This is a genomic window from Streptomyces sp. CNX435, from assembly GCF_059570575.1.
On the sequence record NZ_JCANTA010000002.1, the window covers coordinates 265,958 to 727,330 of the forward strand.

The 461,373-nt window shown below is 74.1% G+C and carries 378 protein-coding genes, 10 pseudogenes and 1 riboswitch (2 of these 389 only partly in view); of the genes and pseudogenes, 213 read left to right on the plus strand and 175 right to left on the minus strand.

The genetic code is table 11. The annotated features are described in order from the left end of the window. Positions 1-786, plus strand: the end of a protein-coding gene (locus T328_RS04525) for a bifunctional 3'-5' exonuclease/DNA polymerase (RefSeq protein WP_496494530.1). 876 nt of this gene lie to the left of the window's left edge; the window shows 786 of its 1,662 coding nt (coding positions 877-1,662); the start codon falls outside the window, past its left edge; its stop codon occupies positions 784-786. A 40-nt stretch (positions 787-826) separates the two neighbouring features. After that, positions 827-1,687: a putative protein N(5)-glutamine methyltransferase gene (locus T328_RS04530; RefSeq protein WP_496494531.1), complete on the plus strand. Its 861-nt coding sequence runs from the start codon at positions 827-829 to the stop codon at positions 1,685-1,687. A 381-nt stretch (positions 1,688-2,068) separates the two neighbouring features. Here T328_RS04530 and T328_RS04535 read toward each other — a convergent pair whose 3' ends face one another. Further along, positions 2,069-2,755 carry an HAD family hydrolase gene (locus T328_RS04535; protein ID WP_496494532.1) on the minus strand — a complete coding sequence of 229 codons (687 nt, stop codon included), beginning with the start codon at positions 2,753-2,755 and terminating at the stop codon, positions 2,069-2,071. Between the two features lie 132 nt (positions 2,756-2,887). Between T328_RS04535 and T328_RS04540 the strand changes: the two genes are divergently transcribed. The 6 genes and pseudogenes from T328_RS04540 to T328_RS04565 all read left to right on the plus strand — a co-directional run. Then, on the plus strand, positions 2,888-4,099 hold the full coding sequence (locus T328_RS04540) for a helix-turn-helix domain-containing protein (RefSeq protein ID WP_496494533.1): 1,212 nt from the start codon (positions 2,888-2,890) through the stop codon (positions 4,097-4,099). A gap of 68 nt (positions 4,100-4,167) precedes the next feature. Then, entirely contained in the window at positions 4,168-4,587 is a 420-nt protein-coding gene (locus T328_RS04545; RefSeq protein ID WP_496494534.1) for a hypothetical protein, read from the plus strand. A gap of 133 nt (positions 4,588-4,720) precedes the next feature. After that, positions 4,721-4,927 carry a hypothetical protein gene (locus T328_RS04550; RefSeq protein ID WP_496494535.1) on the plus strand — a complete coding sequence of 69 codons (207 nt, stop codon included), beginning with the start codon at positions 4,721-4,723 and terminating at the stop codon, positions 4,925-4,927. Between the two features lie 359 nt (positions 4,928-5,286). Then, the gene (locus T328_RS04555; protein WP_496494536.1) at positions 5,287-5,754 is read left to right on the plus strand and encodes an NUDIX domain-containing protein; all 468 of its coding nucleotides are present in this window, start codon (positions 5,287-5,289) and stop codon (positions 5,752-5,754) included. Continuing rightward, positions 5,751-6,287: pseudogene (gene hemC / locus T328_RS04560) on the plus strand (hydroxymethylbilane synthase); the annotation flags it as partial. The gene T328_RS04555 and the pseudogene hemC, both read left to right, overlap by 4 nt. Positions 6,288-6,333: 46 nt before the next feature. Beyond that, positions 6,334-7,338: pseudogene (locus tag T328_RS04565) on the plus strand (MFS transporter); the annotation flags it as partial. A gap of 91 nt (positions 7,339-7,429) precedes the next feature. On the opposite strand, the gene T328_RS04570 reads toward T328_RS04565, so the two are convergent. Further along, positions 7,430-10,885 (minus strand): ThuA domain-containing protein, encoded by a 3,456-nt coding sequence (locus tag T328_RS04570; RefSeq protein ID WP_496494537.1) that lies wholly within the window; start codon positions 10,883-10,885, stop codon positions 7,430-7,432. A gap of 288 nt (positions 10,886-11,173) precedes the next feature. Between T328_RS04570 and T328_RS04575 the strand changes: the two genes are divergently transcribed. After that, positions 11,174-11,941, plus strand: coding sequence for a class I SAM-dependent methyltransferase (locus T328_RS04575; RefSeq protein ID WP_496494538.1), 768 nt, complete (start codon positions 11,174-11,176; stop codon positions 11,939-11,941). 140 nt (positions 11,942-12,081) lie between these two features. On the opposite strand, the gene T328_RS04580 is transcribed toward T328_RS04575, so the two are convergent. The 5 genes from T328_RS04580 to T328_RS04600 form a co-directional block, all read right to left on the minus strand. Then, positions 12,082-12,288, minus strand: coding sequence for a DUF5999 family protein (locus T328_RS04580; protein ID WP_496494539.1), 207 nt, complete (start codon positions 12,286-12,288; stop codon positions 12,082-12,084). Between the two features lie 321 nt (positions 12,289-12,609). Next, positions 12,610-14,979 (minus strand): alpha-L-fucosidase, encoded by a 2,370-nt coding sequence (locus T328_RS04585; protein ID WP_496494540.1) that lies wholly within the window; start codon positions 14,977-14,979, stop codon positions 12,610-12,612. A 199-nt stretch (positions 14,980-15,178) separates the two neighbouring features. Beyond that, positions 15,179-17,422, minus strand: a complete 2,244-nt coding sequence (locus T328_RS04590; RefSeq protein WP_496494541.1) for an MMPL family transporter — start codon at positions 17,420-17,422, stop codon at positions 15,179-15,181. Positions 17,423-17,530: 108 nt separating this feature from the next. After that, the gene (locus T328_RS04595; protein ID WP_496494542.1) at positions 17,531-18,130 is read right to left on the minus strand and encodes a TetR/AcrR family transcriptional regulator; all 600 of its coding nucleotides are present in this window, start codon (positions 18,128-18,130) and stop codon (positions 17,531-17,533) included. 101 nt (positions 18,131-18,231) lie between these two features. Beyond that, positions 18,232-19,227 carry a DUF3048 domain-containing protein gene (locus tag T328_RS04600; RefSeq protein WP_496494543.1) on the minus strand — a complete coding sequence of 332 codons (996 nt, stop codon included), beginning with the start codon at positions 19,225-19,227 and terminating at the stop codon, positions 18,232-18,234. 282 nt (positions 19,228-19,509) lie between these two features. Between T328_RS04600 and T328_RS04605 the strand changes: the two genes are divergently transcribed. Then, complete coding sequence (locus T328_RS04605; RefSeq protein ID WP_496494544.1) at positions 19,510-19,698, plus strand: hypothetical protein; 189 nt, start codon at positions 19,510-19,512, stop codon at positions 19,696-19,698. Positions 19,699-19,737: 39 nt separating this feature from the next. On the opposite strand, the gene T328_RS04610 is transcribed toward T328_RS04605, so the two are convergent. From T328_RS04610 to T328_RS04625, 4 genes are all read right to left on the minus strand, one after another. Beyond that, a complete protein-coding gene (locus T328_RS04610) occupies positions 19,738-21,150 on the minus strand; it encodes an NAD(P)(+) transhydrogenase (Re/Si-specific) subunit beta (protein WP_496494545.1) in 1,413 nt (470 codons plus the stop codon). After that, positions 21,147-21,482: an NAD(P) transhydrogenase subunit alpha part 2 gene (locus T328_RS04615; RefSeq protein ID WP_496494546.1), complete on the minus strand. Its 336-nt coding sequence runs from the start codon at positions 21,480-21,482 to the stop codon at positions 21,147-21,149. Before T328_RS04615 ends, T328_RS04610 begins: the two co-directional genes overlap by 4 nt. Further along, entirely contained in the window at positions 21,479-22,636 is a 1,158-nt protein-coding gene (locus T328_RS04620; RefSeq protein WP_496494547.1) for an NAD(P) transhydrogenase subunit alpha, read from the minus strand. The genes T328_RS04615 and T328_RS04620 overlap by 4 nt, the downstream gene beginning before the upstream one ends. A gap of 379 nt (positions 22,637-23,015) precedes the next feature. Next, on the minus strand, positions 23,016-24,179 hold the full coding sequence (locus T328_RS04625) for an RNA-guided endonuclease InsQ/TnpB family protein (RefSeq protein ID WP_496494548.1): 1,164 nt from the start codon (positions 24,177-24,179) through the stop codon (positions 23,016-23,018). Between the two features lie 315 nt (positions 24,180-24,494). On the opposite strand from T328_RS04625, the gene T328_RS04630 reads away from it, so the two are divergent. Beyond that, positions 24,495-24,887: a VOC family protein gene (locus tag T328_RS04630; RefSeq protein WP_496494549.1), complete on the plus strand. Its 393-nt coding sequence runs from the start codon at positions 24,495-24,497 to the stop codon at positions 24,885-24,887. A gap of 46 nt (positions 24,888-24,933) precedes the next feature. Here the strand turns inward: T328_RS04630 and T328_RS04635 are convergent, their stop codons facing one another. Continuing rightward, positions 24,934-25,614, minus strand: a complete 681-nt coding sequence (locus T328_RS04635) for a helix-turn-helix domain-containing protein (RefSeq protein WP_496494550.1) — start codon at positions 25,612-25,614, stop codon at positions 24,934-24,936. Positions 25,615-25,642: 28 nt separating this feature from the next. Between T328_RS04635 and T328_RS04640 the strand changes: the two genes are divergently transcribed. Beyond that, the gene (locus T328_RS04640; RefSeq protein ID WP_496494551.1) at positions 25,643-26,512 is read left to right on the plus strand and encodes an Fpg/Nei family DNA glycosylase; all 870 of its coding nucleotides are present in this window, start codon (positions 25,643-25,645) and stop codon (positions 26,510-26,512) included. 33 nt (positions 26,513-26,545) lie between these two features. Here T328_RS04640 and T328_RS04645 read toward each other — a convergent pair whose 3' ends face one another. Together T328_RS04645 and T328_RS04650 are read right to left on the minus strand one after the other, a co-directional pair. After that, a complete protein-coding gene (locus T328_RS04645) occupies positions 26,546-26,764 on the minus strand; it encodes a dodecin (RefSeq protein WP_496494552.1) in 219 nt (72 codons plus the stop codon). A gap of 63 nt (positions 26,765-26,827) precedes the next feature. Further along, positions 26,828-27,238, minus strand: a complete 411-nt coding sequence (locus T328_RS04650; RefSeq protein ID WP_496494894.1) for a universal stress protein — start codon at positions 27,236-27,238, stop codon at positions 26,828-26,830. A gap of 230 nt (positions 27,239-27,468) precedes the next feature. Between T328_RS04650 and T328_RS04655 the strand changes: the two genes are divergently transcribed. Further along, a complete protein-coding gene (locus T328_RS04655) occupies positions 27,469-29,016 on the plus strand; it encodes an MFS transporter (protein WP_496494553.1) in 1,548 nt (515 codons plus the stop codon). Positions 29,017-29,024: 8 nt separating this feature from the next. Here the strand turns inward: T328_RS04655 and T328_RS04660 are convergent, their stop codons facing one another. The 4 genes from T328_RS04660 to T328_RS04675 form a co-directional block, all read right to left on the minus strand. After that, a complete protein-coding gene (locus T328_RS04660; RefSeq protein WP_496494554.1) occupies positions 29,025-29,576 on the minus strand; it encodes a dihydrofolate reductase family protein in 552 nt (183 codons plus the stop codon). 66 nt (positions 29,577-29,642) lie between these two features. Continuing rightward, complete coding sequence (locus tag T328_RS04665; RefSeq protein WP_496494555.1) at positions 29,643-30,347, minus strand: helix-turn-helix domain-containing protein; 705 nt, start codon at positions 30,345-30,347, stop codon at positions 29,643-29,645. A 446-nt stretch (positions 30,348-30,793) separates the two neighbouring features. Next, the gene (locus T328_RS04670; RefSeq protein WP_496494556.1) at positions 30,794-31,750 is read right to left on the minus strand and encodes a pirin family protein; all 957 of its coding nucleotides are present in this window, start codon (positions 31,748-31,750) and stop codon (positions 30,794-30,796) included. Positions 31,751-31,919: 169 nt separating this feature from the next. Further along, positions 31,920-34,502 (minus strand): PA14 domain-containing protein, encoded by a 2,583-nt coding sequence (locus T328_RS04675; RefSeq protein WP_496494557.1) that lies wholly within the window; start codon positions 34,500-34,502, stop codon positions 31,920-31,922. Between the two features lie 228 nt (positions 34,503-34,730). Here T328_RS04675 and T328_RS04680 point away from each other — a divergent pair, with 228 nt between their 5' ends. From T328_RS04680 to T328_RS04730, 11 genes are all read left to right on the plus strand, one after another. Next, the gene (locus T328_RS04680; RefSeq protein WP_496494558.1) at positions 34,731-35,762 is read left to right on the plus strand and encodes a LacI family DNA-binding transcriptional regulator; all 1,032 of its coding nucleotides are present in this window, start codon (positions 34,731-34,733) and stop codon (positions 35,760-35,762) included. A gap of 240 nt (positions 35,763-36,002) precedes the next feature. After that, positions 36,003-37,091 (plus strand): ABC transporter substrate-binding protein, encoded by a 1,089-nt coding sequence (locus T328_RS04685; protein ID WP_496494559.1) that lies wholly within the window; start codon positions 36,003-36,005, stop codon positions 37,089-37,091. A gap of 5 nt (positions 37,092-37,096) precedes the next feature. Beyond that, complete coding sequence (locus tag T328_RS04690) at positions 37,097-38,818, plus strand: sugar ABC transporter ATP-binding protein (RefSeq protein WP_496494560.1); 1,722 nt, start codon at positions 37,097-37,099, stop codon at positions 38,816-38,818. Further along, the gene (locus tag T328_RS04695; RefSeq protein WP_496494561.1) at positions 38,811-39,776 is read left to right on the plus strand and encodes an ABC transporter permease; all 966 of its coding nucleotides are present in this window, start codon (positions 38,811-38,813) and stop codon (positions 39,774-39,776) included. Before T328_RS04690 ends, T328_RS04695 begins: the two co-directional genes overlap by 8 nt. Further along, positions 39,773-40,801 (plus strand): ABC transporter permease, encoded by a 1,029-nt coding sequence (locus tag T328_RS04700; protein WP_496494562.1) that lies wholly within the window; start codon positions 39,773-39,775, stop codon positions 40,799-40,801. Before T328_RS04695 ends, T328_RS04700 begins: the two co-directional genes overlap by 4 nt. Before the next feature lie 250 nt (positions 40,802-41,051). Next, entirely contained in the window at positions 41,052-43,049 is a 1,998-nt protein-coding gene (locus tag T328_RS04705; protein WP_496494563.1) for an N-acetylmuramoyl-L-alanine amidase, read from the plus strand. A 210-nt stretch (positions 43,050-43,259) separates the two neighbouring features. Next, complete coding sequence (locus tag T328_RS04710) at positions 43,260-44,864, plus strand: ABC transporter substrate-binding protein (RefSeq protein ID WP_496494564.1); 1,605 nt, start codon at positions 43,260-43,262, stop codon at positions 44,862-44,864. A gap of 20 nt (positions 44,865-44,884) precedes the next feature. Beyond that, on the plus strand, positions 44,885-45,850 hold the full coding sequence (locus T328_RS04715; protein WP_496494895.1) for an ABC transporter permease: 966 nt from the start codon (positions 44,885-44,887) through the stop codon (positions 45,848-45,850). Further along, positions 45,843-46,760 carry an ABC transporter permease gene (locus T328_RS04720; protein WP_496494565.1) on the plus strand — a complete coding sequence of 306 codons (918 nt, stop codon included), beginning with the start codon at positions 45,843-45,845 and terminating at the stop codon, positions 46,758-46,760. Before T328_RS04715 ends, T328_RS04720 begins: the two co-directional genes overlap by 8 nt. Positions 46,761-47,019: 259 nt before the next feature. After that, positions 47,020-48,114: an oligopeptide/dipeptide ABC transporter ATP-binding protein gene (locus T328_RS04725; RefSeq protein ID WP_496494566.1), complete on the plus strand. Its 1,095-nt coding sequence runs from the start codon at positions 47,020-47,022 to the stop codon at positions 48,112-48,114. Next, entirely contained in the window at positions 48,104-48,805 is a 702-nt protein-coding gene (locus T328_RS04730) for an ABC transporter ATP-binding protein (RefSeq protein ID WP_496494567.1), read from the plus strand. The genes T328_RS04725 and T328_RS04730 overlap by 11 nt, the downstream gene beginning before the upstream one ends. A gap of 35 nt (positions 48,806-48,840) precedes the next feature. Here the strand turns inward: T328_RS04730 and T328_RS04735 are convergent, their stop codons facing one another. Next, entirely contained in the window at positions 48,841-49,575 is a 735-nt protein-coding gene (locus tag T328_RS04735) for a haloacid dehalogenase type II (protein WP_496494568.1), read from the minus strand. Further along, positions 49,572-50,387 (minus strand): SAM-dependent methyltransferase, encoded by an 816-nt coding sequence (locus tag T328_RS04740; protein WP_496494569.1) that lies wholly within the window; start codon positions 50,385-50,387, stop codon positions 49,572-49,574. The genes T328_RS04735 and T328_RS04740 overlap by 4 nt, the downstream gene beginning before the upstream one ends. 137 nt (positions 50,388-50,524) lie before the next feature. Between T328_RS04740 and T328_RS04745 the strand changes: the two genes are divergently transcribed. Further along, positions 50,525-51,376: an ABC transporter ATP-binding protein gene (locus T328_RS04745; RefSeq protein ID WP_496494570.1), complete on the plus strand. Its 852-nt coding sequence runs from the start codon at positions 50,525-50,527 to the stop codon at positions 51,374-51,376. Next, positions 51,373-52,044 carry an ABC transporter gene (locus tag T328_RS04750; protein WP_496494571.1) on the plus strand — a complete coding sequence of 224 codons (672 nt, stop codon included), beginning with the start codon at positions 51,373-51,375 and terminating at the stop codon, positions 52,042-52,044. Before T328_RS04745 ends, T328_RS04750 begins: the two co-directional genes overlap by 4 nt. Before the next feature lie 77 nt (positions 52,045-52,121). Here the strand turns inward: T328_RS04750 and T328_RS04755 are convergent, their stop codons facing one another. Then, a complete protein-coding gene (locus tag T328_RS04755; protein WP_496494572.1) occupies positions 52,122-53,360 on the minus strand; it encodes an anhydro-N-acetylmuramic acid kinase in 1,239 nt (412 codons plus the stop codon). A gap of 334 nt (positions 53,361-53,694) precedes the next feature. Here T328_RS04755 and T328_RS04760 point away from each other — a divergent pair, with 334 nt between their 5' ends. The 9 genes and pseudogenes from T328_RS04760 to T328_RS04800 all read left to right on the plus strand — a co-directional run bounded on the left by T328_RS04760 (position 53,695) and on the right by T328_RS04800 (position 65,724). Then, positions 53,695-55,050 carry an ABC transporter substrate-binding protein gene (locus T328_RS04760; protein WP_496494573.1) on the plus strand — a complete coding sequence of 452 codons (1,356 nt, stop codon included), beginning with the start codon at positions 53,695-53,697 and terminating at the stop codon, positions 55,048-55,050. Further along, complete coding sequence (locus T328_RS04765; protein WP_496494574.1) at positions 55,047-56,012, plus strand: carbohydrate ABC transporter permease; 966 nt, start codon at positions 55,047-55,049, stop codon at positions 56,010-56,012. Before T328_RS04760 ends, T328_RS04765 begins: the two co-directional genes overlap by 4 nt. 14 nt (positions 56,013-56,026) lie before the next feature. Next, positions 56,027-56,839: a carbohydrate ABC transporter permease gene (locus T328_RS04770; protein ID WP_496494575.1), complete on the plus strand. Its 813-nt coding sequence runs from the start codon at positions 56,027-56,029 to the stop codon at positions 56,837-56,839. A gap of 58 nt (positions 56,840-56,897) precedes the next feature. Continuing rightward, positions 56,898-60,155, plus strand: a complete 3,258-nt coding sequence (locus T328_RS04775) for a glycoside hydrolase family 38 N-terminal domain-containing protein (protein ID WP_496494576.1) — start codon at positions 56,898-56,900, stop codon at positions 60,153-60,155. Between the two features lie 20 nt (positions 60,156-60,175). Next, positions 60,176-61,888 carry a class I mannose-6-phosphate isomerase gene (locus T328_RS04780; protein ID WP_496494577.1) on the plus strand — a complete coding sequence of 571 codons (1,713 nt, stop codon included), beginning with the start codon at positions 60,176-60,178 and terminating at the stop codon, positions 61,886-61,888. Next, positions 61,885-62,937, plus strand: a pseudogene (locus T328_RS04785) (ROK family protein); the annotation flags it as partial. The gene T328_RS04780 and the pseudogene T328_RS04785, both read left to right, overlap by 4 nt. A 500-nt stretch (positions 62,938-63,437) precedes the next feature. Beyond that, on the plus strand, positions 63,438-64,505 hold the full coding sequence (locus T328_RS04790) for a LacI family DNA-binding transcriptional regulator (protein ID WP_496494578.1): 1,068 nt from the start codon (positions 63,438-63,440) through the stop codon (positions 64,503-64,505). A gap of 106 nt (positions 64,506-64,611) precedes the next feature. Next, positions 64,612-65,412 carry an IclR family transcriptional regulator gene (locus T328_RS04795; RefSeq protein WP_496494579.1) on the plus strand — a complete coding sequence of 267 codons (801 nt, stop codon included), beginning with the start codon at positions 64,612-64,614 and terminating at the stop codon, positions 65,410-65,412. Positions 65,413-65,601: 189 nt separating this feature from the next. Next, positions 65,602-65,724, plus strand: a complete 123-nt coding sequence (locus T328_RS04800) for a hypothetical protein (RefSeq protein ID WP_496494580.1) — start codon at positions 65,602-65,604, stop codon at positions 65,722-65,724. Between the two features lie 150 nt (positions 65,725-65,874). Here T328_RS04800 and T328_RS04805 read toward each other — a convergent pair whose 3' ends face one another. After that, positions 65,875-66,453 (minus strand): hypothetical protein, encoded by a 579-nt coding sequence (locus T328_RS04805; RefSeq protein ID WP_496494581.1) that lies wholly within the window; start codon positions 66,451-66,453, stop codon positions 65,875-65,877. On the opposite strand from T328_RS04805, the gene T328_RS04810 reads away from it, so the two are divergent. Then, a complete protein-coding gene (locus T328_RS04810; protein ID WP_496494582.1) occupies positions 66,431-66,922 on the plus strand; it encodes a hypothetical protein in 492 nt (163 codons plus the stop codon). The two genes, T328_RS04805 and T328_RS04810, sit on opposite strands and share 23 nt — an antisense overlap. Positions 66,923-67,001: 79 nt before the next feature. Here the strand turns inward: T328_RS04810 and T328_RS04815 are convergent, their stop codons facing one another. Both T328_RS04815 and T328_RS04820 read right to left on the minus strand, forming a co-directional pair. Further along, on the minus strand, positions 67,002-67,589 hold the full coding sequence (locus T328_RS04815; RefSeq protein ID WP_496494583.1) for an N-acetylmuramoyl-L-alanine amidase: 588 nt from the start codon (positions 67,587-67,589) through the stop codon (positions 67,002-67,004). Positions 67,590-67,744: 155 nt separating this feature from the next. Continuing rightward, a complete protein-coding gene (locus T328_RS04820) occupies positions 67,745-69,046 on the minus strand; it encodes an ROK family transcriptional regulator (RefSeq protein ID WP_496494584.1) in 1,302 nt (433 codons plus the stop codon). Positions 69,047-69,266: 220 nt separating this feature from the next. Here T328_RS04820 and T328_RS04825 point away from each other — a divergent pair, with 220 nt between their 5' ends. The 4 genes from T328_RS04825 (at position 69,267) to T328_RS04840 (ending at position 74,173) form a co-directional block, all read left to right on the plus strand. Next, positions 69,267-70,781 (plus strand): GntP family permease, encoded by a 1,515-nt coding sequence (locus T328_RS04825; protein WP_496494585.1) that lies wholly within the window; start codon positions 69,267-69,269, stop codon positions 70,779-70,781. Then, complete coding sequence (locus tag T328_RS04830; protein WP_496494586.1) at positions 70,778-72,127, plus strand: four-carbon acid sugar kinase family protein; 1,350 nt, start codon at positions 70,778-70,780, stop codon at positions 72,125-72,127. The genes T328_RS04825 and T328_RS04830 overlap by 4 nt, the downstream gene beginning before the upstream one ends. Positions 72,128-72,277: 150 nt before the next feature. Further along, on the plus strand, positions 72,278-73,324 hold the full coding sequence (gene pdxA, locus T328_RS04835; protein ID WP_496494587.1) for a 4-hydroxythreonine-4-phosphate dehydrogenase PdxA: 1,047 nt from the start codon (positions 72,278-72,280) through the stop codon (positions 73,322-73,324). Between the two features lie 57 nt (positions 73,325-73,381). Beyond that, positions 73,382-74,173 (plus strand): DeoR/GlpR family DNA-binding transcription regulator, encoded by a 792-nt coding sequence (locus T328_RS04840; protein WP_496494588.1) that lies wholly within the window; start codon positions 73,382-73,384, stop codon positions 74,171-74,173. Between the two features lie 18 nt (positions 74,174-74,191). Here the strand turns inward: T328_RS04840 and xylB are convergent, their stop codons facing one another. Then, positions 74,192-75,613, minus strand: a complete 1,422-nt coding sequence (gene xylB / locus T328_RS04845; RefSeq protein ID WP_496494589.1) for a xylulokinase — start codon at positions 75,611-75,613, stop codon at positions 74,192-74,194. Between the two features lie 102 nt (positions 75,614-75,715). Here xylB and xylA point away from each other — a divergent pair, with 102 nt between their 5' ends. The 3 genes from xylA (at position 75,716) to T328_RS04860 (ending at position 78,765) form a co-directional block, all read left to right on the plus strand. Next, on the plus strand, positions 75,716-76,879 hold the full coding sequence (gene xylA / locus T328_RS04850; RefSeq protein ID WP_496494590.1) for a xylose isomerase: 1,164 nt from the start codon (positions 75,716-75,718) through the stop codon (positions 76,877-76,879). A 425-nt stretch (positions 76,880-77,304) separates the two neighbouring features. Further along, positions 77,305-77,763, plus strand: a complete 459-nt coding sequence (locus T328_RS04855) for a hypothetical protein (RefSeq protein ID WP_496494591.1) — start codon at positions 77,305-77,307, stop codon at positions 77,761-77,763. A 57-nt stretch (positions 77,764-77,820) separates the two neighbouring features. Beyond that, the gene (locus tag T328_RS04860; RefSeq protein ID WP_496494592.1) at positions 77,821-78,765 is read left to right on the plus strand and encodes a CE1 family esterase; all 945 of its coding nucleotides are present in this window, start codon (positions 77,821-77,823) and stop codon (positions 78,763-78,765) included. A 5-nt stretch (positions 78,766-78,770) separates the two neighbouring features. Here the strand turns inward: T328_RS04860 and T328_RS04865 are convergent, their stop codons facing one another. The 4 genes from T328_RS04865 to T328_RS04880 all read right to left on the minus strand — a co-directional run bounded on the left by T328_RS04865 (position 78,771) and on the right by T328_RS04880 (position 82,545). Beyond that, positions 78,771-79,562, minus strand: a complete 792-nt coding sequence (locus T328_RS04865; protein WP_496494896.1) for an amino acid ABC transporter ATP-binding protein — start codon at positions 79,560-79,562, stop codon at positions 78,771-78,773. 5 nt (positions 79,563-79,567) lie between these two features. Beyond that, the gene (locus T328_RS04870) at positions 79,568-80,383 is read right to left on the minus strand and encodes an amino acid ABC transporter permease (RefSeq protein ID WP_496494593.1); all 816 of its coding nucleotides are present in this window, start codon (positions 80,381-80,383) and stop codon (positions 79,568-79,570) included. Continuing rightward, a complete protein-coding gene (locus T328_RS04875; RefSeq protein WP_496494594.1) occupies positions 80,380-81,174 on the minus strand; it encodes a basic amino acid ABC transporter substrate-binding protein in 795 nt (264 codons plus the stop codon). Before T328_RS04875 ends, T328_RS04870 begins: the two co-directional genes overlap by 4 nt. Before the next feature lie 132 nt (positions 81,175-81,306). After that, positions 81,307-82,545: a citrate synthase gene (locus tag T328_RS04880; protein ID WP_496494595.1), complete on the minus strand. Its 1,239-nt coding sequence runs from the start codon at positions 82,543-82,545 to the stop codon at positions 81,307-81,309. Positions 82,546-82,646: 101 nt separating this feature from the next. Here T328_RS04880 and T328_RS04885 point away from each other — a divergent pair, with 101 nt between their 5' ends. Next, positions 82,647-83,810 carry a citrate synthase gene (locus tag T328_RS04885; protein WP_496494596.1) on the plus strand — a complete coding sequence of 388 codons (1,164 nt, stop codon included), beginning with the start codon at positions 82,647-82,649 and terminating at the stop codon, positions 83,808-83,810. A 93-nt stretch (positions 83,811-83,903) separates the two neighbouring features. On the opposite strand, the gene T328_RS04890 is transcribed toward T328_RS04885, so the two are convergent. After that, positions 83,904-85,022, minus strand: a complete 1,119-nt coding sequence (locus T328_RS04890; RefSeq protein ID WP_496494597.1) for an alpha/beta fold hydrolase — start codon at positions 85,020-85,022, stop codon at positions 83,904-83,906. Between the two features lie 83 nt (positions 85,023-85,105). Here T328_RS04890 and T328_RS04895 point away from each other — a divergent pair, with 83 nt between their 5' ends. Further along, positions 85,106-86,008, plus strand: a complete 903-nt coding sequence (locus T328_RS04895) for a LysR substrate-binding domain-containing protein (protein WP_496494598.1) — start codon at positions 85,106-85,108, stop codon at positions 86,006-86,008. A 118-nt stretch (positions 86,009-86,126) separates the two neighbouring features. Here T328_RS04895 and T328_RS04900 read toward each other — a convergent pair whose 3' ends face one another. Together T328_RS04900 and T328_RS04905 are read right to left on the minus strand one after the other, a co-directional pair. Continuing rightward, positions 86,127-87,575 (minus strand): SWIM zinc finger family protein, encoded by a 1,449-nt coding sequence (locus T328_RS04900; RefSeq protein WP_496494599.1) that lies wholly within the window; start codon positions 87,573-87,575, stop codon positions 86,127-86,129. Next, a complete protein-coding gene (locus T328_RS04905) occupies positions 87,575-90,631 on the minus strand; it encodes an SCO1167/SCO6262 family helicase (RefSeq protein ID WP_496494600.1) in 3,057 nt (1,018 codons plus the stop codon). The genes T328_RS04900 and T328_RS04905 overlap by 1 nt, the downstream gene beginning before the upstream one ends. A 241-nt stretch (positions 90,632-90,872) precedes the next feature. On the opposite strand from T328_RS04905, the gene T328_RS04910 reads away from it, so the two are divergent. From T328_RS04910 to T328_RS04940, 7 genes are all read left to right on the plus strand, one after another. Continuing rightward, a complete protein-coding gene (locus T328_RS04910) occupies positions 90,873-91,925 on the plus strand; it encodes a fatty acid desaturase family protein (RefSeq protein ID WP_496494601.1) in 1,053 nt (350 codons plus the stop codon). Positions 91,926-92,046: 121 nt separating this feature from the next. After that, positions 92,047-92,229, plus strand: a complete 183-nt coding sequence (locus tag T328_RS04915) for a tail-anchor membrane protein (RefSeq protein WP_496494602.1) — start codon at positions 92,047-92,049, stop codon at positions 92,227-92,229. 223 nt (positions 92,230-92,452) lie between these two features. Then, on the plus strand, positions 92,453-93,232 hold the full coding sequence (locus tag T328_RS04920; RefSeq protein WP_496494603.1) for an MHYT domain-containing protein: 780 nt from the start codon (positions 92,453-92,455) through the stop codon (positions 93,230-93,232). 78 nt (positions 93,233-93,310) lie between these two features. Continuing rightward, on the plus strand, positions 93,311-96,499 hold the full coding sequence (locus T328_RS04925) for a sensor histidine kinase (RefSeq protein ID WP_496494604.1): 3,189 nt from the start codon (positions 93,311-93,313) through the stop codon (positions 96,497-96,499). Beyond that, a complete protein-coding gene (locus tag T328_RS04930) occupies positions 96,496-96,933 on the plus strand; it encodes a roadblock/LC7 domain-containing protein (RefSeq protein WP_496494605.1) in 438 nt (145 codons plus the stop codon). The genes T328_RS04925 and T328_RS04930 overlap by 4 nt, the downstream gene beginning before the upstream one ends. Positions 96,934-96,951: 18 nt before the next feature. Next, the gene (locus T328_RS04935; RefSeq protein WP_496494606.1) at positions 96,952-97,371 is read left to right on the plus strand and encodes a DUF742 domain-containing protein; all 420 of its coding nucleotides are present in this window, start codon (positions 96,952-96,954) and stop codon (positions 97,369-97,371) included. After that, positions 97,352-97,966: a GTP-binding protein gene (locus T328_RS04940; protein WP_496494607.1), complete on the plus strand. Its 615-nt coding sequence runs from the start codon at positions 97,352-97,354 to the stop codon at positions 97,964-97,966. The genes T328_RS04935 and T328_RS04940 overlap by 20 nt, the downstream gene beginning before the upstream one ends. A 36-nt stretch (positions 97,967-98,002) precedes the next feature. Here T328_RS04940 and T328_RS04945 read toward each other — a convergent pair whose 3' ends face one another. Beyond that, positions 98,003-98,431 carry a PPOX class F420-dependent oxidoreductase gene (locus tag T328_RS04945; protein WP_496494608.1) on the minus strand — a complete coding sequence of 143 codons (429 nt, stop codon included), beginning with the start codon at positions 98,429-98,431 and terminating at the stop codon, positions 98,003-98,005. 105 nt (positions 98,432-98,536) lie between these two features. On the opposite strand from T328_RS04945, the gene T328_RS04950 reads away from it, so the two are divergent. Then, positions 98,537-99,550, plus strand: coding sequence for a DUF6397 family protein (locus T328_RS04950; RefSeq protein WP_496494609.1), 1,014 nt, complete (start codon positions 98,537-98,539; stop codon positions 99,548-99,550). Positions 99,551-99,604: 54 nt separating this feature from the next. Here the strand turns inward: T328_RS04950 and T328_RS04955 are convergent, their stop codons facing one another. Beyond that, on the minus strand, positions 99,605-102,133 hold the full coding sequence (locus T328_RS04955; protein WP_496494610.1) for a DEAD/DEAH box helicase: 2,529 nt from the start codon (positions 102,131-102,133) through the stop codon (positions 99,605-99,607). A 147-nt stretch (positions 102,134-102,280) separates the two neighbouring features. On the opposite strand from T328_RS04955, the gene T328_RS04960 reads away from it, so the two are divergent. Then, positions 102,281-103,075: a metal-dependent hydrolase gene (locus T328_RS04960; protein ID WP_496494611.1), complete on the plus strand. Its 795-nt coding sequence runs from the start codon at positions 102,281-102,283 to the stop codon at positions 103,073-103,075. A 139-nt stretch (positions 103,076-103,214) separates the two neighbouring features. On the opposite strand, the gene T328_RS04965 is transcribed toward T328_RS04960, so the two are convergent. Together T328_RS04965 and T328_RS04970 are read right to left on the minus strand one after the other, a co-directional pair. Next, positions 103,215-104,996 (minus strand): ABC transporter ATP-binding protein, encoded by a 1,782-nt coding sequence (locus tag T328_RS04965; RefSeq protein WP_496494612.1) that lies wholly within the window; start codon positions 104,994-104,996, stop codon positions 103,215-103,217. Further along, positions 104,993-106,885, minus strand: coding sequence for an ABC transporter transmembrane domain-containing protein (locus T328_RS04970; RefSeq protein WP_496494613.1), 1,893 nt, complete (start codon positions 106,883-106,885; stop codon positions 104,993-104,995). The genes T328_RS04965 and T328_RS04970 overlap by 4 nt, the downstream gene beginning before the upstream one ends. Before the next feature lie 170 nt (positions 106,886-107,055). Between T328_RS04970 and T328_RS04975 the strand changes: the two genes are divergently transcribed. Further along, on the plus strand, positions 107,056-107,814 hold the full coding sequence (locus T328_RS04975; protein WP_496494614.1) for a L,D-transpeptidase family protein: 759 nt from the start codon (positions 107,056-107,058) through the stop codon (positions 107,812-107,814). A gap of 41 nt (positions 107,815-107,855) precedes the next feature. On the opposite strand, the gene T328_RS04980 is transcribed toward T328_RS04975, so the two are convergent. From T328_RS04980 to T328_RS04990, 3 genes are all read right to left on the minus strand, one after another. Beyond that, a complete protein-coding gene (locus tag T328_RS04980; protein ID WP_496494615.1) occupies positions 107,856-109,307 on the minus strand; it encodes a Gfo/Idh/MocA family protein in 1,452 nt (483 codons plus the stop codon). 113 nt (positions 109,308-109,420) lie between these two features. Further along, positions 109,421-112,381 carry an FAD-binding and (Fe-S)-binding domain-containing protein gene (locus T328_RS04985; protein WP_496494616.1) on the minus strand — a complete coding sequence of 987 codons (2,961 nt, stop codon included), beginning with the start codon at positions 112,379-112,381 and terminating at the stop codon, positions 109,421-109,423. Positions 112,382-112,394: 13 nt separating this feature from the next. Continuing rightward, complete coding sequence (locus T328_RS04990) at positions 112,395-112,850, minus strand: MarR family winged helix-turn-helix transcriptional regulator (RefSeq protein ID WP_496494617.1); 456 nt, start codon at positions 112,848-112,850, stop codon at positions 112,395-112,397. 88 nt (positions 112,851-112,938) lie between these two features. Between T328_RS04990 and T328_RS04995 the strand changes: the two genes are divergently transcribed. The 4 genes from T328_RS04995 (at position 112,939) to T328_RS05010 (ending at position 117,299) form a co-directional block, all read left to right on the plus strand. Continuing rightward, a complete protein-coding gene (locus T328_RS04995; RefSeq protein ID WP_496494618.1) occupies positions 112,939-114,795 on the plus strand; it encodes an ABC transporter ATP-binding protein in 1,857 nt (618 codons plus the stop codon). Positions 114,796-114,851: 56 nt separating this feature from the next. Beyond that, positions 114,852-115,367 (plus strand): O-acetyl-ADP-ribose deacetylase, encoded by a 516-nt coding sequence (locus T328_RS05000; RefSeq protein ID WP_496494619.1) that lies wholly within the window; start codon positions 114,852-114,854, stop codon positions 115,365-115,367. A gap of 374 nt (positions 115,368-115,741) precedes the next feature. Beyond that, positions 115,742-116,473 carry an SDR family oxidoreductase gene (locus tag T328_RS05005; RefSeq protein ID WP_496494620.1) on the plus strand — a complete coding sequence of 244 codons (732 nt, stop codon included), beginning with the start codon at positions 115,742-115,744 and terminating at the stop codon, positions 116,471-116,473. Between the two features lie 73 nt (positions 116,474-116,546). Beyond that, positions 116,547-117,299, plus strand: a complete 753-nt coding sequence (locus T328_RS05010) for a YqjF family protein (protein ID WP_496494621.1) — start codon at positions 116,547-116,549, stop codon at positions 117,297-117,299. A gap of 46 nt (positions 117,300-117,345) precedes the next feature. Here the strand turns inward: T328_RS05010 and T328_RS05015 are convergent, their stop codons facing one another. Beyond that, positions 117,346-118,005, minus strand: a complete 660-nt coding sequence (locus T328_RS05015; protein WP_496494622.1) for an HNH endonuclease family protein — start codon at positions 118,003-118,005, stop codon at positions 117,346-117,348. 317 nt (positions 118,006-118,322) lie between these two features. Next, a complete protein-coding gene (locus T328_RS05020) occupies positions 118,323-119,300 on the minus strand; it encodes a TrmB family transcriptional regulator (RefSeq protein WP_496494623.1) in 978 nt (325 codons plus the stop codon). An 89-nt stretch (positions 119,301-119,389) separates the two neighbouring features. On the opposite strand from T328_RS05020, the gene T328_RS05025 reads away from it, so the two are divergent. Both T328_RS05025 and T328_RS05030 read left to right on the plus strand, forming a co-directional pair. Then, complete coding sequence (locus T328_RS05025; protein ID WP_496494624.1) at positions 119,390-122,803, plus strand: S8 family peptidase; 3,414 nt, start codon at positions 119,390-119,392, stop codon at positions 122,801-122,803. Between the two features lie 145 nt (positions 122,804-122,948). Then, positions 122,949-123,815 (plus strand): alpha/beta fold hydrolase, encoded by an 867-nt coding sequence (locus T328_RS05030; RefSeq protein WP_496494625.1) that lies wholly within the window; start codon positions 122,949-122,951, stop codon positions 123,813-123,815. On the opposite strand, the gene T328_RS05035 is transcribed toward T328_RS05030, so the two are convergent. After that, complete coding sequence (locus tag T328_RS05035) at positions 123,789-124,439, minus strand: TetR family transcriptional regulator C-terminal domain-containing protein (protein ID WP_496494626.1); 651 nt, start codon at positions 124,437-124,439, stop codon at positions 123,789-123,791. The genes T328_RS05030 and T328_RS05035 overlap by 27 nt on opposite strands. Before the next feature lie 282 nt (positions 124,440-124,721). Here T328_RS05035 and T328_RS05040 point away from each other — a divergent pair, with 282 nt between their 5' ends. Beyond that, a complete protein-coding gene (locus T328_RS05040) occupies positions 124,722-125,195 on the plus strand; it encodes a hypothetical protein (RefSeq protein WP_496494627.1) in 474 nt (157 codons plus the stop codon). A 7-nt stretch (positions 125,196-125,202) separates the two neighbouring features. Here the strand turns inward: T328_RS05040 and T328_RS05045 are convergent, their stop codons facing one another. Continuing rightward, positions 125,203-126,051, minus strand: coding sequence for an APH(3') family aminoglycoside O-phosphotransferase (locus T328_RS05045; protein ID WP_496494628.1), 849 nt, complete (start codon positions 126,049-126,051; stop codon positions 125,203-125,205). Beyond that, entirely contained in the window at positions 126,048-126,401 is a 354-nt protein-coding gene (locus tag T328_RS05050) for a VOC family protein (RefSeq protein WP_496494629.1), read from the minus strand. Before T328_RS05050 ends, T328_RS05045 begins: the two co-directional genes overlap by 4 nt. A gap of 164 nt (positions 126,402-126,565) precedes the next feature. Here T328_RS05050 and T328_RS05055 point away from each other — a divergent pair, with 164 nt between their 5' ends. The 3 genes from T328_RS05055 to T328_RS05065 all read left to right on the plus strand — a co-directional run bounded on the left by T328_RS05055 (position 126,566) and on the right by T328_RS05065 (position 130,272). Then, entirely contained in the window at positions 126,566-127,933 is a 1,368-nt protein-coding gene (locus T328_RS05055; RefSeq protein WP_496494630.1) for a sensor histidine kinase, read from the plus strand. After that, the gene (locus T328_RS05060; protein WP_496494631.1) at positions 127,930-128,595 is read left to right on the plus strand and encodes a response regulator; all 666 of its coding nucleotides are present in this window, start codon (positions 127,930-127,932) and stop codon (positions 128,593-128,595) included. The genes T328_RS05055 and T328_RS05060 overlap by 4 nt, the downstream gene beginning before the upstream one ends. Before the next feature lie 201 nt (positions 128,596-128,796). After that, positions 128,797-130,272, plus strand: a complete 1,476-nt coding sequence (locus tag T328_RS05065; protein WP_496494632.1) for a glycosyltransferase family 39 protein — start codon at positions 128,797-128,799, stop codon at positions 130,270-130,272. A gap of 22 nt (positions 130,273-130,294) precedes the next feature. On the opposite strand, the gene T328_RS05070 is transcribed toward T328_RS05065, so the two are convergent. The 8 genes from T328_RS05070 to T328_RS05105 all read right to left on the minus strand — a co-directional run bounded on the left by T328_RS05070 (position 130,295) and on the right by T328_RS05105 (position 142,517). Then, a complete protein-coding gene (locus T328_RS05070) occupies positions 130,295-131,611 on the minus strand; it encodes an exo-beta-N-acetylmuramidase NamZ family protein (protein WP_496494633.1) in 1,317 nt (438 codons plus the stop codon). Positions 131,612-131,707: 96 nt separating this feature from the next. Beyond that, positions 131,708-132,343, minus strand: coding sequence for a LutC/YkgG family protein (locus T328_RS05075; protein ID WP_496494634.1), 636 nt, complete (start codon positions 132,341-132,343; stop codon positions 131,708-131,710). Between the two features lie 10 nt (positions 132,344-132,353). Next, positions 132,354-133,817 carry a lactate utilization protein B gene (locus tag T328_RS05080; RefSeq protein WP_496494897.1) on the minus strand — a complete coding sequence of 488 codons (1,464 nt, stop codon included), beginning with the start codon at positions 133,815-133,817 and terminating at the stop codon, positions 132,354-132,356. Positions 133,818-133,858: 41 nt separating this feature from the next. Continuing rightward, positions 133,859-134,575 carry a (Fe-S)-binding protein gene (locus tag T328_RS05085; protein ID WP_496494635.1) on the minus strand — a complete coding sequence of 239 codons (717 nt, stop codon included), beginning with the start codon at positions 134,573-134,575 and terminating at the stop codon, positions 133,859-133,861. Then, on the minus strand, positions 134,554-136,062 hold the full coding sequence (locus T328_RS05090; RefSeq protein WP_496494636.1) for a rhamnulokinase: 1,509 nt from the start codon (positions 136,060-136,062) through the stop codon (positions 134,554-134,556). The genes T328_RS05085 and T328_RS05090 overlap by 22 nt, the downstream gene beginning before the upstream one ends. After that, positions 136,059-138,146 (minus strand): bifunctional aldolase/short-chain dehydrogenase, encoded by a 2,088-nt coding sequence (locus tag T328_RS05095; RefSeq protein WP_496494637.1) that lies wholly within the window; start codon positions 138,144-138,146, stop codon positions 136,059-136,061. The genes T328_RS05090 and T328_RS05095 overlap by 4 nt, the downstream gene beginning before the upstream one ends. Beyond that, complete coding sequence (rhaI, locus tag T328_RS05100) at positions 138,134-139,291, minus strand: L-rhamnose isomerase (RefSeq protein WP_496494638.1); 1,158 nt, start codon at positions 139,289-139,291, stop codon at positions 138,134-138,136. The genes T328_RS05095 and rhaI overlap by 13 nt, the downstream gene beginning before the upstream one ends. Positions 139,292-139,337: 46 nt before the next feature. Continuing rightward, positions 139,338-142,517: an alpha-L-rhamnosidase gene (locus T328_RS05105; RefSeq protein WP_496494639.1), complete on the minus strand. Its 3,180-nt coding sequence runs from the start codon at positions 142,515-142,517 to the stop codon at positions 139,338-139,340. Positions 142,518-142,724: 207 nt separating this feature from the next. Between T328_RS05105 and T328_RS05110 the strand changes: the two genes are divergently transcribed. The 8 genes from T328_RS05110 to T328_RS05145 all read left to right on the plus strand — a co-directional run bounded on the left by T328_RS05110 (position 142,725) and on the right by T328_RS05145 (position 151,742). Further along, positions 142,725-144,236, plus strand: coding sequence for a sugar ABC transporter ATP-binding protein (locus tag T328_RS05110; RefSeq protein WP_496494640.1), 1,512 nt, complete (start codon positions 142,725-142,727; stop codon positions 144,234-144,236). Then, on the plus strand, positions 144,233-145,273 hold the full coding sequence (locus T328_RS05115) for an ABC transporter permease (RefSeq protein WP_496494641.1): 1,041 nt from the start codon (positions 144,233-144,235) through the stop codon (positions 145,271-145,273). Before T328_RS05110 ends, T328_RS05115 begins: the two co-directional genes overlap by 4 nt. Further along, complete coding sequence (locus T328_RS05120; protein ID WP_496494642.1) at positions 145,270-146,253, plus strand: ABC transporter permease; 984 nt, start codon at positions 145,270-145,272, stop codon at positions 146,251-146,253. The genes T328_RS05115 and T328_RS05120 overlap by 4 nt, the downstream gene beginning before the upstream one ends. A gap of 65 nt (positions 146,254-146,318) precedes the next feature. Further along, positions 146,319-147,392 carry a rhamnose ABC transporter substrate-binding protein gene (gene rhaS / locus T328_RS05125; RefSeq protein WP_496494643.1) on the plus strand — a complete coding sequence of 358 codons (1,074 nt, stop codon included), beginning with the start codon at positions 146,319-146,321 and terminating at the stop codon, positions 147,390-147,392. A gap of 13 nt (positions 147,393-147,405) precedes the next feature. Then, complete coding sequence (locus T328_RS05130; RefSeq protein ID WP_496494644.1) at positions 147,406-147,726, plus strand: L-rhamnose mutarotase; 321 nt, start codon at positions 147,406-147,408, stop codon at positions 147,724-147,726. Between the two features lie 9 nt (positions 147,727-147,735). Next, positions 147,736-149,184 carry a BNR repeat-containing protein gene (locus tag T328_RS05135; protein ID WP_496494645.1) on the plus strand — a complete coding sequence of 483 codons (1,449 nt, stop codon included), beginning with the start codon at positions 147,736-147,738 and terminating at the stop codon, positions 149,182-149,184. Positions 149,185-149,206: 22 nt separating this feature from the next. Continuing rightward, complete coding sequence (locus T328_RS05140; protein WP_496494646.1) at positions 149,207-150,652, plus strand: arabinose isomerase; 1,446 nt, start codon at positions 149,207-149,209, stop codon at positions 150,650-150,652. 76 nt (positions 150,653-150,728) lie between these two features. After that, a complete protein-coding gene (locus T328_RS05145; protein ID WP_496494898.1) occupies positions 150,729-151,742 on the plus strand; it encodes a LacI family DNA-binding transcriptional regulator in 1,014 nt (337 codons plus the stop codon). Here T328_RS05145 and T328_RS05150 read toward each other — a convergent pair. Further along, positions 151,726-152,928, minus strand: a complete 1,203-nt coding sequence (locus T328_RS05150; RefSeq protein WP_496494647.1) for an NAD(P)-binding domain-containing protein — start codon at positions 152,926-152,928, stop codon at positions 151,726-151,728. The two genes, T328_RS05145 and T328_RS05150, sit on opposite strands and share 17 nt — an antisense overlap. 55 nt (positions 152,929-152,983) lie before the next feature. On the opposite strand from T328_RS05150, the gene T328_RS05155 reads away from it, so the two are divergent. Further along, entirely contained in the window at positions 152,984-153,406 is a 423-nt protein-coding gene (locus T328_RS05155) for a secondary thiamine-phosphate synthase enzyme YjbQ (RefSeq protein WP_496494648.1), read from the plus strand. Between the two features lie 97 nt (positions 153,407-153,503). Here T328_RS05155 and T328_RS05160 read toward each other — a convergent pair whose 3' ends face one another. Continuing rightward, complete coding sequence (locus T328_RS05160) at positions 153,504-154,190, minus strand: HAD family hydrolase (protein WP_496494649.1); 687 nt, start codon at positions 154,188-154,190, stop codon at positions 153,504-153,506. A gap of 177 nt (positions 154,191-154,367) precedes the next feature. Between T328_RS05160 and T328_RS05165 the strand changes: the two genes are divergently transcribed. After that, positions 154,368-155,408, plus strand: coding sequence for a lactonase family protein (locus T328_RS05165; protein WP_496494650.1), 1,041 nt, complete (start codon positions 154,368-154,370; stop codon positions 155,406-155,408). Between the two features lie 145 nt (positions 155,409-155,553). On the opposite strand, the gene T328_RS05170 is transcribed toward T328_RS05165, so the two are convergent. From T328_RS05170 to T328_RS05190, 5 genes are all read right to left on the minus strand, one after another. Beyond that, a complete protein-coding gene (locus T328_RS05170) occupies positions 155,554-156,459 on the minus strand; it encodes a sirohydrochlorin chelatase family protein (RefSeq protein ID WP_496494651.1) in 906 nt (301 codons plus the stop codon). A gap of 211 nt (positions 156,460-156,670) precedes the next feature. Beyond that, positions 156,671-157,678 carry an N-acetylglucosamine kinase gene (locus tag T328_RS05175; protein WP_496494652.1) on the minus strand — a complete coding sequence of 336 codons (1,008 nt, stop codon included), beginning with the start codon at positions 157,676-157,678 and terminating at the stop codon, positions 156,671-156,673. 5 nt (positions 157,679-157,683) lie between these two features. Next, a complete protein-coding gene (locus T328_RS05180) occupies positions 157,684-158,370 on the minus strand; it encodes a uracil-DNA glycosylase (protein ID WP_496494653.1) in 687 nt (228 codons plus the stop codon). Positions 158,371-158,480: 110 nt separating this feature from the next. Further along, positions 158,481-159,563, minus strand: a complete 1,083-nt coding sequence (locus T328_RS05185) for a WD40/YVTN/BNR-like repeat-containing protein (protein WP_496494654.1) — start codon at positions 159,561-159,563, stop codon at positions 158,481-158,483. 99 nt (positions 159,564-159,662) lie between these two features. Then, on the minus strand, positions 159,663-160,304 hold the full coding sequence (locus tag T328_RS05190; protein WP_496494655.1) for a DUF305 domain-containing protein: 642 nt from the start codon (positions 160,302-160,304) through the stop codon (positions 159,663-159,665). Between the two features lie 174 nt (positions 160,305-160,478). On the opposite strand from T328_RS05190, the gene T328_RS05195 reads away from it, so the two are divergent. Beyond that, positions 160,479-161,957 carry an LVIVD repeat-containing protein gene (locus tag T328_RS05195; protein ID WP_496494656.1) on the plus strand — a complete coding sequence of 493 codons (1,479 nt, stop codon included), beginning with the start codon at positions 160,479-160,481 and terminating at the stop codon, positions 161,955-161,957. A gap of 115 nt (positions 161,958-162,072) precedes the next feature. Here T328_RS05195 and T328_RS05200 read toward each other — a convergent pair whose 3' ends face one another. Beyond that, positions 162,073-162,714 (minus strand): TetR/AcrR family transcriptional regulator, encoded by a 642-nt coding sequence (locus tag T328_RS05200; RefSeq protein ID WP_496494657.1) that lies wholly within the window; start codon positions 162,712-162,714, stop codon positions 162,073-162,075. Between the two features lie 267 nt (positions 162,715-162,981). Here T328_RS05200 and T328_RS05205 point away from each other — a divergent pair, with 267 nt between their 5' ends. The 3 genes from T328_RS05205 to T328_RS05215 all read left to right on the plus strand — a co-directional run bounded on the left by T328_RS05205 (position 162,982) and on the right by T328_RS05215 (position 164,818). Beyond that, positions 162,982-163,470, plus strand: a complete 489-nt coding sequence (locus T328_RS05205) for a ribonuclease FAU-1 family protein (RefSeq protein WP_496494658.1) — start codon at positions 162,982-162,984, stop codon at positions 163,468-163,470. Between the two features lies 1 nt (position 163,471). Next, positions 163,472-164,245 carry a nucleotidyltransferase domain-containing protein gene (locus tag T328_RS05210; protein ID WP_496494659.1) on the plus strand — a complete coding sequence of 258 codons (774 nt, stop codon included), beginning with the start codon at positions 163,472-163,474 and terminating at the stop codon, positions 164,243-164,245. 75 nt (positions 164,246-164,320) lie between these two features. After that, positions 164,321-164,818 carry a hypothetical protein gene (locus T328_RS05215; RefSeq protein WP_496494660.1) on the plus strand — a complete coding sequence of 166 codons (498 nt, stop codon included), beginning with the start codon at positions 164,321-164,323 and terminating at the stop codon, positions 164,816-164,818. A gap of 45 nt (positions 164,819-164,863) precedes the next feature. Here the strand turns inward: T328_RS05215 and T328_RS05220 are convergent, their stop codons facing one another. The 5 genes from T328_RS05220 to T328_RS05240 form a co-directional block, all read right to left on the minus strand. Continuing rightward, complete coding sequence (locus T328_RS05220; protein ID WP_496494661.1) at positions 164,864-165,562, minus strand: HAD family hydrolase; 699 nt, start codon at positions 165,560-165,562, stop codon at positions 164,864-164,866. Further along, positions 165,559-166,248: a phosphatase PAP2 family protein gene (locus tag T328_RS05225; protein ID WP_496494662.1), complete on the minus strand. Its 690-nt coding sequence runs from the start codon at positions 166,246-166,248 to the stop codon at positions 165,559-165,561. Before T328_RS05225 ends, T328_RS05220 begins: the two co-directional genes overlap by 4 nt. Before the next feature lie 10 nt (positions 166,249-166,258). Continuing rightward, the gene (locus tag T328_RS05230; protein ID WP_496494663.1) at positions 166,259-167,197 is read right to left on the minus strand and encodes a M56 family metallopeptidase; all 939 of its coding nucleotides are present in this window, start codon (positions 167,195-167,197) and stop codon (positions 166,259-166,261) included. Positions 167,198-167,269: 72 nt separating this feature from the next. Continuing rightward, entirely contained in the window at positions 167,270-167,836 is a 567-nt protein-coding gene (locus tag T328_RS05235) for a DUF5134 domain-containing protein (protein ID WP_496494664.1), read from the minus strand. Positions 167,837-168,008: 172 nt separating this feature from the next. Then, positions 168,009-168,692, minus strand: a complete 684-nt coding sequence (locus tag T328_RS05240; RefSeq protein WP_496494665.1) for a glycerophosphodiester phosphodiesterase — start codon at positions 168,690-168,692, stop codon at positions 168,009-168,011. A 334-nt stretch (positions 168,693-169,026) separates the two neighbouring features. Between T328_RS05240 and T328_RS05245 the strand changes: the two genes are divergently transcribed. The 5 genes from T328_RS05245 (at position 169,027) to T328_RS05265 (ending at position 173,854) form a co-directional block, all read left to right on the plus strand. After that, entirely contained in the window at positions 169,027-170,436 is a 1,410-nt protein-coding gene (locus tag T328_RS05245; protein WP_496494666.1) for a DUF6421 family protein, read from the plus strand. Between the two features lie 41 nt (positions 170,437-170,477). Then, the gene (locus T328_RS05250) at positions 170,478-171,260 is read left to right on the plus strand and encodes an SDR family NAD(P)-dependent oxidoreductase (RefSeq protein WP_496494667.1); all 783 of its coding nucleotides are present in this window, start codon (positions 170,478-170,480) and stop codon (positions 171,258-171,260) included. Continuing rightward, positions 171,257-172,357: a threonine aldolase family protein gene (locus T328_RS05255; protein WP_496494668.1), complete on the plus strand. Its 1,101-nt coding sequence runs from the start codon at positions 171,257-171,259 to the stop codon at positions 172,355-172,357. Before T328_RS05250 ends, T328_RS05255 begins: the two co-directional genes overlap by 4 nt. Before the next feature lie 27 nt (positions 172,358-172,384). Further along, a complete protein-coding gene (locus tag T328_RS05260) occupies positions 172,385-172,960 on the plus strand; it encodes a transglutaminase-like domain-containing protein (protein ID WP_496494669.1) in 576 nt (191 codons plus the stop codon). Positions 172,961-173,185: 225 nt separating this feature from the next. Next, positions 173,186-173,854 (plus strand): B3/B4 domain-containing protein, encoded by a 669-nt coding sequence (locus T328_RS05265; protein ID WP_496494670.1) that lies wholly within the window; start codon positions 173,186-173,188, stop codon positions 173,852-173,854. A gap of 124 nt (positions 173,855-173,978) precedes the next feature. Here T328_RS05265 and T328_RS05270 read toward each other — a convergent pair whose 3' ends face one another. Next, positions 173,979-174,725, minus strand: a complete 747-nt coding sequence (locus tag T328_RS05270; protein WP_496494671.1) for a lysophospholipid acyltransferase family protein — start codon at positions 174,723-174,725, stop codon at positions 173,979-173,981. Between the two features lie 163 nt (positions 174,726-174,888). On the opposite strand from T328_RS05270, the pseudogene T328_RS05275 reads away from it, so the two are divergent. The 4 genes and pseudogenes from T328_RS05275 to T328_RS05290 form a co-directional block, all read left to right on the plus strand. Continuing rightward, positions 174,889-175,224: pseudogene (locus tag T328_RS05275) on the plus strand (TlpA family protein disulfide reductase); the annotation flags it as partial. 230 nt (positions 175,225-175,454) lie between these two features. Further along, positions 175,455-176,240 carry an electron transfer flavoprotein subunit beta/FixA family protein gene (locus tag T328_RS05280; protein ID WP_496494672.1) on the plus strand — a complete coding sequence of 262 codons (786 nt, stop codon included), beginning with the start codon at positions 175,455-175,457 and terminating at the stop codon, positions 176,238-176,240. 60 nt (positions 176,241-176,300) lie between these two features. Then, positions 176,301-177,293, plus strand: a complete 993-nt coding sequence (locus T328_RS05285) for an electron transfer flavoprotein subunit alpha/FixB family protein (RefSeq protein ID WP_496494673.1) — start codon at positions 176,301-176,303, stop codon at positions 177,291-177,293. A 145-nt stretch (positions 177,294-177,438) separates the two neighbouring features. Then, positions 177,439-178,359 (plus strand): hypothetical protein, encoded by a 921-nt coding sequence (locus tag T328_RS05290; RefSeq protein WP_496494674.1) that lies wholly within the window; start codon positions 177,439-177,441, stop codon positions 178,357-178,359. A 42-nt stretch (positions 178,360-178,401) separates the two neighbouring features. Here T328_RS05290 and T328_RS05295 read toward each other — a convergent pair whose 3' ends face one another. Then, complete coding sequence (locus T328_RS05295; RefSeq protein ID WP_496494675.1) at positions 178,402-178,854, minus strand: winged helix-turn-helix transcriptional regulator; 453 nt, start codon at positions 178,852-178,854, stop codon at positions 178,402-178,404. 95 nt (positions 178,855-178,949) lie between these two features. On the opposite strand from T328_RS05295, the gene T328_RS05300 reads away from it, so the two are divergent. Further along, positions 178,950-180,188: an MFS transporter gene (locus tag T328_RS05300; RefSeq protein ID WP_496494676.1), complete on the plus strand. Its 1,239-nt coding sequence runs from the start codon at positions 178,950-178,952 to the stop codon at positions 180,186-180,188. A gap of 80 nt (positions 180,189-180,268) precedes the next feature. Further along, the gene (locus T328_RS05305) at positions 180,269-181,579 is read left to right on the plus strand and encodes a DUF6986 family protein (RefSeq protein ID WP_496494677.1); all 1,311 of its coding nucleotides are present in this window, start codon (positions 180,269-180,271) and stop codon (positions 181,577-181,579) included. A gap of 165 nt (positions 181,580-181,744) precedes the next feature. Here T328_RS05305 and T328_RS05310 read toward each other — a convergent pair whose 3' ends face one another. Then, positions 181,745-182,938, minus strand: coding sequence for a fumarylacetoacetate hydrolase family protein (locus tag T328_RS05310; RefSeq protein WP_496494678.1), 1,194 nt, complete (start codon positions 182,936-182,938; stop codon positions 181,745-181,747). Positions 182,939-183,012: 74 nt separating this feature from the next. Here T328_RS05310 and T328_RS05315 point away from each other — a divergent pair, with 74 nt between their 5' ends. Continuing rightward, positions 183,013-183,789 (plus strand): FadR/GntR family transcriptional regulator, encoded by a 777-nt coding sequence (locus T328_RS05315; RefSeq protein WP_496494679.1) that lies wholly within the window; start codon positions 183,013-183,015, stop codon positions 183,787-183,789. A 44-nt stretch (positions 183,790-183,833) separates the two neighbouring features. Here the strand turns inward: T328_RS05315 and T328_RS05320 are convergent, their stop codons facing one another. Next, positions 183,834-184,820, minus strand: coding sequence for a LacI family DNA-binding transcriptional regulator (locus T328_RS05320; RefSeq protein WP_496494899.1), 987 nt, complete (start codon positions 184,818-184,820; stop codon positions 183,834-183,836). 152 nt (positions 184,821-184,972) lie between these two features. Here T328_RS05320 and T328_RS05325 point away from each other — a divergent pair, with 152 nt between their 5' ends. Beyond that, positions 184,973-185,947, plus strand: a complete 975-nt coding sequence (locus T328_RS05325; RefSeq protein ID WP_496494680.1) for an ROK family protein — start codon at positions 184,973-184,975, stop codon at positions 185,945-185,947. Between the two features lie 140 nt (positions 185,948-186,087). Here T328_RS05325 and T328_RS05330 read toward each other — a convergent pair whose 3' ends face one another. Beyond that, positions 186,088-188,172: an NPCBM/NEW2 domain-containing protein gene (locus tag T328_RS05330; RefSeq protein WP_496494681.1), complete on the minus strand. Its 2,085-nt coding sequence runs from the start codon at positions 188,170-188,172 to the stop codon at positions 186,088-186,090. A gap of 275 nt (positions 188,173-188,447) precedes the next feature. On the opposite strand from T328_RS05330, the gene T328_RS05335 reads away from it, so the two are divergent. The 6 genes from T328_RS05335 (at position 188,448) to T328_RS05360 (ending at position 194,823) form a co-directional block, all read left to right on the plus strand. Next, entirely contained in the window at positions 188,448-189,722 is a 1,275-nt protein-coding gene (locus T328_RS05335) for an ABC transporter substrate-binding protein (protein WP_496494682.1), read from the plus strand. A gap of 6 nt (positions 189,723-189,728) precedes the next feature. Continuing rightward, complete coding sequence (locus T328_RS05340) at positions 189,729-190,649, plus strand: carbohydrate ABC transporter permease (RefSeq protein ID WP_496494683.1); 921 nt, start codon at positions 189,729-189,731, stop codon at positions 190,647-190,649. Next, entirely contained in the window at positions 190,646-191,584 is a 939-nt protein-coding gene (locus T328_RS05345; protein WP_496494684.1) for a carbohydrate ABC transporter permease, read from the plus strand. Before T328_RS05340 ends, T328_RS05345 begins: the two co-directional genes overlap by 4 nt. Positions 191,585-191,959: 375 nt before the next feature. Continuing rightward, the gene (locus T328_RS05350; protein WP_496494685.1) at positions 191,960-192,916 is read left to right on the plus strand and encodes an NUDIX domain-containing protein; all 957 of its coding nucleotides are present in this window, start codon (positions 191,960-191,962) and stop codon (positions 192,914-192,916) included. Between the two features lie 238 nt (positions 192,917-193,154). Then, entirely contained in the window at positions 193,155-193,892 is a 738-nt protein-coding gene (locus T328_RS05355; RefSeq protein WP_496494686.1) for a hypothetical protein, read from the plus strand. A gap of 352 nt (positions 193,893-194,244) precedes the next feature. Next, positions 194,245-194,823, plus strand: a complete 579-nt coding sequence (locus tag T328_RS05360) for a class F sortase (protein WP_496494900.1) — start codon at positions 194,245-194,247, stop codon at positions 194,821-194,823. 67 nt (positions 194,824-194,890) lie between these two features. Here T328_RS05360 and T328_RS05365 read toward each other — a convergent pair whose 3' ends face one another. Then, positions 194,891-196,261, minus strand: coding sequence for a dipeptidase (locus T328_RS05365; protein ID WP_496494687.1), 1,371 nt, complete (start codon positions 196,259-196,261; stop codon positions 194,891-194,893). A gap of 182 nt (positions 196,262-196,443) precedes the next feature. Here T328_RS05365 and T328_RS05370 point away from each other — a divergent pair, with 182 nt between their 5' ends. The 3 genes from T328_RS05370 to T328_RS05380 all read left to right on the plus strand — a co-directional run bounded on the left by T328_RS05370 (position 196,444) and on the right by T328_RS05380 (position 199,935). Further along, positions 196,444-197,715, plus strand: a complete 1,272-nt coding sequence (locus T328_RS05370) for a geranylgeranyl reductase family protein (RefSeq protein WP_496494901.1) — start codon at positions 196,444-196,446, stop codon at positions 197,713-197,715. A 151-nt stretch (positions 197,716-197,866) separates the two neighbouring features. Beyond that, on the plus strand, positions 197,867-199,273 hold the full coding sequence (locus T328_RS05375) for a sensor histidine kinase (RefSeq protein WP_496494688.1): 1,407 nt from the start codon (positions 197,867-197,869) through the stop codon (positions 199,271-199,273). Beyond that, positions 199,270-199,935, plus strand: coding sequence for a response regulator transcription factor (locus T328_RS05380; protein ID WP_496494689.1), 666 nt, complete (start codon positions 199,270-199,272; stop codon positions 199,933-199,935). The genes T328_RS05375 and T328_RS05380 overlap by 4 nt, the downstream gene beginning before the upstream one ends. A 74-nt stretch (positions 199,936-200,009) precedes the next feature. On the opposite strand, the gene T328_RS05385 is transcribed toward T328_RS05380, so the two are convergent. Next, entirely contained in the window at positions 200,010-202,232 is a 2,223-nt protein-coding gene (locus tag T328_RS05385; protein WP_496494690.1) for a terpene synthase family protein, read from the minus strand. Positions 202,233-202,357: 125 nt separating this feature from the next. Next, the gene (locus T328_RS05390; protein WP_496494691.1) at positions 202,358-203,038 is read right to left on the minus strand and encodes a response regulator; all 681 of its coding nucleotides are present in this window, start codon (positions 203,036-203,038) and stop codon (positions 202,358-202,360) included. Positions 203,039-203,219: 181 nt separating this feature from the next. On the opposite strand from T328_RS05390, the gene T328_RS05395 reads away from it, so the two are divergent. From T328_RS05395 to T328_RS05405, 3 genes are read left to right on the plus strand one after another with little or no spacing between them, the layout of a single operon-like run. Further along, complete coding sequence (locus T328_RS05395) at positions 203,220-204,215, plus strand: Bug family tripartite tricarboxylate transporter substrate binding protein (protein WP_496494902.1); 996 nt, start codon at positions 203,220-203,222, stop codon at positions 204,213-204,215. Beyond that, the gene (locus tag T328_RS05400) at positions 204,212-204,808 is read left to right on the plus strand and encodes a tripartite tricarboxylate transporter TctB family protein (protein WP_496494692.1); all 597 of its coding nucleotides are present in this window, start codon (positions 204,212-204,214) and stop codon (positions 204,806-204,808) included. Before T328_RS05395 ends, T328_RS05400 begins: the two co-directional genes overlap by 4 nt. A gap of 1 nt (position 204,809) precedes the next feature. Further along, positions 204,810-206,324: a tripartite tricarboxylate transporter permease gene (locus T328_RS05405; RefSeq protein ID WP_496494693.1), complete on the plus strand. Its 1,515-nt coding sequence runs from the start codon at positions 204,810-204,812 to the stop codon at positions 206,322-206,324. Here T328_RS05405 and T328_RS05410 read toward each other — a convergent pair. Next, the gene (locus T328_RS05410) at positions 206,278-206,508 is read right to left on the minus strand and encodes a DUF6332 family protein (protein ID WP_496494694.1); all 231 of its coding nucleotides are present in this window, start codon (positions 206,506-206,508) and stop codon (positions 206,278-206,280) included. The genes T328_RS05405 and T328_RS05410 overlap by 47 nt on opposite strands. 103 nt (positions 206,509-206,611) lie before the next feature. Between T328_RS05410 and T328_RS05415 the strand changes: the two genes are divergently transcribed. Beyond that, positions 206,612-207,007, plus strand: coding sequence for a MarR family winged helix-turn-helix transcriptional regulator (locus tag T328_RS05415; protein ID WP_496494695.1), 396 nt, complete (start codon positions 206,612-206,614; stop codon positions 207,005-207,007). Positions 207,008-207,109: 102 nt separating this feature from the next. Here T328_RS05415 and T328_RS05420 read toward each other — a convergent pair whose 3' ends face one another. Continuing rightward, positions 207,110-208,381, minus strand: a complete 1,272-nt coding sequence (locus T328_RS05420) for an MFS transporter (protein ID WP_496494696.1) — start codon at positions 208,379-208,381, stop codon at positions 207,110-207,112. Positions 208,382-208,398: 17 nt separating this feature from the next. On the opposite strand from T328_RS05420, the gene T328_RS05425 reads away from it, so the two are divergent. The 3 genes from T328_RS05425 to T328_RS05435 all read left to right on the plus strand — a co-directional run bounded on the left by T328_RS05425 (position 208,399) and on the right by T328_RS05435 (position 211,908). Then, a complete protein-coding gene (locus tag T328_RS05425; RefSeq protein ID WP_496494697.1) occupies positions 208,399-209,628 on the plus strand; it encodes an ROK family protein in 1,230 nt (409 codons plus the stop codon). A gap of 362 nt (positions 209,629-209,990) precedes the next feature. Next, entirely contained in the window at positions 209,991-211,328 is a 1,338-nt protein-coding gene (locus T328_RS05430) for an NsdA family TPR-like regulatory protein (protein WP_496494698.1), read from the plus strand. 46 nt (positions 211,329-211,374) lie between these two features. Continuing rightward, the gene (locus T328_RS05435; protein WP_496494699.1) at positions 211,375-211,908 is read left to right on the plus strand and encodes an NUDIX hydrolase; all 534 of its coding nucleotides are present in this window, start codon (positions 211,375-211,377) and stop codon (positions 211,906-211,908) included. A 91-nt stretch (positions 211,909-211,999) separates the two neighbouring features. Here T328_RS05435 and T328_RS05440 read toward each other — a convergent pair whose 3' ends face one another. After that, positions 212,000-212,257 (minus strand): hypothetical protein, encoded by a 258-nt coding sequence (locus tag T328_RS05440; RefSeq protein ID WP_496494700.1) that lies wholly within the window; start codon positions 212,255-212,257, stop codon positions 212,000-212,002. A 319-nt stretch (positions 212,258-212,576) separates the two neighbouring features. Here T328_RS05440 and T328_RS05445 point away from each other — a divergent pair, with 319 nt between their 5' ends. The 3 genes from T328_RS05445 to T328_RS05455 are packed head-to-tail and all read left to right on the plus strand — an operon-like array spanning position 212,577 to position 216,282. After that, entirely contained in the window at positions 212,577-212,903 is a 327-nt protein-coding gene (locus tag T328_RS05445) for an SHOCT domain-containing protein (RefSeq protein ID WP_496494701.1), read from the plus strand. Beyond that, positions 212,900-213,715, plus strand: coding sequence for an ABC transporter ATP-binding protein (locus T328_RS05450; protein ID WP_496494702.1), 816 nt, complete (start codon positions 212,900-212,902; stop codon positions 213,713-213,715). The genes T328_RS05445 and T328_RS05450 overlap by 4 nt, the downstream gene beginning before the upstream one ends. Next, positions 213,712-216,282 carry an ABC transporter permease gene (locus T328_RS05455; protein WP_496494703.1) on the plus strand — a complete coding sequence of 857 codons (2,571 nt, stop codon included), beginning with the start codon at positions 213,712-213,714 and terminating at the stop codon, positions 216,280-216,282. Before T328_RS05450 ends, T328_RS05455 begins: the two co-directional genes overlap by 4 nt. Before the next feature lie 338 nt (positions 216,283-216,620). Here the strand turns inward: T328_RS05455 and T328_RS05460 are convergent, their stop codons facing one another. Further along, positions 216,621-216,950 (minus strand): hypothetical protein, encoded by a 330-nt coding sequence (locus T328_RS05460; RefSeq protein ID WP_496494704.1) that lies wholly within the window; start codon positions 216,948-216,950, stop codon positions 216,621-216,623. A 151-nt stretch (positions 216,951-217,101) separates the two neighbouring features. Here T328_RS05460 and T328_RS05465 point away from each other — a divergent pair, with 151 nt between their 5' ends. Next, positions 217,102-218,253 carry a PLP-dependent cysteine synthase family protein gene (locus tag T328_RS05465; RefSeq protein ID WP_496494705.1) on the plus strand — a complete coding sequence of 384 codons (1,152 nt, stop codon included), beginning with the start codon at positions 217,102-217,104 and terminating at the stop codon, positions 218,251-218,253. Between the two features lie 13 nt (positions 218,254-218,266). On the opposite strand, the gene T328_RS05470 is transcribed toward T328_RS05465, so the two are convergent. Continuing rightward, positions 218,267-219,088: a DeoR/GlpR family DNA-binding transcription regulator gene (locus tag T328_RS05470; RefSeq protein WP_496494706.1), complete on the minus strand. Its 822-nt coding sequence runs from the start codon at positions 219,086-219,088 to the stop codon at positions 218,267-218,269. 201 nt (positions 219,089-219,289) lie between these two features. Between T328_RS05470 and T328_RS05475 the strand changes: the two genes are divergently transcribed. Further along, positions 219,290-221,767, plus strand: coding sequence for a hypothetical protein (locus tag T328_RS05475; protein WP_496494707.1), 2,478 nt, complete (start codon positions 219,290-219,292; stop codon positions 221,765-221,767). Here T328_RS05475 and T328_RS05480 read toward each other — a convergent pair. The 3 genes from T328_RS05480 to T328_RS05490 all read right to left on the minus strand — a co-directional run bounded on the left by T328_RS05480 (position 221,737) and on the right by T328_RS05490 (position 226,203). Then, on the minus strand, positions 221,737-224,202 hold the full coding sequence (locus T328_RS05480) for a right-handed parallel beta-helix repeat-containing protein (protein WP_496494708.1): 2,466 nt from the start codon (positions 224,200-224,202) through the stop codon (positions 221,737-221,739). The genes T328_RS05475 and T328_RS05480 overlap by 31 nt on opposite strands. A gap of 98 nt (positions 224,203-224,300) precedes the next feature. Continuing rightward, complete coding sequence (locus T328_RS05485) at positions 224,301-224,858, minus strand: DUF6643 family protein (RefSeq protein WP_496494709.1); 558 nt, start codon at positions 224,856-224,858, stop codon at positions 224,301-224,303. 190 nt (positions 224,859-225,048) lie between these two features. Beyond that, a complete protein-coding gene (locus T328_RS05490) occupies positions 225,049-226,203 on the minus strand; it encodes a glycosyltransferase (protein WP_496494710.1) in 1,155 nt (384 codons plus the stop codon). Positions 226,204-226,602: 399 nt separating this feature from the next. Here T328_RS05490 and T328_RS05495 point away from each other — a divergent pair, with 399 nt between their 5' ends. Genes T328_RS05495 through T328_RS05505 form a run of 3 tightly spaced genes read left to right on the plus strand, consistent with a single transcriptional unit; the run spans position 226,603 to position 228,578 of the window. Beyond that, positions 226,603-227,403, plus strand: a complete 801-nt coding sequence (locus T328_RS05495; protein ID WP_496494711.1) for a glutamate racemase — start codon at positions 226,603-226,605, stop codon at positions 227,401-227,403. 47 nt (positions 227,404-227,450) lie between these two features. Further along, positions 227,451-227,981: a hypothetical protein gene (locus tag T328_RS05500; protein WP_496494712.1), complete on the plus strand. Its 531-nt coding sequence runs from the start codon at positions 227,451-227,453 to the stop codon at positions 227,979-227,981. Positions 227,982-228,038: 57 nt separating this feature from the next. Beyond that, complete coding sequence (locus tag T328_RS05505; protein ID WP_496494713.1) at positions 228,039-228,578, plus strand: NUDIX hydrolase; 540 nt, start codon at positions 228,039-228,041, stop codon at positions 228,576-228,578. Positions 228,579-228,885: 307 nt separating this feature from the next. On the opposite strand, the gene T328_RS05510 is transcribed toward T328_RS05505, so the two are convergent. The 4 genes from T328_RS05510 to dhaK form a co-directional block, all read right to left on the minus strand. Beyond that, positions 228,886-229,920: a 2-dehydropantoate 2-reductase gene (locus tag T328_RS05510; protein WP_496494714.1), complete on the minus strand. Its 1,035-nt coding sequence runs from the start codon at positions 229,918-229,920 to the stop codon at positions 228,886-228,888. Positions 229,921-230,097: 177 nt separating this feature from the next. Continuing rightward, positions 230,098-230,502 carry a PTS-dependent dihydroxyacetone kinase phosphotransferase subunit DhaM gene (locus T328_RS05515; protein ID WP_496494715.1) on the minus strand — a complete coding sequence of 135 codons (405 nt, stop codon included), beginning with the start codon at positions 230,500-230,502 and terminating at the stop codon, positions 230,098-230,100. Further along, positions 230,495-231,118, minus strand: a complete 624-nt coding sequence (gene dhaL / locus T328_RS05520; RefSeq protein ID WP_496494716.1) for a dihydroxyacetone kinase subunit DhaL — start codon at positions 231,116-231,118, stop codon at positions 230,495-230,497. The genes T328_RS05515 and dhaL overlap by 8 nt, the downstream gene beginning before the upstream one ends. A 60-nt stretch (positions 231,119-231,178) precedes the next feature. Beyond that, entirely contained in the window at positions 231,179-232,171 is a 993-nt protein-coding gene (gene dhaK / locus T328_RS05525) for a dihydroxyacetone kinase subunit DhaK (RefSeq protein WP_496494717.1), read from the minus strand. 229 nt (positions 232,172-232,400) lie between these two features. Here dhaK and T328_RS05530 point away from each other — a divergent pair, with 229 nt between their 5' ends. From T328_RS05530 to T328_RS05540, 3 genes are all read left to right on the plus strand, one after another. Next, positions 232,401-233,183 carry a class I SAM-dependent methyltransferase gene (locus tag T328_RS05530; protein ID WP_496494718.1) on the plus strand — a complete coding sequence of 261 codons (783 nt, stop codon included), beginning with the start codon at positions 232,401-232,403 and terminating at the stop codon, positions 233,181-233,183. A gap of 343 nt (positions 233,184-233,526) precedes the next feature. Beyond that, positions 233,527-236,178, plus strand: a complete 2,652-nt coding sequence (locus T328_RS05535; RefSeq protein WP_496494719.1) for a serine/threonine-protein kinase — start codon at positions 233,527-233,529, stop codon at positions 236,176-236,178. 124 nt (positions 236,179-236,302) lie between these two features. Continuing rightward, complete coding sequence (locus tag T328_RS05540; RefSeq protein ID WP_496494720.1) at positions 236,303-237,859, plus strand: phytoene desaturase family protein; 1,557 nt, start codon at positions 236,303-236,305, stop codon at positions 237,857-237,859. 91 nt (positions 237,860-237,950) lie between these two features. Here the strand turns inward: T328_RS05540 and T328_RS05545 are convergent, their stop codons facing one another. Beyond that, positions 237,951-239,717, minus strand: a complete 1,767-nt coding sequence (locus T328_RS05545) for a serine hydrolase domain-containing protein (protein WP_496494903.1) — start codon at positions 239,715-239,717, stop codon at positions 237,951-237,953. 117 nt (positions 239,718-239,834) lie between these two features. Further along, positions 239,835-240,218, minus strand: coding sequence for a VOC family protein (locus T328_RS05550; protein ID WP_496494721.1), 384 nt, complete (start codon positions 240,216-240,218; stop codon positions 239,835-239,837). Between the two features lie 118 nt (positions 240,219-240,336). Between T328_RS05550 and T328_RS05555 the strand changes: the two genes are divergently transcribed. Both T328_RS05555 and T328_RS05560 read left to right on the plus strand, forming a co-directional pair. Continuing rightward, the gene (locus tag T328_RS05555; RefSeq protein WP_496494722.1) at positions 240,337-241,167 is read left to right on the plus strand and encodes an endonuclease/exonuclease/phosphatase family protein; all 831 of its coding nucleotides are present in this window, start codon (positions 240,337-240,339) and stop codon (positions 241,165-241,167) included. Between the two features lie 142 nt (positions 241,168-241,309). Further along, positions 241,310-241,594 (plus strand): DUF397 domain-containing protein, encoded by a 285-nt coding sequence (locus T328_RS05560; protein WP_051438699.1) that lies wholly within the window; start codon positions 241,310-241,312, stop codon positions 241,592-241,594. Between the two features lie 4 nt (positions 241,595-241,598). Here the strand turns inward: T328_RS05560 and T328_RS05565 are convergent, their stop codons facing one another. Further along, entirely contained in the window at positions 241,599-242,306 is a 708-nt protein-coding gene (locus T328_RS05565; protein ID WP_496494904.1) for a leucine-rich repeat domain-containing protein, read from the minus strand. 8 nt (positions 242,307-242,314) lie between these two features. Further along, a complete protein-coding gene (locus tag T328_RS05570; protein WP_496494723.1) occupies positions 242,315-243,043 on the minus strand; it encodes a maleylpyruvate isomerase family mycothiol-dependent enzyme in 729 nt (242 codons plus the stop codon). Between the two features lie 139 nt (positions 243,044-243,182). Here T328_RS05570 and T328_RS05575 point away from each other — a divergent pair, with 139 nt between their 5' ends. Both T328_RS05575 and T328_RS05580 read left to right on the plus strand, forming a co-directional pair. Then, entirely contained in the window at positions 243,183-243,686 is a 504-nt protein-coding gene (locus tag T328_RS05575) for a hypothetical protein (protein ID WP_496494724.1), read from the plus strand. Between the two features lie 160 nt (positions 243,687-243,846). Then, positions 243,847-246,135 carry a glycoside hydrolase family 95 protein gene (locus tag T328_RS05580; protein ID WP_496494725.1) on the plus strand — a complete coding sequence of 763 codons (2,289 nt, stop codon included), beginning with the start codon at positions 243,847-243,849 and terminating at the stop codon, positions 246,133-246,135. Positions 246,136-246,249: 114 nt separating this feature from the next. Here the strand turns inward: T328_RS05580 and T328_RS05585 are convergent, their stop codons facing one another. Then, positions 246,250-247,371, minus strand: coding sequence for an aminoglycoside phosphotransferase family protein (locus T328_RS05585; protein ID WP_496494726.1), 1,122 nt, complete (start codon positions 247,369-247,371; stop codon positions 246,250-246,252). Positions 247,372-247,693: 322 nt separating this feature from the next. On the opposite strand from T328_RS05585, the gene T328_RS05590 reads away from it, so the two are divergent. Further along, positions 247,694-249,163 carry a DNA-binding protein NsdB gene (locus T328_RS05590; protein WP_496494727.1) on the plus strand — a complete coding sequence of 490 codons (1,470 nt, stop codon included), beginning with the start codon at positions 247,694-247,696 and terminating at the stop codon, positions 249,161-249,163. A gap of 85 nt (positions 249,164-249,248) precedes the next feature. On the opposite strand, the gene T328_RS05595 is transcribed toward T328_RS05590, so the two are convergent. Continuing rightward, a complete protein-coding gene (locus T328_RS05595; protein ID WP_496494728.1) occupies positions 249,249-250,706 on the minus strand; it encodes a PP2C family protein-serine/threonine phosphatase in 1,458 nt (485 codons plus the stop codon). Positions 250,707-250,994: 288 nt separating this feature from the next. Here T328_RS05595 and T328_RS05600 point away from each other — a divergent pair, with 288 nt between their 5' ends. From T328_RS05600 to T328_RS05620, 5 genes are all read left to right on the plus strand, one after another. Next, positions 250,995-252,413, plus strand: a complete 1,419-nt coding sequence (locus T328_RS05600; protein ID WP_496494729.1) for a HEAT repeat domain-containing protein — start codon at positions 250,995-250,997, stop codon at positions 252,411-252,413. Positions 252,414-252,463: 50 nt separating this feature from the next. After that, complete coding sequence (locus T328_RS05605) at positions 252,464-256,108, plus strand: hydantoinase B/oxoprolinase family protein (protein WP_496494730.1); 3,645 nt, start codon at positions 252,464-252,466, stop codon at positions 256,106-256,108. Positions 256,109-256,330: 222 nt separating this feature from the next. Further along, entirely contained in the window at positions 256,331-257,878 is a 1,548-nt protein-coding gene (locus tag T328_RS05610; protein ID WP_496494731.1) for a hypothetical protein, read from the plus strand. Then, complete coding sequence (locus T328_RS05615; protein WP_496494732.1) at positions 257,875-258,789, plus strand: hypothetical protein; 915 nt, start codon at positions 257,875-257,877, stop codon at positions 258,787-258,789. Before T328_RS05610 ends, T328_RS05615 begins: the two co-directional genes overlap by 4 nt. A gap of 38 nt (positions 258,790-258,827) precedes the next feature. Beyond that, a complete protein-coding gene (locus T328_RS05620) occupies positions 258,828-263,957 on the plus strand; it encodes a hypothetical protein (protein ID WP_496494733.1) in 5,130 nt (1,709 codons plus the stop codon). Between the two features lie 105 nt (positions 263,958-264,062). On the opposite strand, the gene T328_RS05625 is transcribed toward T328_RS05620, so the two are convergent. From T328_RS05625 to T328_RS05635, 3 genes are all read right to left on the minus strand, one after another. After that, the gene (locus T328_RS05625) at positions 264,063-264,686 is read right to left on the minus strand and encodes a hypothetical protein (RefSeq protein WP_496494734.1); all 624 of its coding nucleotides are present in this window, start codon (positions 264,684-264,686) and stop codon (positions 264,063-264,065) included. 48 nt (positions 264,687-264,734) lie between these two features. Continuing rightward, positions 264,735-265,901 (minus strand): L-histidine N(alpha)-methyltransferase, encoded by a 1,167-nt coding sequence (locus T328_RS05630; protein ID WP_496494735.1) that lies wholly within the window; start codon positions 265,899-265,901, stop codon positions 264,735-264,737. 170 nt (positions 265,902-266,071) lie between these two features. Beyond that, on the minus strand, positions 266,072-266,461 hold the full coding sequence (locus tag T328_RS05635; protein ID WP_496494736.1) for a hypothetical protein: 390 nt from the start codon (positions 266,459-266,461) through the stop codon (positions 266,072-266,074). 174 nt (positions 266,462-266,635) lie between these two features. Between T328_RS05635 and T328_RS05640 the strand changes: the two genes are divergently transcribed. Continuing rightward, the gene (locus T328_RS05640) at positions 266,636-267,058 is read left to right on the plus strand and encodes a roadblock/LC7 domain-containing protein (RefSeq protein WP_496494737.1); all 423 of its coding nucleotides are present in this window, start codon (positions 266,636-266,638) and stop codon (positions 267,056-267,058) included. Positions 267,059-267,089: 31 nt separating this feature from the next. On the opposite strand, the gene glpK is transcribed toward T328_RS05640, so the two are convergent. The 6 genes from glpK to T328_RS05670 form a co-directional block, all read right to left on the minus strand. Next, entirely contained in the window at positions 267,090-268,601 is a 1,512-nt protein-coding gene (glpK, locus tag T328_RS05645; protein ID WP_496494738.1) for a glycerol kinase GlpK, read from the minus strand. Between the two features lie 15 nt (positions 268,602-268,616). Continuing rightward, entirely contained in the window at positions 268,617-269,351 is a 735-nt protein-coding gene (locus tag T328_RS05650; RefSeq protein ID WP_496494739.1) for an MIP/aquaporin family protein, read from the minus strand. A gap of 306 nt (positions 269,352-269,657) precedes the next feature. Continuing rightward, on the minus strand, positions 269,658-270,461 hold the full coding sequence (locus T328_RS05655) for an RluA family pseudouridine synthase (RefSeq protein WP_496494740.1): 804 nt from the start codon (positions 270,459-270,461) through the stop codon (positions 269,658-269,660). Positions 270,462-270,561: 100 nt separating this feature from the next. After that, complete coding sequence (locus T328_RS05660; RefSeq protein WP_496494741.1) at positions 270,562-271,056, minus strand: TrmH family RNA methyltransferase; 495 nt, start codon at positions 271,054-271,056, stop codon at positions 270,562-270,564. Between the two features lie 31 nt (positions 271,057-271,087). After that, on the minus strand, positions 271,088-271,912 hold the full coding sequence (locus tag T328_RS05665) for a M15 family metallopeptidase (RefSeq protein WP_496494742.1): 825 nt from the start codon (positions 271,910-271,912) through the stop codon (positions 271,088-271,090). 96 nt (positions 271,913-272,008) lie between these two features. Next, positions 272,009-274,342, minus strand: coding sequence for a TIM-barrel domain-containing protein (locus T328_RS05670; RefSeq protein WP_496494743.1), 2,334 nt, complete (start codon positions 274,340-274,342; stop codon positions 272,009-272,011). A gap of 257 nt (positions 274,343-274,599) precedes the next feature. Between T328_RS05670 and T328_RS05675 the strand changes: the two genes are divergently transcribed. Next, a complete protein-coding gene (locus T328_RS05675) occupies positions 274,600-276,690 on the plus strand; it encodes an acetoacetate--CoA ligase (RefSeq protein WP_496494744.1) in 2,091 nt (696 codons plus the stop codon). 68 nt (positions 276,691-276,758) lie between these two features. After that, positions 276,759-277,643, plus strand: coding sequence for a DUF8829 domain-containing protein (locus tag T328_RS05680; protein ID WP_496494745.1), 885 nt, complete (start codon positions 276,759-276,761; stop codon positions 277,641-277,643). Positions 277,644-277,861: 218 nt separating this feature from the next. Here T328_RS05680 and ptsP read toward each other — a convergent pair whose 3' ends face one another. Then, entirely contained in the window at positions 277,862-279,532 is a 1,671-nt protein-coding gene (ptsP, locus tag T328_RS05685) for a phosphoenolpyruvate--protein phosphotransferase (RefSeq protein ID WP_496494746.1), read from the minus strand. 576 nt (positions 279,533-280,108) lie between these two features. Here ptsP and clsA point away from each other — a divergent pair. From clsA to T328_RS05735, 10 genes are all read left to right on the plus strand, one after another. After that, a complete protein-coding gene (gene clsA, locus T328_RS05690) occupies positions 280,109-280,729 on the plus strand; it encodes a cardiolipin synthase ClsA (protein WP_496494747.1) in 621 nt (206 codons plus the stop codon). Positions 280,730-280,776: 47 nt separating this feature from the next. Continuing rightward, entirely contained in the window at positions 280,777-283,284 is a 2,508-nt protein-coding gene (locus T328_RS05695) for a sugar phosphate nucleotidyltransferase (protein ID WP_496494748.1), read from the plus strand. 81 nt (positions 283,285-283,365) lie between these two features. Continuing rightward, entirely contained in the window at positions 283,366-284,259 is an 894-nt protein-coding gene (locus T328_RS05700; RefSeq protein WP_496494749.1) for a DUF881 domain-containing protein, read from the plus strand. Further along, on the plus strand, positions 284,256-284,588 hold the full coding sequence (locus tag T328_RS05705) for a small basic family protein (RefSeq protein WP_027744874.1): 333 nt from the start codon (positions 284,256-284,258) through the stop codon (positions 284,586-284,588). The genes T328_RS05700 and T328_RS05705 overlap by 4 nt, the downstream gene beginning before the upstream one ends. 89 nt (positions 284,589-284,677) lie before the next feature. Further along, positions 284,678-285,757, plus strand: a complete 1,080-nt coding sequence (locus T328_RS05710; protein ID WP_496494905.1) for a DUF881 domain-containing protein — start codon at positions 284,678-284,680, stop codon at positions 285,755-285,757. A 156-nt stretch (positions 285,758-285,913) separates the two neighbouring features. Continuing rightward, on the plus strand, positions 285,914-286,750 hold the full coding sequence (locus T328_RS05715; protein WP_496494750.1) for a double zinc ribbon and FHA domain-containing protein: 837 nt from the start codon (positions 285,914-285,916) through the stop codon (positions 286,748-286,750). Positions 286,751-286,782: 32 nt separating this feature from the next. Continuing rightward, positions 286,783-287,505 carry a transcriptional regulator FtsR gene (ftsR, locus tag T328_RS05720; RefSeq protein ID WP_496494751.1) on the plus strand — a complete coding sequence of 241 codons (723 nt, stop codon included), beginning with the start codon at positions 286,783-286,785 and terminating at the stop codon, positions 287,503-287,505. Positions 287,506-287,558: 53 nt separating this feature from the next. Then, positions 287,559-288,032 carry a bifunctional nuclease family protein gene (locus T328_RS05725; RefSeq protein ID WP_420305877.1) on the plus strand — a complete coding sequence of 158 codons (474 nt, stop codon included), beginning with the start codon at positions 287,559-287,561 and terminating at the stop codon, positions 288,030-288,032. A gap of 158 nt (positions 288,033-288,190) precedes the next feature. After that, positions 288,191-288,790, plus strand: coding sequence for a MerR family transcriptional regulator (locus T328_RS05730; protein WP_496494752.1), 600 nt, complete (start codon positions 288,191-288,193; stop codon positions 288,788-288,790). A 126-nt stretch (positions 288,791-288,916) separates the two neighbouring features. After that, a complete protein-coding gene (locus T328_RS05735) occupies positions 288,917-290,287 on the plus strand; it encodes a DNA polymerase IV (RefSeq protein ID WP_496494753.1) in 1,371 nt (456 codons plus the stop codon). Here T328_RS05735 and T328_RS05740 read toward each other — a convergent pair whose 3' ends face one another. Beyond that, positions 290,288-290,716 carry a PRC-barrel domain-containing protein gene (locus T328_RS05740; protein WP_496494754.1) on the minus strand — a complete coding sequence of 143 codons (429 nt, stop codon included), beginning with the start codon at positions 290,714-290,716 and terminating at the stop codon, positions 290,288-290,290. It lies immediately after the preceding gene. A gap of 148 nt (positions 290,717-290,864) precedes the next feature. Beyond that, positions 290,865-290,961: riboswitch (glycine riboswitch) on the plus strand. Positions 290,962-291,134: 173 nt separating this feature from the next. Here T328_RS05740 and gcvP point away from each other — a divergent pair. After that, complete coding sequence (gene gcvP, locus T328_RS05745) at positions 291,135-294,032, plus strand: aminomethyl-transferring glycine dehydrogenase (RefSeq protein ID WP_496494755.1); 2,898 nt, start codon at positions 291,135-291,137, stop codon at positions 294,030-294,032. 124 nt (positions 294,033-294,156) lie between these two features. On the opposite strand, the gene T328_RS05750 is transcribed toward gcvP, so the two are convergent. Both T328_RS05750 and T328_RS05755 read right to left on the minus strand, forming a co-directional pair. Next, entirely contained in the window at positions 294,157-294,363 is a 207-nt protein-coding gene (locus T328_RS05750; protein WP_047014426.1) for a DUF5999 family protein, read from the minus strand. 257 nt (positions 294,364-294,620) lie between these two features. Continuing rightward, positions 294,621-295,208, minus strand: coding sequence for a hypothetical protein (locus T328_RS05755; RefSeq protein ID WP_496494756.1), 588 nt, complete (start codon positions 295,206-295,208; stop codon positions 294,621-294,623). 453 nt (positions 295,209-295,661) lie between these two features. Between T328_RS05755 and T328_RS05760 the strand changes: the two genes are divergently transcribed. After that, entirely contained in the window at positions 295,662-297,155 is a 1,494-nt protein-coding gene (locus tag T328_RS05760; protein ID WP_496494757.1) for a glutamate-cysteine ligase family protein, read from the plus strand. Positions 297,156-297,307: 152 nt separating this feature from the next. Here T328_RS05760 and T328_RS05765 read toward each other — a convergent pair whose 3' ends face one another. Continuing rightward, a complete protein-coding gene (locus T328_RS05765; RefSeq protein ID WP_496494758.1) occupies positions 297,308-299,074 on the minus strand; it encodes a substrate-binding and VWA domain-containing protein in 1,767 nt (588 codons plus the stop codon). A gap of 101 nt (positions 299,075-299,175) precedes the next feature. Between T328_RS05765 and T328_RS05770 the strand changes: the two genes are divergently transcribed. The 3 genes from T328_RS05770 to T328_RS05780 all read left to right on the plus strand — a co-directional run bounded on the left by T328_RS05770 (position 299,176) and on the right by T328_RS05780 (position 301,276). After that, positions 299,176-299,940: a CPBP family intramembrane glutamic endopeptidase gene (locus T328_RS05770; RefSeq protein WP_496494906.1), complete on the plus strand. Its 765-nt coding sequence runs from the start codon at positions 299,176-299,178 to the stop codon at positions 299,938-299,940. A 95-nt stretch (positions 299,941-300,035) separates the two neighbouring features. Then, complete coding sequence (locus tag T328_RS05775) at positions 300,036-300,551, plus strand: lytic polysaccharide monooxygenase auxiliary activity family 9 protein (RefSeq protein WP_496494759.1); 516 nt, start codon at positions 300,036-300,038, stop codon at positions 300,549-300,551. A gap of 164 nt (positions 300,552-300,715) precedes the next feature. Next, on the plus strand, positions 300,716-301,276 hold the full coding sequence (locus T328_RS05780) for a PadR family transcriptional regulator (protein ID WP_496494907.1): 561 nt from the start codon (positions 300,716-300,718) through the stop codon (positions 301,274-301,276). A 51-nt stretch (positions 301,277-301,327) separates the two neighbouring features. Here the strand turns inward: T328_RS05780 and T328_RS05785 are convergent, their stop codons facing one another. Further along, positions 301,328-302,068: a DUF4232 domain-containing protein gene (locus T328_RS05785; RefSeq protein WP_496494760.1), complete on the minus strand. Its 741-nt coding sequence runs from the start codon at positions 302,066-302,068 to the stop codon at positions 301,328-301,330. Between the two features lie 190 nt (positions 302,069-302,258). On the opposite strand from T328_RS05785, the gene T328_RS05790 reads away from it, so the two are divergent. Further along, complete coding sequence (locus T328_RS05790; RefSeq protein ID WP_496494761.1) at positions 302,259-303,266, plus strand: EamA family transporter; 1,008 nt, start codon at positions 302,259-302,261, stop codon at positions 303,264-303,266. Between the two features lie 79 nt (positions 303,267-303,345). Here the strand turns inward: T328_RS05790 and T328_RS05795 are convergent, their stop codons facing one another. Continuing rightward, positions 303,346-304,017, minus strand: a complete 672-nt coding sequence (locus T328_RS05795; protein ID WP_496494762.1) for a pyridoxamine 5'-phosphate oxidase family protein — start codon at positions 304,015-304,017, stop codon at positions 303,346-303,348. 83 nt (positions 304,018-304,100) lie between these two features. Here T328_RS05795 and T328_RS05800 point away from each other — a divergent pair, with 83 nt between their 5' ends. Beyond that, positions 304,101-305,432: an aminotransferase class I/II-fold pyridoxal phosphate-dependent enzyme gene (locus T328_RS05800; RefSeq protein ID WP_496494763.1), complete on the plus strand. Its 1,332-nt coding sequence runs from the start codon at positions 304,101-304,103 to the stop codon at positions 305,430-305,432. 105 nt (positions 305,433-305,537) lie between these two features. Here T328_RS05800 and T328_RS05805 read toward each other — a convergent pair whose 3' ends face one another. After that, positions 305,538-306,491 carry a DMT family transporter gene (locus T328_RS05805; protein WP_496494764.1) on the minus strand — a complete coding sequence of 318 codons (954 nt, stop codon included), beginning with the start codon at positions 306,489-306,491 and terminating at the stop codon, positions 305,538-305,540. Positions 306,492-306,565: 74 nt separating this feature from the next. Here T328_RS05805 and T328_RS05810 point away from each other — a divergent pair, with 74 nt between their 5' ends. Next, entirely contained in the window at positions 306,566-307,465 is a 900-nt protein-coding gene (locus tag T328_RS05810) for a LysR family transcriptional regulator (protein ID WP_496494765.1), read from the plus strand. A gap of 141 nt (positions 307,466-307,606) precedes the next feature. Here the strand turns inward: T328_RS05810 and T328_RS05815 are convergent, their stop codons facing one another. The 3 genes from T328_RS05815 to T328_RS05825 all read right to left on the minus strand — a co-directional run bounded on the left by T328_RS05815 (position 307,607) and on the right by T328_RS05825 (position 311,672). Then, complete coding sequence (locus T328_RS05815; protein WP_496494766.1) at positions 307,607-308,062, minus strand: Rieske (2Fe-2S) protein; 456 nt, start codon at positions 308,060-308,062, stop codon at positions 307,607-307,609. A gap of 79 nt (positions 308,063-308,141) precedes the next feature. Beyond that, positions 308,142-310,235 (minus strand): S9 family peptidase, encoded by a 2,094-nt coding sequence (locus T328_RS05820; RefSeq protein ID WP_496494767.1) that lies wholly within the window; start codon positions 310,233-310,235, stop codon positions 308,142-308,144. Positions 310,236-310,328: 93 nt separating this feature from the next. Continuing rightward, complete coding sequence (locus T328_RS05825; RefSeq protein WP_496494768.1) at positions 310,329-311,672, minus strand: lysine N(6)-hydroxylase/L-ornithine N(5)-oxygenase family protein; 1,344 nt, start codon at positions 311,670-311,672, stop codon at positions 310,329-310,331. A 122-nt stretch (positions 311,673-311,794) separates the two neighbouring features. Between T328_RS05825 and T328_RS05830 the strand changes: the two genes are divergently transcribed. After that, positions 311,795-312,742 (plus strand): methionyl-tRNA formyltransferase, encoded by a 948-nt coding sequence (locus tag T328_RS05830; RefSeq protein WP_496494769.1) that lies wholly within the window; start codon positions 311,795-311,797, stop codon positions 312,740-312,742. A gap of 18 nt (positions 312,743-312,760) precedes the next feature. Here T328_RS05830 and T328_RS05835 read toward each other — a convergent pair whose 3' ends face one another. From T328_RS05835 to T328_RS05845, 3 genes are read right to left on the minus strand one after another with little or no spacing between them, the layout of a single operon-like run. Next, positions 312,761-313,621, minus strand: coding sequence for an ABC transporter ATP-binding protein (locus T328_RS05835; RefSeq protein WP_496494770.1), 861 nt, complete (start codon positions 313,619-313,621; stop codon positions 312,761-312,763). Between the two features lie 4 nt (positions 313,622-313,625). Beyond that, the gene (locus T328_RS05840; protein ID WP_496494771.1) at positions 313,626-314,735 is read right to left on the minus strand and encodes a FecCD family ABC transporter permease; all 1,110 of its coding nucleotides are present in this window, start codon (positions 314,733-314,735) and stop codon (positions 313,626-313,628) included. Positions 314,736-314,769: 34 nt separating this feature from the next. Continuing rightward, on the minus strand, positions 314,770-315,810 hold the full coding sequence (locus T328_RS05845) for a FecCD family ABC transporter permease (protein WP_496494772.1): 1,041 nt from the start codon (positions 315,808-315,810) through the stop codon (positions 314,770-314,772). Between the two features lie 178 nt (positions 315,811-315,988). Here T328_RS05845 and T328_RS05850 point away from each other — a divergent pair, with 178 nt between their 5' ends. Further along, complete coding sequence (locus tag T328_RS05850; protein WP_496494773.1) at positions 315,989-335,041, plus strand: amino acid adenylation domain-containing protein; 19,053 nt, start codon at positions 315,989-315,991, stop codon at positions 335,039-335,041. A gap of 22 nt (positions 335,042-335,063) precedes the next feature. After that, a complete protein-coding gene (locus tag T328_RS05855) occupies positions 335,064-335,273 on the plus strand; it encodes an MbtH family protein (RefSeq protein WP_496494774.1) in 210 nt (69 codons plus the stop codon). Between the two features lie 47 nt (positions 335,274-335,320). On the opposite strand, the gene T328_RS05860 is transcribed toward T328_RS05855, so the two are convergent. Further along, positions 335,321-336,388 carry an iron-siderophore ABC transporter substrate-binding protein gene (locus T328_RS05860; protein WP_496494775.1) on the minus strand — a complete coding sequence of 356 codons (1,068 nt, stop codon included), beginning with the start codon at positions 336,386-336,388 and terminating at the stop codon, positions 335,321-335,323. Positions 336,389-336,642: 254 nt separating this feature from the next. Here T328_RS05860 and T328_RS05865 point away from each other — a divergent pair, with 254 nt between their 5' ends. After that, the gene (locus T328_RS05865; RefSeq protein WP_496494776.1) at positions 336,643-338,217 is read left to right on the plus strand and encodes an amidohydrolase; all 1,575 of its coding nucleotides are present in this window, start codon (positions 336,643-336,645) and stop codon (positions 338,215-338,217) included. A gap of 73 nt (positions 338,218-338,290) precedes the next feature. Here T328_RS05865 and T328_RS05870 read toward each other — a convergent pair whose 3' ends face one another. The 6 genes from T328_RS05870 to T328_RS05895 all read right to left on the minus strand — a co-directional run bounded on the left by T328_RS05870 (position 338,291) and on the right by T328_RS05895 (position 346,110). Further along, complete coding sequence (locus T328_RS05870; protein ID WP_496494777.1) at positions 338,291-339,148, minus strand: carbohydrate ABC transporter permease; 858 nt, start codon at positions 339,146-339,148, stop codon at positions 338,291-338,293. Further along, positions 339,145-340,095 (minus strand): carbohydrate ABC transporter permease, encoded by a 951-nt coding sequence (locus T328_RS05875; RefSeq protein ID WP_496494778.1) that lies wholly within the window; start codon positions 340,093-340,095, stop codon positions 339,145-339,147. Before T328_RS05875 ends, T328_RS05870 begins: the two co-directional genes overlap by 4 nt. Beyond that, a complete protein-coding gene (locus tag T328_RS05880) occupies positions 340,092-341,456 on the minus strand; it encodes an extracellular solute-binding protein (protein ID WP_496494779.1) in 1,365 nt (454 codons plus the stop codon). The genes T328_RS05875 and T328_RS05880 overlap by 4 nt, the downstream gene beginning before the upstream one ends. Before the next feature lie 46 nt (positions 341,457-341,502). Next, entirely contained in the window at positions 341,503-343,032 is a 1,530-nt protein-coding gene (gene arfA / locus T328_RS05885) for an arabinosylfuranosidase ArfA (RefSeq protein ID WP_496494780.1), read from the minus strand. Between the two features lie 189 nt (positions 343,033-343,221). Then, positions 343,222-344,736 carry an alpha/beta hydrolase gene (locus T328_RS05890; RefSeq protein WP_496494781.1) on the minus strand — a complete coding sequence of 505 codons (1,515 nt, stop codon included), beginning with the start codon at positions 344,734-344,736 and terminating at the stop codon, positions 343,222-343,224. A gap of 336 nt (positions 344,737-345,072) precedes the next feature. Continuing rightward, positions 345,073-346,110: a LacI family DNA-binding transcriptional regulator gene (locus T328_RS05895; RefSeq protein WP_496494782.1), complete on the minus strand. Its 1,038-nt coding sequence runs from the start codon at positions 346,108-346,110 to the stop codon at positions 345,073-345,075. A gap of 172 nt (positions 346,111-346,282) precedes the next feature. Between T328_RS05895 and T328_RS05900 the strand changes: the two genes are divergently transcribed. From T328_RS05900 to T328_RS05950, 11 genes are all read left to right on the plus strand, one after another. Then, entirely contained in the window at positions 346,283-347,203 is a 921-nt protein-coding gene (locus tag T328_RS05900) for a carbohydrate ABC transporter permease (RefSeq protein WP_496494783.1), read from the plus strand. Further along, positions 347,196-348,113 carry a carbohydrate ABC transporter permease gene (locus T328_RS05905; protein ID WP_496494784.1) on the plus strand — a complete coding sequence of 306 codons (918 nt, stop codon included), beginning with the start codon at positions 347,196-347,198 and terminating at the stop codon, positions 348,111-348,113. The genes T328_RS05900 and T328_RS05905 overlap by 8 nt, the downstream gene beginning before the upstream one ends. A 49-nt stretch (positions 348,114-348,162) precedes the next feature. Further along, complete coding sequence (locus T328_RS05910) at positions 348,163-349,461, plus strand: ABC transporter substrate-binding protein (RefSeq protein WP_496494785.1); 1,299 nt, start codon at positions 348,163-348,165, stop codon at positions 349,459-349,461. A 70-nt stretch (positions 349,462-349,531) separates the two neighbouring features. Beyond that, complete coding sequence (locus T328_RS05915; RefSeq protein ID WP_496494786.1) at positions 349,532-350,647, plus strand: Gfo/Idh/MocA family protein; 1,116 nt, start codon at positions 349,532-349,534, stop codon at positions 350,645-350,647. Further along, positions 350,644-351,594, plus strand: a complete 951-nt coding sequence (locus T328_RS05920; RefSeq protein WP_496494787.1) for a DUF6807 domain-containing protein — start codon at positions 350,644-350,646, stop codon at positions 351,592-351,594. The genes T328_RS05915 and T328_RS05920 overlap by 4 nt, the downstream gene beginning before the upstream one ends. 225 nt (positions 351,595-351,819) lie before the next feature. After that, on the plus strand, positions 351,820-352,644 hold the full coding sequence (locus T328_RS05925) for a HipA family kinase (RefSeq protein ID WP_496494908.1): 825 nt from the start codon (positions 351,820-351,822) through the stop codon (positions 352,642-352,644). Next, entirely contained in the window at positions 352,641-353,033 is a 393-nt protein-coding gene (locus T328_RS05930) for a DUF3037 domain-containing protein (RefSeq protein WP_496494909.1), read from the plus strand. The genes T328_RS05925 and T328_RS05930 overlap by 4 nt, the downstream gene beginning before the upstream one ends. A gap of 184 nt (positions 353,034-353,217) precedes the next feature. Beyond that, positions 353,218-353,976 carry a 3-oxoacyl-ACP reductase FabG gene (fabG, locus tag T328_RS05935; protein WP_496494788.1) on the plus strand — a complete coding sequence of 253 codons (759 nt, stop codon included), beginning with the start codon at positions 353,218-353,220 and terminating at the stop codon, positions 353,974-353,976. 17 nt (positions 353,977-353,993) lie between these two features. Further along, on the plus strand, positions 353,994-354,791 hold the full coding sequence (locus tag T328_RS05940; RefSeq protein ID WP_496494789.1) for an SDR family oxidoreductase: 798 nt from the start codon (positions 353,994-353,996) through the stop codon (positions 354,789-354,791). Between the two features lie 126 nt (positions 354,792-354,917). Next, entirely contained in the window at positions 354,918-356,498 is a 1,581-nt protein-coding gene (locus T328_RS05945; RefSeq protein ID WP_496494790.1) for an ABC transporter substrate-binding protein, read from the plus strand. A gap of 102 nt (positions 356,499-356,600) precedes the next feature. After that, positions 356,601-357,281: a uracil-DNA glycosylase gene (locus T328_RS05950; protein ID WP_496494910.1), complete on the plus strand. Its 681-nt coding sequence runs from the start codon at positions 356,601-356,603 to the stop codon at positions 357,279-357,281. Between the two features lie 87 nt (positions 357,282-357,368). Here the strand turns inward: T328_RS05950 and T328_RS05955 are convergent, their stop codons facing one another. Together T328_RS05955 and T328_RS05960 are read right to left on the minus strand one after the other, a co-directional pair. After that, the gene (locus T328_RS05955; protein ID WP_496494791.1) at positions 357,369-357,845 is read right to left on the minus strand and encodes a hypothetical protein; all 477 of its coding nucleotides are present in this window, start codon (positions 357,843-357,845) and stop codon (positions 357,369-357,371) included. A 94-nt stretch (positions 357,846-357,939) separates the two neighbouring features. Further along, a complete protein-coding gene (locus T328_RS05960; protein ID WP_496494792.1) occupies positions 357,940-358,617 on the minus strand; it encodes a TetR/AcrR family transcriptional regulator in 678 nt (225 codons plus the stop codon). Positions 358,618-358,713: 96 nt separating this feature from the next. Here T328_RS05960 and T328_RS05965 point away from each other — a divergent pair, with 96 nt between their 5' ends. From T328_RS05965 to T328_RS05985, 5 genes are all read left to right on the plus strand, one after another. Then, positions 358,714-359,928 carry an FAD-dependent monooxygenase gene (locus T328_RS05965; RefSeq protein WP_496494793.1) on the plus strand — a complete coding sequence of 405 codons (1,215 nt, stop codon included), beginning with the start codon at positions 358,714-358,716 and terminating at the stop codon, positions 359,926-359,928. 114 nt (positions 359,929-360,042) lie between these two features. After that, on the plus strand, positions 360,043-360,945 hold the full coding sequence (locus tag T328_RS05970) for a Gfo/Idh/MocA family protein (RefSeq protein ID WP_496494911.1): 903 nt from the start codon (positions 360,043-360,045) through the stop codon (positions 360,943-360,945). A gap of 105 nt (positions 360,946-361,050) precedes the next feature. Beyond that, positions 361,051-362,187: a CapA family protein gene (locus T328_RS05975; RefSeq protein ID WP_496494794.1), complete on the plus strand. Its 1,137-nt coding sequence runs from the start codon at positions 361,051-361,053 to the stop codon at positions 362,185-362,187. A gap of 68 nt (positions 362,188-362,255) precedes the next feature. Next, positions 362,256-362,861 (plus strand): DUF4956 domain-containing protein, encoded by a 606-nt coding sequence (locus T328_RS05980; RefSeq protein ID WP_496494795.1) that lies wholly within the window; start codon positions 362,256-362,258, stop codon positions 362,859-362,861. Beyond that, a complete protein-coding gene (locus tag T328_RS05985) occupies positions 362,858-363,739 on the plus strand; it encodes a VTC domain-containing protein (protein ID WP_496494796.1) in 882 nt (293 codons plus the stop codon). The genes T328_RS05980 and T328_RS05985 overlap by 4 nt, the downstream gene beginning before the upstream one ends. Positions 363,740-363,755: 16 nt before the next feature. On the opposite strand, the gene T328_RS05990 is transcribed toward T328_RS05985, so the two are convergent. Both T328_RS05990 and T328_RS05995 read right to left on the minus strand, forming a co-directional pair. Beyond that, positions 363,756-365,120 (minus strand): sensor histidine kinase, encoded by a 1,365-nt coding sequence (locus T328_RS05990; RefSeq protein WP_496494797.1) that lies wholly within the window; start codon positions 365,118-365,120, stop codon positions 363,756-363,758. A 6-nt stretch (positions 365,121-365,126) separates the two neighbouring features. Next, a complete protein-coding gene (locus T328_RS05995; protein WP_496494798.1) occupies positions 365,127-365,816 on the minus strand; it encodes a response regulator transcription factor in 690 nt (229 codons plus the stop codon). A gap of 101 nt (positions 365,817-365,917) precedes the next feature. On the opposite strand from T328_RS05995, the gene T328_RS06000 reads away from it, so the two are divergent. Next, positions 365,918-366,490: a hypothetical protein gene (locus T328_RS06000; protein WP_496494799.1), complete on the plus strand. Its 573-nt coding sequence runs from the start codon at positions 365,918-365,920 to the stop codon at positions 366,488-366,490. 13 nt (positions 366,491-366,503) lie between these two features. On the opposite strand, the gene T328_RS06005 is transcribed toward T328_RS06000, so the two are convergent. Both T328_RS06005 and T328_RS06010 read right to left on the minus strand, forming a co-directional pair. After that, positions 366,504-367,373, minus strand: a complete 870-nt coding sequence (locus tag T328_RS06005; protein WP_496494800.1) for an undecaprenyl-diphosphate phosphatase — start codon at positions 367,371-367,373, stop codon at positions 366,504-366,506. Between the two features lie 55 nt (positions 367,374-367,428). Further along, on the minus strand, positions 367,429-368,232 hold the full coding sequence (locus T328_RS06010) for a TVP38/TMEM64 family protein (protein WP_496494801.1): 804 nt from the start codon (positions 368,230-368,232) through the stop codon (positions 367,429-367,431). A gap of 74 nt (positions 368,233-368,306) precedes the next feature. On the opposite strand from T328_RS06010, the gene T328_RS06015 reads away from it, so the two are divergent. The 3 genes and pseudogenes from T328_RS06015 to T328_RS06025 all read left to right on the plus strand — a co-directional run bounded on the left by T328_RS06015 (position 368,307) and on the right by T328_RS06025 (position 370,494). Then, positions 368,307-369,149: a DNA alkylation repair protein gene (locus T328_RS06015; RefSeq protein ID WP_496494802.1), complete on the plus strand. Its 843-nt coding sequence runs from the start codon at positions 368,307-368,309 to the stop codon at positions 369,147-369,149. 234 nt (positions 369,150-369,383) lie between these two features. Continuing rightward, a pseudogene (locus tag T328_RS06020) lies at positions 369,384-369,542 on the plus strand (EF-Tu C-terminal domain-related protein); the annotation flags it as partial. 88 nt (positions 369,543-369,630) lie between these two features. After that, complete coding sequence (locus T328_RS06025) at positions 369,631-370,494, plus strand: spermidine synthase (RefSeq protein WP_496494803.1); 864 nt, start codon at positions 369,631-369,633, stop codon at positions 370,492-370,494. Here the strand turns inward: T328_RS06025 and T328_RS06030 are convergent. Together T328_RS06030 and T328_RS06035 are read right to left on the minus strand one after the other, a co-directional pair. Then, positions 370,425-371,846, minus strand: a complete 1,422-nt coding sequence (locus T328_RS06030; protein WP_496494804.1) for an MFS transporter — start codon at positions 371,844-371,846, stop codon at positions 370,425-370,427. The two genes, T328_RS06025 and T328_RS06030, sit on opposite strands and share 70 nt — an antisense overlap. A 53-nt stretch (positions 371,847-371,899) precedes the next feature. Further along, positions 371,900-372,835 (minus strand): DUF8017 domain-containing protein, encoded by a 936-nt coding sequence (locus tag T328_RS06035; RefSeq protein WP_496494805.1) that lies wholly within the window; start codon positions 372,833-372,835, stop codon positions 371,900-371,902. Between the two features lie 63 nt (positions 372,836-372,898). Between T328_RS06035 and T328_RS06040 the strand changes: the two genes are divergently transcribed. Further along, complete coding sequence (locus T328_RS06040; RefSeq protein ID WP_496494806.1) at positions 372,899-373,351, plus strand: DUF4442 domain-containing protein; 453 nt, start codon at positions 372,899-372,901, stop codon at positions 373,349-373,351. Positions 373,352-373,365: 14 nt separating this feature from the next. Here T328_RS06040 and T328_RS06045 read toward each other — a convergent pair whose 3' ends face one another. Further along, complete coding sequence (locus T328_RS06045) at positions 373,366-373,911, minus strand: gamma carbonic anhydrase family protein (RefSeq protein ID WP_496494807.1); 546 nt, start codon at positions 373,909-373,911, stop codon at positions 373,366-373,368. 116 nt (positions 373,912-374,027) lie between these two features. On the opposite strand from T328_RS06045, the gene T328_RS06050 reads away from it, so the two are divergent. Beyond that, a complete protein-coding gene (locus T328_RS06050) occupies positions 374,028-374,732 on the plus strand; it encodes an acyltransferase (RefSeq protein ID WP_496494808.1) in 705 nt (234 codons plus the stop codon). Between the two features lie 143 nt (positions 374,733-374,875). On the opposite strand, the gene T328_RS06055 is transcribed toward T328_RS06050, so the two are convergent. Beyond that, positions 374,876-375,742: an EamA family transporter gene (locus T328_RS06055; RefSeq protein ID WP_496494809.1), complete on the minus strand. Its 867-nt coding sequence runs from the start codon at positions 375,740-375,742 to the stop codon at positions 374,876-374,878. A 106-nt stretch (positions 375,743-375,848) separates the two neighbouring features. On the opposite strand from T328_RS06055, the gene T328_RS06060 reads away from it, so the two are divergent. Together T328_RS06060 and T328_RS06065 are read left to right on the plus strand one after the other, a co-directional pair. Then, the gene (locus T328_RS06060) at positions 375,849-376,421 is read left to right on the plus strand and encodes a helix-turn-helix domain-containing protein (RefSeq protein WP_496494912.1); all 573 of its coding nucleotides are present in this window, start codon (positions 375,849-375,851) and stop codon (positions 376,419-376,421) included. Between the two features lie 20 nt (positions 376,422-376,441). Beyond that, positions 376,442-376,996, plus strand: a complete 555-nt coding sequence (locus T328_RS06065) for a YbaK/EbsC family protein (RefSeq protein WP_496494810.1) — start codon at positions 376,442-376,444, stop codon at positions 376,994-376,996. Between the two features lie 32 nt (positions 376,997-377,028). Here T328_RS06065 and T328_RS06070 read toward each other — a convergent pair whose 3' ends face one another. Beyond that, positions 377,029-377,436 (minus strand): CoA-binding protein, encoded by a 408-nt coding sequence (locus T328_RS06070; RefSeq protein ID WP_496494811.1) that lies wholly within the window; start codon positions 377,434-377,436, stop codon positions 377,029-377,031. Between the two features lie 74 nt (positions 377,437-377,510). Between T328_RS06070 and T328_RS06075 the strand changes: the two genes are divergently transcribed. Genes T328_RS06075 through T328_RS06085 form a run of 3 tightly spaced genes read left to right on the plus strand, consistent with a single transcriptional unit; the run spans position 377,511 to position 382,375 of the window. Next, positions 377,511-378,137, plus strand: coding sequence for a YigZ family protein (locus T328_RS06075; RefSeq protein WP_496494812.1), 627 nt, complete (start codon positions 377,511-377,513; stop codon positions 378,135-378,137). A 51-nt stretch (positions 378,138-378,188) separates the two neighbouring features. Continuing rightward, positions 378,189-379,364, plus strand: coding sequence for an exonuclease SbcCD subunit D (locus T328_RS06080; RefSeq protein ID WP_496494813.1), 1,176 nt, complete (start codon positions 378,189-378,191; stop codon positions 379,362-379,364). Continuing rightward, positions 379,361-382,375 (plus strand): AAA family ATPase, encoded by a 3,015-nt coding sequence (locus T328_RS06085; RefSeq protein ID WP_496494814.1) that lies wholly within the window; start codon positions 379,361-379,363, stop codon positions 382,373-382,375. The genes T328_RS06080 and T328_RS06085 overlap by 4 nt, the downstream gene beginning before the upstream one ends. A 102-nt stretch (positions 382,376-382,477) precedes the next feature. On the opposite strand, the gene T328_RS06090 is transcribed toward T328_RS06085, so the two are convergent. From T328_RS06090 to T328_RS06105, 4 genes are all read right to left on the minus strand, one after another. Then, complete coding sequence (locus T328_RS06090; RefSeq protein WP_496494815.1) at positions 382,478-384,163, minus strand: DUF885 domain-containing protein; 1,686 nt, start codon at positions 384,161-384,163, stop codon at positions 382,478-382,480. 87 nt (positions 384,164-384,250) lie between these two features. Further along, positions 384,251-384,952, minus strand: a complete 702-nt coding sequence (locus tag T328_RS06095; protein ID WP_496494816.1) for a GNAT family N-acetyltransferase — start codon at positions 384,950-384,952, stop codon at positions 384,251-384,253. Between the two features lie 89 nt (positions 384,953-385,041). Next, the gene (locus T328_RS06100; protein ID WP_496494817.1) at positions 385,042-385,551 is read right to left on the minus strand and encodes a DUF1990 domain-containing protein; all 510 of its coding nucleotides are present in this window, start codon (positions 385,549-385,551) and stop codon (positions 385,042-385,044) included. A 67-nt stretch (positions 385,552-385,618) separates the two neighbouring features. After that, a complete protein-coding gene (locus T328_RS06105; protein ID WP_496494913.1) occupies positions 385,619-387,151 on the minus strand; it encodes an alkaline phosphatase D family protein in 1,533 nt (510 codons plus the stop codon). A gap of 249 nt (positions 387,152-387,400) precedes the next feature. Between T328_RS06105 and sigJ the strand changes: the two genes are divergently transcribed. After that, a complete protein-coding gene (gene sigJ, locus T328_RS06110; protein ID WP_496494818.1) occupies positions 387,401-388,291 on the plus strand; it encodes an RNA polymerase sigma factor SigJ in 891 nt (296 codons plus the stop codon). A gap of 31 nt (positions 388,292-388,322) precedes the next feature. Here the strand turns inward: sigJ and T328_RS06115 are convergent, their stop codons facing one another. Further along, positions 388,323-389,069 carry a glucose 1-dehydrogenase gene (locus tag T328_RS06115; RefSeq protein WP_496494819.1) on the minus strand — a complete coding sequence of 249 codons (747 nt, stop codon included), beginning with the start codon at positions 389,067-389,069 and terminating at the stop codon, positions 388,323-388,325. Between the two features lie 180 nt (positions 389,070-389,249). Here T328_RS06115 and T328_RS06120 point away from each other — a divergent pair, with 180 nt between their 5' ends. Further along, entirely contained in the window at positions 389,250-389,987 is a 738-nt protein-coding gene (locus T328_RS06120; protein WP_496494820.1) for a GntR family transcriptional regulator, read from the plus strand. Positions 389,988-390,104: 117 nt separating this feature from the next. Here the strand turns inward: T328_RS06120 and T328_RS06125 are convergent, their stop codons facing one another. Genes T328_RS06125 through T328_RS06135 form a run of 3 tightly spaced genes read right to left on the minus strand, consistent with a single transcriptional unit; the run spans position 390,105 to position 393,240 of the window. Continuing rightward, positions 390,105-391,262, minus strand: coding sequence for an ROK family protein (locus T328_RS06125; protein WP_496494821.1), 1,158 nt, complete (start codon positions 391,260-391,262; stop codon positions 390,105-390,107). A gap of 45 nt (positions 391,263-391,307) precedes the next feature. Continuing rightward, on the minus strand, positions 391,308-391,976 hold the full coding sequence (locus T328_RS06130; protein WP_496494822.1) for a response regulator transcription factor: 669 nt from the start codon (positions 391,974-391,976) through the stop codon (positions 391,308-391,310). Positions 391,977-391,980: 4 nt separating this feature from the next. Beyond that, on the minus strand, positions 391,981-393,240 hold the full coding sequence (locus tag T328_RS06135) for a sensor histidine kinase (RefSeq protein WP_496494823.1): 1,260 nt from the start codon (positions 393,238-393,240) through the stop codon (positions 391,981-391,983). A 100-nt stretch (positions 393,241-393,340) separates the two neighbouring features. On the opposite strand from T328_RS06135, the pseudogene T328_RS06140 reads away from it, so the two are divergent. After that, positions 393,341-394,009: pseudogene (locus T328_RS06140) on the plus strand (ABC transporter ATP-binding protein); the annotation flags it as partial. A gap of 96 nt (positions 394,010-394,105) precedes the next feature. Then, entirely contained in the window at positions 394,106-394,846 is a 741-nt protein-coding gene (locus T328_RS06145) for an ABC-2 transporter permease family protein (protein ID WP_496494824.1), read from the plus strand. An 87-nt stretch (positions 394,847-394,933) separates the two neighbouring features. Here T328_RS06145 and purB read toward each other — a convergent pair whose 3' ends face one another. From purB to bioB, 11 genes are all read right to left on the minus strand, one after another. Continuing rightward, positions 394,934-396,373 (minus strand): adenylosuccinate lyase, encoded by a 1,440-nt coding sequence (gene purB, locus T328_RS06150; protein ID WP_496494825.1) that lies wholly within the window; start codon positions 396,371-396,373, stop codon positions 394,934-394,936. Positions 396,374-396,481: 108 nt separating this feature from the next. Beyond that, a complete protein-coding gene (locus T328_RS06155; protein WP_496494826.1) occupies positions 396,482-397,255 on the minus strand; it encodes an SGNH/GDSL hydrolase family protein in 774 nt (257 codons plus the stop codon). A 57-nt stretch (positions 397,256-397,312) separates the two neighbouring features. Further along, positions 397,313-398,326, minus strand: coding sequence for a hemolysin family protein (locus tag T328_RS06160; protein WP_496494827.1), 1,014 nt, complete (start codon positions 398,324-398,326; stop codon positions 397,313-397,315). Continuing rightward, the gene (locus T328_RS06165) at positions 398,323-399,720 is read right to left on the minus strand and encodes a hemolysin family protein (RefSeq protein ID WP_496494828.1); all 1,398 of its coding nucleotides are present in this window, start codon (positions 399,718-399,720) and stop codon (positions 398,323-398,325) included. Before T328_RS06165 ends, T328_RS06160 begins: the two co-directional genes overlap by 4 nt. A 57-nt stretch (positions 399,721-399,777) precedes the next feature. Then, a complete protein-coding gene (locus T328_RS06170) occupies positions 399,778-400,206 on the minus strand; it encodes a GNAT family N-acetyltransferase (protein WP_496494829.1) in 429 nt (142 codons plus the stop codon). Positions 400,207-400,266: 60 nt separating this feature from the next. Beyond that, positions 400,267-402,882: an ABC transporter permease gene (locus T328_RS06175; RefSeq protein ID WP_496494830.1), complete on the minus strand. Its 2,616-nt coding sequence runs from the start codon at positions 402,880-402,882 to the stop codon at positions 400,267-400,269. A 6-nt stretch (positions 402,883-402,888) separates the two neighbouring features. Continuing rightward, a complete protein-coding gene (locus tag T328_RS06180; protein WP_496494831.1) occupies positions 402,889-403,671 on the minus strand; it encodes an ABC transporter ATP-binding protein in 783 nt (260 codons plus the stop codon). Between the two features lie 241 nt (positions 403,672-403,912). After that, on the minus strand, positions 403,913-404,575 hold the full coding sequence (locus tag T328_RS06185) for a class I SAM-dependent methyltransferase (protein ID WP_496494832.1): 663 nt from the start codon (positions 404,573-404,575) through the stop codon (positions 403,913-403,915). Between the two features lie 22 nt (positions 404,576-404,597). After that, entirely contained in the window at positions 404,598-405,344 is a 747-nt protein-coding gene (gene bioD, locus T328_RS06190; protein ID WP_496494833.1) for a dethiobiotin synthase, read from the minus strand. Between the two features lie 20 nt (positions 405,345-405,364). Further along, positions 405,365-406,669: an adenosylmethionine--8-amino-7-oxononanoate transaminase gene (locus T328_RS06195; RefSeq protein WP_496494834.1), complete on the minus strand. Its 1,305-nt coding sequence runs from the start codon at positions 406,667-406,669 to the stop codon at positions 405,365-405,367. Beyond that, entirely contained in the window at positions 406,662-407,798 is a 1,137-nt protein-coding gene (gene bioB, locus T328_RS06200) for a biotin synthase BioB (protein ID WP_496494835.1), read from the minus strand. The genes T328_RS06195 and bioB overlap by 8 nt, the downstream gene beginning before the upstream one ends. Positions 407,799-407,943: 145 nt before the next feature. Between bioB and T328_RS06205 the strand changes: the two genes are divergently transcribed. Continuing rightward, positions 407,944-409,212, plus strand: a complete 1,269-nt coding sequence (locus tag T328_RS06205; protein WP_496494836.1) for an 8-amino-7-oxononanoate synthase — start codon at positions 407,944-407,946, stop codon at positions 409,210-409,212. Here the strand turns inward: T328_RS06205 and T328_RS06210 are convergent. Continuing rightward, positions 409,155-409,316 (minus strand): annotated as a pseudogene (locus T328_RS06210) (DUF397 domain-containing protein); the annotation flags it as partial. The gene T328_RS06205 and the pseudogene T328_RS06210 sit on opposite strands and share 58 nt — an antisense overlap. Further along, a complete protein-coding gene (locus T328_RS06215) occupies positions 409,313-410,185 on the minus strand; it encodes a helix-turn-helix domain-containing protein (RefSeq protein WP_496494837.1) in 873 nt (290 codons plus the stop codon). The gene T328_RS06215 and the pseudogene T328_RS06210, both read right to left, overlap by 4 nt. Before the next feature lie 238 nt (positions 410,186-410,423). On the opposite strand from T328_RS06215, the gene T328_RS06220 reads away from it, so the two are divergent. Together T328_RS06220 and T328_RS06225 are read left to right on the plus strand one after the other, a co-directional pair. Next, on the plus strand, positions 410,424-410,855 hold the full coding sequence (locus tag T328_RS06220) for an ATP-binding protein (protein WP_496494838.1): 432 nt from the start codon (positions 410,424-410,426) through the stop codon (positions 410,853-410,855). 59 nt (positions 410,856-410,914) lie between these two features. Further along, positions 410,915-411,865 (plus strand): serine/threonine dehydratase, encoded by a 951-nt coding sequence (locus T328_RS06225; protein WP_496494839.1) that lies wholly within the window; start codon positions 410,915-410,917, stop codon positions 411,863-411,865. An 8-nt stretch (positions 411,866-411,873) separates the two neighbouring features. Here the strand turns inward: T328_RS06225 and T328_RS06230 are convergent, their stop codons facing one another. From T328_RS06230 to T328_RS06245, 4 genes are all read right to left on the minus strand, one after another. Beyond that, positions 411,874-412,461 carry a DUF6328 family protein gene (locus T328_RS06230; RefSeq protein ID WP_496494840.1) on the minus strand — a complete coding sequence of 196 codons (588 nt, stop codon included), beginning with the start codon at positions 412,459-412,461 and terminating at the stop codon, positions 411,874-411,876. A 29-nt stretch (positions 412,462-412,490) separates the two neighbouring features. After that, on the minus strand, positions 412,491-413,189 hold the full coding sequence (locus tag T328_RS06235; RefSeq protein WP_496494841.1) for a GNAT family N-acetyltransferase: 699 nt from the start codon (positions 413,187-413,189) through the stop codon (positions 412,491-412,493). Positions 413,190-413,281: 92 nt separating this feature from the next. Next, the gene (locus tag T328_RS06240; protein WP_496494842.1) at positions 413,282-413,605 is read right to left on the minus strand and encodes a hypothetical protein; all 324 of its coding nucleotides are present in this window, start codon (positions 413,603-413,605) and stop codon (positions 413,282-413,284) included. Between the two features lie 6 nt (positions 413,606-413,611). Beyond that, entirely contained in the window at positions 413,612-414,247 is a 636-nt protein-coding gene (locus tag T328_RS06245; protein WP_496494843.1) for an ATP-dependent Clp protease proteolytic subunit, read from the minus strand. Between the two features lie 87 nt (positions 414,248-414,334). On the opposite strand from T328_RS06245, the gene T328_RS06250 reads away from it, so the two are divergent. From T328_RS06250 to T328_RS06265, 4 genes and pseudogenes are all read left to right on the plus strand, one after another. After that, on the plus strand, positions 414,335-414,643 hold the full coding sequence (locus T328_RS06250; protein WP_496494844.1) for a type II toxin-antitoxin system Phd/YefM family antitoxin: 309 nt from the start codon (positions 414,335-414,337) through the stop codon (positions 414,641-414,643). Between the two features lie 422 nt (positions 414,644-415,065). Next, on the plus strand, positions 415,066-416,292 hold the full coding sequence (locus T328_RS06255; RefSeq protein WP_496494845.1) for a right-handed parallel beta-helix repeat-containing protein: 1,227 nt from the start codon (positions 415,066-415,068) through the stop codon (positions 416,290-416,292). Positions 416,293-416,385: 93 nt separating this feature from the next. After that, a pseudogene (locus tag T328_RS06260) lies at positions 416,386-417,486 on the plus strand (pectate lyase family protein); the annotation flags it as partial. A 67-nt stretch (positions 417,487-417,553) separates the two neighbouring features. Further along, positions 417,554-418,564: a hypothetical protein gene (locus T328_RS06265; protein WP_496494846.1), complete on the plus strand. Its 1,011-nt coding sequence runs from the start codon at positions 417,554-417,556 to the stop codon at positions 418,562-418,564. A gap of 214 nt (positions 418,565-418,778) precedes the next feature. Here the strand turns inward: T328_RS06265 and T328_RS06270 are convergent, their stop codons facing one another. Together T328_RS06270 and T328_RS06275 are read right to left on the minus strand one after the other, a co-directional pair. Further along, a complete protein-coding gene (locus T328_RS06270) occupies positions 418,779-419,222 on the minus strand; it encodes a TetR/AcrR family transcriptional regulator C-terminal domain-containing protein (protein WP_496494914.1) in 444 nt (147 codons plus the stop codon). Positions 419,223-419,237: 15 nt separating this feature from the next. Next, a pseudogene (locus tag T328_RS06275) lies at positions 419,238-419,342 on the minus strand (TetR/AcrR family transcriptional regulator); the annotation flags it as partial. Positions 419,343-419,374: 32 nt separating this feature from the next. Here T328_RS06275 and T328_RS06280 point away from each other — a divergent pair. Both T328_RS06280 and T328_RS06285 read left to right on the plus strand, forming a co-directional pair. Further along, a complete protein-coding gene (locus T328_RS06280; protein ID WP_496494915.1) occupies positions 419,375-420,508 on the plus strand; it encodes an MFS transporter in 1,134 nt (377 codons plus the stop codon). Beyond that, positions 420,505-421,326 (plus strand): SDR family NAD(P)-dependent oxidoreductase, encoded by an 822-nt coding sequence (locus T328_RS06285; protein WP_496494847.1) that lies wholly within the window; start codon positions 420,505-420,507, stop codon positions 421,324-421,326. Before T328_RS06280 ends, T328_RS06285 begins: the two co-directional genes overlap by 4 nt. A gap of 13 nt (positions 421,327-421,339) precedes the next feature. Here the strand turns inward: T328_RS06285 and T328_RS06290 are convergent, their stop codons facing one another. Next, positions 421,340-421,711: a winged helix-turn-helix transcriptional regulator gene (locus tag T328_RS06290; protein WP_496494916.1), complete on the minus strand. Its 372-nt coding sequence runs from the start codon at positions 421,709-421,711 to the stop codon at positions 421,340-421,342. Between the two features lie 56 nt (positions 421,712-421,767). Here T328_RS06290 and T328_RS06295 point away from each other — a divergent pair, with 56 nt between their 5' ends. From T328_RS06295 to T328_RS06315, 5 genes are all read left to right on the plus strand, one after another. Next, complete coding sequence (locus tag T328_RS06295) at positions 421,768-422,490, plus strand: NAD(P)-dependent oxidoreductase (RefSeq protein WP_496494848.1); 723 nt, start codon at positions 421,768-421,770, stop codon at positions 422,488-422,490. A gap of 275 nt (positions 422,491-422,765) precedes the next feature. Further along, the gene (locus T328_RS06300) at positions 422,766-423,275 is read left to right on the plus strand and encodes a cupin domain-containing protein (RefSeq protein ID WP_496494849.1); all 510 of its coding nucleotides are present in this window, start codon (positions 422,766-422,768) and stop codon (positions 423,273-423,275) included. 180 nt (positions 423,276-423,455) lie between these two features. Then, positions 423,456-425,699: an MMPL family transporter gene (locus T328_RS06305; RefSeq protein ID WP_496494850.1), complete on the plus strand. Its 2,244-nt coding sequence runs from the start codon at positions 423,456-423,458 to the stop codon at positions 425,697-425,699. A 7-nt stretch (positions 425,700-425,706) separates the two neighbouring features. Next, positions 425,707-427,014, plus strand: coding sequence for a sensor histidine kinase (locus tag T328_RS06310; protein WP_496494851.1), 1,308 nt, complete (start codon positions 425,707-425,709; stop codon positions 427,012-427,014). Then, complete coding sequence (locus T328_RS06315; RefSeq protein WP_496494852.1) at positions 427,011-427,706, plus strand: response regulator transcription factor; 696 nt, start codon at positions 427,011-427,013, stop codon at positions 427,704-427,706. The genes T328_RS06310 and T328_RS06315 overlap by 4 nt, the downstream gene beginning before the upstream one ends. Before the next feature lie 183 nt (positions 427,707-427,889). Here the strand turns inward: T328_RS06315 and T328_RS06320 are convergent, their stop codons facing one another. Together T328_RS06320 and T328_RS06325 are read right to left on the minus strand one after the other, a co-directional pair. Beyond that, positions 427,890-428,597 carry a lysophospholipid acyltransferase family protein gene (locus T328_RS06320; protein WP_496494853.1) on the minus strand — a complete coding sequence of 236 codons (708 nt, stop codon included), beginning with the start codon at positions 428,595-428,597 and terminating at the stop codon, positions 427,890-427,892. Positions 428,598-428,681: 84 nt separating this feature from the next. Further along, positions 428,682-429,908, minus strand: a complete 1,227-nt coding sequence (locus T328_RS06325; RefSeq protein WP_496494854.1) for an acyl-CoA dehydrogenase family protein — start codon at positions 429,906-429,908, stop codon at positions 428,682-428,684. A 156-nt stretch (positions 429,909-430,064) separates the two neighbouring features. Between T328_RS06325 and T328_RS06330 the strand changes: the two genes are divergently transcribed. The 4 genes from T328_RS06330 (at position 430,065) to T328_RS06345 (ending at position 433,959) form a co-directional block, all read left to right on the plus strand. Then, the gene (locus tag T328_RS06330) at positions 430,065-430,730 is read left to right on the plus strand and encodes a TetR/AcrR family transcriptional regulator (protein ID WP_496494855.1); all 666 of its coding nucleotides are present in this window, start codon (positions 430,065-430,067) and stop codon (positions 430,728-430,730) included. Between the two features lie 186 nt (positions 430,731-430,916). Beyond that, the gene (locus tag T328_RS06335; protein ID WP_496494856.1) at positions 430,917-432,155 is read left to right on the plus strand and encodes a DUF1727 domain-containing protein; all 1,239 of its coding nucleotides are present in this window, start codon (positions 430,917-430,919) and stop codon (positions 432,153-432,155) included. A 28-nt stretch (positions 432,156-432,183) separates the two neighbouring features. Then, positions 432,184-432,912 carry a type 1 glutamine amidotransferase gene (locus T328_RS06340; RefSeq protein ID WP_496494857.1) on the plus strand — a complete coding sequence of 243 codons (729 nt, stop codon included), beginning with the start codon at positions 432,184-432,186 and terminating at the stop codon, positions 432,910-432,912. 111 nt (positions 432,913-433,023) lie between these two features. Further along, positions 433,024-433,959: a cytochrome c oxidase assembly protein gene (locus T328_RS06345; protein ID WP_496494858.1), complete on the plus strand. Its 936-nt coding sequence runs from the start codon at positions 433,024-433,026 to the stop codon at positions 433,957-433,959. A gap of 39 nt (positions 433,960-433,998) precedes the next feature. Here T328_RS06345 and T328_RS06350 read toward each other — a convergent pair whose 3' ends face one another. Beyond that, positions 433,999-434,169 carry a hypothetical protein gene (locus tag T328_RS06350; RefSeq protein WP_027757629.1) on the minus strand — a complete coding sequence of 57 codons (171 nt, stop codon included), beginning with the start codon at positions 434,167-434,169 and terminating at the stop codon, positions 433,999-434,001. A 78-nt stretch (positions 434,170-434,247) separates the two neighbouring features. Continuing rightward, positions 434,248-434,430 carry a hypothetical protein gene (locus T328_RS06355; RefSeq protein ID WP_496494859.1) on the minus strand — a complete coding sequence of 61 codons (183 nt, stop codon included), beginning with the start codon at positions 434,428-434,430 and terminating at the stop codon, positions 434,248-434,250. Positions 434,431-434,689: 259 nt separating this feature from the next. Here T328_RS06355 and T328_RS06360 point away from each other — a divergent pair, with 259 nt between their 5' ends. Further along, the gene (locus tag T328_RS06360) at positions 434,690-435,571 is read left to right on the plus strand and encodes a hypothetical protein (protein ID WP_496494860.1); all 882 of its coding nucleotides are present in this window, start codon (positions 434,690-434,692) and stop codon (positions 435,569-435,571) included. 126 nt (positions 435,572-435,697) lie between these two features. On the opposite strand, the gene T328_RS06365 is transcribed toward T328_RS06360, so the two are convergent. Together T328_RS06365 and T328_RS06370 are read right to left on the minus strand one after the other, a co-directional pair. Then, positions 435,698-436,603: a bifunctional helix-turn-helix transcriptional regulator/GNAT family N-acetyltransferase gene (locus tag T328_RS06365; RefSeq protein ID WP_496494861.1), complete on the minus strand. Its 906-nt coding sequence runs from the start codon at positions 436,601-436,603 to the stop codon at positions 435,698-435,700. 80 nt (positions 436,604-436,683) lie between these two features. Further along, entirely contained in the window at positions 436,684-437,745 is a 1,062-nt protein-coding gene (locus T328_RS06370; protein WP_496494862.1) for a LacI family DNA-binding transcriptional regulator, read from the minus strand. A 133-nt stretch (positions 437,746-437,878) separates the two neighbouring features. Here T328_RS06370 and T328_RS06375 point away from each other — a divergent pair, with 133 nt between their 5' ends. The 3 genes from T328_RS06375 (at position 437,879) to T328_RS06385 (ending at position 443,053) form a co-directional block, all read left to right on the plus strand. Continuing rightward, positions 437,879-441,118: a glycosyl hydrolase 115 family protein gene (locus T328_RS06375; RefSeq protein ID WP_496494863.1), complete on the plus strand. Its 3,240-nt coding sequence runs from the start codon at positions 437,879-437,881 to the stop codon at positions 441,116-441,118. Positions 441,119-441,429: 311 nt separating this feature from the next. Next, the gene (locus T328_RS06380; protein ID WP_496494864.1) at positions 441,430-441,999 is read left to right on the plus strand and encodes a snapalysin family zinc-dependent metalloprotease; all 570 of its coding nucleotides are present in this window, start codon (positions 441,430-441,432) and stop codon (positions 441,997-441,999) included. A gap of 199 nt (positions 442,000-442,198) precedes the next feature. Next, the gene (locus tag T328_RS06385; RefSeq protein WP_496494865.1) at positions 442,199-443,053 is read left to right on the plus strand and encodes an alpha/beta fold hydrolase; all 855 of its coding nucleotides are present in this window, start codon (positions 442,199-442,201) and stop codon (positions 443,051-443,053) included. A gap of 54 nt (positions 443,054-443,107) precedes the next feature. Here the strand turns inward: T328_RS06385 and T328_RS06390 are convergent, their stop codons facing one another. The 4 genes from T328_RS06390 to T328_RS06405 all read right to left on the minus strand — a co-directional run bounded on the left by T328_RS06390 (position 443,108) and on the right by T328_RS06405 (position 447,635). Beyond that, entirely contained in the window at positions 443,108-443,989 is an 882-nt protein-coding gene (locus T328_RS06390; RefSeq protein WP_496494866.1) for a carbohydrate ABC transporter permease, read from the minus strand. After that, positions 443,986-444,951 carry a carbohydrate ABC transporter permease gene (locus tag T328_RS06395; protein ID WP_496494867.1) on the minus strand — a complete coding sequence of 322 codons (966 nt, stop codon included), beginning with the start codon at positions 444,949-444,951 and terminating at the stop codon, positions 443,986-443,988. The genes T328_RS06390 and T328_RS06395 overlap by 4 nt, the downstream gene beginning before the upstream one ends. Continuing rightward, positions 444,941-446,263 carry an ABC transporter substrate-binding protein gene (locus tag T328_RS06400; RefSeq protein WP_496494868.1) on the minus strand — a complete coding sequence of 441 codons (1,323 nt, stop codon included), beginning with the start codon at positions 446,261-446,263 and terminating at the stop codon, positions 444,941-444,943. The genes T328_RS06395 and T328_RS06400 overlap by 11 nt, the downstream gene beginning before the upstream one ends. Before the next feature lie 106 nt (positions 446,264-446,369). Further along, the gene (locus T328_RS06405; RefSeq protein WP_496494869.1) at positions 446,370-447,635 is read right to left on the minus strand and encodes an ROK family transcriptional regulator; all 1,266 of its coding nucleotides are present in this window, start codon (positions 447,633-447,635) and stop codon (positions 446,370-446,372) included. Between the two features lie 110 nt (positions 447,636-447,745). Between T328_RS06405 and T328_RS06410 the strand changes: the two genes are divergently transcribed. The 4 genes from T328_RS06410 (at position 447,746) to T328_RS06425 (ending at position 453,700) form a co-directional block, all read left to right on the plus strand. Then, a complete protein-coding gene (locus T328_RS06410; RefSeq protein WP_496494870.1) occupies positions 447,746-449,983 on the plus strand; it encodes an alpha-N-acetylglucosaminidase in 2,238 nt (745 codons plus the stop codon). After that, positions 449,980-450,882, plus strand: coding sequence for an N-acetylmuramic acid 6-phosphate etherase (locus T328_RS06415; RefSeq protein ID WP_496494871.1), 903 nt, complete (start codon positions 449,980-449,982; stop codon positions 450,880-450,882). Before T328_RS06410 ends, T328_RS06415 begins: the two co-directional genes overlap by 4 nt. Next, entirely contained in the window at positions 450,879-451,853 is a 975-nt protein-coding gene (locus tag T328_RS06420; protein WP_496494872.1) for an N-acetylglucosamine kinase, read from the plus strand. Before T328_RS06415 ends, T328_RS06420 begins: the two co-directional genes overlap by 4 nt. A gap of 416 nt (positions 451,854-452,269) precedes the next feature. Then, positions 452,270-453,700, plus strand: coding sequence for an endo-1,4-beta-xylanase (locus T328_RS06425; protein ID WP_496494873.1), 1,431 nt, complete (start codon positions 452,270-452,272; stop codon positions 453,698-453,700). Positions 453,701-453,890: 190 nt separating this feature from the next. On the opposite strand, the gene T328_RS06430 is transcribed toward T328_RS06425, so the two are convergent. From T328_RS06430 to T328_RS06445, 4 genes and pseudogenes are all read right to left on the minus strand, one after another. Beyond that, positions 453,891-454,598 (minus strand): hypothetical protein, encoded by a 708-nt coding sequence (locus tag T328_RS06430; RefSeq protein ID WP_496494874.1) that lies wholly within the window; start codon positions 454,596-454,598, stop codon positions 453,891-453,893. Positions 454,599-454,714: 116 nt separating this feature from the next. Beyond that, positions 454,715-456,049: an ATP-grasp domain-containing protein gene (locus tag T328_RS06435; protein ID WP_496494875.1), complete on the minus strand. Its 1,335-nt coding sequence runs from the start codon at positions 456,047-456,049 to the stop codon at positions 454,715-454,717. A 26-nt stretch (positions 456,050-456,075) separates the two neighbouring features. Further along, the gene (locus T328_RS06440; protein ID WP_496494917.1) at positions 456,076-456,774 is read right to left on the minus strand and encodes a 4'-phosphopantetheinyl transferase family protein; all 699 of its coding nucleotides are present in this window, start codon (positions 456,772-456,774) and stop codon (positions 456,076-456,078) included. A gap of 36 nt (positions 456,775-456,810) precedes the next feature. Further along, positions 456,811-457,710: pseudogene (locus tag T328_RS06445) on the minus strand (metallophosphoesterase family protein); the annotation flags it as partial. A gap of 214 nt (positions 457,711-457,924) precedes the next feature. Here T328_RS06445 and T328_RS06450 point away from each other — a divergent pair. Continuing rightward, entirely contained in the window at positions 457,925-459,031 is a 1,107-nt protein-coding gene (locus T328_RS06450) for an ABC-2 transporter permease (protein WP_496494876.1), read from the plus strand. Further along, entirely contained in the window at positions 459,031-459,729 is a 699-nt protein-coding gene (locus T328_RS06455; protein WP_496494877.1) for a TetR/AcrR family transcriptional regulator, read from the plus strand. The genes T328_RS06450 and T328_RS06455 overlap by 1 nt, the downstream gene beginning before the upstream one ends. A gap of 58 nt (positions 459,730-459,787) precedes the next feature. Here the strand turns inward: T328_RS06455 and T328_RS06460 are convergent, their stop codons facing one another. After that, on the minus strand, positions 459,788-461,373 hold the 3' portion of the coding sequence (locus T328_RS06460) for a fatty acyl-AMP ligase (protein WP_496494878.1). Its footprint extends 169 nt past the window's final position; only the last 1,586 of its 1,755 coding nucleotides appear in the window; the start codon falls outside the window, past its right edge; the stop codon is at positions 459,788-459,790.

Here is a 461,373-nt window from a genome sequence, read left to right on the forward strand (position 1 = left end):
GGTGCCATGTCCGGCCGCTGGACCACGCACGGCGGCGGCGCGCTGCAGATCCCGCGCGTGGTGCGCCGCGCGGTGGTCGCGGACGAGGGCTGGCGGCTGGTGGTCGCCGACGCCGACCAGCTGGAGCCGCGGGTCCTGGCCGCCGTCTCGGGCGACCCGGGGCTGATGGCGGCGGCCGACGGTACCCGGGATCTGTATGAGGCGCTGGCCGACCGCGCGTTCGCGGGCGGGCGCGCCGAGGCCAAGCTCGCGCTGCTGGGCGCGATCTACGGCCAGACCTCCGGCGACGCGCTGACGTACCTGGCGGATCTGCGCCGCCGCTTCCCCGCCGCGGTGGCGTACGTGGACGAGGCCGCCCGCGCCGGCGAGGAGGGCCGGCTCGTACGCAGCCACCTGGGCCGTACGTGCGCGCCGCCGGACGCGGCGGACGACGGCGAGGCCGGGCTGCCGCAGGAGGACGACGGGGGCGGGGCACAGGCCCGCGGGGGCGCCGCGGCGCGGGCGCGGGGCCGGTTCGCGCGCAACTTCGTGGTGCAGGCCAGCGCGGCGGAGTGGGCGCTGTGTCTGCTGGCCGCGCTGCGCCAGGAGCTGGCGGGGCTGCGGGCGGAGCTGGTGTTCTTCCAGCACGACGAGGTGATCGTGCACTGTCCGGCACAGGAGGCGCCGGCGGTGGAGAAGGCGCTGACGACGGCGTCGGCGCGGGCGGGGGAGGTCATGTTCGGGGCGACGCCGGTGGTGTTCTCGTTCACGACTGCGGTGGCGGAGTGCTATGCGGACGCGAAATAAGGGCAGGCGGAGCGTACGCGCCACAAGGTAGAACGGGTACGTGCCCCAGACCCGACCGCAGGACAGCGCACCCCAGGACACCCCACCGCCCGGCACTCCGCCCCCGGAAGCGGCGCCCGCCGACGTCGTCGCCCGGCTCCGCGCCGCCGGGTGCGTCTTCGCCGAGGACGAGGCCCGGCTGCTCGCCGCCGCCGCTCCCGACCCGGCCGGGCTGGACGCTCTCGTGAGCCGCCGGGCCGCCGGCTGGCCGCTGGAACAGGTGCTCGGCCGGGCCGAGTTCCGCGGGTTGCACGTCGCGGTGGAGCCGGGCGTGTTCGTGCCGCGCAGGCGGAGCGAGTTCCTGGTCGGCGAGGCCGCCGCGGCGGCGAAGGCCGCCGCCGAAGCCGCCCTCGACCACCGCCCCGTCGTCCTCGACCTATGCTGCGGCTCCGGCGCCATCGGCGCCGCGGTCGCCGCCGCCGTGCCCGCCGTCGAGCTGTACGCCGCCGACATCGACCCCGCGGCGGTCCGCTGCGCCCGGCGCAACGTCGGCCCCGCCGGCGGCACGGTCTACGAGGGCGACCTGTACGCCGCTCTGCCCGCCGGCCTCCGCGGTCGCATCGACGTACTCGTCGTCAACGCCCCGTACGTGCCGACCGCCGAGGTCCCGCTCCTGCCGCCCGAGGCCCGCGACCACGAGCCGCTCACCGCGCTCGACGGCGGCGCCGACGGCCTCGACGTCCAGCGCCGCGTGATCGCGGACGCCCCGCGGTGGCTGGCGCCCGGCGGCCTGCTGCTGGTGGAGACGAGCGAGCGCCAGGAGCCCCGCACCCGCGCGGCGTTCGCCGCCGCCGGCCTGGAGGCGCACACGGCGACGTGCGCGGACTTGGCGGCGACGGTCGTCACAGGACGCGGCGGGTGAAGCCCGCTCCAGCCCGCTACGCGAAGCCGCGCACGCGGTGCTGCATGACGGAGTAGGGCCTGGTCGAGCGTAGTTCCCGCACCGAGCGGGACGTACGCGACTTACGTCGGGAAACGGACGAACAGACGTCAAGTACGAGACCGGTATCAGCGCGCTGGAGCGCGTGGAGTGGATGGCCATCGGCGCCGGCGCGGTCGTCGGCGGGAGCGCCGGGCTTGCCGCCCGGCTCGTCGGCGGCGGCTGAGCACCTCGAAGAACCCCCTTCTTCCGGGAGGAGGTTCCGCCGCGCTTCAGGGGTCGCACAGGCTTGCCGTCGTCACGTCGAGACATGCATCAGGTCCGTGTCCCAGACGTATGCGCGAATCGCTTCGCGACATATGTTCAGGTCACGTCGTCGCGCCCATGAACCAGCTTCGCAAGCAGGCGCGTATCCTCCAGGCTCGACAGCACGACGTCGGCCCCAGCCCGGCGCAACTCGTCCTCATCGCTGCGCCCGGATGCCACCGCGAGTACCCGCACACCCTGCCGGTTCCCGGCACCGACATCGGCGGGCGTGTCTCCGATAAGCACCGCCTCCGCGGCCGGCACGCCGGCGCGTTCCAGGGCCAGGCCGACGAGGTCGGCGCGCTCGTCGTGCTCCTCCCCGTACGCGCCGCAGTTCCAACGGATGTGCCGGTCCAGGCCGAAGACCTGCAACTTGATCTCGGCGACCGCGCGCACGTTGCCCGTGACGACTGACTGCGTCATCGCGGGGTCCGCGGCGAGGACATCGAGGGCCGTGGCAGCACCGATGAGCGCGTGGCCCCGCTCGCGTAGTTCGCCAGCCCGCTTCAGGTGCTGCTCAGTGAGGGCGCGCGCGAAGCGCTCGAAGGTGCTTCGATCGGAGGTAAGGCCGTGCAGGCGTGCGGTCTCGCGGAAGATGACCGCCTCGGTGATGCCGTCGACCCTCGCCTGCCTCTCCATCGCCTGGCCGGTGACCTCCTGGAACGCCGCGGCGGACAGCTCGCGGCCGACACCTCCTGTGTCGATCAGGGTGTGGTCGATGTCCCACAGGACCAGCCGCGCCATGGGCGCCTCCTCCAACTGCGGTAGCCTGCCTGCCTCAACATCTCACAGTGTTCGGGCGCCACGGTGCGGGGGAATCAACCCGCCGTCATCCACTTGCCCCGGATGCGAAGCAGGCGGTGGGAGGTGAGGGCGGTGGATCTGCCGGGACCCGCGATTGGTGATCGTGTCCGCTACTACCGGCGCAGGAACGGCAACCGCAAGCAGGCGGCGATCGCTGGCCTGTGCGGCATCACCGAGCGCTACCTCTCGCTGATCGAGAACGGGAAGAAGTCGCCGTCCACGGATCTTCTCAACCGGCTCGCAGCCGAGTTGGGTGTTCCGGTTTCAGCACTTCTCGGCGAGAGCGAGCCGGTGCCAAGTACCAACCCGGTGGCCGTCGGCTCGTCCGTGGCCGCGGCCCTGATGGGATACGGGCCGCCGCGCAGCAGCCCGCTCGCGGCGCCTGCCGCGCTGCGGGAACGAGTTGAGGACGCATGGCGGTTGTGGCAGCAAAGCTGTGAACGCTTCACCGAGGCGGACAAGGTATTACCCGAGCTGGTCGCGGACGTGGAGCACGCAGCGCGCGCCCACCGCGTCGGCAACGACCCGGCCGCTCGTCGCGAGGTTCTGCGAATCGCGGCGGACTTGTACGGGCTGCTGCGCTCCTACTGCCGCCGCACGGGCCGGCTCGACCTGGCCCTGATGGTCGCCGACCGGGCCATCCGCGCTGCAGAGGACGCCGACGACCCCATCCGCATCGCGGCCGCACAGTGGAACCTCGGACACGTGCTGCTCTCGCAACCGGGCTCGGCTGACGAGGCGCATGATGTGGCGCTGCACGCTGCCGAGGAACTGCGGCAAAGCCCCGCCACGGACGAGGCCGCGGCGATGCGCGGCGCACTGGAACTCGTCGCCGTCGTCGCCGATGCGAAGCAACGGCGGTGGTGGGATGCCCGGGACCGCCTTGAGCATAAGGCCGCGCCGCTCGCTGAGCGGGCCGGTGAAGGCAATCCGATGTGGACTGTCTTCGGCCCCACCAACGTGAACCTGCACGCCCTGAGCATCGAGATGCTGGCCGGCGAAGCTGCTGAGGGCTTGCAGCTCGCCGATCAGGTCGACACCGCCCTCATGCCGTCCCGCGAGAGACGGTTCACCTTCGGCCTTGAGGCAGCCCGCTGCTATGACCTGCGCCGCGAGGACACCGCCGTGCTGGTGCATCTCCTCGACCTGGAGGCGCTGGCGCCGGAGGACCTGCGGCGCAGCCTGCTCGCCCGCGACATGCTGACCGGGCTGCTGCGGCGCGTACGGCCCACCTATCGGCACCAGGTGACTGCGCTCGCCGAGCGTCTGGGCTTCCTGGCCTGACCCGAACTGGCAGGCAACCCGAACCAGGGGTTCGGGTCGACACCGCCGTCTGCTCCTACGGTCTGCTCATGTTCAGCAATCGCAGGGCAGCCGTGACACCGGGTGTGTGCAGCACCAGCATCGTCGCGGCCGGGTTCGAGTGGGACGCGGTGAAGGTCCCGCGGTACGCGGGGCTGTTCGCTCTGCAGCGGCTTGGCCGCCCGGGGGCGGTCGCCGTCGACCGGGCCTCGGCTCCGCCGGTGCTGTACTTCCTCGTGCCACCGCGGAGCACCGCGGAATGGGACGTGCCGTGCACTACGGCGCTCAGTCTGGGTGCGTACGTCGTCCTGCCGCCTTCGCACCGCGAGGCTCCGCCGGGGCCCTACTGGATCCTCGCCCCTGGCCGTGGCCGGCTGTGCACGGAGACGGCAGCCCTGCGCCGGGTGCTGCTGCCGACGCTTCTCGCTGCCGCGCAGCAAGCCGGCAGCGTCCTGGAGGCCGGTCGATGACGGCATCCAGCAGTACTGCGGGAGCTGCCGAGGACGGGCCGAGCCCGCCGCCCAGACTTCCCCCGGTCCGCCGGCGCCCTCGGGAGGCGCCGGACTGGCATGGCCACCCACCTACCACCCGGAAGAGAACCCGATGCCCACCGCCCTCGACCGGAACGGCCAGGCCGTCGCCGTCACCAACGCCGATGTCGTGGCCCCGGTCTGTATGGACTGCAAGAAGCCCGGAGACCCCACCACGCTGCGCGTGCAGAGGTTCGTCGACAGCATCCCGCCCGCCGGACGCGCCTACTGGGTGTGCGCCTCGGCTTGCACTCCTGCGAGGGGAGGGCGCGTCACGTGACCGAATGTGCCGACGCCGGACCTCCGGAGCAAGAAGAGGGCGTGCAAGACGTGTACCTGCATCTCATGTGCGAAGGGTGCATGGGTCAGCTTCAGCCTCTCGGTCGCGCCCGCGTAGCGGGCGACCAGGCCCCGGGTCAGGGAGATCAAGGCGCGCGTATCCGTCGGCATCCCGACCACTGACGCCCGCGCCCGGGGGCGGGGTGGAGACATGGAGCCCCCGGGCGCGGGTCGCCCGCCGGACTCCCGCGGGCGAGCCAGGCGTCCGCCACCGACTGCGGCGGACTGCCGCCCCGGCCCCGACCACCCCGGCGCGGCCGGGGCACCTGGCCAGCCAGCTCACTAAGGAGGGCGTGCCTCATGGGATCGGCCGCCGTCCCGTGTCATCCGGTCACCGCCGCCGTGCTGCTGGCCGACCGGCACGGCCGCGTGCTGCTTGTGCGCCCGATCGGGTGGGCGCATACCTGGCAGCTGCCCGGCGGCATCGTCGAGTTCGGTGAGTCGCCGCGCGAGGCAGCGCGTCGCGAGGTCCGCGAGGAACTGGGGCTCGACGTCCAGCCCGGCGCGCTGCTCGCCGTCGACTGGGTTCAGGCCCGCGGTGCTGGCAGACGCGATCGGCTCGCGTTCGTCTTCGACGCTCCGACGCTCAGCCCGGGCGACACCGCCGCGATCACGTTGCAGCGGTCGGAGCTGGCGGCCTGGCGCATGGAGCCTGCCGCCGGCGTGCGTAGGCTGCTGCACCCGCAGATCGCCGCCCGGCTCCCCGGCACACACCAGGTCCGCACCCTCTACTCAGAGACCAGAACCGAGAGGACCCCCACCGCATGAGCACCGTCTTCCCTACCGACCGGACCTTGCGCATCGGCACGCGCAACTCGCCGCTGGCACTGGTCCAGGTCGAGCAGGTGTCGGGCCTGCTGCGCAAGATCGTGCCCGACCTGTCCGTCGAGGTCGTGCCGGTGACGACCGAGGCCGACAAGTGGCAGGGCGATCTTGCGCAGTTGGGCGGCAAAGGCTTGTTCGTCCGCGAGATCGACCAGATGTTGCAGCGCGGGCAGGTGGACATGGCCGTGCACTGCATCAAGGACGTCCCAGGCGACGTGCCCATGCCCCGCGGCCTGGTCTTCGCCGCCTACCTCCCGCGCGACGACGCACGCGACGTCCTCCTCGTACCCGAGGGCTCCGGCATCCGGACGCTCGCGGATCTCCCGCCGGGAGCCTCCGTCGCCACCTCGGCCGTGCGACGCAGGGCGCAGATCAGCCGGGTGCGCCCGGACCTCAACGTCGTACGGGTCCGCGGGCTGGTCGGCACGCGCCTCGACAAGCTCGACGGCCGCAAGCCGATGGACCACAAGCTCGACGCGATGATCCTCGCACGGGCCGGGCTCGAACGTCTCGACCTGATGGACCGTCGGCGGCGGGGTGCGCTACGGGCTGCTCAACGAGATCCTGCCGCGCGACGGTTACCTGCTCGGCCGGTCGGTGGTCAACATGTCCTCCGGCGCCATGCAGATCACCGGCTTCGCCGTCGGCGGCGTGCTCGTGAGCGCGCTGTCTCCGCGCGGCACGCTCCTCGTCGCCGCCGGGGCGTTCGTCGTCGGCGCCGCCGTCGCCCGGGCCGGGCTCGGGGCCCGGGCACCGCGGGTGGCCGGCCGGCCCTCGGTGGCGGAGACCTGGCGGGTCAACGGGCTGCTGTGGTCCTCGCGGCACCGCCGCATCCTCTACCTCGCGCTCTGGCTGCCCAACGGCCTCGTCGTGGGCGCCGAGTCGCAGTTCGTGCCGTACAACCCCGGCCGCGCCGGTCTGCTGCTCGCGCTCGCCGCGCTGGGCATGCTCATCGGCGACGTGCTGGCGGGCCGGGTGCTGTCGCCGGCGTGGCGGGCCCGGCTCGGGGTGCCGCTGCTTCTGCTGCTGGCCGTCCCGTACCTGGTCTTCGTGCTGCGCCCGCCGACCGTGGTCGCGGCGGTCGCCGTCACCGTCGCCTCGGCCGGGTTCGCCGCCAGCCTCGTCCAGCAGGAGCGGCTGATGGCGCACACCCCGGACGAGCTGAGCGGTCAGGCCCTCGGGCTGCACACCTCCGGCATGCTCACCATGCAGGGCGTGGCCGCCGCCCTCGCCGGCGGGATCGCGGAGCTGACCTCGCCGGCGACGGCGATGACCGCGATGGGGACCCTCTCGATCGCCGCAACGCTGGCTCTGGCGCCGGGCCTCCGGGCCGCCGACGCGGCAGCCGCGGACGTGGCGGCCAAGGACGCGGCGGCCAAGAACTCGGCAACCAACAACTCGGCAACCAACAACTCGGCAACCAAGAACGCGGCGACCAAGGACGCGGACCCGGCCCCGCACCCGCCCGGGGGCGGACGGCGGGACCGGGAGCCGGAGGTCAGGCCGCGGGCGCCCCGGGCCAGGTGAAGGTGGCGACCGCGCCCGCGGGCAGCTCGTACGTCAGCGACGCGCCGACGGCGCCGAGACGCGCGGTGCGTCAGCTCACCGTCGTTTCACCTCAGTTCACGGTCACCTGCACCGCACCGGTCGTCAGATCCCCGGTGTCGTCCGTGACGGTCAGATGGGCGGTGTACGTCCCCTTCCTGGTGTACGTGTGCGACGCCGTAGCCGCGCCCTCGGCCGTCCCGTTGTCGCCGAACGTCCAGTGGTACGACTCGGCCGTACGCCCCGCGGGCAGCGTCACCGCGCCCTCGAAGGAGACCTCGGCCGGCGCCGTCGCGCTCTCCGGCGAGGCCGTCACCGTCACCTTCGCCGCCGACTCCTTCTCCGCGCCCCGGCCGTTGAAGTGCAGCCAGTCCAGCGCCATCAGGTCGGGGCTCGACGGCGTCCACGCCGCGTTGGTGAAGACGGCGTAGATCTTCTCCACCCCGCCCGGGTCCGCGAGCGGCACCGTCGGCGAGACCACGTTGGCGAAGTCGCCGGTGTTCGGGATCGTCGCCGTGCCGAGCAGTTCGCCGTCGGGTGCGCCGGCGCGGAACTCCACGTCCCCGCCGAGCCCGCCGGAGGAGGCGCCGACCGTGACCGAGTCGATCCCGCTCACGCTCCCCGGGTCCAGCACGATCCAGTCGCCGTGCTCGATCTCGCCCAGCCGCTTGCCGCCGGAGGAGTCCTCCCGGGCCAGCGTCTCGACACCGCCGTTCGCCCCGCCGGTGCCGTTGTGGTGCTCGGCCTCGCGGAACTTCTGCCGCAGGCTGAGCGAGTCGGAGCCGACCAGGCTCGGCACGCCGTCGGCACCCTTGTCCTCGTACTGCGCGCTGATGCCGTAATAGAGGTTCTGACCGGGGCCGTGGCTGTCACCCGGGTCGGTCTTGAACTCGCCCGCGCAGCCGGTCAGGTTGTCCAGCGGGTGCAGGTGGTCGTCGTGCCCGAGCTGCGTCTGTACCACCACGCGCGAGCAGTCGACCTCCCCGTCCTCCGCGTCGGCGACCTCCACCTGGTACGGGACGGTGTCGCCGAAGTCGAAGGCGCCGCCGTTCGCCGGCGTGGTGACCGTCACCTCCGGCCGGGTGTTGCCGACGGTGACCTCGTGCACCGCCATCCCCGTCCGCTCCGGCGGGCCCTCCACCGTCAGCCGGGCGTTGAACTGGCCCTTCTCGGTGTAGGTGTGCGTCGGGTTGGGGTCGGTGGAGTCGGTCGTGCCGTCGCCGTCGAAGTCCCAGGCGTACGTGATCGGGTCGTCGCCCGGCGAGTGCGAGCCCTCCGAGGAGAACTCCACGGTCAGCGGCGCGGGCCCGGAGTCCACCGACGCCGTCAGCTTCGCCACGGGCGGCCGGCCGTCGGCGACGTAGTCGATGCGGTAGATGCCCGCGTTCTCGTTGCTGCCGCCGCGGCCGGTGCCGCTGCCCTCGCCGAAGTCGATGACGTAGAGCGAGCCGTCCGGGCCGAAGTGCGCCTCGAAGGGCTGGATCCATTCCATGTCGCCGAAGATCCCGTTGATCGACTGCAGGTCGCCCTTCTTGGCGGGCGCGAACCTCGGGTCCTCGAACTGCTGGTCCTTCTCCTGGAAGGAGAAGGTCTTGAACCACTTGCGGGTCAGCTCGTAGGTGATCCACTTCCCCTCGAAGTACTCGGGGAACTTGTACGGGCTGTCGTTCTCCGGGTCGTAGTCGTAGACCGGGCCGCTCATCGGGCCGCCGCCGCCGGTACCCAGCTCGGGGAACTCCTGCGAGGCCGAGTACGCGTACCAGACCGTGGCGGGCTGCGCGGGCGGCAGCTCGGTCTTGCCGGTGTTGTTCGGCGAGTCGTTCACGGGAGCCGAGCAGTCGAACTTCTCGCCGGAGGTGCCGGCGGCGAAGTCGTAGTCGTTGAACGGCGTGTTGTTGCCGATGCAGTACGGCCAGCCCTGGTTGCTCGCCTTCGTGATCCGGTTGTACTCCACCGTCCCCTCGGGCCCGCGGTCCGGGTTCGCGCTGCGCGCGTCGGGACCGTAGTCCGCGACCAGCAGGGCGCCGGAGAGCGGGTCGGTGGTGATGCGGAACGGGTTGCGGAAGCCCATCGCGTAGATCTCCGGACGGGTCTTCGCCTCCCCCTGCGCGAAGAGGTTGCCCTTCGGGATGGTGTAGCCGCCGTCCTTCGTGGGCTTCACGCGCAGCACCTTGCCGCGCAGGTCGTTGGTGTTGCCCGAGGTGCCCTGGGCGTCCCAGGCGCGTCGGCCGTCCCGCTCGTCGATCGGCGTGAAGCCGCTGGACTCGAACGGGTCGGTGTTGTCACCCGTGGCGACGTACAGGTTGCCCTTGGCGTCGAAGGTGATCGAGCCGGCCATGTGCACGTTCGCCCGGCCCTCGCCGCGCCAGGTGGGGACCGTCAGCAGCACCTTCTGCGACGCCGGGTCGGCGACGTTCCCCGCCATGGTGAAGCGGGAGAGGTTGATGTGGTTCTCCTCCTTGTCGGAGTGCAGGAGGTAGACCCAGTTGTTCTTCGCGAAGCCCGGATCGAGGGCGAGCCCCAGGAGACCGTCCGACTGACTGGTCATCTCGGGGGTGTAGTCGAAGTCCAGAGCGGTGGTGACGTTCAGCGTCTCCTGGTCGACCACCTTCAGCTCACCGGTGCGCTGGGCGTAGAACACCCGCCGGTCGGGGGCGACGGCCAGCTCGAACGGGTCGGCCAGGTCCGCGGAGACCAGCGCGGTGCGCTGGAAGTTGCCGGTCTGGGTGGGCGAGCAGTCGCCCGGCGCCGCGCCCGCGGCCCACTGGATGCCGCCGAGCAGGTGCTTGAGGAACAGCGGCTCCTGGAAGGAGGACGGGTCGTGGCCGCCGGCGGTGAACCACGACCGGCCGCCGTCGTACTTCTGGCACCACGAGTACGGGTGGTCGACGCCCTCGTCCAGGCCGGTGATGCCGTCGCGCACCTTGATCTGCGCGAGGGTGTGCACCTTCCCGGTCGGGTTGATGCGCCAGTTGTACCACTCCTCGTGACGCTCCCACAGCTGCGGCAGGCCCTTGGTGGAGGGGTGGTCGTCGTCCAGCACCTTGATCCGGCCGGTCTGCGGCGTGGGGTGCTGGTCGAAGATCGCGCCGACCAGGCCCTCGTACCAGCCCCAGTCGCGCTCGCTGGCGGAGGCGGCGTGCAGGCCGAGCCAGCCGCCGCCGGCCTGGACGTACGACTGCAGCGCGGCCCGCTGGTCCGCGTCGAGCAGGTCGCCGCTCTCCGGCGTGGAGTTGGTGTTGTTGAAGACGATCGCCTCGTACTTCGCGAGGTTCTCGGTGGTGAACGCGGCGGCGTCGTCGGTCGCGTCGACCTCGAACCCGTGCTCCTCGCCGAGCTTCTCGATGGCCTCGATGCCCGCGGGGATGGAGTCGTGGTAGAAGTTCGTGACCTTGGAGAAGACCAGGACCCGGAAGTCGGCCTCCCCGCCCTGCGGGGCGGCCGTGGCCGAGACAGTGCCCAGGAGCAGCGCGAGCAGCGCGGCCAGGACGGCGATGGGTGATAGGGGTGGTCTGGCTAGGCGTCTCATAGTGCTCCCAGTCGTGCACGGAACGCGGGCGGCGGCGGAGGGCGAGCCCCTCGTGCGAGGCGTGTAGAAAGCGCTTGCTGACGGTGTGCCCTGTCAAAGTAAGCCCTTACTAAGGGGCGGTCAACGGTCGTGCGCGGACCGGGAGTCTCCGGCTTTCCGGGGCGGCCGGGAGAGGGGAGCGGACGGCGCCCGGGGTGGTGCGCCGGGCGTCAACTCACGCCCCGGCGCACCACCCCGCCCGACGCGTTGCCGCGAATTCAAGATCTCGTAGCCGGGTATCCTCACGGGATGGGCGAGGACCTGAGCGCGGCGGCGGCCAAGGGCTGGGCGGTGCGCTGGGAGCTCCAGCGGGAGCAGCGGGAAACGGGCCGCGAGGAGCGCTTCACCATCGTCGGCGACCTGCTGGAGCAGGTCACCACCGACCGCGACCGCGCCGTCGTCCTCGACCTCGGCTGCGGTACGGGCTCGCTGGCCGCCCGGCTCCAGCGCCGGATGCCCGCTCTCGACGTCGTCGCCGTGGACGCGGACCCCGTACTGCTCGGCCTCGGCCGCCGGATGCACGGGACGCGGGTCCGCTTCGTCGACACGGTGATCGGCGGCCTCGGCTGGGCGGACGACCTCGGCCTCGAACGCCCCCTCGACGCCGCGGTGTCGGCGTCCATGCTGCACCGCCTGCCCGAGCGGGTGCTGCTGGAGGTCTACGGCCGGCTGCACGCCCTCCTCCGCCCCGGCGGGCTGCTCGTCAACGCCGACCGGCTGCTCCAGGAGGACGCGGCCGTCGCGGAGCTGGCCGGCGAGGTCGGCAGGCGGGTGGCCGAGCGGCGGCGGATGCCGGGCGGCGAGGACTGGTCGTCGTGGTGGGACGCCGCGGCCGAAGCGCCGGAGCTGGCGCGGCTCTTCGCCGAGCGGCGGCGCCGCGGCCCGGCGCCCGGCGGGGAGAACGGGCTGAGCCTGGCGCGCCACGTGGACCTGCTGGAGAAGGCGGGCTTCGAGGCGGTCGGCACGGTGTGGCAGTGCGGGGACAGTTGCGTGCTGGTGGCGGTCCGCGGCGGCTAGCGAGCGAGCGCGCCGCGCGGACGGACGCCGGACGGAAGTCAGTAGGGGAGGGGGCGGCCGGAGGGCGTGCGCAGATCCAGGGGGCGCGCGGTGCCGCGCGGCGGCCGGGTGCGTACGCTGACGCGCTTCATCACGGCGCGTCAGGCCGCGGTGGCCAGCAGGCCGGCGTGCACCTCGCGCCGCGGCGCGACCACGGCGCCCGTCGGCAGGAGTTCGCCGGTGTCGTCGAAGACGATCGTGCCGTTGCACAGCAGGCTCCAGCCCTGCTCGGGGTGGAAGGCCACGGTCTGCGCGGCGTCGCGGTCAGGGCGGTCGGCGGCGGGGCACTCGGGCCGGTGGGAGCACATCGGACACCTCTCGGTCGGGAGGCGACGGCCCTTGCGGGGCCGCCGGTGGCGGTGTTGTGCCGTCTGGTAGAGGAGACCCGGCGGGCGCCGGAAACTCATCGCCCATGTTCAGGAAAACACCGCGGAGTTGAGCCCCCGTCCGCGAGCCGTCACAGTCGCGTCTCAGCGCCCGCGCGTGGGCCCGGCCCGGCCCTGCTTGTCCGGGGCCGGGCCCTCCCTTTGCCGTCCGAGGCCGACCGTGGAGCGCGGCCGGCTGCCGCGTAATCCTCTTCGTCGAGGCCGTTCGATGACCGTGGAGCACGCTGACGGAAGACGCGCCCGTCAGGATGAGCCGCTGGTGTGCACCTTGAAAACCCAGGCGTGCTGGCCGGCCCTGCGGGCCGCCGCGGGCACCTCGATGACCAGCGCCCCGCCCTCGACGCTCCAGGTCAGCGGCCGGTCGTGGCCGAGCATCGTGATCTGGTCGTCGGCCCGGACCGGCACCGGGGCCTCGACGATCAGCCGGGACGAGGGCGCGGCGAGCGAGTGGATGTAGAAGGCGTCGCGGGTCGTGGTGAACCGCAGGTCCTCGCCGAGCTGCGCCATGCGGGACCAGTAGGTGGTGCCGTAGATCGCCTCACCGTTGATGCGCAGCCACTCGCCGGTCTCGCGCAGCCGCCGCTCCATGATCTCCGGGATCGTGCCGTCGGCGCGCGGCCCGATGTCGAGGAGGAAGTTGCCGTTCTTGCTCACGATGTCGACGAGGCTGTGCACGACCTCCTCGGTCGTCATGTAGGCGTCATCGGGCGTTTCGGCGTTGTATCCGTAGGAGAACGGGTCGAGGCCGCGGCTGGCCTCCCACTTGGCGACGACGGTGGTCTCGTACACCGCGTACTCGGGGGTGGTGAAGTCGTGCGGGCCGATGCCGGAGCGGTTGTTGACCGTCACCTCGATCGGCTGCGGCCGGTTCTTGGCGTCGTTGAAGTACTCGGCGAGTACCCGGTGGCTGTCGTTGACGCCGCCGATGTCGCACCACATGATCTCGGGGCCGTAGTCGTGGATCAGCTCCAGCATCTGCGGCGCCTGGTAGTCGCGGACGTAGTCCCTGCCCGCCGTATAGCCGGTGTACGGCACGGGTTCGAGCGTGTACGGGTTGCGCGGCGCGTGTCCCTCCCACGGGTTGTCCGGGTTGAACCACTCCGGCATCGAGAAGTACAGCCCGCAGTGCAGGTCGGGGGTGTACGTGCGGGAGGCGTCGAACAGCTCGCGGATCAGGTCCCGGCGCGGGCCCATCGCGACCGAGTTGCGGGTGGAGAGCTTGGTGTCCCACAGCGCGAAGCCCTCGTGGTGCTTGGACGTCAGCACGTGGTACTGCGCGCCCGCGTCCCGGAACAGCTCGACCCAGGCGCGCGGGTCGAAGCGCTCGGCCCGGAACATCGGGATGAAGTCGTCGTACGCGAAGTCCTCGCCGTACACCTCCCGGTGGTGGGCGTGCGTCGGGTTGTCCGGGTTGTTCATCTGCTCCCAGTACCACTCCGCGTACTGCTTGCCGACCGGCGCCCAGGCGGGCACCGAGTACACCCCCCAGTGGATGAAGATCCCGAACTTGGCGTCGTTGAACCAGTACGGCGCCTGATGGGTGCTCAGCGAGGCGTCGGTCGGCTCGTAGTCGGGGACCCCGAGGGTCAGCGGGCGAGTGATCTCGGCGGCTGTGCCGTCGCTCCCGGCGGCGACGACGCGGCCCTCCTCCACCGTCCCCGGCGGCACGCCCGTGCGGTTGCGGATACCCACCGCGACCCGGGCCTGCTCGCCGGGGCCGAGGCGCGGCACGGCGACCGGGGCCACAGTACGGGCGCCCTCGGTGTCGACGGTGACGGTGAGCTGGTCGCCGTCGGAGATCCACACGTCGCCGGCGTTGACCAGCGTGGCCTCCACGGACTGCGCGCCGGAGTCCTCCAGGGTGGCGGTCGTGGAACGGGCGTTGCGCAGCGCGACCGCGCGCCCCTCGGCGACGGGCTGCAGCGAGAGCGCGAAGACGTGCAGCGCAGTCTTGTCCTGCTCGGCCGGGTTGGTGACCGGCAGGGTGAGCGCGACCGCCTCGCGCGTCGGGTCCAGGGCGAGTTCCACGACGGCGATGAACACCTGGTGGTCGTCCTTGGTGCCGTCCGGGCGGTAGCGGTACGGGGCGCTGAGCGAGCCGCCGCCGGAGTACCAGTCGGGCGCGGCGAGACCGGCCGAACCGGTGCTGCCGTCGGCGTAGTGCACCGTGGCCGCGCCGGAGGCGGTCCCGTACGAGGAGGAGGCGAGGAAGAGCGCGCTCAGGTAGTGGCCCGGGGGCAGTTCGACGCGCTGCCCCATGGCGACGACGTTGTTCGGCTCGCCGGCGCCCGCGCCGGGGAAGTCGAAGGGGAGGCCATCGACCTCGATCGGCCCTGCGGGCAGCTCCTCGCTGGGATAGGTGTGGCCGCTGCCGTCGAAGTCGCCGCCGCGGGCGTCGGCGGTGTCGACGCCGTCGTTGTCGAAGAGGTCGGTCAGCGGCACCGGTACGGGGTCCGGGACCGGGCCCCAGTCGTCGGCGGTTCCGGTGTCGTCCGCGGCCCCGGCCGGGCCCGGCGGCGCGGCGCCGGCGGCGGTGGGCGCGATCCCCAGCGCGGAGCCCGCCGCGGCTCCGACGCCGATCCCGAGCACGTGCCGTCGTGCAAACCCGTTCATCCGGGCCTCCCTCTAGGATGATCCATCCGATGTCTTTGGGAGTTCTGGGGCAATCTAGCGCTTGCTGGGGGAGGAACGTAGAGATTCATCGGATGAACGTCAAGACCCGGCGCAACGACCGGGGCCCGGTGGCGCGAACGCCACCGGGCCCCGGTCGTTGTCGTACGGTCCCGCGGTGCCTTGCACCGCGGGACGTGCCTCAGCGCACGCCGGTGGGCTGCGGCTCCCGCTCCTCGCCGGGCGTCGGCGGCGGCACGGGGGTCGTGGCGAGCTGCCGGTGCAGCTTCTCACCCTCGATGTCGACGTTGGGCAGGATCCGGTCCAGCCACTTCGGCAGCCACCAGGCGGAGTGGCCCAGCAGGGCCAGCACCGCCGGGACGATGGTCATGCGGACGACGAAGGCGTCGAAGAGGACCGCGATCGCCAGGCCGAAACCCATGGTCTTGATGATGTCCTCGCCCGCGCCGATGAAGCCGGAGAAGACGCTGATCATGATGATCGCGGCGGCGGTGACCACGCGCGCGCTGAAGCGGAAGCCGCTGACCACCGCGCTGTGGGGGTCTTCCCCGTGGGCGTACGCCTCCCGCATCCGGCTCACGAGGAACACCTCGTAGTCCATGGCGAGACCGAAGATCACGCCGATCAGGAAGATGGGCATCATCGACACGATGGGACCGCTCTGCTCCACCCCGAACACTCCCGAGGCCCAGCCCCACTGGAACACCGCGACGACGGCGCCGAGTGCGGCGAGCACCGAGAAGAGGAAGCCGAGCGCGGCCTTGAGCGGTACCAGAATCGAGCGGAACACCAGCATCAGCAGCAGGAAGGCGAGGCCGACGACGATCGCCAGATACGGCACCAGCGCGTCGTTCAGCACCTGCGAGAAGTCGATGTTCGCCGCGGTGCCTCCCGTGACCAGGACCTCGGCGCCGGTCTCGCCGGTCTGGGCGTCTGCCAGATCGCGCAGTTCGTGAACGACGTCCTCGGTCTTCGTGTTGCTCGGTCCGGTGCTCGGCGTCGCCATGATCGTCGCGGTGTCCCCGGCCTCGTTGAACGTTGCCGGGCTCACCGCCACGATGCCGTCCAGCCCCTCGATGTCCGCGCGGAGAGACTCGGCCGCCTGCTCGGGGTTGTCGGCACCGGTGAGGTCGGCGGCGACGGTGAGCGGGCCGTTGAAGCCCGCACCGAAGGCGTCGGACAGCAGGTCGTACGCCTTGCGCTGGGTGGTGTCGGGGGCGTTGCTGCCCTCGTCGGGCAGGCCCAGCTCCATGCTGGCCACCGGCGCGGCCACCGCGCCCAGCCCGATCACGGCGGTGACCAGCACGAGCACCGGGCGCCGAAGGATCAGACGGGACCAGCGGGTGCCCATGTTCGGCTTGGCGTGGACCGTTGCGGTCGAGGGGACGCCGGTCTCCGGGTTGGCCTTGCGTACCCGGCGGCCGAAGATGCGCTTGCCGAGCATGCCGAGCGCCGCCGGCACCAGCGTGAGGGCGATGAGCACGGCGATGGCGACGGTGAGCGCCGCCGTGAGGCCCATCTTGGTGAGGATCGGGATGTTGACGATCGAGAGCCCGCACAGCGCGATGAGCACGGTCAGGCCCGCGAACACCACGGCGGAGCCCGCGGTGCCGACGGCACGACCGGCCGCCTCCTCCCGCGAGTGGCCGTCGCTGAGCTCGGCTCGGTAGCGGGAGGCGATGAACAGGGCGTAGTCGATGCCGACGGCGAGCCCGATCATGGTGGCCAGGACGGTGGTGGTCTCGGACAGGCCGAAGGTCGCCGCCGTCGCCGTGATCGCGGAGGTGCCGATGAAGAGGCCGATCAGCGCGGTGAGGATCGGCAGCCCGGCAGCCAGCATCGAGCCGAAGGTGACGACGAGCACGATGAGGGCGATGCCGACGCCGATGATCTCGCCGTTTCCGAGTGAGGTCTCGGGCACGGTGGCGTCGCCGCCGGACTCGACGGTCAGTCCGGCGTCGCGGCCGGCTTCCATCGCCTCTTCGATGCCGTCCTGGGTGTCCGTGCTGATCTCAGGGGCCGGGACCTTGTAGTCCACGGTGGCGTATGCGGTGGAGCCGTCCTTGCTGACGGCGGCGTTGCCCTCGAACGGGTCGGAGACCGCCTCCGCCTGGCCGCCGGAGAGGTCGTCGAGGACACCGTTGACGGCGTCCCGGTTGTCGGTTGCGGTGATTTTCTGGCCGTCGGGTGCCTGGAAGACGATGCGGGCCTGCGCGCCGTCGGCGGCCGAGCCCGGGAAGCGCTCCTCAAGGAGGTCGAAGGCCTTCTGGGACTCGGTGCCCGGGAGCGCGAACTCATCCGCCGGGGGTTCACCTGCGGAGGATGCGGCGAACCCGGCGAGACCGAGCAGCAGCACCCATATCAGGGCGACATATCGGCGGCGCCGGAAGGACAGCCGGCCGAGTTTGTAGAGGAAGGTGGCCACGGGCAGGTATCTCCTGATCTCGACGGTGGGTTGTGTGGTACCAGCCCGACGACGAGAGCGGCGTGCGCCAGGTGGAGCTGTTTTCGGTTGTGGTAGCGGCGGAACAGGTCAGTTCAGACGCAGCGCGGGGAGAATCACTGCGTCGACGAATCGGACGAGGTAGTCGCTGGTGACCGGGGCGTTGTCAATGAGCGGCCGGGCCAGCACGGCACCCAGCATCACGTGCGGGACGAACTCCGAGGCGGGGACTCCCGCGGCCAGCTCGCCGCGCCCGACGGCGCGGTCGATCAGGTCGTGGAAGGCCGCCAGTTCCGGCTCGACCAGCAGCTGCCACATGGCCTGCTGCAGCTCCTCGTTCGACTGCTGGGCGAAGCACACCGCGCGAAGGAGGGCCGAGTCCTTCTCCGCGCTTTCGCACACGCCCTCGGCGAACTGCACGAGATCCCCGCGCAGCGTGCCGGTGTCGATCCCGGCCGCCCGCACCGGCTTGCTGTGCCGGAGTGCCGTGGCGACCAAGTGCGGCTTGGAGTGCCACTGGCGGTAGAGGGTGGCCTTGCTCGACCGCGTACGAGCCGCGACCGCGTCCATCGTGAGGGCCTCGTAGCCGACCTCGCGCAGATGGTCGAGCACGGCTTCGAACAGCTCGTGCTCGCGCTCGGCGCTCAGCCGGCTCCGGCGCCCGGTGGTACTCGCGTACTGCGCGACCATCGGGCCCCCTCCCCAGTCAGCGGAACGAAACGGTTTCGTACACCGACAAAAATGATAGCGGCTGTCAGAACGCGTTCACGCCAACAGGGGTGTGCTTTGCGTCACTCCGTGAAGACGACCCAGACCGGGCCGGGTGCGAAGCGCACCGGCTCGCCGCCGGCGCCGGTGAACTCCGTGCCGTCGCCGGCCGATCCGCGCTCCCACCTCGCCGGATATGACCTGCCGCCGCGCAGCACCTCCGCCTTCCCGGCGCCGACGGTCTCGGTGAAGGGGGAGGCGTTGCCCCAGCGGTCGCCGAAGCGGGAGTCGCGGATCTTCACGTGCTGGACGACGACGGTCGCCGCCGACAGCCGCCCGCCCGCCGCGGTGGCGGCCGGGCTGCCGTCGAACGAGACCAGCCAGCGCTTCGCGTCCGGGTCCCAGGTGAAGCCGAAGCTCGCGGCCGGGTAGCGCACGGTCCGCTCGGGGGTTGCCTCGCCCCCCTTCGGTGCCGCGCCGAAGCGGAAGCCGACGTCCCGTGCGGGGTCCGCGTCGGGTGCCGCGGCCAGCGCCTTCCCCGGCCGTACGTAGAGATTGTGCGGCGCGGCCCGCGCGGGGTCGCGCAGATACGCCCCGCCCGCCTCGCTCGGCGATACGGGGAACAGGGGGGCGTCGTCGATGACGGGAAGCAGCTTGGACTGCGCGCCGGAGAAGGCGAGCGCGGGCCTGCCGAACTGCTCCAGCAGTTCGAGGTCCGACTCCCGCGCGCTGCGCACCGGGCCGACCCGCTTCGGCTCGTGCGTGGCGTACACCGCGAGCAGCCGGCTGAGCCCGCCCTCCACCCGTTCGACGTACACGATGTCCGCCCGCTCCAGCCCCGTCTGCGGGCGCGCCGGCGCGGCGTTGTCGATCTTCACGCCGAGCACCGGTCCGCTCCGCCCCGCCATCCCGGTGAACGGCGAGAGGTCCTTCGCCTCCCTCTCGGTCCCCTCGTCGGGTTTCCGCTTGTCCTCCGCGCCGTCGGTGCACCCGCCCGCGAGCAGGGTCGGCAGCAGCAGGAGCGCGGCCGGCAGGACCGCCGACGCGCGCAGGAGGCGGGATATGCGGCTGGCGCCCATGGCGCTCCCTCCAGGGGGTGAAATGCCCGCTATCAAGTGCTGTGATCTGATTCTAGGATCGACGGGTGCGACGGGATAACGGCAGGCGTGCGCGGCTTCGAGTCGTTACCCTGTGGAAACGGACAACCCCGCCCACGGGGAAGGACCGACACCCTCGGACCGTCCGCGAGCACAGCCGGCGCCACCGCGTCCGAACTGCCCATTCGAACAGCCCGGGGTGTCCGCCGACACCCGCCCGCCCGGGCAGGGCTGACCAGTTCACATGACCCGGAGGAGTGCACGGTGACCACAGAAGCCGCAGAGGAACAGCCCGCCCAGCCCGACCCACAGCGGCCCCCGCGCCCGGGAGCGGGCGAGGACTCCCTGCGCAGCCTGGACGTGTGGGCGCGCTCGGCCCCCATCCGGCTCGCCGGATACGAGGACGACCCGGCCGACACCGCCGAGCTGCACATCCTGCGCGGCATCGACTGACCCCCCGGCCGGGCGCCCGGCGCCCACCCCCCACGGCCGCTAGCCGACGAACGTACGGACCGCCGCCTTCAGGTCGGCCAGCCCCTTCTTGGCGTCGGTGAAGAACATCCCGGTGTTCTCCGCGGTGTACAGCTCGTTGTCGATGCCCGCATACCCGTGGCCCATCGACCGCTTGATCACCACCACGTTCTTGGCCCGGTCCACGTCCAGGATCGGCATGCCCGAGATCGCGTTGCCCGGCCGCCGCGCGGCCGGGTTGGTGACGTCGTTGGCGCCGATCACCAGCGCCACGTCCGCCTGCGGGAACTCGGGGTTCGCCTCCTCCATCTCCTTCAGCTGCGGATACGGCACGTTGGCCTCTGCCAGCAGCACGTTCATGTGCCCCGGCATCCGGCCGGCCACCGGGTGGATCGCGTACGTGACCGCCACGCCGTGCTCCTCCAGCAGATCCGCCAGCTCGCCCAGTTCGTGCTGCGCCTGCGCGGCGGCCAGCCCGTACCCCGGCACGATGACGACCTTGCCGGCGTACGCGAGCTGGATCGCCACGTCGTCGGCGGAGACCGGGCGTACGTGCACGTCCCCGTCCGCGCCCTGGACGGCCGCGTCGTCGCCGGTGCCGAAGCCGCCCACGATGATGGCCGGAATCGACCGGTTCATGGCGTCGGCCATCAGCTTGGTGAGGATCGTGCCGGAGGCGCCGACGAGCGCGCCGGCGATGATCAGCGCGGGCTCGTTCAGCACGAAGCCGGCCATGCCGACCGCCGTGCCGGTGAAGGCGTTGAGCAGCGAGATGACCACGGGCATGTCCGCGCCGCCGATCGGCAGCACCATCGTGACGCCGAACGCGAGCCCCGCGACGGTGAGCAGCGTCAGCGCCGGGACACTGCCCGGGTCCACGACCAGCCAGACCGCCGAACCGGCGAAGACGACCGCGAGCGCGGCGTTCAGCGCCCGGGTGCCCGGCAGGACGATCGGCTTGCCGGGGATCAGGCCCTGTAGCTTCCCGGCGGCGATAAGCGAGCCGGAGAAGGTGATGGCGCCGATGAGGATGTCGATGCCGCCCGGCACGGTGGTGCGCGCGCCGAGGTCCTCCGGGTGCGCGTGCTGCAGCAGCTCGACGATGGCCAGCAGCGCGGCGGCCCCGCCGCCGACCGCGTTGAAGAGGCTCACCAGCTGCGGCATCGCGGTCATCTCGACCGTACGGGCCAGATACAACCCGGCGCCGGAGCCGACGATCGTCGCGGAGAGCAGCACCAGCCAGCCGGTGGCGGTGATGTCGCCGCGCTCCGCCAGCAGCACCGCGGTCGCCGCGATCGCGACGGCCATGGCGGCGGCCGAGAGGGTGTTGCCCCGGCGGGCGGTGGCGGGGGAGTTCATCAGCCGCAGGCCCAGCACGAAGCAGGCGGCGGCGGCCAGCAGGACGTACCGTACGGCGGTCTCCAGATCGCTCACTTCGCCGCACCCCCCTTGGCGGCGGCCTCGCCGCGGGCGCCGCCGGGCGCCGGGCGGGCGCGGAACATGTGCAGCATCCGGTCGGTGACGACGTACCCGCCGACGACGTTCATCGCGCCGAACGCGACGGCCACGAAGGCCAGCGCGTACTCCAGCGGCTCGTCGGCCAGCGACGTCACCAGCATCGCGCCGATCAGCACGATCCCGTGGATGGAGTTGGCGCCGGACATCAACGGCGTGTGCAGCGTCGCCGGCACCTTGCTGATCACTTCGAAGCCGACCAGCACGCTCAGCACGAAGATCGTGACGGCGGTGAGCAGATCGAGGTTCACCGGTTCTCTCCGTTCTGCGGGGCCACCGCGGGGCTGACGACCTCGCCGCCGTGCGCGACGACCACGCCGGCCTGGATCTCGTCGTCGAGGTCGATGCGCACCGCCTCGTCGGCCACCAGGTGCGCCAGCAGCGCGCTGAGGTTGCGGGCGTACGCGGCGGAGGCGGCCGTCGCCATCACCGCCGGCAGGTTGCCCGCGCCGATCAGCGTCACACCGCCGGCCAGCACCGCGGTCTTGTCCGGCTCGGACAGCTCCACGTTGCCGCCCAGCTCACTGGCCGCCATGTCCACCACCACCGAGCCGGGGCGCATCTGCTCCAGCGCCTCGGCCGTGACCATCAGCGGCGGCTTGCGCCCCGGCACCCGGGCGGTGGTGATCACCACGTCGAAGCGGGGGACCGCCGCCGTCAGCGCGGCGAGCTGTGCGCGCTGCTCCTCCTCGGTGAGCACGCGCGCGTAGCCGCCCTCGCCGGCGGCCGAGGCCACGCCCTGGAGCTCCAGGAACTTCGCGCCCAGCGACTCGATCTCGCCCTGGGCCGCGGGCCGTACGTCGTACGCGGTGACGACCGCGCCCAGCCGGCGGGCGGTGGCGATGGCCTGCAGCCCGGCGACGCCCGCGCCGAGCACGAGAACGGCGGCGGGCTTCGAGGTGCCCGCCGCCGTCGTCAGCATCGGGAAGTACCGGTCGTAGGCGTCGGCGGCGAGCAGCACCGCCTTGTATCCCGCGACATTGGCCTGGGAGGTCAGTGCGTCCATCGTCTGGGCCCGGCTGAGCGTACGGGGCAGCAGGTCGAGGCTGACGACGGTCACCCCCCGGGCGGCCAGCTCGCCGATCAGAGGGGCCTGGCGGAGCGGGTCGAGCATGCCGACGAGCGTCTGGCCGGAGCGCAGCGCGGCGGCGGTCTCGCGGTCCGGCGGCGCGACGCAGAGCACGACGTCGGCGCGGCGGATCAGTTCGTCGACGCCGACCACCTCGGCCTCGACGGCCGTGTAGTCGGCGTCGGTGAACCAGGCGCTCGCGCCCGCGCCGGTCTCGACGAGGACGTCGACACCCGACCGGCGCACGCGGGTGACGACTTCGGGGGTGAGGGCGACGCGACGCTCGTCGGGCGCGCGCTCCCGCAGGACCCCCGCGGTGACGGCTTGGGCTCCCATGCTTCTCGCTCCCTCTTGGGCGAATTGCGACGACCATCAGGGTGCTGCCCGCGGTGCGCGGCGGGGACACCTCGGGCAGTGGGCGGTTGCGGTGCGGTGAGGGTGCTGCGTGGTGCGTGCTGCGGTGCAGTGGCGGACGGCGAAGGCTATCGGAAACCGTCTTGTGGGGACCGCCCGGTACGGACGGGCCCGATGTGGCGGATGTGCCGGTGGTGATGGGGAGACGGTCCAGACTCTCACCGTCCGCGAGCCTGTGCACCAGAGTTGGGGCAGCGGGTCAACATCCCGGCCTGGAGGACCGGGCTTGTCACCCGGTCTCCGCAGGACGTGATTGCAGGTGGAGCGCGGCTGGCTGTCGCGTGGTCCCCTGCGTCCGGAATCAGCGTGTGCCGGTTCTGGGGCGGTTGACTGCGCCCCGCTTCCACGCGGCATCGGCCCGGTGGGCGATGTTGCGGGAGCCGTTGTGGTCCGCGTGCAGGACGGTCCCGCAGGACCGGCACTCGAACCGTGCCTGTGTCACCCGGTTGGTGCGGTGGGTGTGCCAGCACTCGGAGCACTGGCGGGAGGTGTTGCGCGGGTCCACGTGGACCACGGGCACACCTGCCCGTCGTGCTTTGTACTCGACGAAGGCGCCGAGTTGGGCGAAGGCCCAGGAGTGCAGTCGTGCCCGCTGGTCTTTCCTGGCCGTAACCCTCTGCCGGATGCCGGACAGGTCTTCCAATCCGATGCCCCGGGAGGTGCGTTCAGCGGTGGTCACGAGCTTCTTGGCGATGATGTGGTTGCGCTGGGTGGCGTACCGGGACTCGCGGCGCCGGATGTTCTTCAGCCGGCGCTTCGCGGACTTGGTGCGCTTCTTCTGGAGCTTGGTGCGCAGGTCGCGTTGCCGCTGCCGGTAGCGGTTGACGTGGCGCCCGGACATGATCCGTCCGTCGGAGGTGGTGGCGATGCTGACGATGCCGAGATCCACCCCGAGGAAGCCGTCAGGCTCGAACACCGGCGGTTCGGGAACGTCGATGGTGGCGACGAGGAAGAACATCCCGTCGCGCATCACCAGGTCGGATTCGCCCTTGCGGGACGCCAGCAGCCGCATGGCCTCGTCCGAGCACACAAACGGGATGCCCTTGATGCGTCCGGCCACAGTCCAGATGGAGACGGTCCGGGCGTCGAGATTCCACGCCAGGATGCGGTCGTCGAACGGCTGGGCAGCGTCCTCACGGAAGGCGACCGGCTTCGACTCGACGGCCGTGCGCCGTTTGGAGCCTGCGGGGCCGTAGTTCCCGGCCTTCAGGTTGCTCTTGAGGGTGGCGTAGGCGTCGCACACCTTCTTCACGGTGCGCACGGCCGCTTGGGCGCCGAGGTCGAAATCGGCCTTGATCCGGTGGTAGACGGCGTCCTGCAACGTGTTGCGCCGCACCTTGCCCGTGGCGTGAGCCACCTCGGACGCGGCATTCGCGGCCCGGTTGCAGGCACGCAGGGTCGCCGCCAGCGCATCTGCATCATGAGCGGACATGGGCGCAAGCTTCACCTGCGCGACAATCTTCACGCAGGACACGTTAATAGGGCGGATCACGCGTGGTCAACTTGCCGTTCAGGCACCACGAAGAGCCCGCCGCCACTTCGCGGTTCCGCTCCGAGGAAGCCACCCCTCTCCCGCAGCGCGTGCCGGTCACGGCCGTGCTTGGCGAACAGCTCGCGCAGTTGTCGCGCTCGACCAGGAACTGCTGAGCGAGGAGTACGGGCTGCCGAACCCGTTTGCGGGACCGGTGCCCGCACCCGCGCCGCCGGCCGGGTAGGACGTCCGGGCAGGATGTCCGATTCCTTCAAGACGGGCCGGGCGCCGGCTCCTAGGGTCGGGGACATGACCGCACGATTCGACGCCATCGGAATGGTGACCGCCGACATGGCCGCCACCCTCGCCTTCTACCGCCTGCTCGGGCTTGACATCCCCGCCGACGCCGACGGGGAGCCGCACGTCGAGGCATCCCTGCCCGGCGGGATGCGGCTGCTGTGGGACTCGGAGGAGACCGTCAAGTCCTTCGCGCCCGACTTCGAGCCGCCGACCGGGGAGGGACGGATCGGGCTCGCCTTCCGCTGCGACGGCCCGGCCGACGTGGACGCGACGTACGCGATGCTCACCGACGCGGGGTACAAGGGCGCCCTCGCGCCCTGGGACGCGGCGTGGGGCCAGCGCTACGCGCAGGTGAAGGACCCGGACGGCAACGGCGTGGACCTCTTCGCGCCGCTCGGCTGAGGGCCGGGCGGCCCGCGGGACGCCCGGGCCGGGGTGCGGCTCTGCCCTACAGCAGCGCCGTCAGCGGCACCCCGGCCAGCGCCCGCATCTCGCGCGCCAGGTGCGCCTGGTCCGCGTACCCCGCCAGTGCCGCCGCCGCGGCCGGCGGCGTACCCGCCCGGGCCAGCGCCAGCGCGCGGTTCATCCGCAGCACGCGGGCCAGCGTCTTCGGCCCGTACCCGAACACCGCCAGGCTGCGCCGGTGCAGCTGCCGCGCGCCGAGCCCCACCGCCCCGGCGATCTCGGCCACCGGCCGGCCCGCGGCCAGCGCCGCGACCACCGCGGGCACGTACGGCTCCGGCGGCGCCGCGTCCGCCAGCCGCGCCCGCGCCAGCGCCTCCAGCGCCGCCCCCGGGTCCGCCGCGCCCGCCACCCGCTCCGCCGCCAGCCGCGCCCGCCGCGAGCCCCACAGGTCCGCGAGCGGCACCCGCAGGTTCCGCAGCTCGTGCGCGGGCGCGCCCAGCACCGCCGGGCCCTGCCCGGGGGCGAAGCGCAGGCCGGTGTACGAGTCGCCGGCGACGCCGGTGCCGACGTGCGCGCGGGTGTCGGGGCCGGCGACGAGCAGCCCGTCCGGCGCGAGGATCAGGTCGGTGCCGCCGTCCGGCAGCACCCGGTACGGCCCCGGCCGGACGTCCCGGCGGCGCCAGACGACCGCGCCGTCGAGCAGCGCGGGCCTCTCCTCGTACATCACCCCAGGATGCCGCAGACTGGAGGGCATGCCCGAGCTTCCCGAAGTCGAAGCGCTCAGCGGATTCCTGACCGAGCACCTCGTGGGCCGGCACATCGCCCGGGTGCAGCCGGTCGCGATCAGCGTGCTCAAGACGTACGACCCGCCGGTCACCGCGCTGGAGGGCGCCGAGGTCACCGCCGTCGGCCGGCACGGCAAGTTCCTGGACCTCACGGTCGCCGACGAGCTGCACCTGGTGATCCATCTGGCCCGGGCCGGCTGGCTGCAGTGGAAGGACACCCTGCCGGCCGCGCCGCCGCGGCCGGGCAAGGGGCCGCTGGCGCTGCGGGTGCGGCTCGCCGAGCCGGAGGGCGCGGGCTTCGACCTCACCGAGGCGGGCACGCAGAAGCGCCTCGCGGTCTACTGCGTACGGGACCCGCGGGACGTGCCCGGCGTCGCCCGGCTGGGGCCCGACCCGCTGGACGCGGCGTTCACGCCGGAGGCGTTCGCCGCGCTGCTGGCCAGGGAGCGGCGGCAGATCAAGGGCATGCTGCGCGACCAGTCGACGATCGCGGGTATCGGCAACGCGTACTCGGACGAGATCCTGCACGTCGCGAAGCTCTCCCCGTACAAGCTCGCCGCGAACCTCACCGACGAGGAGACCGCCGTGCTCTACGCCGCGATCGGCGACACGCTGCGCGGGGCGGTCGAGCGCTCGCGCGGCGTGGCGGCGGGGCGGCTGAAGGCGGAGAAGAAGAGCGGCCTGCGGGTGCACGGGCGGGCCGGGGAGAAGTGTCCCGTCTGCGGCGACACCATCCGCGAGGTGTCGTTCAGCGATTCGGCCCTGCAGTACTGCCCCACCTGCCAGACCGGCGGCAAGCCGCTGGCCGACCGGCGGATGTCGCGGCTGCTGAAGTGACCGCGGGGCGGTTCCCGGCCGCGGCGGACCCCGTCAGTCGCCCGGCTCCTCCAGCCGGAAGCCCAGCTTCAGGCCCACCTGCCAGTGCGCGACCTCGCCGCCCTCCAGCTGCCCGCGCACCTGCGTGACCTCGAACCAGTCCAGGTTGCGCAGCGTCCGGGAGGCGCGGGCGACTCCGTTGCGGACGGCGTCGTCGACGCCGTCGGGGGAGGAGCCGACGATTTCGGTGATGCGGTACGTGTGGTTGGTCATGAACCCACCGTGCCGCAGACCCGCCCGGGCCGCGAGACGGGCGCCCGGCATCCGCCCGCGAGGTTACGGCACCACGGTCACCGGCCAGCGGCCCGCCTTGACCAGCCGGACGGCCACCGAGCCGACGAACCGGTGGCCCGCCTGCTCCGACGCGCCCACGATGACCGCGTCCGCCGTCAGGTCCTGCGCCGCCTGCACCAGCCCCGCGTACGCGTCGCCGTGCCGGGTGTGGAACTCCCAGCGGACGTCGAACATCCCGCGCAGCTGCTCCGCGGTCCGCCGGATCTCCGCCACCAGCTCCTGGGCGACCTCCTCCGTGGTGCCCGCGACCGGCGCGCCGAGAGCCGCCGCGGCGGCCAGCGTCGGCTGCACGTACACGAGCGCGAGCAGCGAACCCTGCCGCCGGGCCAGGCCGGCGGCGTAGGCGGCGGCGCGCCAGGAGGTGTCCGAGCCGTCCACGCCCGCGAGGATCACCTTGGGGCCGTCCGTGCCGCGCTCGAAGCGGGACGAGCCGCTCTCGGACGGATCCCCGGGCCGTTCGCCTCGCCGGTCGTCCGGCCGGTCCCCGGCCGCGTCTTCGGGCCTGTCTTCGAGGTTGCCCCCCGGGCTGACGTCGCTCACAACCCGGACGCTACCCGACGGGCCGCACGGCGGGCACCGCCCGGTGCGATGCGTGTGGCCCGACCGTGCGATTGACTGCGGGTATGACGGAATCGAAGCCGCCCGCCGTCGCCCCCGCGGGCCTCAGGCTGGCGGAGCCGGCGGGCCGCTGGCTGCTGACCGCGGTGGTGATCGGCTCCGGCATCACCTTCCTCGACGCCACCGTCGTCAACGTCGCGCTGCCCACCATCGGCGACGACCTCGACGCCTCCCTCGGCGGCCTGCAGTGGACCGTCACGGGCTACACCCTCACCCTCGCCGCGCTCATCCTCCTCGGCGGCGCCCTCGGCGACCGCTACGGCCGCCGCCGGCTGTTCGTCGTCGGCACGGTGTGGTTCGCGCTGGCGTCCCTGCTCTGCGCGCTGGCGCCGAACGTCGGCATCCTGATCGCCGCCCGCGGCCTGCAGGGCATCGGCGGCGCGCTGCTGACCCCCGGCTCGCTCGCCCTCATCCAGTCCTCCTTCGCTCCCGAGGACCGGGCGCGCGCGATCGGCGTCTGGTCGGGCCTCGGCGGCATCGCCGGCGCCCTCGGGCCGCTGCTGGGCGGCTGGCTGGTGGAGGCGGCGAGCTGGCGGTGGGTGTTCGCCATCAACGTGCCGCTGGCCGCCGTCGTCGTGGCCGTCGCGGCCCGGCACGTACCCGAGAGCCGCGACGAGTCGGCCACCGGCCGCTTCGACTGGGCCGGCGCCGCGCTCGGCGCGCTGGGCCTGGCGGGCGTGACGTACGCCCTGATCGCCGCGCCGGAGGAGGGCGCGTCGGCGGTTCTGCTGGCCGCGAGCAGCGCGGCGGGGGTGGCGGCGCTGGCGGCGTTCGTGGTCGTACAGCGGCGCAGCAGCCATCCGATGCTGGCCCCGGGGCTGTTCGGCTCCCGCCAGTTCACCGCGGCGAACCTGGTGACCTTCGTCGTCTACGCCGCCCTCGGCGGGGTGACCTTCTTCCTCGTGCTGGACCTGCAGATCGCCGCGGGCTACTCGCCGCTGGCGGCGGGCTCCGCGCTGCTGCCGGTGACGCTCATCATGCTGGCGCTCTCGGAGCGGTCCGGGAAGCTGTCGGAGCGCATCGGGCCGCGCATCCCCATGACGGTCGGCCCGGCGGCCTGCGCCGCCGGGCTGCTGCTGATGCTGCGCGTCGGCGGGCCGGGCGACGACGTGTCGTACGTGCGGGACGTGCTGCCCGGCGTCGTGCTCTTCGGCTTCGGCCTGGCGACGACCGTCGCACCGCTCACCGCCACCGTCCTCGGCGCCGCCCTGGACCGGCACTCCGGCATCGCCTCCGGCGTCAACAACGCGGTGGCCCGCGCCGCGGGCCTGCTCGCGGTGGCCGCGCTGCCGCTCGCCGCCGGGCTCTCCGGCGACGACTACCGCGACCCCGAGGCGTTCGGCGACGGCTTCCGCATCGCCCTGCTCATCTGCGCCGGCCTGCTCGCCGCGGGGGCCGCGCTGTCCTGGCTGACGATCCGCTCGGGCGCCGGGGTCGCGGCGGAACCGGTGGAGCCGCCGTGCCACGTGCACTGCGCGGTGGCCGGCCCGCCGCTGCAGTCGCTGGTCGAGGAACCGGCCGCCGACGGCATCGAGAAGCCCGAACGGCCTTAGGACAGGCCCTAGTCCGCGGGCCCGTAGACCAGGTGCAGCACGCCGGAGCCGAACGCCTTCGAGGACAGCAGCTTCAGCGGGATGCTGGAGTCGCCCTCGTCGAAGAGCCGCTCGCCCTTGCGCACCGCGATCGGGTGGACCAGCAGGTGCAGCTCGTCCAGCAGCTCGTGCCGCAGCAGATCCCGGATCACGGAGATCGAGCCGCCGACGGAGACGTCGCCGCCGGACTCCTCCTTCAGCGCGGTCACGCCGGCGACCAGGTCGCCCTGCAGCTTCTCGGAGTTCCGCCAGGACAGGTCGACCTCGCCGCGGGAGACGACGATCTTGCGGGCGTCGCCGAGGATCTTGGCGAACCCGGCGTCCTCGTGGTCGGTCCCCTCCCGCTGCGGCCACGCCGCCGCGAAGCCCTCGTAGGTCTTGCGGCCGTAGAGCATGGTGTCGGACAACAGCGCACCGACCGCCTCGCCCATCTCGGCGTCGAAATAGGAGGCGTTCCACTTTTCCGGCGCCTCCACGACGCCGTCGACGGAGATGAACAGGCTGGCGACGATCTTTCTCATGATGTGCTCCAGGAGACGGGAGTTGTGGAAGGTGCACTCCGTCGAGACATTAGGCGCGGGCGGGCGTCAGGTCTTGTACAGAAGCGACAGCGGCCGCGCGGGCCGCGGGTCGTCCCGGAGCTGCCCGGCGGTCCGCCCTATGAAGGGGGCGAGCGCGCGGGCGAGATGGGGCTCGTCGTAGTAGCCGAGACGGTGGACGACGTCGCCGGTCGTGGCGCCGTCGCGGAGCAGGACCGCGGCGTGCCGGGCGCGTTCGATCTGCCGGGCGGCGCCGTGGGTGAATCCCGTCGTGGACCGGAAGCGCCGCTGCGCGGTGCGCGCGGAGACGTCCGGGGTGCCACCGCGCACCATCTCGCTGACCAGCGGGTCGCGGATCAGCACGCCGGCCCGCGCCAGCCGGTCCGCGAACGCCTCGGCGTCGTCGGGGCCCGGCACCGGCCAGTGCGAGCCCTTCAGCCAGAACGACCTGCGTGTGGCGTCGGGTATCTGCACCTGGCTGTCGAGCAGCCGCGGCGCAGGCAGGTGCGTCAACGTGGTGCCCAGCGAGAAGGTGATCCCGAAGAACGCGGCCTCCGCGGGCACCGGCGCCGTGCTCACCCGCGACTCGGGGCCCGCGACCGCGGCGTGGAACCCGTCGCGCGCTTCCCAGAAGACCAGGTCCCAGCCCGTCGACGCGACCGCCGTCATCCGGTCGACGTCCTCGCTGCGGCTGCGCCAGACGTACGAGACGTACGGCGAGTCCGACGGCCGCCCCTCGATCTCCAGGCCCATCGCGCCCCCTCGCGCCGGCGGACGCCCCGCGGGCGTCATCTGTGGGCTGCAGTCTGGCACGCGCCACCGACAACCGCCCGGCGGCGACGGCTCAGCCCCGCGACTCGTACGGCAGCCACAGGTGGACCTGCTTGTTGCGGACGGTGTCGAAGCCGGCGTCGGTCTCGGCGGCCGGGCGGCCGGGCGGCCGGGCGGCGGGGCGGTCGGGGACCGGGGCGCGCCATGTGGCCCCGTGCCCGTGTCCGCCCGGGTACGGGACCCGGCATGACCGAACAGGCGTGGCAAGAGCTGGCTGGATTGTGCCCCGGGAGCGGCGTATGGCTTCGCAACGGCGCTACTGACGCGTAGTCTTCTGTTCGGGCCCCGTTGTTCCCCCGGCAGCGGGGCCCATGCCGTGGCCGCCGCGCGTCCGTGAGGACGCGCGACGGGCCGGAACGGACCGGACCTCAGCGCGGCTTCAGCGGCGTCGGCGGCAGCGGCGGGGCCTCCAGCCGAGGGCCGGCGTAGCCGTGGACCTCGCCGAAGCGGGTGCCGTCCGCCCAGTCCCGGCGGGCCCGGTCGATCTCGTCGTGGTGGCGGCCGACGAAGTTCCACCACATCACGATCCGCTCCGCGAACGGCTCCCCGCCCAGCAGCATCAGCGAGCTGTCCACGTCCGCGCGCAGCGGCAGCTCCGTACGGCCGCAGCCCAGGTACACCATCGACTCCGGTGCCAGCCGCAGCCCGTCGACCTCCGCCTCGCCGGACATCGTGAGCGCCGCGTACTCGAAGTCCGGCTCCACCGGCAGCCGCGTCCGCGTACCCGCCGCCAGGGTGACGTCGGCGCCGACGATCGGCGTGTACGTCGTCCCCGGGGACGACGCCCCCGCCAGCTCGCCGAGGACGACGGTCGCCGACAGCCCGCCGCCGCCGGCCACCCGCGGCAGCTCGGCGTGGTGTTCGAAGGCGGGCGCGGTGTCCCGGTGGGCGTCCGGGAGCGCCACCCACAACTGCGCGCCGTGCAGCAGCCGCGAGTGGTCGCGCGGCGACTCCTCCGAGTGCGCGATGGCACGCCCCGCCGTCATCAGCCCCAGCTCCCGCGGCCGTACCGGCTGCAGGCTGCCGAGGCTGTCGCGGTGCAGGACCTCCCCGTCGTGCAGCCAGCTGACGGTCTGCAGCCCGGTGTGCGGGTGCGGCGGCACCTGCATCCCGGGCTCGCCGGCGATGTCGTCCGGGCCGTAGTGGTCGACGAAGCACCAGGCCCCGACCATCCGCCGGCCGAGGTTCGGCAGCAGCCGCCGTACGACCGTGCTCTCGCCCAGCGGCATGTGCCGCGCCTGCAGCACCTCGCGCACCGGTTCCGCCGTCACGTCCGCCCGCCCGCCGCACGCGGCGACCGGGGGCCTCACGTCGAGATTGCTCATGCGCGTAACGCTACGCGCGAGCGGCCGGCATCCGCCTGACGGAGCCGGCCGGCCGCGTGGCACGTACGCCACGGTCGCGCCGCCAGGCCGGCGCCGCGACCGGGGCCCGCCCCCGGTCCCGGCCGCGGCGGGTGCCGCGGCCGGGGGGCAGCCGGGGGCGGGCGGTCCGTCAGGAGGCGTCGCAGGTGAGGGTGCCGTCGGCGGCCCCCTCGATCAGCGCCTCATGGGCGGTTCGGATGCGTTCCACATCGGGCTTGACGACCTTCCGGTCGTACGTCAGCAGCCCGTTCAGCTCGCCCTCCACATCCGTGATCTGGGTGTAGACGGCGCCGCTGCTGCCGTTGCAGGCGGCGAACCGCTCGATCTCGGCCAGCTTGATCAGATACTCCTCGGTGTACGCCTCGCGGTCCACGCCCACGTAGGTGTGCCGCACCGGCCAGGCGTTGCCCGGGATGGCCAGCCCGAGGCCGCCGTACTCGCCGCTGACCAGCGCGCGGCTGCCGTCGGGCTGGGGGAGCTGCGGGCTGGGATAGCCGTGGGCGTCGGAGATGTCGCCGTTGCCGCCGTCGACCGCGCCGCAGCAGTTGTGGCCGCTCATGTTGTTGACCAGCCGGGTCGGGTCCAGCTCCTTGGCGTAGTCGGCGATACGGGCCTGGTCGTACTGGCCCCAGCCCTCGTTGAAGGTCACCCACATGACCACCGACGGGTGGCTGTCGTGCTGCTCGATCATCTCCTTCAGCTCGAGTTCGAACTGCGTGCGGGAACTCTCCGACGGCGTCTTGGTGTACATCGACGGCATGTCCTGCCACACCAGCAGCCCCAGCTTGTCGGCGTGGTAGAACCACCGGTCCGGCTCGACCTTGATGTGCTTGCGCACGGAGTTGAAGCCCATCTCCTTGTGCGCTTCGAGGTCGTACTTCAGCGCCTCGTCGGTGGGCGCGGTGTGGATGCCCTCGGGCCAGAAGCCCTGGTCGAGGGTGGCCATGGAGAACACCGGGTCGCCGTTGAGCGTCATGCGCCGCTGGCCGTCGACCGTCTCGACGCCCACGGTGCGCATGCCGAAGTAGCCGGCCACCTCGTCGGCCGCTGGCCCGCTGCCGACGGTCACCTTCAGGTCGTACAGGAACGGGTCGTCCGGCGACCAGAGCCGGGGCTCGGGCACGGGCACGGTCAGCGCCTCGCCGGTCCGGCCGGTGGCGGTGCCGACCTCGCGGTCGCCGTCGTACGCGGTCGCGGTGACCGGCAGCCCGTCGCGTACGCCCTCGACCTCGACCGCGGTCTGCTCCCCGGCCACGTCGGGGGTGATCTTCAGGTCCTCGGCGCGGTCGGTGGGCACCGGCTCCATCCACACCGACTGCCAGATGCCGGACGAGGAGGTGTACCAGATGCCGCTGGGCGACAGCCGCTGCTTGCCCATCGGCGGGTTCTCGCCGTCGGCGGAGTCGGTCGGATCGTAGACCCCGACGATCAGCTCCTGCTTGCCGCCGCTGCGCAGCGCGGAGGTGGCGTCGGCGCTGAACCGGTCGTAGCCGCCCTTGTGGGACGCGACCTGCTTGCCGTTGAGCCAGACGTCGGCCTTCCAGTCGACCGCGTCGAAGTTGAGCTGCAGCCGCTCGCCGCCCTGGCCGACGCGCCAGTCCCGCGGCACGGTGAAGGTGCGCTTGTACCACATGCGCTCCTCGTGCCGCTGGACGCCGGACAGCTCGGACTCGACCGGGTACGGCACGACGATCTTCTCGTCCAGTGTGCGGCCGAACGGCGGGCGCTCGCCCTCCTCGGCGCCGGCGAACTGCCACGAGCCGTTGAGGCTCTGCCAGTCCTCGCGGGTGAGCTGGGGGCGCGGGTACTCGGGCAGGGGGCCCTCCGGGTCGACGTCGTCGGCCCACTTGGTGCGCAGCTGGTACTCGGAGTTGTTGGCCCCCGAGGTCCAGAACTCGCCGACGTCCGTGCCGTCCGCGCCGGTCAGGCCGCCCTGCCCGTCGTAGCGCACGTCGGCGAAGCCGCCCTGGCCGACGACCGGCTCATCGAGCGGGACGATCAGCCGGGAGGGGTCGGCGGGGTCGGGTGCGGCCGCGGCGCGCGGCCACTCGGCGCCGCCGATGACGGTCTCCAGGTGCTCGTCGAAGGCCGCCGGGGGAGCGGCGAGCGGCTGGGCGAAGTCCAGGGTCAGCGTGCGGCCGTCGGGCTGCACGGCGACGTCGGTGGGGCCGTCGTAGTCGAAGCCCTCGGGGAGCGAGAGCGCGGACTGCGGCACGGCCTCCTTCTCGGCGCCCGGCTCGGTCCAGCGCAGGTGGAAGTTGGAGCCTCCGTGGTTCTCGAAGTACTCCACCTTCAGGTCGTGGGTGCGGCCCGCCTCCAGGGCCACGGGCTGCGAGGTCTGCTCGTTGTCCCAGTCGTCGACCCAGTGGTCGATGACGAGCTTGTCATCCACCCAGAGGCGGAAGCCGTTGTCGGCGCTGACGTGGAAGGTGTGCTCGCCGGAGACCTCGGGGGTGATCCCGCCGGTCCAGCGGACGCTGACGTTGTCGGCCTGGCCGGTGCGGGCCGTGAGGCGCGGCTCCAGGTCGTTGAAGTCGAGCGACGGGTCGTAAGCGGTGGCCTTCAGCTCGTCGAAATCGAAGGCGCCGGGGGCGCTGTGGGTGTAGTACTCGCCTTTGAGACCTTGGACCTCGGCGGCTTCGCGGGCGTCGGCGGCGTCAGCGGCGGCCTGCCGGTCCTCGCCGGCGGCCGGGAAGCCCGGGCCGGCGGGCACCAGGGTCAGGGCGAGGGCCGCGAGAATGGGCGTTGGCCAGCGGAGTAGTCGCCGCCGTACGCGTCTGAGGGAGGAGTGCACGGATACCTCCGGAGTCGGAGAATGCGGGTGCTGGGACTGCCCTTGCCCCCGGGTGTCTTGTATAACGTTGGAAACAAGGGCAGTTGGCATGACAGCACGCCTCCTGCGTTGTGTCCAGTGCATGACCAAACGGCGTAGGAGGACGCGGTGAGAGTCAGCCTGAAGGACGTGGCCGAGCGGGCGGGCGTGTCGGTGAAGACCGTCTCGAACGTGGTCAACAACTATCCGCACGTCACGCCGACGATGCGGGCGCGGGTGCAGCAGGCCATCGACGAACTCGGCTACCGCCCCAACCTGACCGCCCGCCACCTGCGCAAAGGCCGAACGGGCATCATCGCGCTCGCCGTGCCCGAGTTGGGCAACCCCTACTTCGCCGAGCTTGCAGGACACGTCATCGACGAGGCCGCGCGGCACGACTTCACCGTCCTGCTCGACCACACCCAGGGCCGGCGCGAGCTGGAGCTGCTGGTCTGCCAGGGCTTCCGCGCCCGGGTGATGGACGGGCTGATCCTCAGCCCGCTGGAACTGGAGACCGAGGACCTGCGCGGCCGGGCCGAGGAGACCCCGCTGGTGCTGCTCGGTGAGCGGCGCTACGACCTGCCGTACGACCACATTGCGATCGACAACATCGCCGCCGCCCGGCAGGCGGTCGGCCATCTGCTGGACCTCGGCCGGCGCCGGATCGCGTTCCTCGGCGCCCGCGAGGACCGCGCGCAACAGCCCGCTCATCTGCGGCTTCTCGGCTGGCGGGCGGAGCTGGCGGACCGCGGGGTGCCGGTCGACGAGGCGCTGGTGGCGTACACCGAGGGCTGGGAGCGGGCGGACGGTGCGGTGGCCATGGCGCGGCTGCTGGACTCCGGGCAGCGGCCGGACGCGGTCTTCGCCTACAACGACCTGATCGCCATCGGCGCGATGCGGGTGATGTCCGAACGGGGGCTGCGGGTGCCGGAGGACGTGGCGGTCGTCGGCTTCGACGACATCACCGAGAGCCGCTACGGCGCCGTCACGCTGACCACCATCGCGCCGGACAAGCAGACCATCGCCAGGCTCGCGGTGGAGTCGGTGTTCAAGCGCCTCGACGCCGCCCACGGCGACGGCGGCGTGCCGGAGTCGCAGGAGATGAACCCCGCGTTCTCGCTGGTGGAGCGGGAGAGTACGCGCGGTCGCGGGAGCCCCTGACCCGGCCGGAACGCGCCGCCCCGACCGGAGCGCGGGGCGGGTGCCTCGGGCTGCCCCGTGTCGCGCTGACGGGACGTCAACTTCCGTACGGGGCAAGGGGCGTGACGATCTTCGCCGGATGAATCCGTGCTGCGGGAGGTGTTTACAGCTCCCTTTCAACGATGTAAAACATCCTCTGATTCTTCCGGTCCCGCGCAGCGGCCCGGCCCTCGTACTCCACCGCAGAATCGGGGTATCACCATGAAGCCGCACGCCCGTACCGCCGCCAGAACCCTGCTCGCCGTCGCGCTCAGCGCGAGCCTCGCGCTCGCGGCCGGCTGCGCCAAGTCCGAGGACGACGACGAGGGGAGCACCGGCGCCGCCGGCTCCGAAGAGGCCAAGGGGAGCGAGCAGAAGGTCGCCGGGGCCTCGGGCCCGACCTGTGTGATCGGCGACTACGGCGCCGAGAAGACCGACCTCGCCGACGCCACCGTCGGCTTCTCGCAGTCCGAGAAGGAGGCCAACCCCTTCCGCATCGCCGAGACCGCCTCCATCAAGGCCGAGGCCGAGGAGCGCGGCGTCGAACTGCTCACCGCCAACGCCCAGTCGCAGTTCTCCAAGCAGATCAGCGACGTGCAGGACCTCATCGCCAAGGGCGCCGACCTGCTGGTCATCGCCCCGCTGAACTCCGACGGCTGGGACCCGGTACTGAAGTCCGCGGCGGACAAGAAGATCCCGATCGTCACCATCGACCGGAAGATCAACGCCGAGCCGTGCAAGGACTACGTGAGCTTCATCGGCTCCGACTTCACCGAGCAGGGCAAGCGGGCCGCCGACAAGATGATCGAGGCCACCGGCGGCAAGGGCGAGATCGCCATCCTTCTGGGCACGCCGGGCAACAACGTCACCACCGAGCGCACCAAGGGCTTCAAGGACCGTATCGCCGAGAAGGCCCCGGACCTGGAGGTCGTCTTCGAGCAGACCGGCGAGTTCGCCCGCGAGAAGGGCCAGCAGGTCACCGAGCAGCTCATCCAGTCCAACTCGGAGATCACCGGGATCTACGCCGAGAACGACGAGATGGGCCTCGGCGCCGTCAACGCCCTCAAGGGCGCGGGCAAGGAGCCCGGCGCGGTCAAGATCGTCACCATCGACGGCACCCGCAACGCCGTCCAGGGCATCGTCGACGGCTGGATCGACGCCGTCATCGAGTCCAACCCGCGCTTCGGCCCGCTGGCCTTCGAGACCCTCGACGCCTTCACCAAGGGCGAGGAGGTCGGCCAGGACATCGTCATCGAGGACACCGAGTACACCGCCGACAACGCCGAGTCCGACCTCGGCAAGGCGTACTGACGCCGATGGCCGCAGCGAACGAGCCGCCCGAGCGGCACGAGCCGGACGGACCCGCCGGGCCCGTCCGGCCCGCCGGCCCGCGCAAGGAGGACGGGGCCACCGGCCCGGCCGGCGCCGCGGAGCGCCCCGCCGGCCCCGGAGGCCCCGGCGTCCTCGCGGTACTCGACCTGACCAAGCGCTTCCCCGGCGTCCTCGCGCTCGACGGCGTCGACTTCACCGCCCGCGCCGGCGAGGTGCACGCCCTCGTCGGCGAGAACGGCGCCGGCAAGTCGACCCTCATCAAGGTCCTCACCGGCGTCTACCAGCCCGACGAGGGCGAGCTGTCCTACCGCGGCGAGCGGGCGTCCTTCGCCACCCCGCTCGCCGCCCAGCAGGCCGGCATCTCGACCATCTACCAGGAGGTCAACCTCATCCCGCTGATGAGCGTGGCCCGCAACCTCCTCCTCGGCCGCGAGCCGCGCCGCCGCGGCGGCCTCATCGACTTCGGCCGGATGCACCGCGAGTCGGAGCGCATGCTCCTCGACTACGGCGTCCGCGTCGACGTCCGCCGCCCGCTCGCCGAACTCGGCGTCGGCGCCCAGCAGATGGTGGCCCTGGCCCGCGCCGTCTCCGCGGCCGGCCGCACCGACGTCGTCGTCATGGACGAGCCCACCTCCTCCCTCGAACCCCGCGAGGTCGACACCCTCTTCGGCGTCATCGACCGGCTGCGCGGCGACGGCGTCGCGGTGGTCTATGTCAGCCACCGCCTCGACGAGCTGTACGCGGTCTGCGACGCCGTCACCGTGCTGCGCGACGGCCGCGTCGTGCACACCGGCCCGCTCGCCGGCCTCGACCGGCTCCGGCTGGTCTCCCTCATGCTCGGCCGGGAGATGGGCGAGGTGCGGGCCGAGGGGCTGACGAAGTTCTCGGGCGGCCACGACGACGGCACGGCAGCCGCGGAGCCGGTGCTGCGCGCCGAGGGCCTGACGCGCCGGCACGAACTGCACGACGTGTCCCTCGACGTACGCCCCGGCGAGGTCGTCGGCCTCGGCGGACTCCTGGGCTCGGGACGTACCGAGACCGCCAAGGCCATCGCCGGCGCCCTCCCGCTCGGCGCCGGCCGCGTCACCGTCGCGGGTGCGCCCGTACGCACCGGCTCCACGCCCGCCGCGATCCGCGCGGGCATCAGCCTGCTGCCGGAGGACCGCAAGTCGGAGGGCATCGTGCCGGGCCTCTCGGTCCGCGAGAACATCGCGCTGGCCGCGCTGCCGCGCATGTCCCGCTACGGGCTGGTCTCCGAGGCCCGTATCGACGCCGTCGTCGAGACGTTCGTCAGCCGGCTGCGCATCAAGGCCGCGAGCCCGCACCAGAAGGTCGGCGAGCTGTCCGGCGGCAACCAGCAGAAGGTGCTGCTGGCCCGCTGGCTCGCCATGCAGCCCAAGGTGCTGCTGCTGGACGAGCCGACGCGCGGCATCGACGTCGGCGCCAAGGCCGAGGTGCAGAAGCTCATCGACGAACTCGCCGAGGACGGCCTCGGCGTGCTGCTGATCTCCTCCGACGTGGAGGAGCTGATCGAGGGGTCCGACCGCGTGGTGGTGCTCAGGGACGGCGCCGTCGTCGGCGAGCTGACCGGCGACGACGTCACCGAGGACAGGCTGATGGAGGCCATCGCGGCCGCCGCGGAGCCGGGCGCGGACCCGGACCCGGCGCCGGGCGGGCCCGGTACGGAGGCGGACGGCCATGGCTGACCTCACGCTGCGGCGCGCGCTGCCCGCCGACCGCGAGCGGGTGCTGCGCTGGCTGCAGGAGTACGGCGTCTACGCCGGCGTCGCCCTCCTGCTGCTCGTCAACATCGCCTTCACCCCCAACTTCCTGTCCGCCGAGAACTTCCGCACCCAGGCCGTCCAGGTCGCCCCCGTCGTCATCGTCGCGCTCGGCATGGCGCTGGCCATCGGCAGCGAGGGCGTCGACCTGTCCGTCGGCTCGGTCATGGCCCTGTCCACCTCGCTGCTCGCGCTCTACATGGGGTACGGGCCGTGGGTGGCGCTGATCGTCGCCGTCGTCGGCGGGGCCGCGGTGGGCCTGGTGAACGGCTCGCTCATCGCGTTCATCGGGGTCCAGCCCATCGTCGCCACGCTCGCGCTGATGGTCGGCGTCCGAGGGCTGGCGCTCGTGCTGCTGCCGCAGCTGGAGGACATCCGCGACCCGGGCATGGCCACCCTCGGCTCCGGCGAGTTCGCCGGCGTGCCGTACGTGGTGCTGATCGCGGCGGCGCTCGCGGTCGTCGTCGGCTTCGTCGTACGCCGCACCACCTTCGGCCGGCAGCTGCTCGCCATCGGCGACAGCCGCCCCGCGGCCCAGCTCGCGGGGCTGCCGGTGCGCCGGGTGCTGATCGTGGTGTACGTCGTCTCCGGCGTGCTCGCCGCCGTCGCCGGGTTCCTGGCCACCGCCCGGCTGTCGGCCAGCGACCCCACCTCGCTGGGCAACCTGATGGAGCTGTCCGCCATCACCGCCGTCGTGGTCGGCGGCACACCGCTGACCGGCGGCCGGGTCCGTATCGGCGGCACGGTGGCCGGCGCGGTGCTGATCCAGCTGCTGACGGCCACCCTGATCAAGCACGACCTGGAGCCGTCGTGGACACAGATCGCCCAGGCCGTGGTGATCATCCTCGCCGTCTACGCCGCTAGGGAGAGGGGCAAGCGGTGACCGTTGTGAAAGACGAGACTGCGGCCGACCGGTTCGTCGCGTACGACGCCGACGACCCGGCCGGCTCCGGGCGCGGCGAGCGGCTGAGCGCGCTCGCGCAGCAGCACGGCGCGCTGGTCGCGCTGGTCGCCATCGCCGCCGTCGCCTCGCTGTCGTTCGACTCCTTCGCCACCACCGGCAACATCGAGAACATGGCGGTCTCCTCCGCCTTCCTCGCCATCGTCGCCCTCGGCATGACCTTCGTCATCGTCACCGGGGGCATCGACCTCTCCGTCGGCTCGGTGTTCGTGCTCGGCGGCGTGCTCGCCGCCTGGGGCTCGCGCCACGGCACCGTCGTGGCACTGCTCCTGCCACTCGCTGTCTGCGGGCTCTTCGGCCTGGTCAACGGGCTGCTCATCGCCCGGCTGCGGCTCGCGCCGTTCATCGTCACGCTCGCCGCCATGCTCGGCGCCCGCGGTGTGATGCTGGCGATCACCGACGAGGGCGCCGACACCTTCCTCGTCGCCGAGGGCTCGTTCTTCGCCGACCTCGGCCAGGGGAAGCTGCTCGGCATCGGCGTACCCGTGTGGATCACCGCGGCGCTGTTCGTCGCGGGCGGCGTCGTGCTACGCCGCACCCGCTTCGGCCAGCACGTCTACGCCGTCGGCGGCAATGAGGACGCGGCCGCGCTGATGGGCGCGCCCGTGGCCCGTACCAAGACGCTGGTCTACACCCTCAACGGGCTGCTCGCCGGCTTCGCCGGCGCGCTGAACGCCGCGTGGCTCGACTCCGGCGTGACCATCCTCGGCTACGGGATGGAGCTGGAGGCGATCGCCGCCGTCGTCATCGGCGGCACGCTGCTCTCCGGTGGGATGGGCTTCGTCGGCGGCTCGCTGGTCGGCGTGCTGCTGCTGAAGGTGATCCAGAACGTCATCAACCAGATCGGCTCGCTCGACTCCGCCTACCAGCAGGTCGTCAGCGGCGGCTTCCTGGTGGTCGTCGTCATCGCGCAGACCTGGCTCGCCCGGCGCCGCCGGGTGCCCTGACCGGCCGCCGGGCGACCGGGCGGGTTGGCCCGGCGGCCGTACGGCGGCCGGCCGCGGTCCCGAGCCGCGGCCGGCCGCACCCCCCCCCCGCACCGGTCTGGACCACTGCCGCCGCGCTGTTCCGCGGCAGCCTGGCTGACGTGCAACTTTCGTGTCCCTGGGAAGGATTGACGGCTGCCTGAGCACGTCGGTACGCCTGATACGCACCGCACGCGCATATCCTCGTCCTCCACCCAGCTGAGGAGCACCGTTGCCTGCCATCCCCGCCACCCGTCCGCGGGTGAACCTGCGAAGACGACCCTGGCCGACGGCAGCCGTCGCCGCCGCGCTGCTGCTGCCGCTGACCTCGGCGTCCCTCCCGGCCGCCGACTCCGCCGCCGACGACGACGACGGGGCGGCGCCCGCGACGCGGCAGGCGGCGTACGCCGCGGCGGCCGAGGAGTACGGCGTGCCGGAGAGCGTGCTGCTCGGCGTGTCGTACCTGGAGTCCCGCTGGGACACCCACGCCGGCGAGCCGAGCACCGACGGCGGCTTCGGCCCCATGCACCTGACCGACGCGCCCACCGTGCTCGCCGAGGACCACCACGGCGGCACCGCCGAGGACCCGCGCGGCGACACCGAACGGCCCGTCGGCGACGAGCGGTTCGGCCCGGCGCTCACCACGCTGTACGCCGCCGCCGAGCTGACCGGCACCGACGCGGCGACGCTGCGCGCGAAGCCGGCCGAGAACATCGCCGGCGGCGCCGCGCTGCTGGCCGCGTACCAGGAGGACCTCGGCGCGCCGGCCTCGGCCGACCCCGCCGACTGGTACGGCGCGGTCGCGACGTACGCGGGCGCCGCGTACGAGCAGGACGCGGCGACGTTCGCCGACGAGGTGTACGCCACCCTCGCGAGCGGCGCCGCCCGCACCACCGACGACGGCCACGCCGTCCGGCTCGCCGCCGACCCGTCCGTCGCGCCGCGGAAGCGGTGGCTCGGCGAACTCGGCCTGCCGCGGCTGGCGAACGAGGACGTGGAGTGCCCGGAGACGCTCGGCTGCGAGTGGATCCCGGCGACGTACCGGCAGACGAACCCCGACGACATCGAGGCGTACGTCAATCACGACAAGGCGAACCGGCCGCGCGACCAGAAGATCGAGTACATCGTCGTCCACGACACCGAGGGCCGCTACCCCGGCGTCATCAACATGGTCCAGGACCCCACCCGCGCGGCCAGCTGGCAGTACACGCTGCGCAGTTCGGACGGCCACGTCGCACAGCACGTCAAGCACAAGGACGTCGCCTGGCAGGCCGGCAACTGGAACATCAACGCCAAGTCCATCGGGCTGGAGCACGAGGGCTTCGCCAAGGACCAGGGCACCTGGTACACCGAGGCGATGATGCGCAGTTCGGCCACCCTCGTGCGCTACCTGGCGGCGACGTACGACATCCCGCTGGACCGCACGCACATCATCGGCCACGACAACGTGCCCGGCACCACCACGCCGAACATCCCCGGCATGCACTGGGACCCGGGCCCCTACTGGGACTGGGAGCGCTACTTCGAGCTGCTGAAGGCCCCGCTGCGCACCCCGGGCGGCGCCGACGAGTCGCTGGTGATGATCAAGCCCGACTTCGCGGACAACCGGCCGCGGTTCACCGGCTGCAGCTACGAGTCCGGCTCCGACCCGAAGGAGCCGTGCCCGCTCGCGCCCTCGTCGTCGGTGATCCTGCACGCGCGGCCCGACGCGGACTCCCCGCTGCTGGTCGACATCGGTCTGCACCCCGACGGCCGGGCGTCCGACATGCACGTCTCCGACGTCGGCAGCCGGGCCTCGGCCGGGCAGCGGTACGCGGTCGCCGAGCGCAGGGACGACTGGGTGGCGATCTGGTACCACGGCCTGAAGGGCTGGTTCCACAACCCCGCGGGTGAGCGGGTCGCCGAGTTCACCGCCGGGAAGATCGTCACGCCGAAGCGGGGCAAGGACGCGGTCCCGGTCTACGGCCGCGCGTACCCGGAGGAGGCGGCGTACCCGCCGGAGATCCCGTACCAGCCGATCTCGGCGCACCCGTACGAGTTCAAGGCGGGCCAGGCGTACTCCTACGGAGGCACGGTGCCCGGCGAGTACTACCGCTCCGTGTCCTTCGACGGCTCCGCGCCGGGCGACCGCACGGTGGTCCGCGGCGAGACGAAGTACCACATCATCCAGATCGGGCACCGCATCGGCTTCGTCAAGGCCGATGACGTGAACGTGCGCCGGGTCTACTGACCCGCCACGCGCCGCGGCGCCGCCGGTCCATGTCCGGCGGCGCCGTTCGCGTGCCCGGGGAGCGTCGGTCGCGGTCCATGCGGTCGCCGGGGGCGATCCGGCCGTCCGGTCGAAGCCGCCTCGCGGACTCCTCATTGCGCCGCGCGCCGATCATGGGATGTAATTGCAATTGGCTCGCAATTACATCCGGCATTCAACAGGGGAGTGGGCATGGCAGTCCGCGGCATACGCGCAGCGGTCTCGGGCACGGCGGCAGCGGCGGTGCTCGCGGGAGCCGCCGCCTGCTCGAACCCGGACGCGGACGACGACTCCGGCGCCGCCGGCGAGGACGGCGCCGCCGTGGTCGTCGGCGTCGCCGACGAGCCCGAGACCCTCAGCCCGCTGCTCGGCTACGGCAAGGACGGCAACTCCAAGCTCTTCGACGGCCTCCTCGCCCGCAACGGCGACATGGAGCTGCGCCCCGCCCTCGCCCGCGCGCTGCCCGAGATCACCGACGACGGCACCACGTACACGTACAAGCTGCGCGACGGCGTGACGTTCAGCGACGGCGAGCCCTTCACCGCCGCCGACGTCGTCTTCACCTACGAGACCATCCTCGACCCCGCCACCAACAACGTCTCCAAGGGCGACCTGGAAGCCGTCGAGAGCGTCGAGGCCCAGGGCGACGACACGGTCGTCTTCCGCCTCAAGTACCCCTACGCCCCCTTCGCCGAGCGCACCGTGCTGCCCATCGCGCCCGAGCACGTCGCCGGTAAGGGCGACGTCAACACCGGCGCGTTCAACACCGAGCCCGTCGGCACCGGCCCGTACGTCCTCGACAGCTGGCGCAAGGGGGAGAAGCTCACCTTCTCCGCCAACCCCGGCTACTGGGGCGGCAGGCCGAAGGTGAAGAAGCTGACCATGGCGATCATCGCCGACGACGACATCCGCGCCACCCGGCTGCGCTCCGGCGACCTCGACGGCGCCATCCTGCCGCCGAACCTCGCCACGACGTTCGCCGAGGACGACGACAAGCAGACCCTCGCCGCCACCAGCGCCGACCACCGCGCCGTCACCCTGCCCACCGACGACCCCGTCACCGGCGACATCGCCGTCCGCCGCGCCCTCGACGTGGCGGTCGACCGCGACGTCATGGTCGACAAGCTGCTGGAGGGCCGGGGCAAGGCCGCGTACGGGCCCGTGCCCACCGACAGCGAGTGGTTCGCCAAGGGCACCGAGCGCCCGTACGACACGGAGCAGGCCGAGAAGATCCTCGACGACGCCGGCTGGCACCCCGGCGACGGCGGCATCCGGGAGAAGGACGGGCAGCGCGCCTCGTTCACGCTCTACTACCCCTCCGGCGACAAGCTCCGCCAGGAGCTCGCCCTCGCCTTCGCCGGCGACGCCAAGAAAGTCGGCATCGAGGCCAGGGTGGAGAGCGGCACCTGGGAGGTCATCGAACCGCGGATGAGCAAGGACGCCGTGCTCGCCGGCGGCGGCAGCCCCGCCGACCCCGACTTCGACCTCTACCCGATGCTCCACTCCGAGCTGGCCGGCCAGGGCTTCAACAACATGGCCTCGTACGAGAACCCGGACGTCGACGCCGCCCTCGCCGAGGGCCGGGAGAGCGGCGGCAAGGCCGAGCGCAAGCGGGCGTACGACAAGGTCCAGCAGGAACTCGCGGAGAACCCGGGCTACGTCTTCCTCACCCACATCGACCACATCTACGTCATCGCCGACACCTGGCGCGGCCTGACCACCCAGATCGAGCCGCACGAGCACGGCTTCGGCAGCGGCCCGTGGTGGAACGCCGAGAGCTGGCAACCCGCGCCGTGACCGGGCCGCCCCTCGCCCCGATGGCGCGGATGGCCGGGCGGCGGCTGCTGTACGCCGTCCCCGTCCTGCTGGCCGTCACCTTCGGGGTCTTCGCCATCGCCGCCGCCTCGCCGTTCGACCCGGTGAACGCGTACGCGGGCACCGCCGGCTTCAGCGCCTCCCAGGAGGCGCTGGACCAGCTCCGCGACAGCCTCGGCGCCGACGAGCCGTTCGTCACCCGCTGGTGGGACTGGCTCACCGCCGCGGTCACCGGCGACCTCGGCGAGTCGACCAGCATGCGCCAGCCCGTCGCCGACGTCATCGGCGAGCGCATCGGCTGGACGGTGCTCCTGTGCGCGGTCGCGTTCGCCGCCGCCATCGTCGGCGGCACGCTCCTCGGCGTCCTCGCCGCCCGCCGCCGCGGCGGGATGCTGGACCGGGCCGTCACCTCCGTCGCGTACGCGCTGGAGGCGACGCCGCCGTTCTGGCTCGGGCTGCTCGCCGTCTGGCTGTTCGCGCTCCAGCTCGACGCGCTGCCGGCCGGCGGGCTCACCGACACCGGCACGGACGTCGTCACGTTCGGGCAGGTCGCCGAGCACGTGGCGCTGCCAGCGGCGGTGCTCGCCGTCTCGCAGCTGCCGTGGTTCGTGCTCTACGTCCGCCAGGGCGTCGGCGACGCGCTGGACGAGGACCCCGTGCGCGGCGCCCGCTCCCGCGGGCTCGCCGAGCGCACCGTGCTGCTGGGGCACGCGCTGCGCTCCGGGCTGCTGCCCGTGGCCACGCTGATCGGCACCCGGGTACCGGAGCTGATCACCGGCGCGCTGCTCATCGAGACCGTCTTCAGCTGGCCCGGGATCGCCGCGGCCACCGTCGGGGCCGCCACGTCCGTGGACTTCCCGCTGCTCGCCGCGCTCACCGTGCTGGCGACGGCGGCGGTCCTCGTCGGCAACCTGCTGTCGGACCTGCTGTACGGGCTCGCCGACCCGAGGGTGGGGTTCGATGGCTGAGACCCCCGAGGCGGCGGTGAAAACGGCCGGGCCCGACGGACCGTCGGCCGCGCCCCGTTGGCGCACCCGCGGCACCGGCCGGAAGTCGGTGCGCACGCTGCGCGTACGCACCTCGGCCGCGGTGGTCGCGCTCGCCGTCCTCGCGGTGCTCGTCGTACCGCCGCTGGTCCAACTCGACCAGCAGGCCGTCGACCTCGCCGACAAGCTCGCCGCGCCGTCCCCCGCGCATCCCTTCGGCACCGACGACGTCGGCCGCGACGTGCTGCTGCGCTGCGTCTACGGGCTGCGCGTCTCGCTGCTCGTCGGCGTGGTCGCCGCGCTCGTCGCCACCGTCGTCGGCACCGCCGTCGGGGCGCTTGCTGGCGCACTCGGCGGGCACGTCGACCGGGCCGTGATGCGGCTCGTGGACGTCTTCGCCTCCGTACCGCACCTGCTGCTCGGCATCTTCATCGTCGCCCTGTTCCGGCCCGGGGTCTGGCCGGTCGTCGCCTCCGTGGGCCTGACGCACTGGGTGTCGACCTGCCGCATCGTGCGCGCCGAGGTGCTGTCGCTGCGCGGCCGGCCGTTCGTGGACGCCGCCGTCTCCGGCGGCGCCTCGCGCACCCGGGTCGCGGTCCGCCACCTCGTGCCCGGGGTGCTGCCGCAGGCCGGTCTCGCGGCGGTGCTGATGGTGCCGCACGCCATCTGGCACGAGTCGGCGCTGTCGTTCCTCGGCCTCGGGCTGCCACCGCACCAGGCGAGCCTGGGCGCGATGGTGCAGGGCGCGCGGGGCGCGCTGCTGGCGGGGGACTGGTGGCCGACGCTCTTCCCCGGCCTTTTCATCATCATTCCGACCCTCGCCGTCGCGGGCCTCGCGGGCGCTTGGCGCGACCGGTTGAACCCGCGCCGCCGATCGGAGCTGACGCTTTGAACCCTCCCCCAGCCGAAGCAGGGGATTCCTGGCTCAGGAAGCCCCGCAGGTCAGCGACCTGAGAGGGCTTACTCCCTCAACACCAGCCGGGACGGAACCTGCCCGGTTTGGCACTGAATACTTGGAGGTGCATGTGCTGTCTTGGTTCTCGATCAGCACGAGCGGGAGGCTTGGCTCTCGCAACCCGCTTTCCAGACGCTACCAGACGCCGAATTACCCTGGCGGCGATTCAGCCCCGCCGCTGCTCGCCCTCGACCGGATGTCGGTCCGCTTCCGCATGCGCCGCGGCCGGTACGTCGCCGCCGTCACCGACGTCTCCCTTTCCCTCGCCCCCGGCGAGTGCGTGGCGCTCGTCGGCGAAAGCGGCTGCGGCAAGTCCGTGCTCGCCTCGGCGCTCCTCGGGCTGCTGCCGGAGAACGCCGAGACCGCGGGCACCGCGCACCTCGGCGAGCTGGAACTGCTCGGCGCCGGCGAGGCGGAGCTGGCCCGCCGGGTACGGGGCCGCCGGGTCGGCCTCATCCCGCAGTCCCCGGCCGCGCACCTCACGCCCGTACGGACCGTGCGCTCCCAGCTCCAGGAGGTCGTCCGGGAGCTGACCGACACCCGCAAGTCCGGGCTGCGGGCCGCCGCCGAGGAGGCCGCGGCGCGGGCCGCGTTCCCCGCCGGCCACCTCGACCGCTACCCGCACGAGCTGTCCGGCGGCCTCGCCCAGCGTGCCGCCACCGCCCTCGCCCTCGTCGGCGGCCCGCCGCTGCTGCTGGCCGACGAGCCGACCACCGGCCTCGACCGCGACCTCGTCGAGCGCACGGTGGACGAGATGCGCCGTCAGGTCGACGCCGGGCACGGGCTCCTGATGATCACCCACGACCTGGCCGCCGCGGAGCGGATCGCGGACCGGGTGGCGGTGATGTACGCCGGGCGCATCGTCGAACTCGCCGACGCCGCCGGTTTCTTCGGTGCCCCCGGGCCCCGTCACCCGTACGCCCGCGGCCTCCTCGACGCCCTCCCGGAGCGCGGCTTCACGCCCGTCCCGGGCCTGCCGCCGGAGCTGGGCGCGCTGCCGCCCGGCTGCGCCTTCGCGCCACGGTGCACGTACGCCACGGCCGCCTGCGCGGCGGTGCCGGCGCTGACGGCGGGGGCGGCGTGCCACCACCCCGTGCCGGCCCCGGGCGCCGACCCGCTGCGCAAGCGGGAGCCGGCCGCCGATGAGGCGGGCCCCCAGTCCGAGTCCCAGCCCCGGCCGGAGCCCGGGTCGCGGCCGGAGCCGGGGAGGACCGGGGCGCGGCAGTCGCCGACGCGGCGGACCGGCGAACCCGGTCCGCCCCAGCAGCCGGAGTCCGTCGATGCCCGCTGAAGCCCCGTCCCCGCTGCAACTCCGCGCCGTCACCGCCGGATACGGCCGCCGCGCCCCCGTCGTACGCGACGTGTCCCTCACCCTCGCCCCCGGCGAGGCCGCCGGCCTCCTCGGCCCCAGCGGCTGCGGGAAGTCCACCCTCGCCCGCGTCGCCGCGCTGCTGCACCGCCCGGACGCCGGCGAGGTGCTGCTCGACGGCGAGCCCGTACGCGGCTGGCGCCACCGCGCGCCCCGCGACCAGCGCACCGCCTTCGGCGTCGTCTTCCAGCAGCCCCGCCTCGCCGCCGACCCGCGCCTGACCCTCGCCGCCCTGATCGCCGAGCCGCTGCGCGCCACCGGCCGCCGGGCCGAGGCCCCGGCCCGCACCGACGAGCTGGCCGCCCTCGTGGGGCTCACCCCCGACCTGCTCGCCCGCCGCCCCCACGAGGTCAGCGACGGCCAGCTCCAACGCGCCTGTCTCGCCCGCGCCCTGGCGCTCCGCCCCCGGATCCTGGTGTGCGACGAGATGACGGCGATGCTCGACGCCTCCACCACCGCGGCGCTGGTCGCAGCCGTCGAGGACTACCGCCGCGCCGCCGGCGCCGCGCTGCTCGCCGTGGGCCACGACCGGACGCTGCTGGAGCGCTGGTGCGACCGCACGGTCATGTGGGAGGACCTGGCGCCGGTGGCGAAGGCCGCGCCGAGTGGCTGATTACGTACGTACGCAAGTACGTGCGTACTGCACCCTTACGGACAGCCCAACCTGTCGGCCAGGTCCGTGAAGTCCGCCGCGGCCAGATCGCCCGGTACGTCCTCCGCCCGGTCCGCCCCGCCCGCCGGGCCCTTCTCCCGCGGGCGCGCCACGAACGCCGTCCGCAACCCCGCGCCGCGCGCGCCCGCCAGATCCCAGCCGTGGCAGGCCACCATCAGCAGCTCGCCGGGCTCGACGTCCAGCAGCCGCGCGGCCGTCAGATACGGCGACGGGTCCGGCTTGTAGCGCTGCGCCAGCTCGGCGGAGAGGATGCAGTCGAACGGCAGCCCGGCCGCCTTCACCAGGCGGGTCAGCAGCGCGAAGCCGCCGTTGGACAGCGCCGCCACCACGTACCGCCCGCGCAGCCGCGCCAGGCCCCGGGCCGCGTCCTCCCACGCCGGCAGCCGGTGCCAGGCGCGTACCAGCTCGGCCCGGGCGGCGTCGTCGAAGGCGGCGCCGACGCCGTGGCGTTCGAGCAGCTCGTCCAGCGACTCGCGGTGCAGCACGTCGAGGTACGCCCACGCCCGCTCGCCGCTGTTGACCCGGGCCATCGACGGCAGGTACATCTTCCGCCAGGCGTCCGCGAAGGCGCCGCCGTCCAGCTCGGCGCCGCACCGCCGCGCGACCTCGCTCACCTGCTCCGCGACGCCCGTGCGCCAGTCCACAGTGGTGCCGAAGATGTCGAACGCGACGGCCCGTACCGCCCCCGCGTCGGACTCCGCCTCCGTCACTGGCTTCCCGCCTTCCGTCCCACGCCGCCGAACTGGTCCACCGGCTCCGGCTCTTCTCCGTCCTCCTCCGGTCGCCACCGGGAGCACGACACGACGCCGGGCGCCACCAGCTCCAGCCCCGTGAAGAAACCTTCGATCTCCGCCGGGGTGCGCAGCACGTACGGCACCGCGCCGCTCCTGTTGTACGCGTCCTGCGCCCTCCCGGACTCCCGGTGCACCACGCCCGTCCCGTCGCTGAGCGCCAGGCAGCTGCGGGCCGGCAGCGCGTGGACGAGGTGGGCCACGATCGCGCGCGCCTCGTCGTAGTCCGCGACGTGCCCCACGATCCCGCTGAGGATCAGCCCGACCGGCTCGTCGAAGTCCAGCGTCTTCGACGCTCCGGCCAGCACCGCATGCGGCTCGTGCAGGTCGGCGCTCACGTAGTCGCAGGCCCCGCCGGGCCGGGAGACCAGCAGAGCGCGCGCGTGCGCGAGCACCATCGCGTCGTTGTCGACGTAGACGACCCGCGCCGACGAGTCCACCGCCTGCGCCACCTCATGCGTGTTCAGCGTGGTCGGCAGCCCGGCGCCGACGTCGATGAACTGGCGGATGCCGACCTCGGCCGCGAGGTGGCGGACGGCGCGGACCAGGAAGCCCCGGGAGGCGCGGGCGACGTCGACGATGCCGGGCGAGAGCCGCAGGTACGCCTCGCCCGCGAGCCGGTCGACGCGGTAGTTGTCGCTGCCGCCGAGCCAGAAGTTCCAGATACGCGCCGACTGCGGCACCGTGGCGTCGATCAGCGGCGCCCGCCCGCCGCCCTCTGTGTCCCCCATCAGAACTCTCCCGCCCGCCCGTCGCGCTGAAGCCACACAAAGTAGTCCAACCACCCGGGCACCGTAAGCGATCCGGCCACCCCGGCGACGGCGGCGTGGTCGCCGTACCCGCGTGCGGCGTGGAATCATCCAGGCTCATGAGGCTGGACGGAGTCGGGCGGCGCTACGGCAGGCGCGGGCCGTGGGTGCTGCGCGGGGTCGACCTGCGGGTGCCGGCGGGTGCGCTCCTACGCGTCGAAGGCGCCAACGGCGGCGGCAAGTCGACGCTGCTGCGGCTGCTGGCCGGTATCGACCTGCCCAGCGCGGGCCGGATCGCCGACCGGCCCGCGCGCACGGCGTACGTACCGGAGCGCTTCCCCGCCGCGCTGCCGCTGACGGCCCTCGGCTATCTGACGCACCTGGGCCGGGTGCAGGGGCTGCGCGGTGACCGGGCGCGGCGGCGGGCGGGGGAGTGGCTGGAGCGGTTCGGGGCGGGGGAGTCGGCGCGTACGCCGCTGGACGAGCTGTCGAAGGGCGGCAGCCAGAAGGTCGCGGTGGCGCAGGCGCTGCTCGCGGAGCCGGAGTTGCTGGTGCTCGACGAGGCGTGGACCGGGCTGGACGCGGGGGCGCGGGCGGAGCTGGACGCGGCGGTGGGGGAGCGGCTGGCGGCGGGCGGGGCGGTGGTGTTCGTCGACCACGACCCGCGGCGGCTGGCCCGGGTGCCGTACGCCGCCTACCGGGCCGGCGGCGGGCGGGTCGTCGCCCGGCCGGCGGGCGGCGGGCCCGCGGTGGTGGTCGAGGCGGTCGGACAGCCCGGCTCGCCCGGGCCGGCGGGCGAGCTGCCCGGGGCACCGCTGTGCGAGGAACTGCCCGGCGGCGGCTGCCGCTTCACGGTGCCCGCCGCGCACTCCGACGCCCTGCTGCGGGCGCTGCTCGACGCCCGCCCCGGCTGGCACATCCGCGGCGTGCAGCAGCTGGCGTACGAACCGGAGGAGGACCCCGCGCCATGACCGCCCTCGTGCGCTACCAACTCGCCCTGCTCGCCAGATCGCACCGCTGGCTCCCGCCGCTGCTGGTGTACGCGGCGGCCGTGGCCGTCGGCGTCCAGCCGGGGCAGGCGGTGCTGGACTCGCTCGGGGTGGCCGCCGCGGCGGTGCTGCCGGTCGCGGCGTGGCTGGTGCGGGTGTGCACCGGCGTGGAGCCGCCCGCCGCGCGGGCCTGTACGGCGGCGGCCGGTGGTCCGGGGCGGGCCCATCTGGCGAGCCTGGCCGCGGCGTTCGCGGCGGCGTACGCGCTGGGTGTCGCGGGCGTCGCCGTCGTCGTGGCCGTCAGCGACGCGCACGGCTCGGACGGCGCGTCGGACACCGCGGTCCCGGTCGCGGCGGCGACGGGGGCGGGGCTGCTGGCGACGCTGACGTGCGCGCTGCTGGGCACGGCGGTGGGTGCGCTGGGCAACCGGCCGCTGCTGCGCAGCCGGGCGTGGACGGTGCCGGCGACGCTCGCCGGCGCGGGGGCGGTGCTCGTGGCGGCCGGCTCCCCGGCGAACGCCGCGGTCTCCGGCCTGGTCACCGGCTCCCGCGCGGCGGAGGTGCCGCTGCCGCTGCTGCCCCTGGCGGGCGCCGCACTGGCGGCGGCGGCAACGGCGGCCCTGGCCGCGGCGCTGACCGCCCGCCGCTGACCGCCGGGCGGCGCGCACCGGTCCCGTGGGCACCGGGCGGGTGACGGCAGGCGTCCCCTGGACCCGACGCCGGGCCTTCAGACCACCCGCAGCCGCACCGGCGCCTTCTCCGCCGGCTCCGGCAGCCGCAGCGGCCGAGCGCCCGGCGTGATCGACCCCAGCAGCGCCGCCTCGCGCGCCCCCGTCGCCGACGGCACCGACGCCGGCAGCCCGCACACCGTCAGAAAGCCCAGCAGCGCGAAGAGATACCCCTCCTTGCCCTGCGACGACAGCCCGTAGTCCGCCATCGTCGACACCCGCGCCGGCGCGCACAGCTCCGCCAGCCGCGCCATCAGCGCCGGGTTGCGCACACCGCCGCCGGAGACGACCAGCTCCGCCAGCCCGTACTCCCGGCACGCGCCCGCCACCAGCTCCGCGGTCAGCTCCGTGACGGTCGCGACCAGATCGTCCAGCGCGGGCGGCGCCCCCGCACCCGCCGCCATCCGCTCGCGCAGATACGCGCCGTGGAACAGCTCCTTGCCCGTCGACTTGGGCGCGGCCAGCGCGTAGTACGGCTCGTCCAGGAGCCGCCGCAGCAGCTCCCGGTCCACCGTCCCGCGCCGCGCCCGCGCACCGTCGGTGTCCATCGTCTCCGCGCCGCCCGTGCCGTCGGCCACCGCCGCGTCGATGAGCGCGTTGGCCGGCCCCAGGTCGTACGCGACGACCTCGCCGTCCGGGCCGCGGACCGTGATGTTGGCGATGCCGCCGAGGTTCAGCGCCCCGCGCCGCGGCGGCTCGCCGGCGGCTCCGGTCCTGCCGGCCTCGCCGGGCCCGCCGCCGAGCAGCAGCAGCGCGTCGAGGGTGGAGGCGAGCGGCGCGCCCTGGCCGCCGCGGGCGATGTCGCGGGTGCGTACGTCGGAGACGACGGGCAGCCCGGTGGCCTCGGCGATCCAGGCGGGGCCGCCGAGCTGGAGGGTGCCGCGGGCGCGCCGGCCCTCGACCCAGTGGTAGACGGTCTGCCCGTGCGAGACGACGAGGTCGGCGCGCCCGCCGGCCACCGCGTCGACGGCCTCGGCCGCCACCCGGCCGAAGAACCGGCCCAGTTCGGTGTCGAGCCGGCAGACCTCCGCCACCGTCGTCTGCGCCGGGGGCAGGCAGGCGGCGACGGCGCGGCGCAGCTCGCCGGGGAACGCGGCGCTGTGCAGGCCGCGGGGGTGCAGGAGCAGCTCGTCGCCGACCAGGCGCAGGTCGCAGACGGCGGCGTCCACGGCGTCGTACGAGGTGCCGCTGAGCAGCCCGACGACGGTGAGCGCGGGCTCGGGGTACGGGTGGGTCATCGGGCCATTGTCGTCGGCTGTCGCCGCACGGTTCCGGTGGCGCCGGCGGCGGGCGGTCGGTGGCGTGCGCGGGAGGTGTGGCGGCCGGCGTGGAGGTCGCAGGCCCGGCGGCCGGGTGCCGTCCTTGCGCAGAGGCGCGGCGACGGGCCTGCGACCCCGCCGGGCCAGAACTATACATTTCGGGCATTCCACCGCACCAAGAAGCGCGGCCCGACTTGTCCGGCCCTCTGCTGAAATTTCACAGTAAGCCCATTGACGTCGACCGTTCTCGGCCGTCAAGCTGCCTCCCGTGTGTGTTAACGATAACACAACACTCGACCGAGGGAGCCGCCCGATGTCAGGTCGCCATCCGCCGATCCCCGAACCACCCGCCGCCCCCCGCACGACCACCCCCCACCCCACCCGCTTCGACCGCCGCACCCTGCTCCGCGCCTCCGCCGCCGGGGCATTCGCCACCGCCACCGGCGGGCTGGCCGCCGCCTGCGGCACCGCCGCCGGACAGGGGCCCGGCAAGGTCGCCGTCCACGGTGACAACGCCAACTGGGAAGCGTCGTTCGACGCCGCCGGCAAGGCGATGAAGTCGGTCGCCGGCGTCCGGCTCGTCCCCGAGGTCATCCCGTCCCTCGAGTCCTTCGAGCAGATCGTCAAGTCCTCGCTCCGTACCAACAAGACCCCCGACCTGCTCAAGTACTGGTCCGGGTACCGGCTGCGCGACCTCGCCCGCACCGGTGGCCTGGAGGACCTCACGAACGAGTGGGAGAACGCCGAGTCCCGCGGCTGGGTGGAGCCCACGCTGCGCGAGGCGTTCACCTACGACGGCCGCGTCTACGGGCTGCCGATGAACCTCGCGTACTGGGTGTTCTTCTACAACCCCGAGGTCTTCGCCGAGCACCGCCTCACGGCGCCGAAGACCTGGGACGACTTCCTCACCGCCGGCGCCCGGCTGAAGGACAACGGCATCACCCCGCTGCACGGCACCACCGCCGGCCGCTGGCCCGCGTTCATCTGGTTCCAGGAGGTTCTCAGCCGCCAGGACCCGCGGTTCTACGACGACCTGATGAACGGCCGCGAGCGCTACACCGACCCGCGCGCCGAGCGGGCGCTCCGCACCATCGCCGGCTTCTTCGACAAGGACTGGTTCACGAGCATGGACGTGGACCACAACAACGCGGCGGCGGCCGTCCTGCACGGCGAGGTCGGCATGGTGCCATGCGGCAGCTGGCTCGGCTCCGTCTTCACCGCGGCCGGCGGCAAGCCGGGCAAGAGCGTCGACGCCTTCATCCTGCCCATGGCCGACCCGTCCGCCCGGCCCAGCGTGATCTTCGAGTCCAGCGCGTTCGTCGCCACCGTCAAGGGCACGGACAAGAAGGAGGCGCTGCAGGCCGCGCGCAGCTGGCTGCACCCCGAGGTCGCGACGGCCTTCGCGCACGGCCTCCAGGACGGCAGCCCCAACCCGCAGGTGCAGCCCGCCAACGTGATCATCGAGGGCGTCACCCGGCAGGCGCGGGACGACAACCTCCGGCTGCTCAACCGCTTCTGGGAGCAGGGCCCGCCCGAGCTCGTCGAGTCCACCGTGGACGACCTGGCCGGCATGCTGATCGACCCGCACGCGTACCGCAGCGGGCTGCGGACCATGCAGGAGCGCGCCGACGAGGCGTGGAAGGTGTGGCGGGAGGCGGAGAAGTCATGACCGGCACCGTGAGCACGACCGGCGCCGCCAGGCCCGTACGCGTACGCCGCCGCATCCCCGTCCGCAGCCCGCACCAGGCCGCGAAGGCCGACTCCACGCGCCGCATGGGCGGCCCGCTCGCCGGCGTCCCCTGGGCGCTGCCCGCGCTCGTCCTCGTCGGCGTCCTGCTCGTCTACCCGTTCTTCCGCAGCATCTACGGCAGCCTCTTCGAGGACAACGGCTTCACCAGCAGCTTCACCGGGCTCGACAACTACACCCGGCTCGCCGACGACCCGATCTTCGGCCGGTCGCTGCTGAACACCCTCCTGTGGGTCGCGGGCACCCTGCTGCTGCCCGTGGTCGCGGGCCTCGCCATCGCCGTGGCCACCCACCGGATGCGCCTGGGCTGGCTCGCCCAGCTCGTCATCGTGCTGCCGTTCGCGATCTCCGGCGTCGCCACCGCCGCGCTGTGGCGCTTCATACTCAACACCGACGGCGCGCTCAACGAGGTGCTGCGCGGCGTCGGTCTCGGCTCCTGGGCGCAGGGCTGGCTGCTGGAGTGGCCGCAGAACACCCTGTCGATGATCGTCGCCAGCACCTGGCAGGCCACCGGCCTGAACGTCGTCCTCTTCGCCATCGGCCTGCGCGCCATCCCGAAGGAGACGGTCGAGGCCGCCGAGCTGGACGGCGCCAGGGGCTGGCGGATGTTCCGGCACATCACCCTGCCGCAGCTGCGCGCCGTGACGGTCGTGGTCATCGGCATGGCCATCGTCAACAGCCTGAAGGCGTTCGACATGGTCTGGGCGCTCACCCAGGGCGGCCCCTCGCGCAGCTCCGAGACGCTGGCGCTGACCATGTACCGCGAGGCGTTCCGCCTCTTCCACGTCGGCTACGGATCGGCCATCGCGCTCGTGCTGTCCGTGATCGTCGTCGCGTCCTCGTGGGTGTACCTGCGCCGCCAGATGCCCGGTGCCAAGGACTGAGAGGAGACACCGACATGGGACGCCACATGCGCAACCTCTTCGTCGTCGGCTGCGTGCTGCTCTGGCTGCTGCCGCTCTACCTGCTGGTGGTCAACTCCCTGACCCCGGCGGACGAGTACACCGGCTCGGTCGACTGGACCCCGCAGGGCTTCGCGTTCTTCGACAACCTCAAGAGCGCCTGGGTCGACGCCGGCATCGGCGACGGCTTCGGCAGCTCGATGCTGTACGCCGTGGTGTGCGGCGCCGTCGCCGTGCTGGTCGCCGCCATGGCCGCGTTCGCGGTCATCGTGCTGCCGATCCCCCGGCCGGCCCTGTGGTTCTGGGTGATCTTCTCCGGGACGCTGTTCCCGCTGCAGATCTTCCTCGCTCCGCTGTTCGGCATGTACGCCGACGCCAACCTCTACGACTCCCGCCTCGGCCTGATGCTCGTCTACGCCGCCTGGGCCGTTCCGTTCGCCTTCTTCCTCATCCGCAACCAGATGACGACGGTGCCGCCGGAGATCACCGAGGCGGCGATGATCGACGGGGCGTCGATGCGCCGCATCTTCTGGCGCATCCATGTGCCGCTGATGCGCTCCGGGCTCGGCGCCGCGTTCATCTTCCAGTTCACCGCCGTCTGGAACGACCTGCTGTTCGGCATCACGCTCAGCCGGAGCCCGGAGATCCAGCCGGTGATGGCCACCCTCAACTCGCTCAACCAGGCGTACAGCACCGCGGGACCACCGGTGGTCCTGGCCGGCGCGCTCGTCGTCTCGCTGCCCACGCTCCTCGTCTTCCTGGTGTTCCGCGGCCTGTTCCTGCGCGGCATCACCGCAAGCGCCCGCTGACCCCGACCCCGCCCGCATCAGTGCCCGCGCCGCCGCGGGAGAGTACGGAGACCACCGCATGACCACTCGGGCCCTCGTCAAGACCACCGACTGGGACAACGACCGCATCCGCGACAGCCTGCGCAGCAGCGTCGTCACCGCCGAGGGCACCCTCGCCGGCACCGCCCTGCGCCTGACCCAGGAGCCGCTGCTCAAGCACGCCGACGGCGGCGGGCTGCGGCAGAGCCTGCGCGTCGAGGCGGCCAACGGCGCCGCCCTCCCCGCCGGCTCCCCCGCCGGCCCTCCCACCGGCACCCCCACCGACTTCGTCGTACGGACCGAATCCGGCGCCGCGCTCCCCGTCACCTCGGAGCCGGGCCCCGGCGGCTCCGTACGCCTGCTGCTCCCCGCCGTCGACACCGCCCGGCGCATCACCGTCGGCCTGCCCGACGGCGCCGGCGCCGAAGCGGACGCCGGTATCGAGCTGACGCTCACCCCGCAGCAGCAGTGGACCATCCATCTCGTCCACCACTCCCACCTCGACATCGGCTACACCGACCCCCAGGGCCGCGTCCTCGCCGAACACCTGTCGTTCCTCGACTCCTGCCTGGAGCTGACCCGCGCCACCGACGACTGGCCCGCCGAATCGCGGTTCCGCTGGTGCGTGGAGTCCCTGTGGTCCTTCCGGCAGTGGGCCGACGCCCGCCCCGCCGAGCAGGTCGAGGAGTTCGTACGGCGCGTACGCGAAGGCCGCATCGAGCTGACCGCGATGCCGTTCAACCTCCACACCGAGACCTGCTCCACCGACGAGCTGCACGAACTGCTGCGGCTCGCCCACGAGGTGCGCGACGAGCACGGCGTCGAGTTCACCTCCGCGATGCAGACCGACGTGCCCGGCGCCGTCGTCGGCCTCGTCGACGCGCTCGCCGCCGCGGGCGTCAGGTACCTGTCCGTGGCGCACAACTGGGCCGGCCGGTCCGTGCCCCACCTCGTCGGCGGCGAGAAGCTGCCCCGGCTGTTCCGCTGGCGGGCGCCCAGCGGCAGCAGCATCCTCGTCTGGGTCACCGACACCCCGCACGGCCTGGCCTACATGGAGGGCCCGCTGCTCGGCTTCGACACCGACTACGCCAGCGTCGACGACCTGCTGCCCGCGTACCTGACCTCGCTGGCCAGCAACCCGTACCCGTACCGCGGCGGCATCTTCGGCTGGGCCATGGACGACGCCGACGTCAAGCGCGAGCCGTACCCGTGGGACATCCTGCACCTGCGCGTGCAGGGCAAGTTCGGCGACAACGCGCCGCCCCGGCGGATCATCGCCGACACCGTCCGCCGCTGGAACGAGACCTGGGCCTACCCGCAGCTCAGGCTCTCCCGCAACGAGGACTTCTTCACCGACGCCGAAGCCCGCCTCGGCGACGAGATCCGCACCTTCGAGGGCGACTGGACCGACTGGTGGGTCGACGGCGTCGGCTCCGGCGCCCGCCCGCTGTCGCTGGCCCGTACCGCGCAGGCCACCGTCGCCGACGCCCAGACCCTCGGCACCTTCGCCGGCATCCTCGGCGCCGCCGGCGCCGCCGACGACAGCCGCGACGCGGCCCCCGTCTACGAGGCCGTGTCCCTCTTCGACGAGCACACCTGGGGCGCCGGCGACCCCTGGACCCACGGCGACCACGGCGGCCACAGCGGCGAGGAGCAGTGGCACTGGAAGTACGGGCAGGCGCTGCGCGCCTACGACGACGGCAACACCCTGCTCGACCGGGCCCGCGCCCGCCTCGGCCAGCGGCTCGCGAGCGCGCCCGACGCCGTGTCGTACCACGTCGTCAACACCTGCTCCTGGGCCCGCACCGACGTCGTACGGATCTTCCTGCCGGAGAGCAGCGTGCCGCTGGAACAGCGCGTCGCCGTCCGCGACGCCCGCACCGGCGAGCGGCTGCGGCACGAGGAGCAGCCACAGGTCAACGACGACCACCGGGACGCGGGCCGCTTCCTGCTGGTGTGCGTCGCCGACGTGCCGCCCGCCGGATCCGTACGCCTCGACGTCGTCGCCCAGGGCGCCGACGACGGTGCGCACGACGGCGCGGGCGCCGTCCTGAAGGCCGCCACCGGCTGGAACCCCACCGGCGGCACCGAACAGGAGGACCCCGCCGGGACCGCCGCCGCCGCGCACGCCCAGGCCGACCCCACGCTGCTGGAGAACGAGCACCTCGCGGTCCGCGTCGACCTCGCCCGCGCCTGCGTCGCCTCCGTCGTCGACAAGGCCACCGGCCGCGAACTCGTACGCGGCGGCGACGCGGGCGCCGCCGCCGGCTTCAACGCCTACATCCACGACAGCTACACCACCGCCGGCGGCTTCAACCACAACTCCAGCCGCACCACCGCCTCCGACCGCCTGGAGCACCTGGGCAACCGCTCCGTCGCCCCGCCCGCCGCGCTCATCGCCCGCACGTCCACCGCCACCGCCGAGACCCTCACCTACGAGACCCGCCCCGCCGGCGCCAACCGGGTGCGTACCACGCTGACGCTGCCGCACGGCGCCGCGCGCCTCGACATCGACAACCGCGTCGACAAGGACGCCACCCTCGGCAAGGAGAGCGCCTACTTCGCGTTCCCCTTCGCCTTCGAGTCGCCCACCGTGCGCATGGAGGCCACCGGCGGCGCCACCGGCACCGGCCTGTCCGTCATCCCCGGCTCCGCGCGGCACATGCGGGCCGTACGCCGCTGGGTGACGCTCGCCGACGACGACCTCGCCGTCGCCTGGGCCACGCAGGACGCGCCGCTGGTGCAGTTCGGGAACATCGCGCTGCCGTACGCGCCGTTCCCCAAGACGATGGGCCACGACGAGCCCGCCACCGTCTTCTCCTGGATCCACAACAACCTGTGGGACACCAACTTCCCCAGCGAGCAGGGCTTCGAGTTCACCTTCCGCTACAGCCTCGCCTGCGGCCCCGCCGACGCCACGCCCGCCGGCACCCTCGGCGCCCGCACGTCCGCCGGCCTCAGCCGCCCGCTGCACGCCGTCCGGGCCCGGGCCCCGCACGCCGACGGCCCCGAGGCCCTCGACGGGGTGGCGTTCGCCGAGGTCGGCGACCCGCGGGTACGGCTCGTCGGCGCCACCACCCCCGGCGGGGAGGGCGGCGACGGCGCCGTGCTGCTGCGGCTGCAGTCCTTCGCCGAGGAGCCCGTCGCCTGCCCCGTACGCGCCCTCTTCCCCGTCACCGGGGCCGGGCTCGCCGACTACCTCGGCCGCCCGGGAGACGACCTGCCGGTACGGGACGGAGAGGTCACCGTCGACCTCCCCGCCCTCGGCACGACCGCGGTGCTCTTCCGGCGCCGCTGAACACATCCGAAGGAGACTGCGTGTACCGGCTCGACCCGCGCTACGCACCCGCCCCGCCGGCCGTCCTCACCACCGGCTGGCGGGCCGTGGCGGCGGAACTCCCGCACGGCCCGGCGGTGCTGGCCGTCGAGGGACCGCCTTCCGCGGACTGGGACGTCCTCGCCGGCCGGCTCCGGCACGAGCTGACCGCCCGCGGCACGGCGGTGACCCTGCTCGACGTACGGCGCCACTACGCGCGCCCCGACGAGGTCAGGCGCCGCACCGAGCGGGCCGGGGACGCCACCGACCCGTACTACTGCAAGCTCGCCGAGAACCCCCTCGACGACCTCTTCGACACCCCGCCCGAGGCCACCCGCCCCGGCACCGGGCTGCTGCTGGTCTACGGGCCGGGCGCCGCCGTCGTACCGCACGACCTGCTCTGGTACGCCGACGTGCCCAAGCGCTACGCCGAGGCCGCCGTCACCGCCGGCACCACCGGCGCCAACCTCGGCCTGCCCGGCGAAGCACCCGCCCACCGGCGGCTGTTCTACGTCGACTGGCCCATGCTCGACCGCCACCGCGACGCCCTCGCCCGGCGCATCGACGGCTGGCTCGATGTCCAGGATCCCGACCACCCCGCCCACCTCGACGGCGACGGCCTGCGCGGCACCCTCGCCGCCCTCGCCCGCCGGCCCGTACGCACCCGGCCGTACTTCAACTCGACCCCGTGGGGCGGCCACTGGGCCCAGCGCGAGCTGGGCTTCAACCCGGGAGCGCGCAACACCGCCCTCGGCTACGAACTGATCGCGCCCGAAGCCGGCATCCTCGTCGGCACCGGCCCCGACGCGCAGGCCGAAGTGCCGTTCCAGCTCATGTGCGCCCTCGCCCCCGAGGACGTCCTCGGCGCCGAGGTGCACGCCCGCTTCGGCACCTCGTTCCCCATCCGCTTCGACTACCTCGACACCGTCGACGGCGGCAACCTCTCGCTGCACTGCCACCCCCGGGAGGCGTACATGCGCGAGCGGTTCGGCTGGCCGTACACCCAGCACGAGACGTACTACATGACGCTCGGCGGCACCGGCACGAAGGTGTACCTCGGGCTGCGCGAGGACGCCGACGTCGGGCAGTTCCGCAAGGAGATCGAGAATGCCGTCGGCGACGCGGTGCCCATGGACCCCGAGGACCACGTCCAGGCCTTCCCGGCCGAGCGCGGGCAGTTGTTCATGATCCCCGCCGGCACGCCCCACGCCAGCGGCGCCGGCAACCTCGTCCTGGAGATCAGCGCCACCCCGTACCTCTACAGCCTCCGCTTCTACGACTGGCTGCGCCCCGACGCCGACGGCAACCCGCGGCCCCTGCCGTACGAACACGGCCTCGCGAACCTCGACACCGCGCGGCGCGGCGACGCCGTAGCCCGGGAGCTGGTGCAGCCGCCGCGCGCACTGCGCGCGGGACCGGGCTGGCGCGAGGAGCTGCTCGGTGCGCTCGACGAGATGTTCTACGAGGTCAGGAGGTACACCCTGGACGAGGGAGCCGAGGCAGACGACGACACCGGGGGCCGCTTCCACGTCCTCAACGTCGCGGAGGGAGAAGGCGTGACCGTGCACACCGCGGCCGGCCACACCCACGAGCTGTCGTACGCCGAGACGCTGACGGTGCCCGCGGCCGTCGGCGGCTACCGGCTGGTGGCCGCCGCGGGCGGCGGGCCGGTGCGGGTCGTGAAGGCCCTCGTCAGCAAGGCCGCCGGCCGTTGATCCCCGTCCTGGAGATCGGCGGCACGCACGTCACCGCCGCGCTGGTCTCCCCGCGGACCGCCGCCGTGACCAGCCGCGTGCGGCGCCCGCTGGACGCGCAGGGCCGCGCCGGGGACATCCTCGGCGCGGTCCTGCGCTGCGCGCGCCGCCTGCCCGCGGCGCCCGCGGCGGCGCGGTGGGGCGTGGCGGTGCCCGGGCCGTTCGACTACGCGAACGGCGTCGCGCTCTTCGCGGGCGTCGGGAAGTTCGCGTCGCTGTACGGGGTGGACGTGCGGGCGGCGCTGCTCGACGGGCTGCCGGGGAACCCGTCGGACGTCGCCTTCCGCAACGACGCGCACGCCTTCCTCACCGGCGAGTGGACCGCGGGCGCCGCCCGCGGCCACGCCCGCGCCGTGGGCATCACCCTGGGCACGGGCGTCGGCTCGGCGTTCCTCGCGGACGGCGTGCCGTGCACGACGGGCCCGGGGGTGCCGCCGGAGGGCCGGATGGACCTGGCGCGGATCGACGGCCGCCCGCTGGAGGAGGTGGTCTCCCGCCGGGCGATCCTTGCCCGGTACGGGGCCGCCGCGGGCGCCGGCGGCGGGGAGGGGACGGGTTCCGGGGACGGCGACTTCGGGACGGCTGCGGGTTCCGGCAACGGATCCGGGTCGGCGGGGGAGTACGGCGACCCGGCGCGCGCGCACGGCGGCGGGGCCGCCGGCGCCCCGTGGCGGACGCGGCCCCCGGCGGGTCCGAACGGCGTGACCGTTCCGGCCTCCGGCGCGGTTGTCGACGTGCGGGAGATCGCGGAGCGGGCGCGGGCGGGGGAGGAGCGGGCCCGCCGGGTGCTGGACGCGGCGTTCGGTGCACTCGGCGCCGAACTGGGGCCGCGGCTGGCGGCGTTCGGGGCGACGACGCTCGTCGTCGGCGGCTCGATGGCGGAGTCCTGGGACCTGGTCGCCCCGCCCCTGGCCGCCGCCCTTGGGGCGGGCGGCTGGCAACCGGCCGCCGAGGGAGCGGTGGGTGCCGCGGCCGGCACGCCGCCGCGCGGCGGGCGCACGGGTGGGGGCCCCGGCCCGGCGCGACACGACCGGCCGCCGGGACCCGGCCGCCCTTCGCGGCCGGACTGTCCGTCGCACCCCGACCGGCCCTCGGCACTCGACCGCCCGGCGCACGCCGACCTCCCGCCGGGCCCCGGCCTCCCGGCCGGCGGCCGGGCGCCTCGCAGCGGGCGCGACGCGGCGTGGGAGACGCGCCGTACGCCCGACGGGCCCCGCCCCGGCGACCCGCCCGACTCCGCCGGCCCATCACCGGGCACCCGGCGGCTGGTACGCGCCCTCCTCGGCGAGGACGCCGGGCTGATCGGCGCCGCCGCTGCCGCCGGAGGCGCCGGGTGACGCCCGGCGAGCGCGGCGCCGGGTGGGAGGCGGGCCGTATGCCCTGTGCGGCCTGTACAAAAAGGCGGCCCGCTCCCCGGCGCAATCCGGTCGGTGCGCGCTCTGCTCTGCGCGAATGCCGGGCTCATCACAGCCGCCGCCGCGCCTGCCGCGGCCGACTCCGGGGGTGCCGGGTGACGCCCGGCGCCGGCGGCGGGCCGGCCGGGCGCCAGGCGCAGCCGACGCTGCGGGACGTCGCCGAACGCGCCGCGGTCAGCGCCATGACCGTCTCCCGCGTCCTGCGCGACGACCCCAGGGTGCTGCCCGCCACCGCCGCCCGCGTCCGCGCTGCCGTCGCCGAACTCGGCTACCGGCGCAACGAGGTCGCCCGCAGCCTCCGCCTCGGCCGCGGCACCGGGCTCGTCGGCCTCGTCGTCACCAACCTCGCCAACCCCTTCTACTCCCGCCTCGCCCTCGGCGTCGACGCCGTCGTCGCCGAGCACGGCCTCAAGGCCGTCATCGGCAACACCGGCCAGGACCCCGACACCGAACGCAGCCTCGTCGAGGACCTCGTCGCCCGCCGCGTCGACGGCATCGTCGCCGTCCCCGCCGGCGGCGACCAGCGGCACCTGGCCGCCGCCGCGGCCGAAGGGGTGCCAGTCGTGCTGGCCAGCCGCCCGCCCACCGGGTTCGCCGCCGACCACGTACTCGTCGACGACTACGGCGGGGCCCGCGCGGCGACCGAGCGGCTGCTCGCCGCCGGGCACCGCCGCGTCGGCTTCCTCGGCTCCCCGCCCGCCGTCTACACCGGCACCGAGCGGCTCCGCGGCTACGCCGCCGCCCTCGCCGCCGCCGGGCTGCCCGTCGACGACACGTACGTACGGCGCGGGCAGCGGCAGACCGCCGAGGCCGCCCTCGCCGCCGCCGGGCTGCTCGCCCTGCCCGACCCGCCGACCGCGCTGTTCTGCTCCAACAACCGCAACACCATCGGCGCCTTCCGCGCCATCCGGGCCGCCGGCACCGCCACCGCCCTCGCCGGCTTCGACGACTTCGAGATGGCCGACGCGCTCGGACTGCCGCTCACCCTCGTCGCGTACGACACCGACGAACTCGGCCGCGAGGCCGGCCGTCTGCTGCTCGCCCGCCTCGGCGCCCGCACCGGCACGGGCGCGGGCGCGGACACGGACCCGGTACCCGCGGCGCCGGAGCGCCGGACCGTGATCCCGACCACCCTGGTCGCCTACGGCACCCCCGACCCGTAACGGGTTCCGCGCACCCCGTCCGCCGACGTCCATGTAACATCCGCTATCTGGATGAGCCATCTTCCCGCCAGGGGGACGGGGACCGGAGACTGGGACGGAGGTCGCGATGGCGGCAACGGGAGGCACCGCGTCGGGCACGCAGAGCGTGGAGCGGGCGCTGTCACTGCTGTCGTACTTCACCGACGAGCAGCCCGAACGCCGCATCGCCGAGCTTGTCGAGCTGAGCGGTCTCGGCCAGTCCACGGTGTCCCGGCTGGTCGCCGCCCTGGAGTCGCTGGGCTATCTCGTACGCGACGAGCGCAGCGGACTGCACCGCATCGGCCCCAAGGTCGTCGAACTCGCCGGCGTCGCCCTCAACCAGTCCGCCGTCCACCGCGCCGCCCGCCAGGTCGCCCAGAACCTCGCCCACGAACTCGGCCTCGGCGCCAACGTCGCCGAACGCCACGGCGACCGCATGTTCTACCTCTGCCACTTCGAGGGCCCCCGCGCACCGCGGTCCTTCACCCTCACCGGGCGCTCCGCCCCGCTGCACGCCACCGCCATGGGCAAGGCGCTGCTCTCCGGGCTCTCCGAGGACGCGGTCCGCGACGTCATGGGCCCCGACTACCCCGAGTACACCCGCAAGACGATCACCGACCTCCCCGGGCTGCTCGACGCGCTGGAGGAGACCCGCAACCGCGGCTACGCCACCGAGGTCGAGGAGCTGGCGTTCGGCCGCGCCTGCCTCGCCGCGCCCGTACGCGACCGCTCCGGCGCGGTCGTCGCCGCGCTGTCCGTCTCCGGCTCGCTGTCCGCGATGGACCTGGGGGCGCGGCAGGACACGCTCGCCGCCCGGACCGTCGAGTACGCCGACCAGATCTCCACCGGCCTCGGCTTCCTCGCCCACGCCCGCCCCGCCGCCCTCTGACCCGGCCGCGCGCCCCCGCGGGACACAGGTGAGCCCGGTCCCGGGGTGCGGCCCTCGGGACCGGGCTCCGGCGGCCGTCGGCCGAACCCTCGACGGCGACGACCGCCCGCTTCACCGGGAGGCGCGCACGGCCTCCCGCCCACCAGCCGGCAGTCGTGCCCCGCGCGCAGCGGGAACCCGACCGCGCCGGTGACGGGGTCCACGGAGAAGCCGACCGCGCGGTCGGCGGTCGTGTCCAGCACCTTCAGCGACTTCGCGGGCCAGCCCGCGTTCGCGTTCACGATCCTCGAACTCCGCCTCCCGTCACCGTAGTCGTACCCGGAGTCCCGCGTCACCGGGCCCCGCCACCCCTGCCACTCCGGCACCCCGCTCCGCGCCGCCTGCGTCGGCGGCAGCAGCACCGGCAGCAGCGCGCCGCGCGCCGTCCGCGCCGTACCGCCTCCGCGCACGCTCACTCCTCGATCAGGCGCGCGACGTCGTCACCGGCCGTCCGCATCGCGTCCTTCGCCGAGGAGTCGCCCACCAGCACCGCCTGCACCTGCTTGGCGACGGCCTCCTCGATCTGCGCGTTGTTCGCGTACGTCCAGAACGGGCCGGGCGTCGCCGTCGCCGTGATCTTCTCCGTCCACTCGGTCGTGAACGTGTCCGACGCACCTCCGGGGCCGCCAGCCCCTTCGCCGTCGTCGGCGGCAGCGCCAGCTTCCCGAAGTAGTCGACGACCGTGGCCTGGTCGGAGGTCGTGTGCACGGCGAAGTCCGTCGCCGACGACGAACCGTCGCCCTTCGTCACCACGATGACGTGACCCCACAGCAGCGCCTGCGGGTCGTCCCCCTGCTTCAGCACCGGCCGCGGCACCGCGACCATCGCCTCCGCCAGCGACTCGTCCTCTGCCTCCGCCAACGTCGCGCCCTTGCCGACCAGCGCGTCGTCGTAGAAGCCCACCTTGCCCTGCGCGAACAGCGCGCGGGCGTCGAACCGGTCCACCGCCTTGGCGAGCAGCTTCTCGTCGTAGAGCTTCTTGAACCACTCCACGGCGTCCACCGACGCGTCGTCGCCGATCGTGACCTTGCCGTCCTCGATGATCGAGCAGCCGAAGGTCTGGATCCACGGGAAGATGTCCTTGAGCTGCTCTACCGCGGCGGCCGGCGAGGTCCCACAGGGCGATGTCGACGGCGGCGAGCGCGTCGGCCTGGCCGGGCACCTCGGGCCCGACCGGCGCCAGCGCCTCGCCCCAGCCCTCGGTCCCGTCGTCGGCGAGGACGCGGACGAGCAGGGTCTCGAAGCGGGCGGAGTGCAGGCTGCGCCAGGCCTCGCGCACCACGTAACCGCGGTCCTCGGTGAGATCGCTGCCGTCGTCGAGCCGCCCGAGATACGCCTCGCCGTGCGGCAGCTTCAGCGCGTAGACGCGGACATCGGCGATGCGGGTCATGCTCACCATCCTGCTTCGGCAACCGGCTCAGGCGATGGCAGATTCCCACATCATGCAAGCAATATGCAAGAAGTGCATTGACCTTTACGAGAGAGGACCCCGGTGAGCGGCAACACCCCTGAGCCGCTCACCGGGTGCTTGTGGACCCCGACGGCGTGCCTCAGGCGTTCCGTACCAGCCCCATGTACTTCGTCCAGTTCCAGTGGGGGCCCGGGTCGCTGTGGGTGGCGCCGGGGACCTCGTTGTGGCCGATGATGTGGCTGCGGGTGCGCGGGATTCTGTAGCGGTCGCAGATCGCCGCGGTCAGCTGCGCGGACCGCCGGTACATCACGTCCGTGAACCAGGCCGGCCGGTCCACCCAGCCCTCGTGTTCGATGCCGATGCTGCGGGTGTTGTAGTTCCAGTTGCCGGCGTGCCAGGCGATGTCCTTCTCGCGGACGAACTGGGCGACGTAGCCGTCCGCCGAGGCGATGAGGTAGTGCGAGGAGACGTCGCGGCTGGGGTTCTGGAAGATGTCCACGGCGTCCTGGAAGTACTCCTGGGTCACGTGCACGACCACGAAGTCCACCGGGTACGAGGACGGGCGGCTGGAGACGGTGTAGTTGGACGGGTCCGCGGGAATCCAGTGCGTCGGGGGGTACTGCGCCGCCTGCGCGGGGGTGGCGGCGAGGCCGCCGAAGCCGGCCGCCGCGGCGGTGGCGGCGGCGCCCTGGAGCAGCCGCCTGCGGGGGAGGTTCGCGAAGTCCATGGGGCTCCTGATAGCGGAGGGAGGGACATTTGCGCGTACATGACAGTCCAGAACCATCATGAAGACACGTCACGCCGCTGCCAAGGCATGGCCGGACTTGCCAATGGGCGTACCAAAGACGGCGGCCGGGGAGCGTTGACGCCGGCGGGCGGGGGTCAGCCGGCGACGACGGCGCCCGGCGCCTCCATGACGGCGTCGATCACGCTCAGCGCCGCACCCAGCAGCGGCCCCTCGGCGCCGAGGGCGGAGACGGTCAGCCGTACGGTACGGGCCGGGTCGGCGACCCGGCGGCCCAGTTCGCGTTCGACCGCGGGCACCACCCACGGCGCCAGGCCGGCGAGCGCGCCGCCCAGCACGACGGCCTCCGGGTCGAGCACGTTCACGGTGCCGGCGATCGCGATGCCGAGTGCGCCGCCCGCCTCGTGCAGCGCCGCCCGCACCCGGGCGTCGCCGTCGGCGGCGCGGGCGGACAGCATGGCGATGCGCCCACGGGGGCCGGGGTGTTCGGCGCGGGCCCGCTCGGGGTCGATACCGGAGGCCCGCAGGACGGCCTCCTCGCCGGCGTACTGCTCCAGGCACCCGCGCCCGCCGCAGGCGCACGGCCGCCCCTGCGGGCGCACCGGCACGTGCCCCAGCTCGCCGGCGAACCCGTGCGCCCCGCGCAGCAGTTCGCCGTCCATGACGACGGCGGCCCCGATGCCGATCTCGGCGGAGACGTGCAGAAAGTTCCGCCCCGGGCCGGAGGTGTCGGCACCCGCCGGACGCGGCGTACGCGCCGTGCCCGGGCCGGCGGTGTCCGTGCCCGTGCCGGCGGTCTCCCCGTCCGCCCCGCCGGCGCCGCGCGTCAGGCGCTGTTCCGCCAGCGCGCCGAGGTTCGCCTCGTTGCCCACGCGGGCCGGCGGGGCGGACGGCAGCAGCGGGCGGAGGTCGACGCCCTGCCAGCCGAGGTTCGGGGCCCGTACGACCGTCGACTCGTCGCGCGCGATCAGGCCCGGGACCGCCACCGTCAGCCCGGTCGGCGTCAGGCCCTCGCCCCGTACCTGGTCCGTCACCTGCTCGATCAGCCCGGTGAGCCGCGCCAGCACCGGCCCCGGCGGGTGGTCGCGGTTCGCCGCGCCGGCCGCGACCCGGGCCCGTACCCGGCCGCTCAAGTCCACCGCGCAGACCGCGAGGTGGTCCACGCCGATCTCGGCGCCGAGCCCGCACGGCCCGCGGTCGTTGAGCGCGAGCGCGCTGCCGGGCCGGCCCACCGTACCCGGGCGGCCCGGACCCAGCTCCACGAGCAGGCCAGCCCGCAGCAGCTCGTCGACGACCGCCGCGACCCCCGCCCGCGTCATGCCGATCCGCGCCGCCACGGCCGCGCGCGACAGCGGGCCCTCGGCGGCCACGGCGCGCAGCGCCAGGGACAGGTTCTGCTGCCGCAGGGCCTGCTGCGTGCGGGGAGACGGCGCCGACACGGGCGACTCCTTCATGGCGGTGGGGACGGCCACGGTGGGCCGTGGCACGACGACCCTACGACCTGGCGGCCCGGGGCCGGAGCCCGCCGTCAGCCCCGACACCCGTAGTTGCTCGTAACGCGCAGAAAATCTTGGTAGGACTGCTTGTTTCGCGCAGGTTGCGTAGGCATGATGTCCGTGTCCGAACGGACGTCCACAGCGAAGTCGGAGGAGGATCGGCGTGGATCTTCAGCTCTTGGCGGCGCTCGTGCTCGGTATCGCCACGATCATCGTCATCGTGCTGCGCACCAGGCTCGACGCCTTCGTCGCCCTGCTCGTCGCCTCACTGGTGACGGGCTTCGTCGCGGGTGCGCCCGCCACGGACATCCTCGATTCGATCACCGCCGGCTTCGGCTCGACGCTCGGGTCCATCGGCATCGTGATCGGCCTCGGCGTCGGCCTGGGCAAGATCCTGGAAGTCTCCGGCGCCGCGAACGCGCTGGCCAAGGCGTTCGTCCGGGCGTTCGGCAAGGGCCGGGAGCCGTGGGCGATGGGCACGACCGGCGCGGTCGTCTCGATCCCGGTGTTCTGCGACTCCGGCTACGTGATCATGAACCCGCTCGCCCGCTCCATTGCCCGCGTCAAGCGCGCCGGCTATGTGACGCTGGCGCTCGCGCTGGGCTGCGGCATGACCCTCACCCACCATCTGGTGCCGCCGACGCCGGGCCCGCTGGGCGTGGCCGGCATCCTCGACGCCGAGCTCGGCGCGCTGGTGCTGGCGGGCCTGTGCTTCTCCGCCGTGCTGCTGCCCGTCGTGATCGGGTACGCGCGCTGGATGGGGCCGAAGCTGGAGAGCGAGGTGTCGGAGGAGGTCCGCGAGGCCGTCTACGGCAAGGCCGCGGTCACCGCCGGCGTCGGCGCCGGGTCCGGTTCCGGGTCCGGCGCCGGGTCCGCGGGGTCGCCGGCCGGCCTGTCCACGACCGACGATGTCCCGGAGGACCTGGAGCCGGAGCGCGACCCGGCCGCCGCCCTCGGCGCCCCGCCGCCCGGCGCGAAGCCGCACCGAATGAGCGCCGGCCTCGCCACCCTGCCGCTGCTGGTGCCGCTGCTGCTCATCGTGGCCAACACGGTGGCCGCCGCCATCGACCAGGACCGCCAGGGCGTGGTCGGCTCCGACGACTACGAGCCCTCGGCCCTGCCGAAGGCCCTGGCGTTCATCGGCAGCCCCGTCGTGGCCCTCATGATCGGCATCGTGCTCGCGGTGTACGTGCTGCTGCCCCGCTGGACGACCCGCAGCCAGGTCAGCGGCTGGCTCTCCGAGGCCGCCGCGTCCGCCGGACTCATCATCCTCATCACCGGCGCGGGCGGTGCGCTGGGCCAGGTGCTGCGCGACAGCGGCGTCGGCGACGAGCTGGCCGAGGCCATCTCGTCCTGGAACCTGCCGGGCGTGCTGGTGCCCTTCCTCATAGCCTCGCTGGTGCGGGTCGCGCAGGGCTCCGGCACGGTGGCGATGATCACCGCCGCGTCTGTCACCGCGCCGCTCATCGACGGTCTCGGCATCTCCGCGCTGCTCGCCGCACTGGCCTGCTGTGCCGGCTCGATGGTCTTCAGCTACTTCAACGACTCCTACTTCTGGGTCGTCACCCGCTTCACCGGCCTCGACGGGATCGCGGCCATCCGCGGCTGGTCGGGGATCACCACGGCCGTGTGGCTCGGCTCGCTGCCGCTGCTGCTGATCGCGAGCACGTTCATATGAGTGGGCCGGCGAGCGTACGGCCGGGCGGCAGGCGGGCGGCCGTGCTGGTGGCCGCGGACGACCTGACGGGCGCGAACGCCACGGCGGCGGGCTTCGCCCGGGCCGGGCTGCGCGCCGTGACGGCCGGCGCCGACCAGGGGCCGGACGTCCTCGCCGGCCTCGCGGAGCGGTTCGACGCCGTGGTGGTGAGCACCGACAGCCGGCACTGCCCGCCCGCGGAGGCGGCGCGCCGGGTGGCCGCGGCCGTCCGCGCCGGCTGGCCCGCCGAGCTGGTCAGCCACCGGGTCGACTCCACCCTCCGGGGCAACGTCGGGGCCTCCACCGAGGCCGTGCTGCACGCCGTGCGCGCGGCCTCCGGCCGACGGGCCGTGGCCCTGTGCGCACCGGCCCACCCCGAGGCGGGCCGGCACACCGTGCAGGGCACCCAACTGCTCGACGGTGTACGGCTGGAGGAGACCGAGCTGGCCCGCGACCCGCGCTCTCCCGTGCCCACCTCGGACGTCGCGGAGCTGCTGCGCCGGCAGGCGGACCTGCGGATCGCGCGCGTGCCGCTGTCGGTGGTCACCGCCGAAGGCGGGACGCTCCTCGCCCGTCTCGACAAGGCGGTCGCCGATGGCGCCGAGGTGATCGTCGCCGACGCGCTGACCGTCGAGCACCTGGAGCGCACCGCCGCCGCGGCCGTCGCCGTCGGCGGCGACGGGATCGTGTGGACCGGCGTCGACTCCGGGCCCGGTTCGGTGGCACTGGCCCGCGCGCTCGGCATCACCGGCCGCACCGCCGGCGCCCCGGTGCTCGCCGTCTCCGGGTCCGCCACCGCGCTCACCCGCACCCAGCTGGCCCGGCTGCGGTCCGCCGAGCCGGTGCGCGTCGTACGGCCCGTCACCGCACCCGGCTCACCCGTCCCCGAGCCCGCCGGCACCGCCGGGGCGCTGGCGGCGGAGCTGGCCGCCGCGGGCCCCGGCGAAGTCGTCCTGCTCGCGACCGTGCTGGACGAGGCGGACGTCGTCGGCCTCGACCCCGCGGACGCGGCGCGGCTGCCGGCGGAGCTGGCCCGCACGGTCCGTACCGCCCTCGAACGGCAGCCCGTCGACGGCCTCTTCGCCACCGGCGGCGACGTGTCCGCCGCGCTCTTCGCCGCGCTGGGCGCGGCCGGGCTCGACGTCGAGGAGGAGCTGGAACCCCTGGCGGTCGCCGGCAGCTTCGTCGGCGGTGACTGGGCCGGCCTGCCGGTCGTCACCAAGGGCGGCCTGATCGGCGACGCCGACACCACCGTCGCCTGCATCGCCCACCTGCGCCGGGCGGCAGCCGCCGCCCGGCGGCACGTTCCGGCAGCCGGGAGACGTTGAGCCCGTGAACGACGTGAACCCTGTGAACCCCCCGAACACCGCGCACCCCCAGCACCCCACGAACACCGACGGGTCCGAGGAGTTCGGACCGCCCGCACCGCACCGGACGGCCCGCAGACTGCGCCGCCGCACCATGAGGAGGAACCACCGATGACCCGCCCCGTCCGCCCCGTCCTCGCCGTCACCCTCGGCGACCCCGTCGGGATCGGCCCGGAGATCACGGCGCGCACCCTCGCCGAGGTCGCCGGGCAGACCGGGCACCACGGCATCGCCGTCGGCGACGCCGAGGCGCTGCGCCGCGGCGCCCGCGCCGCGGGCCTGGACGTCGAGGTGCGCGCGGTGCGCGGCTTCGACGCCGAGCCCGCCGGCCCCGGCGTCATCGACGTCCTCGACACCGGCGAACTCGGCGCGGACGTGCCCGAGTGGGGCAAGGTCGACGGCCGCGCGGGCCGCGCCGCGGTCACCGCCATCGAGGTCGCCACCCGCGCCGCCCTCGACCGCAAGGTCGCCGGGATCGTCACCGGCCCCATCAACAAGGAGGCGATCTGGAAGGCCGGCTCGAAGCACCTCGGCCACACCGAGATGCTCGGCGAGCTGACCGGCGTGACCCGCCAGGACACCATGTTCGTCGTGCGCAACACCGCGGCCGAGGGCCACCACCTGCGCATCTTCTTCACCACCCGGCACGTCGCACTGCGCACCGCGCTCGACCAGATCACCGCGGAACGCGTCGGCAACTCGATCCGTGAGGCCGTCACCGCGCTCCAGGTCTTCGGCACCGAGTCGCCCCGCCTGGCCGTCGCCGCGATCAACCCGCACGGCGGCGAGAACGGCGCCTTCGGCGACGAGGAGATCGTGCACATCGGCCCCGCCTGCGAGGCGGCCCGCGCCGAGGGGCTCGACGTCAGCGGCCCCGTGCCCGCCGACTCGGTGTTCCACCAGGGCCTGGTCGGCCGCTACGACGGCGTGCTGTCCCACTTCCACGACCAGGGTCACATCCCCGCCAAGACCTACGACTTCGACGGCACCATCTCCGTCACCGTCGGCCTGCCGATCCTGCGCACGTCCGTCGACCACGGCACCGCCTTCGACATCGCGGGCACCGGCCGGGCCGATCACGGCACAATGCTCTCGGCGTATCTCGCGGGCGTGGACTACAGCCCGTTCGCGGAGCGGATCCGCCGGACGTACGGCTGACCCACCCCGCCCGCGGACCCAGCGCGCGGCGGGCGGACCCGACAGACGGAGGCACGTGTGGCCCACCCGACGGCCCGACGCGGTACCCGCGAGCGGCACGAAGCCCTGCTGCGGCTGCTCCGCGAGGGCACCACGCAGGTGGAGGAGCTGGCCGCGGCGCTCGCCGTGTCGCCCTCCACCGTGCGGCGCGACCTGGGCCGGCTCACCGAGGGCGGCCGGGTGACGCGCACGTACGGCGGCGCGGTGGTGCCCGAGGCGTTCGCCGAGCGGCCGGTCGGGGAGAGCGCGCTGGTACGGCTGCACGCGAAGGCCGCGATCGCGGAGTCGGCGCTCGCGCTGGTGCCGGAGAGCGGCGCGGTGTTCGTCGACGCGGGCACGACGTGCGCGGCGCTCGCCCGCCAGCTGCTCGACGCCGAAGCGCCCGCGGGCGGCAGCGTCGTCGTCACCCGCGGCCTGGAGACCGCGCAACTGCTCGCCGGGGCGCCGGACATCGACGTGGTGATGCTCGGCGGCAGCGTCCGGCCGCTCAGCCACGGCCTGGTCGGCCCGCTCACCGACCTGGCGCTGGAGCGGCTGTCGTTCTCGGTGGCGTTCCTCGGCGCGGACGCGGTCGACCCCGAACGCGGCGTCGGCGAGCCGACGCTGGAGGAGACGGCGGTCAAGGAGCGCGTCGCCGCCCGGGCGCACCGCGTCGTGGTCCTGGCGGACGCCACGAAGCTGGCGGTCGGCGACGCACCTGCCTGGACCCGGCTGCCCGTGGGCTGGACGCTGGTCACCGACGCCGAGGCGCCGGACGACCTGGACGCACGCTGTGCGGCGGCGGGCGTGACCCTCGTCCGCGCCGGCTGAGCCGCGGTCGTACGGCCCTCAGCCCGCCCGGCGCAGCAGCGTGCCCGCGTCCGCCAGCACCGCGCCGATCCGCTCCAGCGTCGCGTCGTCCCGCTCCACCGGTTCGTACCCGCGTCCCTCCGCGGTGCTCCAGCGCCGCGCCACCGCCGCCGGGTCCTCGCCCAGCAGCAGCCCCGCCGCCTGCGCCGCCGCGCCGAGGGCCACCAACTCCTGCGCCCGCGGCACCTGCACCGCCCGCCCCGACAGCCGCCGCACCGTCTCGCGCCACGCCGCGCCCTGGGCCCCGCCGCCGATGAGCAGCAGCGGCGCGTCCGGGTCGGCGTCCGGCCCGGAGACCTCCGCCAGCGCCGTCAGCAGCGCGTGCACCGCCCCGTCGTACGCCGCCTGCAGCACCTGCCCCGGGGTGGTGTCGTGGCGCAGCCCGTGGATCACGCCGGAGGCGTGCGGCAGGTCGGGGGTGCGCTCGCCGTCGAGGAAGGGCAGCACGACGGCCGAGCCGCCCGGGCGTACCTCCTCGCGGTAGCGGCCGAGCAGCGCGGCGATCCGGTCCACGGCCTGCGTGCAGTTGAGGGTGCAGGCGAGCGGCAGCCAGTCGCCGCGGGCGTCGGCGAAGCCGGAGACGGTCCCGGTGGGATCGGCGGGGCGGTGCCGGGAGACCGCGTAGACGGTGCCGGAGGTGCCGAGGCTGAGCACCGGCTGCCCGGGTTCGAGGCCCAGACCCAGCGCGGCGGCCATGTTGTCGCCGGTGCCGGCGGCGACGAGCGCGCCGCGGGGGACGGGGAGGTCGTCGCCGCGTACGGAGCCGGCCGCCTCGCCCGGCCGCAGCACGCGGGGCAGCATGGCGGGGGAGAGGCCGACGTGCTCCAGCGTCGCGCTGTCGTAGCCTTCCGTCGCGGCGTCCCACCAGCCGGTGCCCGAGGCGTCGCCGCGGTCGGTGACGGCCTCGCCGGCGAGCCGCTCGGTGAGGTAGTCGTGCGGCAGCCGGACGGCCGCCGTGGCGGCGGCGGAGTCCGGCTCGTGCTCGGCGAGCCAGGCCCACTTGGTGACGGTGAACGAGGCGGCCGGCACGCTGCCGGTGCGCTCCGCCCAGCCCTTCGGCCCGCCCAGCTCCGCGACCAGCCGGTCGCGCTCGGCCGCGGAGCGCACGTCGTTCCAGAGCAGCGCGGGACGTACCGGACGCCCGCCGGCGTCCAGCGTCACCAGCCCGTGCTGCTGCGCGCCGACGGCGACGGCCGCCGCCTCGCGCGCCGGGTCGCCGCAGGCGGCGAGGGCGGCGCCCAGCGCCTCCCACCACTGGTTCGGATCGCTCTCCCGCCGGCCGCCGGTGCTGACGGCGTGTGCGGTCTGGCCGTGCGCCACCACCTGGCCGGTCTCGCTGTCGACGACCAGCGCCTTGGTGGACTGCGTCGAACTGTCGACGCCGATGACGAGGGGCCCCATGCTGTGTCCTCCGCGACTCGTGGGCCGGCTCTTCCCTCCGACCCGGTCGGCATCCTATTTTGTAAAGCGGCCTTACGAAATAGATCCGTCGAAGGAGCCGCCATGTCGTACACGCCTACCCCCGCGGACAGGTTCAGCTTCGGTCTGTGGACCGTCGGCTGGCCGGGCCGCGACCCCTTCGGAGAGGCTACCCGCGCCCCCCTCGACCCGGTCGAGAGCGTGCAGCGGCTGGCCGAGCTGGGAGCGTACGGCGTCACCTTCCACGACGACGACCTCATCCCCTTCGGCGCCTCCGCGACCGAGCGCGAGTCGCACGTCAAGCGCTTCCGCCAGGCGCTCGACGCCACCGGGATGGCCGTCCCCGCGGCCACCACGAACCTCTTCACCCACCCCGTCTTCAAGGACGGCGCCTTCACCGCCAACGACCGCGACGTCCGCCGCTACGCGCTGCGCAAGACGATCCGCAACATCGACCTGGCGGTGGAGCTGGGAGCGAAGGTCTACGTCGCCTGGGGTGGCCGCGAGGGCGCGGAGTCCGGCGCCGCCAAGGACGTGCGCGTCGCGCTCGACCGGATGAAGGAGGCGTTCGACCTCCTCGGCGAGTACGTCACCGGGCAGGGCTACGACCTGCGCTTCGCCATCGAGCCGAAGCCCAACGAGCCGCGCGGCGACATCCTGCTGCCCACCGTCGGCCACGTGCTGGCCTTCATCGAGCGGCTGGAGCGCCCCGAGCTGTACGGCGTCAACCCCGAGGTCGGGCACGAGCAGATGGCCGGGCTCAACTTCCCGCACGGCATCGCCCAGGCGCTGTGGGCGGGCAAGCTGTTCCACATCGACCTCAACGGCCAGAACGGCATCAAGTACGACCAGGACCTGCGCTTCGGCGCGGGCGACGTGCGCGCCGCGTTCTGGCTGGTGGACCTGCTGGAGACGGCCGGCTACGCAGGCCCGCTGACTTTCGACTTCAAGCCGCCGCGCACGGAGGACAAGCAGGGCGTGTGGGCGTCGGCCGCGGGCTGCATGCGTAACTACCTCATCCTCAAGGAGCGGGCCGCCGCCTTCCGCGCCGACCCGGCCGTGCAGGAGGCGCTCCGCGCCTCGCGCCTCGACCAGCTCGCGCAGCCCACCGCCGACGGCTCCGGACTCGCCGGGCTGCTCGCCGACCGCGGCGCGTACGAGGACTTCGACCCGGAGGCGGCGGCACAGCGCGGCATGGCCTTCGAGCACCTGGACCAGCTGGCGATGGACCACCTGCTGGGCGTCTGAGGCCCGCGCAGCGCCGGCGGCGCACGGACCCCGGCGCACGGAACCGCCGTACGGACCCGGCGAAGAACCCCGCACACCCGCCCAAGGGTATGCGCCTCCTCCGACAACGCCGGGTCCCGAACGGCACCGATCGCTCAGCACGACGCCACCGGCCGCGTGCGGGGTTGCCAGATCCCGTACGCGGCCGAAGCCAGCGACCCGTACGCGGCCGAAGCCGGCGGCCTCGCGGAAGGCCGTCGTCAGCGGATCCGGCGACCCCGCCGGCCGTACGCGGCTGCCGCCCGCGGATCCGCGCGGCCCTGCGCGGCCCCGCGGGGCCGCCGTGGCGGCCCCGACCGGCTCTGACCGGCGGCGGAGTGTCGCAACCCTGTCACGACCCCGGCGGAGCCGTCCCTTCCGCCGCTACTCCGGGCGAAGCTGGGGCCATGAGCTTCCCGCCGCCCGCAGACGCCCCGCCGCCGGACCACACCCCGCCGGCCGGCAGCACCCAGCACTGGCCCGCGCCGCCCCCGCCGCCGCCCGTGCGCCAGAACCGGAACAAGCTGCTCCTGGTGGTGGCCGCCGCGGTCGTGGTGCTGGTCGGCGGCGTCGGCGTGACGTACGCGGTCGTCAGCGGTGGTGACGACGAGGACCAGCCGTGCGCCTGCACGCCGCCGCCGACCGAGGAGAGCCCGACCGCCGAGACGGACGACCCCGAGCTCCCCGAGGACATCCCGACCGAGCTGCTGCCCAGCGGCATGGACCCCGAGGACCTGCCCAGCGGTCTCGACCCCGAGGACATCCCGACCGAACTGCTACCCAGCGGCATGGACCTCGACGACCTGCCCAGCGGTCTCGACCCCGAGGACATCCCGACCGAACTGCTGCCGGACGGGGCCTCCTAGACCCTCCTATGCCGTCGGCCGTCGCGGACGGGCCGCCCCGCCGTAGGATCGATCACCATGACGACCCGGGCGGAGACCGTACGGCGTGCCGAGCGGCACGAGTTGACGTTCGCCGGGCGCCGCCGCCGCTTCCTGCTGCTGCGCCCGGAGCCCGGCACCGGCACTGGTACGGGCACCGGCACCGCCACCTGGCCCGCGCCGCTCGTCGTCGACCTGCACCCCAGCGCCCTCGGCCCCGCCGCGCAGCTGCGCGGCAGCGGACTCGGGGAGTTGGCCGCGCAGGGGTACGCGGTGGCGGCGCCCCAGGGGGCGCTGCCGTACCTGGGCGGCTGGGCCTGGTCGCTGCCCGGCGTGCCGCTGGCGGGGGAGGAGCGGATACGGGACGAGGCCGCCGACGTCGACGACGTGGCCTTCCTCGGCGCACTGCTCGACGCGCTCGACGACCTGCTCCCCCTCGACCCCGCCCGCCGCCACCTGGCCGGCTTCTCCGGCGGCGCCCGGCTCGCAAGCCACGCCGCCGCCCGCTTCGGCCACCGCCTCGCGTCGGTGGCCTGCGTCGGCGGCGTCCGCCGGCCCGGCGGCCCCGACGACCCCGCCCCGCCCTTGCTCGCCGTCCACGGGCTGCGCGACGACACCAACCCGTACCACGGCGGCGCCGGCCCCCGCTGGGACGAGCCGGTGCCGGAGGCCGTCGCCCGCTGGGCCGCCGCCGCGGGCTGCACGGCCGATCCCGTACGGGCCGAACCCGCCGCGGGCGTCACCGAGTTCCGCCACCGCGACGCCGCCGGGCGCGAGCCCGTGCGTCTCGTCGCCGTCGCCCCGCTGGGCCACGCCTGGCCGGGCACGCCCGACCCGCTGCTCGGCGGGCACCTCAGCGCCTCGGGCAGTGACGCGTACGACGCGTCGGCGGCCGTGCGCCGCTTCTTCGCCGAGTTCTCGCACGCCCCCGGCGGCGAGCCGGCTCCGGGCGCCCTCCGGGCCGACCCGGTCCCGGATCCGTAACGCCCCTACAGCTCGCCGACCTCCGCCGCCGCCGGGTCCAGCACCCGCGCCAGGAACGTCCGCGTCCGCTGGTGCTGCGGGTTGCCGATCACCTGCTCCGGCACCCCCTGCTCCACGATGGCGCCCTCGTCCATGAACACCACCCGGTCCGCCACCTCCCGCGCGAAGCTCATCTCGTGCGTGACCACCAGCATCGTCATGCCCTCGTCCGCGAGGTGCCGCATCACCGCCAGCACGTCGCCGACCAGCTCCGGGTCGAGCGCCGAGGTGGGCTCGTCGAAGAGCATCAGCTCCGGCTCCATCGACAGCGCCCGCGCGATCGCCACCCGCTGCTGCTGCCCGCCGGACAGCTGCGCCGGATAGGACTTCTCCTTGTCCGTGAGCCCCACCCGCACGAGGTTGGCCCGCGCGACCTCCTCCGCCTCCGGCCGGCCGCGGCCGAGTACCCGCCGCTGGGCGATGGTCAGGTTGTCCAGCGCCGTCAGGTGCGGGAAGAGGTTGAACGACTGGAAGACCATGCCGATCCGGCGCCGCACCCGGTCGATGTCGACGTCCGGATGGGTGACCTCGGCGCCGGCCACGGAGATCCGCCCCGCGCTCGGCTCCTCCAGCATGTTCACGCAGCGCAGCAGCGTCGACTTTCCGGAGCCCGAGGGGCCGATCACGCAGACGACCTCGCCGCTCGCGACGGTCAGGTCGATGCCGCCGAGCACCTCCAGGTCGCCGAAGGACTTCCGCAGCCCCTCGATGCTGATGGCCGGGGCGCTCGGCGCGGCCTTCTCCGCGGCCTTGTCCAACGAGGTCACTTGGCCTTCGCCGCCTTCGCCTCTAGCCGCCGGACGAGATGTCCGAGGGGGATGGTGATGATGAGGTAGCACAGCCCCGCGACGAGGATCGGCGTCAGGCTCAGGTTGTCGTTCAGCGCGTCGCGCCCGAACTTCGTCAGCTCCTGCTCGTCCACCGCCAGCCCCAGGACGTAGACGAGCGACGAGTCCTTGGTGAGGAGGATCAGCTCGTTCGTCAGCGGCGGCAGCACGATCCGGAACGCCTGCGGGATCACGATCGTGACCATCGCCCGCGTCTGCGACATGCCCAGCGACCTGGCCGCCTCCAACTGCCCCTTCGGCACCGCCTGGATGCCCGCGCGGATCGTCTCCGCCATGTACGCGGCCCCGACCAGGCCGAGTGCGAGCATCGTGGTGAAGAGCAGGTTGATGTTCACCTGGAAGGCCAGCGGCACGCCGTAACCGAGGGCGATGAACACCAGCAGCGCGGGCACGCCGCGGAAGAACTCGATGTACACGGTCGCCAGCCACCGGTTCGGCGGCACGGACGACAGCTTCATCAGCGCCAGCAGCAGCCCGAGCGCCAGCCCGAAGGCGAAGCCGAGGGCGGTGTACGTGACCGTGTTGACGAGCGCGGTGGTGATGACGTCGGGGAACTGGTCCCGCGCGACGTCGACGTTGAAGAACGCGTCCTTGACCTCGCCCCAGTCGGCGAGCAGGCCGACGGCGGCGGCAGCCGCGACCAGCACCCCGTACTGCGCGCCGCGGGCCAGCTTCACCCGCTGCCGCCGGGTCAGGGACCTGCCGCCGCGCTTGGTGCCGGGCTCCTTCACTGGGGCGCCTCGCCGAACCACTTCTTGTAGATCTTGTCGTAGGTGCCGTCGTCCTGCGCCTTCGCGAGGACGTCGTTGATCACCTTGAGCAGTTCCTTGTTGTCCTTGCCGACGCCGATGCCGTACTGCTCGCCGGTGTCGAACTCGGCGGAGACCTCGAACTCCGGCCGGTCCTTGACCCAGTCGTAGAGCACGCCGTTGTCGTTGATCGCCGCCGGGATCTGCCCGCCCTCCAGCGCCTGCAGCTGCAGCCCGAGGTCCTCGTAGTCCTTGACCTCGACGCCGTCCGCGTTGTCCTGCGCGTACTCCTGGCCCGTGGTGTCCATCTGCACGCCGAGGCGCTCGCCCTTCAGCGACTCCAGCGAGTCGAAGCCGGAGCCCTTCTTCGTCGCCAGCGCCTGGGTGGCCTCGAAGTACGGGTCCGAGAAGGCGAACTTCTTCTGCCGCTCCTCGGTGATGGTCATGCCGGCGGCGGACAGGTCGCACTTGTTGGACGCGAACACCGCGCCGGACTCGATGCCCTCGAAGGGCGTGTCGATGACTTCCTGCTCGACGTCCAGCTCCTCGGCGACGAGATCCATCAGCTCGATGTCGAAGCCGACGATGTCACCGCTCTCCTTGTCCTTGTACTCGAAGGGCTCGTACGGCAGTCCGGTGCAGTTGAGGAGCTTCCCGTCCTCGACGAGCGACACGTCGCCGCTCTGCCCGGACTTCTCGGTGCTGCTGCACCCGGCGAGGAGCACGGCCGCCGCGCCAATGGCTATGAGCGGCAGCGGGGGGCGGTACGACACGATGCCTCCTGGGCAGGTCGGCGCTGGTGGTGCGCTGCTGGAATGCGCATCCTGCCACCGGTCTACGCGCGTGTCTCCGCCCCGGTCATTGCGAGCATGTAACGGAGCCGCTCACATGATCCTTAACGCTCCCTATGGGAGGGGTTGTGCGGGGGGCGGACCGGTGTAACGCCCGCTCGGACGCATGCGCAGGGGGCGCTCGGCGTACTCCTCCAGCGCGTGCGCGACCCAGCCGGCCGTGCGTGCCACCGCGAACACCGTCTCGCCCGCCTCCGGCGGCATGTCCGCCGACACCGTCAGCACGGCGAGCGCGAGGTCGACGTTCGGCCGTACGGACACGTGCCGCGCGGTGATCTCGGCGACCTCGCGGGCGGCGGCCAGCGCCGCGGCGGCCCGCGGGATCCCGTCCAGCAGCGTGAACAGCACCTCGGCGCGCGGGTCCGCCCCCGGGTACAGCCGGTGGCCCAGGCCCGGGACGCGGCGCCCGGCGCGCAGGTGGTCGGAGACCACGGCGGCGGCGCTGCCGCGCGCCAGCGCCTCGGCGAGCATCCTGTGCGCGAGCCCGCTCGCGGCGCCGTGCAGCGGGCCGTCGAGGGCGCCGAGGCCGGTGGAGACGACGGCGTACGGGTGCGCGCGGGCGGAGGCGGCGACGCGGGTGGCGAGGGTGGAGGCCGCCAGGTCGTGGTCGATGAGCAGGGTGAGCGCGGTGTCCAGGCAGCGTACGAAGCCGGGGTCGGGCGGCAGCGCCGTCAGCCGCGCCCACAGCCGGCGGGCCACGGGGGCGGACGGCTCGTGCGCGGGGCCGGCGAGGGGGAGCGCGGCGGCCATGGTGGCGACCAGGCCGCGGGCGGTGGCGCGGACGGCCTCGTCGGCGAGGTCGAAGCGCAGCGGGTCGGCCGCGGCGGCGGCGACCGCGGCGGCGCGTAGCCGGTCCACGGGGCCGGCGTGGGCGGGCAGGGCGGCGACGGCGGCGACGGCGGCGGCCAGCAGCTCGGGCGGGGCGGTGAAGCGGACGCCGGGGGTGAGGCGGCCGGTCCACAGCCAGTCGGCGACCTCCTCGTAGCCGTACGCGGCGGCCAGCGCGGTGGCGTCCACGCCGCGGAAGTAGTACCGGTCGCGCTCGATGAGCGTGATGCCCGTACGGACCGGGGTGCCGGCCTGGGCCCCGCCGTCCTCCGCGGCGGCGGCGGTGGCGGCGTGCGGGCGGCGGTGGCGGCGGGCGAGCGCGTCGACCTCCCGGGCGTCGAACCGGCTGCCGCGGCCTCCGGGCGCCTTGCGGCTGCTCAGCAGGCCCCGGCTGACGTAGGCGTAGACGGTCTCGGGCTTCACGCCCAGCCGCTCCGCGGCCTCGCGCGTGCTCAGCTCGTCCATCGGCTCGTCACCTCCCCCTCTTCGTATTGATCCGATCAAGATTGACACCTATTGAATCAAGGGTGGACAGTCTAATCAATAAATGAGAGAGGGAGACCGGCATGGCCACACCCCGGGCTGACACCCCTGCCCCCGCCCCGCGGGGGCTCAGCGGCGTCGTCGTCACCGAGACCCGGCTGGGCGACGTACGCGGCCGCGAGGGCTTCTACCACTACCGCCAGTACTCCGCGGTGGACCTGGCCCGCGAGCGGACCTTCGAGGACGTCTGGCACCTGATGTTCGAGGGCGAACTGCCCGACGCCGCGCAGCGCGCCGAGTTCACCGCGCGCACCACCGCGCTGCGTCACCTGCCGGACGACCTGCGCGACGCGCTGCCGGGCATCGCCCGCTCCGGCGTGCTCGCGGGCCCGCTCGCCGGGCTCCGTACCGCGCTCTCCCAGGCCGGCGCGGCGGCCGGCTTCCGGCCGCTGTACGACCTCACGCCGGAGCGGCGCCGCGAGAACGCGCTCGCGGCGTGCGCGATGGTGCCCACGCTGCTGACCGCGCTGCACCGCATCGGCCAGGGCCAGGAACCCGTCGAGCCGCGCGACGACCTGCCGTACGCCGCCAACTACCTGTACATGCTCACCGGCGAGGAGCCCGACCCCGCCCGCGCGCGGGCGATCGAGGCGTACCTGATCTCCACCGTCGACCACGGCTTCAACGCCTCGACCTTCACCGCCCGCACCATCGCCTCCACCGGCGCGGACCTGGCCGCCTGCCTCGTCGGCGCGGTCGGCGCACTGTCCGGTCCGCTGCACGGCGGCGCGCCGAGCCGGGCGCTGGACACGCTCGACGCGATCGGCACGCCGGACCGCATCGACCCGTGGATCCGCGACCGGGTGCTGGCGGGGGAGCGGATCATGGGCTTCGGGCACGCGGTCTACCGCACGGAGGACCCGCGCTCGCGGCTGCTGCGCGGGTTCGCGGAGTCGTTCGGCGGGCCGCTGGTGGAGTTCGCGGTGCAGGTCGAGCGGCGGGTGGTGGAGATACTCGCGGAGCTGAAGCCGGGGCGGGAGCTGCACGCGAACGTGGAGTTCTACGCGGGCGTGGTGATGGAGCAGTGCGGGCTGCCGCGGGAGATGTTCACGCCGACGTTCGCGTCGGCGCGGGTGGTGGGCTGGAGCGCGAACGTGCTGGAGCAGGCGGAGGACAGCAAGATCATCCGCCCCGCGGCCCGGTACGTCGGCCCGCCCCCGCCGCAGCCGATCCCGTCGGCGTCCTGAGGGGCGGGAACGCCCCGGCCCTCCGGCCCGGACCCCGCCCGGCCCCGGCCGGGACCGGGCCGGGTCCGGGGGGACCGCGGGCCGGCGAGGGTGTCAGCCGGCGAGGAAGTCCCGTACCTCGGCCAGCAGCCGGTCGCGGCCGAAGGCCGGGCGCTCCAGGTGGAGGTAGTGCGACGCGCCGGGCAGGGTGCGCACCCGGGCCTCCGCGGCGCGGGAGAGGTGCCGCCCGAGCAGCTCGGCGTCCTCGGGCCGGGACCAGAAGTCCTCCGCGCCGCGGAGCACGAGGGTCCGGGCGCTGATGAGGCCGGCGTCGTAGAACTGTCGCCCCTGCGCGAGGTAGAAGGCGTCGACCAGCGGCCCGGTCGGGTTGCGGAAGCTCGGCGGTACGGACGGGTCGGCCGGCGGGCCGTGGCGCAGCGCGGCCTCGCGGTACGCGGCCCGTACCGCCGGGTCGCGGCGCGCGTCGGGGTCCTGGCCGGCGGGCAGCCCGGCGTCCCAGCGGGCGGTCAGCGAGTCGGCCGTGACCGCGCGCCAGCCGGGCTGGGGCAGCGGCTCGCCGGGGCGGTCGGGGTCCGCCAGCTCGCCCTGCAGGGGCCAGTCGCTCGCGCCCGAGTAGAGGGTGTTGAGCACGACGAGGTCGGTGATCCGGTCGGTGTGCAGCGCGGCGTACATCCCCAGCCAGTGCCCGCCGGTCGCCCAGCCGAGCGCGGCGAGCCGGGTGGCGCGGTGGCGGCGGCGGAGGAAGGCGACGGCGGTGCCGATGTCGGCGACGGCCTCGTCGGAGCGGACCTGCGGCTCGGTGTCGTCGGCGGGGGCGCGCATGCCGGGCGGGAGGTCGGAGCCGCCGAAGCCGCGCAGGTCCATGACGTAGACGGGGCGGTCGGTGGCCCGTACGAGGTCGGCGGCGAGCGAGCCGCCGGGCACGGGGAGGTCGAACGCGGAGGTGCCGTCCGGCCGGGCGCCGTGCACGAGGAGCAGGGGCGCTCCGCGGTGGGTCCGGCGGGGGTCGGTGACCTCGCGGACGAAGATCCGGACGCCGTCGGCGCCGCGGGTCGTGAAGTCCCGGCGTACCAGGCCGTCGTCGTATCCGGGCACGGCCGCGCTCTGCTCCGCGGCGGTCGTACGGCGGGAAGCGGCGGCCGCGTAGGGGGTCGCCGTGGCGGCGAGGCCGCCGGCGCCGGCGGCGGCGCCCAGGAAGTGTCGTCTCCGCATGCCGGAGACCGTAGGCGCGGTCGGTGAGACGAACAAGCTATCTCTGTGCATCAACTGATCGATATTGCTTATAACCTGACCTCATGGAGCTGCGCCAGTTGCGATACTTCGTCGCCGTCGCTGAGGAGCTGCACTTCGGCCGGGCCGCGGGCCGGCTGGGCATCGCCCAGCCCGCGCTCTCCCAGCAGATCCGGCGGCTGGAGACCGACCTCGGCGTGGAGCTGCTGACCCGTAACCGGCGGCGGGTCGCGCTCAGCCCGGCGGGGGCGGCGTTCCTGCCGGAGGCGCGGGAGACGGTCGCCCGCGCCGCGCACGCGGCGCGCGTGGCGCAGCGCACGGCGGCCGGTGAACTGGGGCGGCTTGCGCTGGGGTTCGTCGGCTCGGTGACGGACGAGCTGCTGCCCCGCGTGATGCCGGTGATGCGGGCGCGGTACCCCGACCTGGACGTCGCGCTGCGCGAGCTGACCAGCTCCGAGCAACTGGCCGGCTTCGCCCGCGGCGAGCTGGACCTCGGCCTCCTCCGCCCGCCGTCACCCCTCCCGGCGGGTCTGCGCACCCGGTTGATCACGCGGGAGCCGCTGGTCGCCGCGCTCCCCGCGGACCACCGTCTGGCCCGGCTGCCCCGCCTCACGTCCGCGGACCTGCGCGGCGAGCCCTTCGTCCGCTTCCCGCGGGAGAAGGGTGCGTGGATGTACGACCTCATTACGGATTACTGCCGCGGCGACGGCGGCCCGCCGCCGGAGGTGGCGCAGGAGGCGGTGATGATGCAGACGATCACGGCGCTGGTGGCGGCGGGCACGGGCGTCTCCCTGGTCCCCGCCTCTCAACGAGCCCTTGCCCGGCCGGGGGTGGCGTTCCGCCCGCTGGCGTCCGCCCCGCAGGTGGACCTGGTGGCCGCCTGGCCGCACACCCACCCCAATCCGGCCCGCGCGGCGGCTCTGGAGGTACTGACCGCGGTGGCGGGCGGAACGCGGCCGGAGAGCTGAGCCGCGGCGCGGGGCACGGGACGACGGCCCTGCGGGCCCCGCGCCTCACGGCCACGCCGCACGCCGCAGGCGGCGGCGTGGCCCGCCTGCGGCGTGGCCGGTCACGGTCGGACCGCGGCTAGGAGTCCCCCAACACCGTTGCCAGCGCCACCGCCGGATCCGGGGTCGGCGGGCCTGCCGGGGTCCAGGCGGTGCCCTCCTTGCGGTACGGCCACCAGCGGCCGTCGCGGCCGTAGCGGAGCTGGGCGCCCGTGCCCACCGCCGTCCAGCGGCCGCCCGCGGCGCGGAGGCGGGGGCGGGCGCCCGGCTCCCAGGCGGCGGCCAGTTGGTCCGTGGCGCGGGCCAGCGCCGCCGGGTCCGGCGTCCAGTCGTCCTCCAGCACCGCGAGCCCCGCGGCGCCGCCCTGCCGCCAGGCCCGTACCGCGCGCTCCATCGCACCCCGGTCGCGCCCGCTGCCGCGGGCCAGCCGGACCGCGACACGAGCCGCCGCGCCGCCCGCCGCGGACCGCTCGGCCCGCTGTCCCGCGCCGTCCGCCGACTGCGCTCCCGCCCCGGCCGCCGCGCCCTCTCCCTCCGGGCCGCCGCCCGCCCGGGCCGAATCGCCGCCCGGTCCGCCCGTCTTCGCCCGTACCGCCTCGTCGGCCGCGGGCCTGGCCGCCGCGGCCATCCGGACCGCATCCTCCGGCACCGTCAGCTCCCGCGGCAGCGGCGCCCGCGCATGGCCCGGCGCCAGCGCGTCGGCGAGCAGCCGGCGGGCCCGTACCGCCGTGTCCGCGACCAGGAACTCCAGCGCCGCCACGTCCAGCCCCGGCGTCGGCTCCGCGCCGCCGGTGAGCACCGGGGGTGCACCCGGCTCCGCGACGGGCCCGGGCGGAGGCGGCAGCGGCGGCAGCGACCCCGCCGCCGCGTACGCCTCGTCGGCACGTATGCCCGGCGCCCCCGCGGAATCCGCGTCCGCCGCGGAACCCCGCGCCGCGCTCCGCTCCTGCAGGTCGGCCAGCAGTCGCGCCTCGCCCCGCCCCCGCATCAGCAGCAGCACGAACGGGTCCGCGTCCAGCAGCCGCGCCAGGTGGTAGCTCAGCGCCGCCGTGTGCTCGCAGTGGTCCCACTCCTCGCAGCCGCACTCCGGCTGCAGGTCCCCGATCCCCGGCAGCAGGGCCACCCCGGCCGCCGCCGCGTCCTCGTCCAGCTCCGGCGGCATGTCCCGGTCCAGCAGCGCCGCGATGTGGCCGGCGCGGTCCGCGATGGTGTCCAGCAGCCGCTCCCAGTCGGCGTCGTCGAGCTGCTGGACGAGCACGTCCGTGCGGTATGGCGTACGGTCCGCGCCCAGCACCCGCGCCGTGATCCGCCCCGGCCGCACCGCCACGGCGCCCACCGCGCCCGCCCGCGCGTGCTTGCGCCCGCGCCGCAGCAGCGTGCCGTCCAGCACCGTGTCCTCCAGCGCCTTCAGCCACGCCCGCCCCCACCACGTCTGGGCGAACCCGCGCCCCTGGCTCGGCGGCAGCGCGTCGAAAGTCAGCTCCTCGACGGCCCGCTCCCCGAAGGCCCGCTCCTCCGGCTCCGTCATCACTCGCCCCCTCGCGGCCCGGCCAGCCGGACCAGCTCCGCCAGCTGCTCGTCGGACAGTTCGGTGATCGCGGCCTCGCCGCCGCCGCCGAGGACGGCGTCAGCCAGGCCCTGCTTGCGTTGCAGCATCTGCGCGATGCGGTCCTCGATCGTGCCCTCGGCGACGAGCCGGTGGACCTGCACGGGCTGCGTCTGCCCGATGCGGTACGCGCGGTCGGTGGCCTGCGCCTCGACGGCGGGGTTCCACCAGCGGTCGTAGTGCACGACGTGTCCGGCGCGGGTGAGGTTGAGGCCGGTGCCGGCGGCCTTCAGCGAGAGCAGGAAGACCGGCGGTGCCTCGTCCGGGGGACAGTCCTGGAAGCGCCGCACCATCTCCTCGCGCTCCGCCACCGGCGTGCCGCCGTGCAGCAGTTGGGTGGGGACGCCGCGGGCCGTGAGGTGGGTCTGGAGCAGCCGGGCCATCTGCACGTACTGGGTGAAGACCAGCGCGCCGCCGCCTTCGGCGAGGATCACGTCCAGCAGCTCGTCGAGGAGTTCGAGCTTCCCCGAGCGCCCGGGGATGCGCGGGTCGTCCTCTTTGAGATATTGCGCGGGGTGGTTGCATATCTGCTTCAGCGCGGTCATCAACTTCATGATCAGCCCGCGTCTGGCCATGTCGTCCGCGCCGGAGATCGCGGCCAGCGTCTCGCGCACCACCGCCTCGTACAACCCGGCCTGTTCGGCGGTCAGCGCCACCGCCCGGTCGGTCTCGGTCTTGCGCGGCAGCTCCGGCACGATGCCCGGGTCGGACTTGCGGCGGCGCAGCAGGAAGGGGCGTACGAGCCGGGCCAGCCGCTCGGCGGCGTCGGCGGCGCCTTCGCCCCCGCCCGTCCACCCCGCGCTCGACTCGGCCGCGTCGGCGTAGCGGGTACGGAACCTCCGCAGCGGGCCGAGCAGCCCCGGGGTGGTCCAGTCGAGGATCGCCCACAGCTCGGAGAGGTTGTTCTCCACCGGCGTGCCGGTCAGCGCCACCCGCGCCCGGGACGGGATGGTGCGCAGCGCCTTCGCGGTCGCGGAGAAGGGGTTCTTGACGTGCTGCGCCTCATCGGCGACGACGAGCGACCAGCCCGCCGCCGCCAGCCGCTCGGCGTCGAGCCGCATCGTCCCGTACGTCGTGAGCACGAACTCGCCGTCCGCGAGCGCCGCCAGCGACCGGCCGGCGCCGTGGAAGCGGCGCACCGGCGTCCCGGGCGCGAAGCGCTCGATCTCCCGCTGCCAGTTGCCGAGGAGCGAGGCCGGGCAGACCACCAGCGTCGGGCCCGCCGTCTCGTCCCGCTCCTGGCGGTCCAGGTGCAGGGAGATGAGCGTGATGGTCTTGCCCAGGCCCATGTCGTCGGCGAGGCAGCCGCCGAGGCCGAGGGAGGTCATGCGGCGCAGCCAGCCGAGGCCGCGCAGCTGGTAGTCGCGCAGCGTGGCGGCGAGGGCCGCGGGCGGGGCGGCCGGCTCACTGTCCCGCTCCGGGTCGGCGATGCGTTCGCGCAGCGCGTCCAGCCAGCCGCTCGCGGCGACCTCGACGCGCCCGCCGGGCACGGCCGGGTCGTCGATCTCGCCGGTGAGCGCGGCGCCGAGGGCGTCGACGGGGGTCAGGTCGGCGCCCTTGCGGTCGAGCGCGCGGCGTACCGACTCGGGGTCGACGAGCACCCAGCGGTCGCGCAGCCGCACCACCGGGCGGGCGGCTTCGGCGAGCCGGTCCAGCTCGGCGCGGGTCAGCTCCACGTCGCCGACCGCGTAGCGCCAGCCGAACGCGACGAGGGCGTCGGCCGACAGGTAGGAGGGCCCGGCGCGCCGGCCGGCCGGGTCGTCGGCGGGGCCGACGACGGCGCGGGCGGTGAGGTGGCGGGTCAGGTCGCGGGGCCAGTGGATCTCGATGCCGGCGGCGGCCAGGTCGCGGGCGCCCGGGCCGAGGAGGGCGGCGAGGTCGTCGTCGCCGAGGTCGACGGCGTCCGGTACGGCGGCCGAGAGCAGCGGGGCGAGTGCGTCCCAGGCGTGGGCGGCACGGCGCAGGGTGAGGAGGGCCTGCATGCGGGCGCCGGGGCCGAAGTGCGCGGCCGTGCCGGCCCACACGTCGGCGGCGTCGGCGAGGAGCGTGGGGTCGGCGGTGCCGTGCAGTTGGACGACGGCGCGGAAGGCGGGCCGGGCACCGGTGGTGTCCATCTCGACGCGCAGCGAGACCCGTATGCCCGCGTCGTGCCCGGCGGCGACGTCGTCCGCCCAGGCGCGCCGCTCGGGGACGTGCCGCGGCTCGGGCGCGGCGAAGGCCCGGCCGCCGGCGGCGAGGACGGCGGCGGGGGAGCGGGGGAGGCCGTCGGCGACGGCGTCGAGGAAGGCGGTCAGCAGCGGCTCGGGTGCCGGGAGGAGGACAGGGCCTGCGGCGCCGGGGCCCGCGCCGTGCGCGCCTTCCTCGCCGCCGGGGCCGGCCGCGTGCGGGTCGTACGAGCCCGGCACGCCTTCCGGGTCGTACGTGCCCGGGAGCCCTTCCGGGGCGTACGGACCGGGCCCGTCCCCCGGACCGTACGGGCCGGGCGCCCCGCCGGCCGGCAGCGGCGCCGCGTGCGCCTCCGGCGGCATCGCCGCCGCCAGCTCCCGCAGCTGCCGTACGTCGTCCTCGCCCAGGGGCCCGCAGCGCCAGGCGTCGTACGCGCCCTCGCTCAGCCCCGGCAGCAGCTTGCCGCGGGCGGCGAGCCGCAGCGCCAGCAGCGCGGCGGTGCCCCAGAACACCGCGGCCGGATGCACGCCGTCCGCGCCGGCGGCGTGCGCCGCCCGGGCGCGGGTGAGCACGGGCACCGCGTCCGCGGCGGGCAGCAGCAGCGCCGGCACCTCGCGGGTGCCGCCGCCCGGGACGGCGACTCTCAGCCCGGCGCGGGTGCCGCGGGCGTGGCCGGGCGGGCCGGCGGCGGGGCCGCCGTCCCCGGCGGAGTCCGCGGGGGCCGGGAGCCAGAAGGCCATCCGGCCGGTACGGGCGGGGTCGGCGGGCAGGAAGACGGCGGCGCATTGGGAGAGCGGGGGAAGGGCGGTCACGTACGGACGCACTCCTCAAGTTTGACTACCGGGCGGTCGAGAGTACTCCAGGCGTCGCGTTCCCGGACGCCGTCGCAGCGTGATCAACTTCACTTTTCCGTGGGCGGTCTTGTGGGGGGTGTATCTGGCACTACCTTGTGCCGGGTGGATTGCACCCGGGCGTTCCGGGTGCTGACGTCATCGCGCCGCGCTGTCCGGTTCCGTAGCGTCGAGGTCCTCGAACCGAGAGACCGGAGGCGCCATGCAGCAGGCCACTGCCACACCGTCCGCCAAGGGGGCACCGAACGCCAGGAGTTCGGAGTTCACCCCGCTGCTGCGGGAGGTGAAGGCCGCCGGGCTGCTGCGGCGGCGCCGCGGCTGGTACGGGGGCAGCATCGCGATCACGCTGCTGTCGCTCGCCGCCACCGGCGTCGGCATCCACCTCCTCGGCAACACCTGGTGGACGCTCTTCCTCGCGGTCCCCGCCGCCGTCTTCACCACCCGGACCGCCTTCATCGGCCACGACTCCGGCCACGCGCAGATCGCCGGCACCCGCCGGGCCAACCGGGCTCTCGGGCTCTTCCACGGCAACCTGCTGATCGGCATGAGCTACCACTGGTGGACGGACAAGCACAACCGCCACCACGCCAACCCCAACCACGTCGACAAGGACCCGGACGTCGGCGTCGGCGCGCTGGTCTGGACCCAGCGCCAGGCCGCGCAGCGCGAGGGCTTCGCCTGCTGGCTCACCCGCCACCAGGCGGCCCTGTTCTTCCCGATGCTGCTCCTGGAGGGCATCGCGCTGAAGGTCTCCAGCTGGCAGGACCTGCGCCAGCAGGACCCGCGCGAGCGCCGCGTCGAAGCGGTGCTCCTCAGCGCCCACGTGATCGGCTACGCCGCCCTGCTGCTGACCGCCATGTCGCCCGGCAAGGCGGTCGTTTTCGCGCTGGTGCAGCACGCGGTCTTCGGCCTGCACCTCGGGATGTGCTTCGCGCCCAACCACAAGGGCATGGAGATGCCCGAGGCCGGCGACGACGACTGGGGCCACCTGCGCCGCCAGGTGCTCACCTCCCGCAACGTGCGCGGCGGCGCCCTCACCGACTGGCTCATGGGCGGCCTGAACTACCAGATCGAGCACCACCTCTTCCCCAACATGCCCCGCCCCCACCTGCGCCGCGTCCAGCCGCTGGTGCGCGCCCACTGCGCCGCGCTCGGACTGCCGTACGCGCAGACCAGCGCCGTGGAGTCGTACCGGCTGGCGCTGGAGCACATGCACGAGGTCGGCGAGCCGCTGCGCACCCCTCCCGTCCCGTAATGGGTCCCTCATCCACATGTATGACGCCCTCCGGCTCCGGTCATGGGATAAAGGAACCGGGGGAGCGGCGTGGCCGTTCCCCAGTCGAGGGCGGTGTGCCGCCGCTGTAGGAGGCAGGAAGATGTCGAATCGAGGGAAAGTCGCGGCCGGCGGGGTGGCGGTCGGCTTGCTGCTGTGGTGGCTGACCTCCTTCTGGATCGCCGTGCTGGTGATCGTCGGTGTGCCGGTGGCCGCCTACCTGACGCTGGACCCCAAACAGCGCCGCCGGCTCAGGAGGGTGACCCGCAAGGAGCTGGGTCGCTGAGCGTGCGCCCCTCCGCTGGAGGCACGTGACCGCGCCGACGGTGCGTGCACAAGGAGGGGCGTGCACACGGTGGGGCGTGCACAAGGGGGGCCATGAGAAACCCGCCAGGGGTGTGCCTCTTTAGGCCGGTCCTGATCGGTCGAGGGCATGACCCTGTCAAATTCAGTCAGGTTTGGCATGCGCCCCGGTCGTGCGCCCCCAACCGGACTAGCGTCCCTGAGACATGGGACACCTCGACCACGCAGCCTACGGGTGGCTGACACCCGTCCTCTCGTACGTGATGGCGTGCATCGGCGCCGCGCTCGGGCTGCGCTGCACCGTCCAGGCGCTGGCGGCCCCCACCGCCCGCTCCCGGCGCAACTGGCTGCTGACCGCCGCGTCCGCCATCGGCACCGGCATATGGACGATGCACTTCATCGCCATGCTGGGCTTCACCGTCAGCGGCACCGAGATCCGGTACGACATCCCCCGTACCGTCCTCAGCCTCGTCGTCGCCATGGCAGTCGCCGGCGCCGGGGCCTTCGCGCTCGGCCACGGCCGCGCCCGCGGCCCCGCCCTGCTGGTCGCCGGCCTCGCCACCGGCCTCGGCGTGGCCGCCATGCACTACATCGGGATGTCCGCCGTGCGCCTGCACGGCTCGATCGGCTACGACCTCCCGGCCGTGGCCCTCTCCGTCCTGATCGCGGTCGCCGCTGCCACCGCCGCGCTGTGGGCCGCGCTCAACATCCGCTCGCCGCTCGCCGTGGGGCTCGCCTCTCTGGTCATGGGGGCGGCGGTCACCAGCATGCACTACACCGGGATGGCCGCCGTGTCCGTGGTCGTCGCCCCCTCGACAGGGGCCCTGACCGGGGCGACCGCCACGCAGTTCGTCTTCCCGCTGACCGTCGGCCTCGGCTCGTACCTCTTCCTCACCTCGGCGTTCGTCGCGCTCACGCCGACCGCCGCGGAACGCGCCGCCACCGTCTCCGCCCAGCGCCTGACCCGAGCGCCCGGCGCGGTCTAGCAGGCCGCGCCGCGTCCGCAACGCCGGAACGGACCCCGCGGGTCGGACCGGTCCCGCAAACCCCGACAAGAGGTGGCCATGCGAACACCGGACAGCAACCCGCCGAGCGGCCCGTCCGGTTCCCCGCCCGAGCGGCCCGCCGGGCGCCCCGCGGGCGGGGCCGCGCCGCCGGTGCCGGCACCGGCGCGCGGCCGGCGGGCGCACGCGGGGCCGCCTGCCGACGAGCCCGAGCCGCCGGGGCCGAGCGCCTGGGAGCGGGCGTATCTGCCGGACGGGCCGGACGAGCGGTACGGGCCGGACGGGCCGGACACGTCGGCTTCACCGCAGCGGGCGGGCGCGTCACACGGGTCCGACGGGTCGGGCGCCGCGGATGCCGGGGGACCGGGTGCCCCTACGGCCCCCGCGCCCGGGCACCGCGGGCGGCGCCGGCGACTCGGGCCCCGTACCGTACGGGCACGGGTCATCTGCCTGCTGACCGTGCCCGTCGTCTCGCTGATCGCGCTCTGGGGCCACGCCACCGTCGGCACCGCCCAGGACGTCTCCCGGCTGCGCCAGCTCGAACAGGCCGAGACCCGGGTTCGGGAGCCGCTCGCCGCCGCCGTCGCGGCGCTGCAGGACGAACGGCGCGCCGCCGCGAGCTACCTCGCCCGCCCCGGCGACGACCACCGCGACGCGTACCGGGAGGCGGCCACCCGCACCGACGAGGCCGTCGGCCGGCTGCGGCTCGGCGACGGCCACACCGTCGCGGACGGCGCGGACCTGGCCCGGGACGTCGGCCGCCGGCTCGGCGACTTCGTCTCGGGCGCGGAGTCGCTGGCCCGGCTGCGCACGGAGGTCGAGGCGCGTACGACAGGCTGGCCGCGGACGTACGCGCGGTACACCGGGGTCGTCGACCACGCCTTCGGCGTCGCCGGCGCGCTGACCGGCGTCCAGGGCGGTGAGCCGGCGTCCGGGGCCCGCGTGCTGCTGGAGTTCGGCCGGGCCGGCGAGATGCTCGCCCGCGAGGACGCGCTGCTGGCCGCCGGGCAGCTGCGCGGTTCGCTCAGCGCCGCGCACCACCGCGCCTTCGCCGACGCCGTGGCCGCGCGCGCCGCCCTGGAGCAGGGCTCGGCCGCCGACCTCGACGGCGGCCAGGCGGCGGTCTGGCGTACGGCCCGGGAGAGCGACGCGTACCACGTCCTCCGCGAGCTGGAGGAGGCGGTGGCCGCCGCGGACTCCGGCGGCGCCGCCGTCGCTGCGGCCCCGGCGAGCGCGTGGGAGGGCCCGTACCAGGAGGTGGCCGGCGCCTTCCGCGACGTGGAGCGGGAGACCGCCGCGGACGCCGGCGGCACCGACCCCTTCGCCGACGGCGTGCTCACCCCCTCGGGCGCCGCCGCGGTCCTCGGCCTCGTCGCCGTGGCCGCCGCGCTCGTCATCTCGGTACGGATAGGCCGGGGGCTGATCGTCGAACTCGTGGACCTGCGCAACTCCGCGCTCGAACTCGCCCGCCGCAAGCTGCCGTACGCGATGCGCAGGCTGCGCGCCGGGCAGGAGATCGACATCGCTGGCGAGGCGCCCCGGGGCGACCCGGGAGACGACGAGATGGCGCACGTCCGCGAGGCGCTGACCACCGTGCACCGCGCGGCGCTGCGCGCCGCCGTCGAGCGCGCCGAGCTGGCGAACGGGATCTCCGGGGTGTTCGTCAACCTCGCCCGCCGCAGCCAGGTGCTCGTCCACCGCCAACTCGCCCTGCTGGACAGCATGGAGCGGCGCGCCCAGGACCCCGAGGAGCTGGACGACCTCTTCCGGCTCGACCACCTCACGACCCGCATGCGGCGGCACGCCGAGAGCCTGATCATCCTCTCCGGCGCCGCCCCGGGTCGGGCCTGGCGGATGCCCGTGCCGCTGCAGAGCGTGGTGCGCGCCGCGGTCTCGGAGGTGGAGGACTACGCGCGGGTCGAGGTGCGGGCGCTGTCCGACGCGGCCGTGGTGGGCGCGGCCGTGGCCGACCTGACGCATCTGCTGGCGGAACTGGTGGAGAACGCCACGCAGTTCTCGCCCCCGCATACCAGGGTGCGGGTCTACGGCGAGCAGGTCGGCAACGGGTACGCGATCGAGGTCGAGGACCGCGGGCTGGGCATGGGCAAGGAGGCGCTGGCCGCCGCGAACCGGCGGATCCGGCAGTCGGAGGCGCTGGACCTCTTCGACAGCGACCGGCTGGGGCTATTCGTCGTCAGCCGGCTCGCGGCGCGGCACGGCATCCAGGTCAGCCTGCGGGAGTCGGCGTACGGCGGCACGACCGTCGTCGTGCTGCTGCCGACCGCGCTGCTGCAGGCGGCGGTCGAGGAGCCGGCGGAGCCGGCGCCGGGGACGCCGGGCGGGACGCCGGCGCGGCCGTTCCCGCCGGCGCCGGGGGCGACGGGGCTGCCGGGCGGGCCGGTCGCGCCCGGGCCGGCTGAGTTGTCCAGGGTGCCTGGGGTGCCTGGGGTGCCTGGGTTGCCTGGGGTACCCAGGGTGTCCGGGGTGCCCGGAGGACCGGCGCGGAACGGGGCGGACGGGGGCGGCGGCGCCGGCGTCACGAAGAACGGGCTGCCGGAGCGGCGGTCCGGCCGGGCGCTGCCGGGGCCGAGGATCGCGACCCCTGTGCCCCGCGGGCTGGCCGTGGGTCGAGCGGGTGAGCCGGCGGCGCTGGCGTCACGGGAGGACGTGGTGCTGCTGCGGGCCCGGCTCGGTGTGGATCCGGCGGACGTCGCGGCGGACGGTTCGGGGGACGGGCCGGGTGCCGGCGGGGCGGATCGTACGGGGGGCGGCGCGGCGCCCGGGGCCGGCGCGGGGACGCTCCCGGGCGAGGCGGCGGAGAGGGCGGGCGCCGGCGCGTACGAGACGTACGCCGGGCGGGCCGGGCAGGAGGCCGCCGCCGTCCAGTCGCCCGGGGACGTCACGGAACTGCCCCACCGCGTACGGCAGGCGAGCATGGCGCCGCAGCTGCGCCTGGAGCCGGACCCCGACGGCGACGCGGACACCGGGGGCGGCGCGGGCGGCGCGGACGGCATTGCGGATGCCGGCGGCCGAGACGCCGGACCGCGCGGGGGGCCCGGCGCCGCCGGCACGCCCGCACCGCGGGAGCGCACGCCGGAAGAGGCGCGCGCACGCATGGCCGCCTACCGCAGCGGCTGGTTACGCGGCGGCGGCCGCCCCGCGGGCCGCCCGTACGACGGCGAACCGGGCCGTGAGCGCCGGGAGTCGGACGAGATCGCGCACACGTCGAGGGAAGGAGATCGCCCATGATCGAGCCGGACACCGTGAACACGCACAGATCCGGGGGACTCGACTGGCTGCTGGACGACCTCGTGAAGCGCGTCGCCCACGTGCACCACGCGGTGGTGCTCTCCGGCGACGGCCTCGCCGTCGGCAACTCCGGAACCCTCTCCCGCGAGGACGCCGAGCACCTGGCGGCGGTCGCGTCCGGCTTCCACAGCCTCGCCAAGGGCGCCGGCCGGCACTTCCGGGCCGGCGGCGTGCGGCAGACGATGGTCGAGATGGACGACGGCTACCTCTTCGTGGCCGCGGCCGGCGACGGCTCCTGCCTCGCTGTGCTCAGCTCCGCCACCGCGGACATGGGCCTCGTCGCGTACGAGATGGCCCGGCTGGTCACCCGCGTGGGCGAGCATCTATACACCCCGCCGCGAACGGCCGCAGCGAAGCCGCGGAATCCGGGCTGAGCACGGCGGTGACACGTTATGACTGAAGATATGAGTGGCACCCCTCCGCACCACGGCAGTCACTGGTACGACGCCGAGGCCGGCCCGCTGGTCCGCCCGTACGCGATGACCGGCGGCCGGACCCGGCCGGTGACGACCACGGTGCGGTTCGACCTCATCGCGCTCATCGACCTGGAGGAAGAGGCGCTTGAGGCGGCGGGGAAGGAGGTCGAGACGCTCGGTCCCGAGCATCGCGCGCTCGTCGGCCTCTGCCGGATCGAGACCCAGTCCGTCGCCGAACTGGCGGCGGAGACCGACCTGCCGGTGGGTGTGGTGCGGGTGCTCCTCGGCGACCTGGTCGAACTCGGCTGCGTACGGGTGAGCAGGCCGGTACCGCCCGCGCAGCTTCCCGACGAGAAGATCCTGAGAGAAGTGATCGATGGACTCCGCGCCCTCTGACCGCAGGGTCGACGACGCGCTGGCGCTGAAGATCCTCATCGCCGGTGGCTTCGGGGTGGGCAAGACCACCCTCGTCGGCTCCGTCAGCGAGATCCGTCCGCTGCGCACCGAGGAGCAGTTGAGCGAGGTCGGCACGGCTGTCGACGACACGGGCGGCGTGGACGAGAAGACCACGACCACCGTGGCGATGGACTTCGGCCGGATCACGATCCGCTCCGGGCTCGCGGTCTACCTGTTCGGCACGCCCGGCCAGGACCGCTTCTGGTTCCTCTGGGACGAGCTGGCCACCGGCGCGTTGGGTGCGGTGGTACTGGCGGACACCCGCCGGCTGCAGGACTGCTTCCCGGCGGTGGACTACTTCGAGCACCGCAGCATCCCGTTCATCGTCGCGGTGAACTGCTTTCCCGAGTCGCGCAGCTACGGCGCCCACGAGGTCGCCCGTGCCCTCGACCTCGACCAGGGCACCCCCGTCGTGCTGTGCGACGCCCGCGACCGGGACTCCGGCAAGGAGGTGCTGATCAGGCTGGTCGAGTACGCCGGGCGGGTGCACACCGCCCGGCTGCTCGACACGGTCGGCACGGAGCCGCTGGGGTGAGCGGGCCGGGCGTGCCGGTGGCCGCCGCGGCGTGACTCAGTCGGCGACGCGGGCTTCGGAGATCACCGTGTCGATACCGACGCGGACGAGGAGTTCCCCGGGAACGGCGTTGCGCGCGCCGTAGCTCTCGGCCTGGTCGTCGCCCATGTAGCGGGCGGCGATGGCCGTGGCCCAGCGGCGCATCTCGTCGAGGTCCTCGGTGATCCGGGCGCGGCCGGAGAGGACGGCGTACGAGAACGGCGGGTGTTCGTCGTCGACGCAGAGGGTGGCGCGGCCGTCGCGCGCGAGGTTGCGGCCCTTGACGGTGTTCGCGCCGGTGTTGAAGACGATGTCGTCGCCGTCGAGCACGAACCAGATCGGGGCCACGTGGGGGCTGCCGTCGGCGCGGACGGTGGCCAGCTTGCCGGTGCGGGTGCCTGCGGAGACGAAGGTGCGCCACTCTTCGTCGGTCATCTTCTCGCCCATGGGAGCACGTTATCCACAGGGGGAGGCGGGAGGGGAAGCGGCGCGCTAGAGTCGTCACTCAGAGTAATCGAGAAGGGGCTTTCGGGCGCGACGGGGGAGACGACCATGGTGGTACGGACCGATGTGAGTGCGGGTGCGAGTGCGAGCGCGGGGCCGGGGGCGCGGCCGGCCGGCGGCGCGGGTGCGTGGGGCGGCCCGGGGGAGCGGGCGGAGCTGCTGCCTTTCGGGCGCGCGGCGACGGAGCTGGGGCTGCTGCCGCGGGAGTTGGAGCTGGCGGTGCAGCTGGGGCTGGTGCTGACGGAGCCGCCGCAGCGGGCCGGCGGGCGGCGCCGGGTGGCGCGGGCCGAGGTGGCGCGGCTGCGGGCGGCGGAGGGCGCCGGTGGCTCCCGGGCGGCGGCGGTGGCGCTGCGCGCGCGGCTGCGGCTGGTGGGGACGGTGTCGGGGGCGGAGGAGCTGGGCGTCTCGCCCGCCCGGTTCACCCGGCTGGCGCGGGCGGGGTGCTTCACGCCGGCGCGGTTCTACGTGAACCGGTATCGCCTCGTCGTCTGGCTGTATCTCGCGGCGGAGGTGGAGGAGTTCGGGGAGCGGGAGCCGGGGCTGCTGCGGGGACCGCTGCCGCCGGCGATGCGGGTGGAGCTGGCCGACGGCGCGGACGGCCGGGCCCGCGGGTGGCGGCAGCGGCGGGTGGAGCAGCTGCTCGCGGAGCGGGTCGACCCGTGGGAGCGGGCGGGCGCGTATGCGGCGGTGCTGGGCGACGCGGAGCTGGCGGAGGAGGTGCCTGACGCCGGGGAGCGGGCGCGCGTCGTCGAGCGGCGGGCGGAGCTGGTCGCCCCGGTGCGCGGGGGGAGCGAGACGGCCCGCCGGGTGGTGGAGGGCGTGCTGCTCGCGGAGACCGACGACGAGGCGCTCGGCTTCCGGCTGGGTCTGGCGGTGGAGCTGCAGGCCGCACGGGCCGAGCGCGCGGCGCCGCCCGCGGTCCCGATCCCGGCGGCGCCCCCGGGCGGCGCGCCACCTTCAGGCGCGCCACCGGCGCGGCCGGCGGGAGCGACGCGACCACGGCGCGGCAGCCTCAACTGGCTCCGGCGCGGCCGCAGACGCCGCACGGGCCTGCCGCGCTGAGGCGGGCGGGCGGGTGGCGCGGCGGCTGCGCGGCCGGGCGGTGTGCGGTCCGGGTCAGCCCGTCGGCCGGCTCAGGGGGCCGACGTCGGTGACGCGGACGACGGCGCGGCCCTCGGCGTCGGAGGCGGTCAGGTCCACCTCCGCGGAGATGCCCCAGTCGTGGTCGCCCTCCGGGTCGGCGAAGGTCTGGCGGACGCGCCAGAGGGCGTCCTGCGGCTCCTCCTCGATCCGCAGCAGCCGCGACCCGCGGGCGTCCGGCCCGGTGCCGATGTCCTCGTACTCCTCCCAGTACGCGTCCAGCGCCTCGCCCCAGCGCCCCGCGTCCCAGCCGGACTCCTCGTCCAGCGCGCCCAGCTCGTCCGCATCGTCGAGCGCCGCCAGCTCCACCCGGCGGAACAGCGCGTTGCGTACGAGGACCCGGAAGGCGCGCGCGTTGGCCGTCACCGGCCGTACCTGATCGGCGTGCTCCAGGGCCTCCTCGGCGGTCTCCTCCGCCGGGTTGGCCAGCTGCTCCCACTCGTCCAGCAGGCTGGAGTCGACCTGGCGGACCATCTCGCCGAGCCAGGCGACGATGTCCTCGAAGTCCTCGGACTTCCGCTCGTCCGGCACCGTGTGGTCCAGCGCCTTGTACGCGCTCGCCAGGTAGCGCAGCACGATGCCCTCGGTGCGGGCCAGTTCGTAGAAGGAGACGAACTCGCCGAAGGTCATGGCCCGCTCGTACATGTCACGGATGACCGACTTCGGGGAAAGGGGGTGGTCGCCGACCCAGGGATGGCTCTTGCGGTACAGGCCGTAGGCGTGGGAGAGCAGCTCGTCCAGCGGCTTGGGGTAGCCGATGTCCATCAGCCGCTCCATCCGCTCCTCGTACTCGACGCCGTCCGCCTTCATCTCCGCGACCGCCTCGCCGCGCGCCTTGTTCTGCTGGGCGGCGAGGATCTGCCGGGGGTCGTCGAGGGTGGACTCCACCACGGAGACCATGTCGAGGGCGTAGGAGGGCGACTCGGGGCCGAGGAGGTCGAAGGCCGCCAGCGCGAAGGTGGACAGCGGCTGCTGGAGGGCGAAGTCCTGCTGCAGGTCGACGGTCAGGCGCACGATGCGGCCCTGCGCGTCCGGCTCGTCGAGCTGCTCCACCACGCCGCCGTCGAGGAGGGAGCGGTAGATCGCGATGGCGCGGCGGATGTGCCGCAGCTGCTTCTTGCGCGGCTCGTGGTTGTCCTCCAGCAGCCGGCGCATGGCGGAGAAGGCGTTGCCCGGGCGGGCGATGACCGACAGCAGCATGGCGTGGGTGACGCGGAAGCGGGAGGTGAGGGGTTCGGGATCGGCGGCGATGAGCTTCTCGAAGGTGTTCTGGGACCAGTTGACGAAGCCCTCCGGCGGCTTCTTGCGCACCACCTTGCGGCGCTTCTTCGGATCGTCGCCGGCCTTGGCGAGCGCCTTCTCGTTCTCCACTACGTGCTCCGGCGCCTGCGCCACCACCAGCCCGGAGGTGTCGAAGCCGGCCCGGCCGGCGCGCCCGGCGATCTGGTGGAACTCGCGCGCCCGCAGGGTGCGCACCCGGCTGCCGTCGTACTTGGTCAGGGCGGTGAACAGCACCGTGCGGATGGGCACGTTGACGCCGACGCCGAGGGTGTCGGTGCCGCAGATGACCTTCAGCAGCCCGGCCTGCGCCAGCTTCTCCACCAGCCGCCGGTACTTCGGCAGCATGCCGGCGTGGTGGACGCCGATGCCGTGCCGAACGTAGCGGGACAGCTGCTTGCCGAACCGGGTGGTGAAGCGGAAGTTGCCGATGAGGGCGGCGATCTCGTCCTTCTCGGCGCGGCTGCACATGTTGATGCTCATCAGCGCCTGCGCCCGCTCCACCGCCTGCGCCTGGGTGAAGTGCACGATGTACACCGGTGCCTGCCGGTTCTCCAGCAGCTCCGTCAGCGTCTCCGTGAGCGAGGTGGTCCGGTACTCGTAGGACAGCGGGACCGGCCGGGTCGCCGAGCGGACCACCGCCGTGGACCGGCCGGTGCGCCGGGCCAGGTCCTCCTCGAAGCGGGAGACGTCGCCGAGCGTGGCCGACATCAGCACGAACTGCGCCTGCGGCAGCTCCAGCAGCGGGATCTGCCAGGCCCAGCCCCGGTCCGGCTCGGCGTAGAAGTGGAACTCGTCCATCACCACCTGGCCGATGTCGGCGTCCTTGCCGTCGCGCAGCGCGATGGACGCCAGCACCTCGGCGGTGCAGCAGATGACGGGCGCGTCGGCGTTGACGGAGGCGTCGCCGGTGAGCATGCCGACGTTCTCCGTGCCGAAGATCTTGCACAGGTCGAAGAACTTCTCCGACACCAGCGCCTTGATCGGCGCGGTGTAGAACGAGACCTCGTCCCGGGCCAGGGCCGCGAAGTGCGCACCGGCCGCGACCAGGGACTTCCCGGAGCCGGTGGGGGTGGACAGGATCACGTTCGAGCCGGAGACGACCTCGATCAGAGCCTCTTCCTGCGCCGGATAGAGGGAGATGCCCCGCTCCTCGGTCCAGGAGGAGAACGCCTCGAAGAGGTCGTCGGGGTCGGCGGCGGGCGGCAGCTGATCGATAAGGGTCACCCGTCCATACTGCCTTCCGCCGCCCCCGAAGTGTGAACCGCTCGTATGTCCGAAGATCAATCGCGCTAGGCTGTGCCGCCGACGGGTGGTGTGCGTGGGGCCAACGGCCGTTCACGGCAGGGGCGTACGAGGGGTGGGGGAGCTTTCATGATGGGTCCAGCGCACTCGCTTTCGGGGGCGGCGGCGTGGCTGGGGGTGGGCGCGGCGGCCACCGCGGCGGGCCACGGGATGCCCTGGCCCGTGCTCGTCGTCGGCGCCCTCATCTGCGCCGGCGCGGCCCTCGCGCCCGACCTCGACCACAAGTCCGCCACCATCTCCCGCGCCTTCGGCCCGCTGTCCCGCATCCTCTGCGAGGTCATCGACAAGCTCTCGTACGCCGCCTACAAGGCGACGAAGAAGCGCGCGGACCCGCGCCGCTCCGGCGGCCACCGGACCCTGACGCACACCTGGCTCTGGGCGGTGCTGATCGGCGCCGGCTTCTCCGCGCTCGCGGTGCTCGGCGGCCGGTGGGCGGTCCTCGGCATCCTCTTCGTGCACATGGTGCTCGCCGTCGAGGGACTGCTGTGGCGGGCCGCCCGCGTCTCCAGCGACGTACTCGTGTGGCTGCTCGGCGCCACCAGCGCGTGGATCCTCGCCGACGTCATCGACGAGCCGGGCAACGGCTCCGGCTGGCTCTTCACCGAGCCCGGCCAGGAGTACCTGTGGCTGGGCCTGCCGATCGTGCTCGGCGCGCTCGTGCACGACATCGGCGACTCGCTCACCGTCTCCGGCTGCCCGATCCTGTGGCCGATCCCGGTGGGCGGCAAGCGCTGGTACCCACTCGGCCCGCCGCGCTTCATGCGCTTCCGCGCCGGCAGCTGGATCGAGCTGAAGATACTGATGCCGGTCTTCATGCTGGCCGGCACCGCCGGCGGACTCACCGCCATGGGCGTCATCGGCTGACGACGCCCCGGCCGGGGGACACGGAAGGGTTCCCGGCCGGGGCGCGCTGAGGGGCGGCGGCACGTACCAACGGACGCGGGCCCGGCCGGCCGGCGGGGCCCGGACGACCGGCCCCGACCGCCCCGACCGGGCGGTCCCGTCAGCCGTGCCAGGAGCGCCACAGCGCGGCGTACGCCCCGTCCGCCGCCACCAGTTCGTCGTGGCTGCCCAGCTCGCTGATGCGGCCGTCCTCGACCACCGCGATCACGTCCGCGTCGTGCGCCGTGTGCAGCCGGTGGGCGATGGCCACGACCGTCCGGCCGTCGAGCACCTTCGCCAGCGAGCGCTCCAGGTGCCGCGCCGCCCGCGGGTCGAGCAGCGACGTCGCCTCGTCCAGCACCAGCGTGTGCGGGTCGGCCAGCACCAGCCGGGCCAGCGCGATCTGCTGCGCCTGCGCCGGCGTGAGCGCCTCGCCGCCCGAGCCGACCTCCGTGTCGAGGCCGTCGTCCAGCGCCCGCGCCCACTCGCCCGCGTCGACCGCGCCCAGCGCCGCCCACAGCTCCGCGTCGTCCGCCCCGGTACGTGCAAGGCGCAGGTTGTCCCGCAGCGAGCCGACGAACACGTGGTGCTCCTGGTTGACCAGCGCCACGTGCTCGCGCACCCGCTCCGCCGGCATCCGCGCCAGCTCCGCGCCGCCGAGCCGGATCTCGCCGCGCCGCGGCGAGTAGATCCCGGCCAGCAGCCGCCCCAGCGTCGACTTCCCCGCGCCCGAAGGACCGACCAGCGCCAGCCGGCTGCCCGGCCGGACCCGCAGCGAGACGCCGTGCAGCACGTCGGCCCCGGCGCGGTAGCCGAAGCGGACCTCGTCGGCGTGTACGTCCCGGCCACCCGGCCGCACCGCCGCGTCGCCGGGCTCCTCCTCGATGTCCCGCACGCCCACGAGCCGGGCCAGCGACACCTGCGCCACCTGCAGTTCGTCGTACCAGCGCAGGATCATGCCCACCGGCTCGGTGAGCATCTGGGCCAGCAGCGCGCCCGTGGTCAGCTCGCCGACGCTCATCCAGTCCTGGAAGACGAAGGCGCCGCCGATCAGCAGCACCGAGCCGAGGACGACGATGTGGGTGGCGTTGAAGACGGGGAAGAACATGCAGCGCAGGTAGAGGGTGTAACGCTCCCACGCCACCCACTCCTTGACCCGCCGGTCGGACAGCGCGACCCGGCGCGCGCCCAGCCGGTGCGCCTCCACCGTCCGCCCGGCGTCCACCGTCTCGGTGAGCGCCGCGGCCACGGCGGCGTACCCCGCGGCCTCCGAGCGGTACGCGCTGGGCGCCCGCTTGAAGTACCAGCGGCCGCCCACGAGCAGCACCGGCGCGGCCAGCAGCACCGCCACCGCCAGCGGCGGCGCCATCACCACCATGCCGCCCAGCACCAGCCCGACCCACACCACCGCGATCGTCAGCTGCGGCACGGCCTCGCGCATCGCGTTCGCCAGCCGGTCGATGTCGGTGGTGATACGGGACAGCAGGTCGCCGGTCCCGGCCCGCTCCAGCACGCCCGGGGGCAGGCCCACGGACCGTACGAGGAAGTCCTCGCGCAGGTCCGCGAGCATCCGCTCCCCCAGCATCGCGCCGCGCAGCCGCACCAGCCCGACGAAGACCGCCTGCAGCGCCAGCGCGACCGAGAACAGCACCACCGCGCGCGTCAGATGGAGGTCCCGGGCTCCCGCGGACAGGTCCTCGACCAGGCCGCCGAGGAGGTACGGGCCGGCCATCGAGGCGAGGACGGCCACCGCGTTCACGGCGATCAGCAGCAGGAACGCCGTGCGGTGCCGGCGCAGCAGCTCGCCCACGTAGCCGCGCACGGTCGCGGGCGCGCCCACCGGCAGGGTGGTCGCGGTGCGCGGTGCGGCCGGGTCGTACTCCGGCGGTCGCACGCCGATCATGCGGTCTCCTCCATCATCCGCGGCACGCCGCCCTCGTCGCGTACGGCACGGGTGCCGTCGGCTCCGTCCCGTACGCCGTCGGCCGCCGTGGCCGCGTGCTTCTCGTCGTCCGTCTCCCTGGTGACCACGGCGCGGTACGTGACGTCGCCGTGCAGCAGCTCGCGGTGCGAGCCCTCGGCCACCACCGCGCCGTCCTGTACGAACGCCACCGTGTCGGCCCGGTCCAGCAGCAGCGGGCTGGACGTGAACACCACCGTCGTACGGCCCGTGCGGATCTCCCGCAGGCTCTCGGCGATACGCGCCTCGGTGTGCGAGTCGACGGCCGAGGTCGGCTCGTCGAGGACCAGCACCTCCGGGTCGGCCACCAGCGACCGGGCCAGCGCGAGACGCTGGCGCTGGCCGCCGGAGAGCGACCGGCCGCGCTCGGTGATCGGCGCGCCCATCGGTTCGCCGTCGGCGTCCGGCACCCCGGCCGCCGCCTGCGCCAGCGCGGTCAGCACGTCGCCGCACTGGGCGGCGGCCAGCGCCGCGGCGGGCGTGACGGAGCCGGACGCCGGTACGTCCAGCAGGTCGGCCAGCGTCCCGGACAGCAGCATCGGGTCCTTGTCCTGCACCAGCACCGCCGCCCGCGCCCCGGCCAGCGGCACCTCGTCCAGCGCTACGCCGCCGAGCCGGACCGACGGCAGCTCGCCCGGTTCCGCCGGGTGCCCGCCGAGCCGGTCGGCGAGCCGGCCCGCGGCGTCGGGGTCGCCGCAGACCACGGCGGTCAGCCGCCCGGCCCCGGCGCGCAACCCGGTCCCGGGGTCGTGCAGCTCCCCGCCGAGCACCCCGTGTCCGGCACCGGCACCGGCACCGGCGCCGGCGCCGGTGCCCGCGCCCGCGTCGACACCGGCGGCACGGGCCAGCCCGAGCACGCGCGCGGCGCGCTTGGCCGACGGCCGGGAGAACGAGTACGCCATCGCCAGCTCGGCGAAGTGGTGCATCGGGAAGAGCAGGAATGTCACGGCGCCGTACACGGTGACCAGCTCGCCGACCGTGATCGTCCCGTTCCGCGCCAGCCCCACCCCGTGTCCGACGACGACCACCAGCAACACCCCCGGCAGCGCCACCTGCACGGCGTGGATCAGCGCCCACATCCGCGCGCTGCGCACCGCCGCGGTGCGCACCTCCTGCGACGCCGCCCGGTAGCGGTCCAGGAACAGCTCCTCGCCGCCGATGCCGCGCAGCACCCGCAGCCCCGCCACGGTGTCCGCGGCCAGCTCGGTCGCCCGGCCGGCCTTGGCCCGCTGGTCGTCGGCGCGGCGGGTGGCGTACGGCAGCAGCGGCAGCGGCGCCAGCGCCAGGACCGGCAGCGCGATCGCGACGACGACGCCCAGCTCGGGCGCGTAGACGACCAGGCCCGCGGCGGCGGCGAACGCGGTGACCAGCGCGGCGGTGAACCGCGAGAACGACTCGACGAACCAGCCGATCTTCTCCACGTCGCCCGTGCTCACCGCGACCACCTCGCCGGCCGCCACCCGCCGGGTCAGCACCGAGCCCAGCTCGGCCGCCTTGCGCGCCAGCAGCTGCTGCACCCGCGAGGCGGCGGTGATCCAGTTGGTGACGGCCGCGCGGTGCAGCATGCTGTCGCCGAGCGCGATGAGCGCGCCGAAGACGATCAGCAGCGTGCCGGCGACCGCCAGCCGCCCGCCGTCGCGGTCCACGACCGCCTGCACCGCCATGCCCACGGCCAGCGGCATCGCGCCGATGGGCAGCATCCAGACCAGCCCCCACAGCAGCGCGGCGAGTTGACCGCCGAGCTGCATGCGGCCGAGCCAGACGAGGAAGTGGCGGCCGGACCGGACATCGGGTTCACCGGGGTCGGTGTGCGGCAGGTCGCGCAGCTGCATGGCATCCCAAAAGGTCGTCTCGGGCGTGGGTGAGCCGTGCAAGGTTGTCGGTTTCACGGTGGGTTTTCAACCCGTTTTCTCCGGTGACACGACATTGCGGCCACGGCCCGCGGGGCCGCCCGGCCGGACCGCCCGCCCCGCCGTGCGGTGCGGCGTGTGACGATGGGCGTATGCGTGCGTACGGGACGAGGGGGCAGCTGCCGCGCCGGACGGCCGCCGCGGCCGTCGGGCTGCTCCTGCTGGCCGGCTGCGGCGGTTCGGGTGGCGGCAGCGGCGATACGGACAGCGCGGGTACCGGCGGCGGCACCGGCGGTACCGGCGGCGCGAGCGCGTCGCCGAGCGTCCCGCCCGGCGACCTCCCCGGCGTCGGCGCCCGGTTGAACGACAAGGTGCCCGCGGACTCCCGCCAGGCCGTCGCCGTCTACGGCAAGGGCCCGGACTCCGCGGACGCCACCGTCGTGCTCTACGAGAAGCACGGCGGGAACTGGCAGCGGCGGGGGAGCTGGCCGGGGCACAACGGCAAGAAGGGCTGGACCCCCGACCACCGCGAGGGCGACAAGCGCAGCCCCGTCGGGGTGTTCACGATCTCCGACGCCGGCGGCGTGCTCCCCGACCCGGGCGCGAAGCTGCCGTACACCCACTCCCCGGCCTTCGCCGCGCCCCACTACTGGCCGAAGTCGTACTGGAACGACTTCGACCTCGTCATCGCCATCGACTACAACCGCGTCCGGGGCACCTCGCCGCTCGATCCCACCCGCCCGCGCGGGCAGGAGAAGGGCGGCTCGATCTGGTTCCACATGGACCACGGCAGCGGCACGTCCGGCTGCGTCAGCATCTCCAAGTCCGGGATGACGGAGCTGCTGACGACGCTGGACCCGACGAAGGACCCGGTCGCCGTGATGGGCGACCGGGCCTCCCTCGCCGGCTAGCGGCGCCGTACGCCGGTCAGCCGGCGGTCACGTCGTCCACCTCACGCCTCGTCGGGCTTCTCCGAGTCGACGCCGGAGCGCTTGTCCGTCCACCCGCCGCGGGTGAAGTCCGGGATCTGCTGCGGCCGGCCGCCCGCCTTGATCGACAGGTGGCTGAGCGGCACGGGCGCGGTCCACACCGCGGCGTCGTAGACGTCGAAGTCCGGGACCAGGCCGAGCCGCATGCACTGCATCAGCCGGAAGACCATGATGTAGTCCATGCCGCCGTGCCCGCCGGGCGGGTTGGAGTGCTCCTTCCACAGCCAGTGGTCGTAGTCCGCGAACTCCGCGAAGTCGTGCCACAGGTCGTCCGTGTGCGTCGGTTCCAGGTAGATGCGCGGCTCGTAGTCCTCGAAGACGCCCTTGGTGCCGCCGAGGGAGTTGATCCTGCTGTACGGGTGCGGGGTCGAGACGTCGTGCTCCAGCCGGATCACCCGGCCCTTGGCGGTTTGCACCAGGCTGATGGTGCGATCGCTCTCGATGTACGTCTCCTTCCAGCTCGGATCGCCGGGCGGCATGTGCTCCTCGCGGTACGCGGCCAGGCCCAGCGCGGGGGTGCCGAAGCTGGCGATGTGCGTGACGCGGTCGCCGCGGTTGACGTCCATGTAGTTGGCCGCCGGGCCGAAGCCGTGGTTGGGGTAGAGGTCGCCGAGCAGCCGGGTGTGCCACAGCCGGCGCCAGGGTCCTTCGTAGTAGTCGGGGTCGAACATCAGCCCGCGCAGGTCGTGGTTGTACGCGCCGGCGGCGTGCAGCAGGTCGCCGAAGAGCCCGGCGTGCGCCATGCGCAGCACCCGCATCTCGTTCCTGCCGTACACGCAGTTCTCCAACTGCATGCAGTGCCTGCGGGTGCGCTCGGAGAGGTCGACCAGCTCCCACAGCTCGTCCAGGCGCATCGCGATGGGGCACTCCACGCCGACGTGCTTGCCGTTGTTCATCGCCGACTTGGCCATCTCGAAGTGCCAGTCCCAGGGGGTGGCGACGTAGACGAAGTCGATGTCGGTGCGGGCGCAGAGCTGCTCGAAGTCGTGGTCGCCGTTGGTGTACGTGGCGGGCGCCGGCTGGCCGGCCGCGACGACCTTCTTGGCGGCCGACTCCACCTTGTCCACGACCGGGTCGCACAGCGCGGTCACCTGCACGCCCTGCTGGGCGAGGAACAGGTCGATCATGCCGCCGCCGCGGTTGCCGAGGCCGACGATCCCGACCCGTACGGTGCCGTGGCTCTCGAACGGCACGCCGATCATCGTCGTGCCGGGCCGCGGCGGTGCGGCCGGGGCGGCGGCTTCGGCCGCCGCCGCGGACTCCGCGGCCCCGCCCTCCGCCGCGTGGGCCTGGGAGGCGCCGAAGGCGCCCAGGCCGAGCCCTGCCCCGGCGATGCCCGCCGAGCGCAGGACCGAACGGCGGGAGTAGCCGTCGTCGGATTCGCCGGGTCTCTGGGTGGCGTTCTCCTCGCGCATGTGTCCTCCGGATGGTGTGCGATCGCCTCGCCGCCACCCTTGCGGGACCCCGGCGCGCCCACAAGAGGTCTGCACCATTGAGGCGTTGGACTTACCGCCGGGACCGGATGGACTTATCCACGGCGCCCCCGGACACCCGCCGGCCGGGTGGCGCGCTCCAGCTCCAGCAGTACGGAGCGGTACGAGCGGCCCGTCGCGCGGTCCATGCCGATCTCGCACATCCGGTTCGCCGACAGGTGGACGTCGTAGTCGCGGGCGGTGACCTCGGCGGCCTCGCGCGCGGTGGCGGACGCGGTCAGCTCCTTGTGCAGCATGCCGCGGTCGCCGGCGAAGGCGCAGCAGGCGGCGTCGTCCGGCACCACGACCTCCTCCGCGACCGCACCGGCCAGCGCGGTGAGCCGGCCGGTGTTGCCCAGGTGGCGCATCGAGCAGGTCGGGTGGACCACGGCGGAGGACGTCCGGCGCTCGATCGTCAGCCGGGGCAGCAGCTCGTCGGCGGCCCAGTCGAGGGAGTCCAGGACGGTCAGCCGCGCGTGCAGCTTGCGGCTCGCCTCCGTCAGATACGGCACGACCTCGCGGGCGAGGCCCAGGGTGCAGGACGAGGCGTCGACGACGACCGGCAGCCGGGCGCCGTCCGTCCACCGCCAGGCGGCCTCGACGACGCGGTTGGCCATCAGCCGGGTGCCGTCGCCGTAGCCCTTGGAGTGCCAGATGGTGGCGCAGCAGGTGCCGGTGACGTCGTCCGGGATCCACACCGGCTGCTCGGCGCGGGCCGAGACGGCGACGACGGCCTCCGCCAGGTTCGGTCCCCGCGCGTCGTCGGGGCCGCCGAAGATGCGGTTGACGCACGCCGGGAAGTAGACGGCGGCGGCGCCCTCGCGGCGGGTGCGGGGCGGCCGGCGCGCGGCGGGACCGGGGATCTCCGGCAGCCACTCGGGTACGAGATCGGGGCGTACCGCGCGGCGTGCCAGCCGGGTCGCGGCGCCCGGCACCCGGTCGCCGAGCCGGTGGGCCACCGCGACGGCCAGCCGGGCGGCGCGCTCGACCTGGCGGAAGCGGCGGGCGCCGGCGGCGGCGGCGCGCTCCTCGCGGGCGGAGTGCCGCGCGTGCCGGAAGTCCTTCATCAGCTGCCCGGTGTCGATGCCGACGGGGCAGTCCAGGCCGCACGTCGAGTCACCCGCGCAGGTGTCGACGGCGTCGTACCCGTACGCCTCCAGCAGGCTGCCGGTGATCGGCGCGCCCGGCGGCTGGCGCAGCATCTCCCGGCGCAGCACGATGCGTTGCCGCGGGGTGGTCGTCAGGTCGCGGCTGGGGCAGGTGGGTTCGCAGAAGCCGCACTCGATGCACGGGTCGGCGATGTCCTCGATCCGCGGGATGGTCTTCAGCCCGCGCAGGTGCGCCTTCGGGTCGCGGTCGAGGAGCACCCGCGGGGCGAGGATGCCGCGCGGGTCGATCAGCTCCTTGATCCGCCACATCAGCTCCGTGGCCCGCTCGCCCCACTCCAGCGCCAGGAACGGGGCGATGTTGCGGCCGGTGGCGTGCTCCGCCTTCAGCGAGCCGTCGAAGCGCTCGACGGTCAGCCGGGAGAAGTCGTCCATGAAGGCCGCGTAGCGCTCGACGTCGGCGGGCTCGGCGGCGTCGAAGGCGAGCAGGAAGTGCAGGTTGCCGTGGGCGGCGTGGCCGGCGACGGCGGCGTCGAAGCCGTGCCCCGCCTGGAGTTCGAGCAGCGCCTCGCAGGCTTCGGCGAGCCGGGCCGGCGGCACGGCGAAGTCCTCGGTGATGAGTGTCGTACCGGCCGGGCGGGAGCCGCCGACGGCGGTGACGAACGCCTTACGGGCCTTCCAGTAGCCGGCGATCCGGGCGGGGTCGCGGGTGAAGGCGTTGCCGCCGTCGGCGACGGACCCGACCGGCGCCACGAGGTCGAGCCCCGCCAGTACCCCGGCCGCCGCCTCCTCGTACGCCTCCCGCGCCGCCGCGTCCGGCGCCCGGAACTCCACCAGCAGCGCCGCCGTCTCCTTCGGCAGCTCCGCCCAGTCGGCGGGCACGCCGGCGACGCGCACCGAGGCGCGCAGCGTGTTGCCGTCCATTAGCTCCACGGCCAGCGCCCCGGCCGCGGTGAACGCCGGCACCGCGGCCGCCGCGGCCTGCAGGGTGGGGAAGAACAGCAGCGCGGTGGAGGTGTGCCGGGCCAGCGGCAGGGTGTCGAAGACGGTGTCGGCGATGAAGCCGAGCGTGCCCTCGGAGCCGACCATCAGCCCGCGCAGGATCTCCACGGGGGTGCCGCCGTCGAGGAAGGCGTCCAGCCGGTAGCCGTTGGTGTTCTTGATCTCGTACTTCGCGCGGATACGGGCCGTCAGCTCCCCGTCCGCCTCGATCTCCGCCTTGAGCGCGAGCAGTCCGCGGCACAGCTCCGGCTCGGCCGCGCACAGCCGCTCGTCGGCGTCGGGGGCGGCGGTGTCCACGACGGTGCCGGAGGGCAGCACGAAGGTCAGGGAGGCGAGGGTGCGGTACGAGTTGCGGGTGGTGCCGGCCGTCATGCCCGACGCGTTGTTGGCGACGACGCCGCCGAGAGTGCAGGCCAGGGCGCTGGCCGGGTCGGGGCCGAGTACGCGGCCGTGCCGGGCGAGGGTGGCGTTGGCCCGTACGACCGTGGTGCCGGGGCCGACGCGGGCGCGCGTGGCGGCGTCGTCGAGCACCTCGACGCCCGCCCAGTGCCTGCGCACGTCGACGAGGATGTCCTCGCCCTGCGCCTGGCCGTTCAGCGACGTGCCCGCCGCCCGGAAGACGAGCTTCCGGCCGCGCTCGTGGGCGAAGCGGAAGAGGGCGGCGATATCCGCCACCGTCTCGGCGACGGCCACGGCCCGGGGCACGAACCGGTACGGGCTGGCGTCCGAGGCGTACCGCACCAGGTCGGCGGCGCCCGTCAGCACCTTCTCCGCGCCCAGCAGCGCCGTCAGCTCGCCGCGCAGCGGCTCCGGCGTGCCCCCGGCGAGGTCGTTCGCGACCCGGTCCGGCGCGGGCGCCGCCCCGCGGTCGGGGCGCAGGGCCGAGGGCTTGGGCTGGAGCAGCGGCATGCGTACGGACTCCTCAGCAGGCGTGGCCGTGGGTGTCGACCAGGGGGGCGATGAGCCCCAGCAGTTTTTCACGCTGCTGTTCGGTCAGCGGCTTCAGCACGTCCGCGGCGGCGGCGAGCCGTGCCCGGTGCAGCTCGGCGAGGGCCGTGCGGCCGGCCTCGGTGGTCTCGATGCGGATCACCCGCCGGTTCGCCGGGTTCTGCACGCGCCGGACCAGGCCGATCGCCTCCAGCGCGTCCACGTGGGTGGTGACCGCGCGGGGTACGACGCCGAGGTGCTCGGCGAGGTCGGCCATCCGCGGCGGCTCCTCGTGGTGCTCCAGGGTGCGCAGCAGCCGGGACTGGGCCGGCGTGATGCCCAGGGGCTTGAAGTAGCGCTTCTGGGCGTAGTGGATCCGGCGGGTGAGCAGCAGGAGCTGCTCGGCCAGCTGGCCGGTCACGTCTGCGGGGGGCGGGGGCGACTGGGACACGCTCCGAGGGTAACAGGAGAATATTCATTATGAATATAGGTAACAGTGAGCTACGCTCTCTTAAGTTGTCGTACTCCTTAGGAGGCCCATGCCGCACGATCCCCTCGACGGGTGGACACCCCCACCCTCCGATCCGGAGCAGCCCGCCCAGGTGCGCCGGATCGTCGCGCTCTTCCGCCCGTACCGTGGCCGGCTCGCCGTGGTCGGGCTGCTGGTGGCCGCGTCCTCGCTGGTGTCGGTCGCCTCGCCGTTCCTGCTCCGCGAGGTCGTCGACACCGCGCTGCCGCAGGGCCGCACCGGCCTGCTGAGCCTGCTCGCGCTCGGCATGGTCGGCGTCGCCGTGCTCGGCGGCGTCTTCGGCGTGCTCCAGACCCTCATCTCCACCACCGTCGGCCAGCGCGTCATGCACGACCTGCGCACCGCCGTCTACGCCCAGCTCCAGCGCATGCCGCTGGCGTTCTTCACCCGCACCCGCACCGGCGAGGTGCAGTCCCGCATCGCCAGCGACATCGGCGGCATGCAGGCCACCGTCACCACCACCGCCACCTCGCTGGTCTCCAACCTCACCAGCGTCGTGGCCACCGTCGTCGCCATGCTCGCGCTCGACTGGCGGCTCACCGTCGTCTCGCTGCTCCTCCTGCCGCTCTTCGTCTGGATCGCCCGGCGCGTCGGCCGCGAGCGTAAGAAGATCACCTCGCAGCGGCAGAAGCAGATGGCCGCCATGGCCGCCGGCGTGACGGAGTCGCTGTCGGTCAGCGGCATCATGCTCGGCCGCACCATGGGCCGCTCCGACAGCCTCACCCGCGGCTTCGCCGAGGAGTCCGAGGGCCTGGTGGACCTGGAGGTACGGGCCAACATGGCGGGCCGCTGGCGGATGGCCGTCATAGGCGTCGTCATGGCCGCCATGCCGGCCGTCATCTACTGGACCGCCGGCCTGGCCTCCACCACCGCCGGGCAGGGCGTGTCCATCGGTACCGTCGTCGCCTTCGTCTCGCTGCAGCAGGGGCTCTTCCGGCCCACCGTCGGCCTGCTGTCCACCGGTGTGCAGATGCAGACCTCGCTCGCCCTCTTCCAGCGCATCTTCGAGTACCTCGACCTGCCCGTCGACATCGCCGAGCCCGAGCGCCCGGTACGGCTGGCGAAGCCTCGCGGGGACGTGCGCTTCGAGAACGTCGACTTCGCGTACGAGCCGGGGCAGCCGACGCTGCGCGGTGTCGCCCTCTCCGTGCCGGCCGGCAGCAGCCTCGCGGTCGTCGGCCCCACCGGCGCCGGCAAGTCCACCCTGGGCTACCTGGTGCCGCGGCTGTACGACGTCACCGGCGGCCGGGTCACCATCGACGGCACCGACGTGCGCGACCTCGACTTCGACTCGCTGGCCCGCGCGGTCGGCGTCGTCGCCCAGGAGACGTACCTCTTCCACGCCTCCGTCGCCGACAACCTGCGCTTCGCCCGACCGGACGCCACCGACGCCGAGATCGAGGCCGCCGCCCGCGCCGCGCAGATCCACGACCACATCGCCGCCCTGCCCGACGGCTACGACACCCTCGTCGGCGAGCGCGGCTACCGCTTCTCCGGCGGCGAGAAGCAGCGCCTGGCCCTCGCCCGGACGATCCTGCGCGACCCGCCGGTGCTCATCCTCGACGAGGCCACCAGCGCGCTGGACACCCGCACCGAGCGCGCGGTGCAGGAGGCGGTCGACGCGCTCGCCGAGGGCCGCACGACGATCACCATCGCGCACCGGCTCTCCACGATCCGCGACGCCGACCAGATCGCGGTCCTGGACGACGGCCGGATCGCCGAACTGGGCACGCACGAGGAGCTGATCGCGGCCGGAGGGCGGTACGCGGCGCTGGTACGGCGCGACGCGGACGTGACCGCCGGCACCGATGCCGGTGCCGGACCCGACGCCGTCGCGGTCACCCAGGGCGCGTCGGCGGCGGTCTGAGCCGCCGTACGGGCCGGAGCCCGGCGCCGGGCACCGGCCCGTACTACGGTGGTGGCATGGGAGTGCTCACGGCCGTCCGCGGCGACATCACCGAGCAGCAGGTCGACGCGGTGGTCAACGCCGCCAACTCCTCGCTGCTGGGCGGCGCGGGCGTCGACGGCGCCATCCACCGCAGGGGCGGCAAGAGCATCCTGCGGGAGTGCCGGGAGCTGCGCGCCTCCGCCTACCCCGACGGCCTGCCCGCCGGCCGTGCGGTGGCCACCGCCGCCGGGTTGCTGCCGGCCCGCTGGGTGATTCACACGGTCGGCCCGGTGTGGTCGCCGGCCGAGGACCGCTCGGCGCAGCTGGCCTCCTGCTACCGCGAGTCGCTGGCCGTCGCCCGCGAACTCGGCGCCCGTACGGTCGCGTTCCCCGCGGTGTCCACGGGGGCGTACGGCTGGCCGCTGGACGACGGGGCCCGGATCGCGGTGGCCGCGGTCCAGGAGGCGGTCGACAAGTGGGACTTCGACGAGGTGCGGTTCGTCCTCTTCGACGACCGGGCGTACGAGGCGTTCGCCCGGCGGCTCGGCTGACGGCACGGCTGACGGCACGGGACGAACCGTCCGTCCTGGTGCGCCGCACCGCCGACCAGGTCGGCGCGACCGGCTCCGCCGGCCGGCTGGCCGGCCTGCTCAGCGCCCACGGGCCGCAGTCCCACGACGTGGGGCTGGAGGAGTCCGACGGAGACGGGGCGATCGACGGCAGGTGCGCGCGGACCGCCGCCGGCTGGGCCAGGCGGGCGACCTCGATACGCCGGGGCCGCGATGACGGAACGCCCGGACTCCCGGCCGAACCGGGGAAACGCCGCCTGAACGAGCCATGCGCCGAATTGCCGGGAATGCCGGTTTTGTAGAGACTCGTCCTCGTCCCCCCAGGGTGATCTCGCATCCCCGACGAAAGGCGACCCATGAAGTTCGCAGTCATCGGCGGCACCGGTCTGATCGGTTCCAAGGTGGTGGAGAAACTGAACGCCGGCGGACACGAGGCGGTGCCGCACTCGCTCGAATCGGGCGTGGACGTGATCACCGGCCAGGGCCTGGAGGAGGCGGTGTCCGGCGCCGACGTCGTCGTCAACCTGACGAATTCGCCGACGTTCGACGACGCCTCCGTGGACTTCTTCCGGACGTCTATGGACAACCTGCTGGCCGCCGCGCGGAAGGGCGGGGTGCGGCACGCCGTCATCCTTTCCATCGTCGGCGTGGACAAGGTGCCCGACCTCGCCTACTACCGGGCCAAGGCCCTCCAGGAAGACATCCTCGAAGCCGGACCGATCCCGTACTCGATCGTCCGCGCCACCCAGTTCATGGAGTTCATGGACGCGACCATGTCCTGGACCACCGAAGGCGACACCGTCCGCCTGCCCCCCACCCCGATCCAGCCGATCGCCGCCCAGGAGGTCGCCGACACCGTCGCGGAGGTCGCCGCCGGCAGCCCGCTGAACGGCATCCTCGACGTCGCCGGACCCGAGGTCTTCTCCCTCGACGAAGTCGGCCGGATCACCCTGGCCGCCCACTCCGACGGCCGCACCGTGGTCACCGACGCCACCGCCGGCATGTTCGCCGCCGTCCCCGGCGACGTCCTCATCGCCGAGCCCGACGCCCGCATCGCCTCCACCCGCTACCGCGACTGGCTCTCCTGACCACCCGTCGACGGCGGTTCGGCGCCGGGGGCCCGGTCGTCCGCGCCGGGGCGGACGCTGCCATCCTGGCGTCGTGCAGAAACCCGCGTCCGTGACGCCCGTCGCCCCGCACGCCGTACGGTTTCCGCTGCTGACCCAGCAGTGGCTGGACCTCGCCTTCGTCCACTGGGCCGTCGAACCGGGCGCCGTGGCGCGGCTGCTGCCCGGCGGGACGGTGCCCGACACCCACGAGGGGGCCACGTACGTCGGGCTCGTCGCGTTCCGGATGCACCGCGTCGGGTGGCTCCGGCTGCCCGGGGTGCCGTACCTCGGCACCTTCCCGGAGACCAACGTGCGCCTGTACTCGGTCGACGCGCACGGGCGGCGCGGTGTCGTGTTCCGGTCGATGGACGCCGCGCGGCTGATCCCCGTGGTGATGGGCCGGGTCGGCTTCGGGCTGCCGTACCTGTGGTCGCGGATGGCCGTCCGCAGGGACGGCGACACCGTCCGCTACATCAGCTCCCGCCGCTGGCCGGGGCCGCGTGGCCCGTACAGCCGCCTCACCATACGCCGGGGTGAGCGCATCGGGGAGGCGACCGAGCTGGAGCACTTCCTCACCGCGCGCTGGGGCCTGCACAACGTGTTCTTCCGCAGCACGGGATACCTGCCCAACGACCATCCGCGCTGGCCGCTGCACCGCGCCGAGCTGATCGAGTGCGAGGAGAACCTGATCGCCGCGGCGGGCCTGCCCGCGCCCGTCGAGGCCCCGGTCAGCGTCCTGTACTCGCCGGGCGTCCCGGTACGCCTCGGCCGCCCGGTCCGTCCCGCGGGCATCCCCACGCCGTAGCGCACGGGGCGCCCCGGCCCGCGGGGCGCCCCGGCGTCGCGGCGGTTCAGTAGGAACAGCGGTCGAGCATGCTCTGCGCCGCGGACTTCTCGGCCGAGTCGATCTTCAGGTTCCAGCGGTACTTGGTGTGGATCCAGAACTTCGCGTATCCGCACCAGGAGGCGGTGCGCGGCGGCTTCCAGTCGGCCGGGTCGCGGTCGCCCTTGGAGCTGTTGACCTCAGTGGTCACCGCGATCAGCTGGGGGCCGGTCAGGTCGTTGGCGAACGACTGGCGGCGGGCGGTGGTCCAGGAACTGGCGCCGGAGCGCCAGGCTTCGGCCAGGGCCACGATGTGGTCGATGGAGATCTGCGACGGGGAGGTGCGGGTGACGCCGTCGAAGTAGCTGTACCAGCTGCCGGAGGTGGGGTAGCAGTCCGCGCCGGTGGTCACGTTGTCGCCGTCGCGGCGGAGGACCGTCTCGCGGGTGTTGCAGTTGCCGGAGACGGTGGTCCAGTGCGGGAACTCGTCGCGCGAGTAGCCGGTCATCGAGCCTTCCGCGGCCACGGTCAGGCTGTTGAGCTCGGACTGCACCTGTGCCTTGGGCGGCACGTCGGGCGGGAACGCCGACGCCGGCGGCGCCGCGCCGAGCGCGACGCCGAGGACGAGCGCCAGGAGGGCGAGCACGGCCGTCCAGCCGCGGGGGGATATCGCTGACGATCTGAGCAACGTGGCCTCCGAGGAAGTGAGGACGAGCACCAGTGATGAGCGAGAGCACCGACGGGCCGTGTGCGAACCGCCCCGCGGACGACGCGGGTTCGGGGCGCCGCGCGACCGTCGACGCGTGTAGACATGCCCACGTCAATCGCTCATGATGCACGACAGTTCGACGACCGGGATCTGTCGCGCCGGTGAACGGGCGGCGCCCCCGGGCGACGGGAGCGGACCGTCGCGCGGGGGCGCGGGTGTGCGGTGGCGGGTGGCGGGTCAGCGGCTGCGAGGCCGGCGGGTGCCGGGTGCGCTGTGCGTGCGGGCGGGGCGGCGGGTTAGCGGACGCCGCCGGTGTGCGGAGCCGGGTCCGGAAGCCAGCCGCGGCGCTGCGCCAGAATTCCCGCCTGGAAGCGGGTGCGGGCACCCAGCTCGTCCAGCAGCTCCGCCACCCGCCGGGTGACGGTGCGCGGGCTCACGCCCAGCTGCCGGGCGATCGCCTCGTCCTTCACCCCCGCCGCGAGCAGGGTCAGCAGCCCCAGGTCCGAACACGACGGCCGATCCGGCGCGGGCTGCGGCAGCAGCGGCGCGGCCTGCTGCCACAGCAGCTCGAAGAGACCCACGAGCGCGTCCAGCAGTGCGCACGGGCGGATCACCAGCGCGCTGTCCACCTGGTCGTCGAGCGCGATCGGCAGCAGCGCCACCGACCGGTCGGCGACCGCCAGCTTCATCGGCACCTGCGGATGGACGCGCGACCGCTCGCCGTTGGCCGCCGCCCGCCGCGCCGCCGCCAGGGCGCCGGGGTACTCCAGCGACTCCGGGGCGTAGATGCCGCGTACCACCACGTCCTCGTGCAGCCGCGCCGTCACGCCCTCTTCCGAACCGGTCGCGTCGGCCGCGTAGGGCGGCCGGTCGAAGACCAGCAGCTCCCGCTCGCAGCCGCGGACGAGCTGGGCGAAGCGCTCCGCGATGGCCTGCCGGCCGGTGAGGATCTCCAGCAGCTCGTCGGGCTGCCGGCCCGTGCTCAGCGTCGCCGCCAGCGCCCGGGCGTTGCGCTGCAGTTCGCCCAGCTCCCGGCGGCGCCGGGCGACGAGCAGGTCGACGGCGGTGTCCGGGCGGGTGGCCAGCAGCCGCACCGGGCGCCCGGGCAGCCGGCTGACCAGGCCCAGCTCCTCCAGCTCCGTCACGCCGCGGCGCGTGGCGCGCTCGGGGCGGCCCAGCTCCCCGGCGAGCTGGGCGACGGTCCTGCCGGGCGCCGCCAGCAGCGCGCGGTAGACGGACTCTGCGTACGGCGGTATCCCCAGGGCCTCAAGCATCAGGCCATCGTGGCCACTTGTAGACGTGGCCACAAGACGCCATGAAGATTCGTTCCGCAGCGCGGGCCGCCCGCGGTAAGACCGGGATCATGTCCTCCCGACGGCTCCCCCAGCACCTCCGCGCTGCCGTGACCGCCCTCCTCCTCGGCGGGCTGATCCTTCCGGCCCTGTCGGCCGCGCCGGCCGTGGCCGGCCCTCCGCCCCTCGCCGCCCCGCCCGCGGACGGGGCGGCGGCCCCCACTTCCGCCTCCGCCTCCGCCACGGTCACCCTCGTCACCGGCGACGAGGTCACCCTCGCCGCCCCGGCCGCGGCCCCGGCGGACGGACCGCCCGCCGTCTCCGTCACCCCGCGGTCCGGCTCCGAAGAGAGCCGCTCCTTCACCACCCTGCGCGACGGCGCGGACGTCTACGTCGTCCCGGACGACGCCGCCGCCCTCGTGCCCGAGGTGCTCGACCTCGAACTGTTCAACATCACCGCCCTCGTCGAGATGGGCTACGACGACGCCGCCACCGGCGCGCTGCCGCTGATCGTGCAGGGCCCCCGCCCGCTGGCCGCGACCGGCGAGGCGACCCGCGCGGACGCACTGCGGCTGCCGAGCATCGACGCCGTCGCCGTGGACCTGCCCAAGCAGGACGCCGAGGGCTTCGCCGCGACGCTCGCCCGCCCGGCCGGCCCCGCGGCGGCCGGGGTGCGCCGGGTGTGGCTGGACCGCCGGCTGGAGGCCGCCGAACTCGACGGCAACCTCGGCCAGATCGGCGCCCCCGAGGTGTGGGAGTCGGGGCTGAGCGGGGCCGGCGTGGACGTGGCCGTACTCGACTCCGGTGTCGACGCCGACCATCCCGACCTACGCGGCCAGGTCGCGGGCGCCGCCGACTTCACCGGCGAGGGCACGACCGAGGACCGCAACGGCCACGGCACCCACGTCGCCTCGCTCGTCGCGGGCAGCGGCGCGGCGTCCGGCGGCGCCCGCAGGGGCGTGGCGTACGACGCCCGGCTGCTGTCCGGCCGGGTCCTGGACGGGGAGGGCCAGGGCAGAGCTTCCTGGGTGATCGCCGGGATGCAGTGGGCCACCGAGCAGGGCGCCGACGTCGTCAACCTCAGCCTCGGCGGCACCGCGCCCGAGCGCCCGGAGAACGACCCCGTCGCCAGAGCGCTCGACGGCCTGGCGGCCGAGACCGGCACCCTCTTCGTCGTCGCCGCGGGCAACTCCGGCCCGTACTCCGGCACCATCGGCACCCCCGGCGTCGCGGAGAGCGCGCTGACCGTCGGGGCCGCGGGCGCCGACGGCAGCACCCCTCGGTTCTCCAGCGTCGGGCCGACGACCGGCGCGTTCCTCGCCAAGCCCGACCTGACCGCCCCCGGAGTCGACATCACCGGCGCCCGCGCCGGCGGCGGCGAGGCCGACCCGTACACGCGGATGAGCGGCACCTCGCAGGCCACCCCGCATGTCGCCGGCGCCGCCGCGCTGCTGCTGCAGAAGCACCCCGGCTGGGACTGGCGGCGGCTGAAGACCGCCCTCACGACCACCGCGGACGGCGACCCCGCCGCGCCCCGCCCGCACGTCGCCGGCGCCGGCGTCCTCGACCTGCCCGGCGCCGCGGACGAGACGCTGCAACTCAACCGCGGGAACGTCGACTTCGGCTACCTGCGCCACCCCGACGGCGACCGTCCCGCGGCGCTGGAGCTGACCCTGACCAACACCGGCGCCGAGCCCCGCAACCTCACCCTCACCGACCTCGCCACCGAGCGCGCCGGTGCCCCCCTCGGGGACGACGCCGTCACCGTGACCCCCGGCGCGGTGACCGTCGCGCCCGGTGCCACGGAGCGGGTCACGGTCACGCTGACGCCCGCGGACGTCGCGCCCGGCGTGTACTCAGGCGCCGTCGTCCTCACCGAGAGCGGGCACGACAGCGTCACCCTGCCGCTCAGCTTCTACCGCGAACCGCCCCGCCACGACGTGGACCTCACCGTCCTCGACCGGCACGGCCGGCCCTGGGCGGGCGGCAGCCTGTGGCTGCTCAACATGGCGGAGACCTACCCGGAGACCGGCGGCGGCTTCCGCACCGTCCACCTCGACGAGAACGGCCGCGCCACCGCCCGCATGCTGCCCGGGCCACTGTCGATGCTGGCCAAGGTCGAGACGCCCGCCGCGGACGGCGAACCCGCCACCGTCGCCTTCGCCGGCTCACCGGAGGTGCAGCTCGACGCCGACATGGCGTACACCATCGACGCCCGCAAGGCGCTTCCGCTGCGCCCCGCGACGGTCGAGGGCGCGGACACGCAGGTGCGGCACGCCTCCGTCCACTACGCGCGCCACGACGCCGCCGGCACCGGCGGCTTCAACGAGGGGATCTACGCCACCGGCGAGGAGATCGAGCAGGGCCGGGTCTTCCTGCAGCCGACCGGGCCGGTGCGGCACGGCAGCGTGGCGTTCGAGACCCGCTGGCGCCTGGCGACCGAGGGCCGCGAGCGCGGGCGGCAGGCCGATGTGTACGAGCTGGTGCTCGGCCGCGGCGAGGTCATCCCCGACCCGCCGCGCTACCGCGTGACGCGCGCCGAGGCGCGCAAGCTGGCGCGCGTCGAGGCCGACTACCGTTCGCTGCTCGGCCGGGAGGACACGTACACCGAGACCCGCGAGGCGCGCAGCGCCGGCATCGAGACCGCCATCGTCTTCGAGTATCCGCTCGCGGTGCCGCAGCGCCGCGTCGAGCTGGTCACCGCGCGGCCGGACGTCGCGTGGCGGACTTGCGTCCGCGGCCCCGGGGTGGCGCTCGCGCGCCTGTGCGCGCCCACGTTGCCGTACGAGCCGGGGGAGCGCGCCGCACCCGTCTGGTTCGGCGCCCCGGCCCCGGCGGTCATCGCCGGCGTGCACTACGGCGACTCCCTCGACCTGCCGGTGTCGCTGAGCGACGGCGAGCACCAGGGCTCGGTGTGGAATGTGCCGGTCACCGGGAACGAGAGCCTGCGGCTCTTCCGCGACGGCACCGAGATCCCGCCCCGCCCCGGCAGCAGCTACTTCCCCGTCACGCCGGAGCCCGCCACGTACCGGCTGGAGCACACCTCCCGCCCCGACCGCGACGCGCTGCCGATCGGCAGCGAGACGCGCACGAGCTGGACGTTCCCGGCCCGCGGCCCGGCGGACCCGGTGGTGGGGCAGGAGCGGGTACGGCTGCTGGGCGTCGACTACGCGCCCCGCACCGGCCGCGACGGCGACGTCCCCGCGTACCGGCCGCTCACGGTCGGCCTGCGGCTGACCTCCACCGCGGGGCCCGAGGACGCGATCAGGACGGAGCGCGGCAGCGTGCGCTGCTGGGCCTCCACGGACCGCGGGCGGCGGTGGCACGAGGCACTGGTGATCCCGGGCCGGGGCGGGGAGCTGACCGCGCTCGTCCCGGGGCTGTGGCCGCGCCCGGGCCAGGAGGTCTCGGTGCGGGTACGCGGTACGGCGGCGGAGGGACGCGCCGTGGACCAGACGATCCTCGACGCCTACCGCGTCGGCTGAGGCGCCGCGCCGGCCCCGGGCCGCACCGCCGGGGCCGGCGCGGTTCCACCCCTCGACTCAGGGCGCCGGGCCGACCTCTGCGCAGCTCGGCCCGGCCTCGCCGAGGATCAAAAAAAAGAGCGAACGGTCGTGCTATCTTCTGCCCATGAAACCAGTCGCCACCGCCCTCATAGGCAAGGTCCTCAACGCCACCGCCGCCGTCCTCCCCGGCCTCGCGGGCCGCGGCGCCCTCGTCCTCTACCGCTATCCGCGCGCCGACCGCTCCCTCACGGACGACGAACGCCGGCTGCTCGCCGGCGCGTTCACCGGCAGCATCACGGTGGCCGGCAGGAACGTGGTCACGTACTGCTGGGGCGACGACGAGCGGCCGGTGCTGCTGGTGCACGGCTGGCGCTCGCGGGCCGCGCACTTCGCCCCGTACATCACCGCGCTGCGGGCCGCCGGCTACACGCCCGTCGCCTTCGACGCTCCCGCCCACGGCGCGTCCGAGGGGCGCAGCACGACCGTGCTGGAGTACCGCGAGATCATCGCGCGGCTGTACGCGGAGCACGGCCGGTTCAACGCCGTCGTGGCGCACTCCCTCGGCGGCCCCGCCGCCTTCCTCGCGCTGCGCGGCGCCGCCGCGGCCGACCGGCTGGTGGTCGTCTCCGGCGTCGCCGACTTCGACCACGTCGTCGACGTGTTCTGCGCCGGCCTCGGGCTCGGGCCCCGGGTGAAGGCCGCGCTGCGGCGGCGCATCGAGATCGACATGTTCCCCGGCGAACACGACCTGTGGCGGCGCTTCGACGTCACGTACCGGCCGCACGAGATCGACCTGCCGATCCTGCTCGTCCACGACGAGGACGACCGCATGGTCTCGGCCCGGCAGGCGGACAAGACCGCGGCGGCCTACGGTGACCGCGTCCGCCGGCACCGCACCAGCGGCCTCGGCCACCGCCGGATCCTGGCGGACCCGGACGTGGTGCGGACGGCGCTCGCGTTCGTGTCAGCCGGGGAGCGCGTCCGGGACTGAGTCCGGGTCCGAGGCCGCAGCGCGCAGCCGGGTCACGACGGCGGTCGCGGCCAGGTCGTACGCGTTCGGGGCACCGTGCAGCAGCGACAGCAGGTTGGCGTGTTCCAGCAGCGCGATCAGCTCGAACGCGAGCCGGGCCGGGTCGGTCTCCGGCCGCAGCTCGCCGGCGGCACGGGCCTCCTCGGCCGTCCGTTCCACGTACGCCGCCCAGTCGCGGTGCGCCGCCGCCACCGCGTCGTGCACGGGGCCGGAGCGGGAGGCGAATTCCGCCGCCGCGCTGTAGAAGAAGCAGCCGCCGGGGAAGACGCGCTCGCGCGAGTAGCGCAGCCAGCGGGCGCAGAGCCCCTGCAGCCGGCCGACCCCCGGCGGCAGCTCCGCCACGGGCACCACCACGGTCTTGGCGAACACCGCGCCCGCCGCCCGCACCGTCGCAAGCTGCAGCTCCTCCTTGGACCCGAAGAGCGCGAAGACCCCGCTCTTGCTCAGCCCCAGCTCGCCCGCGATCCGGCCCAGCGACAGGCCCTCCAGGCCCTCCACCGAGGCGATGTCCATCGTCCGCCGCAGCACGAGCCGGCGCGTCTGGTTGCCGCGCTCGACCCGCCCGTCCACCCGCGTACCGGCCACCGTAGCTCGCCTCCTTCACCTGCCCGCCAGTCTACTGACCAGCGCCGTCCCCGCTCCCGGCGGCAAGAACGGGGGCCGGAGGCCCGCCCCGGGGCCGTTGTCGGCGGTGCCCGGCACACTGGTCGGTATGGGTGACACGCGAACCGCGATCGAGGAGCTGACGGGGCTGTGGTTCTCCACCTTCGGCGACGACGGGCCGATACCCACGCGCGCGGGCGGACCTTGCGCGGGCGGATGCCGCGGGGGGCGCGGGTCATAGCGGCCGGCGCCACGGTCGCCGGTGTGCTGCTGGTGAGCGGGGTGTGGGCGGTGCTGGGGGACTCGGGACGGACCTCGGGGGAGCGGGTGCCGGACGCCGACCTGGTGCACTTCGCGTCCGGCCACGGCTACGAGCCGGTGCGCACGGTGCTGCGCTCCCGCACGGACGTCACCGCCTTCGCGGAGCGGTTCCCGGCGGCGGCGCTGGGCGGCCGGGCGGCGGCCGGGCTGACCGGGCGGGACTTCGGCGCCGAGGTGCTGGTCGCCTTCGCCTGGAGCACCGGGTGCGCGACCGCGGACTCCGCCGACCTGCGCCGCTCCGCCGAACAGGGGCTCTTCGCGGTACCCGTCGACACCACGTCGTACCGGAAGTGCGCGGAGCCCTGGGACGCGCTCGCCGTGTTCGCGGTGCCGCGGGAGCGGGCGCCGCACGACGTCGAGCTGCAGGGCGCGGCACCGGACCCGCCAGGGCCCCCCGCGGCGACGCCCAGGTCGTGACGGCCCGTCAGAGGAACTCGTCCAGCAGGGTGTAGAACTCCATCCGCGCCGGGTCGATGCGGAAGCCGCCGGCGCCGCCCGCGCCGGCAGTACCTCCTGCGCCTCCTGTGCCGCCCGCGGCATACGCGCGCAGGAAGCGCTCCGGGGCTCCCGGGCCGTACTGCGGGTTCAGCTCGTCGTCGCCGAGGCTGCGGCAGGCCAGGGCGAGGTCCAGGTGCCGGTCGGCGACGCCGAGGCGGCCGAGGTCGACGACGCCGGAGACCTCCAGCGTCTCCGGGTCGACCAGCACGTTCGGCGCGCACAGGTCGCCGTGGCAGACGACCAGGTCCTCCGCCGCGGGACGGGTGCGTACCAGCTCCGCGAGGAGGTCGGTGGCGCTCCGGCCGAGCCGGTGGTCGTCGAAGTCCTCCTCGTCGACGCACCCGGCGGCGACCGCCGTACCCGCCAGCGGCACCGTCACCGACAGGTCCCGGACGAACGGACAGCCGTCGACGGGCAGTTCGTGCAGCCTGCGCGCGAAGCGCGCCATTGCCGCGACGGCCCCGTCCCGCAGCCGCCCGGGCCACGGCTCGGCGAGCGAGCGCCCCGGCCGCGCCTCGGTCACCAGCCATGACACCCCGTCCGCCGCCCCGGCGTCGACCACCTCGGGGGCGGGCAGGTCCTGGGCGCGCAGCCAGCGCGTGCACGCCGCCTCGTGCCGCAGATCAGCCCCGGGCTCGCGGTGCCCGCCCGGCCCGGCGGTCTTCACGTACAGCTCGCCGGGCCCGCTGAGCCGCCACACCCCCGCGCCCGACATGCCGTCGTGCACCGGCCGCCAGTCGTACGCGGCGTACCGTGCGCGCAGCCCGGCTATCACTTTTCCGGTCGGAAGACGCAGAACTCGTTGCCCTCGGGGTCGGCCATGATGTCCCAGTCGATCTCGTCGTCGTGCCGGCGGACCAGCGCCGCGCCCAGCGCCAGCAGCTCCGCCGTGTCGCCCCAGACGTCGAGGTGTATCCGGTTCTTGACCGTCTTCGGCTCCGGGACGGGGTTGATCCAGATGACCGGCCCGTGCCCGGCCGCGTCGTGGATGGGCACCGGCCACTCGGCCGGCCGCGGCTCGTCGTGATACGTCCTGCGGGCATAGCCCAGGGCGGTGCACCACCAGTCGGCGAGCGCCTGGTGGTCCCGGGCGTCCAGCGCTAGATCCTTGAAGCGTGCGGACATACGGGCGATCTTAACCCCGCCGGGCCGCGTACCCCCGGCCCGTGAAACGCCGTGCCGCCCCCACCCGGGAGCCGGGAATCCTCCGTGTAGTCCCTAAGGCGGAGGCCGGGATATCCGTATGCAGGCGGACGCGGGGGCCCGGTCCGCCCGCATACGGTTTCGGCGTGACCGAGACCTTCCCCAAGACGATCCAGGGCGGCCTGACCGCACTGCGGCACGAGCTGATAACCGGCGCAGTCGGGGCCCGTCCGCTGCCCCCGCTGTCCACCGACGGTCCCGGCTGGGACGTGTTCCCCGCCGAGGTGCGGCGGGCCCTGGGCTGGCTGGTGCACATCGTGGTCGTCGCCTTCGCCGTCGCCATGCTCTGGCTGAGCTACGCGCTGTACGAGGGTCAGTACCGCTACGACGGCCCCTACTGGACCGCGGAGCTGAGCCTGCTGCTGGGCCTGACGGCGGCCGCCCCGCTGCTGCTGGCGCTGATCCAGCCGATCGCCGCCTGGTGGCTGTCCCTCGTGGGCGTGTGCGTGGTGGGGGTGGCCGGGCTGGACATCGACCCGTGGCCGTTCGCGGAGCCGACGTTCCCCTCGCACCTGGCGGTGATGGTGCTGGTGGCGCTGCGCAGCCGGCCGGTGGTGTCGGCCGCGGTCTGGGCCGGCACCGTCGCCGTGGGCGTCCTGCTGGCGACCTTCGGCCCCCGGGGGTCCTGGTCGGACGACAACGTCACCGTGTTCGCCGTGTGGTCGGCCGTCGCGCTCGGCCTGGCGTTGCTGTTGCGGGCCTTTCTGGAGGCCCGCAGCAGGGCGGCCGCCAGCGACGACGCCACCGTGGCGGAGAGATCGAAGCGCACCGTGCTGGAGGAGCGCACCACCATCGCGCGCGAGCTGCACGACGTGGTCGCGCACCACATGTCCGTCATCGCCATCCAGGCGGAGGCGGCGCCGTACCGGGTGGAGAGCATCCCGCCCGAGCTGGCCGCCTCCTTCGGCACCATCCGCGAGAACGCGGTCGCCGCGCTCGCGGAGCTGCGCCGCGTGCTCGGCGTGATCCGCGTTGCCGACTTCGAGAGCTACGACGCGCCGGAGGCCCCTCAGCCCACCCTGGACGCCCTCGACGCCCTGCTGGACAACGTCCGCGAGGCGGGGCTCCCGGTGGAGAAGGTGGTCACCGGCGCCCGGCGGGATCTGCCGCCGGGCGTCGAGCTGTCCGCGTTCCGCATCATCCAGGAGGCGCTCAGCAACGCGCTCCGGCACTCGCCGGGCGCCGACACCCGCGTCGAACTCGCCTATGTCCTGGGCGGCCTGGGGCTGCGCGTGGTCAACGGGCCCGCGGTCGCCGACGAGGCGTCCGGGACCGCGGCCGTGCCCGCCGGGAGTGGATCGGGGCACGGGATCACCGGGATGCGTGAGCGCGTCGCCGTGCTGGACGGGGAGATGACGGCCGGTCCGATGCCCGACGAGGGCTACGAGGTCGTCGTCTTCCTGCCCGCTCCCGCCCTCGTGGAGCCGCCGGCCGCGGGGGAGGAGGACGCGTGACCATCCGGGTGCTCATCGTCGACGACCAGGAAATGGTCCGCGAAGGCTTCTCCGTTCTGCTCGGCGCCCAGCGGGACATCGAGGTCGCCGGCGAGGCCGGCGACGGGCAGGAGGCCGTCGCGAAGGTCGCGGAACTGCAGCCGGACGTCGTGCTCATGGACGTTCGGATGCCGAACGTCAACGGCCTTGAGGCCACCCGGCGGATCGTCGCCGCCGACGCCGACGCCAAGGTCCTGGTGCTGACCACCTTCGACCAGGACGAGTACGTCTACCAGGCGCTCCGCGCCGGGGCGAGCGGGTTCCTGCTCAAGGACGCCTCCGCCGGCCAGCTGGCCGACGCGGTACGGATCGTCGCCGCGGGCGAAGCGCTGCTCGCGCCCACCGTCACCAAACGCCTGATCGGCACCTTCGCCGGCACCGCCGTCGCCGGCGCGGTCCCGGCGCCGCGCACCCGGATCGGCGATCTGACCGAACGCGAGACGGAGGTGCTCACCCACATCGCCCGCGGCCTGTCCAACGCGGAGATCGCCGCCCGGCTGGTCGTCGCCGAGTCGACCGTCAAGACCCACGTCGGGCGCATCCTGGAGAAGCTCGGCCTGCGCGACCGCACCCAGGCGGCGGTGTACGCGTACGAGGCCCGGCTGGTGACGCCGTCGCCCTGACGCCCACCGTGCGCTGACCGGCCGCACCCTCCTCTTCACCCCGTCACCTTCACCTTCGCCTTCACCCCTTCACCCCGGCCACCGGCCGCTTCCCTGCCTTCGCGATGCCGAAAACGGCACGAGGGCCACCCCGGGCACGCGCCCCGGGCCGACGGCCGCGTGGTGCCCGCCGACTCCCATGCCCTGAGCGAGGAGGCCGTCATGGCCGTCGACCACCGTCCGCGTACGCCCGCGCCGTTGCTCGTGCCACCGGCCCGCGAGGGCGGCCCGGCGTCCGCACGCCCGCGCGGGACGGCCGGCGTCCTGATTCCCGTCGCGCTGTCCCTGGTTCTCGGGCTGTGGGGGCTGCGCCGGCAGGGCACGATGTGGCGCGACGAGGCCGTCACGTACGACATGGCTCAGCGCGGCCCCGCCGGGCCGCTGCGCGTCCTGGGCGACCACGACATCGTGCACGGCCTGTACTACCTGCTGATGCAGGGGGTGTTCGCGGTGTGCGGCGACGGTCTCGTCTCGCTGCGGCTGCCGTCGGCGCTGGCCATGGCGGCCGCCGCGGCCGGCGTGGCCGTGCTCGGCCGCATGCTGGCCGGCCCGGGCACCGGACTCGCCGCGGGCGCGGTCTTCGCGCTGCTGCCCGACGTCCAGCGGTACGCGCAGGAGGGACGCTCGTACGCGCTGGTGTGCGCCGCCGTGGTGTGGTCGACCGTGCTGTTCGTACGCGCCGCGCACGATCGGCGCACCGGCCTGTGGGCCGGCTACGCCGCGCTGTCGCTGGCGGCGTGCCTGCTGCACGAGTTCGCCGTCCTGGCGGTGCTCGCCCACGGGGTGGCGATACTCGCGGCCCGGGCACCGGGCGGCCTGCCGCGCGCCTGGGGCACGGCGGCGGGCGGCGTGGCCGTGGGGCTCGCGCCGCTGGCGGTGATCAGCGCCGGACAGACCGAACAGGTGGCGTGGATCGCCCCGCCCGACGCGCTCACCTGGCTGGGCATCGTCGCGGTGGTGGCGGTGGCCCTGGCCGGTGCGGCGGCGGTCGGCGGGCCGGTGGCGGCGGTGGCCCTGCCGCTGGCGCTCGTCCCGACCGCGGCTCTCCTGCTGGTGTCGCCTGTCACGTTCTTGTTCGTGGATCGCTACGTCGTCTACTCCGACGCCGGACTGGCGCTGCTGACGGGTGCCGCGCTGCACGCCGCGTGGCGCCGCGGGGGCCCGCTGCGCGCGGGGGCGGCGGCCGTCGCGGCGGTGGCGGCGGCGACCCTGGTGGTTCCGGTCGGTCAGCACCTGCGATCGCCCGAGAGCCGGCCGGACGACCTGGCCGCCGTCGCCGGCGCCGTGCGGGCGCAGTCGGGTCCGGGCGACGGGCTGCTCTTCTCTCCGGCCCGCCGCCGGGTCTGGACGCTGTCCGACGACCCCGCCTACCGCGGCCTGACCGACCTGGCCCTGCGTTCGGACCCGCGTGCCTCCCACACCCTGTACGGCACCGAACTGCCACCGGCCACCGTCCGCGCGCGCATGCTCGGTGCCCGGCGCATCATCGTCCTCCACGACCCGTCGGGGCGGCCCCTCGACAAGAGCCGGGCGGAGCGCATCAAACGGGCCACCCTCCGCACCGACTTCGAACGCTGCGCCACCACCCGCGTCCACGGCGCCCGGGTCACCCTCTATGCGCGCCCCGGCGCCTGCTGACCGCCCGGTCGCCCGCGAGTGCTCAGCGGTAGAGCAGGTAGCGCCGGCGGCGGCGGGTGAAGTCCGCCAGCTCGTCCCGCCAGGCGCCCACGACCCCGGCCACGTCCACGCCCTCGTCGATCATCGTGCGCATCCGCGGCGAGCCCGACAGCTTGTCGATCCAGAACGGCCGCTGCGCGTCCCAGCTGTCCTGCCGCCAGGCGAACTCCGGGTAGCGCCGGGCCTCGACGAGCATCGCCACCGCCGTCGTCACCGGCTCGTAGCGCCGCCGGTCGGCGACGTGGACCTGCACGCCCGCGCACGTCTCGCCCTCGTGCTTGCCGAACGTCGGCACGAAGTACGCCTCGCGGAACTCCACCCCCGGCAGCCCGCGGGCGTTCAGCCGGTCGCTGTAGTGGTAGTCGAGGTACGGCGCGCCGATCCACTCGAACGGGCGCGTGGTGCCGCGCCCCTCGGAGAGGTTGGTGCCCTCGAAGAAGCAGGTGCCCGCGTACGCCAGCGCCGTGTCGGCCGTCGGCATGTTCGGCGACGGCGGCACCCAGGGCAGGCTGCCGTCCTGGGCGTACGACTCGGGGTCCCAGCCCTGCACCCGTACGACCTCCAGCTCCACCGGGCCGCCCGCGCCCTCGTCGGGCAGCAGCTCGCCGTTGAAGTAGCGGGCCAGCTCGCCGACCGTCATGCCGTGCTGCTGCACGATCGGCTTGAGCCCCACGCCGGAGGTGAACTCCGGGGTCATCATGGCGCCGTCGGCGCGCCGGCCGATCGGGTTGGGGCGGTCGAGCACGACGAAGGCGGCGCCGGTCTCGCGGGCCGCGACCATCGCGTTGTACATCGTCCAGATGTAGGTGTAGAAGCGCGCGCCCACGTCCTGGATGTCGAAGACGATCGTGTCCGCGCCGGCCTTGGTGAACAGCTCGGCCATCGTCGCGGCGTCCGCGCCGTACGCGTCGTAGACCGTCAGGCCCGTCCGCGGGTCGATGGTCTCCGGCTCCGCCTCCCCGGCCTGCGCGCTGCCGCGGAAGCCGTGCTCGGGGCCGAAGACGCCGGCGATGTCGAGGTCGCCGGAGGCGTGCATGGAGTCGACGACGTGGCGGGTGTCGCGCAGGACCCCGGTCGGGTTGCTGACGATGCCCAGCCGGCGGTCGCGCAGCATGGACCAGCCCTGCGCGGCGGCGGCGTCGGCGCCGGTCAGCACCTCGTCGGGCCGCCCGCCGCCGCGGGCGGGCGCGGGCGCGGGGGCGGCCCGGCCCGGTGCCGCGCCGGCGAGCAGGGGGACGGCCGTGCCCGCGGCGGCGCCGGTCAGGAGCGTGCGGCGGGACGGTGCGGAAGGTCTCGGCATGGCGGAGAAGCTAACCGACCGCGGGGGAGGGGAACAGGGTCGGGGCCGGTTGCCAGTGGTGTACAACTCTGGTGGCGGGAGGCGACCGAGGGGGTGTCAGGCGGCGGCGAGCACGACCTCCAGCGTCCGCGGGCCGTGGACGCCCTCCACCCGGTCCAGCTCGATGTCGCTGGTCGCCGAGGGCCCCGAGATCCACGTCAGCGGGCGGGCCGGGTCCAGCCGCGCCATCGCCTGCGGCAGCGAGTCCACCACCTGCTCCGGCACCCGCACCACGCACACGTGGTGGTCCGGGATCAGCGTGATCCGCCGCCGGCCCTGCCCGGGCCCGGCGTCCAGCACGATCGTGCCGGTCTCCGCCACGGCCAGCGCGCAGCCCGTCAGCACGCCGTCGACGGCGTCCAGGTCCCGGGCCGTGCTCGCGGCCCGGTCCGGGACGCGGGTGGCCGCGACCGCGGCGGTCCACGCGGGCGGCAGCCCGTCCGGTACGAGCAGCGTGCGCGTGCCGCGCTCGGCGAACAGCCGTCCCAGCAGCTCCGGCAGCCCGCCGGCGTCCGTACGGTGCACGCGGGCGCGGTAGTCGGCGAGGTTCTCCGCGAGCAGGTCCGCGGACTCGGCGGGGGAGCGGTCGCCGTGCACGTGCAGGTAGTCGCGCGGTACTGCCGGCTCCGGCGTACCCGCGGCGTCGCGGGTGGCGGCCCGTACCCGGGCGAGGATCGTCTCCCGGCTGCTCACGTCGTACCTCTCACGATCCGGCTCCGCGGGTGCGCTTCCACCACGCGCGGAACGACTCCTTCGGCACCGGCGGCAGATCCCGGGTCGCCGACCACGCCCGGCCCGGCCCCGGCAGCCGGCGCGGGTGCAGCCGCCGGGTGCCGGTCGTGGCGCGCAGCGCGGCGCCGTAGGCGCGCGGGTGCGCCATCGTCCAGCGCGCCGCCCGCATAGCCGCCCGCTCCGCGGCGTGTCCCTTCGCCGGCTTGACGACCGTCTTCGTGCCGCGCACCGTGTACGTGCCGCCCTCCGCGACCCGGGTGCGCAGGTGCACCAGCACCTCGGGGATGTCGATGGCGACCGGGCACACCTCGTAGCACGCGCCGCACAGTGTCGAGGCGTACGGCAGGGAGGCGTCCAGCGTGCTCGCCGTGCCGCGCAGCTGCGGGGTGAGGATCGCGCCGATCGGGCCCGGGTAGGCGGAGCCGTACGCGTGCCCGCCGGCGCGCTCGTACACCGGGCAGACGTTGAGACACGCCGAGCATCTGATGCACCGGAGCGCCTGGCGTCCGACCTGGTCGGACAGCGTGTCGGTGCGTCCGTTGTCCAGCAGCACGAGGTGGAAGTCCCGCGGCCCGTCGCCGTCCGAAGTACCGGTCCAGGTGCTGGTGTACGGGTTCATCCGCTCGGCGGTCGAGGAGCGCGGCAGCAGTTGGAGGAAGACCTCCAGGTCCCGCCAGGTCGGCACCACCTTCTCGATGCCGACGACGGAGATCAGCGTCTCCGGCAGCGTCAGGCACATCCGGCCGTTGCCCTCGGACTCCAGCACCACCAGCGTGCCCGTCTCGGCGACCATGAAGTTCGCCCCGGAGACGCCGACCCGGGCGCCGAGGAACTTCTCCCGCAGGTGCAGCCGTGCCGCCTCGGCCAGTTCGGCGGGCCGGTCGCCGAGCCCGGCGGGCGCGGGGCGGCCCCAGTCGCCCATGCGGTCGCGGAAGATGTCGCGGATCTCGCCGCGGTTCTTGTGGATGGCGGGGACCAGGATGTGCGACGGCAGGTCGTCGCCGAGCTGCACGATCAGCTCGGCGAGGTCCGTCTCGTACGCGCGGATGCCGGCCGCCGCCAGGGCCTCGTTCAGCCCGATCTCCTGCGTGGCCATCGACTTGACCTTGACGACCTCGTCGGCACCGGTGTCCCGGACCAGCCGGGTGACGATCGCGTTCGCCTCCGCGGCGTCCGCGGCCCAGTGCACGTGCCCGCCCGCGGCGGTCACCGCCGCCTCCAACTGCTCCAGATAGCGGTCCAGGTGGCGCAGCGTGTCGTCCTTGACGGCGGCGCCCGCGGCGCGCAGCCGGTCCCAGTCGGACAGCTCGGCGACGGCCGCCGCGCGCTTGGCGCGGATGGTGTGCGTCGCGTGCGTGAGGTTGCCGCGCAGCGTGGCGTCGGCGGTGGCCGCGGCGGCGGACTGCGGGAAGGCCGCGGGGCGCGTACGCGGCATGCCGAGGAACGTACGGGCGTCACCGGCCCGACGGGCGTCGGTCACCAGACCTCCCCTGACGTGCTCGCCAGGATCTCCGCGATGTGCACCGGCCGGACGGGCGAGCCGCGGCGCGCCAGCGTGCCGCCGATGTGCATCAGGCAGGAGTTGTCCGCCGCGCACACCGCCTGCGCTCCCGACTCCTCCACGTGCCGCGCCTTGTCGGCGCCCATCGCCGCCGAGACCGCCGGGTTCTTCAGCGCGAACGTACCGCCGAACCCGCAGCACTCCTCCGCGCCGTCCAGCTCGCGCAGCGTGAGCCCCTGCACCCGCTCCAGCAGCCGCCGCGGCCGGTCACCGAGCCCCAGCACCCGCAGCCCGTGACAGGTCGGATGATAGGTGACCGTGTGCGGGTAGTACGCGCCGACGTCGGTCACCTTCAGCACGTCGGTGAGGAACTCGGTCAGCTCGTACGTGCGCGGCGCGACGGCCGCCGCCGCGGGGTCGTCGAGCCGGGGGTAGTTGTCGCGGACCATCGCCGCGCACGAGCCGGACGGCGCCACGACGTAGTCGTAGCCCTCGAAGACGTGCGCGTAGTGGCGGGCAAGCGGCCGAGTTTCGCGCCGGTAACCCGTGTTGAACTGGGCCTGGCCGCAGCACGACTGGGCCGGCGGGAAGTCGACCGCGACGCCCAGCCGCTCCAGGAGGGTCACCACCGCCCGCCCGGTGTGCGGGTAGAGCGTGTCGTTGACACACGTCACGAAGAGCGCAACGCGCATTCCGCTTCCTCCCACGCCGCTTCCTCCCCGGCCGACCGGCCGCCGGGTTCATACTCCCTCAGCGACTGCGTTCTGTGAAGCAGAGATCGGAGGTCTGAAAGGGTGCCGTCGATCGCGCCGGCCGCCCGCGCCTGGACGAGGACGTTGCCGAGCGCCGCCGCCTCCACCGGTCCCGCCACCACCGGCAGCCCGCAGGCGTCCGCCGTCAGCCGGCACAGCAGCTCGTTGCGCGCGCCGCCGCCGACGACGTGCACCACACGCACCGTACGGCCCGAAAGCCGCTGCGCGTCGGCCACGGCGCGGCGGTGCGCCAGGGCGAGCGAGTCCAGCACGCAGCGCACGGTCTCCGCCGCCGTCCGCGGCGCCGGCCGGCCCGCCCGCCGGCACGCCGCGGCGATCCGCTCCGGCATCCGGCCCGGGGCGAGGAACCCCGGGTCGCCGGCGTCCACGTACGAGCGCAGCCGCGGCACCGCGGCGGCCTCGGCGAGCAGCGCGTCCAGCTCGTACGCGCGCCCCTCGGCGTCCCAGGTGCGCAGGCACTCCTGGAGCAGCCACAGGCCCATGATGTTGCGGAGGTAGCGCACGGTGCCGTCCACCCCCAGCTCGTTGGTGAAGCCGGCAAGGCGGCTCTCCTCGGTGAGCACCGGGGCGGCCAGCTCGACGCCGGCCAGCGACCAGGTACCGGTGGCGATGTACGCGAAGTCCGCGTCCCGGGCGGGGACGGCGGCCACGGCCGAGGCGGTGTCGTGCGAGCCGACCGCGGTCACCGGCACCGGCCCGGTGAGCCCCGTCTCCTCCAGCACCGCGGGCAGCAGTTCACCCGCGGGATCGCCGGGGTGGCGCAGCGGCGGGAAGAGCCCGAGGTCGACGCCGGCGGCCTCGGCGACGCGGCGGGAGAACGTGCCCGTACGCGGGTCGACGAGCGCGGTGGTGGAGGCGTTGGTCAGCTCGGTGCCGGCCTCGCCGGTCAGCCAGTACGCCATGAGGTCGGGGACGAGGAGCAGTTGCCGGGCCGCGGCCAGCGCCGGGGTGCCGCGGGCGGCGAGGAGCTGGTGGACGGTGTTGAACGGCTGGGGCGCGAGGCCCGTCGCCCGGTACAGCTCCGCCGCCGGCAGCACGGCGGCCAGCTTCGCCGCCATGCCCTCGGTGCGCGCGTCGCGGTAGTGCACCGGGTTGCCGATGAGCGCGCCGGAGGCGTCGAGCAGCCCGTAGTCGACGGCCCAGGAGTCGATGCCGACGCCGGCGAGCCGGCCGCCGGCGCGCCGGCCCGCCGCACGCAGCCCGTCGAGCACGCCGGCGTAGAGCGCGAGCACGTCCCAGTGGAGTGTGCCGGCCAGTCGTACGGGGCGGTTGGGGAACCGGTGCACCTCCTCGACGTGCAGTTCGCCGCCGCCGGCGCGGCCGAGTATCACGCGCCCGCTGGCGGCGCCGAGGTCGACGGCCGCGAACGGCGGCGGGTCGCCGCCAGGCCCGTACGCGCCGCTCACCGCAGGAACGCCGCGGCCACGCCCGCGTCCACGGGGATGTGCAGCCCGGTCGTGTGGCTCAGCTCGCCGGCCGTCAGCGCGAACACCGCGTTCGCCACGTGCTCCGGCAGCACCTCCCGCTTCAGCAGCGTGCGCTGGGCGTAGAACTCGCCGAGCTTCTCCTCCGGCACCCCGTAGACCGCCGCCCGCTTGGCGCCCCAGCCGCCGGCGAAGATGCCGGAGCCGCGCACGACGCCGTCGGGGTTGACGCCGTTGACGCGTACGCCCAGCTCGCCCAGCTCGGCGGCGAGCAGCCGCACCTGGTGTGCCTGGTCGGCCTTGGCGGCCCCGTACGCGATGTTGTTCGGCCCGGCGAACACGCCGTTCTTGGAGGCGATGTAGACGATGTCGCCGCCCATCTCCTGGGCGGCCAGCACCTCCGCCGCCGCGCGGGAGACGAGGAACGAGCCGCGCGCCATGATCGCGTGCTGGCGGTCCCAGTCCGCCGCCGTCGTCTCCGCCAGCGGCTTGGAGACCGAGATCCCGGCGTTGTTGACGACGAGGTCCACGCCGCCGAACGCGAGCACCGCGGTCCGGAACGCCGCCGCGATCTGCTCCTCCGCGGTGACGTCCACCTCGACGGCGACGGCCTTGTCAGGACCGCCCAGCTCGGCGGCGACCGCCTCGGCGCCGCCCGCGTCCCGGTCGGCGACGACGACGCACGCGCCCTCCGCGACCAGCCGCCGCGCGATGGCCCGGCCGATGCCCGAGCCGGCGCCGGTGACCAGCGCCACCCGGGTCGCGAGCGGCTTCGGCGGCGGCATCCGGCGCAGCTTGGCCTCCTCCAGCTCCCAGTACTCGATGCGGAACTTCTCCGCCTCGGCGATGGGGGCGTACGCGGACACGGCCTCGGCGCCGCGCATCACGTTGATCGCGTTGACGTAGAACTCGCCGGCCACCCGGGCGGTCTGCTTGTCCTTGCCGAAGCTGAACATCCCGACGCCGGGCACGAGGACGATCGCCGGGTCGGCGCCGCGCATGGCCGGCGAGCCGGGCTCGGCGTGGCGCTCGTAGTAGGCGCGGTAGTCCTCGCGGTACGCGACGTGCAGCTCCCGCAGCCGCGCGACGGCGTCTGCCACCGGCGCGCCGGGCGGCAGGTCCAGGACCAGCGGGCGGACCTTGGTGCGCAGGAAGTGGTCGGGGCAGGACGTGCCGAGTGCGGCCAGCCGCGGATGCGCCTCGCGCGCCAGGAAGTCCAGCACGGCGTCGCCGTCGGTGAAGTGGCCGACCTGGTGCCGGTCTGTGGACGCCAGCCCGCGGATCACCGGCGCCAGCGCGGCGGCCCGCTCCCGGCGTTCGCCGGCGGGCAGCGGCCCGTAGCCCTCCAGGAGCGGGCCGAACGGGTCGGGCCGCCCCTGCGCGGCGAGGAACCGCTCGGCGGTGCGGATGATCTCCAGCGAGTTGCGCTCGCACTCCGCGGAGTCCGCGCCCCACGCCGTGATGCCGTGGCCGCCGAGGACCACGCCGATCGCCCCGGGGTGCGCCTCGTGCACGGCCGCGATGTCCAGGCCCAGCTGGAAGCCGGGCCGCCGCCACGGCACCCACACCACGCGCTCGCCGAAGCACCGCCGGGTCAGTTCCTCGCCGTCCGCGGCGCAGGCGAGCGCGATGCCGGAGTCGGGGTGGAGGTGGTCGACGTGCGGGGCGCCGACCAGGCCGTGCATGGCGGTGTCGATCGAGGGTGCTGTTCCTTCTCCCCCCGGGAGCCATCCGCGGCCGTGCAGGCAGTAGTCGAACGCGCCCACCATCTCGTCCTCGCGGTCCACTCCCGGGTACGTGCCCGCCAGCGCCCGCAGCCGGTCCAGACGCAGCACCGCGAGCCCCGCGGCCGTCAGCGTGCCGAGGTCGCCGCCGGAGCCCTTGACCCACATCAGCTCCACGTCGCCCCCGGTCACCGGGTCGGTCGCGGTGCCCTTCGCGGAGGCGTTGCCGCCCGCGTAGTTGGTGTTGCGCGGGTCCGCCCCCAGCCGGTGCGCCCGCTCCAGCAGGTCGGCCACCGGGTCGTACGCGCCCTCCGGCCGCGGCGCCCCGCTCACGCGCCCCACCCGGCCTGCGTGCCGCCGACCCGCTCCGCGGCTATCCGCTCGGCCCACCCCGAGCGCCGGTACGCGGCCACCGGGTCCGGGTCGAGCCCCAGCTCCTCGCGCACCTCGGCCAGCAGCGGCCGTACGTCGGTGTTGTAGGCGTCCATCAGCACGGCGTTGGCGCCCAGCACGTCGCCCTCGCGCTGCGCGGCGGCCAGCGCCTCGCGGTCGACGAGCAGCGCCTTGGCCGTGGCCTCCTGGACGTTCATCACCGAGCGGATGATCGCGGGGATCTTCGGCTCGATGTTGTGGCACTGGTCGAGCATGAACGCCACGTCGGGGCCGAACCCGCCGCCCCGCACGACCTCGTACATGAGGCGGAACAGCTGGAACGGGTCGGCCGCGCCGACCATCAGGTCGTCGTCCGCGTAGAAGCGGGAGTTGAAGTCGAAGCCGCCGAGCTTCCCCTCCCGCAGCAGCACCGCGACGATGAACTCGATGTTGGTGCCCGGCGCGTGGTGCCCGGTGTCCACCACCACCTGAGCCCGGTCGCCCAGGCGCAGGCAGTGTGCGTACGCCGTGCCCCAGTCCGGCACGTCCATGTGGTAGAAGGCCGGCTCGAAGAGCTTGTACTCCAGCAGCATCCGCTGCCCCTCGCCGAGCCGCCCGTACACCGCGTCCAGCGCCTCGGCCAGCCGGTCCTGGCGCTCGCGCACGTCGTCCTGGCCGGGGTAGTTGGTGCCGTCGGAGAACCAGAGCTTCAGGTCCCGCGAGCCGGTGGCGTCCATGATGTCGACGCACTCCATCAGGTGCGCCAGCGCCTTGCGCCGCACCGCCGGGTCCGGGTGGGTGACCGAGCCCAGCTTGTAGTCGTCGTCCTGGAAGACGTTGGCGTTGATCGCGCCGAGCCGGAGCCCCCGCTCCTTCGCGTACGCCGCGAGCGCCGCGTAGCCGTCGGCGCCCGCCACCCGGTCCCAGGGGATGTGCAGCGCGACGGACGGCGCCACACCGGTGTGCTCGTGGACCCGGGCGGCGTCGTCCAGCTTCTCCTGGGGCGTGCGCGGCACCCCCGGCTGCGCGAAGACCTTGAAGCGTGTGCCTGAGTTGCCGTACGCCCAGGACGGTGTCTCGATTGCCTGGGACTTGAGTGCCGCTTTCACGGTCATCGCGAGGCCTTTCCGCGCGGGGGTGTCGCTGTCGTGTGGGGTGTGTTCAGTTGGCGAAGCGGTGCGTGCCCGCGTCCGCGGCGAAGACGGCGCAGCCGTCCGCCATCCGCAGGAAGCGGGCGCTGCCGTGGGAGACGTCCGCCGCGGACCGGGCCGGGACCCAGACCTCGGCGGTGGTGTTGAAGGGGAGCGTCACGTCCAGCCGCAGCCGGCCGTCGCGCTGTTCCCAGTCCGTGCTGACGGGGCCGTAGAGGGTCGTGAGCCGGCCGGCGGCCCGGTCGACCCGGCCGCCGGGGCGGGGGCGGACCAGCAGCTTGCGGAAGCCCGGCTCGGCAGGGGCGATGCCGGTGATGTGGCGGTACATCCACTCCCCGACGCAGCCGTAGGCGTAGTGGTTGAAGGAGTTCATGCCGGCGTCCTGGAAGGAGCCGTCGGGCCTGATGGAGTCCCAGCGCTCCCACATGGTGGTGGCGCCGTTGGCGATCTGGTAGCCCCAGCCCGGGAACGTGTCCTGGTGCAGCAGCCGGTACGCGACGTCGGTGTGGCCGGTGGCGGTCAGTACGGGCAGCAGCCGGGGGGTGCCGAGGAAGCCGGTGGACAGGTGCCAGTCGCGGGCCTCGACGAGCGCGACGAGACGGTCGGCGGCCGGCCCGCGGGCGTCCTCGGGCAACAGGTCCATGGAGAGCGCCAGCACGTACGCGGTCTGCGTGTCGCCCTTGATCCTGGCCCCGCCCTCGGACACGTAGGCGGCGGTGAACGCCTCGCGTACGGCGCCGGAGAGCGTGTCGTACGGGGCCGGGTCGCGGCCGAGGACGCGGGCGACGCGGGCGACGAGGTCGGCGCTGTGCGCGAAGTACGCGGTGCCGATGACGTCCTTCGGCGTCTCGTCCTCGGTGTTGAGCCAGTCGCCGTAGCCCTCGGCGGGGCGCAGGTAGCCGGTGCTGTTGCGCTCCAGGTAGCCGAGCCACGCCAGCATCGAGTCCCACGACTGCTCCAGTACGCGGGTGTCGCCGTACGCCTGGTACAGCGCCCACGGCACGGTGGTGCCGGCGTCGCCCCAGCCGGCGACGCCCTTGCCGACCGGGCCGACCCAGGGGGCGACGTCGGGGTAGGCGCCGTCGTCGGCCTGGTCGTCGCGCAGGTCGTACAGCCACTTGGTGAGGAAGCGGGCGGACTCCATCGTGTACGCCGCGGTGGGCGCGAAGACGTTGATGTCGCCGGTCCAGCCCAGGCGTTCGTCGCGGGCCGGGGTGTCGGTGGGCACGGACAGGAAGTTGCCGCGCTGGCCCCAGGTGATGTTGGCGTGCAGCTGGTTGAGCGTCGGCACGTTCGTCTCGAAGTCCATCGTGAACGGCGCGGCGGTGTGCATCACGCGGCCGGTGACCGCGCTCGTCGGCGGCGTGCCCGGGTAGCCGGTGACCTCGACGTAGCGGAAGCCGTGGAAGGTGAACCTCGGCTCGTAGACCTCCCCTTCCGCGTCGCCGCGCAGGGTGTACGTATCGGTCGCGCGGGCGGTGCGCAGGTTGGCGGTGTAGAGGGTGCCGTCGGGGTTCAGCACCTCGGCGTGGCGCAGCGTGACGACGGTGCCGGCCGCGCCCGTCACCCGCAGCCGGACGGCGCCGACCATGTTCTGGCCGAGGTCGAAGACGAACACCCCGGGCGCGGGCTCGGTGACCTTCCGCGCGGGCAGTTCGGTCTGCACCCGGGTCGGCCCGTCGACCTGGGCGACGACCGCGGTGCCGCCGGCGTCCGCGGCCTCGGCCGGGCGCCAGCCGGAGTCGTCGAACCCGGGCGCGGTCCAGCCGGGGGTCTCCAGGCGGGCGTCGTGGTCCTCGCCGGCCATCAGGTCCGCGGCGGTGACGGGGCCGCCGGTGGCGCGCCAGCCGGTGTCCGACAGGATCCGCTCGACGCTGCCGTCGGCGTACGTCACCTCCAGCTGTGCCAGCAGCGCGGGGCGTTCGCCGTAGTGGTGCGGCCCGAACCAGCCGAGGTTGCCCGCGTACCAGCCGGCGGCCAGGTCGACGCCGACGGCGTTGGCGCCGGGGCGCAGCAGGCCGGTGACGTCGTACGTCTGGTATTGCACCCGCTCGTGGTAGTCGGTCCAGCCGGGGGCGAGCACGTCCTCGCCGACGCGGCGGCCGTTGAGGTGGGCCTCGTACAGCCCGAGGGCCGTGGCGTACAGCCGCGCGCGGGCGATGCGCCGCACCGGCAGCCGGAACTCGTGCCGCAGCTGCGCGGCGGGCAGCGAGACGGGCACGGTGACCTCGCCCCACGGGCCGGCGCCCCAGGGGGCGAGGACCTGGACGGCGGCCCAGTCGGAGTCGTCGAAGTCGGGGGCGGTCCAGCCGTCGGCGGGCTCGGCGTCGGCGGACTTCCAGCCGGCGTCGGTGACGCGGGTCGTGACGCCGTCGGCGGTGGTGAGTTCGAGGACGCCGAGCAGTCCGGCGGGGCCTTCGGAGCCGTTGGCGGCGGCGACGGCCACGACGACGGCAGCGGCGCCGGCGGTGAGCAGCCCGGTGACGTCCACGACGTCGGGGCGGTTCCAGGCGGTGCCGGCGGCGACCTCGGTGCCGTCGACGTACGTGGTGTGGCGGTCGTCGGCGGCGATGACCAGCCGGGCCCGGGTGACACCCGCGGGTATGTCGAGCCGGGCGCGGAACCAGCGGGTCTCGGCGGGGGCGCTGGACGCCGGGTCGCCCTCGGGGAACCAGATCCACGAGGCGCCGGTGATGTCGGGCGCGTCGGTCGGCGGGTCGGGCGCGGAGATCCACGTCGCGGCCCACTCCTCGCCGCGCAGCCCCGTCTCCCACCAGGTGGGCTCGCTCCAGTCGGACGCCGTGCCCTCCCGGTCCCAGACGCGCACGGTCCAGTGGTAGCGGGTACGCGGCCGCAACTCCGGCCCGCCGTACGGCACGAGGACGGAGTCGGCGGACTCGACCCTGCCGCTGTCCCACACGTCAGGGTCGGCGAGCCGGCCCGGGTCGGTGGCCACCCGGACCTGGTACGCGCGCTGCGCCCCGCCGGGCGTACCGGACTCCACGGGCCAGCTGAGCCGGGGGCGGTCGACGTCGAGGCCCAGCGGGCGGCTGACGTACTCCACGGTCGGCCGGGTCACCCGCGTCTCCCGGACCGCATCGCTCCCGGCAGCGCGGGCGGCGGGCGCGGCGCCGGTGGCGGCGGTACCGATGGCGGTGGCGGTGCCGAGCAGTCGACGCCTGCTGATCACGGGGCCCTCCGGGGGACAACGTGCATGAATCGTTTCAGATTACGAAGTTAGGCAGGCGGGGAGGGAGTGTCAAGAGGTCGCGGACGACTTGGCGTTGCCCGGAAAGTTTCCACGTCTGACCCATTGACGGGCCTGTTGGGGGAGGTCTAGCTTCCGTGAAAACTGATTGAAACCTTTCACGAGCTGCCGACCGCAACGGTGCTGACCATGACAGAAGTGCCCGTCCTGGCCGCGCGCGGCCTGAGCAAGTCCTTCGGGGCCGTACGCGCCCTGGAGGACGTCTCCCTCACGCTGCACGCCGGCGAGGCGCACGCCCTCGCCGGGGAGAACGGCGCGGGGAAGTCCACCCTCATCAAGACGCTCGCCGGAGTCCACCGCCCCGACGCCGGCCACCTGCTCCTCGACGACGCCCCGGTGGCCTTCCACGGCCCGGCCGACGCCCGCGACGCGGGCATCGCCGTGATCTACCAGGAACCCACGCTCTTCCCCGACCTGTCCATCGCCGAGAACATCTTCATGGGCCGCCAGCCCCGCCGGACGCTGCGCCGCATCGACCGCACGTCGGTGCACGACGCCACCGCCGCGCTCATACGCCGCCTCGGCGTCGACCTCGACCCCGACCGCCCGGCGCGCGGGCTGTCCATCGCCGACCAGCAGATCGTGGAGATCGCCAAGGCGCTGTCGTTCGACGCCCGCGTCCTGATCATGGACGAGCCCACCGCCGCCCTCACCGGCAGCGAGACCGCCCGTCTCTTCGCCGTCGTCGAGGCGCTGCGCGGCGAGGGCGCCGCCGTGCTCTTCATCTCCCACCGGCTGGAGGAGATCTTCCGGCTCTGCCGGCGCGTCACCACGCTGCGCGACGGCCGGTGGATCGCCACCGACGAGGTCGCCGCGCTCACCGAGGACGACCTCGTACGCCGCATGGTCGGCCGCGACCTCGACGAGCTGTACCCCAAGCAGGACGCCGAACTGGGCGAGACCGCGCTGTCCGTGCGCCGGCTCACCCGCGAAGGCGTCTTCCACGACGTCTCCTTCGACGTCCGCAGCGGCGAGATCGTCGCGCTCGCCGGGCTCGTCGGCGCCGGCCGCAGCGAGGTCGTCCAGGCCGCGTTCGGCGTCGACACCCCCGACGCCGGCGAGGTGCACGTGGCCGGCCGCCCGCTGCGCCGCGGCTCACCCACCGCCGCCATGGACGCGGGCGTCGCCCTGGTCCCCGAGGACCGGCGGCAGCGCGGACTGGTCATGGAGATGTCCATCGAGCGCAACATCGGCCTCACCGGGCTCGGCCGACTCGGCTCCGCCGGCCTCGTCAAGCGCGCGCTGGAGCGCGCCCGGGCCGCCGACTGGGCGGCGCGGCTGCGGCTGAAGTACGGGCGGCTCACCGACGACGTCGGCGTGCTCTCCGGCGGCAACCAGCAGAAGGTCGTGCTCGCCAAGTGGCTGGCCACCGAGCCGTCGGTGCTCATCGTCGACGAGCCGACACGCGGCATCGACGTGGGCACCAAGGCCGAGGTGCACCGGCTGCTCTCCGAACTGGCGGCCGGCGGCCTCGCCGTGCTGATGGTCTCCTCCGACCTGCCCGAGGTCCTCGGCATGGCCGACCGCGTGCTCGTCATGCACGAGGGCCGCCTCGTCGCCGAGATCCCGAGGGCCGAGGCCACCGAGGAGTCCGTGATGACCGCCGCGACCGGCCGCGGCGCCAGGGAGGCGGCCGCATGAGCGCGACCGTACAGAAGACCGAGCCCGCCCCCGCGGGCGGCGACGAGCGCTCCGCGCGCTCGCTGACCGACGTGATCTTCCGCGCCCGCGAACTGTCCATCGGCGGCGCCCTCGTCCTGCTGATCCTCTGCACCTGGATCGCCAACCCGAGCTTCCTGGACGACCAGGGCGTCGAGGACCTGCTGCTCAACTCCTCCATCCTGGTGCTGCTCGCCGTCGGCCAGTCCGTCGTCGTCATCACCCGCAACATCGACCTGTCCGTCGGCTCCGTCGTCGGCCTGACCGCCTTCGCCTGCGGCGACTTCGTCTCCGGCACCGACCACAGCGCGTTCGTCGTCGTCCTCCTCGGCATCGCGCTCGGCACCGCCTGCGGCCTGGTCAGCGGGCTGCTGGTGAGCTTCGGCAAGGTCCCCGCACTGGTCGTCACCCTCGGCATGCTCTACGTCATCCAGGGCCTGGACTACTGGTGGGCGGGCGGCGAGCAGATCAACGCCGCCAACCTCCCCGACGACGTCCTCTCCCTCGGCACCGGCAGCATCCTCGGCATCCCGTACCTGCCGCTGATCACCGCCGTCGTCCTCGCCGGCACCGCGTACTACCTGCGCTCCTATACGGGCGGTCGCGAGCTGTACGCCATCGGCTCCAACCCCGAGGCCGCCCGGCTCGCCGGCATCCCCATCCGCCGCCGCGTGCTCGGCGCGTACGCCTTCTCCGGCGCGATCGCCGGCTTCGCCGGCGCGCTGTGGCTCGCCCGCTTCGGCACCGTCGTCGCGGACGCCGCGAACGGCTGGGAGCTGACCGTCGTCAGCGCGGTCGTCGTCGGCGGCGTCGCCATCACCGGCGGCGTCGGCTCGGTGTGGGGCGCCGCGCTCGGCGCCGCGCTGCTCACCACCATCGGCAGCGCGCTGGTCGTGCTCAAGGTCAGCTCCTTCTGGCAGCAGGCCATCACCGGCGTGCTGCTGCTCGCCGCCATCACCACCGACCGCATCGTGCAGCGGCGCACCACCAGCGCGCTGCGGAAGAGGAGGCGGCCGTGAAGTCGCTCGGCACCTACCTGCGGTGGGACACCGCCGTCGGCATCCTGCTGATCGCGGTGTTCCTGGCCGGCACCTCGTCCACCGAGGGCTTCGCCGCCACCGGCAACATGTCCGCCGCGCTCAACGACACCGCCGAGATCGCCCTCATCGCGCTGCCGATGACGCTGCTCGTCGTCGCCGGCCAGGTCGACCTGTCCGTCGCCTCCATGCTCGGCCTGTCCAGCGCGCTCGCCGGCTCGCTGTGGGACGCCGGCTATACCTTCGAGCTGATCGTGCCGCTCTGCCTGCTCGCCGGCGCGGCCGGCGGGCTGCTCAACGGCTGGCTCGTCACCCGCGTCGGGCTGCCCCCGCTGGCCGTCACCATCGGCACCCTCACCCTCTACCGGGGCCTGGCCTCGGTGGTCCTCGGCGACAAGGCCGTCGCCGGCTTCCCCGACACGTACGCGAAGTGGGCCTCCTCCACGGAGACCGTGCCGGGCACCTTCGTGCCGTACCCCATCGCGCTCTTCGCGGTGCTCGCCGTGCTCGCCGCCGTGCTGCTGCACATGACCGGCTTCGGCCGCTCGCTGTACGCCATCGGCGCCCAGGAGGACGCCGCCTGGTTCGCCGGCATCCGCGTCAAGCGCATCAAGCTCGCGCTGTTCGTCGTCTCCGGCCTGATGGCGTCCTTCGCGGGCATCGTCTACACCCTGCGCTACGGCAGCGCCCGCGCCGACAACGGCCTCGGCCTGGAACTTGTCGTCATCGCCTCCGTGCTCCTCGGCGGCGTCGACTTCAACGGCGGCAGGGGGACCCTCGGCGGCGCCGTCGCCGGCGTGCTCCTCATCGGCCTGCTCAACAACCTGCTCACCCTCAACGACGTGGCCAACGAGATCCGCGTGATCGTCACCGGGCTGCTGCTCATCGCCTCCGTACTCGCCCCGCGCGCCGTCTCCGCGCTCGCGGAGCGCCGCAACCGCCGCCTCGCCGCGGCCCCATGACCCGCCGACCCTCGTCCGACTCCGCCTCCGCGACGCGCGGACGCGAACGCGAAAGGTTCACCCGCATGCGTAACAAGAGCCGCACCCTCGCCGCGACAGCCGCGCTGTGCGCCCTCACCCTGGCGGCCGGCGCCTGCTCGGGCACCACCAAGGACGACGCGGAGAGCGACGCCAAGGAGCAGGCGTCGGACGCCACCGCGAACCCGGACGCGCCGCTGAAGAAGGGCCTGAAGATCGCGTTCCTGCCCAAGCAGATCAACAACCCGTACGAGCAGATCGTCGACGAGGCCGGCATCGAGGCGAGCGCGGAGTTCGACGCCGAGGCCAAGGAGGTCGGCCCCTCCGACGCCAAGGCGTCCTCGCAGGTCTCGTACATCAACACCCTCGTCCAGCAGCGGCAGGACGCCATCCTCATCGCCGCCAACGACCCCAACGCGGTCTGCGGCCCGCTGAAGACGGCCATGCAGCAGGACATCAAGATCGTCGCCTACGACTCGGACACCGCCAAGGACTGCCGCCAGCTCTTCATCAACCAGGCCAGCTCCGAGGAGATCGGCCGCAGCCAGGTGCAGCGCATCGCCGAGCAACTCGGCCACAAGGGCGAGATCGCGATCCTGTCCGCGACGCAGAACGCCACGAACCAGAACACCTGGATCAAATACATGAAGGACGAGCTGAAGAAGCCGGAGTACAAGGACATGAAGCTGGTCAAGGTCGCCTACGGCGACGACGACGACCAGATGTCCTTCCAGGAGACGCAAGGGCTGCTCAAGGCGTACCCCGACCTGAAGGGCATCATCTCGCCCACCACCGTCGGCATCGCCGCCGCCGCCCGCTACATCAGCTCCTCCGACTACAAGGGCGAGGTCGTGCTCAACGGCCTCGGCACGCCGAACCAGATGCGCAAGTTCATCAAGGACGGCACCGTCGAGGAGTTCTCCCTCTGGGACCCCAAGGACCTCGGCTACCTCGGCGCCTACGCCGCCGCCGCGCTGGCCTCCGGCCAGATCACCGGCAAGGAGGGCGAGAAGTTCGAGGCCGGCAAGCTCGGCGAGTACACCGTCGGCAAGGACGGCGAGGTCATCCTCGGCCCGCCGACCGTGTTCGACGAGAAGAACATCGACGAGTACGACTTCTGAGGGGCCCGGCGCGATGCCCCGCGTCTGCTTCCTGCTGAAGGTACGCGCCGGCCGGCTGGCGGAGTACCGCGAGCGGCATGCGGCCGTGTGGCCGGACATGCTCGCCGCGCTCTCCGCCGCCGGCTGGCGCAACTACTCGCTCTTCCTGCGCGACGACGGCCTCCTGGTCGGCTACCTGGAGACCGACGACTTCGCCGCCGCGCAGGCCGCGATGGCCGCGAGCGACGTGAACGCGCGCTGGCAGGCCGAGATGGCCCCGTTCTTCGAGGCGCTCGACGGCGCCGCGCCGGACGCGGCCGTACGCCCCCTGACAGAGGTCTTCCACCTCGACTGAGGACCCCCCATGACACCGTTCTCCCTCTCCCTCGTGAAGCCCGCGCTCGTGGCCGCCGCCCTGTTGCTGACCGCGGTCGCGCTCCCGTCGGCCGCGGCGGGCCCCGGCCCCGCCGCGGCGCCGGGTCCCTCGCTGACCCGGATCGCCGACACCGAACTCGACCCGGAGGCGATCTACTTCGTCTCGTACGACGGCCTGGTCAACAACAGCTCCTTCACGAAGAACGGCATCCTGACCCACGCGGGCCACCAGTACGCGGCGTGGTACACCGCCGACCGCAGCGCCGTCGTGGCCCGCCGCGCGCTCGGCGAGCAGCGCTGGGAGACCGTCACCCTGGACCACAGGCTCAAGGCCGACGACTCCCACAACGTCATCTCGCTCGGCGTCTCCGCCGCCGACGGCCGGCTGCACGTCAACATGGACTCGCACTCCGACGGCTTCTTCTACGTCAAGTCCGCGCCCGGCCTGATGAGCGAGCCCGGGAAGCACGACTGGACGGCGGGGAACTTCGGGGCCGTCCAGACCTCGCTGGACGGGCTGGCGCTCACCGACCGCTTCACCTATCCCCAGTTCGTCGCCACCCCCGCCGGCGGGCTGCTGCTCAGCTACCGCGACGGCGTCTCCGGCAACGGCCGCAACGCGCTGGCCGCCTACGACGGCACCCGCTGGCGGGCGCTCGGCCAGTGGTCCGGCTCCACCGGCACGTACACCACCGCCCACGGCAGCAGCTCCGCCCGCAACATGTACCTGCACGGCATCGACTACGGGCCGGACGGCACCCTGCACGCCTTCTACACCTGGCGCGAGCAGAACACCGCCGTCATGTGCGCCCCCGGCGGCCTCAGCAACCACGACACCGGCTACGTCCGCTCCACCGACGACGGCCGCACCTGGACCAACGCCGCCGGCCAGGTGGTCGGCACCACCGGCGGCTCCGACCTCGTCGCCTTCGACGATCCCGGCACCGTCGCCGACCCGCTGAACGCCGACCACGCGCTGATGAACCAGGAGCACCAGGCCACCGACTCCGCCGGCCGCCCGCACGCGCTCATCAGCTACGTCCCCGGCCGCTTCGGCCAGTGCGCCACCGACTACGTCGCCGACCGCAAGGCGAACGCCCGCGCCTTCCACGTCCACCGCGACGACGCCGGGCAATGGCACAAGACCGAGATCGACGTGCCGCTGGACTCCACCCAGCGCTCCAAACTCGCCTTCGACCGCCACGACAACGCCTACGCCGTCCTGCCCTACGGCCGCGTCGTCGCCGCCTCCGCCGCCTCCGGCTGGACCGACTGGCAGGTCCTCTTCGACGGCGCGGGCCTCGACGCCTTCGGCGAGGTGATCCTCGACGAGACCCGGCTCGCCCAGGACGGCGTCCTGTCCTTCATGTACCAGCAGAAGTCCACCGGCACGACGCCCTCGCCGCTGCGCACCGTGGACTTCGCCCTGCCCGGCTAGGCGCACCCGCTAGGAGCCACCCATGACGACCGCACGCACCCCCGCCACCGCACGCAAACCCAGGATCGGCCTGGTCGCGGGCGGACTCGGCGCGTACTGGCCGCAGTTCCCCGACCTGCTGCCGCAGCTCAAGCGCTCCGCCGCCCGCGTCGCCGAGCGGATGGCGGGCTTCGACGCCGAGGTCGTCGACGCCGGCTTCATCTCCGACGCCCCCGAGGGCGCCGCCGCGGCGGAGAAGCTGCGCGCCGCCGACTGCGACCTGATCGTCGGCTTCCTCACCACGTACATGACCGCGACCATGCTCGTCCCCGTCGCCCAGCGCAGCGACGCGCCCGTGCTGCTGATCAACCTCCAGCCCACCGAGGCGATGGACCACGCGAGCTTCGACACCGGCCAGTGGCTCGCCTACTGCGGCGCCTGCCCGCTGCCCGAGATGGCCAACGCCTTCGAGCGCTGCGGCGTCGACTTCCGCTCCGTCTCCGGGCACCTTCAGGACGAGCGGGCGTGGGCGCGCATCGGCCGCTGGATCCGCGCGGCGGGGGTGCGCGCCGTGCTGCGCCACGGCCGGCACGGGCTGATGGGCCACCTCTACCCGGGCATGTACGACGTCTCCACCGACCTCACCATGGTCACCGCGAACCTCGGCGGTCACGTCGAGGTGCTGGAGTTCGACGACCTGCGGGTACGGGCCGAGAAGGCCGGCGACGACGAGGTGGCGGCCAAGCTCGCCGAGACCCGCGAGGTCTTCGACCTCGACGACACCGTGGACCCCGACGACCTCGCGTGGGCGGCGCGGGTGTCGGTGGGCCTGGACCGGCTCGCCGCCGACTTCGACCTCGACTCCCTCGCGTACTACCACCGCGGGCTCGACGGCGAGACCCACGAGCGGCTTGGCGCCGGCATGATCCTCGGCGCCTCCCTGCTCACCGCCCGCGGCATCCCCGCCGCCGGCGAGTACGAGCTGCGCACCTCGCTCGCCATGCTCGTCGCCGACCGGTTCGGGGCCGGCGGCTCCTTCACCGAGATGCAGGCGCTCAACTTCCGCGACGGCGTGGTCGAGATGGGCCACGACGGCCCCGGGCACCCGGCGATCAGCGAGGGCCGGCCGCTGCTGCGCGGCCTCGGCGTCTACCACGGCAAGCGCGGCTGGGGCGTGTCCGTGGAGTTCGACGTACGGCACGGGCCCGTCACCGCGGTCGGCCTCGGCCAGAGTCGCGACGGCCGCTACCGGCTCATCGCCTCCGCCGGCACCGTCAACGCCGGCCCGCTGCTGGCCATCGGCAACACCACCTCCCGCGTCGACTTCGGCCGCGACCCGGGCGAGTGGTGCGACGAGTGGAGCGCCAGCGGCGTCGGTCACCACTGGGCGCTGGCCACCGGCCACCTCCTGCCCGAGCTGCGCGCGCTCGCGGACCTCGCCGGGCTGGACCTGGTGGAGGTGGCGGGGACCGGCGGTGGCCATGCGTAGCATGAGCGACGGGCCGCGGCCGGGGCGCGCCGCGTACGACCGGCTGGACGGCTGAAGGGGAACGCGCGTGGGGCGCATGGTGGGCATCAAGGACGTCGCGCGGCACGCGGGCGTCTCCGTCGGCACCGTGTCGAACGTCATCAACCGGCCCGACAGCGTGGCCACCGCCACCCGTGAGCGGGTGCAGGCGGCGATCGACCGGCTCGGCTACGTACGCAGCGAGTCGGCGCGGCAGCTGCGCGCCGGACGCAGCCGCATCATCGCGCTGCTCGTACTGGACATGACGAACCCGTTCTTCGTCGACGTCGCCACCGGCGCGGAGCGCGCGGCGCGGGACGCCGGGCTCGGCGTGATGCTCTGCAACAGCGCCCAGAGCCCCGCGGAGGAGGCCGAGTACCTGGGCCTCTTCGCCGAGCAGCGGGTCCGCGGCGTGCTCGTCACCCCCGCCGACACCAGCGGGCGCACCCTGGAGTCCTTCGGCCGGCACGGCATCCCGTACGTCTTCGTCGACCGCACCGTCGCCAGCGCCGACGCATGCTCGGTCTCCCTCGACGACATCCAGGGCGGCATGCTCGCCGCCCGCCACCTCATCGGCGCCGGCCACGGCTCCCTGGTCTACGTCAGCGGCCCCATGCAGCTGCCGCAGTGCCAGGACCGCCACACCGGCGCGCTGGCCGCCCTCGCCGAGGAGGGCCTCGGCCCCGAGGCGCTGCTGCACGTGGAGACCGGGCAGATGGACGTCGCCGCGGGCCGCGACGCCGGCGCCCGGCTGCTGGGCATGTCGCCGCGCCCGTCGGCGGTGTTCTGCGCCAACGACCTGCTGGCCCTCGGCGTACTCCAGACGCTCTTCGCGGCGGGCGTCTCCGTCCCGGGAGACATCGCGCTCGTCGGCTACGACGACATCGAGTTCGCGGCGGCGGCGGCGGTGCCATTGACGTCGGTGCGCCAGCCGGCGCACCGGATGGGCCGGGAGGCGGCGGAGCTGCTCATCGAGGAGACGGGGGAGGGCGTGGAGGAGCACGCACACCAGCGGATCGTGCTGCAGCCGGAGTTGGTGGTACGCAGCTCCAGCCTCAGCCGGCAGCGCTGAGGGCCGCGCGACCGGCGCCGCCGCCGCGGTCGCCGTCGGCGCTGCCGGTGCCGGCGCTGCTGGTGCCGGTCCGGTCGGTGCCGGCGTGGTCGGTGTCCGCGGGCACGGCCTCGGGATCCGGGGTGGCGGTGAGCAGACGGGTCAGTTCCCTCACCGCCGTGCGGCCGGCGCGGTTGGCGCCGATGGTGCTCGCCGACGGGCCGTAGCCGACCAGGTGGATCCGCGCGTCGCGGGCCGCGCGGGTGCCGTCCAGGCGGATGCCGCCGCCCGGTTCGCGGAGCTTCAGGGGCGCCAGGTGGTCGACGGCCGCGCGGAAGCCCGTCGCCCACAGGATGGCGTCCGCGTGGAAGACCGTTCCGTCCGCCCAGGCCACGCCCTCCGGCGTGATCCGCTCGAACATCGGCCGCCGCGCCAGCACGCCCGCGTCCCGTGCCGCGCGCATCTCGTCCGTCAGCGGCAGCCCCGTCTCGCCGACCACGCTCGACGGCGGCAGCCCGGCCCGTACCCGCGCCTCGACCCTGGCCACCACGGCGCGGCCCCAGTCCTCGTTGAACGGCCCCTCGCGCCACACCGGCGGGCGGCGCGTCACCCAGGCGGTCTCCGCCGCCGTACCCGCCAGCTCCAGCAGGTGCTGCGTGCCGGAGGCGCCGCCGCCGACGACCACCACCCGCTGCCCGGCGAACTCGTCCGGACCGCGGTACTGCGCCGTGTGCAGCTGGCGACCGCGGAACCTCCCCTGGCCCGGGTAGCGCGGCCAGAACGGCCGGTCCCAGGTGCCCGTGGCGTTGACCAGCGCGCGCGCCGACCAGGTGCCCGCGTCTGAGACGACCAGCAGCCGCCCGGCCTCCTCCCCGTCGCCCTCGCGTACCTCGGCCACGTTCACCGGCCGCAGCACCGGAAGCTCGAAGGCGCGCTCGTACCCGGCGAAGTACCCGGCGACGACCTCAGCGGCCGGCCGGGTGCCGTCCGCCGCCGCGGCGGCCAGCGGCATGCCCGGCAGGTCGTGCACGCGGTGCGCCTTGCCGTACGTCAGCGTGGGCCAGCGGAACTGCCACGCGCCGCCCGGGCCGGGGGAGTGGTCCAGGACGACGAAGTCCAGGCCGGCGCGGCGCAGGAAGTACGCCGCCGACAGCCCCGCCTGGCCGGAGCCGACCACCACCACCTGCGTCCTCGCGATGCCGCTCATGTGTGCGCCAACGCCCGGGGCGGCGTGGGTCTTCCCCATGCGCGATGCTGGCCCCATGACCGACGTCTTCACGACCCACTCGCTCCAGATCACCACCGGCGCCGGAGAAACGGTGCACGACCTCACCGCCGACTGTGACGCGTTCCTGCGCGAGGCGGCCGACGGCCGCGACGGGCTGCTCAACGTGTTCGTGCCGCATGCCACCGCGGGCATCGCGATCATCGAGACGGGCGCCGGCAGCGACGACGACCTCCTCGCCGCGCTGCACGACCTGCTGCCCGCCGACGACCGCTGGAACCACCGGCACGGCAGCCCCGGCCACGGGCGCGACCACGTGCTGCCCGCGCTGGTGCCGCCGCACGCCACGCTGCCGGTGCTCGGCGGCCGGCTGGAGCTGGGCACCTGGCAGTCGGTGGTGCTGGTCGACACCAACCGCGACAACCCGCGGCGCAGCGTGCGGCTGTCGTTCCTCGGCTGAACCCGGGCGGTTGCGGCAGGGGGCACGAACAGGACGGAGGGAGCATCCGGCGGCGCCCCGGCGGCGACGCCTGCGGACTGCCCTTTCCGCCGCCCCGTCACGCCCCGCCCGTCACCCACGCGAACGCCCGCTCGGCCGAGAACTCCCCCTGCCCGCCCCGGAACACCAGCCCCGCCCCCGCGGCGACCGCCTCGTCCGCCTGCTCCGGCAGATACGGCACCGCCACGCACCGCATCCCCGCCCGCCGCGCCGCCTCCCACCCCGGCGGCGCGTCCTCCACCACCGCGCAGTCCTCCGGCCGTACGCCCAGCCGCCGGGCCGCCTCCAGGAACACGTCCGGCTCCGGCTTGCCCCGCGCGACCTCCTCCGCCGCGACCAGCACGGTGAACAGTCCGGCCAGCCCCGCCGCCGGCAGCACCGCCTCGATGGCGACGCGCGAGGAGCCGGACGCGACGGCCGTCGGGCACCCGGCCGCGTACAGCATCTCGGCGAACTTCCGCATCTGCGGATACGGTTCCGTCGCCGCTCGCGCCAGCCGCACGTACTCCGCGTTCTTCTCCGCCAGCAACTCCTCCACCGGCGCCGCCAGCCCGTACCGCTCGCGCAGCGTGCGCAGCGTCTCCCGGGTGCCCACCCCGAGGAACCCGGCGTGGTCCTCCCAGGTGAAGTCCGGGACGCCGTGCCGCCCGAGGACGCGGCGCCCGGCCTCGTAGTAGTTCGGTTCGCTGTCGACGAGGGTGCCGTCGAGGTCGAAGACGACGGCGGTGGGTCCGGTGGCGCTCATGCGGCCAGCATGCCAAGGCCGGTACGCCGCGAGCCGCCCGGGCCCGGCGGTCGGGGCGGGCCGGCCGGCGACCCGGGAACGTCTCGCCGGCGTCGTGCGGGAGATGGCCGGACGGGCGGGAGATCGTCGGGTAGGGTCGCCCGGACCGGCTCCGGGCCTGCTGGAAGGGGAAAGCACATGGGTGAATCGGTTCTGCGGGCCTGTGTCGGCTCGTACTCCAGCCGTGGCGGCGCCGGGATCACCGTCGCCGCCGTGGACCCGGACACCGGCGCCCTCACCCCGCGGCACTCGACGGACGCCGTCCCCGACCCCTCGTTCCTCGCCGTCGCCGACGGCGGCGGGCTGCTGTACGCCGTGAGCCAGACCGAGGGCGGCAGCGTCGCGGCGTTCCGGCTCGCCGACGACAAGCCCGAGCCCGTAGGCGCCCCCGTGCCCGTCAGCGGCGACCACCCCGCCCACCTCGCCCTCGCCGGCGGCCACGTCATCACCGCCAACTACACCTCCGGCAGCTTCAGCACCGTGCCCATCACCCCCGACGGCAGCCTCGCCGGCCCCGCCGCCCTGCTGCAGCACGAGGGCGGCGGGCCGGTCGCCGAGCGCCAGGAGGGCCCGCACGCCCACCAGGTGGTGCCCGACCCGACCGGCCGCTGGGTCCTCGGCGTCGACCTCGGCACCGACTCCGTGCTCGTCTGTGCCCTCGACGCCGACCGCGGCGCGCTGCGGCTGAACCACGAGGTCCCGCTCCGCCCCGGCACCGGCCCGCGCCACCTGGCCTTCCACCCCGACGGCCACCGGGTCTACGTCGCCTGCGAGCTGGAGCCCGTCGTCACCGTCTGTTCCTGGGACGCCGCGACCGGCACCCTCGAACCGCTCGCCGAGGCCCCCATGCTGACCGCCGAGCCGGCCGAGACCCCGTACGCGTCAGGCATCGTGGTCTCCCCGGACGGCCGCTTCTGCTGGACCGCCGTCCGCGGCCCCGACGTCATCGCCACCCTGGCGCTCGACGAGGACGGCGGCGTCCGCGAAACGGTCTCCCACGTCCCCTGCGGTGGCGCCTGGCCGCGGGACCTCGCGATCGACCCGACCGGCCGCCACCTCTACGCGGCCAACGAGCACTCCGGCGACGTCACCTGGTTCGAGATCGACGCGGAGAGCGGCACCCCGCGGCGTACCGGCTCGGCGGCGGTGCCGGGAGCGTCGTGCGTGGTGTTCGCCTGAGCCGGTCCCACCCGCCGGCCCATGACTGCGGCCCGTAGCGCAGTTCCGTCACGTCGCGGAGCCGCCGGCGCGCGCCGACCGCTCCCGATGTCCGCGATATCTGCGATGTCCTGCACGGGGCGTGCGCCCCGCCCGTACGTCCACGTCAGCGCATCGGCGACCCGGCGGGCTGCGGCGCGATGCCCAGCGTCGTCGTGTACTGCGTCAGCGCCAGCTGCCCGACCGACGGGTACGGTCCCAGCGGCTCCGCCGCCTCGCACGCCGCCTCCCGCGCCGCGGTGGCCAGCATCTCCGCCGGCAGCTCGGGCCCCAGCGCGTACGGCGCGAGCGCGAGCCGCGCCGAGCCCGAAGTCCGCAGCGACTCCGCGACCTTGGCCACCGCGCCCGCCCGGTCCAGCGGCGCCGCCAGCACCGGCACCGCCAGCCGCGCCGAGAGCAGCATGCCCGTCACACCCGCCGCCTGTACGGCCTCCTCGCCGCCCACGGCGCCGAGGATAATGCCGTCCGCCGCGGTCGCGACGGTGAACAGCCGCGCGCGGTCCGCACGGGCGAGCCCCGCCTCCGACAGCCGCACGTGCAGTGCCTCGGCGAGCAGCGGGTGCGGCCCGAGTACGTCGGTGAGCTCGACCGCCGCCCCGCACGTCGCGATGGAGTCGCGCACCCGGTCGAGCAGCACGGGGTCGGGACCCGCGAGCAGCGGCACCACGACGGCCACCGGCACGTCCTGGGCCACCTGCAGCGTCCCGGCCTCGGCGAGCGCGGCGCGCTGCGCCGCGGCCTGCGCCAGCACCGTCGTCAGCGGCGGGAACTCATCGCTCTCGCCCTCGACGTAGGCGACCCGGCCGTCGAGCCCCGGCAGGTCGGAGCGGGCGATGCTCAGCACCTCCTCGGCCATGCTGCGGATCGACGCCTCGGGCGCCCCCGGCACGGCCAGGACCAGCGCCGGCGCGCCCTCGGGCGCGCTCGGCCGCTCCGGCTTGCGGTGCCGCCCCGGCTGTCGGCGGGGCATACGTACGGGCAGACCGGCTGCGTGTCCATCGGCAGAGCTCATGGCGCCGCATGTTAACGCGTCACCGCCGCCCGACACATGCCCGGGGTGGGCATTCGCCCGCGGGCGTGACCACCGGAGCACGCGGGCCGACAGGGGGTGACGGATCTCCTACGTACCGTCTCCGCTCCGCTACGCGCGGTCGCCGCGCCCGTCCGGCGGCGTCGTCCGGCGGCGTGGTTCGGTCGCCGGCCGCCACGCCCGGCTCCGGCAGCTACCAGACGTCGAGCATGCCGTGCTCCAGCGGCAGCACCAGCTCCTCCGCAGCCAGCGCGGCGGCGATCCGCAGCGCCCCCGCCAGCGGCGATCCCGCCAGCGGCGCCCCCGCCGCTGCCGCCACCCGGGCGCGCGGCAGCCGCTCCGCCAGCTCCGCGCGCAGCGGCGCCAGCAGCGGCTCGCCGATGCCGAAGAGACCGCCCGTGAGCACGACCGTGCTGCCCGGGTCGGCGGGGCAGACCGCGACGGCCGCGGCGGCGATGTGCCCGCCCGCTTCGCCGAGGATCGCGGCCGACACCGGGTCGTGCGGGGCGCACCGGGCGACCTCCGGGGCGAACCGCGCCAGCACCGCCGGACGGTCCGGCCGCGGGTACAGCAGGCCCGGCATCTCCGTACCGGTGCCGAACACCGCCTCCATCCGGGCCAGCAGCGCCGCCGAGCCGCCGCGGCGGCCGTCGAACGCCCGCATCGCCGCCTCCAGCCCCGCCCGCCCGATCCACGCGCCGCCCCCGCAGTCGCCGAGCAGGTGCCCCCAGCCGTCGGCCCGCCGCCACCCGGCCGCGTCGAGCCCGGTGCCCACGGCGATCACGCCGGTGCCGGCCGCGACGACGGCGCCGGGGTGCTGCCCGACCGCCCCCGCGTACGCGGTGACGCCGTCGGCGGCGAGCGCCAGGCGCCGTACGCCGAGGGCGTCCGCCAGGGCGTGGGGCAGCCGGGCGCGGAGATCGGCGCCGAGGGAGGCCATGCCGGCGGCGCCGACGCACACGGCGTCGAAGGACTCCGCGCCGGTGTCGCGCAGCAGCGTGTGCGCGGCGGGGAGCACCTTGCCGAGGAGGTCGTCGGCGTCGAGCCCGTTCTCCCCGGTGCCGACCGGCCCCGCGGTCGCGACGGCGGTCTCGTCCGCCGCCGGCTCGCCACCCTCTCGCGGGACGGCCGCCACGGCGATGCGCAGCCCCGAGCCGCCGGAGTCGATGCCGAGCACCCATCGGGCCGTGTCGCTGGTCATGGCGGCTATCCGTTCGTCGGCAGCGTCCAGTCCACCGGCTCCGCGCCCTGCTCCCGCAGCAGCTCGTTGGCCCGGCTGAAGGGGCGGGAGCCGAAGAAGCCGCGGTCGGCGGACATGGGGGAGGGGTGGGCGGACTCGATGGCGGGGTAGTCGCTGAGCAGGGGGCGCAGATTGCGCGCGTCGCGGCCCCAGAGGACCGCCACCAGCGGCCGGCCGCGCGCGGCGAGCGCCCGGATGGCCTGCTCGGTGACCTGCTCCCAGCCCTTGCCGCGGTGCGCGGCGGGGCGCCTCGGCGCGGTGGTCAGCGCCCTGTTGAGCAGGAGCACGCCCTGCGTCGTCCAGGGGGTGAGGTCGCCGTTGGCGGGGCGGCGGTGGCCGAGGTCGCTGTGCAGCTCGCGGAAGATGTTCTCCAGGCTGCCGGGCAGCGGGCGCACGTCGGGGGCGACGGAGAAGCTGAGGCCGACGGCGTGGCCCGGGGTGGGGTACGGGTCCTGGCCGACGACGAGCACCCGCACGTCGTCGAAGGGCTGCTGGAACGCCCGTAGCACGTTCGGCCCGGCGGGCAGGTATGTCCGCCCCGCCGCGATCTCCGCGCGCAGGAAGTCGCCCATGGCGGCGATCTGTTGGGCGACCGGTTCCAGGGCCTTGGCCCAGCCGGCTTCGACGATGTCGTGGAGAGGACGTCCAGCCATGGCCGGTCACTCTACTGGCTCCGCGGACCCCCGCCCGCCACGTCCCGGACGCCCGCCGTCCGCCGGCCTGCTCCTGTCCGCCGGCCGTCTCCCGTACGGCCCGCCGCGCCTCAGACCGCCGCCGCCCGCACGCACAGCACGTCCGGCAGGTGCGCGGCGAGCTGCGTCCAGCTCTCCCCCTCGTCGGCGCTGGCGAAGACCTCCCCGTTGCGGTTGCCGAAGTACACCCCGGCGGGGTCCGCGTCGTCGGTCCACAGTGCGTCCCGCAGCACCGTGCCGTAGTGGTCCGCCGCCGGCAGTCCCGCCGACAGCGGCTCCCACGTCGCGCCCGCGTCCGACGTGCGGTAGACCCGGCAGCGGTTCTCCGCGGGCACCCGGTCGACGTCGGCGGTGATGGGGAAGAGGTACGCGGTGCCGCCGCGCGAAGGGTGCGTGGCGACGGCGAAGCCGAAGTCCGACGGCAGGCCGGCGCCGATGTCGGTCCAGGTGGCCCCGGCGTCGTCGCTGCGGTACACGCCCCAGTGGTTCTGCAGGTAGAGCCGGTCCGGGTCGACCGCGTCCCGGGCGACCTTGTGGACGCACTGGCCGAACTCCGGGTATCTGTCCGGCTGGAAGACCACCTGTACCCCGGAGTTCGACGGGGCCCAGCTCGCGCCGCCGTCCTCGGTGCGGTAGACGCCGCCGGCGGAGACGGCGACCGTCACGGACTCGGCGTCCCGCGGGTCGGTGACCACCGTGTGCACCGCGAGCCCGCCGCCGCCCGGCTCCCACTTCTCCCGCGTGGGGTGGTCCCACAGCGACCGCACCAGCTCGAACGTCTCGCCGCCGTCCTCGGACCGGAACAGGCCACCGGGCTCCGTGCCCGCGTACACCACACCGGGGGCCTCGGCCCCGGCGGGCTTGAGCTGCCACACCCGCTCCAGCGACGTGCCGGTGTCCTTCGGGTACTTCACCGGCTGCCGCCGGGGCTCCTCCCACGTGGCGCCGAGGTCGTCGGAGTGGAAGACCGACGGGCCCCAGTGCGCGCTGTCGCCGCCGGCGAGCACCCGCGGCAGCGGGCCGCGCGTGTCGATGCCCACCGAGTAGACGGCCTGGGCCTTGAAGTGCGGCCCGTCCAGCTCCCACGCGCCGCTCCGGCGCCGCCCCAGGAACAGCCCCTTGCGCGTGCCGACCGCGAGCAGTACGTCCTGCATGGGATCCACCTCCGTGCGCCGACCTCGTCGTCGGCTACGGGACAGTCTGCACCCGACCACTGACACCACCCACAGGACGCGCAAAACCGCAGGCCGGCGCTATGCCAGCTTCTCCATGCGCCCGATCTCGCTCACCTGCTGTGCGATCACCCCGGTCGCCAGCTGCTCGACGTACTCGTTGTTCCCCTTGCCGAGTACCTCCTCGGCCATCGTCACCGCGCCCCCGTGGTGGGCGATCATCAGCTTGAGGAACAGCTCGTCGAAGTCCTCGCCGCGCGCCGCCCGCAGCCGGTCGAGGTCCGCCTCGCTCGCCATCCCCGGCATCGCCTCGTGGCCGCCCGCGTGAGAGCCGCCGCCGTCGCCCGGGTTCTCCTCCAGCCACGCCTCCATCGCCGCGATCTCCGGCTGCTGCCCGGCCGCGATCCGCTCGGCGATCCTGCGCACGTCCTTGGCGCCCGCGTGCTTCTCCGCGAGGTCGGTCATCACGATCGCCTGCCCGTGGTGCTCGACCATGTCGCGCATGTACGTCACGTCCGCCGAGTTGGGCCGGTCCTCGCCGCGCGCCTCGTCGACCTCGTCCGCGGGGATCGTGGCGGCCTCCTCGCCCGGCTTCCCGGGCGCGATGACGGACGCCTCGGCGCCGCCCTTCGCGTCGTCGGAGGAGTCGTCTCCGGTGCAGCCGGCGAGCAGCAGCACGGCGGTGAGCGGAACGACTGAGGCGAGTACTCGACGGTGCCGCAAAGTGACCTCCGTACAGGTGGTGCCGGCGAGGTGCCAGGTATGTCCTAGCACGAGCGTGCGCTGACAGGACCAAAACTTTCCATTACGGCTGTGTTTCCGTCTGTTGATCTGTACATGCTTGGCGGGATACTGCCTTGATTTCAACTGCCAGGCGCCACCACAGGAGGGAATCACGTGACGTCGTTGCACAGATCACGCGCACGGCGCAGAGGTCTGGCCGCGGCCGCAGCCCTGATCGGGCTCGTGGGCTCGCTGCTGACCGCGGGTTCTGCCGCGGCCATCCCGGACCCCGGCGACGAGCCGCAGGGCCCCAAGAAGCTGAGCAGCAGCGAACGGTCGCAGGCACAGGCCGCCATCGAGCGCGGTGACGTGCCGGGCGTGGACGAGATCGACAAGAGCGACAACATCGACCACGTCGCCCACGTGGACAAGCGGGCCATCACGGGCACCAACTCCGACATCGCCTTCCAGGGCCGCTACGCCTTCGCGGGCAACTACGACGGCTTCGTCGTCTACGACATCGCCGACCCCAAGAGCCCGGAGATCGTGAGCGAGGTGCTCTGCCCCGGCTCGCAGAACGACGTGTCGGTCTCCGGCGACCTGCTGTTCCTGTCCACGGACTCGTCGCGCAGCGACGAGTCGTGCAGCAGCACCACCCAGCCCGCCACGGAGAAGGACTCCTGGGAGGGCATGAAGGTCTTCGACATCAGCGACAAGCGCAACCCCGAGTACGTCGCCGCGGTCGAGACCGCCTGCGGGTCGCACACCCACACGCTGGTGCCCGAGCGCAGGAACGTCTACGTCTACGTCTCCTCGTACTCGCCCAGCGACACCTTCCCCGACTGCCAGCCGCCGCACGACGGCATCTCGATCATCAAGGTGCCGCGGTCCGCGCCGGAGCGCTCGGAGGTCATCGACTTCCCAGTGCTGTTCCCCGACGGCGGCAACCCGGGGAGCACCGGCAAGTCGGCCACGACCGGCTGCCACGACATCACCGCCTTCCCCAGGCTGGACATCGCGGCCGGCGCCTGCATGGGCGACGGCATCCTGATGGACATCTCCGACCCGGAGGAGCCGGAGGTCATCGACCAGGTGCGCGACTCCGAGAACTTCGCCTTCTGGCACTCGGCGACGTTCAGCAAGGACGGCGAGAAGGTCGTCTTCACCGACGAACTCGGCGGCGGCGTCGGCGCGACCTGCAACGAGGAGATCGGCCCGAAGCAGGGCGCCAACGGGATCTACGACCTGAGAGGCCGCGGCGAGAACGCCGATCTGGTCTTCCGCAGCTACTACAAGATCCCGCGACACCAGGCGGACACCGAGAACTGCGTCGCGCACAACGGCTCGCTGGTCCCCGTGGCCGGCGAGCGCGACATCATGGTGCAGGCCTGGTACCAGGGCGGCGTCTCGGTCTGGGAGTTCACCGACTCCCGCCGGCCGAAGGAGATCGCCTACTTCGAACGCGGCCCGCTGTCCGACACGGACCTCATCACCGCCGGCTCCTGGTCCGCGTATTACTACAACGGCTATGTCTACTCCAACGACATGGCCAAGGGCCTCGACGTCCTGAGGATCGACGACCCGCGCACCGACAGCGCGCGCTGGGTGCGGCTGAGTGAGCTGAACACGCAGACGCAGCCCGACTACCGCTGATCGGTACGCGCCGCTGATCCGCACGCACCGCCCGGCCGCATGCACCGCCGAGCCGTACGCACCGTTGGTCCGCGTACCGCTCGGTCGGTGCACCGGCGGTGGCCGCCACCCGCGGCTACCGCTGGTGCGCGGCCCGCACCGGCATCCCGTCGGAGGGCAGCACGCCCTTCGGCGGGACGCCGAGGTGCCAGTCCAGCCCGTAGCGCCGGAACAGCTCGCCGCGCAGCCGGTCGAGCGGCATCGGCACCCCCGGCAGCAGCAGCGCGAAGACCGCGCCCATGAGCTGCGCGCGCAGCATCGGATACTCCGTGTCCGGGGCGGGTGAGCCCCAGCGCGCCACGGTGTCGCGCAGCAGGTACGCCAGCCGCTGCTGCTCCGCGCACTGGATGAAGCCGTCCGCCTGCAGGATTCCGGCCATATGGTGACGCATGAGCACCGGGTGGTCCTGTGAGAGGCTGAGAATCGCGTCGATGGCGCGGGCCATCCGCTCCTGGCCGTCCTCCGTGTGCGGGGGCCGCTCCAGGGCGGAGCCGAGCGTAAGATGCATCAGCCGGTGCACGGCCGACTGCACCAACTGGCGTTTCCCGGGAAAGTAGTACGAGACGAGACCGCGTGCGGAACCGGCGCGTTCCGCGATGTCCCCCAAGGTCGTGCCCTCGAAGCCCCGTTCGTCGACCAGCTCCACCGTGGCCTGCAGCAGACGCTCCCGGGAACGGCGTCGGAGTTCTTCATTGACTGCGGGCCTGCGGGGGGACATCCTGTAACTCCTGCCTTCACTGGCTGTCAGCCAGTATACTCAGCGAGGCTTCCGGCACCGAGGTCAGCGCCTCGGGTGCCGGGGGAGCGGTGGGCTCGGGCGATGCGGGGGATCGCCCGAGCCCACCATGCCTCGGTGCGGAGAATTGTCCGCGACCCCCGGGAACCCCGGGTCCACGCCGGCCGTTCGACGGTGTGAGGCCCCGCGCTCCCCCGTCGCGGGGCCTCACCAATTGCCATGCCGGGGGTCGCGTACGGGAGGAAGGACATGCTGACACCGGGCAGCGAGGTCGAGGTCACGCTGGTCAAGCAGCTGCGACCGGGCCTGAGTTACCCGGCGGTCGTCCTCCGCGACGACGGAACCCACGCCGTCGTGCGCGCCCCCTGGGCGGGCCCGACGGAGCGCGACGCCGGCTACGTGCGGTTCGAGCGGGGCGACGTGTGGACCGAGCACTTCTGGCGCGACCGGTGGTACTCGGTCAAGGAGATCCACGACGCCGACGGCCACCTCAAGGGCTGGTACTGCGACGTAGCCCGCCCCGCCCGCGTCGACGACGACCGCGTCACCGTGCACGACCTGGACCTCGACCTCTGGCTCTCCGGCGACCGGCAGACCCTCCTCCGGCTCGACGAGGACGAGTTCGTCGCCAGCGGCCTGCCCGAGCGGGACCCCGGGACCGCCGCCCGCGCCCGCGCCGCGCTCGACGAGCTGGAGACGCTGGCCCGCGCCGGCCTCGACGAGCTGCTGGCCGCCTGACGTGGCCGGCAGCGACGTCGCCCGGCCGCTGCTCGACCGCTTCCGCGCCGCCCTGCGCGACGCCGTGCCGCTGACGGCGCTGTGGGCCCATGGCTCGCTCGCCCTCGGCGACTACCGCCCGTACCGCAGCGACCTCGACCTCATCGCCGTCGTCCGCGAGGACCCGGGCGCCGACCCCGCCGCCCGCCGGCGGCTGCAGGCGCTGCACAAGAAGCTGCACCGCGAGGTGCCGCTCGCCGCGAAGCTGCACTGCTCGTACATGGCCGCCGACCGGCTCGCCGGCGCCGCCCTCGACCACCTCACCTGGGCCCACGCCGAGCTGTACAGCCGCCCCGTCAGCCCGGTCACCCGCAGGGAGCTGCACAGCGGCGCGCTGGTGCTGCACGGCCCCCCGCCCGACGGGCTGCTGCCGCCGCTGCCGGACGAGGAGCTGACGGCGTACATCCGCAAGGACCTCGGTGAGTACTGGCTGCGGGCGACGGCCAAGCGGCGGCTGTGGCTGCGGGACGTATGGGTCGACCTCGGCCCGATCACCGTCGCCCGCGCCGGCGTCACCCTGCGCGAGGGCCGGCTGATCACCAAGGGCGAAGCCCTCGACGTGCTCGCCGCGAGCGGTGCCCCCGCGCGCCTCGTCGCCGACATCCGCGAACGGCGCTACGCCGAGCACCCCGCCCGTACCGCGCCGCACTGGCGGCTGCGCCGGGCCGCGCTGGCGCGGGCATACGTCCGCTCTCGCATCCCGGTCACGCTCGCGGAGCCCGGCGCCACCCCCTGACCTGGACCACTTGACACGCAAGGATGCCGGAGTCCAGGGTTCCGTCCCAACCCCCCGGCCCAGAACGGGAGTCACATGGCCGTCTACGTCTGCTCGCTCCTCGTCGACGAACCGCAGGTCATACCCGCCGGCGACGAGTACCAGATAGTCCGCTTCCCCTACGGTGGGAGCGAGTCGTTCGATGCCCACGGCATGCACCAGTCGGCCCAGCCCGACGGCGGGCAATCCTCCTACCCCGACCCCCGCTCCGGGCTGATCTGGCCCAGCCAGGAGGGCTGGGGGTCGCTGACGGCGCTGATGTACTGGGAGAGCGGCGACTTCACCGAGGTACGGGACCGGTTCGTCCGCGACCCGCTGAACCTGGCCGGCGGCGCCGACTCCACCGCGACCGAGGACCACGCCGGCACCCCCGGCGGCGAGTACCGCAACAAGCACCACGAGATCTTCGTCCGGCCGAGCACCCCGCTGGCGTTGCTCGTCCGCCACAACGGCAGCGCGAGTGCGCGGATCACACACGCCCAGTTCAAGCTGGCCATCCACCCCGCCGCGCAAATGCCGGTGATCGCTGGTTGAGCCGGCGCGGGGGGTCCCGGTGCTCCCACAGCTGTCAGCGAGGGGTCAGCCGACGAGCCCCAGCACCGGCCGCAGCCCGTCCGGCCGCTCGCCGGCCGGGAGGTGGTCCACCGGGAAGTAGCCGCACCCCAGCGCCGCGGCGCCGCCGTCGGCGCGCCGGTCGTCGCCGACCATCAGCACGTCCTGCGGCGCCCGCCCCAGCGCCTCGCACGCGGCCCGGAACAGCCGGGCGTCCGGCTTCTGCACCCCGTGCTCGTACGACAGCGTGTACGCGTCCACGAAGGCGTCGAGGCCGTGCGCCCGGAACACCGGCCGCAGGTCCCAGCCGATGTTGCTGACGACCCCCACCGCCACGTCGCGCTCCCGCAGCCCGGTGAGGACGTCCCGCGCGTCGGGGTACGGCTGCCAGGCCGGGGGCGTCATGTGCCGCTCGTACAGCGCGTCGTAGAGCCCGTCGGGCCACGGCAGCCGAACCAGCCGGGCCAGGCCCGTGTACGCGGCCCGGTGCCCCTCCGCGCTCTGGTCCCGGGTCCGCCACAGCGCCGCCAGCGACTCCGGTACGCGCTCGGGGAACCCGCCGCCGGGCAGCCCGCCCGCGCGCTCCAGCGCGGCGGCGTAGCGCGCGCACTCGGCGTCGTCGGCGGGCACGCCCGCGGCGTCGAGCACGGCGCGCAGCCAGCGCTCCGCCGGCTCGATCCGGAACAGTGTCCCGGAGAAGTCGAAGAGCACGGCCTTGGGGCTCATCCCCGCACCACCACCCGGTCCTCGCGCACGGCCGGGGCCACCGTGCCGTACGCCGCCGCCGCGAGCGCCGCGACCGCCGCGCCCATCAGGGCGCCGCCCACGACGTCGCTCGTCCAGTGCACCCCGAGCCACATCCGCGTGAAGCCCACGCCGGCCACCGACACGGCCGCCGCCGTCCACGCGGCGTACCTGAGGCCCGCGGGCACGCCGTCCGCGCGGCTCAGCACCCACAGCAGCAGCCCGCAGGCCAGCGCGACGGTCATGGCGTGCCCGGAGGGGAAGGCGCCGTGCGAGGCGGAGTCCACCGGGTCCGGCCACTTCGGCCGGTCGCGGCCGACCGCCGCCTTCAGGCCGTACTGCAGCACCCAGCCCACGGCCACCGCGCCGGCCAGCCAGAGCGGCAGCAGCCGCGCGCCGCGCCAGAGGAGCCAGAGGATCACGGCCAGCATGAGCAGCCGCATCGTCACCGTGTCCCAGATCCAGTCGGTCAGCACGCGGTTGGCCCGGGTCCAGCCGGGCTCGGAGACGGCGGCGGAGTGCAGCCGCCGGGCGATCCGCCCGTCGAGGTCCGTCAGCGGCTGCCAGGTCGCGGCCACCAGCACCGTCAGCAGGACGCTCGCGAGCGTGAGGGCGACGGCGGTGGTGCGGAGGGCGGGGGAGGGGTGGCGCGGTGCGGCGGCTGTCACGCGGCCGACCCTACGCGAGCGCGCTGAGCCCGGGGCCGAAAGCGACGAGCAGCGGCACCGCGGGCGCCAGCAGCGCCGCGACGGTCAGCCGCAGCCGGCGGGCCGGGGTGAACCGCGGCGCCGCCGCCAGCAGCCGGTCCACGCGCTGCGGGAGGTGGGCGTGGTGGCCGTGGCCGGGCCCGGGCCCGAACACGCCGCGCTCCTCGTTGAGTTCGACCAGCGCGGTGGCGAACGTCATCCGGCCGAAGCGGCGCGAGGCGACGTCGTCGGCGGCCAGCTCGCACAGCCGGTGCACCTCGTCGCGGAACGCCGTGAAGACCGGGACGCGCGGCACGCCCGCGAGCGCCCCCGCGCAATGCCGTAGCCAGTGGTGGCGGGCCCGGCTGTGCCCCTGCTCGTGCGCGAGCACGGCGTCGAGCTGGCGCCGCTTCAGCCGGCGCAGTGCGGCCGTGGTGATGACGAGCTGGGCCTGTCCGCCGGGCAGCCACCAGGCGTCCGGCCGCTCGCCCTCCAGCACCACCAGCCGCTCGGCGCCGGCGTCCTCGCCGGGCAGCAGCGGGGCGCGCCGGCGCAGCTCCTCGCGGCGCCGGCGGCGTTGCGCCCGGGCGGTACGGACCTCTCGTACGAACATCGCGGCCGTCCACAGCCCGCCCGCCGCCAGCGCCACGGCGAGCACGGCGGCCCACGGGGCGCCGGTGGTGCCGCCGTACGCGTCCCGCACCGCGGCCGGCGCCGGGGCGAAGACCCCGCTGTGCACCTGCGCCCAGGCCACGGCGGCGCTCAAGGACATGGCGAGCCCGCAGCACAGCAGCACGGCGGCGACGACGCACTGCCACACCCACAGCGCGAGCACCGGCTCGCGGTCCGCCCACGCGGCGCGGGTCAGCAGCCGGGGCGCGACCGTGGCGGTGAGGGCGGCGAAGGCCAGCAGCGTGAGCGGGATCACCATGTGATCAGCGTACGGAGCGGTGCCGCCGGCCGGTATGTGTGTGCCCGTGAAGTGACGGACGACACCGGGGAGTCAGAGGGTCAGGAGCATCGCGACCATGCCCGCACCCATGCAGACCCGGCAGGCGCCGGTCAGCTCCGGTCGCGCCGCCCAGCCGGCGCCCCCGGCCGCCGTCCCTCCGGCGACCGCGGCGATCGGCCGCAGCCCCCCGTAGAGCACGTATGGCACGTAGTACGCCAGCAGCGTCGCGGTGACGAGCGGCAGCCCGGCGGCGCCGTGTCCGCCGTGGTCCGCCGCGCCCATGGCCACCGCCATGTACACCATCGCCAACGCGCCGATCGCGTGGTGCAGGTGGTGCCCCGCGGTGCGCAGCGGCAGCAGGGCCCGTACGAACGCGGCGCCGAACACCGCCGCGAACGTCCCCGCCGTCCACGTCCCTGCCGTCCACGTCCCCGCCGTCCAGGTCCCCGGCAGTCCCGCGGGCAGCGCCATCGCCGCCATCCCCAGCCCCATCAGCGCGTCCCCGGCGGCGCCGCGCCGCTCCTCGGCGGCGACGGCCCGCATCCGCAGCAGACAGAGCCCGCCGACGGCCGCGCACAGCGCGGTCAGCAGCAGGCCGGCTAGCGGCGGTCCGTGCATCCGCGGGCCCCCTCGGACGACGACGGCGTCGGCCCCGCGGCACGACGGCGGGGACCGGCCGGCGCCGGCCCGGGTCGCAGGGCGCTTTCCGGCGGAAGGCTGCCCACGCCCGTACGCCCGCACGCGAGCGCACGGGCGCAAGAGCGGGCGCAGGGGAGCGCGCGGCGGCGGCTCAGGCGGTGAAGCGCACTGAGTGCTTCATCCCGGGGAGGTCCGTCACGACGCCCTGGAGCCCCAGGCCGCGGGCGAGCTTCAGCTCCTCGGGGGTGTTGACGGTCCAGGCGATGACCTTCAGCCCCGCCGCGTGCGCGAGGTCGGCCAGCTCCAGCGTCAGCCGCCGGATGTTCAGCGACAGCATCCCCGCGCCGACCTCGCGGGCGCGCTCGACCACCCCGAGCCCGTAGTGGCTGGCGACGAGCACCCGCGGCACGTCGGGCAGCAGCTCCCGCATCTCGGCCAGTGCCTCGTCGTGGAACGACAGCACCTCGACGCGGCCGGTGAGCTCGTGCGCGGTCATGGCGTCGGCGAGGGCCTGGGCCGCGGCGACGTCCTTGATCTCGACCTGCAGCGGGCCCTTCACCGCCTCGACGACCTCGTCGAAGGTGGGGATGCGCTCGCCCTCGCCCGCGTCCAGCTCGCGCAGCTCGGCGAGTGTGAAGTCGGCGACCGCGCCCTTGCCGTCCGTCGTGCGGTCCACGTCGGGGTCGTGCATGACGACCAGGTGTCCGTCCTTGCTCAGGTGCAGGTCGAGCTCGATGGCGTCCATGCCTTCGCGATCCGCGCGGATGAAGGAGCGGAGGGTGTTCTCCGGCTCGACACCCATCAACCCGCGGTGACCGATGGTCAGAAATGACACAGCGCTTTCGCCCTCCGTCGGCGGCCCGTCACAGACTGGCGCAAAGCCTAGGCCAATTCGGGGAGATCGACACCGGTCGTGCGGCGTCCCGACCGCGGGTCAGGGCCATGCCGGGAGCGGGGTCACCCGGAGGTGGGCGTGTCCGCCCGGGCGGCTGCGCTGACCCTCGTATGCGACAGATGACGGGAAGGACCAGGGGGTAAACCTCTGTTCGCCGGAAGATTTACGTTCCGTAGCCGTGGGGCTCGCAAGGTTTCCCGGAGGCCCGCTTGAGGGAGATCGTCCTGCAGCGATACGGTGGGGTGACAGGAAGTTCTTAACGTAGGAGTGGTCCATGACGGAAATTCTTGCTTCCGCAACCGCGGAAGGTGACGTTCTGTCCGCCGCGGACGCCCCACGCGTAGTCGAGCACCCCGCCTGGACACGGCTGAAGACCGCCGTCGAGGAGATCCGCCCCTGGCAGTCGAAGGACGGTTCCATCGATTTCGAGGCCGAGGGCGCCCCCGCGCGCCCCGCCGCCGAGGACGCCGTCGAGCGGGTCGCCGCCGCGGTCCGGGAGCTGTCCCCGCTGGTGCCGCACGACGCCGCCTACCACGACGCGGTCGTCGCCGACCTGCACAAGTGGGCCGCGGACGGCTTCGGCGTGCCCGACTTCCTGGACTCGGTGCTCGCCTTCCGCCCCACCGACCACCGCGCCGACGGGCTGCAGCACCTCGTCGTCTTTCCCATGTACACCCAGAACGGCAACCCGGACCGCAACGTCGAGGCCGTCGTCATCCGCGTCGTCTGGCCCGGCTGGCTCGCCGAACTGGAGCGCACCCGCTACGACAACCCCATGTTCCTCGGCATCACCTTCGAGGACTTCACCTCCGGGTACGACACGAACTCCGCCGTGCTCTTCCCCGAGACCATCGCCATGCGCGAGGTCCCGCCGCGCTTCACCTGGGGCGCCATCTTCTGCGACCGCGAGGCCGCCCGCTTCCGCCGGGTCGGCACCGCGGCGATCGAGGCCACCGGCCTCCGGCTGCCCGAGGAGGCTCTCGGGCTGCTCACCGACCAGGAGCGCGCCCAGCAGACCTTCGTGCTGTGGGACATGGTCCACGACCGCACGCACAGCCACGGCGACCTGCCGTTCGACCCGTTCATGATCAAGCAGCGGCAGCCGTTCTGGATGTACGGCATAGAGGAGCTGCGCTGCGACCTCACCGCCTTCCACGAGGCCGGCAAGCTCGCCGCCGACGGCTTCCCACAGGGCCGTGACGTGCAGTACACGGTGCTGATGGACCGACTGTTCCGCTTCCCCGTCACCGGCGAGCGCAACCGGAACTACGACGGCCTCGGCGGCCAGCTCCTCTTCGCCTACCTGCACAAGCACGACGCGCTGCGCTGGACCGACAACCGGCTGTCCGTCGACTGGGACCGGGCCCGTGAGGTCACCGGCCGGCTGCGCAACGAGATCGAGACGCTGTACCGCGAGGGCATCGACCGCCCGAAGCTGGTGCACTGGTTCAAGGCGTACGACCTGGTCTCCACCTACCTCGCCCCGCACCCCGGCTCCACCTGGGCCAAGGGCCCCGACGCACTCGACCTGGACAAGCCGCCGCGGAAACTCGTGGACGACGTGCTCCCCGACGAGTTTCCCCTCAGCATGTTCTATGAGGCCCTTGCCAAGAAGCTGCGCAAGGTGATCGAGTCGACACGGGGCATCACGGCCGAGACCGCCGACCGGGCGCAGGCCGCGTGACGGACCCCGCCGTCGGTAGGGCAGCCGAGGAGGAGATCGTCATGAGCCCCGGGGCACACGGCAGGAACGGAGGCGGCGGCGCGCTGGACGGAGCGGTCGTCGCCGTGGCAGGAGCGGCCGGGCCGGCGGGCCGGGCCACACTGCGGCGGCTGGCGGCGGCCGGCGCCGCCGTCGTCGGCTGCGACGCGGACGCCGAGCGGCTGGCCGAGGCCGTCGCCGAGGCACGGGACGCGGGCGGCGGCGTGACCGTCACCGGCGACACCGTCGACCTGCTCGACCCGGCCGCCGCGCGGGCCTGGGCCGAGCGCATCGAGAAGGACCACGGCCGCGTCGACGGCCTGGTCCACCTCGTCGGCGGCTGGCGCGGCTCGCGGTCCTTCGCCGCCACCGACCTCGGCGACTGGACCGTGCTGCACGACCTGCTCCTGCGCACCGTCCAGCACACCTCCCTCGCCTTCGACGAACCCCTGCGACGCAGCGACCGCGGCCGCTACGTCCTCGTCAGCGCCGCCGGCGCCAGCCGGCCGACCGCCGGCAACGCCGCGTACGCCGCCGCCAAGGCCGGTGCCGAGGCGTGGACGCTGGCCATGGCCGACGGCTTCCGCAAGGCCGGCCGGGCCGACGACCCGGACACCCCTGCCGCGGCGGCCGTCATCCTGGTGGTCAAGGCGCTGGTGAACGACGCGATGCGGCAGGCCAAGCCGGACGCGAAGTTCGCGGGCTTCACCGACGTGGACGACCTTGCCGGAGAGATCGCGGGAGCCTGGGACAGGCCCGCCAAGGAACTGAACGGGACCCGCCTGTGGCTCACACCCCAGCCATGACCGCGACGACCACGACGGCCGGGGGACACCCGCGGCACACCGACGCCAAGCGCCGCCACGACCCGGCGGCGCGCGGCTTCGCCAGCGACAACTACGCCGGCGCGCACCCGGCGATCCTCGCCGCCCTCGCCCTCGCCAACGGCGGCCACCAGGTCAGCTACGGCGAGGACGACTACACCGCCCACCTCCAGCACGTCTTCCGCGGCCACTTCGGCATGGACGCCGAGGTCTACCCGGTCTTCAACGGCACCGGGGCCAACGTCGTCGCGCTGCAGGCCGTGACCGACCGCTGGGGCGCGGTGATCTGCGCGGACACCGCCCACGTCCACGTCGACGAGTGCGGCGCCCCCGAGCGCGTCGGCGGGCTGAAGCTGCTGACCGTGCCGACGCCGGACGGCAAGCTCACCCCCGAGCTGATCGACCGCGAGGCACGCGGCTGGGACGACGAGCACCGCGCCATGCCGCAGGTCGTCTCGATCACCCAGGCCACCGAGTACGGCACGGTCTACACCCCGGACGAGATCCGCGCGATCTGCGAGCACGCGCACCGCCGCGGCATGCGCGTCCACCTCGACGGGGCCCGGATAGCCAACGCGGCGGCGTCGCTCGACGTGCCGATGCGCGCGTTCACCAACGTCGTCGGCGTCGACATCCTCTCCTTCGGAGGCACCAAGAACGGCATGCTCCTCGGCGAGGCCGTCGTCGTGCTCGACCCGGACGCCGTGCGCGCGATGAAGCACCTGCGCAAGCTGTCGATGCAGCTGGCCTCCAAGATGCGCTTCGTCTCGGCCCAGTTCGAGGCGCTCCTCGCCAAGGACCTGTGGCTGCGCAACGCCCGCCACGCCAACGCCATGGCCCGCCGCCTCGCCGACGGGGTACGCGACGTCGACGGCGTGGACGTGCTGCACCCCGTGCAGGCCAACGGCGTCTTCGCCCGGCTGCCGCACGACGTGTCCCTGGCGCTGCAGAAGGACTTCCGCTTCTACTTCTGGGACGAGGCGGACGGCGTGGTGCGCTGGATGTGCTCCTTCGACACCACGGAGGAGGACGTCGACACCTTCGCCGCCGCCGTCGCGGAGGAAATGCGGAGGACGTAGCCGCCGTATGCCTATACGCTCCTCCGCATGGAACTCCATCAGGAGCGAGCCGACCTGTCCGACTACCTCGCCGCCGACGCGGTCGTCGACCACGGGCACCCGCTCGTGGTCGAGACCGCGTACCGGCTGCGCGAGGTCGCGGAGGAGCCGGTGGCGTACGCCAAGGGCGCCTACGAGTTCGTACGCGACACGATCCCGCACTCCAACGACGCCGGGGACCTGCGCGTCACCTGCCGCGCCTCGGACGTGCTGAAGGCCCGCACCGGGATCTGCTACGCCAAGGCCCACGCCCTCGTCGCCCTGCTGCGCGCCCAGGACATCCCGGCCGGCTTCTGCTACCAGCACCTCGGCGTGCTGCACGGCCTGGTCGCGCTGCGGCTGCCCGGACGCGACTGGATCCGGCAGGACCCGCGGGGCAACAAGCCGGGCGTGGACGCGCAGTTCCGCCTCGCCGGCGAGCAGCTGGCCTTCGCCTCCGACCCGGACGCCGGCGAGTACGACGACCCGCTGGTCCGCGCGGTGCCCCACCCGGCTACGCTCGAAGCGCTCCGCACGGCCGCCGACCGCCGCCACCTGGACCGCATCCTGCCCACCGCCCTGTGACCGGCCGGCCCCCCGTCCCCGCCGCCACCCCCGTCCCTACGTCCACCATGTCCACGTCCCCCGCACACCCACCCAAGGGTAGGCCGCGCCACTGACGAACAGCCGTCCGGCGAACCGCCCGTGAGCCGCCTCCCCGGCCCCCGAACGCCATCCCGAAGCCCGACCCCCGCCCCCGGATCCCGCCCCCGATCCCCGCCCTCCGGCCCCGAACCGCAGAAGGAACGCATGACCCTCCGCACCCACGTCTCCGACGAGGTACGCACCCTCGCCCCCGGCTTCGCCCACGTCGCCGTCGTCGCCCGCGGTCTCGTCGGCGGCCCCAGCGACGCCGCCGGCGCCGCGCTCCTCGACGACGCCGCCCGCCGGCTCACCGAGCGCCTCGGCGGCACCCCGCCGCAGCAGGACCCGCACATGCAGGCGTGGCGGGCCGCGTACGCCGCCTTCGGGGCCAAGCCGTCCAAGTTCCGCAACTCCGCCGAGGCGCTGGCCCGCCGCGCCCTCGGCGACGCCGGCCTGCCGCGCATCAACCGCCTGGTCGACATCTACAACGCCGTCAGCGTCGCCCACCTCGTGCCCGTGGGCGGCGAGGACACCGACCGCATCGACGGCGACATGCGGCTCATCCGCGCCACCGGCGAGGAGCGCTTCGACGACGAGCACCCCGAGCCCGGCGAGGTCGCCTGGCGCGACGACGAGGGCGTGACCTGCCGCCGCTGGAACTGGCGCCAGGGTGTGCGCACCCGGCTCACCGAGGAGTCGGCGAACGCGCTCTTCCTGCTGGAGCGGCAGGAGCCCATGACGTACGAGGAGCTGACCGCGGCGGCCGAGGAGCTGGCCGAGGCACTGCAGAAAAGCTCGCCCGGGGCGACGATCGAGATCCGCGACCCGGCCTGAAGCGCCCCTTCCACCCTGAACTTCACGCTCCCTCAGTCGCGGGTGAGGGGTTCAGGGTGAGTGCAGAGGCGCACCGGCCGAAACCGCGGCCGAGCTGCGTCTACGTCCCGCGCCCCGCCGCGGCTCAAGTCCCCGGCGCCGGCGCGCTGCCGCCCAGGTGCGCCGGCTGCCACCAGCCGTCCCCGTGGCCCCGCGGCCGGTCCGGGTAGGCGCCCTGCGCCGTCTCCAGCAGCTCCTGGATCCGCAACTTCAGCCGCTCCGTGAGTTTCTCCGCGTCCTCGTGGCCGCCGTCCTCGTGTCCCACAGGCGCCTCCGCGACCCCGTCCCCGGTCGGCACCGGCGCACCCAGCCGCAGCGTGACCGGCAGGTGGTTCCGCCCGAAGTCGCGCGGGCGCCCCTTGGTCCAGATCCGCTGCGTCCCCCACACCGCCATCGGCAGCAGCGGCACCCCCGCCTGTTGCGCCAGCCGTGCGGCGCCCGACTTGAACGACTTCAGCGTGAACGACTGCGAGATCGTCGCCTCCGGGAAGACCCCGACGACCTCGCCCGAGCGCAGCGCCCGCAGCGCGTGCGAGAACGCCTGCGCGCCCTGCGCGCGGTCGACCGGGATGTGCTTCATCGCGCGCAGCAGCGGACCGGAGACGCGGTGGCGGAAGACCGACTCCTTCGTCATGAAGCGCACGAGCCGCTTCGCCGGCCGGGCCGCGTAGCCGCAGAAGACGAAGTCCAGGTAGCTGATGTGGTTGCTCACCAGGACGGCGCCGCCGCGGCGCGGGACGTGCTCCTCGCCCTTGAGGTCGATGCGCAGGTCCATCGCCTTGAAGGCGGTTCTGCACAGGCCGACGACGGGCGGGTAGACGAGGTCTGCCATGCCGGGGCCGATCCCTTCTCCGGCCCGGAGGGTCAGGTGCTCCCGGCGGAAATTACGCGTGCGTAGGTACGTACTCCCGAATCGTGCACGACGCGCGCGTTCCGCGCCAGACCCACCCCTGCGGCGTGACGGGATCTTGCCATCCCGCCCGCGGCGGTGCTGCATGCTGGAGTGCATGGCGGACGGCGGGGCGGAGCGACTGACGGCGGTGGACCTGGGCGCGCGGGGGCTGGGGGGGCGGGCCACCCTCGTGCAGTTCTCCAGCGCCTTCTGCCGCCCGTGCGCGGCCACGCGGCGCATCCTCGCGGACGTGGCGGACATGGTCGCGGGCGTGGCGTACGTGGACGTGGACGCCGAGAGCCACCTCGGCCTCGTACGCAGGCTGGCCGTGGAGCGGACGCCGACCGTGCTGGTGCTGGACGCGGACGGCCGGGTGGTGCGCCGGGGCACGGGCCCGCCGCGCAAGGCGGACGTCATCGCCGCGCTGGGGGCGGCGGTGTCCGGGGAGCCGACGGCGCCCGCCCCCGCACCCGCCTCAGCATCCGGCCCCGCATCCGCCTCAGTAGGAAATGTCACAGCCGAGCGGCCTTGAACGATGGGTGAACGCACCGGTGTACTGGCGAGTAATAAACTGGACGGCGACCACCGGATACGCCCGGTGGCAGCCGTGGATGGCGCCTATGCTGCCAGCACGGCAGTGTCTCGATACGAAGCGGTAGGAGAGCCGGCGTGAGCTTGAGGATCATTGTCTGTGTGAAGTACGTGCCCGACGCCACCGGCGACCGGCACTTCTCCGATGACCTGACCACCGACCGCGAGGCCGTCGACGGCCTGCTGTCCGAGCTGGACGAGTACGCGGTCGAACAGGCCCTGCAGATCTCCGAGGCCGCGGACGATGCGGAGATCACGGTGCTGACCGTCGGTCCCGAGGACGCGCGCGACGCGCTGCGCAAGGGCCTGTCCATGGGCGCGGACAAGGCCGTGCACGTCGAGGACGACGACCTGCACGGCACCGATGTGATGGGCACCTCGCTGGTTCTGGCCAAGGCCGTCGAGCACGTCGGGTACGACCTCGTCGTCTGCGGCATGGCCTCCACCGACGGCACCATGGGCGTGCTGCCGGCGATCCTGGCCGAGCGCCTCGGCGTGCCCCAGGTGACCCAGCTCTCCGCCGTCGCCGTGGCCGACGGCAAGGTCACCGGGCGCCGCGACGGCGACGCCGCCAGCGAGCAGCTGGAGGCGGCGCTGCCGGCCGTGGTGTCCGTGACCGACCAGTCGGGCGAGGCCCGTTACCCGTCGTTCAAGGGCATCATGGCGGCGAAGAAGAAGCCGGTGGAGACCCTCGACCTGGACGACCTGGGCATCGACGCCGAGGAGGTCGGCCTGGCGGGTGCCTGGACGAAGGTCGAGGACGCCGCGAAGCGCCCGCCGCGCACCGCCGGCACGATCGTCAAGGACGAGGGCGAGGGCGGCAAGCAGCTCGCCGAGTTCCTCGCGGGCCAGAAGTTCATCTGAGCCCCCGCACCCCCTTCGCCGTTACGCCTTCCGCCCTCGTACCGCAGGAGAACGAGATCCATGACTGAAGTCCTCGTCTACGTCGACCACGTCGACGGCGCCGTGCGCAAGCCGACGCTGGAGCTGCTGACCCTCGCCCGCCGGCTCGGTGACCCGGTCGCCGTCCACTTCGGCCCCGGCGTCGACACCGCGGCGCCCGTGCTCGCGGAACACGGCGCGACGCGCGTACTGACCGCCGACGCCGCCGAGTTCACCGACTACCTCGTCGTGCCGAAGGTCGACGCGCTGAAGGCGGCGTACGACGCCGTGCGGCCCGCCGCCGTGCTGCTGCCGTCGTCGGTGGAGGGCAAGGAGATCGGCGCCCGCCTCGCCGTGCGGATCGGCTCCGGCATCATCACCGACGCCGTGGACGTCGAGGCCGGCGATGGGGGCACCGCCCAGGGCGAAGCCTCTGGGGGAGGCCCGGTCACCACGCAGGCCGTGTTCGCCGCCGCGTTCACCACCCGGTCGCGCGTCTCGCGCGGCACCCCGGTCATCACCGTGAAGCCCAACTCCGCCGCCCCCGAGGCCGCCCCGGTCGAGAGCGCCGTGGAGCAGCTCACGGTCGGCTTCGGCGAGTCGGCGACCGGTACGAAGGTCGTGGGCCGGACCGCGCGCGAGTCGACGGGCCGCCCCGAGCTGACCGAGGCCGCGATCGTCGTCTCCGGCGGCCGGGGCGTCAACGGCGCCGAGAACTTCCACCTCATCGAGGCGCTGGCCGACTCCCTCGGCGCGGCCGTCGGCGCCTCCCGGGCGGCGGTCGACGCCGGCTGGTACCCGCACTCGCACCAGGTCGGCCAGACCGGCAAGACGGTCTCCCCGCAGCTGTACATCGCCGCCGGCATCTCCGGCGCGATCCAGCACCGGGCGGGCATGCAGACGTCGAAGACGATCGTGGCCGTGAACAAGGACAACGAGGCGCCGATCTTCGACCTCGTGGACTACGGCGTGGTCGGCGACCTCTTCGCGGTGGTCCCGCAGCTGACCGAGGAGGTCAAGGCCCGCAAGGGCTGAGCGGCGGGGCTACCCGCCCGCAGTTGCGAACGTCGCGAAGGGCTCGCGGTGCCGCTTGTGCGGCGCCGCGGGCCCTTTTCGCGTGCGGCCGTCGTCCGCCCGACGTCATGGTGTGGGCCGTACGGTGCGTGGGAGGATGCGGCGCATGAGCGGGAGCGGTAGCGCGAGCCCGTACGCCTGGCTGCCGCGGGGTGCACGGGAGTGGAGCCCGCCGGGCGGCGGCGTGCCGGGGACTTGGCCGCGGTTCACCGTGGCGTACGCCCTGCTGGTGCTGCTGCGCATCACCGGTGACGTGCCGGTGCCGTGGCTGCTCGGGGCGGCGGCGGTCGTGGGGGCCGCGAGCGTGGCGGGGTACTGGCTGCGTCGGCGCTGCGTCCGGCCGCGGGGCGGCAGTTGGGTGGTGCTGGAGGCCGGTTCCGCGGCGCTGGTGGTGCCGGGCGGCGCGGCCGGGGCGGCGGTGCGTACGACGGTCGCGGCGGGCGGCCGGGTCCTGGGCGGGGCGGACGCGGCGGCGGCGGTGCGCGGGGCGGCGGAGCTGCTGCGCACGGCGGAGCGGGACCCGGGGGCGCTGGCGGTGGTCGGCGCGGGGCGGGAGGAGGACGGCGGGGCGCCGTACGTCGTCTGCGACGAGCAAGCGGCCTTCGTGCTACGGGCTCACGCCCCCCGCGGTCCGGGCGCGGGCGGGCCGGGCGCGGGCGGGCCGGGCCGAAAGGCGGAACGGGGCGCGGGGCGCGACCGCGGCGCCACCGTCGGCGCCCGGCAGCGGCGGCTGCTCGCCGACGTGGCCGGGGAGTTGGGCGCCGAGGTGCCGCCGGCGGACGGCACCGGCCGCCCCGGTGACGTACCGGACCCGCTGTCTCCGGCCGGACGGGCCGCCCGGTCGCTCGCGGCGACGGCCGCCGCTGCCGCCGGCGCTCCCCTGCCGGACACGGATCCGCCCGTACGCGACCTGCCCTGGCCCCCGCACCAAGCCGCCGCCGCGACGGCGGACAGCGCACTGCGCCTGGCGACGCTCGCGGTGCCCGTCGCCCTGTGGATCGCCTGGTTCGCCGACGCCTTGTCCTGAGGGGCCCGCGGGTCGCACCGGCACTCGGTCTTCCGGCGCGGATCACCCGGCGGAGACCTTGTGGACGGCGGTGTCGTCAGGACTCAGCCGCCGCCCGTCCGCCGACAGCACCTCCAGCCCGCGCAGGCGCCGCCCCTCGCGCCGGTCGACCAGCTCCGAGTGCGGTTCTCCGGGGGCGAAGAAGTTCTGTTCGCCCCACTGCCGCAGCGCCACGATGACGGGGAAGAGCGCCTCGCCCTTCCGCGTCAGCACGTACTCGCGGTAGGCGCTACCGTCCGCGGCGGGGACGGAAGCGAGGACACCACCGTCGACGAGGGTGCGCAGCCGCGCGGTGAGGATGTTCTTCGCCACGCCGAGGCTGCGCTGGAACTCGCCGAAACGCCGGCTGCCGTCGAAGGCGTCCCGCACGATCAGCAGCGACCACCAGTCGCCGATCGCGTCCACCGACCGGGCGACGGGGCATTCGCTGTCGTCGAAGCGCGTCCTGGCCACCATGGCGTTCCTCCCTCGTGATGGTTGCAACATGCTACCAAGCAAGGTTACCGTCACGACTGGTAGCAAGATGAAACCAGAAGCGAAGGGGAGTGCTCATGCCCGGCAGGGGTGAGGCCGCGACGCGACAAGCCGAGGCCCGTGGTGCGGAGGAACCGGTCCTGTCCCGCGGCGTCGTCATGCTGTTCGCCGTCGCCTGTGGAGCCGCGGTGGCCAACGTCTACTTCTCCCAGCCGCTCCTGGTGGCCATGGGCGACGACCTGGCCATGAGCCCGGCGCTCGTCGGCGGCATCGTCACGCTCACCCACGTCGGGTACGGGTTGGGGCTCTTCCTCCTCGTGCCGCTGGGCGACATGGCCGACCCCAGACGGCTCGTCGTGGCCCAGTTGCTGCTGCTGGCGGCGGCGCTGACCGTGGTGGCCGCCGCGCCCACGGCAGCGGTGCTCCTCGCGGGCATGGCCGTGATGGGGCTGCTCGCGGTCGTCACGCAGACGCTGGTGGCGTTCGCCGCGTCGCTGGCCCCGCCCGCCGCGCGCGGGCGGGTCGTCGGGCTGGTCACCGGCGGCGTGGTCATCGGCATCCTGCTCGCCCGTACCGTGTCCGGCGTCGTGGCCGATCTCGCCGGCTGGCGCTCCGTCTACCTCGCCTCGGCGTCGCTCACCGCCCTGCTCTCCCTGGTCCTGCACCGCGTGCTGCCGCGCCGCGGCGGCGCCCCGCCGGCGCCCCTGCGCTACGGGCTACTCCTGCGCTCCACCGTCACCTTGTTCGTACGGGAACGACTGCTGCGCCGCCGGGCGCTGTTCGGTCTGCTGATCTTCGCCGCGTTCAGCACCCTGTGGAGCAGCGTCGCGCTGCCGCTCAGCGGGGCCCCGTACCACCTGTCCTCCAGCGCCATCGGGCTGCTGGGGCTGGTCGGCGCCGCGGGCGCCCTGGCCGCGTCCGCGGCGGGCCGGCTGAACGACCGGGGGCTCTCCGGACGGACCACGGGCATCGCCCTGGGGCTGCTCGCCGTCTCGTGGTTGCCCCTGGCGTTCACCCGCAGCTCGCTCTGGGCGCTGGTCGCCGGGGTGATCCTGCTCGACCTCGCCGTGCAGGCGGTCCACGTCACCAACCAGACCCTGATCTACGCACTCCGCCCCGACGCGGGCAGCCGCCTCATCGGCGGCTACATGGTCTTCTACGCGGTCGGCAGTGCCACCGGCGCCATCGCCGCGACCTCCCTCTACGCGGCGGCCGGATGGGGCGCCGTCTGCGCACTGGGCGCCGGGTTCAGCGGCCTGGGGCTCGCGCTGTGGCCAGGCACCCGGCGCGACGCTCCGGGTGTCCGTCACGTGTGATCGCGCGCCGTCCGTTGACGCGCCCCGGGTGCCCGGATACGTTCGCTTCAACGTTTTGTTGAACAATGGGAGGGTGCGCGGTGGTGCAGGACGACTCGGCCGCGACGTCGATCGGCGCCCCCGCGCGGGCGCGGATCGCCACCGCCCTCGCCCCTGTCGACGCCGAGCTGGCCCGCCGCTATCCCGGCGACCCCGGCACCCGCCAGCCTGTGCACACCGTCTACGTCCCCGGCGACGCCTTCGGCGCCCGTACCGTGCGGGAGTGGGGCCGGCAGGCGCTCGACGCGCTGGACGCGCACGCGCCCGATGCCGGCGCGTTCGCCGCCGTGGTCGGGCTGCCCGCCCAGGCGGCGGGGGAGGTGTACGACCGGGTGCGGGCCAAGCTGGTGCGCGAGCCGGTCGAGGACCTGCGCATCGACTTCGAGGACGGCTACGGGCCGCGCCCCGACGACGAGGAGGACGCCGCCGCCGTGGCCACCGCCCGGGTGGTCGCCGACGCCGTCGCCGGTGGCGGCGGGCCCCCGTACGTCGGGATCCGCGCCAAGTGCCTGGAGGCCGCCGTCCGGGACCGCGGCATCCGCACACTCGACCTCTTCCTCACCGCGCTGCTGCGGGCCGGCGGCGGCGTGCTGCCGGACGGGCTGGTGCTGACGCTGCCGAAGGTCACGTACCCGGAGCAGGTGAGCGTGCTGGCCGAGCTGCTGGGGGAGTTCGAGCGGGTGCACGGGCTCGCGGCCGGCCGCCTCGGGTTCGAGATCCAGATCGAGACGACGCAGGCGATCCTCGGCGCCGACGGCCGCGCCACGGTCGCGCGGATGATCGACGCGGCCGGGGGGCGGGCGACGGGGCTGCACTACGGCACGTTCGACTACAGCGCGGCGTGCGGGGTGAGTGCGGCGTACCAGTCGATGGACCACCCGGTGGCGGACCACGCGAAGGCCGTGATGCAGGTGGCCGCGGCGGGCACGGGCGTACGGCTGTCGGACGGGTCGACGAACGTGCTGCCGGTGGGGGACACGGCGCGGGTGCACGCGGCCTGGCGGCTGCACTACGGGCTGGTGCGGCGGTCGTTGGCGCGCGCGTTCTACCAGGGGTGGGACATGCATCCGGCGCAGCTGCCGACGCGCTACGCGGCGGTGTACGCGTTCTGCCGGGAAGGGCTGGACACGGCGTGCGCCCGGCTGGCGGCGTACGCGGAACGCGGGCGGGGCCCGGGCGCGGGCGGCGGGGCCGGCGACGTACTGGACGAGCCGGCGACGGCGCGGGCGCTCAGCGGCCACCTGCTGCGGGGCCTGGACTGCGGGGCGGTGGACGCGACGGAGGTCACCGAGCGGACGGGGCTGGCGCGGGCGGAACTGCACGCGCTGGCGGGGCGTTCACCGCAGGGCTGAGCGCGGGCGGCGCCGCGGCGTCGTGTGCCAGCGACCGCGTCGGCTTCTCACCGTGGGGTCCAGCCCCCGCCATCGAGCCTCCCCGTGTCGTCCCCGCCGCCGCCGCACGTCGCTCGGCGGCGTCGTCGGGGACGGTCATGTCGGTGGCGACCAGGCGCTTGCGGGTCACGACGCCGCCTCCCGGAGCAGCCCGCGGCGGGCGAATCCGGCGTACAGCTCCCGTATGCCCGCCTGCCAGGGCGGCGCCTGCTCGCTGGTGGTGACCGTGTTGCGCAGGGCGCCGAGCAGCGGGGAGGAGATCTCCACGAGGTCGCCCTCGCGGTGGGTGAAGCCGCTGCCGGGGGCGCCGCGGTCGGCGGTGGGCGCGAAGAGCGTGCCGGTGAAGAGCACCACGCCGTCGGGGTACTGGTGGCGGCGGTTCACGGCCTGCGCGACCAGGGTCTCCAGCGGGCGGCTGATGCGCGCCATGTCGGAGGAGTCGCGCAGCGAGAAGCCGTCCTCGCCCTGCACCGACAGACCGATCGTCGCCTCGCGTACGGAGTCGACGGTGAAGCCGTCGCCGACGAGGCGGACGAAGGGGCCCAGCGCGGTGGAGGCGTTGTTGTCCTTCGCCTGCGGCAGCAGCAGGGCGCTGCGGCCCTCGACGTCGCGGAGGTTCACGTCGTTGCCGAGGGTGACGCCGGCGATGCGGCCGTCGGAGGCGACGACGAGGACCAGTTCGGGCTCGGGGTTGTTCCACTCGGAGACCTCGGCCACGCCGACCCGGGCCCCGTACCCGACGGCGGACAGCACCGGGCCCTTGGTGAAGATCTCCGCGTCCGGCCCGAGGCCGACCTCCAGGTACTGCGACCACAGGCCCTGCTCGCGCAGCCACGCCAGCAGCTCGACGGCCTCGGGGCTGCCGGCCCGTACCGTCTCCAGCCGGGTGCCGAGCCGGGCGCCGATCTGCGCGCGGACGTCGTCGGCCGCGGCGGCGACGCCGCCGGCGCGCTCCTCGATGACCCGCTCCATCATGCTGTCCGCGAATGTGACCCCGGCCGCCTTGAGGACCTGCAGGTCCACCGGCGCTAGCAGCCGCGGCCGGGCCTGGTCCCCGGCGGCGGTGGCGGCCAGCACCTCGGCGAGCGGCCAGCGGCGGCCTGCCGCGGCGGCGCGGACGCGGGCGCCGGCGTCGGGGTGTTCCAGCAGGTCGGAGACGGTCGGGCCGAGGGCGGTGACGTCGACGAGGGTGTCGCCGCGGACGGTGACCAGGCTCGGGCCGCCGTCGGCGGGGTCGATCAGGCGGCCGACCAGCAGGGCGGCGTCGGCGTCGGCCGGCAGGACGTCCGCGGGGGAGGAGGGGATCTCACGAAGAGCCATGCGGATCCGGCCTTTCTGTGCACGCGGTGGGTGCTCATATTGACTTCGTATGATGATCGGACCATAGTGGGGCCATGGCTCAGTCGCAACCCCCGGAATCCATCCCGCCGGGGTCGCCGCCCCGGCCGCCGGCCGGTGGCCGCGTGCCGCCCCGCCCGCCCCGCCTCTCCGCGGTCGTGGCCGAGCAGATCCAGCACGACCTGCTGGCCCGGGGCATGCAGCCCGGTGACCGGCTGCCCACGGAGCCGCAGCTGGTCGAGCGGTACGGGGTGAGCCGGACCGTCGTCCGGGAGGCCGGGCGGATCCTCGACCAGCGCGGGCTGGTGGATATCCGGCCGGGCCGCGGCATGGTCGTGGCGCGGCCGGACGGCTCGGCCGTCGCCCGGCACTACGCGCTGATGCTGGGCATGAACGCCGCGACCTTCCCGCAGCTGATGGAGACCCGGCTGACCATCGAGGTCGAGGTCACAGCGCTGGCCGCCGACCGGCGCGGGGAGGCGGACCTGGCCGAACTGCGGGCGTGTCTGGCGCGTACGGAGGAGAGCCCCGGGGACTACGAGACGTGCCTGGAGGCCGACATCCAGTTCCACGAGGCCGTCACCCGGGCCAGCGGGAACCCGTTCTTCTCCTGGTTCATGGACCCCGTCAACGCCTGCCTGCGGGAGTCCTACCGCGACTCCTTCCCCTATCTCTCCAGCCTGCCCCAGACTATCAAGGAGCACGGGGCGATCCTCCAGGCGATCGAGGACCGCGATCCGGACGCCGCCCGGCGCGCGGCGCGCCGGCACCTGGAGCGGGTCCGGTCCGAGGGCGCCAAGCTCGTCCCCCGGGCGCCGGGCCGGGAGGAGTGACCCGGGGAGGCGTCGCCTCGCGTGGGCGGCGCTCCGCCGGACCGTCAGCCGGCCGGTGGCAGCTCGCCGGAGCCGCGGGCGACCAGCCGCGTGGGCAGCACCAACCGCTCCGGGTCGCCGACCGCGCCGTCGAGCCGCTGGAAGAGCCGGGTGGCCGCGCGCCGGCCCAGCTCCGCGGGGTCCTGGGCGACGACGGTGATGCCGGGGGAGAGCAGGTCCGCCATCTCGAAGTCGTCGAAGCCGACCAGCGCCACGGGCCGCCCGCCCGCCGTGAGCGTCCGCACGGCGGTGACGGTGACCCGGTTGTTGCCGGTGAACAGGGCGGAGACCGGATCCGGCCCCGCCGCCATCCGCAGGCACTCCGCCGCCACCCGGGCCGGCTCCGTACTGCCCAGCGAGGTCCACGCCCCGGCCACCGGCAGGCCGGCGTCGGCCATCGCCGATCGGTAGCCGCGCAGCCGCTCGGCGGCGGTGTGGATGCGGGGGTGGTCGCCGATGAAGCCGATACGGCGGTGCCCGTGCCCGACGAGGTGCTCGACCGCGCGGCGGGCGCCGCCGTAGTTGTCGGACAGCACGGTGTCGGCGCTGATCCGCCCCGGCGGCCGGTCGACGAAGACGGCGGCCACGCCCGCGGCCAGCTCCGGTTCCAGATAGCGGTGGTCGGTGCTGGCCGGCACGACCACCAGCCCGTCCACCCGCCGCGCGCACAGCGCGAGCACCAACTCCTCCTCGCGGCCCGGGTCCTCGTCGCTGGAGCCGTGGATGAGCAGCGAGCCGTGCGCGCGGGCGACGTCCTCGACGGCCCCGCTCAGCGGTGCGTAGAACGGGTCGGCCAGGTCCTCCAGCACCAGCCCGACGGTGGCGGTGCGGCCCTTGCGCAGGATGCGGGCGCTGTCGTTGCGGCGGAAGCCGAGCGCGTCGATGGCGTCCCTGACCCGCCGCTCGGTCTCCTGCGTGACGCCGGGCTCGCTGTTGACCACCCGCGAGACGGTCTTGAGGCCGACGCCCGCGCGGGCGGCGACGTCCTTCATCGTCGGGCGGCTGCCGTAGCGGGGCCGCTGCGAGCCGGGGAGGTGATCGGGCACGTGCCCGATGATAAGGGCTAGACAACGTTGTCACGATCCGGGCAGACTGATCGCGGACCGCATCCGCCGCCCGACCCGCACCTCCAGGAGACGCCACGATGGTCGCCGCCAAGCCGACCGAGCTCGTCGCCGCGCTCGACATCGGCGGTACGAAGACCGCCGCGGCCCTGGTCGACGCCGGCGGTCGGCTGCTCGCCCGGGCCCAGCGCCCCACGCCCGCCGACGCGGACGGCGAGGCGGTCATGGCCGCCGTGGCCGGGGTGCTGCGCGAGCTGGCCGCCGCCGACCCCGCCGGCTGGGCGCGTGCGACCGCCGTCGGCATCGGCAGCGCCGGCCCCGTGGACGCCCCGGCGGGCACCGTCAGCCCCGTCAACATCCCCGGCTGGCGCGACTACCCGCTGGTGGCCGCCGTGCGCGAGGTCACCGGCGACCGGCCGGTGGTGCTCGTCGGCGACGGCGTCGCCATGGCCGCTGCCGAGCACTGGCAGGGCGCGGCCCGCGGCCGGTCCGCGGCGCTGTGCATGGTCGTCTCCACCGGCGTCGGCGGCGGGCTGGTCCTGAACGGCCGGCCGTACCCCGGTCCCACCGGCAACTCCGGCCACATAGGCCACATCGCCGTCGACTTCGACGGCGACCCGTGCCCCTGCGGCGGTCGCGGCTGCGTCGAGCGGATCGCCTCGGGCCCCAACATCGCCCGCCGCGCCCTCGCCGCCGGCTGGACTCCCGGCCCCGACGGCGACGACACCGCCGCCGGCGTCGCGGCGGCGGCCCGCGCCGGCGACCCCGTGGCGCTCTCCTCCTTCGACCGGGCCGCGCAGGCGCTCGCCGCGGGCATCGCCGCCACCGCGACGCTGGTCGAGATCGAGGCCGCGGTGGTCGGCGGCGGCGTGGCGGCGGCCGGCGAGCTGCTGTTCGCGCCGGTGCGGCAGCACCTGAAGGCGTACGCCGCGCTGTCGTACGCCGCGGACGTGGAGGTCGTCCCGGCGCACCTCGGCACGGACGCGGGTCTGATCGGCGCCGCCGCCGCGGCGGCGCAGAAGCTGGACCTGCGGAGGTTCACCGCGCCCGGCTGACGGCCGGGGGCGGTGCGGGGCGGCGGCCCGGCGCGTAGGGCAGCGGTGCTGCCGGGCCGGTGCCCCATGGGCGGGTGCGGCGCCGCGTGCGTCAGGCGCGACGGCGCACCCGCCTTCCTGCGCCGGTGCGTTACGGGGCGTCAGCAGCCGAACCGCGCGTTCGCCCAGTCGGCGTGGTCGTAGTCCATGCCGTCGCCGCCGTCGGTGACGACCAGCCGCACGGACTCGGCGCCGCCGATGTCCGCGGAGAGCGGCTGCGCCGGCTCGTCGTTCGTCAGCACGCCGGACTCCGCGGCCTTGGCGCCGTCGGCCCATACCTCGAAGGCCACCGAGCCGTTGCTCCCGGACTCGTCGTCCAGCCCGACCTCGGCGCTGAAGGTCTCGCACTCCTTTCCGGCGTAGAACCCGATGTCGCTGACGGCGTGCACGCCCAGGCCCTTGGCGTACGTCTGGCCGCCGATGGTCAGCGGCGCGCCGTCGCCCGCCTCCTGCTCGCCGACGCTGGTGTCCCGCTCCACCGGACCCCAGCCGTTGCCGGCCTCCAGCCACTCCCAGTCGCTGGCGTACGTCGTCCCCGCGGGCGGGCTCGCGACCACGTACGCCGCGCTCGCCGAGGTCAGGGACACGCCCTTGCCGGACGGCGCGGAGTACGCGGCGGTCAGCGGAAACTCCTGCCGGCCGGTCGCGGCGTCCGCGGGGGCGGTGACCTGCCAGGTGGTGGTCAGTGTGCCGCCCGGCTCGACCTGCTTCGCGGTGGTCGGCGAACCGTCCTCCACCTGCCAGCCGGCGGGGGCGTCGAACCCGACGGCGACGTTCTTCGCCGCATTGACGCCGGTGTTGCGGAACGTCGTCGTCACCTCGGCCGCCCCGCCCGCCTCGACGTACGGCGCGGAGTCCGCGCCGAACTCGGCGGCCGGCGGGTACGAACCGGCGTCGCCATCGGGCCAGACGCGGTAGAGCGCGGTGCCGTGCGCGGGCACCGTCGCGGAGATCTCGCCGCCGGTGTTGTAGTCCTCGTGCTGCCACAGGTCGCGCATCCGGTAGCCGTCCCCGGCCGGCAGGCCGACGGCCTCGGCGGTGGTGGAGATGCGCTGCGGCGTGCCGGTCTCGTTGAACAGCGCCACGGCGCGGCTGCCGTCCGCCATCTCCTTGGCGACGACCCAGCGGCCGTCCTCGGAGGTCACCACGGCGCCCTGCTTGCCCAGCGGGTCCTGGTCGACGGCGATGACGTCCCTGTTCTCCAGGATCTCGAACGTCGCCTCGTCGGCGGTGCGCAGGTCGGAGCCGATGAGCAGCGGCGCCGCCATGATGGACCACATCGAGAAGTGCGTGCGGTACTCGGTGTCGGTCATGCCGCCGTTGCCGACCTCCAGCATGTCCGGGTCGTTCCAGTGCCCCGGACCCGCGTACTCGGCGAGCGGCAGGTTCTGCTTCATGATGCCGAGCATGCTCGACCAGTTGTCGCTGATGTCACCGGTCGTACGCCACAGGTGGCCGACGTCCGCCGCCCACTCCCACGGCTCGTTCTGGCCCCACTCGCAGATGCTGTAGACGATCGGCCGGCCCGTGGTCTCGGAGGCGGCCTGCAGCGCGTCGCGCATCTTGGTGTAGCGCTCGACGGCGTCGACGCCCTGGTTGTTGCAATTGTCGTATTTGAGGTAGTCGACGCCCCACTCGGCGAACTGCATCGCGTCGCTCTCCTCGTGCCCGAGGGCGCCGGGGAAGCCGGCCGTGTTGCAGGTCTTGGTGCCGGCGCTGGTGTAGATGCCGAACTTCAGCCCCTTGGAGTGGACGTAGTCGGCCACCGCCTTGATCCCGTCGGGGAAGCGCGCGGGGTCGGGGACCAGCTTGCCGTTCGCGTCGCGTTCGGGCAGGGCCCAGCAGTCGTCGAGGTTCACGTACTCGTAGCCGGCGTCCTTCAGGCCCCGTTCGACGAAGATGTCGGCGATGCCCTTGACCATCTCGTGGTCGAACTCCGCCCGGCAGTGGGTGGAGTTCCAGTTGTTGAAGCCCATGGGCGGGGTCTTGGCCAGCCCGTCGGGCAGCCGGAGGTCCGGCTCGGCGGCCGGCTTCGCGGCGGCGGTCGCGCCCTGCGCCTGGGTTCCCGTGGGTGCGCCCGCGGCGGGTCCGTTGAGGGCCGCGCACAGCGCGACCGCTCCCGCTGCGCCGATCATCGTGCGCGCGAACGTTCGGCCGCCTCTTCGTCTGGATGGCAGGTTCCGCATCTGATCCACTCCTCTGCGTAGGGGTGCTGTGAAGATGTTGTTGATCATGGACGCGTCACACGAGCGTTTACGGTAGAGCTTGTTGGAGTCTGTCGGAAGAGATGCGATAACAGTTGGCCGACACTCGGTCAAAACCCTTGACAGTACCCCTGAGCGGAGGTGTGATCCCACAATCTTCGTTCGGTTGTGTTTGGTTAACACCCCACGGAAGGGTTGCGATGAGCGCCTCATCTTCTGCCGGCAGGACTCTAGGCCGCCCCACTACCGCACCGCCGATGACGCGCCGGAGTCTGCTGCGAGGAGCCGCCCTGGGCGCCGGCGCCGTCACCCTCCCTGCCCTGCTCGCCGCCTGCGGCAGCGGCCCGGGCGGGGACGGCAAGACCGTGACGATGGGGTCCAACGCCTCCGACGAGGTGCCCCGCAAGGCGTACCAGGACGTGTTCGACGCGTTTGAGAGTAAGTCGAAGAAGAAGGTCGAGGTCAATACCGTCGACCACAACACATTCCAGGAGAACATCAACCGCTATCTGCAGGGCCAGCCCGACGACGTGTTCATGTGGTTCGCCGGCTACCGCATGCAGTTCTTCGCCGAGCGCGGACTGCTCACCGAGATCAGCGACTTGTGGAAGGGCTTCGACGGCTTCTCCGGCGCGCTGAAGGACCAGTCCACCGGCGCCGACGGCAAGCAGTACTTCGTGCCGCTCTACTACTACCCGTGGGCGGTCTTCTACCGGAAGAGCGTCTTCGAGCAGGGCGGCTACGAGATACCGACGACCTTCGACCAGTACACCGCGCTGGCCAAGCAGATGCAGAAGGACGGCCTGGTGCCCTTCGCCCTCGGCGACAAGGACGGCTGGCCGGCCATGGGCACGTTCGACTACCTCAACATGCGCGCCAACGGATACGACTTCCACAAGTCGCTGATGGCCGGCGAGGAGTCCTGGACCGACCCCAAGGTGCGCGAGGTCTTCGACCTGTGGCGTGGCCTCATGCCGTACCACGACGAGGGCGCCAACGGCCGCACCTGGCAGGAGGCCGCCCAGTCGCTGGCGCAAAAGAAGACCGGCATGGCGGTGTTCGGCCTGCCGCAGCCCGGCCAGCAGTTCTCCGAGGCCGACCGCGAGGATCTCGACTTCTTCCCCTTCCCGGAGATCACCCCCGAGCACGGGCAGGACGCGGTCGAGGCCCCGATCGACGGCTTCCTGATGTCGTCCAAGGCCAAGAACGAGGAGGGCGCAAAGGAACTGCTGAAGTTCCTCGCCACCCCGGCCGCCGAAGAGGCGTACCTGAAGTCCGACCCCAACAACATCGCCGTGCACTCCGACGCCGACACCTCCGGCTACGGCGCGCTGCAGAAGAAGGCCGTGGAGCTGGTCTCGAACGCCAAGCAGATATCCCAGTTCCTCGACCGGGACACCCGCCCCGACTTCGCCTCGACGGTCATGATCAAGGCGTTCCAGGACTTCATCGACGACCCCGACGACATCGACGGCCTGCTCAAGGGCATCGAGGGGCAGAAGAAGACCATATTCGCCGAAGGCCAGGAGTAGTCCGCCGTGCCGCTCGTCACCACCGCGCGGCGCACCCGACGGCGGGGTCCGCGGCGGTTCACCGCCCGCGACCTCGCCGTCATCGGCGTGCTGCTGGGCTTCACCATCCTGTTGGACCTGTTCATCATCTGGGGGCCGACCGTCGCCTCCATCACCCTGTCCTTCTCCTCCTGGGACGGCCTGTCCGACCTGAGCTGGGTCGGCGGCGACAACTACGACACGCTCGCCGGCGGCGACTACCCCCCGTTCTGGCCCGCGGTGCGCAACAACCTGCTGTGGATAGCCTTCCTGGGGCTGGTCGCCACGCCCTTCGGGCTCCTGCTGGCGGTGGTCATCGACCGCGGCGTGCGCTTCTCGCGCTTCTACCAGTCCACGATCTACCTGCCGGTCGTGCTCTCCCTCGCAGTCGTCGGCTTCATCGCCCAGTTGATCTTCTCCCGCGACCAGGGCGCGCTGAACGCCATCCTGGGCAACGAGAACAATCCCACCGACTGGCTCGGCGACCGGGACCTGAACATCTGGATGGTGCTGCTGGCCGCCGGCTGGCGGCACACCGGCTACGTGATGATCATCTATCTGGCGGGTCTGAAGGCCGTGGCGCCGGAGCTGAAGGAGGCCGCCGCCATCGACGGCGCGAACGAGCGGCAGACCTTCCTGCGCGTGGTCTTCCCCACGATGCGGCCGGTCAACGTCGTCGTCCTCGTCATCACCGTCATCGAGGCACTACGCGCCTTCGACATCGTCTACGCCATCAACAAGGGCAGAAACGGCCTGGAACTGCTGTCCGTACTCGTCACCGACAACATCATCGGCGAGGCCAGCCGCATCGGCTTCGGCTCCGCCATCGCCGTGGTGCTGCTCACCGTGTCCCTGGGGTTCATCGTGACGTACCTGGTGCAGGAGATGCGTGGGGAGGAGCGCCGATGACCGCCGACGTGCCCACCACGGCCGGGCCGCGCCCCGGCGCCGCCGCGCCGCCCGAGACGCCGCACCTGTCGGCAGCGAAGCGGCCCCGGCGGGGCCGCTTCGGCGTGCACATCTTCCTCAGCGGGGTCTCGCTCGCCTTCCTGGCCCCGCTGCTGCTCGCCGTCTACGCTTCGCTGCGCCCGTACGAGGAGACCGCCGAGCACGGCTACTTCTCCTTCCCCCGCAAACTGTCCTTCGACTACTACCGCCAGGCGTTCTCCGACTCGGAGATGAGCAAGTACTTCATCAACTCGCTCATCATCGCCGTGCCCGGCGTGCTGATCGTGCTGTTCCTGGCGTCGTTCGCCGCCTTCGTACTGGCCAGGCTGCGCATCCGCGGCGGGTTGTTCCTGCTCATCCTCTTCACCGCGGGCAACCTGCTGCCCCAGCAGGTCATCGTCACGCCGCTGTACGTGATGTTCAACCGCATCGAGCTGCCGTACTGGATGTCCGAGTCAATGACGATGTACGACTCGTACTGGGCCGTCATCTCCGTCAACGTCGGCTTCCAGCTGGGCTTCTGCGTCTTCGTGTTGGCGAACTTCATGCGCGCGCTGCCCACCGAGATCCTGGAGGCCGCGGTCGTCGACGGCGCCGGGGTGTGGACGCAGTACTGGCGGATCACGCTGCCCCTGTGCCGCCCGGCGCTGGCGGCGCTGGGGACGCTGCAGTTCACCTGGATGTACAACGACTTCCTGTGGGCGCTGGTCTTCATCTCCGACGGCGACAAGCTCCCGATCACCTCGGCGCTGAACAACCTGCGCGGGCAGTTCTTCACCGACTACAACCTGCTCGCCGCGGGATCCGTGCTGGTCGCGCTGCCGACGATCATCGTCTTCCTGCTGCTGCAGCGCCACTTCATCGCCGGGCTGACGCTCGGCTCCACGAAGGGGTGAGGCGTCGGGAGAGCCGGGAGCGGCCCGCCGGAGCAGGTGGCGGCGGCCCGGGGGGGGAGCCGTCGATCAGCCCTTCTGATCACCGGACCGGGCCGCCGAACCCCGCCCGCGCGAGTCGGGCAGCAGGCGCCAGCCTGCCCGGTCGGCGGTGCGCGGTGGAGGGGCCGAACGGTCCCTCGTCGGGCCCCGGACGGCCCGGTTGGTCCGAGCACGACGGCGTACGGGCCCGTCAACGGCTCGAATCGGTCCGCGACCCGGCGCAATCGCGCCGGGTCGCGGCGGTGTGGCGTAGCCGGGCGGCCAAACTCTTCGCACGGAGTTTCCCCGGGAGCGGGTAGCGGGCAACTCTCTGGGGGCGGCTGAGAGGGGGAACATGTGATCGTCTGGCTGAACGGCGCATGGGATACGGGCCTGCGCCGCGTCGCGCACGAGCTGGTGGAGCTGACGCCGGGGAGCATTCTCTACGACCCGGACCTGACGGGCGGACAGCTGCGGCGGCTGCTGCCGCAGAAGCGCCTGGAGGAGGTCGACGACGAGCAGGAGCTGCCGTCGTGGCGGCGGCTGGTGGTGGAGACGGCGGCGGCGCTGCTCGCGGAGGCGGACGGTCCGCTGGTGGTGCCGGCGGTGCTGTGGCGGCAGGAGTACCGCGACGAGATCTTCGGACGGCTGGCCTCCCGCCGCTTCGACGTGCGGCATTTGCTGGTCTCGTTTGACGAAACGATCCTGCACGCCGGCTCCTTCCCGCACTGGCTCACCGGCGACGCCCACCTCGTCGACGCCGCGGGCCTCACCCCCCGCCGGGCCGCCGAGGAGGTCGCGGCCTGCCTGCGCGGCGGAGCCGGCCACTGCGACATCGTGCAGAACTCCGAGCCCACCCGCGAGACGCTCGCCGCCGGTGTGCTGCTCTTCGACGAGGAGGACCGGGTCCTCCTCGTCGACCCTACGTACAAGCCGGGCTGGGAGTTCCCCGGCGGCGTCGTCGAGCCCGGCGAGGCCCCCGCCCGCGGCGGCGTCCGGGAGGTGGCGGAGGAGCTGGGGCTGAGCCTGCGCCGGTCGCCCCGGCTGCTGGTGGTGGACTGGGAGCCGCCCCGGCCGCCCGAGTACGGCGGGCTGCGGCTGCTCTACGACGGCGGCCGGCTGCGCCCCGCCGAGGCGGCCGGCGTGCTGCTGCCCGGACCCGAGCTGCGCGCCTGGCGGTTCGTCACGGAGGACGAGGCGGGCGGGCTGCTGCCGTCGGTGCGGTTCAGCAGGCTGCGCTGGGCGCTGCGGGCCCGCCGCCGGGGCGCCGCGGTCTACCTGGAGGGCGGCGCCCCGGTCGCGGACGGGGCGTAGCGCGGGTGGGGCCGCGCGGGACGTAGCGGCGCGGGGCGCAAGGGGCGTACGGGCGGTGGAGGTGCACGGGCGCGAGGGCCGCGGGGATGTCGCCTGGTTTGGCTGCGGCAACCCTATTGGCCCTGTTATTGCCCCATTCAGCAGTTTATGAGTGTGTGTCACCGCCGAGGGCTGCATAGCGTCTCCGCTAGCGGCGGCCGACGTCGTCGCGTCCCCCCACTTCAGGAGTTAACGACCGATGCGGATCATATCCACGGCGCTGGCCGCCGCGGCCGTAGGCGCCCTCGCCGCCGGCCTCACGGCCACGGTGGCGACGGCGCAGAACAACGACAGCAACATCACCTCGTTCGGATTCACCGTCACGCCCACGACCGTCGAACCGGGCGGCAAGGTCGATCTGACCGTGACGGAGTGCGACAAGGAAGCCACGGCCTCGTCGGCGGTCTTCGACAAGACGACCCTCGGCATGGGCGGCGGCACCCAGAGCGCACAGGTGAAGATCGACTGGGACGCCAAGCCGGGCGCCGCGTACGACGTGACCTTCACCTGCGGCGACGAGTCCGGCACCGCACCCCTGACCATCGCCGGCGCCGGCGCCGGCGCCGGCGCCGGCGGCGACGGCGAGTCGGAGGTGGGAGCCACGTCCCGGCCGCGGCAGCAGCCGGGCGAGGCGGCGACCCGGCAGGCCACGCCGGCCCAGCCCGGCAAGGAGGCGGGGGAGGCAAAGGAAACCGCCGAGCCGGCCCAGCCGGCACAGCCCGCCCAGCCGGGGAGGCCGGGCAAGGAAGCCGTCCAGCCGGCGCAACCCGCCGATCCGGCACAGCCGGTGAAGCCCACCCAGCCGGCCCGCGGCGGGCTGGGCGGCTCCCAGGACGGCGACACCGCGATGCTCTCCGGCGGCGCCGGGCTCACGGCCGCCGGTGCCTTCGGCGGGGTCCTGCTCCTGCGGCGCCGGCAGGCGCCCGGGCGCGGCTGACCCGCGGCGCAGGGCACCGGTCCGCGTCGCGCGCGGCGCCCCGCGGCCCCGGCCGCGGGGCGCACGTCGCAGGCCGTACCCGACTCCCCGCCCAGTTCCCCGCGCGGCTCCTCGCGCAGAAACGGTCCGCACCATGCACGAGCACCGCACCGTCGACCCGTACGCCACGATGCCCTACGGCATGACCCCGCACGGCACGCTGCCCCACGACACGACCGGGTACGAGGCCGCCCCCAACGGCACCGCGCCCGGCGGCCCGCTCTCCGACCCCGGAGACGACCGCGACGGCGGCGGGAGCGTCGCCGGGGCGGCGCTGCGCAACCGGTTCGCCGCCGGTGTCGTCATCTGCGTGATGCTCCTGGGCATCGGCATGATCCACACCGCCCTCACCGGGGGCTTCGGCCCGCCGCAGCCCGCGGCGGAGAACGGGCTCGACGACGGCGGGCCGCCCGCGCACCCGCCGCTGCCGACGTCGCCGCCCGCCGGGATCCGCATCCCCGCCATCGGCGTCGACGCCCCGCTGACCGACGTCGGGCTGGACCCGGACGGCTGGCTGGCGGCGCCGCCGGCGGGCGTGCGCAACCTCGCGGGCTGGTACCGGGACGCCGCGACCCCCGGTGCCGCGGGCACCGCCGTGGTCACCGGGCACGTCGACGACGCTGCCGGGCCCGCGGTCTTCTACCGCCTCGGCGGCCTGGAGCGCGGCGAGGTGATCAAGGTGGACCGGAAGGACGGCCGTACGGCGGTGTTCACCGTCTACGCCGTCGAGGTCTTCGACGCCGAGGACTTCCCCAGCCGGCGCGTCTACGGCGACACCGACCGCGCCGAGCTGCGCGTGCTCACCTGCGGCGGCGACTACCGCGACGACGTGAGCAACCCCGGCTACGAGGGCAACGTCGTCGTCTTCGCCCGGCTCACGGACGTCGGCTGACGGGCACCCAGACCCGGCCGCCCGATCCGGCCCGCCAGCACCGGTCCGCCGGCGCCGGCCCGCGGCCTCAGCTCGCGCGCCCCTCCGCGTACCCGCGCAGGAACAGCGCCTCCGCCAACGACAGCCGCTCCAACTCCTCCGGTGACACGCTCTCGTTCACCGCGTGGATCTGGGCCGCCGGCTCGGAGAGCCCGATCAGCAGGATCTCGGCCTGCGGGTACAGCTCGGCGAGGGTGTTGCACAGCGGGATCGTGCCGCCCTGCCCCGCCACCTGCATCTCCTCGCCCGGGTACGCCGCGCGCATCGCCTCCGCCATCGCGCGGTACGCGGGGCTGGTGACGTCGGCGCGGAACGGCTGGCCGTCGCCGTACGGCTCGGTGGTCACCCGCGCGCCCCACGGCGCCTGCGCCTCGAAGTGCGCCCTCAGCCGCTCCGTCGCCTCGGCCGCGTCGTGGCCCGGCGGCAGCCGCAGGCTCACCAGCGCCGCGGCGGTGGCCTGCACCGACGGCGTGGCCTCGGCCACCGACGGGACGTCCATGCCGATCACCGTCACCGCCGGCCGGGCCCAGAGGCGGTCCGCGACGCTGCCCGAGCCGATCAGCTCCACGCCGTCCAGCACCTTGGCGTCCCGGCGGAAGTCCTCGTCCGGGTACGCCAGGCCGTCCCACCGGGTGCCGGCCGCCAGGCCGTCCACCGTGGTCGAGCCGTCGGGGTCGCGCAGCGAGTCGAGAATCCGGATGAGCGCGCCGAGGGCGTCGGGGGCGGCGCCGCCGAACTGGCCCGAGTGCAGATTCCCCGCCAGCGTGTCCACCTGCACCCGCAGCATCGTCATGCCGCGCAGCGTGGCCGTGACCGTGGGCAGCCCGGCGCGGAAGTTGCCCGCGTCGCCGATGACGATCGCGTCGGCCGTCAGCAGCTCCGGGTGCCGCTCGGCGTACCGCTGCAGCCCACCGGTGCCCTGCTCCTCCGAGCCCTCCACGATGACCTTGACCGAGACCGGCACGCCGCCGTGCTCGCGCAGCGCGCGCAGGGCGGTCAGGTGCATGAGGACGCCGCCCTTGCAGTCCGCGGCGCCCCGCCCGTACCAGCGGCCGTCGCGCTCGGTCAGCGCGAACGGCGGGCTGAGCCACGCCGATTCGTCGAGCGGCGGCTGTACGTCGTAGTGGGCGTAGAGCAGCACCGTGGGCGCGCCCGCCGGACCCGGCAGGGACCCGTACACCGAACGGGTCCCGTCCGGGGTGTCGAGCAACTGCACGTCCGTGAAGCCCTCGGCGGTCAGCGCGTCCGCGACCCAGCGGGCGGCGGCGTCCGACTCCGACGCCGGGAAGCGCTCCGGGTCGATGAGCGCGACCGAGCGGAAGGAGACCAGCTCGGCCAGCTCGGTACGGGCGCGCGGCAGCAGCCCGGCGACGGTGCGGGCGAGCCGTTCGGTGTCCATGGGAACGCTCCTCGGGCGAACTGCGTTATGTCCTGCGGTGTCGGGTCCCGGAATCGGGGCGAGCGGTGACGATCATCGCACAGCGGTGCGTCGTTCTAGGATGCGGCAGGTGGGCGCCCCCGGGTGGGGGTGGCCGGGAACAGGAGCAGAGAGCCAACGTGACCAGCGAGAACCCTCGAGAGCTGCCCGATGAGACGCCGAAGCCGGCGGCCGACAGGTCACCGGCCGACAGGCCCGGTGACGAGGCCGGCGGCACCCCGGGCGTCTGGGACGTCGTCGTCATCGGCGCCGGCCCGGCCGGGACCGCCGCGGCGTACGCCGCCGCCGGCCAGGGGCGCCGCGTACTGCTCCTGGAACGCTCCGAACTGCCCCGCTACAAGACCTGCGGCGGCGGCATCATCGGCCTGTCCCGCGAGGCGCTCCCGGACGGGGTCGAACTGCCGCTGCGCGACCGGGTGAACGCCGTGACGTTCACCATGCGCGGCCGGCTCGGCCGCACCCGCCGCTCCCGCCGCACGCTGTTCGGTCTCGTCAACCGCGCCGAGCTGGACGCCCGGCTGGCCGAGGCGGCCCAGCGCGCCGGCGCGCGGCTGCGCACCGGCGTCACCGTCGCCCGCGTCGAGCAGCACGGGCCCGACGTGCCCGACCGGCGCACCGTCGCGGTGCACCTGGCGGACGGCGAGAAGGTGCTCGCCCGCGCGGTGGTCGGCGCGGACGGCAGCGCGGGGCGGACCAGCAGCCACGTCGGCGTGGAGCTGGAGCAGGTGGACCTGGGGCTGGAGGCGGAGATCCCGGTGCCGCCGGAGGTCGCCGACGACTGGCGCGGCCGGGTGCTGATCGACTGGGGCCCGCTGCCGGGGAGTTACGGGTGGGTCTTCCCCAAGGGCGACACCCTGACCGTCGGTGTGATCTCCGCCCGCGGCGACGGTGCCGCCACGAAGCGGTATCTGCAGGACTTCACCGCCCAGCTGGGTCTGGCGGGCTTCGAGCCGAGCCTGTCGTCCGGTCACCTCACCCGCTGCCGCGCCCACAACTCGCCGCTGTCCCGCGGCCGGGTCGTGGTCTGCGGCGACGCCGCCGGGCTGCTGGAGCCGTGGACCCGCGAGGGGATCTCGTACGCGCTGCGCTCCGGCCGGCTGGCGGGGGAGTGGGCGGTGCGCATCGCGGAGGCGCAGGACGCGGTGGACGCGCGGCGCCAGGCGCTCAACTACGCCTTCGCCGTCAAGGCCGGCCTCGGCGTGGAGATGGCGGTCGGGCGGCGGATGCTGGCGGCCTTCGAGCGGCACCCCGCGTTGTTCCACGCGGCGCTGACCGGGTTCCGGCCGGCGTGGCACATGTTCACGAAGATCACGCAGGGGTCGACGACGCTCGGCGAGATCGTCCGCACCCACCCGGTGGCGCACCGGGCGCTGTCGCTGCTGGACCGGAAGGGCGCGCTCAGCGGGTCTCGGTGAGGCGGACCCGCTGAGCGCGCCCTTACCGCCCGCCGGTTCGCCCGCGACCTCCGGCCCCACCCCCCGCTGAGCAGGTACTCCACCGGGAGTACGCAGGGTGTCCGCGTACGGCTGACGCCCGGGGGCGCCGCCGCCCGTTAGCGTTTCAGCCATGCGACGCGGAGGACCCCCCTGGTGGGGACGGGACGACGAGGCCGGCGGCCGGCGGTGGCCGGGCCCGCCGTGGGCGCGGTTCGGCGGCCCGTACGCCCCCGGCGGCGACCCGGACGACCCCGGCGGCCGGCCGCTGCCCGGTCTGCTGCGCTGGCTGCCCAGCCGCGACCGGCTGCCCTGGCGCTCCACCCTCTTCCTGACCTTCTTCATGATCGTCGGCACCCGCGGCGCCTCCCAGTCCTCCGACCGGACCGACGCCTTCCCCGGCGCCCTCGGCTTCCTCTTCGCCGCCGCCGTCCTCCTGCTCCTGCGCCACCGCCACCCGCGCACCGCCGCCTTCGGCACCGTCGCCGTCTGCCTCGGCTACCTGGCCGTCGGCTTCCCGTACGGGCCGATCTTCCTCAGCGCCGCCGTCGCCTGCTTCGCCGCCATCTCGGTGGGGGAGCGGCGCGCCGTTTGGGGGGCGCTCGCGCTGCTCTTCGCGGGCCATATCGCGTACACCTCCGTCCTCTACCGCTGGCTGCCGCCCGACGAAGACGGCGGCGGCCACTGGGGCCAGGTGCTGTTCGTCGTCGCCTGGGTGCTGGCGGTGGGCGCGGGCGGCGAGTTGATGCGTACGCGCCGCGAGCAGTGGGCCGCCGTACGGGCCGAGCGCGAGCAGGCCAAGCGCCGCCGCGCCGACGAGGAGCGGTTGCGCATCGCCCGCGAGCTGCACGACGTGCTCGCGCACAGCATCTCCGTGATCAACATCCAGGCCGGCGTCGGCCTCGCGCTCCTCGACCAGCAGCCCGAGAAGGCCCGCGAGGCGCTGACCACCATCAAATCCGCCAGCAAGGAAGCGCTCGGCGAGGTGCGCCAGGTGCTGGACGCGCTGCGCACCCCCGGCGGCGCCCCGCGCTCGCCCGCCCCCGGCCTCGACCGGCTCAGCGAGCTGCGGGAGCAGGCCGCCGCGGCCGGCCTCACCGTGGACGTCACCGTCGACGGCGCGCGCGCCCCGCTGCCGCCGGGCACCGAACTGGCCGCGTTCCGCATCATCCAGGAGGCGCTGACCAACGTCGTCCGCCACTCCGGCTCGCGCACCGCCCGGGTCCTGGTCCGCTACGCCCCGGCCGAGCTGGAGCTGCAGGTCGACGACGACGGGCCGGCCACCGCGAGCGGCCTCACCGGCGGCGGCAACGGCCTGGTCGGCATGCGCGAGCGCGCCTCGGCGCTCGGCGGCACCGTCGAGGCGGGCACCCGACGCGACGGCGGCTTCCGGGTGCGGGCCCGGATCCCGCTTCCGGCGGATACGGTGAACGCCGGCCGCCAGACCCCGGTCCGCGAGACCCCCGTCCGCGAAACCCCCGTCCGTGAGCCCCGCAGCCGCGGGACAGGCGGCCCCGACACCCCAGAGGAGCGCCAGTGATCCGCGTGATGCTCGCCGACGACCAGGTGCTCGTACGGGCCGGCTTCCGCGCCCTCCTCGACGCCCAGGAGGACGTCGAGGTGTGCGCCGAGGCGGCCGACGGCGAACAGGCCGTGGCCCTGGTGCGCGAACAGCGGCCGGACGTCGTCCTCATGGACATCCGCATGCCGGTCCAGGACGGTCTGGAGGCCACCCGCCGGATCACCGGCGACCCGGACCTGGCGGGCGTGAAGGTCGTCATGCTCACCACCTTCGAGCTGGACGAGTACGTCTTCGAGGCCATCCGCTCCGGCGCCTCCGGCTTCCTGGTCAAGGACACCGAGCCGGAGGAACTGGTGCGCGCGGTACGGGCCGTGGTCGAGGGCGACGCGCTGCTCTCCCCGGGCGTCACCCGCCGGCTGATCTCCGAGTTCGCCGCCCGCTCCAAGGAGCCCGCGGCTGCGGCGGTGCTGGACGAGCTGACCGAACGGGAGCGGGAGGTGATGGCGCTGGTGGGCATGGGCCTGTCCAACGAGGAGATCGCCCGCCGGCTGGTGGTCAGCCCGCTGACCGCCAAGACGCACGTCAGCCGGACCATGGTCAAGCTCGGGGTGCGCGACCGCGCGCAACTGGTGGTGCAGGCGTACGAGTCGGGGCTGGTCCGCCCCGGCTGGCTCGGCTGAGCCCGCCCCGCCCGCACCGAGCCGGACCCTCAACCCCAGCTCACCCCCGGGATCCTCACCCCCCGGGGGGACCCTCACCCCCCGGCCCACGCCGCCGGTCGCGCCGCCGCCGTGCCCAGCCCCGCCGGCGGTCCGCCGGGCAGCCCCGGCCCGCCCGCGTCCTCCGCCAGCTCCGCGGCCCCGTACCGCCGTACGCGACGGTGCCAGTTGAGGATGCCGGCCATCCAGTTCTGCAGGTCGCGGACATAGCCGTCCACCGCCGCGCGCGTTTCCTCCGACGCCCCGAGATCCTCGTACAGCACCGGCAGGCCGGCTTCGAGGATGTGCTCGAACTGCCGCATCCGCCCCGACGCGAGGTCGTGCACGATCCGCACGGCGTCCGGATAGCCGACGCCGAAGAAGTTCTGCACCACCAGCACCGCGTTGTGGAGGTCGCCGTCGTACTCGATCTCCTTCTGGTACGAGAACAGGTCGTTGAGCAGGCAGGCGTAGTCGACGGCGGAGTTCTCCAGGGCGCGCACGGGCCCGCTCGCGTACACCTCGGTCGGCACGGCGTGCCCGCGGCGCAGCCGGCACAGGTACATCGTCATGTCGGCGCCGAACGTCTCCCGCCGCATCTCGACGTAGTCGACCGGGTCGGGGATGCGGTTCTGCATCTGGTTGGCCAGCTCCCACAGCCACGCGTCGAGCATCACGTCCACCGCCGCCCGGAAGTGCGCCCGCTGCTCCGGCGTCATGGGCCCGGCCGTGCGCCGCCACAGGTCGGTCAGCCCGCGCTCCAGCGCGTTCGCCGGCGGCGGCGCCGGCGTCCCCTCGCCGAGGGGCATGCACTGCTTCAGCCGGTCGTTCGAGGCCCGCGCCCCGGCAAGGTCGCGGGCGCGGCCGAAGACGGCCGGGTAGTAATCGTCTCCGTACGTGCCCCAGGCCAGCCACTGCGACGCCAGGTCCAGCTCCTCTTCGTCGGCGTCGGGGTGCAGCCCGGCGGCGCACAGCGGTAAGTCGAAGCCGCGCAGCCGCCGCGCGTCCCAGACGTACGACCCCGGCACCCCCGGCTGGGGCTGCAGGAAGCCCATCCGCCGGGCCCAGGCGATCGTCCGGGGCCGGGCGGTGTCGAGGTGCCGGGAGAGCCGCAGCCGGTACGGCATGGGCAGCTCCGGCACCAGCGACGGGCCGACGCGCTGGTGCGGCACGTGCGCGTACGACCGCAGCCGCGTCGCCCCGGTGGCGGTCGGCAGCCCGCGCAGGCCGACCCCCGGCCCAGCGGGTGCGTACGGCGAAGCAGCCCCGGCGCCCTCGTTCATGTACCGGCTGGAGCGCAGGTGCCACTCGTGCCCGCCGGACTGCCAGTCCTGCAGTCCCTTCGCGTACGCCACCACCCGCGCGCACTCGGCCGGCGTCAGGTCCTCCTCGGCGAAGAGCGCGGGCAGTTCGGTGAGCGCGGTGTGCTCGAACTGCTGGACCCTGGAGGTCAGCAGGTCGTTGACGCGCTCGGCGGCCTCCTGGGTGTCGCAGCCGAGGAAGGTCTCCAGCACCAGGACGCCGTTGCTCAGCTCGCCCTCCTCCTCGACCTCGCGCTGGTACGAGAAGAGGTCGTTGCGCAGGTGCACGGCGTCGGCGAAGGTGTCGCGCAGCACCAGCAGCGGCCGGGCCCCGGCCACCCGGTCCGGCACCTCCGCCGCCGCGGCGTACTCCACCAGCCCCGCGGACCACGGCGCACCCCCGACCTTGCGCCGCATCTCCACGTACTCGACGGGGTTGGCCACCCGGCCCTCGTCGATGTTGGCCAGCTCCCACAGCGACTCGTCGAGCAGGTTGACCGTGCTCTGCGCGAACCGCCGCCGCCACCCGGCCGACATCGCCGGCACCGTCCGCGCCCACAGGTCAGCGAGCCCCGCCTCCACCGGGTTGCGCGGCTCCGGCATGTCCGCGGCGCCCGCCCCGGTCGTCTCCAGCGGCATGAACGCCGGCAGCCGGTCCAGGTACGCCTTGGCGCCGGCCCGGTCGCGGTCGCGCTTGAACGCCTCCACGAAGTGGTCGTCGAAGAAGAACACCCACACGTACCAGTCGGTGACCAGCGACAGCACGTCGGCGGAGCACTCTGGGTGGGTGTACGCGCAGAGCAGCGCGTAGTCGTGCGCGTCGAGGTCGGCGGTGTCCCAGATGCCCGAGCCCTCCAGCATCCCCCTCTCGCGCGCCCACGCCCGCGAGTGCACCCGTGCCTGCTCGACGTGCGGGTTGAGCCGCGCGGGCCACGGCAGGTAGAAGGTCGGCAGTTCGAACGGCTGCTTCGATGGCATCCGCCCCTCCCCGGTTCGTTCACGTCCAGCGCCCGGGGGCAGCACTACCCCCGGCGTCGCCCCGGCATCCGGGGAAGCACTCGTGCGGGTGACGTGCGGGCCGCGCGTGCGGGTCCCGTACCGGCTCAGCCCGCCCAGCGGTAGCGGTGCTCGGGCCGCCCGGTGCCGCCGTACTTCAGCGACAGCTCGGCGCGCCCGGAGTCGGCGAAGTGCTCCAGGTAACGCCGCGCGGCCACCCGGGAGATGGCGGCGGCCTCCGCGCACTCGCTGGCCGACAGCCCGCCGGGGTGCTCGCGCAGCACCCGCTCCACCAGCTCGGCGGTGCGGGCGTTGAGCCCTTTGGGCAGGGACCGGGAGACGGTGGGGCGGGCGCCGAAGAGCCGGTCGACGTGCGCCTGCTGGACGCCGTCGGCCGCGTCGAGGGCGTCCAGCCGGGCGCGGGTGGCGGCGATGTGGCGCAGCTGCTCCTGCAGCGCGGCCTGCGTGAACGGCTTGATCACGTAGTGCAGCGCGCCGCCGTGCAGCGCGCCGCGGATGGTTTCGGCGTCCCGGGACGCGGTGATCACGAGGACGTCGGTGTCCGCGTGCTCCCCGGCGCGCAGCCGCCGCAGCACCCCGATGCCGTCCATGTCCGGCAGGTACACGTCGAGCAGCACCAGGTCGGGCCGCAGCCGCGCCACCGCGCGCAGCGCCTCGGCGCCGCTGTGTGCGATGCCGGCCACCTCGAAGCCGTCGGTCGCCGTGACGTAGCGGCTGTGCAGCTTGGCCACCATGAAGTCGTCGTCGACCACCAGTACCCGGATCACGGCGGTCAGGCTAGTGCCCCGGGACCTCCCGCACGGCGACCAGAACGACCAGAACTTTCCTTGCGTTCACAAGCGCGACACCTCGCGGTCACGGCGGGAGCATGTGGCGACATCCGGACCCCAGCGATCATCCACGGCTCCGCGGAGCCTGCTCCTCGACGAAGAGGCGGTGACCCGAACCGTGCGTCTGCCGGCCACTCTACGCACACCGTTCGCGCTCGCGGCGGCGGCGCTGCTGGTGCTCCTCGGACCGCCGCTGATCACGCAGGGGGACGGCGCGGCGGGCGGCAGCCGGATCCCCGGCCTGGAGCTGATGGTGCCCAACACCCCCGGCGGCGGCTACGACATCACCGCCCGCACCCTCGCCCGGAGCATCGAGGAGGCCGGCCTCGGCAGCAACGTCGAGGTCTTCAACCTCCCCGGTGCCGGCGGCACCGTGGGCCTGTCCCGGCTGGTCAACGAGCACGGCAACGGCAAGCTCGCGATGTCCATGGGCCTCGGGGTCAGCGGCGCGGTCCGTACGAACACCACCGACCACACGCTCGCCGACACCACCCCCATCGCGCGCGTCACCGAGGAGCCCGACATCGTCGTGGTCCCCGCCGACTCCCCGTACCGGACCTTCGAGGACCTGCTGGCCGACTGGACGGCCTCCCCGGGTACGACCCCGGTCGGCGGCGGCTCGTCCCCCGGCGGTCCGGACCATCTGGCGCCGATGCTGATGGCCCGGGCCGCCGGGATCGTGCCGAAGGAGGTCAACTACGTGCCGTACGACGGCGGTGGCGAACTGCTCGCGTCGATCCTCGGCGGCAAGGTCGCCTTCGGGGTCTCCGGCGTCGGCGAGTACCTCGACCAGATCGAGGCGGGCGAGCTGCGCGTGCTCGCGGTCTCCGGCGGCGAGCGGCACCCGGGGCTGGACGCACCCACGCTGCGCGAGACGGGCATGGACGTCGCGTTCACCAACTGGCGCGGCTTCGTCGCCCCGCCGGGGCTGTCCGACACCGAGCGGACGAACCTCATCCACCTCTTCGAGAAGCTGCACGACACCGAGGAATGGCAGCGGTCGCTGAAGCAGAACGGCTGGACCGACGCCTTCCTGACCGGCGAGAAGTTCGGCGACTACCTGGACGCGCAGGACCGGCGCGTGGTCTCGGTGCTGAAGGAGCTGGGCCTGTGACGAACGACCCGGTGAACGACCCGGCGAACGAGCCGACGAGCAGGCCGACGTCGGACGGGACCCGCGCCCCCGCGGAATCTCCGGCGGCCGGCGGCGGTCTCCGCACCCTCCTGCGTGGCAAGTCCGAACTCGGCGTCTGCGTCCTGCTGCTGGCCATCGGCGTACTGGTGCTGATCGACGCGCTGACCATGGACACCGACTTCGCCCAGCGCGGCCCCGTCGGCCCCGAGGCCGCGCCCACCGTCGTCGGCATCGCCCTCCTCGTCGTCGCCGCGCTGCTCGCCGTCGACGTGCTGCGCGGCGGCAAGGGCGAGGCGGAGGGCGGCGAGGACGTCGACCTCGACGCCCCCTCCGAGTGGCGCACGGTGCTGCTGCTCACCGGGGTCTTCCTCGTCACCGCCTTCCTCATCGGCCCGTTCGGCTTCCCCGCCGCCGGCGCCCTGCTCTTCTGGGGCGCCGCGTTCGCGCTCGGCAGCCGCGCGTACGCCCGCGACCCGCTCATCGCCGCCGTGCTGTCGGTGGTCACGTACGCCGTCTTCAACAACCTGCTGGGCGTCCCGCTGCCCGGCGGCCCGCTCATGGAGGTGCTGTGAGATGGACTCCCTGACCTCCCTGGTCGACGGCTTCGGCACCGCGCTGACCCCCGTCAACCTCCTCTGGGCCGCCGTCGGCGTGCTGCTCGGCACGGCCATCGGCGTCCTGCCCGGCATCGGCCCGGCGATGGCCGTCGCGCTGCTGCTCCCGGTGACGTACGGACTGGAGCCCACCGCCGCGCTCATCATGTTCGCCGGCATCTACTACGGCGGCATGTTCGGCGGCTCCACCACCTCCATCCTGCTCAACACCCCGGGAGAGACGGCCGCGGTGGTCGCGGCCATCGAGGGCAATCCGATGGCCAAGTCCGGCCGCGGCCCGCAGGCGCTGGCCGCCGCGGCGATCGGGCACTTCGCCGGCGGCATGATCGGCACGATCCTGCTGGTCGCGCTGGCCCCGGTGATCGCGGACCTGGCCGTCGACATCGGCGCGCCCGACTACTTCGCCCTCATGGTCCTCGCGTTCATCGCGGTGACCTCCGTGCTGGGCCGCTCCCGGGTGCGCGGCTTCGCCTCGCTGCTCGTCGGACTGACCATCGGTCTGGTGGGCCTGGACCAGATGACCGGCCAGGAGCGGCTGACGTTCGGCTCGCTGCAGCTCGCCGACGGCATCGACGTCATCATCGTCGCCGTCGGTCTCTTCGCCGTGGGCGAGGCGCTGTGGGTGGCCGCCCGGCTGCGCTCCGGCCCGCCGGGCCCGATTCCCGTCGGCCGGCCGTGGCTGGACCGCTCCGACGTGCGGCGCACCTGGAAGCCGTGGCTGCGCGGCCCCGCGATCGGCTTCCCGTTCGGCGCGATCCCGGCAGGCGGCGCGGAGATCCCCACGTTCCTGTCGTACGCGACGGAGAAGCGGCTGTCGAAGCACAAGGACGAGTTCGGCAAGGGCGCCATCGAGGGCGTCGCCGGACCGGAGTCGGCGGCCTCCGCCTCCGCGGCCGGGACGCTGGTGTCGATGCTCACGCTCGGCCTGCCGACCACCGCGACGGCCGCCGTGATGCTGGCCGCGTTCCAGCAGTACGGCATCCAGCCCGGCCCGCTGCTCTTCGACCGGGAACCGGACCTGGTGTGGGGCCTGATCGCGTCGCTGTTCCTCGGGATGTTCCTGCTGCTGCTCATCAACCTGCCGCTGGCGCCGGTGTGGGCAAAGCTGCTGCGCATCCCGCGGCCGTACCTGTACGCGGGCATCCTGTTCTTCGCGGCGGTCGGCGCGTACGCCGTCAGCGGTGAGGCGATCGACCTGGTCATCCTGCTGGTGATCGGACTGGTCGGGCTCGGCATGCGCCGCTACGGGCTGCCGGTGCTGCCGGCGATCATCGGCGTCATCCTCGGCCCGGCGGCGGAGCAGCAGATGCGCCGGGCGCTGCAGCTGAGCGACGGCAGCCTCAGCGGGCTGGTCAACACCCCGTTCGCGGTCTCGGTCTACGCCGTCGTCGCGCTGATACTGCTCTGGCCCCTGGTCCGCCGGCTGGTCACCAGCGACGCAGCACGAGCCCGACGCGGATCACGAACGCCGTAGCCGCGGCCGCCTGCGCGCCCGTGACCAGGCCCGCGCGCGCGTCGCCGGGCACCGCGTCGAAGAAGAGCGCGGGCGCGGCGACGGCGAGGAACACCGCGCCCGCCAGCAGCGCCGCCGTGACCGCCGCGTACACGATCTCGACGGTCGCGGCGTCCCGTTGGGCCTGGCTCCTGGACCCCCGCATACGCACCCCCTCGTCGTCCTCAAGGTACCCCAGGCACCCCCGTGTTCAATCCGTTGCACACCGGCCGTCACAACCCGCTCACGGGCTGGTACGGTGCTCTGCCATGGCAACGGGGAGCGCCGAGGGCGCGGTCGTTTCTCAGTGGCGGGAGATCCGCGCGGTGCACGCGCGGGCTGTGGGCGAGTTGGACCGTGAGCTGCATCGATACGGCATCGGGGCCAGCGACTTCGAGGTGCTGGACGTGCTGCTCGGCATGGCGGAGACCGGGGACAAGGCGAGCCTGCGGGTCCAGGAGCTGGCGGACCGGGTGCACCTGAGCCAGAGCGCGCTGTCCCGCCTCGTCGGCAGGCTGGAGAAGCACGGGCTGGTGACCCGCGGCATGTGCCCCGAGGACCGCAGAGGCGTGCAGGTGTGCGTCACCGACGCGGGCCGTACGCTGCACGCCGAGGCCCTGCCGGTGCAGCGGGCCGTGCTCGCCCGCACCGTCGGCGTCAGATGACCCGCCGACCCCGCCGACCCCGCCGACCCCGCCGACCCCGCCGACCCCGCCGACCCCGCTGACCCGGCTGACCCGGCTGGCCTCGCCGCGCCTGCCGGGTGCTCAGCTCGGGCGCGGGCGCGTCGCGTACTGCATGGCGTACGCGATGACCGACGCGGCCCCGGCGAGCAGCGCCACCGTGCTCAGCGCGGCGCGCAGCGAGAACCAGTCGGCGAGGAAGCCGATCGCCGGCGGGCCGAGGAGCATGCCGCCGTAGCCCAGGGTGGACGCGGCGGCCACGCCGTGCGGCCCGGCCAGCTCGCCGGCGCGGCCGATGGCGATGGGGAAGATGTTGGCCAGGCCGAGGCCGGTGAGGGCGAAACCGGCCAGCGCGCCCCAGACGAACGGGGAGAAGGAGCCGAGCAGCATGCCCGCGCAGGCGGTCGCGCCGCCCGCGACCAGGGCGCGGTTCTGGCCCAGCCGCAGCAGCAGCACGGTGCCGGAGAGCCGGCCGGCGGTCATGGCGAGGGCGAAGACGGAGTAGCCGGCGGCGGCCAGGCCCGGGCCGGCGTCCAGGGACTCCTTGAGGTGCAGGGCGCTCCAGTCGGCCATGGCGCCCTCGCCGTACGCCGTGCACAGGGCGACGAGGCCGAGCACGCCGACGAGCAGCCGGACGCGCCCGGCGGGCAGCGCCGTACGCGACCCCTCCGCCCCCGGCGCCGCGGCCGGCTCTCCGGCGCCTGCGGCGGCGTGCGGCGGCTTCGGGGCCGGGATGGCGAGCAGCGCGCGCCCGGCGAAGGCGGTGACGGCCAGCCCGAGCAGCGCGAGGAGCAGCAGGTGCCGGGTGGGGGAGAGGTGGCCCGCGACGAGCGCCCCGAGCCCGGCGCCGAGCATCCCGCCGAGGCTGAACGCCGCGTGGAAGCTGGGCAGTATCGGCCGCCGCATGGCGGCCACCAGGTCGACCGCCGCGCTGTTCATGGCGACGTTGATGGAGCCGAACGCGGCGCCGAAGACCAGCAGCACCAGCCCGAGTGCGAGGGCGGAGCGGGTCAGGGGCGGCAGCATGACGCCGACGCAGAGCAGCACGGCGGTGCCCACCGTGACCACGTGGGCACCGTAGCGGCGGATCAGCCCGCCGGTGAGCACCATGGTCGCCACCCCGCCCGCGGACACGCCCAGCAGCGCCAGGCCCAGGGCGCTGGGCGAGGCGCCGGTCTGGTCCTTGATGTCGGGGATGCGGACGACCCAGCCGGCGAAGACGAAGCCGTCGAGGGCGAAGAAGACGGTCAGGACGATACGGAGTCGGGCGAGCAGGGCTCCCGCCGCGTCGCCGGGCGTGGGGGTGCCGCGGAGTCGTCGTGGGAGTGCGGCCCCTATTTTGTTTAGCTTCGGCACAAAGACAGAATAGGAGCGTGACGCCGACTCGTACAAGGCCCGCGGGACCCGAGAGAGGCCGGAGCGCGCTGGGGCCCGCGCTGGAGCTCGTCCACACCGGCCGGGCGCCCACCCGCGCCGTGCTCACCACCGAGCTGGGGGTGACCCGCGCCACCGCGGGCGCCGTCGCCGCGGAGCTGGCGGCGCTCGGCCTGATCACCGTCGACTCCCGCCCCGCCGCCGCCCCCGGCCACCAGGGCCGGCCCTCCCACGGCCTGTCCGTGAACCCCGACGGCCCCGTCGTGCTGGCCGCGCAGGTGCACGCCGACGGGTTCCGGGCCGCCCTCGTCGGGCTCGGCGGGCGCATCGTCGCCACCGCCCCCGGCTGCGGCACCGTCCCGGAGGACCCCGAGCACGTCCTGGCCGCCGTCGTCGCGGAGGGCGCGGAACTGCTGCGCGCCACCGGGCGTACGTGCGTGGGCGCGGGCCTGGCCGTGCCGTCCGCGGTCGCCGAGCCCGACGGCGAGGCCCTCAACCCGCTGCACCTCGACTGGCCCGCGGGTGCGCCCGTGCGCCGGATCTTCCACGAGTGCCTGACCGGCTCCGGCATCGAGTTCGCCGCCACCCCGCGGGCGTTCACCGGCAACGACGTCAACCTCGCCGCGCTGGCCGAGCACCGCCACGGCGCCGGTCGCGGCTCCGCGCACCTGCTGTGCGTCGCCACCGGCCACCGCGGCGTCGGCGGGGCACTCGTCCTCGACGGGCGGCTGCACACCGGCAGCGCCGGCCTCGCGCTGGAGGTCGGCCACCTGACCGTCAACCCCGACGAGGGCCTGCCCTGCCACTGCGGCAGCCGCGGCTGCCTGGACGTCGAGACCGACCCGCTGGCGCTGCTGACGGCCGCGGGCCGGGCGCCGGGACCGGAGGTCTCGCTGCTGCGGCAGGCGTGCGAGCTGGTACGCGACGAGTACGCGGACCCGGCCGTCGCCGCCGGCGTCGCGGTGCTCGTGGACCGCCTCGGGCTCGGCCTCGCCGGCCTGGTCAACATCCTCAACCCGGACCGCATCATCCTCGGCGGCCTGCACCAGACACTGCTGGCCGCCGCCCCGGAGCGGCTGCGTGCGGTGGTGGCGGACCGCAGCCTGTGGGGGCGCAGCGGCGGGGTGCCGGTGCTGGAGTGCACGCTGGACCACAACAGCCTGGTCGGCGCCGCCGAACTCGCCTGGCAGCCGGTGCTCGACGACCCCCTCGGCGTGCTGGAGCCGTGAGCGCGCGGGCGCGTCCGGACGGCCGCCGCGCCGTGGACCGGTGACTTCCGGGCCGTACGGGACCCCTCCGCCCCGGTCGCGGACGTCCGCGGGCCGGACCGCCGTCCGGTCCGCGGCGCCCGCGCCGGTGGGGGGTTGCCACCCGCCCGGCCGGCCAGGTGCCGGGTCCGGCACGGCCGGGCGGAGCGGCTACGGAACCGCCGCCAGGCTGCGGGGAAGCGAGCGGACCCGATGCCGCACAGTCAACTCGCCGCCCGTGCCCACCGGGAGGGCGCACCCGCCACGACTGCGGGTGCGCACTTCACACCCCGTGTGAAACGCCCTCGGTTACGCTGGCGAACACCCTGCCCGCAGGAGGGCACATGGAGCCCAACACCCTGCTCGACGCGGCACTCGACGAGGCCGGGATGTCGCATGCCGGGCTCGCCGCGCACGTCAACCGGGCCGGTGCCGCCCGCGGTCTGCGGCTGCGGTACGAGCACACCGCGGTCGCCCGCTGGCTGAAGGGCCAGCGACCGCGCGGCCAGGTGCCCGACCTCATCTGCGAGGTCCTCGCCGAACGTCTCCATCGCCCGGTCACGCTGGACGACATCGGCTTCGGCTCCGCCGGCGGCACCACGTCGGCCACCGCGCCGCTCGCCCGCTTCGTCGAGCGCGCCACCGCCCTGTGGCGCTCCGACGAGCAGCAGCACCCGCACGTCGTCGGCGCCCGCGCGCTCACCGGCACCCCGGCCGTCATCCCGGTCTGGGAGTGGGAGAACCCGCCGGAGGACGGGGACGTCTCCCGTACCGGACCGGTGCACGTCAGCGAGGCCGACGTCACCACCCTCAGGGCCGCCCGCGCCCACTACGAGCAGATGTACCGCAAGGCCGGCGGCATGGCGACCCGCGCCCGCGTCGTGCGCTTCCTCAACTCCGAGGCGGCGCCGCTGCTCCGCGGGTCGTACGGCGACGAACTGGGCCGCCGGCTGCACCGGGCCACCGGCGGCCTCGTCGCCGTCGCGGGCATCTGCGCGTACGACTCGGACGCCCTCGGGCTGTCGCAGCGCTACTTCCACCAGGCACTGCGGCTGGCCAAGGCCAGCGGGGACCGCGGCTTCGGCGCGTACGTCATCGCGATGCTCGTCAACCAGTCGCTGTTCCTCAGGGAGTACCGCCAGTCGGTGGCGTTCGCGGAGGCCGCGCTGCGGGCCGCGGACCAGGACGTGAGCCCAGCCCTGGCGGCCGACCTGTACGCGATGCAGGCCAAGGCGTACGCCTTCCTCGGCGACCGCTCGGGCACCCTGGACTGCATCCGCCGCGCCGAGTCCGCCGCCGGGCGGATCAGCGCCCGCCAGGAGCCGGCCGAGACGGACTACGTCCAGCCGGGTCTGGTCAACGTGCAGGTCGCCGAGGCGCTCTTACGCATCGGAGACCTGCGCGCCGCCCGCGAACAGGCGGCGACCGCCGTGCACCGGCCCGCGCACGACCGGGGGCGGGTGCACCGGCTGGCGATTCTGAGCCACGTCGAGCTGCGTCAGGGGGACGCCGAGGAGGCGGCGCAGGCGGCGCTGGAAATGGCAAGGGCGGCCAGAGGGATGGAGTCGCAGCGGCTGCGGGACAGGTTGCGCGCGGTCCGTCGCCATCTGACCGAGACCGGCGGAGGGGGGACCGCCGAGGCGGCAGAGCTGATCGACGCGGCGTTGCGCGTTCCGCTCTGAGTCGGGGGCCGTCACCGCCACTGGACGGCGACAAGGGGGATGGTACGTGCGATGGAGGAACCTCAGGGAGCACACCGTGTACGAAAACCGTTGGTTCCGCGTCAACCTGGCCGACGTGGAACTCCCGGACGGGCGGCACCTTGACCACTATCTGATCCGCCTGCGACCCGTCGCGGTGGCGACCGCGGTCAACGAGGCGAACGAGGTGCTGCTGCTGTGGCGGCACCGTTTCATCACCGACGCCTACGGATGGGAGCTGGCCGCCGGGGTGGTGGAGGACGGGGAGGATCCCGAGACCGCCGCCGCCCGCGAGATGGAGGAGGAGACCGGCTGGCGGCCCGGCCCGCTCACGCACCTGATGACCGTCGAGCCGTCCAACGGCCTGACGGACGCCCGGCACCTCGTGTACTACGCCACGGAGGCGGTGCAGATCGGCGATCCGGAGGACGACTTCGAGTCGGACAGACGCGAGTGGGTGCCCCTGAAGGGGGTGCCCGACATGGTCGGCCGCGGGGAGGTGCCCGCCGCGAACATGGCGGCGGCGCTGCTGATGCTCCACCACCTGCGCCTCGGCGCCTGACCCGGGCCCGCGGACCCGCCGGTCGCGCCGGCCGCCGGCCCCGCCACTGCGGGGCCGGCGGACCGGCGGCCGGTGGTCCGGCCTGCGCCGCTCAGCGACCCACGGCCTGCCATAACGCCAGCACCATCGCCGCCGCACCGGTCAGCGCGGCGATCGAGGGCAGTGGCCAGCGCGAGTGCTCCAGCGAGGTCACGCGTGCCGTCAGCTCGTCGATCTCGCGCTCCATCTGCTGACTGCGCTGCGACAGCAGTGCGAGCCGCCCGTCGATGCGGGCCTGGCCCACATCGAGCGAGCGCCGGATCTCGGCGAGTTCCGACACGACCGCACTCGTGTCTGGTTCGGTGGCCACGGTCTGCTCCTTTGTTCCGTCCGTGCCCCGTGTCCACCGTCCATGAAAGTCCGTTGCGCCGGCGCGCGGGAGCGTGTGGAGGGTGCATATGCACGTGCCCTCGACGCACCCCGTGTGAATATGTCACACACGGTGACGGATGCGGCGGCATGGGCCGCGGTCCGACCCCGGCGGAGGGCGGCCGGGAGCAGCCGGAGTCCGCCCGAGTACTCCGCGGGGAGCAGGCCAGGTGCCGCTGGCCGTACGACGACCCGGACCCCCTCTGCGCGGAAGTCTCGATGGTGTCAGCACTACGGAAACCATCGAGGAGTTGAGACCGATGCACACCCTGGCGCACTGGAACGACGGCGGACCCGGTCCCTGGATCCTGCTCTTCCCGCTCATGTGGGCGCTGGTCCTCGGCGGCCTGTTCTTCTTCGTCCGCCGCGTCGTCTGGCGCGGACGCGGCGCCCCCTGGCAGCGGTTCCGCAGCGGCCCCGGCGGCCCCGGCCACCCCGGCGGCAGGGGCTACGGCGAGCAGTCGCCGATCACCGTGCTCGGCCGGCGCTTCGCGGCGGGCGAGATCGACGAGGACGAGTACTGGCGCCGGCTGTCCGTGCTGAACGAGGAGTTCGGCCACGGCGCGGACAAGGGCGGTGCGGCATGACGCACGCGACCGGCACCACCCCCGTGATCACCGGCGCCGCCGCCCGCGTCGTCGACGCGGTCAAGGTCTACGGCAGCGGCGACACCGAGGTCCGGGCGCTCGACGGCGTCGGTGTCGCCTTCCCGGCCGGGAGGTTCACCGCCATCATGGGCCCCTCGGGGTCCGGGAAGTCCACGCTGATGCACTGCGCCGCCGGCCTGGACACGCTCACCTCCGGTGCCGCCTTCATCGGCGACACCGAGCTGGGCGCGCTCGGCGACAAGCGGCTGACGATGCTGCGCCGCGACCGGATCGGCTTCGTCTTCCAGGCGTTCAACCTGCTGCCGACGCTGACCGTCGCGGAGAACATCACCCTCCCGATGGACCTGGCCGGCCGCCGCGGCGAGGCCGCGTGGATCGACTCGCTGATCGACGTGGTCGGCCTGCGCGACCGGCTGCACCACCGGCCCGCGGAGCTGTCCGGCGGCCAGCAGCAGCGCGTCGCCGTGGCCCGCGCCTTCGCGGGCCGCCCCGACGTGGTCTTCGCCGACGAGCCGACCGGCAACCTCGACTCGCGCTCCGGCGCCGAGGTCCTCGGCCTGCTCGCCGACACCGTGCGCAGGCTGGGCCGCACCGTGGTCATGGTCACCCACGACCCGGTCGCGGCGGCGTACGCCGACGAGGTGGTCTTCCTCGCCGACGGCCGGCTGGTCGACCGCATGGAGGTGCCCTCTGCGGACCGCGTACTGGACCGGATGCAGCGCTTCGTCGGCGAGAGCCCCGGCCCGGCCCGTTCCCTGAACGACACCGTGGAGAGGAAGAGTTCGTCATGAGCGGCACCCGCGCGTCGCTGCGGCTGAGCATGGCCGGGCTGCGCACGCACAAGCGGCGGTTCGCCGGCACGTTCTTCGCCGTGCTCCTCGGCGTCGCGTTCCTCGGCGGCACCCTCGTCATGGGGGACACCCTGAGGTCGAGCTTCGACGCCATGTTCGGCCGCGCCACCAGCGGTACGGACGCGGTGGTGCGGGGCGACGACATGATCACCACCCCCGGCGAGTCGTTCGGCACCCGCCGGTCCGTCCCAGCCCGGCTGGCGGACGAGATCGAGCGGATGCCGGGCGTCGCCGCGGCCGAGCCCCGCATCGAGGGCCCCGGGCAACTCCTCGACAAGGACGGCGAGCCGGTGGGCGGCGGGGGCCCTCCGACCCTGGCCGGCAACTGGATCGCCGACAAGGACCTGAACTCGTACCAGATCACCGAGGGCCGCGCGCCCGAGCGGTCCGGCGAGGCGGTGATCAACCGGGGCGCGGCGAAGGACGGCGGCCTGGACATCGGCGACACCGCGACCGTGCGCACCCCCGACCCGCTGCAGGTGACGATCGTCGGCATCTCCACCTTCGGCGGCGAGGACGCCATGGGCCAGAACACCTTCACGGCGCTGACCCGGGCCGACGCCGAGAAGTACCTGACGGCCGAGCCCGGCCGGGCCACCAGCATCCAGGTGCGCGCCGGCCCGGGGGAGAGCCAGGGCGAACTGGTCAGGGCCCTGTCCCCGGTGCTGCCCGACGGCGTCGAGGCCGTCACCGGGCAGGAGGTCACCGAGGAGAACCAGGACCAGATCGCCGGCCAGTTCCTCAGCGGCTTCACCGCCGGCCTGCTCGGCTTCGCGGGGGTGGCCATGCTGGTCGCGACGTTCAGCATCTACAACACCTTCGCGATCGTCGTCGCCCAGCGCACCCGCGACAACGCCCTGCTGCGCGCGATCGGCGCCACCCGGCGCCAGGTCGTGGGCCAGACCATGGCCGAGGCCCTGGCCGTCGCCGTGCTCGCCTCGCTCGCCGGTCTCGCCGGCGGACTGGGGATCGCGGCCGGGCTGCAGGTGCTGTTCCCGGCGGTCGGCTTCCCGTTCCCCGACGGCGACCTGGTGGTCAGCGGGCTGTCGCTGGCCCTGCCGTTCGCCACCGGCGTCCTGGTGTGCCTGGCCTCCGCGCTGGCGCCCGCCGTCCGCGCCGGCCGCACGGCGCCGCTGGCGGCGCTGCGCGAGACGGCCGTGGACGACTCGGGCTCCTCCCGGGTACGGGCCCTCGTCGGCGGCGTGCTCACCGCCGCGGGCGCCGGGCTGACGGTGTACGGAGCCGTGCCCGGCGGAGCCTCCGACGACCCGTCGGTGCTGCTGACGGTCACCGGCGCGGTGGTCACCCTCGCCGCGTTCGTGGTGCTGGGCCCGGTGGCGTCCGCGTACGCCGTACGGATCCTCGGCGCCCCGCTGCGCCGCATGAACGGCCGGCTGGCCCGCCGCAACGCGCTGCGCAGCCCCAGGCGCACCGCGGCCACCGCGACCGCGCTGATGATCGGCGTCGCCGTGGTGTCCCTGTTCACCGTCTTCGGCGCCTCGCTGAAGTCCACGATGGACCAGACCGTCTCGCGCGCCTTCGCCGGCGACGTGGCGGTGCGGGTGCCGGCCTTCGGGCCGGAGAGCGGCGCGCTCAGCCCGAAGGTCGCGCCGGCGGTGGAGAAGCTGCCGGAGGTGGAGCACGCGCTCGGCCTCGGCAGCGGGGTGGCTCGGGTGGATGGCGCCGGGCGTGCGCTGACCGTCACGGATCCGGGGCGGATGGGCGACGTGCTGGACCTCGGCACGGTCCAGGGAAGCCTGACGGGCCTGGGCGCGGACGGTGTCGCGGTGTCGCAGAGCGAGGCGGACGACCACGACTGGAAGGTCGGCAGCACCGCGAACTTCACGTTCACCGACGACGAGAAGCAGCCCTTCACCGTGCGGGCCGTCTACGACCAGGCGGACCTCGCCGGGGACTACGTCCTCACCCGTGAGGCGTGGGCGCCGCACCGGATGCAGGACTCCGACACGCTCGTCGCGGTCGCCTTCAAGGACGGCGTGTCCGAGGACGACGGCAAGGCGGCGGTGGAGACCGTCGCCGGGCGGTACGGCAACCCGGAGGTGCAGACGCGGGACGAGTTCGCCGAGTCCTCGGCGGCCGGCGTCGACATGATGCTGACGCTGGTGTACGCGCTGCTGGCGCTCGCCGTGCTCATCGCGCTCCTGGGCATCGCCAACACCCTCACCCTCGCCGTGCACGAGCGGACCCGCGAGCTGGGCCTGCTGCGCGCGGTCGGGCAGACCCGGGCGCAACTGCGCGCGATGGTCCGCTGGGAGTCGGTCCTGGTGGCCGCCTTCGGTACGGCCAGCGGGCTGACGCTCGGCGCGTTCCTCGGCTGGGCCATGACGAAGGCCACGGACTCCTCGGGCGACGGTGTGTTCACCGTGCCGCCGATGCAGCTGTCGATCGTGGCGCTGGTCGGCCTTACGGCAGGCGCGCTGGCGGCCTGGCGCCCGTCCCGCCGGGCGGCGAGGCTGGACGTCCTGGGCGCGATCGCCACCGAGTGACCTGCGGCCGGCGCGACCCGGTGACCGGTGGCCCCGCCCGGCTCCTTCGTGGGGCGGGGCGGGGCACCGCGATGCCCGGGGCGCGTCGTGGTGCGGCAGCCAGCGGGCGCGGCACAGCCGCCGCCGACACCGGTGACGTCACGCGCCGCACGTCCGCCCCGGCCCGCGGAGCGGGGCCGTCTGCCGAAGCCGGCCGCGCGGCGGCACGCGGCGTAGCCGCTGCCCGGCCGCGCACGCGCGGGGCCCAGGCATGTCGCGCCGTACGTCTCACGCCATCCCGCGGCGTCGGGCCGCCGTGGGGCCGTACGTCTGCCTCCGCCTGCCGCGCAGCGGGTCCGTCAGCCGAAGTCCGCCGTGCCGCGCGCAGCGCGTACCGCTTCGAGGAAGCGGCCGGCCGCCTTGGTCCCGGACTCCTTGCCCGCGTCCCGTTCACCGGTCAGCGTCAGGACGTACTGCCTGCCGTTGACCGACGCCAGTGCCCGGTCGCCGCGGCCGAACCACGGCCGGCCCGCACGCACCTCCTGTACCGGGGCGCTGTCGATCTGGGTGCCGTAGCTGGTGAGCAACTCCAGCCGCCCGTCCTTGATATGCACTTGCCCCGCCCGGGTCAGTGAGCGCAACCAGCGCCCGATCCGCACCCCGCGAGCCGTGTACTCCGTCTCCGCCACGCCGACCCTCCTCGGCTCCCCCACAGCGCTCCCCCTGGAGCGATGAAGCGCGCATGGGCGGCACCACCCGCAGCCGCGGGCGGTACCAGCACTCCTGCCAGTGTGCCCACGACCGGCCGGGGTGGCCAGAGGCCCCGCATATGATCGGGTCGTGACCGCCAGCGCACAGCACCCGGCCGCCACGCCCGGCGGCGCCCTCCCCACCCGCCCCACCCTCGACGTCGACCGCAGCGACCCCGAGGCGCGTGCCTGGCTGCAGGAAGCCGTCCGCAAGGTGCAGGCCGACGCCAACCGCACCGCCGACACCCACCTGCTCCGCTTCCCCCTGCCCGAGCGGTGGGGCATCGACCTCTATCTCAAGGACGAGTCCACCCACCCCACCGGCAGCCTCAAGCACCGCCTCGCGCGCTCACTGTTCCTCTACGGGCTGTGCAACGGCTGGATCCGCCGCGGCAAGCCCGTCATCGAGGCATCCTCCGGCTCCACCGCCGTCTCCGAGGCGTACTTCGCCGATCTGATCGGCGTGCCCTTCGTCGCGGTGATGCCGCGCACCACCAGCCGGGAGAAGACCCGCCTCATCGAGTTCCACGGCGGCACCTGCCATCTGGTGGACGACCCGCGGACGGTGTACGAGGTGTCGGCCCGGCTGGCCGAGGAGACCGGCGGCCACTACATGGACCAGTTCACCTACGCCGAGCGGGCGACGGACTGGCGCGGCAACAACAACATCGCCGAGTCGATCTACACCCAGCTCCGCCTGGAACGCTTCCCCGAGCCCGCCTGGATCGTCGCCACCGCCGGCACCGGCGGCACGTCCGCGACCATCGCCCGCTACGTGCGCTACCTGCAGTACGACACCCGCGTCTGCGTCGCCGACCCGGAGAACTCCTGCTTCTTCGCCGGCTGGGAGAGCGGCGACGCCGAGGTCACCTGCGACAGCGGCTCACGCGTCGAGGGCATCGGCCGGCCCCGGATGGAGCCCAGCTTCCTGCCCGCGGCCATCGACCGGATGATGAAGGTCCCCGACGCGGCCACCGTGGCGGCCGTCCGCGCCCTGGAGCGGGCCATCGGCCGCCGCGCGGGCGGCTCGACCGGCACCGGGCTGTGGAGCGCGCTGAAGATCGTCGGGGAGATGGTCGCCGCCGGCCGACGCGGCAGCGTCGTCACGCTGATCTGCGACCCGGGCGACCGCTACCTCGACAAGTACTACTCCGACAGCTGGCTCGCCGAACAGGGCCTCGACATCGGCCCGTACGCCGCGCACCTCGACGGCTTCCTGGCCACCGGCCACTGGACCTGCTGAGGCGCCGGCCCGCTCACCCCTCCGCCGGCTCCTGCGGCTCGCCCGCGACCACGAGCTCCGGCAGATGCTCGGCCATCTCCGCGCGCGCCTCAGCGCGCACCCCCGGATCCGTCACCAGCGCGTCCACCGCGTCCAGCGAGGCGAACGAACTCAGGCCCACCGTGCCCCACTTGGTGTGGTCGGCGACCACCACGACCCGCCGCGCCGCCCGTACCAGATGGCGGTTGGTCTCCGCCTCCGCCAGATTCGGCGTGGAGAGCCCTGCCTGCACCGATATGCCGTGCACCCCGATGAACAGCACGTCGAAGTGGAGCGTGCGGATCGCCTGGTCGGTCACCGGGCCGACCAGCGAGTCCGACGGGGTCCGCACCCCGCCGGTCAGCACCACCGTCGTGCCGCGCGCCCCCGACTGCTGCGCGGCGTAGAACACGTCGGCGACGCGCACCGAGTTGGTCACCACCGTCAGGTCCGGCACCTCGACCAGATGCCGCGCCAGCGCGAACGTCGTCGTCCCGCCGGAGAGCGCGATCGCGGCGCCCGGCGCCACCAGCTGCGCCGCCGCCCGGGCGATCTCCTCCTTCGCGCCCGTCTCCCGCGAGGACTTGGCCTCGAAGCCCGGCTCGTGCGTGCTCGCCTCGGCCAGCGGCACCGCGCCGCCGTGCACCTTCTCCACGACCCCCTGGCGCGCGAGCGCGTCGAGGTCGCGCCGGATGGTCATGTCCGAGACGTTCAGACGGCGCGTCAGCTCGTTCACCCGCACCCCGCCGCGGCGCCGGACCTCGTCCAGGATGAGGGCCCGGCGCTGCTCCGCGAGCAGGTTCTGGTTGTCGCTCACGCGTCCGCCCTTCGCACCGGGGTCGCTTGTCCCGGTCATCCTCCCACGCGGGTACGACACGGAGCCGCGGGTGTTCGGCCACGGAAGGGAACGCCGCGTCACGATTCTGCGTCGCCTCCCGCGCGGGGAGCTGCACCGGACGGCGGATCCCGGGATGCTGGTTCCCGGCACTGACGCATGACGGCACGGGGGGCGAGAGGCATGCAGCCGGAGGCGCTGAGCGCCAGGGGTACGACGGGCGGATCGGGCGATGCGGCGCCGCAGCCGGCGCTGGAGCTGCTGGTCCACGGCGTGGGCGGGGCGACGCCGCAGGAGATGCTGCGGGATCCGCGTACGGAGCTGGTCACCGGCGACCGCACGGCCGGCATCCACCGCCGCACGGGTGACGTCCGCGCGGCGAACGCGGCAGGGGATGCGGCGGGGGAGCGGCGCGGAGAGGGCGGCGGATCCCGTACCGAGCCGGTGCAGGAGGCGTACTGCTGGTCGAACCTGACCTCCGGCAACGGCGCCCGCGCGCTGTGGCTGCTCCTCCTGCCGTTCATGATCGCGAACCTCGCGCACTGGATGCGGCCCGCGGCCCCGTCGTGGCACGGCGCGCAGCGGGCGTACGACGTACTGGTGCGGCTCCTCGCGCTGACGCTCACCGTGCAGCTCGTGCTGGCCGCCGGCGAGGTGACCCTCGACCTGCTGGCCTGGCAGTGCGCGGGCAGCGCCCACTGCGTCGCCGGCAAGTCGTGGCTCGGCTTCATGTCGGCCGACTCCGGCGGCTGGTTCGGTGCCCCCGGCCGGCGGCTCGCGCTGGCCGCGCTGGTGCCCGTGCTGCTGACGGCGCTGCTGTGGTGGCTGTCGCGGCGCACCTGGAGCATCTACGAGTCCGCCAAGCCCGCGCCGCGCACCGCCGCGGCCGGCGGTGGCGTCGGCGAGCAGCCCGCGCTGTCGCTGCCCGGCTTCTGGTACGGGCGCCGGCTGGTGGCCCGGCTGCGGGCGGCGCACACCGCCGCCGGGCTGCTCGCCGTCGCCTCCGCGCTCCTGCCCGTCACCGCCGCGGCCGACGACGACACCGGCGGCGGTCTCCGGGCCGCCGGCTGGGTGCTCGCGGCCCTGGTCGCCGCCGGCTGGGTCGCCGTCGTCGCCCTGGTGTGCCGCTCGGGGCGTACGGAGGCGGAGCCGGACATGGGCGAGGACCGCCGTACCGTACGGGCCCTGCCGCTGACCGCGCTCGCGCTGCTGGCGGCGGTGCTCGTCCACACGGCCTGGTCCCGACCCGACTGGGTCTCCTCCGGCCGGCTGCCCGGCACGTCGGTCTTCGGCGGCCTGGCCGTGGCGCAGGGGGTCCTCGCGGCGGGTCTCGCGCTCACCGGCCTGGTGCTCCAGCGGCGCGCCACCGGCGGGTCGCCCGCCCTGCGCGGCCTCGGTGGGGCGTGCGTGGCGGTGCTGGCCGGCGCCGTGGCCGGGGTCTTCTCCGGCGGCCTCGCCCAGCGCGTCGCCGACTGGCTGGACCGCGGCGCCACCCCCGGCGAGAGCGGTCCGTTCGCCGGCCCGCCCGTGGTGCTGTCCTGGCAGGCCACGGTCATACCGCTGGTCGCCCTGCTGGTGCTGCTGCTCGCGGTGGCCGGCGCCGGGCGGATGTGGGTGCTGCGCCGCCGGCTCGCCACCGAAGTGGCCGGGCTCTACCCGACCGAGCACCGCTACACCGAGGACAACGACCCGCGCACCGGCCGCATCGCCGGCGCCATCGCCCGCGCCCGGCTCACCGACGACGCGCCGACCGCGATCGGCGCCGCGGCGCTCGCCACCCTGGTCCTCGGCGCGGGCGCCGTGCTCGGCGCCTGGCTCACCGACGAGGTGCCCGGCAGGGCCGCCGAGGGCGCCCCGGGCCCGCTGCCCGGGCTGGCCCAGACCGGGCAGGCGCTCGGCTCCTGGATGATGGGCGCCGGGGTCATCCTGCTGCTGGCCATGGGCCGGCAGGCGTACCGGGATCCCAAGTCGCGCCGCACGATCGGCATCCTGTGGGACGTCGGCACCTTCTGGCCGCGCGCCGCCCACCCCTTCGCGCCGCCCTGCTACGCCGAGCGCGCCGTACCCGACCTCGCCTGGCGGACCAGCACCTGGACCACCCGTACCGGGGGCTGCCTGGTCATCTCCGGGCACTCCCAGGGCAGCGTGCTCGCCGCCGCCGCGGTCTGGCAGCTCGACCCCGACATCCGCGGCCGGGTGGCGCTGCTGACGTACGGATCACCGCTGCGCCGGCTCTACGGGCGGTGGTTCCCCGCGTACTTCGGCGACGGCGCGCTGGCCGCGCTCGACAAGGAGACCCACGCCTGGCGCAACCTGTGGCGGCTGACCGACCCCATCGGCGGCCCGGTGCGGCCCACGTCGCCGGACGGGCGGTCCAGCGACGTCGACCGCAAGCCGCTGAGGGACCCGCTGGCCTACGAGCGCACGCCCGAACACCCGCTCCCCGCCGCGATCAACGCGCACTCCGACTACCAGGCCGCCCCGGCCTTCGCCGCCGAACGCGCCGAACTGCTCGACCGGATCGCCGTCGTGCCCGCGGCGGCCCCGGAGGAGTGGCCGCGGCGGGTTCCGCGGCCGGCGGGGGAGCGGGAGCCGGTGGGGGAGCCGGAGACCGCGGGCGAAGCGGCGGCTCAGGGCAGCGCGGGGATGTCGTCCGCGTAGAGCAGGGTCAGCTCGTCGGTCGTGGGGTCCGGAAGCTGTGCCACCCGGCCGGCGTGCCGCTCCACCATTGCCTCGAACGTCTGCCGTGCGGTACGGCCGTTGCCGAAGCCGGCGCCCTTCGGGATCACCGTGAAGTACTTGAGCAGCGCCTCGCCGGTGCCGTCACCGAGCCGGTACTCGTGCTCCTCGGCCTGCTGCGAGACTATGCGCAGCAGCTCCTCCGCGGTGTAGTCGCCGAAGGTGATGGTGCGCGAGAAGCGCGACGCCACCCCGGGGTTGACGGCCAGGAACCGCTCCATCTCCGTGGTGTACCCGGCGGCGATCACCACGACCGACTCGCGGTGGTCCTCCATCAGCTTCACCAGCGTGTCGATGGCCTCGCGGCCGAAGTCGCGGCCGGAGTCCTCCGGCGCCAGCGCGTACGCCTCGTCGATGAACAGCACACCGCCGTGGGCCCGTTCGAACGCCTGCTGGGTGCGGATCGCCGTCGAGCCGATGTGCTCGCCCACGAGGTCCACCCGGGAGACCTCCACCAGGTGGCCGCGCTCCAGCACCCCCAGAGAGGAGAGGATCTCGCCGTACATCCGCGCCACCGTCGTCTTGCCGGTGCCGGGGGAGCCGGTGAAGACCAGGTGGCGGCGGACCGAGGCGGCCTTCAGGCCCGCCTGCCGGCGCCGCCGGCCGACCTCGATCATGTCGGTCAGCGCCCGCACCTCGCGCTTGACGTTCTCCAGCCCGACCAGCGCGTCCAGCTCCGCCAGCACCTCCCGGGCGGGCCGCGCCGGGGCCTGCGCCTCGGCCGCCGGCCGCGCGCCGCCCGCCGGGCCCGCCGGCTGCGGCGCGAACACGCCGAGCAGGCCGTCCGGTTCCGGCTCGGTGCGGGCGGCGGGCACGGTGGGGCGGGCGCTCGCCGTCTCCGCGCTCTCGTCGCTCGTGCAGTCCTCGATGCCCCCGAGGGCCCCGCCGCCGCCGGAGCCCTCGGGGGCGGCGGGGCCCGCGTCCGCGAACTCGTAGCCGCCGCGCGCGCAGCGCTCCGTACGGCAGCGGGCCAGTGCCGTACGGCAGCCGTCGATGACGTGGAAGCCGTAGCCGAGGCTGCCGGTGACCCGGCAGCCGGTGAACGAGCCGCGGCCGGCGGCCGAGACGAACACCCCGGCCTCGGTGGGGGAGGTGATCGTGCAGCCCTCGACCACGGGGTCGGCGCCCTTGGTGACGATGATCCCGGAGGCGACGGAGTCGACGGTGGTGTCGCGCACCGTGCCGCCGCTGCCGTGGTCGCGGAACCACGCGCCGGTCGCCGCGTCCCGGATCCGGCACTGCTCCAGCGCGACCGTGGCGCCGTCGCTCACCGACACCGCCGTGCCGCGCACCTGCGCGAGGTCGCTGTCGCTCGCCTCGACCGCCGAGCCGCGGTCCAGGACGACGAGCGCGTCGGGCACGTCGTGCACCCGGCAGGAGGTGAACTTCGCCGCGGCACCGTCGCTCACCCATACCGCGGGATAGTCGCCGGTGCTGTCGTGGATCTCGCACTGCGCGGCCTCGGCGCGCGTGCCCGCGTCCCACACCGACAGGCCGTTGCGCCCGAAGCGGCGCACGGTCACCCGGGCCAGCCGCGCCTGCGCGCGCGAGCGCAGGTCCACCGCGTTCTCCGGGACGTCGTGGACCTCGCAGTCGGTGAGCCTGACGACGGCCTCCGTGTCGAGCGAGATGCCGTCGCCGGAGGTGCGGTGCACCGTGCAGTCCGTCAGCTCCCCGGAGGCGCGGGACGTCAACTGCACGCCGGCGCCCTTGATTTCGTAGACCTCGCAGCCCACGGCCTCCACCGTGCTGCCCTCGCCGGTGAGCAGCAGCCCGGCGCCGCCCGCGTGGTGGATGCGGCACTGCGACAGGTGCGCGCTCGCACCGCCGCGCACCGCGACCCCGCTGCGCCCGGCGGCCAGTACCTCGCAGCCCTCCAGCGCGCCGCCGGACCCGTCGGCGAACGTGACCCCCGTGCCCGCCGGGTTGTCGACGGCGCAGCGGCGGACCGTCGGCCGGGCGTCGCCGCGCACCTCGATGCCCGCGGCGGAGCGGGTGACGACCCGCAGCCCGGTCAGCTCCGGCCGGCCCGCCTCCACGAGCACCGCCGGGACCGCCGCGTCCTCCCCCTCGACGTGCAGCCCCTCGACGACCGCGGACGCCCGGACGGTCAGCGCCACGCCGTCGGCCGGCGCGATGCGGACGGAGCCCACCGCGCCGCCCGGTCCGCGCAGCGTCACCGCCCGCTCCAGTACGACGTTCTCCCGGTACGTGCCCGGGGCGAGCGACAGCACGTCGCCGTCGGCCGCGGCCTCAAGGGCCGCGGCGAGCGACCCGTACTCCCCGGTGCGCCGGCGCCACCGCCCGGCCCCCCGTACGGCGCCGGTGTGCGTGACCTGGACGGAGCCCTGTGCCATGTCCTGCTCTGCCCCCACCTCGTGCGTCGGCTTGGCTGAGGCACCACCGTAGCGCGCGCGGCGGGGTCGGCCGGCCAATGCTCAGGGACGGCCCGTGGTCAGTAGCGCTCCCCGTCCTGGTAGTACGGGCGGGCGTACTGGTCGGTGTACGTCTGCGGGGACGCCGGCCGGGCGGGCTGCGCCTGCTGCGGCGGCGCGGGCCGCGGCGCGACGGGCCGCATGGCCTCGTACCCGGGCGGCGGCGCCGACTGCTGCTGCGGGCGGGGCTGTTGCGGCTGGGGCCGCGGCTGCTCGTACCCCTGGTCCCAGCGCGGCTGCGACTGCTGCGGGATGAACGGCTGCGGCGGGGCCGGCTGGGGGGCGGGCTGGTGGCCGCCGTACGCCGGGGTGTGGGTTGTGTGCGGATGATGCTGCACGGGCGGCGCGGGGGCCGGGGCCGGCGCAGGTACCGGGGCGGGCGGCAGCGCGGCGCGGGGCGCGGGCAGGGCCGGCAGGTGGTGGCCGGTGTCGTACGAGGGAACCCGGATCGGGGCGATCTGGGGGGTACCCCGCTCTTCGACCAAACTGTCGTAGATCGGGGTGGCCGGGAAGGCCGGCGTGTCCGGGAAGGCCGGCGCGGCATAGTAGCCGCCGCCGTACGGGCGGGGGGAGGTCATACCGCATAAGTTAAGCCCACGATGTGGTCGTTGGGGAGACCGATAAGAAGGTTGTTTTGCGTGTTCGAAGTGACCGACCCTCATCAATACGAGTGAACACGGGGAAATCGGGCTTCTTGCGGTGTTGAGATTCTGTAAAGGCCAGGTGGACGGGGGGAGTCGGGCTACTCGCGCGTAGGAAATGCGTAGCTCACGCGTACGTACGACCCTTCCACGCGGCCCCCTTGCCGCGGTGGTGCCGTACGGCCGAGTCCACTGTCATGAGGAGATACAGACCGGCGGTGAACGGCAGCAACGCGGCGGCCCACGGCGGCTGTCCGTAATACCGCAGCACCGGCAGGTACGTCCCCGCCATCACCGCCCACGCGAGCGTCCCCGCGACCGCGGCGGCGGGCGCGCCGCCGAGGAGCCCGGCGGCGAGGGCCAGAGGTGGCACGAGGTAGACCAGCGCGAGCCCGGCGACCACGGCCACCAGCAGCGGCGGGCTGTGCCGCAGCTGGGCGTACGCGCTGCGCGAGACCATCCGCCACAGCTCGGCCAGCCGCGGGTACGGACGCACGCTGTCGACCCGGTCCGCCAGCCCCAGCCAGATCCGCCCCCCGGCGCGCTTGACGGCGCGCGCCACGGACACGTCGTCGATCAGCGCCCCGCGCACCGCCTCGGGGATGCCCGCCCGGCGGGCGGCGTCCGCCTTGAGCAGCACGCAGCCGCCGGCCGCGGCGGCGGTCCTGCCGCCGGCGCGGTTGACCCAGCGGAACGGGTAGAGCTGGGCGAAGAAGTAGACGAACGCGGGGACGACGAGCCGCTCCCAGCCGGTGGCCGTACGCAGCCGGGCCATCTGCGAGACGAGGTCGTACCCCCCGGCCTCGGCCGCGGCGACCAGCTCGCGCAGGCTCTCGGGCCGGTGGGCGATGTCGGCGTCGGTGAGCAGCAGGTACTCGGCGCCCGCGCGGTGCGCCTGTTCGATCCCGTGCCGCAGCGCCCAGAGCTTCCCGGTCCACCCGGGCGGGGGCTCGCCGGGCGACGACACGGTCAGCGGTAGAGCGCCGTCCCCGGTCCGCGCCGCGAGCGCGCGAGCGGTCGCGGCGGTGCCGTCGGTGCTGCCGTCGTCGACGAGGAACACCTGCGCCGGCCCCGGATACGTCTGCGCCAGCAGCGACGGCAGGCTGTCCGGCAGCACCCCGGCCTCGTCCCGCGCCGGCACGACGACGGCCACGACGGGCCACCGCGCGGGCGGGGTCCGCACGGGCAGCCGCACGTCGGTCCGCCAGAAGAGCCCCTGCCCGAGCAGCAGCCAGGCCCAGGCGAGGAGGGACAGCACCGCGATCCACGACAGGAGGGTCACGCGGGCAAGTCTCCCGCGGCGCCCCGGCGGGGGCGAGCACCGCGGGGTCGGCTCGCCGGGGGTGGTGGGGGAGATGGGGTGCATCACGTCGTGCGCCTGTGTGGCGCCGGGGGTATCGGTGCGTCGCCGCGGCGGCCGGGCGCGCCGCGGCCTGTCGCCCGCGGGCGGCGAGCGCCGCGCGGCGTGGGCGCCGGTGCCGCCGCGGGCGCTTCGCGCTGCTGCGACCGCGCGTCGTGCGCCCGTCCCCGGTGGGCTTGGGCGCTTTGCCGCCCCGGCCCGGGAGGGCCCGACCCCCGTTCGCGGCCGGCACCGCTTCCGCAAGGGCGCGACGCCGTACGCCCCGGGCCGCCGGCCGGGCCGGAGGTCGTCCCGCCCGGGCCGGAGGCTACAGTTGCCGGCGTGAAGATCGCGCTTGTGGACTCCGGGCTCGGGCTTCTGCCCGCCGCCGCCGCCGTGCGGCGGTTGCGGCCCGATGCCGACCTGGTGCTGTCCTCCGACCCCGACGGCATGCCCTGGGGGCCCCGGGACCCCGCGGATCTGGGGAAACGGGTGCTCGCCTGTGCGCGGGCCGCCGTCGCGCACGGGCCGGACGCGCTCATCGTCGCCTGCAACACCGCCTCCGTGCACGCCCTGCCCGCGCTGCGCGCGGAGCTGGAGCCCGCACTGCCCGTCGTCGGCACCGTGCCCGCCGTGAAGCCCGCCGCCGCCGGCGGTGGGCCGCTCGCCGTCTGGGCGACGCCCGCCACCACCGGCAGCGACTACCAGCGCCGGCTCATCCACGACTTCGCCGGCGGCGTGGCCGCCACCGAAGTGCCCTGCCCCGGCCTCGCCGACGCCGTCGAGCACGCCGACGAGGCCGGCGTCGACGCCGCCCTCGCCGTAGCCGCCGCCCGCACCCCCCGCGACGTCACCGCCGTCGTCCTCGGCTGCACCCACTACGAGCTGGTCGGCGAGCGCATCCGCACCGCCGTGCGGCAGCCCGCCGCGCCCCCCGTGGCGCTGCACGGCTCCGCCGGCGCCGTCGCCGGGCAGGCCCTGCGCCGTATCGGCGCCGAGCCGGACCCCGCCGCGGCGCCCTCCGGCTCCCTCACCGTCCTCCTCAGCGGCCGCCCGGGCACCCTGCCGCCCGCCGCCCTCGGGTACGCGGAGGGGCGGCTGCTGCACGGCGCCCCGGCCCGCTCCGGGGCCGTACCCGGATAGCCGCGGGCGGACTGCCGGTACCGTCCGGCCGGCGTACTCTCGGAGACATGAAGGACGACCGCCCCCAGGTCTGGACCGGGCGGGCCACGAACCGTGTGCAGTGGCTGCTCGCCCTCATCGGCGCTGCCTGCATGGCCCTCGGCATCGAACTGGCCCTCGCGGCACCGTGGACCGGAGGGCTCGCCCCGCTGGTCATGTCCGTGGTCGGCTGCATCGCCGCCGGCCTGCTCATCCTCGCCGGCACCGTGGCCTTCGTCCACGTCGCCGTCAGGGTCGACGACCACTCCCTGGAGATCCGCTGCGGGCACCTCGGCCTGCCGCGCCGCCGCATCCTCCTGACCGAGGTGCTCACCGCCGAGTTCGCGCCGCAGGTCACCCCCCGACACTGGGGCGGCTGGGGCTACCGCTGGCGCCCCGGCAAGGGCACCGCGGTAGTCGTCCGGCGCGGTGAGGGCCTGGTGCTGCGGCTGGTGAACGGCCACGACTTCACGATCACCGTCGACAACGCCGAAGACGCGGTACGCGCCATCCGCGACCGCCTGCGCCACCCCCTCGCCGGCGGCGCCGCCGAGGCGTAGCCGACAGGTCACGGCAGGTTTCCCGACCGCTCTCCGCGGCCGTTTACGCTTACCGTCATGGCGACACCCGACTTCATCCGCGAGCTGCGCGCGACCGCCGGCCAGCAGCTTCTCTTCCTCCCCGGCGTCAGCGCCGTCGTGGTCGACGACGACGGCCGGGTGCTGCTCCACCGGCGCGCGGACACCGGGCGCTGGTCGATCATCGGCGGCATCCCGGAGCCCGGCGAGCAGCCCGCGCGGACCGCGGTCCGCGAGGTGCACGAGGAGGCCGGTGTGGTCTGCACGGCCGAGCGGGTCGTGCTGGTGGAGGGGCTGGACCCGATCCAGTACCCCAACGGGGACAGGTGCCAGTTCATGGACATCTCGCTGCGCTGCCGGGCGACGGGCGGCGAGGCGCGGGTCAACGACGACGAGGGGCTGGAGGTCGGCTGGTTCGCCCCGGACGCCCTGCCGGCGGAGCTGGAGGAGTTCGCGCGGCACCGGATCCGGCTGGCGCTGTCGGACGGCCCGACGTGGTTCGCGGGGGCGGCGGACCCGGGCGCGGAGACGGCGGACCCGGGCGCGGGGGTGGCCGTACCACCGCACGCACGCCCGTGAGCCCAGCGGCGACGTAGCCCGCGCGCACCGCACGCCAGCGGCCGCACCCCAGCGCGTAGCACGCCCGCACCAGCCGCGGACTCACGCCGGGCGCCCGCGCCATCGGGCACGTGTCCCCGCGCCCCGCCGCACGCGGCTCAGGTCACGGAGCGCAACGACTCGGGCCGCCCGGCTCGCGGCACCGAACCGCATGACCGGCGCCTCCCAGGCCCTCCCGTCGGCCGCGGCCGACCCGGGTACTCCCGCCCGTACACCCGACCCCGTACGGGATGTCCGCCCCACTCAGCCGCGTTCCGCGCCGCCGCCGTCAGCCGCCCCCCTCGTCGCTGCCGCCCGCCGCCCGCAGCTCCGCCAGCAGCTCCGCGCCGCTCCACCGCCGTGCCTCGCCCGCGTCCTGCGACTCGGCCTCCCGCACCAGCTCCACCAGCCGCGCGTTCACCGGCGCCCGCACCCCGTGGCGTGCCGCCAGCGCGGTCACCTCGCCCTGCAGCGTGTCGATCTCCGTGGGCCGGCCCCGCTGCAGGTCGTCCCACATCGAGGACCTGGCCTGCGCGTCCACGCGCAGTGTCGCCGCCGCCAGCCGCCGGAAGAGCCAGTCGGGCAGCTGCAGCACCAGCGGCGTCAGCCCCGGGGGCGCCGGCCCGAGCCGGGCGGGGGCCAGCCCCGCGGCGCGGAAGGCGGCCAGTGCCTCGCGCTGGCACAGCGCCAGGCACGCGCGGTACGAGCGCTGCCCCAGCTGCTCCTTCAGCGGCAGCCCGGACAGTGCGTTGATCGCGTTGTTGAGGTTCATCAGCAGCTTCGCGTGCTGCACCTCGGGCATGTCGTCGCGCTGCTCCACCTGCAGCCCGGCCTGCGCCATCGCCGCCACCAGCGGCGCCGAGCGCTCGCCCCCGTCGACCATCAGCACGCCCGCCGTGCCCTGGTGGCACACCCCGGGGGCGGACTGCACCACGTTGTACGGGACCATGCCCGCGAGCACCGTCCGGCCGGGCAGCCCCTCGCGCAGCACGCCCGGGTTGCGCAGCCCGTTCTGGAAGCTCACCACAGTCGCGCCGGGGGCCAGGTGGCCGGCCAGCTCGCGGGCGGCCTGCGCGGTGGCCGCGGACTTCACGGTGACCAGAACGTAGTCCGCTCCCGCGGCGGCCTGCGGCCCGGTCGCCAGGCGGATCTCGGCCGGTGCGACGCGGCGCCCCGCCCGGCCGCCGCCGGTGAGCGTCAGGCCGCGGGAGCGCAGCGCCTCCATCGCCGCCGGCCGGCCGACTAAGGTCACGTCGGCCACCTCGGCCAGCATGCCGCCCAGGTGGCAGCCGATGCTGCCGGCACCGAACACGGCTATCTTCACGGTCCCGCCCCTTCGTGTCCCGCGACGCCTCCGTGCGCCGCCGACTCCCGCGGCGCACGCCGGCGCCGCCCGTCCGTATCCCCGTCTGTCCTTCCCACCGGAACGCCCCGGCGCACCCGCAACGGCAGCCGCATCCGCCACCGCAACACACCCCTGCGCCACGCGCCACGGCCCCGCTCACTTCTTGCGGTAGCCGTACGCCTCCTGCGCCGCCGCAGCGACCGCGTCCAGGCCCGCCCCCGTGGACGCCGTGACGACCGCCGCCACCGCGCCCTCCACGAACGGCGCGTCGAGCAGCCGCGCCCCGGTTGGCAACTCCTCGTGCTCCACCAGCGACTTCACCGTCAGCACCGCGCTGCCCAGGTCCACCAGCAGCCCCACGCCCGCGCCCCGGTCCACCGTCCGCGCCGCCGCCGCGATGCGGTCCGCGTCCGTACCGTAGCCGCCGTCGGCCGTGCCGCCCGCGTGCTCGACTGCCACCGTGTCCACGCCCGCCAGCGCGACCGCCATCCGGGCCACGGACTCGGCGACGGCGGCGCTGTGCGAGACCAGCACGAGGCCGACGAGCGGGCCCTCAGCCACCGGTCACCGCCTCCGCGGTCTCGGCCAGCGCGCCGATCAGCAGCGCCGACGACGTGGCGCCCGGGTCCCGGTGCCCGATGCTGCGCTCGCCGAGATACGACGCCCGGCCCTTGCGCGCCCGCAGCGGAACGGTGGCCACCGCGCCCTTCTCCGCCGCCGTCCGCGCGGCGGCATAGCCGCCGTCGCCCAGCGCCGCCACCGCCGGCACCAGCGCGTCGAGCATCGTCTTGTCGCCGGGAGCCGCGCCGCCGAGCTTGGCGACCGCGCCCACGCCCTCGTCCAGCGCCGCCCGCAGCGCCGCGTCGGTGACCTCGGCGTCGTCGCCGAGGGCCTTGCCGGTGCCGCGCAGCAGCGTGCCGTACAGCGGCCCGGAGGCGCCGCCGACCTTCGAGATCAACTGCCGCCCGGCGAGCACCAGCACCGCGCCCGGCGTCTGCGGCGGCTCGTCCGCCAGCGCCGCCCGTACGGCCGTGAAGCCGCGCTTCAGGTTGGCGCCGTGGTCGGCGTCGCCGATGGCCGAGTCGAGCTCGGTGAGGCGGTCGGCCTCCCGATCGATCGCCGCCGCCGCCGTGAGCATCCAGCGGCGGAAGAATTCCGCGTCGAGCACGTGCCGCATCCCTTCTCGTACCTTCTCGTGCGGACCCCGCTCGCCGCCGGGCAACCGGCGCAACCGACGTCAGACGCCCCAGCGCAGCCCCGGGGTGCGCACCGGCGCGTCCCACAGCCGCAGCAACTCCTCGTCCGCCTGGCACAGCGTGACGGAGCAGCCCGCCATGTCCAGCGAGGTCACGTAGTTCCCGACGAGCGTATGGGCCACCGCCACGCCGCGCTCCGCCAGCACCCGCTGCACCTCGGCGTTGAAGCCGTACAGCTCGATCAGCGGGGTCGCGCCCATGCCGTTGACGAGCGCCAGCACCGGGCCCGTCGGCCGCAGGTCGTCCAGCACCGCGTCGACCGCCACGTCCGCGATCTCGTGGGACGTCATCATCGGCCGCCGCTCGCGGCCCGGCTCGCCGTGGATGCCGATGCCCAGCTCCAGCTCGCCGTCCGGCAGGTCGAAGGTGGGGCTGCCCTTGGCGGGCGTGGTGCACGCGCTCAGCGCGACGCCGAAGCTGCGCGAGGACTCCACGACCTGGCGGGCCAGCGCCTCCACCCGCTCCAGCGGCGCGCCCTCCTCGGCGGCGGCCCCGGCGATCTTCTCCACGAACAGCGTCGCGCCGACGCCGCGGCGACCCGCGGTGTAGAGGCTGTCGGTCACGGCGACGTCGTCGTCCACGAGCACCTTCGCGACCTGGATGCCCTCGTCCTGGGCGAGGTCGGCGGCCATGTCGAAGTTCAGCACGTCGCCGGTGTAGTTCTTCACGATGAACAGCACGCCCCGGCCGGCGTCCACGGCCGCCGCGGCACGCGTCATCTGGTCCGGGACGGGCGAGGTGAAGACCTCGCCGGCACAGGCGGCGTCCAGCATGCCGCGGCCGACGAAGCCGCCGTGCAGCGGCTCGTGCCCGGAGCCGCCGCCGGAGACGAGGCCGACCTTGTCGGTGACGGGCGCGTCCCGCCGCACCACCACCCGGTTCTCGACGTCGACGGTCAGCTCGGGGTGGGCGGCGGCCAGGCCGCGCAGAGCGTCCGGCACCACGGTCTCCGGCACGTTGATGAGCATTCGCATGGGTACCTCCGGTGGCGTTCGCGCCCGGTCACGATCGGGTCTGGCCTGCCCAGTATCACGGCAGCGACGGCCCCGGTCACTCCCTGGGCGGGCGTCGGAGCTACACCCGTACGGGACGGTGGACGCATGTCACCCGAACGGCCCTGCCCGGCTTGCGCACGCGTGCCCGGCGCCTAAACTCTGCGGCCATCGTCCGTGCCGTTCATCCGGCATTCACCAGGGGTGCACCTTGCCACGCAAGAACCTGACCGCCAACCGGACAACCCTCACCCACCGCGTGCGCTACGCCGCACGCCACCCGGACCGGGTCCCCCGCTACCTCGCCCGCGCCGGCCGCGACGCCTGGCTGCGCCTGCGCCACCGCGACCACGTCGCGTACTACCGCGCAGTGATGCGCTCCGACTCTGCCGCCGACCCCGAGGCGGCCGTGGGCAGCAAGACGCACGACCGCTGGCTGGCGCTGGGCAAGATGCAGTTCGACTACCTCCTGGAGCACGGGCTGCAGCCCGGCGACCGCATGCTGGAGATCGGCTGCGGCAACCTGCGGGCGGGTTGGCGCTTCATCGACTATCTGAAGCCCGGCCGCTACTACGGCCTCGACATCTCCCCGGACATCCTCTTCGCCGCCCAGGACACCCTCGTCCGGCAGGGGCTGCAGGACAAGCTGCCGCGCCTCACGCCCGTACGGGACCTGACCTTCGCGTTCCTCCCGGGCAAGCACTTCCGGGTCGTCCACGCGCACAGCGTCTTCTCCCACTCCCCGCCGCACGTCATCGACGAGTGCCTCGCGCACGTCGGCCGGGTGCTGCGGCCCGACGGCTGGTTCGACTTCACCTTCGACCGCACGGAGGCCGAGGAGCACCACGTGCTGCGCGAGGACTTCTACTACCGCACCGAGACGCTGATGGCGCTGGCGGAGAAGCACGGCCTCAAGGCCGAGTTCATGGCGGACTGGGAGAAGCTGCCGCACGGCCAGTCCAAGATCCGCGTACGCCTCCCGGCCGGCTCCTGACGCGCTCGCCGCGTACCTCGAACGGGTGAAACCCGAGCTGGCCGCCCCCTCCGATTCCGCCGATGTCGCCGGCTCTACGGCCGCCCCGCGCCCCCGGCCCCCGTGGTCGACCGCCGGCTGCGCGCGACGGCGAGCATCCTGCGCGCCGTACCGGAGGGGGTGCGCTGGCGGCTGCCGCCGCGGAACATACCGAAGGCCGTGGACCGGCTCGGTCCCACTTCGCGGCCGTCACCTTCCACGCTGGCGCGAACGGCAGCCATACTGGACGAGTCGGGGGATAAGGCCACGGGTAACGGCTACGAGTGACGGCTGAAGGCGGCGACGGCGGGGGCGGCAGCGGGAGATGGCGGAGACCAGGCTGATCCAGGGCCGCTACCGGCTGCTCGAACTCCTCGGCCGCGGCGGCATGGGCGAGGTCTGGCAGGCCCGCGACGAGTCGCTGGGCCGCCGCGTCGCCGTCAAGTGCCTCAAGCCCGCCGGGCCGCACCGCCAGGGGCACCCGGTCTCCACGGCGATACAGGAGCGCTTCCGGCGCGAGGCCCGGGTCGCGGCGCTGCTGCAGCACCGCGGCGTCACCGTCGTGCACGACTTCGGCGAGGACGAAGGCGTGCTGTACCTCGTCATGGAGCTGCTGCAGGGCCGCAACCTCAGCCAGCTGCTGGAGTCGGGCGGGCACCGGCCGCTGCCGGTGGAAGAGGTCATCGACATCGCCGAGCAGGTCGCGGCGGCCCTCGCGTACACCCACGACCAGGGCGTCGTGCACCGCGACCTGAAGCCCGCCAACATCATGCGGCTCGGCGACGGCACGGTGAAGATCCTCGACTTCGGCATCGCGCGTCTCGCCCACGACATCGGCTTCACCTCCCGGCTCACCGGCGCGGCCGGCATGGCCATGGGCACCCCGCACTACATGTCGCCTGAGCAGATCTCCGGCGGCGGGGGCATCGACCACCGCAGCGACCTGTACTCGCTGGGCTGTGTCCTGTACGAACTCGCCACCGGCGTCCCGCCGTTCGACATGGACGACGCCTGGGCGGTCCTCGTCGGCCACCGCGACACCCCGCCGGAGCCGCTGCGCACGCACCGGCCGGAGATCCCGGAGCCGCTGGAGCGGGTGGTGCTGGACCTGCTGGCGAAGGCTCCGGAGGACCGGCCGGCGGACGCGGCGGACCTGTCGTCGCGGCTGCGCGGGAGCCGCGCGGCGGCGGAAGCGGCGGAGGCGGCTCGCCCGGGGTCGGGGCGGGGCAACGGGTCGGGGCCAGGCGGAGGTGGGGAGAGCCGGGGGAGCGACGGGAACGGCGGGAGCCGGGAGAGCGGGCAGGGCCGGGAGAGCGGCGAGGGCTGGGGGAGCGGGCAGGGTCGCGACGGCCGGGGGAGCGGTGAGGCCGGGCTGCCGGCGTGGACGGTGGGCATGACGACGGGCGCCCGCTCCCTGCGCGCGACCGGCGCGAGCCGCGCCACCCCGGCGCCCCCGCGCCCGGAGGACGCCCTGCTGCGTACCTGGCCCCCGACGACGCCCCCGGTCAGCTGGCCGGAACCGGCCTCCTCCGAGGGCCAGGGCCCCGGCGGCAGGCCAGACCCGGCCACGGCCCCCGGCTCTGCCGGGGCCTACCGTCCGGGCGGCCCGCCCGGTGCCGGTGCCGCCCCGGGCTCCGCCGGGGCGCCCGGCGCCGACGGCGCGTCCGGTGACGCCACCTCTCACGGCTCCGCCGGCTACGGCCCGCCCGTGTCCGGCACCGGTTCCGCGGCCGGCGTGTCCCCCACCGGGCAGCACCCCTTCTCCCACGCGCCCCCCTCCCTGCACACCCCGCCCCACTCCTCCCACCCGCCGCACCCCTACGCACCCGAGCAGCCCTCCGCGCCTCCGCACGTGCTCGACGCCTTCGCCGGCCGCCACGACGCCGCCGCCAGCCTCGCCCGCCTCGGCCGCTGGGAGGAGGCAGCCGCCGCCCACCGCGCGCTCGCCGCGGAACGCGGCGCCGCGCTCGGCGCCGACCACCCGGACACCCTCGCCAGCCGCCACCAGACCGGCCTGTGCCTGGCCCGCCTCGGCCGCACCGCGGAGGCACTGGAGGAGTTCCGCACGGCGGCGGCGGGCCGCGAGCGCCGCCTCGGCCGGGAGCACGTCGACACCCTCGCCGTCCGGCAGGAGACCGCGTACGCGCTCGGCCAGCTGGACCGGCACGCCGAGGCGCTGGAGGTGTACGCCGGCGTGCTCGCCGACCGCGAGCGCACCATGGGCAACGAGCACCCCGACACCCTGCGCTGCCGCCACAACCTTGCGTACACCCTCAGCCGCCTCGGCCGCTACGAGGAGTCCTACCGCGTGGCCGGCGAGGTCACCGCCGTTCGCACCCGCGTGCTGGGCGCCGACCACCCCGACACCCTGGTCAGCCGCTACGAGGTCGGCCACGCCCTCGGCAGCCTCGGCCACTGGGAGCAGGCCCTCGCCACGTACCGCGAGGTCGCCACCGCCCGCGCCGCCACCCTCGGCCGCGAGCACCCCGACACCCTCGCCGCGCGCTACGAGGCGGGCATCTGCCTGGGCCGCCTGGGCCGACACGAGGAAGCCCTCGACCACTACGAGGCGCTGATCGCCGACCGGACCCACAGCCTCGGCACCCGCCACCCGGAGACGCTGCGCGCCCGGCACATCCGTTGCGTCACCCTGGGCCGCCTCGGCCGCTGGCACGAGGCGCTGACCGAGGCCCGCGAGGTCACCGCCGTCCGTGAGCGGGTCCTCGGCCCGGAGCACGCGGACACCCTCGCGGGCCGCCGCGAGATCGCCGTCGCACTGGGCTGGCTGAGCCGCTGGGCGGAGGCGCTCACGGTGCACCGCGAGGTGGCCCGCGCGCGCGAACGCGTGCTGGGTGCGGCGCACCCCGAGACCCTGTCGAGCCGCCACGACGAGGCCCACTGCCTGGAGCAGCTGGGCCGCACGGCGGAGGCGGCGGAGGTCTACCGACTGGCGGCGTCCCGCCGGGCGTCGGGCTGAGGCCGGCGCCGCGGGCAGCCCGGATCAGCCCGCTAACCACACCTCCGCGGAGGGCATCCCGCCGCCCGCCGCCGCTCCGCTGTGTCCCCCTGGCCCGCGGGCGATCTCCGTGTTACGAAGAGCCATGCCCCTCCGCAGCAGCTACGATGCCGTCGTCGTCGGCGGCGGCCACAACGGTCTCGTCGCCGCCGCCTACCTCGCCCGTGCCGGGCGCTCCGTGCTCGTGCTGGAGCGCCTCGACCACACCGGCGGCGCCGCCGTCTCCGCCCGCGCCTTCGCGGGTGTCGACGCCCGGCTCTCGCGCTACGCGTACCTCGTCAGCCTGCTGCCCCGCGCCATCGTCGACGACCTCGGCCTGACCTTCGCCGTCCGCAAGCGCGCCGTCTCCTCCTACACCCCCGCCGTCCGCGACGGCCGGCCCACCGGCCTGCTCGTCGAGACCGACCCCGGCGCCGCCACCCGGGAGTCGTTCGCGGCCCTGACCGGCGACGACCGCGAGTACGACGCCTGGCGACGCTTCTACGGCATGACGCAGCACGTCGCCGAGCGGGTCTTCCCCACCCTCACCGAGCCGTTGCCCACCCGCCGCGAGCTACGGGCCCGCATCGGGGACGACGACGCCTGGCGGGCACTGTTCGAGCAGCCGCTCGGCGAGACCGTCGAGGCGGCGTTCGCCGACGACCTCATCCGCGGCGTCGTGCTCACCGACGGGCTCATCGGCACCTTCGCCTCCGCCCACGACCCGTCCCTCGCCCAGAACCGCTGCTTCCTTTACCACGTCATCGGCGGCGGCACCGGCGACTGGGACGTACCCGTCGGCGGCATGGGCGCGTTCACCGACGCCCTCGCCGCGGCGGTCCGGGCGGCGGGCGCGGAGATCGCCACCGGCCACGAGGCGGTCGCGCTGCGCACGGACGGCGAGCACGCGGAGGTGACGTACCGGACGGGGGACGGGGAGGAGACCGTCGCGGCGCGCACCGTGCTCGTCGGCGCCTCGCCCGCCGCGCTCGCCGCGCTGCTGGGCGAGGAGCCGCCGAGCCCCCGCCCCGAGGGCGCGCAGCTGAAGGTGAACATGCTGCTGCGGCGGCTGCCGCGGCTGCGCGACGAGCGCGTGGACCCGCGGCAGGCGTTCGCGGGCACGTTCCATGTCGCGGAGGGCTACGGCGACTTGGAGACGGCGTACCGCGAGGCCGCCGCCGGCATGCTGCCGCACGCACCGCCGTCGGAGATCTACTGCCACTCGCTGACCGACCCGTCGATCCTGGCCACCGACCTGGCCCGCGAGGGCTACCAGACGCTCACCCTCTTCGGCCTGCACGCCCCCGCCCGCCTCTTCACCGAGGACAACGAGGCCGCCCGGGAAGAACTGCTGCGCTCCACCCTCGCCCAGCTCGACGCCCACCTCGCCGAGCCGCTGGCCGACTGCCTCGCCACCGACGCCGAGGGACGCCCCTGCATCGAGGTGAAGTCCCCCCTCGACCTGGAGCGCGACCTGCGCCTCCCGGGCGGCAACATCTTCCACCGCGAGCTGGCGTTCCCGTACGCGGCCGAGGAGACGGGCCGGTGGGGCGTGGCGACCCGGCATGCGAACGTGCTGCTGTGCGGGGCGGGCGCGGTGCGCGGCGGGGGCGTGAGCGGGATCCCCGGGCACAACGCGGCGATGGCGGCGCTGGGGCGGTAGCGCGGGGCCACGCCCGACACGGAACGAGCCGGGCGCCCGACGCGCGGCGAACCAGGCGCGCGGCCCGCGCCCCTACGATCGCGGCCCGCGTTCAGTCCGCCGACGCCGTCCAGCCGTCCAGCTCCACCCGCTCCGCGTCCCCCCGCCGGCCGTCGTCGAACAGCACCCGGTGCCCGTCCTTCACCCGTACGCCGTCCACGTACACCCCGCGCCCCACGTACTGCCCATCCGTCGCACACCGCCACCGCAGCCGCACCGGCCGCCCGCGCCACGCGCCCAGGTCCGCGCCCGCCCGGTGCCACACCCGCCCGGACCAGCCGTCCGCCGTTCCCTCCGGGTGCTCCCGTACGTCCCCGCCGCCGTCCCGCGGCCGGCTCGTGAACGGCACCGGCTCCCACGTACCGCCGCCGTCCGCCGACGCCTCCAGGTGCACCTTGTCCCACTGCGGCTCTGTGTCCCACCACAGCGCGAACTCCAGCGTCCCCCGCGCCCCGCGCACCGTCACCTCGGGGAGCGTCAGCGTCGACGTCTTCTGATTTGCCGTCCCGCTCAACCACGCCGTGCCCCCCTCTTCCGGACGTACCGGCACGGCGCGCGCCAGGTTCGTCCCCGCCGCGGCCCGCGGCGCGCTGCCGGAGCGCCAGCTGCGCACGGGGTGCACCGAGTTGCCGAGGAGGACGAGGAAGGTGTCGGTCGTCGGGTCGATGACCAGCGCGGTGCCGGTGAAGCCGGTGTGCCCGGCAGACCCCGGCGTGGCCATCGCGCCCATGAACCAGTGCTGGTACAGCTCGAAGCCGAGCCCGTGCTCGTCCCCCGGGAAGGCGGTGTTGAAGTCGGTGAACATCAGCTCCACCGACTCCCGCTCCAGGATCCGCGTCCGCCCGTACTCACCGCCGTTCAGCAGCGTCCGGCACAGAATCGCCAGATCCCACGCGGTGGAGAACAGCCCGGCGTGCCCCGCGACCCCGCCGAAGGAGTACGCGTTCTCGTCGTGCACCTCGCCCCGCACCATCCCGCGGTCGAGCCCCGACCACGGCTTGCGCGCGTCCTCGGTGGCGGCGATGCGGGGCAGCCATTCGGCGGGCGGGTTGTAGCGGGTGTGGGCCAGGCCCAGGGGTTCGGTGATGTCGTCGGCGAGGAGGCGGTCGAGAGGCTTGCCGGTGATCTTCTCCAGTACGAGCTGGAGGCTGATTAGGTTGAGGTCGGAGTAGAGGTATTTGGTGCCCGGCGGGTTGACCGGCGCCTCACGCCACAGCCGGGCGAGCTTGGCCTCCCACGTCGGCTCCGCGTACAGCGGGATCCAGGAGGTGAACCCGGAGGTGTGCGTCAGCAGTTGAAGGATGGTGATGTCCTGCTTGCCCGCGGCGCCGAAGTCGGGGAGATAGGAAGCCACGGTGGCGTCGAGCCTGAGAGCACCGCGCTCGATCTGCTGCACGGAGAGGAGAGAGGTGAAGAGCTTGGAGACGGAGGCGAGGTCGAAGACGGTGTCCATCGACATGTCGACCTGCTGCGCCGACGGCAGCTCGACACCGGTGTCGGTGGTCTCGTCGTACGCCTCGTAGCGCACCGCCTTGCCGATCGCCCGCTCCAGTGCGACCGTCCGCCCCCGCCCGGCGAGAATCACCGCGCCCGCGTACCAGGGGTACTTCGGCGAGGGCCCGAGGAACGTCTCGGCGTCGGTGACCAGTTGCCGCAGCGGCGGCTCCAGCAGCCCGGCCCGCGCGGCGCTGCCGCGCCGCAGCACGGGCGCGCCGGACGATGCCTCTGCGGCGTGGGCGGGGAGTCCGGTGGAACCGGGGACCACGAAGAGCGCACCTCCTGTAGCGAGTACACCGGCGGTGAAGCGTCGTCGGCCCATGTGACCCATGTCCCGACCCCTCCTGAAAGAAATCTTCCGAGCGCCGCGCGAACGGTGAAACTTTCTTCCAGGGGGTTCGTGCTGTCAAGACCACACCATGAGTTGACAGCGTTCCGTTCACGGCTGCGGAGTCGACTCCGGTACGAGGCAGAACGGGTGGCCCGCCGGGTCCTCGTAGACGCCCCAGTCCTCCTCGTACCGCAGGAGCTTCGCTCCCGCCGCCAGCGCGTCGCGCTCGGCCGCTTTCACGTCGTCCACCTCGATGTCCAGGTGGAACTGCTGCGGATAGGCCGGGTCCGGCCACCGCGCCGCCTTCAAGCCGGGCGCCCGCTGGAAGGCCAGTACCCCGCCGTCCGGCAGGTGGAGCGTGGACCAGTCGTCGTCGAGGGACCACCGCGGGTCCGCTCGGTCGACCTCCCCGCCGAGCAACGCCTGGTAGAACGCGGCCAGCTCCCGGGGGCGCGGGCAGTCGAGCACGGTGCACTGCAGTGTGCGCGTCATCCGCCGACCCTACGTCCGCTGCCCGATCGGCTCCATCCGCCCGGCTCTCGCACGTCATTCCGGGCCCGTAGGGATAGCCTCTGACCAGAAAGCCGGCCCGTCGTTGGGATACGAACGCATGATCCGCGTCATGACCTGGAATCTCTGGTGGCGCTTCGGGCCGTGGCAGGAGCGGAGCAAGGCCATTCTGCGCACACTCCGCGACGTGCGCCCGGACATCGTCGGGCTGCAGGAGGTGTGGGACCGGGACGGGGACAACCTCGCCGGGTGGCTCGCCAGCCAACTGGGCATGCAGTGGGCCTGGGCGCCTTCGCCCGAGCCCGGCCGCTGGCAGCGGCGCATCGACGACCCCACGGTCGAGGTCGGCAACGCGGTGCTCAGCCGCTGGCCGATCGCCGGGCGCGAGACCGTCGTGCTGCCGTCGGGGGAGGAGGAACCGGACGGGCAGCAGGCGCTGTACGTGCGCGTGGCCGCGCCCGGCGGCGTGGAGGTGCCGTTCTTCACCACGCACCTCATCTCCCACCCCTACGCCTCCGGCACCCGCTGCGCGCAGGTCTCGGCGCTCGCCCGGTTCGTCCACGAGCGGCGCGGCGACGGCGACTTCCCACCCGTGGTCACCGGCGACTTCAACGCCGAGCCCGACTCCGACGAAATGCGGCTGCTGTCCGGCACGAAGACCGCGCCCGCCGTGCGCGGGCAGGTGCTCTACGACGCCTGGCGCTACGCCCGCCCGGGAACCGCCGGGGCGACGTGGGACCTCGCCAACCCGCACGCGGCCCGGATACTGGAGTGGGACACGCGGATCGACTACGTGCTGGTGGGCCCGCCCGGTCCGGAGGGGGAGGGGCACGTACGGGACGTGCGGCGGGCGGGGGACGCGCCGGTCGACGGGGTGTGGGCGTCGGACCACTGCGCGGTCGTCGCGGACCTGGCGACCACCGCCGAGTGAACCCCGGCTGAGGCGCCGGCTGAGGCGCCGGCCGCCCACCGGCCGGCAGCCGCCCGCGCACGTCCGCGGCCACCGCCGTTCTCCCTCCCCCTTACCACCTTCCGCGGTCCCTCTATCGTGGCCTGTTCCGTCGCCCGCCGCGATGGATACCCTGGCTCCGGACGACGCTCACCGGGAGGAGCAGGACGTGGCCAACAGCACCACTCAGCAGCCGGCGGCGGGCAGCGGGAAACCGCAGCTCGATCTGACAGGCGCCACGTGGCAGTCGAGCAGTCAGGGGGTGGGGGATGTCGAGATCGCGTTCGTGGAGGGCTATATCGCCATGCGCGACGGGCGCAACCCGGAGGGGCCCGCGCTGATCTTCACCCCGGGGGAGTGGCGTGCCTTCGTCCTCGGCGCCCGTGACGGCGAGTTCGACCTGACCTGACCGGTCACGCCAGCACGGCGCAGCCCCGCTCGCGCAGTGCGACGAGCGGGGCTTCGGTGCCTTCGACGCCGTTCCAGCGCAGATCCAGTTTCTCCAGCGCGGGCAGCTCCGCCAGCCAGCCGGGGACGTCGCCGATCGCGTTGGCCCGTAGATCCAGGCGGCGCAGCAGCGGCAGCCGGGCCAGCACGGCGGGCACGGTCCGCAGCGCGTTCTCGCGCAACTCCAGCTCGCGCAGCTCGCCGAGACCCGCCGCCGAGTCGGGCAGCGCCGTGAGCGCGTTGCCGCGCAGCCACAGCTCGCGCAGCGCCGACAGCCGCCCGACCGACTCCGGCAGCCGCGTCAGCCCGCAGTGCTGCGCCCGGAGTTCCTGCAGCGCCGCCATGTCGCCCAGTTCCTCGGGCAGGTCGCCGAGGGGGTTCTCGCCGACGTTGAGGTAGGCCAGTGAACGCAGCCGGCCGAGCGCGGCGGGAAGCCGGGTCAGCCGGTTGTCGTGCAGGTACAGGCAGCGAGTCAGGGCGGGCAGCGACCCGAGGGCCTCGGGCACCGCGGCGAGCGCGTTGTGCCCGAGGTCCAGGGTGTGCAGCCGGGTGAGGGCGGCGAGGTCGTCCGGGATCGACGTGAGCGCGTTGTCGGCCAGGACGAGCACCTCGGCGTCCGTCTCCCGCCACACCCGGGGCGGTACGGCGGTGAGGCCGGCCCGCCAGAGGTTCACGACCGGGGTCACGGCCAGGGACCCAGCTCGGGCAGCCGGCCGTCGAGCCGCTGGTGCGGCTGGCGGCCCGCCAGCCACGCGGTGAGATCCGTGAGCCGGCCCCTGACCACCGGCCCGCGCCCGGCGCCGTCTTCGGCGGCCCCGCCGCCGGCGGCGCCGAACGTGTGCCGTACCGGCCCGTCCGACTCGACCAGCGTCAGCCCCGCGGGCGCCCGCGGGGCCAGAAAGTCGAAGAGGTGCAGGCACAGCTCGCGCGGCCAGGCCGCGGATCGGGTCTCCAGGTTCACGTCGACGGTGTGCACCTCCAGCTCGCGCCACCAGCAGTGCAGCGCACCCAGCAGGTCGCCGTCGCGATAGCGCACCGGGCGGTCCCAGTCCGCGTCGCCCACCGAACCCCAGACCGTCTCCGCCTCCGCCAGGGTCGCCGTCACCGCCGCGGTCAACTCCGCGGCGTTCCGTACCGCACCGGCCTCGATGCCCGCGTCGCGGGCCGGCCGGCCGCCGTCGTACACCTCGATCAGCTCGCCTTTCAGCGCGTACCGTGCCTGGCGGGTGAGCGCCCGGCCGATGCCTTCGATGTGCGACAGCACGTGCGCGCGGGTCCAGTCCGGCAGCCTGGACGGTCCGCGCTCCTTTCCCTCGGTGAGGTCTGCCAGCGCGATGCGCAGCCGCTCGTGCCCGTCCAGCACGTACGCCCACACCTCCGGCCCCGCCAGCACGCCCCCGGATCTCGCCACCCGAATCCTCCTCCGTCGTCGACGGGGAGACACTACTCGCGTAGCAGCCGATGTACGCCTCCTCCGGCAATGCCGGATCCCAAAGACGGCGGTGCCGCCCCGGGAGCCGGCGGTGCCGCGGGACCCGTACGATTGGTGCATGGCATTTCTCCGCCGCCGCAGCAGCGCCGCCAAGCCCGCGGGCCCGGACTTCGACGTCCTGGCCATGGACCCGGGCGACTGGCCCGGCGACCTCGGCGCCGGTCTGCTGCCCGGACCGGACGGGAGCTGCCAGGGGGTCTTCCTGCGGTACGACCTGTTCGGCGGCCGCGGCCCCGCGATGATCATCGGCAACCTGCCGGAGGGCTCGCCCGCCCGCGACGTGCCGGAGGGGCAGCCGCCCTTCGAGGTCGCGCAGCTGCTGCTGGCGCTGGAGCACGACGAGCCGGTGACCGTCACCGAGGTCGAGGACGCGCCCGTGATGCAGGGGGACAACCTGCTGATCGTGCGCCGGCTGAAGCTCTCCGAGAGCCGCGTCTCCTGCGTGCAGTTCGACCGCAGCGACAACGTGCTCGTCACCATCGCGGCCTGGGACCGGCCCATCTCCGAGGACCTGTACGCGCTGCTCAAGCCGCTGCCCGCGGAGCTGTTCCAGCAGGTCTGAAACGCGCCGCGCTCGCCTTACCCGCACACCTGCCAACACCCGTCGCTGCGCGATGTCTTGTCACCTAGTCATCGGACCTCTAGCGTGACGCGGCATGAGTGAGGGGATCTCGCGAAGAGCCACTGTCACGTCGGCTATCGGAGCCGCAGGCGCGATAGCCATGGGACCGTCCGTCTTCTCCGGGGACGCGGTCGCTGCTGATTCCGCTGACACATCCGATGAATTGGGCCTCTGGTACGCGGCGCCTGCCGCGGACTGGGAGCGCGAATCGCTCCCCGTGGGCAACGGCGCGCTCGGCCTCGGCGTCTTCGGCGCGCTCGCCTCCGAGCAGCTGACGTTGAACGAGAAGACGCTGTGGACCGGCGGCCCCGGCGCCGACGGCTACGACTTCGGCAACTGGCGCGACCCGCGGCCCGGCGCACTGACCGCGGTGCAGGACCGGATCGACGCCGAGGGGCGGCTCAGCCCGGAGGCCGTCGCGGCGGAGCTGGGGCAGCCCAAGCACGGCTTCGGCGCTTACCAGGTGCTCGGCCATCTCCGGCTGGACCTGGCCGCCGCGCCGGGTGCGCCCGACGCGTCGTACCGTCGCGGGCTCGACCTCCGGCGGGCGGTCGCCACCGTGGCCTACGACCACGAGGGCGCCCGGCACCTGCGGGAGTTCTTCGTCTCGTACCCGGACTCGGTGGCCGTGGGGCGGCTGGCCGCCGACCGGCCGGGGCAGGTGGCGTTCACCCTGCGCTACACCTCCCCGCGCGACGACTACACCGCCACCGCGAGCGGCGACCGGCTGACGATCCGCGGCGCGCTGGCGGACAACGGGCTGGTCTTCGAGACGCAGATCCGCCTGCTCACCGACGGCGGCAGCGTCACGGCCGGGGACGGCACGCTGACCGTGAGCGGCGCGGACGCGGCCTGGTTCGTCCTGGCCGCGGGCACGGACTACGCCGACGCCCACCCCGGCTACCGCGGCGCCGACCCGCACGACCGCGTCACCAGCATCGTCGACCGGGCGGCCCGGACGTCGTACGGCAAGCTGCTGGGGCGCCATGTTGCCGACCACCGCCAGCTGTTCGACCGCGTCGCCCTCGATGTCGGCGGCCGGCTGCCGGCCGCCGTACCGACGGACGCGCTGCTGGCGGGGTACGGCGGTGGGGACGCCGGCGCGGACCGGGCGCTGGAGGCGCTGTTCTTCCAGTACGGGCGTTACCTGCTGATCGCCTCCTCGCGGCCCGGATCGACGCCGGCGAACCTCCAGGGCGTGTGGAACAACGTCACGGACCCGCCGTGGAGCGCGGACTACCACGTCAACATCAACCTGCAGATGAACTACTGGCCGGCCGAGATCACCAACCTCGCCGAGACCACCGCGCCGTACGACGAGTTCGTGGCGGCTCTGCGCGCCCCCGGCCGGGTCACCGCGAAGGAGATGTTCGGCAGCGGCGGCTGGGTCGTGCACAACGAGACCAACCCGTACGGGTTCACCGGCGTGCACGACTGGGCCACGGCCTTCTGGTTCCCGGAGGCCGCGGCCTGGGTCACACAGCAGATGTACGAGCACTACCGCTTCGGCGGCTCGACGGACTACCTGCGCAACACCGCGTACCCGGTGATGAAGGAGGCCGCCGAGTTCTGGCTCGCCAACCTGCGCACGGACCCGCGGGACGGCAAGCTCGTCGTCACCCCCAGCTACTCGCCCGAGCAGGGCGACTTCACGGCCGGGGCGTCGATGTCGCAGCAGATCGTGTACGACCTGCTGACCAGCACCCTGGAGGCGGCCCAGACCCTCGGCGACAGCCCCGACTTCCGTACGCGGCTGGAGAACACGCTCGCGGATCTGGACCCGGGGCTGCGGATCGGGTCGTGGGGCCAGTTGCAGGAGTGGAAGGCGGATCTGGACGACCCGAACAACGACCACCGGCACGTCTCGCACCTCTTCGCCCTGCACCCGGGGCGGCAGATCGAGGTGGGCAGCCAGTGGGCGGAGGCGGCGAAGGTGTCGCTGACCGCGCGCGGTGACGGCGGCACCGGCTGGAGCAAGGCCTGGAAGATCAACTTCTGGGCGCGGCTGGAGGACGGCGACCACGCGCACAAGATGCTGAGCGAGCAGCTGAAGTCCTCCACCCTGCCGAACCTCTGGGACACCCACCCGCCGTTCCAGATCGACGGCAACTTCGGCGCCACCTCCGGCATCGCGGAAATGTTCCTGCAGAGCCAGCACGGCCCCATCGAGGTACTGCCCGCCCTGCCGGGCGCCTGGCCCGCGGGCTCCGTGACCGGACTGCGCGCCCGCGGCGGCGCCACGCTCGACATCACCTGGGAAGGCGGCAGGGCGACCCGGATCGCGCTGCACGCGAACCGCACGCGCCGGCTGATCCTGCGCAGCGACCTCCTCCCCGGCGGGGAGGAGGTCATCGACGCCGTGGCCGGGCGCACCTACACGTTCGGCTGACCGCCGCGGGGCCGCGCCCCGGGGTCGCGGACCAGTGGGGCGTCGGGGGCGGACCGGCCGGCGTGCGGGCGGGTGGGCGGGGTGGCGGTGTCACGGCCCGCCACCCCGCCGGGCTCACCGCGTTCCGACCGCCGCCCGCACCGCCCGGCGCGCCATCTGCAGGTCGTCGTGGAGCCGGCGCAGCAGCAGCCGGTGCTCCTCCCCGGCGGTCATCCCGCTGTGCACGCCGACCGGGGGCGCCGGGTCCTTCATCGCCCGCTGCACGGCGGCCTCGTACGTACGGACCTCGCGTACCAGCACCAGCATGAGGTTGACCAGGAAACCGTCCCGGTGCACCGCTCCGCCCGCCTGCGCGAGTTGGCTGATCTGCCGGCGGGCCGGCGCGCCCTCGCCCAGCACCGCCCAGAGCGTCGCCAGGTCGTACCCCGGGAGGTACCAGCCGGCCTGCTCCCAGTCGACCAGCACCGGGCCGGCGGGCGACAGCAGGACGTTGGACAGCAGCGCGTCGCCGTGGCAGAACTGCAGGCGCCCCGGGCCGATGCCGTGCAGCAGCGTCTGCAGGTCGCCCATGTCGCGGTCGGTGAGCAGGCCCACCTCGTGATAGCGGCTGAGCTGCGTCCCGTAGTCCAGCGGCGCGCCGAACGCGCCGGCCGGGGGCTGCCACATCCCGATCCGTACCAGCGCCGCGAGCGTCGCGCGCACGTCCGCGTGCGGCGGGACCTCCAGCGGGTGCCGCTGCAGCGCCGCGGCCCGGCCGGGGGTCCGCTCGATGACGAGCGTGCAGCTCTCCGGGTCGGCGGCGATGAGGCGCGGCACCCGTACGGGTGGGCGGGCCCGGACGAACGTGCGGTAGGCCACTATTTCCTGCCGCAGCTTCTCCACCCGCGCGGTCGACTTGTCGACGAGGCACTTGGCCACCGCCGTGGTCCGGCCGGCCGAGCCGACCAGCAGCACCGTGCGGCTGCTGCGGCGCAGCACCTGCACGGGGTGGAAGTCGGGGACCACCCGGTGCACCGACTCGACGGCCGCGCGCAGCAGTGCGCCCTGCGGGCCGGACAGGTCGAGCCGACCGCTGACGGGCCGGCGCACGGTTGCGGGGAACTGTCGCAGGCGTGCGCCCGCGGCCGGTACCCGGCCCGGGTCGAGGAACGGCGCGCCGCCCGCCGCGGTCCGGTGCGGGGCTGGCGGGCGTACCGTACGGACGGGTGCGGACGCGGATGCCGATGCTGCGTACATGGGCGAGACAGATCCCTTCAGGTCCCTTCAGGCACGGGCCGGTTGCGCGCGCCGCAGGCCATCGGACACAGCCGTACCCTCCCGGACAACGCGCCCGGTGGGCCGGCTGGGGGTCCGGTCCCCGGGTGCTGCCTCCGGGATGTGCGAGCGGGTCGTGCGGTTGGCATGTGCCCCGGCTGTTGCGGCCGGTTGGCGCAGTCATAGCCCACACCGCCATACGGGTGGCACACCATCTGGCGCACCCTGGCGAACCCTGGCGAATGCTCGCCGGGCCTTCAGCCCGTCGGTACGGTCAAGTGAGCCGAGACCCTGGGGGCTTGACGTGAGCAAGGGACCCAACGCCAGGCTCGCCGACCTGTTCGGGATGACCGGCTGGTCGAAGGGCGAGCTGGCGAGGCTGGTCAACCGGCAGGCGGCGGCCACCGGCCACCCCCAGCTGGCGACCGACACCTCGCGAGTGCGGCGCTGGATCGAGACGGGCGAGATCCCGCGCGAGCCGGTGCCCAAGGTGCTGGCGGCCCTGTTCACCGAGCGACTCGGCCGTGTCGTGACCACCGAGGATCTCGGGTTCGAACGGGCCGGAGGGCCCGGGCGGGTCAGGCGGCAGTCCGACGACGCACTGCCCTGGGTACCCGAGCGGACGGCCGAGGTCCTCACCGAATTCACGGGAATGGACCTCATGCTCAATCGACGCGGCCTGATGGGCGCGGGTGCCGCGCTCGCGGCCGGCTCCGCCCTGACCGGTTCCCTGCACGAGTGGCTGCAATCCGACCCCGCCACGTTCGACACCGCCGCCGGCGGGGGCGGCACCGCCGACCCGGCCGGCTTCGGCAGATACGAGGCGACTCCGATCGGCGCCCAGGAAGTCGAGGCGCTTGAACGCTCCGTGGAGGTCTTCCGCGCCTGGGACGCCGAGCGCGGCGGCGGCCTGCAGCGCAAGGCCGTCGTCGGCCAGCTCAACGAGGTCGGCGGCATGCTCGCGTACCGGCACCCGGACCAGCTGCAGAACCGCCTGTGGGGCGTCGCGGCGAACCTCGCCGTGCTGGCCGGCTGGATGTCGCACGACGTGGGCCTGGAGCCCACCGCCCAGCGGTACTTCGTCATCGCCGCGTACGCCGCGCGCGAGGGCGGCGACCGGCCGCGTGCCGCGGAGGCGCTCTCCCGCGCCGCCCGGCAGATGATCCACCTGGGCCGGCCCGACGACGCGCTGGAGCTGATGGCGGTGGCCAGGTCCGGCGCCGGCCCGGAGACCCGGCCGGGTATCCGCTCGATGCTCTGCACCGTCGAGGCGTGGGCGCTGGCGGCCAAGGGGCGGTCGGGGGCGGTGCGGCGCACGCTGGGCGAGGCGGAGGACCTGTTCGCCGCGGACCCGGGGGACGAGCCGGCACCCAGCTGGATGCAGCTCTTCGACGAGGCCGACCTGCACGGCATGCAGGCGCTGGCCTACCGCACGCTCGCCGAGCACGACCCGGGCGTGGCGGGCCGCGCGCAGGAGCACGGCAGGCTGGCAATCGCCAACCGCCCGGAGGGGCGCCAGCGGTCCCAGATCCTCGACCACGTGTCCATGGCCGCGGCCGGCTTCCTCGCCGACGACGCGGAGCAGGGTGACAGCTACGCCCGGCTCGCGCTGGCGCGCATCGGGGAGAACTCCTCGCACCGTACCTGGGACCGGCTGCGGGAGACGTACCGGCTGACGGCACCTTACGCGGACGACCCTCTGGTGAAGGCGCTGCGCGAGGAGATCAGCGAGGCGCTGCCGAGGGCGCCGAGGGGGCGTACGCGGCCCGTCTGACGGGGCTATCGCAACCGTGCACCGCACGGGTGCGAGACCACGGTACGGGGACGGGCGAGGGGTGACGGGCCGGGCCGCCGCCCGCTCAGCCCGTCACCTCGGCCACGAGCACGCAGGCGTCGTCCCCGCGCCGCCCGCCGCCGAACTCCTCGACGACCGCGCGCAGGCAGTCCCGGGCGCCGGGTGCCGCCGCGAACCGCGGGGCGAGCGCGAGCAGCCGCTCCCGGGCCGGCTCCGGGCTGTGCGCGCCGAGCCCGGCGGTGTGCAGCAGGAGCAGGTCGCCGCCCCGCAGCGGCTCGCTCACCTGCTCGTACGACGTGTCCGCGGTGGCACCCAGCAGCACGCCTTCGGGGGCGGCGAGGGCGCGGCCGGCACCGTCGCGGAACAGCAGCGGCGGGGTGTGCCCGGCCCGCGCCCAGCGCAGCGTGCGGTCCGCCGGGTCGTAGCGGCAGCAGACCGTGCCGACCAGGGCCGGCTGCGCCGACACCTCCAGCAACTCGTTGACCCGGGCGAGCAGCCCGCCGGGTTCCGTGCCGCCCAGCGCCATGCCGCGCACCGCACCGAGCAGCATCGCCATCCCGGCGGCGGCCGGCACGCCACGGCCGGCGACGTCGCCGACGCCGAGCAGGGTGCCGCCGCCGGGCAGCGGCAACGCGTCGTACCAGACACCGCTGACAAGAGTGTCGGCGGCGGCCGGAAAGTGGTGCCCGGCCACGGTCAGCGCGGCCGGGCCGCCGGCCGGCAGGTGCACCGCGCCGCGCCACGGCGGCAGCACCGACTCGTGCAGCTCCTGGGCGATGCGGCGCTCGGCGTGCGCGAAGTGCCGCTCGCGCTGCAGCGCGGACTCCGACTCCTGCACCGCCTGCCGGCTGCGGCGCAGCTCGGTGACGTCGCGTACGACCGCCCACATCGACGCGGTCGCGCCCCCGGCGTCGAGGACGGGCTCGCCGACGATGTGCAGGGTGCGCGCGGCGCCGTCCGGCCGGCGGATGCGGAACTCGCCGTCGATCGGCCTGCCGTCGACCAGGCAGCCGGTGACCATCGCGGTCAGCCGCGGCTGGTCGGCCGGGTCGAACCAGGACGGCAGGTCGTCCAGCAACAGCGGGCCCTCACCGGGATCCCTGCCGAAGATGTCGTACAGGTCGTCCGACCAGTCGACCTCGTCCGAAAGCAGATGCCACTCGGCGCTGCCGACCCGGGGCCGCGGCTGCTCCCGCGGGTCCGCGGCGGCCTCGGCCCGGGCGTGGCCCTCGCGCCCCTCGCCGCCCTCCCGGTCGCGGTCGACGGGGTGGCCTCCGCACAGCTGTCCGAGCTGTACGGTCAGGCAGTCGAGCTGCCGCGCCGCGAGGTCGCACAGCGCCCGCTGCCAGCGCAGCTCGGCCTCCTCGGCGTCGCCCGCGGCGGCCACCGTCTCCCGCCGCACCGCCTCCAGACTGTCGCGCAGCCGGGCGATCTGTGCCAGCAGCGTGGCCACGGCGCTGTGCTCGGGCTGCCGCGCCGGGGGCGGGTCCGTGGCGCGGGGGAGTTGTGAGGCGGCGGCCATGGTGTGATCTCCGATACCTTCCGGCCCGGGCGGCGGTGTCGTTGTGGTCCGCCGTTTCGCCGTTACGACTGTGGCACAGGCGGCGACGCTGTGTAAGGGGTTTGCCGAGACTGAAGCACTTGCGTGGGGCATATGCACGCTTGACCGATTCCCGACCGCACTTCACCCGGTCTCCGCACTCCAGTAAGCTGCCGCGGCAATGGAGCCGGCAGCCGGCCGGTGGCCCGGTCTGTCCGTTCCGCGGAAAATTCCGTTGCCAGCGGTCCCACCACACCGGATGCTGACGTCATGTTCGAGCCAGCCATAGCGCCCAGCGGCACCCTCCTCGGCCTCCTCCAGCGCGGCCGGGGCGACGGGACCCTGCACGCACTCGCCGCACCCCGGGCCGAAGCCCTCCAGGCGCTGTACAGCTGCGTGCTCGACGACCCCAGGCACGACTGGCAGGTGGAGAACCGCTCGCTGTACTACGCCCGGCTCTACCTGGAGCTGGACGCCCCCGTGGACGTCCTCGCCGACCACCTCTTCGCCCCCGACGATCTGCTGCGCCCCGACGAGCAGCGCACCGGCCTCACCCTCTCCGTCCTCGGCCACCTCGCCTCGTACGGCCGCGACGACGCCCTGAAGCTGCTCCGCCGCTACGCCGCCGCCGGCGGCTGCTGGCAGTGGGCCCTCGACGAACTCGCCCTGCGCGACGACGACGCCGGGCTGCGCGCCCTCGCCCCGCACGTGCTGGCCCGCTTCCCGCGCACCCCCGAGGGCGAGCGCGAGCTGGCCGAGGAGATGCGCGGGGCGTTCGAACCCCGGCCCTGGCGGCTGTGGGCCGAGGACCCCGAGCTGGGCGAACGGGTGCGCGCGGCCCAGGAGCAGGAGAGTTTCGACCGCTGGCAGCGCCAGCTCCGCTCCCGCGGGCCGCGGCCCGGCTGGAGCGTCACCGAGGTCCTCGACTGGGCGCAGGACGGCCTGGAGCAGTACCCGGTACAGCCCCGGCACGCCGCGGCCGCCCGCTGCCTCGCGGCCGTCGCCGGGCCCGAGGACCGCCCCGAGCTGCTCGCGGCGGCCCGCGGCGGCGGCGACGGCGCCCGGGCCGCCGCCCTCGCGCACCTCGCCACGACCGGCGACCCCGAGACGTACGACCTGATCGAGGCAGCCGCCTGCGCGCCCGCCGAGACTCTCGCCGAGGCCGCGCTCGCCACCTTCGGCCGGATGTGCTCCACCGCCGCCCTCGACACCGCCCGTCGCTGGGCGGCGCGCGAGGACGCGCTCGGCACCGCCGCCGGCGTGATGCTCGCCCGCCGCGGCGCCGCACGCGACGCCCGTGCCGTACGGACCGTGCTGCTGCGCCGCGTACGCGACGCGGGGCCCGACGCGCCCGACCTGTGCGCCCTCGTCGCCGGCGCGGGACGGCTGGCGATCACCTCCGCCGCGCCCGTGCTGCGGCACATCTACCGCGAGACCGGAAGCTCGCAGCTCCGCGGCGTCACCGCCCGCGCGCTGGCCGCCACCGACCCGTCGTTCCCGGCCTCCTTCGCCGTCGAGTGCCTGTGGGACTGCGAGGACACCACCCGCGAGATCGGCGCCCGGCACGCCGAGACCGCCGACGCCCGCGTCGTCGCCCGGCTGCGCAGCCTCGCCGCCGACCCGGCCGAGGACGGCGACGTGCAGAGCACCGTGCGCACCCGCATCACCCCGGACGGCGCGGCCGGCTGACGTCCGTCACGCGTCCTTCACGTACGGTCGCGGACTGCGAGAATGGCCGCATGACGGCGCGCTGGCAGTTCTGGATCGACCGCGGCGGCACGTTCACCGACGTGGTGGGCCGACGACCGGACGGCACCCTCGTCGCCCGCAAGCTGCTCTCGCACGACCCGGGGCGGTACGGCGCCCACGACGACGCGGCGGTCGCCGGGGTGCGGCTGCTGCTCGGCCTCGGCCCGGACGAGCCGGTGCCCGCGGAGCGCGTCGAGGTGGTCAAGATGGGCACCACCGTCGCCACCAACGCCCTCCTCGAACGGCAGGGCGAGCCCACGGTCCTCGTCGTCACCGAGGGGTTCCGGGACGCGCTGCGGATCGCGTACCAGAACCGGCCGCTGCTCTTCGAGCGCCGGATCCTCAAACCCGAGGCGCTGTACGAGCGGGTGATCGAGGTGCCGGAGCGCGTCGGCGCGCACGGCGAGGCCGTACGCGACCTGGACCTCGGCGCCGTCCGCGCGGCGCTGGGGGACGCCTACCGCGACGGGTTCCGCGGCGCCGCCGTCGTCCTCGTGCACGGATACCGCTACGCGGCGCACGAGCGGGCCGTCGCCGAGGAGGCCAGGCGCGCGGGCTTCACGCAGATCAGCTGCGGCCACGAGGTCAGCCCGTTGATGAAGCTCGTGCCGCGCGGCGACACCACCGTCGTCGACGCCTACCTGTCGCCGATCCTCCGCCGCTACGTCGACCGGGTCGCCGGCGAACTGCCCGGCATCCGGCTGCAGTTCATGCAGTCGAACGGCGGTCTGCGGGAGGCCACGCACTTCCGCGGCAAGGACGCCGTCCTCTCCGGGCCGGCCGGCGGAGTCGTCGGCATGGTCCGCTCCTCCGCGGAGGCGGGCCACGACCGGGTCATCGGCTTCGACATGGGCGGCACGTCCACCGACGTCTCGCACTACGCGGGCGAGTTCGAGCGCGACTTCGACACGCGGGTGGCGGGCGTACGGATGCGCGCGCCGATGCTCAGCATCCACACCGTCGCCGCCGGCGGCGGCTCCGTCCTGCACTTCGACGGCCGCCGCTACCGCGTCGGCCCCGACTCCGCCGGCGCCGTCCCCGGCCCCGCCTGCTACCGCCGCGGCGGGCCGCTGACGGTCACCGACGCCAACGTCATGCTCGGCCGCGTCCAGCCGCACCACTTCCCCGCCGTCTTCGGGCCCGGCGGAGACCAGCCGCTCGACGGCGAGGCCGTCCGGCGGGCGTTCACCGAGCTGGCCGAGACCGCCGCCGCGGCCACCGGCGACCGGCGCTCCCCGGAGGAGGTCGCGGCCGGCTTCCTCGACATCGCCGTACTCAACATGGCCAACGCGGTCAAGAAGATCTCCGTGCAGCGCGGCCACGACGTCACCCGCTACGCGCTCACCAGCTTCGGCGGCGCCGGCGGCCAGCACGCCTGCGCCGTCGCCGACGTGCTCGGCATCTCCACCGTCGTCGTCCCGCCGCACCCCGGCGTGCTCTCCGCGTACGGCATCGGGGTCGCCGCCGCGACGGCCATGCGGGAGCAGGCCGTGGAGGCGGAGCTGGACGAGGGGTCGATGCCGCGGATCCGGCAGGTGTGCGCGGAACTGGCCGAGCGGGCGGCGGCGGACCTGGCGGACGAGGGCATTCCGGCGGCTGCCGTGGGCACCGAGGCGCGGGTGCACCTGAGGTACGCGGGCACGGACTCGGCGATCGCGGTACCGCTGGCGGACGAGGCGGAGATGCGGGCGGAGTTCACGGCCGTGCACCGCAGGCGGTTCGCGTTCACGATGGACAAGCCGATCGTCGCCGAGGCCGCGTCCGTCGAGGCCGCCGCCGAGCAGGCCGCACCCACGCGGGACGAGACCGGCCGGCACGACCGTGCCGGGGGTGCGCCCGAACCCGCCGACCGGGTACGGATCTTCGCCGACGGGCAGTGGCACCAGGCCGGGCTGTACCAGCGCGCGGAGCTGCGTGCCGACGACACCGTCACCGGCCCCGCGATCCTCGCCGAGGAGGGCTCCACCACCGTCGTCGACCCCGGCTGGCAGGCCGCCGTACACCACCGCGGCCACCTCACGCTCACCCGCGTCCGCCCGCGGCCCGCCACGCAGGCGGTCGGCACGGGCGTCGACCCCGTGATGCTGGAGGTCTTCAACAGTCTCTTCATGGCAATCGCCGAACAGATGGGGGTACGGCTGGAGAGCACCGCCCACTCCGTCAACATCAAGGAGCGGCTCGACTTCTCCTGCGCCCTGTTCGACGCCGACGGCAACCTGATCTCCAACGCCCCCCACATGCCCGTGCACCTGGGGTCGATGGGGGAGTCCATCAAAGAGGTGCTGCGGCGCAACCGGGACACCGAGCACGGGCTGCGGCCCGGCGATGTCTACGCCATCAACGACCCGTATCACGGCGGCACGCACCTGCCCGACATCACCGTCGTCACGCCCGTCTTCGACACTGTGACATCAGCGGCTGGCGCCGCGGGCGGGCAACAACTGCTGTTCCTCGTCGCCTCCCGCGGCCACCACGCCGAGATCGGCGGCATCACCCCGGGATCGATGCCCGCGTTCAGCCGCACGATCGAGGAGGAAGGCGTCCTCTTCGACAACTGGCTGCTCGTACGGGACGGGAGGCTGCGCGAAGCCGAGACGCGCCGGCTGCTGACCTCCGGCCCGTACCCCTCGCGCGCGCCCGACGCCAACCTCGCCGACCTGCGCGCCCAGATCGCCGCCAACAACAAGGGCATCGACGAGCTGCACCGCATGATCGGCATGTTCGGCCTCGACGTCGTGCGCGCCTACATGGGGCACGTGCAGGACAACGCCGAGGAGTCCGTGCGCCGCGTCATCGCCGCCCTGAGGGACGGCTCGTACCGCTACGAGACCGATGCCGGCGCCGTCATCGAAGTCGCAGTCCGCGTCGACCGCGAGGCGCGCGGCGCCGTCGTCGACTTCACCGGCACGTCGGCCCAGCTGCCCGGCAACGCCAATGCGCCCAGCTCGGTCGTCATGGCCGCCGTGCTCTACGTCTTCCGCACCCTCGTCGCCGAGGACATCCCCCTCAACAGCGGCTGCCTGAAGCCGCTGGAGGTGCGCATCCCGCCCGGCTCCATGCTCGCGCCGGAGTTCCCCGCGGCCACCGTCGCCGGGAACGTCGAGACCTCCCAGGCGGTGACGGGCGCGCTGTACGCGGCGCTCGGGGTGCAGGCGGAGGGCTCCGGGACGATGAACAACGTCACCTTCGGCAACGACAAGGCGCAGTATTACGAGACGGTCGCCTCCGGCTCCGGCGCGGGAGACGGCTTCCCCGGCGCCGACGTCGTGCAGACCCACATGACCAACTCCCGCCTCACCGACCCCGAGGTGCTGGAGTGGCGCTACCCGGTGCGCGTCGAGGAGTTCGCCGTACGGGACGACAGCGGCGGCCGGGGCCGCTGGGACGGCGGGCGCGGCGCGGTGCGTCGCATCCGCTTCCTGGAACCGATGACGGTGACGCTGCTGACCGGGCACCGGCGGGTGGCGCCGTACGGGATGGCGGGCGGCGGGCCGGGGGCGCTCGGCCGCAACGCCATGGAGCGGGCCGACGGCACCGTGGAGCCGCTGGCGGGGTGCGACACCGTCGAGGCGGGGGCGGGGGACGTCCTGGTGGTCGAGACCCCGGGCGGTGGCGGGTACGGCAAACCGGTGTGAGCTGGCGGTGCGCTCGGGTCGGGCAGCGTGCCCGCGGGCTTGGTCGCGGCCGCGTTGCCGATGCGCGGCCCGTACCCACAGCCGCGCATCCACCGCCGGTGATCCGGCCCCGGCTCTGGCCCGCGCCTTTGCCCCGCTGGCCCGCGCTCGCCCCGCCCCATCCCCGGCCGGGGCCTGCTCCCCGACCGGCCGACCGGGCCGGAGGCCGTACCGTTTCGGTCGATGTCGGTGGCACCGCCTAATCTGTCCGTCGTGACTGCTCCGACCACCGCGACGCCCGCCGCCGGCGCGCCCCGGCCCGCCCCGGGCCCGGCCGCGGACGAGGGCCTGGCCCGCCGCCTGCGCGCCCTGGCGTGCACGGCCCCGCTGCACGACCTGGACGCCCGCAAGGCGATGCTCGCGGGCGAGTTCGGGGTGTACGCGATGGCGGAGGTGGCCCTGTCCGCCATCGACCTGGTCACGCTGCAGATGGACTTCGACACCGGTGCCGAGCCCGACGAGGTCATCGCCCGGCTGCTGCCGCGCGTCGCCGCCCAGGCCCCGCTGCGCCCACGCGCCGAGCACGAGCGGGTGGCCCACTGGGTGCTGGACAGCCTGGTCAACGTCGGCAGCGTCGACCGCGGCTTCCGCGCGGTGTACGGCACGTTCGGCCACGACGGGGCGTACGTGCGCAGGGAGTATGACTTCAAGCTCGTCGAAGAGGTCCCCGGCCCCGGCGGCGCCGTCTATCTGCGCACTACCGACGAGGCGGTCAACGTGCTGGTGGGCGCCCTCGACACCGATGTCACCAGCGCGCAGATCGCCGCCGAGGTCAAGCTCGAAGTCCTCATCAGCCGAGGCCGCCTCGCCGACGCCCAGCTCGCCGCCGAGCAGGCCCGCTACCGCACCGTGCAGTACGCGGAGACGCTGCGCCGCGCCCTGGAGGCCACCCGGCGCAACGTCCGCGCGGTCGACTGGCTGCAGACCGTGCCCGCGATGATCGACGAGGCGCTGGACCACGTCGCCGACCGGTACCGGCACGAGAACGCCATCCTCACCAACATCCGCCGCGCCCGCGACGAGGCCGAAGACCCCGACCACAAGCGCCGCGCCGCCGAGCTGGTCGACATCGTCAAGGACTGCATCCGCCGCCACACCCAGCTGCAGACCCGGCTGCTGGACGCCGGCCCGCTGTTTCGCGCCGAGCAGGACCGGCAGGCGTTCGCGCCGCCCGCCGCCCGCACCGGCGTCGACCTCTACGGCCAGCTCCTCGCCCCCGTGCTGCCGCTCCCCGTGTCCGCCGCCCACCGCGTCACCGACGCCTTCTTCGCCCGCGGCACCGGCCTGCGCGCCCCGCACGCCGTACGTCTCGCCGATCTCGCGGAGCTGCTGCTCACGCCCCCGCTGGAACGGGCCCACCTCGGCGCCGAGATGCCCGAGCCGGACCTCGTCGCCACCCCGGACGACAGCCGGTTCAGCGAGGAGCAGCTCGCCGCCGCGGGCGAGCTGCTGGACCTGCCGCCCGACGCCCCGCGCCGGCTCTCCGGACTGCTCGCCGACGCCCGCCGCCGCGACCCCGGGCTGCCGTACCTCGTCGCCCTCCTCGCGGTGCACGCCGCGGGCCCGGCCGTGGGAACGGCGTACCGGCAGGGGGACGAGCGGCTGCTGTTCGCCGTGGACGACGGGACGGAGATGGCTGACGACGAGTTCGGCGGCGCCGACCTCATCGTCGGCACGGCCCTGCTGGACGCCGCCGGGATGGCGGCCGGTCGCTCGGAGGCCGCCTCGTGACTCCTGACCCCGCGACCGTTTCCGGCGCCGGAACGACCCCCGAGGCCGACGGTGCCGGCGGCGCCTCCGGACACCCGGCCGCGGTCACCCCCGCCGACGCCGCCGACGCCGCCCGGCTGGTCTCCTTCGGCCTGCAGCCCAAGCTGCTGCCCGCCCGCGACCTGGAGTACGCCGAGCTGCTCCGCCGCTACCGCGAGGAGCCGCCCTTCGCCCGCCTCGCCGACGCCGTCGCCACCGGCCTCGGCCTCGTCGTGCTGGAGGTCTCGACCCGTACCGGCATGGCCGTCACCGCCGCCGAGGACTCCGTCTTCGCCGTCCGCATGGGCGACTACGCGCGCCGCGCCGCCACCGACTCCGCCGACCGCTTCCTGCACGGCCTGGCCCATCTCGCCGTCGCCGCCATGGCGTTCCCGCGCCCCGAGGACCTGGCCGACGACGGCTACATCGGCCGGGTCAGCGTCAACGGCGTCGACGCCTTCGTCCGCCAGGCGTGCCGCCGCCTGGAGGAGCGCGCCAAGGAGGCCGGCGAGAACACCGATCCGGCCGAGGGCGAGCGCGGCCTGGAGGCCGCCTGGCGGGTGTACGCGCGCCGCAGCGCCACCGGCGCCACGAAGGACGCCCGCCGGCTCGCCGGCTCCACCACCGGCATCATCGGCAAGGCCATGGCGTTCCTCACCGACTCCGGCTTCCTGCAGCGCACGTCGGACGACGCCGGCGGCACGTACCGCACCACCGCGCGCTACCAGCTGCAGGTGCGGGACATGGCGGGCGGCGCGGCCATGTCCGAGCTGCTGGAGCTGGGCGTCGTGCCCGTGGCCGACGGCAGCGCCACCCTGGCGCCCGCCGCCGACGACGGCGAGCCCGCCGGCGGCGCGCTGCCGTTCTTCCCCAGCCAGCACGAGCGGGCCTGACGGCCGGTCGAGACGTCACGAGCGAGGGCCGCAATCCCATGTACGAGCTGTCCCGGATCCGCCTCTACTCCATCGGGCCCGCCGGCGCGCGGTACGCCGACACCGTGCTCGACCTGCGCGGCGTCGGCGGCGAGGTGCCCCAGCCGGCGCCCGCCCAGGGTGACTTCTTCGCCGCCGAGCCGGCCGGCCCGCCGCGCCGGCCGGCGCCCGCGGGCGTGCTGTTCCTGGAGAACGGCGGCGGCAAGTCCGTGCTGCTGAAGCTGATCTTCTCCGTGATGCTGCCCGGCCACCGCAACACCCTCGGCGGCGCCAGCTCCGGCGTGCTGCGCAAGTTCCTGCTCGCCGACGACACCGGGCACGTCGCGCTGGAGTGGCAGCACACCGTGACCGGCGAGCAGATCGTCGTCGGCAAGGTGAGCGAGTGGCGCGGCCGGCAGGTCTCCGGCGACCCCCGGAAGTTCGCCGAGGCGTGGTATTCGTTCCGCCCCGGACCCGGGATGGGCCTGGACGGGCTGCCGGTCGCGGAGATGTCGGCGGCTGCGGCCGTACGCCCCGCCGCCGAGGGTGCGTCGGGGGCGCGGGGGCGGCGCCGCACGATGAAGGGCTTCCGGGATGCGCTGACCGAGGCCGGCAAGGCGTACCCGCACCTGGACGTGGTGTGGGAGGAGATTCACGAGCGGTGGAACGAGCACCTGGGACGGCTCGGCCTCGACCCCGAACTCTTCCGCTACCAGCGGGAGATGAACGCCGACGAGGGCGAGGCCGCCGGGCTGTTCGCGGTGAAGAACGACTCCGACTTCACCCACCTGCTGCTCCGTGCGGTCACCGACACCCGTGACACCGACGGCCTCGCCGACCTCGTCCACGGCTTCGCGCACAAGCTGGGCCGCCGCGCCGAGCTCACCGCCGAGCGCGACTTCACCGCCGGCTCCCTCGACCTGCTCACGCACATCGTCACGGGCGCGGAGCAGCGCACCCGCGCCCGTGACGTGCTCGGCGGCGCCGAGCGCCGGGCCCGGGCGCTCGCCGGCCGGCTCACCGCCCGGGCCGACGCGGAGCGTGCCCGGGCGGCGGAGCTGGCCGGGCAGGAGCGGGCGGCGGGGGAGCGGGTCACGGCCGCGGAGGAGTCCCGGCGCGGCAGCGAACTGATCGCCGCGGAGCTGGCGTACCGGCACGCGTCGCTGGCGCTGGCCGCCGCCGAGAAGAGCGCCGCGGGCAAGCGCCGCGAGCTGACCGACGCCCGTACGCTGCACGCCGCCTGGCAGGGCGCGGAGGCGGTGCTGCGGCACCGCGCCGCCGCCGATCGCGCCGCGCGCGTCTCCGCCGCCATCCGCGAGGCCGAGCGCGACGCCGCCCCGGCGCTCGCGGCCCGCGCCCAGGCCGCCACCGGGCTCGTACGCGCGCTGCATGCCGCCGCCCGCGACGGTGAGGCGCTGGCCGCGGAGCAGGAGGAGCGCTCGGCCGGGCTGCAGCGGGAGTCGGAGACGGCGCACGCCGACGCGGTCGCCGCCGCCACCCGCGCGCAGCGCGCCCGCAGCGAGACCGGCCACCTGCGCCAGCGGCTCGCGGAGGTCGAGCAGGAGACGGCCGAGGCGGTACGGGCCGGCTGGCTGGACGCCGCCGACGACGCCCTCCCCGACACTGCCCCCGACAAGGACCCAGCCCGCGCGGCACTCGCCGCCGGGGACGCGGAGAAGGCGGCGGTCGCCGCCTGGGACGAGGCCCGCGAGTCCGCCCGCACGGCGACGGAGCGCGCCCGCGAGACGACGGCGGCCCTGGCCCGCGCGGAGCTGGCCGCGGCCCGCGCCACGGACGCGGCCGAGGCGTCGGCGGCGGCGTACGACACGGAGCGCCGCGCGGCGGAGTCGCTGGCGGCGGAGCCCCGGCTGGTGGAGCTGCTGGGGTTGCCGGAGCCGGACGGGGCGGGCGGCGCGAGCGCGGGCCCGGGAAGCGGTCCGGCCGGGCCCGGCGACGTGCCCGAGGACGCGCCGGGGCCCGGTCCGCGCGGCACCGGAGGTGCCGCCGGGGCGGGCGAGGGCGCGCGGGCCCGCCTGCCTGGCGAGACGATGGCGCCCTCCCGGCCCGCCGCCGGCGTGGCCGCGCGGGGCCGGGGCCGGGGCCCCCGGGAGGCCTCCGGTGCGGGCGGTGCGGAACGGGCGCTGAGCGCCGTGGAGTTCGACCGGGCCGCCGACGAGCTGCGGGCGCTGCTCGACACGCGCGTCACGGACGTCGAGCGGCGGCTGTTCGACCTGCGCACCGCCGCCGGGGACGACGCCCGGATCCTCGCCGCCCTGGGCGACGGCGGCCTGCTGCCGCCGGGGCCGGACGTGCTGGCCGTCGTGGACTGCCTCGGCGAGCACGGCATCCCCGCCCTGCCCGGCTGGCGGTACCTCGCCCAGGCCGTCGACCCGGCCGACCACGCCGCCGTACTCGACGCCCGCCCGGAGCTGGTCGACGGCGTCGTCATCACCGACCCGGACACGCACGCCCGCGCCCGCGAGGTGCTGCGCGAAGCGGCGCTGCTGCCCCGCTCGGCCCTCGCCGTCGGCACCGCCGCCGCCCTGCTCGCGCCCCCGCCACCCACCGGGGAGCGCGACGGCGGGGTGTTCCTCGTGCCGCCCAACCCGGCCATGCACGATGAGCGCGCCGCCGACGACGAGCGCCACGCCCTGCGCGCCCGCGCCGCCGACCGCGACGAGCAGATCCGCGCCCTCGCCGCCCGACTCGCCGCCGACCGGGCCCTGGCGGCGCGGCTGGCCTCGTGGCGTACGGGCTGTCCCGCCGGCCGACTGGCCGAGCTTGCCGCCGCCGCGGAGACGGCCCGTACGGCAGCCGCCGCGGCGGACGGGGTGCTGACCCGCGCCCGCGTCGATGCCGAGGACGCCGCGGCAGCAGCCGAGGAGACCACCAGGGCCCGCGAGGAGCGCCAGGAGCGGGCCCAGCGCGCCCGCCGCGGCGCCGACGCCCTGGCGGGCCTGGCGCACCGCCTGCGCGAGCGTTCGGGGTGGCAGGCCCGCCTCCGCGAACTCGCCGACGAGGCGGTGGAGTACGAGGGCAGGGCCGCCGACTGCGTCGCCCGCGCCCGCGCGGCCGACGAGGACCGCCGCGACGCCCAGCGCGCCGCCGACGACGCCCGCCGCACGTCCCGCGCGCTGCGCGCGGAGCGCGCGGAGATCGCGGGGGTGGCGGAGGAGCTGGAGGCGGAGGCGGCGGACGAGGCCGCGGCGGCGGAGCCCGCCGGGCCCTCGGCTTCTCCCGGCGGGGCGCCGGGCGCGCGGCCCGGAAGCCCGCCCACGGGGGCGGACGGTGGGGCCGGGGCCGGGACCGGCGGCCGGGCCGGTTCCGGTGCGGTTCAGGCCGCAACGTCCCGCCCGGGCGGCGCTCCTACGGACACCACCGCCCCCCACTCATCCGGGCCCCCGGGTACAGCCGGCTGGGCCGCCCCCGCCGCCCGCCCGGAGGGCGCCCCGGCCCGGCGGGTCCGGGCCACCGCCGCGGACGCGGCGCGCGCCTCGCTGCCCGCGCTGCGGGAGGCGTACCGGGCCGCCTCCCACGTCTACGAGAAGGTCGGCGTCGGCGCCGACCTGCGGGCCGAGCAGGCGCGGGCCGAGAGCGAGGAGTCCGCCGCGCTCGCGGAGCTGAACCGGCTCAGCAACAAGGTCCGTACCCGCGCCGCCACGCTGCTCGAAGGGCCGGACGGCGCCGACGCGCCGTCCCGGCAGGCCGCCGCCGCCCGCGCCGAGTCCGTCGTGCAACTGCTGGAGTCCCGCTCCGCCGCGGCCAGCGAGACGCTGGGGCGGCTGCGCGGCGACGCCGAGCGGCTCGCGCCCGAGGGCGGCGACGCGCACACCGAGCTGCCCGACGACCTCGTGCCCGACGGCGCCGAGCACGCCCAGGCGCTGCTGCGCGCCGCCGCCGCCACCGCCGCGGAGCGGGCGGACGAACTCGCCGCCGCCACCGCCGCCCACGCCGAGCTGCGCCGCGCCAGCGCCGCCGCCGTGGACGCGGCCGACGCCTTCGCCGAGACCGCCGCCATGCTGCGGGACCTGCTCCGTGGCCCGGCCGCCGGCGACGAGCAGGACGACGCGGCGGGCGCGGCGGAGCCGTTCCCGGGCGGGCTGGACGGCGCCCGGCAGGCCGCCGCCGAGTCCCGCCGCTCGCTGCGCGGCTGCGCCGCGGACCTCGCCGCCGCCGAGTCCGCCCTGCGCGACGCGTGCGACGTGCTCGTACGACACGCCAACTCCACCCGCTACGAGCAGGTCCGCACCCCCGCCCGGCAGCAGATCCGCGAACTGCCCACCGCCGCCCTGCCGGAGCACGCCGCCGCCTGGGCGGCGGCCTTCGCGCCGCGGCTGCGCGTGCTCACCGACGAACTGGCGCAGCTGGAGCGCAACCGCGACGGCATCGTCGACCGGCTGCGCGGGCTGGTCGAGTCCGGCCTCGCCACGCTGCGCGCCGCGCAGCGGCTGTCGCGGCTGCCGGAGGGGCTGGGGGAGTGGTCCGGGCAGGAGTTCCTGCGTATCCGCTTCGAGGACCCCGACCAGGCGACGCTGTCGGAGCGCCTGGGCGAGGTCATCGACGAGGCCACGCGCGCGGCCGTACGCAAGAACAGCGACCTGCGCCGCGACGGCACGACGCTGCTGCTGCGCGGCGTGGACGCCGCGATGCAACCCAGGGGCGTCTCGGTGGAGATCCTCAAGCCGGACGCGGTGCTGCGCGCGGAGCGGGTGCCGGTCGGGCAGATGGGCGACGTGTTCTCCGGCGGCCAGCTGCTCACCGCCGCCATCGCGCTCTACTGCACGATGGCCGCCCTGCGGGGCAACGACCGCGGTGACGACCGGCACCACCACGCGGGCACGCTCTTCCTCGACAACCCCATCGGCCGCGCCAACGCCACGTATCTGCTGGAGCTGCAGCGCGCCGTCGCCGACGCCCTCGGCGTGCAGCTCCTCTACACCACGGGTCTGTTCGACACGACGGCGCTCGCCGAGTTCCCGCTGGTGATCCGGCTGCGCAACGACGCGGACCTGCGCGCGGGGCTGAAGTACATCACCGTGGAGGAACACCTGCGCCCGGGGCTGCCGGCGCGGCGGGAGGGGACGGAGCCGTCGGTCGGCGAGGTGACGGCGACCCGGATCTTCCGCCGCCCGCCGGCGGCGGCACCGTAGGAGAGCGGGCTGCAGAGCCACCGACCCGCCGAGCCACCGACCCGCCGAGCCACGGACCCGCCGAGCCACAGGGCCGCCGGCTCCGGAGACTCGGCGGCTCGGTGCTCAGCCGCCCCGCTCCGCCGCCCGCTCCATGCCCCGGCCACCGGCCAGCGCCTCGACCACCTCCGGCTTGTCCCGGTATCGGGTGCGCAGCAACTCCTCGATCCGGTCCCGCAGCCGGCACGTGTCGTCCAGGTGCCCGCCGTCGCGGTGCAGGTCCCGGTCGATCCGCAGCAGCTCCGGCCCGTCCGCCTCCACGACGAAGCTGCGCAGCTCCGCCAGGTCCAGGCGGCGGTTGAACTCCCGTACCGTGTCGCGCCACCTGTGCAGCAGCGCCACCAGCTCGTGGTGCTCCCGCCCGGCCAGCACGCCGGACACCAGCGTCGCGTCCGTCGCCGACAGCACGGGCCGCGGGAAGACCCGGTGCACGGGGCGGGCCGGATCGAGGGGCGCGAACCGCGGGTCGGTCAGGATCGCGGTGTTCTTCACCAGCTCCTCGGCCAGCGCGCGCAGCGTCTGCTTCTCCCGGTCCCGGGCCGCAGCCCGCCGCTCCGCGATCACCCCGCTCATCGCGGCGAGGATCGCCGGCACCTGGATCGCCGGCTCCCACCGGCTGCCGTCCGAGGCGCGTACCAGCCAGGCGACGCACAACCCGAGGGCGACGAGGAGCGCGGTCGCGGTGAACACCCCGTAGAACGCGCTCCGTGACGGACGCACCATTCCCCGCGGCCCCGGTCAGCCGAACGGGTTCGGAGCCGGAACCTCTACCGCCGGGTCCTCCGCGGCCTCCGCCGCGGAGCGCAGCAGCACCAGGTCCATGCCGAAGCCCGTCTCGCCGAACCCGGCGTGGAAGCCGGAGCTGGTGCGGGTCTCCTCCTCCGCCCCGGCGTCGGCGAGCAGCTTGGCGAAGCCGTCCGCCGAGTACTTGCGGGTGGTCAGGAGGCGGATGGTGTCGCCGTCGGGGAACTCGACGCCGCTGCGGTCGGGCAGGGTGAGGAGCACCTGCCCGCCGGTGCGGTTGCGGTAGACGACCTTGACCTTCAGCGCCCGGTCGCCCTCGACCGACGGCTCGTACGTGACGCTGGCCATGTCGATGTGCAGGTCGGTGTACTCCATGACGGCGCTGGTGACGAACTCGGCGAAGCGCGGGCTCGACCCGTACTCGCGGGCCGCGGCCTGCGCGGCGTCGTCGTCCAGCGTGTCGGCGCGGGCGACCTCCAGCAGGAACCGGTCCTGGGGCCGCAGCAGGCTGCCGGTCAGCATGGTCAGCAGCCCCGTGTCGTCGGTGAAGTTGGCCAGAGTGTTGCCCAGCAGCGAGTACAGCACGGGCTCGTCGCCGACGAGGCTCTCCACCAGCCGGCGCAGCGCGCGGACGCCGCGTGCGTTCGCGAAGTCGAGCTGCACGGGGACGACACCGCCTGCCGGCAGGTCGAGATGGCGCAGCGCCTCCCGCCCGCCCAGCCGCAGCATCTCGGGGCTGACGTCCACGGGCACGTACGTGAGCGCGCCGGGCTCCCGGCCGCGGCGCAGCCGGGACAGGATCGTCTGGTCCTTCTGCCCGGTGCCGGTGCCCAGGCTCACGTAGTGGCAGGGGGTGTCGTCGAGGTCGTCGGCGATCTGCCGCCAGCGCTGTGCGAAGGACTCGATGCTCTCCCGCATCACCGGGTAGAACAGGTCGGAGCAGGCGTGCACCCACGCCATGGTCGACGCCACGCCCCAGTACGAGAACCCGGACGCGATGTACTTCCCGTCGCCGGTCTCGGAGTACGGCTCCCGCAGCGCGCTGCTCATCTGGGAGAACTTCTGCGACTGGTCCTCGCCGACCATGCAGAGGGACCAGGGGGAGTCGCGCTGGGACAGTGCCGCCTCCAGGCGTTGAAGCCCCCTGTTGCCTGTGGTCATGCGGACGGCCGCCCCCTATGAAGAAGTTCCGACTCCTGCTGGCAGAACCGTAGTTGGCGGCCGCATCGACAACAAGCCGAACCGGCCAGGGGTGGCCGGGTTCAGCCGCTCTTGCGCCCCGGCGGGCTTCCCGATCCGAACCCGGCCGACGAGCCCCGAAGCTGCCGCGCTCAGACTCCCGCCGGCACCGCTCCCGGCGGCCGGTCGCGCTGTGTGCGGCGCCCGCCGCGGCGCTCCCTGCGGGCGCGCCGCGCCGCGCTGCTGGGCAGTGACTCCACCCCGTGCCGCTGCCTCCACACCTGCCGCGTCACCCAGACGTCCAGCACGCCCCAGGTCGCGACCACGGTGCTGACGACCGTGCTCAGCAGCAGCGGAAAGGCCGGCCAGGCACCGGTGACGGTGAAGAGCACGGCCGCCATCGCCTGCGACAAGGTCACGGCCACGATGATCACGGCGCGCACGGCCGCCGTCCGTACCGGATCCGGAAGCCTCGGTGTGCCGACGGGCTCCTCGACCCAGAGCGGCGACTCGGGGCGCCGCAGCTCCTCCTCCACAGCCATCAAATCCCTCTCCCGCTTGTCCGCCGGGTGCCCTGGGTGACCGCTCCGTCCGCGGGGGCCGTGAATGCCCGGGGTACCCATGTTTACACGTTTCGACGTGTCAACGTTCGAAGGGGGCTACGAGTTGCCGGGGCGACGGTAGTAGGCTGCGCCGACTGGGGAAGGGACGCGGGCATGGTTGTGCAGGGTGGGAACAGACAGCACCCGGCGGGAAGCCGGTTGAACTGGCTGCTCGACGATCTGGTGGGGCGGCTGGCAAGCGTGCGGATGGCGCTGGTGCTGTCGTCCGATGGGCTGCCGATGAGCGTGTCCGAGGACGTGAGCAGGGAGGACTCCGAGCATCTCGCCGCGGTCGCCTCCGGCATCCACGGCCTGGCCAAGGGCGTGGGCACCCACTTCGAGGCGGGTTCCGTACGGCAGACGCTGGTGGAGCTGGACGACGCGTTCCTCTTCGTCACCGCCGCCGGCGACGGCAGCTGCCTCGCGGTGATGGCGGCGTCGGACGCCGACATCGGGCAGATCGCGTACGAGATGACGCTGCTGGTCAAGCGGGTCGGCGAGCATCTGGCGGCGGCGCCGCGGGGCAACCGGTCCTGACGGCGGACGGCCGCGCCGCGGCGCCCTGCCGTCACCCGGTCTCGTCCTCCTGCCAGCCGAGGCTGCGCTCGACGGCCTTGCGCCAGTTGCGGTACTCGCGCTCACGGGTGGCGTCGTCCATCCGCGGGGTCCACGCGGTGTCGCGCTTCCAGTGGGTCCTCAGCTCGTCCTGGTCCTGCCACACGCCGGTGGCCAGCCCCGCCGCGTAGGCGGCGCCGAGGCAGGTGGTCTCGGAGATCACCGGCCGCAGCACCGGCACGCCGAGAACGTCGGCCTGGTGCTGCATCAGCAGATTGTTGGCGGTCATCCCTCCGTCCACCTTCAGGTCCGTCAGCCGTACCCCCGAGTCCTGGTACATCGCGTCGACGACCTCGCGGGTCTGCCAGCTCGTCGCCTCCAGCACCGCGCGGGCCAGGTGCGCCTTGGTGACGTACCGGGTCAGGCCGGTGACGACGCCGCGCGCGTCGCCGCGCCAGTGCGGGGCGAACAGGCCGGAGAACGCGGGGACGATGTACGCGCCGCCGTTGTCCGCCACGCTCGCCGCCAGCGTCTCGATCTCGTCGGCGGCGGAGATGATCCCGAGTTGGTCGCGGAACCACTGCACCAGCGCCCCGGTGACGGCGATGGAGCCCTCCAGGCAGTAGACGGGCGCTTCGCCGCCGATCTGGTAGCCCATGGTGGTCAGCAGCCCGCTCTTCGACGGCACCGGCCGGGTACCGGTGTTGAGCAGCAGGAAGCTGCCCGTGCCGTACGTGTTCTTGGCCTCGCCGACGCCGTAGCAGGTCTGGCCGAAGATCGCCGCCTGCTGGTCGCCCAGCGCGGAGGCCACGGGCACCCCGTCGAGCTGGCCGGTGCAGGTGCCGTACACCTCCGCGGAGGAGCGGATCTCCGGCAGCATCGCGGCCGGGACGTCCATGGCCGCGAGGATCGACGGGTCCCACTGGTGGGTCTCGATGTTCATGAGCATGGTGCGTGAGGCGTTGGTGACGTCGGTGACGTGCACGCCGCCGTCCGGTCCGCCGGTGAGGTTGTAGATCAGCCAGGAGTCGACGGTGCCGAAGGCGATCTCGCCGTTCTCCGCGCGGCGGCGCAGGCCCGGCACGTTGTCCAGCAGCCAGGCGGCCTTGGGGCCGGAGAAGTAGCTGGCGAGCGGCAGCCCGGTGCGGTCGCGGAAGCGGTCCTGGCCGTCGGCCCCGCCGAGTTCGGTGCACAGGGCAGCGGTGCGGGTGTCCTGCCAGACGACGGCGTTGTGCACCGGCTTGCCGGTGGCCCGGTCCCACAGCACGGTCGTCTCGCGCTGGTTGGTGATGCCGACGGCGCTCAGCTCGTCGGCCCGTAGCCCCGCCCGGGCCAGCGCGCCGGCCACCACGGCCTGGGTCTTGGCCCAGATCTCGGTGGCGTCGTGCTCCACCCAGCCGGGCCGGGGGAAGATCTGGCGGTGCTCGCGCTGGTCGACGGCGACGATGGCGCCGTTCTGGTCGAAGACGATGCAGCGGCTCGACGTGGTGCCCTGATCGATTGCGGCGACGTACTTGTCCGTCATGACGTCCCCTTGCTGCTAGAAGGCGAGTTTGTAGATCAGCGCGCTCAGCACGCCGCCGATCAGCGGCCCGGCGACGGGGATCCAGGCGTAGTTCCACTCGCTGGTGCCCTTGTTGGGGATGGGCAGCAGCGCGTGGGCGATACGGGGGCCGAGGTCGCGGGCCGGGTTGATGGCGTAGCCCGTCGGCCCGCCGAGCGACAGGCCGATGCCGGCGACGAGCAGCGCGACGATCAGGACCTGGGTGCCGGACTTGCCCAGCCCCGTGGTGAGCCCGAAGGCGAGGATCGGCAGCACGAGGCCGATGGTGGCGATGATCTCGGTGACGAGGTTCTGCCACGGGTGGTAGATCTCCGGGCGGGTGGAGAAGATGCCGAGCGTCTCGACGGCGGTCTCGCGGTTCGCGTTGCGCGCGAACTGGCCGTAGTAGACGAGCCAGGCGAGCACCGCGCCGATGAGGGCGCCGAGCATCTGCGAGGCGATGTAGAGCGGGACCTTCCCCCAGTGCTCGTTGCTCTCGACGGCGACGCCGAGGGTCACGGCCGGGTTGATGTGCCCGCCGGACAGGGGCGCGGCGGTGTACGCGCCCGCCAGCACGGCGAAGCCCCAGCCGAAGGCGATGACGACCCAGCCGGCGCCCTTGGCCTTGGATTTCTCCAGGGTGACGGCGGCGCAGACGCCGGCGCCGAACAGGATGAGTATGGCGGTGCCGATTACTTCACCGGCGAAGATGTCCCCGTTGGGATAGTCCATTGCGGCTCCTCGAGCTCACCCACCGGGACGCGGTCCCGGTCGAGACGAAAGGGTCCGTTCTTCCCTGGCTGCTGCCAAGACGTCGAGCGCCGGCGGGGAGGGTGCCCATGCCCCGTCCGGCGACCGCTGCGAGCGCGCGTCAGCGTGGCGTATCGCCGGTGGGAGACAGGGCGGCGGGGCCGTCGTGCGGCGATGCCCGACTGACATCCGGCAGTGTTCACCTGGGCTGATGGGCCGTCAAGACAATGGACACGACAGCCTCATATGTATCGCGGCCCGGTGCCGCAACCGACGGTGTCCGCGGGGTCAGGACTTCGCCGGGCCGGCGAGCCCCGCACCCTCGCGCAGGAGATGGGCGACCGCTTCCGCGGAGAGGGTGCCGGCCAGCGGCTGCCAGAAGTCCTCGTCCGGGTCGGCCACCACGTCGATGCGGCTGCCGTCGCGCCAGGAAGCGTCGAAGCCCAGTCGCCAGGAATGCAGGTGCGTCCGGAGGCCCGCCGCCGCGGCGGCCTTGTCGAAGAGGGGATCGCCCAGAATCGGGTGGCCGGTCCAGGCGAGGTGGACACGGATCTGGTGACGCCGGCCGGTGAGCGGCCGGACGACGAGCACCGAATACTCGCCGTCGCTCCAGAGCGTCCGGAAACAGGTGGTCGACGGATAGTTCTTCACGTCGAGGAGATCGTCTTCCGCGACCCACCAACGGCCTTCTTTTTCGTCGGCCCGAATATCCTCGCGGGCCGCGGCGATACGCACCCTGTTCTTACGTCCGACGCTCAGCGGCAGCTCGATCGTTCCCCGGTCGGGCAATCCGGCGGTCTTGGTGACGACCAGGTACGCCTTGTCGACGGTCCGCTTGTTGAACTGCCGGGTCAATCCACCGTGCGTGGCCAGGTCCTTCGCGAAGAGGACGACACCGGACGTGACCTTGTCGACGCGATGGGCCGGAAACAGCTGCTCTCCCGCCTCTTCGGCCAGCTCCACGAGATCGGTTCCGTGCCGCTCGCCCATCACGGAGATCCCGGCCGGTTTGTTCAGCACCAGGACCGCGTCGTCCTCCAGTAGCGCCGGAGTGCTGCGGATTTCCCGCCAACTGGGCACTGTCATCCTCATGTCTCTCATCGAACGGGGGCTGGCCTGGCCGGTGATCGCCAGCGGCGGACCTGCCCGGGTACTTCTCCGCGAGGAGCCGTCCCGGGCCGCCTGCCGCGGATCAGCCTTCGGGGTACTGCTTGCAGTATTCGTACAGGGCCATCGCCGTCGCGGTCGCCACATTGTAGCTGTGCGGCATTCCCCACACCGGAATCTCGACGCAGTCGTCGACGAACTTCAGTTCCTCCTCGGTGAGGCCGAGACGCTCGTTTCCGACGGCCAGGGCCGTTTTCCGGGGAAAGGAAAAGCTGTGCAGGCTGTGCGAGTTCGTCGTCTGCTCCAGGCCGACGACCCGGTATCCCTCCGAGCGGAGAGCCTTGAGCACGGGGGGAAGTGTCCGCCGGACCTCGATCCTCACGTGCTCCAAGCTGTCCCGTGCCACGTCCGGGTCGACTTTCCCGCTACCGCACGCGATGACCCTGGTGATTCCGCAGCACCCGGCGGTGCGCACGATGCTGGACAGATTTGCGCGGGTACGAAGAGGAGCGCAGGCCAGCACGATTTCGCGCTCTCTGGTCAGCGCGGCCGGCGGCCGATGCCGAATGTGATCGAACATGATCGGCTCAGTCTACAAGGAGCGGTCCCGGCTATCCGCGCCCGGACAGTGAGCGACGGTGGACCGGGAAGTCGAAGTACGTGTCGGGGAACGGCTCGTTCGCGAGCCCGAAGTGCCACCACTCGTACTCGTAGTTGACGAAGCCCGCCGCCTCCAGGCCCTCCTTGAGCCGCAGCCGGTTGGCGCGCTGCTCGCCCCGCACCCGCTCGTCCAGCGTGTGGCTGAGGGTGTCGAAGCAGTCGTAGCCGGTCGCCATGTCGACGGAGTTGTCGGGGAAGCGCTCCTGCCGCGGGGCGGCGCAGTCGACGAGCGGTTCGCCCGGGACGTACGGCCGGGTGGGCTCGGCCGGCAGCTTCACCAGCGTGAGGTCCACGACGCTGCCGCGGCTGTGCCCGGAGCGTTCGGCGATGTAGCCGTCCTCGAAGAGCCGGGACTTGTCCACGCGCGGGTAGAACTCGTCCTTCATCCGCTGGTCGTCCAGGTCCTCGGCCCACTCGACGAACTGGTCCACGGCACGCTGCGGGCGGTAGCAGTCGTAGACCTTCAGGGAGTATCCGTCCCGGAGGAACGCCCGCTGCGCCTTCTTCAGCGCCCGGGCGGCGTCCTCGGTGAGGATGCACATCGGCTTGACGTACCCGTCGATGCGCTCGCCGGTGAAGTTGTGCCGGGTGACGTAGCGGATGTCGTGCAGGATCGTACGGTCCACGTCCGAGAGCGCGACGAACTCCTTCGGAGCCGTCGGCTCCGGCTTCGCGGTGGCCGGGGGAGCCACGGTGGCCGTGACGGCGAGGGCCGCGGCCGAGGCCAGGACGGCGAGCCGGGTCTGGGGGCGCGCGAGGGCGGCGTTCTTTGGCATGGCCCTTATCACTATCGCGCTCGCGGGCGCGCGCGGAAGGGCGCGGCGGAGATCGTTCGGGCGGGCGGAGCGGCAGGTCGGCGCTCTTCCCGGGGCCTACTCGCCCCGTATCCGCACCGGCAGGTCCGGCTCCGAGCCGTCCTCGCGCTGCACCGTCGTACGGCCCGTCCAGCGCGTGACGTACCGGTCGAGCCGCGGCGCCGCCCAGCCGTCACCGTCGTCCCGTACGACCACGCCGCCGCCCGTGACGCCGGGTGCCGGCGCCCACACCTCCAGCTCCGTGCCGCCGTCCGGGCCCGTCACCGGGAGCACGGCGCCCGCCCGGGCCAGCACCGGCACCCGGGCCGGCGGCGCGTCCAGCTGCACCGTGCCCGGGCCCCTGAGGGCGCGGCCCGTCGCCGTGTCGTACCACCGGCCCGCCGGCAGCCGCACCGCCCGCCGCCGCACCCCCGCGGCCAGCACCGGCGCCACCAGCAGCGCGTCCCCGAGCAGAAAGGCGTCCGCCGTCTCGCGCAGCGCCCGGTCGGCCGGGTCGTACCACCACACCGGGCGCACGTACGGCGCGCCGGTGCGCTCCGCGAGCCGGGCCAGCGTCGCCAGGTACGGCCGCAGCCGCTCCCGTTCGCGCAGCGCCGCGCCCGCGTGCTCCAGCACCTCGGGACCGAACTCCCACGGCTCGCGCCGCCCCGCGTCGAACGCGCAGTGCGTACGGAACAGCGGCAGGTACGAGCCGAGCTGCAGCCAGCGCAGATACAGCTCCGGCTCCGGCCGCCCGCTGAACCCGCCGACGTCCGGGCCGGAGTACGGCACCCCGCACAGGCCGAGGCCGACGACCAGCGCCAGCGACGCGGACAGCCCGGCCCAGCCGGTGGCCACGTCGCCGGACCAGGTGCCGCCGTAGCGCTGCAGGCCGGCCCAGCCGGAGCGGGAGAACAGGAACGGGCGGCGGTCGGGCCGCAGGCTGGTCAGCGCTCCGTACGCGGCGCGGGCCATGAGCAGGGCGTAGACGTTGTGCGCCTCGCGGTGGTCGCCGCCGCGGCCCTCCAGGGCGTGCCGGGCCGAGCGGGGCAGGGTCGTGTCGCCGAAGGCGGCGAAGGACGCCGGTTCGTTCATGTCGTGCCAGAAGCCGGTGAAGCCCTGCTGCAGCCGCTCGGCGTAGAGCCCGCCCCACCACTTGCGCGCCCGCGGGTCGGTGAAGTCGGGGAAGACCGAGGTGCCCGGCCATACCACGCCGCGTACGGGCCGGCCGCGCGCGTCCCGTACGAACGCGTCGGCGGCCACGCCGGCGTCGTAGACCGGGTAGCCCGGCTCGGCCTTCACACCCGGGTCGACGATCGAGACCAGGTGCACGCCGCCGGCGGCCAGCTCGCGGGCCAGCCGGGGCAGGTCGGGGTAGCGGTGCGGGTCGGCGGTGAAGACGCGGTGGCCGTCGTAGTGGTCGATGTCGAGGTGCACGGCCGCCAGCGGCAGGCCGCGCTCGCGGTAGCCGCGCACCACCCGGCGTACGCCCTCGGCGCCGCCGAGGTCCCAGCGCGCGTGCTGGTAGCCCAGCGCCCAGGCCGGCGGGACGGCGGGGGAGCCGGTGAGCGCCGCCCAGCTCTGCAGGACGCGGGCGGGGGTGCCGGCCATCACCCAGTAGCGCAGGGGGCCGCCGGCCATGCGCACCTCGATCCGGCCGGGGCGGTCGTGGCCGGAGCCCGCGCCCTCCTCACCGCGGCACAGCTCGACGCTGCCGTCCCAGGAGTTGTCGTGGAAGAGCAGATGGCAGCCGGCGTCGGAGACGACGAACTGCACGGGCATGGTGAGGGACAGCGGATCGTCGCCGGGGGCGAAGGCACCGCCGGGGTCGCTGTTCCACAGGCGGTAGCGGCCGTCGGGCAGGGCGGGGCCGGCGGAGCGGCCACCGAGGCCGAAGAACCGGGCGTCCGGGGCGACGTGCGCGCGCTGCACCCAGCGCCGTACACCGTCGCCTTCGCCCTCGCCTCCGGGCGCGTCCGGCGTCTCCCACCAGCGCGGCGGCTGCTCCCGGCGCAGCACCACGCCGGCCGGCGTCCGTACCTCCACCGCCCCGCGCCGCGACACCGCCACCGTGACCCGCTCCGACACCACCCGCCAGCCGCCGCCCGCGGCGTCCGGCTCCAGCTCCACGCGCACGTCTGTCTCCGGCCCGCGGGCGAGCGCGTACGACGGCTCCGGCTCGGCGCCGTCCCAGCCGCAGAACACCGCGCCCGCCGTCGTCACGCGCAGCTGCAGCGCGGAGCGGGCGAAGCGGACCATGCCCCCGCCGGGTGCCGGCTCGGCCGCGACCGCGAGCCCCGGCACCCGCGCCCGCTCCACCCCGCGGCGGGGGAGTGCGGCGGCGTCGGCCCGCCGGTTCCGCACGGCGGCGCGCAGCGCGCGGGCACGCCGGGTGAGGGCGGAGGGATCCATGCTGTTCAGCCTGCCACCGCGCACCCCGGCGAGCGAGAGAGTTCAACCGCTGTTCACCGGGAGTGCGGTCACGCGCCCCGTGGGCCCGCCGGACGCGGCACGGGCGGGCCGTACTGGTGCCGCATTCGATCACGTGGCATCGTCTCACCGGAGCACCGGCCACAGCTCGCCGGGCGCTCCGCGTGCGCCCCGGCGGCCCCGCTCGACGGGCGGCGGCGCGGACCCTCATGCGGATGCCGTACCACGGGAGTCACGCCATGCCGAGCCAGCCGCCCACCGAACCGCCCGCGCCGTCCGTGCTGTCTGCGGCGCCTGCGCCGCCCGCCGCGCTGTGGCGGCCGGGGCCGGAGCGCATCGAGCAGGCGCAGCTGACCCGTTTCCACCGCTGGGCCGCCGGACGCCACGGTGCGCCGGCGCCCGTCCCGGGCGACCCGGAGGCGAGCTACGCGGCGCTGCACCGCTGGTCGGTGGCGCCGGACGGCGGTCTGGAGCGGTTCTGGCGGGCGGCGGCGGAGTGGTTCGACATCCGGTTCTCCAGCCCGTACGAGACGGTCCTCGCGGACACCGCGATGCCGGGCGCCCGCTGGTTCCCCGGAGCCCGGCTCAACTACGCCGAACACGCGCTGCGCGCGGACCTCGGCGACCGGGCCGAGGGCGGGGCCGGTGACGGGGGCGGGCCGGCGCTGCTGCACGTCGCCGAGGGCGCCGAGCCGAGGGCCGTCGGCCGGGCGGAGCTGCGCGCGCAGGTCGGCTCGCTGGCGGCGGAGCTGCGCCGGCTCGGCGTACGGCCCGGGGACCGGGTCGGCGCGTACCTGCCGAACATCCCGCAGGCCGTCGTCGCGCTGCTGGCGACCGCCGCCGTCGGCGCCGTGTGGACCTCCTGCTCCCCGGACTTCGGCGCGCGCAGCGTCCTCGACCGCTTCCGCCAGGTCGAGCCGGCGGTGCTCGTCACCGTCGACGGCTACCGCTACGGCGGCAAGGAGCACGACCGCCGCGAGACCGTCGCCGAACTGCGCCGCGAACTGCCCGGCCTGCGCGCCGTGGTGCACGTCCCGCTGCTCGGCACCGCGCCGCCCGACGGCGCCCTGGAGTGGGACGCGCTGGTGGCGACCGGCGTCGAACCGGTCTTCGAGCAGGTGCCGTTCGACCACCCACTGTGGGTGCTGTACTCCTCGGGCACCACCGGCCTGCCCAAGGCGATCGTGCAGTCCCAGGGCGGCATCCTGCTGGAGCACCTCAAGCAGCTCGCCCTGCACTGCGACCTCGGTCCGGACGACCGGTTCTTCTGGTACACCTCCACCGGCTGGATGATGTGGAACTTCCTCGTCTCCGGCCTGCTGGTGGGCGCGACCGTGATCACGTACGACGGCAGCCCGGGCCACCCGGACGTGGCGGGGCAGTGGCGGGTCGCGGAGCGCACGGGGGCGACGTTCTTCGGCACCTCCGCGGCGTACGTCATGGCCTGCCGCAAGGCCGGCGTGCACCCGGGCCGCGACCTCGACCTGGCGCGGGTGCGCTGCGTCGCCACCACGGGCTCGCCGCTGCCCCCGGACGGGTTCCGGTGGATCCACGACGAGTTCCACCGGGCCGGCGGCCCGGCGGGGGCGACGGACATGTGGATCGCGTCGGTCAGCGGCGGCACGGACGTGTGCAGCTGCTTCGCCGGCGCGGTGCCGACGCTGCCGGTGCACCTGGGCGAGCTGCAGGCGGTGTCCCTGGCCACCGACCTGCAGGCGTGGGACCCGGCGGGTAAGCCGGTGACGGACGAGGTGGGCGAGCTGGTGGTGACCCAACCGATGCCGTCGATGCCCGTGCGCTTCTGGAACGACCCGGACGGCGCGCGCTACCGGGACAGCTACTTCTCCACCTACCCGGGCGTCTGGCGCCACGGCGACTGGATCACGCTCACCTCGCGCGGCTCGGTCGTCATCCACGGCCGCTCCGACTCGACGCTGAACCGGCAGGGCGTGCGCATGGGGTCCGCGGACATCTACGAGGTGGTGGAGCGGCTGCCTCAGGTGCGGGAGTCGCTGGTGATCGGCGTGGAGCTGCCGGACGGCGGGTACTGGATGCCGCTCTTCGTCCAACTGGCCGCCGGTGCACGGCTGGACGACGCCCTGCGGGACCGGATCCGCGACGCGCTGCGCGAGCAGCTGTCGCCGCGGCACGTGCCGGACGAGGTGATCGAGGTCGAGGGCGTGCCGCACACGCTGACCGGCAAGCGGCTGGAGGTGCCGGTCAAGCGGGTACTGCAGGGCACGCCGCTGGAGAAGGCGGTGAACCCGGGGTCGGTGGACCGGGTGGAGCTGCTGCGGTTCTACGAGCGGCTGGCGCGCGAGCGGAGCTGACCGCGGGCGTTGTCAGACCCCCCGATTACGGTGCGTAGTGATTTGTTGCGCTCCGTAGAGGGGGAGTCATGGCGCGTACGAGGACGGATGCCCGGCTGCTGCGCCGGGAGATGCCGGGCACGGTGGGGCTGCTGGCGGATGCCGCGGACTTCGCGGCGATGCGGCGATATGCGAGTTTCCTGTTCGACGACCACGCCGCGTATCTGCGGCAGGTGGAGGGCGTGCTGCGGGCCCGGGCGGCGCAAGGGGCGTACACGGCGGTGGCGCTCTTCGACCCGCCGGGCTTCGCGCGCTTCTGCGCCGAGCGCGGTCTGGACGCGGACACGTCGGTGAGCCGCTGCCGGTATGTGGCGGAGGCCGCCGGCCGCGGCCCCGCGGTGCCGTACGGAGGCCAGCCCATGGACCGGCTGGTGCCGCAGCTGCTCGACGCGGCGGCGCGCAGCCGCTCCCGCGAGCGCGCGGCGGCGCTGCTGGCGGCGGCGGGGAGGTGCGAGGAGTGCGGCGAGCACCGCGCGGACGCGGCGCTGGCCCGCGCGGGGGTGCTGGTCGACCGCTTGACGGAGGCCCTGGGCCCGGGGTCGCAGCACGTGGTGTGCACCGCCCGGGCGGCGGGCTTCCCCCTGGTCGCGGTGGCCCGCAGCGCGGTGTCGCCGGGGGAGAGGGCGCCGCGGCTGCGCCTCCCGGACGCGGAGGCGCTGCGGCTGGTGCTGGCGGCGGGGATCGCCACGTCGGGGACGGGCGGCGTGGTGGCCCGTACGACGCGGGCGGACGGCAGCGAGTGGGTGCGCGGCTGGCGGCTGCTGGACGGCTGGCCGGAGCCGCTGACGGAGAAGGAGGTCTACGCGGCGTACTGCACCAACGCCAGAACGGGAGCCCCCCTGCCCCCGGAACCCGGCGTCGCGTACTGCGCCGGCACCCCCCTGTCCCGCCCGGAGAAGGGCTGCCACCGATGACGCCGCGGCGCGGCGGCTCGCGCCGCGGAGCACCGCGTGGCGGGCCGCGCCGGCCGGCGGCGGTGTGCGGGGTCCGGGGCGGCAGCCCCGGTTTCGGGAAGGGGCGGGTTCGCGGAACAGACCGCTCCGCCGCACCTCCGCGCGCAACTCCCGTACCGCCCGCTCACTTCGGCAGCCCCGCAAAGCACGATCAGTCGGCCCCGGCCGAGGCGGCCCGCCTACTCCCCGGACAGCACCGTCCGCGCCGCCTCCCGCGCCTCCTCCGCCGTGTCCGCGGCCCGCGCCGCGGACGCCGCGCGCTCGCACTGCGCGAGCGTGTGCTTCGCCAGCGTCGCCCGTACGTACGGAATCGCCGCCGCGCCCATCGACAGCGACGTGACCCCCAGCCCCGTCAGCACACACGCCAGCAGCGGATCCGACGCCGCCTCGCCGCACACGCCGCAGCTCTTGCCCTCGGCCTTGGCGCCCTCCGCGGCGAAGGACACGAGGTCCAGCAGCGCCGGCTGCCACGGGTCCTGCAGCCGGGACACCGCCCCGACCTCGCGGTCGGCGGCGAAGGTGTACTGCGCCAGGTCGTTGGTGCCCAGCGACAGGAACTCGACCTCCTGCAAGATCGCCCGCGACCGCAGCGCCGCCGCCGGAATCTCCACCATGGCGCCCGCCTTCGCGGACAGCCCGGCCTCCCGGCACGCCACCGCGAAGTCCGCGGCGTCCCTGCGGTCCGCCACCATCGGCGCCATCACTTCCAGGTAGACGGGCAGCCCGGCCGCCGCCTTGGACAGCGCGGTGAGCTGCGTGCGCAGCACGTCGGGGTGGGCGAGCAGCGAGCGCAGCCCGCGAACGCCGAGCGCGGGGTTCGGCTCGTCGGCTGGGGTGAGGAACTCCAGCGGCTTGTCGGCGCCCGCGTCGAGTACGCGTACGACGACCCGCCCCTCCGGAAACGCCTCCAGCACCTTGCGGTACGCCTCGATCTGCGCCTGCTCGGACGGAGCCGTCCCGCTGTCGTCCAGGAACAGGAACTCGGTGCGGAACAGGCCCACGCCCTCCGCTCCCGCCGCCACGGCCGCCGGCACGTCCCCCGGGCCGCCGACGTTCGCCAGCAGGGGCACCCGGTGCCCGTCGGAGGTCGCCCCCGGGCCGCTGACGGCCGCCAGCGCCGCCCTGCGCTCCGCCGCCGTCTGCTCCAGCTCCGCGCGCTTGTCGGGCCCGGGCTCGACAAACACCTCCCCGGTCGAGCCGTCAACGGCGACGACCGTGCCCTCGGCCAGCTCTCCGGCGCCCGGCAGCGCCACCACGGCCGGCACGCCGAGCGCGCGGGCGAGGATCGCGCTGTGGCTGGTCGGCCCGCCCTCCTCGGTGACGAAGCCGAGGACCAGCGACGGGTCGAGGAGGGCGGTGTCGGCGGGCGCCAGGTCGCGGGCGATGAGGACGTACGGCTCGTCGCTGTCCGGCACGCCGGGCATCGGCACGCCCAGCAGCCGGGCCACGATCCGGTTGCGTACGTCGTCGAGGTCGGCGACCCGCCCGGCCATGTACTCCCCGGCGCCGGCGAGCAGTTCGCGGTACGCCGCGAAGGCGTCGTACGCGGCCCGCTCGGCGGAGGAGCCGACCGCGATCCGCCGCTCCACGTCCGCCGCCAGCTCCGGGTCCTGCGCGATCATGGCCTGCGCCTCCAGCACGGCCTGCGCCTCGCCGCCGGCCAGGTTGCCGCGCGCCGTCAGGTCGGCGGCGACCGCCTCCACGGCCTTGCGTACCCGCTCCTGCTCGCGCGGCGCCTCCGCCGCGGGAATCTGCTTCGCCGGCGGTTCGAGCACCGCCGTGCCCATTTGCCGTGCCTCGCCGATCGCCACCCCGTGGCTCACGCCGACGCCTCGCAGGGTCGTCTCCATCAGTACCTCTCCGGGTCGATCTGTCTGAACCGCGGCACTGCGCGGCGCCCGTGCAGTCACGCTGTTGCCCTGCCCGCGGGCAGCGGTCAGGGCTTGACCGCCACGAAGCCGGCAACGGTCGAGTGGGAAGTCTCAGTGAGACGGAGTGTCGCGTCACCAGTCTTCCGCATGGTGACCTGCTGCGGTGGCCTGTGGTCAGTGCCACGGGAAGCGGGACCTTCACGTCTCTCAGCGCGCCCTTGCCCGCATCCAGGGCCACCACCGGCGAGTCCGATGGCGCGGCCGGTGAGCGGGGACGAGACTTGGGTCATGCCCGGGCCTCCAGGAAACAGCGGGGGGTCGGCGCCGCCCGTGTCCGTGAGGGCCGCGCCGCTCCTGAAGCGTAACCAATCGGAATTTGAGGTTTCGCGCCGATTGGTCCCCGCCGGGACGCCCCGCCGCCCCGCCCTGGAGCCCGCCCCGGAGTCGGCCCCCGAACCGGCCTGCGCGCAGGCCCGTGTCCGTAGACGGGTAAGGTCGGAGCGCATCGTCGGCGCATCTGGCGGGACTGGCGGGATCGGACGGGGAGGCGGGCGGGTGGAGGTCCAGGAGACGGCTGCTTCGGCGGACCGGATCTTCACTGTTCCCAACCTCCTCAGCATGGCCCGGCTCGTCCTGGTGCCCGTCTTCCTGTGGCTGATCCTGTGGCCCGAGTTCGACGGCCCCAACGCGGACGGCTGGGCGCTGGCGATCCTGGCGTTCAGCGGCATCAGCGACTACCTCGACGGCAAGCTCGCCCGCCGCTGGAACCAGGTGTCGAACCTGGGCCGCATTCTGGACCCGGCCGCCGACCGCCTCTACATCCTGGCCACGCTCGTCGGCCTGACCTGGCGGGAGATCCTGCCGCTGTGGCTGACCGTCGCGCTGCTGTCCCGGGACGCGATCGTCGGCGTGGCCGTGTGGCTGCTGGGCCGCCACGGCTACCCGCCGCCGCAGGTGAACTTCCTGGGCAAGTCCGCCACCTTCTGTCTCATGTACGCCTTCCCACTGCTCCTGCTCAGTGACGGAAGTGGATGGCTCTCGTCACTCTCTGCTATTTTCGGATGGGCGTTCGCCGGCTGGGGTACAGCGCTGTACTGGTGGGCCGGCGGTCTCTACCTCATCCAGGTACGCCGTCTCATCCGAGAAGACGCCCGCGCGGACACCACCCCCGATTAGGCGGCAGCCGGCATCGCCGTCTCACGCCCAAGGAGGACGCTTCCGATATGAAGGCCGTCGTGATGGCTGGGGGCGAAGGCACCCGCCTGCGCCCCATGACCGCGAGCATGCCCAAGCCCCTGCTGCCGGTGGTGAACCGGCCGATCATGGAGCACGTCCTGCGGCTGCTCAAAAGCCACGGGCTGACGGAGACGGTGGTGACCGTCCAGTTCCTCGCCTCCCTGGTGCGGAACTACTTCGGGGACGGCGAGGAGCTCGGTATGGAGCTCTCGTACGCCAACGAGGACCGTCCGCTCGGCACCGCGGGCAGCGTGAAGAACGCCGAGGAGGCGCTCAAGGACGACTCGTTCCTGGTCATCTCCGGGGACGCGCTCACCGACTTCGACCTCACCGACCTGATCGCGTTCCACCGTGAGAAGGGTGCGCTGGTCACCGTCTGCCTCACCCGGGTCCCCAACCCGCTGGAGTTCGGCATCACCATCGTCGACGAGGAGGGCAAGGTCGAGCGGTTCCTGGAGAAGCCCACCTGGGGCCAGGTCTTCTCCGACACCGTCAACACCGGTATCTACGTGATGGAGCCCGAGGTCTTCGACTACGTCGAGGCGGACACCTCCGTCGACTGGTCCGGCGACGTCTTCCCGCAGCTGATGAAGGACGGCAAGCCCATCTACGGCTACGTGGCGGAGGGCTACTGGGAGGACGTCGGCACCCACGAGAGCTACGTCAAGGCCCAGGCCGACGTGCTGGAGGGCAAGGTCGACCTCGACCTCGACGGCTTCGAGATCTCGCCCGGCGTCTGGGTGGCCGAGGGCGCCGAGGTGCACCCCGAGGCCGTGCTCCGCGGCCCGCTCTACATCGGCGACTACGCCAAGGTCGAGCAGGGCGCCGAGGTCCGCGAGCACTCGGTCCTGGGCTCCAACGTCGTCGTCAAGCAGGGCGCGTTCCTGCACCGCGCCGTCATCCACGACAACGTCTTCATCGGCGGCCACAGCAACCTCCGCGGCTGCGTCATCGGCAAGAACACCGACGTCATGCGCGCCGCGAGGATCGAGGACGGCGCGGTCATCGGCGACGAGTGCCTGATCGGAGAAGAATCGATCATCCAGGGCAATGTGCGCGTCTACCCCTTCAAGACCATCGAAGCGGGCGCGTTCGTCAACACATCGGTGATCTGGGAGTCGCGCGGCCAGGCATACCTCTTCGGCGCCCGCGGCGTCTCCGGCATCCTCAACGTCGAGATCACCCCCGAACTCGCCGTCCGGCTGGCCGGCGCGTACGCCACCACCCTGAAGAAGGGCTCTAGCGTCACCACCGCCCGCGACCACTCCCGCGGCGCCCGCGCGCTCAAGCGCGCGGTGATCTCCGCGCTGCAGGCCAGCGCCATAGACGTACGCGACCTGGAGAACGTGCCGCTGCCGGTGGCCCGGCAGCAGACCGCCCGCGGCAGCGCCGGCGGCATCATGATCCGCACCACCCCCGGCGTGCAGGACTCCGTCGACATCATGTTCCTCGACGAGCGCGGTGCCGACCTCTCGCAGGCCGCGCAGCGCAAGCTCGACCGCGTCTACGCACGTCAGGAGTACCGCCGGGCGTTCCCCGGCGAGATCGGCGACCTGCGCTTCCCCGCCAGCGTCTTCGACTCCTACACCGGCTCGCTGCTGCGCGCCGTGGACACCGGGGGCATCGCCGAAGCCGGCCTGAAGGTCGTCGTCGACGCCTCCCACGGCAGCGCCGGCCTGGTGCTGCCGAGCCTCCTCGGCCGCGTCGGGGTGGACGCGCTGACCATCAACCCGGGCCTGGACGAGTCCCAGCCGACCGAGACGCCGCAGTCGCGCCGGGCCGGCCTCGTCCGCCTCGGCGAGATCGTGGCCTCCGCCCGCGCCGCCTTCGGCGTGCGCTTCGACCCCGTCGGCGAGCGCATCTCGCTGGTCGACGAGAAGGGCCGGATCGTCGAGGACGACCGGGCGCTGCTCGTCATGCTGGACCTGGTGGCGGCGGAGCGGCGCAGCGGCCGGGTGGCGATGCCGGTGACGACGACGCGCATCGCCGAGCAGGTGGCCGCGTACCACGGCACCCAAGTGGAGTGGACGACGACGTCGCCCGACGACCTGGCCCGGGTGGCGCGCATGGACGACACCGTCTTCGGCGGCGACGGCCGCGGCGGCTTCATCATCCCGGAGTTCTCCTCCGTCTTCGACGGCGCCGCCGCGTTCGCCCGGCTCACCGGCCTGGTCGCGCGCACCCAGCTCACCCTCAGCCAGATCGACGCCCGCATCCCACGCGCCCACGTGCTGCGCCGGGACCTGGCCACCCCGTGGGCGGTCAAGGGCATGATCATGCGCCGGGTGGTGGAGGCCGCGGGCTCCCGGGACGTGGACACCACCGACGGCGTGCGCGTCGTGGAGCCCGACGGGCGCTGGGTGCTGGTGCTGCCGGACCGCGCCGAGGCGGTCACGCACCTGTGGGCCGAGGGTCCCGACCAGGCGTCCGCCGAAGCCCTCCTCGACGAGTGGGCGGCAGTTGTCGACGGGAGCGGCGACGGGAGCGGCGACTGACGCGGGCACGGCGGAGAGAGACTTCACCTAACCCAGGGGTCGCGGCACCGTAGGGCCTCCGGGCGTGCAACGATGTCCGGCATGCCGCAGCAGCCCCCCGAACGGAGCAGTGCACCGGCACGCCCCCGTCCGGACGCCTCCATGTCGCTGCTGACCCGGCTGATGGACCACAGCCTGGACGACGGGTACGCCGAAGCCGCCGCGCGCCACGGTGCCCGCCCGCGCGGGGAGCGGCTGCCGCAGCGGCTGCGCGGGCGGGCCTGGCTGGCGGTCGGCCTGGTGCTCACCGCGCTGGTCCTCACCGTCGGCGCCGCCGAGGCCCGCGTCGAGGCGCCCGACCTCGCCCGCGAGCGCGAGGAGCTGATCGACCGGGTCGAGGATCGTACCGCCGCGGCGGACGACCTCGACCACACGGTCGAGCAGCTGCACGACGAGGTGGCCGACCGGCAGCGCGAGGCGCTGGAGGAGCACGGAGGCGACCGGGCCGCCCTGCTCGCGCTGTTGGCCGGTGCGGCCGAGGCCGAGGGCCCCGGCGTACGTCTGGTGGTCGACGACGCCGCCGACGCGGGCACCGGCGCGGCCGGCGGCCCGCGTGGCTCGACCAGCTTCGCGGACGACGGCCGGGTCCGCGACCGCGACCTGCAGCGCATCGTCAACGGGCTCTGGCTCGCCGGCGCCGAGGCGGTCTCCGTCAACGGCCGCCGGCTCACCGCCCTGTCCGCGATCCGCGCGGCCGGCGACGCGATCCTCGTCGACAACCGCCCGCTGGCACCGCCGTACACGGTGCTGGCCATCGGTGACGGTGAGCGGCTCCTGGAGCGGTTCCGGGAGAACGCCGACGGCCAGTACCTGGACGTGCTGGAGGACAACTACGGGATCAGGGCCGGGATCTCCGCGCGGGACGACCTCCGGCTGCCGGCCGCCGCCGGCCTGTCCGTACGCCACGCAGAACCGAAGGAGAACAACCCCTCGTGATCGCCGTACTGGGTCTCGTCGCGGGAATCGTCATGGGCCTCGTCGTCCAGCCCGTGGTGCCGGCGGGCCTGGAGCCGTACCTGCCCATCGCCGTCGTCGCCGCGCTCGACGCGGTCTTCGGGGCGCTGCGGGCCATGCTCGACGGGATCTTCGACGACAAGGTCTTCGTGGTCTCGTTCCTCTCGAACGTCGTCGTGGCCGCGCTGATCGTCTTCCTGGGCGACAAGCTGGGCGTCGGCGCGCAGCTGTCGACGGGCGTCGTGGTGGTGCTCGGCATCCGGATCTTCTCCAACGCCGCCGCCATCCGGCGGCACGTCTTCCAGGCGTGAGGCCCGTGCCCGACGAGACTCCTCCGAACTCCCCGCGCCCCGGCGACCCGCCCGCCGAGTACCCGCAGGGCACGCCCGGCGCGCCGGGCGTGCCGCCACGCCCGTCCGCGCCGCGGCAGCACCCGCCCGCGGGCCACTCCTCCCGGCAGCAGCCGCAGCCGCCGCGACAGCCGGCCCCGCGGCGGCCCGCCGCGCCGCCGCAGCCGCCCGCGCAGCCGCCGCGCAAGCCCTCCGTACCGCAGCGACCGGCCGCCCAGCAGCGACCACCGGCCCAGCAGCGCCCGGCCGACCAGCAGGGACCGGCCGACCAGCAGGGACCGGGTGCCCAGCAGCGGCCCCCCGCGCCGTCGTCCTCCGCGCCGTCGTCCTCCGCGCCATCGCCGCCCGGGCCGCCGCCACCCGAGCGAGCCGCGTCCCCCGAGCCGCCCGCCCCGCCGCGGCCCGTGCTGGGCGCCGGCCGGCGCCGCCTGGTCGACGCCGTGTGGCCGCCCCGGCTGACCCGCTCCCAACTGATCGTCGCCCTACTGCTGTTCGTGCTCGGCCTGGGCCTGGCCATCCAGGTCCGCTCCACCGGCGAGTCCAGCGCGCTGCGCGGCGCCCGCCAGGAGGACCTCGTCCGGATCCTCGACGAGCTGGACGACCGCACCCAGCGGCTGGAGGACGAGCGCGAGCGCCTGGAGGACCAGAAGGCGGAGCTGGAGAACAGCTCCGACCAGGCGGAGGAGGCGCGCCGGCAGACGGAGGCCAAGGAGCGCGAACTCGGCGTGCTGGCCGGCACCGTCGCCGCCGAGGGCCCGGGCATCGAGATCACCGTCCGCGGCCCCGCGGGGGCGGTCGAGGCGGACATGCTGCTCGACACCATCCAGGAGCTGCGGGCGGCCGGCGCCGAGGCGATCCAGATCAACGGCGTGCGCGTGGTCGCCGGCACACACTTCGCCGCCGCCGGGGAGAACGACGTGGCGATCGACGGCCGGCGGGTCTCCCAGCCGTACGTCTTCCGCGTGATCGGCCGCGCCGAGGATCTGGAGCCCGCGCTGAACATCCCCGGTGGGGTGGTTCAGACCATGGAGGAGGAGCAGGCTACGGTGTCCATCGAGCCCCGGGACACGGTCATCGTGGACGCCTTGCGGCGGGCGAAGCCGCCTGACTACGCTCGGTCGTCGTCGTGACCTCGTGGTTACCGGGGGTCGACGCAGCGGCTGCGGTTGCGTAAGGGAAACTGTCCGGGGGTTGTGGACGTTCAGTGAATGTCCGGTGCCGCTGATGCGCGTGTCGAGTGACCTGCTCGAACACGGGCCTGTCCGACGGTCAAGGGGAAATCGCCCGTGAAGTTGTTCGCTAAGTTGTTCGGGAGGGGCTCGGCGGAACGGCCGGGCCGGCACCGCGCCGCGTCCGCGTCCCAGGGCGGCGAGGCCGGCGAGCGCGCCTTGTACCGCGATCAGGCGCCTCCGCAGTCCGGCGACATTTCGGGTGGTCAGGGCGAGTCTTATGTTGACCCTGCCGCGTCCGGCCGCATAGGTTTCGGGGAACCATCAACCTCAAGTGCGGGTGGAGGGTTCGGCCCAGGCCCGCATGCGCCCGACGCCGCTGCGGGCGTTCCGCAGCAGGAGGCTCACTCCATGGACCTGCCGGTATGCAACAGGTGCGGGGCCCGCAACGCGCAGGCGAGCCGGTTCTGCTCCAACTGCGGCGCCCCGTTGCGGGCGGGGGCGCCCGAGCGCCCGTCGGAGACCACGACCACGATCTCCATCTCGGGCCTTGAGGCGTACGAAGCCGAGGTCGCCGCCGGTGGCGCCGGCCAGACGCTGCCGCCGCTGTCGCCCGAGGCGCAGGCGGCCGTCGACGCACTGCCGCCCGGCTCCGCGCTGCTGGTCGTCCGCCGCGGCCCCAACTCCGGCTCCCGCTTCCTGCTGGACAGCGAGCTGACCACCGTCGGGCGCCATCCGCAGAGCGACATCTTCCTGGACGACGTCACCGTCTCCCGGCGGCACGTGGAGTTCCGCCGGACGCCGGACGGGCGGTTCTCCGTCGCCGACGTCGGCAGCCTCAACGGCACGTACGTCAACCGTGAGCGGATCGACGAGATCGAGCTGACCAGCGGGGACGAGGTGCAGATCGGAAAGTTCCGGCTGGTCTTCTTCGCCAGCCGGCGCACCGCCTGACGGCGGGAGAAGACGACCACGGGACGGAAGCGATGGGCGACACCCCCGGGGGCGGCACCACCGCCCCGGAAGCGGACCGGCCGGACCGACGCCGGGCGCTCGACCGGCAGTTGAGCATCGGGGGTGTCCTCGCCGTGCTGCGCGAGGAGTTCCCCGAGGTCACCATCTCCAAGATTCGCTTCCTGGAGTCCGAGGGCCTGGTGGAGCCGCAGCGCTCCCCGGGCGGCTATCGCAAGTTCGGCGCCGCGGACGTCGAGCGGCTGGCCCGGATCCTGCGTATGCAGCGGGATCACTACCTGCCGCTGAAGGTCATCCGTGAGCAGCTGGACGCCGAGCCCGCGGACGGCGCCCGCGCCGGTGCCGGTGCCGCCGCGGAGCCGCCCCACGACCCCCGTATCGACCGCGCGACCCTCCTGCGCACCGCCGCCGTCGGCGAGGAGGAGCTGGCGTCCTGGGAGGCGTTCGGCCTCGTCGCCCCGGACGCCGACGGGCTCTACGACGCGGACGCCGCCGCCGTCGCCCGCCTCGTCGCCGAACTCGGCAGTTACGGGCTGCAGGCGCGCCACCTGCGCGGCCTGAAGGCCGCCGCCGACCGCGACGCCGGCCTCGTCGAACAGGTCATCGGCCCGCTGCGGCGGCACCGCAGCCCGCAGACGCGGGCGCACGCGGAATCCACGGCAGAACGCCTGATCGAACTGTCCGCGCGGCTGCACGCGACCCTCGTACGGTCGTCGCTGCGGGTCGCCGGCAGCTGACCGGTCCCGTGCTCGACTACCCAAAACCGCCGGGGTCGGCCTAGGGTTGCTGTGTGAACGAGCTCGACGTTGTGGGTGTCCGGGTGGAAATGCCCTCGAACCAACCGATCGTTCTCCTGCGTGAAGTGGGCGGCGACCGGTACCTCCCCATCTGGATCGGTCCCGGGGAGGCGACGGCGATCGCCTTCGCGCAGCAAGGCATGACCCCCGCGCGCCCGCTGACCCATGACCTGTTCAAGAACGTGCTGGACGCGGTCGGCCAGGAACTCGCCGAGGTGCGGATCACCGACCTGCGGGAAGGCGTGTTCTACGCCGAGCTGGTGTTCTCCGGCGGCACTGAGGTGAGCGCCCGCCCGTCCGACGCCATCGCCCTCGCGCTGCGCACCGGCACGCCGATCTACGGCAGCGAAGGAGTGCTCAACGACGCGGGTATCTCGATCCCGGACGAGCAGGAGGACGAGGTGGAGAAGTTCCGCGAGTTCCTCGACCAGATCACGCCCGAGGACTTCGGTACCAACCCTCAGTGACTGCCGCCCGCGGTAGCCCGCCCGGGCCTACCGCACGGACGCCGTGGCCAAACCACCCGTAGGGTGATGAGCACCCGGCGTGCCCCGTGTGGCGTTCGTTGACGCGCCCGGGGCGACTGCCTACCGTCAGGAGGCAGGTCAGGGAGCGGGAGGTCGGCGTGGTGGTCACGGGCGGCGAGAGATCGGCCGGAGGGGGCGGACCAGTTCCGCTGTACGGTCACGGCGCGGAGCCCGCGAGGCAGCAGTCGGCCGCCTCCGCGGATCCGGACGAGGTCGGCTACCGGGGACCCGCCGCGTGCGCCGCGGCCGGTATCACGTACCGCCAGCTCGACTACTGGGCCCGTACCGGCCTGGTCGGGCCCGGTGTCCGCCCCGCGCACGGCTCGGGCACCCAGCGGCTCTACAGCTCCCAGGACGTCGTCGTACTCAAGATCGTCAAGCGGCTGCTGGACGCCGGGGTCTCGCTGCAGAGCATCAGGACGGCCGTACGGCACCTGCGCGCCGCCGGCGCGGCTGACCTGCGGCGGATGACGCTCATCAGCGACGGCGCGACGGTCTACGAGTGCACGTCCCCGCACGAGGTCGTCGAGCTGCTGCAGGGCGGCCAGGGCATCTTCGGCATCGCCGTCGGCGTGGTCTTCAGCGACGTGCAGGCCGCCCTCGCGCAGCTGCACGCGGAGCGCGTCGACACCGGCGAGACGCTGGTGGGGCGCAACGCCGCCGACGAACTGGCACGCCGCCGCAGCCGCGCCGGCTGACCACGGCCGGACTGCGCTCCGGAGCCCCGCGGCGCCCCCGGGCGCGCACGGGCCGCCACGGCCGCCGTACGGCGGCGCCAGGGCCGCTGTCGCGCCGATGTCGTACCCATGGGGGACCATTCGAGCGTGAGAAGCGCGCCGTCCGTCCTGCACCTGGACATGGACGCGTTCTACGCCGCCGTCGAGCAGGCCGCCAAGCCGAGCCTCAAGGGCAAGGCCGTGATCGTCGGCGGCCTCGGCCCGCGCGGCGTGGTGGCCACCGCGTCGTACGAGGCACGGGTCTTCGGGGTGCACTCGGCGATGGCCATGGGCATGGCCCGCCGGCTCTGCCCCAACGCCGCGTTCCTCGTCCCCCGCTTCCGGCTCTACCAGCAGGTCAGCGGCCAGGTCATGGCGCTGCTCGGGGAGCTGTCGCCGCTGGTGGAGCCGCTGAGCCTGGACGAGGCGTTCGTCGACCTCGAAGCCGGCGGCACACCCGCGGAGGAGACCGCGCTACGGGGTGTGGCGCACCGGCTGCGCGCGGACATCCGCGCCGCCACCGGCCTGACCGGGTCCGTCGGGCTCGCCGCCTCCAAGATGCTCGCCAAGGTCGCCTCCGAGCTGGCGAAGCCGGACGGGCTGGTCGTGGTGCCGCCGGGCGGCGAGCGGGCGCTGCTGGGGCCCATGAGCGTGCGTACGCTGCCCGGCGTGGGCCCCGCGACGGCGGACACGCTGCGCCGCGCCGGGATCACCACGGTCGCGGAGGTCACGGAGGCCGGCGAGGACGAGATGGTGCGGCTGCTGGGCAAGGCGCACGGCACCGGGATCCACGTCATGGCGCTGGGCCTGGACGAGCGGCCGGTGGTCGCGGACCGGGACGCCAAGTCCGTCTCCGTCGAGGACACCTTCGACGTCGACCTCACCGACCGGATCCGGATCCGCACGGAGGTCGAGCGGCTGGCGCGGCGCTGCGTGACGCGGCTGCGCGGCACGGGGCGCTCCGGCCGCACGGTGGTCCTGAAGGTCCGGCGGTACGACTTCTCCACCCTCACCCGCTCCGAGACCCTGCGCGGGCCCACCGACGACCCGGCCGTGGTCGTCGAGGCGGCCCTGCGGCTGCTGGACGGGGTGGAGACGGCCGGCGGGGTGCGGCTGCTGGGCGTCGGCGTGAGCGGTCTCGCGGACTTCACGCAGGAGGACCTGTTCGCGCAGAGCGGCCAGGCGCCGGAGGCGCGGCACGGGCCGGTGGACGCCGACGGCCCGGTGGCCGAGCCGCCGCCCGGGCCGCCCCCGCCGCCCGCCGCGGCGGAGCCGGAGCCGGCGGCCCCGCACTGGCTGCCGGGGCTGGACGTGCGGCACGCCGATCACGGACCCGGCTGGGTGCAGGGCAGCGGCGTGGGCCGGGTCACGGTGCGGTTCGAGGTGCCGGGCTCGGCGCCCGGGCGGGTGCGTACGTTCGCCGCCGACGACCCGGCGCTCCAGCCGGCGGACCCGCTGCCGCTGGCGCCCGGCGGCTGATCAGTCGTCCGACCCGGCGACCTCGCCGACGTCGCGGTCCTGCGGCTGCCGCGCCGGTTGCGGCGGCTGGGACTGCCGGTTCGGACGGGTCCTGGCGACGTCCGGCGGCAGCGCCATCCCGTAGTGCTGGTAGAGCTGCAGCTCCTGCGCGGGGGAGAGGTGCCGGCCGACGCCGAAGTCCGGCGCGTCCTTGATCAGTTCCCGGTCGAACGGCACCCGCAGCCCCTCGTCGGCCAGCTCGCTCGGCCCCAGCGGCACGAACGCGTCGCGGTGGAACAGGCCCGTGCGCACGGCCGCCCACTGCGGGGCGCCGGTGGCGTCGTCGAGGTACACCTCGTCGACGGTGCCGAGCTTCTCGCCGTTGCCGTCGTACGCGCGCACGCCGATCAGGCTCCGGGGGTCGATGTCGGTCTGCACGGTGCCTCCCACGTCTCGACACAGCTCCGCTGCCTCCACGTAACGGCACAACGCGCCGCGCGGCCACTCGGCGGGCGCCGCCCGGGCACCGGCCACGACAGGCCCTCGCACCCGCGCCCGGCTGCGCGGGGGCGTGCGCTGGTACGCTGACCGTGGCTGCAGACCCCGTGCGGGAGAGTCCTCCGCCCGCCAGACGGAGGCGCCGAAGGAGCAACTCCTCCCCGGAATCTCTCAGGCCCCCGTACCGCACGGACGAGGTCACTCTGGAAAGCAGGGCGGGTCGTACGCGACCCCTCCTCACCGACGGTGCAAGCCGGCCCGCCCGGTCCGGGCGGACGGCGAAGCTCTCAGGTCCGGATGACAGAGGGGGAGGCCGTACGGGTGCCCGGCCCAGGGGTATCCGCGAAGGTCCGTGCGACCAGGAGGCCCCTTGTCTGAGACGAACGCCCACCGCATCCCGCTGTCCGCCCTGGAGCGCGGCACTCCCTTCGAGCTGCGCCACATCGGACCCGACGCGGGCGACCGGGCCAAGATGCTCGCCCAGGTCGGCTACGGCTCGCTGGACGAGCTGACCGCGGCCGCCGTACCCGGTCCGATCAAGGGCACCGGCGCCTTCACGCTCCCCGCGGCCCGTTCCGAGGCCGAGGTGCTGGCCGAGCTGCGCGCCCTGGCGGGCCGCAACGAGGTGCTGACCTCCATGATCGGCCTCGGCTACCAGGGCACCCACACGCCGCCCGTCATCCTGCGCAATGTCATGGAGAACCCCGCCTGGTACACGGCGTACACCCCGTACCAGCCGGAGATCTCCCAGGGCCGGCTGGAGGCGCTGCTCAACTTCCAGACCGTCGTCGCCGACCTCACCGGGCTGCCCACCGCCGGCGCGTCGCTGCTCGACGAGGGCACCGCCGCCGCCGAGGCGATGGCGCTGTCCCGGCGCGTCGGGAAGGTCAAGGACGGCGTGTTCCTGGTCGACGCCGAGACCCTGCCGCAGACAGTCGCGGTGCTGCGCACCCGCGCCGAGCCGACCGGCGTCGAGGTCGTCGTCGCCGACCTCGCCGGCGGCATCCCCGCCGATGTCGCGGAGCGCGGCGTCTTCGGCGTGCTCCTGCAGTACCCGGGCGTCTCCGGTGTCGTACGGGACCTCGCGCCCGTCATCGAGCGGGCGCACGAGCTGGGCGCCGTCGTCACCGTCGCCGCCGACCTGCTCGCGCTCACCCTGCTGACCTCGCCCGGCGCGCTCGGCGCCGACATCGCGGTCGGCTCCAGCCAGCGCTTCGGGGTCCCGATGGGCTTCGGCGGGCCGCACGCCGGCTACATGTCCGTACGCGAGAAGTTCGCGCGCAGCCTGCCCGGGCGGCTCGTCGGCGTCTCCAAGGACGCAGACGGGGCGCAGGCGTACCGGCTCGCGCTGCAGACGCGCGAGCAGCACATCCGCCGCGAGAAGGCCACCAGCAACATCTGCACCGCGCAGGTGCTGCTCGCGGTGATGGCCTCGATGTACGCCGTCTACCACGGCCCCGAGGGCCTGGCGGCCATCGCCCGGCGCACCCACCGCTACGCCGCGATCCTCGCCGCGGGCCTCAGGGCCGGCGGCGCCCACGTGGTGCACGACGCGTTCTTCGACACGGTCACCGTCCGCGTCCCCGGCCGGGCCGCCGAGGTCACCGCCCGTGCCCGCAACGCCGGCGTCAACCTGCGCCTCGCCGACGCCGACCACGTCGGCATCTCCTGCGACGAGACCACCGTCCGCGACCATCTGGCCGTCGTCTGGGACGCGTTCGGCGTCGCCGGGCAGGACGTCGGGGAGCTGGACGCGGCGACCGCCGACGCGCTGCCGGCCGCCCTGCAGCGCACCGATGAGTACCTGACGCACCCCGTCTTCCACCGGCACCGCTCCGAGACCGCCCTGCTGCGCTACCTGCGGGCGCTCTCCGACCGGGACTATGCGCTCGACCGCGGCATGATCCCGCTCGGCTCCTGCACGATGAAGCTCAACGCGACCGCCGAGATGGAGGCCGTCACCTGGCCCGAGTTCGCCGGCCTGCACCCCTTCGCGCCCGCCGACCAGGCCGAGGGCTATCTGACCCTGATCCGCGAGCTGGAGGACGGCCTGGCCGCCGTCACCGGTTACGACAAGGTCTCCCTGCAGCCCAACGCCGGCTCGCAGGGCGAGCTGGCGGGCCTGCTGGCCGTACGGGCGTACCACCGCGCGAACGGCGACGAGCGCCGCACCGTCTGCCTCATCCCGTCCTCCGCGCACGGCACGAACGCCGCCTCCGCGGTGATGGCCGGCATGAAGGTCGTGGTCGTGAAGACCGCCGAGAACGGCGAGGTCGACGCGGACGACCTGGGCGCGAAGATCGAGCGGCACGGTGACGAGCTGGCCGTGCTCATGGTCACCTACCCCTCCACGCACGGCGTGTTCGAGGAGCACATCACGGAGATATGCGACGCCGTGCACGCCGCCGGCGGCCAGGTGTACGTGGACGGTGCCAACCTCAACGCGCTCGTCGGCCTCGCCGGGCCGGGGAAGTTCGGCGGCGACGTCTCGCACCTGAACCTGCACAAGACGTTCTGCATCCCGCACGGCGGCGGCGGCCCCGGCGTCGGCCCGGTCGCCGTCCGCGAGCACCTCGCCCCGTACCTGCCGAACCATCCGCTGCAGCCTGCCGCCGGGCCGGCGACGGGCGTCGGCCCGGTCTCCGCGGCGCCGTGGGGCTCGGCCGGCATCCTGCCCATTTCCTGGGCGTACATGAAGCTGATGGGCGAGGGCGGCCTGCGGCGCGCCAGCCAGGTCGCGGTGCTCGGCGCCAACTACGTGGCCAAGCGGCTGGAGCCGCACTTCCCGGTGCTGTACACCGGCCCGGGCGGGCTCGTCGCGCACGAGTGCATCGTCGACGTACGGCCGCTGACCAAGGCGACCGGGGTGTCCATAGACGACGTGGCCAAGCGGCTGATCGACTACGGCTTCCACGCCCCGACGATGTCGTTCCCGGTGGCCGGGACGCTGATGATCGAGCCGACCGAGAGCGAGGACCTGACCGAACTTGACCGGTTCTGCGAGGCGATGATCGCGATCCGGCGGGAGATCGAGCGGGTCGGCACGGGGGAGTGGGACAAGGACGACAACCCGCTGGTCGGCGCGCCGCACACGGCGGCGCAGCTGGCGGGGGAGTGGAAGCACCCGTACGGGCGGGACGAGGCCGTCTTCCCGGCCGGGGTGACGCCGGCGGACAAGTACTGGCCGCCGGTGCGCCGGATCGACGGCGCCTACGGCGACCGCAACCTGGTGTGCTCCTGCCCCCCGTTGGACGAATACGACGCCTGACGTACCGCTGTGTGCGTACCGCACCCGGCCCGGCGCCGACGCCGGGCCGGGCGGCGTGCGGGGCGCGTGCGGGAGTGCGGGGGACCGGCCGGCGTGCGCCAGCCGGGTCTGCCGGGTCTGCCGGTCAGGCCGCGGCGGTCACGTCGTCGGCGTTCGGCGGCCGGTGCGGCGCGATGATCCGGCCGTCGGGCAGCAGCTCGCCGGTGTCCTCGAACAGCAGAACGCCGTTGCAGAGCAGGCTCCAGCCCTGCTCCGGGTGGTGCGCCACCGGGCGCGCCGCCTCCCGGTCGGTGGACTGGGCGGTCGGGCAGGGTGGCTGGTGCTGGCACATGGCTGGGTACTCTCGCTGGTTCCTGGTCTCGGTCCTGCGCTCTGCAGATGTCATCGCCGCCCCCCGTGTCGACTCGTTCCGCAACCAGTGTTCCCCCGCGGGCCTCAATCCGCAGGGAATTACCGGCAGGTGGTCTCCGGGGCGGAAGACGCATCACCCTCGTGGGCGGTTGCTCGGTGCCAGTCCATCCTTTCGGGGGGTGCACCGGCGGGAGTGGACTAGCCCACAGCGGTGATCAGACCGTGACCTCGCCGTGATCAGGCGGAGGAGCCGAGCAGCCGCGCCGCCGCCAGCCGGTCGCGCAGCGCGGGCAGCAGGTCGCCGGCGCGGTGCGCGCGGTGGGCGCGGATGCCGGGCGGCGCGGGCGCCAGCGGCACCAGCAGGTCCGCGGGGTCGACCGCGCCCGACTCGGGCGCGGCGTCGCAGTCGGTGCGCAGCCAGAGGGTGACCATGTACAGCTCGGGTACGGAGAGCAACCGCGGCTGCAGGCGGGCGGAGAGCGACTCGGCCTGACGCAGGGCGCGTTGGGTGGAGGCGACGTACGGGCCCTCGGAGAAGTGCGAGAACGCCCAGCCGTCGGGGGTGATCCGCGCCTCCGCCGCGGCGACGACGCGGCCCTCGGCGACGAGGTGGAACCGCCAGCCGCTGAGCGCCGCGTGCGGCGGGCCGTCCCCGGCGCCGACCCCGTCCAGCACGTGGACGGGCAGCGGGTCCGTGGCGCCCGCCGGGCCGGTCCCCGACGTCGGCGCGAGCGTACGGGTCCCGCGCACCGCCGTCGGGGACTTCAGCGCGGCGTGCACGCTGCGCAGAGCCGGGGAGGGGGGTGTGAGGACGCTGAGCGGCATAGGGGTCGCCTACCTTCGTCAGACGTGGAGCAGAGCGGGGAGCAAGACGCGGACGGCGCTGTCTGCGAACGGGGTCAGAGGGGGCCGCATCCGTGTAAGGGCGCCAACTCTCTGCCTCGTTCGCGGATTTTATACGACTAGCGGTGGCGGTCCTTCCGCCTTGCCGCTTGGGCGAAATCCGCAAGAGGATTCTCGGTCGAGTATTCTCTGGTCCTCTCCGGAAGACCGGCGAGAAATACCTGACGGGCGCGGCGACGGTCATCGCGCGGGGTCGGCCGGATCTCGTCGGTTTTGCGACCAGGCGACGAGCGGCGCGGTGCGCACCGGGCGGTGTGCAGTCGGAACGATTCTGTACGGCGCGGGCGGCCAGCGTAGCCGATGAACGGCGGTCGCGGGGTAGGGATCCCCGCGCCTGGGCATCATCCCGGGCAGCCGAGCCGAGGAGGAACCTCGATGGGCGAGAAGGTCGTGGCCGGCGGGTTCGACCTGTCCGACCGTCACCGCTATCGGCAGCGGCTCCGCGAGTGCCTCGCGGGGTTGGAGCGACTGCTGGAGGAGAAGAGATTCGACCGCCCGCAGAATCTCATGGGGCTGGAGATCGAGCTGAATCTCGTGGGCGCGGACGGCATGCCGCGCATGATGAACTCGGAAGTGCTGGAACGCATCGCCAGCCCCGATTTCCAGACCGAGCTGGCCCAGTTCAACCTGGAAGTCAATATCGCGCCCCACCGGCTCGCCGGGCGGGTGCTCGACCAGCTCGCGGAGGAACTGCGCACCGGGCTGTGGTACGCCGACCGGCAGGCGCGCGAGGTGGACGCCGGGATCGTGATGATCGGCATCCTGCCGACGCTGACCGGCGCGGACCTGGTCTCCGCCAACCTCTCCGAGGTGGACCGCTACCACCGGCTCAACGAGCAGATCCTCGCCGCCCGCGGCGAGGAGATCCGGCTCGACATGCGCGGGGTGGAGGAGCTGACGTACACCTCGGGCTCCATCGCCCCCGAGGCCGCCTGCACGTCGGTGCAGCTGCATCTGCAGGTCACCCCCGGGCGGTTCGCGGACGTCTGGAACGCCTCGCAGGCGGCGGCGGCCGTGCAGGTCGCGCTCGGCGCCAACGCCCCGTTCGTCTTCGGCCGCGAGCTGCTGAGCGAGTCGCGGCCCGAGCTGTTCCTGCAGGCCACCGACACTCGGCCGCCGGAGCTGCGCGCCCAGGGCGTGCGCCCGCGCGCATGGTTCGGCGAGCGCTGGGTCACCGAGCCGCTGGAGCTGTTCGAGGAGAACATCCGCTACTTCCCCGCCCTGCTGCCGCTCTGCTCGCCGGAGGAGCCGCTGAGCGTGCTGGACGCGGGCGGGGTGCCGGAGCTGGCCGAGCTGGTGCTGCACAACGGCACCGTCTACCGCTGGAACCGGCCGGTGTACGACATAGCCGGAGGCGTGCCGCACCTGCGGGTGGAGAACCGGGTGCTGCCCGCGGGGCCGACCGTCACCGACGTCGTCGCCAACGCGGCGTTCTACTACGGGCTGGTGCGCTCACTCGCCGACGAGCAGCGCCCGGTGTGGGGCCGGCTGCCCTTCGACGGCGCGGCGGCGAACTTCGCCGCCGCCTGCCGGGACGGCATCGACGCCACCCTGGTATGGCCGGGGCGCCGGCGGCTCGGCGGGGTGGCGCGGGTGCCGGTGACCAAGCTCGTACGGGACGAACTGCTGCCCATGGCCGCCGCCGGGCTGGACGCCTGGGGCGTCGACCCCGCCGACCGGGACCGCTACCTCGGCGTCATCGAGGAACGCTGCCGGCGGCGGGTCAACGGCGCGTCGTGGCAGTCGGCCGCCTTCCACCGGGCCCTGGGCCGCGGGCTTGACCGGGGCGCGGCGCTGGCGGAGATGACGCGGCGGTACGTGGAGCTGACCCGCAGCGAGGAGCCGGTGCACCGCTGGCCGGTGGACTGACGGGCGCGGCGGGGGCGAGACGGGTGTGACGGCCGCCGGCGCCTGCCGGCGGCCGTGCCCGTGCGCCCGCCCGCGCCCGTACGCGTTCGGCAGCGCGGTCACCACCGCGACGGCCGGCAGGACCCGCTCGCCCGCGCCCGTATGCGTAAGGCTCAGGACAGCGCCGCCTTGGCGCCGGCGTCCGTCACCGCCCGCAGCAGTACCGCGTGGATCTCCTTCGGGTCCGTCACCTGGTACGACTCGCCCCCGACCGCCTTCGCGATCCGCTCGCACGCCTCGATGTCCGCGTCCGGCCCGATGCCGATGGCGATCAGGCCCACCGGCCGCTCCGGGTCGGCCGCCTTGCGCAGCCGCGTGGCCAGGTCCTCGGCGGAGATGCTGCCCGGGTCCTCGTTGGCACCGTCGGTGAGCAACACCACCGCGTTGAAGCGGCCGGGGGCGTACTCCTTGACCTGCTGCTCGTACGCCGCGAGCGCCGTGTCGTACAGGCCCGTCGCACCGTCCGGCACCGGTTCGAGGCCGCCGAAGGCGCTCGCGAGGCGCTCCCGGTGGCTGGTGCCGTCGTCGGTGCGCTGGGCCAGCCGCTCGGTGCCGGCGACCTCCTCGTAGTCCTGCTCGCCCCGCAGGTGGGAGGAGAACCGCCACAGACCGATCTCGTCCTCACCGGTGAACTGGGCGAGCGCCTGGATCAGCGCGTTCTTCGTGACGTCCATACGGGTCTGTCCCGGCTCGTCCGGCAGCGGCTCGCCCATCGAGCCGGAGACGTCGACCACGGTCGTCAGCCGGGCGCTCTGCACCGTGACGGTCCACATGCCGAGGACCGAGGCCACCTCGTCGGGGGCCGGCGGCTCGGCGGGCGGCGCGTCGAACGGCTGCGGGGCGGCGCCGCCGGCGGCCATCGCCAGCTCCGCGTCGAAGCCCCCCGCGGCGGACCGGAAGCCCTGCCGGCGCAGCAGGTCGACGGACTTCTCGTCGGTGAGCAGCCGTTGGAAGCGGCTGGCGGCGCGCACCCGGTCCATGGCCATGGCGTCGTTGTTGACGATGGCGTACGGGTAGTCGAGGGCGACCGTGCCGCCCTCGGGGTAGAACATGTCGAGCCGCCCGCCGATACCGGCCTCGGCGTTGTGGCGGAAGGCCGCCTGTTCGGAGAGGAACAGCGCGTCGTTGTCCCGCGGGTCGTCCAGGCCGGAGTCCGGGAGCGACGCCAGCACCGCCGTGTCGCCGGGCTCGACGCGCTCGGCGAGCAGCTTGGCGGTGGCGGCGGTGCGGGTGTCCGCCTGATCGCCGCCGGCCCGGTGCACCGCCGTCAACGCGAGCGCGCCGGTGGCGCTCACGGACGGGTCCGCGGTGCCGAGGCGCAGTCCCGCCTCGTCGCCCATCGCGGCGTCCGTCAGCTCTGCCCAGCCGTACGTCTGCTCGGGCCAGCCGAGCTTGCGGGCGCCGTCCAGCAGGGTGGCCATGCCGATGGGCGAGGTCGCCAGGCGGGTCACCTCGTCGACGCTCGCGCCGCTGCCGGCGGCGGTGACCATGCCCGTCCAGACGCTGGAGTCGGGGATCCAGACCTGGAAGTCCGGGGGCGTGTCCTGGCGGCGCAGCGACTGGGCGACTTCGGCGGCGGGGCGCGCGGTCACCTCGACGTCCAGGCAGCGGCCGTCGGACTTCAGCTCCGCCCTGCGGGCGCGGTCGGCCGTCTTGCGGACGGCGGGCGCGATGTCGGGCGCGGCGACGACGCCGAGTTCGAGGTCCGGGCCCTCGCAGGACTCGCCCGTCGGCAGCACCCCGGTCTGCACGGCGACCAGCGTGCCCGCGCCGATCGCCAGGACGAGGGCGGTCGCGATGACCACGGCGCGGCCCCGTACGCTGCGCCGCAGCACGGCGTCGTCCGTTCCGTACGCGTCGGGCAAGCTGTGTCGTCCCATGGTCGTCCCCCCGGACAGCCGCATATTGGTCACGTGTTTTTTCCGTGACCCTAGCGAGACGGTGGGGCCTTTGGGGAGGGATTGACCAATTGGAGGAGCGAGTGCAGGACCAGTCCCGCCGGCTGCTGGGCGGCGAAACGCTGCTGGTGCTGGCGCTGTCCCTGGGAGCGAGCGCGGTCTCGGCACTGATCAGCTTCATCGGCTCGGTCACCCGGCCGGGTGGGTTGAAGGAGCAGTCGGCCAACCTCAACTCCTCTGCCGCGCCCGGGCGTCCGTGGCTGGATCTTGCGTGGCAGCTGTTCGGGATCACCACTTCGCTGGTGCCGGTGGCGCTCGTGGCGTACCTGCTGGTGAGCGAGCGCGCGGGCGGGCTGGGTGCGGTGGGGTTCGACCTCCGGCGGCCGGGTTTCGACCTGAGCCGGGGCGCGGGCGTGGCCGCGGTGGTCGGGGGCACCGGGCTGGCGTTCTACCTGGGCGCGCGGGCGGCGGGGTTCAACCTGACCGTCGTACCGGAGTCGCTGCCCGACGTGTGGTGGAAGATCCCGGTGCTGATCCTCTCCGCGGCGCAGAACTCCGTGGTGGAGGAGGTCATCGTCGTCGGCTATCTGCTGCGCCGGCTGGACCAGCTGGGCTGGACCCCGGCGGCGGCGCTGGCGGCGAGCTCGCTGCTGCGCGGGACGTACCACCTCTACCAGGGCATCGGCGGTTTCATCGGCAACGCGGTGATGGGTGTGCTGTTCGTCCTGCTGTACCGGCGGTGGGGGCGGGTGGGGCCGCTGGTGGCGGCGCACGCCTTCATCGACATCGTGGCCTTCGTGGGGTACGCGCTGCTGGCGGGGAAGGTGGGGTGGCTGCCCACGGAATGAGTGGTTCCGGCGCTGTCTCCCTGGTTGACGCTCTTGACGGTGGTCTGACAATGGATAAAGTCTAGACCAATGCCCCCCATGCAGGGAGACACAAGATGCGCAGTCTCAAGAAGCGTGTCGCGGTCGTAGCCGCGACCGTCGCTCCGTTGGTCGTCCTCGCACTCCCGGCACCGCAGGCCAACGCGCACGGCTGGATCACCTCGCCGCCGAGTCGGCAGCAGCAGTGCAAAGCGGGCACCGTCTCGTGTGGTCAGATCCAGTGGGAGCCGCAGAGCGTCGAGGGGCCCAAGGGCCTCACGAGCTGCCACGGCGGCAACAGCCGGTTCGCCGAACTGAACGACGACAGCAAGGGCTGGGCGGTCACGCCGGTCAGCAGGACGCAGTCGTTCAGCTGGCAGATCACCGCCAACCACCGCACGAGCACATGGCAGTACTTCGTCGGCGGTCAGAAGGTCGCGGAGTTCAACGACGGCGGTGCGCAGCCGCCCTCGCAGTTCAGCCACACCGTGAACTTCGGCAACATCACGGGCCGGCAGAAGGTCCTGGCCGTGTGGAACGTGTACGACACGGCCAACGCGTTCTATGCCTGCATCGACGTCGACATCCGGTGACGGTGCCGCGGCCGTAGCGGCAGCAGGAGGCCCCCGGGGAGTCAGCGCGGCTCCCCGGGGGCTTCGCCGTGTCCGGGCGCTCGGGACTTGCCTGACGACTGTTTCCGATATATCGTCGACGTGTCGCAATCGATCGCAGAAGAGTTCAAGAAGAGGTGATGACCATGCGATCCCACGGACACGGACACGGACACGGCCCGCCTGGCGGGCGCCGCTCCGCCTTCGGCGGGTTCGGCCCGCCCTTCGGGCCCCCCTTCGGCCGGGGCCGCGGCGGCCCGCGGGGCCGCGCACGGCGCGGCGACGTGCGGGCGTCGATCCTGGCGCTGCTGAAGGACCGCCCCATGCACGGGTACGAGATGATCCAGGAGATCTCCGAGCGCAGCGGCGGCGCCTGGAAGCCGAGCCCCGGCTCGGTCTACCCCACACTGCAGCTGCTGGAGGACGAGGGCCTGATCGCCAGCGCCTCCGAGGGCGGCAAGAGGCTGTTCTCGCTTACCGACGCCGGTCGGGAGGAGGCCGAGTCGGGGCCCGAGGCGCCCTGGGAGGACGCCGGGCGCGGCGTCGACTGGGAGGCGCTGCAGGAGGTCCGGCAGTCGGGCTTCGCGCTCGCCGAGGCGTTCCGGCAGGTGTACACCACTGGCACCGCCGAGCAGCGCCAGGAGGCGCTGGCCGTCGTCAACGAGGCCCGTAAGAAGCTCTACCTGATCCTCGCCGAGGAGCGCTGAGCCCGGTGCCCGGTTCGGCCGCCCGGGCACCGCGGCTCAGCCGCGCGCACGTCAGCGCGCCGGGCCGGCGCCCTTCGCCAGGGGCAGGGCGTCGATGCGGCCCGCGTCGCAGACCTCACCCAGCCGCCATGCGGCGTCCGTGTGGTGGTACGTGTCGGGCGGGATGACCTCCAGCTCCGCCGGCGTCGGCCGGCAGGCGCCGCTCGCGTCGTCCGAGCCGCTGGCCACGACCGTCCAGTGCAGTCTGCTCCACGCCGCCGAGCCCGGGGCGAGCGTCAGCATGGCGGGGGTGCGGCTGCGGTCCCGTACCACCTGGGTCGGAACGTTCGCGCCGTTCTCCTTGACGAGCTGCAGTCCGGTCCAGCCGCGGGTGCGGCACGCGGAGTCCGAGTCGTTGGTGAGGACGAGAGCCGCGTAGCGGTTGCCCGCCGCGGAGTTGAGCGGGCGTACGGAGGCCGACAGGGCGCCCGTACGGCACCACGGGGCCGCCGCGGAACCGCCGGCCGCCGCCTTCGGCTCCGCCTTGAGCGGTTCGGCAGCCGCGCCGTCGTCGGTGCCCTCGGCCGCCTGCTCCGGTGCGTCGTCCTTCGCGGGCGCGTCCTGCTCCGCCCTGTTCCCGTTCTGTGCGCTCTCGTCCCCGTCGGCACGCTCCGACTGCCGGGGCTTCGCGTTGCCCGCGGGGTCCGTGCCCGCTCCGTCGGAGTCGGTGTCGCAGCCTGCGGCCAGCAGCCCCGCCGCCGCGAGGGCGGCGAGGGCGATGCGGGTGCGGGCGCGGCCGGGCTGTCGTGTCATGTCTTCCCCCTGGCTGCTCGAAGGGTGACCAGATCGTGGGGTGCCGGTCGTTGGACCCGCACGGGGAGCGATCGGTTCCACCGAGTGGATTCCCCCACGGCGTGGGGACGATGCGCGGTCCGCACCGCTCCCTACATGTCAGCAGCAATGAAGGATGACACTCATGTACGGCGCTGACATAATCGCCCGCATGCAGCAGTCATTCGACAGGCGCGCGGGGCTCGGGCTCGCGCTGGCCTCCGCGCTCGCGTTCGGCGGTTCCGGGGTGGCGGCGAAGCCGCTCATCGAGCAGGGCATGGACTCGTTGCACGTGGTGTGGCTGCGTATCGCCGGTGCCGCACTGGTGCTGCTGCCGCTCGCCTGGCGGCACCGCGCGCTGGCCCGGGAGCGGCCGGCGCTGCTCGCCGGCTTCGGCGTGCTCGCGGTCGCCGGCGTGCAGGCGTTCTACTTCGCGGCGATCGCCCGGATCCCGGTCGGGGTGGGGCTGCTCATCGAGTTCTTCGGGCCGGCGCTGGTGCTGGGCTGGGTGCGGTTCGTCCAGCGGCGGCCGGTCACCCGGCAGGCGGCGGTCGGCGTGCTGTTCGCGGTCACCGGGCTGGCGTGCGTGGTCGAGGTCTGGTCCGGCCTGGGCTTCGACCCGCTCGGGCTGCTCCTCGCCTTCGGCGCGGCGTGCTGCCAGTGCGCGTTCTTCGTCCTCGCCGGGCACGGCACCGACTCCGCGGACGGCGCCGCGCCGCACCCGCTGGGCGTCATCGCGTACGGGCTGATCGTCGGCGCCGTCGTCCTCACGGCCGTCTCCCGGCCCTGGAACCTGCGGTGGTCGCTGCTCGGCGAGCGGGCCGAACTCGGCGACCTGCACCCGCCGGCCTGGGCGCTGATCGTCTGGATCGTCCTGGTCACGACCGTGCTCGCGTACCTGTTCGGCGTCCTCGCGGTGCGCCGGCTCTCGCCGCCGGTGGCGGGCGTCGTCGCGTGCCTGGAGGCCGTCGTCGCCACGGTGCTGGCGTGGGTGCTGCTCGCCGAGCACCTGGGCGCGGCCCAGATCGTGGGCGGGGTGCTGGTGCTGGCCGGGGCGTTCACCGCGCAGCTGGCGGCGCCGGCGTCCGCGGCGGCCTCGGGTGAGCGCGGTGAGCCCGTCGCCGGGAACGTGCCGCAGCCGCGAGACGACGGCAAGAAGCTGTCCGGCACGCGCCGGTGACGCCCCGGTTGCCCCGGTCGACCCGGTCGCTCGTGTCGCCCCGGCCGCCCCGGTCGTCGCGGACGGGAGCGGCGCCGGGTCAGCCCGCGGGCAGGTAGCCGGGCGTCTCGATGCCCGGCGCCAGGTCGTCGGCCGGTACGGGGGCGCCGTAGACGGGCGCGACCGGGACCACCCCCGTCCAGTGCGGCAGGTCCAGGTCCTCCGGCTCGTCGTTGGGCCCGCCGGTGCGCATCTTGACGGTGACCTCCTCCAGGGCGAGCCGGATCACGGCCGTCTGGGCCAGCTCCTTGGCGTTCGCGCGCCGGGAGTCGCCGGCCCGGCCGGGGACGACGTGGTCGACGATCGCGTCGAGCGCCGTCGTCCGCTCGTCGTGGTCGGTCACGGGGTAGGCGTCGCCGTGCACCACCGCGGAGCGGTAGTTGATCGAGTGGTGGAACGCGGAGCGGGCCAGCACCAGCCCGTCTACGTGCGTGACCGTCAGGCACACCGGCAGGCCGGCGTCCTCGGCCCGCCCGGCGGTGCGCAGCGGGCGGGACCCGGTGGAGCCGTGCACGTACAGCTGCTCGCCGACCCGGGCGTAGAGCGTGGGGAGCACGACGGGGCGGCCGTCGCGTATGAAGCCGAGGTGGCAGACGTAGCCGGCGTCGAGCACGGAGTGCACCACCTCGCGGTCGTACGACGCGCGCTCGCGGGAGCGCGTCGGCACGGTGCGGTCGGTGGGCCGGTAGGCGGCGGGGGGCGTGGTGGACACGGGCGGCTCCCTCGGTGCTCGGTGGTGCGTGCGGCCGGTGCGCGGAGTTGCGTTCCCGATTGCACTAGTGCAATATCTTCTTTGTGCTAGGAGAGTATCGGATCGAGGGGCGGGGCGCAGCCGAGATCTCCGCCAGCATCGAGCGCGGTATCGGCGCCGGCGCGCTGCGGCCGGGCGCCGCGCTGCCGCCGCTGCGGGCGCTGGCGGCGGAGCTGGCGGTCAACCCGAACACGGTGGCCGCGGCGTACCGCATGCTGCGCGAGCGCGGCGTCGTCGAGACCGCCGGCCGGCGCGGCACCCGGGTGCGGGCCCGGCCCGCCACGGCCGCCCGCGAGCTGATGCGCGTCACCGTGCCGCCCGGCACCCGCGACCTGTCCACCGGCAACCCCGACCTCGCCCTGCTGCCGCCGCTCGCCGACGCCCTCGCCGCCGCGGCCGACAGGCACGCCGCCCGTCCCGTGCTCTACGGCGACCAGGGCATGACCCCCGAGCTGGCCAGGCTCGCCCGCGACGACTTCGACACCGACGGCGTGCCGCCCGGCCCCGTCGCCGTCACCTCCGGCTCGCTGGACGCGATGGAGCGCGCGTTCGCCGCCCACCTGCGCCCCGGCGACGCGGTCGCGGTCGAGGACCCCGCCTGGGGCAGCCTGCTCGATCTGGTCCCGGCGCTCGGGCTGCGGCCGGTGCCGGTGGCGGTGGACGACGAAGGGCCCCTGCCGGAGGGCGCGGCGGCGGCGCTGGCCGCGGGCGCGCGCGCCCTGGTCGTCACCTCCCGGGCGCAGAACCCGACCGGCGCCGCGCTCACCCCGGCGCGCGCAGCCGAGCTGCGCGCCGTCCTCGCCCGCCATCCGGAGGTGCTGCTGGTCGAGGACGACCACTGCCACACGATCGTCGACCTGCCCTTCCAACCCTTGGCCGGCACTGCCCGGCACTGGCTCGCGGTGCGCTCCGCCGCCAAGGCGTACGGGCCCGACCTGCGGCTCGCGGTCATCACGGGGGACCGGGTGACCGTTGACCGAGTCGAGGGCCGCCAGCGCCTCGGCCCCGGCTGGGTCAGCCGGCTGCTCCAGGACGCGCTGGTCCACCTGCGCGGCAGCGGCATCCTCGACCAGGCGGCGGTCGCGCGCTCGTACGGTGAGCGGCGCGAGGCGCTGCTGGCGGCGCTGCGGCGGCACGGGGTCGAGGCCACCGGGCGCAGCGGCATGAACGTGTGGCTGCCGGTGCCCGACGAGACCTCCGCGGTCACCCAGCTCCTCCAGGCCGGCTGGGCGGTGGCGCCCGGCGCCCGCTTCCGCCTCGCCTCCCCGCCCGGCATCCGGCTCACCGTCTCGCCGCTCGCCCACGACGAGGTGGAGCCGCTGGCCGACGCGGTGGCGGCGGCGGTACGGCCCGCGCCCGGACGGCGGTACGTCTGAGCCGGCGCACGGGCTGCGGATACGGCGTACGGAGCGCCCGTAGCGGACTTCCGTACCGCGCTTGTGTGCCGGGCTTGTGTGCCGGGCCTTTCGTGCCCGGCGCCGCTACCCGCGCCCCGGCTCGGCCCCGCGCGGCCGGCTGCCGGAGAGTGCCGCGCCCGCCAGCACCACCGCCGCACCGACCGGCGTGTTCCACGTCAGCTCCTCGCCGAGCAGCGCCACGCCCGCGGCCGTGGCGATGACCGGGATGAAGTACGTGACCATCTGCGCCGTCGTCGGCCCCACCTCGGCCACCAGCCCGTACTGCACGAGCGCCGCAAACCCCGTCCCCAGCGCCCCCAGCGCCAGGACCGCCAGCACCGGCACCGCCGGATACGAGCCGGGCGCCGAGGTGAACAACCCGGTGGCGAGCGCCAGTTGGGCCGTGCCCACGAGGAGCTGCGCGCCGGTCATCGACAGGTGGGAGTGCGGGCTGCCGGCCAGGGTGCGGCGCACGTACAGCCAGCCGACGGCGTAGCTCGCCGACGCGAGCAGCGCGAGGGCCGTGCCCAGCGGGTCCTGGCCGCTGAAGCCCTGCCACGCGCCGAGGACGATCAGCACGCCGGCGAAGCCGAGGCCGAGGCCCGCGACCCGGCGGCGCGTCGGCCGGTCCTCCTGCAGCGCGGCGAAGGAGAGCAGCATGCCCCACAGCGGCGACGTGGCATTGCAGATCCCGGCGAGGGAGGAGGGGATGTGCAGTTCGGCGTAGGCGAAGAGGGAGAACGGCAGCGCGTTGAGGAAGAACGCGGCGACCGCCAGGTGCGCCCACGTCCGGCCGCCGCGCGGCAGCGACTCCCGGCGCGCGGCCAGTGCGACGGCGAGGACGGCGGAGCCGAACACCATGCGGCCGAGCGTCACCTGCAGCGGGGCGAACTCGTCGGTGCCCAGCTTGATGAGCAGGAAGCTGAATCCCCAGATGACGGAGAGGGCGGCGAAGCGGAGGCGCCAGTCGAGGACGGGCTTCCGGGCGGCGGAGGCGGAAGCGGTGGCCGGGTCGGTGGCTGCCGGTGCCGTGGTCATGGCACTACGGTGCGCCGCACGCTCCTCGTAGCACAAGCGAGACTTTATGCCCCCTATCTCGTAGCATCACTTACATGTTGAACCTGGAACGCCTGCGCACCCTGGTCGCCGTCGCCCGGCACGGCTCCGTGAGCGCCGCGGCCGACGGGCTGCACATCACCACCTCCGCCGTCTCCCAGCAACTCGCCAAGCTGGAGCGGGAGACCGGGCAGCAGCTGCTCGCCAAGAACGGCCGCGGCGTCCGCCTCACCGACGCCGGCCGGCTGCTCTCCGAGCACGCCACCCGGATCCTGTCGCAGGTCGAGGCGGCGCAGTCGGAGCTGGAGGCGCATCGCGGCCGGCCCGTCGGGGAGCTGGCGCTCGCGGCGTTCCCGACCGCCGCCCGCGGGCTGTTCCCCGCCGCGCTCGCGGCGCTGCGGCGCGACCACCCCGAGCTGCGCGTCCGGCTGCGCGAGCAGGAGCCGGACGAGGCGGTGCCCGGCGTGATCCGCGGGGACCACGACCTCGGCGTCGTCCTGGACTGGTACAACAAGCCGATGCCGCTGCCCTCCGGCCTGTCCCGGGCGCCGCTGCTCGACGACGTCGCGGACGTCGCCGTGCCCGCGGGACATCCGCTCGCGGACCGCGCGGACGTCGTCCTGGAGGACTTCGCGGACGACGACTGGATCTCCTGGCCGGAGGCCGAGTTCTGCCACGACTGGCTGATGTCCACGCTGCGTACCAAGGGCATGGAGCCGCGCATCGCCCACACCGCCGAGGAGCACCACACGCAGCTCGCGCTCATCGCCGCCGGGCTCGGTGTGGCCGTCGCTCCGCGGCTGGGCCGCGGGCCGGTGCCCGCGGGGGTCCGAGTGCTGCCGGTACGGGGCGCGATGCACCGGCACATCTACGCGATCTGGCGCTCCGACGCCGACCGCCGACCGTCCATCCGCGAGGCCGTACGCGCGCTGCAGGCGACGGGCCGCGCCGTCTGAGCACGGCCCGCGTGGGGGAGGGGCCGCGGACCGGAGCCGGTGGCCGCCCCACCCGCGGCCACTCCTCCCGCCGCACGCTCCTCCGCCGCACGCTCCTCCGCCGCACGCTCTCCCGCCGCACGCTCCTTGACGTACGCCCCGTCAGCCCTGGCGCAGCACGTCCCCGTCGACCTTCACGTCCTCCGCGGGCAGCGGCTCCGTGGCCGGGCCCTGCGCGACGCTGCCGTCCGCGATGGCGAACTTGCTGCCGTGACACGCGCAGTTGATCGTGCCGTCCTCGACGCTGCTGACGATGCAGCCCTGGTGGGTGCAGACCGCGGAGAACGCCTTGAACTCGCCCGGCTCCGGCTGCGTGACGACCACCTTCTGGTCCTTGAAGATCTTGCCACCCCCCTCGGGCACCTCGCCGGTGCTGCCGAGCTGCCCGCCGCCGTCTCTGCCGCCCTCCTGCGGTTCGACCTCGGTGCTGCCGGTGTCGCCGGAGTCGCCGGAGTCGTCGCCGCAGGCGGCGAGCGCCGCGGTGAGACCTCCGGCGCCGACGGCGGCCACGACGGTGCGGCGGGCGGTGAGCCGGGCCGGGTTGCGGGACTGCGTCATGGTGGAGCCCTTTCCTGGTGCGCCGGTCGCCCGCCCTGGGCTGGCGGGACCGCCGTTGTGTGCGCGTGCCTCAGCGCCGTCATACGTACGTCCGGGGTTCGGCGTTCAGCTCCCGCCGCAGGAACGCCAGCTCGAACCAGAGGAGATTCTCCGCGATGGCGTCGTCGGAGATCATGTGCGACGCGCCGGGCACCGGCAGGACGCTGTGCGGCCGGCCGGCGGCCAGCAGCTCGGCGGAGAGGCGCAGGGTGTGGGCCGCGACGACGTTGTCGTCCGCGAGGCCGTGGACGATCAGCAGAGGGCGGCGCAGCCGGTGGCCGAGCCCCACGAGGGACGAGCGGTCGTAGTGCTCGGGGTGCTTGTCGGGGTGGCCGAGGAAGCGCTCCTGGTAGTGCGTGTCGTACAGGCGTGCGTCGGTGACCGGGGCGCCCGCGACGGCGGCGTGGAACACGTCCGGCCGGGTGAGGACCGCCGCCGCGGCGAGGAACCCGCCGAACGACCAGCCGCGGATGGCGACCCGCCCCAGGTCGAGGTCCGGGTGGCCGGCCGCCGCCGCGTGGAGTCCCCGCACCTGGTCCGCGACGGCGCTGTCCCGCTTGTCACCGCTGTTCGCCCGCTCCCACGACGGCGGGCCGGTCGTGGCCCGGCCGTCGGTGACGAGCACCGCGAAGCCCTGCTCCGCGAACCACTGCGAGACCAGCGTCCACCACCCGCGCGCCGGCACCGCCAGCCGCAGCCCCGGCCCGCCGTACGGGTTGAGCAGCACCGGCAGCGGACCGTCGCCGGGGCGGTGCCACGACGGCAGGAACAGGTGGCTGCGCAGCCCTCCGGGACCGTCGAGGGGCCGCGGGCGCGGCCGGAGTGCGGGCTCCTCGGCGAGCGAGGCGAGCGGCGCCGCCGGCCGCCCGGCGGTCAGCACCCGCACCGCCGGCCCGGCGGCCGTCGCGCTCTCCAGGACCGTTGTCCCGCCGCCCGCGGTCGCCGTGTGATGCCCCGGCTCGTCGCTCAGGCGCACGCAGCCCGGCCCCGGTTCGTACGACCAGACATGCCGCTCCACCGGGTCCTCGGCCGCCGTGAACAGCACCCGCTCGCCGGTGACCCCGAGCACCGCGCGTACCTGCAGCCCGGCGGGCGTGACGGGCTCGCCGTCGCGGACGAGCCGGTACGTGTCCGTGGCGGCGTCGTTCGTGACCCGCAGCAGCGCGCCGGACGCGGTCCGGGCCGGGGTCCCCGGCACCAGCCGGGTCCAGTGCGCGTCGCGCGTCTCGGCCAGCACGCGGGTGGCGCCGGTGTCCGGGTCGGCCGTCAGCGTGAGCAGCGTGCGCTGGTCGCGGCTCTGCACCCCGAGGAGCGGTCCGTGCGCGTCCCAGCGGACGGTGGCCAGGTACTCGTACGCCGTCCGGTCCCAGTGCACCTCCGTGCGCCGGCCGGCCGGCGTGACCACGTACAGGGAGACGTCTGCGTTGGCCGTGCCGGCGGCCGGGTAACGCACCGCGCGCGGCTCGGCCGCCGGGTCGGCGGGGTCGGCGAGGTGCCAGCGGTGCACGCCGGACTCGTCCACGCGCGCGACGAGCAGCGCGCCGCCATCCGGCGCCCACCAGTGGCCGCGGCCCCGGTGCATCGACTCGGCGGCCACATGCTCGGGCAGCCCGTACGTCACGTCCGGCCCCTCCGGCGCGGCGAGCAGCCGGTCGTCGCCCCCGGCCACGGAGACGGCGTGCAGCGCCCCGCCCGTGACGTACGCGACGTGCCGGCCGTCGGGGGAGGGGCGCGGGTCGACGGCGGGCCCCGCGGCGGGCAGCCGGAACGGCGCCGGGCCGTCCGTCCGTACGGCCCACAGCTCGCCGCCCAGCGCGAAGACGGCGAGCCGCACGTCGGCGTCGGTGGCGTACGAGGTGATGCCCGTTGTCCGGGTACGCGCCCGCTCCCGCCGCACCCGCTCCGCCGCCGGCTCCGCCCCACCCCGCACCAGCCCCGCCGGATCCGCCAACTCCCGCTCCGCGCCTCCCTCGTACAGCCACAGCCGGGCCACGGGATCCGTGCCGCTGCCGGTACGCAGGAACAGCACGCGCTCGCCGTCGGGCGAGACGGTCGTGCCGTGCGGCAGGCCGAGCGTGAACTTGCGGGTGCGGGCGAGGTGGCGGGGGAACTCCGGCGCGCGGTTTGCGTTCATGCCCGAGACCATGCCCAGAGATCGGCCGCCACCACCAGGGGGCATGACCTGGGGCGATACGGCGCGGCCGGGCGACGGCCCGCGGCGGGGGGTCTACGTGTGCGTGGGTTCCACCTCCGAGGCGTGCGCCGCGCGGCGGGCGAGCAGCGCGGAGCAGATCTCGCCGGCGCGTACGGCGGTGGTGGACAGCAGGGTCGACGTGATCCCGTGGGTGTGCTCGGTGCCGCCCTGGAGGTAGATGTCGGCGGTGACGTTCGGGGCGGTCTCCACCCGGTGGTCACGGCCGACGCGCAGGGCGTCCTCGTCGTCGCGCACGCAGAGCTTGGCGAGTTCGCCGAGGTTGTCGCCGATGCCGCGGGGCTGGTAGCCGGTGGCGTAGACGAGCAGGTCGGCGGAGAGGACCCGGCGCTCTGAGGTGGGCAGGAACTCCACCGTCACCCGCACGTCGTCCGCGCCCTCCTCGACCTGGCGGATGCGGGAGACGTTCATCATCCGCAGCCGCTGCCTGCCGCTGACCTTCTCCCGGTACATCGTCCTGGACAGCGATTCGATCAGCTCCATGTCGACCACGGAGTAGTTGGTGCCGCGGTGGTAGTCGAAGAGCGACTGCTTCACCTCCGGCGGGGCGCCGTAGAACACGTCGACGGCCTCGGGGTCGAAGATCCTGTTGGCGAACGGGCTGTCGTCGGCGGGCGTGTAGCCGTACTTGGCGAACACGGAGCAGATCTCCGCCTCCGGGAAGCTGCGGTGGAGGTAGCCGACGGCCTCGGCGGCGCTCTGTCCGGCGCCGAGGACGACGGCGCGGCGTACGGGGGTCCCGTCGTGCAGCAGGCCGTGGACGCGCGGAAGCAACTCGCTGTTGTGGAAGACGCGTTCGGACAGGAACGTGCCCGACGGCAGGTGCGGCTCCAGTCCCGTGGCCACGCACAGGGCGCGGGTGCGGCGCACGGTCGTCCGCTCCGGGGCGGCCGGATCGCGGCTGACCACGTCGAACCAGCGGACCTCGCCGCCCTCGGTGACCGGCCGTACGGAGACCACCTCGGCGCGGTACTCGACGAGGTGGCCGACCCGGGCGGCGGCCCACTCCAGGTAGTCGTGGAACTCGGTGCGCAGCGGGAAGAGGGTCTTCTGGTTCAGGAAGTCGACGAGCCGCCCGCGCTCGCGCAGGTAGCACAGGAAGCTGAAGTCGCTCGTCGGGTCGCGCATCGTGACCAGGTCCTTGAGGAAGGACACCTGCATCGTGGCATCGTCGAGCAGCATGCCGCGGTGCCAGCCGAACCGCGGCTTCTGTTCGAGGAACCCCGCCCGGAAGCCGTCCCCGTCCGCCGGTGCCGCGCCGTGCTCGTGGAGCGCGATCGCGAGCGCGAGGTTGGATGGACCCAAACCGATGCCGAGAACGTCGTAGGTGGAATCCGGTCCGCTCTGCAGCGTCGTCACCGTGTCATCGCCTCCTGTGGCGGGGAGGGTGCCGCGTTCCCTCGTAGGGAACGGAGGATCTCCCCAAACGGGCACATGCTAGGTAAGGTTAGCCTTACCTAGCAATGCTGAGGAGGGTACGTATGCGGGTCGCCATGTTCGGCTACCAGACCTGGGGACATCGAACGCTGCAGGCGCTGCTGGACTCCGAGCATGACGTGGTCCTGGTCGTGACCCACCCCAAGAGCGACCACGTGTACGAGAAGATCTGGAGCGACTCGGTCGCCGACCTCGCCGAGCAGCACGGCGTGCCCGTGCTGCTCCGCAACCGGCCGGGCGACGACGAACTGCTCCGCGCCCTGCGGGACGCCGCGCCCGACCTCATCGTGGCGAACAACTGGCGCACCTGGCTGCCGCCGGAGATCTTCGAACTGCCGCCGCACGGCACGCTGAACGTCCACGACTCGCTGCTGCCGTCCTATGCCGGCTTCTCCCCGCTGATCTGGGCGCTGATCAACGGCGAGGAGGAGGTCGGCGTCACGGCGCACCGCATGGACGCCGAACTCGACATGGGCGACGTCCTGATACAGCGCTCGGTTCCGGTCGGCCCCCGGGACACCGCCACGGACCTCTTCCACCGCACGGTCGACGTCATCGAGCCGATCGTCAAGGAGTCCCTGGACCTGATCGCCTCCGGCGAGGCCGTGTGGACCCCGCAGGACCGAGGTAAGTCGAGCTTCTTCCATAAGCGTTCGCTGGCGGACTGCCGCATCGACTGGACGTGGCCCGCGCGGGACCTGGATCGCTTCGTACGGGCCCACTCCGACCCGTATCCGAGCGCCTTCACCTTCCACCGCGGCGAGCGGCTCCGGATCGTCTCCGCGGCGGTCTCCGAGGGGCGCTACGGCGGCACACCGGGCCGGATCTTCATCCGCGAGGGCGACGGGGTCGTCATCGTCGCCGGTGCCGAGGCGCGCTCCGGGCGCCTGCCCGGCCTGGTGGTCAGGCGGGTGCGGACCGAGGACGGCACCGAGCACGCCGCGACGGACTACTTCCGCACCATGGGCGGCTACCTGACCACCCGCCCGTAACGCCCCGGTGCTCCGCTCTCAGCCCTGGGCGCCCGGCACGGCGACGGCCGCGGAGTCGTCCCACGCGTGGTGCCGGCTCATCGGTACGACCATCGGCGTGCCGCTGACCGGGTCCTCGCCGACCACGGACCGCAGGCCGAACACCTCCTCGACCATCGCGGCGGTGACGACCTCCGGGGCCGGGCCCTCGGCGACGACGCGGCCGGCCTTCATGGCGACGATGTGATCGGCGTACCGGCACGCCTGGTTGAGGTCGTGCAGCACCATCACGACCGTGCGGCCCTGGTGCCGGTTCAGGTCGGTGATCAGGTCGAGGACGTCGATCTGGTGGGCGAGGTCGAGGTACGTCGTCGGCTCGTCCAGCAGCATCACCGGCGTGTCCTGCGCCACCGCCATGGCGAGCCAGGCGCGCTGCCGCTGGCCGCCGGAGAGCTCGTCGACGGGCCGGTGGGCGAGGTCGGCCATGGCGGTGGCGCGCAGCGCCTCGTGCACGGCCTCCTCGTCGGCGGCCGACCACTGCCGCCACCACGTCTGGTGCGGCGAACGGCCGCGCCCCACCAGGTCGATGACGGTCAGCCCTTCGGGCGCGACCGGCGACTGCGGCAGGATGCCGAGCCGCCGGGCGAGCGCCCGGGTCGGCGTCGAGTGGACCGAGCGCCCGTCCAGGTGGACGGCGCCCGCCCGGGGGGTCAGCAGCCGGGCGAGCGCGCGCAGCAGGGTCGACTTGCCGCAGGCGTTCGCGCCGACGATCACCGTGATCCGCCCGGAGGGGACGGCCAGGTCGAGGTCCTCGACCACGATCCGGTCGTCGTACGCCAGCCGTAGGCCCTCGGCGCGCAGGTCGGGTCCCTCGGCGGGTGCCTGGTCCTTCAACGACACGTCATCAGCCTCCTGAACCGGCGCGGTTCGCGCGAACGAGCAGCCACAGCAGCACGGGAGCCCCGAGCACCCCTGTGACGATGCCGACCGGAAGCTCGGTGTCCGGGATGAGCTTCCGCGCGGCGAGGTCGGATACGAGCACCATCACGGCGCCGGTCAGGCCGGCGGCCACGGGCGGCGGCGAGGAGGTGCCGGCCAGCCGCTGGGCGACCTGGGGCGCGGCGAGCGCCACGAACGCGACCGGACCCGCGGTCGCCGTCCCGAACGCCACCAGGCCCACCGAGACGAGCAGCACGGCCACCCGTACGGTCTGCACCCGCGTGCCCAGTCCGCGGGCGACGTCGTCGCCGAGTTCCAGGGTCCGCATCAGCCGGCCGAGCAGCAGCGCCGCCGGCACGAGCACGGCCATGGTCACGGCCAGCGGCGTGATCTGCTCCCAGGTGCGGCCGTTGAGGTTGCCGACCAGCCAGCCCAGCGCCGCCTGCGCCTGGAAGCGCTCGCCGCGGGCCATCAGATAGTCGGTGATGCTCGTGCAGATCCAGGTGACGCCCACGCCGACGAGGACGATCCGGTAGCCGGTCGTGCCGCGCCGCCACGCCAGGGCGTACACGAGCAGCGCCGCCGCCAGCGCACCGAGCAGCCCCAGCGCCTGGGTGCCGAGCCCGCCGTCCCAGCCGAGGACGATCCCGGCGACCACGGCCGTGCCCGCGCCCTGCGTGATGCCCATCATGTCCGGGCTGGCCAGCGGGTTGCGCGTCATGGTCTGGAGCAGGGCGCCGGAGATGCCGAACGCGATGCCGACGAGCAGGCCGGCCAGCGAACGCGGCAGGCGCAGCTTGTGGACGATCAGCTCGGTGCCGGGGTCGCCCTGGCCGACCAGGGCGCGCATCACGTCGGTGAGGGGCAGGGAGACGTCTCCGACCGAGGTCTCGACGCAGAACGCGAGGAAGGCGGCGGCCGTGAGCACCAGGCACACGGCCAGCAGGCGCGGTCGCAGCACCCCGGAGACGTGCGGCACGGCGAGCCGGAAGGCGGCCCGGTCGGGCGTACGGCGTGGCGGCGGCAGGGCCGCGGGGCCCTTCCGGTCCGGAACGGGGGCGAGTTCTGCGGTCATGGGCTCACGGCTCCGTACGGTGGTTCGGCACGGCTCACAGCTCCGCCAGCCGGCGCCGGCGGACCAGCGCGATGAAGAACGGCCCGCCGATGAAGGCGACCAGGATGCCGGCCTGGATCTCCACCGGCCGCGCGATCAGCCGTCCGGCGATGTCGGCGGCCAGCAGCAGGCAGGGCGCCAGCACGGCGGACAGCGGCAGCAGCCAGCGGTGGTCCGGGCCGATGCCCGCCGCCTGGGCGAGTACGCGCGCGATGTGCGGGACGACCAGGCCGACGAAGACGACGGGGCCGATGACGGCGACGGCCCCGCCGGTGAGCAGGGTGACGGCGACGACCCCCTGGATGCGGATCAGGCCGAGCTTGAGGCCGAGGGACTTCGCCATGTCGTCGCCGAGCGCGAGGCTGTTGAGGGCGGGGGCGCAGGCGAGGGCGAGGACCGCGCCGGCGGCGAGGAACGGCAGGACGCGCAGGAGTACGCCGTCTTCGAGGTCGGCCAGCGAGCCCGCGGACCAGAACCGGTAGCGGTCGAGCGCGTCCGGGTCCGTCAGGGCGACCGCGCTGGTCAGGGAGAAGAGCAGCGAGGTCACGGCGACTCCGGCCAGGGCGAGCTTGACCGGGGTGGAGCCGGAGCGGCCGAGCCCGCCGAGGCCGTAGACCAGGACGCTCGCGGCCAGGGCCCCGGCGAAGGAGAACCAGATGTAGCCGTAGACCGAGCCGAGGCCGAGTACGCCGACCGAGAGGACGACGGCGAAGGCGGCCCCGGCGCTGACGCCTAGGATGCCCGGGTCCGCCAGCGGGTTGCGGGTCAGCGCCTGCATCAGCGCGCCGGACAGGCCCAGCGCGGCCCCGGTGGCGAGGGCGAGCGCGGTGCGCGGCAGCCGTACGGACCAGATGACGTTGTCGATACGGGCGTTGGGGGCGTCCCCGAGCAGCGTCTGCCAGATCTGGTCGGGGGGCACGCTCAGCGCGCCGAACGCCATCGACAGGGCGCACAACAGCAGAAGCGCCGCGCCGCAGAGCGTGAGCAGGAGTATCGCGCGGGGGCCTTTGGCCTCCCGGACCACCGAGGTCCCCACGTGCCTTCCTTCGCTCGGGCCTGCCTGAACCGGGACGGGCCGCAGGAGCTTCGGCGGCTCCTGCCCGTCCCTCGCGGAAGTCTATGGGGGGACTGGGAAATTAGGTAACCCTTACCTTACTATGACGCAGATCCCCGGCCCTGGGCCGGGGCCGACGTGCTGGGGAGGCGCGCTGCCCGTGTGCGGATCCGAGGAACTCCTGGCCCACTGGCGGCGCCTGCTCACCCCGCCGCCGCTCGAGATCGCACTGCCCGCCGACCGCCCGCACGCGTCCCGGCCGGCGCCGGACCGGGACACCCGCACCCTGACCGGCCTGCCGGACGCCCCCGGCCACGTGCTGCTCGCCGCCTTCGTGACTCTGCTGCACCGCTACAGCGGGGTCACCGACCTCACCGTGGGCCACGGCGGGCTCCCGGTCCGCGTCTCCGCCGCCGGGGAGCCGGCCTTCGGGGAACTGGCCCGGCGGGCGGCCCGGGCCCGGGACGAGGCGGACGCCCACCGGGTGCCGATCGGTCACCTGGCCGACGAGCTGCGGCCGGGGCCGACGCGCGGCGGCGGGCTGTTCTTCAACACCGCGTTCGGCACGGCGGACCGTCCCGCCCGGGAGCTGCCGGGACCGGTCGACCTGCTGCTGGACGTACGCGACGGCGAGGCGCACGCGACGTACGACCCCGGCCTCTTCGACGCCGCCACCGTCGACCGGCTGCTCGGCCACTACCGCACGCTGCTCGCCGACGCGCTCGGCCGGCCGGGGGTGCCGGTGGCCCGGCTTGCCCTCATGGATCCGGGGGAGTACCGGAAGGTCGTCGTCGACTGGAACGCCACCGAGCACTCCGTCCCCGCGGACACCTGGCCCGCCATGTTCGCCGCGCAGGTCCGACGGCGGCCCGACGCCGTCGCCCTGGTCTTCGAGGACGAGGAGCTGACCTACGCCGAGCTGGACGAGCGGGCCAACCGGCTCGCGCACGCCCTGATCGCGCGCGGCGCGGGACCCGAGCGCATCGTCGCACTGGCGCTGCCGCGCTCCGCGGGGCTGATCGTGGCCGAGGTCGCCGTTCTCAAGTCCGGCGCCGCCTATCTGCCGATCGACCACGACTACCCGGCCGACCGCATCGCGTACATGCTCGGCGACGCGGCCCCCGTCTGCATGGTGACCACCGCGGAGACCGCGCGGGAGCTGCCGGAGCCCGGGGCCGTGCCCCTGCTGGCCCTCGACGCCCCCGCCACCGCCGCCGAGTTGGCCGGGCGGCCGGCGGACGACCCCGGCGTGCCCCTGACCGTCGACCACGCCGCGTACGTCATCTACACCTCGGGCTCGACCGGACGCCCGAAGGGCGTCGTGCTCGCGCACAGCGGGGTGGCGAAGCTCGTCGCCACGCAGCGCGAGCGGTTCGGCATCGGCCCGCACAGCCGGGTGCTGCAGTTCGCCTCGCCGAGCTTCGACGTCGCCTTCTGGGACCTCTGCCTCGGACTGCTGTCCGGCGGCCGTCTCGTCGTCGTGCCGGCGGAGCGCCGCGTGCCCGGCGCACCGCTCGCGGACTATGCGAAGGCGCAGGGCATCACGTTCATGATCCTGCCGCCCGCGCTGCTGGCCGCGATGCCCGATGACGTTCAACTGCCGCCCACCGCCACGCTCCTGGCGGGCACCGAGCGGGTCTCGCCGGATCTGGTGGGGCGCTACGCGCGCGGGCGGCTGATGTTCAACGCCTACGGGCCGACCGAGGCCACCACCAACTCCACGCTCGGGCTGTGCGACCCGGACATCCCCGCCGGTGCCATCGTGCCGATCGGCGTTCCCGACCCCGGGACCCGCGCGTACGTGCTCGACGCGTACCTCCGGCCGGTCCCCGCCGGCGTCACCGGCGAGCTGTACCTGGGCGGGGCGGGGCTTGCCCGCGGCTACCTCGGCCGCCCCGGCCTGACCGCGGAGCGGTTCGTCGCCGACCCGTTCGGCGCGCCGGGCGGGCGGCTCTACCGCACCGGTGACCTGGTGCGGTGGCGGGCCGACGGGCGGCTGGAGTTCCTGGGCCGCGCCGATGCCCAGCTCAAGCTGCGCGGCTTCCGCATCGAGCCGGGCGAGATCGAGTCCGTACTGCGCGGCCACCCGGCCGTCGACCAGGTCACGGTGGTCGCCCGCGAGGACCGCCCCGGCGACCGGCGGCTCGCCGCCTACGTCGTGCCCGCCGCCGAAGGACCACCCGACGCGGGTCCGGACGCGCGTGTCGAGGAGTGGCGCGGGGTGCACGACCTCCTCTACGGCGCGTCCGGGGGCGAGGGCGTACGTGCGGAGGGATTACGGGAGAACTTCGCCGGCTGGAACAGCATGTACGACGGCCGGCCCATCCCGGTCGAGGAGATGCGCGAGTGGCGTCTTGAGACCGTCGCGCGCATCCGCGAGGCGGGCCCGGCCCGCCGCGTGCTGGAGATCGGCGCCGGCAGCGGCCTCATCCTCTCCCGCATCGCGCCCCACTGCGAGACCTACTGGGCCACCGACCTCTCGTCCGAGGCGGTCGCGGCGCTGCGCGCCCAGGTCGGCGCGCACCCGGAGCTGGCGTCGAAGGTCGAGCTCAGCGCCAGGCCCGCGCACGACACGGAGGGCCTGCCCGACGGCTTCTTCGACACGGTCGTCCTCAACTCCGTGGCCCAGTACTTCCCGAGCGCCGACTACCTCACCGACGTCCTCGACGGGGTCCGGCGGCTCCTCGCACCCGGTGGGCGGATCTTCGTCGGCGACGTACGCAACCTGCGGCTGCTGCGCACGCTGCGCGCGGCCGTGGAGACGCGGCGTGCCGCCCGCGGCCCGGCCGGCGCCACGGAAGCGGACAAGGCGGTGCTGCGCGAGGCGGTCGAGCGGTCGGTGCGCTGGGAGGGCGAACTCCTCCTCGACCCCGACTACTTCGCCTCGCTCTCCGGGTTCGACGCCGACATCCGCGTCAAACGGGCCGTGCACCACAACGAGCTGAGCCGCTACCGGTACGACGTGGTCCTGCACCCCGGCCCGCGCCCGGCCGCGGCGCCGGACGAACGGCAGCTCTCCTGGGCGGCGTCCGGCGGCCTGGACGGGCTCGCCGGGCTGCTGGCCGAACGGCCGCCCCGGCTGCGCCTGACCGGGGTGCCCAACTCCCGCCTGGCCGACGACCTGGCGGACCTGCGGGCCGTGGACGGCAGCAGCGGCGAGGCGGGGCCCGCGGCCGACCCCGAGGACGTACTCGCGCTGGCCGCGGAGCACGGCTACCAGGCGGTGCTCACGTGGAACGGGGCCGCTGACGACGGCGCGTACGACGCGATCCTCGCCCTGGCGGGCGCGGCGGGCCCGGTCACCGGGCGGTACCGGACGGCCCGCGGCTATCCGCACGCCAACCGGCCCGTGCCCTTCCGCGACGTGACCGCGCTGATGCGGACCCTGCGCGCGCACGCCGCCGAGAGGCTGCCCGACTACATGGTCCCCTCGGCCTTCGTCCCCCTGCACGCCCTGCCGGTCACCCCCAGCGGCAAGATCGACGCCGGCGCCCTGCCCGTCCCCGACCACGCGGCGATGAGCTCGGGACGCCGGCCGCGGACCCCGCGCGAGACGCTGCTGTGCCGCCTGTACGCCGAAGTGCTGGGGCTCGACTCGGTGACGGCCGAGGACGACTTCCTCGCCCTCGGCGGCGACAGCATCGGCGCGATCCAGCTCCTGATCAAGGCGCGCGAATCGGGCCTGCGGCTGACCACCCGGGACGTGTTCCGGCACCGTACGGTCGAGGCCCTTGCGCAGGCCGCCGTCGCCCGCGGCGCCGAGGAGGCCGCGCACGACACGGCCGACGCCCCGCCGCCGCGGCCGGACGCGTCCGAACTCGCCGCGATCCAGGGCACGGCGCCGCTGCCCATCGAGGAACTGCTCCCGCTCACGCCCCTCCAGCAGGGCTTCTACTTCCACTCGCTGACCGGCGACGCGGGTGCCGACGTGTACGTGGTGCAGCAGCTCATCGACCTGGCGGGCCCGGTCGACGGGCCCACCCTCCGGCGCGCCGCGCAGCACCTGCTGGACCGCCACGCGCCGCTGCGGGCCGCCTTCCGCCGCCGCCCCGACGGTACCCCCGTGCAGATCATCACGAGCGGCGCCGAGCTGCCCTGGCGGGAGGTCGATCTCGCGGCGCAGGACGGCACCGCCCAGGAGACCCGGGCGGCGGCGGTCGCCGCCGACGAGCGGGCCGCCGGGTTCGACCTGGCCGCGCCGCCGCTCGTGCGCTGCGCCCTGATCCGCCTCGGCGGGCGGCGCAGCCGGCTCGTCCTGACGTTCCACCACATCATCGCCGACGGCTGGTCGCTGCCGGTCCTGCACCGCGAGCTGATGGCGTACTACGGCACTGACGCGCCGCCGCTCGCGGCCGTCACCCCGTACCGCGCCTTCCTCGGCCGGCTCGCCCGCCAGGACCGCGAGGCGGCCCGTGCCGCCTGGCGCAGCGCGCTCGCCGGACTCGACGGGCCCCACCGGCTGGTGGCGCCGCCGGCCACGGGCGCCCCGGCGCTGCCCGCGCACGTACACCTGGAGCTGTCCGAGGAGACCACCGCGCGGCTCGCCGGCCGGGCCCGCGAGCACGGCGTCACCCTCGGCACGGTCGTCCAGGCCGCCTGGGGACTGCTGCTCGGCAGGCTCACCGGCCGCGACGACGTGGTGTTCGGCACCACGTTCTCCGGCCGGGACGGGGAGGTCGACGGCGTCGCCGCCATGGTCGGCCTGTTCATCAACACCCTGCCCACCCGCTTCCGCTGGGCACCCGGGACGTCGCTCGCGGACCTCCTGGTCCGCCTCCAGGACGAGCAGGCGCGGCTGCTGGACCACCAGCACCTCGGCCTCGCGGAGATCCAGCGGGTCGCGGGCCACGCGGGCGCGGGCGAACTCTTCGACACCCTCCTGGTGTTCGAGAACTACCCCGCGGAGACGGACCTGCGCGACGCGTCGGGCACCGTGCGCATCACCGGCGACACGTTCCACGACGCCGTCCACTACCCGCTCGCCCTCGTCGTCAAGCCCGGGCGGCGGCTGGACCTGCGGCTGAAGCACCACGCGGCCCGGCTCGACGCCGCCACCGTACGCGCGCTCGGCGACCGGCTGACGCGCATCCTGACGGCCATCGCCGACGACCCGGCCCGGCCCGCCGCCGCCGTCGACCTGCTGGCGCCCGACGAGGCCGCGCGCGCCCACCCGGCCGGCGAGGAGCGGCGGATCCCGCCGACGACCCTGGTGGCGGCGTTCGCGGCGCAGACCGCCCGTACCCCGGACGCGACGGCGGTCGTGTACGAGGACGAACAGCTCAGCTACGCCGAACTCGACGCCAGGGCCGAGGCGCTGGCCGCCCGGCTGCGCGCCCGCGGCGCGGGGCCCGGCGAGTTCGTGGCCGTCGCCGTGCCCCGTTCCGCGGAGCTGATGGTCGCGCTGCTCGGCGTGCTGAAGTCGGGTGCCGCGTACCTGCCCGTCGACGTGGACTATCCGGCGGACCGGGTGGCCCACATGCTCGCCGACTCCGGCGCGGCCACGGTGCTGACGCTGTCCGCCGCGGCCGGCCGGCTGCCCCGCCACGACGGCATCCTGCCGCTCGACGCGACGGCGGCGCACGCGGCGGTGCAGGCGGCGGCGCACGCGGCGGTGCAGGCGCCCGCCGGTACGGAACCCGGCGGCAGCGCGGCGGGCCCCGACGACCCCGCCTACCTCATCTACACCTCCGGCTCGACGGGCCGGCCCAAGGGCGTGGTCGTCACCCACCGCGCCATCGTGAACCGGCTCGCCTGGATGCAGGGGGCGTACGGGCTCACCGCCGAGGACCGCGTACTGCAGAAGACGCCGTCCAGCTTCGACGTGTCGGTGTGGGAGTTCTTCTGGCCGCTCCTCCAGGGCGCGGCCGTGGTCCTCGCCCGGCCGGACGGCCACCGCGACCCGGCCTACCTGGCGGCGCTCGTACGCGAACGGGCCGTCACCACGATGCACTTCGTGCCGTCCATGCTCGCCGCCTTCCTCCAGTCGGAGGCGGTCACCGCGGACACCGGCTGGACGGCGCCGCTGCGCCGCGTGCTGAGCAGCGGCGAGGCCCTGCCGGCCGACGCGGCGCGCCGCTGGCACACGCTGACCGGCGTGCCGCTGCACAACCTGTACGGGCCGACCGAGGCCGCCGTCGACGTCACGTACCACCCGTGCGACGGCACCGAGGAGGGGGCCCTGGTGCCCCTCGGACGCCCGGTGTGGAACACCGGTCTGCGGGTGCTCGACACCTGCCTGCGGCCGGTGCCGGACGACGCCCCCGGCGAGCTGTACCTCACCGGCGTGCAGCTCGCCCGCGGCTACCACCGCCGCGCCGCCCTGACCGCCGAGCGGTTCGTCGCCGACCCGTACGGGCCGCCCGGCGGACGCATGTACCGCACCGGCGACCTCGTGCGCCGCCGGGCCGACGGCGTGGTCGAGTACCTGGGCCGCACCGACCGGCAGGTCAAGCTGCGCGGCAACCGCGTCGAGCCCGGCGAGGTCGAGGCCGCGCTGGTCCGGCTGCCGGAGGTGGCCCGGGCCGCCGTCGACGTACGGGACGACGCGCTGGTGGCCTACGTGGTCCCGGCCCGCGGCGGGGACGTCGACCCCGCCGGGCTGCGCGCGGCGCTGGCCCGCTCACTGCCGGCGCCCCTGGTGCCCGCCGCCTACGTCGTGCTCGACGACCTGCCGCTCACCCCCGGCGGCAAGCTCGACCGCGCCGCGCTGCCCGCCCCCCAGGCCGTACGGGCCCCGGCCCGCGCTCCGCGCACTGCCCGGGAGCGCCTGCTCACGGAGATCTTCGCCGCCGTGCTGAAGCTGCCCGGCGCCGGCCCCGACGACGACTTCTTCCTCCTCGGTGGCGACAGCATCAGCTCGATCGCCGTCGCCAGCCGGGCGCTCGCCGCGGGCCTCGTGCTCGGCCCGCGGGAGGTGTTCGAGCACCGCACCCCGGCGGCGCTCGCGGCGGTCGCCACCGTAGCCGACCCCTCCGGCCCCTCCGGCCCCTCCGACCAGGCGGAGCCGGCCGCACCGGACGCGGGCGCGTTCACCCTCACCGAGGAGGAGCGCGAGCGGGTGGAGCGGCTGGCCCCGGGCCGGATCGAGGACGTGTGGCCGCTCGCCCCGCTGCAGGAGGGCCTGTTCTTCCACTCCGCGTACGACGACGGCGCACTGGACGTCTACACGGTGCACGAATCGTTCGACGTCGCCGAGCGGGTCGACGCCGGGCGGCTGGTGGCCGCCACCCGCGCCCTGCTGGACCGGCACCCGAGCCTGCGCGCCGGGTTCACCAGCGAGGGACTTCGGCGGCCGGTGCAGTTCATCGTGTCCGACGCCGGGATACCGCTGACCGAGGTGGACCTGTCCGGGCTGCCGGAGGCCGAGCAGGACCGGCGGCTGCGCGAGCTGATGGACGAGGAGCGCTCCCGCCGCTTCGACCTGTCCCGCCCGCTGCTGTTCCGCCTGCTGCTGGTGCGGCTCGGCGCCGGACGCGGCGACCGGCTCGTCATCGGCCGGCATCTGATCCTCTGGGACGGCTGGTCCGCCTGGCTGTTCCTGGACCAGCTCTTCGCGCTGTACGAGAGCGGGGGCGGGCCGGCGGAACTCCCGGCCCCCGGCTCGTACCGCGACTACCTGACCTGGCTGGAGCGCCAGGACGACACCGACGCCACCCGCGCGTGGCGCGCGGCACTCGACGGCTTCGACGAGCCGACGCTGCTGGTGCCCGCCGTCTCCGACCGGGGCCTGGAGCCGGTGATCCCCGAGCACCTGGAAGCCGAACTCGACGCGGCGGCGGCCGACCGGCTGCGCGACACCGCCCGCAGGCACGGGCTGACGCTCAACACGGTGCTCAACGCGGCCTGGGGGCTGGTCCTCGCGAGCGCCACCGGCCGTACGGACGTCGTCTTCGGCACGACCGTCGCGGGCCGCCCGAGCGACGTGCCGGACGTCGAGAACGTCGTCGGCATGTTCCTCAACACCGTGCCCGCGCGCATCGCCTTCGACCCGCGCGAGCCGGTGCTCGACCTGCTGCGCCGCATCCAGGGCGAGCGCCTGGGGCTCATGCCGTACGAGTACCTGGGGCTCGGCGTGCTGCAGGCGGAGACGGGCCATCGCAGGCTGTTCGACACGCTGTTCGTGCTGCGCAACGCCGACACCGAGGACCGGCTCGGGGAGCTGCGCGCACGGCACGGTGCCACCGCCGTCACCAACGTGGACGCCACGCACTACCCGGCGAACCTCGTCGTCACCCCCGGCGAGCGGATCCGCGTCACCCTCGCCTACCGGCCCGACCTGCTGGACGGCGGGTACGCGCGCGGCCTGCTCGACCGGTTCGTGCTCCTGGCCGGGCGACTGGCGGCGGCCCCGACCGCCGCCGTCGGCTCGCTGGACGGGCAGCTGCCCGCCGAGCGGGCCGCACTGGCCCGCGAGGAGGACGCGCAGCGGCAGCCCGTGCCGCCCGAGACCGTGGCGGACATGCTGGCCGCCCAGGCCGCCCGCACCCCGGACGCGACGGCCCTCGTCAGCGGCGCCCGGACGGTGACGTACGCGGAGCTCGACGCCCGCTGCAACCGCCTGGCCCGGCTGCTGATCGGGCGGGGCGCGGGACCGGAGAAGGTCGTCGCGCTCGGGATGCCGCGCTCGATCGACACGGTGGTGGCCCTGTTCGCGGTGCTGCGCACCGGCGCCGCGTACCTGCCGCTGGAGCTGGACCACCCGGCCGAGCGCCTCTCGGCGACGCTGGCCGACGCCCGCCCGCTGCTCCTGCTGTCGACGCAGGCGGTCTCCCGCACCCTGACGGCGGACTCCCCGCGCGTCCTGCTCGACGACCCGGAGACGGCGGCCGAGCTGGCGAGCCTGCCCGCGGACCCCGTCGCGCTGTCGTTCAGCCTGGACCACCCGGCGTACGTCATCTACACCTCCGGCTCTACCGGCCGCCCCAAGGGCGTCGTCACGCCGTACGCGGGCCTGACGAACATGCAGCTGAACCACCAGCGGGAGATCTTCACCCCGGCGATCGACGCCGCGGGCGGGCGGCGGCTGCGCATCGCGCACACCGTGTCGTTCGCCTTCGACATGTCCTGGGAGGAACTGCTGTGGCTCGTCGAGGGCCACGAGGTGCACGTCTGCGACGAGGAGCTGCGGCGCGACGCCACCGCGCTGGCGGGGTACTGCGAGGAGCACCGCATCGACGTCGTCAACGTCACCCCCACCTACGCCCACCTCCTCATCGAGGAGGGCCTGCTGGAGGGCCACCGGCCGCCGCTCGTGCTGCTCGGCGGCGAGGCGGTCACCGAGACGGTGTGGAACACGCTGCGGGACACCGACGGGACCTACGGCTACAACCTGTACGGGCCCACCGAGTACACGATCAACACCCTCGGCGGCGGTACCCGCGACAGCGCGACCCCCACCGTGGGCCGCCCGATCCGCGCCACCCGCGCCCGCGTCCTCGACACCTGGCTGCGGCCGGTGCCGGACGGCGTGGCCGGCGAACTCTACATCGCCGGCGTCGGCCTGGCCCGCGGCTACCTCGGCCGGCCGGGGCTGACCGCGGAGCGGTTCGTCGCCGACCCGTACGGCCGGCCGGGCGAGCGCCTGTACCGCACCGGGGACCTGGTGCGCCGCCGCGCCGACGGCAACCTCGACTTCCTCGGCCGCACCGACGACCAGGTGAAGATCCGCGGCCACCGGGTGGAGCCGGGCGAGATCGAGACGGCGCTCGCGGAGCACCCGGAGGTCTCCCAGGCCGCCGTCGTCGCCCGCGACGACGCACACGCCCCCGGCACCCGGCGCCTCGTCGGCTACGTCGTCCCGGCGGAGCCGGGCGAACAGGCCCGGCGGTCGGCCGAGCGGGAGCAGATCGGCGAGTGGCGCGAGATCTACTCCGCCGAGTACACCGAGATCGGCACCGCCGTCTTCACCGAGGACTTCGCGGGCTGGGACAGCTCGTACGACGGCGAGCCCATCCCGGGGGCGCACATGCGCGAGTGGCGCGAGGCCACCGTCGAGCGGATCCGGGAGCTGCGGCCGCGGCGCGTCCTGGAGATCGGCGTCGGCTCCGGTCTGCTGCTCTCCCGGCTCGCCCCGGACGCCGAGTCGTACTGGGCGACGGACTTCGCGGCCCCCGTCATCCGCAAGCTCGGCGAAGACCTGCGGGCCGACCCGGAGCTGGCCCGGAAGGTCGAGCTGCGCTGCCGGCCGGCCGAGTCGACCGAGGGGCTGCCGGCCGGCTTCTTCGACACCGTCGTCATCAACTCCGTCGTCCAGTACTTCCCGAGCCTGGACCACCTGCGTGCCGTCATCCGCGGCGCGATGGGGCTGCTCGCGCCGGGCGGCGCCCTCTTCCTGGGCGACGTACGGGACCTGCGGCAGGCGCGGGTCTTCCAGACGGGCATCCAGCGGGCCCGTGGGAACACGGATCCGGAAGCGCTGCGCCGGGCCGTGGACCGGGGGCTCGCGCTGGAGAAGGAACTCCTTCTCGACCCGGACTGGTTCACCACCCTCGGCGTCGGCGTCGAGCTGCGCACCAAGGCCGGGCGGCACCACAACGAGCTGACGCGCTACCGGTACGACGTGGTGCTGTACGAGGACGCCGGCGACGCGCTCGGGCTCGACGACGTGCCCGCACTCGACTGGCCGGGGCGGGGTGAGCTGACCGCCCGCCTGGACGGCGCCGAGGTGCTCCGCGTCCGCCGGATCCCCGACGCGCGCACGGCAGACGACCTCGCGGCGCTGCGCGCCATGGACGGCGGGCCGCCGCCGCGCGAAGAGGAGCCGCGCGGACGAGACGAGCCGCGCGGGGGAGACGAACCAGGTGGGGGAGAGGAGCCGGAGGAGCTGCGCGAGCTGGGCGCGGCCCGCGGCTACCGGGTGCTGACCACCTGGTCGCACGAGCCGGGCTTCTTCGACGCCGTGTTCGTACGCGGCACGGCGGCGCGGCGCACGTCCGGTCTGTACCGCCCGCGCGCCGACCGTGGCACCGCCCCGTACGCCAACAGCCCCGCCGCCACCCGCGGCCATGGCGCCCTCGTCCGGCGCCTGCGCGACGACCTGGCGCGGCGGCTGCCCGGCTACATGGTGCCGGCCGCCTTCGTGGTGCTGCCCCGGCTGCCGATGAACGACAACGGCAAGCTCGACGTGCGGGCGCTGCCGGAGCCGGAGCCCGCCGCGGCCCTGTCGGCGGGGCGCGAGCCGCGCACGCCCGTCGAGGAGGTGCTGTGCCGGCTCTTCGCCGAGGTGCTGGGCGTCGACCGCACCGGGGCGGGGGACGACTTCTTCGACCTCGGCGGGCACTCGCTGCTCGCCACCCGGTTGATCAGCCGGGCCCGGACCGAGCTGGGCGCGGAGCTGGCGATCCGCGACCTCTTCGAGGCGCCGACGCCCGCGGCGCTGGCGCTGCGTGCGGAGGCCGGGCGCCCCGTCCGGCCGGTGCTGGAACCGGTGGCCGAGCGGCCGGCGCGCGTCCCGCTGTCGGCGGCGCAGCGGCGGCTGTGGCTGGTCGAGCGGATCGCCGGGGGCTCCGTCGCGTACAACTTCCCGTTGGTCTTCCGCGTCCGCGGCGCGCTGGATCTCGACGCGCTGCGGGCGGCGCTGCGCGACGTGACGGGCCGTCATGAGGTGCTGCGCACCCGGTTCCTGGAGGAGGACGGCGAGCCGTACCAGTGGATCGCGGCGCCCGGCGAGGCCGAGCCGGAGTTCCGCGTGGCCGACCGTACCGAGGACGAGCTGCCCGACTGGATCACGGCGGCCCAGCGGCGCCCGTTCGACCTGGGCGCCGAGCTGCCGGTGCGGGCGGAGGTGGCACGGCTGGGCCCCGGCGGGCACGTGGTGGCGCTGGTGCTGCACCACGCCGCCACCGACGAGTGGTCCGACCGCCCGTTCCTCGCCGACCTGAACCACGCGTACGCGGCCCGCGCGGCCGGGCGGGAGCCCGACTGGGCGCCGCTGCCGGTGCAGTACGCCGACTACACCCTGTGGCAGGAACGGCTGCTCGCCGAGGCGGGGGAGAGCCAGCTCGGCTACTGGACGCGGACGCTGGAGGGCGCCCCCGGGGAGATCCCGCTGCCGCTGGACCGGCCGGGCGGGGCCCGTACCAGCGGCCGGGCGGCAGTGGCGCGCCGGGCGCTGCCGGACGCGACCGGGGCCGCGCTGCGGGAGCTGGCCGCGGATCACCAGGTCAGCATGTTCATGGTGCTCCAGGCGGCGACCGCGGCGCTGCTGCACCGCCTCGGCGCGGGCGACGACATCCCGCTCGGCACGCCGATCGCGGGGCGCACCGACAGCGCGACGGACGACCTGGTCGGCTTCTTCGTGAACACGCTCGTGCTGCGCACCGACCTGTCCGGCGCCCCGTCCTTCGCCGACGTCCTCGGCCGGGTCAGGGAAGCGGCGCTCGCCGCCTTCGAGCACCAGGACGTGCCGTTCGACCGGGTCGTGGAGGCGGTCAACCCGGCCAGGGCCGCCGACCGCAACCCGCTGTTCCAGGTGATGCTCGGCTACCACCACCGCCCCGGCGGCGACCCCGGCCTGTTCGGGCTGCCGACCGAGTGGTTCGACATGGACACCGGCATGGCCAAGTTCGACCTCGACTTCACCGTCGTCGACCACGGTGCGGGACGCGACATGGCGCTGCTGCTGGAGTACGCCACCGACCTCACGGACGCCGGGACGGCGGACCGACTGCTGGAGCGGCTGCACGGGCTGCTGGAGCAGGTGGCCCGCGATCCCCGGCGCCCGGTCGGCTCCCTCGGGGTCCTCACGGACGCGGAGGAGACGGCCGCCGCCACGGTCTGGAACGACACCGACAGACCGCTGGAGACCCGCTCCGTCCCGGAGATCCTCGACGACCTCGTACGCGACCGCCCGGACGCCCCGGCCCTCGTCGCCGGAGGGGAGCGGCTGACCTTCCGGCAGCTGGCCGAGCGGGTCGACGCCGTGGCCCGGCTGCTGCGGCGCCGGGGTGCGCGGGCCGAGACGGTCGTCGGCCTGGCGCTGCCCCGGCGCCTCATGGTCCCGGCCGTACTCGGGGTGCTGAAGTCCGGTGCGGCCTACCTGCCGCTCGACCCGGACCACCCCGCGGAGCGGCTGGAGTTCATGCTGCGCGACGCGGCCCCGCTGTGCGTGCTCACCACCGCCGCGCTGGCGCCGGGCCTGCCCGGGGCATGCCCGCGGGTGCCGCTGGACGACCCCGGCGGTCCGGACGACCCGGCCGGCCCCGACGGTGAACGGGACGCCGTGCGCCCCGACCCGTCGCACACCGCCTACGTCATCTTCACCTCCGGCTCCACCGGCACCCCGAAGGGCGTCGTCGGCACCCACCGCGGCCTGAGCAACCTCGTCGCGGCCCACCGCGACGACCTCGTCACGCCCGCCCGGCAGGCCCTCGGCCGCACGCGACTGCGGGCCCTGCACGCCGCCTCGTTCAGCTTCGACGGCTCCTGGGGGCCGCTGATCTGGCTCCTCACCGGACACGAGCTGCACGTGGCCGACGAGGCCGTCATGGCCGACCCGGCCGCGCTGACGGCGTACCTGGACCGGGAGCGCGCCGACTACCTCGACGTCACCCCGACCTATCTGCGCGAGCTGATCCACCACGGCTTCCTGGCGCCCGGCGGCCACGTCCCCGGCGTGATCGCCGTGGGCGGCGAGGCGATCCCGGCCCCGCTGTGGGAGCGGCTGTGCGCCCTGCCTGGCGTCCAGGTGCACGACCTGTACGGCCCCACCGAGAGCGCGGTCGACGCCTACGGCCGGCACGCCGACGCCTCCGGCCGCTGGGCCGCGCCGCTCGACAACGTGCGCGCGTACCTCCTCGACCCACTGCTGCGGCCCGTCCCGGTGGGCGTGCCAGGCGAGCTGTACCTGGCGGGGGCCGGCCTGGCCCGCGGCTATCTGAACCGGCCCGCGCTCACCGCCGAACGGTTCACCGCCGACCCCTTCGGAGCCCCCGGCAGCCGCATGTACCGCACCGGTGACCTCGCCCGGCGGCACCCCGACGGCACCCTTGCGTTCCTGGGCCGGGCCGACGGACAGGTCAAGCTGCGCGGCTTCCGTATCGAGACCGGGGAGATCGAGGCGGTGCTCGCCGGGCATCCGGACGTGGCGACGGCCGCCGTGGTGGTCCGCGAGGACACCCCGGCGGTACGCCGTCTCGTGGCGTACGTCCTGCCCGCGGGGGACCGGGGGCCGGACCCGGCGGCGCTGCGCGCGCACGCGTCCGCCGCGCTGCCCGCGCACATGGTGCCCTCGGCCTTCGTCACCCTCGCGGCGCTGCCGCGCACCGTCGCCGGGAAGCTCGACGAGAGCCTGCTGCCCGCGCCCGACCTCACCGCGCCCGGCTCGGGCCGCGGGCCCCGCACGCCGCGCGAGGACCTGCTGTGCGAGGCGTTCGCGGCGGTGCTCGGGGTGCCCGACGTCGGCGTCGACGACGACTTCTTCGCCCTCGGCGGGCACTCGCTGCTGGCCATGCGGCTGACCGCGCGGATCCGGGACGCGCTCGGCGCCGAGGTGCCGCTGCGCACGGTGTTCGACGCGCCGACGGTGGCCCGTCTCGCGCGGCGTCTGGCCGAGGACGGCACGGCCGGGACCCGCCCGCCGCTCACGGTCCGGGACCGCCCCGAGTTGCTGCCGCTGTCCTCCGCGCAGCGGCGCCTGTGGGTGCTGTACCGGGTGGAGGGTCCGAGCGCGACGTACAACATCCCCTCGGCGTGGCGGCTGACCGGCGCGCTGGACGTGGCGGCGCTGCGGGCCGCCGTGCACGACCTCGTCGTACGCCACGAGACGCTGCGCACGGTCTTCCCCGACGAGGACGGCCGGGCCCGCCAGCGGGTGCTGGACGCGGCCGGGGTCCGTGTCCCGTTCGAGGTGACGGAGACGGACGAGGAGCAGTTGGCCGGGCGGCTGGCCGAGGCCGGGGCGTACGGCTTCGAACTCGACCGCGAGATCCCGCTGCGCGTCCACGTGTTCCGCACCGGCGAGCGGGAGTGGACCCTGCTGCTCCTGCTGCACCACATCGCCGGCGACGAGTGGTCCGAGGGGCCGCTGGCCCGGGACCTGGAGGTCGCGTACGCGGCCCGCGCCGCGGGCCGGGCCCCCGACTGGGCGCCGCTTCCGGTCCAGTACGCAGACTACACGCTGTGGCAGCGGGACGTGCTCGGCGACGAGAAGGACCCCGACAGCCCCGCCGCCCGCCAACTCGCCTACTGGCGGGGGGCGCTGGCCGGGCTGCCGGAGGAGCTGACGCTGCCCGCGGACCGGCCCCGCCCGCTGGAGGCCACCTACCGCGGCGGCGCCGCGGACCTGTCGCTCGATGCCGAGCTGTCCGCGGCCCTGCACCGCCTGGCCCGCGACAGCGGCGTCAGCGTCTTCATGGTGCTCCAGGCCGCGGTGGCGACGCTGCTCACCCGGCTCGGCACGGGCCACGACATCCCCCTCGGCAGCCCGATCTCGGGTCGTACGGACGCGGCGTTGGAGGACCTGGTCGGGTTCTTCCTCAACACCCTGGTACTGCGCACCGACACCTCGGGCGACCCGGCCTTCCGCGACCTGCTCGCCCGGGTACGGGACGCCGACCTGGCCGCCTTCGACCACCAGGACGTGCCGTTCGAGCGCCTCGTGGAGGTACTCAACCCGGCCCGGTCGCTCGCCCGGCACCCGCTGTTCCAGGTGATGGTGGTGTACCTGGCGTCCGGCGGCGGCGACGCCGGGCTGCCCGGCCTGCGGTCGCGCCGTGACGACGTCCCGCAGACGACCGCCAAGTTCGACCTGTCCTTCGACTTCGTGGAGCGCGGCGACGGCGGCGGGATCGACGGCGTGCTGGAGTACAGCGCCGACCTGTTCGACCACGCGACCGCGCAGTCCTTCGCCGACCGGCTGCGCCGCATCCTGCGCGCCGTCACCGCGGAGCCGGACCTGACGCTGGGCCGGATCGACATCCTCGACGCGGACGAGCGGCGCCGGCTGACCGGCGGCTGGCACAGCAGGCCGCCGATCGCCGCGCCCACCACCGTCCCCGCGCTGTTCGAGGCGCGGGTACGCGGGTGCCCCGGGCGGCCCGCCGCGGCCTCCGACGGCGTCGAGCTCACCTTCGCCGAGCTGAACGCGGCGGCCAACCGGCTGGCCCGCGTCCTCGTCGCGTCGGGCGCGGGCCCCGAGCGGTACGTAGCCCTCGCGCTGCCGCGCACCGCGCACTTCCTGACCGCCGTACTCGCCGTGCACAAGGCCGGGGCGGCCTACCTGCCGCTCGACCCCGACGCGCCCGCCGGGCGCACCGCCGACGTCCTCGCTGACGCCCGCCCGGTCCTCACTCTCACCACCCGCGCGCTCGCCGCCGCGCTGCCGCCCGGCGCCCGGACCCTACTTCTCGACGACCCCGCCACGGCGGCGCGGATCACCGCCGCGGACCCGTCCGACCTCACCGACGCCGACCGGACCGCCCCGCTGACGCCCCGCCACCCGGCGTACGTCATCTACACCTCCGGCTCCACCGGCCGCCCGAAGGGCGTCGTGGTCACCCACGAGACCCTCGGCCACCTCTTCCACAGCCACCGCGAGACGCTCTACGCACCCGCGGTCGAGGCGACCTCCCGGCGGCACCTGCGGGCGGGCCACGCGTGGTCCTTCTTCTTCGACGCCTCCTGGCAGCCGCAGCTCTGGCTGCTGGACGGGCACTGCGTCCACATCGTCGCCGAGGACGTCCGGCGCGACCCCGAACTGCTCGCGGCTGCCGTCGCCGAGCACCGTTTCGACTTCCTGGAGGTGACCCCGTCCCTCTTCGCGCAGCTGGCCGATGCCGGACTGCTCCGCGGCGACGACTGCCCGCTCGCCGTCGTCGGCGTCGGCGGCGAAGCCGTGCCCGCCGCGCTGTGGCGGCGCCTCGCCGGGCTGCGCGGCACCGAGGCGTTCAACCTGTACGGGCCGACGGAGTCGACCGTGGACGCCCTGGTGGCCCGGGTACGCGACAGCGAACGCCCGCTCGTCGGGCGGCCGGTGGCCGGCACCAGGGCCTACGTGCTGGACGGGCTGCTCCAGCCGGTGCCGCCGGGCGTGACCGGCGAGCTGTACCTGGCCGGCGGCGGTCTCGCCCGCGGCTATCTGGGCAGCCCCGGGCTCACCGCCGAGCGGTTCGTCGCCGACCCGTACGGCCCGCCCGGCTCGCGCCTGTACCGCACCGGCGACCTCGCCCGCTGGACGGCCGACGGGCGCCTCGACTTCCTCGGCCGCGCCGACGACCAGGTCAAGATCCGCGGCTTCCGGATCGAACCCGCCGAGATCGAGTCGGTGCTCGCCGGCCATCCCACGGTCGCCCAGGCCCTGGTGACCGTGCACGAGGACGGCCCGCGCAAGCTGCTCGTGGCGTACGTGACCCCCGCCGCCGGCGCCGCGCCGCACCCGGCACAGGTGCGCGCCCACGTCGCCGCGCTGCTCCCGGACCACATGGTCCCGGCGGCCGTGGTGGCGCTGGCGGGCTTCCCGCAGCTGGCGAACGGCAAGCTCGACCGGGACGCGCTGCCCGCGCCCGACTTCTCCGCCCGCACCACCGGGCGGGCGCCGGCCACCCCCGTCGAACACGCGCTCTGCGCGGTCGTCGCCGAGGTGCTGGCCCTGGAACGGGTCGGCGTGGACGACGACTTCTTCGCGCTCGGCGGCGACAGCATCGTTGCGATGCAACTCGTCGGCCGGGCCCGCGCGGCCGGCGTGCGGATCACGCCCCGGCTGGTCTTCCGGCACCGCACGGTGGCGGCGCTGGCCGCGGTCGCCCGGCAGACGGCGGACACCGCGCCGCGCCCGGAGGACGACGGCACCGGAACAGTGCCGCTCACCCCCGTGATGCACTGGCTGCGCGAGCTGGGCGGCCCGTTCGCCACGTACCACCAGGCGGCGCTCGTCCGCACCCCCGCGGACCTGGACCTCGCGGGACTCACCGCCGTACTCCAGGCGCTCGCCGACCGGCACGACCTGCTGCGCGCCACGCTGGTGCGGCCGTCGCGGGCGGCCACCGAGGACTGGTCGCTGCACGTGCCGCCCCGTGGCGCGGTCGACGCCGCCGGGTGGATCGAGCGGGTGGACGTCGCCGGACTGGACGGCCGGGCCCTGGGCGATGCCGTACGGGAGCATGCGCACGCGGCCCGGGCCGCGCTCGACCCGGACGCGGGCGTCATGGTGAGGGCGGTGTGGTTCGACGCGGACGGCTCGCCGGGCCGGCTGCTGCTGATGGCGCACCACCTGGTGGTGGACGGCGTCTCCTGGCGGGTGCTGCTGCCCGATCTGGCGGCGGCGTGGCGGGACGTCTCCGGCGGCCGGAGGCCGCGGCTCGGCCCCGTCGAGACGTCGTTCGCCCGCTGGTCGCGGCTGCTGACCGCGCTGGCCCGGGACCCGGCCCGGGAGGCGGAGCTGCCCGCGTGGACGGCCGTGCTCGACGGCGGCACCGAACCCTTCCCGCTCGCCCGGGCGCCGGAGCCGGACCGCGACACCACCGCGACCCAGCGGGAGGTGGTCCTGCGCATGCCCGCGGAGCACGCCGGGCCGCTGTTGTCGACGGTGCCGGCCGCGTTCGGCGCCGGCGTCGACGACGTGCTGCTCGCGGGCCTCGCGGTGGCCTTCGCCGACTGGCGGCGCCGGCATGGCGGTTCGGACACCTCGGTCCTGGTCGACCTGGAGGGCCACGGCCGTGCGGAGGACCTCGCCGGGGAACCCGGCGGGGAGGGCGTGGACCTGTTCCGTACGGTGGGCTGGTTCACCAGCGTCTTCCCCGTCCGGCTCGACGCCGGTCCGGCCGAGCCCGCGGACGTCTTCGCAGGCGGCCCGGCCGCCGAGGACGCCGTACGGCGGGTCCGCGAGCACCTGGCGTCGCTGCCCGGGAACGGCGTCGGCTACGGCCTCCTGCGGTACCTCAACCCCCGTACGCGGGAGGAGCTGGCGGCCCGCGAGCCGGCCCGCGTCGAGTTCAACTACCTGGGCCGGTTCGGCGTACCGGAGGAGACGGACTGGTCGTACGCCCCCGAGGAGGAGGCGGCCGACATCGGGCCCGAAGGCGCGATGCGCGAGGGCCACGCGCTGAGCATCAACGTGGTGACCGAGGACCGCGCGGACGGTCCCGTGCTGGCCGCCCACTGGTCCTATCTGGCGGGGCTGCTGCCGCGGGAGACGGTGCGGGACCTCGCCGAGACCTGGTTCCGGGCGCTGGCGGGAATCGTCGCGCGGGCGGACCGGAGCCGCTCGTCAGAGCGGTGACAGCCGTGAGGAGAGGAAGAGCATGAGCAACCCGTTCGAGGACCCTGAGGGCACGTACCTGGTGCTCGTCAACGACGAGGACCAGCACAGCCTGTGGCCGGACTTCGCGGACGTGCCGGCCGGCTGGCGGGTCGTGCACGGGCCGGCGCCGCGGCAGTCCTGCCTGGACCACGTCGAGGCCCACTGGACCGACATGCGGCCGCGCAGCCTGGCGGAGGCCATGGACGAATAGGGCAGGCGGGAGGGGGCCGGACGGCCGGCCCCCTCCCGCGGGCGGCGTCAGGACGCGGGCTGTTCCACCACTGTGCCGGTCTTGCCGTCCACGGCCGCCGCGAGCTGCGGGACCAGCCGATCGATCACGTACGGCAGGCTGAGGACCGTGCCCATGGACAGGGCGTTGCCGTAGTCGCTGGTCTCGTCGACGTAGACCTCCCGGCCCTCCCGTACGACCTTGAGGTCCTTGAACGACCCGTCCGCGTGCAGCTTGTCGGCGTCCTCGTCGACATCGCCGACCTGCCACACGAGGGCGTCCTGGTCGAGCAGGTCGGTGCGCTCCTTGCTGATGTTCGCGCCGAACTGGTCCCCGATCGCCTTGTCGAGGTCGGCGGGCAGCGAGAAGCCGAGGTCGCCCAGGAGGTGCGAGCGCGGGTCCTGGCTGCCGAAGACGAACATGCCCTCGTACGGTGTGGCCACCACCACGGAGGCGCCCTCGAACTCCGGGTGCTCCGTGGCGGCGGCCTCGATCTGCTTCTCGGTCTCCCGCACCGCCGCGGCGGCGTCGTCGGACTTGCCGAGCGCCTTGCCGATGATCTTCGTCTGCTCCTGCCACGGGACGCCGTAGTCGTTGTACTGCTTCGGCTGGGCGACCACGGGCACGAACGCGGAAAGCGCCTCGTACTGCTCCTTGGTGAGCCCTCCGTACACCGCGAGGACCAGGTCGGGTTCGAGCGCGGCGATCTTCTCGACCTGCGGTCCCGTGCCGGTGTCCTTGAGCACGGTGGGCGCCTCGGCGCCGCCGGTCCGGTCCGCTGCCCAGGGGCCGATCGCGCCCTCGTAGCCGCCCAGCCACTCGGTGGTGCCGACCGGGACCTCGCCGAGGGCCAGGACCGGGTCCTGGTCGGTGAGTCCGACGGTGACGATGCGGTCCGGCTCCGACTCGATGGTCGTGCTGCCGTATTTGTGGCCGACGGTGACCGGGAAGGCGGAGTCACCGCCGGCGCCCGCGTCCTTGCCGGACCCCGACGAGTCGGATCCCGAGTCGTCGCCGCAGGCCGCGGCGCCGGTGAGGAGCAGGAGGGCGGAGGCGAGCGCGGCGGCGAGCCGCGGTGCTCTGCGGGAGCGGAACATCGGTGTCCTTCGGTCTCGGTTTCCTGTGGAGTACGGACGGTGCGGTGCGGGGGCTACGGGCCGACGCCGGTGCCTGCGCTGTTGCACCGGCCACGGCGGCAGCGACATCGCGACGCTGCCCGCGCACCGCACGCCACAGGACCTTCCTTCCGGAGCGGGATTCACAGCTCGTAGGCACCGTGCCGTTGAATTTAGGCAAGGCTAACCACAATAGTCACCAGGAGCCAGCCCGGGAGGACCGGAAGGAGCTGCCCGTGCTCACCACGAGGATCACCAACGCCCGCATCATCACGATGGATCCGGCCCGCCCGGCCGGCCGTGAACTCGGCATCTGGCGGGGCCGTATCGTCGGCCTGGACGAGGACGTGGCGGGGCTGCCCGCGCGCCGGACCCTGGACCTGGCCGGCGCCGTGGTACTGCCGGGCTTCATCGACGGCCACGTGCACCTGGTGTGGGCCGGGCTGCAGGCGATGGCTCCCGACGTCGCCCCGAGCGAGCGGGCCGACGACGTGCTCCGGATCGTCGCGGAAGCCGTCGCCCAGGCGCCGGCCGACGCGTGGGTGCACCTCGGCGGCTACGACCAGCGCACGCTCGACCGGCCGCTGACGGCCGCCGACCTCGACGTCGTCAGCGCCGGCCGCAGGGTCTGCCTCGGCCACGTCTCCGGCCACGCCTGCCTGGTGAACACCGCCGTCCTGGACCGGCTGCCGGCCGAGGCGGCACGCGCCGACGGCTTCCTCGTCGAGGTGGCCATGGCGGCCGCGCTGCGCTCCCGTCCGCCGCACTCCGTCGCCGAGTTGGCGCGGGCCATCGAGCACGCGGCGCGCGGTTGCCGGTCGGAAGGCGTGACGGCCGCCGCCGAGGCGGGAGTCGGCGGCAGCCTCATCGGCCACGGCCCGCTGGAGGCCGCCGCCTTCCAAGTCGCGTACGAGACCGGCCGGTTGCCGATCCGGGTCCGGCTCATGGTGGCGGCGGACGTGCTAGAACCGGTGCGCGCCGCCCCGGAGGACACCACGAGCCGGGCCCTCCCGCTCGGCCTGCGCACCGGCTTCGGCGACGGCGCCCTCTCCCTGGGAGCCCTGAAGGTCTTCACCGACGGCGGCATGATGGCTCGTACGGCGGCACTGAGCAGCCCGTACGAGGGCATGTCACCGGCCACCGAAGGCTCCGGCCAACTCCAGGCCGCGCCCGGGGAACTGGCCGACACCATCGTGGGCGGACACCTCGCGGGCTGGCAACTCGCGATCCACGCCATCGGCGACCGGGCGGTCGACGTCGCCCTGGACGCCCTGGAGGCCGCGCGGAAGCTCCGCCCCCGCCCGGAGGCCCGCCACCGCATCGAGCACGCCGGCCTGGTCCGCCCGGACCAGCTTCCCCGGCTGGCCGCTCTCGGCGTCACCGTCGTCGTCCAGCCGAGCTTCCTGCGGTATTACGGGGACGACTACGCCACGGTCATGGGTGAGGACCGGGAGGGCTGGCTCTACCGCGGACGCGGCTTCCTCGACCACGGCATCCGCCTCGCGGGCAGCTCGGACCGCCCGGTAGCCGACGGCGCGCCGCTGCGGGCGATCCAGTTCATGGTCGAACGCGCCTCGCGGTCCGGCCGGGCCATCGGCCCCGGAGAAGCGATCACGGTGGACGAGGCCCTGCACGCCTACACCACGGAAGCGGCCCGCGCCTGTCACTGGGAATCGGACGCGGGCAGCCTCACCCCGGGCAAGCGGGCCGATCTCGTGGTGCTCGGTGACGATCCCTACCGCGTGCCGCCTTCGGAGATCGGCGACATCGACGTGGTGGGGACGTTCCTGGAGGGCGACGGCGAGCTGTGATCGCGGGATGGGCGAGATCCGTACGCCGTCGGCAACGGGACCGTCCACCGGCTCGCCAGGGGCCCGGCCGGTGTCACTGGCCGGCCAGGCCGGTGTGGGCGATGCCCCGGACGATCTGCCGCTGAAAGAGCGTGAAGACCACCAGCAGCGGCAGCCCGGCGATGACGACGGACGCCATCATCTGCGCGTAGCGCACGCCGTAGGACGACTGGACGTTGACCAGGCCGACGGGCAGGGTCATGCCGTTCGGATCGGTGGTCACGAGGAACGGCCAGAGGAAGTTGTTCCAGGTCGAGATGAAGGTGAAGATCGCGACCGCGGCGAGCACGGGCCGCGACAGGGGCAGCACGATCGTGAAGAACACCCGCCAGCGGCCCGCCCCGTCGACGAACGCCGCCTCCTCCAGCTCGCGCGGCACCCCCTCGAAGAACTTCACCAGGATGAACACCATCGCGGGCACGGCCACCTGGGGCAGGATCACGCCCCAGTAGGTGTCCACCAGGCCCAGCTGGACCATCTCCGCGAACAGCGGCGCGATCAGCACCTGCGGCGGCACCATGATGCCGGCCAGGACGAGCGCGTAGAGCGCCTTGCGGCCGCGGAACTCGGTGCGCGCGAAGCCGTAGGCGGCCATCGAGCAGAGCGTCACGGTCAGCAGCGTGGTCATGATGGCGATGTACGCGGTGTTGAACAGCCAGCGGCCGATGTCGCCGGTCTCCCACACCGCCTGGTAGGCGTCGAAGGTGATCGTCGAGCCGATCCAGTCCAGCCCGGTCTGCGCCGTCTCCGCGTCCGGCTTGAGCGAGATCGACAGCGCCCAGGCCAGCGGCAGCACCCACACCACGGCGAGCAGCAGCGCGACGGCGACCAGGGCGACGCGCCCCGGGGTCCAGCGGGCCTTGCGGCCCGAGTCTGCGGCCGGTGCACTCACGGGGCCTCCTCGGCGTTACGGCGGGACAGCCGCAGATGTATCAGCGAGACGAGCACGATCAGGGCGAAGAAGATGTACGAGACGGCGGAGGCGTAGCCGATCCGGTAGCCGGTGAAGCCCGACTGGAAGACGTACTGCAGGATCGGCCGGGTGGAGTCGTCCGGGCCGCCGCCGGTCATGATGTAGACCTGATCGAAGATCTTGAGCGAGGCCAGGATCTGGAGCACCAGGACCACGCCTGTGGTGCGCCGGAGCAGCGGCAGCGTGATGTGCCGCAGCCGGTGCCAGGGGCCGGCGCCGTCGAGCTCCGCGGCCTCGTACAGGTGCTGCGGGATGGACTGGAGCGCGGCGAGGTAGAGCAGGAAGTTGAAGCCGACCGTCCACCACACCGTGGTCAGGACGATCGACAGCATCGCGTACCGCTCGTCCGTCAGCCAGCCGATGCCCGGGTGCAGCCCGAACTCGGCGAGCAGCTGGTCGGCGAAGCCGAAGTCGGACGGGTAGATCACCCAGAGGAAGAGCAGCGCCACGACGCCGGACGGCAGCACGAAGGGCGCGAACCAGCTGAGCCGCCACAGCCACTGCACGAAGCGCAGATGGTGCGCCAGCAGGGCGAAGACCAGACCCATGACGACGAGCGGGACCGTGGACAGGACCGTGAACCACACGGTGTTCCACAGCGACGACCAGACGTTGTCGTCCCGGAACGCCTCGGTGTAGTTGTCGAAGCCGACGAACTCGCCGCCGTCGCCGGTGATGTTGTCACTGCGCAGGCTCAGGCCGACGCCGTAGACCAGCGGCCAGAGCAGGAACATCGCGTAGGCGAGGAGGAAGGGGGCGATGAATACCAGCCCGTGCTCGGTCCACTTGCGGCGTACGGTGGCGGGCCGCTCGACCGGCGCCGCGGTCTCGCCGGGCGGCGCCGGGGCGGTGGCGGGGGCGGTCATGCGGCGCCTCCCATCGGGTCGGGGGTGGCCAGCAGCTTCCGCAGCCGCGACTTCGCCTCGCGCAGCGCGCCCTGCGGGCTGCGGGAGCCGGTGAAGACGCTGGAGAAGACGGCCCCCAGCTCGACCTGCAGCAGCGAGGCGGAGCCCGCGAACCAGGCGGGCGGGTCGAGCACGACGTCGTCGATGACGGACCGGTACGCGGACTGCGGCCGCAGCTCCAGATAGGCCGGGTCGTCGAGCGTGGGCAGGTAGGCCGGCACATGGCCGCCCTTGGCCCAGTCCACGGAGTGCTCCAGCATCCAGGCGACGAAGGCGTACCCGGCCTCGTTCGCCGGGCCGGACCGGTCGGACTGGTGCGGCAGCACGAAGGAGTGGCAGTCGGCATAGACGGTGGGCCGGCCGAAGAGCGCGGGCACCCGGGTCATGGAGAACGGCAGCTTGTTGTCGGTGTACGTGGTCACCTCCCACTCGCCGTTGAGGAGGAAGGCGGTCTTGCCGGCGCCGAACACGCCGACGGAGCCGGGGTAGTCGGCGCGCCGCACCATCAAGCCCTCGTCGGTGAGCATCGCCATGAACTCCAGGACCTCAAGGGCCTTGGCGTCGTCGATGGTGATCCCGCTGGCGTCCTCCGACAGGATGGTGCCGCCGGCCTGCGAGTAGAAGGTGACGAAGAGCCGCCAGGGGGTGACGGTGTCGGTGCCGAGGGTCTCGGCGACCAGCGGGGGCGCGCCGGTGACCTCCTTCGCGGTACGCAGCGTCTCGACGAACGCGCGAACCCCCCGGATGGGCCGGAGGCTGCCGTCGCCGTCGAGCAGACCGGCCTCCTCGCAGATCTCGGTGTGGTAGTAGAGCACGATCGGATGGGTGTCGAGCGGGATGGCGTACTGCTCGCCGTCCACCTGCCCGCGCTGCCAGATCTCGGCCGGGAAGCGGTCGGGGGTGACGCCGAGCGCCTCCAGCCGGCCCACATCGAAGGGGTCGAGCAGCTTGCCCGGGCCGAACCCGGCGAGCCGGGTGAGGTGCAGCACGCCGACCTCGGGCGCGCGCCCGCCGGCGCCGGCCATGCCCAGCTTGGTGTAGTAGGGGGGACCCCAGTCGAGCTGGGTGGCCTCCATGTCGATGTCCGGGTGCTCCGCGGCGAAGGCGTCGACCATCGCGGTCATGTTCACGCCGTCGCCGCCGCCGAAGAGGTGCCAGTAGCGCAGCCGGGTCTTGCCGGCGGCGGTGAACGAGGGCGCGGCGCAGCCGGCCGCGGCCAGGCCGCCCGCGGCGAGACCGGTCGCGGCCAGGCCGCGGCCCGTCAGCGCGCCGGCCCCCGAGGTCAGCAGCCGCCGCCGGCTGAGAGGCGGTTCGCGGTTCATGTCCCCTGCACCTCCCGGGTGCGTACGGTACGAACGGTGCGTGCGGTCAGCCGAGCCGGATGACGTTCCAGGACAGCGGCTCCAGGACGGCGCTGAGCGTGCCGTCCCGCAGCGTCGTGCCGGTCACGGGGTGCGGGGCGACGCGCTCCGGGTCCTTGAGGGTGTTGCGCGCCTCCGGGTCGGCGTCGGCCAGCGCGCTGTGCTCCACGACCGCGGAGACCGCGAGGCCGTGCAGCACCACCTCCAGCGGCAGCGGCCGCCGCTGGTCGCGGTTGACGGCGAAGACGGTGACCGCGCCCGACTCCGGGTCGCGGACGGCCGTCGCGTAGAGCAGTGGCACCTCGCCGTACTTCTCGGTCTCGTGCGTGGGCGACTCGGCGGCGACGTGCAGCACCTGCCCGCCGCGGGCGTACCGTGCGGCCTGCGCGAAGGGGTGGAAGGTGGTCTGCCGCCAGGCCGGGCCGTCGGGCTCGGTCATGATCGGCGCGATGACGTTGACCAGCTGGGCGAGGCAGGCGACGCCGACCCGGTCGGCGTGCCGCAGCAGGGCGATGAGCAGCGAGCCGAAGACGACGGCGTCGACGACGCTGTAGTTGTCCTCAAGGAGGCGCGGGGCCTCGGGCCAGTCGAGGGGGCGTTCTTCGGTCTGCTCCCGGTACTTCGACAGGTACCAGACGTTCCATTCGTCGAAGGAGAGGCCGATGCGCTTGGCCGACTTCAGCCGGGCGCCGACGTGGTCGCAGGTCGCGACGACGCTTTCGATGAAGGACTCCATGTCGGCGGCGGAGGCGAGGAAGGAGTCGCGGTCGCCGTCGGTCTCCTCGTAGTAGGCGTGCAGGGAGACGTAGTCGACGAGGTCGTAGGTCTCGGCCAGCACCGTCTCCTCCCACGCGGCGAAGGTCGGCATGGCCCGGTTCGAGCTGCCGCAGGCGACCAGCTCCACGCCCGGGTCGAGCTGGCGCATGGCGCGGGCGGTCTCGGCGGCCAGCCGCCCGTACTCGGCCGCCGTCTTGTGGCCGGTCTGCCAGGGCCCGTCCAGCTCGTTGCCGAGGCACCACAGGCGGATGCCGTACGGGGCCTTGCCGCCGTGCGCGACGCGGCGGTCCGACAGCTCGGTGCCGGCGGGGTGGTTGGCGTACTCCAGCAGCTCGACCGCCTCGGCGACGCCCCGGGTGCCGAGATTGAGCGCCATCATGGGTTCGGCCTGCGGACCGAGCCGGCGCAGGAAGGCGACGTACTCCGCGAGCCCGAAGCGGTTGGTCTCGGTGGACCGCCAGGCCGGGTCGAGCCGGCGGGGCCGCCGCTCGACCGGGCCCACGGAGTCCTCCCACCGGTAGCCGGAGACGAAGTTGCCGCCGGGATAGCGGATCGTCGTCACCCCGAGCTCGCGGATGAGCCCGAGCACGTCGTTCCGCAACCCGGCCTCGTCGGCGGCCGGATGGCCGGGTTCGTAGATGCCGGTGTAGACGCAGCGGCCGAGGTGCTCGACGAACGAGCCGAACAGCCGCGGACTCGCGTCGGCGACGACGAAGGCGGAGTCGAGCGTGATACGGGCCGTGGACACGGCACGGGTCATTGCGCACCCTCCGGAGACGTTCGAAATCTCGGATATCGATCGCAACTTCGAACGAGACCGTAGAAGCGAACCAGCACCGCGTCAACGACTGGCGCAACGTCATGTCCCGTGCCCCGCCTACGAGATGCGGCCCGGCCCGGCCGGGTCCGCCCCGGCCGGCGTGATCGTGTCCGTTTCGACCCGCGTGCGTCAGTCCGCGCAGTGCCCGTCCGTACCCGGGCGCTCGCCGGTGGTGAGGAACGCGGTGACGGCGCGGTCGCCGCAGGGGTTGCCGTGGGTGAGGTACGAACCGTGGCCGCCGCTGTCGACCGTGACGAGGCGGGCCCGGTCGCCGAGGGCCTCGCGCATCTTCAGTGCGCCGGCGTACGGGGTGGCGGGGTCGCGCCGGTTCTGCAGCATGAGGATGTTGGACGGGCCTTCGTCGGTGATCCGGGTGGGCTCGTCGGCGGGGGTGTCCTTCCAGAAGGAGCAGGGCATGATGTTCACGGGCATGCCCGCGGTCAGCGGGTTCCGGGCCCGGTCGGCGGTCACGGCGCGCTGGTGGGCGGGGACCGAAGGGGCCGGCCAGCGGACGTCGTTGCACACGACGGCGAGGGCCACGGCCGCGTCCTCGTCGCTCATCGGGCCGGTGATGTCCGGGGTGAGCACCGGTGTGGCCTGCGGGTCCCGCGCCTGCTGGATCAGCCGGGCGAGCGCGGGGAAGCTCGCGTCGTCGAACAGGGCGGTGTGCATGGCCTGCCGCAGCCGGTTGCCGGTGAGGGGGACGTCCGCGGTGGTGCTCTCCCTCGGGTCGTGGTCCAGCTGGGCGGCCAGGCCCAGGAAGAGCGGCCGGACGTCCTCGGGTCGCTCCGCCAGCCGCAGCCCCTCGGTATCCCGGGCGGGGTCGGCGGCCCAGGCGGCGAAGTCCGGGAACCGGTCCTCCGCGCCGACGGCGAAGTTCGCCATCCAGCCGCGCCCGACCCGCTCGGGGTTCGGGTCGCCGCTGCCGTCGAGGACCCAGCGGTCGGTGCGGTGGGGGTACTGCTGGGCGTAGACGGCGGAAACGTAACTGCCGTACGACGTCGCCCACACGGAGAGCCGTTCTTCGCCGAGTGCCTGGCGGAGCCGTTCCATGTCGCGCACCTCGTTGGCGGTGGAGAAGCTCTCGAGCACCGCGCCGCCGTTGCGGGCGCATCCGTCGGCGACGCGCTGGGAGCGGGCGACGTTCGTGCCGATGCCGCCGTTCGGGCCGGGCCAGGAGCGGAAGTTCACCAGGTGGCGGTCGTCCGCGGAGAGCCCGCAGCCGGCCCGCGTGCTGCCGCCGACACCGCGCGGGTCGAAGCCGACGAGGTCGTACGCACCGTCCATCTCGGCACGCAGGGCCGTCCCCTTCTGCGCGAGCCGCTGCACGCCGGAGGTGCCCGGCCCGCCCGGCACGACGAGCAGCGTGCCACGCCGCGCCGCCGGGTCCTCGCCGCGCAGCCGCGAGACGGCGAGGGTGAGCTGCGGGCCGGCGGGTTCCGCGTAGTCGAGCGGCACGGCCAGCTCGGCGCACTCCATGCCGGCGGGCCCGCCGGGCTGCTCGCAGGGCCGCCAGGACAGCGCGGGCGGCGACGCGCCGCCGCCCGTGGCGGCGGCGGGGGCGGCGGGCGCTCCGGGGGCGGTGACGGCGGTGACGGCGGAGACGGACAGGGCGAGGAGCAGGGTGCGTCGGATACGGGACACCTGACTGCCTTTCGGCTGCTGTGACGTCTACGAGGACGTGTGGCCGCGGGCTGCGCGCCATGCCGTCGATGCTGGCCGTCGGCGCCGGCCCGGAGACAGCGGCGTCCGGTTGAACTCCGCGTCCACCGACCGGTGGACCCGTGGCGGGGCGGACTTCCCGGTGCGGCCGCCGCGCCCGGCCGGACGGCCGACCGGCTGCCGGCGCGAGAGATCGTGGCCGGGGAAGCGGGCCATTGCAGAGGCGAATACCGGGACGCCGGCCTGGTCATCCCGTACGGAAACGGAACGCGAGAGGCCAGGCCGAGCCGCCGCCCGGCCGGAAGAGCACGGTCCCACCTACCGCAAACCCGCGGGGCCGGTGACCTGGTGACGCGGCGCCGCCGCCGACTCGCGCCAGATCACCTCGTTCAACGGCTGCCGGGACGGCTCCAGTTCGAGGCCGTTGATCGCCTTGACCAGCCGCAGCATGGCGTTGCGCCCCAGACCTTCGAGGTCGACGTGCACCGTGGTCAGCGACGGCGGCAGGTACCGGCAGACCTCAAGGTTGTCCCAGCCGGTGACGCTGAGGTCACCGGGCACCTCAAGCCCGCGGTCCCGGGCGCCGCGGATGACGCCGGCGGCGACCACGTCGTTGGCGGCGATGACGGCGGTGGGCATGTGCCCGGTCTGCAGCGTCCGCACGGCGGCGGCCCCCGAGTCGCCGGACCAGTCGCCGTCGAAGACGCCGACCGAGTCGAGCCCGAGCCTCTCCACGGCCGCCAGGTAGGTGGCCCTGCGCGCCCTTGCGGAAGCGAACTGCGAATCCCCGGCCACGTGGAAGAAGCGTCGGTGGCCGAGCCCGGCCAGATGCTCCATCATCTCGTCCACCGGTGAGGCGTCGGTCAGTTCGCCGATGCCGCGCATGGCGTCGTCGAAGTCGGCCGAGACGACGATGGCCGCCCGTTTCGGGAGCCGGTCCTCGATGGCCGGCGTGATCGGGGCCAGTGCCAGGATGCCCTCGACCTGCCCGGAGTCGGCCAGTTCCAGCATGCGCTCGGACCTGGCCTCGGCTCCGCCTTCCAGGCTGACGACCTCCACGGCGAACCCGGCCTCGTGCGCGGCCGCGGCCGCGCCGGCGAGCATGCGCGCCGGGTTGTACGCCATCCTCGGCATGACGAGCGCCAGCCGGCCGGTGCGGCGGGTGCGCATCGACCTGGCGACCAGGTTGGGGCGGTAGTCGAGGGCCCGTACGGCGGCGTCGAGGCGGGCGAGCGTTGCGGGCTTGAGCCCCTCCCTGGATCGGAGATACCGGGAGACGGTCTGGTGGGAGACCCCGGCCTCGTGGGCGACCTCCTTGATCGTGGGACGCCGGTCCGGCGTTGCGCGCTCCCTCATGCCCAAGCCCCTTTCATCGACCCCGGCCGAGGTCTTGCCGCCGGGGTGATCGTTCACTACGTTACGTCGGACGGGAAAGTGAACGATCACAATATGCCCGGGAGGGAGCATCGATGCCGGTCCTCACTGCCGTTCCCCGTACGTCCGCGGAGATCCGCGGCGAGTGCGCCCGATGAGCTCCACCACGGAACTGCGCACCCTGCGGTCCCGCCGTCCGGCGTCGAAGCAGCAGAACAAGGCGGCGTTCTTCTTCCTGCTGCCGTGGTTCCTCGGACTGTTCGTCATCACGCTCGGGCCGATGATCGCGTCGCTGTTCCTGAGCTTCACCGACTACAACCTGCTGCAGCCCCCGAGCTTCACCGGACTCGACAACTACAGCCGGATGTTCTCCGACGAGAGACTGCACAAGTCGCTGCAGGTGACGTTCACCTACGTCCTGGTCTCGGTGCCGCTCCAGCTCGCCCTGGCGCTCGCGCTCGCCGTCTTCCTCGACCGCGGGGTGCGCGGCCTGGCGGTCTACCGCTCGGTCTTCTACCTGCCGTCGCTGCTCGGCGCCAGCGTCGCCATCGCGGTCCTGTGGCGCACCGTCTTCGGCACGGAGGGCCTCTTCAACGAGGCCCTCGGCCTCGTCGGAATCGAAGGACGCGGCTGGATCTCCGAACCGGACACGGCGCTGTCGACCCTGATCGTCCTCAACGTGTGGACCTTCGGCTCCCCGATGGTGATCTTCCTGGCAGGTCTCCGGCAGATCCCGGCCTCCTACGAGGAGGCTGCCGCGGTGGACGGAGCCGGCCGGTGGCGCCGGTTCTGGAGCGTGACGCTGCCGCTGCTGACGCCGATCATCTTCTTCAATCTGGTGCTGCAGATCATCCACGCGTTCCAGTCGTTCACCCAGGCGTTCATCGTCTCCGGCGGCGACGGCGGCCCGGCCGACTCCACGCTGTTCTACTCGCTCTACCTCTATCAGCGCGGCTTCGGGAATTTCGACATGGGCTACGCCTCCGCTCTCGCCTGGCTCCTGCTGCTCATGGTGGGGGCATTCACCGCGATCAACTTCTGGGCCGCCAAGTACTGGGTTTTCTACGATGACTGACACCCTGACCAAGACCGCGGAATCCCCGTCCGGCGCCCGGCGTGCCGGCAGCGGCCCCGGCCGCCGGAACGGCCGGCGCCTCCGCCCGGCCGTGCGGTCGGCCCTCAAGCATGCGGTACTCGTCCTGTGCGCGCTGGTGATGCTCTATCCGGTGCTGTGGATGGTCGTCAGTTCGCTGCGTCCGAACAACGAGATCTTCCAGGACCCCGGCCTGTTCCTGACCAACCTGGAGTCGGGCAACTACGGGGAAGGCTGGAACGCCTTCTCCAGGCCGTTCAGCCACTTCATGGTCAACTCCGCGATCGTCGTGCTGGGCGCGATCATCGGAAACCTGATCGCGTGCTCGATGGCCGCCTACGCGTTCGCGCGCCTTGAGTTCAGGGGGCGCAAGTGGTGGTTCGCGATCATGCTCCTCACGATCATGCTGCCGGTCCACGTCATCATCGTCCCGCAGTACGTGCTGTTCTCCGAGTTCGGCTGGATCAACACGTTCCTGCCGCTCATCGTCCCGAAGTTCCTGGCCACAGACGCGTTCTTCGTGTTCCTGATGGTTCAGTTCATCCGTGGCATCCCCACGGAACTCGACGAGGCCGCGCGCATCGACGGAGCCGGTCACCCGCGCATCTTCCTGCAGGTGATCCTTCCGCTGATGGTTCCGGCGCTGGCGACCACGGCGATCTTCACCTTCATCTGGGTCTGGAACGACTTCTTCTCCCAGCTGATCTATCTGACAGATCCGGAGATGTACACCGTGCCGGTCGCCCTGCGCACCTTCGTCGACGGGCAGTCCGGCACGAACTGGGGCGCCGCGCTCGCGATGAGCGTGGTCTCACTCCTCCCGGTCTTCCTGGTCTTCCTCTTCGGCCAGCGGTTCCTCCTGCGCGGCATCGCCACGACGGGAGGCAAGTGACGAGCCGCGCCGTCCACATCGCCAGCTCACACAGGCAGGGAGTAACACCATGAGTGGTAGCGCCAAAGCACGCCTTCTCGGCGCCGTCGCGCTGTCGAGCACTCTCGTGCTGGCCGCCTGCGGCACTTCCGGTGGTCCCGTCGAACGCAGCGACGACCAGGTCACCCTCCGGGTGACCTGGTGGGGGGAGGAGACCCGTGCCGACCTGACCGCAAAGGCCATCGACGCGTTCGAGAAGGAATACCCCGACATCACCGTCAAGGGCGAATTCAAGGACTGGGACGGCTATTGGGACGCCCTGGCGACCACCACCGCCGCGAACGACTCACCCGATGTGATCCAGATGGACGAGCTGTACCTCGCCTCCTACGCCGAACGCGGCTCCCTGCTCGACCTGGGCAAAGCCGACGAGTTCCTCAACACCTCGAAGTTCGACAAGGAGTCGCTGAAGACCGGTCAAGTCGACGGCACCCAATACGCCATGCCCATCGGCATCACCGTCCTCTCCAGCATCGTCAACGCCGATCTGTTCGAGGAATACGGCATCGAGCTGCCCGACGACGCCACCTGGACGTGGGACGACTACGCCACGCTCGCCGAGGAAATCGCCGCGAAGAGCGGCGGCGAGGTCAACGGCTCCTCCGTCACCGGCGGCATGGACACCGGCAGCGTCCGCTACTGGGCGCGGCTGCGCGACAACGAGTTCTTCGACGAGAACGGCGACGTCACCCTCGATCCCGAGGCGCTCGCCTCGATGTGGCAATACAACCTCGACCTGATGGAGTCCGGCGGCGTCGAGAGCGCCGCCCAGGCGGTCGAGAGCTACAACGCCGGCCTCGAGGCCGGGAGCCTGGCCACCGGCAAGGTCGCCATGGGCTATTCGTGGAACACCCAGATCACCGCACTCCGCGAAGCCAGCGGCGCCGATCTGCGGCTGCTTCGGCTGCCCGGAAGCGGCGAGGTCGACGCGAACTTCTTCAAACCGTCCATGTACTGGGCCGTCTCGTCCCAGAGCGAGCATCCCGCCGAAGCCGCGCTCCTCGCCGACTTCCTGGTCAACCACAAGGCCGCCGGTGAAGCCCTGGGCACCGAACGCGGCATCCCCGCAAACAGCGAGGTCCGCAAGGCCATCTCCACGGACCTGACCGAGAGCGACCAACTCGCCGTCGACTACATGGACTCCGTCACCCCGGGAGCCGCGCCGGCCGTGACCCCCAAGGGCGGCAGCGGCGTCGAGCCGATGCTCCAGCGCTACACCCAGGAGGTCTACGCCAAGCAGACCTCGCCGAAGGAGGCGGCCGAGGCGTTCATCGACGAGTTGCAGGGCGAGATCGACTCTGCCGAGTGACCAGAGTCTCCGGCGGGCGCCGCACCGCGCCCACCGGAATCTCTGCCGGACACGAGGAGCAAGGAACGTCATGCCGCATCCGGCACACGCCTTCCGCATCGCCATCATCGGCGCCGGCGGCATCGCCCACGCGCACGCCCGAGCCCTCGCCGAACTAGGGGGGCGGGCGCGGCTGGTCGCCGTCGCCGAGACCGACCCGGCGCGGGCCGCCGCATTCTCCCGCCGCTTCTCGGCACCGGGCGTGTACGCCGACGCCGAGTCCCTGCTCGCCAACGAAAGGCTGGACCTGGTACACATCTGCACCCCGCCGCACACCCACGCGCCGCTGGCCCTCGCGGCCATGCGTGCGGGCGTCCCGGCGCTGGTGGAAAAGCCCACGGCGCTCAGCCTGGCCGAGGTGAACGAACTCTCCGCCGTACAGGCCGAGACCGGCACCGCGGCGCTCACGGTGTTCCAGCACCGCTACGGGGCCGCGGCCGTCCGGCTGCGACGTCTCGTACGGGAGGGCGTCCTCGGCCGCCCGCTCACCGCCACCTGCGAAACCCTCTGGTACCGCGCGGACGACTACTTCGACGTGCCCTGGCGGGGCCGCTGGGAGTTCGAGGGTGGCGGCCCGACCATGGGCCACGGCATCCACCAGTTCGACCTGCTCCTGTCGGTCCTCGGCCCCTGGTCCCAGGTCAGCGCCATCGCCGGACGGCTCGCGCGGCCCACCGACACCGAGGACGTCTCGATGGCCGTCGCCAGGTTCGAGAACGGGGCGATGGCCACCGTCGTCAACTCCGTGGTGTCTCCGCGAGAGACCTCGCGGCTCCGCTTCGACTTCGAGCACGCGACCGTCGAACTCGAGCACCTCTACGGCTACCGCGAGAAGCACTGGCGATTCACCCCCGCGCCCGGGCACGAGCACCTCGCCGGCCTGTGGAAGGCCGACGACGGTGCAGACGTCGAGAGCGGGCACGTGCTGCAGATCCGGGCCGTACTCGATGCGTTCGACAACGGCGGGGAGCCCGGGGTGTCGCTCGCCGACGCCCGCCGCACGATGGAGTTCGCCGCGGCCACCTACGCGTCCGCGTTCCGGGGCCGCCCCATCGCCGCCGGCGAGCTGACCGGCGACGACCCGTTCACCACCAGCATGCACGGCGGGGCCGCCCCCTGGGCGCCCGGGAAGCGGGCGACCGCATGACCGACCTCGCGATCCGCCACGACATCGGCTCCTCCCTCGCGGTCCGCGACGGGCGGACCGAGCTGTTCCGGTACGTCTACCACCCCGACACGCCCGAGCTCGAATCACCCAAGCCGTACCTGCATCCGCTCCGCACCCGCGCCGGACGCACCGTCAGCCTGTTCAGACCCTGGGACCACGTGTGGCACAAGGGCATCGCCTGGTCGCTGCCGGTCGTCGGCGAGGAGAACTTCTGGGGCGGCCCCACCTACGTCCACGGCAAGTTCTACGTGCAACTGGACAACAACGGCACCCAGCGGCACCGCCGTCTCACCGGTATCGACGGCTCCCGGGGGGAGGCCGCGTTCGGACACGAGCTGGACTGGATCACCCAGGCCGGAGCACGTATCTTCACCGAGCGCCGCACCCTTACGGCCCGGACCCTCTCGCCGGACGCCTGGGCGCTGACCTTCGAGACATGCCTCACCAACGTGTCCGGACACGCCATCGTCATCGGCTCCCCGACCACACGGGGCAGGGAGAACGCGGGATACGGCGGCCTGTTCTGGCGCGGGCCCCGCTCCTTCACCGGAGGAAGGCTCGTCACCCCCGACGGCGCGGGCAGCGGCGCCGAGGTGCGCGGACAGCACCACGCGTGGATGGCCTTCGCGGGACGTCACGACGGGGACGACACCGCCTCCCTCATCCTCATGGCCGACCACGCCGACAACCCGCACCACCCGCCGCAGTGGTTCGCCCGCAGCGAGGAGTTCGCCTGCCTGAATCCCGCCCCCTTCTTCAGCGAGGAGTTCCCCGTGCCCGCCGGCGAGACCGCTCGGTTCCGCTACGGCGTCGGCGTGGCCGACGCCGGCGCCGAGGCCGCCCCCGAACTCGCGTCCGCGGTGCACGAGGTACTCGCGAAGGCAGACGACAGGCGCGCCCCGGCGGGGGGAGAAGGGCAGACCTGACACCCGCCCTCGTGGTGGCGGCATCCTGACCGGTCATCACGCTCGGTTACTATGCACACGTCACGGCGGAGGTGGAAGGGAGGCGGAAGGGAGTCGGGAGGGTCAGGATGCCGGCCGAGGCTCCCCGGTTTCTCCCCAGGGGCGATCGTGGCCGGCCCGCTCGTCCTGCCTTCGCTGCCCCCCTTACGTCGATTGCGAGGATGAAGCCTTGGATGGCCTGGGATGATGCTGCGAGAAGTGACCGCGACCCGCTACGTCACACCGCTGCGCGAGGGCGGATCGCTCCCCGGCGTCGTCGAGGCGGACGACCTCGGCACCTACGTCATGAAGTTCACCGGCGCCGGCCAGGGCCGTAAGGCGCTGGTCGCCGAGGTGGTCAGCGGAGGGCTGGCGCGGCGGCTCGGGTTGCGGGTGCCGGAGTTGGTCGGGCTGCAGCTCGATCCGGTGATCGGGCGCTCCGAACCGGACGAGGAGGTGCAGGAGCTGCTGAAGGGCAGCGGGGGGCTCAACCTCGGCATGGACTTCCTGCCCGGCTCGCTCGGCTTCGACCCGCTGGCCTTCCGGGTCGACGCGGCGGAAGCCGGCCGGGTGGTGTGGTTCGACGCGCTCGTCGGCAACGTCGACCGGTCGTGGCGTAACCCCAACATGCTCGTCTGGCACGGCGACCTGTGGCTCATCGACCACGGCGCCACCCTGATCTGGCACCACAACTGGCCCTCCGCCGCGGCCGCCGTCGACAAGCCGTACGACGCCTCCGACCACGCGCTCGCGCCCTTCGGGCCGGACACGGCCGCCGCGGCGGCGGAGCTGGCGCCGCGGGTGACGGCGGAGCTGCTGGCCGAGACGGTGGCCGACGTGCCTGACGAGTGGCTGGCGGGGGAGCCGGGTTTCGGCTCGTCCGTCGAGGTGCGGGCCGCGTACGCCGAGACGCTGGCCGCCCGTGCCGGGCGGGTGCACGAGCTGATCGTGGTGGGCGAGCGCAGCCAGGACGGTCCGTCGAAGGCGCCGGAGTGGCTGAGGGCGAAGCCGCCGCGGAGGGGGACGCGATGAGCGGGCGCGAGGTCTTCGAGTACGCGCTGCTGCGCGTCGTGCCGCGGATCGAGCGCGGCGAGCAGATCAACGCCGCGGTGCTGATCTACTGCCGGGCGCGCTCGTACCTCGGTGTGCGTACGCATCTGGACGAGAGCCGCCTGCTGGCCCTCGACTCCGACGCCGACGTCGCGGGGGTACGTGCCGCGCTGCGCGGGGTGGAGGAGGTGTGCCGCGGCGGCGCGCAGGCCGGGCAGGCGGCCGGGGACGACGCCGGGCGGCGCTTCCGCTGGCTGGTCGCGCCGCGCAGCACGGTGGTGCAGCCGGGGCCGGTGCACTCGGGGCTGACCGCGGATCCGGAGGCGGAGGCCGAACGGCTGCTGGGGCTGCTGGTCCGCGTGCCCGCGTGAGCGTCCGTACGTGACCCGCGGCACATGACACCGCCCGCGGCCGGTGTGCACGCGCGCCCCGCCGCGGGCACCGTTGACACGGCGGAGCCGGACTTCTAGCGTCACGTGCCGTACGTACTAAGCGGTTGCTCACCGTCGCCCGGGCGGCACCCCCGGCATCAGCCAGCGCGAGGAGAACACCAGGATGTCCACCACCGGAAGGGTCGCGATCGTCACCGGCGCCGCGCGCGGCATCGGCGCCGCCACCGCCGTCCGACTGGCCCGCGAGGGGCGCACCGTCGCCGTGCTCGACCTCGACGAGGGCGCCTGCGCGGACACCGTCGAGAAGATCACCGCCGCCGGCGGCTCCGCCCTTGCGGTCGGCTGCGACGTCTCCGACGCCGCCGCCGTCGAGGCCGCCGTCGACCGCGTCGCCGCCGAACTCGGCCCGCCCGTCGTCCTGGTCAACAACGCCGGCGTGCTCCGCGACAACCTGCTCTTCAAGATGAGCGAGGACGACTGGGACACGGTCATGAACGTGCACCTGCGCGGCGCGTTCCTGATGTCCCGGGCGTGCCAGAAGCACATGGTCGACGCCGGCTTCGGCCGTATCGTCAACCTCTCCAGCAGCTCCGCGCTCGGCAACCGCGGCCAGGTCAACTACTCCGCCGCCAAGGCCGGGCTGCAGGGCTTCACCAAGACCCTCGCCAAGGAGCTGGGCAAGTTCGGCGTCACCGCCAACGCCGTCGCGCCCGGTTTCATCGCCACCGAGATGACCGCCCAGACCGCCGCGCGCGTGGGCATGGACTTCGCCGACTTCCAGGCCGCGGCGGCCTCCCAGATCCCCGTCCAGCGCGTCGGGCACCCGGACGACATCGCCGGCGCCATCGCCTACTTCACGGGCGACGACGCCGGCTTCGTCTCCGGCCAGGTGCTGTACGTGGCCGGCGGGCCGCTCGACTGAGGCCGGAGGACGAGGACATGACGCAGACGCAAGCGCAGAGCGGCGGCGCCCCCGACGCGCCGCAGGGCGCGGACAGCGGGCGGGTGGCCCTGGTCACCGGGGCCAGCCGCGGCATCGGCTACGGCATCGCCGAGGCCCTGGTCGCCCGCGGCCACCGGGTGTGCATCACCGGCCGCGGCGAGGAGGCGCTGAAGGCCGCCGCGGAGCGGCTCGGCGCCGGCCGCGCCATCGGCGTACCCGGCAAGGCTCACCACGAGGCGCACCAGGCCGAGGCGGTCGCCCGCACCATGGAGGCGTTCGGCCGGGTGGACTACCTGGTCAACAACGCCGGCACCAACCCCGTGTTCGGCCCCATCGCGGACGTCGACCTGAACGCCGTGGCCAAGGTCTACGAGACGAACGTCCTGTCCGCGCTGGGCTTCGCCCAGCAGACGTACCGGGCGTGGCAGCGCGAGCACGGCGGCGCGATCGTCAACATCGCCTCGGTCGCCGGGCTCTCGGCTTCGCCGTTCGTCGGCCCGTACGGCATGAGCAAGGCCGCGATGATCAACATGACCATGCAGCTCGCGCACGAGTTCGCGCCGCTGGTCCGGGTCAACGCCCTCGCCCCGGGCGTGGTGAAGACGAAGTTCGCGGTCGCGCTGTACGAGGGCCGCGAGGAGGAGGCCGCCGCCGGCTACCCGATGGGGCGGCTCGGGGTGCCCGAGGACATCGGCGGCGCCGCCGCGTTCCTGCTCTCCGACGAGGCCGGCTGGATCACCGGGCAGACGCTCGCCATCGAGGGCGGGATCTTCCTCAACGCCGGCATCAGCTGAATCACCCATCACATACGCCACACGCGTACCCCCGGGTCACAGTGCAGCCCGGGGGATCCGTGATCCACCGACCGTGGGGTAAGGTCTGCGGACCCCATCGAACAGGTGCAAGGAGGGGGCAGGCACGTGTTCTTCCGGTCGGGCCCGCGGCGGGTCGCCGCGGCGCTGATACCCGTCTCGATACTGGCAGGGTGCGGCACTCTGCCGGCGTCGGACGACGACGAGCGGCACATAGACGTGGGTACGACGAGCGCGCCCAGCACGCTCGACCCGGCAGCCGCCTGGGACGGCAGCTGGGAGCTGTACCGGAACGTATACCAGACCCTCATGCACTACGCCGGCACCAGCGCGGTGCCGCAGCCGGACGCGGCCAAGACCTGCGGCTTCACCGGCGCGGACAGCCGTACGTACCGCTGCCGGCTGCGCGAGGACCTCACCTTCTCCAACGGCAACCCGCTCGACGCCGCGGCCGTGAAGCACTCCTTCGACCGGGTGCTGGCCATCAACGCCGAGACCGGCCCGGCCGGGCTGCTGGAGAGCCTGGAGAAGGTCGAGACCGAGGGCGACCGGACCGTCACCTTCCACCTCAAGCGCCCCGACGCCACCTTCCCGTTCATCCTCGCCACACCCGCCACCTCCATCGTCGACCCCGAGACGTACCCGGCGGACGAACTGGCCGAGGCCGGCACCCTCGTCGGCTCCGGGCCGTACACCCTCGCGTCGTACGAGAAGGGGTCGGTGGCCGAGCTGGAGCCCAACTCCGAGTACTCGGGCGACGCGGAGCTGCGCAACGACTCGGTGAGCATCCACTATTTCGACGACTCCGACGCGATGGCCGACGCGCTCAAGAAGGGCGACATCGACCTCACGTACCGCGGGCTGCCGCCGGACCGGGTGCCCGAGCTGGAGAAGACGGCCGCCGAGAAGGGCTCGATCGCGCTCAGCCAGGTCGTCCTGCCGGAGATCCATTACCTGGTCTTCAACCCCGAGCACGAGCACACCGACAGCCTCTCCGTGCGACAGGCGCTCGCCCAGGTGGTCGACCGCGACGCGCTCGTACGCAAGGTCTACGGCCGGACCGCCGAGCCGCTGTACTCGATGATCCCGCGTGGCATCACCGGCCACACCACCGCCTTCTTCGACCGCTACGGCGAGCCGGACCCCGAGGCGGCGGCGGCCACCCTGCAGGCGGCGGGGATCAACGAGCCGGTCCCCCTGACACTGTGGTACGCCACCGACCGGTACGGCTCGGTGGCGGCCCGGGAGTTCACGGAGCTGGAGCGGCAGCTGGAGGCGAGCGGGCTCTTCGAGATCACCGTGAAGGGCCGGAAGTGGGAGCAGTTCGCCGCCGCGTACAACAAGGGCGAGTACCCCGTCTTCGGCCGCGGCTGGTCCCCCGACTTCCCGGATCCCGACAACTACATCGCGCCGTTCACCGGCGAGCGCAACGCGCTCGGCACGCCGTACGAGAACGCGGAGATCACCGACGACCTGCTGCCCACCTCGCGCCGCAAGGCGGACCGGGCCGGGGTGAACGAGCCGTTCGCCCGGGCGCAGGAGATCCTCGCCGAGGACGCCCGGCTGCTGCCGCTGTGGCAGGCCCGGCAGTACATCGCCGCGCACGACGACATCGCCGGGGTGGAGTGGAGTCTGGACGCCTCGACGATCATGCGGATGTGGGAGCTGTACAAGAAGACCAGCTGGTAGGGGAGTTGTCAGTGCGCGACGGTACTGTCAGCCGCGCAACGCCTCACCGACCGATCTTTCTGTACCGATGTACCGACCGGAGGTCCCGCACCCGTGTCCCCGATGCTGCCCCCGTCCTGGCAGGACGCCCTGGGCAAGGAGCTCGACAAGCCCTACTTCACACGCCTTGAGTCGTTCGTCGAGGAGGAGCGCGCCCGCGGCCCGGTGTACCCGCCGCGGGAGGAGGTCTTCGCCGCGCTCGACGCGACGGCGTACGACCGCGTGAGGGTGCTCGTCCTCGGCCAGGACCCGTACCACGGACCCGGGCAGGGGCACGGGCTGTGCTTCTCGGTGCGACCGGGGGTGCGCACGCCGCCGTCCCTGCGCAACATCTTCAAGGAGCTGCGCGACGACCTCGGCCACCCGGTGCCGGACAACGGGTATCTGATGCCGTGGGCCGAGCAGGGCGTGCTGCTGCTGAACGCGGTGCTGACGGTGCGTGAGAGCGAGGCGAACTCGCACAAGGGCCAGGGCTGGGAGGACTTCACCGACGCGGTCATCCGCGCCGTCGTGGAGCGGCCGGACCCGGCGGTGTTCGTGCTGTGGGGGGCGTACGCGCGCAAGAAGCTGCCGCTGATCGACACCGCCCGGCACGTCGTGGTCCAGGGGGCGCATCCGTCGCCGCTGTCGGCGAAGAAGTTCTTCGGCTCCCGGCCGTTCTCGCAGATCGACGACGCGGTGGCCGCGCAGGGCCACGAGCCGATCGACTGGCGGATCCCGGACCTGGGGGCGGACCGGGCCTGATGCCCGGCCAGGCCCCAGGTCCGGGGGCCGCGGCCCGTACGGAGCGGCCTTCGCGGGTACGGACCGGACGCGGCGCCGCCTAGCGCTCTAGCGCTCGACGTACTCCGCGCACGCCGCCGCCTCCCGGCTGCCGGGAGCCAAGCGGCCGTACTCCCCGGCGAGCGCGCACACGTCGACCGCTCCGCCGGGGGCGACGGCCGGCGGAGGCGTCGCCGCGGGCTGTGCCGTACGGACCGGGCGGGCCGGCGCCGCACGGGGGGCCGGCGGCTGCGCCGGGGGCGCGGGCGGCGGCCCGTCCGGAGCGGGTGCGCCGGACCGCGCCGTGCCCGTGTCTCCGGACGGCGGCGGCGTGATGCGCTGCGGGCGGGGCGCGGGGCCGATCGTCGCCAGCAGCTCGCGTCCGGGCAGCGGCGTCGCGGCGGGCCCGGGAGCGGCCGGTACGGGCCACGCGGTGCCGGGTGCGGGGGCGGTGCCGGGCTCGGGGGAGACGGCGACGCAGCCGGCGACGGCGGTGAGGGTCGTGAGGCCGGTCAGCAGGGCACCGGCCGCGGGAGTGGAGCGCACCCGGTAACACTGCTGTGCCCGGCGCCGGTCCGGTACTCCCCGCAGGGGTGACGCCCGCGCCGTGAAGTTGCCGCCCGTGCCGGCCGGCCGCCGCTCAGCGGCCGAGCATGCCGCGCAGCAGGTCCTCGTACCCGGCCCGCAGCCGGGCCCTCGCGGGCGTGCGTGTGCCGCTCAGCTGGCCCGCCGTGTGCAGGAACATCATGCCGTCCGTCCAGGCCATCAGCTCCTGCGCGTGCCGTTCCGGGGCGGTCGACCCCCACGCCGCGAGCAGCACGTGCGCGGCCTCGCCGAAGGTGGCGCCCGCGCGGTCGTAGACCGCCCGCAGCTCGGGGCGGCGGGTGGCCTCCAGCGCCAGCTCGTAGCGGGCCAGGAGCAGCGTGCGGTGCCGGGTGAGGAGGCGGTGCAGCAGGCCGGCCAGCGCGTCGGCGAGCTGCCCGGAGTCGTCGCCGGGCGGGGGCAGGTCGCCGACCTGCAGCACGGCGCCCTCGCGTGCCGCGAGGCGCTGGACGGTGAGGTCGAGGAGGGCGGCGCGGGTGCGGGCGCAGTTGGACGTGGAGCCCTGCGGCAGCCCCGCGGCCTCGTCCACGGCCCGGTGGGTCAGGCCCCGCATGCCGCGCTCGGCGAGCAGCGCGATAGCGGCGTCGGCGATGACCTCCTGCCGGGACGCGGAGGACGCAAAGGACGCGGCGGGCGCGGAAGACGCGGCGGGCGCGGTGGCCGCGGCGACGGCGGGCGGACCGGCGGCGGAGACCGGGGTGTTCGGGTCGGGCACGGTCCCAACCTATCGCCGTGGCAGCCTCTACTACACCCGTAGTGCCACCATGCTACATTCGACCTGCCACTACAGATGTAGTTCCAGGAGGTTCCCGTGAACCAGCCACGCGCCCTCGTCATCGGCTCCGGCCCCGGCGGACTGACGGCCGCCGCCGCGCTGCACCGCCGCGGCTGGTCCGTCACCGTGCTGGAGCGGGTCGACTCCATCGAGCCCGTCGGCGCCGCCATCTCCCTCGCCGCCAACGCCCAGCGGGCACTGGACGCCATCGGCGTCGGCGACGCCGTGCGCGAACTCGCCGCCTGGGAGGGGAGTGGCGGGCTGCGTACGCCCGACGGGCGCTGGCTCTCCCGTACCGACTCGGCCGCCGTGGCCGAGCGGTTCGGGGGCGGCATCGCCCTGGTGCACCGCGCCGACCTCGCCGCGCTGCTCGCCGCCCGGCTGCCGGCCGGCACCATCCGTACCGGCGCCCCCGCCGAGGTCGTGGACCCCGGCGGGCCCGACCGCCCCGCCCTCGTCACCGTGCCGGACGGCGCGCTGGAGGCCGAGCTGGTCGTCGCCGCCGACGGCATCGGCTCCGCCGTACGCCGTGCCCTGTTCCCCGACCACCCCGGTCCCGCCTACGCGGGGTTCACCACCTGGCGGCTCGTCCTGCCCGCGCCGGCAGCGTTCGAGCCGCACGAGACCTGGGGCCGCGGGCAGTTGTGGGGATCGCAGCCGCTCGCCGACGGTCGCGTGTACGCGTACGCCGCCGCCGTCGCGCCCGAGGGCCGGCGGGCCCCCGACGGTGAACTGGCCGAACTGCGCCGCCTCTTCGCCGGCTGGCACGACCCGATACCGGCCGTCCTCGCCGCCGCCGAGCCCGGCCAGGTGCTGCACCACGACGTGCGCTGGCTGGCCGAGCCGCTGCCCGCCTTCCACCGGGGCCGGGTCGCGCTCGTCGGGGACGCCGCCCACGCCATGACCCCGAACCTCGGCCAGGGCGGCAACCAGGCCATCGAGGACGGCGTCGTCCTCGCCCACCACGCCGCCGCCGACCCCGCGGCCGTACCCGACGCCCTGGCGCGCTACACCCGGGACCGCCTCCCGCGCACCCGCACCGTGGCGGTGCGCTCCGCCCGCGCGGGCCGGCTGATCAACCTGACCGGCCCGGTCGCCGTCCGCACCCGCAACGCCCTGATTCGCGCCGTCGGGCTGCTCGGCCCCCGTCTCGTGCTGCGCGGGCTCGACGGCATCGCCGACTGGCAGCCGCCCGGGGCGGGCGCCGATCCGGTCGGCCCGTATGCTTCCCCCGCACAGACGGTGCCCTGACGCGGGTCCTCCGGCCGCAAGCCCCGGCCAGCGGCCCGCCGCCCACCGCGCGGCCGGGCGCCCACGGGCCGAGGGCTGCGGACGGGAGCGGACATGACCACGGGCGCAACGCCGCTGAAGGCCGGCGTGATCGGACTCGGAGACATCGCGCAGAAGGCGTACCTGCCGGTGCTCACCTCGCTGCCCGGCGTCGAGCCGCACCTGCACACCCGCACCCCGGCCACCCTCGCCCGCGTCGCCGACGCCCACCGCGTCCCGCCCGCCCAGCGCCACGGCGACCTCGACTCGCTGTTGTCCGCCGGCCTCGACGCCGCATTCGTGCACGCCCCGACCGCCGCGCACGTCGATCTGGCCACCGCGCTGCTGGAGGCGGGCGTCCCCGTCTACGTCGACAAGCCGCTGGCGTACGACCTGGCCGGCGCCGAGCGCCTCGTACAGCTCGCGGACGAGCGCCGCGTCTCGCTGATGACCGGTTTCAACCGGCGCTACGCGCCCGGCTACGCGCAGTGCCTGGAGCACCCGCGCGAGCTGATCATCCTGCAGAAGCACCGCGTCGGGCTGCCCGAGGACCCCCGCATGCTGGTCTTCGACGACTTCATCCACGTCGTCGACACGCTGCGCTTCCTCGCCCCCGGCCCGGTCGAGGACGTGGACGTGCGCGCCCGGGTGCGCGACGGGCTCGTGCACCACGTCGTCCTGCGGCTGTCCGGCGACGGCTTCACCGCCGTCGGCGCGATGAACAGGCTCTCGGGCTCCGCCGAGGAGATCCTCGAAGTGTCCGGCCAGGACACCAAGCGCGAGGTCCGCAACCTCGCCGAGGTGGTGGACCACAAGGGCCAGCCCAGCGTGCGGCGGCGCGGCGACTGGGTGCCGGTGGCCCGGCAGCGCGGCGTCGAGCAGGCCGTGCTGGCGTTCCTGGGCGCGGTGCGCGCGGGCGAGCCGCTGAGCGGGCAGGACTCGCTCGCCACCCACGAGCTGTGCGAGCGGATCGTGCGTGCGGTGGGCCGGACGGGTTGATTCCGCCACCCGTACGTCGGACACAGTCCGTGCGCTAAGCGGAAAATCATAAGAAAAGCGGCAAGCTGGGCCCCGTTCGTCCGCCGACCGTACGAAGGGGGCCCCATGCCCCGGCGCCGCACCCGGCTCAGTCCGCTCGCCGTCACCGTGACCGCGCTCGCCGCCTCCGCCGCGCTCCTCGCCGCGGGCTGCGCACCCGCCGAGCCGTCCGCCGCCCCCGCCACGGCCGGGCCCCGACCCGGCGCCCGCCCCTTCACGCTGCTGGCGACCGGCGACGTCATCCCCTACCCGTCGATCATGCGGCAGGCGGCCGAGGACGCCGGGGGAGAGGGCTACGACTTCCGGCCCATGTTCGCCGCCGTCGCGCCCGCTGTCGCCGCCGCGGACCTGGCGCTCTGCCACCTGGAGACCCCGCTCGGGCCGCCGGAGGGCCCGTTCACCGGCTACCCGGTCTTCCAGTCCCCGCCCGGCCTGGCCGCATCCCTGCGCGACGTCGGCTACGACGGCTGCTCCACCGCCTCCAACCACGCGCTCGACGCCGGCACCGCCGGCGTACGCCGCACCCTGGACGCCCTCGACGGCGCCGGCCTGCGCTACGCCGGCACCGCCCGCACCCGCGCCGAGTCCGCCCGCCCCGCGGTGCTGCGCGCCGGCGGCGCCCGGGTCGCCCACCTCTCGTACACCTACGGCAGCAACGCCGACGTGCCCGCCGACGCACCCTGGTCCCTGGTCATGCTCGACCCCCGCCGGGTCGTCGCCGACGCGCGCGCCGCGCGCCGGGCCGGGGCCGACGTGGTCGTCGTCAGCGTGCACTGGGGCACGGAGTGGCAGCAGGAGCCGGACGCCGCCCAGCGGCGGCTCGCCGACCGGCTCACGCGCTCGCGCAGCGGCGGACGCAAGGACATCGACCTGATCGTCGGCACCCACAACCACGTGCCGCAGCCCTACGAGAAAATCAACGGCACCTGGGTCGTCTTCGGCCTCGGCGACCAGGTCGCCAGCTTCATCCCCTCGATGTACCGCGGCAACGAGGGCTCCGCGGCGCGCTTCACCTTCACGCCCGGACGCGACGGCTGGCGGGTGACCCGGGCGGAGTTCCTGGCCCAGCACGCGGAGACCGGACCGCCGTTCCGGGTGGTGCCGGCAACACCGGAGACGTACCCGGACGTCCACGCGCGGGTACGCGCCGCCGTCCTGAGCCGCGGCGCGGCGGCGGACGGGCTGCGGGAGGCGTCGTTCTGACGAGGCGCCACCGTCGTTAACCCCGGCGGGAAGAGGCGTTAACCGGGACGTCACTACCGTCGCCGGCCATGGATACCTACGCTGCGCTCGCCGCCCGCGGGGTGGTCGACCTGGCCGCCGTCTCCGCGCTCACCTTCGCCGTCTACGTCCCGCGCCATCGCAGACGCGACCTCGTGCCCGGCTATCTCGCCCTGAACGTCGCGCTGTTCGCCGTCGTAGCCGCGCTCGCGGAGGCGGGCGGGAACGGCGGACTGGCGCTCGGCTTCGGCCTCTTCGGCGTGCTGTCCATGATCCGGCTGCGGTCGGACACCCTCCAGCACGAGGAGGTGGCGTACTACTTCTGCACCCTCGTCCTCGGGCTCGTCTGCGGCCTGCCGGGGCTGCCGCTGGGCGTGGCCGCGGCGCTGGCGGGGCTCATCCTCGCCGCCGTCTGGGGCGCCGACCACCCGCGGCTGCTGGCCCGTACCCAGCGGACCGTGGTGACGCTGGACGCGGTGGCGGCCGATCCCGACCAACTCGCCGCACTGCTCGCCCGGCGGGTGGGCGAGCCGCTGAAGTGGACGGTGCTGGAGGTGGACTGCGTACGCGAGGTGACGGTCGTCGACGTGCGCTACCGCGAACCGGCGCCTCGGCTGCGGCACCTGCGCGGTGGGGCGGCGGGGGAGGCGGCGTGACGCCCGGGGGGACGCCCCGCGCCGGTGAACCGGCGCTGACCGCACTGGAGTCGGCCGCGGCGCGGCGGCCTCCGGTGGCGCTGGCCGAGGTGCTGCGGCAGGCGGAGCTGCTGACCCGCGTCGACCGTTCGTATCTCGTGCCCGCCGGAGCCTTCCCCGGCCTCGCCGCCGCGCTCGGCGGGTTCCGTACGCTCACCATCGAGGGCCTGCGGGTCTTCCGCTACCGCTCCGTCTATTACGACACACCCTGCCTGCGGTCGTTCCGTGACCACCGGCAGGGCCGGCGGCGCCGGTTCAAGGTGCGGGAGCGGCTGTACGCGGACACCGGCGAGCGGCAGCTCGAAGTCAAACTCAAGGGCCGGCGCGGCGAGACCGTCAAGCACCGCAGGCGGCTGGCACCGGACGAGTACGCTCTCGGGCCCGCCGGGCGGGAGTTCGTGGCGGCGGTGCTCGGCGGCACGTACGGCACGGCGCCGCCCGCCGTGCTCCTGCCGACCCTGGTGACGTTCTACGTCCGCGCCACGTTCGTCGCCGAGGGCTGCCGGGTGACCTGCGACGCGGCCCTGGCCTGCCGGGACCTCCACACGGGCGCGGAGGTGCGCGCGGATGGCGGGGTCGTGCTCGTCGAGACCAAGTCGGCGGGGCGGCCCACCGCGGCCGACCGGCTGCTGTACGAGCGCGGGATCCGCCCGGCGGAGTGCACGAAGTACTGCGTGGCGCTGGCGGGCCTGCACCCGGGGCTCGGCCCGGGCCGCTGGAGCCGGTCGGCGCGCATCCTCTTCCCGCCCCCGGCGGACCAGCCGGCGGACGTCCGGCCGGCGCGGCGACCGGCGCCGGCACCCCTGCCCGCCGTGCCCTGGGCCGGCAGCGCCGGATGACCCGGCGTCGGCGCGGTCATCCGGCGCTGCCGGTGGTACCACCGGCCCCGTCGGCTCCGGCGCTACGCCCCCTGCTCCCCTGTTCCCCGGCACCCCCGGGCGCCGGCCTGAACACCGCCGTCACCCGCGCTCCGCCCGCCGGCGAGCGCCCCAGCTCCACCGACCCGCCCGACTCCTCCGCCGCCTGCCGGACGATGTCCAGCCCCAGGCCCGTCGACCCCGCGCCGCTGCGGCCCCGCAGCGCCGGCCGGCCCGGGGGGAACCCCGGGCCCGCGTCGTCGACGACCAGCCGGCCGTCCGCCGACACCGCGATGCGCCACGGCGTGCCCGGCGGGGTGTGGTCGAGGACGTTGCCGATCAGCGCGTCGACAGCCGCCCGCAGGTCCTCGCCGCCGACCCGTACCCGTACCGGACCGGCCGGCGTGGCCACCGCCACCCGCCGGTCCTGGTCCTGCGCCAGCGGCAGCCAGAACGCGGCGCGTTCGCACGTGGCCTCCGCCAGGTCGCCGACGGCCGCGGCCGGGTCGCGCAGTGGCCGGCGTGCGGCGCGTATCACCTCGTCGACGCCGTGCTCCAGCGCCGCCGCGTCGGAGCCAATACGCTCCGCCTCCTCCGGGTCGCGCAGGCCCTCGGCGTCGAGGCGCAGCACGGCCAGCGGGGTGCGCAGCCGGTGCGCGAGGTCGGCGGCGTTCTCCCGCTCGGCGGTGCGGAAAGCGTGGATGCGGTCCGCGAGCCCGTTCAGCGAGGCCGCGACCAGCCGCAGCTCCTGCGGCCCTTCGGGGGCCGCGCGGGCCGAGAGGTCGCCCGCGGCCAGCCGGTCGGCCACGGCCGCGAGCCGGCGTGCGGCACCGACCAGGCGGGCGCCGAGACGGTCGGCGACGAGCAGGCCGAGGAGGGTGAGCCCGGCGCCGAGGCCGGCCAGCGGCAGCCAGGACGCGAGCGTGCCCGCGTACAACATCTGCTCGGGCACCACGACCTGCACCACCGCTGTGCCGCCCGCGATGCCCTGCACCGGTACGAGCACCGTCCGGCCGCCCCCTTCGGGCGCGTACGTGAACGCCCGCCCCGTGCGTGCGAGCCGCACCGCGTCGGTGACGCGCGCCGCAGGGCCGAGCACCCGGCCGTCGGGCAGCAGCACCGACGTACGCGGCAGATCCGCGCCGTTGACGCCCGCGAGTACCGCGCGGACCGTGGTGTCGCCGCGCCCGCCGCCGCCCAGCTCGCCGCCGACGACCGCGGCCACCGACTGGGCGCGCTGGGTGGCGTCCGCGGTGGCCCGGTCGGCGGCGTGGCCGCGGGCCAGCAGGGCGAGCGGCACGAGGAGGGCGGCCAGGACGAGGGCGGTGGTGGCCCCGGTGACCAGCAGCAGCCGGCGGCGCACGACGCGCTACCCTGCCTCGTCCGGCGCCGTGAGCTTCACCCCCACCGTTCGCACCGTGTGCAGGTAGCGCGGGCGCTGGGCGGTCTCGCCCAGCTTGCGCCGCAGCCACGACAGGTGCACGTCCACGGTCTTGTCCGCGCCGCCGAGCGGCAGCCGCCATACGTCGGCGAGCAGCTCCCGCCGGCTGACGACCCGCCCGGCCCGCGCCGCAAGATGCGCGAGCAGGTCGAACTCGCGTGGCGTGAGCTCCAGTTGCCGGCCGTCGAGGCGCGCCTCGCGGGCCGCGACGTCGATCAGGAGACCGCCGACCCGGAGCGGCTCGTGCCGTGCAGGTGCCGCCAGCCGGCGCAGCACCGCGCGGACCCGGGCGTCGAGCTGCGCCGCGCCGAAGGGCTTGACGATGTAGTCGTCGGCGCCGTCGCCCAGCGCGGCCACCATGTCCGGCTCCTCGTCCCGCGCGGTCGCGACGATCACCGGCACCCGGCTGACCGCGCGCAGCATGCGCAGCACCTTCGCCCCGTCCATGTCCGGCAGCCCCAGGTCGAGCACCATCAGTTCCGGCGGGTGGGTCACGGCGGCGTCGAGCGCCGCAACGCCCGTCGCGGCGGTGGCCACCGCGTGTCCGCGATCCCGCAGTGCACGTACCAGCGCGGTGCGCAGCTTCGGATCGTCCTCGACTACGAGCAGATGGGGCATACCGCCAACGTAGCCACCGCCGCGCCCGGGTGGCAGGGCGGGCGGCAGGGCTTTGCCCGTACTTAACCGGCCTTTAGGGAACGGCGGGGCATCCTGGGGGTATGTGGAGGTCATCCCGGTTGCGCCCGGCCGCGGCCGTCCTCGTCTGGCTGTGCGCGCTCGGCGGCGCGGGCGCGCTGGGCGCCTGGTCCCTGGCCAACGCCGACCCCGGCGCCTCGTACGGCGCGGCGGATCCGCTCGACGGCGGGGACGTACGCCGCGGCCTCGCCGAGGCCGGCGGCGGCGGGGACGCGGGCGCGGACTCGCGTACGGATCCGCCGGCCCCCTCGGCGCCCGGCTCCTCGGCCAGCCCGTCCCCGGGCCGCGACCCGGCCGCCGACCGGCGGCCGGACGCATCCGATCCGTCCGCCCCGGCCCGTACGGTCACCTTCCCGGGCGGCTCCGCCTCCGCCCGGTGCCTGCCCGGCGGCGACATCAGGCTGACCCACTGGAGCCCCGCGGCCGGCTACTCGGTCGAGGAGGTCGCGCGCGGTCCGGCGGCCACGGCGGTCGTCGAACTGGAGGGGCCGGGCGACGAAGGCGAGGACGTCGTCGTGGTGTTGCGGTGTACGGACGGCAGGCCCGTGGCCGCGTCAGCGGCGGAGGACGACGCCGACGACGCGGACGGCGACTGAGCGGGCACGCCGCTCAGTGCGCGGACTCGCCTGCTTCCGGGTCCAGCGCGCCGGCCGCGACGAGGATGAAGATCAGGATCCCCAGCAGCACGCGGTAGATCACGAAGGGCGCGAAGCTACGGGTCGTGATGAATTTCATGAACCATGCGATGACGGCATATCCGACCGCGAAGGCGATGAGCGTGGCGACCACGGTCCCGCCCCAGTTCATGTGTGTCGCCCCGGGGACCTCCTTCAGCTCGAAGAGCCCGGAGGCGAGCACCGCGGGGATGGCCAGCAGGAACGAGTACCGGGCGGCGGCCTCGCGGCTGTAGTTCAGGAAGAGGCCGCCGGTGATCGTCGCGCCCGAGCGGGAGACTCCCGGCACCAGCGCGAGCGACTGGGCGAGGCCGAACAGCAGGCCGTCGCGGGTGGTGAGGTCGGTGAGCTCCTTGCGCTGTACGACGGCGCGGTGCCGGCCGCCGCCGCTGGAGGCGCGCCAGTCGGCGAAGCCGAGGATCAGGCCCATCACGATCAGCGTGGTGGCGATCAGCCGCAGGTCGCGGAACGGGCCCTCGATCGACTCCTGGAACGTCAGCCCCAGCACCCCGATGGGTATCGAGCCGATGATGACCAGCCAGCCCATCTTCGCGTCGTGGTCGGAGCGCATCGACTTGTCCGTCAGCGAGCGGAACCAGGCGGAGACGATCCGTGCGATGTCCTTGCGGAAGTAGATCAGCACGGCGGTCTCCGTGCCGATCTGCGTGATGGCCGTGAAGGCCGCGCCCGGGTCCTCCCAGCCGGCGAAGGCCGCCGTGAGCCGGAGGTGGGCGCTGGAGGAGATCGGCAGGAATTCCGTCAGCCCTTGGACGAGTCCGAGGATGACTGCTTCGAACCAGCTCATACGGGCTGCACATGTCCTTGAGTTCGCTGACGGGTTGCAGGAGATGTTAAGGCCCCTACGTGAGGCGCGTGGCCCCAGGGTCGGCTGCGGTTACGCCCGCGTGCCCGGTGGCGGAACTCTCGGCGGGTGCCCCGGAAGTGATCACTCCGCTCGCGGTGCCGGAGCGGGCGGAGCGCCGCCGGCGCATGGCGACCGCGGCGCCGGCCGCCATGCTGGCGACGATGAAGCCGAGGGCGGCGAGGAAGACGGGGGAGAGCGGGTCGGAGGCCCGGCTGCCGGCGATCACGTACGCGGCGGTGTTCGGCACGCAGCCGACCGCCGTGGCCAGCAGGAACGGCGCCCAGCTCATCCGGGAGACCGCGGCCGCGTAGTTGACCCCCGCGAACGGCACGCCGGGGAAGGTGCGCAGCACCAGCATCGAGCGGAAGCTGTGCCGGCTCAGCTGCCGGTCGGCCGCCGTCAACAACCGCCCGCGCAACAGCGGGCGCAGCGCGTCCTGGCCGAGCAGCCGGCCCATCCCGAAGGCGACGCCCGCGCCGAGCACCGTGCCGGACACCGACCCGGCCAGGCCCGCCTGGGCGCCGAAGAGCGTGCCCGAGGCCAGGTTGAGCAGCGGACGCGGTACGAGGGCCGCGGTGCACAGCCCGTACGCGACGGCGAAGACGATCACCGCCGACATGCCGGTGAACTGCGGCGGCAGCCCGTCGACCAGCAGGCGGTGCGGCCGCCACACGACGACCGCGACCACCGCGCCGGCGAGGAGCGCGACGAGCAGGCTCAGCCGGGAGCGCGGGGACAGCAGAGCCCGGCCGCAGCGGACGGCGCGGCCGACGGCGGTCGCCTCGGCGGGTACGGGCACCGCCTGAGCCTAACCGACGCGGGCGGGCATGCGCCGTGACGTCGCACTCAACTCCGGCAGCTACGGTGGCGGGCATGGCCCAGCAGCACTCCAGTGTCCCCGTAGGCCCGGAGGCTCCCTCGACCCCGGACGCCCCGGGCGCCCCGGACACCCCTGGCACCCCGGACGGCCCGGACACCTCGGCCGCCCCGGGCACCTCCGGGCCCGCGGCGCCCCCCGGCGCCCCGCCGGCCCCCGCCAGCGCCCTCGCCGACACCGTCCTCGACCGCCTCACCGCCGCCTATCGTCCCGCCGCCGACCCCGAGCGCGCCGCGCAGACGACCGCGTACCTCCGGGGCGTAGCCCCCTTCCTCGGCATCCCCGCGCCCCGCCGCCGCGAGCTGTCCCGCGCCGTCCTCTACGGCACGTCGCGCCCCGCCGAGGCGGACTGCGCGGCGATCGCGCTGCGCTGCTGGCGGCTGCCGGAGCGCGAGTACCACTACTTCGCCGTCGACTTCCTCCGCCGCCATGTGCGCCGCTGCTCCTCCGGCTTCCTGCCCGTCGTCCGCCACCTCGTCGTCACCACCTCCTGGTGGGACACCGTCGACACGCTTGCCGCACATGTCGTCGGCGGCCTCGTCGCCGCCGACCCCGAACTGGCCGCCGCCATGGACGAGTGGATCGAGGACGACGACCTCTGGATCGCCCGCACCGCCCTGCTGCACCAACTGCGCTTCAAGGACGCCACCGACACCGGCCGCCTCTTCGGCTACTGCCTGCGCCGCGCGGACCACCGCGACTTCTTCATCCGCAAGGCCGTCGGCTGGTGCCTGCGCGAGTACGCGAAGACCGGCCCGGCGGCCGTACGCGCCTTCGTCGACGGCCACCGCGCCGAGCTGTCCCCGCTCTCCGTACGCGAGGCGCTCAAGCACCTCTGACCGCTCCCGGTCGGCGGCGGGAATGCCGTTCGCCGGACGCCGCGCCAGTGTGCGTGCCCGATCACGGTGAACCCGCGCACGCCGACGTGCGCGGCTACGCCGACCGGTCAGCGTCGATCGTCAGTCACGAACGACTGGCCGAACCGTCGGGGTAGCTGACGCACAAACGCCCCCCTGCCGCACAGCGGCGGATTCCGGGGGGCGTTCTGCACGGAGACTTCCCCGCTCCACCGCAACGTCGACCTCGGCGAGACCGCCGTCGCCCGGCCCGGCGACACCGTCGCCATGACGGTCGAGCTGGGCCGCGAGGTGCCGCTCGAAGAGGGGCTCGGCTTCGCGATCCGCGAGGGCGGGCGCACCGTCGGCGCGGGCACCGTCACCGGGCTGGGCTGACCCCCGGCCCGGCGCCGCCCGCCTTCCGTATCCGTGCATTCGTGCGTCCGGGTACGGAAGGCGGGCTTCCACCCCCACAATGTCGGGTGTGGAGGAGCCCGTCCCCGTCGTCGCCGCCGTGGACGGCGGCACCGCGAAGCTGCTGCCCGACGTCGACCGCCCGCGCGCGTACCTGCTCACGGTCGACGGCGCCCCGCAGTCGTACGTCGACCTCGACGACGCCACGTACCTGGAGTTCGAGTACGCGCGGCGGCTCGGGCACGTCGTGGACCTGGCCTTCCCGCCGGGGCGTCCGCTGGACGCCGTGCACCTCGGCGGCGGCGCGCTGACCCTGCCCCGGTACGTGGCGGCGACCCGCCCGGGCTCCCGGCAGGAGGTCGCCGAGTCGGACCGGGGGGTGATCGCGCTGGTCGCGGAGCATCTGCCGCTGCCGCCTGACTGCGGCGTCGCGGTACGTGCCCTGGACGCCCGGGCCGCGCTGGAGCGGCGCCCGCCGGCCAGCTGCGACCTCGTCATCGCCGACGTCTACGGCGGCGCCCGGGTCCCGGCGCACGTCGCGTCGCTGGAGTTCGTCGCCGCCGCCGCCCGCGCGCTGCGGCCCGGCGGGATCTACGTCGCGAACCTCGCCGACAGCGCGCCGTTCCGCTTCCTCGGCTCCCAACTGGCCACCGCCGCGGCCGTCTTCCCCGAGCTGTGCCTGGTCGCGGAGCCCGCCGTGCTACGCGGCCGGCGCTTCGGCAACGTCCTGGTGGTGGCGGCGAAGCGGGGCGAGGCCGCCGGCGCCGGGCTGCCGCTCGCGGAGCTGGCACGGCGCACCGCCGGCGACCCGTTCCCCGCCCGGGTCGAGTACGGGCCGGCGCTGCGGCGCTTGGCGGCCGGCGCTCAGCCGGTCGCGGACGCGGACGCCGTACCCTCGCCCGAGCCGCCGGACGACGCCTTCACGGTCGGCTGATCCGCGGTCGCGCCCGCGGTCGCCCCCGCGGTCCGGCCGGTAGCGGCGGGCCCGGCCGCCGCGTGCTCCGTACGCCGCCGCAGCCGCCGTACGTCCGGCACGCACAGCACCGCCGCGGTCAGCACGACGACCAGCGCCGCGCAGCCCCACAGCGCCGCCGACCGGCCCACCAGGTCCTGCGCGGGCCCGGCGAGTGCGGTGGCCACCGGGATCAGCGCGATCGAGCCCAGCCAGTCGTACGAGGAGACGCGCGACAGCTTGTCCTCGGCTATCTCCTGGTGCAGCGCCATCATCCACGCCACCGCGAAGACCTCGACGCTGGTGCCGGAGACGAACATCACCACCGCCAGCCCCGCCACCGGCAGCGGTACCGCCAGCGCCGCGGGCGGCAGCGCGAGCGGGAAGATGCACAGCACCCCGGCGAGCAGCACCCGCTGCGGCTTCCACTTCGTCATCACCAGCGCCCCCGCCAGCGTCCCGGCGGCGAAGGCGCCCATCGCCAGGCCCCACGGCCCCGCGCCGCCGAGGTGCGCGCGCGCCACCAGCGGGCCGTACACCGCCTCCGCCGCCGCCACCACGGCGTTGACGACCGCGAACTGCAGCACGATCGACCACAGCCAGGGCCGCCCGGTCACCTCCCGCCAGCCCACCTTCAGATCGGCGAAGATGCCGCCGCCGGGCCGCCGCTCCGGGATGCCGCTGACGTCGAGGAACGCCCGCAGCGCGGCGGCGACGGCGAACGCGCCCGCGTCCACGGCCAGCACCCACCCCGGCCCCACCGCCGCGATCATCGCGCCGCCGAGCGCGGCCCCGCCGATCCCGGCGCCGTTGATGCCGACGCGGAAGAGCGCGAAGGCGCGGCCCGCCTGCTCGCCGGTGACCGACGAGAGCACCATGCCCTCGGCGGCGGGCGCGAAGAACGCGTGCCCCGTACCGCCGACCGCGGACAGCAGCACCATCTGCCACATCCGTGCCTCGCCGGCGATCACCAGCGCCGCGAAGACGCCCTGGGAGGCGCAGTTGACGGTGTTCGCGACGACCATCACCCGGTGCCGCGGGATCCGGTCGGCGACCGCGCCGCCGACGAGCACGAAGACGACGAGCGCCGTCGTACGCGCCGCCGCGACCAGCCCGACGTCGGTGGCGGAGCCGCCGGCGTCGAGCACCGCGAACGCCGAGGCGATCAGCGCGCCGGAGGCGCCGAGGCTGGTGATCACCGCCGCGAGGGACAGGAGCGTGTAGTTGCGTCCCGCCCAGCGCCGGCCGGGCGCGGGTCCGGAAGCACACCTGGCCGCGGGTTCCGGCGCGGGCTTCGGTGCGGAGTCGGCGCCGGGCGCGGGGGGACGGGTCACCCGCGGACTATGCCGGGCTTACCGCCCGGCTGCCAAGTGAAATTCGCGTCCGCTCATTCCTCCAGCGGGCGCAGGCTGTCCATGATCTTGGCGACGGTGTCGTCCGGGACCTCGTCCTCCACACCCGTGTCGCTGTACAGCACCCACGTGGCGAACTCGCCGTTGACGTCGGCGTAGGTGAAGGCGAAGATCTTGCCGTCGGCCGAGCACTTGGTCTCGCGCGGCACGTTGGTGACGGTCGCGGTCGCCATGTGCCCCTGGAGACCGTGCTTGCTGGTGAACGGCACCGGCTCGGTCTGCTTGACGGTCGCCTTCTTGCTGGTGTTGAAGGCGGCCTCGGCCCAGGCGCCGGCCTCGTTCTCGACGGCTTCCTTGGTGTTCTTCGCGCCGATGCCGCCCTTGGTGCCGGCGCCGGCGCGGCTGGCGTACTTGCAGATGCCGTCCTTGTAGAGCGCGGCACCGGTCATCGACACCAGCGGGCCGGAGTCGTCCTCGAAGCCGATGGACATGGTCGGGGACTGCACCTCCCACTCCGGCGGCACATCGTAGACGTTGTGGCGCTTGGCGTTGTAGACGGCCTTCCAGCCGGAGACGACGGGGTCGATCTTCTGGTCGGCCGCGCTGCCGCGCGGGTTGTCGGGGTCGTCCTTGAGCACGGGCTGGCTCGCCGACGGGGACGGCGAACCGGAGGGCGAGCCTCCGCCGCCCCCTGGGCTCGCCTTTCCGCCGCCGTCGTCGTCCTCGTTGAGAACCACCACACCCGTCACGGCCGCCGCGGCGATCACGGCGACGGCGCCGATTATGGCGGCGGCGACGCGGGGGGTCGTCCCGCTCCTCGCGGGGACCGGCGCACCGGGCGGCGCCGACTGGCCCCACTGCCCCTGCTGCTGTTGTCCGTCGTAGCCCTGCGGGCCGTGCGGGGCGGGCTGTTGCTGGTACGGGTTCGGCTGCTGGTGCTGCTCGCCCCCGGGCTGCTGTCCTGGCCACATGGCGAACAACATAGCTGGCGACGGGGAGTGGTCACACTTATTACCCGCTGGTAACGTGCCCGTATGTCCGACACCATGCCGCCGCTGGGCGAACTCCTCCAGGCATCGGTCCCGATGGTCCGCACGCTCGGCCTCGTCTACGACGAGATCACTCCGGAGACCGCCACCCTCCGCCTCCCCGACCGGCCGGAGTACCGCAACCACGTCGGCGGCCCGCACGCCGGTGCGATGTTCACCCTGGCCGAGTCGGCCACCGGCGCCGTCGTGATCGCCGCGTTCGGCGACCAGCTGGAGCGGGCCGTGCCGCTGCCGGTGCGGGCGGAGATCGACTTCCTGAAGGTAGCCAGGGGCGACGTCACCGCCCACGCCCGGCTCGGCCGGCCGATCGCCGAGGTCGTGGCCGAACTCGACACCGGGACGCGGCCGGAGTTCCCGGTCGGGGTCGACATCGTCCGCGGGGACGGCGCCGTCAGCGGGCGGATGACGGTGCTGTGGACGCTGCGGCCCAACGACTGAGCCGGCGGCGCCGGTCAGGAGCCCGCGCCGCCCAGTGCCTCGCGGTGCGCCTGCGCCAGGGCCACGTACCCCTCGCCGTTGAGCCGGATGTGTGCGCGCTCCTCGTCGGTCAGCGGGCGCTTCACCTTCGCCGGCACCCCGGCGACCAGGGAGCCCGGCGGCACCTCCATGCCCTGCGGCACCAGCGCCTGCGCGGCGATCAGCGAACCGGCGCCGATCACGGCCCCGTTGAGCACCGTCGCGCCCATGCCGACGAGCACGTCGTCGCCGACGGTGCAACCGTGCACCACGGCGTTGTGGCCGACGGTCACGCGCTCGCCGATGGCGACGGGGAAGCCGGGGTCGGAGTGGACCGTGCAGTTGTCCTGCACGTTGCTGCCCGCGCCCAGGGAGACGGCCTCGCAGTCGCCGCGCAGCACCGCGTGGTACCACACGCTGGCGTCGGCACCGACGGTCACGTCCCCGACCACCACCGCGGTCGGGGCCACGTACGCCTTCGGGTCCACCGCGGGCCGCCGCCCGCCCACCGCCGCGATCAGCGGCTCCGGCCGTCCTGACATGTCCGCTCCCGGTGCTCGCGGCGGCGCTCGCCGCCCGCCGTCGTAGGTCCTGGTGAGCCGCCGGCGGCCGTCGTCTTCCGCCGGTCGCGCCCGCGCTCCGGGAGAGCGTATGCGAGGTGCGGGAGGGGTACGGTGAGCGGGTGCCGAACCAGCAGCGCAACTCCGTGACGAGCCGGCTGCTCTCGCGCGCCGTGCACCGCGGCTGGCGGTGGGTCAGGAGCACGGGCGCGGTGAGCGCCGGGCAGCCGGGCCCGTACCGCTTCCGCCGGATCGGCGCCGGCACGGTCCTCGCCTTCCCGCAGGGCACGATCTTCGGCGAGGGGCGGATCGAACTGGGCGCGCACTGCATCGTCGGCGAGCAGGTGACGCTCACCGTCGGCCTGGCGCCCGACGCCCCGCTGGGCCCGGAGACGGCCGTGCGGCTCGGCGACGGCGTGGTGCTGGGCCGGGGCAGCCACGTCATCGCCGACCTGCCCGTCACCATCGGCGACGACGTCTTCTGCGGCCCGTACGTGTACGTCACCTCGACCAACCACAGCTACGACGATCCGCACGAGCCGGTGGGCAAGCAGTGGCCGCGCTCCGCGCCGGTGGAGATCGGCTCGGGCAGCTGGCTGGGCGCGGGCGCGCTCGTGCTGCCGGGCGCCCGGCTCGGTCGCAACGTGGTCGTCGCCGCCGGCTCCGTGGTGCGCGGTGAGGTGCCGGACCACGCGGTGGTCGCGGGCGCGCCGGCCCGCATCGTGCGCCGCTGGGACCCCGAGTCCGGCTGGCACCCGCCGCTGCACCCGCCCCAGACCGGCACGCTGGAAGCGGCGACGTGACCGCGAGCGGGGGGAGGTGCATCGGATGATCAGCAACCGCACGCTGCGCATCGTCCTGGTGCTCGTCCTGTGCCTGCACGCCTTCGGGCTGCTGCTCTACACGATCCGCAACCACTTCTGAGCCGCGCCGGACCTCCGGCGTCTCACCCCGACGCCAGCAGCACGGTCCCCGCCAGCGCCAGACCCGCGCCCGCCGCCTGCACCGCACGCAGCTTCTCCCGCAGCACGCCCCGCGCCGCCAGCGCCGTGACCACCGGATACAGCGAGGACAGCACCGCCGCCAGGGTCACCGGGCCGTGCTGCGCGGCTATCGCGTACGTCCCGTTCGCGGCCACGTCCGCCAGGCCGACGAACACCAGCCCGGGCGCCGCCGCCCGTATCGTGTCCCAACCGCCCTCCGGCAGCGCCGCGGCGCCCCGGCGCACCGCGACGTACAGCGCGGCGCCGCCCACCGCCACGTTCACCGTCCGCTGTACGAACAGCGCCAGGAACAGCCCCGTGACGGTCGTGGACGCCTCGGCGATGCAGGCGAAGACCGCGCCGAAGCCCGCCGCCGCACCCAGCGTCAGCACCAGAGTCCGCCGCTCCACCGGCGCCCCCCGCAGCTGCGGCCCGGACGCCAGCACCACGCCGGCCAGTGCGATGGCCCCGCCCGCGTACTGCACCGGGCCGGGCCGCTCCCCGTACGCCACCAGGCCCACGCCGAACGGCACCAGCACGGCCAGCGAGGCGAGCGGCGAGACCACCCCCATCGGGCCGCGGGCCAGCGCACTGTAGAAGCAGATCATCGCGACCGGGCCGGCGACGCCGGCCCCGACCGCGTACCACAGCAGGGGGCCCGCTTCGCTCCAGGCGCCGGTGGCCACCACTACGGCGCCCAGCACCACCGTCGCGGCGATCTGCGAGAGCACGACGACGGTGAGCGCGGGCGTGCGCCGGCTCAGGACCCCGCCGCCGAAGTCGGCGAGCCCGTAGAGGATGCTGGTGGCCAGGGCGAATACTGCGGTCACGAAGAAGTCCCCCGAGTACACTGTGATGAACGCTGCGGTTCTCCGCAGTGTAGTTCATCGTGGTGGACTGCCGCATCAAAAATATTGGATGGAGTTGGACGGAGCCTTGGCGGATTTCGACCTCCTCACGCATGCGCTCGCCCGTAACCTCAAGCACTGGCGCGCCGAGCGCGGCTTCACCCTGGACTCACTGGCCGGCCGCTCCGGCGTCAGCCGCGGGATGATCATCCAGATAGAGCAGGCGCGTACGAACCCCAGCGTCGGCACGACGGTCAAGCTCGCCGACGCCCTGGGCATCAGCATCACCACGCTGCTGGACTACGAGCACGGCCCCGAGGTGCAGCTCGTGCCCCCGCACCGGGCCGTGCGGATGTGGACGACGAAGCGGGGCAGCGCCAGCCGGCTGCTCGTCGGCACCCAGAGCCCCGGCCCGTTCGAGATGTGGTCCTGGCGGCTCATGCCGGGCGACGGCAGCAGCTCCGACCCGCACCCCGCGGGCACCACCGAGCTGCTGCACGTCACCGCCGGCGACCTGACGCTCGTCGTCGCCGGCACGGCGCACGCGGTGCCCGCGGGCACGTCGGCCAGCTTCGAGGCGAGCGCGCCGCACGCGTACCGCAACGAGGGCGAGGAACCGGTGGAGCTGGTCATGGCGGTCTCGGTACCGCCCGCGCGCTGACCCGCGTTAGGGTCACGGACATGCGCGCACCCATCGGAGACTTCGACAACGCCGCCCCCGCCACCGAGCGCCTGGAGCTGCTCGCCGACCCTGTGGCCGCGGCCCTGCGCGGCTGGCACGGTGCCGTCCCCGCCACCGAGCTGCTGCACGTGGACTCCGACCCGGAGGTCGCTGACACGGCCGCGTTCTGCGAGGCGTACGGGCAGGACCTGCTGGAGAGCTCCGCGAACTGCGTCGTCGTCGCCGGCAAGCGCGGCGGCAGCGTCACCCTCGCCGCCTGCGTCGCGCTGTCCACCACCCGCGTCGACGTCAACGGCACCGTCCGGCGCCATCTCGACGTGCGCAAGGCGTCGTTCGCCCGCACCGAGACGGCCACGACCGAGACCGGCATGGAGTACGGCGGGATCACCCCGTTCGGGCTTCCGGAGGGCTGGCCGATCCTCGTCGACGCCCGCGTGGCGGACGCGCCGTACCTCGTCCTCGGCAGCGGGCGGCGGCGCGGCAAGCTCATCGTGCCCGGCAAGGCGCTCGCCGAACTGCCCGGCGCCGTGGTCCTCGACGGCCTCGGGGCCTGACCGCCCCCGGCCCCTCCGGCGCCGGTCGCCGCTCAGGTGAGCCGCGGGATCTCGATGGCCGGGCAGCGGTTCATCACCATGTCCAGACCGGCCGCGCGCACCCGTTCGTACGCGTCCTCGTCGATCACATCCAGCTGGAACCAGACCGCCTTCGCGCCGATCGCGACGGCCTCGTCGGCCACCCCGCCGGCCAGGTCGCTGTTGACGAAGACGTCGACCACGTCGACGGGGAACGGAATGTCCGCGAGGGACGCGTACCCCTGCTCGCCGTGCACCGTCTCTGCCTTGGGGTGCACCGGCACGATGCGCTTGCCGTAGCGCTGGAGCACCCGCGCCACACCGTAGGCCGCGCGCGAGGAGTTGTTGGACAGCCCCACCACCGCCCATGTGTCGCCGGTCGCGGTGAGTATCCTGCGAATCGTCTCCTGATCTGCGTGCATGCCCCGTACAACCCCGCCGGACAGCCCTCGATTCCCCCGGGACGGCCGCCCGCGGGCGGGGCTAGGGTGGCGGCATGCGCGAGGGGTACGTGACCGTCGCCCGGGAGGGCGTGCACGAGAGCGAGGTGAACCGTTCCCGGTTCGTCTGCACCGTCGCCCCCGCGGCCACCGAGGCCGAGGCGCAGGCCGTCCTCGCCCGGGTGCGCACCGCGTACCCCGACGCCTCGCACCACTGCTTCGCGTACGTCATCGGCGCCGACGCCGGCGTACAGAAGTCCGGCGACGACGGCGAGCCCGGCGGCACCGCCGGGCTGCCCATGCTGCACCTGCTGCTCCGCCGCGAGCTGCGCTACGTCGTCGCCGTCGTCGCCCGCTACTTCGGCGGCACCAAGCTCGGCGCCGGCGGGCTCATCCGCGCGTACGGCGGCGCGGTCGGCGCCGCCGTGGACGCCGTCGGCACCGTGACACGGCTGCGGATGCGGCTGGTCACCGTCACCGTCGACCACGGACGGGCCGGCAAGATGCTCGGCCACCTGCACGCCGCCGGGCGCGACGTACGCGGCGTGGCGTACGGCGCGAACGTCGAGATCGAGGTTGCCGTACCGGCCGGCGAGCTGGCCGGCTTCCGCTCCTGGCTGGCCGACGCCACCGCCGGCGGCGCCGAACTCCGGCCCGGCGACGAGGTGTACGGCGCCGGGTGAGACGGCCGTGACGGCCCGGGTTGTCGTACCCCGCCGATACAGTCGGGCGTCATGCGCTTCCTGCACACCTCGGACTGGCACCTGGGCCGCTCGTTCCACCGGGTGAGCCTGCTCGACGCCCAGGCCGCCTTCCTCGACCACCTGGTCGCCCTGGTGGCCGAGCGCGGGGTCGAGGCTGTGCTCGTCGCGGGGGACGTCTATGACCGTGCGGTGCCCCCGCTCGCCGCCGTGGAGCTGTTCGACCGGGCGCTGCACCGGCTCGGGGCGCTCGGCGTGCCGGTCGTCATGATCTCCGGGAACCACGACTCGGCGCGCCGCCTCGGCGTCGGCGCCGGGCTGCTGGACCGCGCGGGCGTCCATCTGCGTACCGACCCCGCGGGCGTCGGCGAGCCCGTCCTGCTGCGGGACACCGCCGGCGACGTGGCGTGCTACGGGCTGCCGTACCTCGAACCGGCGCTGGTGCGCGAGGAGTTCGCCGCCCCCCGCGGCGGTCACACCGCCGTGCTCTCCGCCGCCATGGACCGGGTACGGGCCGACCTCGCCGCCCGCCCGGCCGGCACCCGCTCCGTCGTCCTCGCGCACGCCTTCGTCACCGGCGGCGAAGTCTCCGACAGCGAGCGCGACATCACCGTCGGCGGCGTCGCCTCCGTGCCCGCCGCCGTCTTCACCGGCGTCGACTACGTCGCGCTGGGCCACCTGCACGGCTGCCAGACCCTCGGCGAGCGCGTGCGCTACTCGGGCTCCCCGCTCGCGTACTCCTTCTCCGAAGCCGCCCACCGCAAGTCCACGTGGCTGGTCGACCTCGACGCGGCCGGCGCCGTCACCGCCGAGCGCGTCGACGCTCCCGTCCCGCGACCGCTGGCGCGGCTGCACGGCCGGCTGGCGGACCTGCTCGCCGACCCGGCGCTCACGCCCCACGAGGACGCCTGGGTCGAGGCCACGCTCACCGACGCCGGACGGCCGCAGGAGCCGATGGCCCGACTCGCGGAGCGCTTCCCCCACGTCGTCAGCCTCGTCTTCGCCCCCGAGCCGGCGGACGGCACGGCGGCCGGAAGCGCCGCCTCGTACGCCGACCGCCTCAAGGGCCGCGACGACCGCGAGATCGCCGAGGACTTCGTGGCCCACGTCAGACCCGGCTCGGCGGCGACGGCCGGCGAACGGGCCGTGCTGCACGCCGCGTTCGACGCCGTGCGCGCCGCCGACGCACGTGAGGAGACCGCCCGGTGAGGCTCCACCGGCTCGCCGTCGCCGCCTTCGGCCCCTTCGCCGGCACGCAGGAGGTCGACTTCGACGCCCTGTCCGGCGCCGGCATCATCCTGCTGCAGGGCGCCACCGGAGCGGGCAAGACCTCCGTCCTCGACGCCGTCTGCTACGCGCTGTACGGCGGCGTGCCCGGCGTCCGCCAGGGCGGCCCGCTGCGCAGCCACCACGCCGCGCCGGACACCCCGACCGAGGTCGCGCTCGACTTCACCGTCGCCGGCCGCCGGCTGGAGGTCACCCGCAGGCCCGCCCAGCCCCGCCCCAAGCGCAACGGCAAGGGCGTCACCACGGAGCGGGCCACCAGCCTGCTGCGCGAGCGTGACCCGGCGGCCGGCGAGTGGCGCGGCCGCAGCCGGTCGCACCAGGAGATCGGCGAGGAGATCGGCAGCCTGCTGGGCATGACCCGCGAGCAGTTCTGCCAGGTCGTGCTGCTCCCGCAGGGCGACTTCGCGCGCTTCCTGCGGGCCGACGCCGAAGCCCGGGCGAAGCTGCTGGGCCGCCTCTTCGACACCGGCCGCTTCGCCGCCGTCGAAGATCACCTCGCCGAGCTGCGCCGCCGCTCCCACGAGGCCGTCCGCGACGGCGACGAACGGCTGCTGCACCTCGCCCAGCGCATCCGGCAGGCCGGCGGCCCGGCCATCGCCGGCGACCCGGACGGCTGGTCGCCCGACGAGGCCACGCCGGGCGACCCCGACCTCGCCGACGGCGTCCTCGGGTACGCCGCCGTCGCCCGCGCCACCGCCCGCGAGCTGGCGGACGCCGCCGACCTGCGGCTGCGCACCGCGGAGTCCGCCCACACGGCGGCGGACGGCCACCTTCAGGACGTACGCGAACTGGCCCGGCTGCAACGGCTGCACGCGGACGCCCGGCAGCGACGGCAGGCGCTGGCAGAACGGCGGCAAGAACGCGCGGCGCTCGGCGAGAAGCTGCGCCGGGCCCGCGACGCCGCCGCCCTGGCGCCCGCCCTGGAGCTGCGCGACCGGACCGCCGCCGCGGCCCGCGACACCGCCGCGGCCGAGGCGGCGGCCCGCGCCGCGCTGCCGGGCACCGTCGCCGGCGGCGGCCCCGAGCAGCTCGACGCCCACGAGGCCCGCACCCGGCAGGAGCTGGGCGCCCTCGACGCCGCCCGCGCCGCCGAGGCCCGCAGCGCGGAGATCGCCCGCGAACTCGCCGGGCTGGAGGAGGAGTCCCGCGCCGACGAGGACGTGCTGCGCGAGGCCGCGGGCTGGCTCGACGGCTGGGAGGCCCTCCGCGGCGGCCTCCAGCGCCGCGTCGACGAGGCCCAGGAGGCGGCCACCCGCGCGGAGCAGCTCGCCGCCGAGCACGACGGCGCGCGCCGCCGGCTCGCCGCCGCCGAGCGCCGCGACGAGCTGGACGGCCGGACCGACGAGGCCCGGCGAGCGCAGCTCGCCGCCGGCGAGAGCGCCGCCGAGGCGCAGGAGACCTGGCTGCGACTCAAGGAGCGGCGCCTTGAGGGCATGGCTGCCGAGTTGGCCGCGCGGCTGGCCGACGGCGAGCCCTGCCCCGTCTGTGGCTCCGCCGCCCACCCGGCTCCCGCCACCGCCGGCGCCGAGCAGGTCGGCGAGCGCGAGGAGAACGAGGCCCTGGCCGCCTACCGCGCCGCCGAGCGCGTACGTGAAGAGGCCGGCCGGCGGCTGGACTCGCTGCGCCAGGCCCGTGACGCCGCCGCCGAGGCGGCCGGGGAGGCGAGCGGGGACGCCCTCGCCGCAGTCGCCGAGCGGGTGGCCGGGGAGCTGGGCCGGGCCCGGGAGTCGGCCGCCGGCGCCCTCGCCGCACGGGAGCAACTGGACCAGGCGCACGAGGAGCACGCCCGCCGCGTACGCGGCCGGCAGCGGGCCGAGAGCCGCGCCGCCGCCCGCGCCTCCCGCGCCGACGCCCTCACCGCCGAGCGGACGGCCCGCGACGCCGAGGTACGCGCCGCCCGCGGCGGCGCCGCCGGCGTCGGAGAGCGCGCGGACCAGCTGACGTCGCTGGCCGACCGGCTCGCCGCCGCCGCCCGCGCCGCCCGCGAGGCCGCTGCCGCCGCCGACCGCAGCAAGGACGCCGACTCCCGCGTCGCCGACGCCGCCTACCGCGCCCGCTTCGGCACGCCCGAGGAGGCCGCCGCGGCGCTGCTCGCCCCGGCGGCGCTGCGCGACCTGGAAGCGCGGCTGGAGGCGTGGCAGGCCGAGGAGGCGGCCGTCGCCGAGGCCCTGGCCGAGCCGCGTGCCGCCGCCGCTGCCGCGCGGCCGACCGCTGCCGTCGCCGAGGCCGAGGAGGCGTTCGCCGCCGCCGGCCGCCGGCTCCGTACGGCCGCCACCGCCCGCGACGCCGCCCGCGAGCGCTGCGACGCCCTCGGCGGGCTCTCCACCGACGCCGCCGGCCGGGTACGCCGGCTGGCCCCGCTGCGTGCGGAGCACCGCCGGGTCTCCCGGCTCGCGTCGCTCGCGGCCGGCACCTCCGCGGAGAACGAGCGGAAGATGCGGCTGGAGTCGTACGTGCTGGCCGCCCGGCTCGAACAGGTCGCCGCCGCCGCGACGGCCCGGCTGGCGCGGATGTCCTCCGGCCGGTTCACGCTGGTGCACTCCGCCGACCGCGACCGCGGCCGGGGACGCCACGGCCTCGGGCTGCACGTGGTGGACGCCTGGACCGGCACCGAGCGGGACACCGCCACCCTCTCCGGCGGCGAGTCGTTCTTCGCCTCCCTCGCGCTGGCCCTCGGCCTGTCCGACGTCGTGGCCGAGGAGGCCGGCGGCGTCCGGCTCGACACGCTCTTCATCGACGAGGGTTTCGGCAGCCTGGACGAACAGACCCTGGACGAGGTGCTGGACGTTCTCGACGCGCTGCGCGAGCGCGACCGCACGGTGGGCATCGTCAGCCACGTGCCGGAGCTGCGCCGGCGGATCCCGGCGCAGCTGGAGGTGGTCAAGGGCCGCGCGGGATCGCACGTACGGCACCGCACGGCCGCCGACCGCTGACCGGCCGCCCGGCCCGGGGACGGGGACGGGGACGGGGACGGGGACGGGGAGAAGCGTACGGCCGCGGCCCGTCCGGACCGCGGCCGTCACCTCGCGCCGGACTCACAGCGCGGACAGCTCGGCCTCCAGGTCGTCCAGCCCGAGCGAGCCCTGCGACAGCGCGGCCATGTGCCACGCCTTGGCGTCGAACGCCTCGCCGCGCGCCTTGCGCGCCGCGTCCCGGCCGCGCAGCCAGGCGCGTTCGCCGATCTTGTAGCCGATGGCCTGCCCCGGCATCGACAGATAACGGGTCAGCTCGCTTTCCACGAAGTCCGCGGGCCGGCCGCTGTGCATCCCGAAGAACTCCTGCGCGAGCGCCGGTGTCCACCGCTCGCCCGGGTGGAAGGGGGAGTGGTCCGGGATCGGCAGCTCCAGGTGCATACCGATGTCGACGATGACACGCGTGGAGCGCATCATCTGCGCGTCCAGGTAGCCGAGCCGCCGCTCCGCGTCGGTGAGGAAGCCCAGCTCGTCCATCAGCCGCTCCGCGTACAGCGCCCAGCCCTCGCAGTTGGCGCTCACCCAGCCGATCGTCGACTGGTAGCGGGAGAGCTGGTCCTTGACGTACACCCACTGCGCCAGCTGCAGATGGTGGCCCGGCACGCCCTCGTGGTACCAGGTGGAGACCAGGTCGTAGACCGGGAAGCGGGTCTCGCCCATCGTCGGCAGCCAGGTCCGGCCCGGGCGGGAGAAATCCTCGGCGGGCGGCGTGTAGTACGGCGCGGCGGCGCCGCCCGGCGGCGCGATCCGGGACTCCACGCGGCGCACCGGCTCGGCCAGTTCGAAGTGCGTGCCGTCCAGCGCCTCGATGGCCTCGTCCATGATCCCCTGCAGCCAGTCGCGGACGGCGTCCACGCCCTCGACGTGGGCGCCGTGCTCGTCCAGGTGCTTCAGCGCCTCCCAGGGGGTGGCGGCGCCGGGCAGGATCTTCGCGGCCTCGGTCTTCATCTCGCCGAGCAGCCGGTGGTATTCCGACCAGCCGTACGCGTACGACTCGTCCAGGTCGAGGTCCGCGCCGTTGAAGAAGCGCGACCAGCGGGCGTAGCGCTCGCGGCCGACGACGTCGGGGGCGTCCGCCGTGGCGGGCGCGTACACGTCGCGCATCCAGTCGCGCAGCTCGCTCACGGCGGCGGTGGCCACGCCCGCCGCCGCGTCCAGCTCCCCGCGCAGCGACTCGGGACCTGCGGCGGTCAGCTCGCCGAACCAGCCGCGCCCGTCGCCCGCCCACTCGGTGAGCTGGCCGACGAACGTCGCCGTCGGCCGCGGCCCGCCGAGGAGCCCCTTGCCCATGCCCTCGGCCAGCGACTGCCGGTACCCGTCGAGCGCCGCGGGGACCGCGCGCAGCCGGGCGGCCATGTCCGCCCAGTCGTCGTCGCCGGCGGTCGGCATCAACGTGAAGCACTCGCGCGTCAGGTGCACGGGGGAGTGGATGTTGCTGACGGCCCGCAGGCCCTCGTCGGCGTCGTGGACGGCGAGTTCGGCGGTCAGCCGCTCCCGCAGCAGCCGCCCGCAGCGCCGCTCCGCGTCACTGTCCGCGCCGGGCCGCCGCTCGGCCTCGTCGAGGGCCGCCAGGGTGGCGCGGCCCAGCTCCGCTACGGCCCGTTGGCCGTCGGGGGAGAAGTCGGGGAGCGTACGGGAGCTCTCCGGCACGCCGAGCATGGTGCCGCTGATGGGGTCGAGGTCGATCAGGTCGTCGACGTAGGCGTCCGCCACCTGCCGGGGCAGTCGCTCGTTCGTGGAGTCGGGCATGCGGGCCATCCTCGTATACGGAGGTGGGCGGCGTCATCACCGAAACGGCGTCATGCCCTACGGAGGCGGCAGCGGGCGCCGCCGGCGTCAGTGCGGCCCCGCGGGACCCGCGGCGGCGGTGAGCGGCTCGTCCAGGTGGGCGGTGACGATCAGGGTGGCGCCCGCCACCTCGTAGTCCAGCGGCACGCCCGCCTTGCGCACGGTGGCGGCCATGGCGGCGTCCAGCGACCGGGTCACGACGTACACGCTGCGGTAGCCCATGCCCGCCGCCGTCGCGAGCAGCCGCCGCAGCAGGTCCGTACCGAGGCCGCGGCGCTGCCAGGCGTCCTCCACCAGCAGCGCCACCTCCGCCTCGGCGTCGTCCCACAGCAGGTGTCCGAGGGCCACCAGCCGGCCGCCGGCCGTCTGCACCGCCAGCGTCCGGCCGAAGTGCGGGCTGAGCAGGTGGCGCAGGTAGGAGTCGGCCTCGCCGGGCGGGCCCTGGTAGCGCATGGCCAGTGTCCGCCGGGAGCAGCGCTGGTGCATCGCCAGCGCGGCCTCGTGGTCCTCCGGCCCGGCCTCGCGGACCGTGAGGGGGCTGCCGCCGCGCGGCGCCGACGCGTCGCGGCGTCGCGGCGGGCGCGCGGTGGTGCGGCTGCCCGGCACCGGGTGCGGCCGGGCGCCCGCCAGGGCCACGGCGGCGATCGGTGGGGGTACCGCCCACGCACGCGCAGCGTGCTGTGGGGGAGGGTCCGGCGCGCCGGGCGTGCGGCGCGGGTCCTCCTCCGGCGGTGCGGTGTGATCGGCCATGAACTCCAGCTTTCCGGACGGGTATTGCGTGATCAAGAACGAGCTGTGACCGGATGGTAAAGGGTGAATCGGACCTATGGGGTCAGTTTTCAGCCGACGGCCGTCAGCCGGCGCAGCACCCGGCCGCAGCGTCGTGCGTACGCGCGCTGGAAGACGCCCAGAAGCGGCCCCATGGTTGCCACCCATCGGGCGGCGGGGCGGCTGTACGCCGTGACGGTCAGCCAGACGGCGCCGTCGTCCGCCCACTCCACGACGAACGCCTCCTCACCCGTCTCCGGGTGCCCCGGCAGCGTGCCGTACCCGAAACCCCCGCGCCGCTCGCCCCGCTCCGCCCACACCACGCGGCAGGGCGCGAGAACACGCAGCGGGCGCCGGCCGAGGCCGACGACGAGCCGCACGCCGGGCTCGGCGCGCGGCCCGTCCGCGTCGACGGTGACCCCGACCGCGCGGTGCATCCGGAACGTCAGCACCGCCTCCGTCGCCGTGCGGTACGCCGCCGGGCCCGAGCCGACCCGGGTACGCACCGCGAAGGCGTCGAAGCCAGGCGGCCGGCGGCCCGCGCGGGTGGCGCCGACCGGGGCGTACGTGAAGTCGTCCACGCCCCGCAGCGTACGCGTCGTCCGGCGACGTGCCGCCGCGGGACGTCCGCGGACTCCGGTGTCCCGGCTACTGCCCGACGAGCCCCGGCTGCAGCACCTTCGTGAACAGCACCGCGCCGCCCTCCTCGCGCAGCCGCACCGTCAGCTCGCGGCTGCCGCCGTCGATCTGCACCTCGCCGTAGAACTGGAAGCCCTGGCTCGGCGCCACGTTGCCCGTCTCCGGCGCCTTGAGGAACACCCGCTCCGGCCCGAACGTGCCGTCCAGCGCGCTGCCCGGGAACGCGCCCGCGTGCAGCGGCCCGGTGACGAACTCCCAGAACGGCGCGAAGTCCGTGAACCCCGCCCGCGCCGGGTCGTAGTGCTGCGCGGAGGTGTGGTGGACGTCCGCGGTCAGCCACACGGTGCCGGTGACGCGCCGGTGCTTGATGTGCCGCAGCACCTCGGCGAGCTGCAGTTCCCGCCCCAGCGGCGCGCCCGGGTCGCCCTGTGCGACCCCCTCGATCGCCGTCGTCCCGTCCGGCACGACCAGGCCCAGCGGCATGTCGGAGGCGATGACCTTCCACTCCGCGCGGGAGCGCTGCAGTTCCTCCTTCAGCCAGGCCAGCTGCTCGCGCCCGAGGATGCCGTGGACGTCGTCCGGGGCGAGCCCGTCGGAGTTGGCGTTGCGGTACGTACGCATGTCCAGCACGAAGACGTCGAGCAGCGGCCCGTACGGGATCCTGCGGTAGATCCGGCCGGCGCCGTCCGGGCGCAGCGCCGGCACCGGGAGGTACTCGGCGAACGCGCGCCGGGCGCGGGCCGCGAGCACGTCGGCGCGCCGCTCCGTGTAGCGCTCGTCGGTGAGGATCTCGCCCGGATACCAGTTGTTGACGACCTCGTGGTCGTCCCACTGCGCGACGATCGGCACCTGCGCGTTGAAGCGGCGCAGGTTCCCGTCGAGCAGGTTGTAGCGGAAGTTGCCGCGGTACTCGGCGAGCGTCTCGGCGACCTTCGACTTCTCCTCGGTGACCAGATTGCGCCATACCGTGCCGTCGGGCAGCGGCACTTCGGCGGTCAGCGGGCCGTCCGCGTACACGGTGTCGCCGCTGTGCAGGAAGAAGTCCGGATCAAGTCCCCGCATCTCGGTGAACACGCGGTAGCCGCCGCGGTCGGGGTTGATGCCCCAGCCCTGGCCGGCGACGTCGCCGGACCAGACGAAGCGCACGTCGTGGCCGCGCCCGGGAGCCGTACGGAACGTCCCCGGGACCGGCTCGCCGGAGCGGCGCGGGTCGTCCACGTCCTCCAGCACCACCCGGTAGTGCACCTGCTCACCGGGCGGCAGCCCGTGCAGCCGCACGGTGCCGGTGTAATCGGTACGCGGGCCGAGCAGCGGGCCGCGGTGGCGGTGCACCGTGCGGAACGACCCCGTCGCGGAGGTCTCCACGACCATCCGCGCCGGCCGGTCGGCCCGCACCCACACGGTGCCGCCCGCGGCCGTCACGTCGCCCACCTGTACGCCCCACGCGGCCTCCGGCCGGCCCGCGAGCGCCTGCGCCGGGGCGCCGCCGAACAGCGTGGGCACCGCCAGCGCGGCGGGCGCGGCGAGGCCGCCGCGCAGCACCGACCGGCGCGAGGGGCCGCCGCTCGCCCTGTCTCCCGTGTTCACCTGGTCTCCCGTCGACGTGCGGATCCTAGTGCGCCGTCAGACCTACCGGCGTGTGTTGCCCATGACACGAACGACAAGTGAACAACTGCCTCCACGCCGTGGGAAGTGCGACGCGCGGGCAGCCGTCCCGCCGCCCGCTCCCGCCGGTGTAATCGGGCGGTGCACGACTGGACAGGCGGGTGTCCCGTCAGGTGGTATGAGGGCGTGGCACACGGCACCGACCTCGACGTCTTCGAAGAGCACCGTTCCGTCCTCATGGGCGTGGCATACCGCATGCTCGGCGGGTTCGCCGACGCGGAGGACGTCGTGCAGGACACGTGGCTGCGCTGGTCGTCCGCGGACCGCGAACAGGTCCGCGACGCGCGTGGGTATCTCGTGCGCATCACCACCCGGCTCTCCCTCGACCGGCTGCGCCAGGCGCAGGCGCGGCGGGAGGCGTACGTCGGCTCCTGGCTGCCGGAACCGGTGGCCACCGACGTCCGCGGCGACGAGCTGTCGGACGGCTCGGAGCGGGCGCTGCTCGCCGAGTCGGTGACGCTGGCGATGCTGGTGGTCATGGAGTCGCTGTCGCCGCTGGAGCGGGCCGTCTTCGTGCTCCGGGAGGCCTTCGGCTTCCCGTACGCGGACATCGGCGCGATGCTCGACCGCTCCGACGAGGCCGTCCGCAAGCTCGCCGGCCGCGCCCGCCGGCACGTCGTCGAGCGCAAGCCGCGCTACGACGTGGACCTCGTCGAACAGCGCAACATCACCGAGAGGTTCCTCGAAGCCGCGGCCGGCGGCGACCTGGAGGGGCTGATGACGCTGCTCGCCCAGGACGTGGACCTGATCTCGGACAGCGGCGGCAAGGCCAAGGCGCCGCGGCGGGTCATCGGGAGCGCCGACAAGGTGGGCCGGTTCTTCATCGGCGCGATGCGGGATATCGACGAGCTGGTGGACCCGAGCTTCGTGATCCGCGAGATCAACGGCCGGCCCGGGCTGGTGCTGCTGTCGAAGGGCCGGCCGGACACCGTCATGGTGCTGGACATGCTGGCGGGCCGGATCGCCCGCATCTACGTCATGCGCAACCCGGACAGGCTCGGCGGCGTGACCCCGTAACGGCTGGACAGACCCGCCGGACACCGGCCCGTCAGAGCCCGCCGGAGACCCGCAGCACCGCGCCCGTGGTGTACGACGCCTCCTCGGACAGCAGCCACGCCACCGCGCCCGCGATCTCCTCGGGCTCCCCGGGCCGGCGCATCGGCACCCGCTCCCGGTTGCGCCACGGCCGCTCGGGGTCGCCCATCGCCGCGTGCATGTCGGTGACGGTCATGCCGGGCTGGACGGAGTTGACCCGCACGCCCTCGGGCCCCAGCTCCTTGGCCAGACCGGTGGTCATGGCGTCCACCGCCGCCTTGCTCGCGGCGTAGTGCACGTACTCGCCGGGACTGCCGAGCGTGGCGGCCCCGGAGGAGATGGTGACGATCGCACCGCCGCCGCCCCCGTGCCGGGTGGACATGTCGCGCACCGCGCGCCGGGTGCAGATGAACGTGCCCATCACGTTGACGTCCAGCACGCGGCGCATCACGTCGAGGGACGTCTCGTCGAACCGGCCGAGCGGCCCGGTGACCCCGGCGTTGTTCACCAGTGCGGTGACCGGGCCGAGGCGCTCACGGGCGGTGTCGAACAGCGCGTCGACCTGCTCGGCGTCGCTCACGTCGGCCCGTACGGCCACGCACGCCGTCCCCTCGGCCCGCACCTCGGCCGCCACCCGCTCCGCCGCGGCCTCCGCCCGCTCGTACGCGAGCGCGACGCCGTGACCGGCCCGGGCCAGTCGCCGTACGATCGCCGCGCCGATCCCGCGGCTGCCCCCCGTGACCACCGTGACCTGGTCCATCGCTCCCTCTCCGCCGTCCTCCGCCGCCGTCCGCCCGCCGGACGGACGGACCGTACCCCAGGGGTATTGGTCTTGACCAAGTCAGGGTGGCCGCCTACCGTCAGCGGGAGATACTGCAACAACCTTTCATAAACAACCGCGCATAAAGGCGGCCAGGCCGACGGGGATTGCGAGGATCAGGTGGGGACCACGCAGCCGGACACAGTGACCGAGCTGAAGTACTGGCATCTCAAGGGCGTCATCAGCGAGGCGCTGGAGTCGGAGTTCTCGGTGGGGGAGATCCTGCCCAACGAGCGCGAGCTGGCGGCCCGCTTCGGCGTCGCCCGCGCGACCCTGCGCCAGGCGCTCGACCAGCTGGAGCTGGAGGGGCGGCTGCAGCGCAGGCGCGGCGTCGGGACGACGGTCGCGCCGCCGCGCGTGGGGGTCCCGGTGGGCTCCCCGCGGCAGATGTGGCCCGGCGAGGGCGACGACGGCTGGGAGGCCGTCGACGCGGTCGCGGAGGCGGCGCCCGCGGCCGTCGCCCGCATGCTCGGCACCGACGTGACGGCACCGGTGCACCGGGTGCACCGCTCCCGCAGCCGCAACGGGCAGCCGGTCGCGGCTGAGCTGATCTACGTGCCCGGCGTCTCCGCCCCCGGCTTCAGCCGGGGCGACACCTCCACCGGTGCCGTCCGCGCCCGCGCCGTGCTGCAGGAGCTGCACCGGCTGCCGCTGGAGGGCCAGGACCGCACCGTCGAGCTGGGCTCGGCGCGCGCGGAGGACGCCCGCGAGCTGGACCGGCTGCCGGGCGCCCCGGTGCTGGTGGTCACCACGCGCTACGTGTCGGAGGGCCGTACCGCCGCCGTCGCGGTCTCGACGTACCGCGCCGACACCTGTCGGCTCACCCTCGACGCGGACGCGGCGGTGCTGGCGAGCTGAGCCGCCCGGGCCATCCGCGGCGCCGCCGTGCGGATCGCCATCGGCTCGCCCATCGGATCGTACGAACCGGGCGGGAGCCCGGGACCGGTGCGCACGCGTCGCACCCCGGCGCGCGGCTCAGCGCCGCGCCGTGATCGTGCTCTCCACGTCGAAGAGTTCCTCGTCGAGGTGGTCCAGCGCCAGCCGCAGCGCCCCCGTGGCCACCGCCGCCTCGCCCAGCAGCGACAGCACGACCTCCGGCGGCCGCAGGCAGTAGCGGGCCAGCTCGGTGTGCAGCGGCTCCAGTACGTCGTCCACGCCCGCCGCCCAGCCGCCGATCACCACCAGCTCCGGGTCCAGCGCCAGCACCAGCGCGGCGACGTCGTGCACCAGCCGCTGCATGAACCGGTCCACGGCCCGGCGCGCCCGCTTGTCGCCGCTCTGCGCCAGCGAGAAGACCTCGGCCACCGCCGGCTCGTCCAGCGGGTGCAGCGGCTCGCCGGTGACGCTCAGCAGCTTCTCCGGCGTCGCCTCCCGGCCCAGCAGGTGCAGCGCCCCGATCTCGCCCGCCGCCCCGCCGAAGCCGCGGTGCAGCCGCCCGCCGATCAGCGACCCGGCGCCCGGGCTCAGCCCGGCGCGGACGAAGACCACGTCCTGCGAGTGCCGGGCGGCGCCCTTCCAGTGCTCGGCGACGGCGGCGGTGTTCGCGTCGTTCTCCACCAGCACCGGACAGCGGAACGAACGGCCCAGCCGCTCGGCGAGGTTGATGCCCGTCCAGCCGGGCAGCGCGGAACTCAGCCGCACCGTGCCGTCCGCCTCCACGATGCCGGGGCTGCCGACGCCCACCGCGCGCAGCGTGCTGCGCGCCACGCCGGTCCGGCGCAGCACCTCCTGCACCACGGTCCGTACGGCCGCCAGCCGGTCGTCGGCCTCCGCGGTCTCGGCCACGGTGCGGGACGCCGAGCCGCGCAGCCGGCCGTCGAGGTCGGCGAGCAGGACGGAGACCCGGTGCGGGCCGATCTCGATGCCCAGCAGGTGGCCCGATTCGGCGTGGAAGCGGAACGTACGGGCGGGCCGGCCCTGGCGCCGCGTCGTGCCCTCCCCAGCCGCGGCCTCCACCACGAGACCGCTGGCGGCCAGGCCCTCCAGCACCCCGTCGAGCGTGGGCCGGGACAGGCCGGTGGTGCGCACCAGCTCGGTCAGCGTCGCCGCACCCGCGGCGCGCAACGCGCGCAGGACGACGGCGGAGTTGATACGCCGCAGCAGGGACGGATCCCCGCCGGTGAGCCGCGCCAACGTCAGCCTCCCTGACCGTGCCTTACGGATAGCGGATCGTATCCGCTATCCGGCCGTGCCGGGAGCGACGAACCCGGACTCGTACGCCGTGATCACCGCCTGTGTCCGGTCGCGCGCCCCCAGCTTCGCCAGCACCGCGCTGACATGCGACTTGACGGTCTCGGTGCCGAGCACCAGCTCCGCGGCGATCTCGGCGTTCGTCAGCCCGCGGGCGATCAGCCGCAGCACCTCGCCCTCCCGGTCGGTCAGCCGCGCCGCCGCCACCGCGGCCCGCGCCTCCTCGTTTGCTGTTCCCGGCTGCGCTGCGGCCAGCGACCGCAGCGCGGCCGGGAACAGCAGCGACTCGCCCTCGGCGACCAGCCGCACCGCGTGCACGATCTCCGCCGGCCGGGCGCGTTTGAGCAGGAAGCCGTCGGCGCCGGCGCGCAGCGCCCCGTAGACGTACTGATCCTCCTCGAAGGTGGTCACGACGAGGATCTTCGGCGGCGGGGCGAAGGCGCGGAGCACCGCGCGGGTGGCCTCGATGCCGTCCATCAGCGGCATGCGTACGTCCATCGCGACCACGTCCGGCGCCAGCCGCCGCACCAGCGGGATCACCGCCGCGCCGTCGGCCGCCTCGCCCACGACCCGGATGTCCGGCTGCGCCTCAAGAATCGCCCGCAGTCCGGCGCGGACCAGGGCGTCGTCGTCGACGAGGAGGACGGAGACGGGCACGCCGTCACTGTATCGGCAGCGTGACCCGCACCCTCCACTCGCCGTCGCGGGGCCCGGCGACGGCCTCGCCGCCGAGCAGCGCGGCGCGTTCGCGGATGCCGCGCAACCCGCTGCCGCCGTGCCCGGAGGCCGGCGCCGCCGCGCTCAGCTTGTTGCACACCTGCAGCTCCAGCCCGCCCGCCGAGGCCGCGATACGCACCGTGACCGGCACCGGTCCCGCGTGCCGCAGCACGTTCGTCAGGCACTCCTGCACGATGCGGTAGCCCTCCCGGGACACCGGCCCCGGCACCGTCTCCAGCGGGCCCTCGATCTCCGCGCTGATCGACGCGCCGGCGCCCCGGGCCGAGGCCACCAGCCGCTCCGCCTCGGCCAGCCCCGGCCGCCGGGACGGCGGCGCGGCGTCCTTGCGCAGCAGCCGCAGCACCCGCTCCAGGTCCTCCAGCGCCTCCCGGCCGGTGTCCTCGATCGCGGCCAGCGCCCGCTCGGTGAACTCCTGCGACCCCGCCGCCCGGGCGGCCCCCGCCTGCACCACGGCGACGGTCAGCGCGTGCCCGATGGTGTCGTGCAGCTCGCGGGCCAGCCGGTTGTGCTCCAGCAGCCGTTCGGTGCGCTCCTCCAGCGCCGCCAGCCGCTCGGCGGCCGACGGGCCGAGCAGCCGGGGCGCAAGGGCCGCGACCAGCGAGCCGAAGGCCGTCGCGAGTGCGAGCAACGCCGCCACCGCGACCGGGGCCAGCAACGGGTACGCACCGTGCCATGCCCCCGGGAGCGGCAGGACCTCCGCGTCGAACGAGCGCCACTCGGACGCCGACATCAGCGCCACGGAGACGAAGAGCCCTTGGGCGGTGACCACGGCGGCCGTGAACCCCAGCCACATCCGCAGCACCAACCAGACGAAGACCCGGCCGCGGTCGGTCCAGGCGACGGCGGGCGTGTGCGCGAGCCGCGGCTCCCGCTGCTCCTCCCGGTCGTGCGCCCCTGAGAACAGCAGCAGCCGGGCCTGCGTCGTTTCCAGGACCCGGGTCGCGGGGACCGTCGCGGCGACGGCGAGCAGCGGCACCGGGGCGAGGGCGAGGAAGCCGTAGCCGAGCACGGCCGGCATGTCGTCCGGCCCCATGATGAACGCGCCCAGCATGGCCAGCGCCCCGGCGATCAGCAGGTGCAGCAACCGCGTGTACGTCACCGCCCGCAGCGCCGGCCGCAGCGGCCGGGTGAGGAACCGGAGGGCCGGGGGACCTCCCCGGGAAGCGCGTCGCACGCCGTCCATCGTGCCAGCGCCGCCCCGCGGACGGCTCCCCCGCGCGGGGGAGGGCGAACCCGCGCGCGGGGGAGGACCCGGCACTGTCCCGACCGGCAGCGTTGTCCGTATGACAGCAGCAACAGCGATCGAGGTCCGCGACCTGACCAAGGTCTACGGGGACGTCCGGGCGGTCGACGCCCTGACCTTCACCGTCCGGCCGGGCCGCGTCACCGGCTTCCTCGGCCCCAACGGCGCCGGCAAGTCCACCACCATGCGCCTCGTCCTCGGCCTGGACCGGGCCACCGCCGGCACCGCGACCGTCGGCGGCCGTCCGTACCCGGAGCTGACCGACCCGCTCCGGCACGTCGGCGCGCTGCTCGACGCGCAGGCCGCCCACGGCTCCCGCACCGGCCTGGCCCATCTGCGCGCGCTGGCCGCGAGCAACGGCCTGCCGGACGCCCGCGTCGCCGAGGTGCTGCGGCTGACCGGAATCGAGTCCGCCGCGGGCCGGCGGGTACGGACGTACTCGCTCGGCATGCGCCAGCGCCTCGGCATCGCCGCCGCGCTGCTCGGCGACCCGCCCGTGCTGCTGCTGGACGAGCCGTCCAACGGGCTCGACCCCGAGGGCATCGTGTGGATCCGCGGGCTGCTGCGCCGGCTGGCCGGCGAGGGCCGCACGGTGCTGGTCTCCAGCCATCTGATGGCCGAGACCGCCGCGTTCGCCGACCACCTCGTGGTGCTCGGCCGCGGCCGGCTGCTCGCCGACGCCACGCTGGCGGAGTTCGTCGAGGGCAAGGCCGACCTGGAGGAGGCGTACCTCCGGCTGACGGCGTCGGCGGCGGAGTTCACCAGCGGGACCAGTGAGACCAGCGAGACCAGGGAGGTCTGAGAGATGGGTGCCACCGCCGTACTCCGCTCGGAGTGGATCAAGATCACGACGCTGCGCGGCACCGTGTGGTCGCTGGCCTGCGTGCTGCTCGTCACCGCCGGCTTCGGGATCCTCGCCAGCACCGCCCAAGGCGGCGCCGAGACCCTCGACGGCGACTTCGACCCGCTGTTCTCCGTCCTCACGGGGGTGGGCCCCGGTCAGATCGCCGCGATCGTCTTCGGCACGCTCGCGGTGTCGTCCGAGTACCAGAGCGGGCTGATCCGCGCCACGCTGGCCGCCGTGCCGCGGCGCGGGCTGCTCTACGCCGCCAAGCTCGCCCACGTCGGCGGGCTCACGCTCGCCGTCGGGCTGCCGACGACGTTCGTGTCGTTCCTGGTCGGCGGCGCCGCCCTCGGCGACCGGGCCCTCGGCCTCGGCGACGACGGCGCGCTGCTCGGCATCGTGGGCGGCGCCGTCTACCTCACGCTCATGGCGCTGCTCGCCGCGGGACTCGCCGCCGTGCTGCGCAGCGGTATCGCGGTGCTGGGCATCCTGATCCCGTTCGTCCTGGTGGTGTCGATGGTGCTCGGCGTCGGGTCGTCGGCGGGAGTCGCGGACTACCTGCCGGATCGCGCCGGGCAGCAGGTGCTCTTCGCCGATCCGCCGACGGGCGTCCCGCCGCTGGCCGGCCTGGCCGTCACCGCGCTCTGGGCAGGGGCCGCGATGATGGCCGGCTGGTGGACGCTGCGACGGCGGGACGCGTAGCGGGCGGGCACCCGGGCGGGGGGCGTCACGGGGTTCTCCGAGGGCCGCCGCCGGCGCGGGTTTCGCTGCGGGCCGAGGCGGGCGGCGTCACAGGATCGACCCGGGCGCGTACCCCGCCGCCTCCGGGTGCCGCTTCACGACCTGCTCGACGCGTGCCGCCACCGCCGTCACCTGCTCCTCGGCCGCGCCCGTGAACGACAGCCGGTCGGCCATCAGCGCCTCCAGTCGGCCCCGGTCGAGCGGGATACGGCCGTCGGCGGCGAGTCGGTCGAGGAGCTCGTTGCGCTCGGCGCCCCGCTCGCGCATCGCCAGCGCCGCGGCCACCGCGTGCTCCTTGACGACCTCGTGCGCCTCCTCCCGGCCCACCCCGGCCCGTACCGCCGCCATCAGCACCTTCGTGGTGGCCAGGAACGGCAGATACCGGTCCAGCTCGCGGGCGATCACCGCCGGGAAGGCGCCGAACTCGTCCAGCACCGTCAGGAACGTCTCCAGCAGCCCGTCGAGCGCGAAGAACGCGTCCGGCAGCGCGACACGGCGCACCACCGAGCAGGACACGTCCCCCTCGTTCCAGGTGTCGCCCGCCAGCTCGGCGGTCATCGAGGCGTACCCGCGCAGGATCACCATCAGGCCGTTCACGCGCTCGCAGGACCGGGTGTTCATCTTGTGCGGCATCGCCGACGAGCCGACCTGGCCCGGCTTGAAGCCCTCGGTGACCAGCTCGTGCCCGGCCATCAGCCGGATCGTCTTCGCCAGCGAAGACGGCGCGGCGGCGACCTGCACCAGCGCCGCGACCACGTCGTAGTCCAGCGAGCGCGGGTAGACCTGGCCGACGGAGGTGAAGGCGCGGGCGAAGCCCAGGTGGCCGGCCACCCGGCGCTCCAGCTCCGCCAGCTTCGCGGCGCCCTCCTTGCCGCCGCCGAGCAGGTCGAGCATGTCCTGCGCGGTGCCGACCGGGCCCTTGATGCCGCGCAGCGGGTAGCGCGCGAGCAGGTCCTCCACCCGGCCGTACGCGGTCAGCAGCTCGTCGGCGGCGGTGGCGAAGCGCTTGCCCAGCGTGGTGGCCTGCGCGGCGACATTGTGCGAGCGGCCGGCCACCACCAGCCCGGCGTGCTCGCCGGCCAGCCGGCCCAGCCGCGCCAGCACCGCGACGGTGCGGTCGCGCACCAGCACCAGGGACTGCCGCACCTGGAGCTGCTCCACGTTCTCGGTCAGGTCGCGGGAGGTCATCCCCTTGTGGATCTGCTCGTGTCCGGCGAGCGCGTTGAACTCCTCGATGCGGGCCTTCACATCGTGCCGCGTGACCTTCTCGCGCTCGGCGACGGAGGCGAGGTCGACGTCCTCCAGCACGCGCTCGTAGTCGGCGACGGCGCCCTCGGGTACCTCGATCCCCAGGTCCCGTTGGGCGCGCAGCACGGCGAGCCACAGCCGCCGCTCCAGGACGACCTTGTGCTCAGGGGACCAGAGGGCGGCCAGTTCCGCGGAGGCGTAGCGGGCGGCCAGGACGTTGGGGATGCGCGGCTTGTTCACGTGGGGAGATTCTACGGGCCCGGGCCGGCGGTCTCCGGACGGCGGCCGGTGCGGGCGTACGGTCCGGGCGCCGGCGGCCGAGCAGGGGGGCGTGCGGGCCGGCGCGCGTCAGGCGTCGTACGGCAGCAGCTCCGGGCGCTTCGGCGCGCGGCCGTCGCCGGAGGAGCGGCCGGTGAGCCGGCGGTGCACCCACGGCAGCAGATGCGTACGGGCGAAGCGGACGTCCGCGGTCCGGCGGGTGAACCACGGGGGTGGCGGCGCCGGCGGCGGCAGGGGGCCGGTCCAGTCGTAAGCGGGAGCGCCGCCGAGCGCCTGCCACACGGCCTCGCCGACCCGGCGGTGCCCCTCGGGCGTCAGGTGCAGCCGGTCGTCGTCCCACAGCCGTACGTCGCTGAGCACTTCGGCGCCGTAGAGGTCCACGACCAGCGCGCCGTGCCGCGCGGCCAGGTCGTCGACGTGCGCGAACAGCTGCTCCATCCGCGGCCTGACCCGCTTCAGCACCCGGCCGTCGCGCCCGGGGCTGCGCATCAGCACCAGCTGCCCGCAGTTCGGCGCCAGCCGCTCCACCGCCTCTTCGAGCGCCCCGCACACCCGGCCCATGTCGCAGCGCGGCCGGATCGCGTCGTTGAGGCCCCCGACGAGGGTGATGACGTCGGGCTCCATGGCGGCGGCCCGGTCGACCTGCTCGTCGACGATCTGCCGGATGAGCTTGCCGCGGACGGCCAGGTTCGCGTACCGGAAACCGGGCCGGGATGCCGCGAAGCGGGCCGCGAGCAGGTCCGCCCAGCCGCGGTAGGTGCCGTCGGGCAGCAGGTCGGACATGCCCTCCGTGAAGGAGTCGCCGACCGCGACAAAACTGGTGTAACGGGCATTCACGTCCATGGCGCCGCCGATCCTACCCGCCGCCGCGAGCGTCCCCTCCGGCGGCCGGGCCGCAGGTCACGACTCCCGGCCGACCAGCTCGCGCAGCACGTCCTCCATGGTCACCAGGCCCGTCACCCGGTCCTGCGCGCCGGTCACCGCGGCCAGGTGGGTACGGCTGCGGCGCATGGCGGTCAGCACGTCGTCCAGCGGTGCGCCCGCGCGCACCCGGGCGATGCGGCGCATGGCGGTGCGCGGGAAGGGCGTCTCGCGGTCGCGGGCGCCGAGGGCGTCCTTGACGTGCAGGTAGCCGAGGATCCGGCCGCCGTCGTCGACCACCGGGAAGCGGGAGAAGCCGGACTCGGCGGCCAGCGCCTCCAGCGCCTCCGGGGTGACGCCGACGGGCGCGGTCACCACGTGCCCGGTGGGCACCACCACGTCGCCCACCGGGCGGCGGCCCAGCTCCAGCGCGTCGCGCAGCCGCTCGGCGGACCGGTCGTCGAGCAGCGCGGCCTCGGCGGAGTCCGCCACCATGCGGGCCAGGTCCGCGTCGGAGAACGACGCGGCGACCTCGTCGCGGGTCTGCACGCGCAGCAGCCGGAGCAGCGCGTTGGCGAAGGCGTTGACGGCGAAGACGACGGGGCGCAGCGCGCGGGTGAAGGCCACCAGCGGGGGGCCGAGGAGCAGCGCGGAGCGCACCGGGTCGGCCAGCGCCACGTTCTTCGGCACCATCTCGCCGAGCAGCATGTGCAGGTACGTCGCCACCGCCAGCGCGATCGCGAACGAGATCGGGTGCACCAGCCCGTGCGGCACCCCGACGGCGTCGAACAGCGGTTCCAGCAGGTGCGCGATGGCAGGCTCGGCGACGACGCCGAGGACCAGCGTGCACAGCGTGATACCGAGCTGGGCCGACGCCATCAGTGTGGAGACGTGCTCCAGGCCCCAGATCACGCGGCGTGCGCGGCGGTCGCCGTCCTGCGCGTACGGCTCGATCTGGCTGCGCCGCACCGAGATGAGGGCGAACTCCGCGCCCACGAAGAAGGCGTTGAGCACCAGCGTCAGCAGGCCGACGAGCAACTGGACGGCCGTCATGCGGACTTCCCCCTCCGGGCGGCCGAGCCGCCGCGCTCGCCGTCGCCTTCGTCGCCGCGGTCGCCGTCGCCGTCGCCGGTCACCGTGCCCGGCGGCGGGGCGTGCAGCAGCACGCGCGCCGCCCGGCGCCCGGTCGCGTCCACGACGTCCAGCCGCCAGCCGCCGACGTCGAGCGCGTCCCCGTCGACGGGGATACGGCCCAGCTCGGTGGCGACCAGCCCGGCCAGCGTCTCGTACGGACCCTCGGGCACCCTGAGGCCGATCTCCGCCAACTGGTCGGGGCGCGCCCCGCCGTCGGCGTCGAAGAGCATCCGGCCGTCGGGGTCCGCGCCGCTGCGCAGCAGGTCGGGCGTCTCCAGCGGGTCGTGCTCGTCCCGCACCTGGCCGATGACCTCCTCCACGACGTCCTCCATGGTGACCACGCCGGCGGTGCCGCCGTACTCGTCGATCACGACCGCCATGGAGCTCTTGTCCGTCAGCCGGTCCATCAGGTGGTCGACGGGCAGCGTCTCGGGCACCAGGACCGGTTCCCGCAGCAGCCGGGTCAGCGGATGGCGGGCCCGGCGGTCGGCGGGAATCCCGAGGACGTCCTTGACGTGCACGTAGCCGAGGACGCCGTCGAGGCTGCCGCGGTAGACGGGGAAGCGGGACAGGCCGGTGGCGCGGGAGGCGTCGACGACGTCCTCGACGGTGGCGTCCGCGTCCAGCGCGACGACCTGCATCCGGGGCGTCATGACGTTTTCCGCCGTCAGGTCCGCAAGTCTCAGGGTACGGACGAACAGCTCGGCGGTGTCGGCCTCCAGCGAGCCCCTCTTCGCCGAGTGCCGGGCCAGTGCGGCCAGTTCCTGCGGGCTGCGCGCGGACGCCAGCTCCTCGGCGGGCTCCAGACCCATCAGCCGCAGCACCCGGTTGGCGGTGTTGTTGAGGTGGCGGATGAACGGGCGGAAGACGGCGCTGAACGTCCGCTGGAAGGCCGAGACGCGCTTGGCCATCGCCAGCGGGTGGGAGATCGCCCAGTTCTTGGGCACCAGCTCGCCGACGACCATCAGCACGACCGCCGACAGGGCCGTGCCCAGCACGAGCGCGACGCCGGAGGTGGCCGACTCGGGGACGCCCACCGCGCGCAGCGGGCCGCGGAGCAGGGCGGCGACGGACGGCTCGGCGATCATGCCGACGACGAGGTTGGTGACGGTGATGCCGAGCTGCGCGCCGGAGAGCTGGAACGTCAGGCTCCGTACGGCCTGCAGCGTGCCGGCCGCGCCGCGCTCGCCGCGGTCTACGGCCCGTTCCAGCTCGGCCCGCTCCACCGTCGTCAGCGAGAACTCGGCGGCCACGAACAGGCCGCAGGCCAGGCAGAGCGCCAGGGCCAGGGCCAGCAGCAGCACCTCGGTCATCGGGTCACCTCCGTCCCATGATCACGCAGGGTCGCGACGGTCGCGCGGCGGCGGCCGTCAGCCGGTGGCAAGCGGCTTGACCCAGCGGCTCCACTGCTCCTGAGGCGCATACCCGCCCGCCCGCCAGGCGTGCTGTGCCAGCTCGTTGCGGTTCAGCACCATGGCGTCCGCCCGCCGGCCACCGAAGGCGGCGAACCGCCGCTCCGCCGCGGCCAGCAGCGCCGTGCCGACGCCGCGGCGCCGGTGGCCGGGGTGCACGGCGAGCCGGTACAGGTGGCAGCGCCAGCCGTCGAACCCGGCGATGACGGTGCCCGCCAGCTCCCCGCCGCGCTCGGCCAGCAGCAGCGCGCCCGGGTCGCGCTCCAGCAACCCGGTGACGCCGGCCGCGTCGTCGCTGACGGAGGTGCCCTCCGCCGCCTCTTTCCAGAACGCCAGCACCGCCGGCACGTCCTCGGGCTCCGCGGCCCGGATGTGGAGATCGTCCATGCCCGGCATCCCATCACCGGCCGGCCGCTCGGGTCGACCCGATTAGTGCCCCCGCCGCGGTCACTCGTGCGCGATGGCCGCCAGCACGTTCAGCCGGGACGCCCGCAGCGCCGGCAGCAGTGCGGCCAGCAGGCCCACCAGCACGGAGCCGATCACGACGGCGAGCTGCACCGTCCAGTCGATGGCGAAGGCGCGCATGCCCTCCAGCGCCAGCACCTCGTGCACACCCGCGCCCCACGCCAGGCCCAGCACCAGGCCGAGCAGCGCGCCGAACACGGCGATCACCACCGACTCCAGCCGGATCATCCGCCGGGTCTGGCGTCTGGACAGCCCTATGGCCCGCAGCATGCCTATCTCCCGGGTCCGCTCCACCACCGACAGTGCCAGCGTGTTCACCACGCCCAGCACGGCGATGATGATCGCCAGCCCGAGCAGCGCGAAGACCAGGTACAGCAGGACGATGATCTGCTCCCGGATCAGCTCCTTGAAGTCGGCCTGGTCGCGCACCTTCACCTGCGGGAAGCTCTCGAGTCCGCTCTCCAGCGACGTGCGCAGCCTGTCGACGTCGGTACCGCCCCCGGCGTTGACGAACAGGGCCGCCTCCTGGCCGCCGGGGAGGTGCTTCTCCAGGGTTTCGAGGCCCAGGAAGAAGCCGCCAGCCGCGCCGAAGCCGCCGCTGGTCTCCTGCTTGGTGAGCGCGCCGACGGTGAGCTCCGTCCGCTTGCCGTTGGGAAACTGCACCGGAAGCGTGTCGCCGATGCGTATGCCGTGGTCGCGCGCGAACTGCCGTTGCAGGCCCACGTGCCCGGGCGCGAGTGCGGCGGCGGTGTCCCCGGCCGCGTACTCCAGTCGGCTGACCTGGTCCAGCTCCTTGTCGAAGGCCCCGGCACTGGTATTGGTCTTCTCGCCGTCGGGCAGCGTCACGCGCAGCGGCGCGAACCGCTGGCGGACTACCAGGCCCACCCCGTCCGCGTCCCGGACGCGCTCCGTGACCTCGCGGGGGAACGGGCCGAAGTTGTCGCTCTGCACGATGAAGTCGGCGCCCAGCGTCCGGTCGATCTCCTCGTCGAAGGACTTCGTCATCGAGGCGGCGGCCACCGACATGCCGCCGACCAGGGCCAGACCCACCATCAGCGCCACGGCCGTCGCACCGGTGCGCCGCGGGTTGCGCAGTGCGTTGCGCTGGCTGAGAGCGCCGACGGAGCCGAAGATCCGCGGGAACCAGCCGCCCAGCACCCGGATCACCGGCCGCACCAGCAGCGGTCCGGCCGCCACCACGGCGAGCATCGTCAGCACCACACCGCCCACCAGGTAGACGGCGGAGTCCCGGGTCCGCTCCGCCGTGGCGCAGAAGACGAACGACACCGCCCCGACGACGCCGAGGAGGGAGCCGAGCACCGCGCGCACCCGCATCGGCCGGCCGACCTCGGCGATCTCCAGGTCGGCGAGCGCCGCCATGGGGGAGACCCGCGCCGCCCGCCGGGCCGGCAGATACGCCGCGACGAACGTGACGCCCACGCCGACCGCGTACGCGATGACCGGCGTGACCCAGCTCACGACCATCTCGGCCGCGTCCAGGTTCATCCCGAGCAGGCCCATCGTCTCGATCAGCCCGAGGGCCAGGCCGATGCCGCTGAGCAGCCCGAGGGTGGAGCCGGCGAGGCCGAGCAGCAGCGCCTCGGTGAGCACCGAGCGGCGGACCTGCCGCCGGTCCGCGCCGAGCGCGCGCATCAGCCCCAGCTCGCGGGTGCGCTGGGCGATGAGCATCGAGAACGTGTTGACGATGAGGAAGATGCCGACCAGCACGGCGATCCCGGCGAAGCCGAGCATCACGTACTTGATGATGTCGAGGAACGTGCCCAGCTCCTCCGCCGCCGACTTCGCCTGCTCGTCGGCGGTCTGCACGGCGTACTTCCCGTCGAGCGCCCGCTTGACGCGCTGCTTCAGCTCGGCGTCCGACACTCCCGGCGCCGCCTCTACGGACACCGACGTGGCCAGCTTCGTGTCCTCACGTTCCGTGCCCCCGGGCGCCGACTCCTCCGGCTCCGGGTTCTCCAGCAACTGGCGCTGCGCTGCCGCCGTCTCCAGGTAGACCACCGCCGCGCCCGGGTTGGTGGTGGTGAACTTCGCGATGCCGACGACTTCGACCTCGAACGTGCCCGGTTGCGCGAGGACGTGGAGTGTGTCGCCGATCTCGACGTTCTTGCGGTCGGCGGTGTCCTTGTCGAGCAGGGCCTCGCCGGCGCCGGCCGGCTCGCGGCCGTCCGACAGCTCCACCGGGCTGCGGTCGCTCACGTACCAGTTGGTGGCGATCGTCGGAGGGCCGGTGGTCCGGCCGATCGGCTCGTTCTCCGCGTCGGTGACGGTGAGGTTCTCCACCTCGACGTCGAGATGGACGTCCTGCACCCCCCGCACCTTCGCCACGTCCTCCGCCACCGAGGCGGGCAGCGTGGGCACCAGCCCGGAGCCGAACCCGCGGTTCTGCTCGAACGCCTCCTTCGGCGAGACCGCGACGTCGGCGGCCGTTGAGGCGAAGAGCCGGTCGAAGGTGCGGCTGACGGTGTCCGAGAAGATGAGGCTGCCGGAGACGAACGCCACCGACAGGAGCACGGCCAGCGCCGACAGCAGCAGCCGCCCCTTGTGCGCGAAGAAGCTGCGCAGAGTCGCCTTGAGCACGCCGCCTCAGCTCTTCCTGAAGCCGTCGAAGCGCTTCATGCGCTCCAGCACCGCTTCGGCCGTCGGCTGCGGCATCTCGTCCACGATCCGGCCGTCGGCCAGGAAGAGTACGAGATCGGAGTGGGCGGCGGCGCCCGGGTCGTGGGTGACCATCACCACCGTCTGCTCCAGCTGGTCCACCGCCTCCCGGAGGAAGCCCAGCACCTCCAGGCCGGAGCGCGAGTCGAGGTTGCCCGTCGGCTCGTCCGTGAAGATCAGCTCGGGCCGGGACGCCAGCGCCCGCGCGCACGCCACGCGCTGCTGCTGGCCGCCGGAGAGCTGCGAGGGCCGGTGGCCGAGACGGTCGCGCAGGCCGAGCGTGTCGATCACCCGGTCCAGCCAGACGGGGTCGGGCCTGCGGCCCGCGATGTCCATCGGCAGCGTGATGTTCTCCAGGGCGTTCAGGGTGGGCAGCAGGTTGAACGACTGGAACATGAAGCCAATCCGGTCGCGGCGCAGCCGCGTCAGCTCCCGTTCACCCAGACCGGTGATCTCCGTGTCGCCCAGCCAGACCCGCCCGGAGGTCACCGTGTCGAGCCCGGCGAGGCAGTGCATCAGCGTCGACTTGCCGGAGCCGGACGGGCCCATGACCGCCGTGAACCGGGCGCGGCGGATCTCCACGTCCACCGTGTCCAGCGCGACGACCGCCGTCTCGCCGCCGCCGTAGGTCTTCGTCAGCCCGCTGGCCCGGGCCGCGACCCCGGCCGGCGGTCCCGCTTCGCGTCTGTCGAGTGCCGCCGGTGTGGACAATTCCGTTCCCCCATCGGACTGTGAGTCGGGTGCTGGGTGCTGCTTCCTGTCCCGCCCGCCGTACGCCGTGCACGGCCGGCGGGCCCGTGCTGCAAGGCGGGCGCGATCGATCGGATTCACGCCGCCTGCCAGCGAGACTAGGCCGCCGCCGAACCCCGCGCATCCCTCCCGGGTGGCACCTGTGGATAACCCGCTACTCCCGCGGGAGGACCGGGTCCTCCTGTGTGCGGCGCAGTCGGTGTCAGCCTCGCAGTGCAGTGCCCAGGACGTGGTACGAGGTCGGGGTCGGCGGCCCCTTCTCCGGCACCCGCAGCCGCCGGTACTCGCCGAGGGTGAAACCCGCGGCGGTCAGCTCGCCGAGCACGTCGCGGCCGGAGTGGCAGCCGCCGAACAGCAGCGGCCACACCGTACGGTCCGCCGCCCGCTGCACCATCTGCATCACCCGCCCGTCGGCCCGCCCGTGCTCCAGGAACCGCAGCTCCGCGCCGGGCCGCAGCACCCGGCGCAGTTCGTCGAGCGCCCGCCGCACGTCCGCCACCGAGCACAGCACCAGCGAGGCGACGGCGGCGTCGAACGACTCGCTCTTGACCGGCAGCGCCTCCGCCATGCCCGGCACCACGTCCACCGGTACGTCCGCGCGCAGCGCCGCCGCCGCGCCGAGCTGCCGCAGGTGGCGCTCCGGCTCGATCGCGACCACCTCGGCGACGGCGGCCGGGTAGTGCGCGAAGTTCCGCCCGTTTCCCGCGCCGATCTCGATGACCCGGCCGGAGAGGCCGGCCAGCAGCTCCGTGCGCAGCTCGGCCACCCCGCCGCGCTCGTCCGCGGCGACGCTCAGGCGGGCGTAGAAGCGCGCGAAGTAGGGATGGTGAACGGCGTCCTTCGCGGCGCGTGGCGGTGACGGCATACCGGCCTCCTGGCGAGCGGGCTCACTGCGATTGTCCCCCCGCGGGGCGGCCCGGGGCGTGCCGGGCGCGGAAGTCGTCCGCGTCCCAGTGACCGCCGAGCACCGGCGCCAGCCACCCGGGCGCCGCCGCGCCGAACCCCTCGGGCCCGTATCCGGCGGCACCCTCCGGCACGGCGCCCAGCAGCGGCACCCGCGCCGTGGCCGGCAGGTCCGCCAGGTTGCATCTGGCCGCGAGGTCAGGCGCCGCCGGCCAGTTGCCCACCACCACGCCCGGACACCCGAGACCGCGGCGGCGCAGCGCCTCCGCGGTCAGCTCGGTGGCGTTCAGCGTGCCGAGCCCCGCGGCGGCCACGACCAGTACCGGCGCCGCCAGCAGCCGCGCCACCTCGGCCAGCGTGCCGCCCGCGTCGTCCAGCCGCACCAGCAGCCCGCCCGCGCCCTCCACGAGCACCAGGTCGTAGTCGTGCCCCAGCTTCTCCACCATCCCCGCCGCGTCCGCCGCCGTGAGGGGCGGCAGCCCCGCGCGCCGGGCGGCCGTCGCCGGGGCCAGCGGCTCGGGGAAGCGGGCCAGTTCCACGGCCCGTACCCCCGGGGCGAGGCGCGCCGCCTCGTCGGCGTCACCGGGCTCGCCGGGCGCCACGCCGGTCTGCGCCGGCTTGAGCACGGCCACCGAGCGGCCCCGTGCCTGCGCCGCGGCGGCCACGGCGGCGGTGACGACCGTCTTGCCCACGCCCGTCGAGGTGCCGGTGACCACGAGCACGCTGCCCATCGCCGCGCGCCTCCCGCCCGTCAGCCGGCCGCCGCCGCGGCGCGCACGGCGGCGCACACGCGGGCGATGTCGGCGTCCCCGGTCACGTACGGCGGCATGGTGTAGATCAGGTCGCGGAACGGGCGCAGCCACACCCCCGCCCCGACCGCCGCCCGGGTGGCGGCGGCCATGTCCACGGGGTGGTCGAGCTGGACGACGCCGATGGCGCCCAGCACCCGTACGTCCGCCACCCCCGGCACCTCGGCCGCTTCTGCCAGCCCCTCCCGCAGCCCGCTCTCGATGCGCTTGACGTCCTGCCGCCAGCCGCCGTCGGCCAGCAGGTCGAGCGAGGCCAGCGCGACGGCCGAGGCCAGCGGGTTGCCCATGAACGTCGGGCCGTGGGCGAGCACCGGAACCTCGCCCGCCGAGATGCCCGCCGCGACCCGGGGGGTGCACAGCGTCGCGGCCATCGACAGGTAGCCGCCGGTCAGCGCCTTGCCGACGCACATCACGTCAGGCGTGACGCCCGCGTGGTCCGCGGCGAAGAACTCGCCGGTGCGGCCGAAGCCGGTGGCGATCTCGTCGAACACCAGCAGCACCCCGTGCGCGTCGCACGCCTCGCGCAGCACCCGCAGATAGCCGGGCGCGGTGAAGCGCATGCCGCCCGCGCCCTGCACGACCGGCTCCACGACCACCGCGGCCAGCTCGTCCGCGTGCCGCGCCACGAGGTCGCGCAGCTCACGCTCGTACGCCCCGTCCACCGGCGCGTCGAAGCCCGCGGGCGGCAGACCGGCGAACACCTGCCTCGGCAGCACCCCGGACCACAGCTCGTGCATGCCGCCCTCCGGGTCGCAGACCGACATGGGCTGCCAGGTGTCCCCGTGGTAGCCGCCGCGCCAGGTCATCAGCCGGTGCTTGCCCGGCCGCCCGCGCGAACGCCAGTACTGCAGGCACATCTTGACCGCGACCTCGACCGACACCGAGCCCGAGTCGCTGAGGAACACGTGCCGCAGCGGCTCCGGCGCGACCTCCACCAGCCGCGCCGCGAGCCGCACCGCCGGCTCGTGGGTGAGCCCGCCGAACATCACGTGGCTCATCCGCTCCAACTGGCCGCGGGCGGCGGCGTCGAGCGCCGGGTGCCGGTAGCCGTGGATCGCCGACCACCACGACGACATCCCGTCGACCAGCTCGTCCACCCCCCACGCCGGCTCGGCCAGCCGCAGCCGCACGCCCGCGGCGGAGTCGACGACCAGCGGCTCCGGCCGGCCCGGCATGGGCCCGTACGGGTGCCAGACGTGCTCGCGGTCCAGGTCGAGCAGCCGCCGGGGCGGCAACGGCTCAGGCATTGGGCGGCAGTTCCGTGCCCGCCCCGCGGCGCCGCACGGCGACCAGGTCCGTACGCGCCGTGCGCCCCGACCGTGCCGCCCGCGCCGCCTCGGCCGCGGGCGGGTCGCCCGGAGCCGGTCCCTCCGCCCGGTGGGCCGGCAGCGTCGTCGTCCCCGCCTCCTCCACCTCGAAACCGGCGTCTGCGATCATCTCCAGGTCCGCCTTGCCCGCCTGCCCCTCGCTGGTCAGGTAGTCGCCCAGGAACACCGAGTTGGCCAGGTGCAGCGCAAGCGGCTGCAGCGTCCGCAGGTGGATCTCCCGCCCGCCGGCCAGCCGCACCTCCACGTCCGGGCAGACGAACCGCACCATCGCCAGGATCTTCAGGCAGCGCCGCGGCGTCAGGTCCCACTCCCCGGCCAGCGGCGTGCCCTCGAACGGGATGAGGAAGTTCACCGGCACCGAGTCCGGGTCCAGCGCGCGCAGCGCGAAGACCACGTCCACCAGGTCCTCGTCGCTCTCCCCCATCCCCGCGATGAGCCCGGAGCACGCCGACATCCCGGCCGCCTGCGCCTGCCGCACGGTCTGCACCCGGTCCTCGTAGCCGTGCGTGGTGCAGATGTCCGCGTACGTCGCCTCGGAGGTGTTGAGGTTGTGGTTGTACGCGTCCGCGCCCGCCGACTTCAGCCGTTCCGCCTGGCCGTCGGAGAGCAACCCGAGGCAGGCGCACACCTCCACGTCCCCGTGCTTGTCCTTGATGGCGGCGATGGTCTCCGAGACCCGGTCGACGTCCCGGTCCGTGGGCCCGCGCCCGCTGGCGACCAGACAGACCCGCTTGGCGCCGCCCGCCACCCCGGCCGCCGCGGCCTCGGCCGCCTCATCGGCCTTCAGCCACGTGTACTTGAGGATCCCCGCCTCGGAGCCCAGCCGCTGCGAGCAGTACGAACAGTCCTCGGGGCACAGCCCCGACTTGAGGTTGACCAGGTAGTTGAGCTTCACCCGGCGGCCGAAGAACGCCCGGCGTACCCTCCCCGCCGCGGCGACGACGTCGAGCACGTCCTCGTCCGGGGTGCGCAGCAAGGCCAGGGCCTCGTCCCGGGTGGGCGCCTCGCGCCGCAGCCCCTTGTCCACCAGCGTCGAAAGCAGGTCCATGGCGCCGATCCTCGCCCACCGCACCGGCCCGGGCCAATGGGGTATCGCACAACGGCCGCCGATGTCTTCTGTGCTCATCGCCACACGGTCACGCGCCCGCGCGCGCACTACGGTGCAGACACAGCCCGCCGAGCCGAGGAACCGCATGCCCCGTCACGCCTTCGACTGGATCGACGCGCAGGCCGAGGAGCGGCGGCGCGCCGGTCTGGTACGCGCCGTGCGCCCCCGCGCGCACGACGCCGCGCTGCTGGACCTGTCCGGCAACGACTACCTCGGCCTCGCCCGGCACCCCGAGGTCACCGCCGCCGCGGCAGCCGCGGCACACCGCTGGGGCGCGGGCGCCACCGGCTCCCGGCTCGTCAGCGGCAGCACCGCGCTGCACGCGGAGCTGGAGGCCGAACTCGCCGACTTCTGCGGCTTCGAGGCCGCACTCGTCTTCTCTTCGGGCTACGCCGCAAACCTCGCCGCCGTCACCACTTTGAGCGACCGGGGGTCCCTCGTGGTCTCGGACGCCGGCAACCACGCCTCGCTCATCGACGGCTGCCGGCTGTCCCGGGCCGATGTCGCCGTCGTGCCGCACGCCGACGCCGACGCGGTGGCCAAGGTGCTCGACGGCTTCGCCGGGCGCGCGCTGGCGGTCTCCGACGGGGTCTTCTCCGTCGACGGCGACGCCGCGGACCTGTCCGCGCTGGCGGCGGCCTGCCGCGCGTACGGGGCCGGGCTGCTGGTGGACGACGCCCACGGGCTCGGGGTGCTCGGGGACGGCGGACGCGGCTCGCTGCACGCGGCGGGCCTCGCGGGCGCCGCCGACGTCGTCGCCACCGTCACGCTGTCGAAGGCGCTGGGCAGTCAGGGGGGTGCGGTGCTGGGGCCGGCGCGGGTGATCGAGCACCTGGTCAACACCGCCCGTACGTTCATCTTCGATACCGGCCTCGCCCCCGCCGCCGCGGGCGCCGCGCTCGCCGCGCTGCGCCTGCTGCGCCGCGAGCCGGAACGGGCCGCGGCGGCCCGCGGGGTGGCGGCGCGGCTGCACGGCGGGCTGACGGCCGCCGGGCTGACGGCCGTACGCCCCGACGCGGCGGTGGTGTCGGTACGGGCCCCGGCCCCCGAGGCGGCCGTCGCGTGGGCGGCGGCGTGCCGCGAGGCGGGCGTGGCGGTCGGCTGCTTCCGTCCGCCGTCGGTCCCCGACGGCGTCTCACGGCTGCGGCTCACCGCCCGTGCGGACCTGGCCGATCAGCAGGTGGGCAGAGCGGTCGAGACGGTCGTACGGACCGCGCCCGACGCGAACTCGCCGTCCTTGACCGCCGCGATGAACGCCCGCCACGCCTCGGGCCGGAACAGCAGCGCGGGCCCCTCCACACGGGTGGAGTCCCGTACCGCGAGCAGCTCGCCGTATTCGGGCCCCACCGGATAGGCGGCCTCCACGCAGTTGTTCGCCCCCGTACTGTGCGAACTGCGCCGCCACCGGACGTCGTCGAGTGCCGTACTGGAGGAGACGTACCGAAGCACTGCGGTCATGGTGCCTCCTTTGCACCCGCGCCGAGCGCGGCGATGAACGACATGGACTCTTCGTGCGAAAGGGCGCTCGCCTGCAGCGAAGCAAAGGCGGTCACGTACGCCCGTAAGTCTTCTTTCCTTTCCAGGTGGAGGCTACTCATCAAATGGTCGACGACGACCACGTCGAGATCAGAACTTCGCGAATAGGAGAAGATAACGAAAGGCCCGGTGAGGCCGACGTGCTCGCCGGCGGAAAAGGGCAGGATCTGCACGCGTACGTGCGGAAGCGTGCCCATCCGCCGCAGATGCCGCAACTGCTCCGCCATCACCCCCGGACCGCCCACGTGCCGCCGCAGCACCGCCTCGTCGAGCACCGCGTGCAGCCGCAACGGGCGCGTCGAGCGCAGCACGGCCTGCCGCGCGATCCGCACCTCCACCAGCGACTCCACCTCGCGCCGCGCCGCCCCCGCCACGGCCGCCCGGGTCACCGCCCGCGCGTACCGCCGCGTCTGCAGCAGCCCCGGGACCACCGACGTCTCCAGCGTGCGCACCGCGGACGCCTCCGCCTCCAGGCTGATGAAGTCCCGGTACGCGGCCGGCAGCAGCTCCCGGTACGCGCTCCACCAGGGGTCCTCGGCCCCGCCGCGCGGCGCCGAGGCCAGCGACACCAGCAGCGTGCGCAGCTCGGGGTCGGTGACGCCGTACACGTCCAGCAGCCGGGTCACGTCCCTGGCCTTGGCCGCGGACCTGCCGGTCTCCATGCGGCTGACCTTCGACTGGTGCCAGCCGACCCGCCCCGCCGCCTTCCCGCTGGTCAGCCCGGCCTCGCCGCGCAGCCTGCGCAGTTCCGCGCCCAGCTTGGCGCGGCGTACCGCCGGCCCATTGCGCATAACGCCCCTCCCGGCCGCTCCGCCGAACGCGTAACTACCGCCAGTCTGCCGTCCAAATACGGTCTCTCGCGGCAGAGTTCACCGCTTCGAGCGACAGATATATGCATAACCGGGTGGACGACTCGCGCGCCGGGCACGATCGATGGCACCGTGACGCGGACACAACCCGAAGCGGTCCTCGACTTCACCAGGCACGCGTAGGAGTCCGGCACTCATGTGCGAAAGGGACGGCGTCGCAATGGCAGACCACCACGAAGCATCCGTCACGCTGCCGAGTGAGGCCGCTTCGGTCACTCGCGCCCGCAAATATGTCACTGACATTCTCGGGAAATGGGGCCTGCCGGAAGGCGCGGACGCGGCGGACACCGTCCGCCTCGTCGTCTCCGAGCTGGCCACGAACGCCGTCCAGCACACGCGGGGGCAGTCGCCGACGTTCACCGTGCGGATAATGCTCGTGCGGGAGGAACAGCTACGCGTTGGCGTCAGCGACAGCCACCCGCGCTGGCCGCGCCGGCTGCCCGCCGCCGTCCAGCAGGACAACGGGCGGGGCCTGGTCATCATCAGGTGCCTCGTCGCGGAGTCGGGCGGGCGGCTGACCGTCACCCCCACCGAGGACGGGGGGAAGACGGTCTGGATCGCCCTACCCTGGCGGGCGGCGCCGGTCGTCTGAAGCGGAGTCGTGCGCACCCCCGTGAGCCGCCCGCGGGCCCGCTGGTGCACGCTGGAGTCATGACCGACCAGCTCATCAGCCACGAGGACGTCCACGCCGCCGCGGAGCGCATCGCGGGACGGGTCCGCCCGGTCACCGTCGCGCCCGCGGGCGCCGAGGTGGTACCGGACGCCGAGGTGTGGCTCGCGCTCGAGTTCCTCCAGCACACCGGCTCCTTCAAGGCGCGCGGCGCCATGAACTTCACCGCCGCCCACGCCGCCGCCGGCACGATGCCCGACGCCGGCGTGCTCATCGCCTCCGGCGGCAACGCCGGGCTCGCCTGCGCCTGGGCCGCCGCCCGCCACGGCGTGCCGGCGCACGTGTTCTTGCCCGCCACCGCGCCGGAGTTCAAGGTCGAGCGGCTGCGCGGCCTCGGCGCCGACGTGCGGCTGACCGGCAGGACGTACGGCGAGGCGCTGGCCGCGTCGCGCGCGATGGCCGCGGAGACCGGCGCGCTGGCCTCGCACGCCTACGACCACCCGCTGATCTCCGCCGGCGCCGGCACGCTGCTGCCGGAGATCGCGGCCGCGGTGCCCGGCGGGGTCGACACCGTCGTCGTCGCGGTCGGCGGCGGCGGGCTGTACGCGGGCATGGCGGCAGCCGCCGCGCGGCACGGGATCGGCCTCGTCGCCGTCGAGCCGGAGAACTGCCGGGCGCTGAACGCCGCGCTCGCGGCCGGAGAGGTGGTCGACGTGCCGGTCGACTCCGTCGCCGCGGACTCGCTGGGCGCGCCCCGTACGTCGCGCGATGCGCTGGCCCGGGCCCAGCGGCCGGGAACCACCTCCGTGCTCGTCGCCGACGCCGACATCGTGGCGGCGCGGCGGCGGCTGTGGGACGAGCACCGGCTCGTCGTCGAGCACGCCGCGGGCACGGCGCTCGCGGCGCTCACCACAGGCGCGTACAAGCCGCGGGCGGGGGAGAGGGTGGCGGTGGTGCTCTGCGGCGCGAACACCGACCCGGGCACGCTCTGACGTTCGGCTCAGCCCGGCCCGTCGTGCCGCCGCGCGGCGCGCGGCGCGGCGATACTCCTTCTCAGACCCCACGGCAGCACCGCCCACAGCCCCGCGGTGAACGCCAGCACCGCCACCCCCGCCACCGCCCCCGCCGCGCGCCCCAGGACGACGTCCACCACGAGCTGCACGGCCCCGGACAGCGCGAGCGCCACCACCCCCAGCCCCACCGCCGCCAGCCGCGAGGAGACGTCGACGATGCGCCGTTTGGCCCGGCGCCGGAACAGCCCGCGGTGCACCGCCGCGGGCGCGGTGAACAGCACCGCCGCCGCCACCGAGAGCAGCAGCGTCGTCACGTACATCCCGCGCTGCAGCGCGTCCAGCTCGGTGAAGCGCTCGGTGAAGGCCATGGTCAGCAGGAAGGCGAGGAGGATCTGTACGCCCGTCTGCGTCACCCGCAGCTCCTGGAGCAGCTCCACGAAGTTGCGGTCGTCGCGCTCCAGCGGGGTCTCCCGGCGCGCCTGCCCCACGGACGCCGACGGTTCCTCCGCCCGCGCGGCCGGCGTCGAGCCGTGCCCGTCCGCGCCCTCGTCCTCGTTCCGGTCGTCTTGCTCCATGCACTTTTTGGTAGCCCGATTCCCGCGTCCTACTCCTCTGCTACCAGCAGCGCCTCCGCGCCCACCGGCCGGAACCCGGCGGCCAGGAACGCCCGTACGCTCGCCGCGTTGCCCGGCGCCACCTGCGCCCACAGCGGCTCGCCCGGCGGCACCAGGTGCCGGGCCGCCGTCGCCAGCCGCCGGCCCAGCCCGCGCCCCCGGGCGTCCGGTTCCACCTCCACGGCGGTCTCCCGGCGCCCGGCGACGCCGCGGCCGAGCAGCACGGTCGCGCCCGGAACGGCCCAGGCGCGTACGTCGTCGCGGTGGCGCAGCGCGCGGCGCAGCCGGGGGTGGGTGCCGTCGGCGCCGGGGTTCAGCGGCAGCGGCGGCGGGCCGGGCAGCGGGTCGGCGACCAGCAGGACGTCGACGTTGTTCACGGTGCGGCGGAGGCGGGCGGTGAGGGTGCTGAGGAACGGGGGGTTGAGCGGGGCGGACAGGTCGTCGGCGGGCAACAGGCCGCGTATCCACGCCGGTTCGGCGTCGGCGAAGACGACATGGCAGCCGGTGAAGGCGATGACGCCCGCGTCCCGGAGCGACGGCTGCGGGAGCACGGTGACCGCGCCGTCCGGCGGCGGGAAGTCGCCGCGGGCGGCGGCGGCCAGGAGGGCGGCGAGCCGCCCGCCGTCCGGGGCGTCTTCGCCGTGCGCGAGCGTCGTCGTGGACTCGGGATCACCGGGCTGCGGGCACATGGCGCTGGCTCCTCGGGGCGCGGCTGGCGGAACGCGGCCAACCTACCGGCCGTACGCGACCGGCCCCCGCCCGCCCGGTACGCGCCCGCCGGTCACGGCGACCCGTCGGGCTCCCGCGGCCCCGGCGGCACCGCCACCAGACTGCTGCGCCGCTCCCCGTCGAGCACCCGCAGGGCACGCGCCATCGTCGCCGCGTGGATACGGCTCTCGCGCCGCTCGTGCATCAGTGCCAGCGCATCCCGCAACCCGACGGCGGTGCGTACGAGCGCTTGCGCGGCTCGCAACCCCGCGTACGTGTCCGCGGCGCGCGCTGGGTTGATCCGGCCCAACTGGTCGACCGCGTCGAGATAGCGGTCGATCAGCTCCGCCTCCGCGCGGGTGAGCGCGGGCAGCGGCGGCAGCTCAGGCGGCAGCATGGCCCGTCACCTCCCGTAGCGCGGCGTGCCTGTGCCCTTGCGGCTCTCGGTCAGCCGGTCGGCCAGCCCGTACGCGACGGCCGCCCGGGCGTCGAGGATCTTGTCGCGCTCGATGTCCTCGCGGATCTGCTCGATCGGGGTCCCGGTGTGCTTGGCGAGCAGCTCCTCCAGCAGCTCGCGGTGGCGCAGCAGCTCCCGCGCATGGATCTCCAGGTCGGTCGCCTGCCCGCGCACCGGCTCGGCGAACGACGGCTGGTGGATGAGCACCCGCGCCCCGGGCAGCACGTACCGCTTGCCGGGGGTGCCCGCGGCCAGCAGCACGGCCGCGGCGGACGCCGCCTGGCCGAGGCAGACGGTCTCGATGTCGCTGGTGACGAACTGCATCGTGTCGTAGATCGCGGTCATCGCCGTGAACGAGCCGCCGGGCGAGTTGATGTACAGCGAGATGTCCTGGTCGGGGGCGGCGTGCTCCAGGTGCATGAGCTGGGCCATCACGTCGTTCGCCGAGGTGTCGTCGATCTGGGTGCCGAGGAAGACGATCCGCTCCTCCAGCAGCTTCGAGTACGGATCCTGCGTGCGCACCCCGCTGCTCGTCCGCTCGGTGAACTCCGGCAGCACGTAGCGCGCCGTGGGGCTGTCCATGACCTTCGCACCTCTCCCTCTCTCGGTCCCGCTCCGGTGACTCTCCGTATGAAATGTACAGGACGTACATCCGGTTATGCTGGGAGCATGGCGTACGAAATTCCGGTGACGCAAGCCCGCGCAGAGCTGGCCGACCTGATCAACCGCGTGGTCTACGGCGGCGAGCGGGTCGTGGTCACCCGTCACGGCCGGCCCCTCGTGGCCCTTGTCTCGGCCGCCGACCTGGAGAAACTCGACGATTTGGAGAACCCGCCGGCCGAGGAGCAGGTCATCACCACGGTCTCCGGCGTGCGCACGGCCCACCCCGCCGGATCTGCCACGGGCGAACGCCGCTTCGGCATCGCGGCGGAACACCGCGCCCCCGAAACCCGCGCGAGCGGCGAGGGTCCCGCGTAGCCAGAGGGCGGTGGGGACGAGGGGGGCGGTTCGCGTTCTCCGCGCACCAAGGCGCGTGCCAGTGGCGAAACGGCCGAAAGCTTTCATGCGCCAACGTGCGCTGACATGCGGCGACTTGCGCCGACCTGTGCAGGCGCGCGAGTCACTCGCCACGCCCACGGCTCTGTATCGTCCGCTTGGTGCGCGGAATTGTCTTACTCCTCGTCCCTAGACTTCCCGCTGTTCGTGGCCGTTGGGCGTGAGGTTCCGCGCCTGATGGCAAGCGCTTACCGCACGAGGCGCCGCATCCGGGAGCCGCTGCGCCTCGTGCCGTCCACCACCGGTCTCCGCCTCGCGGGCACGCCCCCGCGTCGTCTCCGCCAGGCGGCGGCCGCCGGCTTTCCTACCCCCCCCTCGGTTCCCGGTCAGGAGACCTGAGTTCCATGGCACGAGTACACGCCTCCCCACGGAAACGTCGCTGGTACGCCGCGCTGGCGGCAACGCTGGTCGGTGTGATGGCCGCCTGGCTGCTGAACGCCACCGCCTCCGCCAGCGGCGGCGACCCGACCGGAACGTTGCAGGCCGACCCGCTATACGTGGCGCCGGACGGCAGCGACGGCGCAGCCGGTACGGAGGCCGACCCCACGACGCTGCCCTCGGCGCTCTCCCGTGTCGAGTCCGGCGGGACGATCTACATGCGGGAGGGGACCTACGACTTCTCCGAGACGATCACCATCGAGCCGGGCGCGACCGACGGCACTGAGAACGCCCGCACGACCCTGTCCGCCTACCAGGGCGAGACGCCGGTGCTGAACTTCTCGGCCCAGGCGGAGGACTCGGCCAACCGCGGGCTCATCCTGGCCGGGAACTTCTGGCACGTGAACGGCATCGTCGTCGAGCGCGCCGGGGACAACGGGATCCTCCTCGGCGGCAACAACAACATCGTCGAGCGCACCGTCACGCGCTTCAACCGGGACTCGGGGCTGCAGATCTCGCGGTGGATCGCCGACTCGCCCCCGGACACCTGGCCGTCGAACAACCTCGTGCTGAGCGCCGAGTCGCACGACAACGCCGACTCCGACGGCGAGGACGCCGACGGCTTCGCGCCCAAGCTCACCACCGGCCCCGGCAACGTTCTTCGCAACACCGTGGCCCACAACAACATCGACGACGGCTACGACCTCTACACCAAGTCGGAGGACGGCCCCATCAGCCCGGTGACCATCGAGAACTCCCTCGCCTACGACAACGGCACCCTCTCCGACGGCTCGCAGGCCGGCAACGGTGACCGCAACGGCTTCAAGCTCGGCGGCGACGATGTCCCGGTCGACCACACCATCACGGGCACCATCGCCGTCAACAACGGCAAGCACGGGATCACCTACAACAGCAACCCCGGCTCGATCACCGTGTCGGACAACGTCAGCATCGGCAACACCGAGCGCAACTTCAACTTCGACGAGGGATCCCATTCCTTCTCGAACAACGTCTCCTGCGACAGCGGGGACGACGACCGGATCGTCGGTGACGACGACGGCTCGAACCAGTTCTGGTCCGAGGAGGGCGGGAACGGGCCCGCGTGCGCCGACTACGCCGGCGACATGGACTGGTCCTTCGCCGAGGACGGCAGCCTCGTCGTGACCTTCGGCGGCCAGCAGGTCACGCCGTAACGGACCGGCCGCCGGCCCGTCCGTGGTCCTTCGTCCCCACGGATGGGCCGGTCAGGTCATCGACCCCACCCTTCGAAGGCACAAGGAGACGAGATGAAGCGATCGTTCGCATGGCGACTCTCCGCGGTCGCGACCGCGTTGGCCCTCGCGACCACGACCGGCGTGGTCATGTCGATGTCCCAGGCATCGGCGCAGGCCGGCGCCGCGAGCGGCTACGCGACCGAGAACGGCGGGACCACCGGCGGCGAGGGCGGCGAGACGGTTCGGGCCACCACGGGAACCCAGATCCACGAGGCTCTGTGCGGCCGGGCCGGCACCGACACCCCCCTCACCATCGAGGTCGAGGGCACCATCAACCACGGCAACACCACCGACGTCGACGGCGAGAGCTGTGACACCGCCGACGACGTCATCGAGCTCAAGGGCATCAGCAACGTCACCATCATCGGGACCGGCGGCGGAGCCGTCTTCGACCAGATCGGCATCCACATCCGCGAGTCCAGCAACATCATCATCCGGAACGTGACCATCCAGAACGTCAAGAAGTCGGGCTCTCCCACGTCCAACGGCGGCGACGCCATCGGTATGGAGAAGGACGTCCGCAACGTCTGGGTCGACCACACCAACCTGCTGGCGTCGGGCGGCGAGGACGAGGGCTACGACGGCCTCTTCGACATGAAGGACAACACGCAGTACGTGACCTTGTCCTACAGCATCCTGCGCGACTCCGAGCGCGGCGGTCTCGTCGGGTCCAGCGAGGACGACGTCTCGAACAGCTTCATGACGTACCACCACAACCTGTACGAGAACATCAACTCCCGCACGCCTCTGCTGCGCGGCGGCACCGCCCACATGTACAACAACCACTACCTGGGCCTCGTCGAGTCCGGCATCAACTCCCGGGCCGGGGCCAGCGCCAAGGTCGACAACAACTACTTCCAGGACTCCAAAGACGTGCTGGGCACCTTCTACACCAACGAGGCCGGGTACTGGGAGGTCAGCGGCAACATCTTCGACAACGTGACCTGGTCCGAGCCCGGTGACGAGAACAACCCCGCCGGCCCCGACCCCGAGTCCACCACCACGGTCGACATCCCCTACGCCCACACCCTCGACAGTGCCGACTGCGTGCCGGCCATCGTGAGCCGGACGGCAGGCGCGGGCACGGGCTTGGCGGAGTCCGACGGCACCTGCTAGGTGCTTCGTCGGCATCAGCCCGCCACCCGGCGGTGACCCTGGGCGGCCCATCCGGTCCCACCGGATGGGCCGCCCCTTGCCGCCGGTCGTCTGGCGGCCCTCGCTGGCGACGACGATGGAGTCGTTGACGACCGGGCTGGCTTCCTCCGTGGGTGGTGCCGGGCCGGGCGTCCCCGAGGAGTCTGGAGGTCCGGACGTCTCGGGGTCAGCCGCGCCTGTGATCGTACGGCTCAATCGTGTCGATCTCGTGCCGCGGATCCCGCCACCGCCCACGCCGCGGCTGGCCGGCGGTGGCCCCCCGATCCGGGAGCACGCCCGGCAATGCCTCGGCGTGCCGGTCGACCTCGAACCCGTCGAGCGGTTCGAGGCCGCTCACGCCCGACTCGATGCGGCGCTGCCGCCCGGGCCCGGCTCTCTGTCCGAGCGTCTGCACTCCTGGAACCAGGCACACGCGATACCACCGGAGCGCCTGCCGGAACTGGCCCGGCTGGCCATCGACGAGACCGTCACCCGAACCCGCGCGATCGTGTCGTTGCCGGACGAGGTGCACGTCGACGTCCAGATGACCCCGGGCGCGCACCGCGGGCAGTTCACCGGCGGCGCCCGCGGCATCATGCACCTCAGCGACGGCACGCCGTTCAACGGGGCGGACCTGCTCTACGTCGTGGCACACGAGGGGTTCCCGGGGCACATCGCCGAGTCCATGCTCAAGTCGATCCACCTGGCCGACCATCCCGAACACCGGATTCGGTTCATGATCTCGCCGCCGTTCGTCGTCAGCGAGGGAATCGGCCTGCACGCCCCCGGCGTCGCCTTCCCCGACGACGAGGGACAGCGCTGGCTCACCGAACACGTGCTCGCGCCGCTGGGGATCCGACCGGACGGCAGCGACTTCGCGGCCGTCCACGACGCCCGCAACGTGCTGTGGGGGGCGGTGGGCAACGCCGCGATTCTGGCCGGCGAAGGCCGGCCCGATGCCGAGATCGCCGACTACCTGACCTCCTGGGCGCTGCCGTCCGACGCCGAAACCGCCTGGATGCTCCAGGCCCTGCGCTCACCCAGTCTCGGCGTCTAGTTCATGGGCTACTCCCACGGATGGCGACTCCTGCGACCCTGGCTCGACCATCGGGACCGGACCGAGCGCGTGCGACGACTGCTCACCACCCCCGTCCTCCCGGCCGATCTGACCTGACCACCCGGACCCGATTCCGCCGCTCCCGCGCGGGACCTCGGCGGCGGTCGCGGGCCGGCTCGTTGCCGATGTCGTCGGGTCCGGCGGGGACGCCGGTTCAGCCGGCGGTCGCGGCGTACGCCCTGAGGAACGTGTCGGCGGCGGCGTCTGCCAGTTCGGCGAGGTCGGAGTCGGGCAGATCGACCGTGCCCATCCGGGTACGGCCCTCCAATGGGCCGACGAGCAGGGCGAGCAACTGCTCGGCGGCCACCGACGGGTCGGCGGCGCGCAGCCGGCCGGCGAGGGAGAGGCGGGCAAGGCGGTCGGCGATGGCCTCGGTGAGGCGGTGGGCGCCGTGTGCTTTGACGATGTCCAGGATCTCTGGGAACTGCCCGACCTCCGCCATCAGCAGGCGGCGCAGCGCGCAGGAACGCTCGCCGGCGTGGCTGCGCAGCAGCCGCAGGCCGGTGTCCTCCAGCGCGGCGCGCAGGTCGTCGGGCGCGAGCAGCGGGTCGAGGGCGGCGAGCCGCTCCTCCAGGACGGCTTTGGCGGCGGCCTCCATCGCGTGCCGGAACAGGGTGGCCTTGTCGCTGAGGTGGTTGTAGACGGTGGGCTTGGCCACCCCCGCCTCCCTGGCGATGTCCTGCACGCAGGCGCCCGCGTAGCCATGCTGCGCGAAGACGGTGAAGGCTGTCCTGGAACGTCGGCAGCCTCATCGCCTTCCGCGTCCTCCAGGGCATCGGCGCCGGGATCCTCGACCCGCTGGTGCTGATCCTGCTGGCCCGCGCCGCCGGACCGCACCGCGCCGGGCGCGTCATGGGCCTGATGGGCGTCGCACTCTCCCTGGGCCCGCTCCTCGGACCCATCTCCGGCGGCATCGTGCTCGACAGCCTGTCGTGGCGCTGGATGTTCCTGCTCAGCGTGCCGATCGGCGTTCTCGCGGCGCTGCTCGCCCTGCGCGCCGTACCCACCGATCCGCCACCGGAGCAGCGGCAGCGGTCCGCCGTCCGCCTCGACGTACTCGGCCCCGCGCTGCTCGGGCCCGGCTTCGCCGCCGTCGTGCTGGCGCTCTCCCAAGTGGGGGAGCAGGGCTCGGTTGCCGTCCGGCAAGCGGTCGCGCCGCTGGCCGCCGGCGCCCTGCTGCTGGCCGGCTACGCCGGGCACGCGCTCGCCGGAGGGCGCAAGCGGCGCACCCCGCCCGTGATCGACCTGCGGCTGTTCGCCCACCGCGGCTTCGCCGCCGCCGTCACCATCATGGCGCTCGGCGGCCTGATCACCTTCGCCGCGTTCTACATCCTGCCCCTGTACTACCAGCAGGCCCACGGCTACGGCGTCCTCGCCTCCGGCCTGCTGATGGCCCCGGTCGGTATCGGCGGCTGTCTCGCCATGCCGCTCGCCAGCCGGCTCTCGGACCGTGTCGGCGCCCGCGGCCCGGCCACCGCCGGCGCGACGCTGGCCCTGCTCAGCGCCCTGGCCCTCACCCGCATCGACGCCGGCACCCCCGAGGTGTGGACCCTGCTGGCCTCGCTCACCCTCGGCTTCGGCTGCGGCACCTACAGCAGCCCCACCATGGGCTCGCTCTACCGCGCCCTGCCGGCCGCGAAAGTCGCCCAGGGCAGCTCGGTTCTCTACGTGCTCAACCAACTCGGTGCCGCGCTCGGCGTCGCCTTCGTCGCCCTGGTGATGCAGACCGCCGACGGGACGACCTCCGGTGTGCACGGCGTCTTCTGGCTGACCGGCGCCGCCCTCGTCGTCCTGCTGGCCACCATCCCCCTGCTGCCCGGCCGCCCCGCCGCCGCCCCGTCGACCGACGCGGCGCCCGCCACCGCCGAGAGGGCCTCCGCATGAAAACCCTCGTCATCACCGGCGGCACCGACGGCATGGGCCGCGAGCTGGCTCGTACGTACGCGTCCCGCGGCGACCGGGTCGTCATCGTCGGCCGCGACGCGACCAAGGCCGCCACCGTGCCTGGTGCCGTCTTCCTGCCCGCCGACCTCAGCCTGGTCGCCGAGAACCGGCGGATCATCGACGAACTCAACACCCGCTTCCCCGCGGTGGACGCGCTCGTGCTGTGCGCCCGCTACTTCCGCGCCAGCCGCCTTCAGACGCCCGAGGGCATCGAGGCGGTCTTCGCCCTCGACTACCTGAGCCGCTACCTGCTCAGCCACGGACTCACCGACCCCGGACTCATCGTCAACGTGTCCGGTGCCGGCGACCCGAACCTGCGCATCCACTGGGACGACCTCATGCTCGAGCGGGGCTACGACGGCATGAGGGCGCAGTGCCAGGCCGGCGCGGCCAACAGCCTCCTCGGCGTCGACTTCGCCGACCGGCACACGGGCGCCCGTACCCGGTACGCCGTGCTCCACCCGCTCTCCGTGGCCACCGCCTTCCGCGGGGAGTACGACCCGCAGACCGCCGCGCACGTCGAGTGGATGAAGCGGAACGCCCTGCCCGTCGCCCAGGGCGTCGAGCCCGTCGTCGCCCGCATCGACGACCCGCCGGCCGACCCCCTCACCGCCTACGTCCGGCACAAGCGCATCAGCCTCGACCACCCCTCGTTCTCCGCGGCGGACGCCACCCGGCTCCGCGACATCACCGAGGACCTCCTGCGCCGTCGCGCTCCCGGCAGACGGGGCCACATCGTGGAAGAGGACGGCGCTTGAAGCGAGCGGTGATTCAGTCTGTGCCGTGGTGCCGTCGCCGGTGAGCGAGAAGCTCGTCGAGGTGACACCGGCTCCACTCACGCGCGGCGTCGATCAGGTCCATGAGGCTTCTGCCGAGGTCGGTCAACTCGTACTCGACATGCGGTGGGTTGGTGTCGTATTCGTGCCGGGTGAGGAGACCGTCGCGGTGCATGTCACCGAGGGTCTGCGTCAGCACCTTCGCGGTGACCGGTCTGAGTGCGTGCCGGAGCTCGCTGAACCGCAGCGGCCCGTCGAGCAGGGAAACGACGACCATGCCGGTCCATTTGCCGCCGATGCGGAACGGAAGCTCGGCCGTCGGGCAAGCGGGGTCCATTCGTGTGGGGGAGGGATGACTCGTGGTCATGGGATGCGGCCCGGTTTCGTTGAAGTAATCAGTTTCCAAAAGATACCGTCCGCCGTATGTCAGCAGAACGAAGAGGTCAGGTCGTGGTGTTCGGGGCGGGTGGCAGGGCCGGACGAGCAGTCGCCGGCGAGGCTCAACGGCGTGGGCATCGTGTGGTCGGCGTAGTCCGCGATCCCGGCAGGCACCCGGATCTGACCGGCGGTACGCAGGCCGGCCTCCGAATCCTCGCCGGTGATCTCACCGATCCGGAAAGCGCCGTCGCCGTGGCTGGCGACGAGCCGCTGGCGCTGGTGAACGCGGTGACGCCTTTCACCGCGCCACCCCCGTCCTTCGATGGCTTCGACAACTCGTACTACGTCCGCCTCGTCGAGAACCTCTCCCGAGCGGCACGCGCGTCCGGCTCGCGGGTCGTGGAGATCGGGCTCGCGGCCACACTGAAGTTCGGTAACGGCCGTCTCTACGAAGACGCCGACGCGTTCCCGGCGTTCCTGAGGCCGTTCGCCGAGGCTCGGATGCGCGGGCTCGAGGCCTGGAGCGAGCTGTCGGAGGAGATCGACTGGCTGGTCGTCACGCCTCCGCCCGGACTGTCTCCGGAAGCACCCTCACACGGCCGGTACGAGCTGAGAGGAGACGTCCTCGATCCTGCGCTGGCCGCCGTGCCGTTGTCCTACGCCGACCTGGCGGTCGCGGTCGTGGACCAGATCACATCCCCCACCCGGCATCGGGGCCAGGTGGCTGTTTATGCAAAAACTCCAGGAAGCGGAGGTGAAGAGGGTTAATCGGTGCGAGTCCGCTCGTGCGGACCAGGAAGCCGTCTCTGTGAGGGAGCGCGGACTCGCAGCGTGCGGACACGCGACACGCGTCGACGGGTGACGGAGGCGCGCTGACGTGGACGGCGACAGCGACCCGGACGCCGGCGACGACCGCCGTCACGCCGCGCCGGCCTAGGTCCGCGGACCTGCGGCCCATGCCGCCGAGATCATCCGGTTGCCCGATGCCGCTCACGCGGCGTCCGGGGCACGATGCGGGGAGAACCGCCGGAAGGAGCGCACCCGTGTCGTACCCCGAAGACCTCACCTACCCCGAGCCCCGCTACCACGGCGACAGGGGCGAGGTGAACGCGGTGTTCCGGCCGGCCGGCACCCCGCCGGACATCACCTCGCCCGGCGGCTTCACCCGCTACCTCGCCACCGACGAGTCGACCGGCGGCGAGTTCGGCCTGTACGACGTGCAGCTCGGCCCGCGCTCACCCGGGGCCAGGACCCACTTCCACAAGGCGATGTCGGAGTCCTTCTACGTGCTGTCCGGCGAGCTGGAGCTGTACGACGGCGAGAGCTGGGTGACGGGGAGCACCGGGGACTTCCTCTACGTGCCCGTCGGCGGGCTGCACGCCTTCAGAAACGCCACCGACGAGCCCGTCCGCATGCTCATGCTCTTCTCCCCGGGCGCACCGCGCGAGGAGTACTTCGAGCGGGTCGCGGAGATGGCGCGGCGCGGCGGCGAGGAACTGAAGCAGTTCCGCATTCGGCACGACAGCTACTTCGTGGAGGACTTCGGGGAATAGACCGCCCCGGTCCGCGCCGACCTGTGGTGCGCAGGCACCAGACGGGCCGCTGACTGGTCCGGGCGCACCAGGCGAAGACGGCCACGGCAGACGATGTCCCGCGAGACACCGGGCGGGAGTGTGGAAAGCGCGCGGAACCCCGCGCTTCCCGTTCCCAGCGGTGTCTGGAGTGATCAAGAAGTGGCTACGTTTCTCTACCGGATCGGACGGTGGTCCTTCCGGCGGCGCCGGCTCGTGCTTCGCCTGTGGCTGGGCGCGCTGCTGCTGGCCATAGCCGGCGCCGCCCTCGCGCCGGCCGGGGAGGAGGAAGACCTCTCCATGCCCGGCACCGAATCGCAGCAGGCGTTCGACCTGCTGGACGAGCGCTTCCCCGACAGCAACTCCCAGGGCGCCGAGGCCCGCCTCGTGTTCCAGGCCCCGGACGGACAGCAGGTGACGGCCCGGGAGCACAGGGCGGCCGTCGAGGACGCGCTCGGCTCGCTGGACGGCGGCGAGCAGGTCGCGTCGACCACCGACCCGTACGAGACCGGCGCCGTCAGCAAGGACGGCACCATCGCCTACTCCACCATCACCTACTCCGCGGAAGCCGTCGATCTGACCGGGGAGACGAAGAGCGCTCTGGAGGACACCGCGAGCCAGGCCCGGGACGCGGGGCTGACCGTGGAGACCGGCGGTTCGGCCCTGGACTCCGAGGAGGAGCCGGGCGGCACGACGGAGATCGTCGGCGTGGCGGTGGCCGCGGTGGTGCTGGTCCTCGCCCTCGGCTCGCTGGTCGCGGCCGGACTGTCCCTGCTGACCGCCTTCGTGGGCGTGGCCATCGCCTTCGGCCTGGTCTCCGCGCTGGCCGTGCCGCTCGGACTGACGTCCACCGTCGCCATCCTGTCGCTGATGCTGGGGCTGGCCGTCGGCATCGACTACGCACTCTTCATCACCTCCCGGTTCCGCGACGAACTCGCCCGGGGCAGCGACCCGGAGGACGCCGCCGGCCGGGCGGTCGGCACGGCCGGATCCGCCGTCGTCTTCGCGGGCGCGACCGTCTTCATCGCCCTGGTCGGGCTGGGGGTCGTCGGAATCCCCGAGCTGACCAAGATGGGCATGGGCGGCGCGGGCGCCGTGGCTCTCGCCGTACTCGTCGCACTGACCCTGGTCCCCGCGCTGTTCGGCTACTTCGGCCGGCGCGTCCTGTCCCGCCGGGTCCGCAAGGCCACCCGGCCGGGCGGCGAGCGCGGGCACGCGCTGCCGGCCGCGGCCGGCCGGCCCGGGCTCGGCGCCCGCTGGGCGCGGTTCGTACTGCGCCGGCCGGTGGCCGTGCTGCTGACCGCCGGCCTCGGTCTCGGCGCCCTCGCCGCGCCGGCGCTGAGCCTCGAACTCGGGCTCCCCGGAGACGAGTCCAAGTCGACCGAGACCACCCAGCGCCGCGCCTACGACCTGCTGTCAGAAGGCTTCGGCCCCGGCTTCAACGGCCCGCTGACCGTGGTCGTGGACAACTCGGCGGCCGGGGCCACCGAGGCCACGGCGGACCTGGTCGTCACGACCCTGCGGGGGATGGACGGGGTCGCCTCCGTCGGCGATCCGCAGTTTGACGAGGCCGGGGACACGGCCGTCCTCACCGCCGTCCCGGAGACCGCGCCGAACAGCGCCGAGACCAAGGACCTGGTGAACTCGATCCGGGACGCGGGCGCCGGCGTCGAGGCCCAGACGGGCGCCGACGTCCTGGTGACCGGCACCACCGCGATGAACATCGACATCTCCGAAGCCATGTCCGACGCGCTCATCCCGTATCTGACCGTGGTCATCGGCCTGGCGGTGCTCCTGCTGACGGTGGTCTTCCGCTCGATCCTGGTGCCGGTCAAGGCCGCGCTCGGCTTCCTGCTGTCGGTGGGTGCCGCCTTCGGCGTGCTCGTCGCCGTCTTCCAGTGGGGCTGGGCGGCCGACCTGCTCGGCATCGAGCAGACCGGACCGGTCATGTCGCTGATGCCGATCCTCATCATCGGCATCGTGTTCGGCCTCGCCATGGACTACGAGGTCTTCCTCCTCACCCGCATGCGGGAGGCATACGTCCACGGCGCGGCCCCCGGCGAGGCGATCGTCCGCGGGTTCCGGCACAGCGGACGGGTGGTGGCCGCGGCGGCGATCATCATGATCAGCGTGTTCGCCGGATTCGTCGGGATGAACAGCCCCACCATCCAGACGATGGGCGTCGGGCTGGCCGCCGCCGTCGCCTTCGACGCCTTCGTGGTCCGCATGGCGATCGTGCCCGCGGTCCTCGCGCTGCTCGGCCACCGGGCCTGGTGGCTGCCTCGTATCCTGAACCGTGTGCTACCGAACGTGGACATCGAGGGTGCGGCACTGAGCAGGCGCGTCCCGCCCCCCGCGAGCGGGCCGGACGCGGCGGTGCGGCGGCTCCCCGTGGGCCGGCGGTGAGCCGGGCATGACGGACCCGGCCGGCGGCGGTCCGCCGGCACGCCGTACGCGGCGGCGGGAGGCGGCGATCGTGGCGACCGCGTTCACGCTCTGCCTCCTCGGCGGCGTGGTGCGGGTCGACGACACGCTGTCACCGCCGCCCGCCGCCGCCTACGTCATCGCCGTGGCGTCCTGTGCCGTGCTGCCCGTACGGCACCGGGCGCCCCTGGCCGCGCTCGCGGCCACGACCGCGGCCGGCCTGCTGGTGCCGCCGCTGGGTCTCCTGCTGAGCCCGCCCATCATGGCCCCCGCCGTGATCGCCGCCTACGCCTGCGCCCTCCACGCGCCCACCGAACGGCGCGCGGCGGGCGTGGTGTCGCTCGCCTCCGCGGCGCTGCTGCTCGCCGCCACCCCCTGGTTCGAGGACCTCTCCTGGCAGGACGCGAGCCGCATGGGATCGGTGGCGGCGTTCCCGCTCGTGGCCGGTGTGCTCGGGCACTCGGCGCACAACCGGCGGGCCTACCTGGCGGCCGTGGAGGAGCGCGCCCGGCGGGCGGAGAAGAGCCGGGAGAGCGAGGCGCGCCGCAGAGTGGGCGAGGAGCGGCTGCGCATCGCCCGGGAGCTGCACGACCTCGTAGCCCACCAGATCACCCTGGCCAACGCGCAGGCCACGGTCGCCTCGCACCTCTTCGACGTCCGTCCGGAGCAGACCCGCCAGAGCCTGAAGGAACTCGTCCAGACGACCAGCGACGCGCTCGACGATCTGCGGGCCACCGTCGGGCTGCTGCGCCAGTCCGGGGACGCCGCCGAGCCCGCGGAACCCGCGCCCGGGCTGTCCCGGCTCCCCACGCTGCTGGAGTCCTTCGGCCGCGCGGGGCTGGAGGTGTCGCTCGAACAGGAGGGCACCGCCAGGCCGCTGCCGCCGGGCGTGGACCTCACCGCGTACCGCATCGTCCAGGAGGCCCTGACCAACGTGACCAAGCACGCCGGCACCGGCAGCGCCCGGGTACGCCTCGCCTGGAACCGCGACCGCGTGACCCTCACCGTCGCCGACGACGGAGGGGACGCCGGTGCGGCGCCGGCGGCGTCCGCGGCGTCCGCGGCGTCGGACCGTCCGCCCGGCTACGGCCTGATCGGGATGCGCGAACGGGCCACCGCGGTCGGGGGGCGGCTCACCGCGGGCAGGCGCCCGGAGGGCGGCTTCCTCGTCTCCACCCAACTGCCCCTGCCACCCGCCAAGGACACGGCGCGCGGGACTGCCACCGGGGAACGGGCGGCCGACGAAGTGACAGCCGACGGACGTACGGACGACGGAGAGGCAGGGGGTACGCCGTGACGACGCTGCGGGTGCTGCTCGCCGACGACCAGGCCCTGCTGCGCAGTGCCTTCCGGATGCTTCTCGACACCGCCGACGACATCACCGTCGTCGGCGAGGCCGCGGACGGCCGGGAGGCGGTGAGTCTCACCCGCGAACTGCGCCCGGACGTGGTGGTCATGGATATCCGCATGCCCGAGGTGGACGGCCTCGCCGCCACCTCCGAGATCGCCGCGGACCCGGAGCTGCGGGGCAGTCGCATCCTGATCCTCACCACCTACGAGACCGACGAGTACGTCGCCCAGGCGCTGCGCGCGGGGGCCGGCGGCTTCATCGGCAAGGGCATCGGGGCCGAGGAACTGGTGGACGCCGTGCGTACGATCGCCGACGGCGACACCCTGTTGTCGCCCGCCGCGACCCGCTCCCTGGTCGCCCGCTTCCTGGCCTCACCGGACGACGCACCGAAGCACCACCCGGAACGGCTCGCCGTGCTCACCCCGCGCGAACGCGAGATGGTGGCCATGGTCGCGACCGGCCTGTCCAACCAGGAGATCGCCGAGCAGCTCTACGTCAGCCCCTTCACCGTCCGCGCCCACGTGCAGCGCGCGATGACGAAGCTGGCGGCCCGCGACCGGGCGCAGCTCGTCGTCATCGCGTACCGCACGGGGCTGGTGCAGGCCACCCCCGACGACGGCACCGACCGTCCGTCGTGAGGGTCACGGCCCCGGGATGAACGCGGGCAGCGTGAGGGCCGACGCCGGCGCTGGGGGCGGCTGAGGTGAGAAGGAGGCGACGAGGGACGTCTCGGCGGTCACCTCGACCGCGACCACCGAGTTTCCGCGGTGCCGCCGTCGCGCCGCCCCGCGCCGGCGGCAGCCGGGGTCTCCCGCACCGGGTCAGGCGGCGGCCGGCGGTGACTTCTTCGCGGCCTCCTGCTCGGCCTTGACGTCGGGGGCGTAGCGGTCGACGTACTCCTGGTTCGACATGCCGAGGATCTCGTACATGATCTCGTCGGTGACGGCCCGCAGCACGGCCTTCTCGTCCTCCATCCCGGCGTACCGCGAGAAGTCCAGCGGCTCGCCGAAGCGGATCGTCACTCGGCCGAGGCTGGGGACCTTCTGCCCGGGCGGCTGGACTTCGCGGGTGCCGAGCATCGCGCACGGTATGACCGGCACCCCCGCCCGCAGCGCCATCGCCGCGACCCCGACCCGGCCCTTGTACAGCCGACCGTCGTGCGAGCGCGTGCCCTCCGGGTAGATGCCCAGCAACTCGCCCTTGGCCAGCACGCCGAGGCCCTCCTCGATGGCGGCCTGCGCCGCCTTGCGGCCGCGGCGGTCGACCGGGATCTGGCCGATGCTGTGGAAGAACCCCGCGGTCAGCCGCCCCTTGAGGCCGGGGCCGTTGAAGTACTCGGCCTTGGCGAGGAACGTGATGCGCCGTCGGAGCATCACGGGCATGAGGAAGTGGTCGGAGAACGACAGGTGGTTGCCCGCGACGATCGCCGCGCCCTCTTCCGGTATGTGCTCCAGGCCCTCGATACGCGGCCGGAACAGCAACCGCAGCGTGGGCCCGAGGAACACGTACTTGAGCAGGTGGTAGATCAACGCTGCCTCGCCCTTCCCCCGGTCGGTGTCGTGCGCTCGCAGCGTAGCCGCGCGGCGCCCGCCTGGGGGAGAGGTCCGGCAGCGTCAGCGGATCGGAACCCCGGCCAGGGTGCGGGCGATCACCAGCCGCTGGATCTCGCTCGTGCCCTCGAAGATCGTGTAGATCGCCGCGTCGCGGTGCATCCGCTCCACCGGGTACTCGCGGGTGAAGCCGTTTCCGCCGAGGATCTGCATCGCCCGCGCGGTGACGTCCTTGGCCACCTCACCCGCGAACAGCTTCGACATGGAGCCCTCCGCCGAGGTGAACCCCTTGCCGGCGCTGGCCATCCAGGAGGCCCGCCAGACCAGCAGCCGGGCGGCGTCGATCTGGGTGCGCATGTCGGCGAGCTGGAAGGCGATGCCCTGGTTGTCGATGATCGGGCGGCCGAACTGGACGCGCGTCTTGGCGTACTCCAGCGCCGTTTCGTACGCCGCCCGCGCGATGCCCACCGCCTGCGCGCCCACCGCCGGGCGGGACGCCTCGAAGGTGGCCATCGCGGCGTTCTTGACCCGCTCGCCGCCCGACTTCGCCCGCTCGCGCGCCCGGGCCAGCCGCTCCTGCAGCTTCTCCCGGCCGCCGAGCAGGCAGGAGCCGGGCACCCGCACGTCCTCCAGCACCACCTCGGCGGTGTGCGAGGCGCGGATGCCGTGCTTCTTGAACTTCTGGCCCTGCGACAGCCCCGGGGTGCCCGGCGGGACGATGAACGAGGCGTGCCCCTTGGTGCCCAGCTCCGGGTCGACGACGGCCACGACGACGTGCACGCCGGCGATGCCGCCGTTGGTGGCCCAGGTCTTGGTGCCGTTGAGCACCCACTCGTCCTTGGCCTCGTCGTAGACGGCACGGGTGCGCATCGCGGAGACGTCGGAGCCCGCGTCCGGCTCGGAGGAGCAGAAGGCGGCGAGCTTCACGTCGTCCACGTCGCCGTACATCTGCGGGATCCAGGTGCCGATCTGCTCCTCGGTGCCGTTGGCCAGCACGCCGACGGCGGCCAGCCCGGTGCCGACGATCGACAGGGCGATGCCCGCGTCGCCCCAGAACAGCTCCTCCATGACCATGGGGATGCTCAGCCCGGTGGGGTCGAAGTACTGCTGGGCATAGAAGTCCAGGGAGTACAGGCCGATCTTGGCCGCCTCCTGGATCACCGGCCAGGGGGTCTCCTCGCGCTCGTCCCACTCGGCGGCGGCGGGGCGGATCACGTCGGCGGCGAAGCCGTGCACCCACTCCTGGACGGACCTCTGGTCCTCGTTGAGCTCGAACGTGAACTCAGACATTGCGCCTCCGCAGCCTTCGCATTCGTTACTGTCGGTAACGTAAGTCTGTTACCCGCGAGTAGACTCTGTCAACTCCCGTACGACGTCCGAGGCTCCGCGGCGGGGTGCTAGGTTGCGCAAGGCTTCGGGCAGTCGACCAGGCAGGGGAGCGGTTTCATGGACAACCGGCGCGGCGAGAGGGAGCAGGCGACCGAGGACCGGCGCCGCGAACTGCTCGACGCCGCGGACCGGGTCGTCCTGCGCGACGGGCCGGGTGCCTCCATGAACGCCATCGCCGCCGAGGCCGGCATCACCAAGCCCATCCTGTACCGCCACTTCGGCGACAAGGGCGGCCTGTACCGCGCGCTCGCCGTACGTCACACCGACGCCCTCCTCGCCGCCCTGCGCGCCGCGCTCGACGCCCCCACCGGCCGCCGCGAGCGGGTCGAGGCCACCCTGGACACGTACCTCGCCGCCATCGAGGCGCGCCCCCAGGTCTACCGGTTCCTCATGCACCCCGCCGACGGCGGCGCCGCCGACGCCCCGGAGCCGGCCGTGACCGCCGAGCGCGACTTCGAGGTCGGCCGCCACTCCGCGCCGCTGCTCCGGCGCCTCGGCGAGGAGCTGGCCCAGGTCATCGCCGATCGCATCGACTTCGGCCCCGGCGGCGCGGTGACCGCCCGCGCCTGGGGGCACGGCATCGTCGGCATGATGCACGCCGCCGGCGACTGGTGGCTGCGCGAACGGCCCTGCAGCCGCGCCGAGTTGGTGCAGAGCCTCGCCGATCTGCTCTGGGGCCGGCTCGCCGCCGCCGCGGACAAGGCCGGCGGCCCCGGGCTGTAGGGGCGCCGCGGCACGGTCCGCGGGCGCCGCGACGTGCCGCGATTCGGGGCCCGGCGCGGATCTCGATAGGCTGGCCGCTGCCGCGCCGCGCCGCAGGCCGGGCGGCGGACGATGGACGCCGGCGTACCGCGGACGCCGGCGCACCGCGCAGCACCGCGCACGGGCACGCGAGGAGGAGCTACGACGATGGCAGGCAACACGGAACCGCTGTCGCCACGGTCCAAGCTGGCCGTCACGGCCGGCAGGGCGGCAGCAGCGGTGTCCCGCGCCGCGGGCAAAGGCAGCGGCTCCGTGATCGGCGGCAAGGTCGCGCTCAGGCTGGACCCCGACCTGCTCGCCCGGCTCGCCGGCCACCTCGACGTCGTCCTCGTCTCCGCCACCAACGGCAAGACGACCACCACCCGGCTGATCGCGGAGGCCCTGCGCGCCTCCGGGCCGGTCGTGTCCAACGCGCTCGGCGCCAACATGCCCGCCGGCATCACCTCGGCGCTCGCCGGCGGCTCCGACGCCCGCTACGGCGTGATCGAGGTCGACGAGAAGTACCTCGCCACCGTCGCCCGCGACGTCACGCCCAAGGCCATTGCGCTGCTCAACCTCTCCCGTGACCAGCTCGACCGCGCCGCCGAGACCCGCATGCTCGCCGAGCGCTGGCGCGAGGGCCTCGCCGGCAACAAGGCCCTCGTCGTCGCCAACGCCGACGACCCCCTCGTCGTCTGGGCAGCGTCCTCCAGCCCGAACGTCGTCTGGGTCGCCGTCGGCCAGGAGTGGAAGGACGACGCCTGGTCCTGTCCCTCCTGCGGCGGTGTGCTGCAGCGCCCCGGCGAGGACTGGCTGTGCGCCGAGTGCGGCTTCCGCCGCCCCGTGCCCAGCTGGGCGCTCTCCGGCGAGCACGTCCTCGACCCGCACGGGGCCGCCTGGCCGATCCGCCTGCAGCTCCCGGGCCGGGCCAACCGGGCCAACGCCACCACCGCCGCCGCCGTGGCCGCCGCCTTCGGCGTGCACCCGCAGACCGCGCTGGAGCGCATGTGGGAGGTCACGGCCGTCGCCGGCCGGTACGACACGGTGCAGTTCGGCGGTCGCGACCTGCGCCTGCTGCTGGCGAAGAACCCGGCCGGCTGGCTGGAGACGTTCTCCCTGATCGACCCCCCGCCCACCCCCGTGGTGCTCTCCGTCAACGCCCGCGGCGCCGACGGCACCGACACCTCCTGGCTCTGGGACGTCGACTACACCCGGCTCACCGGCCACCCGCTGTACGTCATCGGCGACCGCAAGCTGGACCTCGCCGTCCGGCTGGAGGTGGCGAACCAGAGCTTCCGCGTCTGCGAGCACGTCGACGAGGCCGTCGCCGCCGCGCCGCCGGGCCGGATCGAGGTCATCGCCAACTACACCGCGTTCCAGGACCTGCGCCGCCGCGTCGGCAACTGACCCGTACGAGACGTAAAGGACCGCCCGTATGAACGACGACAGCCTGCGCCTCGTCTGGGTCTACCCCGACCTGCTGTCCACCTACGGCGACCAGGGCAACGCCCTCGTCGTCGAGCGCCGCGCCCGGCAGCGGGGCTACGACGTCACGCGCGTCGACGTCCGCTCCGACCAGCCCGTGCCCGCCTCCGCCGACATCTACCTCATCGGCGGCGGCGAGGACCGCCCGCAGCGGCTCGCCGCTGAGCGGCTGCGCCGCGACGGCGGACTGAACCGGGCCGCCGCCAACGGCGCGATCATCTTCTCCGTCTGCGCCGGCTACCAGATCCTCGGCCACGAGTTCATCAACGACCTCGACCGGCAGGAGCCGGGGCTCGGCCTGCTCGACGTCACCAGCGGCCGCGGCCAGGCCGACCGCTGTGTCGGCGACGTGCTCGCCGATATCGACCCGCAGCTCGGCCTGCCCCAGCTCACCGGCTTCGAGAACCACCAGGGCGTCACCCACCTCGGCCCGACCGCCAAGGCGTTCGCCCGGGTCCGCTTCGGCCACGGAAACGGCACCGGCGACGGCACCGAGGGCGCGTGGAACGGCAACGTCTTCGGGACGTACATGCACGGCCCCGTCCTCGCCCGCAATCCGCAGATCGCCGACCTGCTGATCCGGCTGGCGCTGGAGTCCCCGGGCCTGCCGCCGGTCGACGACCGCTGGTACGAGGCGCTGCGCAACGAGCGCATCGCCGCCGCCAGCGCCGCCCGCTGACCCCGCCGCCGGGCCCGCCCGGCGGCGGGGCCGGGGCACCCCGGCGAACCGCCCGAACACGGCGGGTCTAGCCTGAGTGAGGGCATCACCGGCACAAGGAGCAGCACCGACATGGACCACGGCGGGCACGGCGGCCACCTGGACCTTCCGCCGTTCACCCTGGCGCGCGGGCTGGAGTGGACCGGCGAGCCGGTCTTCCTCGCCGGCTCCCTCGCCGCCCTCGCCCTGTACGGCTACGGGGTCATCCGGCTGCGCCGCCGCGGCGACGACTGGCCGCTGGGGCGGACCGTCGCCTTCGGCGCCGGCGTGCTGACGATCGTCCTCGTCATGTGCACCGGCCTGAACGACTACGGCATGGTCATGTTCAGCGTGCACATGGTGCAGCACATGGTGATCAGCATGCTGTCGCCGATCCTGCTGCTCCTCGGCGCCCCCGTGACTTTGCTGCTGCGCGCCCTGCCGACGGGCCGGCCCCGCTCCGCGGTGGTCTCGCTGTTGCACAGCCGCTATCTGATGGTGATCACGCACCCGGTGTTCACGATTCCGCTGTTCATCGCGAGCCTGTACGCGCTGTACTTCACCCCGCTCTTCGACACCCTCATGGAGAGCAAGGCGGGGCACGTCGGCATGATGGTCCACTTCCTCGCCGTCGGCCTGGTCTTCTTCTGGCCGATCATGGGCGTCGACCCCGGTCCGAACCGGCCCACGCACGTGATGCGGATGCTGACCCTGTTCGCGGGCATGCCGTTCCACGCCTTCTTCGGCATCGCGCTGATGATGGGCAGCGAGCCCATGGTGGACGTCTACAGCAACCCGCCGGCGTCGCTCGGGATCGATGCCCTGGACGACCAGCAGGCCGCCGGCGGCATCGCCTGGGCGTTCAGCGAGATCCCCTCGGTGCTGGTCCTCGTCGCCCTGATCTACCAGTGGTACAACTCCGAACAGCGCCAGGCCAGGCGCAGCGACCGCACCGCCGACCGCGACGGGGACCGCGAGCTGGCCGCGTACAACGCCTATCTGGCCTCGCTCCAGGCTCGCGAGCAGTAGCCGCGCGGCCACGTCACGCAGTCCGCGGGCCCGACCCGCCTACCGCCAGGAACCGCCTGTCAGCACCACACCCAGCGCGGCCAGCCCCAGCACGACCCAGCCGAACCAGAGCCATCCGCTGCTGCCCACCGACACCGTGTACGCCGTGATGACCACGAGACCGGCCACGGTGCTCACGACCATGGCCTTCGCAGAACCGGGCTTTTCCATGCCGCCTCCACCAGCCGCCAGGGACCTCCCCACCATGGTCCCTCGCCGGGCACCGGCGCGATAGTCGAGGGAGGTCGGTCAGCCGGTCAGCAGCGTCCCGCAGCGGGTGCAGCGGACCGGAGGTGCGGTGTCGGCCAACCGTCCGCACTCCGGGCAGACGCGTTCCAGCCAGCACACCGACTCCCCGCCCTCGGGTCCGGCCGTGCCGGTGGTGGCGGGCTCGGCCGTCGTCGCGGGCGTGCCGCCGTCCTCGTCGCCCATCGCCGTCCTCCTCCGGTTCGTACGGGATCACCTGGCCGATTCCGCCTGAAGCCATTCACACCCTGCTCCGCAGAAGCGGCTGGAATTCGAGGCCAGTTCGACGTCAATTCGTTACGGTACCGTAATCTGGATACCTGTCTGCGACTGCATGCAACGGCTCCGGTTGCCGAACCCCGCCGCGCGGCGGCGGGGTTCGGCCGTGACCGGCCCGCGTCGGTGCGCAGAGCCCAGTGCGGCGGCGGGATGACAGGGGTGACGGATGGCGGCCGGCACAGCGACTCTGGAGCGACCCACCTCCTCGGCGACCCCGGCCGTCCGTCGGGCCCCCGCGCGCCTGGTGGAGCGGAGATCGGTCTGGTGGGCCGCCTGCCTGATCTGCGGCGGGTTCGTGGGGCTGCTCCTCGCGGTCATCGGCACGCTGCGCGGCGCGCGCCCGTCGCGGCGCCGGGTGCTGATCGTCGTCTGGGGCACGGTGGTGCAGGCGGTGCTCGCCGGCGCGTTCGCCGTCCTCGGCCTCGGCGGCCGGACGCAGCCGTGCTCGGCCACCGGGGAGGGCGGCGGGCTGTGGCAGACGGCCCGTACGGTGGTCAACGCGCCCGTCTCCGGCGCCGCGTTGCTGTACGCCGCGGGGGAGGGCGGCGAGATGTACCACTGCGCGGCGAACGGCACCACCGCGGTCGTGCTCGACGACGGCTTCGCCCGCGCGGGCACGATGTACGGGACGGTGTTCCTCACCGACCAGCGCGCCGAGACCCAGTCGCCGCGGATGCGGCGGCTCTCGGAGCACGAGGCGCGTCACTCCGACCAGTGGGCGCTGGGGTCGCTGCTGGCGGGTCCGGCCGCGTTCCCCGCGCTGTACGGGGTGGACGAGATGTTCTTCCCCGGTGCGTACAACCACTTCGAGCAGGCGGCGGGCCTGGAGGACGGGGGCTACGACCCGCCGCCGGACAGCCCGCCGGCCGCGGGGCGGCTGGCGGTCCTGTCGGTCGGCGTGCTCGTCGGCTACACCCTGGCCGTCAGCCCGACCCGGCGCCGCAGGCCATCGCGCGCGCCCGCGCGGCCGGAGCCGCAGCCGGAACCGGAACCGGCATCCAAGCCGGAGCCGGAGCAGGCTGCGGCCTCGGTCCCGGCCCCGCGGTGAGGGCCCACCCCCGTGCTACGGCCGCTTCCTCCGGTGCGCGGTGCGGCGCTCAGAACGCGGCGACGGTGTCCGGTGCCCGCTCGGCGCGGCTGAACGCCCGCAGGACCGAGCCCCGCGGCCTTTGCCCTACGGCGTCCGCTCGCCGCGGCTGCCGAGGGTCCTTTCGAACCAGTGGTGTGCGTACGGCTCGTCGTTGAAGGGTTCCACCTCTTCGTAGCCGGACGAGCGGTACAGCCGCACGGCCTCGTCGAGGGCACGGTTGGTCTCCAACCGGAGGGTGCGCACGCCGCGAGCGGCGGCACGCTCCTCCAGCTCCGTCAGCAGCCGCCGCCCGAGCCCGAGGCCGCGCACCGTCGGCGCCACCCACATCCGCTTGACCTCAGCCCGGCGCTCCGGCCGGAACTTCAGTGCGCCGCAGCCGACCGGGTCGGAGTGCAGCGTCGCGACGAGGAACAGACCGGCCGGACGGGTGAGTTCGGCGTCCTCGGCGGAGATGCTGCGGGCCGGGTCGAACCCGCCGTCGAAGCGGCGCCCCAGCTCGGCGACGTACGCCCGCATGCACTGGCGCGCGTCGGGGTGCCGCGGGTCGACGACCGCGACGCGGACCATGGAGGCGACGAGCAGCCGCTCGACCTCCGCCATCGCGGCGGTCAGCCGGTTGCGCTGCCCGCTGCTCAGCGGGCGCAGGATCGAGGCGGCCAGGTCGTCGGAGAGCCGGTCCAGCTCGGCCCGCTCGGCGCGGCCCGCCGCGGTCAGCCGGGCGGAGCGCACCCGGGCGTCGGCGTCGTCGGGACCGACCTCGACGAGCCCGGCGTCCTGCAAGGCGCGCAGCAAGCGGCTGAGATAGCCGGAGTCCAGGTCGAGACGGGAGCGCAGGGCGCGCAGTTCGCAGCCCTGCTCGCCGATCTCCCACAGCACCCGGGCCTGCCCGAGGGGGCGACCGCGGGCGAGGTACGCGTCGTCGAGCGCGCCGACGCGCTGAGTGGCGGTGCGGTTGAACCGCCGCACCTGGTCGACCAGCGCCGGATCCATTCTCTGACCATAGTCAGGGAATGTCGCCGCCTGCCAGCCCCCAAGTGAGTTCGAAAGTTTCGGCCGCCGTACGCCGGCGGTCAGCTCGCGGGCGGCGGCGCGGTGCTGTTGCGGGTGACCAGGCTCGTCGCCAGCTCGACGCGGCGCGTCACCGGCTCGTGGCCGCGGCCGAGGTCGAGCACCAGCCGGGCGGCCGACTCGGCCATCTCCGTCAGCGGCTGCCGCACGGTGGTCAGCGGCGGGCCGATCCAGCGGGCCACCGGCAGGTCGTCGAAGCCGACGACGCTGAGGTCGTCCGGGATACGCAGGCCCAGCGCGCGGGCGGCCTCGTACATCCCGAGCGCCTGCAGGTCGTTGCCGGTGAACACGGCGGTGGGGCGGTCGGGCAGGGAGAGCAGCTCGCGCCCGGCGGCGTAGCCCGCCTCGTGGTGGAAGTCGCCCTCCCGGATCAGTTCGGGATCCACCGGCAGCCCGGCGACGCTCAGCGCCGCGCGGTAGCCGTCGATACGGGCCCGGCTGCACATCATCGCCGGCGGCCCGCCGACGACGGCGATCCGGCGGTGGCCGAGGCCCACCAGGTGGCGCGTGGCGGCCAGCCCGCCCTGCCAGTTGGTGGCGCCGATGGACGGCACGTCCTCGGCGAGGTCGCCGGCCGGGTCCAGCACCACGAACGGGATGCCGCGCCCGGTGAACTGCGCCCGCTGGTCCGCGGACAGGTCCGACAGCACCAGGATGACGCCCGCCGGCCGGCGCGCCAGCACGTCCTCCACCCACGTCTGCCCCGGCGTCAGCCGGCCGGCGCTCTCGGAGAGCACCACGCCGAGCCGCTCGGCCCGGGCCACGTTCTCCACGCCGCGGATGACCTCCATCGCCCACGCGCTCTCCAGCTCGTGGAAGACCAGGTCGAGCAGCGGGGCCTGGCGCGCCCCGCCGCCGCGGCGCCGGTAGCCGTGCTCGCGCAGCAGGTCCTGGACCCGGGCGCGGGTGCCGGGGGAGACGTCGGAGCGGCCGTTGAGGACCTTCGAAACTGTTGACGCCGACACCCCGGCGGCCTCCGCGACGGCCGCCAGCGTGGCGGTGGCCTGCGGCTCCTCGCCGGCCGCGGGGGCCCCTCCGCCGAACTGGACTCCAGCACCACTCATGGCGCGATGGTAGCCCCGCCGCCCCCCGCTGCGCGATGTCTTGACCTTCCCCTGGCCTCACCCTAGGTTGCCCGGAAATATTCGTGACGCTTTACGAAACATTGCCGCTTGCTCGGTGAGGGAAGGCCCCGGAGTGGAGAGCAACGACCCCCGGCACGACCAGTCTGCCGCATCCGGCCCCCCGCCCGGCGAGGCGCTCCCGGCAGACCCCGCCGCCGACGGTGTCAGCAGGCGCTTCGTCCTCGGCGCCGGCTTGGGCCTGGGCGCGCTCTCCGCGACCGCGGGCGGCGTGCTCGCCCTGCCGGTCACCGCCGCCGCCGCGCCGCACTCGGACCCGCCGCGGCCGACCGACCCCGGCGCGTACATCGCCCACTCCCCGGGCCGCGACCGGTTCCCGCTCGTCGCCGGCGACCGGGCCGCGCCGCTGGTGGCCGACGGCGACGACTTCCCCGGCGTGCTGCGGGCATTAGGCGACCTGCGTACGGACCTGGAGCGGGTGACGGGCGTACGCCCCGCGCTCACCCGCGGCCGTCCGCCCGCCGGGCGGCTCGCGGTGCTCGTCGGCACGATCGGCCGCAGCCCGCTGATCGACGGCCTCATCGCCACCGGCAAGCTCGACGTGACCGGCGTCGAGGGCCGGTGGGAGACCTCCCTGCAGCAGGTCGTGGACGCCCCGCTGCCCGGCCTCGACCGGGCCTTCGTCATCGCCGGCAGCGACCAGCGCGGCACCATCTTCGGCATCTACGACGTCTCCCGCGGCATCGGCGTCTCCCCCTGGCACTTCTGGGCCGACGTCCCGCCCCGCCGCCACGACGCGCTCTACGTGCTGCCCGGTCGGTTCTCGCAGGGCACCCCGGCGGTGAAGTACCGCGGCATCTTCATCAACGACGAGAACCCCGCCCTCGGCCGCTGGGCGCCCGGCTTCTTCGGCCCCGGCCACGCCGAAGGCCACCCCGGCGGCTTCAACAGCGCCTTCTTCGCCAAGGTCTTCGAGGCCATGCTGCGGCTGAAGGCCAACTACCTGTGGCCGGCCGTCTGGGGCCGCGCCTTCGCCGAGGACGACCCCGCCAACCACGCCACCGCCACCGAGTACGGCATCGTCATGGGCACCTCCCACGAGGCGCCCATGATGCGGGGCATCGAGGAGTGGAACCGGCACGCCGTCCCCGCCGTGCGCGACGAGAACGGCGACATCGTCACCGAGGGCCACGACCCGTACGGCGGCACGGGGGAGTGGAGCTTCGTCCGCAACGAGGCCGCCATCCGCGCGTACTGGCGCGACGGCATCCGCCGGATGGCCGCCGAGGGCTTCGAGGGCGTGGTGACCCTCGGGATGCGCGGCAACGGCGACACCTCGCTGCCCGACGGCGACGGCATCGAGCTGATGCAGCGCATCATCACCACCGAGCGCGGCATCCTCGCCGAGGAACTGGGCGACGCGGCCGGGGTGCCGCAGGTGTGGACCATGTACAAGGAGGTCCAGCACTACTGGGACAGCGGCATGCAGGCGCCCGACGACGTCACGGTCGTCTTCACCGACGACAACTGGGGCAACCTGCGGCGCGTACCCGACGCGTCGCTGCCGCCGCGCGCCGGCGGGTACGGGCTGTATTACCACTTCGACTACGTCGGCGGCGGCCGGAACTACAAGTGGGTCGACACCGCAAACCTCGCCAACACCTGGGAGCAGCTGCACCAGACGTACGCGTACGGCATCCGGCAGCTGTGGGTCGCCAACGTCGGCGACCTGAAGTCCAACGAGCTGCCCACCCAGTACTTTCTGGACTACGCCTGGAATCCCGGCCGCTGGCCGGTGGAGAACCTGCCCGAGTGGGAACGCCGCTACGCCGCCGAGAACTTCGGCCCCCGGCACGCCCCCGAGATCGCCGAGGTCCTGCACGAGTACGGCCGCCTCCAGGCCCGGCGCAAGCCCGAGCTGCTCAACCGCCGCATCACCCGCGACCCCGCCAGGGACCCGGCCACCGACCCCGCGGCCATCGTCTACGACGACCAGGCCACCCCCTTCAGCCGCGTCAACTACCACGAGCTGGACCGCGTCACCGACGAGTGGCAGGAGCTGGCGCGCACCGCGGACCGCGTCGAAGCCCGGCTGGACCGCGCGGACCGGGCGGCGTACTTCCAGCTCGTACGCTACGCGGTCCGCGGCACCGCGGTCGTCTACGCGCTGCGCCGCGCGGAGTTCACCAACCTCCTCTACGCCGCGCAGGGCCGCGCCGCCGCCAATCAGCTCGCCGCCGAGACCGACGCCCTCTTCGCCGAGGACCAGGCGCTCGCCGACTACTACAACCACACGCTCTCCGACGGGAAGTGGAAGGGCTTCCAGACCCAGCCGAAGATCGGTTACGGCGACGTCGAGCGCTACGGCCCCAACGCCCCCTGGCAGCAGCCCGAGAAGGACAACGAGGCGCTGCCCGACGAGGTCTTCCCCGCCGTCGAGCGCATCGACCCCGCCGCCGGAGCGGTGCTCGGCGTGGCCGTGGAGGGCTCCGAGAAGTGGTGGCCGGAGGCCGCCGGGCCCGCGGTGCTGCCCGTGGTGAGCCCGTACGACAGCGGTCCCGCCCCGTACATCGAGGTCTTCAACCGCGGCCGCAGCCCCTTCGGCTACGAGATCGAGCCGGCCGTGTCCTGGCTGCGCGCCGACCGCCCGCGCGGCCGTCTCACCACCCAGATCCGCGCCGGGCTGCGCGTCGACTTCGCCCGTGCGCCCAGGGGCACCACCACCGTGCCCATCCTGGTCACCGGCGCCGGCCGCACCGTGGAGGTGCACGCCCGGGTGCACCGCCCGTCCGTGCGCCACTCCGCGCTCGCCGGGTCCGTCGAGGCGGGCGGCTGCGTCTCGGTGGAGGCCGACCGGCACACCCGCGCCGTCCCCGCCGGCGGCGTCGCCTGGCGCCGTATCCCCGACATCGGGCGCACCGGCAGCGGCATGGCACCGTACCCGGTCACGGCCGCCCCGCGGCCGGCCGGCCAGGGGCCGCGGCTGGAGTACACGATGACGCTGTTCACCACCGGCACGCTGCGCGTGGCCGCGTACCTCTCGCCGCGCAACAGCGTCCTCACCCCCGACGGTCTGCGCTACGCCGTCGCCTTCGACGACGACGCCCCGCAGACGGTGAACGTCACCCGGGTCACGGGCGCGGACGACGGCCGGATGAACAAGCAGTGGGAGCGCAACACCTCGGACAACGCCAACGTCACCGTGACCGAGCACCGCGTGACCCGGCCGGGCCAGCACGTGCTGAAGCTGTGGATGGTGGACCCGACGGTGGTGGTGCAGAAGCTCGTCGTCGACACCGGCGGCGTGCGCCACAGCTACCTCGGCCCGCCGCCCAGCACGTACGTGAAGCGCTGAGGGTGCAGTCTGCCAAGACGTCCGGCGCCAGGGATCGGCCCGGAGGCGCAATTCGTCTCGACTTCCCGACTACACCGGAAGAATGACCCGCGGAGCACGGCCGGATTCCTCTCGTACGAAATCCGCCGGGTACGCCCGGGTACGCCGCTCCGCGGATGACGAAGGGACGTGCCGAGATGCCGTAAGAAGGTGAAATCTACGGCCATCGCCGCCACTTGTGGGCCCCGTAGCGCCCTCCTACACTCGGGCCGACCCTTACCGGGGTCTGCGCAGTAGTGCTCGATTCTCACACCAAGAGGAGGGCTCCCCGCATGCTGCGAAAGCTGGGTATCGGCATTATGGCCGCTGCCGCAATCGTCACCCTGTCCTCGGCCCCCGGGGCCACCGCCGCCCCCGCTCCCGCACCGGAGCGCGTGGCCGCCACCACGCTGTACTACGACGACAGCCAGGCCGGCGAATTCAAGGACGCCGTCGCGGCCGGCGCCGAACAGTGGAATTCCACCGTGGAGAACGTCACGTTGGTGAAGGCCCCGGCCGGCACCCGTGCCGAGATCCGCGTCATCGCCGACGACGGCTGGCCACGGGCCACCCTCGGCCCGGTCCGCCCCGGCGGGAGCGCCACGGTCTGGTTCGGCCGCCAGGCGGTCGACGAGGGCTACGACACCACCCGCATCGCCGCGCACGAACTGGGCCACAGCCTCGGCCTGCCCGACGTGAAGCCGGGCCCGTGCTCGTCCCTGATGTCCGGCTCCACCGGCGGCGTGGACTGCACCAACGCCGTCCCGAACGCCTCCGAGCGGGCCCAGGTGGAGGCCAACTACGGCGGCGGCGCCGCGAGCCGTATCCCGATGGACGGGCGGATCATCGTCGACGCGCCCTGAGCACCGGCACGTACGGCACGTACGGCACACAGCCACGACGCACGAGGGCCCCGTGGCCGGGGAGGCGACTCCCAGGCCACGGGGCCGCGGCACGTACCGCACGGGCGCCTTCCCCGCCGGTGCGCCGGCTCAACCGCGCGACCTGCGCATGAACCGCCCCCGTACCCACCAGCGGAGCCCGTGTGTGAGGGTGGGGCCCATGCCGAACACGCCGACCTTCGTCCTCGTCCACGGGGCGTTCGCGAACTCCTTCTCCTTCGCGCCGCTGCAGGCGGAACTCGCCCTGCGCGGACACCGCTCCCTCGCGGTCGACCTGCCGGGCCACGGATTCGCGGCCACGTTCCCCGCCGCCTACCAGGCCCCGCAGGACCTCGACGCGCTCGCCGCGGAGCCCGGGAGCATCGAGGGGGTCACGCTCGCCGACAACACCGCCCACCTGATCGGCGTCCTGGAGCGGGCGAAGCGCAACGGGCCCACGATCCTTGTCTCGCACAGCAGGGGCGGCCTCACCGCCACCGCCGCCGGCAACGCCCGCCCCGACCTGATCGACCGCATCGTCTACGTCGCCTCCTGGTGCCCCGTCGAACTCGACGTGAGCGACTACTACGGCGAGCCCGAGATGGCCGGCGTCGACCCGGGCGCCTTCGCCCGCGCCCTCGTGGGCGACCCGGCCGCGCTCGGCCTGATCCGCACCAACTTCCGCACCGCGGACCCCGACGCGCTCGCCGCGTTCCGGCACGCCTTCGCCGCCGACCTCACCGACGACGAGTTCCGGACCTTCCTCAGCACCTTCCAGCCCGACGAGAACCTCGACGTCGGCTCGTCCGCGGACCGCGCGCAGGCGGACACGTGGGGCAGGATCCCGCGCACCTACGTGCGCCTGGCGGACGACACCAGCATGCCGCCCGCCGTCCAGGACCGGCTGATCCGCGAGGCCGATACGCTCACCCCCGGCAACCCCTTCGACGTGCACACCGTCCCCGGCGGTCACCTGCGCTGGCTGGTACACCCCGGGCCGGCCGCCGACGTGCTGGCCGGCCTCACGGCCGACTGACCGCGAGCCCGGAGCGCCGAACGCTCACCAGCCGACGGCCACCCCCGGCAGCCCTCAGCTCTTGATCGCGCCCTGTGTGATGCCGTTGACGAAGCTGCGCTGGAACGTGAGGTAGACCAGCACGATCGGGGCTATGACGATCAGGCTGGCGGCGGCGAGAAGGGGGATGTTCGTCGAGTACTGGCCGACGAAGAGCCCGAGACCGGTCGGCGCGGTGCGGCGGTCCGGGTCCTGCATCATCACCAGCACGAGCAGGAACTGGTTCCAGGACCACATGAAGTACAGGACACACAGCGTGGTGATGGCCGGCCACGAGATCGGCAGCAGCACCCGCACCAGCACCGAGAGATCCCGGGCGCCGTCGACGCGCGCCGCCTCGACCAGCTCCCCGGGGATAGCGGAGAAGTGCGACTGCATCCAGTACACGCCGAACGGCATGAACAGCGCCACCTCGGCGAGGATGATGCCGATGTACGAGTCGGTGAGCCCGATCTCGCGCAGGTTGTAGTAGAGCGCCACCACCACGAGTTCCACCGGCAGCGTCAGCCCCAGCACGAACCCGGCCGACAGCGTGCGGTTCCCCCACGCCTTGAGCACGGTCAGTCCGTACGCGGCGAGCGTCGCCAGCGTCACCGCCAGCGGTACCACGCAGACCGCGATCAGCAGGCTGGACCGCATGAGGTTGCCGAAGTTGCCCCGTTCCCAGGCCTCCTGGAAGTTCCCCCAGGACCAGTCGCCGGGGATGCTCAGCCCGCCGACCTGCTCGTCCTGCGGGTGCAGGGCGGCCAGCACGATGCCGGCGAACGGCAGCAGCACCATGACGGCCATCGCGATGAGGACTCCGTAGCGCAGGCTCGTGCCCCGGGCCGGCACGCCGCTCCGGGCGCGCGTGCCGCGGGTCTTGGGCCCGGGCCGGGCGCTCACATCGCCGCTCATGCTCGACTCCTGTCCCTGGCGAGGTATCGGATGGCGCTGACGACGGCGACGACGAGCACGGTCAGCACGACGGCGAGCGCGCTGGCGCCGCCGATGTCCCCCTCGTTGAACGCCAGCCGGTACACGAGCAGGGCGGGTACGTTCGTCTGCCCCACCGGGCCGCCGTTCGTCGTGACGAAGACGAGGTCGAAGCTGGCCAGGGCCGCGATCGTGGTGATGACCCCGGCGATCGTGATCTCCTGCCGCAGCCCGGGCAGGGTGACGTGGCGGAACTGCTGGAACGGGCCCGCGCCGTCGAGGACGGCCGCCTCGTAGAGCGCCGTGTCGATCTTCTGCGCGCCGGAGAGGAAGAGCATCATGCACAGCCCGCTCATCGTCCAGGTCCCGATCAGCCCGAGCGCGATCAGCGCCAGGTCGTAGTCGCCGAGCCAGGGCCGGGTCAGCGAGCCGAGGCCGGCCAGGTCGAGGAGCTGGTTGATGACGCCGGACTCGCTGTAGAGCCAGCGCCAGGTGACGCCGACCGCGACCAGCGGCAGCACCTGTGGGAGGAAGAAGACGACCCGGAAGAACGTCATCCCCTTACGCACCTTGCCCAGCAGCAGGGCCGTCATGAGCAGCCCGACGACCACCGGCACGAACGAGAAGAAGACGATCAGCACGAGGCTGTGCAGGATCGCCTCGTAGAGCGCCTCGTCCTGGAAGATCCGGGTGTAGTTGTCGAACCCGGCCCAGGTCGGGGCCAGCACGCCGTCCCACTCGAAGAAGGACAGGCGCAGCGTGTTCAGCGCCGGCCAGATGGCGAACCCGAGATATACGCCGAGCGCCGGCAGCACGTACAGCCAGCCGCGCCACCGCCGCCCGCGCCCGGGGGCGCGGCGTGCGCGGCCGGGCGCGGCGCGGCGCCCGCCGCGGGCCTCTGCGGCCCGCGGCTTGGCGACCGGCGTGCTCAGGTCATGAGCCATGGTGCTCGTTCCACGACTCCTGCAGCGAGCGCAGGAAGTCGTCGGGGGTGGTCTTGCCGTTGATGAGGCCCTGGATGCCGGGTGTCAGCTTGTCGATCATGCCGGGGGAGGCGAAGTCGGGGAACGGGACGATGCCGTCGGCCTGCGCCACCGGCGCGAAACCGGTCGCGATCTCGTTCCGTACGCCCTCGGCGCCCAGCTCCGCCTCGGTGTCGACCGGCATGAACCCGCTGTCGAACTGGATCTTCGCCGCCTCCGGCGAGCTGAGGTAGTCGAGGAACGCGGCGGCCTCGTTGGGGTGCTCCGACTTCGAGGAGATGGCGTACGCGACGCTGGCGCCGGAGGCGACCTTCGGCGTGCCGCCCTCGGGGGAGGGCATGAGGAAGAAGCCGACGTCGTCGCCCATCTCGGCCTCCAGCGCCGCGGCGGCCCAGTTGCCGGTGACGAGGAAGGCGCTCTTGCCCGCGGCGAAGTCCGCCTGCGCGTCGGTGTCGGCCGTGGCGTTCGCCGACTCGCGCGCATAGCCCTCGTCCACCCAGCCGGCGAGCTTCTCGGCGGCTTTGCGCGCGTCCTCGTTCTCGATCGTGGCGCCCGGCTTGCCGTACACCCAGTCCCGGTACGAGTCGACGTCGCCGGTGACGTTGAGCAGCGCGTTCCACAGCTGGAAACCGCCGACCTGGAGCGCGCCGAGGCTCAGCGGGGTCTGCCCGGCGTCCTTCACCCGCCCCATCGCGTCCTCGAACTCCGCCAGCGTCCCGGGCACGTCCTGCACACCCGCGTCGGCCAGGGCCGACTTGCTGTAGAACACGCCGAGGACGGAGAGGCCGCCGGGCGCGGCGTAGAGACTGCCGGTGCCGAACTGCTTGGCCGACTTGTCGGAACTCAGCACCTCCAGGCTCGCCGGCGGGAACTTGTCCTGCCACCCGTACGCCTTCGACCAGGGGCCGAGGTCCTGGATGAGCCCGGCGGGGACCAGGGAGTTCATCGCGCCGGGGTTGTACTGCGCGAGGTCCGGCGGGTTGTCCGACGACATGCCCAGCTTGATGGACTTGACGTAGTCGTTGAACGGCGTCAGCTGGGTCTTGATCGTGATGTTCGGGTGCTTCTTCTCGAAGCCGTCGACGAGTGCCTCGGTGGGCGGGTCGTTGGTGAAGGCGAGGGTGAGCGTCACGTTGTCGTCGGAGATCTTCGTCGACGCGTCGACGTCGTTGGTGTCCCCCTCCGCTCCGCCGCTTCCCGCGCAGGCCGTCAGGGCGAGTGCCGCCGCGGTGCCGAGGGCCGCGAGCGCCTGCTTCCGGGCTGGTGCCGTCATCCGCATGACAGTCCTCCTCTGTGTTCCGCTGTCTGCTGTCTGGTGCTGCCGGACACCGGCGCCGGACGGCGTCGGGGCGGGGGCGTGTAGGTGTGGGGGCGCGTACTCAACGGGCCTCCCGGCGGCTGCCGGGCACGAGGCCGAACTTGGTCCGCTCGATCTCGTCCAGCGAGTGGTGCAGCGCGCCGTGGACGACCGCGTCCTCCCGCAGCGTCGAGACGGCGAGGGCCGGCTGGTCGAGTTCCTGGTCGGACAGATGCCTGCGGACGGCGGCGAGCAGCGTCTCGCCGCATCGGGCCATCGGTCCGCCGATGACCACGAGCCGCGGGTCGAGGATCACCCGTATCGCCGCGACGCCCTTGGCGAACCGGCGGGCGACCACGTCGACCGTCTCCAGGGCCGTCGGCGTGCCGTCGGTGACGGCGTCCAGCACGGCGTCGAACGCCCGGTCGCCCGCGGCGTCGAGGCGGTCCCGGAAGGCGTCGTCGCCCGCGCGCCCCGCTGCGGCCGCGGCGAGCCGCACGATCTCCGCGCCGCCGACCCAGCCCTCGAACGGGCCGAGCCCGCGCGGATGGCGGGCCGCGCCGGCGGGTCGAGCGGCCGGCTCGTCCGCGAACAGGTCGAGGAAGCCCAGGTCCCCGGCGTCGTTGGAGGCGCCGCGGTGGAGCTCGCCGTTCAGCACGATGCCGGCCCCGACGCGCTCGCCCCAGTGGACCATCACCAGCGAGTCCTCGCGCCGCTCGGCGCCGCGCCAGCGCTCGCCCTGGGTGGCGAGCTTGACGTCGTTGTCCAGGTAGACCGGGCAGCCGAGGGCGTCCCCGAGGCGGCGTACGACGATGTCGCCGCTCAGCCCCGGCATGCTCGGGATGAGCCTGATGACCCCGGTCGCCGGGTCGACGATGCCGGGCGCGCCCACCGAGGCGAACCAGATGTCGCCGGCCGCGACATCCGTCGAGGCCAGCGTCCGCGCCACCGTGTCCAGCAGCGACTGCACGGCCGCTTCGCCGCTCATCCCGGCGCCGAGCTGCACCACCTCGCCGGCGGCGACGGTCCCGGCCAGGTCGGAGACCGCGACCCGCAGGTCCTGCGGGCTGACCGAGAGGCCGAGCACGTACCCCGCCTCCGCCCGGAAGCGGACGAGCTGCGCGGGCCGCCCCGCCCGGGCGGAGTTGCGGTCGAGGGAGCCGTACTCGACGAGTCCCTCGTCGACCAGCGCGGTGAGCGAGCGGCTCACCGCCTGCCGGGACAGACCCACCGCATTGGCCAGCGCGGACACGCTCATGCTGGGCTCGGTGCGCAACTGCCGCAGGATCGCGGCGGCGTTGACCTCCCGCATGAACCGTGTTCCGGCGGCGACCAGCTGGTCCCCCATGACACCCCTCTCCCGGCACCCCTGCTTCGAGCAGGTGAACGATGTGGCGGGTACGCTAGCAGATTAAATATGATCCGTACGTAACTAATTCATCAAGGAGCTGACGTGCGATGCCCACCGCAGACGACGAGCAGGCGGCGCCGGAGTGGGCGGTGGCCGTCCGCGGCCTCGCCGAGCGGGTCTTCGGTCCGCGGGTGGCCGGCGGTATCCGCTTTGCCCTGCTAGACGAAGAGTTGCGGGGTTATGTGTACGAAGCGGCCGGCGGCGTGCTCACCGTCTCCGCGACGGACGGGGTGAGCGCGTCCGTCGGGCTCCACCACTACCTGCGGGACCGCTGCCGCCTGTCCGTCGGCTGGGACACCGAGCTGCCGCTGCCCGTGACGTCCCTCCCGGACAGTCCGCGACGGCGCGGCGAGGCGCGCGTGCGGGACGGCTATTACCTCAACTTCTGCACGTTCAGCTACACGATGCCCTACTGGGACTGGCCCGACTGGGAGCGCGAGATCGACTGGATGGCGCTCCACGGCATCACCATGCCGCTCGCGGTCACCGGCCACGAGGCCGCGCTGCACGCCGCCTACTCCCGCGCCGGCCTCGACGACCGCGCGATCCGCGACTTCCTCGGCGGACCCGGCTACCTGCCGTTCCAGTACATGGGCTGCCTCGACGGCTTCGCGGGGCCCCTGCCCGCCTCCTGGCTCACCCGCCACCGCGACCTCGGCGCCCGCATTCTGGAGCGCGAGCGCGCCTTCGGCATGACGCCCGTGCTGCCCGCCTTCACCGGGCACGTTCCGCGGGCGCTCGCGGCCTCGGCCCGCGCCCACCGTCGCGGCTGGCAGGGGTTCGACACCTGGGTACTCGACCCGGGCGACCCGCAGTACGCCCGGCTGTGTGCCGAAGTCGCCCGCGCGCAGGCCGAGTTGTACGGCACGGACCACCGGTACGCGGCCGATCCGTTCATCGAGATGACCCCCGTCGACGCCGACCCGGCCTTCCCCGGCGCGGTGGCGGACGCGACGCTCGCCGGGCTGCGCGCCGCCGACCCGGACGCGGTCTGGATCATGCAGGCCTGGCCGTTCTCGTACCAGCGGGACTTCTGGACCGACGACCGCGTCGCCGCCTTCCTCGACGCCATCCCCGACGACCGCATGGTCGTGGCCGACCTGTGGGCCGAGTACGACCCGCAGTGGGAACGCCTCGACGGGTTCTCCGGCAAGCCCTGGCTGTGGTGCGCGCTGCTCAACTTCGGCGGTCGCACCGACCCGGTCGCCGACCTGCGCGGGGTGCCCGCCGCGGTGGACGCCGCGCTGGCGGCGCCGTACCCGCCCGCGGGCCTCGGCCTGGCCATGGAGGCCACCCGCAACAACCCCGTCTTCTTCGAGCTGACGGCCGATCAGCTCTGGCGCCGGACGACCGACGTCGGCGCCTGGCTCGACGACTTCGTAGAGCGGCGCTACGGCGGGCGCGGCGACACCGGCACCCTGCGGGCCGCCTGGCAGGGCCTGCTGGACACCGTCTACGACACCCGGGGCCTGCGGATCTTCCCCGAGCAGTACAACGGGATCCTCACCGCCAGGCCGTCGTACGCGCCCGTCCACGGCGGGCTGCCGGAGCTGCGCGCCGACGTCGCCCGCACCCTCTGGTACCGGCCGGCCGCGCTGGCGGCGGCCTGGGAGCGGCTCGTCGAGGCGGCAGAGCGGGACCCCGGGCTGACCGCCGGCCCGCTGGGGCACGACCTCGTCGAGACGGGCATCGCGTTCATGGCCCGGGTCGCCGACCGGTACCACCTCGACGCCGTGGCCGAGTCCGTCCACCGCGGCGCGGGCAGCGGACCGCACCTCGACCGGTTCCTGCGCGTCTTCGACGACCTGGACCGGATGCTCGCCTGCCGGCCCGAATACACGTTCCGCCACTGGGAGTCCAAGGCGCTGGCGTGGGCCGCCGGGCCCGCCGACGCGGACGTGCTGCGGGACAACGCCCGCCGCATCGTCACGGTCTGGGGCGCCGCGGCCGGCGGGACTCTCGACGACTACGCCGGCCGGCACTGGAGCGGGCTCGTCGGCGGCTACTACCGCGACCGCTGGGCCCTGTGGGCGCGCGGCCTCGACCGGGCCCTCGCCGAGCCCGTCGGCGTGGCGGCCGAGCCCGGCGGCGGTGCCGCCGAGCGCGAGCTGCGCGACGAACTGCGGCACCGCGCCGAGCAGTTCCTCCGCGACGGCCCGGCACCACCGCCCACGGACCTCGGCGACCTCGCCGCCGAGTCGCGCCGGCTGTTCACCGCATACGCGGCACACGCCGACGCGCTCGCCCAGCACCCCACCGACCACGACCGACGAGGAGCACGATGACCCGGCCCGTCCCACCCACCGAGCGCCGCAACCCCCGCACCGCCGACATCGACACCCTGCCGACCCGCGACGTGCTCCGGCGGCTGCACGACGAGGACGCCTGGGCGGTCACCTCCGTCGGCCCGGCCACCGCCGAACTCGCCCGGGCCGTGGACGAGACGCACCAGCGGCTGAGCCGCGGCGGGACCGTGCACTACTTCGGCGCCGGCGCCTCGGGCCGCCTCGCCGTGCTCGACGCCACCGAGATCACCCCCACGTTCGGCGCCCCGCGCGAGCTGTTCACCGCCCACTTCCCCGGCGGCCCCGCCGCCCTCGCCGACTCCGCCGTCGACCACGAGGACGCCGACGCGCTCGGCGCCGCCGACGCCGCGGCCCTCCGTGAGGCCGACGTGGCGATCGGCATCACGGCCTCCGGCTCCACCCCCTACGTCGCCGGCGCGCTCCGCGCCGCCCGCGCCGCGGGCGCGCTCACGGTGCTGGTCACCTGCAACCCGCAGGCCCCGCTGCTCGATCCGGCCGGCATCGGCGTCGTCGCCGCCACCGGCCCCGAGGCGCTGACCGGCTCCACCCGGCTCAAGGCGGGCACGGCGACCAAGGTGATCCTCAACTCGTTCTCGACCGCGCTGATGATCAAGTCGGGGCGTACGTACGGCAACCTCATGGTCGGCCTCGTCGCCACCAACGCCAAGCTCCGCGAGCGCGCCGTAGCCCTGCTCGTCGCCGCCACCGACGAGGACGAGGCGACCTGCCGCGCCGCGCTGGCCGAGGTCGACGGCCGGCTGCCGGAGGCGCTCGTGCGGCTGCTCACCGGCTGCCCGCCGGAGCAGGCACGGGCCGCGCTCGCCGACCACCCCGGCGTGCGGGCGGCCGTCGCCGCGCTGAACGGGAACGCCCGATGACCACAGACGGCTTCGCGGGCGTCGACGTCGGCGGCGGCGGGATCAGGGTACGGATCGAGGCCGGCGGCGGGCGCGCGTACGGGGAGGACGTGGCGCCCGTACCCCGGGCGAACGGCCAGGTCGACCTCGACCGGCTCGCCACGCGGATCGCCGGCGTCGTCGGGAGCGCGGCGCACCCCGGAGCGCCGGTGGACCGGCTCGCGGGCATGGCCGTCGGCATCACCGGGCTGCCGGGCCTGGTCGGCGACCCCGGCGCGCTCTGGCACGCGCTGCGCGGGCGGTTCGGCCTCGGTGCGCTCGTCGTCGCGGGCGACGCCGTGACCACGCACGTCGGCGCGCTCGGGTTCGAGCCGGGCGTCGTCATCGCCGCCGGCACCGGCGTCATCACGCTCGGCACCGACCTCGACGGCGTCTGGAACCAGGCCGACGGCTGGGGCCACCTGCTCGGCGACCACGGCGGCGGCGCCTGGATCGGCCGGCAGGGCCTGCACGCGGCACTGCGCGCGCACGACGGCCGGCCCGGCGGGTCGACCGCCCTGCTGGAGCGCATGACGGCTCGCTTCGGCCACCCCTTGGACCTCGTCGCCCTCGTCTACGAGGGGAACGCGGCGGCCCACCACCTCGCCTCGTTCGCCCCGTCCGTCGGCGACGCGGCACGCGCCGGGGACGTCGTCGCCGCCCGGATCTGGACCGAGGCCGGCCGCCACCTCGGCCAGACCGCGGTGGCCGCCGCGACCGGGCTCGACCCGGTCTTCTCCTGGGGCGGCCGCCTCTTCGACGCCGCCGACCTGCTCATGGAGCCCTTCCGCGGCACCGTGTGCACCCTGCTCCCCGACGCCCACTTCACCCCGCCACGCGGCACCTCCGCCGACGGCGCCCTGGCACTGGCCAGGGCGGCGTCGGCGAGGACGCTGCGGCCGTACTTCCCGTACCTGTACGTCTTCTCCGCCGACCGGACGCCAGCGCGGTGAACCGCGGAGAGGCGTGCCGGGGGGTGGGACCGGCCTCGAAATATTTCGAAGACTTCTCGGATGTTCCGACGCCGTAAGTCAGGAATGTGGGGCCATCCGCCGATGGCAGAGCCGGGTGTGTGGCGGCTCCTTGTCCTGCTCACCAAGATTGCGAAATTTTCGGGCTCGGAGCGGAAACTTCATCTGCGGGGAGTATTGACGATCCACCGTCAACCCCTCAATCTCCTTGTCTGAGGGGCTGGCCATAGGTCGAGATTTCGAACCCTTCGGCCCCGAGCACTCTGCGCCGCACTGCAGTTCCCCACGTACTGCTGCACGACAGATCCGCGCACCACAGCACCTGTGCCACCCGTTTCGTCCGGTGGTTCGCCCCTGCGCTTCAGTCCATCCGTGATTTCTACCTTGGAGGCACAGTCATGGGCTCGTATGCCCTTTCCAGACCCGTGATCCGTAGGAAGCTCCGCGGCCTGCTGCTGGCGCTGGTCGCCGGCGTCCTCGGTGCGGTCGCCACGCTGGCCGCGCCGCCGCCCGCGCACGCCGCCGAGACCACGCTCGGCGCCGCGGCGGCGCAGAGCGGCCGTTACTTCGGCACCGCCATCGCCTCGGGCAGGCTGGGCGACTCGGCGTACACGTCGATCGCGAACCGCGAGTTCAACTCGGTGACGGCCGAGAACGAGATGAAGATCGACGCCACCGAGCCGCAGCGGGGCCAGTTCAACTTCTCCGCCGGTGACCGCGTCTACAACTGGGCGGTGCAGAACGGAAAGGAGGTGCGCGGCCACACCCTGGCCTGGCACTCCCAGCAGCCCGGCTGGATGCAGAGCCTCAGCGGCAACGACCTGCGCCAGGCGATGATCGGCCACATCAACGGCGTGATGGGCCACTACAAGGGCAAGATCGTCCAGTGGGACGTCGTGAACGAGGCCTTCGCCGACGGCAATTCGGGAGCCCGGCGCGACTCCAACCTGCAGCGCACCGGCAACGACTGGATCGAGGTCGCCTTCCGCACCGCGCGCGCCGCCGACCCGGACGCCAAGCTCTGCTACAACGACTACAACATCGAGAACTGGACCTGGGCCAAGACCCAGGCCGTGTACGCCATGGTCCGGGACTTCAAGCAGCGCGGCGTGCCGATCGACTGCGTCGGCTTCCAGTCGCACTTCAACAACGACAGCCCCTACAACAGCAACTTCCGCACCACGCTGCAGAGCTTCGCCGACCTCGGCGTCGACGTGGCCATCACCGAACTCGACATCCAGGGCGCCTCGCCCCAGACCTACGCCGCCGTGACCAACGACTGCCTGGCCGTCGCGCGCTGCCTCGGCATCACCGTCTGGGGCGTGCGCGACAGCGACTCCTGGCGACCGCACCACACGCCGCTGCTGTTCAACTCCGACGGCAGCAAGAAGCCCGCCTACACCGCCGTCCTCGACGCTCTCAACGGCGGCTCCACCACACCGCCCGGGGATTCCGGACAGATCAAGGCCGTCGGTTCAGGCCGCTGCCTGGACGTGCCGAACGCCAGCACCACCGACGGCACCCAGCTCCAGCTGTGGGACTGCCACAGCGGCACCAATCAGCAGTGGACCGCCACCGCCGACGGCGAACTCAGGGTCTACGGCGACAAGTGCCTGGACGCCGCCGGCACCGGCAGCGGCGCCAAAGTCCAGATCTACAGCTGCTGGGGCGGCGACAACCAGAAATGGCGCCTCAACTCCGACGGATCCATCGTCGGCGTCCAGTCCGGCCTCTGCCTCGACGCCGCCGGAGCCGGCACCGCCAACGGCACCCTGATCCAGCTGGCCACCTGCTCGAACGGCGGCAGCCAACTCTGGTCCCGCACCTGAGGGGGCCCGCCTGCCGCGACCGCCCCGGCAACGACGGCGGCACCGGCACCTGCGGCAGGATCCCGCCGGAGCCCTGGGAGTCCACCTCGATCCTCGCCCCGTACCAGGGCTGACATGACGGGGCACGGTGGTGCCGTCGGCGACGGCCGCCTCCCCCGCCACCGTGCCCCACTCCGCGCCGGGGTGCTCATCAGGCGAGGAACGACAGGTCGCCGTTCTCCTCGATCCGGATGGGATGGTCGCCCCACTCCACATGCTGGACGTTGTCGGTGCAGGTCACCGAGACGTCCTGGCAGAAGTAGCCGGTCTCCTCGCCGGGTTCGGCGAGGAAGATCTCCGGCATCCGGTCGCACCGCGGGTCCGTGGGGGCCAGCGGCCCCTCCGTCGTGCCGTTCTTCCCCGTCTCCCAGGCGTACCAGGCGTAGACCGACCGGGCGGTGTGCACGCTCTTCAGCGGGCGGGCCGTGTAGACGAAGTCCTGGCTGAACGCGCCCGCGCTCCCCGACGTCGTGCCCTTGCTCGTGACCAGCCAGGGCACGGTCACGCCCTCGTACGTCACGGTGCAGCGGACGGTCTCGCCGCGCGGCCGGTCGACCTCGCCCGCGCAGCGTCCCGGGCCGGTCTCGCCCATGACGCCGGCCATCCGCACGGTCTCCTTACGCAGATGGTTGAGCACCTTCTCGTTCGTCTCGGCTTCAAGCTCCGGCGACGGGAGGGCCTTCTCCAGCGCGCGGTCGTCCAGCCCGGGGTGGTGCGTGCTCGGCTCGATCCGCACCGGCCGCTTCTCGCCCTTGACCTCGGAGAGCCGAAACTCCGTGGCGCAGCCGCTCGCCTCCTCGGCGCAGCCGCCGACCAGGGCCACGACGACCGCCGCGGCCGGAACCACCGTTCGCTTCATCCCCCAGTTGTACCGTGCACGAGCCGGTAGGGGTCCCGGTTCGGGCCGGGTGGCCGTCGCAATCGACGCACGTCACGACCTTCCCCGCCGCGCGCGCCCCGTGCTCCGCGGACGCCTCACGGGGTCCCGAGGACCGGCCGGCAGATTTCGTCGATCGACGCCACCAGCCGGGCGAGTTCCGCGTGGTCCGCCGTACGTCCGTACAGGCGCCCGATACGTGCGCTCGCCCCGTACCGCGGATCGGGCGCCCGCGCCGCGTCGGCGGGCAGGTCGGCGAGGTCGACACCGGGCAGGTGGCGCAGGCCGTCGAGGCGCGCCGCCAGGGCCGGTACGTCGGTCAGGGGCGGTCCCGCGGGCCCGCGGGGCGGGCCGGCCGGCGTCAGCAGTGCGTACTGGTACGAGACCCCGTCGAACCGCGGCGGGTCCGGCACCGGCAGGCCCAGGGCCAGCCGCATCGCCGCCACCACGAGGTCGAAGCCCGACCCGCGCCGTACGACGTCGCCGACGAGGCCGCCGAGGCGGCCGTCGACCTCGATCAGCCGCGGACCGGCCTCGGTGAGCCGCAGCTTCGTGTGTACGATCCCGTCGCTGATGCCGAGTGCCCCTATGGCCGCCTCCGCCAGGCCCTCGGCGCGCTCCGCCAGCGGCGGTGCGAGGGTGTGCGGGACGAACGAGCCGCGCTGCCGGAAGGGTTCGACCAGGGGGAACTTGCCCGTCACACAGAGCCGTTGGCACTCCTTGCGGTGCACCGCCGTCTCGACGGAGACGTAGTCGCCCCACCGCGGCCCGGCCGCCGCGGGATCGCCCGGCAGCAGCGCCTCGACCAGCAGGCCCGCGCCGGGCGCCGCGGCCGAGCACGCCGCGACGGCGGCGCGCGCCTCGGAGACCGTGTCGAGCCGGCGTACGAGCCGGCCGCCGGGGCCGCGGCGCGGCTTGAGCACCGCGGGCAGGCCCACCGCGGCCAGCGCGGCATCGAGGTCCGCGGCGCCGGCCACCGGCGCGAACGGCAGGTCGTCCAGGCCCGCTTCGGCGAACGTGCGGCGCTGCTGCAGCTTGTCCACGAGCCGCCCGGTGACCGCGGGGGAGTGCCAGTACGGGATGGACAGCGCCGCCGCGATCGAGGAAGTGATCTCCATCCGCCGCTCGCTGAAGGTCAGCAGCCCGTCGGGGGCGAAGCCGGCGACCTCCGTCGCCGCCGCCCGTGCGTCCAGCCCGGTGATGTCGCACAGGGCGAACCGCCGGGTGAGCACCGGCAGCAACTCCCGTACGTGGTCCGAGGCCCGGTCCACGACGAGGAACAACTCGGCCCCGCAGCAGCGCGCCGCCGCCGCGACCTCCGGCGCGTCCGCCGACCCCGTGTCGTACAGGACGCCCACGGTCCGCTCCCGGCCCACCGTGCCCGCGCCGTCGCCCGGCGTGCCCGGTAACGACCGGGGCACCCGGACCGTCATCTCGTCCCGTCCCGCACCGCCCGCACCTACCCGCCGCCCCCATCGCGGCTGTCCGCCCCCGCGCCCAGCACCACGGCGGTGACCAGCAGGCCGCTGCGGCACAGCCAGCGGCCGGTCAGCCGCTCCAGCGGCGTGCCGTCGACCGTGGGGGCGGGGACCAGGATGCGGGCCGTGAAGGTCCCGGTGTCCGGGTCCACGTCGATACGGGCCTCGTCGAAGCCCAGTTCCCTGCGGGTGAGCGGGTACCAGACCTTGAAGACCGACTCCTTGGCGCTGAACAGCAGCCGGTCCCAGCAGACCTTGGCCGCGCCGTGCATCCGGGCGCGTACCTGCTCCTGCTCGTCCGGGAGGGCGACGGCCTCCAGGAGGTCGTCGCTCAGCGGCTCGTTGGGCTCGGCGTCGATGCCGATGCCGAGCACGTCGCCGCGGCGGGCCACGGCGGCGGCCCGGTAGCCGGCGCAGTGGGTCATGGAGCCGACGACCCCGGTGGGCCACTGCGGTGCGCCGCGACGGCTGGGCAGCAGCGGCGCCGGCTCGACGCCGAGCGTCCCCAGGGCGCGGCGGGCGCACTGCCGCACGGTGGCGAACTCCGCCTGCCGGTGCGGGACCGCTCGGGCGATGACCTGCGCCTCCTCGGGGTACAGCCGCTCCGCCGGCGGCTCGGGCGGGTCGCTGAACGCGTCGGCCGCGGCCACCTCGCCGGGCAGCAACTCCCGGAGCAGCACGGCCGGTTCGGCGGCCGTGGGCTCGGGCTGCTTCGGCGGTGCCGCCGGGGTGGCCGCCGGTGCCGGGGGGAGCACCGTACGCAGCGGCTCACGCGGCGGGCGGCGCTTCCACTCCCGCGGGTAGCCGAGCGAGACCTCGGTGAACTTGACCCCGTCGTACCAGGTGACGCGGGGGATGTGCAGGTGGCCGTAGACGACGGCGGCGGCGCGGAAGCGGTGGTGCCAGTCGGCGGTGAGCGTCGTGCCGCACCACTGCGCGAACGCCGGGTAGCGCAGGACGTCGGTCGGCTGGCGCACCAGCGGCCAGTGGTTGACCAGCACCGTCGGATGCGCCGGGTCGACGGCCGCGAGCCGCCGCTCGGTCAGGGCCACCCGCTCCCGGCACCAGGCGTCCCGGGAGCCGTGCGGGTCGGGGTGCAGGAAGTACTCGTCCGTACAGACGACACCGGCCTCGTGGGCCAGGCGCAGCGACTCCTCCTTGGTGGTGACGCCCGGCATGCGGAAGGAGTAGTCGTAGAGCACGAACAGCGGCGCGATCGTCACCGGGCCGCCCTCGCCGTGCCAGACGGGGTAGGGGTCCTCGGGGGTCACGACGCCCAGTCCGCGGCATATCTCGACCAGGTGCCGGTAGCGTTCCTCGCCGCGCAGCGTGACCGGGTCGTCCGGGTGTGTCCACAGCTCGTGGTTGCCGGGCACCCAGACGACCTTGGCGAACCGCTCGCCGAGCAGCCCGAGGGCCCACTCGACGTCGGCGACGCGCTCGCCGACGTCGCCGGCGACGATCAGCCAGTCGCCGGGCGCCGTCGGGCGCAGCCCGGCAGTGATGTCCCGGTTCTCTTGGTAGGCGACGTGCAGGTCGCTGACGGCCAGCAGTCTTCCGTGCATCAGGGCCATTCGATCATTCGGCGACGGCGGCGGGGGTGGTGTCAAGGGCATGACGACAGGTCCCGCGGGGACCCGCGCATCAGGCACGTGCCGACAGGGTGGTCCCGCCTCCTAAATTCCCGCCAAAAGGCGGCGGCCACCCTTGCGCATCGGCAAAACGCGAGTGCCCGGGGGGAGTTGCGGGTGCGGCCGAAGCCGCGCCAGACTGGTTCCTCAACGTCTGTTGAGCAGAAGTGTTCCGTTTGCGAGTGACAGGGAGCAGATCGTGACCACACCGGCCGCAGGGTCCGCCGACGGCGCACCGCTGCCCCCGGCGCCGGCCGGGCCGCCCCCCCACCCGGGGCGCTCCGGCAGCTACGGCGTGCTGTTCGGCCCGCTGCTGATCGGGCTGTTCCTCGTCCTCGCGTTCGCCGGGCTGATGATCCCCGGGCTGCGCAACCCCGCCCCCAGCGAGATGCCGCTCGGCCTGGCCGGTCCCGGCCCGGCCGTCGCGCAGGTCGAAGCGCGGCTCGCAGCCGCCGCGCCGGACGCCTTCGAGGTCAGGAAGTACGCGGACGAGGACGAGGCCCGCACCGCCCTGCGCGAGCAGGACGTGCTGGGCGCCATTGTCGTCGGCCCGTCGCCGGAACAGCCGCCCGCCCTGCTCGTCGCCGGCGCGGCCGGCGACGCCCCGACGACCGCGGCGACGACGGCGTACGAGCAGCTCACCGACGAACTCGGCACCCCGCAACGGGTGGACGACGTCGCGCCGTTGCCCGGGAACGACTCCCGCGGGGTGAGCGCCGTGCTGCTGTGCGTCGCCCTCACCATCGGCGCGCTGATCTTCCAGCTCGGTCTGAGCCTGGCCGCGGCACACGTACGGGCCGCCGGGCGATGGCTGTCCTGCGTCTGCTACGCCGTGCTCGCCGGGGTGGCCGGAGCCGTCCTCGCCGGGCCCGTCACCGGCGCCCTGGAGGGCCACTTCCTCGAACTGCTCGGCGTCACCACCCTGCTGTCGCTGACCGTCGTCGGCGTCGTCGCGGCGTGCCAGGCGCTGCTGGGCGCGCTCGGCATCGCCGTCGGCGCGCTGCTCGTACTCCCGCTCGGCCTCGCCTCCTCCGGCGGCGTCGTCGACCCGCACTTCCAACCCGCCTTCTACGGGGCCGTCTCGGAGTACCTGCCCATGGGCAGCGCGGTCTCGCTGCTCCGGCGCGTGCTGTACTTCGACGGCAACGCCGTCTCCGGACCGCTGCTCACGCTGGTGTTGTGGGCGGGCGGCGCCTGGCTCGTCACGCTGGGGATGGAACGTATCCGGCCCTTCCGGCCGCTGATGGTCATCGTGCCCGCCTCGGCCGTGGGCCCGGCCCGTACCACCGAGACCCGGACGGCCTGATGGACGGGCACACCGAACCCGCCGGCGGGCCCGCCGGCCGGCAGGCGGAGGCGGGGCAGGACCGCCGCGAGCTGATAAGGCTCGCGGCGGTCGAGCTGTTCGCCCGCCACGGCTACCGCGGCACCACCGTGCGCGCCATCGCCGAACGCGCCGGCGTGGACCCGGCGCTGGTGATGTACCACTTCGGCAGCAAGGAGAACGTCTTCTCGACGGTCATCCGGGAGACGATGCGCGCCGGGGAACTGCTGCCCGAGCTGCCGCGGCTGCTCGACGAGGTCGCCGACACCGACAGTGCCGACGACCCCGCCGCTGACGGCACCGGCGCCGGAGGCCCCGGCAGCCGGCTGCTGCGCGGCTTCCTCACCCGCTGGGAGGACGCCACCACCCGCTCCTCGCTGCTGGTGGTCTTCCGCTCCGCGATGGAGCACCCGGAGGCGTCGCAGCTGTTCCGTGAGGTCGCCGGCGGCGAACTGCTGCTGCCCATCGCCCGCCGCATCCCCGCCCCCGACCCCGAGCTGCGCGCCGCGCTGGTGGCCTCGCTGCTCGTCGGACTGGTCACCGGGCGCTACGTGGTGCCCATCGAGCCGCTGGCCGGGATGGCGCTGGACACGGTCGTCGACCTCTACGGCCCGTACGCCGACGACATGCTGCTCGGCCGGCTGGGCGGCTCCCCGCCACCCGGCCGCCCGGGCCCCTGACCCCGCGGGCACCGGCACCGGCACCGGGTGTCCGCGGGATCAGGGCGGCGGATCGTCGTCAGTGGCTCGTCGGCAGCGTGCCGTTGACGAGGGCCTCCACCACCTGGCGCCGCTGCATCTTGCCGCTCGGGGTCTTCGGCAGCGTGCCCCGCGGCACGACCTCCACCCGGTCAGGACGCAGCCCCGTCTCCGCGGCGACCGCCTGGATCACACCGTCGCGGATCCCCGCGACCTCCTTGGCGTCCGCGTGGCTCTTCGACTCCACGACCAGCACCAGCGCCTCTGTGCTGCGCTCCTCGTCGGGGCAGCCGACGGCAGCGATGGAGTTCGCCCGCAGCCCCGCCACCGAGGCGGCGGCCGACTCGAAGGCGTACGGGTGGTAATTGGACCCGGCGATGATCACGACATCCTTGATGCGGCCGGTGACGTAGGTCTGTCCGCCGTCGGTGAACCCCTGGTCGCCGGTGTTCAGCCAGCCGTCGTCCCCGAGGACCTTCGCGGTCTCCTCGGGCTGGCGGTAGTAGCCGGACATCATCGAGGCGGTACGCAGCAGGATGGTGCCCTGCCGGCGGTCCGGCAGCTCGGCGCCGGCGTCGTCGACTACGCGCAGCTCCATCCCCGTCAGCGGCGTGCCGGAGGAGACCAGCTCCTGCGCGTCGGCGGCGTCCGGCCCGGCCTCGACGACCTCGCCGTCGGCGGCCAGCCGGTCGCGGCTGACGGTGAGGGTGGTCAGCGGCTCGCCGGGGACGCACATGGTCGCGGCGAGGGTGATCTCCGCCATGCCGTAGCACGGCATCATCGACGGCGCGCGGTAGCCGTACGGGGCCATGCGCTCGGCGAACAGCCGCAGCGTGTGCGCCTGGACGACCTCGGCGCCGTTGCCGGCGACCCGCCAGGCGCCCAGGTCGAGGCCAGCCAGCTTGGCGTCGGGGATGTTCGAGGCGCACATGCGATACGCGAAGTTGGGCGCCGAGGTGAACGTGCCCCGGTAGCGGTGCATCGCCCACAGCCACCGCTCCGGCCGCACCGCGAACGACAGCGGCGGCATGCTCGCCACCGGCAGGCCGTGCAGCAGCGGGGCGAGGTTCAGCCCGATCAGGCCCATGTCGTGGTGCATCGGCAGCCAGCTGACGATCAGGTCGCCGGCGCGGTAGCCGCGCTCGCCGATGGCCCGGGCGTTCGCGAAGACCGCCTCGTGGGTCAGGGTCACGCCGCGGCTGTCGCCCGTGGTGCCGGAGGTGAACTGCAGCAGCGCGACGTCGTCGGGCTTCGCCTGCGCGGCGGCCAGGTCCAGTCCGCCCTCGAAGGGCGGCTCGACGATCGCCACCCCCGCCTCCTTGCACGGCTCGGTGACGGCGTCGAGGAACTCCGGCGCGACGACCACGGCGCGCGGCTCCGCGCGGCTGATCAGCAGGCGCAGCCGGTCGGCCCAGCGCTGCCGGCGCATCGTCGCCAGCGGCGGCTCGCTGACGAACGGGATGGCGCCGAGCAGGAAGCAGCCGTGCAGGGTGGCATACGCGTCGGCGCCGGTGTCCATGCAGACGCCGACGCGGTCACCGCGCCGTACGCCGTGCTCCGCGAGGGTCGTCGCGGCGGCGCCCGCGCGCTCGGCCAGCTCCGCCGCGGTCAGCCGCACCGGCTCCG

What these genes read in the sequence shown, in the direction of transcription:
- T328_RS06155 (WP_496494826.1), bottom strand. Translation starts at nt 397,255, where the DNA reads ATGGACGTGAATGCCCGTTACACCAGTTTTGTCGCGGTCGGCGACTCC.
- T328_RS04975 (WP_496494614.1), top strand. Translation starts at nt 107,056, where the DNA reads ATGCGTGCGTACGGGACGAGGGGGCAGCTGCCGCGCCGGACGGCCGCC.
- T328_RS05005 (WP_496494620.1), top strand. Translation starts at nt 115,742, where the DNA reads ATGAAGTTCGCAGTCATCGGCGGCACCGGTCTGATCGGTTCCAAGGTG.
- T328_RS05500 (WP_496494712.1), top strand. Translation starts at nt 227,451, where the DNA reads ATGAAGGACGACCGCCCCCAGGTCTGGACCGGGCGGGCCACGAACCGT.
- T328_RS04580 (WP_496494539.1), bottom strand. Translation starts at nt 12,288, where the DNA reads ATGTGCTCCCACCGGCCCGAGTGCCCCGCCGCCGACCGCCCTGACCGC.
- T328_RS06285 (WP_496494847.1), top strand. Translation starts at nt 420,505, where the DNA reads ATGAAAACCCTCGTCATCACCGGCGGCACCGACGGCATGGGCCGCGAG.
- T328_RS05595 (WP_496494728.1), bottom strand. Translation starts at nt 250,706, where the DNA reads ATGGCCGCCGCCTCACAACTCCCCCGCGCCACGGACCCGCCCCCGGCG.
- T328_RS04755 (WP_496494572.1), bottom strand. Translation starts at nt 53,360, where the DNA reads ATGACCCACCCGTACCCCGAGCCCGCGCTCACCGTCGTCGGGCTGCTC.
- glpK (WP_496494738.1), bottom strand. Translation starts at nt 268,601, where the DNA reads ATGACGGACAAGTACGTCGCCGCAATCGATCAGGGCACCACGTCGAGC.
- T328_RS05555 (WP_496494722.1), top strand. Translation starts at nt 240,337, where the DNA reads ATGATCCGCGTCATGACCTGGAATCTCTGGTGGCGCTTCGGGCCGTGG.
- T328_RS06405 (WP_496494869.1), bottom strand. Translation starts at nt 447,635, where the DNA reads ATGGGGGACCAGCTGGTCGCCGCCGGAACACGGTTCATGCGGGAGGTC.
- T328_RS05805 (WP_496494764.1), bottom strand. Translation starts at nt 306,491, where the DNA reads ATGACCACGGCACCGGCAGCCACCGACCCGGCCACCGCTTCCGCCTCC.
- T328_RS05480 (WP_496494708.1), bottom strand. Translation starts at nt 224,202, where the DNA reads ATGGCACAGGGCTCCGTCCAGGTCACGCACACCGGCGCCGTACGGGGG.
- T328_RS05750 (WP_047014426.1), bottom strand. Translation starts at nt 294,363, where the DNA reads ATGTGCCAGCACCAGCCACCCTGCCCGACCGCCCAGTCCACCGACCGG.
- T328_RS04740 (WP_496494569.1), bottom strand. Translation starts at nt 50,387, where the DNA reads ATGGGGGACACAGAGGGCGGCGGGCGGGCGCCGCTGATCGACGCCACG.
- T328_RS06355 (WP_496494859.1), bottom strand. Translation starts at nt 434,430, where the DNA reads ATGGGCGACGAGGACGGCGGCACGCCCGCGACGACGGCCGAGCCCGCC.
- T328_RS06265 (WP_496494846.1), top strand. Translation starts at nt 417,554, where the DNA reads ATGGGCCGCCCCTTGCCGCCGGTCGTCTGGCGGCCCTCGCTGGCGACG.
- T328_RS05250 (WP_496494667.1), top strand. Translation starts at nt 170,478, where the DNA reads ATGAGCCCCGGGGCACACGGCAGGAACGGAGGCGGCGGCGCGCTGGAC.
- T328_RS04770 (WP_496494575.1), top strand. Translation starts at nt 56,027, where the DNA reads ATGGGACGCCACATGCGCAACCTCTTCGTCGTCGGCTGCGTGCTGCTC.
- T328_RS06390 (WP_496494866.1), bottom strand. Translation starts at nt 443,989, where the DNA reads ATGAGCGGCGATGTGAGCGCCCGGCCCGGGCCCAAGACCCGCGGCACG.
- T328_RS06295 (WP_496494848.1), top strand. Translation starts at nt 421,768, where the DNA reads ATGTCAGCAGAACGAAGAGGTCAGGTCGTGGTGTTCGGGGCGGGTGGC.
- T328_RS05665 (WP_496494742.1), bottom strand. Translation starts at nt 271,912, where the DNA reads ATGCCAAAGAACGCCGCCCTCGCGCGCCCCCAGACCCGGCTCGCCGTC.
- T328_RS05415 (WP_496494695.1), top strand. Translation starts at nt 206,612, where the DNA reads ATGGCAACGGGGAGCGCCGAGGGCGCGGTCGTTTCTCAGTGGCGGGAG.
- T328_RS06240 (WP_496494842.1), bottom strand. Translation starts at nt 413,605, where the DNA reads ATGCTGCCGCCTGAGCTGCCGCCGCTGCCCGCGCTCACCCGCGCGGAG.
- T328_RS05230 (WP_496494663.1), bottom strand. Translation starts at nt 167,197, where the DNA reads ATGGTGATCCCGCTCACGCTGCTGGCCTTCGCCGCCCTCACCGCCACG.
- T328_RS05405 (WP_496494693.1), top strand. Translation starts at nt 204,810, where the DNA reads ATGGACTCCCTGACCTCCCTGGTCGACGGCTTCGGCACCGCGCTGACC.
- T328_RS04670 (WP_496494556.1), bottom strand. Translation starts at nt 31,750, where the DNA reads ATGAGCAATCTCGACGTGAGGCCCCCGGTCGCCGCGTGCGGCGGGCGG.
- T328_RS06235 (WP_496494841.1), bottom strand. Translation starts at nt 413,189, where the DNA reads ATGTGCCCGCAGCCCGGTGATCCCGAGTCCACGACGACGCTCGCGCAC.
- T328_RS06070 (WP_496494811.1), bottom strand. Translation starts at nt 377,436, where the DNA reads ATGCACGCAGATCAGGAGACGATTCGCAGGATACTCACCGCGACCGGC.
- T328_RS04830 (WP_496494586.1), top strand. Translation starts at nt 70,778, where the DNA reads ATGAGTGGGCCGGCGAGCGTACGGCCGGGCGGCAGGCGGGCGGCCGTG.
- T328_RS05355 (WP_496494686.1), top strand. Translation starts at nt 193,155, where the DNA reads ATGCGGATCATATCCACGGCGCTGGCCGCCGCGGCCGTAGGCGCCCTC.
- T328_RS05270 (WP_496494671.1), bottom strand. Translation starts at nt 174,725, where the DNA reads ATGGCAGACCTCGTCTACCCGCCCGTCGTCGGCCTGTGCAGAACCGCC.
- T328_RS04630 (WP_496494549.1), top strand. Translation starts at nt 24,495, where the DNA reads ATGACCGCACGATTCGACGCCATCGGAATGGTGACCGCCGACATGGCC.
- T328_RS06365 (WP_496494861.1), bottom strand. Translation starts at nt 436,603, where the DNA reads ATGGATCCGGCGCTGGTCGACCAGGTGCGGCGGTTCAACCGCACCGCC.
- T328_RS05130 (WP_496494644.1), top strand. Translation starts at nt 147,406, where the DNA reads ATGCCCCGCGTCTGCTTCCTGCTGAAGGTACGCGCCGGCCGGCTGGCG.
- T328_RS04950 (WP_496494609.1), top strand. Translation starts at nt 98,537, where the DNA reads ATGGTGGTACGGACCGATGTGAGTGCGGGTGCGAGTGCGAGCGCGGGG.
- T328_RS04985 (WP_496494616.1), bottom strand. Translation starts at nt 112,381, where the DNA reads ATGCCGCTGCTCCAGCCCAAGCCCTCGGCCCTGCGCCCCGACCGCGGG.
- T328_RS06410 (WP_496494870.1), top strand. Translation starts at nt 447,746, where the DNA reads ATGCCCACCGCAGACGACGAGCAGGCGGCGCCGGAGTGGGCGGTGGCC.
- T328_RS04965 (WP_496494612.1), bottom strand. Translation starts at nt 104,996, where the DNA reads ATGATCGGCGTGCGACCGCCGGAGTACGACCCGGCCGCACCGCGCACC.
- T328_RS06185 (WP_496494832.1), bottom strand. Translation starts at nt 404,575, where the DNA reads ATGCCGTCACCGCCACGCGCCGCGAAGGACGCCGTTCACCATCCCTAC.
- T328_RS05635 (WP_496494736.1), bottom strand. Translation starts at nt 266,461, where the DNA reads ATGGCTGTGGAGGAGGAGCTGCGGCGCCCCGAGTCGCCGCTCTGGGTC.
- T328_RS04685 (WP_496494559.1), top strand. Translation starts at nt 36,003, where the DNA reads ATGAAGCCGCACGCCCGTACCGCCGCCAGAACCCTGCTCGCCGTCGCG.
- T328_RS05115 (WP_496494641.1), top strand. Translation starts at nt 144,233, where the DNA reads ATGAGCGCGACCGTACAGAAGACCGAGCCCGCCCCCGCGGGCGGCGAC.
- T328_RS04925 (WP_496494604.1), top strand. Translation starts at nt 93,311, where the DNA reads ATGCGAACACCGGACAGCAACCCGCCGAGCGGCCCGTCCGGTTCCCCG.
- T328_RS05860 (WP_496494775.1), bottom strand. Translation starts at nt 336,388, where the DNA reads ATGTTCCGCTCCCGCAGAGCACCGCGGCTCGCCGCCGCGCTCGCCTCC.
- T328_RS06075 (WP_496494812.1), top strand. Translation starts at nt 377,511, where the DNA reads ATGCGCGAGGGGTACGTGACCGTCGCCCGGGAGGGCGTGCACGAGAGC.
- T328_RS05610 (WP_496494731.1), top strand. Translation starts at nt 256,331, where the DNA reads ATGTCGGTGGCACCGCCTAATCTGTCCGTCGTGACTGCTCCGACCACC.
- T328_RS05325 (WP_496494680.1), top strand. Translation starts at nt 184,973, where the DNA reads ATGGTCGCCGCCAAGCCGACCGAGCTCGTCGCCGCGCTCGACATCGGC.
- T328_RS05375 (WP_496494688.1), top strand. Translation starts at nt 197,867, where the DNA reads ATGCGACGCGGAGGACCCCCCTGGTGGGGACGGGACGACGAGGCCGGC.
- T328_RS05365 (WP_496494687.1), bottom strand. Translation starts at nt 196,261, where the DNA reads ATGGACACCGAACGGCTCGCCCGCACCGTCGCCGGGCTGCTGCCGCGC.
- xylA (WP_496494590.1), top strand. Translation starts at nt 75,716, where the DNA reads ATGTCGTACACGCCTACCCCCGCGGACAGGTTCAGCTTCGGTCTGTGG.
- T328_RS04775 (WP_496494576.1), top strand. Translation starts at nt 56,898, where the DNA reads ATGACCACTCGGGCCCTCGTCAAGACCACCGACTGGGACAACGACCGC.
- T328_RS06170 (WP_496494829.1), bottom strand. Translation starts at nt 400,206, where the DNA reads ATGGACGATCTCCACATCCGGGCCGCGGAGCCCGAGGACGTGCCGGCG.
- T328_RS05680 (WP_496494745.1), top strand. Translation starts at nt 276,759, where the DNA reads ATGGCGCGTACGAGGACGGATGCCCGGCTGCTGCGCCGGGAGATGCCG.
- T328_RS05170 (WP_496494651.1), bottom strand. Translation starts at nt 156,459, where the DNA reads ATGAGCTCTGCCGATGGACACGCAGCCGGTCTGCCCGTACGTATGCCC.
- T328_RS05290 (WP_496494674.1), top strand. Translation starts at nt 177,439, where the DNA reads ATGAGCGGGAGCGGTAGCGCGAGCCCGTACGCCTGGCTGCCGCGGGGT.
- T328_RS05235 (WP_496494664.1), bottom strand. Translation starts at nt 167,836, where the DNA reads ATGCACGGACCGCCGCTAGCCGGCCTGCTGCTGACCGCGCTGTGCGCG.
- T328_RS05140 (WP_496494646.1), top strand. Translation starts at nt 149,207, where the DNA reads ATGACGACCGCACGCACCCCCGCCACCGCACGCAAACCCAGGATCGGC.
- T328_RS06455 (WP_496494877.1), top strand. Translation starts at nt 459,031, where the DNA reads ATGGACGGGCACACCGAACCCGCCGGCGGGCCCGCCGGCCGGCAGGCG.
- T328_RS06015 (WP_496494802.1), top strand. Translation starts at nt 368,307, where the DNA reads ATGGCCCAGCAGCACTCCAGTGTCCCCGTAGGCCCGGAGGCTCCCTCG.
- T328_RS06400 (WP_496494868.1), bottom strand. Translation starts at nt 446,263, where the DNA reads ATGACGGCACCAGCCCGGAAGCAGGCGCTCGCGGCCCTCGGCACCGCG.
- T328_RS05910 (WP_496494785.1), top strand. Translation starts at nt 348,163, where the DNA reads ATGAGTGGTAGCGCCAAAGCACGCCTTCTCGGCGCCGTCGCGCTGTCG.
- T328_RS04940 (WP_496494607.1), top strand. Translation starts at nt 97,352, where the DNA reads ATGGACTCCGCGCCCTCTGACCGCAGGGTCGACGACGCGCTGGCGCTG.
- T328_RS05150 (WP_496494647.1), bottom strand. Translation starts at nt 152,928, where the DNA reads ATGAGCGGCATCGCGAGGACGCAGGTGGTGGTGGTCGGCTCCGGCCAG.
- T328_RS05810 (WP_496494765.1), top strand. Translation starts at nt 306,566, where the DNA reads ATGTTGAACCTGGAACGCCTGCGCACCCTGGTCGCCGTCGCCCGGCAC.
- T328_RS05020 (WP_496494623.1), bottom strand. Translation starts at nt 119,300, where the DNA reads ATGCTTGAGGCCCTGGGGATACCGCCGTACGCAGAGTCCGTCTACCGC.
- T328_RS05180 (WP_496494653.1), bottom strand. Translation starts at nt 158,370, where the DNA reads ATGGCTGGACGTCCTCTCCACGACATCGTCGAAGCCGGCTGGGCCAAG.
- T328_RS05975 (WP_496494794.1), top strand. Translation starts at nt 361,051, where the DNA reads ATGCCCCGGCGCCGCACCCGGCTCAGTCCGCTCGCCGTCACCGTGACC.
- T328_RS05345 (WP_496494684.1), top strand. Translation starts at nt 190,646, where the DNA reads ATGACCGCCGACGTGCCCACCACGGCCGGGCCGCGCCCCGGCGCCGCC.
- T328_RS06420 (WP_496494872.1), top strand. Translation starts at nt 450,879, where the DNA reads ATGACCACAGACGGCTTCGCGGGCGTCGACGTCGGCGGCGGCGGGATC.
- pdxA (WP_496494587.1), top strand. Translation starts at nt 72,278, where the DNA reads ATGACCCGCCCCGTCCGCCCCGTCCTCGCCGTCACCCTCGGCGACCCC.
- T328_RS06380 (WP_496494864.1), top strand. Translation starts at nt 441,430, where the DNA reads ATGCTGCGAAAGCTGGGTATCGGCATTATGGCCGCTGCCGCAATCGTC.
- T328_RS06250 (WP_496494844.1), top strand. Translation starts at nt 414,335, where the DNA reads ATGGCGTACGAAATTCCGGTGACGCAAGCCCGCGCAGAGCTGGCCGAC.
- T328_RS06160 (WP_496494827.1), bottom strand. Translation starts at nt 398,326, where the DNA reads ATGACGGCCGTCCAGTTGCTCGTCGGCCTGCTGACGCTGGTGCTCAAC.
- T328_RS05905 (WP_496494784.1), top strand. Translation starts at nt 347,196, where the DNA reads ATGACTGACACCCTGACCAAGACCGCGGAATCCCCGTCCGGCGCCCGG.
- T328_RS05265 (WP_496494670.1), top strand. Translation starts at nt 173,186, where the DNA reads ATGACCCTCCGCACCCACGTCTCCGACGAGGTACGCACCCTCGCCCCC.
- T328_RS05605 (WP_496494730.1), top strand. Translation starts at nt 252,464, where the DNA reads ATGACGGCGCGCTGGCAGTTCTGGATCGACCGCGGCGGCACGTTCACC.
- T328_RS05295 (WP_496494675.1), bottom strand. Translation starts at nt 178,854, where the DNA reads ATGGTGGCCAGGACGCGCTTCGACGACAGCGAATGCCCCGTCGCCCGG.
- T328_RS05335 (WP_496494682.1), top strand. Translation starts at nt 188,448, where the DNA reads ATGACGCGCCGGAGTCTGCTGCGAGGAGCCGCCCTGGGCGCCGGCGCC.
- T328_RS04555 (WP_496494536.1), top strand. Translation starts at nt 5,287, where the DNA reads ATGGGATCGGCCGCCGTCCCGTGTCATCCGGTCACCGCCGCCGTGCTG.
- T328_RS05915 (WP_496494786.1), top strand. Translation starts at nt 349,532, where the DNA reads ATGCCGCATCCGGCACACGCCTTCCGCATCGCCATCATCGGCGCCGGC.
- T328_RS06035 (WP_496494805.1), bottom strand. Translation starts at nt 372,835, where the DNA reads ATGTGGCCAGGACAGCAGCCCGGGGGCGAGCAGCACCAGCAGCCGAAC.
- T328_RS05185 (WP_496494654.1), bottom strand. Translation starts at nt 159,563, where the DNA reads ATGCAGGACGTACTGCTCGCGGTCGGCACGCGCAAGGGGCTGTTCCTG.
- T328_RS05445 (WP_496494701.1), top strand. Translation starts at nt 212,577, where the DNA reads ATGCACACCCTGGCGCACTGGAACGACGGCGGACCCGGTCCCTGGATC.
- T328_RS05560 (WP_051438699.1), top strand. Translation starts at nt 241,310, where the DNA reads ATGGATACCCTGGCTCCGGACGACGCTCACCGGGAGGAGCAGGACGTG.
- T328_RS05925 (WP_496494908.1), top strand. Translation starts at nt 351,820, where the DNA reads ATGCTGCGAGAAGTGACCGCGACCCGCTACGTCACACCGCTGCGCGAG.
- T328_RS06080 (WP_496494813.1), top strand. Translation starts at nt 378,189, where the DNA reads ATGCGCTTCCTGCACACCTCGGACTGGCACCTGGGCCGCTCGTTCCAC.
- T328_RS05080 (WP_496494897.1), bottom strand. Translation starts at nt 133,817, where the DNA reads ATGCCGCGTACGCGCCCCGCGGCCTTCCCGCAGTCCGCCGCCGCGGCC.
- T328_RS05575 (WP_496494724.1), top strand. Translation starts at nt 243,183, where the DNA reads ATGGCATTTCTCCGCCGCCGCAGCAGCGCCGCCAAGCCCGCGGGCCCG.
- T328_RS05790 (WP_496494761.1), top strand. Translation starts at nt 302,259, where the DNA reads ATGCAGCAGTCATTCGACAGGCGCGCGGGGCTCGGGCTCGCGCTGGCC.
- T328_RS04600 (WP_496494543.1), bottom strand. Translation starts at nt 19,227, where the DNA reads ATGGGCGCCAGCCGCATATCCCGCCTCCTGCGCGCGTCGGCGGTCCTG.
- T328_RS05505 (WP_496494713.1), top strand. Translation starts at nt 228,039, where the DNA reads ATGGCGACACCCGACTTCATCCGCGAGCTGCGCGCGACCGCCGGCCAG.
- T328_RS04995 (WP_496494618.1), top strand. Translation starts at nt 112,939, where the DNA reads ATGCCGCACGATCCCCTCGACGGGTGGACACCCCCACCCTCCGATCCG.
- T328_RS04720 (WP_496494565.1), top strand. Translation starts at nt 45,843, where the DNA reads ATGGCTGAGACCCCCGAGGCGGCGGTGAAAACGGCCGGGCCCGACGGA.
- T328_RS04880 (WP_496494595.1), bottom strand. Translation starts at nt 82,545, where the DNA reads ATGGACGAGCTGAGCACGCGCGAGGCCGCGGAGCGGCTGGGCGTGAAG.
- T328_RS05880 (WP_496494779.1), bottom strand. Translation starts at nt 341,456, where the DNA reads ATGAACCGCGAACCGCCTCTCAGCCGGCGGCGGCTGCTGACCTCGGGG.
- T328_RS05670 (WP_496494743.1), bottom strand. Translation starts at nt 274,342, where the DNA reads ATGGATCCCTCCGCCCTCACCCGGCGTGCCCGCGCGCTGCGCGCCGCC.
- T328_RS06195 (WP_496494834.1), bottom strand. Translation starts at nt 406,669, where the DNA reads ATGCCTGAGCCGTTGCCGCCCCGGCGGCTGCTCGACCTGGACCGCGAG.
- T328_RS05285 (WP_496494673.1), top strand. Translation starts at nt 176,301, where the DNA reads ATGACTGAAGTCCTCGTCTACGTCGACCACGTCGACGGCGCCGTGCGC.
- T328_RS05855 (WP_496494774.1), top strand. Translation starts at nt 335,064, where the DNA reads ATGAGCAACCCGTTCGAGGACCCTGAGGGCACGTACCTGGTGCTCGTC.
- T328_RS06430 (WP_496494874.1), bottom strand. Translation starts at nt 454,598, where the DNA reads ATGAAGCGAACGGTGGTTCCGGCCGCGGCGGTCGTCGTGGCCCTGGTC.
- T328_RS06245 (WP_496494843.1), bottom strand. Translation starts at nt 414,247, where the DNA reads ATGGACAGCCCCACGGCGCGCTACGTGCTGCCGGAGTTCACCGAGCGG.
- T328_RS04535 (WP_496494532.1), bottom strand. Translation starts at nt 2,755, where the DNA reads ATGGCGCGGCTGGTCCTGTGGGACATCGACCACACCCTGATCGACACA.
- T328_RS04890 (WP_496494597.1), bottom strand. Translation starts at nt 85,022, where the DNA reads ATGCGGAGACGACACTTCCTGGGCGCCGCCGCCGGCGCCGGCGGCCTC.
- T328_RS05245 (WP_496494666.1), top strand. Translation starts at nt 169,027, where the DNA reads ATGACGGAAATTCTTGCTTCCGCAACCGCGGAAGGTGACGTTCTGTCC.
- T328_RS04620 (WP_496494547.1), bottom strand. Translation starts at nt 22,636, where the DNA reads ATGGGAGCCCAAGCCGTCACCGCGGGGGTCCTGCGGGAGCGCGCGCCC.
- T328_RS05900 (WP_496494783.1), top strand. Translation starts at nt 346,283, where the DNA reads ATGAGCTCCACCACGGAACTGCGCACCCTGCGGTCCCGCCGTCCGGCG.
- T328_RS05065 (WP_496494632.1), top strand. Translation starts at nt 128,797, where the DNA reads ATGGCCGTCGACCACCGTCCGCGTACGCCCGCGCCGTTGCTCGTGCCA.
- T328_RS05215 (WP_496494660.1), top strand. Translation starts at nt 164,321, where the DNA reads ATGGCCGTCTACGTCTGCTCGCTCCTCGTCGACGAACCGCAGGTCATA.
- xylB (WP_496494589.1), bottom strand. Translation starts at nt 75,613, where the DNA reads ATGGGGCCCCTCGTCATCGGCGTCGACAGTTCGACGCAGTCCACCAAG.
- dhaK (WP_496494717.1), bottom strand. Translation starts at nt 232,171, where the DNA reads ATGCGAATGCTCATCAACGTGCCGGAGACCGTGGTGCCGGACGCTCTG.
- T328_RS04815 (WP_496494583.1), bottom strand. Translation starts at nt 67,589, where the DNA reads ATGGACTTCGCGAACCTCCCCCGCAGGCGGCTGCTCCAGGGCGCCGCC.
- T328_RS05070 (WP_496494633.1), bottom strand. Translation starts at nt 131,611, where the DNA reads ATGCCGAGACCTTCCGCACCGTCCCGCCGCACGCTCCTGACCGGCGCC.
- T328_RS05780 (WP_496494907.1), top strand. Translation starts at nt 300,716, where the DNA reads ATGCGATCCCACGGACACGGACACGGACACGGCCCGCCTGGCGGGCGC.
- T328_RS04665 (WP_496494555.1), bottom strand. Translation starts at nt 30,347, where the DNA reads ATGGGCCTGGAGATCGAGGGGCGGCCGTCGGACTCGCCGTACGTCTCG.
- T328_RS05030 (WP_496494625.1), top strand. Translation starts at nt 122,949, where the DNA reads ATGAAACCAGTCGCCACCGCCCTCATAGGCAAGGTCCTCAACGCCACC.
- T328_RS04895 (WP_496494598.1), top strand. Translation starts at nt 85,106, where the DNA reads ATGGAGCTGCGCCAGTTGCGATACTTCGTCGCCGTCGCTGAGGAGCTG.
- T328_RS05840 (WP_496494771.1), bottom strand. Translation starts at nt 314,735, where the DNA reads ATGACCGCAGAACTCGCCCCCGTTCCGGACCGGAAGGGCCCCGCGGCC.
- T328_RS06415 (WP_496494871.1), top strand. Translation starts at nt 449,980, where the DNA reads ATGACCCGGCCCGTCCCACCCACCGAGCGCCGCAACCCCCGCACCGCC.
- T328_RS05050 (WP_496494629.1), bottom strand. Translation starts at nt 126,401, where the DNA reads ATGTCCGCACGCTTCAAGGATCTAGCGCTGGACGCCCGGGACCACCAG.
- T328_RS06395 (WP_496494867.1), bottom strand. Translation starts at nt 444,951, where the DNA reads ATGGCTCATGACCTGAGCACGCCGGTCGCCAAGCCGCGGGCCGCAGAG.
- T328_RS04725 (WP_496494566.1), top strand. Translation starts at nt 47,020, where the DNA reads ATGTCGGTCCGCTTCCGCATGCGCCGCGGCCGGTACGTCGCCGCCGTC.
- T328_RS04660 (WP_496494554.1), bottom strand. Translation starts at nt 29,576, where the DNA reads ATGAGAAAGATCGTCGCCAGCCTGTTCATCTCCGTCGACGGCGTCGTG.
- T328_RS06215 (WP_496494837.1), bottom strand. Translation starts at nt 410,185, where the DNA reads ATGCGCAATGGGCCGGCGGTACGCCGCGCCAAGCTGGGCGCGGAACTG.
- T328_RS05135 (WP_496494645.1), top strand. Translation starts at nt 147,736, where the DNA reads ATGACACCGTTCTCCCTCTCCCTCGTGAAGCCCGCGCTCGTGGCCGCC.
- T328_RS05545 (WP_496494903.1), bottom strand. Translation starts at nt 239,717, where the DNA reads ATGGGCCGACGACGCTTCACCGCCGGTGTACTCGCTACAGGAGGTGCG.
- T328_RS06290 (WP_496494916.1), bottom strand. Translation starts at nt 421,711, where the DNA reads ATGACCACGAGTCATCCCTCCCCCACACGAATGGACCCCGCTTGCCCG.
- T328_RS06270 (WP_496494914.1), bottom strand. Translation starts at nt 419,222, where the DNA reads ATGGAGGCCGCCGCCAAAGCCGTCCTGGAGGAGCGGCTCGCCGCCCTC.
- T328_RS04715 (WP_496494895.1), top strand. Translation starts at nt 44,885, where the DNA reads ATGGCGCGGATGGCCGGGCGGCGGCTGCTGTACGCCGTCCCCGTCCTG.
- T328_RS04635 (WP_496494550.1), bottom strand. Translation starts at nt 25,614, where the DNA reads ATGTACGAGGAGAGGCCCGCGCTGCTCGACGGCGCGGTCGTCTGGCGC.
- T328_RS05320 (WP_496494899.1), bottom strand. Translation starts at nt 184,820, where the DNA reads ATGAAGGACGTCGCCGCCCGCGCGGGCGTCGGCCTCAAGACCGTCTCG.
- ftsR (WP_496494751.1), top strand. Translation starts at nt 286,783, where the DNA reads ATGGGCGACACCCCCGGGGGCGGCACCACCGCCCCGGAAGCGGACCGG.
- T328_RS05200 (WP_496494657.1), bottom strand. Translation starts at nt 162,714, where the DNA reads ATGTCCCCCCGCAGGCCCGCAGTCAATGAAGAACTCCGACGCCGTTCC.
- dhaL (WP_496494716.1), bottom strand. Translation starts at nt 231,118, where the DNA reads ATGCGGCACGTGCTCGACGCGGAATTCTTCCGCCGCTGGATGCTCACG.
- T328_RS05485 (WP_496494709.1), bottom strand. Translation starts at nt 224,858, where the DNA reads ATGACCTCCCCCCGCCCGTACGGCGGCGGCTACTATGCCGCGCCGGCC.
- T328_RS05620 (WP_496494733.1), top strand. Translation starts at nt 258,828, where the DNA reads ATGTACGAGCTGTCCCGGATCCGCCTCTACTCCATCGGGCCCGCCGGC.
- T328_RS05025 (WP_496494624.1), top strand. Translation starts at nt 119,390, where the DNA reads ATGTCCTCCCGACGGCTCCCCCAGCACCTCCGCGCTGCCGTGACCGCC.
- T328_RS05675 (WP_496494744.1), top strand. Translation starts at nt 274,600, where the DNA reads ATGCCGAGCCAGCCGCCCACCGAACCGCCCGCGCCGTCCGTGCTGTCT.
- T328_RS05640 (WP_496494737.1), top strand. Translation starts at nt 266,636, where the DNA reads ATGGTTGTGCAGGGTGGGAACAGACAGCACCCGGCGGGAAGCCGGTTG.
- T328_RS05930 (WP_496494909.1), top strand. Translation starts at nt 352,641, where the DNA reads ATGAGCGGGCGCGAGGTCTTCGAGTACGCGCTGCTGCGCGTCGTGCCG.
- bioB (WP_496494835.1), bottom strand. Translation starts at nt 407,798, where the DNA reads ATGGACCTGCTTTCGACGCTGGTGGACAAGGGGCTGCGGCGCGAGGCG.
- T328_RS04695 (WP_496494561.1), top strand. Translation starts at nt 38,811, where the DNA reads ATGGCTGACCTCACGCTGCGGCGCGCGCTGCCCGCCGACCGCGAGCGG.
- T328_RS06325 (WP_496494854.1), bottom strand. Translation starts at nt 429,908, where the DNA reads ATGTCTGAGTTCACGTTCGAGCTCAACGAGGACCAGAGGTCCGTCCAG.
- T328_RS06115 (WP_496494819.1), bottom strand. Translation starts at nt 389,069, where the DNA reads ATGGACCAGGTCACGGTGGTCACGGGGGGCAGCCGCGGGATCGGCGCG.
- T328_RS04595 (WP_496494542.1), bottom strand. Translation starts at nt 18,130, where the DNA reads ATGGTCGCGCAGTACGCGAGTACCACCGGGCGCCGGAGCCGGCTGAGC.
- T328_RS04860 (WP_496494592.1), top strand. Translation starts at nt 77,821, where the DNA reads ATGACGACCCGGGCGGAGACCGTACGGCGTGCCGAGCGGCACGAGTTG.
- T328_RS05110 (WP_496494640.1), top strand. Translation starts at nt 142,725, where the DNA reads ATGACAGAAGTGCCCGTCCTGGCCGCGCGCGGCCTGAGCAAGTCCTTC.
- T328_RS06230 (WP_496494840.1), bottom strand. Translation starts at nt 412,461, where the DNA reads ATGGAGCAAGACGACCGGAACGAGGACGAGGGCGCGGACGGGCACGGC.
- T328_RS06220 (WP_496494838.1), top strand. Translation starts at nt 410,424, where the DNA reads ATGGCAGACCACCACGAAGCATCCGTCACGCTGCCGAGTGAGGCCGCT.
- T328_RS05755 (WP_496494756.1), bottom strand. Translation starts at nt 295,208, where the DNA reads ATGCCGCTCAGCGTCCTCACACCCCCCTCCCCGGCTCTGCGCAGCGTG.
- T328_RS04585 (WP_496494540.1), bottom strand. Translation starts at nt 14,979, where the DNA reads ATGAACGGGTTTGCACGACGGCACGTGCTCGGGATCGGCGTCGGAGCC.
- T328_RS06340 (WP_496494857.1), top strand. Translation starts at nt 432,184, where the DNA reads ATGAACGACGACAGCCTGCGCCTCGTCTGGGTCTACCCCGACCTGCTG.
- T328_RS04960 (WP_496494611.1), top strand. Translation starts at nt 102,281, where the DNA reads ATGATGGGTCCAGCGCACTCGCTTTCGGGGGCGGCGGCGTGGCTGGGG.
- T328_RS04690 (WP_496494560.1), top strand. Translation starts at nt 37,097, where the DNA reads ATGGCCGCAGCGAACGAGCCGCCCGAGCGGCACGAGCCGGACGGACCC.
- T328_RS06005 (WP_496494800.1), bottom strand. Translation starts at nt 367,373, where the DNA reads ATGAGCTGGTTCGAAGCAGTCATCCTCGGACTCGTCCAAGGGCTGACG.
- T328_RS04795 (WP_496494579.1), top strand. Translation starts at nt 64,612, where the DNA reads ATGGCGGCAACGGGAGGCACCGCGTCGGGCACGCAGAGCGTGGAGCGG.
- T328_RS04855 (WP_496494591.1), top strand. Translation starts at nt 77,305, where the DNA reads ATGAGCTTCCCGCCGCCCGCAGACGCCCCGCCGCCGGACCACACCCCG.
- T328_RS05550 (WP_496494721.1), bottom strand. Translation starts at nt 240,218, where the DNA reads ATGACGCGCACACTGCAGTGCACCGTGCTCGACTGCCCGCGCCCCCGG.
- arfA (WP_496494780.1), bottom strand. Translation starts at nt 343,032, where the DNA reads ATGACCCGTGCCGTGTCCACGGCCCGTATCACGCTCGACTCCGCCTTC.
- T328_RS06225 (WP_496494839.1), top strand. Translation starts at nt 410,915, where the DNA reads ATGACCGACCAGCTCATCAGCCACGAGGACGTCCACGCCGCCGCGGAG.
- T328_RS05700 (WP_496494749.1), top strand. Translation starts at nt 283,366, where the DNA reads ATGCCGCAGCAGCCCCCCGAACGGAGCAGTGCACCGGCACGCCCCCGT.
- T328_RS05360 (WP_496494900.1), top strand. Translation starts at nt 194,245, where the DNA reads ATGCTCCTGGGCATCGGCATGATCCACACCGCCCTCACCGGGGGCTTC.
- T328_RS05820 (WP_496494767.1), bottom strand. Translation starts at nt 310,235, where the DNA reads ATGAACGCAAACCGCGCGCCGGAGTTCCCCCGCCACCTCGCCCGCACC.
- T328_RS04575 (WP_496494538.1), top strand. Translation starts at nt 11,174, where the DNA reads ATGGGCGAGGACCTGAGCGCGGCGGCGGCCAAGGGCTGGGCGGTGCGC.
- T328_RS06090 (WP_496494815.1), bottom strand. Translation starts at nt 384,163, where the DNA reads ATGCCCGACTCCACGAACGAGCGACTGCCCCGGCAGGTGGCGGACGCC.
- T328_RS06370 (WP_496494862.1), bottom strand. Translation starts at nt 437,745, where the DNA reads ATGAGTGGTGCTGGAGTCCAGTTCGGCGGAGGGGCCCCCGCGGCCGGC.
- T328_RS04730 (WP_496494567.1), top strand. Translation starts at nt 48,104, where the DNA reads ATGCCCGCTGAAGCCCCGTCCCCGCTGCAACTCCGCGCCGTCACCGCC.
- T328_RS05385 (WP_496494690.1), bottom strand. Translation starts at nt 202,232, where the DNA reads ATGCCATCGAAGCAGCCGTTCGAACTGCCGACCTTCTACCTGCCGTGG.
- T328_RS06000 (WP_496494799.1), top strand. Translation starts at nt 365,918, where the DNA reads ATGTGGAGGTCATCCCGGTTGCGCCCGGCCGCGGCCGTCCTCGTCTGG.
- T328_RS05695 (WP_496494748.1), top strand. Translation starts at nt 280,777, where the DNA reads ATGAAGGCCGTCGTGATGGCTGGGGGCGAAGGCACCCGCCTGCGCCCC.
- T328_RS05540 (WP_496494720.1), top strand. Translation starts at nt 236,303, where the DNA reads ATGCCCCTCCGCAGCAGCTACGATGCCGTCGTCGTCGGCGGCGGCCAC.
- T328_RS05760 (WP_496494757.1), top strand. Translation starts at nt 295,662, where the DNA reads ATGGGCGAGAAGGTCGTGGCCGGCGGGTTCGACCTGTCCGACCGTCAC.
- T328_RS04935 (WP_496494606.1), top strand. Translation starts at nt 96,952, where the DNA reads ATGACTGAAGATATGAGTGGCACCCCTCCGCACCACGGCAGTCACTGG.
- T328_RS04920 (WP_496494603.1), top strand. Translation starts at nt 92,453, where the DNA reads ATGGGACACCTCGACCACGCAGCCTACGGGTGGCTGACACCCGTCCTC.
- T328_RS06165 (WP_496494828.1), bottom strand. Translation starts at nt 399,720, where the DNA reads ATGACCGAGGTGCTGCTGCTGGCCCTGGCCCTGGCGCTCTGCCTGGCC.
- T328_RS05255 (WP_496494668.1), top strand. Translation starts at nt 171,257, where the DNA reads ATGACCGCGACGACCACGACGGCCGGGGGACACCCGCGGCACACCGAC.
- T328_RS05310 (WP_496494678.1), bottom strand. Translation starts at nt 182,938, where the DNA reads ATGGCTCTTCGTGAGATCCCCTCCTCCCCCGCGGACGTCCTGCCGGCC.
- T328_RS04760 (WP_496494573.1), top strand. Translation starts at nt 53,695, where the DNA reads ATGTCAGGTCGCCATCCGCCGATCCCCGAACCACCCGCCGCCCCCCGC.
- fabG (WP_496494788.1), top strand. Translation starts at nt 353,218, where the DNA reads ATGTCCACCACCGGAAGGGTCGCGATCGTCACCGGCGCCGCGCGCGGC.
- T328_RS06310 (WP_496494851.1), top strand. Translation starts at nt 425,707, where the DNA reads ATGACGGACCCGGCCGGCGGCGGTCCGCCGGCACGCCGTACGCGGCGG.
- T328_RS06040 (WP_496494806.1), top strand. Translation starts at nt 372,899, where the DNA reads ATGTCCGACACCATGCCGCCGCTGGGCGAACTCCTCCAGGCATCGGTC.
- T328_RS05430 (WP_496494698.1), top strand. Translation starts at nt 209,991, where the DNA reads ATGGAGCCCAACACCCTGCTCGACGCGGCACTCGACGAGGCCGGGATG.
- T328_RS05765 (WP_496494758.1), bottom strand. Translation starts at nt 299,074, where the DNA reads ATGGGACGACACAGCTTGCCCGACGCGTACGGAACGGACGACGCCGTG.
- T328_RS06095 (WP_496494816.1), bottom strand. Translation starts at nt 384,952, where the DNA reads ATGGCCGATCACACCGCACCGCCGGAGGAGGACCCGCGCCGCACGCCC.
- T328_RS05650 (WP_496494739.1), bottom strand. Translation starts at nt 269,351, where the DNA reads ATGGACTATCCCAACGGGGACATCTTCGCCGGTGAAGTAATCGGCACC.
- T328_RS04570 (WP_496494537.1), bottom strand. Translation starts at nt 10,885, where the DNA reads ATGAGACGCCTAGCCAGACCACCCCTATCACCCATCGCCGTCCTGGCC.
- T328_RS04970 (WP_496494613.1), bottom strand. Translation starts at nt 106,885, where the DNA reads ATGCAGCTGCGCGACCTGCCGCACACCGACCCCGGTGAACCCGATGTC.
- T328_RS05580 (WP_496494725.1), top strand. Translation starts at nt 243,847, where the DNA reads ATGGGACCGTCCGTCTTCTCCGGGGACGCGGTCGCTGCTGATTCCGCT.
- T328_RS05000 (WP_496494619.1), top strand. Translation starts at nt 114,852, where the DNA reads ATGGGAGTGCTCACGGCCGTCCGCGGCGACATCACCGAGCAGCAGGTC.
- T328_RS06065 (WP_496494810.1), top strand. Translation starts at nt 376,442, where the DNA reads ATGCGCGCACCCATCGGAGACTTCGACAACGCCGCCCCCGCCACCGAG.
- T328_RS05830 (WP_496494769.1), top strand. Translation starts at nt 311,795, where the DNA reads ATGCGGGTCGCCATGTTCGGCTACCAGACCTGGGGACATCGAACGCTG.
- T328_RS06045 (WP_496494807.1), bottom strand. Translation starts at nt 373,911, where the DNA reads ATGTCAGGACGGCCGGAGCCGCTGATCGCGGCGGTGGGCGGGCGGCGG.
- T328_RS05475 (WP_496494707.1), top strand. Translation starts at nt 219,290, where the DNA reads ATGCAGCCGGAGGCGCTGAGCGCCAGGGGTACGACGGGCGGATCGGGC.
- T328_RS04900 (WP_496494599.1), bottom strand. Translation starts at nt 87,575, where the DNA reads ATGACGGAGCCGGAGGAGCGGGCCTTCGGGGAGCGGGCCGTCGAGGAG.
- bioD (WP_496494833.1), bottom strand. Translation starts at nt 405,344, where the DNA reads ATGGGCAGCGTGCTCGTGGTCACCGGCACCTCGACGGGCGTGGGCAAG.
- T328_RS06135 (WP_496494823.1), bottom strand. Translation starts at nt 393,240, where the DNA reads ATGGACGGCGTGCGACGCGCTTCCCGGGGAGGTCCCCCGGCCCTCCGG.
- T328_RS04745 (WP_496494570.1), top strand. Translation starts at nt 50,525, where the DNA reads ATGAGGCTGGACGGAGTCGGGCGGCGCTACGGCAGGCGCGGGCCGTGG.
- T328_RS04930 (WP_496494605.1), top strand. Translation starts at nt 96,496, where the DNA reads ATGATCGAGCCGGACACCGTGAACACGCACAGATCCGGGGGACTCGAC.
- T328_RS05785 (WP_496494760.1), bottom strand. Translation starts at nt 302,068, where the DNA reads ATGACACGACAGCCCGGCCGCGCCCGCACCCGCATCGCCCTCGCCGCC.
- T328_RS04550 (WP_496494535.1), top strand. Translation starts at nt 4,721, where the DNA reads ATGCCCACCGCCCTCGACCGGAACGGCCAGGCCGTCGCCGTCACCAAC.
- T328_RS04640 (WP_496494551.1), top strand. Translation starts at nt 25,643, where the DNA reads ATGCCCGAGCTTCCCGAAGTCGAAGCGCTCAGCGGATTCCTGACCGAG.
- T328_RS05165 (WP_496494650.1), top strand. Translation starts at nt 154,368, where the DNA reads ATGGGTGAATCGGTTCTGCGGGCCTGTGTCGGCTCGTACTCCAGCCGT.
- T328_RS05950 (WP_496494910.1), top strand. Translation starts at nt 356,601, where the DNA reads ATGCTGCCCCCGTCCTGGCAGGACGCCCTGGGCAAGGAGCTCGACAAG.
- T328_RS05085 (WP_496494635.1), bottom strand. Translation starts at nt 134,575, where the DNA reads ATGCGCGTTGCGCTCTTCGTGACGTGTGTCAACGACACGCTCTACCCG.
- T328_RS04765 (WP_496494574.1), top strand. Translation starts at nt 55,047, where the DNA reads ATGACCGGCACCGTGAGCACGACCGGCGCCGCCAGGCCCGTACGCGTA.
- T328_RS05330 (WP_496494681.1), bottom strand. Translation starts at nt 188,172, where the DNA reads ATGCGGAACCTGCCATCCAGACGAAGAGGCGGCCGAACGTTCGCGCGC.
- T328_RS06360 (WP_496494860.1), top strand. Translation starts at nt 434,690, where the DNA reads ATGGCGGCCGGCACAGCGACTCTGGAGCGACCCACCTCCTCGGCGACC.
- T328_RS04885 (WP_496494596.1), top strand. Translation starts at nt 82,647, where the DNA reads ATGGCCACACCCCGGGCTGACACCCCTGCCCCCGCCCCGCGGGGGCTC.
- ptsP (WP_496494746.1), bottom strand. Translation starts at nt 279,532, where the DNA reads ATGGAGACGACCCTGCGAGGCGTCGGCGTGAGCCACGGGGTGGCGATC.
- T328_RS05220 (WP_496494661.1), bottom strand. Translation starts at nt 165,562, where the DNA reads ATGAGCCCCAAGGCCGTGCTCTTCGACTTCTCCGGGACACTGTTCCGG.
- rhaS (WP_496494643.1), top strand. Translation starts at nt 146,319, where the DNA reads ATGCGTAACAAGAGCCGCACCCTCGCCGCGACAGCCGCGCTGTGCGCC.
- T328_RS06335 (WP_496494856.1), top strand. Translation starts at nt 430,917, where the DNA reads ATGGCAGGCAACACGGAACCGCTGTCGCCACGGTCCAAGCTGGCCGTC.
- T328_RS06385 (WP_496494865.1), top strand. Translation starts at nt 442,199, where the DNA reads ATGCCGAACACGCCGACCTTCGTCCTCGTCCACGGGGCGTTCGCGAAC.
- T328_RS05260 (WP_496494669.1), top strand. Translation starts at nt 172,385, where the DNA reads ATGGAACTCCATCAGGAGCGAGCCGACCTGTCCGACTACCTCGCCGCC.
- T328_RS04655 (WP_496494553.1), top strand. Translation starts at nt 27,469, where the DNA reads ATGACGGAATCGAAGCCGCCCGCCGTCGCCCCCGCGGGCCTCAGGCTG.
- T328_RS05175 (WP_496494652.1), bottom strand. Translation starts at nt 157,678, where the DNA reads ATGACCAGCGACACGGCCCGATGGGTGCTCGGCATCGACTCCGGCGGC.
- T328_RS05920 (WP_496494787.1), top strand. Translation starts at nt 350,644, where the DNA reads ATGACCGACCTCGCGATCCGCCACGACATCGGCTCCTCCCTCGCGGTC.
- T328_RS05300 (WP_496494676.1), top strand. Translation starts at nt 178,950, where the DNA reads ATGCCCGGCAGGGGTGAGGCCGCGACGCGACAAGCCGAGGCCCGTGGT.
- T328_RS06425 (WP_496494873.1), top strand. Translation starts at nt 452,270, where the DNA reads ATGGGCTCGTATGCCCTTTCCAGACCCGTGATCCGTAGGAAGCTCCGC.
- T328_RS05450 (WP_496494702.1), top strand. Translation starts at nt 212,900, where the DNA reads ATGACGCACGCGACCGGCACCACCCCCGTGATCACCGGCGCCGCCGCC.
- T328_RS05630 (WP_496494735.1), bottom strand. Translation starts at nt 265,901, where the DNA reads ATGACCACAGGCAACAGGGGGCTTCAACGCCTGGAGGCGGCACTGTCC.
- T328_RS06145 (WP_496494824.1), top strand. Translation starts at nt 394,106, where the DNA reads ATGGGTGCCACCGCCGTACTCCGCTCGGAGTGGATCAAGATCACGACG.
- T328_RS04910 (WP_496494601.1), top strand. Translation starts at nt 90,873, where the DNA reads ATGCAGCAGGCCACTGCCACACCGTCCGCCAAGGGGGCACCGAACGCC.
- T328_RS05875 (WP_496494778.1), bottom strand. Translation starts at nt 340,095, where the DNA reads ATGACCGCCCCCGCCACCGCCCCGGCGCCGCCCGGCGAGACCGCGGCG.
- T328_RS06345 (WP_496494858.1), top strand. Translation starts at nt 433,024, where the DNA reads ATGGACCACGGCGGGCACGGCGGCCACCTGGACCTTCCGCCGTTCACC.
- T328_RS06435 (WP_496494875.1), bottom strand. Translation starts at nt 456,049, where the DNA reads ATGACGGTCCGGGTGCCCCGGTCGTTACCGGGCACGCCGGGCGACGGC.
- T328_RS05895 (WP_496494782.1), bottom strand. Translation starts at nt 346,110, where the DNA reads ATGAGGGAGCGCGCAACGCCGGACCGGCGTCCCACGATCAAGGAGGTC.
- T328_RS04545 (WP_496494534.1), top strand. Translation starts at nt 4,168, where the DNA reads ATGTTCAGCAATCGCAGGGCAGCCGTGACACCGGGTGTGTGCAGCACC.
- T328_RS05655 (WP_496494740.1), bottom strand. Translation starts at nt 270,461, where the DNA reads ATGAGGATGACAGTGCCCAGTTGGCGGGAAATCCGCAGCACTCCGGCG.
- T328_RS05585 (WP_496494726.1), bottom strand. Translation starts at nt 247,371, where the DNA reads ATGTACGCAGCATCGGCATCCGCGTCCGCACCCGTCCGTACGGTACGC.
- T328_RS06255 (WP_496494845.1), top strand. Translation starts at nt 415,066, where the DNA reads ATGGCACGAGTACACGCCTCCCCACGGAAACGTCGCTGGTACGCCGCG.
- T328_RS05660 (WP_496494741.1), bottom strand. Translation starts at nt 271,056, where the DNA reads ATGTTCGATCACATTCGGCATCGGCCGCCGGCCGCGCTGACCAGAGAG.
- T328_RS04945 (WP_496494608.1), bottom strand. Translation starts at nt 98,431, where the DNA reads ATGGGCGAGAAGATGACCGACGAAGAGTGGCGCACCTTCGTCTCCGCA.
- T328_RS05455 (WP_496494703.1), top strand. Translation starts at nt 213,712, where the DNA reads ATGAGCGGCACCCGCGCGTCGCTGCGGCTGAGCATGGCCGGGCTGCGC.
- T328_RS05535 (WP_496494719.1), top strand. Translation starts at nt 233,527, where the DNA reads ATGGCGGAGACCAGGCTGATCCAGGGCCGCTACCGGCTGCTCGAACTC.
- T328_RS05145 (WP_496494898.1), top strand. Translation starts at nt 150,729, where the DNA reads ATGGTGGGCATCAAGGACGTCGCGCGGCACGCGGGCGTCTCCGTCGGC.
- T328_RS04710 (WP_496494564.1), top strand. Translation starts at nt 43,260, where the DNA reads ATGGCAGTCCGCGGCATACGCGCAGCGGTCTCGGGCACGGCGGCAGCG.
- T328_RS05815 (WP_496494766.1), bottom strand. Translation starts at nt 308,062, where the DNA reads ATGACGCAGTCCCGCAACCCGGCCCGGCTCACCGCCCGCCGCACCGTC.
- T328_RS05940 (WP_496494789.1), top strand. Translation starts at nt 353,994, where the DNA reads ATGACGCAGACGCAAGCGCAGAGCGGCGGCGCCCCCGACGCGCCGCAG.
- T328_RS05980 (WP_496494795.1), top strand. Translation starts at nt 362,256, where the DNA reads ATGGATACCTACGCTGCGCTCGCCGCCCGCGGGGTGGTCGACCTGGCC.
- T328_RS04645 (WP_496494552.1), bottom strand. Translation starts at nt 26,764, where the DNA reads ATGACCAACCACACGTACCGCATCACCGAAATCGTCGGCTCCTCCCCC.
- T328_RS05205 (WP_496494658.1), top strand. Translation starts at nt 162,982, where the DNA reads ATGCTGACACCGGGCAGCGAGGTCGAGGTCACGCTGGTCAAGCAGCTG.
- T328_RS05775 (WP_496494759.1), top strand. Translation starts at nt 300,036, where the DNA reads ATGCGCAGTCTCAAGAAGCGTGTCGCGGTCGTAGCCGCGACCGTCGCT.
- T328_RS05600 (WP_496494729.1), top strand. Translation starts at nt 250,995, where the DNA reads ATGTTCGAGCCAGCCATAGCGCCCAGCGGCACCCTCCTCGGCCTCCTC.
- rhaI (WP_496494638.1), bottom strand. Translation starts at nt 139,291, where the DNA reads ATGACCGTGAAAGCGGCACTCAAGTCCCAGGCAATCGAGACACCGTCC.
- T328_RS05410 (WP_496494694.1), bottom strand. Translation starts at nt 206,508, where the DNA reads ATGCGGGGGTCCAGGAGCCAGGCCCAACGGGACGCCGCGACCGTCGAG.
- T328_RS06205 (WP_496494836.1), top strand. Translation starts at nt 407,944, where the DNA reads ATGCCCCGTCACGCCTTCGACTGGATCGACGCGCAGGCCGAGGAGCGG.
- T328_RS06330 (WP_496494855.1), top strand. Translation starts at nt 430,065, where the DNA reads ATGGACAACCGGCGCGGCGAGAGGGAGCAGGCGACCGAGGACCGGCGC.
- T328_RS05160 (WP_496494649.1), bottom strand. Translation starts at nt 154,190, where the DNA reads ATGAGCGCCACCGGACCCACCGCCGTCGTCTTCGACCTCGACGGCACC.
- T328_RS04915 (WP_496494602.1), top strand. Translation starts at nt 92,047, where the DNA reads ATGTCGAATCGAGGGAAAGTCGCGGCCGGCGGGGTGGCGGTCGGCTTG.
- T328_RS05315 (WP_496494679.1), top strand. Translation starts at nt 183,013, where the DNA reads ATGGCTCAGTCGCAACCCCCGGAATCCATCCCGCCGGGGTCGCCGCCC.
- T328_RS05155 (WP_496494648.1), top strand. Translation starts at nt 152,984, where the DNA reads ATGACCGACGTCTTCACGACCCACTCGCTCCAGATCACCACCGGCGCC.
- T328_RS04750 (WP_496494571.1), top strand. Translation starts at nt 51,373, where the DNA reads ATGACCGCCCTCGTGCGCTACCAACTCGCCCTGCTCGCCAGATCGCAC.
- T328_RS04980 (WP_496494615.1), bottom strand. Translation starts at nt 109,307, where the DNA reads ATGCGCGAGGAGAACGCCACCCAGAGACCCGGCGAATCCGACGACGGC.
- T328_RS06350 (WP_027757629.1), bottom strand. Translation starts at nt 434,169, where the DNA reads ATGGAAAAGCCCGGTTCTGCGAAGGCCATGGTCGTGAGCACCGTGGCC.
- T328_RS05995 (WP_496494798.1), bottom strand. Translation starts at nt 365,816, where the DNA reads ATGCCCCATCTGCTCGTAGTCGAGGACGATCCGAAGCTGCGCACCGCG.